Below are 461373 nucleotides of genomic sequence, written 5' to 3'. Positions count from 1 at the left end.
ACTTCTGCCAGCCGGTCGGTGCCGGAATTATGATCGTCGCGGGTCAGCAATACTTCGGCACCAAACACACGGCAGGCGTCGACAATACGGGTATCGTCAGTCGCGATCACGACCCGATCCGCGCTGCTTTTTAGCGCCTGTTCCCAGACGTGCTGAATCATCGGTTTCCCAGCAATCAGCTTCAATGGCTTGCCGGGAAAACGGCTCGAGCCATAACGCGCCGGGATCACGACGGTGAACACGACGGTCATTTATCCAGACGCTCGTCAGTGGTCAGGGTCCGCGCTTCGCTTTCCAGCATCACCGGAATGCCATCGCGAATCGGATAAGCCAGGCCCGCGCCTTTGCTGATCAGCTCGGTTTTGTCAGCGCTGAGCTTGAGCGGCCCTTTACAGATGGGGCAAGCGAGGATGTCGAGCAGTTTGGTGTCCATAAGAAGTCCTGAGGTGCGGTTATGGAAAAGGGGGCAACAGGCGCTGCAATTGTGCGTCGAACCAAACGATGAACGCGGCCGATGGCTCGGCATCCACCGCTAGGCACCACCAGTCATCGCCCGCAAAGGCCCGGCATTTCACGGCATCCTTCTCGGTCATGATCAGCGGCAATGCAGGGGTGAAACTCAAGGCCTCGACACTGTAAGCAGCATGGTCTGCAAACGCGTGAGGTATCGGGCGCCAGTGTAGCCCTTTGAGGGTATTGAAGAAACGTTGCGGGTTACCGATGCCAGCCACTGCGTGCAGCGCTTGCCCGGCGGGAAAATGGGACAACGGTTGCCGCTCGCCACTGCGCAGATTGACCAGCGTGGTGGGCGTGAGCACAAAACCAAAACCGTCTTCGCGATCGTTGGCCGCGCCGTTGTAAAGCAGCGCATCGACGCTCTCAAGGCGCTCCACCGGTTCGCGCAAAGGGCCTGCGGGCAGGCAGCGCCGATTACCCAAACCGCGCGCGGCATCGATTAGCACCACTTCCAGGTCCCGGGCCAAGCGGTAATGCTGCAAGCCGTCATCGGATAAAATCAGGTCCAGCGGTTCGGCAGCAAGCAAGGCGCGCACCGCATTGCTTCGATCAGGGTCGATCATCACTGGAGCGCCGCTGCGTTGCGCGATCAGCAGCGGTTCATCGCCGGCTTCTTGCGGGCTTTGATCGGCATTGACGCGCCACGGCAAACTCGGCGGTTTGGCCCCGTAACCACGGCTGACCACCCCAACGCGCAGACCACGACGGCGGCAGTGCTCGATCATCCAGAGAATCATCGGCGTCTTGCCGGTGCCGCCCACGGTGATATTGCCCACCACCAACACTGGCACCGGTGCCCGGTAAATAGAACCTTCACCGGCCAGAAAACGCGCACGCTTGCCGTTCACTACCCGGCGATAGAGCCATTCCAGCGGGCGCAACAGACCAAGCGCGGGATGGCCGTGATACCAGGCGGTGAGTAAACGATCGGTCAGGGCCATCAGTTAACCGTTGGCGCCTCGACCGTGGTCATGCGCAGGCGGCTGAAACCCAGCTTGCCTGCCGCGTCCATGGCGGTGATCACTGCTTGATGAGGGGTTTTGCCATCCGCGCTGATCGACAACGGCAATGTGGTATCGCCTGAGGATTCCTTTTGCAGCGCTTGGATCAAGGACGGCAAATCATTTTTTGGCAGCAATTGGTTATTCAGCGAATAAATGCCGTCGGCACTGATCGCGATGTCCAGGTGCTTAAGCTCGGAGTTCTCCTCCGGGGTGCCGGTCACCGCTTGCGGCAATTCGACACGCAGCTGGGTCTCCCGGGTGAAGGTCGTCGTCACAACAAAGAACAACAGCAGAATGAACACCACGTCGATCAATGACACGAGGTTGATGTCGATGTTCTCCCGCGGCCTGCGGCGGCGAAATTTCACTTTTTCTTGCCCTCGGCCAAGTCGACATCACGGTCGCCTTGCACCACTTCAACCAACTTGATCGCTTCCTGCTCCATGCCCACGACCAGTTCGTCGACCCGGCTTTGCAGGAATCGATGAAAGAAGATCGCCGGTATCCCGACCATCAGGCCCGAAGCGGTACAGATCAAGGCTTTGGAGATACCGCCAGCCAAAATCGCGGCGTTGGTGGTCATGCCCGAGTTCATGAACGAACCAAAGATGTCGATCATCCCCAGCACGGTGCCGAGCAGACCGAGCAACGGCGCCATGGCCGCAATCGTGCCCAAGGCGCTCAAATAGCGTTCGAGTTCATGAATGACCCGTGCTGCGGCCTCTTCGATGCACTCTTTCATGATCTCGCGACCGTGCCGCGAGTTGGCCAGACCGGCCGCAAGGATTTCCCCCAGCGGTGAGTCAGCGCGCAGTTCCCGGAGTTTTTCCTTGTTCAGTTGCTTGTCTTTGATCCAGCGCCAGACCTGACCGAGCAAGTGCGGCGGGGTTATACGGCTGGCACGCAAGGTCCAGAGTCGCTCGATAATGATCGCGACAGCGACGATGGAACTCAGAATGATCGGCAGCATCATCCAACCGCCTGATTTAACCAGTTCCCACACAGTAACGACCCCCGAAAAAAGTGGCGCCACTCTACCATAGGGGCGCCCGCACACCGAACCCTGCGATGAGTTACTGCACCATTCAATCGCGCCAGAAACGCCGCCCAGCACGTTCCGCCTGCGGCTGATTGTATCGCCCCAATTGCAGATGAATGGCGCCTAGCTCCGCGCTGTCATAAGGCTGTATCGACAACGCTGCAAAACGCGCCATTACACGAGGATGGGGGTGTCCGAAGGCATTATTGCGACCCCGGGAGATCAGCACCCCCTCCGGTTCGACAGCCTTTAGAAACACCATCGACGAAGAACTTCGGCTGCCGTGGTGGGGGGCCTGTAACCAGCGTGCGCGCAGATCGAAATCGCTGTCGATCGCCACGCGCTCGGCGGCGGCATCGATATCCCCGGTCAGCAGCAAACGTTCACCGTTGGCGTCGACCATCAACACACAGGACGCCGGATTGCTCTCTGTCGCCGCCTCCCAGCGCCACGTCGTGAACTGCACGCCGTCCCATTCCCAGCGTTCGCCGCTTTTGCAGAACTGTGCATTCAACGCTGCAGGCACTTCGGTCGCTTCGCCGCTGAGCACGCGCGCAACGGGCAAGCCCTCATAGACCGCCATGGCGCCACCAATGTGATCGGCGTGGGCATGGCTGAGCAACATAACGTCGAGACGGCGCACCCCGGTTTTGCGGATGGCGGGCAACACCACCCGCTGGCCGATATCAAAATCCCCATAGCGTGGACCGGCATCGAACAACAACGTGTGCCCGCGGGTGCGCAGCAACACCGCCAAGCCTTGGCCCACGTCCAACTGCAACACCTCGACCTGACCGTGCGGAACAGCTTTCAGCGGTGGAAATACGCACAGCAGCAACAACGGCCATCCCAACAGACGCAACGGCACGCCACTGGGCAGTAACAATAAGACACCGCCCAACAGGCTCAGCCACCAGGCCCACCAAGGTACGGCGCTGCCTGTCCAGGCCGGCATCATTGCGCCGATCAGGGCCAAGCCTTGAAACAACCACTCCAACAACCCACCTGCCAGCCATAACAACCCCTCGCCCAGCACCGGCACAGGTAACAGCAACGTGCCGAGCAAGGCCAGCGGCAACACCACCACGCTGACCCACGGCACCGCGAATAAATTGGCCAATGGCCCGCTGACGCTGACCGGCAGGTTCAGCGCCAGTAACACCGGCAGCAATCCGATGGCGATCAACCATTGGGCGCGAGTCCAACTCTGCAGCCAACTCCATTTACCCAAACGACCGCTGAACACCAGGATCAGGATGCCCACTGCCGCGAACGACAGCCAAAACCCTGGCTGCAAACTGACCAGCGGTTCGAACACCAGCACCGCGTTCAGCGATAACAGCAACGGCCACCCCACGCCCAGATGCCGAAAACGCAACCGCCAAAGCAAGACCATGCCGATCATGGTGCAGGCACGCCGCACTGGGACTTCGAAACCCGCGAGCAAGCCATAACCGAGTGCCGCAGCAAATGCCAAACCACAGGCCCAGGGCAACCAAGGTAGACGGCGCGGCCACAAGCCCCAACGGGCCAACCCGGCGACCAGCATGTAAATCAACCCGGCCAACAAGCTGATGTGCTGACCCGAGATCACCAATAAATGCACGGTGCCGGTGTCCTGCAACACCTGCCAATCGGTGGTGCTCAGCCCCGAGTCATCGCCCAACACCAAGGCCGCCAGCCCCCCTTCTCGACCTTGGGCATCAACGGCCAACAAGTGCTGACGCAGCGCATCGCGCCACGCTGAAGTAGCGGGCGCACGTCGCTGACCGTCAACCACCGTGCCCGTTGCGCCAATACGCTGCGCGAGAAGCCAGGCCTCGTAGTCAAACGAGTCGGGGTTGACCAACCCCGTCGGACGCTTGAGTTTGACCGCCAAGCGCCACTGCTCACCGCTGCGCACCGGTGGTCCGCCGTACCACGACAGACGCATGCGCTGCGGCAACTCGCTGCGCCGGGATTGTGCGCCGTCCAATTGAAACCGAACCACACCCTCGGCCGACTGCGGCAGCCCGACCACTTTGCCTTCTAGCCATAACGTCTGGCCGTCGAGGCGAATTGGCAGGCGATCATTCAGTGCAGACTGGGCCGAGAGACACGCCCAACTGAAACCAAACAGAAAAAACGCCAGTGGATAACTGCGAAACGGCAACAGCATCAGCGCCATGATGGGCATCAACCACGCCAACCACGTCGGCGGCAATACGGGCAAAAAGCGAACGGCTAAAAGCCCCAGCGCGAGCGCCACCATCCCTGTGCGCATAGTCATACCTTTTAAGAGTCAGCCCTTTGGATTAGCCCACTCAGCCAGCCACCGCTTTATTAATTGTCACAAAGTCTAAATTTGATGTGCGCAGAATCTATGCATACTGACCGCCACTTTTGAGACGGAAAGCCGTATGCCGCGTCGTCTGATCAAACGTTTCATGCCGGATCCGACCAGCATCAGGGAACACAAATCCTTACGCTATTTCGGGCGGTTCCTGCAGGATCCAAACCTGTGGCACCTCAATCGGCACTCCGTTTCCCGCGCCATGGCGCTGGGTTTGTTTGCCGCGCTGATGCCAATCCCGTTTCAAATGCTATTGGCTGCGGCCTTGGCCATCGCACTGCGCGGCAACCTGCCGATTGGCATCAGCCTGGTGTGGCTGACCAACCCGATCACCATGCCGCCGGTGTTTTATTGCACCTACAAAATCGGCTCATGGTTGCTGCAACTTCCCCCGCGCCATTTCCCGTCCGAACTGACCTGGGACTGGATCAGCGGACAGCTCTCCACCGTGTGGCAGCCTTTATTGCTGGGCTCGATGATGGCAGGCTTGGTGTTTGGCGCGCTGGGGTTCGGACTGATCCAGCTCTACTGGCGCTGGTCGGTAAGTAGGCGGTGGAGACTGAGGAGGGAAAAGCGTGGGTGAATCTGAGGGACCGCGTCGCCTGCTTCGCGAACAAGTTGGTTACAGATGCAACGCTGGGTTCGGCCGCATGCTTTTAAGGGCGGGCGGCCATCTGTAGGAGCCAACTGGTTGGCGAAGGCGCTTTGAAACCTACTGTCGCATCCCACGCCCACTGACCAACAACCGCACGCAGCCGAGGTACAGTGCGATGGTCGCGATGACCATAAAGCTCATGGCCACGCTGATGCGAATATCAGACACACCGAGAATGCCGTAGCGGAAGGCGTTGACCATGTGCAGCACAGGGTTGGCCAGTGATACCGTCTGCCAGAACGGCGGCAGCAAGTTGATCGAGTAAAACACCCCGCCCAAATACGTCAACGGCGTCAGAACGAAGGTCGGGATAATCGAGATATCGTCGAAGTTGCGCGCGAACACCGCGTTGATGAAGCCCAGCAGCGAGAAGATCGTCGCCGTCAGCACTACCACAATGATCGTAATGCCCAGGTGATGGACCTGCAGGTCAGTAAAGAACATCGACAAGATCGTCACGATGACGCCCACCATCAGACCGCGCAAGACGCCGCCCAAGGTAAAACCAATCAAGATGGTGTGGGGCGAAACCGGCGAAACCATCAATTCTTCAATAGAACGCTGGAACTTGCTGCCGAAGAAACTCGACACCACGTTGCCGTAGGAGTTAGTGATCACCGACATCATGATCAGCCCCGGCACGATGTACTGCATGTAGGTAAAGCCACCCATCCCGCCAATCTGCTTACCGATCAGGTTGCCGAAGATCACGAAGTACAACACCATGGTGATCGCTGGCGGGAGCAGGGTCTGCGGCCAGATTCGGGTGAAGCGGCGCACTTCACGGTACACGATGGTGTTGAGTGCGATCAGGTTAGGCCGCAGCTCGGAGACACGTTCAATACGGGGCTCAGCACTCATACGGCCACCTTCGCCAGATTTTTTTCTACTAGGGACACGAACAGCTCCTCAAGGCGATTGGTCTTGTTGCGCAAGCTCACCACTTCGATGTTCTTCAGCGCCAGTTGGCCAAACAACCCAGTGATACCGATGGTTTTATCCACCTGCACTTCCAGTGTGTGGCTGTCGACCAGCGTCGCCGGGTAACCGATCAACAGCGGCGCTACCTGATACGCGTCCTTCAGATCCAGCAGAAAGGTCTCGACGTGCAGCGTGTTCAGCAACTGCTTCATGCCCATGTTTTGAACGATGGTGCCGTGATCAATGATGCCGATGTTGCGGCACAGGTGCTCAGCCTCTTCCAGATAATGCGTGGTGAGGATGATGGTGATGCCTTTCTCGTTCAGCTCAGTGAGGAAGGTCCACATCGAGCGCCGCAGCTCAATATCCACACCTGCTGTCGGTTCATCGAGAATTAACAGACGCGGCTCGTGAATCAACGCCCGAGCAATCATCAACCGACGCTTCATACCGCCAGACAAGGCACGCGATGGTACATCGCGTTTGTCCCACAGCCCCAACTGAGTCAGGTACTGCTCGGCGCGTTCTTTGGCGATTTTCGGCGGGATCCCGTAATAACCGGCTTGGGTCACCACGATGTCGAACGTTTTCTCGAACTGATTGAAGTTGAACTCTTGCGGCACCACGCCAATGCAGCGTTTCAACGCGGCGGGGTCGCGATCGAGGTCATGACCGAAGATATTCACGGTTCCGCTGGTCTTGTTCACCAAGGTCGAAATGATACCGATGGTCGTGGATTTGCCGGCGCCGTTCGGGCCGAGCAAGGCATAAAAATCACCTTCAGCGACATCCAGTTCGATACCGTTCAGGGCCTGGAAACCGTTGCCGTAGGTTTTGGTTAGCTGCCGTATGGACAGAGCGGAACTCATAACTGGAATACACACCGAAAAAGAAAGGAGAGGGAATAAATAAGGGCGAACACAACTGTTTACAACTGTGACGTACCGGCAATGTTGCTTGGCAACGCCACGCAAGTACAGCGCCGCGTGTTGATAGTGACTATTAATTCAACGTGGTCATGACGGCCTTGCGGTACGCCGGACGTTGTTTCAAGCGCTCGTACCAGGCTTGGAGATGCGGCAGCGGTGGGCGTTCAATCGGCATCTCGAACCAGGCATATATAAAGCTGCCCAAAGGAATGTCGCCCATGCCGAATGCTTCACCCGAAAGGTAGGGTTGTTCGGCCAATACCTCATCGGCCACCGCCAGCACCTCGGCACACACTTTGATGGCGGCGTTGATTTTCGTCCAATCCTGTTGCTCGGCTGGGGTTCGCACCACGCCCCAAAATACCGGTTTAAACAGTTCCGCCACCGAAGAGGTTGTCCAATCCATCCACTTGTCAGCGCTGGCGCGCGCAGCCGGATTTTCTGGATACAGCGCTGTGCCGGGCGCATAACGCGCTGCCAGGTAACGCACGATGGCATTGGATTCCCAGAGCAACAGGCCGTCATCTTCAATCAGTGGAATCCGCCCGTTGGGGTTCATCGCCCGGTATTCAGGGTCATCAACGATACCGAAGGCGCCGCCCGCATCAATGGCTTCATATGGCACTGCCACTTCCTGCGCACACCACAGCGCCTTGCGGACATTGGAAGAGTTCTTTCGGCCCCAAATCTTCAGCATTGCCTTTTTCCTGTGTTGATCGCGGGATTAAACGAGGTGAATACGTCGCGCGCCAGTCTACCCTCAGCCGCTATTGAATCCAGCCACAAAAAGTACCGTGCCGAACTCCACACGCGCCCAGCGGTCACTATCGATACCCGGGATTTGACGCTGAAATCCCCGACCCATTGACCGACGCTTCCCCTCTACCGATCCACTCGTTGTTTGACGCCCTCTTCACCTGAGGCCGTCTAAGCTCTTGGTTGTCATCACGGAGAATTATTTATGTTGTTGCTGTGGATTGTGGTTTTGGTGGTCGGCATCGCCTACCTCGCTCACCGACGCATCGCGCCGCTGCCCGCCTTGGGTATCGTGGCGCTGTACTTGCTGGCCATGGGCATTTCAAGCCATGCCCATGGTTGGCTCATGGCAATCCTTTGGGTGCTGTGGCTGGCGGTCTTGCTGCCCCTGGTGCTGCCGGATCTACGCCGCAAATACTTCACCGCGCCGTTGTTTTCCTGGTTCAAGAAAGTCCTGCCACCGATGTCGAAAACCGAGCGCGATGCCATCGATGCCGGGACCGTCTGGTGGGACGGCGAATTGTTCAGTGGCCGGCCTGACTGGGAAAAGCTACTGGCTTACCCCAAGGTGCAATTCACCGAAGAGGAACAGGCCTTCATTGATGGCCCCACCGAAGAACTGTGCGCGATGGTCAGCGACTGGCAGATTGGCCAAGCGATGGACCTGCCACCCCACGCCTGGGAACACATCAAACAGCACGGCTTTTTTGCCCTGATCATTCCCAAGGAATACGGCGGCAAAGGTTTCTCGGCCTACGCGCACTCCCAAGTGGCGATGAAGCTGGCGACCCGCAGCGGCGACCTGGCCTCCACGGTCATGGTGCCCAACTCCCTGGGCCCCGCCGAACTGTTGCTGCATTACGGCACCGACGAACAGCGCAATCACTACCTGCCGCGCTTGGCCCGAGGCGATGATATCCCGTGTTTCGCCTTGACCGGCCCGCTGGCTGGCTCCGATGCGGGCGCGATGCCGGACACCGGGATTATCTGCAAAGGCCAATGGAAGGGTGAAGAGGTCATCGGCCTGCGCCTGAATTGGGAAAAACGCTACATCACCCTTGGCCCGGTCGCGACACTGCTGGGACTGGCATTCAAGGCGTTCGACCCGGAGCACTTGCTGGGTGAAGAAGAGGACTTGGGCATCAGCCTGGCGCTAATCCCCACCGACACCCCCGGCGTTGAAATCGGTCGCCGTCACCTGCCGCTGGGCGCGGCGTTCATGAATGGCCCGAACGCCGGCAAGGACGTTTTTATTCCGCTGGAGTTTCTCATCGGCGGCCAAGAGATGCTTGGCAAAGGCTGGATGATGTTGATGAACTGCCTGTCTGTCGGGCGTTCGATCTCGTTGCCTGCGGTGGGCACCGGCGCGGCCAAGTTCACCAGCTTGGTGACCGGGCAATACGCGCAGGTTCGTGAACAATTCAACGTGCCGTTGTCCGCGTTCGAAGGCATTCAAGAAGCCATGGCGCGGATCGGCGGCAATGCCTGGCTGATGGACAGCGCGCGAATGCTGACGGCCAATGCCGTCGATCTGGGGGAAAAACCCTCGGTCTTGTCGGCCATCTTGAAATACCACCTGACCGAGCGCGGCCGCGAATGCATCAGCCACGCCATGGACGTGCATGGCGGCAAGGGCATCATCATGGGCCCGAACAACTATTTGGGCCGTAACTGGCAAGGGGCGCCGATCTTTATCACCGTCGAAGGCGCGAACATTCTCTCGCGCAATTTGATGATCTTCGGTCAAGGCGCGATTCGCTGCCACCCGTTCGTCCTCAAGGAAATGGCCTTGGCCGGTCGTGAAGACCAAGACCGTGCGCTGGAGGAATTCGACGGCCTGTTGCTGAAACACATCGGTTTCGCCGTGAGCAACGCCGCCAGCACCTTGGTGCTCAACCTCGGTTTCGGTCACCTCGAAACCGCGCCGGGCAATAGCCTGAGCCAAGGTTATTTCCGGGCGCTGAACCGACAGGCTGCCGCCTTTGCCATGCTCGCCGACTTGAGCATGATGCTGCTCGGTGGCGAACTGAAACGTAAAGAGCGGCTGTCCGCCCGTCTCGGCGACGTCCTCAGCCATATGTACCTCGCTTCTGCTGCGCTCAAGCGCTATCACGACCTGGATTCACCCGAGTACCTGAGCCCGCTGTTTCGCTGGGCCATGGAAGAAAGCCTGGGTAAAGCCGAGCAGGCATTGGATCAACTGCTGAACAATTTCCCGAGCCTGATTTTGGGCCGTGTACTGCGCGTGCTGGTGTTCCCGTTTGGTCGTCGTCACACCGGGCCGTCGGACCGGCTGGATGCTGAAGTCGCTGAAGTCATGGGCCGGGCCAAGGGTGATCCGACGTTGGAGGCCATGCTCGCCGGCTGCTACCGTCCGCAATCGGCGGATGATCCGGTCGGCGCTTTGCAGCACGCGTGTGATCTGCTCAGCGCCAGCCATCCACTGCAACAAAAGCTCCACCACGCGCTGAAAAGCGGTCAGGTGAAACCGATGGCCGGTGAACATCTGATCGACGCAGCGTTGCATGCCGGCGTGTTGCAACCGGTGGAAGCCGAAACACTGCGGGCCGCTGAAGCCGCACGGCGCAAGGTGATCGACGTCGATGACTTTGACAAAGAGGCGCTGACGCTGGCCGAGGGCAAGACGCGCTAACGCTGGGCGGATGATTGGAAGTAGCCGTTTGTTTTTACAGACGGCGGGCGCACAGGGTTTATACTCTCGCGCCCGTTTTTGCTTTTGAGGACTTCACCATGGCCGACGCCACGCTCGCCCACCAACTGAACCTGCTGACACACCTGCGCAGCATCCTGGTCGCCCTTGGCGAGGCCGAGCAAGTTCCCGAAGAAAGCCATGAGTTGTTTATGGAGCGCTTCGACGAACTGGTTGAGCTGCTGCCCCGCGACCCAGTCGAGAGCCAATACCTGGGTCAGGAAATGCTCTGCCAAGTGATCCAGCGCTACCCGCAAATTGCTCATTTGGTCCCGCGTGACCTGCTGTGGTTTTTCGCTGGCGACTGCCTGCACTTCATGCCTGACGACGAAATCGAGCTGTACCAGGCACTGGAAGAACGCCGCTACGAAGCCGAAGAAAACGAAGAACCCTTCGACTGGAACCAGGAGAAAGCGTTGCTTGCGCTGTCGATTCAAGACAGCAAGCACTGATCAACGCTCACTGCAGGCACTGATTTATTGGCTGGGATCCCCTCGGACCGTGCCAGGCACGCAGCGGCGCAAACACGTTCGATTCACGCAGCGTTACGGGTTTGCTTAAACGACTGCGCCACCAGAGTACCGAACGAAGCCACCGCGCCCTGCAAGTTACCGAGAAAGCGTGGATAGATCAGCCACACGTCCATAACCGACTTGAAATCCTTGAGCGGCATGACCGCCAATCAGGTTGCCGCCCAACCGATCAAGACTTGGGCGCGCAAATCAGGAAATTGCGCCCGCAGATGCTTAAGCGCATCGATCAACACCCCATCACCGATAGTCTGCGGCACCCCCAGACGCAACAGACCGCTGGGCGGTGTATCGCTGGCAACCAACTCTCTAAGCGCGTCCATTTCCCGCAGGACCCCCAAGCATTTCTGGGATCAGGCTGTTTCGCCAAGCACGTCGAGCGTTTGCGCTGCGCCAAAAAGATATTAAATGCACTTTAGTTATAAAAAAATCATTAAAAAACAGCATATTAACTTTCAGTACTGTGTTTATATTTCTCCAACCACCGCCGTATCAGCACTGGCTTCGGAATCAACATGACGCAGACTCGGCACCCGGAACGACTCAGAGCTTTCATTGGCGCGCTGGCGGAGCTGATTGACAGCAACCCGAGCGAAGGCGATTTGCTGCATCGCGGCGGCGAACTGCTGTCGCAACTGGTCAGCGTCGACGACTGGCTGCCGGACGACTACGCCACTCCTGACCCACAGCACTATCAACAATTCTTGCTGCACGCCGATTCGCGTCAGCGCTTCTGCGTTGTCAGTTTCGTCTGGGGCCCTGGCCAGCGCACGCCGATTCATGACCACCGTGTCTGGGGGCTGATTGGCATGTTGCGCGGCGCCGAGTTTGCCCAAGGTTATGCCCGCACCGAAAGCGGCCGACTGGAACAAGAAGGCCCGGCCATTCGCCTTGAGCCCGGTCACGTTGAAGCCTTGTCACCGCGCAGTAACGATATTCACCAAGTCAGCAACGCCTTCAATGATCAAGTGTCGATCAGCATTCACGTGTACGGCGCCAACATCGGCGCGGTAAAGCGGGCGGTGTATCAGCCCGACGGGTCAGAAAAACTGTTCATCTCCGGTTATTCCAACACGCTTCTCCCGAATATCTGGGACCTGTCTAAAGAAGGCCAACACCCATGAGTAACCTCGCCACCCGATCCTTTGCCGACATCCGTCGCGCACTGCTGGCCCATGAAGAACTGGCGCTGGTGGATGTTCGTGAAGAAGCGCCTTTCGCTGAGGCCCATCCGTTGTTCGCCGCCAACATTCCGCTGTCGAAACTCGAACTCGAAGTGTTCTCGCGCATCCCCCGTCGCGACACCGCCATTACGGTGTATGACGACGGCGAAGGCTTGGCGGCGATAGCGTTGCAACGATTGAGTGAACTCGGCTACAGCGATGTGCGACTGCTGCAAGGCGGTTTACAAGGCTGGCGCGAGGCCGGCGGCGAACTGTTTATCGACGTCAACGTGCCGAGCAAAGCCTTCGGCGAACTGGTGGAAAGCCAGCGCCATACGCCGTCATTAGCGGCCGAAGAAGTGCTCGCGCTGATCGACGCCAAGGCTGATGTGGTGGTGCTTGATGCCCGTCGCTATGACGAATACCAGACCATGAGCATTCCCGGCAGCATCAGCGTGCCGGGCGCCGAACTAGTGCTGCGCGCCCGGGAACTGGCGCCGGACCCCAGCACCCGGATCATCGTCAATTGCGCCGGTCGGACGCGCAGCATCATCGGCACTCAATCGTTGGTGAATGCGGGGCTGCCGAATCAAATCTCGGCGCTGCGCAATGGCACCATTGGCTGGCTGCTGGCCGACCAAAAACTGGAACACGGGCAAGCTCGACGCTTCGCCGCCGTGTGCGAAGACACCCGTAAACTGGCCACCGCTGATGCGCTGAAGGTCGCGCACAAGGCCGGGGTCAAGCGTGGGTCCCGCGCCGATTTACATCAGTGGCAAACCGAGACAGGCCGCAGCACCTACCTGTTTGACGTGCGCACCCCGGAAGAATTTGCCCAAGGCCATCTGCCCGGTTCGCGCTCGACACCTGGCGGGCAACTGGTGCAGGAAACCGATCACTACGCCAGCGTGCGCGGCGCTCGACTGGTATTGATCGACGACGATGGCGTGCGGGCCAACATGTCCGGCTCTTGGCTGGCACAACTGGGCTGGGACGTGTTCGTCGTTGGCGACTTGCAGCCTAAGGATTTCAGCGAAAAAGGCGAGTGGGACGCGCCCATTCCCGAACCGCGCCAAGCCGAAGAGATCAGCGCCCAAACCCTCGCCCAGTGGCGTGATCAAGGTTATGTTGCGGTGCTGGATTTCACCACCAGCGCTAACTACGTTAAACAGCACATACCCGGTGCGTGGTGGGTATTGCGTGCGCAACTGAAACAAGCGCTAGGGAATATTCCCGTCGCGCAACGCTACGTGCTGACCTGCGGCAGCAGTCGCCTGGCGCGGCTCGCCGTGGCGGAGGTCGAGGCGTTAACCGGCCAGCCAGTTTTCCTGCTCAAGGGCGGGACAAGCACATGGTTCGCCGCAGGCTTTGCCGTGGAAACAGGCGAAAGCCAGTTGGCTTCGCCGCGCATTGACCGCTATCGCCGACCTTACGAAGGCACCGACGCGCCACGTAAAGCCATGCAGGCCTATCTGGATTGGGAATTTGGTCTGGTCAGTCAGCTTGCTTGCGACGGCACCCACGGATTCTTCGTGATCTAGAAGAGTCCGAGGCGCTACGCAGTCAAAAGCGCTCCTAGCGCGAAAGGCCATGCTGCACTTGATTACGGCGCAGGGTTGGGTTGCCGGGTGTGGATGGCTTCGATACCCGCCAGCACGTCCTGCGACAGTTTCACGTCGGCGCTGGCCAGGTTGCTGGTCAATTGCTCCAGCGTGGTGGCGCCAATGATGTTACTGGTCACGAACGGTCGGCTGGTGACGTAGGCCAATGCCATTTGCGCCGGGTCCAGGCCGTGTTCGTGGGCCAACGCCACGTAGGCTGCGCTGGCGATTTCAACCTGTGGATTGTTGTAGCGCTGGAAGCGTTCAAACAGCGTCAGCCGACCCGACGCAGGGCGAGCGCCGTTGAGGTACTTGCCTGCCAGCACGCCAAACGCCAAAGGCGAATAGGCCAACAAACCGATCTGCTCGCGAATCGCGATTTCCGCCAAGCCGATTTCAAAGGTGCGGTTAAGCAAGTTGTAAGGGTTCTGGATCGATACCGCCCGTGGCAGGTGAAGGCTTTGCGCCACGTGCAGGAAACGCTGGGTGCCCCACGGCGTTTCGTTGGACAAACCAAAATGGCGAATCTTGCCCGCCCTCACTAAATCGTCCAATACCGACAAGGTTTCTTCGATCTCAACCGGCTGATCATGCGCATCATGGGTGTAGCCCAGCACGCCAAAAAAATTGGTTTTGCGGTCCGGCCAATGCAACTGGTACAGGTCCAGATAATCAGTGTTCAACCGCGCAAGGCTAGCCTCCACCGCCGCAGTGATGTTGACCCGATCAAGCCGTGGGTTGCCGTCCCGAATGTGGTCCATGCGACCTGGTCCGGCGACTTTACTGGCCAGAATCCAGTCATTACGGTCGCCGTACTTCTTGAAGTACTGGCCAATAATGCGCTCGGTCTCGGCGTAGGTTTCGCCGCCCGGCGGTACCGGGTACATCTCCGCAGTGTCAAGAAAGTTGACCCCTGCATCCTTGGACTGACGAATCTGTGCGAAGGCTTCTTCTGCGGTGTTTTGCTCGCCCCAGGTCATGGTGCCCAACGCGATGGCGCTGACCTTAAGGTCGGTCTTGCCCAGTGAACGAAACTCCATCGATAACTCCGTCTGGCTCAACTATAAAAAAGTGCCCTGAGTCGGGCGCTCGAATTGCGATGACTATCAAGCACCTGCCAAGGCCGACGACGCCAGTCTTTTTTCCGACTCGAAGGCTTTTCGCTCGACCCAAGCTTCCAGAACTCAAAAAACGCACACGCAAAAACGCCGCTCATTGAGCGGCGTTTTTGTACAAATGGAGCGGGAAACGAGACTCGAACTCGCGACCCCGACCTTGGCAAGGTCGTGCTCTACCAACTGAGCTATTCCCGCAAATGGCGTCCCCTAGGGGACTCGAACCCCTGTTACCGCCGTGAAAGGGCGGTGTCCTAGGCCACTAGACGAAGGGGACGCTGCCCGGAACATACGCTGTATGTCCCAGTGTCCAAAACATGATCCGAAGACCCTGCCTTGGTTTCACCAGCCCTGTCCTAAAACAAGACTGCTTAAAAATGGAGCGGGAAACGAGACTCGAACTCGCGACCCCGACCTTGGCAAGGTCGTGCTCTACCAACTGAGCTATTCCCGCAAATGGCGTCCCCTAGGGGACTCGAACCCCTGTTACCGCCGTGAAAGGGCGGTGTCCTAGGCCACTAGACGAAGGGGACACGCGTACAACATTCACTACTTATTTGCGCTTCGCTGTGTGCTTTACGCTGTAAGTGGCGCGCATTCTATGGATGCAAGGGCATGTCGTCAACCCCCATCTATAAATATATCTAAATCAATGACTTCCCTGAGCTTTGCGCATGCTGAGCAGTCACCCGGTGCCTGAATATCAGCGCCGTTAGTTTGACGAACACCCGTTGCACCTATCGGCCCACTAGGTTAAACACTACACTCAGCCACACAATTACCTAAATGAGGTTTCAACGGTGACACCACTCATAATCACCCTCTTGGTTATTGCCGGCATCGCTATCCTGATTGCCATTGGTTTCCTCAATCATGTAGCCGAAAACAAGAAACTGGAACGCGCTCGCCTCAGGGTTGAGCTGACTGACCGCTTGCGCCGTTGCGGTGAGATCACTGAAACGTTTCCGGGCCAATTGATGACACCGAGCCTCAAGCTCCTGCTGACGCGTCTGGAGCTCAACGTCAACGCGCGCCTGCAAGCACTTAATAGAAGCGGCAGCGCGTTTCGGGAGCGCATCGCCGAGCTGACAGCGCTGATCGACCTGGGCGATCAGATCCCGATCAACAACCCTCCCAGCCCGATTCAGACCGAAGCCAAGGCCAAAGACGTGCGTTTCTTATTGGAAGCGTTACACGGTCAAATCACTCGCGCCGCCCATGACGGCTTTTTACCGACGACTGAAGCCAAGCAGTGGGTAAAACAAATTCGCCACCTTATGGTGATACTGCACATCGAGTTTTTTAATAACCTTGGGCAACACGCCCTCGCTCTGGAGCAACCAGGACAAGCCCGTTTGGCATTCGAGCGCGGGGTGCAGTACTTGCGCAAACAGCCGGAGCCGGCGGTTTATCATGAGCAACTCACTTACCTGGAAAAGCTCTTGGCACGTTGTAATTCAATGGTGTTAGCAGAAACAGCGGCGGTCGAAGGCGAAGAAAACGTATTGACCGACGGACTGAAGATTGACGATGCAGATTGGAAGAAAAAGGTCGCTTACGACTGATGTTTCAATTCGTGCGGCAGACACAACTGGGCGTGTCTGCCTGCACCGGGCTTAGTCGCAGGTCGTGAGCCTTAGGAATATCGCCACCAATTGTTCAACCCCGGCCTGATCATCTTCGCAGAAGCGTCCGACACTTGGGCTGTCCAGATCAAGTACGCCCATCAATTTTCCGTCTTTGATCAGTGGCACCACCAGCTCGCTGGCGGAGGCGCTGTCGCAGGCAATATGCCCGTCGAACTCATGGACGTCCCTGACCCGCTGAGTCGTCCGACTGGCCGCCGCCGTGCCGCACACCCCACGACCAAACGGAATTCGCACACAGGCGATCTGGCCTTGAAACGGCCCCAGCACCAATTCCTCGCCCCGCGCCAAGTAAAAACCTGCCCAGTTCAAGTCCTCGAGCTGGCTGAACAAGAACGCCGAAAACTGCGCAGCGTTGGCAATAAAATCACGCTCGTGCGCCAACAAAGATTCCAGCTGTGCGGTTAGCAACCTATAGCCATTGAGGCCAGCGCCGCTACTGTGAAGATCAATCATGCTTGCTGCTCCAACAATTTAAGACCCACCCAATAGCGCGCGAACTGATAAGCGCAGCGGCCATTGCGATTGCCACGGCCAGTGGCCCAGCGCACAGCCGTGAGGTCCAACTCTTCATCACGCTGCCACGCCAGCCCGGATTTCGCGGCCAATTCACCGATCCAGTGCTCGACCACGCTGAGGAAGTGCTCTTGGGTAAACGGATAGAACGACAGCCATAAGCCAAACCGGTCGGACAGGGCAATTTTGTCTTCTACCCCTTCGCTTGGGTGGATTTCGCCATCGACCTGTTTCCAGTTTTCATTATCACTGGATTTTTCGGGCACCAAATGGCGACGATTGGACGTGGCATACAACAATACGTTGTCGGGCGCTTGCTCCAGCGAGCCGTCCAAGACACTTTTAAGTACCCGGTAATCACTCTCCCCCGCTTCGAACGACAGGTCATCGCAAAACAGCACGAACCGCTCCGACAACCCTTGCAATTGCTCTACGACACGCGGCAAATCACCCAAATGATCGCGCTCGATCTCAATCAAGCGCAGGCCGTCTTTGTGGTTCTCGGCCAGCAATGCCCGCACCAGCGACGACTTACCAGTGCCCCGCGACCCCCACAGTAATGCGTGGTTGGCGGGCAAGCCGTCGATGAACTGGCGAGTATTACGCGCCAGTTGATCGCGCTGCCGATCGACACCAATCAAATCAGAAAGACGCATGTCCAGACTGACTTCCAGCGGCATCAAATAACCCGAACGACCTTCCTGCACCCAGCGCGCGGCGAGGCTGTGAGTCCAGTCCACGGGGTTGCGCAAGGCCGGCAGCAGTGGCTCCAATCGAGCCAAAACGGCGTCGGCCCGCTCAAGAAATGTTATTAACCGAGAGTCCACAATGTCTCCTTAATTAAACTGATTAACCGCTTGGCCCGATCAGCTATGCTTCTTCGCGATGGCAAACGAGGAATGGCTCTGCCCATGGATATATCGTTCACCCACCGCCTGTCGTTCAAGCAAGCGCGTCTGGCAGTATTGGTCGGCTTCATTTTAGGAACCTTGCTTAGCTTGGTTCAAATCGCTCTCGATTATGCCAGCGAAGACGCATCGATCGATCGCGAAATTCATTCTTTGCTGGAAATCAGTCACAACCCCGCGTCGCGAATCGCCTACAACATCGATGCTGAACTGGCGCAGGAATTAATCCTTGGGTTGTTGCACTCCCCCGCGGTGGTTGGCGTTCGGCTCAGCGACAACAGCAACGCCACCCTCGCCAGTGTCGAGCGTCCACGCGCCCAAAGCCGTTACCGGATCGTCAGCGACTTCCTTTTTGGTGCAAGCCGTGAATTCGATGACCCTCTGCGATTGGATCACATGCCCACTGAACCCATGGGGACGTTGCACCTGACGGTGGACACTTTTGCCTTTGGCCGTCATTTCCTGCAACGCGCCGAAATCACCCTAATCAATGGGTTTGTTCGCAGCCTGATATTAAGCATTATTCTGCTGCTGCTGTTTTACATCACCCTGACCAAACCGCTGGTGGGCGTGATAAGCGCACTCAGTGGAACTGACCCGCGCCGACGGCTGCAATCGCCATTGCCCTGCCCCCCCGGTCATGAGACGGACGAAATCGGCGTGCTGGTGAAGGTTGCCAATCAGCAGTTCAAAACCATTGCCAGCGAATTCGCGCAACGGCGCATCGCTGAAAACAACCTCAACGACCATTTGAATGAATTGGAAAACATTGTCTCGGCGCGCACTGCCGAACTCAAAGCCATTAACGCTCGCCTCAGCCAATCCAACGATGAGCTGCTCGTGGCACGCAGTACGGCCATAGACATGGCCCATGCACGCGCGGCTTTTCTGGCAAACATGAGCCACGAGATACGCACGCCGCTCAATGGGTTGCTGGGCATGCTCTCGCTGTCACTGGACAGCCCGCTCAATGCCGAGCAGCGCCAACAACTGTCCATTGCCCATGACTCGGGCAAAGTGCTGGTGGAGCTACTCAACGATATTCTGGATCTGTCAAAATTCGATGCCGGCCAACTGGAACTGGAAAATATTCCGTTCGACTTGGGTGCGCTGGTCGAAGACACGGCCAATCTGCTGTCGCAAAACGCGGCGCCCAGTGTCGAATTGGCGTGCCTGATCGACCCGCTTTTTCCGGCTTCGATCATGGGTGATCCGACCCGTGTCCGGCAGATCGTCAGTAACCTGCTGTCCAATGCGTTGAAATTCACGCGCTTTGGCCGCGTCGACGTCCGCCTGAGCGCCCACGATGGTGGTATTAAAATCGATGTCAGCGACACCGGCATCGGCATTGCGGCCAACGACCAAGCGAAAATTTTTCAACCGTTCACTCAAGCAGCGGTCGGCATCACTCGTCAATACGGCGGCACCGGCCTCGGCCTGGCTGTGACGCACAATTTGTGTGGTGCTATGAAAGGCCGATTGAGCGTGGAGTCAAAGGTTGGCTTCGGCAGCCGGTTTAGTGTCGAGTTGCCGCTGCCCACCCATGCGCCCGCGTCAGCGCCTGGAAAACTCCAAGGCCGAGTTGTTGCTGTAACCTCGGCCGACAGTGGTCTGGCCGAACTGTTAGCCGGCCTGCTACCTGGCTGGGGGATTGATTATCAGCGCCGCAGCATCGGTGACAGTTTGTTTGGATTTGATCCAGACCTGCTGATTACCGATTGTCCAGAATGTTTGTTTGGACTGCGCCCGGCCATCACCGCACCTATCTTGTTGGTGACGGCGTACGGCAATTTCATGCCCAGCGAAGAGGTCAGCGCCCTTTCACCCCTCCAGCAACAAGCTCGACCGCTGGCCCGAACGGCGTTGTATCAAACATTACGCCGCACGCTGTTGCCTGAAGAGTACATCTCGCGAGAACGGCTGTTGCAAGATCGAGCAGCCACTCACCGCGCGCGAATTTTGCTGGTGGAGGACAACCCGGTGAATCAACTCGTGGCCAAAGGCATGCTGAGTAAACTGGGCTGCGAGGTGGTGGTCAGTGGGCAGGGGGTCGAAGCGCTGGAGCGACTGGAAGAACAGGACTTCGACCTGGTGTTGATGGATTGCAACATGCCGGTGATGGATGGCTATGAAGCCAGCCGGCAGATTCGCCAAAGCGGACGCTGGCCGCAATTACCAATCATAGCCCTCACCGCCAACGCCATGCCCGAAGAACGCGAACGCTGCCGCGCTGCCGGGATGAGCGACTACTTGGCCAAACCCTTTCGTCGCGAAGAACTGATCAGCTTGTTGGATCAGTGGTTGAAGCCACGCTGAGCGTCAACAACCTGTAGGAGCCAACGTGTTGGCGAAGGTCCTTCGGACCTATCGCAGCCTTCGACAGCTCCTACAGAAATCTGCGCAGCGCCAGAATCTGTGGGACCGAATTTATTCGGGAAGGCTTCAGTCCTGACACCCTGCAACCTCAAACCACACAAAAAGCGCCACACAGTTTGCTGTGCGACAGCGCGGCGTCGAAGACGTGGCGGACCCTCCTACAGGATTTGGATGGCGCGGTATGGCTATCTCAATAACGCTTCGATCTCTGCGCTCATGTCTTGCGGTTTGGTCAGCGGGGCGAAACGTTTAACCAGTTTGCCGTCTTTGCCAATCAGGAATTTGGTGAAATTCCACTTGATCCGCTCCGAGCCCAAAACCCCCGGCGCCTGCTTTTTCAACTGCACGAACAGCGGGTGAGCCTCGCTGCCATTGACGTCAATCTTTTTGAACAGCGGAAAACTGACCCCGTAATTCAGCTCGCAAAACTCAGAGATAGTGCCTTCGTTGCCCGGTTCCTGATGGCCAAACTGATTACACGGGAAACCCAACACCACCAGACCTTGATCCTTGTAGGTCTGCCACAACTGCTCAAGGCCTTTGTACTGTGGGGTGAAGCCGCACTTGCTCGCGGTGTTGACCACCAATACCGCCTTGCCAGCGAAATCCGCTAAGGTTTTCTGCTCACCTTTGATAGTGGTGCACGGGATGGTCAGCAGATTTTCGCTCATGGCAACACCTACAAAAAGAGTGGAATGTGTAGGAAACATAGTGCGCAATTGACTTGCGCACAATTTAATTCATCCCATCGATATCAAGGCATAAGAGGTCAGACCACCCCCCGGTTACTCGCGCGGGACCAACTCCAGGCACACCGAGTTAATGCAATAACGCAAACCGGTGGGCGCAGGGCCATCGGGAAACACGTGACCCAAGTGAGCATCACATTTTGCACACACCACTTCAGTTCGAATCATGCCGTGTGTCATATCACGAATTTCAATCACGGCACTGCCTTCGAGCGGTGCATAAAAACTCGGCCAGCCGCAGCCGGAATCGAATTTCGTTTCGGAGTCGAACAGCGGCTCGTTGCAGCACACACAGTGATAGACGCCTGCGGTTTTGGTGCCGTTGTACTTGCCGGAAAACGGGCGCTCGGTCGCTTTGAGACGACAAACGTTGTACTGCTCCGGGTCAAGCATCGCTTGCCATTCTTCGCGGGTTTTTTCCAACTTTTCCACGGGTACACCTCCACAACTGAAAAAGCCCGATCTGTATCTTTTCCAAGGATCGGGCGGCACGTATGATTGCGCCTCGTTAGACGCCAGTCTGTCACCCACGTTTCATGCATACAAACCCATTTTTCATGGCGTTCTGCTCGGCGATCCACGTGGTGTTCATACACGGGGCCGTCCACTCTCGGGATCAATCACATGCAGGTCAGCAAATCGAACAAGCTCGCCAACGTCTGTTATGACATACGCGGGCCAGTGCTCAAGCACGCCAAACGCCTGGAGGAGGAAGGTCATCGCATCCTCAAGCTGAATATCGGCAACCCGGCGCCGTTTGGTTTCGAGGCGCCGGACGAAATCTTGCAGGACGTGATCCGCAATCTGCCGATGGCTCAGGGCTACAGCGATTCGAAAGGCCTGTTCAGCGCGCGCAAGGCCGTGATGCAGTACTACCAACAGAAGCAGGTAGAGGGCGTCGGCATTGAAGACATCTATTTGGGCAACGGCGTTTCCGAACTGATCGTGATGTCGATGCAGGCCCTGCTCAACAACGGCGACGAGGTGCTGATCCCGGCCCCCGATTACCCGTTGTGGACTGCGGCGGTGAGTCTGGCAGGCGGCAATCCGGTGCATTATCTGTGCGACGAACAAGCGCACTGGTGGCCGGACTTGCAGGATATCAAGGCCAAGATCACGCCCAACACCAAGGCGATGGTCATCATCAACCCCAACAACCCGACAGGTGCGGTCTATCCGAAGGAAGTGCTGCTGGGCATGCTGGAATTGGCCCGCCAGCACAATCTGGTGGTGTTCTCCGACGAAATCTACGACAAGATTCTCTACGATGACGCGGTTCATATCGCCACTGCGTCATTGGCTCCAGACCTGCTCTGCCTGACCTTCAATGGCCTGTCGAAATCGTACCGGGTTGCAGGTTTCCGGTCCGGCTGGGTGGTTATTTCCGGGCCAAAACACAATGCCAAAAGCTACATCGAGGGCATCGACATACTGGCTAACATGCGTCTGTGTGCCAATGTGCCGAGCCAACACGCGATTCAGACGGCATTGGGCGGCTATCAAAGCATCAACGATTTGGTGCTGCCGGCTGGCCGCTTGCTGGAACAACGCAATCGCACGTGGGAATTGCTCAACGACATCCCCGGTGTCAGCTGCGTGAAACCGATGGGCGCGCTGTATGCATTCCCACGTATCGACCCGAAAATTTGCCCGATCCATAACGATGAAAAATTCGTACTGGACCTGCTTTTGTCGGAAAAACTGTTGGTGGTTCAGGGTACGGCCTTTAACTGGCCGTGGCCGGATCACTTCCGCGTGGTAACCCTGCCGCGCGTCGATGACCTGGACATGGCAATCGGTCGAATCGGAAATTTCCTAAAGACTTATCGCCAATAAGCCCGTCCGCACCTGCACCGGATGCGGCCTGAACGGGCCGCACCGCTTGCCTCTCGCCTCCGATTCGCCTGCAAACGACACAGTTTGAAATAGTCCCTCTGTTGAATAGCTGCGTGCATCGCCTTATATACCCCGCATCACGTTACATATTTTCATGAGGAGACCGTTTCGACCATGATGCGCATTTTGCTGTTTTTGGCCACGAACCTGGCAGTGGTACTCATAGCCAGCATTACCCTGAGCCTTTTTGGCTTTAACGGGATAATGGCGGCCAATCGGGTTGATCTAAACCTTAATCAGCTGCTGATTTTCTGTGCTGTTTTCGGCTTTGCCGGTTCACTGTTTTCGCTGTTCATCTCCAAGTGGATGGCGAAGATGAGCACCAGCACCCAAGTGATTACTCAGCCGCGCACTCGGCACGAGCAGTGGCTGCTGCAGACGGTTGAACAACTGTCCCGCGAGGCCGGAATCAAAATGCCCGAAGTCGGCATCTTCCCGGCGTACGAGGCCAACGCCTTTGCCACGGGCTGGAACAAGAACGATGCACTGGTCGCCGTCAGCCAAGGTTTGCTGGAGCGTTTTTCACCGGATGAAGTGAAAGCAGTGTTGGCCCACGAAATCGGCCACGTTGCCAATGGCGACATGGTGACACTGGCCTTGGTCCAGGGCGTGGTGAACACCTTCGTGATGTTCTTCGCGCGGATCATTGGTAACTTTGTCGACAAGGTGATTTTCAAGAACGAAGAAGGCCAAGGCATGGCCTATTACATCGCGACTATTTTTGCCGAGTTGGTATTGGGGTTCCTGGCCAGTTCCATCGTCATGTGGTTTTCGCGCAAACGCGAATACCGCGCTGATGAGGCTGGCGCACGGCTGGCAGGCAAGAATGCGATGATTGGTGCCCTGCAGCGTCTGCGTTCAGAACAAGGCGTGCCGGTGCAAATGCCGGACAGCCTGACCGCCTTCGGCATCAACGGCGGACTCAAGCATGGCTTGGCGGGGTTGTTCATGAGCCACCCGGCGCTGGAAGATCGCATCGAGGCGCTTCGTCGTCTCGCCTGATAAGCTTTACTCAGTGTGACGGAGGGGCGACGCAAGTCGCCCTTTTGTTTTATCTGGATAAAGGATTACCCCATGCGCCACCTCGCCCTCGCGTTCCTCGCCCTCTTCGCCTTGAGCGGCTGCCAAAGTGCGTATTTCGCTGTTATGGACGAAGCTGGCATATCGAAACGCCAAATGCTCGCCGGACGGATCGAAGACGCACGTGACGCACAGAAGGACACCAGCAAACACTTATCCAGCGCACTGGAAAACTATCGGCGCGTGGTGCACTTCGACGGCGGCGATCTAGAGAAGCGCTACGACGCGCTGAATGATGATTATCAAGCCAGCGTAAAAAGCGCCAACGCCATTCATCAACGAATCGCCTCCGTTGAAAACGTCGCCGATGCATTGTTTGACGAATGGAACGACGAACTTGGTCAATACACCCGCCAAGACTTGCGTGCGGCCAGCGCGAAGGAATTGGATCGCACCCACGCTGAATACCGCACGCTGCTAGCCACGATGAAAACCGCTGAGAGCCGCATTCCGCCCGTTCTCAGCGTGTTGCACGATCAAGTGCTGTTTCTCAAACACAACCTCAACGCCCAAGCGATTGGGGCGCTCAAAGACGAAAGCGGCCACGTGCAAAACAGTGTCTACGACTTGCTCAAGGACATGCAGCGCTCCATAGACGGCTCCGATGCGTTCGTCCGTCGCCTACAAAACAGCGCCACGCCGTAAACGATAAGCGCGCTCTTCCAGCCGTGTGGCGCCCCCGTTGAGAAATCTAGTGCTCATGCTGAGCACATCGCAGGTTTCCAAGACTTGAATCTGCCAATCGGCTGCCAACCGTTGCTGCACCTCGGCATCGGGCACTGCAAACGGCGGGCCCTCTATTTGTGACTGCTCGTAATCCAAGGTAATTAATAGCCCTTGGCAGGTTGGCGGAAGTATCTGCGCCAGATGTCGTGTATAGGACTCGCGCATCTGGGGCGGTAATGCGATCAGTGCAGCGCGGTCATAAAGGCCTGCACACTCTGCAACGTCAGCGGCCGTCAGGGCAAAAAAATCGCCACACCACAGCTCGATGGATTCAACGCTATACACCTTGAACGGGCCGCGCTGGCGGATGGTCGCTGCCAGTTGCTGCTCGCTAAAGAAATCTTCCACGGCCTTTTCCGTCAGCTCGATACCCATAACCTTGAACCCTTGCCCTGCCAACCACGCCAGATCTAGGCTTTTACCGCACAACGGCACCAGCACCTGAGCGCCCGGCGCAAGCTCAAGCCCAGGCCAGAAGCGTTGCAGGTAAGGATTAACCTGCGGCAAGTGAAAACCGATCTGGTTGAGCGCCCAACGTTTTTGCCAAAATTCTGGCTGCATAATGACTCCCAATAATTCGATCAAATCAGGCTAAAACTTATATTAGATTTAGATCAATCTTTTGCCTGAAGATGGCACCATCTTAACGCTCAGGACTCCGACTATGTTCCCTAGCTTGTTTATCTCCCATGGCTCGCCGATGCTCGCGCTGGAACCCGGCGCGAGCGGCCCGGCGTTGGCACGTATCGCTGCCGAGATGCCAAAGCCCAGGGCCATCGTGATTGTTTCAGCGCACTGGGAAAGCCAAGACCTGTTAGTCAATGGCAATCCGCAACCGGAGACCTGGCACGACTTCGGTGGCTTCCCGCCGGAGCTGTTCGCCGTGCAATACCCAGCGCCCGGCTTACCCGAACTGACGAAGCACGTGGTTGAACTGCTCAGCGCCGATGGACTGCCGGCCCGTGTCGACTCCCAGCGTCCGTTTGACCACGGCGTTTGGGTGCCGCTGTCGTTGATGTACCCGCAGGCTGATATTCCCGTGGTGCAGGTCTCGTTGCCCAGCCGCCTCGGCCCAGCACTGCAAACCCGAGTTGGTCGTGCGCTGGCGAGCCTGCGTGAACAAGGCGTGCTGGTGATGGGGTCTGGCAGCATTACCCACAACCTGAGGGAGCTGGATTGGCATGCCGGGCCCGAGAGCATTGAGCCATGGGCGCTGGCGTTTCGTGACTGGATCGTTGACAAGCTGACGAGCAATGACGAAGCAGCGTTGCACGATTACCGGCGTTTGGCACCGAATGCGGTACGTAACCATCCCAGTAATGAACATCTGCTGCCGCTTTATTTCGCACGCGGCGCAGGCGGCGAATTCAGCATTGCGCATCAGGGATTTACGATGGGCGCGCTGGGGATGGACATCTATCGGTTTGGATGAGCGTTTGCCAGATAGGCGTCAGCGGCGTGATTACGGGCCTATTCGCAGGCAAGCAAACTCCCACAGTATTTACAAAACAAAAAAATCCCCGAACCAGTCGGGGATTTTTTATTCAGACTCGATCAGCTCAAGAGCAGATCAGTCTTCGCGATAGCGACGCAGCTTCAACTGCTTGCCTGCAACGCGGGTGTCCTTGAGTTTGGTCAACAGACGCTCAAGGCCATCTTCCGGAAGCTCGACCAGGCTGAAGCTGTCGCGCACCTGGATGCGGCCGATTGCTTCGCGGGCCAGGCCGCCTTCGTTGAGGATTGCACCCAACAGGTTTTTAGCAGCGATACCATCACGCGCACCCAGCGCGGTACGGCAACGAGCACGGCCTTCAGCCAATGGAACCGGAGCGCGACGCTCACGATCAGCACCGCTGCGCTCAGGACGCTCGCTCGAAGACGAACGATCGCTGCGCTCACGTGGCGCGCTGGTTGGAACCAGTGGGCGATCACGTTCGATGGCGGCCAGGGTCAATGCTTGACCGTTGGTGGCTTTGCGCAACAGCGCAGCAGCAAGGGCACGCGGGCTGCAACCGATATCGGCGGTCAGGCGATCAAGCAGATCACCGTGAGTCGATTCAGCGTCAGCAACCAGTGGAGCCAGGCTGTTAGTCAGTTTCTTGATGCGAGCATCGAGAACGGCTTGAGCATCTGGAAGGCGAACTTCAGCTACTTTCTGACCGGTAACACGCTCGATCACTTGCAGCATGCGGCGCTCACGTGGAGTCACCAGCAGCAACGCACGGCCTTCGCGACCGGCACGGCCAGTACGGCCGATACGGTGAACGTAGGACTCTGGATCGTAAGGCATGTCCACGTTGAACACGTGGGTGATACGCGGAACGTCGAGACCACGTGCAGCAACGTCGGTGGCTACAACGATGTCCAGACGGCCATCCTTGAGCGACTCGATGACGCGTTCACGTTGGTTTTGAGCGATGTCGCCGTTCAGTGCTGCAGCCTTGTAACCTTTGGCTTCAAGCGCGCTGGCCAGATCCAGGGTCGCTTGCTTGGTGCGCACGAACATGATCAGTGCGTCGAAGTCTTCAACTTCCAGCAGGCTCAGTACAGCCGAGGTTTTCTGGTCAGCATGAACCAACAGGTGAGCCTGTTCGATCGCGGTAACGGTTTGGGTCTTGGTCTGAATCTTCACGTGCTTCGGATCGCGCAGATGGCGTTCAGCGATGGCACGGATCGATTGAGGCAAGGTCGCCGAGAACAGAACGGTCTGACGAGTTGCTGGCAACGCCTTGAAGATAACTTCCAGGTCGTCCATGAAGCCCAGCTTCAACATTTCGTCTGCTTCGTCGAGAACCAGGTGGTTCACGGTAGCGAGGACTTTTTCGTCGCGGCGAAGGTGATCGCACAGACGGCCCGGCGTAGCGACAACGATCTGCGCGCCATTACGGATTGCTTTCAATTGCGGGCCCATCGGCGCACCGCCGTAGACCGCTACAACCGTAACGCCCGGCATTTGCTTGGCGTAGGTTTCAAAAGCGGTGGCTACTTGCAGGGCCAGTTCGCGAGTTGGCGCGAGGATCAGCGCTTGAGGTTCGCGTTTGGCTGGATCGATACGATGCAGGATTGGCAGTGCGAACGCAGCGGTTTTACCCGTACCGGTTTGCGCCTGACCAATCATGTCATGGCCTTCCATGATGATCGGGATCGATTGCTGCTGAATGGCCGAAGGCTCTTCGTAGCCGGTTGCGATAACGGCTGCGAGAATATTTGGATGAAGATTAAAAGCGGCGAAGCCGCCGAATTCCTGGGTCATGGGTCTGCCTCTAGTGCATCCGCAAAGACCCATGCTCCAAAGCTGCGCGTGCCGTGTAAGACCCTAGAGTCGCCCTGGCTGCTTTGTCGGCGGGGATTTGCGAAAACGTTTGGATGAATGGATCGTCAAGGATAGCCCGCAGTGCGGACAAGCAGCCGAAGCTGGCTTCGGGGAATTGCAATACCTGTACGAGGGCCCGGTTAAAGGCCGGCGCGTACTATACCGGAATTACTGACAAAAGTGAGGGTTATTTTCAGACAACCACGACTGGGCCTCTCTTTGCCACACGCTTTGCGCAAACCCGCGTCTGTGTCTATTTTGCAAAGGCCCGGCATCGTTAGGCTGGACTGCTAAAACGGTTAATCTGCTACCGATTGACGCTCTTTCGCCCACTCCCAGCGCGCAAGGATCAATGCCCATGCTCTCTTCTAACAACGGCCGTGTCAGTCGCGAACAGCGAGGCCACGTCGTGTTGATCGGATTGGACCGTGTTGCCAAGCGCAACGCGTTTGATATCGATCTGCTTAACGCATTGAGCCTCGCTTACGGCGACTTTGAGCGCAACGCGTCGGCGCGAGTCGCGGTGGTCTACGCCCATGGCGAGCACTTCACTGGTGGGCTGGATCTGGTCAGCGCCGGTCCTGAACTGGCCAACGGCTGGACGCTGCCTGAGGGCGGTTACGACCCGTGGGGGGTGTTCGCCGGACCCAGGGTCACCAAGCCGGTGATTGTTGCCGCCCAAGGTTATTGCTTCACTATTGGAATCGAGCTGTTGCTGGCTTGCGACATCAATCTCTGCGCCAGCAATACCCGCTTTGCACAGATGGAGGTGCAGCGCGGCATCTTCCCGTTCGGCGGCGCCACGTTGCGCTTGCCGCAACGGGCAGGCTGGGGTAACGCCATGCGTTGGCTGCTTACTGGCGATGAGTTCGATGCTCACGAGGCGTATCGAATGGGGTTGGTCCAGGAAGTGATGGCCAGCGAAGACTTGCTGCCCCGCGCGGTGCAATTGGCGACGCGCATTGCTGAACAGGCGCCGCTTGGGGTCTACACCACGCTCGCGTCGGCGCGTCAGGCATTGCTTGAAGGGGAAACTGCCGCTGCAAACAACCTTCCAGCGCTGACCCGACAACTGATGGCCAGCGAAGACGCACAGGAAGGACTCAATGCCATGCTGGAACGCAGACCCGGCGCCTTCAAAGGTCGCTAGTCGCGCAGTTGTCAGGTTGCCGGGCGAATGACCTTGATTAACGGCAGCAGTGAATAACCCAAGCGCGGAGCCAGGGCTTCTGCACGCTCGGTCAAGGCTTGCAGATCGAGAACCTGTTCGAGGTCTGCCGGCACAATCAGGATGACATTGCCCTCCTTCACCGGCAGCTCCCAATAATGCCGGTGATAAAGCCCACGCAAAAGCGCCGCGCCCAACGGTTTTCCGTCATCGGCCGCCCATTGGTTGATCACCAGCCAGCCGCCCGGATTCAGACGTTTCTGACAGTTTTCCAGGAATTTCCAGGCCAGATGCCCGACACCCGGCCCCACGTCCGTGTACAGGTCGACGAAGATCAGGTCAGCGGACTCGGCGCTTTCGAGCAACTCCAGGGCATCACCGATGCGAATGTACAGCCGGGGATCATCCTCCAGCCCAAGAAACTCGAAAGCCAGACGCGGGACATCCGGGCGCAACTCGATGGCTTCGACGTCTTCCAGAGGCAGGAACTTGAGGCAAGCCTGAGTCAGCGTCCCGGCGCCGAGCCCCAGAAACAGGGCACTTTCCGGCGCTTCATGGCACAACGCAGCGATGAACATTGCACGGGTATAGTCGTACTCCAACCAGCTAGGGTCGGCCGTGAACGTGCAGCTTTGCTCGATGGCATCGCCGAACTCCAGGAATCGATACTCGTCCACTTCCAGCACACGGATCATGCCGAAGGCATCGTGTACTTCGGCCAGTAAACGCTCGACGCGCTCCTCAGTCATTGCTTCTCCTAACGGCATTGCGGCAAGCGGGGAACGCGGATTGTCGTCTGTGCAGCCACTGGCAAGCAAGCCTGCTCACACAGGGACTGTTAACATGCCGGTCCGACTGCATTGACCTGGATTTTCAACATGAGCCAACCCTGGAGCCCCGACAGCTGGCGGGCACTGCCTGTTCAGCAGCAACCTCAATACCCGGACGCCGCGCATTTGTTGCGGGTCGAACAGACGCTGGCAGGTTATCCGCCGCTGGTGTTCGCCGGAGAAGCGCGGGAGTTGCGTCGCCAGTTTTCCGAAGTCACCCAGGGTCGGGCGTTTTTGCTGCAAGGCGGCGATTGCGCGGAGAGCTTTGTCGAGTTCTCGGCGGCGAAGATTCGCGACACGTTCAAAGTGTTGCTGCAAATGGCAATCGTCATGACGTTCGCGGCGGGGTGTCCGGTGGTCAAGGTCGGGCGTATGGCGGGTCAATTCGCCAAACCGCGCTCGGCCAACGACGAGACTATCGGCGGCGTGTCGCTTCCGGCCTACCGTGGCGATATCGTCAACGGCATTGGTTTCGATGAAAAAAGCCGCGTGCCAGACCCTGATCGTTTGTTGCAGGCTTATCACCAGTCCACCGCGACGCTGAACCTGCTCCGTGCATTCGCTCAAGGCGGCTTTGCTGATTTGCATCAGGTGCATCAGTGGAACCTGGACTTCATCGCCAATTCGGCGTTGGCAGAGAAGTACAGCCAAATGGCTGGGCGCATCGACGAAACCCTGGCCTTCATGCGCGCCTGCGGCCTGGACACTTCGCCGCAATTGCGTGAGACCAGTTTTTTCACCGCCCACGAAGCGTTGCTGCTGAACTTCGAACAAGCCTTCGTCCGTCGCGACAGCTTGACCAACGATTATTACGACTGCTCGGCCCATATGCTCTGGATCGGCGACCGCACCCGGCAATTGGATGGGGCTCACGTCGAATTCCTGCGCGGTGTGAACAACCCGATCGGGGTAAAAGTCGGCCCGACCATGGACCCGCAAGCGCTGATCCGGCTGATCGACATCCTCAACCCGAGCAATGACCCCGGCCGCCTGAACCTCATTGCGCGCATGGGGGCGAACAAGGTTGGCGATCACTTGCCGCAATTGATTCGCGCCGTGGAACGGGAAGGTCGCAAAGTGCTCTGGAGTTCGGACCCGATGCATGGCAATACGATCAAGGCCAGCAGCGGCTACAAAACCCGAGACTTCGCGCAGATTCTCAATGAGGTTAAAGAGTTCTTCCAGGTGCACCAGGCCGAAGGCACTTACGCCGGTGGTATTCACATCGAGATGACCGGGCAGAACGTCACCGAGTGCATCGGTGGCGCACGGCCGATCACTGAAGACGGCTTGTCGGATCGCTATCACACCCACTGCGACCCACGGATGAACGCCGACCAGTCACTTGAGTTGGCGTTTTTAATTGCAGAGACCTTGAAGCAGGTTAGACCGCGCGCTTAACGCTGTAAGAGCCAACGTGTTGGCGAAGGCGCTTCGGACCTATCGCAGCCTTCGGCAGCTCCTACAGAAATCTGTGCAGCGCCAAACCGTGGGACCGAATTTATTCGGGAAGGCTTCAGTCCTGACACCCTGCACCTCAAACCACACAAAGTGCCACCCAGTTTGCTGCGCGACAGCGCGGCGTCGAAGACGTGGCGGACCCTCCTACAGTAAACTCAAAAACGCCACCCGCAAGCGCGCCGCACTGGCGCGCTGGCAGTTGATCTGCACCTGCGCCAAGCCGAGCCAGTCGGCCATTTGCCGGAGGTTTTTAGCCAAGGCCAACATCCCCTCTTCGTCCAGGCCCTTCTCTTCTTCATGCACCGCATGCACCGCCAACCGTCCGAGAACACGTTCGGCACGCAGGTCCACACGAGCAGCGATTCGTTCGTTGTGCAAAAACGGCAGCACGTAGTAGCCGTAAACACGTTTGTCTTGTGGGGTGTAGATTTCCAGACGATAGCGAAAGTCGAACAACCGCTCAGTACGACTGCGTTCCCAAATTAGCGAATCGAACGGCGACAGCAGGGCGCTGGCGCTCACCTTGCGCGGCAGTTTTTGCTCTGGCAGGCAATACGCCGGTTGGCGCCAGCCTTGCACTTGAACCATCTGCAACGCCCCGGCCTCGACCAGTTGCGCCAATCCCGAACGACTCTGCGCCGGGGCCAGACGAAAATAATCGCGCAAATCCTTATCGGTGCCGACGCCCAACGCCGTCGCCGCGTGCAACAACAACCCGCGTTGCGCCTCACCTTCGCTGATGTCTGGATGATCAAGAGTCGCTGCCGGCAGCACCCGTTCCGGGACGTCATACAAACGCTCGAATCCGCGACGTCCGGAGACCGTCACCTCCCCCGCCGCGAACAACCATTCCAGCGCGTGCTTCTCGGCGCTCCAATCCCACCAAGGTCCGGCACGCTCTTGGCGAGTGCTCAGACTCCCCGCACCCAACGCACCTTGCTCACGAACCGTCTGTAACACCTTGGCGATGGTCGCTTGCTGCTCACGACCAAATTTGGCCATTTGCTGATAGATCCCCACGCCTTGCGACGCCTGACGCATGCGCCATCGCAACAGGGGATAAAGACTCAAGGGCAGCAACGACGCCTCATGGCCCCAATACTCGAAAAGCTTGCGCTGACGGCCTTGGCTCCACGCGGCTTGATCCAACAATGGCTGGGCATAATTGCCCAAACGAGAAAACAACGGCAAGTAATGCGAGCGCACTAACGCGTTAACCGAATCAATCTGCAAGATCCCCAGGCGCTCGATCAACTGATTGACGTGGGAGGCCTTGATCGACGCAGGCGGCTGACGCCCTGTGAATCCTTGAGCGGCCAGCGCGAGACGGCGTGCTTGTTTGAGCGAGAGTTCTGCGGACATTCAGGCCTCCTGGTAGCTACGAAAGCTTTAAGCTTTAGACTTTAAACCCAAGCACCACCGCGCAGACCACTAGAAAACCGCAAAACAGCGTCCGCAGCAGTCTTTCCGGCAGTGAGTGCGCAAGCCTTACGCCCCAACTGATGCTGGCCAGACCGCCGACGGCCAAGGGGATGCCCATGTGCCAATTGACGTGTCCATGCACTGCGTAGGTGACCAAGGTGATCGTGGTGCTGGGGGTCGCCAAGGCCAGCGCCAGCCCTTGAGCGACGACTTGGGTCGCGCCAAAAACGCCGGTCAGGATCGGCGTAGCAATAACCCCTCCACCGACGCCAAACAATCCGCCGGTGACACCCGAACCCAGACCCAACACCCATAGCCATTTGGCGTGACGCAGTTCAGTGCTGGCGCCGCCACTACGCCAGACCATCTGGATCAGGTTGAACAAGGTCAATACGATCAAAAAGCCCACAAACGCCAGCCGCATGCTGTGCGGGTCTAGCCGCACCGCCCACAACGATGTAATCCAGGCCAGGCAAAAGCTTGGAATAATCAGCATCAGCGCATTACGAAGAGAAATGCGATTGCGCTGGTTATAACGCCACAAGGCCAACAGTACGTTGGGCAACACCATGAGTAACGCAGTGCCTTGCGCCAGTTGCTGGTCAAGGCCAAACAACACCCCAAGCACGGGAATGGCCACCAAGCCGCCGCCGATGCCAAACAACCCACCTAGCGTCCCCATGGCAGCGCCGAACCCTACAAACATCACGATTTCGATCACGCCCACACCCCAATCAACTCATGCGCGCATGCTACGCAGTCCGGCCCAGGCAGGAAACGCAAGGCTGGCGCTAATTACTTAGCATTTACTGAATGCAGGCTTCACGGTTCATGAACGTCTGTGGAGCCGTGTCTGTACTGATAATTTATCTGGCGCATTAAACACTGCAGCACTAAATTAATGCACCCCTGATACAGAGGATTTCCCATGAGCACTGACGACCACTCCACCAACGATGCGGGGACGTACGATCACCTGCTGCTCGACAGTCAGCTGTGCTTCGCCCTGTATTCGACGTCCTTGATGATGACCAAGGTTTACAAGCCGCTGCTGCAGGCGCTTGGGCTTACGTACCCGCAGTACTTGGCAATGATGGTGCTGTGGGAGCGCGACGGCCTGACGGTAGGCCACGTCAGTACTCGGCTGTTGACCGACCCTGGCTCACTGACGCCGCTGCTTAAACGTTTGGAAATGGAAGGGCTGCTGAGCCGGACCCGGAGCAAGGAAGATGAACGGGTGGTACTGCTGCACTTGACCGAGCAAGGCCGAAACCTGCGCGAAAAAGCCAAAACGATTCCATCCTGCATCCTCGGCGCGTCCGGGATGACCCTCGCTAAGTTGAAACTGATGCAAGCCGACCTCATCGCAGTGCGCGGGAACCTGCACGACACCTTATAGACCCCGTTCAGCGCTGCTGAAATTTGTCCGCACGCCTCTTATGCAAAATTTAGCTTGCGCGCTAAATACTTGCGCGATACATTCACCTCGCACTAGTTAGCGCGCAAACATTTAGCGCGACAAACCCTACATCGACGCGAGGCTTTAACCATGGACACTCTCTACACCGCAGTTGCAACCGCTACCGGTGGCCGTGATGGCCGTGCTGTTTCCAGCGACAACATCCTCGACGTCAAACTGGCGACCCCGAAAGAACTCGGCGGTGCTGGCGGCGCAGCCACCAACCCTGAGCAGCTGTTCGCTGCCGGCTACTCGGCTTGCTTCATCGGCGCGCTGAAATTCGTCGCCAGCCAAACCAAAGCCTCGATCCCAGCAGACGCTTCGATCACTGCCCATGTTGGCATCGGCCAGATCCCAGGCGGTTTCGGTTTGGACATTGACCTGCACATCAGCCTGCCAGGTCTTGAACAGGCCGCGGCACAAACACTGGTCGATGCTGCGCACGTGGTCTGCCCGTACTCCAATGCCACGCGTGGCAACGTTGACGTACGTCTGCACGTCACCGTTTGACCCTTTGGTTCTCATGCTGAATGGCATGACGAACGCACAAAAAAACCCGACGCTATGGTCGGGTTTTTTCGTTGCAGCGATAAAAGATTGCGCTTATTTAGCGCGACCTTTGTACGAACCGCCGTCACGGGTGTCGATTTCGATCTTGTCACCGATGTTAACGAAGTCAGCAACGCTCAGCTCAGTGCCGTTTTTCAGCTTGGCTGGCTTCATGACTTTGCCCGACGTGTCGCCACGAGCGGAACCTTCGGTGTAGTCAACTTCACGGACGATCGTGGTCGGCAATTCAACCGATACCAGACGATCTTCAAAGAAGATGGCTTCGCAGACGTCAGTCATGCCTTCTTCGATGAACGGCAGAACCGCTTCAAGGTCTTCAGCGTTCAGCTCGTACATGGTGTAGTCAGTGGTGTCCATGAACGTGTAAGTGTCACCGCTGATGAAAGACAGCGACGCTTCTTTACGGTCAAGGATCACGTCTTCCAGTTTGTCGTCAGCGCTGTATACGATCTCGGTCTTGTAACCGGTCAACAGGTTCTTCAACTTGGTCTTCATGATTGCGCTGTTACGACCAGACTTGGTGAATTCAGCTTTCTGAACCAACCAAGGGTCATTTTCGAGCTTAATCACTGTGCCGGGCTTGAGTTCTTTACCAGTTTTCATTACGAATATCCGAATTTGGATGGATTTACAAAAATCTAGGCCGCGTATCATAGCCAATTTACATAAAACCTTACTAGCGCCGCGGCAAGATCGGCCTGCAACGCCTGTTCCAGACACCAACGCTCAGCGTGTTCATTGACCTCAGGCCAGTGTAGTTGCAGCTCAAACCAGCGCGGCCCCATTTCAATACCGCTGTTCCAGGCCCGCCACACGCTCTTTAATGCTTGGCTAGCGTCTGGCGACAGGCCATTGAGGTAAAGCTCAAGAAACGCGTCGAGCTTGACCCAATGCGCATCGTCGTCTTGCTCATAGATATGCCAAAGCAGCGGTCGACCGGCCCATTGCGCACGGACGAATGAGTCCTCGCCGCGCACCGCGTTGAAATCGCAGCTCCACAGCAGTCGGTCGTAATCCTCTTGTCGAACGAAGGGTAAAATCTGCACGGTCACTGCGCCGCGCCGTTGCAGCGCGCCCGCGCAGAGACCATCGACGTCGAGCCAACGCTGTACATCGCCGAGAATTCGTCCTTCTGGCACCAGCAGGTGAGTCGGCCGAGTGTCTGCCGCCAACACGTCCAACCAACTGGCTAGTCCCGGGTTCTCGTACGCAAACAGCGAGATCAGCCGAGCGTTGTCCGCGGGTTCGACACCCAGCCCTTGCAGGAAAGCCTGCCGCGCCAGTGGATCGAGCTGGAACGCATGACGCTGGTCCAGCAAGCCCGCTTCGCGCAGCAAGCCGCCCGTGTCTGGGCGAAACCCGGGAAAGAAGAAAATCTTGCGCAGGCCATTGGGTTGCGGCGACGGCAGCGCATGGCAACCGGACACCCATTCCTCCGCGCTCAGGTATTCCAGATTCAGCCACAGCGGTGGTCGCGAGCACTGGGGCATCGCGTCGAAGTAAGCCGGCGGTAGGCGACAGGCAAAGGCTTCAATGACTACATCTGCTACTTCGGTCTGCTGCCAATCTTTGCTCCAGTGACAGACGCTCACGCCGTCCTGCCATTGCTGTGCCGCAGTGACATCGGCGCCAGGGCATAAACGGGCAAACGGTTGCAGATCATCGACCCACAATCGAACCGCGAAGCCGTGCTCGGCAGCCAGTTGCCGGGCCAGGCGCCACGTCACGCCGATGTCGCCGTAGTTATCCACAACGCTGCAAAAAATATCCCAGGAGGCTCTCATGCCCGGCTCTCTAAACACTGAAGCGGATGATTGTCTGTCATAACGGTCTGCAAGCTCCAGCTTCAGGTGGCTCCCGTGCGACAATCGCTGGCATCCACCGTTCACGTCAGGAACTCGCAATGCCCACCCATCCGTTGAAACTGATTTTGTGCATCGCGCTGGGCGTTTGGCTCGGGTGTGTGGCTGTCGCGGTGACCGGTGTGTTCGCTTATGACTCATTGATCGCCAGCAAGGTCAGTGCGGTGAGCGCGGCCATCAACCAGATCAAGTTCCACATTCCGCACAAGGGGCAAGCGGCGCCGGAATCGACGCCAGAACAAGAGCAGGCGCCAGAATTGGAGTCGAATAACTCGATGTTCGAAAAGTACAAACAGAACCTGCAGGACACTCAGGCGCGGCAGGACGATGATCAAGCCAAAGCGGTTCGGGAAAAACGCATCAGCGGGCCGAAATGCCAGTTCTGGCTGCAACAGGATCAGACCGCTCCCAGCGAAAAAACCCGCGCCAACGTCAATTTATTCTGTGGTTAAGCGCTGATGCCTTGCTCCCTCGATAAAAACACCGTACTTCAATTGATCATCGCCAAGCTCAAGATCGATTTGGATGTATTGCAACGGGCGGCGCAGACCGCCTACGAAACGGCGACCCATGAAGAAAACATCGCCGAGAATAAATACGACACCCTCGGTTTAGAGGCGTCGTACCTCGCTACGGGCCAAGCCCGACGCGTTGAAGAAATCCGTCAGTCACTGCTACTGTTCCAGAACCTCCACCTGCGGCCTTTCGATACGCTGCGCGGCATTCAGATCGGGGATTTGGTCAGCCTCGAAACCGACACGGGCAGCCAGCAGCAACTCTTTATCGGGCCTGATGCCGCTGGTCTGAAAATCCAGCAAGGCGATAGATCAATCACCGTGATCACACCCCACGCTCCGCTGGGAAAAAGCCTTGTCGGCAAGGCGCGAGGCGATACTGTTGAAATAGTTATCAACCACGCACGGCAATCGTTTGAAGTGATTGAGGCTCAATAAACTATCCATTTGGAGGGTTGATCAGCTCAACTTATTCTGGGTAAGGTGGCGGCAGCATCACCATCAGTGTCCCTGGACGGATATCTCCAACTGATATCTCCAGGTGCATGGACTCATTAAAAGGAGATTTTTCATGTCGAACGTCGTTAGTTTTCCAGACGCCCATGAACGTGATCGCCTCAAGTCCAATGATCATCCTGGGTTGTTATATCTGAGCAGCAAAGAGCGCCTGCTGATTGAGGCGCTTCGAGTGACCAGCCATGCGGGCCGGCAATACATTTATGAATACGCCCACATCATGCAGGCGTCCAAACCGTTGCATCCTGATTGAGGCCGTATCGGGCACAGATGACCGTGATTAAAGCGAATCCAGTGAAGCTCGCAGTGTGAGTGCTCGTTCCTGCAGAGCAGTCACCGCACCACCGTCCATAATGCTCAATTGCCGATAAACCATACTCAGCCGAGGGTTGCCTTCGAGCTGAGTCTTGTTGCGTTGAAAAAAATCCCAATACAGTGCGTTATACGGGCACGCTCGCTCGCCGAGGCGGGCTTTTTTGTCGTAGTGACAGCCCTTGCAATAGTCGCTCATACGGTCAATGTAGGCAGCGCTCGACACGTAGGGCTTAGTCGCCAGCAAGCCGCCGTCGGCAAACTGGCTCATACCTAATGTGTTGGGCAACTCGACCCATTCAAACGCATCGATGTACACGCCCAGGTACCAACGATGCACCTCCTGCGGATCGAGCCCGGCCAACAGCGCGAAGTTACCGATCACCATCAGTCGTTGAATATGGTGTGCGTGGGCATTTTCCAGCGAGCTGCCAATGGCGTGCGCCAAACAACGCATGCGGGTTTTTCCGTCCCAGAACCACGACGGCAGCGGCTGGCTGTGGCCCAACGCATTAAGTGATTCATAACCGGGCATTTGTGCCCAGTAGACGCCCCGGACGTATTCCCGCCAACCGAGGATTTGTCGAATAAAGCCTTCGGTAGCTGCCAGCGGCGCCAAACCCGCGCGGTAAGCCGCTTCAGCTTTGCCCACGACTTCCCGCGGATTAAGCATTTTGGTATTGAGCGCAAACGACAACAGTGAGTGAAACAAGCGCCAGGCATGGCTGCTCATGGCGTCCTGAAAGTCGCCAAAATGCGGCAAGGCCATTTCGATAAAGTAGTCCAGTTGCACCAGCGCTTCCGCGCGGTTCAGCGGCCAGGCTAACCGCTCGGCATTTGGCTGGCCAAAACTGCCTACTCCGGCGGCGACGATACTCGCCCACAACGCTGAATGATCATGGCGCACGCGCATATCTTCAGGTTCGAACGGCGTACCCGGCCAGCGTTTACGGTTGTCATGGTCGTAATTCCACTGCCCGCCGGACGGCCGGTTATTAGCGTCCATCAACACCTGATGGGTGACGCGCATGTGCCGGTAGAAGTGCTCCATTAGCCATTGTTTACGCCCGGCAAACTGCTGCGCGGCGGCGTCACGGGCGCTGTAGAAATGTTCACTGTCGACCTTGCACCAAGGCCGCGATTGGCCCGCGCAGTACTCGGCCAATTGTGCATCCAGCCGCCACTCATCGGGGGCCTGGTATTCGAACCGGTTAACCTGAAGAGCGCCCAGCAGATGATCAAGATTACCGGGCAACGATTGACGATTCTCAGGGTCATCGATGCACAGGTAATGCACCCTATGCCCCGCTTCTCTGAGCCCCCGCGCGAAGTCGCGCATACCCGCAAAGATCGCGAGAATCTTCTGCGCGTGATGCAAGACGTAATCCGTCTCTTGACGTATCTCCATCATCAGATAGATGAAGTCCCCCTGCGTTTCCTGAAACCAACTGTGACACGGGTTGAGTTGGTCGCCGAGAATCAGCCGAAGGTGGGTCATGTCAAATGCTCGAAAAAAGATTGGCGTTAGAGCGGGGAGATTAAGCGATGTTCAGCCTGTATTCAGGCACAACGCTTGCCAAGCATATCGAGTCTGCTGGCGGTCACCTATAGTGGCGCATGGGCCGTGAACGGCCCGCTTGCTTTGAACTGAACACAGGATGTCGTCATGACCCCCGTTAAGCCCGAGAATACTGCAGCCGAACCCGTTGCGCCGAAAAAACCGCTGGTGGACCATTTGCGTTTTCATAACGCTCACGCTCACCTGATGTCCACGTTTGGCAATGACACCTTTGCCCTCAAGGCGGAGGCATTTGCACGGTTCTTCGGCACACCCACTTTTTTGGGCGCGCAAAGCCTGATTGTGATGGTGTGGATCGGGCTTAACGTCGCGGGGCTGACCCATTTCGATATCTACCCCTTCATCTTGCTCAACCTGGCGTTCAGCTTGCAGGCAGCCTACGCCGCGCCGTTGATTCTGCTGGCGCAAACCCGCCAAGCTGCGAGGGACAAAGCCAACGCGGATGCAGACGCACAGCACCGAGAAGCCTTGGCGGTGGCCAACGAACAACGGCTGGCCAGTGCGGCGCATAATTCGGCGCTGATGCTCGACCTGTTGGAACAAAACACCCACCTGACCGAGATGACAAAAGCCCTCACCGAACGGATCGAAACCCTGACCGTGGAAATGCATGGGCATTTTGTGAAGAAACCTGCGGGTATTTAAATTGTAGGAGCGCGCTTGCAGTGGAACGCGCAGCAACCCCAAATGGCTGACCCGGTTCCAACTGAAGACACAGCGTGACTGATTTTACGACCGCTGCGCAGCCGATCGCGGGTAAGGACTTTGGCACTGCCAACATCTGTAGGAGCGTCAATCCTGTGCACCGACGGCACGTAATGCGGCGGCAGCTTGCAGGTTGCCCTGTTTTTCGACGATGGTCAGCGCACTGTTGCCCTTGGCATCGAGGTGACGGGGATCGGCGCCGTTGGCGACTAAACGGGCAATCATGTCCAGTCGTCCGAACAGCGCTGCAAATGACAGTGCCGTTTGGCCTGTGTTGTTCACCTGATCGACCGGACAATGGCCCAGCAACTGGGCCGCAACCCCCTCCTCCCCTTTGAACAGCGCGCCCATTAATGCGGTATTGCCATTGTGGTCGGGTAAACAAGGATCGGCGCCTGCTTGAAGAAGCATCGACACTTCATCTGCCTGGCCATGGTAAGTCGCCAGAATCACTGCGGTATACCCCGAGTCGCCTTGCAGGTTGACCGGGTAACCAGCCTGCAATAACGCACGGGTGATGTCCTGGCGCCCTGCCCGTGCAGCGTCAAACCATTCGGTGTCGTAAGTGTGTGGATCAACGCGTTTTATGTCGGATTTTGTCTGAAAATGATCGGCGGTTTTTGGCAGCCAAGCATTGGGGAATATCACATGGGCAACGCGGTAGCTGACGATTGCCAGCACACATAAAACGACGCCTGCCACCGTAAGCCGGATGCGCAGCCTGGAATTCATGGAGGGATCCTCGTTAGATAGATCCCCAGTAGGCGCTGCCAACGGCCGCGATATCCATCACGACTCATTGCAGCCTTCGGCAGCGCCTACAGGGGTATTTGCTACGGTCAATCCTGCAACAAAGCGGCTGCGGTTTTGACCCGACCGACATCGCTGTGGGTGGTTTTGGCCAACCGCGTACCGTAATCAGTATCGGCTTTGTAGAAGTACGAAAGCATCGCGTACTTGTTGCTGTCGTTAGTGACCTTGCTCAAATCACCGCCCAAGGCTTCGACCAAATAACCTTTGTCCGCGTCGGAAAGACCACGGTAGTACTCACCCGCCTGCGCAAAGTTGTTCGGCTTATGGATCGCCAATTGTTGGGTGACGCCGCTGACAGGCGTAGCCGCATACTTGTATTTAGGGTCTTGAGCAAGCTCATGCACGCCTGACGGCTCGAAGTTGATGTTGCCCTTGCGACCGCTGGCGTTCATCGCGCCGTCTTGGCTGTTGTTGACCACCGGTGTCAGCGGACGGTTGATCGGCAGTTGCTGATAGTTGGCGCCCAAGCGATACATTTGGGTATCGGCATACGCGAACAAACGGCCTTGCAGCATGCGATCTTCTGACGCTTCGATGCCTGGGACCAGACGCGATGGGGCAAACGCTGATTCTTCTACGGATTCAAAATAGTTATCGGGCATGCGGTTAAGCGTCATGGTGCCGACTTTCTTTTCGGGTACACCGATCCAGACCTTGGTGTCGTCCAGTGCGTCATAGTTGAATTTACCCAACTCGCCCGGCGTCAGGACTTGAACGTAGAGGTCCCACTTGGGAAAGTCGCCCTTGTTGATCGCGCCATACAAGTCGTTGGACATCATGTTCCAGTCATTGCCCAAGGACTTGGCAATATCATCCGGCTTCAAACCATGCACGCCTTGCTGGCTTCTCCAGGCGAACTTCACGTAATGCACTAAGCCCTCGGCGTTGACGAACTTGAAGGCATGTACCGCCGAGCCGTTCATGTGGCGGTAGGAATCCGGCATGCCTTCTACCGTGTACAGACGGGTGAGCATGTGGGTCGCTTCTGGCGTGTGAGCGAAAAAGTCGAACGCCAGATCCGGGTCTTGCACGCCGGTTACAGCGCTTGGTTTATTCGCATGGACAAAGTCGGGAAACTTGATCGCATCACGAATGAAGAAGATCGGCCAGTTGATGCCGACCATGTCCCAGTTACCCTGATCGGTATAGAACTTGACCGCGAATCCGCGAGGATCGCGGGCCTGCTCAGGCGAACCGCGATAACCCATGACGGTACTGAAACGCACGAAAACCGGCGTCTTGCTGCCCGGCTTGAATACGTCGGCCACGGTCAGATCGTGAATATCGGCAGACGGCACGAACTCGCCAAATGCGCCGGTACCCCGAGCATGCACCACACGCTCAGGGATACGTTCGCGGTCGAAACGCTGAAGCTTCTCGATCAGGGAAGCGTCTTGAAGTAATACCGGACCAGCAGGGCCTGCGGTTTGTGAATTCTCGTTGTCGCCGATGGGCGCACCGGAATCACGGGTAAGTTGCTCAGTTTGGGCAGCAAATGCCTGACCGCTGACTAAGGTGGCCAAGACGGTGAGGCGCAATATTATAGTTTTGGTGGACATTAGGAACTCCTATGGGCAGAAAACGCGCTCAAAGGATGGTCACTGTTTCATGGATGAAACAGCTTTCAGAACTTATCGGTTCGATAGCAAAGCTTCATGGAACCGGTTTCTGTCCGATACCACTAACGGCTCAAGTGGGCGTAGCGTCCGGTGAAACGCTTGCTCAGCGGGAAGGCCAAATCGCCACGTTTCGATGTGCCCAAGCCTAGCTCGACCAGTGATTCCGCCAGTTTTACAGCAGCGCTGACGCCCTCAACGACCGGTATTCCCATGGCCTCGCTCAGCACTTGGCGCAGGTCCGCCATGCCACCACACCCCAAGACGATGGCACCTGCACCTTCTTCATCGCGCAGTCGACGCCCTTCAGCGGCGATGCGTTCGATCAAGGCTTCGTCGCAGTTTTCCAGCGCTAGTACAGGAATTTCAAGGCAACTGACTGACGTGCAAAGGTCCTGCATGCCATACCGTTGCAGCAGGTGCTCGGCAATTATCCGGGTGCGACCCAAGGTAGTGATCACCGCGAAGCGCGTAGCAACCAGACTGGCGATATGAAATGCCGCCTCGGCAATACCGATCACTGGGCCAATAGCCAATTCCCGCGCCGCCAATAGGCCGGGGTCGCCGAAGCAGGCGATGATGTGAGCGTCATAGCCGAGGGCCACGCCCTTCTGGATTTCTTCGAGCATGCCCACCGCAGCAATCGCCTCATCGAAATGCCCTTCGATTGATTCAGGGCCGTCTTCGGGACAACACGCAAAAATCTCTGTCCCAGCGCGAGCCACGGCCTGCGCGGCGACGCCAATTTTATGGGTCATCGCTTGGCTGGTGTTGGGATTGATCACTTGAATACGCATCGAAACGCTCACCTTTTGCGCAATATTTACAACAATTGTATACAACTATAAGCCATCGACTTGCGAGCAATCCAGCGCTAATTACCCTTATCAGTAAAGGCTGCAACCGCTGCACCGCATGGGCGCAGGTGCACCGCCATTGAGCATTCAGCTCGCATCCCGGATTGTTCCGCGTGAGAACACTCGGCTCTAAATCTCCTGAAACACCCGGCCCAATGGGGTTTAGGGCGTTGTAACGCTGTGCTTGGCACATATCGTGCGTACGAAATCGTATACAACAATGCCAGGTCGCGTACGCGATGTCAGTGCTGCCAGGCCTACAGGGAGAAACGTGTCATGAGCGAGCAACGTCCGGCGGGTTACAGCCCACGTCTCTACAACAAAGATCTTGGCCCACTGCCGCAAACGTGGAATTGGTACAACATATTTGCTTTTTGGATGAGCGACGTGCACAGCGTCGGCGGCTATGTGTTTGCCTCCAGCTTGTTTGCCCTCGGCCTGGCCAGTTGGGAAGTGTTGATCGCGCTGCTGGTCGGCATTTGCATCATTCAGGTCATCGCCAATTTAGTGGCTAAACCCAGCCAACAAGCAGCCGTTCCGTATCCGGTGATTTGCCGATTGGCGTTCGGGGTGTTTGGCGCAAATATCCCGGCGGTGATTCGCGGCTTGATCGCTGTGGCGTGGTATGGGGTTCAGACCTACCTCGCGTCCAGCGCCCTGATTATTGTGGTGCTGCGTTTTTTCCCTGAGCTGGCGGCGTATCAGCAGGTGACGTTCGCCGGGCTGTCCTACCTGGGCTGGTTCGGCTTTCTGTCGTTATGGGTCTTGCAGGCCGTGGTGTTTTGGACCGGCATGGATTCGATCCGTCGTTTCATCGACTGGGCCGGTCCTGCGGTGTACGCGGTCATGATGGTGCTGGCGGCCTGGATTGTCTGGCGCGCAGGCTGGAGCAACATCAGTTTTACCTTGGCTGAAAAACAGCTGTCTGGCTGGGAAGCGTTCGGCCAAACCATAATGGCGACGGCGCTGGTGGTTTCGTACTTCTCCGGCCCAACACTGAACTTCGGTGACTTCAGCCGATACGCTCGAAGCATGGCAGACGTACGTCGCGGGAATTTTTGGGGCTTACCGGTTAACTTTTTGGCCTTCTCGCTGGTCACCGTGGTGATTGTTTCCGGGACCTTGCCGATCTTCGGCGAAATGATCCACGACCCTATCGCCACGGTCGCCCGCATCGATAACACCACCGCTGTATTGCTAGGCGCATTCGCGTTTGTCACCGCCACCATCGGCATTAACATCGTCGCCAACTTCGTATCCCCGGCGTTCGATTTCGCCAACGTAGCACCGAGCAAAATCAGCTGGCGCATGGGCGGCATGATCGCGGCGGTGCTCTCGGTGTTTATCACGCCTTGGAACCTGTTCAATAACCCGGCCGTTATCCACTACACCTTGGACATACTGGCCGCCTGCATCGGCCCGCTGTTCGGCATTCTGCTGGTGGATTACTACCTCGTGAAACGTCAGCAGATCGATGTCGACGCCTTGTTCGATGACACGCCAGCCGGTCGTTATTGGTACACCAACGGCTTCAACTGGACCGCCATCAAAGCGCTGGTTGCAGCGGGCGTCATTGGCCTGTGCTTCAGCTTCGTGCCGTGGTTCCAACCGATCGCCAACTTTGCCTGGTTCACCGGTTGCATACTCGGCGGCGCGTTTTATTACCTGCTCGAACAGCGCACGCCAGCGGTGTTTGCAGCGACGGGTAGCAGAGCCTGAGGCGGCGTCGATCGCGTCGCGCCCTTCGCAGGCAAGCCTGCTCCCACAGGGTATTGACTCCACTGTGGGTTCAAGCGGGCTCCCACAGGGTATGGTGGGGCTGAAAGCGTGACTCCGCTGTGGGAGCAAGCTTGCTTGCGAAGGCCTGATGCGGCAAGTGAAATCCAGAAGTGGCATCGCAACAAACAAGCAGCAAGTGGCCAGCGGGCAGCTGTGGCCAGTAGGCGTTCACGAAGCTGCCGTTCGGTACGACGAAGATCTGCTGAAATTTGCTCGGTATATCGCCGCTAATCCACTTCACGCGAATCTGGTTGAAGGAATCGGCGATTACCCATTACGGGGCGCGGTTTGGCTCTGACCGCGCAAGGCTCCGCTGACCACAGGCAACACTCATTTGATCTGACCGACGGCGGGTTGAACCGCAAATGAGTGCTGCCGGGGTTTGTGGATCCATGACAAAATTATGGTCAGCATTTTATAGAGCCACGCTCGGGAGTTCCGGCAATGCGTTACTCGGAAGACCATAAAGCCCAAACCCACCAACGAATCATCAACGAGGCGTCAGCACGTTTTCGTCGCGATGGCATTGGCGCGACAGGCCTGCAACCGCTGATGAAGTCCTTGGGACTGACCCATGGTGGCTTTTATGCCCACTTCAAATCCAAAGACGACCTGGTAGAAAAGTCGTTGCGTCAGGCGGCCGACAGCCTCTCGAATCACTGCAACGAATTATTCAAAAAGGTGGACGACCCGCTGGCGGCGTTTATTGATCATTACCTGTCAGCGGCGCACCGTGAATCACCGGCAGAAGGCTGCCCGTTGCCGACCATGTCTGCGGAGCTGGGTCAGCGCGGTCAAGCCAGCATGATCACCGATGAAGTGATCAACAACCGGTTGACATCCATCGAGCATGGTTTGCCTGCCGCTAGCACGAATGCGTCAGAACTGAGCACTGTCATGTTGTCGGCGTTGGTCGGTGCATTGGTGTTATCGCGCAGCGCACTCGACCCCACATTGTCCGACCGGATTCTTGACGACACGCGTGAGTGGTTGAAGCAGCAGGCGAAGGGCTAGGGCCAGGTCTCCTGCAGAAAATCATAATCTGCCACCCATCACTCCTGATAGCGCTTGAACAACACGCTGGCATTGACCCCACCAAAGCCAAATCCGTTGGACAAGGCGTACTCGATCTCCATGGGCCGAGCTGCGCCGTGAACAATGTCCAACCCCTGCGCCGCGTCATCGGGGTTTTCAAAGTTCAGGGTGGCGGGCGCGATTTGATCGCGGATCGCCAAGACCGTAAAGATCGCCTCGATTCCGCCTGCCGCGCCGAGCAAGTGCCCAGTGGCGGATTTGGTGGAGGTCACCGCGATCGATGCCTGATCACCAAACAATGACTTGATCGCCGCCATCTCGCCTTTGTCGCCCACCGGCGTTGACGTAGCGTGGGCATTGAGGTGCTGGACCTCGGACGGCTGAATGCCGGCCTGACGAAGGGCTGCTTGCATCGAACGTCGTGCGCCGCTGCCGTCTTCCGGCCCCGCCGTGAGGTGATAGGCGTCGGCGCTGGTGCCATAACCGACCAATTCAACAATCGGTTTCGCCCCGCGTGCCAGCGCGTGCTCCAGTGATTCAATCACCAGAATGCCCGCCCCTTCACCCATGACAAATCCATCACGATCACGGTCGAACGGACGCGAAGCCTTTTGCGGCGTGTCATTGAACGCGCTGGACAACGCTCGTGCCGCAGCGAAACCACCGAGGCTGACTTTATCAATGGCCGCCTCGGCACCGCCGCAGATAGCGATATCTGCTTCGCCGCAACGAATAAGCCGCGCCGCATCACCAATGGCTTGAACGCCCGCAGCGCAAGCGGTCACTGGCGCGCCAAGCGGTCCTTTGAAACCATGTTGAATCGACACTTGACCGGCCGCCAGATTCACTAAAAACGACGGGATCGTGAACGGCGACAGACGGCGCGGGCCGCGTGCATCGGTCGTGCGAACCGCATCGGCAATGGCGCCGAATCCACCGATTCCCGAACCGATGATGGTCGCCGTCCGCTCTTGAGCGTCTGGTGTGTCAGCGGCCCAACCGGCTTGAGCCACCGCTTCCTTGGCCGCCACCAGCGCGTACATGATGAAGCGGTCCATCTTCTTTTGTTCTTTAGGCTCAGCCGCCATGTCTGGATCGAACCCGGCCTCGGCATCGTCGGCCAACAGCGGAACAACACCACCGACCTTGCCCGGCAAATCGCTTACGACGTCTTCGGGCAACCGAACCAATCCGGACTGGCCAGCCAGCAACCGTTTCCACACGGCTTCCACGCCAGTGCCTAAGGGCGAAACCAGGCCCATACCTGTGACGACGACTCGGCGTTCACTCATGCAATAACCCTCACGTTAAAAAGAAGCTCAAGCCTTAAAACGAGCAGCGGCACTGCTCAAGGACATATTCGGGGTCAACGCCGCACGGGCGGTCAAGAACGCCTCCCAATCGGCTGCGTTCGGCAACGACGGGATGGTGGCCAGCTCGCCCTGATCAAAACCGGCCAATGCGGCGTCAACCATCTCACCGACGTCCATTACCCACTCGGCTGGAAACGTGCTCAAGTCCATACCGCTGCGATCAAAAATCTCGGTGCGTGTAGCGCCTGGCATGACTGCCTGCACCCGCACGCCCGACTCTTTGAGTTCGGCATTCAGCGATTGCGTGAGGCTCAAGACGTAGGCTTTGGTCGCGGTATAAGTCGCGTTGAACATCTCCGGCGCCAAGGGTACAACCGACGCAATATTGATGATCGCCCCGCGCCCAGCCTTGGAAAAACCCTCCGCTGCGGCTGACGCCAAGTGAGTCAGCGCGACGACGTTAAGCTGAATCATTCGATCCAACCCGCCCAGATCCGACTCTGCCAACGTGCCAACAGAGGCCACACCCGCATTGTTAAGCAGCAGCGAAATAGACGCATCAGTGCGCAGGCGCTGTTCAACCTTCTGCAGATCCGCTTGGTCGATCAGGTCGGCTTTAAGCACTTCGACCTTTACGCCGGTTTCCTCGCGCAGCCGCGTGGCCATGGTCTCGAGACGCTCCTGATCGCGAGCGACCAATAGCAAATCAAAACCACGCTTGGCCAAACGATCAGCATAAGTGAAGCCGATGCCGGAAGACGCGCCAGTAATGAGGGCGGTGCCTTTGGTGTTGGAGGTGGTCATGGTGAGCGACTCCTGAGGGAAAGTGGTATTTATATTACGACTATAATCAAGCGCGGATAATATGATGGGTGCCATGCTGGGTGTCAAGGAACCCGAGCTGAGCGGACATGGAAATGGAAATGGAAATGGAAATGGAAATGGAAGGATAGACCGTCTGAGCAGCAGGACCGGTCGAAGGTGAGATTGTTTTGGACCACGCAAAAAAATGGCCGGTCGCATTGACCGGCCATTTTGTGAGCATTGCTGTTTAGTTGATGCCCACCTTGTCACGGTTTTTGTCCAGAATCGCCTTGCCAATGCCTTTCACTTCCAGCAGCTCATCGACCGTGGCGAACTCACCATTCGCTTCGCGATACGCAACAATGGCGTTGGCCTTAGCACTGCCGATTCCACTGAGCTCCTTTTGTAGGGTCTCGGCATCTGCGGTGTTGAGATTAATTTTGGTGGAGGTTTCAGCTGGCGTGGCAGCGGCGCTAACTGACATAGACGGCATCGGCGCCGATTGCGCGGCGGGCGCAGCACTGGCAGCAACGGAAGCGGTGGTTAAGAGTGCGAATAAGACCGACGAAAGGACAGCACTGCGCATAGGTGACGCTCCATAGAGTTGAAGTGAGAAGCAGCATTCCGAGGCTGCTTTTCAAAGGTAGTCGAGGGGAGCGGAACGTCAAAAGTGGATGGGTTACGAAATATTAGGCAGGGGTCGAGATCTAAGAGTAAATTTGTTTTTTGAATTACCGTGCGCAATGGGATGCATTGCGCGAAATCGATCAGAGCGGTAGGGAGCTTCAGGTGCCACCATGGTAAATTTTCTTCTGTGCTGGGGTGTTATTTCGGTTGTAGGGACGCTGATTGCTTTAAACCTGATTCGCAGTGGGAAGCGTAATAGCCGAGAAGTTGCAACCCAAGACTGTAGCCAGAAAGGTGAATCCCGCGAGACATCGGTGGAGTAATTGGGCTCGCCGTTCGTTTAGGCGAATGTGCCGACCGACCTGACTCGCTTTATATGAGAGCCGCCACCGTGGTAACGGCACAACAGGAGTCGAAAACCCAGGGAATTTATTTCGCAAATATCACACTAGGATGGATTCTTTTGATGCTGTTGGTGCACCCAATCAACGATCTCGCCGCCAGGACTGTAACCCTTCACCACCTCTCGAAGTAATTGACGTACCCGCTCGTAGTCATTTACTTCAACAGCCTGCATCAGCTCGCTCAAGCTTAGTCGGAGCTGATCCCATGTCAGATAATCCTCGTTGGCACGCATGATCATCGGGTGTTGCGTTTGTGCCACATTGTCGCCGATGAGTAGTTCCTCGTAGAGCTTCTCGCCCGGACGCAGCCCGGTAAATTCGACTTCTATGTCCCCTTGGGGATTTTTCTCAGACCGTATACTAAGTCCAGACAAATGGATCATTCGTTCTGCCAGTTCCACAATTCTAACCGGCTCGCCCATATCGAGAACGAACACATCACCCCCCATTCCCATGGAGCCAGCCTGAATAACTAACTGAGCAGCTTCGGGGATGGTCATGAAATAGCGAGTCATTTTTGGGTGGGTAACGGTGAGTGGGCCGCCGTTTTTTATTTGCTTGTGGAAGAGCGGTATGACCGACCCGGAAGAGCCCAGAACGTTACCAAAGCGAACCATTGTGAATCGGGTTTTATTCACTCGAGACACTTTCGTGCTGTCGCCAAACAGCACAGGAGCAATTTCCTGACTCAACGCCTGCAACGTCAGCTCAGCAAGACGTTTTGTGCTGCCCATGACGTTAGTCGGACGGACCGCTTTGTCCGTCGAGATCAATACAAAGTTTGCGACCCCGCACTGCAGCGCCGCTTGGGCCGTGTACAAAGTGCCCATTACATTATTCAGAATTCCTTCGGCGATATTATGTTCGACCAACGGCACGTGCTTATAGGCAGCTGCGTGGTAAACGGTATCAACCTTCCACATCTTGATGACTTCAAGAATTTTCGCTTTGTGTTGAACAGAACCCAATATCGGGAGTACCTCGACGTCCAACGATTTGCGCTTTTTGCTCAGTTCCAGCTCACCCAAAATATTGTAAAGATTGAATTCGGCATGATCGAACAACAACAGCTTCTTAGGTCCCAGTCCGATGATCTGCCTACAGAGTTCTGAACCGATAGACCCGCCGGCACCCGTAACCAGCACCACTTGGCCTTTGATGCCCCGTTCCAATAATTCCTCTTGCGCCGGTACGGAATCGCGCCCCAATAAGTCTGCGATGTCCACTTCTTGAATGTCGCTGACTTTGACTCGCCCACTGGCCAGATCAGTAAAATTAGGCACGCTGCGGATGTGCAACGGGAAACCTTCTAGAGATTTTAAGATCTCTCGACGGCGAGTTCTGGACGATGAAGGCAACGCTAACAGCAGCTCGGTCGCCCCGGTCACGTCAATCATATTTTGTATGTGTTTAGGCTTGTAAACCTGCAGGCCGGCTATTATTCGATTGGAGATATCAGGATCGTCGTCTATGAGCGCTACCGGAAGCATCGCCCGGCCCATGCGAAGCGCCGCGACCAGCTGATTTCCAGCAACGCCAGCCCCGTACACTGCGACCTTTGTCAGGCCTTCATGCTTTTTAGAAAAAGGGACGTAATGTGCACCCGAAAACCAATTACCCATGAAGTATTGACGCATCACAAGCCGCAACCCGCCCACGATAACCAGGCTCAACCACCAATAATTAAAGATGATTGAACGCGGCACTAGCGTTTCGTGGTTACTGTAGCAATACACAACAAACGCAAGCACCAAAGAAGATAAACTGACCGCTTTAATAATGGCAACGAGTGCATCATTGCCAAAGTAGCGCATCACCGCCCGGTACATTCCAAATCGAACAAAAAAAGGAATGGCCACGATAGGCGCACTGATAAACAACCACGTGTGCTTGTTAAGCGGGTTGATCAAGTTATCAATACCAAGACGAACGACGAAGGACATCCACAAGGCAATCCAGACAAGCACTATGTCTGTCACCACCTGCAACATTCTTTTTTGCCTTTTAGGCAGCCCTACCAGATATGTGCGAAGTTTATCCATTAGTCGTTGTCCGTGGCCAGCTTCATTACTCGACCCGCCAATTATACGTACATTTGCGGCCGGGGGCGTGAGGTTGGACAACCGATTGTCCTAAATGGCATGCTGATTTTCTCGCGCCCCGGCATGAAATTTCCAAGCCAGTATTACAAGCGGAGTATAGGCAAGGAGAATACCCATTGCTCCGTCAAGCCCAAAACAGGCAACGGCTGTCGCCAAAGGCAACAGCCAAAACAGATTAATCAGCCCGACCGCGATTGTAACCGGCGGGTGTCGCCTGTAATGCCGAGAGGCAAACTGGTAAGCATGACTGCGATGAGCTTCATAGGCTTTCTCGCCCCGGGCGAGTCGACGAACCAATGTGAATGTCGCGTCCACGATGAACACACCCATCAAAATGATCCAGGCCCAAAAATACTCTGATCTAACCCAAGCGCTTTGAATCGATAAAGCCGCCAAGGCCATGCCAAGAAACGAGCTTCCAACGTCGCCCATGAAGATCTTAGCAGTGGGAAAATTCCAAAGTAAAAAGCCCAGTACGCAAGCTGCCAGTAACAACGGGGGGGCCATCAAAGCGGTGTCACCCTTTAGCCAATAGACCCAACAGGCGCCAATACACACTGAAACTGCCTGAACCCCGGCTATGCCGTCGATTCCGTCCATAAAGTTGTAAAGATTCAACATCCATACAAGATAAAGAGCAGCTAAAACGTATCCCGACCAGCCAAAGTCAACTGACAGTCCGAAGAGGTGCAGGGTCGGAAATTTCCCGATCCAAACCAATACCCATCCGGCGGCGAAGAAATGTCCCAGCAACCGCCAGCGGGCAGCCACATGCTGGTGGTCATCGATAAACCCCACCACGGAGACAATGAGTCCTGCCCCGGCCATGCCAGTAAAAACAATGGATGTAATAGCACCGGACCACAACAAATACGAAAGCGCGCACAAGAAGACAATAACAATGGCCACTCCGCCGCCGCGGGGCGTAGGTAAAGAATGCGAACTTCGAGCGTTAGGGATGTCCAGCAAACTTCGCGCAAGCGCATATCGGCGAAGCACAGAGGTCAGGAAAAACGACAAAAACGCAATTGCGGGAGTGAGCCACCAATAACTCATGAGTTACGTGATTCCAAAAAGTGTTGTGCAGTCATTCGCAAACCTTGATCAAGGCTGACCGGAGGCGTCCAGCCCAATAGCTCTTGATTCTTGCTGATGTCTACTTGCAAGGAGCCGAACAGCCGAGAAGATAAATCTCGTCTTCCAAGCAACGTGGCCACACCGTGCATTAACCAAACGGGCACAGGCATAAGCCGTGCGGGCTTGCCCAACGCACTGGCGAGTTTTTTCAACAATTGCTGCGTAGAAACATCTTGGCCATCGCTGACCAAAAAAGTTTGGTTTGCTGCACGCGGATGATTGATACACGCCACGATAAGGCTGATCAAGTTTTCCAAAGACACCAAACTGCGCTGATTATGAACAGCACCCAATGGCAATGGAACACCCCTGAGCAGCCACTGCATCATGGTCAAGAAGTTTGCCCTCACGCTCGGACCATATACCAACACCGGACGGATGATCACAACTTCCATGCCCGTCGAGGCCGCTAAACGATACAAGCCTGTCTCGGCCTCTAGTTTGGATACTCCGTAAGCGTCTTTGGGGGCCGGGTCATCGTGCGCAGAGAATGGTTTTCCGGGCAAGGTGGACTCGCCATTCACCTTGATTGAGCTGATAAATATGAACCGTTTGACACCGGCGGCGGCAGCCTGACGAGCAAGGTTGAGCGTGCCCTCTACGTTTACTTTTCTGAACTCAGCCAAAGGATCTTTAACGGTCTCACTCATCACATGTACTCGCGCCGACGTATGAACAACGAACTCGACGCCCAGCAGTGCGGCGTACCAATCGGTGGACGCATCAAGGTCCTCAATTGGCAGAATCTCTACACCCACGGGGAAATTGACACGCGGGTTTCTGACCGGGGCTTTAACGAAAAAGGCGTCAGACGAAGCGAGGTGCCTGACCAGTGAAGAACCTAGAAAACCGGTCGCCCCGGTGACGAGAATTGAATGATCGGCCATTTCAATAACTCAAGTAGATAAAAGGTAAGATGCAGAACAACCCATGATAACTACGGGAGTGCTCCATTTTCATCGATGCAACAGCGCTTTATAGACTTGCGCATAGGACTCAGCCATTACGTCAGCGGAAAATAATTCCTCATAACGTCGCAGCGCATTTTCCCCCATGGTAGATGCCATCTCAGGATTCTGCCAAAGCGTCAGCATCGCTTGCCCTAGCGCAGCGGAGTCACACGGGGGTACTACCAAACCGGTTTCACCCGCAATATTGATAAATGTAGTCCCTGTACCGATTTCGCAAGAAATCATAGGCTTGCCGTACATGGCGCCCTCCAGCAATGAGATCCCAAACGATTCAGATCTGAGGTGCGAGGGAAAGACAAATGCGCTACACAGCTCAAGTAACGCAGCCTTGTCTACGTCGGGTAAAAAACCCACGAAATGCACGTTCGTCAAACCTAGGCGCGCTGCTTTCGCCTTCAGCTCTCCTTCCAGATGCCCACCCCCCAGGATAACGACGGGAAGCTGGGTGGTTTGAGCCGCATCCAAAAGATAGTCGAGCCCCTTGTAGTATCTGAGCGCACCGATAAATAAGAAAAAGCGACTGCCAACCAATTTACGCCAATAGTCGAGTTTTTCGACTGAGGACGTGGGGTAAGTATCCCGGTCCAAGCCGTACGGAATGACACGCACCTTAGCGCTGAACTGCCGAAGCACCGGACTGCTTTGGGCATAATTGGGTGATGAGGCGACGATACAATCCACACAGGATAAAAAGCGCTGCATCAGTGGCTGATATAATTTAAGCAGGGTCTTCTGCTTGATAATATCCGAGTGATAACTAACAACCGTCGGTTTTTTTATACGGCTGGCGAAGTGCACCATGTCCATAAAGGGCCATGGAAAATGGTAATGGATTACATCGGCGCTCTTCGCCAGCGCGGCAAAATCTTTAAATACAGAAACTGAAAAGCCGGTAGAGGCGCAGTGAAAATCGAGTTTGGAGCGGTGGCTTAAGTGGTGCCCAACAGCCACATCCGACGCCGCACCCTGGTGACTCAAAGAGAGAACTTCCGATTCAAATCCATGGCGAGTGCCGCCTTCGGCGATTTGAAAAATGACCTGCTCGATACCCCCCATAGTGTCTGGATAATACGTTTTGAAAAAATGCAGAACTTTAATCATGACCCACTGACCACTGTCTTATAAACGTGCAGCGTTTCCATAGCGCAGCGCTCCCATGAGAAGGAAGCCGCGTGCAATAATCCCTGTTCCATCGCTGATGCGCGCCAGGACTCGTCCTCGAGCCCGCTTTGTATCAGTGCCGTCAACGCTTCGACGTCCGTTGGCTCACACATCAAGGCAGCCTTTCCGGCCACCTCAGGAAGAGAAGAACTATTCGAGCACACTACCGGTATACCGGAGCTCATTGCTTCAAGTACCGGCAAGCCAAAACCTTCATATAAAGAGGGAAACACAAATAGGCGTGCGCCAGCGAACAACAGCGGTAAATCGTCGCTCGGCACAAAACCCAGATAGTGAGCCCAGCCTTCACGCTTCGCCGATTCCAAACGTTGATGAATAGCGTCGTTCTGCCACCCGTGATAGCCCGTCAAAATGAGCGGCCAACGGACGCGCAGCGCAAGGGGCAGCCGCGCATAACTATCCAGCAGGGTTTCAATGTTTTTGCGCGGCTCTATCGTGCCCACGAAAAGACTGTACCCACCGAATTGAAGGCCATGTCGCTCAAGCACTTCGCGCAGCACAAGTGGACTGCGCGGATGGAACTCGGCAGAGCTGGCAAGGGGGACCGTGTGAATACGTTCTATTGGCCAGCCAAAATACGCGGCCAGTTCACGGCGGGTATAGTCGGAATCAGTGATCAAAGCATCCGCCCTGAGCAACGTCGTCTTCAGTTCTTTCTGCAGATAACGCGCGAGCTGAGGGGCGTGGCAATGCTCCCAGGTAAAGGGCGAAAGATCGTGAAACGTTGCAACACTGGGCCCCGCAAATGGCGGCAAGTAGTAGTTTGGGCTGTGGTACAGAAAGTCTGAATGCCCTTTCAACGCCTGCTTTCGCAGCAGGGGCATCAGAAGTCTGTAGGCCTCAATCGCTAAAAAGTTTTTCTGGACCGCCCGCTTCAGGCCATAGCCGCTACCCGACTCGTCGTTTGCAACCGGAAGGTCTGCCAAAAACCGCCGGCCGGCGAAAAACTGCAGGTCAGTGATGTCGGGATTTTTCTGCAGTCGCAGAGCGAGCTCGTAGGTATAACGCCCAATGCCAGTCAGCGGAAATCGGACCGGCTCAACAGAGAGGATCAGCTTCATTCAGTCGTCAACATCCAGCCCAACGTTTCAGTCAATGCAGGAGTTTGCCAACCCGGGATTAAAGATCGTAACCGCGAGTTATCCCCGCACAACGTTTTAACCTCATTGGCGCGAACAAAAGCCGGATTCACCTCAACCTCAATGTCGTGCCCCGTGAGTGCCTTGCACATATCAATCACTTCACGAAGCGAATGAGTCACCCCAGAACTGACATTCACGGTTTGGCCAAGGGGCTTTGCTTCAATAAGACCTCGATAGGCCTGCACCAGAGCGCGCACATCGCTGAAGTCCCGCCACACGTCCAGATTGCCCAATTCAATTTTGGCGGCTCGGCGGCGAAAATGCGCCACGATTTTGGGCAAGAGGAAGTTTTCAGCCTGCCCGACGCCGGTGTAATTAAACGGACGGGTAATAACCAGAGGTAGACGGCCCTGCCATAAGTTAGCCATGTGCTCCATGGCCAACTTGCTCACGGCATAGTCGTTAGCGGGCGATGGCGGGGTCGACTCACTCAGCAACCCCGCAGAAGCGTTGCCATACACATTGGCACTGCTTGCGAGCAATACACACTCGAGCTTTTTCCCACACTCCGCCAATGCGACCAGCAGATTATGCGTACCGATCAAGTTGACCTCGTAAAATGCCTCGGCGGCACCATGCCCGACAAAAGCCAGTGCTGCGAGGTGAACAACCACATCTGGCTGAATCTGCGCCAGCAAGGTGCGAAGACCAGGTCCATCAGCAAGATCTATCTGGTAATAATTCACGTCATCGGAAGGTTGGCTGCCCAATCCGATCACTTCATAACCATTCGCTTGCAGTTCATCGGCCATGTAACGACCGGTAAAGCCGTGAATCCCTGTAATCAGCGCACGTTTACCAGCAATAGTCATCAGAATGAAACACCTTGTTGATTACGGCGAAGGTCCGCCTCAACCATCATGCGGCACAATTCCTCCAAGGAGGTTTTTGGTTCCCAGCCCAATACTCTTTTCGCTTTTGCGGGATCACCTATCAGCAACTCGACTTCGGTTGGGCGATAGAACTTTGGGTTGATCGTCACTAACACTTTACCGGTGGCAGCATCGATGCCCTGCTCTGCTTCAGCCTCACCTGTCCATGAAAGGGTGATATCAACGGCCTTGAACGCCATGGATACAAAGTCGCGAACGGTCTCGGTACGGTTCGTCGCAAGCACGAACGTGTCCGGTTCATCCGCCTGAAGCATGCGCCACATGCCTTCAACGTACTCCTTGGCAAAGCCCCAATCGCGCTTTGCGTCCATGTTGCCCAGTTCCATCCGGTCCAGAAGGCCCAAACTGATCTTCGCGACGGAGTCAGTAATTTTACGGGTCACAAATTCACGACCGCGCAACGGGGACTCGTGGTTGAACAAGATTCCGCTGGTGGCAAAAATGCCATAGGACTCACGGTAATTGATCGTCATCCAGTGAGCATAGAGCTTGGCAACACCGTAAGGGCTGCGCGGATAGAACGGCGTACTTTCGACCTGAGGTATCGCCTGAACCTTTCCGAACATCTCCGAAGTCGATGCCTGGTAAAAACGGATCTTGGGATTAACAATACGAATGGCTTCGAGCAAATTGACCGCGCCAAGGCCAGTAATCTCAGCCGTGGTCAACGGTTGATCGAACGAAACACCCACGAAACTCTGAGCGGCAAGGTTGTAGACCTCTGTTGCTTCGGTGGTCTGCATCAGGCGGATGCTTGCAGACAGATCCGTCAGGTCATACTCGACTAGATGCAGGTTAGGGTGCTGACGAACACCCAACTCATCAATGCGCCAAAAATTGACAGAACTGGTACGGCGGTAGGTGCCATATACGGTATACCCCTTACCTAGCAGCAATTCTGCGAGATAGGCGCCGTCTTGCCCAGTAATGCCGGTAACGATTGCTTTCATGGGAGTCCTTCGAATTCCATCTAACTTGCTCAAAATGCAGATTTTGTTGCTATGTTCAAAGCGGATTCTATGGGGTTTTTGAACAGGGGCAGAATCATACCTGCTGAGCAACGCTTATACGACCAAGACCGTCGGGTATTGGGTCCAAATACTTCGCGAATACTTCCCGACTTTACGAATGGCCTCAACGCCCGCCGGTTCCATCAGCTGCTTGGCTGCAAAAAGGGTGGGCCTTGCCCTCTACGTGCTGCCGGCACTCGGCACTGGCCAATCTTGTACCCCGTGCGAGGCTTGCGTAGGGTCGCCCGTATTCTCCAGACGAAAAAAAACGCCCAAGGAAGGTTCCAGAGGCGTGCCTGGGATGCAACATTGCCTAACAACACGGCATTCGGTGGTCGCGCAAACTTACTTACGCGATTTACGAAGACCGTAACAAGCGCGTTTCAGCAAGTACCGAGTAGCAACAGTACAGCAGGGTCAATTCTGCCAACCTCTTCACCCCGTCGGGCTAGCTGCACGCCGGCATTATAAAGGCCCCACGCGGGGCTTGCCAACCGAGCCGACCGAATGCGACGTTTATCAGCTCAATGAGCGAGCCCAGGCCTCTCTGCGCAATGAAGGCATACATCATTACGCACCACTTTGCCGCCGATCTGGTGCAGGACAACAGAGATATCTTCGATTTCAAGGTGCATACCCGGCGTGCCTCGGTAGTCGTCTGAATCAAGGTCAAGGTGTACGCCGATCTTCAAGTGGGGCAACGGTCCGTCGGACTCAATGCTGGCGACCTGATGGTTCTCTCCAAGGATAAAAATATACGTGTGCTTCATTCTGCTTCCATAGAAAGTCTATTAATGAGGGTCAAGCTACTATCACGACCGACTGGATGCTACTGGACTTTCGTACAGGCGCAGTCATCGCTTACAACTGTCGCGGGCTAGGTTAAACGGCTATTACGCTGTTCGTGCAGGGGACATTCGGCTTATGGGAATGAGGTGTCAACTAAGCAAAGATGAGGCGAAGGCTTGTCCGCACTTGTAGTGGGCACCAACGTGTCAGCCTTAATCGGCTTGAACACCCTTGATGTGCTCAAGGCGCAGCGGATAGCCCTTGGAGCCCTGCACAACCGTTTCGCTTTCAACCGTCTGAATGACCCGGCCATCTGCATCCTTGGTTACAGAAACCGTCTTGCTGTATGAACTCGGAACCACGCAGCCAAACAATGCAGTGACGGATAAGACCAGAATCAAATACTGAATGTGCTTCAAGAAGACCTTCCTTGGGTAAATTTGGTCTCGGACTTTAGCAAATCAATTACGCCGACGATATGGCCAGGCGATGTCGGTAGAACTGTGTGGGTTAGGTTGCAGGGTGCCAGGACTGAAGCTTTCCCGAATAAATTCGGTCCCACGGATTTTGGAGACACACATTTTTGTTGACGCTGCCCAAGGCTGCGAAGCCGGTACGGCTCTTGGACTTCAATGACACAGTTGACGACTGTGGGAGCAGGCTTGCCTGCGAAGAGGCTCGTCATCGCGCTGCTGATATCGGCTTAAAACTTGGGTCGCCTGCATTGACGCTTTCGTTGGCAAGCCAACTCCCACGGGGACTTTGGCAGACATGAAATAGTAAACACTGAATCTTGTTGCCGCCTCAGTAGCAAAAGATAACCCATTAATAGTGGGAGCAGGCTTGCCTGCGAAGAGGCTCGTCATCGCGCTGCTGATATCGGCTTAAAACTTGGGTCGCCTGTATTGACGCTTTCGTTGGCAAGCCAACTCCCACGGGACTTTGGCAGACATGAAATAGTAAACACTGAAATCTTGTCGCCGCCTTCAGCAGCAAAAGAGAACCCATTAATAGTGGGAGCAGGCTTGCCTGCGAAGAGGCTCGTCGTCGCGCTGCTGATATCGGCTTAAAACTTGGGTCGCCTGTATTGACGCTTTCGTTGGCAAGCCAACTCCCACGGGGACTTTGGCAGACATGAAATAGTAAACACTGAATCTTGTCGCCGCCTCAGTAGCAAAAGATAACCCATTAATAGTGGGAGCAGGCTTGCCTGCGAAGAGGCTCGTCATCGCGCTGCTGATATCGGCTTAAAACTTGGGTCGCCTGTATTGACGCTTTCGTTGGCAAGCCAACTCCCACGGGACTTTGGCAGACATGAAATAGTAAACACTGAAATCTTGTCGCCGCCTTCAGCAGCAAAAGAGAACCCATTAATAGTGGGAGCAGGTTTGCCTGCGAAGAGGCTCGTCATCGCGCTGCTGATTTCGACCTGAAACTTGGGTCGCCTGTATTGACGCTTTCGTTGGCAAGCCAACTCCCACGGGGACTTTGGCAGACATGAAATAGTAAACACTGAATCTTGTCGCCGCCTCAGTAGCAAAAGATAACCCATTAATAGTGGGAGCAGGCTTGCCTGCGAAGAGGCTCGTCATCGCGCTGCTGATATCGGCTTAAAACTTGGGTCGCCTGTATTGAGGCTTTCGTTGGCAAGCCAACTCCCACGGGACTTTGGCAGACATGAAATAGTAAACATTGAAATCTTGTCGCCGCCTTCAGCAGCAAAAGAGAACCCATTAATAGTGGGAGCAGGCTTGCCTGCGAAGAGGCTCGTCGTCGCGCTGCTGATATCGGCTTAAAACTTGGGTCGCCTGTATTGACGCTTTCGTTGGCAAGCCAACTCCCACGGGGACTTTGGCAGACATGAAATAGTAAACACTGAAATATTGTCGCCGCCTTCAGAGCAAAAGATAACCCATTAATTGTGGGAGCAGGCTTGCCTGCGATCGGCTGCGCAGCAGTCATAAATCAGTAACTCAATTCTTTCAGCTAAAATCGAGTCAGCCCATTGAGACCGCTTCGGACAAGCTCGCGTCTTAACTGTCGATATTTTAATGCGTGATGTTTGTTTGATAAGAGGGGCCGGAGACTGCGATCAGTCCGAAAAACCTTCGCCAACAAGTTGGCGCCCACAGAGGGCCGCCCGATTCTAAGGTGAGCGCGCTCAATTACGCCGCTGAACAACAGCAAGCGCAAACTACAAATACACAGAGATTTCGGCCGGGGATATCAGCAGTCGCGTTTACTTCAGGGCTTGAGGAAAGCGCCAGTAGCCAATCGGGAAGGCATCCCGAAGATTGGAAGAGTGGGCCGCTGTTTCAAGTGTTCATGGCCATGATGAGGCAAGCTATGGTCGAGAACCGTGCTGCAATGCATAGCTGTTACGCGACAGGCGATCGTCTGGAAAGGGCGCATGAAAGATAATCTCGTTGCTCACTGGGCCAGTGGACAAGCAGCGTGCCGCACTGGGAGAGCTCAAGCTCAGCTTAGGCGTGCACATCAAGTTTTGGGTATCGCGAAAAGATAACTTGCGCCAAGTATCTGGGCCTGTTTGCTCATGGGTTTCATTGAGACTCAAGCGTTGAAGCTGCGCAAATGATCGATATGAACTAAGTGATCGCACTTCAAAGACTAGCTGCTCAGGAACACATGAGGCAAGTAACGGAGTAAGAAGTGTGCAGCGGGGTTAATGTTGCCACCCCCTTCACCCCGTCGAGCTAGCTGCACGACCACATTATAAATGTTCTCAGAGCGGCCCGCCAAGTCATCCCACAGCATGCGGACAAAGTGTCGTCTTGGGATATACAGCGGGTTTTCATTGAAAACGTTTTCTGCCTGATATTGATCTTGAGATCATGTGCAGTCATCAAATCGCGCCCATTAAAAAACCCACCTTTTTGACGGGGTGGGTCTTTCGAGAGCCCTTCACAAGGCCCGAAGGCCCAGTGTTGGATTCACATCAGCGCTTATCAGACGTAGCTGACAATGCCGTTTGCAACCGACAGGTGATCAGCAGTGACGCCGGTCAGGGTGATAACTTCTGCGTGACCAGGTGTAACTACACCGGTAGTCGCGTTAACAGTTGAATCAGCGCTGCCGTAGTTTGCGGTTTCTACAACAATCTGAGTGTTGCCAGCGGCTGTCTTCTGAAGGAAGAATTCCAAAGCATTACCGTTACCGGTAGTCAGAGCGCCATTGTTGTAAGTGTAGCCAGCGCCTAGAACGATGCTGTCGCCAGCAGAGAAGTTAGCGATGGATACAGAGGTATTGGCTGCAACAGCCGTTTTGAAGTAGAAAACGTCAGACAAAACCTTGTTAGCGTCAGCCAGAGGAGCACCACCATTGATGTCCTGGACGCTCAGCTTGGTAACGTTTGCAGCCGAAAAGGTGCTAATTGCAGTGCCAGCATCAACGACAGCTTTGTTCAAAACTGCGTACTGACTGGTGACAACCGTATCGACAGCAACTTTGGCGTCAGCAGCGACGGCCGCAGTAACCAGACTAGTTGCAGTAGTCACCAGAACTTTGTCGACGATGTAGGAGTTAAGGGGACCACCACCCGGAGCTGTACCAGCAACGTTATTCAGAGTTGTGGTAGTCGTACCCACTGTAGCAGTGGTGTTAGCTACAGCCAAAGCCTTAACGCCGCCGTCAACAACTTCAGCACCGAAGATAGCAACCTTGTTCAGCTCTGTAACCAAGCTAGCTTGTGCGGATGCTGTCTTGGTCGTATCCGACAAGAAGGCTAAAACCGCTGCAGCGTTAGCGAACGCAGCACCGTTGTTTGCCGCAGTTCCCAAAGTTGCCAGAGTTACAGTAGTGCCGGCTGCTACAACAGCAACGTCCAGGCCTGCTACGCCAGCAGCTGTCACTGCAGCAATAGCAGTGTTTGCTACAGTGGCAACTTTCTGAGCTGCAAAAGCGTTTTCATAGGCAGTGATAGCTGCTGCGCCACCGGTCGCGGTTGACACTAGAGCTTTTTCTGTAGCCAGAGCTGCTGTGGTGTTGGATACGTTTGCATTCAACGTTGCTGTGCTAGAAGCAGACACAGTAGTACGTGCGGTAGTATCGGTACCTAGAACAGCGCTGGCTTCTGCAGAAGTAACGGTGCCGTCAGAGTTAGTGTCCAAAGCAACGTTGGTGCCAGCAGTAGCAGTACCGTAGGCAGTGACTGCGCTTTGAGCTGCAACAGACGCGTTGATCAGACCCAAACCAGGAACCAGACCAGCCAAAGTACCAGTCGAGATTGCAGTAACAGCAGTGCTAACCGAAGCAGGAGTGCTGTTCACGCCAACTAGTACCGAAGTGCCAGCAGTAGTGTTGTAGTTAGCACCAACAGCGTCAGTGTAAGTCTGAGCAACAAATACTTTGTTGTTGATAGTAGTTTGGTCTTGTGCGCCAAGGTTGCTCACGATGGTGGCAACCAGTGTAGCGGCAGTCACGGAACCGCTGGCCAAAGCAGCAACCCAGAACGCTTTACCGGTTGCATCAGAAGCACGGCCCAAAACGTTGTTGTAAACCTTGTCAACCAGAGCGTCGTTAGCCAGGCCTGTGTAAGCAGCCTTGTATTCGGCGCTCAGGGTGAAGCCTGTTGCAACAGACTGGATGGTAGCGGTGCCAGTAGCGATAGCATTAGCCCAGAACGCCAGACCAGCGGAGTCAGCTGCGCGGCCCATGTAACCTACGTACAGTTGTTGTACTGCTGCGATTTGTGCTTGAGTTGCCATTTCGGTACTTCTCCAAAATTATTAGTCGAATCGACAGGCAGGCTTGGGTGTTGCGGGCCCGTCGGCCCCAGCCTGGGTGCAGTGCCCCGTATTGGGGCAAGCCCCTTTGTAAATGGTGTTACTGCCAAACGCACTTAGTCCATTTCGTTTCGATTCCATACCAACGTTCGGACTATTTGCTATTAAGCCCGGCCATCCTACACAGCTTTCCCACGTACAAACAAGAATATTCCTACAGGGATCTGTCTTTAGATGGGGCACCAGAAATGTTCGCGGCCGGTTTCCCCAATGGCAGAAGGCGTTTCGCCATAAATTCTGTGAAATCTTTTAAAAGCAAAACGTTGCCGTTGCCGCTCAAATGATCGCCATCAAGGAAGAGCGGTTTGCCATCACGGAACGCATTGCATGCTTGACCTGGGCACAAAATTGGGAATGGGTCCCAGACAGAAACATTCGGAACCTGCTGGATGATCGCGGCGAAAGACTGCAAAACAGGTGCGCGGTAGCTTTCCATAAGTGCTTTCGGCACGCTGAAACCGGGTGCGCAAATCGGGTTGTTGTGGTTAAACCAGTCAGCGCAACGAAAGGGCGGAGCACGAAATATCGGTTTTGGGCCCTCGAAAACGATCTGTACGCCTTTGTCAGAAAACCCTTTCAAAATAGCCACTGCGTCTTTTATTACCCGCTCGCGCCCGGCATCGGCGGCCGGCCCGAACATTATGGCGTCGGCGTCTTGTTCCCCAAACGATATCCATTGATCCGAGAGCCGCGCCAAGCGCAGGGACGGCAAAAACAACACATCCCCAGGCTTGATCCGAGTGTGAAGGTCTTCCAGCGACGCTTTGGCGTACTGCTGACACTGAGCGTTATCGTTTTCTCTGTAGGGTTGCAGGCTAATGAACGGGCAACCGCCGTTGTTGTAAATAAACACCTGGGTGCTGTTGCGTATGGCGTATTGCTTGAACAGGCCTTCGTACGCCAATGCGTGGGAGTCGCCGATCACATAAATACTGTGTTCGTTAATTGGGCGCGGTGTCACACAGTGGTAAGGCTTGTAGATCATCATCAAGCCGCCACCCACATCGCTGTACTCCGGTTCGGCGAGGCAACCGGGGTTTTCGGGGCTAAACCAGGAACCATGGGGGTACCAGTCGTCCTGGTTTTTACTCACGGTGCTGAGAGAAATCTGGTGTTCATAGAGGGCGATCGTGTCAGCGCCCCACCAGCTAGCACCGATGCACGCCAGGCCAAGGGTAATGACCGCCGCCTGTGACAACCGAAGAAGGGAGCGCGAATGGCGAATCGTGTTTTCAATCCATGTGTACGAGGCAATGGCGAGGGCAAACGCCAGAACCGTTGCCAAAAAGCGCAGCAAAGGCGTGTCAATTCCGACTGTCCAGCGAAATAAAACAAACACTGGCCAATGCCAAAGGTAAAGAGAATAGGAAATGCGGCCGATATACACCAGAGGGCCGTTACCCAAGAGTTTATGCAGGCGCTTGAGCTGCGGGTGATGGTGCAGATAGTAAATAATCCCCACGGTTCCCACGACAGCAGGCAAGGCACCTGGAAACGGAAAATAGCTCGATGACGTAAACGCCAGCGCCCCCAACAACAGCAGCAAAGACAGGGCGGCAAAGAATCCATTCCTTGGCCCGGACGACAGGGTTTGGACCACCGGTTTTTGTTGGGTTAATTGAAACAGCAACACCCCGGCGGCCAGTTCCCAAAAACGGCTTGGGCTGAGGAAGTAAGCTGCGGTAGGGCTGACGGCACTCTGCCACCCCGCGAAGATCAGCGAGGCCACGCCGGCCACGACAAACAGGCCAATGGACAGCCCACGGCCCTTACGACCACTTAGCCACGCGAGGAACATCAGCGGAAAAACCAGGTAGAACTGCTCCTCCACCGCCAGCGACCAGGTGTGGGTGTAGGGGTTGAAGTCGGTGGTGGGCGCAAAATAGTCACGACCGGTCCGGGCCAGGATGAAGTTACTCAAACCGAAAAACGCATAGAGCCCGGTCTTCTGGTTAACCTCGCTGAGCCACGAAACCGGTACGAACAACGCAGTGACGTAGGCGGTCACCACTAAGCAGACGATCAGCGCCGGGAAGATCCGCTTGATCCGCCGAGCATAGAAATAGCTGAAAAATTGCAGCAGACCACGTCCACGAAAACTGACGATCGAGGCACTGACGACAAAGCCAGAGATGACAAAAAATACGTCAACCCCAACAAACCCACCCGGCAACCACGGGCCGTGCAGGTGATAAATAAGCACAGCGAGGACGGCCAAGGCCCGTATGCCGTCGATGTAAGGAAAGTAGGGTGTGCGAGCAACAGGGGGAAGCGGTGTCAAATTCATCGGTTTTCTCGCAAAAATCGCCGCAACCCTAATTCGCCTTTCAGCACGTAACAAGGCAAGGGGAATGTTTCTTTTCGGATTCTGATGATCCAAATGGCCTGGATCGATGGATAGGTTGTTCGCTAGTAGCTATCTATATAGATAGCTACTAAGCGATGGCCGGGAAATTGGCATATATAAATGCGTTGTGTCCACTGCAATGACGCCCTTTGCGACAGAGCGCGCGCACGTTGCAATCGTGGCGCGCCGATGCGCGAATGTTTAAAGGGCGGTTGCCGGTGAGTCCAGCAATAAATGCTGAAGATTGTCAGCACTTTGCTGCCAGGTCAGCCATGGCATGTCGATGGACGAGGGTTGAAACCCCGCTTCTACCCAACTGCTCACTGCCGCGGCTAATTGCCGCGGATCATCGGCAGTGAAGTAACACGCGTGCTGGGTGGCGACTTCTCTAAAGACCGGAATATCACGGGCCAAAATCGGCAGGCCCTTCTGGGCAGCTTCGATCAATGGCAAACCGAAACCTTCGTCTTCGGAAGCCGCGAGCAAACCACTGGCGCTGGCGTAAATGAGTTCAAGAAACTCATCGCTGGGACCGTCGAGCCAGAACAGGCGCCGGCCTTTCTCTGGGTGGTTGGCCAGGCGCGCCAGCAGTTGTGGAATGCTGCGCTGCTGATCAAGCGGCAATTGTTGCCAACCGGCACGCCCGACGATCACCAAATTGACATCGACCCCGCTCTCCCACAGCTGGGTGAATGCGTCGACAGCCTGCAGATAACCTTTGCGCGGTTCGAGGGTGCCCACCATTAATACACTGGGGCGCATGGCAAACATCGCCATCAGCTCATTGGCTTCAGAGGGCAGGCCTTGGCTGGGTGACGAGTTAGACAGGTCGGCACCGTGGTGAGAGTGATCGAAGGTGAAATGAGCCACTCGATCGGGCAACGCTTTGTGCATCCACTGCCGCAACTCGCCCGCCACGGTGTTAGTCACGCATACCGCGCCGTCGAGTCGTGCGACATGGTTCAGCCAATCAGCGAAGTGGTGGTCCGCTTGCGGCGGAAACAATTCAGGGCAGGTTACCGGCAACAGGTCGTGAACCAGCACCCGGCAGTTGACGCCCCCAGCCTGAAGACGCTTATACAGACCGCAAAGACTGGCTTGAACCAACGAGTTGCCGGAAAGGTCCAGAGCAATCAGTTGGTCGCCAGGACCATAATCGATGCCTCGGTCTACCAGCGCAAAGGGCAAGCCCAGCAGTTTGGCCGTGAATGCGTTGGCATAACGGTAATGCCAATGGCCGCCGAGGTTGGAGAGGTAGACCGGCTCGACACGCACTCCAGCGGGTGGCTGGTTGAGCAAAGCGACTGTCAATGCCTTGGCTACGCGCTCTATACCGCTGTGCCGGTCTACGTTAAAGGTGCCGGTAATGTCTAACAGCAATTGCCGAGGGCGCAGCGGGTCGAGGCGCCCTTGCAGAAGCTGTTCAGCCTGTGCGAGCACTTCATTGGTTTCACGAACGGGAATCGGCAACTGCGCCAACACCTGCCGTAGCCCTTGCTCGACCTGAAGGTTGCGCTGGCAAAAGCGCTCAATCGCCAGGTGATACAGGCCGGCGCAATGCTGCGGCGTGTGGTGCTGTTCGATGACCTCACGCCCACGCTGGCCCAGCCCATTGCGGGCTTGAGGGTCGTGGCGCAACAATTGTAGGGCTTCGGCTAATTGCGCATCGCTGAAGGTATCGGGCAGGCGATACACGCCGGTTTCCGGGAGGTCGGCCATGCTGCCATTGGCGTTGACGATGGTCGCCACGCCGTGGTTCATGCAGTCGAGCACGGCGGCCGAGGTTTCGCCCCGTGTCAGGCTGCGCAATTGCACCGCAATGTCGGCAGCACCGAGGTAATGCTCGAAGGTCGCGCTGTCCGCCCAACCGGTAATACTTATACGCGACTGTGCGCCCACATCAGCCAGCCGCTTGCGCAATGTTTGAGCGTAATCGTCGGTGCCCAGATCGCCGACGAATACCAGATGGCAATCGCTGTCGTCGGCCAGGTCAGAGGCGAGCCAAGCGTCAAGCAGTCGATCATTGAGTTTGGTCTCACCCAATAATCCAAAGCTGCAGACTATAAATGCACCCTCGGTGATTTTTAGAGCCTCGCGGCTATGGGCACGGGAATGTGCCTTATCACTTTGATCGGCCAGTTCACGCAACAGCGGAATCTGCACCCAGTCGGCACACGCTTGCGCGCCGTAAGACTGTTCGGCCAGACGCAAAGACACGGCCGAATGGACAATCACACCCTGGGCACGTTGCAGCACACTGCGGTTAAAAGAGTAACGCTCAGCGATTTTGCGCTCGTCGTGCCGGGCTTCGATCAGGGCGCTGTAACCGTGGCTGTAATACAGCTCACGCATTTTTATGCCGCTGTAGGCCGGGCGGGTTTCCATCGCCCAGATCAAGCCACTGAGGTAGAAATCGTGCAGGACAACGATGCCCGGCACCTGCTCGATCAACTCAACCATGTAGCAATGAAAGGGCGAGTTGCCGAAGTGATAGAGCACCGCGCTGTAGCTGTGAGCGTTATGGCGCAGCCAGTCCGGGTCGCGCAGCTGGTAGCCACTCCCGTTCGGGGTTGCGCTGCCCTGCTCAACGATGACGTCGATTTCGTAGTATTGAGCGAGGGCAGGCAGCAGTTCGGCGCTGTAATCGGCAATGCCGGTACGGTCCGGCGGCATCGGTGAAACATAGGCCAGACGCGGGCGCTCATTGGGCTGCGGCGTAGCCGACGCCTTGGCTTCCGGTTCAAGCAGGTGTTGCAAGTGCTGGCCCAGTTGCACGACACGCGGCGAATAACTGCTCAACACGTCAGACAGAACCGGCTGGCTTAATCGGCCTAACCTGAACGCCAGGCCGCGCATCTGCCCTTTCAGCCCAGGCACGCGGTTGACTGCTGCGCGCAACGCCTGAGCCAAACGCGGTTTGCTGTTTACATAATTCAAGGTGCCGAACACTGGGCGGATGACACTCCGCGCCAGCCCTCTCTTCAGAGACGCTCGGTCCATGTGCCTAAGGGTATCGAACAGCTCGCGCATGGGCCGGGTTATCTGCCACGAGCGGCTGCTGTATATAAGCCGGAGTTCGGCTTCAGCGGCCTGAGCGCGCTCTGCACTTTCTTTGCAGAGCTGGGCGAGTTGTTCAGCGTATTCGCCTTGGGTATGGAGCTGGTTTCCAAGGCTTTCAAGGCGTCGATTGACGGCATGCTGGGCGTCGTTGTTACGCAGCGCGTATTGATCATGGCGTTGCGCCAGAGTCTGTAGGTCAAGACCATAATCTTTACTGAAGAGCTGGGCGAACGCATCGTTTGCAGGCTCTGCCGGGACAGATTTACGCGCCACGATGGCGTAATCCGGGCTGACGCCATAGAGCACTTGCCACAGCCCGATATAGGCATCGGGCGTGTGCAACGCCTGGTCTTCTTGCAAACGAACGATCTTGCTCTGTGCGAAACCGGAATGCTGGCACAGAAAATCGAGAAATATCGCCGGGACCGGACGCTGGTGGGTGGGGTCCAGATAGAAATTGTTGGTGCCCACAATCAGATTTTCGGCGTTGGGCGTTTCCAGGATGAGCAACCCGTGGGGGCTCAGGGTTCGCTGAGCCTCTTTGAGCAACGCTCGCAGGTAGTCGAAGGTCAGGTGCTCAACCACATGGAACGCTGAAATCAGGTCAAGGCTTGCGTCAGGCAGGGCTTGCAGTGCCTCAAGGGCATCCTGATTCTGCGCGTGGAGCCCGCGCTCATGGCACGCGGCAAGCATCGAATCGTCCAGGTCCACACCGCGCGCATCCAGGCCGACTTCAGTCAGTAGCTCAAGCCATTCGCCGCGGCCACAGCCGATATCGAATGCCTTGGGTCGCGGGGTGGTTTGACACAACGCGGATAGAAACGGGCGATAACCTTCAAGACGCGCCCGAATGTCCTCACGGGAAGCGCGAAAACGCTCTTCCAGTGCACGATAAAAATCATCAATCATGGTGTTGAAGGCTCTCCAGTTGAACGCCAAGCCAGGCAACGCCGGCAAATTCGCGCTGACTGCGGTTGACCACCTCGAACATCAAGGCGCGCTCCTGCCAGGCATAATTGTGCTCGATATGCCCGGCGTGGCTGTGTAAGGCCAGGGTAATGGAGTAAGTCCCCGGCCCGATGTTGGCGGGAAAAACAAATGACCACGACAAGTCGCTTTCTGCCTTGATGCCGTAACACACTTTATCCAGCAGCCGGGTATTGGTGCCGAATACGTCTTGGCCATAGCGGTCCTTGATCAGGAACCCGAGCACGAGATCGGGGATAGCCATGTGGGCACGGGCGGATATGTGCAAATGCACCCGTTGGCCGACATCGACGATTTCCAACGGGTTGCCGTCGTCGTCACGGATCTGCTGGCTGAGGAATTCCGCCTCGCCAGTGCCCGACAGTATCGCGCCCTGGCTTTTGGGATCGGCAATGATTTGCTGGTCCTGATGGGCCGCGAGCAGCGCGTTGTAGTAGTCCATCACCACGTCGGGCTCGCCTTCCATGGCGACGGTGCCACCGTTGAGCAAAATCGCGCGATTGCAGATGCTTTGAATAGCCTGTTTATCGTGGCTGACCAACAGCAGCGTCGTGCCTTGGCGGGTGAATTGCCGAATACGGTCAAAACTTTTGTGCTGGAAGTAGGCATCGCCCACGGACAGCGCTTCGTCGACGATCAGAATTTCCGGGCGCTCTGCGGTGGCTACGGCAAACGCGAGACGCGCCTGCATACCACTGGAGTAAACCCGTACCGGCAGCTCGAAGTAATCGCCAATTTCGGAAAAGGCATGCACGTCATTAATGAAGCCGTCGATCTGCTGCTGGGTGTAGCCCATGAGACCGGCGACGTGATACACGTTTTGCCGGCCGGTCAGTTCGGCATGAAAGCCCATGCCCAGTTCGAGAATCGCAGCCACGCGGCCGTTGATCCGTACAGTGCCTGTGGTGGGTTTTAGAGTACCGGTGATGATCTTGAGCAGCGTGCTTTTGCCTGCGCCATTAAGGCCGATCAATCCCACCGCCTCACCCGGTTGCAGTGCAAAAGAGATGTCTTGCAGCACCCACTTGCGAACCACCGATGGCGTGGCGAAGCCTAACCAGGACAATAAACGCAGACTTTCCCGTGGGTATTTATTGAAGGCTTTACCGATGCCTTCGACACTCAATGCAGCCGTCATAACACGTCCACCACTTCATCTATGGCGCGGTGATAAAGCACCGCCGCGATCAGCAGGGTCACCGCCGCGAACACCGCCGGGTAAATCAACTGAGAGAAATCCGGCGCCCGGCCGTAGACCAACACACTCTGATAGGCCTGAACGATTCCGGTCATGGGATTGATGTGCAAATAGCGTCGGTATTGCTCGCCGAGCATGTCGATGTTGTAGACCACCGGTGTTAGCCAAAAGCTGAATTGCAGCACGATGGTAACGACCTGCCCAACGTCGCGGAAAAATACATTGAGCAGCCCCAAAGCCAGACCCAAGCCCAAGGCCAGGCCCATCAACAAAAGAGTCAGCACTGGCAACCAGAGGATTTGCTGGTTTGGGATGTGGCCTAGCAAGGCAAAAATCGCCAATACCGAGGCTAACAGCACCGCGTTATTGAGCAAGGCACTGCCACACACGATGGTGGGCAAGGCAAGTCGTGGAAATACCATTTTTTTCAGCAAATTGCCGTTTTCGATGAACACGTTCAGGCAGCGGCTGACGATTTCAGCGAATAACGTCCAGGCCAAAATACCGGCTGTGAGGTAGATCGGGTACGCGTAAGCGCTGTTAAGCCCGGGCAATTTGGCTGCCATGATCACCGACAGCACAAAGGCGTAGATAACCACTTGGGCCAACGGATAAAGGACAATCCATAACAAACCCAAACGACTGCGAACCACCCTCGAGACGAATTCGTTGCGAATCGAATTTTTGATGAAGTGGCGCGCCTGCCAGAGTTCTCGCAGAGTGGTATTCAAATCAAGGCATTCCTGTTGAGGACGGGTAGCTAACAGTAGTGAAACATAGGCCGCAATCGGGCCTTGTGGTGAGGGGTTTACTGGCAAAGCGAAGCTGCCCGAACGCGGACGCATTCGGGCCGACATGGGCATTCAGAACGAGGTACCGCTCTTGTTGCGGCGCACATCCGCATCGACCATCAGCTGGCAAAGTTGTTCTAGCGGGGTCTTGGCTTCCCAACCCAGTACGCGGCGGGCTTTTTCAGGGTCGCCAATGAGCAATTCGACTTCGGCAGGACGGTAGAATTTTGGGTTGACCTGAACGATGGTTTTGCCGCTTTTGGTGTCAACGCCATATTCGTTGTCAGCAGTACCCTTCCATTCCACGTTGATATCAACGGCTTTGAACGCCATCGATACGAAATCGCGAACGGTCTCGGTGCGGTTGGTGGCGAGCACGAAGGTGTCCGGCTCATCAGCTTGCAGCATGCGCCACATGCCTTCGACGTATTCCTTGGCAAAACCCCAATCACGCTTGGCATCCATATTCCCCAATTCCAGGCGGTCCTGCATGCCCAGTGAAATACGCGCTGCCGCATCGGTAATCTTGCGGGTCACGAACTCTTTGCCACGTAGCGGCGACTCGTGATTGAACAGAATGCCGCTGGCCCCGAAGATTCCGTAGGATTCGCGGTAATTGATGGTCATCCAGTGCGCGTAGAGCTTGGCCACGCCGTAAGGGCTGCGCGGGTAAAACGAAGTGTCTTCGGTCTGCGGAACGTCTTGAACCTTGCCGAACATTTCCGACGTAGACGCTTGATAGAAGCGGATCTTCGGATTGACGATGCGGATGGCTTCGAGCAGGTTGACTGCACCGATTCCGGTAATCTCAGCGGTGGTTATAGGCTGGTCGAAAGACACGCCTACAAAGCTCTGCGCCGCCAGGTTGTAAACCTCTGACGGCTCGGCCTTTTGCAGCAAACGGATACTGGCACTTAAATCGGTGAGGTCATGCTCAACCAGTTCAAGGTTTTCGTGAGTAGCAACACCCAACTCTTCCAGACGCCAGAAGTTAACCGAACTGGTACGGCGATAGGTGCCGTACACCTTGTAGCCTTTCTCCAAAAGCAACTGGGTAAGGTACGCACCGTCTTGCCCGGTGATGCCCGTGATAACTACTGATTTCCGGGATGCATTCATTGCTTGGAAGTCCGGTCGGGTACGAGGTCCGTTTTACTGTTGTTGCTCAGCCACACATTGACGCTTTCAACACTGGCTTCGGACAACTTGCCCGCCCAACGATTGAGAATGAACAGGTTGGTGATGAAGTCGTACTGGGTCTTGAGCAAATCACGCCGAGCCTTGAACTCGTTCTGAACGCTGGTCAGGACGTCAACGGCGTTAACCACGCCGTAGGCAAAAGCCTTTTGCGAGGCAATGCTGGACTGTTCGGCCGACGACAAGGCATTACGGTTAGCGCGGATTTTTTCGACACTTGAGTCTGCGGTCAAGTAAGCATTGGTGGTTTCTTTGACAACCTGGCGGCGGGTTGCTTCCAGCTGCATCTCGGCAGATATCTGGTCCTGATACAAACCGCTGACGTGTGCAGAAGTCGAGCCACCGCTGTAAATCGGGATCGACAATTGCAACCCTGCCACATAGCTGTCGGTTTTAGGTGCAATGGCGTTGTTGTAGCCTTCGTTGGTGTTTTGTGCGCTGAGGTTCAATCCCAGCGTAGGGTAATGCCCGCCCTTGCCGCCACGCAACGCGGCTTCGGATGCCTCGACGGCGCTCAGATTGGCCTTGATGCTCGGGTTATCGGCTTGGGCAAGATCAACCCAGCTTGCCAAGGATTCCTCCGACACCTTTAGCTCCACGTCGGTGCGTACACGGCTAAGCTTCTCCGTGACAGGACGACCGACGATTTCGGAAAGCGCTGCGCGACTCAGGCGGATCTGATTGCGCGCGTCCACTTCTTGAGCAACCAAGGTATCGACACGGGCCTTGAGGTCCAGTACGTCAGTCACCATGGCGTACTTTTTTTCGTACAGGGCATTGACCCGGTCAAGGTTCTTTTGCGTGGCGCGGCGCTCAGCCTGGACTAACTCAAGCTCATCATCAGCCGCCAATGCCGCGAAATAACGCTGCGCCAGATCGACAGTCGCTTCGGCCTGGGCTTCATCAGACTCGGAGATGGCCTGCTTGGCCAGACTTTCGTATTTCTTGTAGTTTTCCCAGGTCGCTTTGTTATAAATGACCTGGTTAAGACCTACGCTGTAGTTTTCGCTGTTGTAAATCTGGCTGATGAGCACGTTGGTCTGCTTGATGCGGTTTGCACCGGCATTGGCACTGATCTGCGGCAAAAGAGCGCCAAAGGCTTCACGCTCATGGTCTTTGCCTGCTTCGGTTCGCGCGTAGGCGGCGGTGACCCTTGGATCCTCAAGGCGAGCCTCGCGGTAAAGCTGCATCAGGTCAGCCGAGTACTCCTTGGCGCTGACACTGGTCAACGCGGGTTTAGGCTTGGATGGCTCGGCGGTTTTCGGTTCGGCTGCATGGGCTTGCAGCGCCAACATTCCCAACAACACATATGGAAACAAGCGCACGATCATTCCTCGATCATAGATTGGGCGATAGCGTTACGCGCCGGCTGCATGATGTATTGCAACATGGTTCGCGCGCCGGTATTGATCAGAACGTCTGCGGGCATGCCCGGCAACAGTTTGCGATCACCGAGTTTATGTTCCCCTGCCGCCGTCACTTCAATACGCGCCAAGTAGTAAGGTTGGCCTGTTCGTTCATCGGTCAGGCGGTCAGCAGAGACTTGGGTCACGATGCCTTCGATCGGCGGTGTGGTCGCGCTATTGAACGCACTGAAGCGGATGTCGGCCAGCTTGCCTATCGCGATGCGATCAATGTCTACCGGCTGCACATGCGCTTCGATTACCAACTCCGAAACCGATGGCACGATGTCAAGCAACGGGGTCGCGGGACGCACAACACCGCCGATGGTGTGTACGGTCATGCCGATGACCATGCCGTCATCCGGCGCCCGAATGACCACACGAGACAAGCGATCCTCAAGCGCTGCGGTGCGCTCTTTCAGGTCGTAGGTCTTGGTCTGGACGTCAGCCAGTTGCTTGACTACATCAGAGTTGAAGTCTTTGTTGATCTGCAGGATTTGCAACTGCGTTTCGTTGATCTGCAGGCGCGTCTTGGTAGTCGATGACTGAAGCTCAGCGACTTCAGACTTGAGCATGTCCAGCTTACGCTGCTGCTCCAGCATCCTTTGTTTGTCGACGAATCCTTGGGCCAGTAACTCGTTGAGCTCGCCGATTTCGCCGGTGTAGGATTTTTCCAGATTGATCTTGGTGCCGATCATGGCTTCAGTGCCCTTGATCTGCTGGTTGAACTGACCGATACGCTCTTGCAATACCGACACTTCACCCAGGCGCGAGCCACGGCGAGCGTTGAACACCTGAGTTTCGCTGTTGCGTGCTTCTTCGCCACGAGGCGTATTGGCAGGGAGCATCTTATCGAAGTCGATGGTGCTTTTGTCGTCACGCTCGGAGCGCAGACGCGCTTCCATTGCTTTGGCGGCAATGTACTGGCTGCGGGTGGTTTCGTATTCAGCCTTCAACTGGCTGTCGTCAAGCACAATGATCGGGTCGCCTTTTTTGACGATATCGCCGTCGTGGACGAGCACTTCTTTGACGATGCCGCCTTCCAGGTGCTGAACGGTCTTGCGATAGCTTTGAACGGTGACCACACCGGGCGAATAAGCGGCGCTGTCCAGCGGAGCAAAAGCTGCCCAAGAACCAAACAGACCAAAGGTCACAAAGACAATCCAGAAACCGACTCGCCGGGCCTTCGTATCAGATACTGGAACGCCATTGAAGATATCGGCGGTTGTAGTGAGTGTATTACTAGTCATCGACAATCTTCCTATCAGACGCTGTCTGGCACTGCGGCTGAGGCAATTTGAGCTGCTTTTTGTTGAGCGGCGAGATGTTGGGCGTTGAGTTCAGCCATGACTTGTTCGCGCGGACCATACATGGAGATGCTGCCGCCGCTCATGACCATGAGGCGATCAAGGTGCGACAGGATGGTCGTGCGGTGAGTAATCACGAAGACTGTTGAGCCGCTGGCTTTCATGAACATGATGGCTTGGGCAAGCGCTTGTTCACCAGCATCATCGAGGTTGGAGTTGGGTTCATCGAGGATGATCAGACGCGGCGCGCGGTACAGGGCACGGGCCAGTCCGATACGCTGACGCTGTCCGCCGGACAGGTTGACGCCCTCGCTGCCAATCACCGTGTCGTAGCCTTCAGGCAATAACAGGATCATCTCGTGAACACCGGCAGTGCGCGCAGCCATGATCACTTGAGCAGAATCAACCACGGAGAAACGGGCGATGTTTTCACTGATGCTGCCTTCGAACAGCTCGATATCCTGTGGCAGGTAGCCCACGTATGGACCCAGTTCGTTTTTATCCCAATTACTGATATCGGCGCCGTCCAGGCGCACGACGCCATGTTGCGGTACCCAGATGCCCATCAAGGCGCGAGCCAGGGTCGATTTACCGGATGCACTCGGGCCGATGATACCGACCACTTGGCCAGCGGGGACGTCAAAACTGATGCCCTTGATGATGGGGGTCTTACCACCGGGGGCACTGACAATCAGGTTTTCTACCAACACGTTGCCTTGGGGTACAGGCAGGGACATGCGCTGAGGTTCGTTTTCTTGCGTGTCCAGAATGTCATTCAGACGATCATATTGCGAACGTGCGCTGATAAAGCCTTTCCAACTGCCGATGATCAGATCCAACGGCGCCAATGCACGGCCCAGCAACACGGAACCTGCGATGACCAGGCCGGAGCTGATTTCATGATTGACCGCCAGGTAGGCGCCCAAACCGAGAATCAGGGACTGCACCAGCATGCGAAAGGTCTTGGAAATATTGGTCATCAGACCGCCCTTGTCGCTGGCGATCGACTGCAGTACCAAAACCTTTTTTTGACGATGCGCCCAGCGACCGATCAGGGTGTTGAGCATGCCCATGGATTCGATGACTTCGGCGTTACGCAGATTCTTGTTGGTGTAGAGGCTGGCAGCGATATTTTCTTTGTTGGCGACGGCTAAGGTGGCCCCGGTCATTTTCTCGTTGAGGATCGCGAAACACACCAAAATGATCGAGCATACGATTGCCATCCAGCCGTACCACGGGTGGAACATGAACATTACTGCTATGTAGATTGGCAGCCAAGGCGCATCAAAAAACGCAAACAACCCGTTGCCCGTCATGAATTGACGCAGGCCGGTCAGGTCGTTCAGGGCTTGGGCTGAGGAATCCATACCGCCACTGACCAAGGCACGCTTGAAGCTGGCCCGGTACAGGTCACGACTCAACAGGATGTCCAGCTTGGTGCTGACCCGAACCATGATTCGCGAACGAACCAGTTCCAGCGCACCCATGGTTACCATCAGCACGACCATGATGATCGTCAGCATCACCAGCGTTGAAATGCTGCCGCTGGTGACCACGCGACCGTAAACCTGCAACATATAGAAGGTCGGTACGAGCATCAGAGCGTTGATGAATAGGCTAAAGAAGCCAACCGATACAAAACTGCTCCTGCAAGCCTTCAAAGCAGCCTGGAGGTTATTGTCATGTGTACTGCGCATAATCTCAGGACTGCCAAGAGGGAATTTGGAAAGGCGCGGGAGTGTATCACCGACCTAACGCCCCCACACATGAAAAACGTTTTATAAATAGGACTCGCAACCTGACTCGGATCGACTATTTCTCGACCGATATAAAGGGCAAGATTGATCTTCGTTCCAAGCCCGCGGCATCGGTTATAACAATGGACACGGCGGATTTGAACGCATACCTGTGGCCCGTGAGCCAATAACCTCACAGGCGAGATTGCGCATTGGCTAGCTGTCGACTCGACCGTACACGTCTTCGAAACGAACGATATCGTCTTCGCCCAAATAATCGCCGCTCTGAACTTCAATCAATACCAGGTCAATAACCCCAGGATTGCTCAACCGATGCTTGTGACCGGCACGAATGAAGGTCGACTCGTTGGTATTGAGCATCAATTCCTTGTCATCATTCACGATCACGGCCATGCCACTGACGACGATCCAATGCTCGCTACGGTGATGGTGCATCTGCAGCGAAAGAGAAGCTTGTGGCTTCACTACGATTCGCTTGATCTTGAAACGCTCGCCGTTTTCGAGGGTCGTGTAAGTGCCCCAGGGGCGATGCACGGTGCGATGTAGCTGGTGAAGCGTATGACCGGAGCTTTTAAGCTGACCGACAATATGTTTTACATCTTGGGCATGATCTTTATGAACGATCATCACGGCGTCGGGTGTATCAATCACCAGCAGGTTTTCAACACCAACCAAGGCCGTGAGGCGCCCTTCACTGTTTACATAGTTGTTGCGCGAGCCATGGGAAAGCACTTCTCCCTCGAAGCGATTGCCGTTTTCGTCAGCTTTGGTCAGGTCGCTAACCGCGTTCCACGAGCCGATATCACTCCAGCCGATATCACACGGAACGGTGACCACCCTTTGAGAGCGCTCCATCAATGCATAGTCGATGGAGATGTCCGGGACCTGGGCAAAAGTATCCGGATCAATAGCCAGGCATCGGTAGCCAACACTGGTGGTCAAACGCGAATGAGCGAGGGATGCCGCGGCAGCTGTCAGCACATCCGGAGCATGTTTGCGGAATTCTTCAAGGACTGTTCCAACCTGGAAACAGAACATTCCTGAGTTCCAGAAATAATTACCCGCTGCCACATAACGCTCGGCAGTAGCAACGTCGGGTTTCTCAACGAACCGAGCAACCCTCAGTCCACCCTCCTCGCCAACCGAATCGCCCGCCTCGATGTAGCCAAAGCCGGTTTCCGGGTACTGCGGCTGAATACCGAAAGTCACGAGCCACCCTTGCTGCGAAAGTGCAACCGCTTTGGCCACCGCAACCGCAAATGCGGGTTCGTCCTGGATGAGGTGATCGGCGGCAAGTACCAACAGATTCGCCTCGTCGCCGTGGGTCTGCTGTACATGCAATGCAGCCATTGCCACCGCAGCTGCGGTGTTACGGCCAAACGGTTCCAAAATGAAGCTTTGCGAATGTGCCGATGAATTGACCGTACGGTATTCGTCTTCAGTTTTGAACAGTAACTCACGATTCGTTACGGTCAAAACCTCCGATACACCTTCAAGCTTGGCCGCGCGAATGAACGTCTTTTGAATCAAATTCTGTCCGTCAGGCAGTGTCATGAATGGCTTGGGATGGGCCTCGCGAGATACGGGCCACAAACGGCTGCCTACGCCTCCTGACAAAATCACCGGAATCAAATCCATTTCTAGAACCCTTAAGTAGCCACATTTTGGCGGAGTAAATTCATGCTGAATGCAGTTTCAGGTGACGATCCGGTCAACCTCAGCATTTTAGTGGACGCGAGAATATCAGATAAACGAAAGCAGCTACTCGGTGGTGCTGAGATTCAGGCAACGCGGGGGCTAATTCAGAATTGCTGTTCCCAATCAAAAAAACACTCCAGATCAGCCACTTGCTAGCGGGCTAGCGAGGCTGTTGGCTAAAATATTTACTGAGAATGAGGGGCGGCGGAGTACTCGCATGAGTGGCCCCCATGACCTTTCATCCAGCCGATGAAAAAACCGACCCACTTAAGCGACTCTAACCGGGCGAACCGAGTAGCCAAGACATGCCGCCAGTCGGCACTTGCCGTCAAACATCTACTTTGTCTGATATACATAATTACCACCGTTAGAACGCTGCATCCGAGGAGGGATGGAATGGAAGGCATGTCCGAACTGCTTGGTGTAATCGAAATATAGATTGGGCCACAATGCGCTCCGATGAGCAGACGTGGGTACCCCCAAGCCGGTCGACTTTCGAAAGTCCATCGACGGCCTCGCCGTCCTGGTCGAGCTGGATATCAAGGTTGCGGTCTTTGACCCAGTGCTCTTCGTGTGCCTCAACAAACCCATCCGGGCATAAATTTAACGCCCCGATAACCTACCTGATGACCCACTTCTGCTTTAGCAAATGCTTTTACAGATGTTCGGTGAGCGTCAGGTAGATAAAGGTCAGTTCGTCGATTTAAAAGAACAGGTCTAGTTGCTCCGGGAGTTTGTCGAAGCCCGAGAAGTGCCGCCCAGGGGCAAGACCGGGAGAGCCGATATTGCGTCGGCGATGATTAATAAGCTGTTCGGGATTGAGCGCGACCTTGAAGACGTGAGCGAAGAGCAGCGCTTTATCGGCCGCCAGGAAATGAACCTTCCGGTGCTCGCGCAACTAAAAGGTTGGCTGGAGAAATACAGCCTCGTGTAACGCCGCTGAGCGTGTTGGATCGTGCGGACAAGACGTGGAAAGTTATTTAAGAATTTAACTGTATTAATCATCGTCCGCGACAACCAATGAACGCTGCCCCCTTTTATAAAACATAAAATATTTAACGAGACAACCTGTAAAAGAAAACAGGTATAAATATACAAATGCTAAATAATATTCCGCCTGAATAAATTTGTTATCAAAGAAAAATAATATAGCGCATGCTGAAAAATGAACGATAAAAGCCGTCTTGTATTTCCCGTTCAAAAAAATCAGGCCAAGAAAATAAAATATCAATAGCGAAATTGAGTGTATAAGAACACCAACAATACCGGCTAATTTTGCTGTCAAACCAAACCCTGACGCAACATTCAAATACGGTATAATATAATCTGGTTGTGGACGCATAATTTCAAATCTCGCATAAAAAAACTCCGGAACGAAAATATTTGTGAGCAGTGCCTTAACATCGTCAACCCTAATCTCTAAAATATCATGTGACTGGAAATTATAAGATAAATTATAGATTGGGCAAACAATATACAACCACATCCAATAAAGTGAAGCCGGCAGTTTACGGCCATCTTCATTTGCACCGCCCACTGTAAATATAAGATCGCTGCCGCCTGACTCCCTAATATTACCAAGCGTGCTAAACGCGACAACAACCAAAGCGCACATTATTAATATTTGCCATAATTTTATTTTTCCCTGCGACGCTAAAGAAATCACAAAAACAAGAAATGAATACATTAATAACTGCCTTGTTAACATGAGGGCGCCAAGCAAGCAGGACACAACGAATATCAGCAATACTGGCCTTATGGAAGCAAACGTTGCTGACTTTATATTAAGATAAATAATAAACGCATAAAATATAACGTGCAAACTTTTAAAACCGGCAAACTCAGATCGATCTAACCCAAACAAAGGCACACCAAAATACGCAAGCTCTACAAGAAAAAATATCACTACTACCAGCGCTTGCACATAGAACGTCAAATAGTCATTCGATACAGTTTCCGGCGTATGATAAAGCCTGCTGAACGGTAACGCCACTGCGAACACAAAACTAATTATCACCAATACAGCCACAACTGGCAATAGATCAACTTCTTGATAAAAGAAAGAAAGTCTAAATGTTGCCATATAGAAACTAATTAAGAAAGCGACAATAATACCAAGTGGGAATAGTGTAATACGCCTCATTTCTTTCCTTTAATCGCCACTCTAACAGTGGGCAGCCATTGCTTAATGGTGAATACGCATTGAATTAATAAAAACGCTGATTAATACACTTAAGGCGTTAGCTCGACGGACGCAACTTTGAAAAAATATACTCATGATGTACATCACTATCACATTCGCAAAATTCAAGGTTCAAGTCGATTTTGCAAGAAAAACCAATCAACGATCTCTCCGTCAGGGCTATACCCACTTACCGTATCTCGTAATAACTGACGAACCCGGACGTAATCAAGGTCATCAATAGCAGAAAGAAGTTCGGCTACTTCGGTTTTCAATATTTCCCAAGTCATATAATCTTCGCTAGCACTCATTATCATTGGATGGCGCGTCGCCACGACATTGTCACCGATGAGCAGTTCCTCATAAAGTTTTTCACCTGGACGCAATCCGCTAAACTCGATAGAGATATCACCGTGAGGATTTTTCTCTGAACGGATACTGAGCCCCGACAGATGGACCATTTTCTCGGCAAGTTCTATAATCTTCACCGGCTCACCCATATCCAATACAAATACATCCCCCCCTATCCCCATTGACCCCGCCTGAATTACTAATTGCGCCGCTTCCGGAATAGTCATGAAATAACGGGTGATGTTGGGGTGGGTGACCGTCAACGGACCTCCTGATTTAATTTGTTTATGAAAAAGTGGAATTACTGACCCTGAAGAGCCCAAAACATTACCAAAGCGAACCATCGTAAATCGGGTTTTGTTTACTTGGGAGATATTGGCCTTATCCCCAAACATTATGGGAGCCAATTCGCGGCTAAGCGCTTGAAGGGTAAGCTCAGCTAAACGTTTCGTACTGCCCATAACATTAGTTGGACGCACGGCTTTATCAGTAGATATAAGCACAAAGTTAGCAACACCAGCCTGCAATGCAGCTTGAGCGGCATAGAGCGTCCCCATGACATTATTCAACACACCCTCGGCTATATTATGCTCGACCATAGGTACGTGCTTGTAGGCTGCAGCGTGGTAAACCGTTTCCACCCGCCAAGTCCTCAACGTATGCAAGACTTTGTTCGAATTAGTTACCGAACCCAGGATTGGAATTATCTGGACGGTTAGCGACTCCCTGTTAACGCGCTGCTCTAACTCTGAGAGAATGGTGTAAAGATTAAATTCGCTGTGTTCGAACAAAAGAAGAGTGGTTGGTCCCAAAGCCAAAATTTGGCGACATAGCTCCGAACCAATTGATCCGCCGGCACCCGTTACCAGAACGGTTTTCCCAGCGATACAGAGTTCTAGCAAGTCCTCTTGAGCGGGAACAGTATCTCGGCCAAGCAAATCACCTATATCCACTTCTTGGATATCGTCAACTTTAACTCGGCCATTTGCAAGGTCCATGAACCCCGGCACGCTTCGTACATGAAGAGGAAAACCTTCTAAATAACCCAAAATTTCACGACGACGTCCGCGAGTGCAAGAAGGGACTGCCAACAATATTTCTTGAACTTCAGTCACTTCAATCATGCGCTGGATATGTCGCGGTTTATAGACGGGTAATCCTGCTATAACTCGATTAGAGATACTTTCGTCGTCATCTATAAAAGCCACCGGCCGCATCAATCTGCCCATACGCAACGCAGCCACCAACTGGTTGCCGGCAGCACCCGCACCATAAATAGCTACCTTTGATATTCCGTCATTTCGGTTTGTAAAGGGAACGTGCTGGGCTGCAGCGAACCAATCTCCCAGGAAGTATTCGCGCATTGCTAAGCGCAACCCCCCAATCAGAACCATGCTTAACCACCAGTAATTAAATACTACTGAGCGTGGAATTACATTCTGATGATTACTATACCAATAGACAATTATTCCAAGTACTAGCGCCGATAGGCTGACTGCCTTGACGATGGCTATCAACGCATCATTACCGAAGTATCGCATGACGGCTCGGTACATTCCGAATCGAATAAAAAGGGGTATTGCCACCGCCGGAGCGCTAATAAATAGCCATCTGTGATTGAATAATGGATTGATTAATTCATCAATTCCGAGGCGCACGACAAACGCCAGCCACAGTGCAGCCCAAACCAAAATCACGTCGGCAAACACTTGAATTAATCGCTTTTGCCGTCGCGGTAGGCCAAGCAACATTGCCCGCATTTTATCCATGATCCCTTCACTCACCGGTCAACACTCCTTAAATTTTTCTGCATTGCAGTCATATTGACCCTGCCCAGTTCCCAACGCCCGCAGGGTCAAATGAATCACACATTTATCGGGGATATTTCAAGCGCGCCTGCGCGATACTTTAAGGCCAGCAAACCCAACGGCACGTACGCAATTAAAACGCCAATAATGCTATTCAACCCAAAATTCACCACCCAAATGGCAATGGGCAATAACCAAAACAAATTGAGTGCGCCTACAACCAGTGTGATAGGCAGGTGCTTACCGTATAACCGTGACGCGTACTGATACGCATGGCTGCGATGCGCTTCATAGACTTTCTCTCCCCTTAGGATACGTCGCAATAAGGTAAAAGTTGCATCCACAATAAACACGCCTAACAAAATCAACCATCCCCATAGGAGCGAGGGTTCGGTCCAAGCGGCTTGCAGCGATAGAACACCAATTGTTATGCCCAAGAAACCGCTTCCTGCATCTCCCATGAATATGCGTGCGGGAGGAAAATTCCAGTACAAAAACCCGATCACAGCCACAGCAAGCATCAATGGGAGCCACACCAAATCTGCGCGGCCCAGCATCCAATATAAAATACAGGCACCCAGACAAACGCAGACAGCTTCAACGCTAGCGATACCGTCGATACCATCCATAAAATTGTATAAATTCAGCATCCATACTAGGTAGAGCACTGCGAGAGTATGTCCAATCCAACCGAGGTTAACAGCCGTCCCGAGAACCTCGATGGCCGGCAATCCTCCAAGCCAAAACAACGCCCAAAGCGCACCTGCAAAATGCCCGAGCAGCCGCCATCTGGCAGCGATGTGACCGTGATCATCCATGAAGCCCAGCACAGCAACAAGGATTCCGGATCCTCCAAGCGCACACACTGTCTTCCAGTTCGCTAACTCCATCCAACCTAGGATGGGTAACGCCAGGCAAAATGCCAAAACTATCGCCACACCACCTCCCCGCGGTGTGGGGGTAGTGTGGGAACTACGAGCGTTCGGAATATCCATTATGCTTTGGGCCAGAGCGTACCGCCGTAAAGCCGCAGTTAATAAAAAAGCCGTTAGTAAAACCGCTGGAAAAAGCCACGAGTGAGTCATTATTTTTGCTGCCCTTGAAAAGGTAACGCAGTGCTTTAAAGCGCATTGTCCACGCTGACAACAGATGATGACAGTTCACTCATGGGATTAATGGCAACAAACTCTAGCCGGCCGGAACTATCACGCCTGGCGACTGCAGCGACATCCATACCTGTTTTACTGGCGAGAACGCTAACCAGACGCCGCCCTACGACGCCCCAAGCACCAGTAGCCAATAAGCGCATGCCTAACCCCTTAATTCTTCGACCACACAGTGCGATTTATATAATCAGTGTAGCTATAAACAATGCGCACAATCTGTTTAGACACAGAACCGCCTAAATAGTCACCCACGGATTTGAAAACTCTAAGTGTACGATCGTGCTGACTCGTCACAACACTCACTGCGTCAAGCACACGATTGGACTTCAAACCGCACATGATGAGTGTGCCCGCATCCATACCTTCTGGCCGCTCATGCGTATTTCGGATGGTTACTGCGGGAAGATTTAATAAACTCGCTTCTTCCATAATAGTTCCGCTGTCAGAGAGAATACAAAAAGATCCTATCTGCAACTTGATATAATCGAGCAACCCAAATGGTTTCACAAACCGAAGCAAAGGATGATCAAGGTTTTCACCAAGTGCTTCTAAACGCTTACGGGTGCGAGGATGAGTGGAAACAATAATGGGATAGCTATATTTATCTGCTAGCGCTCGAAGGGATTCAAGCAGATCGCGAAGATTGTCAGGCGTATCAACATTCTCCTCCCGGTGGGCACTGACAATAAAGTACTTCCCTTCCTCAAGCCCTTCACGGATCAAGACGTCCGATTCCAATATGCGCGGCATATAATAATCAAGAACCTCTTCCATATGCGAACCGGTCTTAATGATCGTTTCGGGACGAATACCTTCATCCAGTAAATAGCGACGAGCGTGCTCTGTGAGCACTAGATTAATATCACTTAAATGATCAAGTACTTTACGATTCAACTCTTCTGGAACACGCTGATCAAAACAGCGATTGCCCGCCTCCATATGAAATATAGGGATTTTCCTACGCTTTGCAGCGATGATTGCCAAGCAACTATTAGTGTCCCCATACAGCAGCAACGCGTCAGGAGCTTCGATTTCAAAAATGTCATCAGCCTTGGAAATAACTTCCGAAATTGTTTTTGCCGCCGTATCGCCCGCAGCCCCTAAAAAGTGATCAGGCTTACGAATCTCAAGGTCATCAAAAAAGACCTGGTTCAATTCATAGTCATAATTTTGACCTGAGTGAACCAAAACGTGATGAGTTTGCTTATCCAACTCAGCGATCACGCGGCTCATTTTGATGATTTCCGGACGCGTACCCACTAAAGTCATGACCTTAAGCATTTAACTCATCCTTTATATAATCGAGCTTCAATAACAGTTTTTTTATCCTAGCAATGTCAAGGCGTTCTGTATTATGAGAAGTGTAATCGTCGAATTCGGCGATTTTTTGCTCGCCTTCAACAAAATACTTATTGTAATTTAAATCTCTGTTATCGGCTGGAACCCGATAATAACGACCCATGTCCTCAGCTTTCGCCATCTCTTCACGAGAGACCAGAGATTCGTACAGTTTCTCACCGTGACGGGTACCAATTACTTTCAATGAATTAGTTTTAGCGAACAACTCTCTGAGCGCCAATGCGAGATCGCCCACCGTAGAGGCGGGAGATTTTTGAATAAAAACATCACCCTGCTGCCCATGCTCAAACGCATGCAATACCAGATCAACTGAATCCTCTAAAGACATTAAGAAACGGGTCATCTCCGGATCGGTGACCGTCATGTCTTCACCATTACGGATTTGATTTACAAACAAAGGAATGACTGAACCCCGAGACGCCATTACGTTCCCGTAACGAGTGGCGCATATAACGGTTCCGCCTTCAGGGATCATTCTTGACTTTGCAACGACTAGCTTTTCACCCATCGCTTTGGAAATGCCCATAGCGTTGATTGGATAAACAGCTTTATCGGTGCTTAAAACAACAACTCTTTTTACGTCAGAAGCAATTGCAGCATTGAGAACGTTTTCTGTCCCCAAAATATTAGTCCGCACTGCTTCCATCGGATAAAATTCACACGACGGCACCTGCTTCAAAGCCGCAGCATGAAAAATATAATCAACGCCTACCATAGCTTGTTGGAGGCTATCAACGTTTCTGACGTCGCCAATATAAAATTTAACTTTATCATTGGACAGCGCTATTCGCATGTCTTCCTGTTTTTTCTCATCACGGCTAAATATACGAATTTCTTTAACATTCGTATTGATAAATCGCTTCAGCACAGTATGCCCGAACGAACCTGTGCCGCCAGTAATCATTAATACTTTATTATCAAACATAATGGGTATCCATGGTATTTGGTGACTTAGATCGATGCATTAGCCGTATAAGTTGTGGCCATTCTGGAGCGCAATAGCCGGTTGCCAGTGTAAAACGCTGACTGACCAAAGATCGATCAATGATGAGAGAGCTATCTTCAATAATAGATATTTTTTTCTCATATACGTCAGCAATGAGTTTTAACAAGCAAAATTTCGAAATAGGCTTCGCAGAAACGTGATACAAGCCATGCAACGATGTGTTTGGAATGACAATGTCTTTTATTACATTAACCAGTTCGGCCACCGGAAGACCCGAAAAAATCGCTTTGGAAAAGCCTTTTAGCTCACCTTCTTGGGACAGAAACCAATCGACTAACGAATAGCTACTCGAAAGTTCATGACCAATGATAGATGTGCGTAAAGTAATAGCGTGGGTTTCATTATGTAACTCGCCTATATACTTGGACTTCCCATACAAATCTTCGGCATCAGACACGTCGCTCTCTTCATAACCTCCTTTACGCCCAGAGAAGACGCAATCAGTGCTGATATGAATAAGCCGCGCGTTACCCAGCTGACACAATTTGGATAGTCGGTGTGGAAGCATCGCGTTTATGGGTAATGCTGACAAGGGATCTTTCGAGTCCGCCAGCTGCTTTATTAAACCGATACAGTTCATTACAATATCAGGTTTTATTTTACTGAAGACCGACACGATCGAATCGAAATCCGCAACATCGACTCCGCTTAGGAGGTTTTTTCTTATACCTTCTGCAAAGTATTTCAGCCCCGACGGATTGCGAAGTGTGCCCCATACTTCATACTTTGAGTCGTCACAAAAAGCTTTGTACGCTACACTTCCCAACATTCCTGTAACGCCCAGTAGTAGCACTTTCATTGTCCGTTCTCTCTCGATTGTTGAGATCTTTTCAGAAGGATCTCAACCAAACTCTCAACCTGCTGGCGCATTTGAAAATTCTCCTCGAAAAATTTCCTCCCTGAAAGACCCATTTCACGGTGTTCAATATCGTCGAGCGCCATCATTTTGCGAATGCAAGTGGCCAAAGCTTCTGAGTCTTCCGGTGGACAGGACAGACCAGCACCGGCATCAGCGATGACTTGAGCCCCCTCGCCTCGCAATGAGGCGACAATCGGGCGTCCTGCTGCAAGGTAACTCTGGATTTTACTGGGAACAGTATAGGCAAATATCTCCTCATCCTTTAATGACACAAGCAGCGCTGAGGCTTTGGCGAAAATCGCCGGCATCATCGAGGAAGGGAAGCGACCAGGCAGGATAAGGTTGTCGAGACCCTCAGCAGTTTTCTGCGTTTTTACCCAATCGAACAGGCTGCCGCTTCCGATCAAGAATAATTTGAAATTCTTGTCGGAACGCATTTTCCGACAGGTATCAACAAGTGTTTCAACCGCTTGCGCAGTGCCGATATTTCCCGCAAATATGAGGTTAAACCCCGATTCGAACTGGGACACCATATCGAGAGGAATTGGTTCGCTTTTAGGATCAGGCGACAATTCAAGTAGTGAATTAGGATAGTAAACAATTTTATCGAGAGCAGCATATTTTGACACTGGATTTATAAATGCCCTGGATTGCACCAAAAGCGTATCGCACCCAGCATAGATGGCTTTAACAGCTAGCCCAACTAATTTTAATACTGTTTTGTTTTTTACAAATCCTGTGGCCGATAAACTTTCCGGCCAAAGATCTTGCACCCAAACAGCCAAATGAGAATGCTTTATTTTTTTCATAAAAATAGCGGGTATTACTTGCAGAATGGGCGACGGAGCGAATACCAAAATCGTATCAAATTTTTGATACTTCAACAATTTAGGAAAATACCAAAGGCCGTAAAATACAAAAGAAAAATAATTTTTCAACAAGTTTAAAGCTCCGCCTTTACCCCGCGGTAACAACGGGATTCTTACGACTAGAATATTGTCGCCGAAGGACTCTTTCATTGCTCCCGAAACCTGATATCCAGGGTATACGTTCCCGTCTGGGTAATTTGGCTTCCCAGTCGCGACCGTAACATCATGCCCTTGAGTCGCAAGCTCTCTAACAACGTCATTTATAATGAAATTTTCCGGCCAGAAATACTGAGACAAAACCAATATGCGCATTTTATTCCTATACTGTCTGAATGTAAGTTCAAGCAATACTATTAAACATATCCCGGTTTGCTTGGACATTTGCTGGATTATAGAGGCGGGATGCAACATTGGACTGAACAATGCTCCTATGTGCTGACCACGCTTCGCGCCCTCTTGAAGCAAACTCAGTTATTGCCTCAACCATCTCATCAGGTGACTGAAGAGGTATATCCCAGCCTAACCCGTCATCCTTTAAGTTTTTCCAAGGAGTCTGATCACTTACAAGAACGACCGTCCCTGCAGACAACGACTCTGCGATAACATGACCGTAGTTTTCCCCTCGAGTAGGAAAAAGGAACAGATCATACCCCGCAAAGGTAGGGCCGACTTCAACCGGCGCAACACCGCCTTTATAAAAAACTTTTATATTGCTCGGCAAAACTTCAATCAATGACTGACATAGCGCCCAATATTCAAGATCCTCTATAGGACCATATATGTCAAACACGACATCACTTTCCAATCGACTGAGTATCTTCAGCGCGAAATCTAGATTTTTCATGGGCGATATACGTGAGAGAAATATTATTTTCAGTGCACTGCTCAGGATGATTGTTGTCGAGCCCACTGTCGGTGACGCTTTTTTGTCCGGTAAATCGATAGCCACTTTAACAATTGGATCAACGTAGCCTAGCTCACGCTGGATATTTTCCGACTCAAGTATGCTTGATGCTTGAAAATTAACGTTTCTGTAAAGCCTAATCAGCCGAACGAACAATAAATACACACGTTTTTTTATGTGTTTAAGTTTCAACGCTCCTGGAGAGAACTCACCTCTTGGAGCCAGCAAAACAGGACGCCTGTCGAGTTTACTCAACCACAATCTGGCAAACAAAGGCTTGATCGAATAATCGATGTCAAAAAAACTATTCAAATATAAAATATCGTGAGGCGTCTTGGATAGCAATGTACGAAGAAAGTTATTAGACATGTTCCCTTCTGACACATAAAGTACCTTTGCGGCACCCACATCCTGCCATTCATTTACTGTGACATCAGAATAAGTATCATTATCACCCAGATCGTGATCACGAGTAACTATTAGAAATAGAAATTCGTCACTTAAATTATTTACGAGATGCATGATTGTTCGTAGCGGCCCCCCACTTTTATAGCCAGGCAGATAGAATCCCACAAACGTTAATATTACTTTTTTTTGCCTCGGCTTTACCTCGTCGCCTGGTGGACTGACGTTTCGGTCTGAAAACATACTTACCTCCGATATAAAAATAATGGTGCCAAGATAAATTTTTTATAATTGTTGGCTCGACACAAAATTTTGTCGGCAAAAAAGAAGTTTCACTACAAAGAAAAAACAATAACCTTTTCTTTCGCTCCAATAAGGCAATACGTTCGAAATTATAAATTTTAACTTATCTCTGATCGAATCCAAGGCAATATGATCTACAGCTTCAGCGGCTGAAAGGTACTGAAGTAACGCTGAATTTTGTTGAATACAGCCATCGACGGCTTTATCAATATTCTTTAGAAGACCTTTAAGTGCTTTGACTTTCCCCCAAGCACCTCTACCCGCGCCACCAACAACATTGCCTTCATGCTGACGATAACGAATAGTTTGATTATTAGCATACGCAACGATGCCCGTGTGTGCTGCTATCAAAGATAACCATTGGTCATGCATAGGCACGCCCTTAGGCAATGGCAGCGCCCTCACTAAAAGAGCCCGGTTCATTATAATAGTACATCCGTAAACGCTAGACCGCCACGACAAAAATTTAGCGTCCGTATTGTATTTAGGGTTTAAATTATTACTACGATAAAAGCTTTTTTCAATGGTTTTATTTTTTTCATCAACCAAATGTAGATCTGAAAAAACAAGAATAGGGCTTTCAAGTAATCCGACTAACATCTGTTCTTTAATAGATGCAAGCATTACGGAGACTTTATTACTTAGCCATATATCATCTTGATCGCACAACATTGCGTAGTCAGAAGTAGAGAAGTTCAACGCTTTGTTAAAATTATTAACCACTCCTCCTTGGCGCTGAGTGTTTACAACGCACACACGTGAATCTAAGTCAGCATATTTTTGAATGAGCGATAGCGTACTGTCCGTAGAACCGTCATCACTAACATACAGTTTCCAATTCAAATGGTCTTGGGCACGTATTGACTCAATCTGTTCCTGTAGATATTGCTCTCCATTATAGGTGGCCATTATAATATCAACGCAATCCATAATTAGCCTGCCGTATTCTGTCAATTTTTCTTGATGCGAATTCTAACAGCACGTAGTCTGCCGTTACTCTTAATGTCCACGCGATAGCGGCACCAACCAAGGACCATTGTTTAACGAAGATGATCATCAGTATTACGTAGGGAATTATTTCCGCCACATGTATCAATGCAGTGATTTTGGAGTGGCCACTTGCTTGGACCTTTGCGAAAGGGATTTGAGCGATCGAATTGAACACAAAACCTATGATCAAGACTCTCAAAACAATAACCGATTCGCCAAGGTAGGCCGGCCCCAACCACAAAAGCAATATGTGGTCCGCCAGCAGAAATACAACCATCGCTATGGAAACACTGAAAACTATTAATAATTTATAGGCGAGTGCGGTATGGGTATTGGCGTGCTTATGTTTGGCACTGAGCATCGGAAATATAACTTTAGAAACGGCCATAGGAACGAGTAATAACCTTGAGACTGCTTCCGCTGGCGCTGTATAGAACGCTACGTATTGAGCGCCCAATACGTTTGAAATAAAGAATCTATCAAAATATACCATTACGGGACTTAGTACGTTGCTCACGGTTATCCACCCACCAAATCTAAGCAACTCACCCAATGTTTTTCGGTCAAAATTCATCACTTTCTTTCTGAAGCGCCCTAACCCAAAGCAATAAGCAACTGACGCCGTAAATATTCTTCCTAAAACGAGTCCAAGCACAGCAGATTCAAAGCTCACGCTGGTAAGCATTACTACTAATACTGGAAATGCAGCTATGGCCGTTCCCGTAACTACTTTGAGGATGTTTAATTTTAAAAACTTGCTTTCACCTTCAAGACATGAAAACCAGATTGTGCTCAGCAACAGTGGGGTAACAGCAAAACTCAACAATCTAAAACCATCTATAGCGTCACTTTGCAACGCGTCTGAGACTGATAAAAAGTGAGTAATATTTTCAGCACCCAGATACAACAATATAGCTGCAATAAGACTTAGGGCTATAACGAAAACAGTGGATGTACCCAAAATCCGCCCCAGCTTATCATCTTGCCCTCCGTTCATTGCCACTGCGCGGATTACTGCTCTTGAAAGCCCTGCGTCAAAAATGCTGGCATAGCCTACAACAGCATACGCAAGCGTGAACAAACCAAACTTCTCAGCCCCCAACACCCGAGCAAGATAACCAATGGCGGGGACAGCGATAATAACGGGGATTGCAAAACCCGCGATATTCCAAGAGCTATTTTTAATGAGACTCATATTCAATACGCGGACCTTTTAAAATAAGCCGTTCGTCATCGACATATCCATGTTAACCCATGCAACACTAAGGTGGGACGATACTATTATTCCGAAGCGCTACCGCCCCAGAATTTACCGTTCGTTTCCTGAGAACGCAGCTTCATCGATAGTACTCATCTGAAGCTATGGATCGTGTAGATCGGCATATCTATAAGTTCTAACGATTTAAAAGTTAATCAAAAAAATGACCCTTTCGCTCCATCCGCTTCCATTATCGTGGTACCAACTCATCGAAATTTCATCGATGAATCGTACACCATTCGCTTAACAGGTAATCCGAAATCCTACGATATTTTCAGCACGAATTTGAAGTTGCATCACTAATTCGTCGCTAATCGCAAGCAGCACCCCTAGACAATTGATTACCCGAGTTTACTGGGAAAAGAGACTCGGTTACCCAGCGAGCGAGACCTCGGGTTATTCTATGTAAATATCCATCATCTTATGATCTTGACAGTGCGTTGTTTGCTAATAGCTATTAGCGCGCCGTCTGACGGGTTTTTTAGTCCGTCGCCGACTAAACGATTGAACAGATCAAACCACTTGATTATTTGGTATCTATTGTCAAAGCCATGCGTTTGAGTTCGTACTTACGGAGCAAAACCTTGCTCAGCTCCTTCTTTGCGTTCGCTTCACCGTGTACCAATCTGATTTCTGATGGAGATTTATCCATCCCGGTGACAAACTCTACCAAACCTTGCTGGTCTGCATGCGCAGAATACCCACCAATTGTGGTCACACCGGCCCGAATTGGGTAGCGCTCACGATCCAGCTCAACGTAACCGCCCTTATCTCCATACATTTGGATGGCAGCGCCTGGCGTACCTTTGACTTGGTAGCCGACGAAGAGGACATTATGTCTGACGTCTCCCAGCATTGCTTTCAGGTAGTTGACGATTCTCCCGCCGGAACACATCCCGTGACCGGCTATCACGATTGCCGGTCGACCTGTACTGGCCAAGTAATTAACCGTCTGCAAGTGCTTGGCATGGCTATCGATCGTGATCATTTGATTAAACTGCAACGGCTTGCGGCCATTTTCTGAACGATGCTTGGCCTCTCCCTCCCAAAAGTCATCAAGCTCCAGATAGACCTTGGTAAAACGGCTGGCCAGCGGCGAATCCAGAATCACAGGAAGCTCTGGCCAATGGATGGGTAAGGAGCCATCACCATCATTGGCGGTTTGAATCGTGGTATTGAGCGACTTACGGTGAAGAATATCTTCGATCTCATACAGCAATTCTTGAGTGCGACCGATGCTGAATGCGGGTATCAATACGGTGCCATGGTCGGCGAGCGCTTTGTCAATGACCGCTTCCAAGCGTGATATCCGTGTGCTGCGGTCCTCATGCAACCGGTCGCCGTAGGTGCTTTCCAGCACCAGGAGGTCGGCTCGCTCAGGCGATTTCGGGCTGGGTAGAAAAGGCATGTGGCTGGAGCCCAAGTCACCTGAGAACACTATGCGCTTGGCACGTTGCTCGATAGGGTATTCGACATCGAACTCAACGTAGGCAGACCCGAGAATGTGGCCAGCGCGTTGCAGTCGGACTCTGCAGTACAACTCGGGGGTCTGCGCAAGGTTGAACCAATGATCAAATGGTAAGGCGATGATCCGCGCATTAACCAGGTCAAGGTACTGCGACAACTGCTGTTCGTCTCGACCAAACTCAAATTTGAAGGCGTCTTCTAATACCAAAGGCAAAAGTTTGGCAGAAGGCTCGCTACACAATATTGGCCCCTTGAACCCGGCAGCAAGCAGGCTGGGTATACGGCCTACATGGTCGGCGTGTACATGGGTGACAACCAACGCCTTAATCGTATCAATCGGAAAGCCTAGAGACTTATCAACACCCTGACTGTCCGCCTCCGCACCCTGAAATGAACCGCAGTCGATCAGTACGCTGATCGTTGCGTTCAACTGCAGTTGGTGGCATGAGCCGGTGACACCCTCGATTGCGCCGTGATGGATAACTTCCGGGTATTGCATGCTGGTTCCTATCGATCTTGCTGCATAGCGGAAATAACCGCCCACATAAGTGACCTAGCATAGCCAGAGTCTTTGAATAATTCAGCCAATAACGTTTTACAAATCTTGTCTGTGAGCGAATTCCAGTTAACGTGCATGCGCTAGCGTTTAATATCGCTCCTAACTTTAGGAATCATCCTACAAGACGCATCGAACATACCTACTTGAATCGCTGATTAGATGTCTCCGTCGTCTTTCTAATTAGAACGAAATGCCGAATCAATGCAACCAATAATCCTAACCCGACACCAAAAATTACTCCCAAAGCGATAATCAAACCTTTCTTCGGTTTTATCGGGCGATCTGGTTGTTCGACGGTGCCGTCAATTAGATAGACCGATACGCGGTCGGGACTGACCTGCAAATCTTTGTAAAAACTTTGTTTAATCTGCAATGCTCGAAGTGAATCAATAAACGGGTCATTTGATTTCCGCTCTTCAAGATTTTTTATCTCAGCTTCCAAGGCTTTGGTACCGCGCATGTAGGTCAGCTGACCATTCATCGTCGCCGACACTTCGGCTGAGACGTTGCCCGAAATAATAGGAGGCTCCGTCAGATGAATTGCCTGTGCCACTTTCAGAGCCTCGCGCAACTGCGTGACGGAATCTTCACGAACCTTGTCTGCAGTCTCCTGCAGGGTCGAAATTTGCTGGGCCAAATTGCGGGCACGAACCTCAGCTTCACGTGCGACGTTTTTTAACATCTCACTTTCCGCAGCTTCGCCAGCCCTGGCGACATAAGCTTTTACCCAGTCGGTAGCCTGCGCGGGGTCCCGACTCTGCACGCTGACCAAATAACGATCAGGCTGATCCTTGGCAGGGAGCCCGATGGTCAATTCACTTAGATAATCCGAGTACAATGCGTCTCGTGATCCGGCCCGTTTCGACTCTGGCAAGGAAGGCAGATAAACCTCAACGAAAAACGTCCGTCGCAACGATTCGCTTAGAAGGTTATGCACAAATACCTCGTACACGTCCTTTACTGCGAACGGGGTAAGCTCTGCATCGCGAGTACGGCCATAATTAAAATCGGCGATACCATTAAGAGTTGGAGGTTGTATAAATATCCGGGCCTCATAGATTGGTTTACTAAGAAAAGCATAAGCGGTGGCAGTTAATACTGATAGGACGACGAAAAAAATTATTATTATTTTCTGCTTCCACAATGATGACATTAATTCAAACAGATCAATTTCATCCGCATCCTGCGGCGTGTCCATGGAGCTCGTCATATCATTTAATACCTCGTCAATTATTACTGATATACCTGGCACTGGTATTCGCCATTTGTTTCACAACTTACCTCTAGACCTTCGCTTCAATATCAATTGAATACTGAAATGCCGGTGCTGGAAGGAAAATATCCGAAGCACGATTTATTCGGTCTGTTTTTCTGGACTGAGGAGGCTTTCTCGGGCGCTCAAGACCTCCCATGCACTGATGGCAGCGGGAAATGGCCAACAGCGTAGAAGCATGAATTCAAACAGCATGCTAAATAATCTAATTTCTTTGCTCCTATGACCATCGAGGCAGAAGAGCGTGAACGACCGCGAGTTATTATTTAAATCTGATCACAGATTTATAGACCCAATTTTAAAATAACTCGCCTGACCGTGAAAGGCCTTTTCAAGGTCAACCCAATCAGCGCGGTTCCGTGCGCTTCTCACGCTAATCGGGATGCTTTCCGGGTCTTGCCGAGGCGCAATGTCCAACCCAGCACCGGCCCGATCACCATCCCAACCAGCAACGCCAAAATAATCGGCACTGCGACTGACATTTGAGGAGCCGTCCAACCCAAAAACACCAATGCAGTGGGCTGTTGATTTTCTAACAGGAACACTACCGTCGCCAAAGCAATCAGCAGAATAACTATGACAAATATGATTCGCTTAAAGTTCCGCATTAACTTTCCTCCATCACGGGTATTCGTAGCCCTCTTCCTCGTCTTCGTTGACCCGGTCGCGCAGCTCTTTTCCTGGTTTGAAATGAGGCACGAATTTGCCATCCAGGCTAACGGATTGGCCGGTTTTCGGGTTCCGGCCGACGCGAGGGGCACGGTAATGGAGAGAGAAACTGCCAAAGCCACGTATCTCGATGCGATCACCAGTGGCGAGGCATTGAGACATTTGCTCAAGCATTGTCTTGATGGCCAGCTCGACATCCTTGGATGAGAGCAGCCCTTGATGGGTGACAATTCGTTCGATCAACTCCGACTTCGTCATATTTTTCCCTTCTTTTTCAAGCAGCTAGGTAAAGCGCTTCAAAGGTTTTAGCATGACTTGGGGGATTTGAACAGTCTAAGTATTGACTTATCTGGATAGATAAACTGGCCAGGCGAATGCAGACCTTGTTTATGGCAATTCGGCCATACAAAGGACATTACTGATCAGTGGCAAACGATCAGCATACGGCGGCTGAAATAACCCGCAGGGTTCCAGCCAAACACGTAGTCGTCCGGATCTTCTTTGACGTCGCTGGACTTTGCGATGACCTTGTAAGTTTCTGGGCGGCACACGTGCTCTGCACGGGTGTAACACCGGTCCCAGTTAGAAAATATGCCTGAACACTCGATCCGTACGGCGCTTTGACCTCGTACCGCTTTGGTTTTGTAAGCGGAGGAACAACCAGCTAGCGTGACCAAAAACAGTAAGATTATTACTTGGCGCATGTATTCCCTTATGCGGGCGCGTGCCCAACGACGACTCGGAGACACACTGAGTCTAGCCGGGTAAAGGTCTGGCTGTCTGCACAAGAAAAGACGACGTGGGAGGCACGAATTATCCTACAGCTGTTTTCAAGCAATAACGGGTGTCGGTTCGCAATTGGGTGATTGCAAAAACCTAGACAGAAAGGCTGCCGAAGCCTGAAATTGCGGGTCTGGATCTTTTGTCTGGCCATCACAAACCCCTGCGGGAGTCGGCTTGCCGACGAAGGCAGGTGTGTCAGGTGACACCTAGGCGTAGCATTCGCGGGCAAGCGCGACCTCGAAGGCGGGGCGGTCCCCACAGGGTTTATCTGATTTTATATTGCATGACCGCAGGGCTTTACTCACAGACACCTTACCGACAAGCACAGCGTGTCAGGTGACACTGAGTCGCAGCATTCGCAGGCAAGCCTGCTCCCAGAGGATCAAGGTTTGCGTGATGTAGCTTGGCCGCACGGCCTTTATTGAAGGCTTGGGCAGCACAAAAGTCGATGAAATCTCACCCACAAAAAAGGGCGACCGAAGTCGCCCTTTTTCTATGGTTAATCAGAACTTAGTTCTGTTTTTCCATTTGTGCGCGAAGCAGGTCACCAATGGTGGTAGGACCTGTGCTTTCCGCAGCTTCTGGCTTAGTGCGCAGGCTTTGGATTGCTTCCTTCTCGTCTTCAACGTCTTTCGACTTGATAGACAATTGGATTACGCGGCTCTTGCGATCAACGCTGATGATCTTGGCTTCAACTTCTTCGCCTTCTTTCAGAACGTTACGCGCGTCTTCAACGCGGTCACGGCTGATTTCGGAGGCTTTCAGAGTAGCTTCGATGTCGTCGGCCAGAGTGATGATGGCGCCTTTGGCGTCAACTTCTTTAACGATACCGCGAACGATAGCGCCTTTGTCGTTGACCATCACGTACTCAGAGAACGGATCGCTTTCCAGCTGCTTGATACCGAGCGAGATGCGTTCGCGCTCTGGATCAACAGACAGGATGACGGTGTCGAGCTCGTCGCCCTTCTTGAAGCGACGCACGGCTTCTTCGCCCACTTCGTTCCAAGAGATGTCGGACAAGTGAACCAGGCCGTCGATGCCGCCGTCCAGACCAATGAAGATACCGAAATCGGTGATCGACTTGATGGTGCCGGAGATTTTATCGCCCTTGTTGAACTGGCCAGAGAAATCTTCCCATGGGTTAGATTTGCACTGTTTGATGCCGAGGGAGATACGACGACGCTCTTCGTCGATGTCCAGAACCATAACTTCCACTTCGTCGCCAACTTGTACGACTTTTGAAGGGTGGATGTTTTTGTTGGTCCAGTCCATTTCAGAAACGTGTACCAGGCCTTCAACGCCTTCTTCCAGCTCAGCGAAGCAGCCGTAGTCGGTCAGGTTGGTAACACGGGCGGTAACGCGAGTGCCTTCTGGGTAGCGAGCTTTGATAGCGACCCATGGATCTTCGCCCAACTGCTTCAGACCCAAGGAAACACGATTGCGTTCGCGATCGTACTTCAGGACTTTTACATCGATCTCATCGCCAACATTGACGATTTCCGATGGATGCTTGATACGCTTCCAAGCCATGTCGGTAATGTGCAGCAGGCCATCGACGCCACCCAGATCGACGAATGCGCCGTAATCGGTGAGGTTTTTGACGATACCTTTGACTTGTTGGCCTTCCTGCAAGGATTCCAGCAGAGCTTCACGCTCAGCGCTGTTCTCAGCTTCAAGGACGCTACGGCGAGAAACGACAACGTTGTTGCGTTTCTGGTCGAGTTTGATGACCTTGAATTCGAGTTCTTTGCCTTCCAGGTGAGTAGTGTCACGCACTGGGCGTACGTCAACCAGAGAACCAGGCAGGAACGCACGGATGCCGTTAACGTCGACAGTGAAGCCGCCTTTAACCTTACCGTTGATAACGCCCTTGACCACTTCTTCAGCTGCGAAAGCCGCTTCCAGAACGATCCAGCACTCAGCACGCTTGGCTTTTTCGCGGGACAACTTGGTTTCGCCAAAGCCATCTTCGACCGCGTCCAGTGCAACGTGCACTTCGTCGCCGATCTTGATGGTCAGCTCGCCAGCATCGTTATGGAACTGCTCTAGCGGGATGAGGCCTTCAGATTTGAGACCGGCGTGAACCGTCACCCATCCAGCCTGGTAATCGATATCAACGATGATCGCGGTGATGATCGAACCGGCCTGAAGGTTGAGGGTCTTTAGGCTTTCTTCAAAAAGTTCTGCAAAGCTTTCGCTCATTTTAATTCCTGTTGATCAAGGGCGAAGAATACGCCCATCTGCCACATTCCAGACAACGTGGGTTTCGTTCAAGTAAAAGAAGCCTGTGGGACTATGACTGGTCTCCCACACGCTTCTTCTTGTCATCCGGCGATATCGCGAATCGCGACTTCACTCAAGATGCGTTCCAACACCTGCTCAATCGATAATTCGGTGGAATCCAGCTGTATGGCGTCATGCGCCGGTTTAAGCGGGGCTACCGCACGCTGGGTGTCACGCTCATCGCGTGCACATATCTCATCTAGCAGACTCGACAGACTAACATCATCACCCTTGGCCTTCAACTGCAAGTAACGACGACGTGCACGCTCCTCGGGTGTGGCCGTCAGAAAAATCTTCAGCGGAGCATCCGGAAATACCACGGTGCCCATGTCACGGCCGTCCGCGACCAAGCCCGGAGCCTCCAGAAAAGCACGCTGGCGCTGGAGCAATGCGTCGCGCACAGCCGGCAGTGACGCGACTTGCGAGGCACCGTTGCCGATCTGTTCATTGCGGATGGCGTGGGTAACGTCTTCGCCTTCAAGGGTAATGCGTTGCCCGTGGTCATCGTTGCCTGCGTTGAACTGGACGTCCAGATGAGCGGCCAGTAACTTCAATGCTTCTTCGTTGGTCAGGTCGACGCCGTGATTGCGCGCCGCAAAGGCCAACAGGCGATAAAGCGCCCCGGAATCGAGCAGACACCAGCCCAGGTGCTTGGCTAATTTGCCCGCCACGGTGCCTTTGCCAGAGCCGCTAGGTCCGTCGATTGTTATAACTGGAGGCTGAACCTTCACGACTGTGCCTCTTGTGCTACTCGCATGCCGACTTGCGCACACAGTGCAAGGAAGTTGGGGAAAGACGTGGCGACGTTGGCGCAGTCATGAATGCGGATCGGTGCCGATGCGCGCAAAGAGGCAACACTGAAAGCCATGGCGATACGGTGGTCGCCGTGACCGTTGACTTCACCGCCGCTGAACGCTACGGCGCCGGAACCGGCGCCATCAATGATAATGCCATCCGGTGTCGGTTCGGCTTGAACGCCCAACGCGAGCAAACCATCGGCCATCACTTGAATGCGGTCCGACTCTTTGACGCGCAATTCTTCCGCGCCACGCAGAACGGTCCGTCCGTCGGCGCAGGCCGCCGCAACGAACAGCACCGGGAATTCGTCGATAGCCAAGGGCACCAGCTCTTCAGGAATGTCGATACCTTTAAGTTTCGCCGAGCGTACGCGCAAGTCCGCTACAGGCTCGCCGCCAACTTCACGCTGATTTTCAAGCGTGATGTCAGCCCCCATCAAACGAAGAATGTCGATGACACCGGTACGGGTCGGGTTGATGCCGACGTGCTCCAGCAACAAGTCCGAGTCCTCGGCAATAGACGCCGCGACCAAAAAGAACGCAGCCGACGAAATATCCGCCGGCACTTCGATGTGGGTAGCGGTCAGCGTATGGCCGGATTCAACCGACGCAGTGCTGCCCTGGGTGCTGACGGGGTAGCCAAAGCCACGCAGCATGCGTTCGGTGTGATCGCGGGTCGGCGCAGGCTCAGTTACACGGGTCTGACCTTCGGCGTACAGCCCTGCCAGTAACAAGCAGGATTTAACCTGCGCACTCGCCATTGGCATGGTGTAAGTCAAGCCAGTCAGACGCTTGCCGCCACGGATGGTCATCGGTGGACGACCTTCGGCAGCGGTCTCGATTACTGCGCCCATTTCCCGCAAAGGATTGGCCACTCGGTTCATCGGACGCTTGGACAGCGATGCGTCGCCGGTCAATGTGCTGTCGAAGCTCTGTGCTGCAAGCAAACCCGACAATAGGCGCATCGAGGTGCCGGAGTTACCCAGATAGATCGGGCCGGGAGCCGCTTTCAGCCCGTGTAGGCCAACACCGTGAATGGTCACGCGACCATGGTTCGGGCCTTCGATGACCACGCCCATGTCACGGAACGCTTGCAGGGTTGCCAGCGCGTCCTCTCCTTCGAGGAAGCCTTCGACTTCGGTCGTGCCTTCAGCCAGTGAGCCGAGCATGATCGAGCGGTGAGAAATTGATTTGTCGCCTGGCACTCGGATACGTCCGGAAACGCGTCCACCAGGGTTAGCCAGGAAAATCAGGTCGTTGGAGTTCATAGCGTCCACATAGGCCCGACGGGCCAGGATTTTACTGAAATGCTCGCGAGCAACACGGGCGCGGGTGAAAACGCCCAACAATTGGTGCCCATCCCCTGCATCGACCGCGTCGCGCAAGGCGTCGAGGTCGCTGCGAAATGTATCTAATGTGCGTAACACCGCCTCGCGATTGGCGAGGAAGATGTCGTGCCACATCACCGGATCACTCCCGGCGATCCTTGTGAAATCGCGGAAACCGCCCGCTGCGTATCGAAAGATGTCCAGGTTCTCGTTGCGTTTGGCCAGCGAATCGACCAAACCAAACGCCAGCAAATGCGGCAAATGACTGGTGGCGGCCAACACTTCGTCGTGGCGCTCAACCTGCATGTGCTCGACGTCTGCCCCCAGCTCCGACCACAGTCGGTCGACCAGGGCCAAAGCCGTCGGGTCAGTATCGGCCAACGGCGTCAAAATCACTTTATGCCGACGGAACAACTGGGCATTGGAAGCTTCCACCCCGCTCTGCTCAGACCCGGCAATCGGATGCCCCGGCACGAACCGCACAGGACATTCACCAAACGCCAGCCGCGCCGCACGCACCACATTGCCTTTGGCGCTGCCGACATCGGTCAACACCGCATCACCGAGTTCGAAGCGAGCCAACAACGTCAGCAGTTTTTCCATCGCCAGAATAGGCACAGCGAGCATGATCACGTCAGCGCCGCGACAAGCGGCAGCAATGTCCTCCTCGCAGCGATCTACAACACCCAGCTCAACCGCCAGTAGGCGGGAGCGCGGATCCAGATCGACGCCAACGACTTCGCCGCACAGCCCGCTCTCCCGCAGCCCTTTGGCAAACGAACCGCCGATCAAACCGAGGCCGATCACCACTAGGCGACCGATCATAGGCCGGGCTGATTGCACTGATATGACATCAACCACGCGCCAGAACCTTCGCCAGCGCGTCGAGAAAACGCAGGTTTTCGCTTGGCAATCCAATGCTCACCCGCAGGTGGTTAGGCATGCCATAACCACCGATCGGACGCACGATCACGCCTTCATTGAGCAACCCCTGATACACCGAGGCACCTTCACGACCGAGGTCGACGGCGAGGAAGTTGGCTTTTGACGCAATCCAGCTCAAGCCCAGCTCGCGCAATCCTTGCTCCAACAGGTGCATGCCCACTTCGTTCAGGCGACGGCTTTGGGCCACGTACTCGACATCGTCCAACGCGGCGCACGCGGCAGCCAGTGCAAGGCTGTTCACGTTGAACGGCTGGCGGACGCGATTGAGTACGTCCGCAACCGCAGGCGACGATAGCCCGTATCCAACGCGCAACGATGCCAAGCCGTAGGCTTTGGAAAACGTGCGCGAGACCAGCAAATTGGGGTACTGCGCCAAATAATCCAGGCCGTTTGGCAAATCTGTGCCGGCGGCGTACTCGATGTAGGCCTCATCCAGCACAACCAACACGTTTGCCGGAACGTCGGCGAGGAAATCAGCCAAGGCGCTCGGACCGAACCAGGTGCCGGTGGGGTTATTTGGGTTAGCGATAAATACGACACGGGTGTTGCTATCAATAGCAGCCAGCATGGCAGGCAGGTCATGGCCCCAGTCTTTGGCGGGCGCGACGTGAGCGTCAGCACCTACCGCCTGGGTGACGATGGGATAAATCGCAAACGCGTGCTCACTGAACACTGCGTTTAACCCCGGCGCCAAGTAAGCACGGGCGACCAACTCAAGGATGTCGTTGGAGCCATTGCCCAACGTCACTTGATTGGCCTGCACGCCACAGCGCTCAGACAGTTGCGCTTTAAGGTTGAAACCGTTGCCGTCCGGGTAGCGCGTCAGCTCGGCTAACTCGCGGTGAATCGCCGCCAACACCTTTGGGCTCGCGCCCAGCGGGTTTTCGTTACTGGCCAGCTTAATGATGCTGGCCGGGGCGATGTTCAGCTCACGCGCCAATTCGTCTACAGGCTTTCCCGGGACGTAGGGTGAAAGTTTTTGCAAGCCCGGCTGTGCCAGGGCAAGGAAGTCGCCGCTCATGTCACTACCCCTTTAAAGAACCGCTTTCGGGTATGAGCCGAGCACTTTGAGCGCCACTGCTTCCTGACTGATCTGTTCCAGCACGGCCTTGATCAGTGGGTCGCGGTGATGACCCACGAAGTCGATAAAGAACACGTAGGTCCATTTACCGCTGCGTGAAGGTCGAGTCTCGATGCGCGTCAGGTCAATGCCGTTCTGATGGAATGGCACCAACAACTCATGCAACGCACCAGGCTTGTTGCTCATCGAAACGATAATCGAGGTCTTGTCGTCGCCCGTAGGCGGCACTTCTTGACTGCCAATGATCAGGAAACGCGTGGCGTTGTCCGGACGGTCTTCGATTTTTTCGGCGATACGCGTCAGGCCATACAGTCCAGCGGCCATATCGCCGGCAATCGCGGCCGAACTCCACTCACCCTTCACCCGTTTGGCGGCTTCGGCGTTACTGGCAACCGCTATACGCTCGACGTTCGGGTAATGCGCGTCCAGCCACTTGCGGCACTGGGCCAGGGACTGAGCATGGGAATAGATGCGGCTGATGCTGTCGGTCTTGGTGTTTTCACCGATCAACAAATGATGGTGGATACGCAACTCGACTTCGCCACAGATCACCATGTCGTGTTCGAGGAAGCTGTCGAGGGTGTGATTGACCGCGCCTTCGGTGGAGTTTTCCACCGGTACCACGCCAAAATTCACCGCACCGGCTGCGACTTCGCGGAACACTTCATCGATAGCCGCCATCGGCAAGCTGATCACTGCGTGACCAAAGTGCTTCATCGCCGCGGCTTGGGTGAAGGTGCCTTCCGGACCGAGGTAAGAGACTTTCAACGGCTGCTCAAGCGCCAGGCAGGAGGACATGATTTCGCGGAACAAACGCGCCATTTCCTCGTTGCCCAGCGGCCCTTTGTTGCGTTCCATCACGCGTTTGAGCACTTGCGCTTCGCGTTCTGGACGATAGAAAACCGGCACTTCGCCTTCCGCCAGCGAGGCCATTTTCACCCGTGCAACTTCTTGCGCACAGCGGGCACGCTCACTGATCAGCTCCAGGACTTGTTCGTCCAGGCTGTCGATGCGTATCCGCAGCGCCTTGAGTTCTTGTTCAGACATTAGCCGTGTTCCTTCTCGAACTCTGCCATGTAATCCACCAAGGCATTGACCCCGTGGATATCAACGGCGTTATAGATGGAGGCACGCATGCCGCCCACCGAACGATGGCCCTTGAGATTGAGCAGGCTGCGCGCCTCGGCGCCGATCAGGAATGGCTTGTCCAGACGGTCATCGGCCAAGCGGAACGGCACGTTCATCCACGAGCGATCGGTTTTGTTGATCGGGTTGCTGTACAGCCCACTGGCGTCGATGAAATCGTACAGCGTGCGCTGCTTGAGGTCATTGCGTTTGCCCATGGCCTCGACGCCGCCCTGCTCCTTGAGCCATTCGAATACCAGACCCGACAGGTACCAGGACAAGGTGGGCGGTGTGTTGTACATAGACGCGTTATCGGCGGCGACTTTGTAGTTGAGCATCGTCGGGCAGATCGAACGGGCACGCCCAAGCAGGTCTTCGCGAATGATCACGACGACGATACCGCTAGGACCGATGTTCTTTTGTGCGCCAGCGTAGATCATGCCGAACTTGGAGACGTCCACCGGCCGCGACAGGATGTCCGAGGACATGTCCGCCACCAGCGGAACATCACCAGTCTCGGGAATCCAGTCGAACTCCAGACCACCGATGGTTTCATTGGGTGCGTAGTGAACGTAGGCAGCGTCTTTGGACAACTTCCACTCGTTCTGACCCGGAATAGCGAAATAGTCGTAAGGCTTGGCACTGGCGGCGACGTTGACGTTGCCGAAGCGCGAAGCTTCTTCGATTGCTTTCTGCGACCAGATACCGGTGTCGATGTAATCGGCGGTGGCGTCTTCAGGCAGCAGGTTCAGCGGAATTTGTGCAAATTGCTGGCTTGCGCCGCCTTGCAGGAACAACACTTTATAGTTCGAGGGAACGTTCAGAAGGTCGCGCAGATCTTGCTCGGCTTTGTTGGCAATGGAGACGAATTCATCGCTGCGATGACTCATTTCCATGACAGACAGGCCTTTGCCATGCCAGTCCAACAGTTCCGCCTGGGCGCGCAGCAGAACAGCTTCAGGGAGCGCGGCAGGACCTGCGCAGAAGTTAAAAGCTCGCTTGCTCATATCCACTCTCGTCAAAGGCTTGGGTCTGTATCAAACCATTCGCAGGCAAGCCTGCTCCCACAGGGTCATGTGGGACAGGAGATCGCAGTTCAATTGTAGGAGCGGGCTTGCTTGCGATGGATCGCGAAGCGGTCCCGATTTGAGACCGCACCGCGGTTGATCGCGAGCAAGCCCGCGCCTACAGGTATCGCATTACTCTTCTTCTGGGGTATCGCCTTGCAAGGTATCGGACGCTTCATCAGCGTCCGGTACGATCAAATCATCGTCAGCTTCGAGCACTTCGCCATCAAGCTCTTCACCTTCGAGCTCTTCACCTTCAACTTCTGAAGGTTCCTGAACACGCTCAAGGCCCACCAGTTTTTCGTCGCTGGCCAACTTGATCAGGGTCACGCCCTGGGTGTTACGCCCCAGACTTGAAACTTCATCGACACGGGTGCGAACCAAGGTGCCCTGGTCGGAAATCAACATGATTTCTTCGCCATCGAGCACTTGTACCGCGCCGACCAGTCGGCCGTTACGCTCGTTGCTAACCATGGCGATAACGCCCTGCCCGCCACGTTTGTACTCTGGGAACTCGGTAATCGCGGTGCGCTTGCCGAAACCACGCTCGGAGGCCGTCAGGATCTGACTGCCTTCCTCCGGGATCAACATCGAGATCAGTTTCTGACCTTCTGGCAGACGCATGCCGCGCACACCGCGAGCGGTACGGCCCATAGCGCGAACGTCGGACTCTTTAAAGCGCGTGACCTTGCCGCCGTCGGAGAACAACATGACTTCTCGCTCGCCATCGGTGATAGCGGCAGAAATCAGAATGTCACCTTCGTCCAGCTCCAGTGCGATCAGGCCAACACTGCGTTGACGGCTGAATTGCACCAGCGGGGTTTTCTTCACGGTACCGTTGGCGGTCGACATGAAGATGAACGGCGCCTTCTTCCGGTCTTCGGCCTTGATACGTGCTTTGCGATCTTCTTCAGTTTCGTCAGTCGCGGTGTCGTCCGATTCCACGGTGATGACATCGTCACCGCCTTCTTCTTCGGATTTCTTGCGCATGGCTTCCATGTCTACCGGCAGCATGGTGGTGATGTACTCACCCTCACTCAGCGGCAGCAGATTGACCAACGGACGACCACGGGCAGCGCGGGACGCTTCCGGAATTTCGTAAGTCTTGAGCCAGTAAACCTTGCCCTTGCTGGAGAACATCAACAACGTGGTGTGGCTGTTGGCGACCAGCAGGTGCGCGATGTAGTCCTCATCCTTGACGCCGGTAGCCGACTTACCTTTACCGCCCCGGCGTTGAGCCTGGTAGACGGCCAATGGCTGGGTCTTGGCATAGCCGCCGTGAGAGATGGTAACAACCCGCTCTTCTTCGGTGATCAAGTCGCCCAGGGTCAGGTCCAGACGGGCATCGAGAATCTCGGTGCGACGTACATCGCCGTATTCTGCGCGGATCAGCTCAAGTTCTTCGCGGATGATTTCCATCAAACGCTCGGCACTGTTGAGGATGCGCAGCAGCTCGCCGATCTGGGTCAGGATTTCCTGATATTCGGTCAGCAGTTTTTCGTGTTCGAGACCGGTCAAACGGTGCAGGCGCAGTTCAAGAATCGCCTGAGCCTGTTCTGGCGACAGGAAATACTTGCCATCGCGTAAACCGTATTGCGGGTCAAGGTTGTCCGGGCGGCAAGAATCGGCGCCGGCACGTTCGACCATTTCGACAACAGCGCTGGATTCCCAAGGCGTCGCGATCAATGCCACTTTGGCTTCAGCCGGTGTCGGCGAGGCCTTGATCAGCGCGATAACCGGGTCGATGTTCGACAAGGCAACGGCTTGACCTTCAAGCAAATGGCCCCGTTCACGGGCTTTACGCAGCTCGAAAACGGTACGGCGGGTAACCACTTCACGGCGGTGACGAACGAAAGCTTCCAGCAGGTCCTTGAGGTTCAGGATCCGTGGCCGGCCATCGATCAACGCAACGATGTTGATACCGAAAACGCTTTGCAACTGGGTTTGGGCGTAGAGGTTGTTCAGGACAACTTCAGGGACTTCACCACGGCGTAGCTCGATAACGACGCGCATACCGTCTTTGTCAGACTCGTCGCGCAGTTCGGTAATACCTTCGAGCTTCTTCTCTTTGACCAGCTCGGCGATCTTCTCGATCAGACGTGCTTTGTTGAGCTGGTAAGGCAATTCAGTGATAACGATTTGCTGACGACCGCCGACCTTGTCGATGTCTTCGATCATCGAGCGCGCACGCATGTAAATGCGCCCGCGACCGGTGCGATAGGCTTCGACGATACCGGCGCGACCGTTGATGATCGCAGCAGTCGGGAAGTCAGGACCGGGGATGAACTGCATCAGCTCATCAATGGTGATGTCAGCGTTATCGATCAGCGCCAGGCAACCATCAATGACTTCACCGAGGTTGTGCGGCGGAATGTTGGTCGCCATGCCCACGGCGATACCGCTGGAGCCGTTGACCAACAAGTTGGGAATGCGGGTCGGCATGACCGCAGGGATCATTTCGGTGCCGTCGTAGTTCGGCACCCAATCCACGGTTTCTTTATGCAGGTCGGCCAGCAGCTCATGGGCCAACTTGGTCATGCGCACTTCGGTGTATCGCATGGCCGCAGCGTTGTCGCCGTCAACCGAGCCGAAGTTGCCTTGACCGTCTACCAGCAGGTAGCGCAAGGAGAATGGCTGCGCCATCCGTACGATCGTGTCGTAAACGGCCGTGTCGCCATGCGGGTGATACTTACCGATAACGTCGCCGACCACACGGGCAGATTTCTTGTACGGCTTGTTCCAGTCGTTGCCCAATTCGCTCATTGCGAACAGTACACGCCGATGCACGGGCTTCAAGCCGTCGCGCGCATCAGGCAATGCTCGACCGACGATGACGCTCATCGCGTAGTCGAGGTAGGACTGTTTCAGCTCGTCTTCGATATTGACCGGGAGGATTTCTTTGGCCAGTTCGCCCATGAGAAGCCTGATTCCTTTTTCTGGTGAAACTTCGTCGTCCATGCGGGAAGAACGAAGCTCGCCGCAGCAGGCGTTTGCCATGCAGCGACTTACGGCAAATTAACGAGTTGTGCCATGGATCTGCGCAGTGAAGGCAGGCGCATCGCGGTACCTTGGAAACCGCCGGATATTATCACAATCGCGATCAGGGACCTATCCCCTGAAAGCCTGCCAAACCACTAATCGATGAGTGATCGCGCTTTATAGCGCCTCTGAGGGGCTTGGAGCCTATTGGTGAAAGCTGCAGGAGCCAATGTGCTGGCGAGCGTCCTGCTGCCGCAAGACCTCAAAAGCTCGCCAACACGTTGGCTTTCACAGAGGACACACTCAATGCAACCGCTTGCGGCACATCAGCTGGGTCATTTTTGCGGTGTCGGGGCGCTCGACGATGCCTTTTTCGGTGACGATGGCGTCAATCAAATCCGCCGGGGTGACGTCGAAGACCGGGTTAAACGCGTCTACATCAGCCCCTACACGCTGCCCCCCGAGTTCCAGCAGCTCGCGACCGTCACGTTCTTCGATGGGAATGTCATCGCCACTGTCTAGTGTCATGTCGATGGTTGAACTCGGCGCGACAACCATGAAACGCACGCCGTGGTGCATGGCTGCGACGGCCAGTTGATAAGTGCCGATTTTGTTCGCCACGTCGCCATTGGCAGTAATGCGGTCGGCACCGACGATCACCCAGGTAATCCCTTTGGTTTTCATCAAATGGGCCGCCGCCGAGTCAGCATTGACGGTGACCGGAATGCCTTCGTTAGCCAATTCCCACGCGGTCAAACGCGAACCTTGCAGCCAAGGCCGGGTTTCATCGGCATAGACGCGCTCGATCATGCCCTCAAGGTGCGCCGCTCGAATCACGCCCAATGCCGTGCCGAAACCGCCCGTGGCCAGCGCGCCGGTATTGCAGTGAGTCAACACGGTTTGCAGGTTGCCCTGGTGCTTGCGAATCAGGTCGGCACCGAGTTGAGCCATGGTCAGGTTGGCTTCGCGGTCGCTGAGGTGAATGGCCACCGCTTCTGCTTCCAACGCAACCAACGGCGATTCGTTGCCTTTGAGCCGCGCCAGGCGATCGCGCATCCGGTTCAACGCCCAGAACAGGTTGACCGCCGTCGGGCGCGAACTAGCGAGCAATGCGAAGTCTTCCACCAGCGCCATGGCCCAGTCGCCGCCTGCGGCGAACCGCGCTCGCGCCGCCAAGACAATACCGTAGGCAGCACTGATGCCAATCGCCGGCGCGCCGCGCACGACCATTGAACGAATCGCTTCAGCCACACCGGCCGCGGTGGTGTAGGTGTGCCAGGTCTCTTCAAACGGCAACACGCGCTGATCAAGCAGATGCAGGGCATCGTCCCGCCAATCGATGGCTATCACTTTCTCTGCAGCCAATAGTCGATCGCGCATCTCTCACCCCATTACTCAATAAAACCAAAAACAAAAAAGCTGGAAACCAAAAGCCGCCGATTATAGCGAGCCGACCATCAAGACGCTCGGGTATACTTCGCCGTTCCCGTCTCTGTCCCCTTATATATAAAGAAAGCCAAGCTCTGGATGCCCGCCATGCCCAACGCTGCTGCCCCCCTCGACCTGTTGCTCTTGCCCACTTGGCTAGTGCCGGTCGAACCTGCTGGCGTGGTACTTAAAGAGCATGGCCTGGGCGTTCGCGATGGCCTTATCGTCTACATCGGCCCGAGGGCCGAAGCGCTGAAACAGCAAGCAGTGGAAGTCCGCGAACTGCCGGGCATGTTGCTCAGCCCCGGCTTGATCAATGCCCATGGGCACGCAGCCATGACGCTGTTTCGCGGTTTGGCCGACGATTTGCCGCTGATGACGTGGCTGGAAAACCATATCTGGCCGGCCGAAGGCAAATGGGTTGATGAAGCTTTTGTCCGTGACGGCACCGACCTGGCCATCGCCGAGCAACTTAAAGGCGGCATCACCTGCTTTTCTGACATGTACTTCTACCCGCAAGTTGCCAGCGAGCGCGTGCACAACAGTGGCATCCGCGCACAAATCACCGTGCCGGTACTGGATTTCCCGATTCCTGGCGCACGCACCACTGACGAGGCGTTGCATAAGGGCGTCGAGCTGTTCAACGATCTCAAGCACCACCCGCGAATCAAAATTGCATTCGGCCCCCATGCGCCATACACCATTTGCGATGAGAACCTGGAAAAAATCCGCGTTCTTGCTGACGAACTCGACGCAATGATTCACATGCACGTGCATGAGACCGCCTTCGAAGTAGAACAATCCGTTGAACAGCTCAATGAGCGGCCACTGGCACGCCTGAACCGCCTTGGCCTCTTGGGACCGCGTTTTCAAGCGGTGCACATGACACAGGTCAGCGACGAAGACCTGGCCTTACTGGTAGAAAGCAACTCCAGCGTGATTCACTGCCCAGAATCAAACCTGAAGCTGGCCAGCGGTTTTTGCCCCGTAGAACGGCTCTGGCAGGCGGGTGTCAATGTCGCGGTCGGTACTGACGGCGCCGCCAGTAATAACGACTTGGACGTACTGGGCGAAACACGCACGGCGGCCTTGCTGGCCAAAGCAGTCGCCGGCTCCGCCACCGCGCTGGACGCACACCGAGCCCTGCGCATGGCGACGCTCAATGGCGCGCGAGCCATGGGCATTCAGGCCGAGACCGGCTCACTGGAAATTGGCAAAGCCGCTGATATCGTCGCGTTCGACCTGTCCGGGCTGGCCCAGCAACCGGTATATGATCCGGTGTCGCAGCTTATCTATGCCACCGGCCGCGATTGCGTGACCCATGTCTGGGTAGCGGGCAAACAATTGCTCGACGACAAACGCCTGACCCGCATGGACGAACAGGCGCTGTGTGACACCGCCAAAGCGTGGGGCCAGCGAATATCGGGCCATACTACAAGCCAAACCGAATGATGACTGTCCGGGTCCAAATGCCCGGACAAGACGAAAGAATCGAGTTTTTGAGGATCACCCATGAGCAACGTCGACCACGCAGAAATCGCCAAATTCGAAGCCTTGGCCCATCGCTGGTGGGACCGCAATAGCGAGTTCAAACCGCTGCATGACATCAATCCATTGCGGGTTAACTGGATCGACGAACGGGTCAATCTGGCGGGCAAAACCGTGCTCGATGTCGGTTGCGGTGGTGGCATCCTCAGCGAAGCCATGGCCCAGCGCGGCGCCACGGTCATGGGTATCGACATGGGTGAAGCGCCGCTGGCCGTGGCGCGCTTGCATCAGTTGGAATCCGGCGTGACGGTAGATTACCGCCAGATCACTGCCGAAGACCTCGCCGACGAAATGCCTGAACAGTTTGACGTGGTGACCTGCCTGGAAATGCTCGAACACGTACCGGATCCTTCGTCGGTGATTCGTGCCTGCTTCCGTATGGTCAAACCGGGCGGCCAAGTGTTCTTTTCCACCCTGAACCGCAACCCCAAGGCGTTTCTGTTCGCCATTGTCGGCGCCGAATACATCATGGGCTTGCTGCCGCGCGGCACTCACGACTTCAAGAAGTTTATCCGCCCGTCGGAACTGGGGGCCTGGAGTCGCGAAGCGGGCTTGCAGGTCAAGGACATCATTGGTCTGACCTACAACCCCCTGACCAAGCATTACAAGCTGGCGTCCGACGTCGACGTCAACTACATGATCCAGACCCTTCGAGAGGCATAAATCTATGCGTTTGAGAGCGGTTTTATTCGACATGGACGGCACGCTGCTCGATACCGCGCCGGATTTCATCGCCATCTGCCAAAGCATGCTTGCCGACCGAGGTTTTGCACCGGTGTCGGACAAGTTGATACGTGATGAAATTTCCGGTGGTGCCAAGGCGATGGTCGCAGCAACCTTTGCGCTCTCACCAACCGCCCCGGAGTTCGAAGCGTTGCGTCTGGAGTTTCTCGAACGCTACCAAGTTGACTGCGCCGTCCACAGTAAGCTGTTCGATGGCATGGCTGAGCTGTTGGCCGACATCGAAAAGGCTAACCTGATCTGGGGTGTGGTGACCAATAAACCCATGCGTTTCGCCCTACCGATCATGGAGCAACTGGGCTTGGCTGAACGTTCAGCCATCCTGATTTGCCCGGACCACGTGACCCACAGCAAGCCGCACCCTGAGCCGCTGATTCTCGCCTGCCAGATGCTTGAGCTGGACCCGGCAAGCGTGTTGTTTGTCGGCGATGACCTGCGCGACATCGAATCCGGCCGCGACGCCGGGACCAAAACTGCGGCGGTACGCTACGGCTACATCCACCCGCACGACAATCCAAATCATTGGGGCGCCGACGTCGTCGTCGACCACCCTCTGGATCTGCGCAAAGTGCTGGATAACGCGCTGTGTAGCTGCTGATTTAACCCGATCAAAAGACCCTCTGTAGGAGCCAACGTGTTGGCGAAGGGCTTGGCACGGTTTGCCTGACACGCCGACTCGCCAACACGTTGGCTCCGACAGAGCTGTGTTCATTTTCCATTGAGGTTTTTCATGTTTGATTATTCTGCACGCCCTGAACTGCTCAAGGATCGGGTTATTCTGGTGACCGGCGCCGGTCGTGGCATCGGTGCCGCTGCGGCGAAAACCTACGCCGCGCACGGTGCCACTGTGTTGTTGCTCGGCAAGACCGAAGCCAACCTGACCCAGGTCTATGACGAAATCGAAGCGGCAGGCCATCCTCAGCCGGCTGTCATTCCGTTCAATCTCGAAACCGCGCTGCCGCATCAATACGATGAGCTGGCGGCGATGATCGAAACCGAGTTTGGGCACTTGGACGGTTTGCTGCATAACGCGTCGATCATCGGCCCACGCACCCCGATAGAGCAGTTGTCAGGCGAAAACTTCATGCGCGTGATGCACGTCAACGTCAACGCGATGTTTATGCTAACCGCCACCCTGCTGCCGCTGCTGAAGCTGTCCGCTGATGGTTCGGTGATCTTTACCTCAAGCAGCGTCGGACGCAAAGGACGCGCGTACTGGGGTGGCTACGGCGTATCCAAGTTCGCCACCGAAGGCCTGATGCAAACCTTGGCCGACGAGTTGGAAAACGTCGCGCCGGTTCGTTCTAACAGCATCAACCCCGGCGCCACACGCACCAGCATGCGGGCCCATGCTTATCCGGGTGAAAACCCCAATGCCAATCCTGTTCCCGAAGCCATCATGCCGGTGTACCTGTATTTGATGGGTCCAGACAGTACCGGAATCAATGGTCAGGCATTCGACGCTCAATAATAGTGAAATCAAACAACGCGTTACCCTGCCCACCTAACGACGGTTTTATGTCTCTTGGGGGGCAGTACTAAAAATGAGCACTGTATCGAGTCAAATAAACGGCATCGTTTAACATCCTACTTTTTGTGTAACGCCTTAAGCCGCTGATTCATAAACACTTTATTTAACTTAACGGGTTGGCACGACTTTCGCTCTGTCTAGATAAGCATTTATACGGCCTTATCTGTTTTAGGAGTGTCAAGATGAGTTCAGCCCCCCAGACCCGTGCAATCGACTTCGACAACGCTAAATTGCAACGTCTGGGTTTTCGTCAGTTACAGAATGTCGCGCAGTTACCCGCCGACCTGACACAACTGCGCCAGCAACTGGGCCTGCAGTTACAAACCAGCCTCGATGCCGAAAAAATCCTGACGATTTTCTTCCGCGGCATTCAACGCCTGATTCCCCTTGATGGTTTGACGTACGACCAAAGCTCCTCGGACCTGCATTTGAAACTGGGTGAGCGCACCCCTGTTTTTGCAAGCTACACCTTGAGCAGCGAAGGTGAGCACCTGGGTGAGCTGGTGTTTCAACGCAATCGTCGTTTCGCGGAACTCGAACTGACGCAACTGGAGTCGTTACTGACCTGCTTGCTGTTCCCGTTGCGAAACGCCCTGCTTTATCGCGCAGCTACACAGAGCGCCCTGCGCGACCCGTTGACCAACACCGGTAATCGCGTCGCCATGGATCAGACCTTGAACCGGGAGATCGAACTGGCGCGCCGGCAAAAGAGTCCGCTGTCAGTGCTGATGCTCGATATCGATCACTTCAAGCGGGTGAACGACATGCACGGGCACGCTGTTGGCGATGAAGTCCTTAAGGCCGTAGCCGCCTCGATCAAGAATCAACTGCGCAATGTCGACCGAGTGTTCAGGTTCGGCGGGGAAGAGTTTTTGGTCGTGCTCTCGAACACTGATCGCGAAGCTGCAGTGATGGTCGGCGAACGTTTACGCCAGGCCGCGCAACAACTCACGTATGCGACACCTGATCATCCGATCACGCTGACGGTCAGCCTCGGTGGCGCCACGTTGCTGCCAGCCGAGTCCGCCGCAAGCCTTCAGCTCAGGGCGGACAGTGCATTGTATGTGGCCAAACGTGAAGGCCGTAATCGTCTGACGATGGCGGGTTAAGCTCGATTAGCTCGATGCGCTTAACCTGCTTCACGCCTGGTATTCATCCTGATACGCAAACGCCTAGTCGACTTCGACCAACGCCATGCGTTCACGGGACTGGGGTGTCATTTCTTGTAGCATGCAGCGTTCCAGAAACAGGAACATGTACTCGTAGCTCTTGGTGACCGCCTGACGCACCTCAGTCTGCAGTCGAACGCTTGGGTTGTTTCCGGCCAGCGTGCAGATAATTTCCAGCGCCTCCCACGGGTGCGCATCATCGTACTGGGCGTGCATCTTCAGCCACTTCATGGCCCGCTTGCGCTGATCGTCCGGGAAGCCCGCCGCATAGACGTCACTGGAACAAACTATCGCCGACCATTCACCGGTGGCGCCTTCGATGGCGTAGTTGGTCGCAGCAATCGCAACGATCAGCGAATCCGACGCGCTGCTGTGCCAGCACCAATGGCTTAATGCATGTAACTCCGGTGGCACGTGCTGAGCCTGCAAATCCTCCAGGCTGACGCCGTGCGCGAGGCTCCAGTTCACCCAATAATCGGCATGATTGAGTTCGACCCGAATATTTCGCATCAACCAGCGACGCGCCATGTCTTCACCGGGGTGACGGGCGAAACGGGTTTTAGCCAGATTTTGCGCCATATACACGGCAAACTGCTCGACCACTGGCCAGCCGCCAATCAAATACTGGCGCATGGTCTTGGAACTCAGGCAGCCATCACGCATCCGTTGATAAAGCACATGCTCGACCACCCGACGCTTGGCTTCACTGCAGTCTTGAATCAACTGCTGCGCCCAACGCGGATAACTAGTTGCGTCCATGAGCGGACCGGTTCGGATAAAAGTATCGATCACTGTTAGGGCTCCTTTTTTATGTGTTGTGGCCCATGAGCACTCTGTTCAGCGAAAAATCCCAGGCGCCCGAAACAACTGGGGCGCAGACCTGACGGGCCGAGAATGCAGACTTTCACACGTGAACAACTGCGGGCGTTGAATGATGTAACCCTGCGCAAAATCGACGCCAATTTCGAGCAGTGCCTGCTCGATCTGCGGCGTTTCAACAAATTCGGCAATCGTGCTTTTCCCCATGACATGGCCAATATGGTTGATCACTTCAACCATGGCCCGATTTATCGGGTCATCGAGCATGTCTTTGACGAAGCTGCCGTCTATCTTCAGAAAGTCCACAGGCAGATGCTTGAGGTACGCGAACGATGACATCCCGGCACAGAAATCATCGAGAGAAAACAGGCAGCCCAAGCCTTTTAATTCATTAATAAACCGAATAGCACTGCCTAAATTGGAGATCGCACTGGTTTCGGTAATCTCAAAACAAATCAGATCGGGGGGTATTTGATAGGTATTGAATTGCTCTTTCAGGTACGCAAGAAACGCATCGTCACCAATGCTGGTCCCTGACAAGTTGATTGCACACATCGCCATGGGGCCGCTGTGTTTATGCTCGTGCAAGCACTGGGAAATAATCTTGAACACGTTCTGAACCACCCAACGGTCCAGAGTCGTCATCAGGCCATACCGTTCGGCCGCCGGTATAAAGCTGTCCGGCAACACCATCCGACCGGTTTCGTCGTGCAACCGAAGGAGGATTTCGATGTGTCCACCTCCGCGCTCGGTGACGTCCTTCAAGCTGGCGATTTCCTGTGAGTACAAGCAAAACCGATTCTCTTCCAGCGCCATGTGTAAGCGTTGGATCCACGCCATCTCGCCAACACGAATGGACAGTTCCGAGTCGTCTGCGTGATACACCTGGACTCGGTTGCGGCCTTTTTCCTTGGCCATATAACACGCCATATCGGCCGCGCGTAATGAGCCTTCAAGCGTGGCAGGACTTTGGGAAATATTGACCAACCCGATACTGACCGTGGTCACAAACGGCCGGCCCTTCCAAACGAAATGCAGACTTTGCACGGTCTGGCGCAGGGATTCGGCAACTTTCTGCGCAGCATCAGGCGGGCAATTCTTCAGCAAAATACCGAATTCATCTCCACCCAAGCGCGCCAACGTGTCGCCTTCGCGCAAACCTTGTTGCAGCAGCGCGCAAATATGCCGCAGCAGTTCGTCCCCGGCCGCGTGGCCACTGGTGTCATTCACCAACTTGAATTGATCAAGGTCGAGGAACATGAGCGTATGCCGACCGGACTGACGTGAAAGATTATTGAGCGCCTGCTCCAGCCGAAACTCGAATTCACGTCGGTTAACTAAGCCGGTCAATGCATCGTGGGTCGCTTGCCAAGACAAGTTTGCGATGTACTGCCGTTCCTGGGTCATGTCGTGCAGTACCAACACCGTGCCGCTGGTCTTGCCTCCTGTTTGAATCGCCGAACCGACCAGTGCCACTGATACCGTGCTGCCGTCCAGTCGCTGGATCAGTCGCGAATGTTCGCTGCCGCCACTCAAGGTCCCACTCAGGATATGTTCGATGAGGGTAAAGCTGTCTTTCTGATCGTTCTCGTCCAGCACGCTGAACAGTGCGGCCAACGGCAAGCCTTGAGCCTGCTCACTCTTCCAGTGAGTTAATTGCTCGGCAGCCGGGTTCATGTAGGTGATCGAACCTTCAACATCCGTGGTGATTACCCCGTCGCCAATGGATTCCAGGGTGACTTGAGCGCGTTCTTTTTCCTGCTGCAAGGCGCTGGCAAACGCGTGTCGTTGCTTCAACAGTTTGTGGGTGCGCAGCAGCGCCAACAGAATCAACACCACGGCGGTGGCCATGTTAGTGATTAACAACAACCGTAGAATAAACCGCGAACCCTCCCCCAACGCATCGCTGAACGCCTTTGCCGCTGGCGTTACCCCTTCGTTGATGGCGTTGATTTGCGATTTCCAACCAGACACCTCACCCACACTGGCAACACCCTGCGCCATGCGGCGGTGCATCTGCTGGGCAACAGTGTCCAGTTGCACCAGATAGCCGTCGCCAACTTTCCAGAGGTCGATGGCTTTTTCCAAGTAACGGAAATGGCGGAAGTTCAAATAAAGCCAAATGATGCTCGGCGCATCATCAAGATGATTACCCCCTTGCAACAGCCCGGCACGGGCAGCCGACAGGTCTGGCGTCGGAAGTTCAAGTGCTACCCGCAAGTCGTGACCGCCTTGGGGAATAGCAATCGCCTCCTGGTATTTGAGGTAGCTCTGCTCGTCCCCGCCGTTGGCATACAGATTCAAGTAGTAGATGGCGTCCTTCTGCCCTTTGGACCACAGGCTTTCCCCGGCGACGTACCCGCGCACCGCCGATAATGTGTACAAACTCACACACCCTAGAAGCGCCTGAAAAAGCACGACCGCAATGAAGGGCCAAACAATGCCCAGCAAATGGGGCTCAAGAATCCGCTTTTGCGTCATGGGTTCCCTTTTATACACATTCCTGACCATTCACCCTGCAGCACGTTGACGGCGCTTAGTGAGCCTAGGCTAAAAACAAACTGCACTGTTGGGCTTTTTTCTCAAATTTGAAACACGCTGCCGCGCTACTTGTGAATGATTAGCCTGACGATAAGAATAGGAGTGAAGCGGATAAGTTCGAAATATCAATGCTTTCATAAAAACGACGTCGGATTAACAATGATCCCGCATCATATTTGCTGCAGATGACCGTAAAGCTTTGCATACAACCCACCGTCAGCAATCAGCTGTTGGTGGTCGCCCTCCTCTGCGATTCGCCCCCCATCAAAAACCAATACGCGGTCAGCCTGTTTCACTGCTGACAAGCGATGCGCAATGATCAAGGTGGTGCGTCCGCTAAGAAAGCGCGACAAGGCTTGATGCAGGTTGTATTCGGTTGCGGCGTCTAGGGCCGAGGTGGCTTCATCAAGGATCACCACTTTAGGTTCGGCCAAGACCATTCGCGCGATGGCCAGTCGTTGCCGCTGACCGCCGGATAAACGTACGCCGGAACGCCCAACGATACTGTCCAACCCCAAGGGCAGGCTGCGAATGGTCACATCGAGCTGAGCGATTTCCAGTGCTCGCCAACAGGCGTCATCGGTTCTCTCCCGGCCCATGGTCAAGTTGGCACGCACGCTGTCGTTGAACAGCGCAGGATGCTGCAGGACCACAGCCACATGCTCGCGCACTGTTTCCAGACCGATTTCCTGCTGAGTCAAACCGCCGAAACGGATACTGCCTGATTGCGCGGTATACAGACCCAGCAATAGTTGCACCAAGGTGCTTTTGCCGCCACCACTCGCACCGACGATAGCGACTTTTTCCCCCGGCGCAATGGACAGGTTCAGTTGATCCAGCACCGGTTCTTCGCCGTAACCAAAGGTCAAGTTACGTACGTCGATGCCAACCGTTTCGTGCCCGGTAAACGGGTCACTGCCGCCGGGATACTGAGGTTCATCAGCCCGCGCCAGCAGTTCGTTGATGCGGGTCAGGGCGCCACCTGCCGCGTAATAGGCGTATTGCAGATTGAGCAATTGCTCTACCGGTCCAATCATGAACCACAGGTAACTGAACACCGCGAGCATCTGCCCAATTGAAAGGTCAGAGAACAGCACCGTCAACATGGCTGCTGCGCGGAAAATATCGATACCAAATTGAAACAACAACCCGCTGGCTCGATTGGACGCGTCGCTTTTCCACTGAGAGGAGACGGCGTAATCGCGCACCTCTTTAGCCCGCACGCCCAGCCTGCCGAGGAAAAACCCCTGGCGGTTGCCGGCGCGTATTTCTTGAATCGCATCCAGGGTTTCAGTCAACGCCTGAGTGAAGCGTGAGGTGCTGTCGTTTTCTTGCTTTTTAAGGTGTTTGACCCGTTTGCCTAGCTGCACGGTGGCGTAGATCACCAGCGGGTTGAACAGCAGAATCAGCAAGGCCAACTCCCAATGCATCCACACCAGAATGCCCGCCGTGCCGACCAGAGTCAGCATGGCCACCAGAAAACGGCTCAAGGTTTCGCCAACAAACTTATCCAGGGTGTCGAGATCGGTCACCAGGTGGGTGGTCACAGTGCCGCTGCCCAGGCTTTCGTATTCACTCAGGGAGATGCGCTTGAGGCGCTCGATCAAGCGGATACGAACCCGATAAACGATATCTTTGGCGAGCCGTGCAAACAGCCTTGCCTGGACGACGTTGAATACCAGCGAGCCCAGACGCAACGTGAAGGTAACCAAGAGCATCAAGCCGATGTAACCAGCCGCTTTTTGCACCCCCACCGGCAACACATGGTTCATGAATTTGAGCGCTGAATCACCGTGTCCGAGCAGCACTTCATCGACCAGCAACGGCAACAGCAACGGAATCGGTACACTGCATAACGTCGCCAGCACGGCCACGCCATTGGCAACCCACAACGCTTTGCGGTGGTGCAATGCCAGTCGGCGAATTTCGGCCCAGCTTAGTCGATCGATACGCGGTGACGATTCAGGCTTAAGAGGTTGTTCAGGCACAGGCGGCACGCTCCAACCATCGACCCAGTAGCGGAGCCAATTCATCAATGGGTTGATAGCCGTTGGTCAGTAACGCCAGTTGGCCATTATGTTCGGCCAACAAGGTCGGAAACCCTGCGATGCCCAAATCTTGCACCCAGGTGAAATCCGCAGCGGTAGCAGTGAGTTGCTCAACGCTGTCGAACGCTTCGGCAAACACGATGCGCGGCAAACCCGCCTGCTCAGCTAGCTCCACCAGAACCGAAGCCTGGGTCACGTCGCGGCCTTCGATATAAAAGGCCTGCTGAATCAACTTAACCAAGGTCCAGGCACTGTGTGGATCGAGGCTTCGCGCGGCCACCACGGCACGGCATGCCGGTTCGGTGTCATAGACAAATCCATCGGGCAACGCGCCTTCAAAGCGGAACGGCTGACCGGTGGTGTTTGCCACCGATTGCCAATGCTCAAGGATGTAGCGTCGCGTGGTCGGCTCAAGGGCGGCGCCACTTCCCGTGCGTAAACCGCCCACCACTAGATGCAGCTCCACACCCGCCGCGTGTGCTTGCTGAACCAAGGCTTCAGCCACGGGCGCAAAGCCCCAGCACCAGGAACACATCGGATCCATCACATAGAGCAGTCGCGCTTGCATGGCTCAAGCCTCGGTAGGGAGACGGTAGTTACGACCAATGGGGTGGGGCTCATTACGCGCTTTGGCCAATTCGATCTGCTTTTGGCGATCGATGGCGCTGCGCCGGGTTTTCTCGCTCAAGGTATCCCAACAGTGCGGGCAACTGATACCGGGCGAATAGTGTTCGCTGGTGCGCTCTTCAACGCTGATCGGCGTCCGGCACGCGTGGCACTGGTCGTAATCGCCAGCGGTCAAGTCATGGCGAACGGTGACGCGGTTGTCGAAAACAAAACAATCACCGTGCCACTGGCTTTCTTCCTGTGGGACTTTTTCCAGGTATTTAAGGATGCCGCCCTTGAGGTGGTAAACCTCATCGAAGCCCTGGCCAAGCATGTAGCTAGAGGCTTTTTCACACCGGATGCCGCCGGTGCAGAACATCGCGACTTTCTTGTGTTTGGCCGGGTCGAAGTGGGCTTTGATGTAGTCAGGGAATTCGCGAAAGCTGGTGGTCTTCGGATCGATGGCGCCCGCAAACGTGCCGATCGACACTTCGTAGTCGTTGCGGGTATCGATCAGTAAGACTTCAGGGTCGCTGATCAGCGCATTCCAGTTCTCGGGGTCGACGTAGGTACCGACCTGTTTGTTCGGGTCGACGCCCTCAACACCCAGGGTGACGATCTCTTTTTTGAGCTTGACCTTGGTCCGGTAGAACGGCTGCTCGTCACAGTAGGATTCTTTGTGATCGATATCGTCCATGCGCGGATCGTTTTTCAGCCAAGCCATCAAGCCGTCGACGCCTTCACGGCTACCGGAAACGGTGCCGTTGATGCCTTCTTCGGCGATGAGCAGCGTCCCTTTGATGCCGTTGTCGACCATTGCCTGCTGCAAAGGCTCGCGCAGGGCAACGTAATCGCAGAGCGTGACGAATTTATACAATGCCGCCACGACAATTTTTTGAGTCATGTTGCGTCTCCAGGTGGGGGCTCTCGCAAAGAGCCGACCCGACATAAAAAAACGCCGACTAAGCGGCGCGATGCTGATTGTAACAAAATCTTCCGGGATCCCGGATTTTCTGTGGGACCGAATTCATTCGGGAAGCGCCGTGTCATACGCAGACGATGCCGGATGTTGGGCCCATTCCCGAGTAAATTCGGTCCCTCAGCGCTGGACTAGTGACCACCACCGGCACAGGTGGGTGAATCAGGCGCGGCACCGGTTTTCGCCCATTCTTCGGGCGTGTAGGTGTGCAGCGCCAACGCGTGGAACTCGCCCATCAAATCACCCAGCGTGGCGTAAACCTTCTGGTGACGTTTGACCGCACTCAAGCCGGCGAACTGGTCACTGACCAGCACCGCTTTGAAGTGAGTCTGCAAGCCACGGCTGTGCATGTGGCTTTCATCAAGCACGTGCAGGTGCTGCGGCTGTAAGGCGGCCAGCGTTGTTTCGATTCGCTGTTGCATGGTCATGTGGTCAGGCTTCGCTTAAGGCTTTTTGGTCGGAGCAGGAGGCGCAACAGCGTTCTTGCTCGGGTCCAGTTGATTGGTCATGTCGGCCAGCAGCTTATTGACGACAGGCACTGCAGCTTCCAGTTTGCCTTGGGTCAACTGAGCCGATTGCTGAGTCAGCTCAGGCATCTTGGCCAGCACTTTCTTGCCCAATGGGGACTGATAGAACGCGACCAGATCCTTCAACTCTTGCTCGGTAAAGTTGGCGGTGTAGAGCTTGACCATGTCTGGCTTGAGCTTGTCCCAGCCGATGGATTGATCCAGGGCTGCGTTGGCTTTGGCCTGGTAGGTTTCAAGCAGGGCTTTTTTCGACTCTGGAGCTTTGGACTCGTCGAAGCGCTGTTGGAACATCTGCTGAACTTGCATGTACACCGGGGTGCCCAGCTTGTCGGCATGAGCCAGCTTGAGGAAAGTTTCGGCACTGGCGTTGTGGCTAGCGGTATCGGCAAAAACCTGGCCGCTGGCGCATACCAGAGCAACCGCAGTACAGATGGCACGAAGACGGGTCATCGAGTTTCCTTATCATCTAGCAGGCGAGGCATAACCCCATGGCCGGACATTCTGCGCCCATGTCCGCTTACGGCTCAACCCCTGACTGCCCGAGCGGTTGGTTCAAGGGTTAAAAAGGCCAGCCAGGGAACCCATCGCGATTAACTAAGCCTAAACTGCGCATTCAGCCTAGAGGAGCAAACCCGATGAGCCGTATCGAAACCGACAGCATTGGTCAGATCGACGTCCCCGACGATGCTTACTGGGGCGCTCAGACTCAACGTTCGTTGATCAACTTTGCCATTGGCGACCAGCGCATGCCGCTGGCGGTGTTGCACGCATTGGCCCTGATCAAGAAAGCGGCCGCGCGGGTCAATGACCGTAACGGCGACTTGCCCGCCGACATCGCTCGCCTGATCGAGCAATCGGCCGACGAAGTGCTTGATGGCCAACTGGATGAGCAGTTTCCATTGGTGGTCTGGCAGACCGGCAGCGGCACTCAAAGCAATATGAACGTCAACGAAGTGATCGCCGGACGCGCCAACGAGCTGGCCGGCAAGGGCCGCGGCGGCAAATCGCCCGTCCACCCGAACGATCACGTTAACCGCTCGCAAAGCTCCAACGATTGCTTCCCGACGGCGATGCACATTGCCGCCGCCCAAGCGGTCAATCAGCATCTGCTGCCAGCAATTGCCCAATTGTCCGACGGCTTGGCCGAGCAGTCAGCGCGGCACATGAAGCTGGTAAAGACCGGCCGCACGCACATGATGGACGCAACGCCGATCACCTTTGGCCAAGAGCTTTCGGCGTATGTCGCCCAGCTCGATTATTCGGCGAAAGCCATTCGTCATACGCTGCCCGCCGTCTATGAGCTGGCGCAAGGCGGCACCGCCGTTGGCACTGGCCTGAACGCACCGCACGGTTTCGCCGAGGCGGTTGCCGCTGAACTGGCAGCCCTCTCGGGCTTACCGTTCGTCACTGCACCGAACAAGTTCGCCGCACTGGCAGGCCATGAGCCCCTGACCGCATTGTCTGGCGCGCTGAAAACCCTGGCCGTGACCCTGATGAAAATCGCCAACGACCTGCGCCTGCTGGGTTCTGGTCCACGTGCGGGTCTGGCTGAAGTTAAATTGCCGGCCAACGAACCGGGCAGTTCGATCATGCCGGGCAAGGTTAACCCGACCCAATGTGAAGCCCTGTCGATGCTGGCCTGCCAAGTGCTGGGCAATGACGTCACGATTGGTTTCGCTGCCAGTCAGGGCCATTTGCAGCTGAACGTGTTCAAGCCGGTGATTATCCACAACCTGCTGCAATCCATTCGTTTATTGGCCGATGGTTGCAGCAACTTCCAGGAACACTGCGTCGCGGGCATGGAGCCTGATGCAGCGAAGATGGCCGAACACCTGGAGCGAGGTTTGATGCTGGTGACAGCGCTTAACCCGCACATCGGTTACGACAAGTCAGCGCAAATCGCCAAAAAAGCCTACAGCGAAGGTTTGACCTTGCGCGAAGCCTCATTGGCGTTGGGTTATCTGACGGAGGAAGAGTTCGACGCCTGGGTCCGCCCCGAGAAGATGCTAGAAGCGGGTAACGGCTAACGCTCTGTGGGATTTTCTCTGTAGGAGGGTGTCAGGACGCAAGCCTTCCCGAATAAATTCGGTCCCACCGTTTTACGGGCAATGCACACATTTTGTAGGAGCTGCCGAAGCCTGCGATAAGGGCCGAAGGACCTTCGCCAACACGTTGGCTCCTACAGATAGTTGAATCAGACTGCAGCCAACCTCGCCCGCCGTGCGCGTAAACCCGCGATCAACGACGGGCCGAGGGCGGTGAGGGCCGATCCAAGCACCACCAATACGGCGCCGCTGTAGCCCAAACCGTTGAGGTCTTCGGCCTGCACATAATCGGGCCATAACCACGCCGCAATCGCCACTGTCGCCAGGGTTACCAACGGCGTGAGTGCCAGGGTCGCGCTGACTCGCGAAGCCTCCCAATGCGCCAGCGCTTCAGCAAATGCCCCATACGCCACCAGCGTATTCAAGCAACACGCCAACAATAACCAACCTTGTAACGGACTGAGGTGCAAAGCTTCGGACGGGTGTGCCCATGGCGTGACCAACAGCGCACAAAACAGGTAAATCACCATCATCACCTGCAGTGAGTTCCAGACGGTAAGCAACTGCTTCTGGCTCAGGCCATAAAACGTCCAGACCGCAGACGCCAGCAATACCGTGAGAATTCCCGCCGTGTAATCACCCAGCGAGGTCAGCAGTTCCTCCAGGCGTTGGTTGAAGAACAGACCAAAGCCCATCAACAACACAAGCAGCCCCACCCCCTGGCCGATGCTGAACCGTTCCTTGAACAGGAAAATGCTGCTGATCAACAACAATATCGGCCCGACCTGGATAACCAACTGGGTCGTCCCGGGGCTGAGCATTCTTAGACCGATCAGGTACAGCACATAGTTGCCGACCAATCCAAATACCGACAATGCCACTAAAATCTTGCCCTTGCGGCCCAAGACTTTAAAACTGGGCAAACGTCGCACCGACGCCAGCCAGATGAACAGCAACGACCCTGAGACCAATAGCCGGAACCACGTCACCGTGACAGGGTCCATCACTTGAAGCACTTGTTTGAGCTTGACCGGCAAGATGCCCCACAGCACCGCCGTTACCAGCGCCAGGGACAAGCCATATAACCAGCGGCCAGATGAAACATGCATGAACGGGCTCTCTGTAAAGGCAGAAACAAAAAAGGTGCAGCGAGGGTCGCTATTCTAGGCGCGGATGAATGCGCGACACAGTGACAGTTGAGGGGGCAGATTCCCGGAAACTGTGTGCGCGCCCCCAACAGCCAGCAGTGTTTTGATGTTTTGCGCCACCGCTGAGGAGTTTCGCGCTACAGTTTTACCCACTCACCGTATTTCTCGTCAGGTCCAGACTCAGGAAAACGACCATGTTCGGAAAGCGCTCGCAAGATCCAGCCCCGACCGTTCACTACCGCAGTGATCGCGTTTCGTTGGTTAATGGGCAGTACTTTTTCAGCACCCGGGAAAACACCTTGGAAGGGCCTTATTTCACGCGCACCGACGCGGTACGCGAGACTGAGGCGTATATCAACCGGATGATCCAGGCCAAGGCCAGACAGCAATCATCGCTGAACGGCTGAGGCTATTGGTGGTTGCGCTGATACGTGTCTTCGCCCATCGCTGCGATTTGCCCTTCGATCAACGCATCGAACGGCCGTAATAGCGACTCGAAGGTCATCGGCGCCTCCAGTATTTCAAGGGCTTGCGCGATGGCTTCTATGGTCGATAACGCGTCCGGACCCGGCGCTTTGCGCAGCCGATAGCGCGAGGTAGTGGTCTGTCCGAGTGTGACCCTCGGCAATGCGGCCAACGCCGGGTTCAGGTGCAGTAACTTACGCGCCTTACGCCAGGTACCATCCGGCACGACCAGCAATAGCGGCTGATCGGCTTCCCCTGTAACGACGTTCTGATAGCCGACCACTGCCTGTGCATCTTCCCCTGGGAACAACAGCCGGGCGCGGTAACCGGGGCGATTCAACAACCTTGGTAACTCGTCGAATACCTCGCCCACCACCAGTTCGGCATTGGTTAGCCCCAACACCGCCAAGCGGGCGGTATTGAGGGCATGACCGACTTCGCTTGGATGCTGAATAACCAATACCCGAGTGCGGCTATCGAGCTGCGGGATCAAGGCACACAGGCAATGAGTCTCGGGACGCAGGCAACGGGCGCATTGGGCGCGGGACATGGGCGGCTCTCAGCTCTGGTGTTGGTTGAGCTGCGTTTTCAGCAGGTCACGGAAGGTCTGAATCAACGGTTCTCGGCTGCGACCACGGCGCACGATCATCGAAAACGGTGCCTGATAGCCAAAGGTCGCGGGCAGCAACACGCGCAGATGACCGGAGTCGGCCCACGCCTGAGCGTAGTGCTCTGGCAAATAACCGATGTACGCCCCTGACAGCACCAAGATCAGCTGCGCCTCCATGCTTTCCACGGTGGCCGCGCTGTGTTTGAAACCATGGCGCGCCAATTCCGCCTGGCTCCAGTAACCCCGACCGACCATGCGCTGCTGCGCGATAACCGGCTCGGGAATACGGCGCTCGTCAAACAGGGGATGGCGGTTGCTGCAATACAGCCAATGTTGCTCGCGATACAGCGGCTGATAGACCAAGCCGCTCATGCGCGTCGAGAACGCGCCAATCGCCAGATCGAGTCGGTTGTCCTGCACGCCGAGCTGCAGTTCATACGGACTCATGACCGACAGGTGCAGATGCACGGCGGGGTGTTCTTGGCTGTAGGCGCCAATGGCTTCGGCGAACGGCAGCGCCCGGTCACTCACCGTAGAATCGATCACACCGAGGTTAAGCGTTCCGCGCAGTTCGCCTTTAAGGGCCGCCGCGTACTGCTCGAAACCTTCCAGCTCACCCAGTAGGCGCAGGGTTTCCTGATGAAACAGCTCGCCCTTGCTGGTCAAACTGAATCCGCCGCGCCCACGATGGCAAAGCACCAAACCCAAGGCCGCTTCGAGCTGGCTCATGTAGGTACTGATGGCCGAGGTCGAGAGATTGAGTTCTTGCTGAGCACTGGCAAAACCCTGATGGCGCACCACGCTGGCGAAGATTCGCAGGAGTTTCAGGTCGGGTAAGGTGCTGGCCATTAAGGGTTCCGAAGAGATAACAAATAAACAACCCTACAGGTGGTCAAAAGACGCTCAGTCTAGCGTTAGTTCAGATTTCTCTGAACTAAGTATTTTGCCCCAGCGATTCTTTCCACTGGCCGCGCTTTGCAGAATCCACTCACACCACAACGACGATGAGGCAATCCCGTGGAAAAAATTTTTCACCAACCACTGGGCGGCAATGAAATGCCGCGTTTCGCCGGCATCGCTACCATGATGCGTTTGCCCCACTTGCAATCAGCGGCTGGCCTAGATGCCGCCTTTGTAGGCGTCCCGCTGGACATCGGCACATCGCTGCGCCCTGGCACCCGCTTCGGGCCACGTGAAATTCGTGCGGAGTCGGTGATGATTCGCCCGTACAACATGGCTACCGGCGCTGCTCCTTTTGATTCGCTGTCAGTAGCCGATATTGGCGACGTAGCAATCAACACCTTCAATCTGTTGGACGCTGTGCGCATTATTGAGGAGTCCTATGACCAGATCCTCGAACACGACGTCATTCCGCTGACCCTGGGCGGCGATCACACCATTACCCTGCCGATCCTGCGGGCGATTCATAAAAAACATGGCAAAGTCGGGCTGGTGCATATCGATGCTCACGCTGACGTCAACGACCACATGTTCGGCGAGAAGATCGCCCACGGCACCACCTTTCGCCGCGCTGTAGAAGAAGGCCTGCTCGACTGCCAGCGCGTGGTTCAGATTGGCCTGCGCGCTCAGGGGTATACCGCCGAAGACTTCAACTGGAGCCGTAAACAAGGTTTCCGTGTGGTCCAGGCCGAAGAGTGCTGGCACAAATCCCTTTCCCAACTGATGGAAGAAGTCCGCGAAAAAGTCGGCGGCGGCCCGGTGTACCTTAGCTTTGATATCGACGGAATCGATCCGGCGTGGGCTCCGGGTACTGGCACGCCTGAAATCGGCGGTTTGACCACGATTCAGGCCATTGAAATCATCCGGGGCTGCCAAGGCCTTGAACTGGTCGGCTGCGACCTGGTAGAAGTCTCGCCGCCGTACGACACCACCGGCAATACCTCATTACTGGGCGCTAACTTGTTGTATGAAATGCTTTGCGTCTTGCCTGGCGTAGCGCACCGCTGAACATTGCTGCCTACCCCAAACCCGCTACGCGATCGATTTGGCTCACCCGGACGCACGCAATGGCCGATGGGTGTGCCTGAATAAACGACTGCGCTCGACAGTCGACGAACCACTATAAAAATAATGATTGGAGACACCCTGCCATGGCTTTAGATATTTTCGTTGTCCTCATTTATGCCGCCGGCATGCTAGTGCTTGGCTGGTACGGTATGCGCAAGGCAAAAACCCACGAAGACTACCTGGTTGCCGGACGTAACCTGGGCCCAACTTTATACATGGGCACGATGGCCGCCACGGTACTGGGTGGCGCCTCCACAGTCGGCACTGTTCGGTTGGGCTATGTCCACGGGATTTCCGGCTTTTGGCTGTGCGCCGCCTTGGGCTTGGGCATTATCGCGTTGAACCTGTTTCTGGCTAAACCACTGCTCAAGTTGCGGATTTTTACCGTCACCCAAGTGCTGGAAAAGCGCTACAACCCGATGGCCCGTCAAGCCAGTGCGGTGATTATGCTGGCCTACGCACTGATGATCGGCGTGACCTCGATTCTGGCCATCGGCACCGTGATGCAAGTGCTATTCGGGTTGCCATTCTGGGTGTCGGTATTGCTCGGCGGTGGCGTGGTGGTGGTGTACTCGGCGATTGGCGGGATGTGGTCATTGACCCTGACCGATATCGTCCAGTTCGTGATCAAAACCGTGGGCCTGATGTTTATCCTGCTGCCGATCTGCCTGTACCGCGTCGGCGGCTGGGACCAGTTGGTGGCCAAGCTTCCGGCGTCGAGCTTCAGTTGGACGACCATCGGCTGGGACACGATCATCACCTACTTCCTGATCTACTTTTTCGGCATCTTGATTGGCCAAGACATCTGGCAGCGCGTATTCACCGCTCGCACGGACAAAATTGCCAAGTACGCAGGAACTGTCGCCGGGGTGTATTGCATTTTCTACGGTTTGGCCTGCGCACTCATCGGCATGACCGCCCATGTGCTGCTGCCGAATCTGGACAACGTTAACAACGCCTTCGCGGCCATCGTCAAAGTCTCACTGCCCGATGGATTGCGTGGGCTGGTGATCGCTGCTGCCTTGGCGGCCATGATGTCCACCGCCAGCGCCGGCCTGCTGGCGGCCTCGACCACCTTGACCGAAGACCTGTTGCCACGCCTGCGCGGCGGCAAGCAATCAAGCTTGGGCATCAATCGTCTGTTTACCGCGTTGACCGGATTGGTAGTACTCGCCATCGCGCTGCTGGTACATGACGTGATCAGCGCATTAACCTTGGCTTACAACGTGTTGGTTGGCGGTATGTTGGTTCCACTGATCGGTGCGATCTACTGGAAACGCGCAACCACCGCAGGCGCGATCACCAGCATGGTGCTCGGATTCCTGACCGCGCTCACTTTTATGCTCAAGGACGGTTTCGATGCCAACACACCGATTTATTACAGCTTGTCGGTGGGTTTGATCAGCTTCGTGTTAGTCAGCCTGCTGTCGCCGCGCCCGGTAGTAATCGCACAGCCAGTTTAAGGAGGGCGACAGCGCGGAATACCGGAGTGAGCTAGCCTTATTGACTAGGGCCTTGGTTGCGAGAGTACAGGGCCCATTTCTGTTAGTGACGGATGCAGGTTTGTCATGGAGCGGCTAGATATTCAGCAACAGCTTCACAATACGCTTGGCGTGATGCTGATTGATAAAGCACAAATCCGCGAAGACGCAACGCTCAAGGACTTGGCGTTGGAGGCGCCAGAGATCGAGGGATTGCTCGATCAGCTGGAATTTGAATTTGGCATCGTCTTCCCCACCCGAATCAGAGACCGGATCCACAAAGCGCCCGAACATCTGACGCTGCAAATTCTAGTGGATGTGATTCTGGTACTGACTGAAAACGATTAAATACCGAGCACTTATCGACGAGGGCGACGACGCTCTTCATCCGTACGAACCGGAATAGGTTGCAGCTTTGGTCGTTCGATCAGGCCAAGGGCAACGCCGAAATCATGGAGCCATTCTTGCAATTTACTGTTCATAACGCCCCCCTTCAGGGAAATACTCCGCGACTGACATACGCCTTGCCGCGTCTTACTGATCATAGTGCGATGTCGTACTTTACGCCTGCTTCCGAATGTCGCGGGAAGAATTTGTGACATTAAGTCTCAAGACACAAACCACTCGTCGAGTAATACGGACCTAAGAGTAACGGTTTTCATTTCACTCTGGCAGTTGCAGCACACCGTCTTCATCGGTCATGGCCCGTTCGAGCAACTCGGCTGGCAGGTTTTTACTCGCTCTGGCGCCCAGCAACTTCAATTGCTCGCTGCGGCTGACCAGATTGCCACGGCCTTCAGTCAGCTTGTTGCGGGCTGCACCGTAGGCTTTATCAAGTTGCTGCAAGCGATTGCCCACCTCGTCGAGGTCCTGAATAAACAGTACAAACTTGTCGTACAGCCAGCCCGCACGTTCGGCGATTTCCCTGGCGTTCTGGCTTTGCCGCTCTTGCTTCCACAGGCTGTCGATCACCCGCAATGTCGCGAGCAACGTGGTGGGGCTGACGATAACAATGTTGCGGTCGAATGCTTCTTGAAACAGGTTCGGTTCCGCTTGCAGCGCGGCGGAAAAGGCCGCCTCGATGGGCACAAACAACAGGACAAAATCAAGGCTATGCAACCCTTCAAGACGCTTGTAATCCTTGCCTGACAAGCCTTTGACGTGATTGCGCAACGACAGCACATGTTGTTTCAGCGCGACTTGGCCAATTAGCTCATCGTCGGCAGACACGTACTGCTGGTAAGCAGTCAGGCTGACTTTGGCGTCGACCACTACTTGCTTATCGCCGGGCAACATAATCAACACGTCCGGCTGGAAGCGCTCACCGTCCGGCCCTTTCAAGCTGACCTGAGTCTGGTATTCGCGGCCTTTTTCCAGGCCCGCGTGCTCCAGCACTCGCTCAAGGATCAGCTCACCCCAGTTACCTTGGGTCTTTTGCCCCTTGAGCGCACGGGTCAAATTAGTGGCTTCGTCGCTTAGACGCTGGTTCAACTGTTGCAGACGCTCCAGCTCTTTACCCAGCGAGAACCGCTCCCGGGCTTCTTGTTGATAACTTTCCTCCACGCGCTTTTCAAACGATTGAATACGTTCTTTCAACGGATTCAGGAGTTGTCCGAGCTGCTGCTGACTGGTTTCAGCGAACCGCTGCTCCCGTTCGTCGAATATTTTGCTGGCCAGTTCAGCAAATTGCGCACGCAATTCATCCCTGGACCCCTGAAGATCACTCAGGCGCTGTTGATGGCTTTCTTGCTGCTCTCGCAACTCAGCACCCAGCGATGCACACCGCGCATCGAGATGCCGCAGTTCAGACTCTTTACTCGCCCGCTCCAGATTCCAGAGCTGGGCAGCATCGTGGGCGGCGAGGCGCTCCTGTTGCAACAGCTCAACTTCGCGACGCGTGGCGGCGAGGTCCGCTTGCTTGGCGGCGTTGGCGTGGCTCAGATCGCTGATTTCGTCACGAGCAGCATCAAGCTGAGCATTGAGGCCATCCTGCGCCATTTGCGCAGTGCTCAAGCGCTCGTCGAGCAGGGCGGCCTGCGCACGCTGTTGCGCCAGCCGCCGTTGCAGTTGCCACACAAGTGCCAACAACGGCAACGCCGCCACACCCAGGCCAAGCAATACGCTGGTCAGGTCCAATGCCATAAGAACTCCCAAACACCATCATCGAACAAACCCGGTAATGATACCCGTCGGTCGCAGAAGTGGCAGGTCCATACCCGTAACGGGCGCTAATAAAGGCGCGCGACTCTACCCTATTTTTCAACGGAGTGAAGCGCGCATCCCGACCAGCCCGCACAGGGCGTGCGCACGTAAATATGCCAACAGATTAATAGCGGAAAGTTATAGCTATTTCTTGAGTAAGAAAGAATTTCCCAATTCGAATAATGCCATTTTGCCAAAAATAATCGCCGCACCCCCGAGCTAGAGCAAGCGCTTGGGACAATCCACAGAAGCTGTGGATAACTCAGTGGACAACCCACCTTGAACTGTCGCAAACGCAAGTGGAATGGGGCCTGCGTTCAAACTGACGATTTTTTCACCAGTGAAAAAAAACGATATTTTTCATTGACTTAATTATTCACGCGAAAAAATCACACGTCGGCCCTTTCGCGTCATGAAGACCAGACCGAGGGAGGCGGCCATGTGTACAAGTCAATTACGGATAGTTATAAAGACGCAGTTTTATAGCCAGGAAGGTTCCTCTGCCTGCTTGGCGACGTCTCGGATTCTATTGAGCGCAGGAAGGCACGGAAAACCTCATTCGCATTATTTGTACGGTTGCCCTTCCCTTTAACGATTCAATCCGTTAGCATTGCCGCCGTTAGTACCAAGCTGAAAGTCAATTCTGGTCGAACAATTCCCCCGGCAAACGCGTTTAGAATGCGAAAAACATTGCCGAAAAAAAGGGATCGACCACCTCGATGGTTTCCAGGCATGAACTCGATACACTGCCTTCCTCAATAACGGGAAGGGTGTTAGCAGCTCTCATGCACTGATTGAACCAGCCTGCAAATTGATCAGGATCTCCACCTCTGGCGTCGAACCTTTGCCATTGTTGTGCCGCCTGCCCTCCTAAGTACCTACCGGTCAGCCCGAGCGCCATACGATTGAGCGCGCTCCAACTGTCTGCGTTGTTCCAGTCAGGTTACTCGCCCAGCCACGTTGCATTTGAAGCACGGGCCCGCGTTTACTGGAACGTTTTATTTTTACACGGCTTTATGCTGTGTCGCTTGTTAGGAAACACCCAACCATGACCACTCATACCCAGACCCAGGACGCCATCCGCACCCTGACTAACGCTTTTGCTCCGATGAATTGCCTAATCATGGCCGCTCGCAAAGGCTGCTTCAGCTTCACCATCGTCAACGAACACGGTATCGCTCGTCACAGCGAACGCCTGTACCCCGATCAGTATTCCAGCGCCGAACCGCTGCAAGCCGTGATCGACCGCACTCGTCAGGCACTGGTTGCCTGATGGAGTGATGCCCTTCGCTGTTTGAAGCGCTCATTTACAAAGCCTCGCCCTCAAAGCGGGGCTTTTTATTGGCCGCGATCTTCCAGGGCAATTCCAACTGCCGCCCTTGCGTTTCTATGCGCTCAACGGTGCTGGTTAAGTCCCAAGGGATATATCAAGGGATTTTGGTGGCAACAAATATTTTAAAAACAGTCCGTTACACGCGAAATATGACACTACACTTCAACTAAGCGGCCCCTAGCTGCTTCCGGCGGGCTCTATCCGATTCACCGCTGCCAAGCACCTGAGCCGCGCCGGTCATCACGTATTCCAGGGATGCCAAGAGGGCTTTATGGGAATCGCTGCCAGTGAGTTGAGCCGCCATGTTATCCGTCCGACGTTGATCTATCTCGGTTGCCATAGCCCCACTGCCGAATACTTGCTACTTGGAATCGCCGCCAGCCAATCCGCGCTGGGCGACGCGCTGGACAGCCGTCGAGGTCACGGGCTCTACCGCATCACCGAGTTACGCCATCAACAGCTTTGGGACAATTACTTGGCGCTAGACCCGGACCGCGCCAGCCTGGTTCGCGGCCTTGCCAGCCAACACGCGTTTCTCAAAGGTCCCCACCTCGAACTCACCGTCAATCTGCGTTATGCCACCGCCATCGCTTGGTTACTCATCGAGGCCCAAGGGTCGCCGCTGCCCGCCACCAGCGATGTATTGGGCATGGCCAGAATCTGGCGGCAAACCTTCCAACCCCAAGGTCGTTTGCGCGATTTTGCAGCGGCTTGGCAAAATTGTGTAACTAGACGTCAGCAACTTGCTTGAAATCTCAGTCGACTGCACGGATTCACTGCAGATCAATGCAGTTTGGGCAAATTGTCCTACAAAAAGGCTCTATCTCGGGCAATTCAGGCTATGGCGCTGCGGCGAAAATCTTGGTAATTTCCGCTCGGTGATCAACACGGAGTTCTAATAATGAAAAAAGTAATGCTCAAGACCACACTTAGCCTCGCTGTAGGCCTTATCTCCACCCAGCTCTTCGCAAGCGGCTTTGCACTCAACGAACAAAGCGTTAGCGGGATGGGAACCGGCTTCGCTGGACGCTCGTCCTCCGCCGAGGATGCGAGCACCGTTGTCGGTAACCCGGCCGGTATGTCGAAGATCAAGCGCGAACAAATCAGCGTGGGAGCGGCTGCTATCGATGCCAGCACCGACCTCAAACACACCAGCGGCCAACCTGGCAGCACGAACAATGGTGACATGGTTCCAGTCACCGTTGTGCCTTTTGGCTACTACGTCAAACCCATCGACGAGCACTGGGCCTTTGGTCTGGGTATCTATGCACCGTTCGGCCTAGTCACCGACTACGAAAAAAGCTTCCAGGGTCGCTACTACGGTGACAAGAGCAAGGTCTCGGTCATCACGGTTCAACCTACCGTCAGCTATGCATTCAACGACTACGTGTCGATCGGTATAGGTCCGACCTTCAACCACATCAAAGGTGAGTTGACCTCGGCCATACAACTGAATCCTGCCGGCACCAACGATGGCAAAGCGCGCATCAATGGTGACGACAACGCCTGGGGTTACAACGTCGGTATCCTCGTCACGCCGACTGCGACCACGAACCTGGGCTTGACCTACCACTCCAAGGTTAGCTACGGCCTGGAAGGTAACACCAAGTACTCTGGCGCGAATTTCGGCCCTAACGGCCTAAAGTTCGACGGCGGCCTGGATCTGACCACGCCAGAATCGGTTGACTTCTCGATCACCCAGAAGCTTAACCAAGACTGGACTGTGTACGCGGGCAGCACCTGGACACGTTGGAGCCGCCTCAAAGACATCACCGTCAATAACGAAGGTGTTCCAGCACAGCTGGGCGGTAACGGCGGTCCTCTTGGAACGATTAGCGAGCCAGAAAACTGGCATAACACCTGGGCTCACGCCATCGGTGCTTCGTACCAGTTGAACAAAGAGATCGTGCTGCGTGCCGGTTTCTCGGTTGACCAATCGCCTACCAACAACCTTAATCGTTCGGTGCGGATTCCAACGGGTGACCGCCGCATATTCAGCTTGGGCGCTGGCTGGAGCCCAACCGATCACATCACTATCGACGTCGCTTATTCTTACTTGAAAGAAGAAAGCGTGTCGGTCAACGACACCGGTAAGGGCGCGCCCTACAACGCCACGTACCACAACAGCGCCAACGGCTTCGGTTCGTCTGTAACCTACCGCTTCTGATGCGCCCGTTCGCGGCAGGCTGAAAAGCCTGCCAGACGAATACGAAAAAGCCCTACCGCCAGCGATGGCAGTGGGGCTTTTTTATCGCTTCGATTTGGCTTGGCTCACGGCTTGGAAGCGATGGCCTGCTCGACGGCGGTAATCATCGCGGGGTCATCCGGCTTGGTCAGGCTGGAAAAATTCGCGATCACCCGGCCCTGACGGTCGATGACGTATTTATAAAAATTCCAACGCGGCGCGCTGCTTTGTTCAGCCAGCACTTTGAAGAGGTGCGTTGCGTCAGGCCCTTTGACCGTTTGCGGATCGGTCATGGTGAAGGTCACGCCGTAATTCACGTAGCAAACCTTGGCGGTCTCGGCGCCGTCCTTAGACTCCTGCTTGAAGTCGTTTGATGGCACGCCAATCACTTCGAGACCCTGGGATTTGTAGCGCTGATTCAACGCCTCAAGGCTTTTAAACTGAGGCGCAAAACCACAAAAACTTGCAGTGTTCACCACCACCAGCGGCTTGCCCTCAAAACGCTTGCACAGGTCGATATTTTCTTTAGCGCGCAGCTTCGGTAACTCACCCTGCAACAGCGGCGGGCATTCGGCAGCCAGTGCTGTTCCAGCAATGGCCAACAGCAATACAGGAACTGAAAACCAACGAATTGTCATGACGGCATCCCGTGCATCGTAGGGTCAATGTGCTCGAAAAACAAAATACTCCTCGGCGCCCTACCTGCCTAGCACAGGCTCATCCCCAGTTGCAGCGCGCCCAAGCCTACACGCTGCCAACCCCACCACACTAACGCCAGCAGCAAAACCCCAAGGGTCATGCCACCGATCCACGGCCAGACGCTGTTCACGCCGCAGTGCCCATTGCTTGCAACCGCGCCACGGGGCGCTCGCGCACCGGCCAGTTCAAGGCAGCGGCCAACACACTAAGCAGAATCGAGACTTGCCAAATCAAATCGTAGCTCCCGGTGCGGTCATACACGACGCCACCCAACCAGCCGCCAAGGAAGGCACCCAGTTGGTGGAATAAGAAGACGATACCGCCGAGCATCGACAAATTACGCACGCCGAACAAGGTCGCAACGGTACCGTTCGTCAGCGGCACCGTGGACAACCAAAGAAGCCCCATGGCGACACCGAACAAGTACGCAGTGGTTTCGGTCACCGGCACCGACACAAACGCCGTGATCACCACGGCCCGGAGCAGGTAAAGAGCCGTCAGCAATCGCGGCTTGGATAGGCGGCCCCCGAGCCAACCGGCAAGGTAGGTGCCGAACACATTGAACAAGCCAATCAGCGCCAGCACCGTGGTGCCAACTTTGGCGGGCAAGTGTTGGTCAACCAGGTAAGACGGCAAATGCACGCCGATAAATACCACTTGGAAGCCGCAGACGAAAAATCCCAGGGCCAAGAGCCAAAAGCCTGAATGGGTGCAGGCTTCGTGCAACGCTTCGCGCAGGGTCTGCTCGCCACCGGTCTTGGGCAATGGGACATCCTTGAGCATGGTCACCAACGGCAGGATCAAGGCCACCAGCAGGCCCAGCGCCAACAGCGCCGTGGACCACCCGAGCCAACCAATCAGGCCAAGGGTTCCAGGGAGCATGGCGAATTGACCAAACGAACCTGCCGCGCTGGCGAGGCCCATGCCCATGCTGCGTTTTTCGGCGGGTAGCGCTCGACCAACCACCCCGAGGATCACCGAGAACGAGGTGCCGGACAAACCGATACCGATCAGTAAACCTGCGCTCAACGATAACGACAGTGGCGAATCGGCCATACCCATGCAAGCCAATCCCAACGCGTAGAGCACGCCCCCGATAAATACCACTTTCGACGCGCCAAAACGGTCGGCAAGCGCACCGGCAAAGGGCTGGGCCAAGCCCCATATCAAGTTTTGAAACGCGATGGCGAACGCAAAAACCTCGCGACCCCAGCCGAACTGCGCACTCATTGGTGCCAGAAACAAACCAAAACCGTGCCGCACGCCCAAGGACAACGCAAGAATCAGCGCGCTCCCGAGCAAAATCCACCCACTGTTACGCCAGACCGATGTCATTTTTATTCTCCGCAACTAACTAGGCTCATATGCCCGCAAGGCAAGCGCGAGAAATTACCGGTGGTTGTAGGGGGGTGTCAATAACTCCTGTAGGAGGCTCCGCCACGTCTTCGACGCCGCGCTGTCTCGCGCAGCAAACTGGGTGGCACTTTGTGTGGTTTGAGGTTGCAAGGTGTCAGGATTGAACCCTTCCCGAATAAATTCGGTCCCACGGTTTTGAACTGCCCCCAACAAGTTGGTTCAGATAGTCGTCCGCTTATAGACCGCCAGTGAATCGAATATCAAATTGCGCAAAGAGGCCCCGTGAAACCAGGCGGCCTAACGCAGGCGTTGCGCAGGGGGTAACGAGGCAAGGATGTCAAACCAACGCCAGCGCCACCAGAACCGCCATTTCCAGCAATTCCAACAGCGCGCCGGCGGTGTCGCCCGTGCTGCCACCGAGCCGACGCAGCATCAGGTGCCGCAGCCAGAAGAAGCAGACGCCCGCCGTCAGCAGTGCAATAGCGCCACTCATCCCCGCCACCAATACGCAGCCCACCGCCGTGATCAACAGCACCTGTCTGCCCAGCGTGCGGGGAAGGTGATCGGCCAATGCTTGCCCTAGCCCGCCCGCCCGCACATACGGCGTGCCGAGGAATAGACCGAGCATGGCGCTGCGGCCGATAACCGGAGCCAGCAACAGGCCCGCGCTGTGATGGTTTTCGATCAACGCCAACAGTGCGCAGAATTTCAGCAGCAGCACCAGCACCAGCGTAATCACGGCAATCGGTCCGCTGCGAGGGTCCTTCATGATGCTCAAGGTGCGTTCACGGTCACCGAAACCGCCTAGCCAGGCGTCCGCGCTGTCAGCTAGGCCGTCGAGGTGCAAGCCGCCGCTGAGCAGGACCCAAACGGTCAGTAGCAGTGCGGCGTGCAACATCAGCGGCGTACCGGCCAAGAGACTGTTTAGGGCCATCAGCAACAGACCGAACAGGACACCCACCAGCGGATAGAACAACAATGAACGGCCTAATTCCTCAGGTTTCGGCATGCCGGGCAAGCTAATTGGCAGGCTGCTAAGAAATTGTAGGGCGATCCACAGCGGCAACAAATTCATTCGCTCAGCACGCCTTGAGCATGTACTTGAATCGTCAGTAGCGCACCGTGACCGACCTCGACTTGCAGCAACTGCTCGCGCGGTAGCCCCCGCGCTTGGGCCAATAACAGGCGCATGACGCCGCCGTGACTGATCAGCAATACACGCTCGCCGGCGTAAGCTTGATGCAAACGGCTTACAGCCCCGAGCACCCGCGCAGAGAACGCCAGCAAAGGTTCACCGCTCGGCGGCGTGAAGGCGTAGGGATCGGCCCAAAACAATCCCAACCCTTCTGGGTCGGTTTCCATCAACTGCGCTGCGCTGCGCCCTTCCCACTCGCCAAAATGCAGCTCTTGCAGATCGGCTTCCAGTTGAAGTGGCACGCACAAGGTTTCAACCAGCTCTTCGGCAAAGCGTGCGCAGCGTTGCAAGGGCGAACTCACCACCCGATCCCAAGGCCCACCTGCGATTACCGCCGAGCGCATCTGCGCCCAACCAGTGTCGGTCAGGGCGTCATCCAGACTGCCGCGCAGGCCGCCGCCCAACTCGGTTTCACCATGTCGCAGCACATCCAGGCGCAGTGTCATGCCGGGCGGTCCGCCACTGCCGCTTCGGCGAAAGTCGCCATGCCGTTGTGCAGTGCACAGGCCAAACGCAGCAACGGCACCGCCACCGCTGCACCGCTGCCTTCGCCCAAGCGCAAGCCGAGGTCAAGCATCGGTTCGGCCTGTAACACTTCCAACACATGGCGGTGGCCGGGCTCGGCGCCGCGGTGAGCAAAAAACAACCAATCGCGGCACGACGGATTCAAACGCACGGCGACCAGCGCCGCGACGCTGCAAATAAAGCCGTCCACTAATACCGCAACACCCTCTTGGGCACTCGCCAGATACGCGCCGACCAACGCAGCAATTTCAAAACCGCCCACACAAAACAGACCGTACAGCGGGTCACTGGCGTGCTCGGCATGCAAGGCCAGCGCACGCTCAATCACCAATGATTTATGGGTGACGCCCGCCGCGTTTAAACCGGTACCGGGGCCGACCAACAGACTGGCCGGGCTTTCTAACAACAGGCACGCCAACGCACTGGCCGCCGTGGTGTTGCCGATGCCCATCTCGCCGCCAATAAACAGCTCAGCGCCGGACGCCACGGCTCGGCGCACGCTGTCGCGTCCGGCCTCCAATGCCAGCAGGCCTTGGGCCTCAGTCATGGCAGGACCTTCAACAAAGTTTGCGGTGCCCGCACCCAGGTTCAGGTGGCGAACACCGGGCAGGTTCATCGGAGCAACCGTACCCAAATCCACGACTTCCAGCTGCGCTGACAACTGTTTCGCCAGCACGCTGATTGCCGCGCCGCCGGTGACAAAGTTGTGCAGCATCTGCCCAGTGACTTCCTGGGGGAACGCAGACACGCCTTCAGCCACGACGCCATGATCGCCAGCAAAAATGGCGATCCACAGATTATCGACGGCAGGCTTGGCTCGCCCTTGCAGACCGGCCAGTTGCACCGCGACACGCTCCAGTTGACCGAGAGAACCGGCCGGCTTGGTCAGTTGCTGTTGACGTGCCAGGGCGTGTTCGCGCGCCTGAACATTGATTGCCTGTGCCGGCTTGAGCCACCAGGAGATAGTCATAATGCGGATCCTTTCAACGTCAGGGGCAAGCCAGCAACGGTCAACACCACGCGTTGACAACGCTGGGCCAAGGCTTGATGCAGCCAGCCGGCTTCGTCGACATAACGCCGGGTCAGTTCACCGAGGGGCACAACGCCGAGCCCGGTTTCGTTACTGACAAAAATGATGTCGCCTGGCAGTTCGGCGAGGCAGCTCAACAGCGCCTCACGCTCAACGGCCAGACGTTCGTAATCTTCGAGCATCAACAGGTTGGTCAACCACAGGGTCAGACAATCGACTAACAACACCCGGTCGGTACTGGCGTTATTTCGCAACACCCGAGCCAGCTCGACAGGCTCTTCTATCAACAGCCATTGTTCGGGGCGGCGCTGACGATGAAGGGCGATGCGCTGATTCATCTCGCCGTCCAGCGGTTGGCTGGTGGCGATGTACGTAACTTCCAGGCCGCTGTCAGCCGCTAACCCTTCCGCCAAACGACTTTTGCCGGAACGTGCGCCACCGAGTATCAATTGCAGCATGTCAGCTGACCTCCTCAACAGAATGGGTCAGACCACACAACTGGCGTAACAGCGTGCCATCCAGGTGGTTTTCCACCAGATCCGCCAAGCGCTCGATATCGCGCTCGCGCAAGGCGTGGTAATCTACCTGCTGCACATTCTGCAAACCGGCCCAGCGCAACAACGCGCTGCACGCGGCCGGCGATTCGAACAGGCCGTGCAAGTATGTGCCTAGAATTTGCCCGTCTGCGCTCTGTGCGCCATCGGGACGGCCGTCATCCAGATGCACCGCCGCATTCTCCAACGCAGTGCCACGGGTCACCCCGGCATGAATCTCGTAACCGCTGACCGGCGCGTCTTCCAACACAAGCCGACCCTGCACGTTTCGCAGTTGTTTCTCTTCTTCTAATACCGTGCTGATGTCCAGCAGGGCAAAACCGGCGCTGGTCCCTGCCGCACCTTCCAGACCCAGCGGATCCTGTATGTCCTGACCCAGCATTTGCAGCCCGCCGCAAATACCCATCACTTTGCCGCCGTAACGCAAATGACGAGCGATGGCGGTGTCCCAACCCTGGCTGCGCAGATAAGCCAGATCGCTGCGCACACTTTTTGAGCCCGGCAGGATGATCAAATCCGCAGGGGGGATGGCTTGGCCGGGACCGATAAATTGCAAATTGACCTGTGGGTGCAGGCGCAACGGATCGAAATCAGTGTGGTTACTAATGCGCGGTAACACCGGCACCACCACATTGAGCACCTGCTCGGCTTTCTCGGTCTGGCGCTGATCGAGGCCGTCTTCGGCCTCCAGATGCAGGTCCATGATGTACGGCAAAACCCCCACTACCGGTTTTCCGGTACGGGCTTGGAGCCAGTCAAGACCCGGTTGCAGTAACGCAATGTCGCCGCGAAAGCGGTTGATGATGAAACCTTTGACCCGTGCTTGTTCGCTGGGAGACAGCAGCTCCAGGGTGCCCACCAAATGGGCAAACACTCCGCCGCGATTGATGTCAGCGATCAACAACACCGGGCAATCCACCGCTTCGGCAAAGCCCATGTTGGCGATGTCACCGGCACGCAAATTGATCTCAGCCGGCGACCCCGCGCCTTCGACCATCACCACCGGGTACGCCGCGCTCAACCGTTGATGCGAGGCCAACACCGCTTGCATCGCAATCTCTTTATAGCCGTGGTACGCCACCGCGTTCATGGTGGTGACCACTCGCCCGTGAATGATTACCTGTGCGCCGGTGTCGCTGTTAGGTTTGAGCAGCACCGGATTCATGTCGGTGTGCGGCTCAAGGCCTGCCGCTTGCGCCTGCACCGCTTGGGCGCGGCCAATCTCGCCGCCGTCGGCGGTCACTGCGCTGTTGAGCGCCATGTTCTGCGGCTTGAACGGCACCACCCTGACACCCTGGCGGGTCAGCCAGCGGCACAACGCCGTTACTAGCGTGCTTTTGCCGGCATCAGACGTTGTGCCTTGGACCATCAGCGTAGTCATTGCCCATCCTTGTTGTAGTCACTCAACACTTGCTCAAGCCGCTGCCATTGCGCTTCGTCTGCAGGCAGCCCGAATCGTAAGCTGCTGTGTTGCGGGGTTTGACTGTTCAAAAACAATCGCAACAGCACACCGTGGCTTGCGCAGAATTCATGCACCGAAACCGCCAGCGGAGTCACGAGCCACTGAAACAACGCACAACCGCCTTGTGGTTCTAGGCCGTGTTGCGTCATCAGCGCGGCCAGCCGTTCACTGGCCTGCTGGGTGCGCAACCGTTGCTGACGGTGTCCCTCGACATCGTTGAGACACGCCTGTCCAAGCACCCGGGTCGGTCCGTTGATGGCCCAGGGGCCGATGTGGCGCTCAAGCAATTTCAGCAGTTGCGGTTCGGCAATCACAAACCCGAGACGCGCCCCTGCCAAACCGAAAAACTTCCCAAACGAACGCAATACAATCAGCCCGACACGCCAAGTCTCGGCGCTCAAACTCAACTCCGGCGTGTTGTCCATAAAAGCTTCATCAACCACTAGCCAGCCTCCTCGCTGAGCCAGCCGTGCATGCCAATCCAACAAGCGCTCAGGGGCAATGGTCAAGCCCGTGGGGTTATTGGGATTGACGACCACCAGCACGTGAAGACTGTCGAGAAAGTAGTCCACCTCGTCTTCGAGCATTTCGCGGACTAAGAAACCGCTGCTGCGCCAGGCTTCGGCATGTTCGGCGTAACACGGTGACAACACGCCGACTTTGCCCGCACGACGCAGACGCGGCAGCGCCTGAATCGCGGCTTGCGACCCCGGCACCGGCAACACCTGTTCTGCGCCGTAATAGGCGCAGGCGGCCGCTTCCAGACCGTCGTTGATTTCTGGCAAGCGCGCCCAGGCACGCGTCGGAATTTGTGGAACGGGCCATGGCCAAGGCGCAATGCCACTGGACAAGTCCAGCCAGTTGTCTTCGGCGATGCCATAACGCACGGCCGCTTGCTTCAAGCGGCCACCGTGTTCAAGCATACAATTGAGCCCCTACACACACGATCAACAACCATAACCAGACCCCGCGCTGGACCAGCTGCCAGCCACGGTCAATTGATTGGGCGTCGGCGGGAGCACCCTTGCCCAGCTGTGGACGCGTGTGTAACTCACCGTGATAAATCGCTGGCCCGCCTAACTCTACGCCTAACGCTCCGGCGCCAGCGGCCATTACCGGACCAGCGTTAGGGCTATCCCAGTGTGGCGCTTGCTCGCGCCAACACCGCAACGCCAGTGGGGTGTTGCCCAATATGGCGTAGGTTAACGCCACCAAGCGTGCTGGAACGTAATTTAAAAGGTCATCGATTTTCGCCGCCGCCCAACCGAAACGCTCAAAGCGTTCATTGCGGTACCCCCACATGGCGTCCAGGGTATTGCTCAAGCGGTACAGCACCACGCCCGGCACACCCGCGATCAAAAACCAGAACAAGGCGGCGAAGACCGCATCGCTGCCATTTTCCAATACCGACTCAGTGGCCGCACGTGCGACCTCGGTTGAATCCAGCTCGGCCGTCTGACGACTGACCAAATACGAAACCCGATGCCGCGCTTCATCCAGATCGGCGCCGCGCAAGGCCTGGGCCACCGGCTCGACATGTTCACCGAGGCTGCGCAAACCCAGCGCGCAATACAACGCTGCAATGTTTACCAGCCAGCCGACGTAGGGCAGCCAACTTAACGCTGTCGCCAGCAGGGTCAGTGGAACCACCGCGATAAACCAGGCGGTGACGCCATGGCTGCGCCAGCCACGTCCAGCCGAATTGAAGCGTTGCTCAATCCGATCGGCAAAGCGCCCGAAGGCTACCAACGGATGTGCTCGTTTCGGCTCACCCAGCAGCGCATCCAATGCGACGCCGGCGAGGCTCAATAACGCAACACTCATCGGGTCACGCCCCACTGATTTTCATACAGCAACTCGCTTAATGGCCGTACCTGCGCCCAGCCTTCCAAGACCAGCATCGGCGCCGGGTAGAATTCGGCCACCGGCCCCAGGCACAGAACCGCCAGCGGCTTGGCCCCGGCCGGCATGCCCAGCAAGTCAGCCAACGCCTGTGGCTCGAACAGTGACACCCAGCCCATGCCCAACCCTTCAGCGCGAGAAGCCAGCCAAAGGTTTTGAATCGCGCAGGACAAAGACGCCATGTCCATTTCCGGCAAGGTACGTCGACCAAAAATATGCCGTTCGCGGTCGTCCATCAACGCGGCGACCAAGACTTCCGCGCATTCATTGATGCCTTCGACTTTGAGCTTCATGAAGTCGTCCGAGCGCTCGCCCAGGGCTTGAGCGGTACGAATTCGTTCTTCCTCGACTTGCGCCTGAATACGCGTGCGCAACTGCGGGTCGCTGATTCGAATGAAACGCCACGGCTGCATCAAGCCAACGCTGGGCGCCTGATGGGCCGCCTCCAACAGACGCGCCAACAATTGCGGGGCCACTTCGCCGCCGATGAAGTGCCGCATGTCTCGGCGTTCGGCAATTGCGCGGTACACCGCTGCACGTTCGTCAGGGCTGAAAGCCAGATCATTCATGGTTTGAAAAGCGCCGCAACCGCGTGGGGGTTGGAAGGGAAATAGAAGTGCACGTAAGACGCAGTCATCCGACCGTCACGATAAACCGCCTCGGCACCGCGCCCACCGTTAGGGCTCACACCACGGGCGATGGGTTGCAACTCGGTGCTGGTCAGCGAATGGTGATACGTGTGGCCGCGCAGAACACCTTCGGGCAATTCGACGGTTTGTAAGGCCAAGGCTGCCAAACGTTTCTGCATCACCGCTTCGCCACTCAGCAAACCGACCAACTCGGCACGCTGGCCGTCGACATCGGTCAAGGCGTCGAGCAGGTAAAGCATACCGCCACATTCCGCCAGCATGGGTTTGCCCGCGACGTGGTGCGCACGAATGGCCGCCAGCATGGGCCGGTTTTGTCCCAGCGTCACGTGGTGCAATTCAGGGTAGCCGCCGGGTAAGTACAGGCTGTCGGCAGGCGGAATCTGCGTGTCGTGGATGGGCGAGAAAAACGACAACTCGGCGCCCATGGCTCGCAGTAGATCAAGGTTGGCACCATAGAGGAAGGCAAACGCCTCGTCATGGGCGACGGCAATCCTGACGCCCGCCAACGAAGACTCAATCACGACCAGATCGGGGGCCGCGAATTCGACCGGCGGCGGCAAGGCCACTTCGCAGGTGCTGGCCAGTGCAGCAGCGGCTGCATCAAGGCGGGCATCCAGATCATTCAGTTCGCTGGCCTGGACCAAGCCCAAATGACGGCTCGGCAGTTCGATCCCGGTTTCCCGCGACAACGCGCCGTACCAACGCAATCCTTCGGTGAGGCTGCCTTCCAGCAATTGCGCATGGCGCACGGTGCCGACGCGATTGGCCAACACCCCGGCAAACGGCAGGTCCGGTTGATAACGCGCCAAACCCAACGCCAATGCGCCAAATGTCTGCGCCATGGCCGTGCCATCAATCACCGCTAATACCGGCACCCCGAAATGACGGGCCAGGTCGGCACTTGAGGGTGTGCCGTCGAACAGTCCCATGACGCCTTCAATCAGAATCAAGTCAGCTTCGCCGGCGGCTTCCCACAACAGACGACGACTTTCATCGGCACCGACCATCCATAAATCCAGCTGATAAACCGGTGCGCCACTGGCCCGTTCAAGAATCATCGGGTCGAGAAAGTCCGGGCCGCATTTGAACACGCGCACGGTCCGCCCTTGGTTGCGGTGCAGACGCGCCAACGCAGCCGTGACGGTGGTTTTACCCTGACCGGAGGCTGGGGCCGCGATTAATACAGCCGGGCAATGACGCGGTGCGCTCATGAACGGTTACTCATAACTCAATGCCTTTCTGCGCACGAATCCCGGCCTGAAAAGCATGCTTGACCACGGTAATGTCGGAAACGGTATCGGCCAGGTCAATCATTTCGGGTTTGGCACCGCGGCCGGTCACCAGCACGTGCTGCATGGGCGGACGGGCTTGCAGATCGCTGAGTACTTTTTCCAGGTCCAGGTAACCGTGTTTGAGGGCAATGTTCAGTTCATCGAGCACGATCAGACCAATACTCGGGTCGCGGAGCATGTCTTGGGACACGGCCCAAGCGGCTTGCGCGGCGGCGATGTCACGCTGACGATCCTGGGTTTCCCAAGTGAAACCTTCCCCCATCACGTGGTACCGCACTTGCTCGGGGAAGCGCCGAAAAAACAACTCTTCGCCCGTGCTGTTGCGGCCTTTGATGAACTGTACAACACCGCATTGCATGCCATGGCCCATGGCCCGGGCGAGCATGCCGAACGCAGAACTGCTTTTGCCTTTGCCATTACCGGTGAGCACCAGCAACAGTCCGCACTCATCCGGCGAGCTGGCGATGCGTTCGTCGATCACGGCTTTTTTGCGCTGCATGCGCGCCAGATGGCGTTCATCGCGTTCGGGGGATTCGTTCATGTCAGCTCTCCGCTTGAGCAGGTCACGCGATAGCAAACGGAAGGCACAGAAATTGACTGCCAGCACGGCCAAAAAAAAGCCGTGCGCAGAGCATCGCCCGCCGTGATGCTGTTGGATGGATCAGGCCGGTCTCCGGGCTCATGAGTGGGATTTCCCTGCCATGCGCCTTCCCATGTCCATTTGGACACAGTGGCAGAGTGCACAGCGTCGACTCATTTACCGTTGCGGGGGCAGCGCCGGGATCGACCGCTTGACGCGCCCTCACCGGCTTCCCTGTTTCACTCCGCCAATCGTGGATTGCGAAGCACCTGAAACACGTCGCGAAGGGTAGAGGGTTGGGGGTAGAGCGTCAATCAAAGCGCCCTGTGGTTTGTCTTCCAGGAGGTCAAAACCACGTAAAACGCAGCTATTGTTTAATTTGATATCAAAAGGCCATAATCGTGACGCCAATAAAATAACAACGGAGAGACGCCATGCGCGGCTTGATCATCAGCAACCCAAGAGTGGAATTCCTTCGTCCAGCGTTAGAACGCTGGTTCGATTGCATCGACCGTTACAGTCAGGTCATGGGAGAAGGTGAATGCACGCATTGGTTCGACGAACGTACCAACCTCGGCGTGCTTTCCAACGCCGCGTGGATGGCGGACATGGTGACGCTGGAACATGCGCCCAGTAAAAAACAGCAGGATGATGGCGATCGAAGCGCCCGCACCGGCCTGTTCATCGCCACTTCGGAAGACAACGCTTATATTCAGGCCACGCAACGCTGGCCAACTTTCGGCGAAATCAACTTGACCCCGGCGCTGCTGGACATCGTTGGTGATGCCAAAAAAACCAGCTACGCCAACCATCTTAAGTTGGGCTGCCTGTTTGTCACGCCGCGCAAAACCCTGCAAAGCGCCACGCACGAAGAGCTGGAAGATTTCGTCGACGATTTGCAAAAACAAAACGCCTGTGCCATCGCCTGGTACTTCCCTTATGGTTATCGCAAGCTACACAACGAAGACGGCCAGTATTTCCCCGGTCTCGCACTGTTACTGAGAACAGCCTGATTAGCACCTTCCCCGCGTAATGCGCGAACGGATCGGAACGCTCCGATCCGTGGCGTACACCTTGACCCGCTTCTCATTTCAGCCGACGCAGCAATAAATGTTGAACCTCGACCGTGTAGCTGCCTCTATCTCCTTACTCGCCCCTTTGTTTTCATGGAGATCAGCATGCCCACTTTCAAACCCCAGATGGCTGTCCTTTTGGTATTGGCCGTCGGCCTGGCTGCCTGCGGCGAAACGTCCAGGCTGAGAGTGGCAGATGGCATGGGGCCAACGCCGATGCTGCCGGAGCCCAATAAAACGCTGATTCCGACGGTCAATATTGCCCCGGCCGTAGGCTGGCCTCAGGGCGCGAAACCGATTGCCGCGCCGGGCACTCAAGTGTCAGCGTTTGCCGAAGACCTGGACCATCCGCGCTGGTTGTACGTGCTGCCCAACGGCGACGTATTGGTCGCCGAAACCAACTCACCCGCCAAGCCCGATGATTCTCCAGGCATCCGCGGCTGGATCATGAGAAAAGTCATGGGCCGAGCGGGGGCGGGTGTACCCAGCGCCAACCGGATTACCCTACTGCGAGACAGCAATCACGATGGCATTGCTGAAACTCGCACAGTCTTTCTGAAAAACCTCAATTCACCGTTTGGCATGGCGCTGGTCGGCAACGATTTTTATGTCGCCGACACCGATAAGTTACTGCGTTTTCACTATGAAAACGGACAGACTTCTATCAGCGGTGAACCGACCACCGTGACCGATTTGCCAGCGGGCACGATCAATCACCACTGGACCAAAAACGTCATTGCCAGCAAAGACGGCAAGAAGCTTTACGTCACGGTGGGGTCCAACAGTAACGTTGGGGAAAACGGTCTCGACAAAGAGCAAGGTCGGGCGTCGATCTGGGAGGTTGATGCCGCCACCGGTGCGCATCGAATCTTTGCCTCCGGCCTGCGCAACCCCAACGGCATGGATTGGGAGCCACAAACCGGGAAGCTATGGACCGCCGTCAATGAGCGCGATGAGATTGGCAGCGACTTGGTGCCCGACTACGTGACCTCAGTCAAAGATGGCGCCTTCTATGGCTGGCCGTTCAGCTACTACGGCCAGCATGTGGACGTGCGGGTTAAACCACAGAACCCGCAACGGGTGGCCGAGGCCATTCCCCCGGATTATGCAGTGGGTCCACACACCGCGTCGCTGGGCATGACCTTCGCCGATGGAAAATCCTTGCCGGCACCTTTCAACCAAGGGATGTTCATTGGCCAACATGGCTCATGGAATCGCAATCCGCACAGCGGTTATAAAGTGCTGTTCGTGCCGTTCGCCAACGGCGTACCGACCGGGACGCCAATAGACCTTTTGAGCGGCTTTTTGAATGCTGACGACAATGCCCAAGGCCGCCCGGTCGGCGTGATCAATGATCAACACGGCGGGTTATTGGTGGCTGACGATGTGGGTAACAAAATCTGGCGGGTGACAGCGGCGCCTTGATGGGCCCGCTCCTACAGAATCCGTCGGTAATACTGCTACGGATTGCGCGCCAAGTGCTCTGGTTGAATAACGCGCTTGGCGTTGAGGTAGGCCTTTTGCCAATACGGTTTGGATAGACTGTCCAGCCGCACGGTGCCGCCTGTGGCGGGGGCGTGAACGAAGCGCCCTTCTCCGACGTAGATGCCGGCGTGGCTCACGGTTGAACCACCACCAGTAGCGAAAAACAGCAAATCTCCCGACTGCAACGCGTCGCGATCCACATTGGGCGCACGCATGCTCAGCATGTCGTGGGTCGAACGCGGCAGCGCGATGCCGGCCGAGTTTCGGTAAACGTAGCCAATCAGACCACTGCAATCAAACCCGGAGTCCGGCGTGTTGCCGCCCCAATGATAGGGCGTGCCGACCAATCCCAGCGCACGAATAAGCACATCTTCGGCAGCCGGTGAGGAATAATCGGAGGGAGCATAAACCACGGGTTGAATAACCCGAGAGCTTTGAGGCGAGGGAGTATGGCCGGCGCATGCACTGAGCAACGCGACCAGCATGCCTATTGAGCCAAGACGTAACGTAATCGACATAAACACAACAACCTGATCTGGATGCGGCTTACTGTGCCGAGAGCCGCAAGCACGTATAAGCCGATGACGGCTTACACGCCCCGGCTATTTACTGGTGTTGAGTCTGAATTGTAGTCGGAGCCATCGCTAATGCACGTTTGGCTTCGATAAAGGTCTTTTTCCAGTAGCTGTCGTCCAGGCTATCAACCCGAACACCGCCGCTGCGCGTACTGCTGGAGTGGATGAATTGATCATCGCCCAGATAGATACCCGCATGGCTCACACGACCACGGCCCTTGGTGCTGAAGAACAAAAGATCACCGGGCTTGAGGTCGTTACGCGCCACCAGGGGTGCGTCTACGTTGATCATTTCACGCGTGGAACGCGGCAGAGTCATGCCCGCTTGCTCGCGGAACAGGTAGCCGATGAAACCGCTGCAATCGAAACCAGATTCGGAGGTGCCGCCTGCACGGTACCGGGTACCGATCAAGGACATGCCGCGCTCAAGGATGCTGTCTGCGAGAACGGGCATGCGATACGGCTTGCTGCTTCCAAAATCGGCCAACTCTTTCTCGGTGATCAGCTCATCCGAGAACAGAGCGTCAGCATCATCAGACCCATCGGTTATCTGCGAGATACGCGCAGATTGCGCCGTCATGGAGTTCTGAAAAACCGGAGAGTGTTGCTGTTGTTGCGCGACGGGCATCTGTGCCGCGCAACCAAAAAGGAATGTAACCAGTGCGAGAGGCACGAGGGGTGCGAACCGAGTGAACATGTGCACGACCGTGGCTGATATGTAAAGAAGTCGAGACTATGCCCTCTATCATCCTCATTTGCAAATTCAATCGATCTAGATGTGACTTATCAGCAACTCCATAACCTCTAAGGCTCTACAGCCCAGAAACACATCCATCGCCGCGCTATGATCGGTGCGCTGCGGATTTATCTCTGCGGTAAAGCCCCCAGCCACACGCGCACGCAGCACGGGCTCATGAATGTACGGAAAACTGGCCGTGGTGCCGATCGTCAATACGGCATCAAAACCCTTGGCCATCTCCTCGTGCAGCGTCTCCATCGCCCGCTCGGGCAGCATTTCCTGAAACAACACCACCGGCGGGCGCAATATCCCCTGGCATGTTTTGCACAGTGGCGGTAATGGCCGCTGCAGATGCTCGCTCAACTGCGGATCAACCGCGCCGCAGGACTGACAGAACAAAGGTGACAGCTGCCCGTGAATTTCGATCAAGCGCTCAGGTGGACTGCCCGCTGCTCGGTGATAGCCATCGACGTTCTGCGTCAACACCCAACAGTCAGGCTTGATTCGCTGCAATTGAGCGATGGCGTAATGCGCTGCATTCGGTTGCGCCCCCAGACACGCTTTTCCCAACTCGGCGATGTATTTCCAGCACAGTGCGGGATCGCGGCGCAGCATCGGCCCTGACAACGCCATTTCGATGGGCAGACCGTCCACCGTTGTGCCGTTATAGAGACCGCCGACCCCGCGATAGGTGGGCAAACCTGAATCGGCCGACAGGCCAGCACCGGTAATCACTAAAATGCGCTGAGCGTGGCGTAGCGCCGCCGCCGTTTGCATCAGCAGATCCGGGGCTATCACGACGGAATTACCAACCCAGCGTCTCTTTCAAAAACGGAATGGTCAGCTTGCGTTGTGCCTGCAACGACGCTTGGTCGAGGCGCTCCAACAGCTCGAACAATGCGCTCATGCTGCGGGTGCCACGGGTCAGAATAAAATGGCCGACTTCATCGGTCAGGTGCAAGCCACGGCGTGAAGCCCGAAGTTGGAGGGCGCGCAGCTTGTCTTCGTCAGACAGCCCGCGCATCTGGAACACCAAGGCCATGGTCAGGCGCGATTTAAGATCGAGCAGCTTGACCGGCAACTCCCGGGGCGATTGCGACGCCGCAATCAATAAACGGCGACCGCTGTCGCGCAGGCGATTGAATAGATGAAATAAGGCTTCTTCCCACTCCGGCTTACCGACCACCGCTTGCAGGTCGTCCAGGCACACCAGTTCGTACCGCTCAAGATTGTCGAGGAGTTTGACCCCTTCACTTAAGAGATCGGCCAGCGGCAGGTATACCGCAGGCTCACCCATTTGCTCCAAGCGCAAGCAAGCAGCTTGCAACAGATGAGTGCGACCGACGCCGTCCTTGCCCCAGAGATAAATCAGGCTTTCGGTCCAGCCAGCATCGGCCTCACACAGCCGCTCGACATAGCCGAGTGCTGCAGCATTAGCGCCGGGATAGTAATTGATGAAAGTGGCGTCATCGCGCAGACGCACACCCAAGGGCAGCTGAATCGGTTTCATGCTGGCTGAGCGGTTCAGGCGAACCGCTAGGGGCCTCTGTGTAAAGTGTGCAAAGTTTATACCGGTGGCGCTGGGCACACAATGCGGTAGCAAAATCAAAGGTTTGAGACGGCCTGTAGAAGCTACAAATCAGGATCTTCCGTTCCGCCATAGATATCTGACTCTTTATAGACGTCATGGGCATGGCGCAGGACCACCATGATCACGGCTGCTACCGGGAGCGCCAACAACACGCCGGTGAAGCCAAAGAGCTCACCCCCGGCCAGAATTGCAAAAATCACTGCCACCGGGTGCAAGCCGATTCGGTCGCCCACCAGCAATGGCGTCAGCACCATGCCTTCCAGCGCCTGACCAATCATGAACACCGCGACAATGCCCATCATCGGGTACAGATCACCACCAAACTGAAACAGGCCGGCAATAATCGCCGCGCCAATGCCTATCACAAACCCCATGTACGGAACGATGGCGGCGAGACCGGCAATTACTCCGATCAACAGGCCCAGCTCCAGACCCACCAACATCAGGCCCGCCGCGTAGATGAACCCCAGGGCGACCATGACCAACAACTGCCCGCGAATAAATGCGCCTAACACTTCGTGGCATTCGCCAGCCAACTTGACGATTTGTCCTTCGCGATGGCGCGGCAAGAGGTTACGCACCTTCGCCATCATCACGTCCCAGTCACGCAGCAGGTAGAAGCACACCACCGGGATCAATATCAGATTGGTCAGCAAACCAATCAGCGCCAGGCTTGAGGCCGTGGCCTGGGCCAATACGATGCCAACGATGTCGCTGGTCTGGCCCATGTGCTCAGAAATAGCGGCCTTGACCTTGTCAAACTTCCAGAAACCTTCTGCCAGGCCCAGCTTTGCCTGGGTCCACGGCAATGCCGTGTGTTGCAACCAATCGAGTATTTGCGGTGCAAGCTCATACAAGCGGAACAATTGCTTGGCGAGCATCGGCACCAACACCAATAACAAAGTCATGAATACCAGTGTGAACATACCGAACACCACAACCACGCCCAGCGTGCGCGATAACCCGACGGCCTCCAGCCGGTCAACCAACGGGTCGGCCATGTACGCCAACAGCAATGCAATCAAAAACGGTGTCAGGATCGGGTGCAGCAAAAACACGAACACGCACAGCAGGGCAACCCCGCCAATCCAGAACAAACGACGTGAACCAGCCATTACTGCCCCTTTAACACCCGAAAATTAAAAACCGTATACAAGCATTCCATGTCTACCAGCGGAAATTCAACTGCGGCGACGAAGGCGTTTGCCGTGCTGGCGCAACAGGCGCCACCCCGCCAACGGCGGCTGGCTGGGTCGGCGCCTCAGGCGCTACCTCGCTGACCGGAACTTCCTGCAACTTGGCCAGGGACAACTGCGACCGCAATTGGTCAGCGCTGCCACTGAGGTCATAAGTGATGGAATCCCCTTCCACGCTTTTCAATTTTGCGCCAAACGGATCAAGCAAACGACCCAACTGCGCGTAGCGCTCCAAGGTCATGCCTTGCACGTGCAATACCAGACCGGTGGACGCGCCGGGCCTGACCACGAAATGCGGCGCCAGGCGCTCGCTGACTGCCAACATCACCGCATCAGCCAATGCCGCAGTATCCGTGCCAGTGGCGGTGCCCTGCTCACGCTGAGCACCGAGCCATAAACGCCACGTGGCTTGCCATTGTCCGCCGTCTTGATGGGCATGCACGGCCAGCAAAGCATCGGCGCCATATCGATCAGAGGCCTCTTTTAAGGGCGCAGGGTCCGAGCCTTCTAGATTCTTCGCGGTGGCGACGATTTGCTCACTTAAGTCCGCCAGCGGCAACCGTAACGGCAAGCCACGGTGCTGAGCCGCGCGGCGCAACGGTTCGGCCAGCGCCTGACCGTCGCCCACCAGATTTGAACCGTCAGTAGCATCGTTCAACCACCAGCCCAAAATGGCCGGGCGATTGGTGCCCCACAACGGCAGGCCGGCCTTTCGCAACGAGTTGTCGGCGCTGACCGGGTCGAAATCCACCAGCAAGGTTTCCGGCGGACCAGCCTCGTAGCCATATTTACTGATGATCTGCTGCGGGTCTTTGCGCACCTCAGACAAGCCCGCGCTTTGCATAGCCTTTGGATCACCGGTCAGACGCAGGACCAAGGTTTCGAGGGCGCGCTGGGTCGCCTGCGTACGCTCGTCAGGCGATTGCCCAGTAACGGGCTCACGCACTTGGTACAGGTTGCTGACGGTTTCCGCGAAGCTGGGCAAGCTGACAAGTGAGAGGCAGCCCACGAATAATAATTTAGAAAAACGCTGGGTAGAAAGACGCATTAAGGATTCCCGAAGGCCAAAAATGACACAAAAAAAAGAACGCATGACACAACTGATGCGGTTGAGACCACACATCGGGTCGAATCATTCACAAATAATCAGAGCTACACCTTATACAGGCGCCGACGAACGAGCCAGCGCGAGCACACTGGTGAATTATTTTCTCCTCAACAGCCTACCGGTCGGCCTAAGGATGGCCGCTGCCCTGTAAGCCTGATAAAATCGCGCGCCTTCACAGACTGACGATGGCAGCGGCCCCTGAAACGACGCGTTATTACCCTCGCGATGTTTTTTGAACGGCCCTGCTTTAGCAGTCGATCCCCCGAATCCCCCCTAAAGGCCTGGATTATGAGCAAGCAACCCTCCCTGAGCTACAAAGACGCCGGTGTAGACATCGACGCCGGTGAAGCATTGGTTGAACGCATTAAAAGCGTTGCCAAGCGCACCAAGCGTCCGGAAGTCATGGGCGGCCTGGGTGGCTTCGGCGCCCTTTGCGAAATCCCGGCTGGCTACAAGCAACCCGTGCTGGTTTCCGGCACCGACGGCGTGGGCACCAAGCTGCGTCTGGCGCTGAACCTGAACAAGCACGACACCATCGGCATCGATTTGGTGGCCATGTGCGTCAACGACCTGATCGTGTGTGGTGCAGAGCCGCTGTTCTTTCTCGACTACTACGCCACCGGCAAGCTCAACGTCGAAACCGCGACCCAGGTCGTGACCGGCATTGGCGCAGGCTGTGAACTGGCAGGGTGCTCGCTGGTAGGCGGCGAAACAGCTGAAATGCCGGGCATGTACGAAGGCGAAGACTACGACCTGGCGGGCTTCTGCGTCGGCGTTGTGGAAAAAGCCGACATCATCGACGGCTCGAAAGTCGCGGTCGGTGACGCACTGCTAGCCCTGCCGTCTTCTGGCCCGCACTCAAACGGTTACTCGCTGATCCGCAAAATCATCGAAGTCGCTGGCGCCGATATCGAAACCATCCAGCTCGACGGCAAGCCGTTGACCGACCTGCTGATGGCACCGACCCGTATCTACGTCAAGCAGGTGCTCAAGCTGATCAAGGACACCGGCGCGGTCAAGGCCATGGCGCACATCACCGGCGGCGGCCTGGTGGACAACATTCCGCGCGTACTGCCCGCAGGCACTCAAGCCGTGGTCGACGTCGCCAGTTGGCAGCGCCCGGCAGTGTTCGATTGGTTACAGCAGCAAGGCAACGTTGCCGAAACAGAAATGCACCGTGTCCTCAACTGCGGCGTCGGCATGGTTATTTGCGTTGCTCAGGAACACGTCGACATCGCGCTGAACGTGCTGCGTGAAGCCGGCGAGCAGCCGTGGGTTATTGGTCGGATCGCGAAAGCCGTTGAAGGCGATGCGCAGGTCGAGCTGAAAAACCTCAAGGCACACTGATGTCAGCGTGTGATGTAGTGGTGCTGCTGTCCGGTACCGGTAGTAATTTGCAAGCCATGATCGAGCGCCTCCACGGCGTCGATCAACCGGCCCGGATCTGCGCGGTAATTTCCAACCGCGCCGATGCTTTCGGCCTCCAGCGGGCCAAGGCTGCCGGCATCGAAACCCGGGTGTTGGACCATACCGCGTTTGAAGGCCGCGAGGCCTTCGATGCTGCGCTGATCGAGCTGATCGATACGTTCAAACCCAGGCTGGTGGTGCTCGCCGGATTCATGCGAATCTTGAGTGCGGCGTTCGTTCGGCATTATCAGGGACGCTTGATCAACATCCACCCTTCCCTGCTGCCGCGATATAAAGGCTTGCACACTCACCAACGGGTACTGGAAGCTGGTGACAGTGAGCATGGTTGCAGCGTGCATTTCGTGACCGAGGAACTCGATGGAGGTCCTCTGGTCGTACAGGCAGTCGTTTCGGTTGAGTCAGATGATTCGCCAAGCAGCCTGGCGCAACGCGTTCATGCTCAGGAACACCAGATTTATCCGCTGGCGATTCGCTGGTTTGCCGAAGGACGATTGAGCCTTGACGAACACGGCGCTTCGCTGGACGGCCAGTTACTTGGGGCCCGTGGCCACTTGATTCGAACCTAGGAGATACTATGCGTCGCGCTTTGCTGTTCGCTTTCGCTTTGCTCGCACTGCCTGCTGTTCAGGCCGCTGACCTGCAACCCTATTCTGCTTCATATACCGCTGACTGGAAGCAACTGCCCATCAGCGGCGGCACAGCTCAACGCAGCCTCGTAAAAGATGCCAACGACACCTGGACCCTGAGTTTCAAGGCTTCCATGATGATCGCCAGCCTGACCGAAGTCAGTACGCTGAAAGTCGACAAAGACGCCCTGCTGCCACAGACCTACAACTTCGAACGTGGTGGTTTGGGTAAATCCAAGAAAGTCGACATGACCTTCGACTGGGCAGCCAAAATCATCAATGGTTCTGACCGCGGCACCGCGTTCACCGTGCCACTGAATCGCGGCATCCTCGACAAATCGACGTATCAGCTGGCATTGCAGAACGACGTTGCCGCTGGCAAAAAAAGCATGAGCTACCAAGTTGTCGATGGCGATGAGGTCGACACTTATGACTTCCGCGTTCTGGGCCTGGAAAAGGTTTCCACTAAAGCGGGCCAAGTCGAAGCCATCAAAGTTGAACGCGTCCGTGATCCAACCCAAAGCAAACGCATCACCGTGATGTGGTTCGCCAAAGATTGGGACTACCTGCTGGTTCGCCTGCAACAGGTTGAGAACGACGGCAAGGAATACAACATCATGCTGCAAGACGGCACCGTCAACGGCCGGACCGTGAAAGGAAGCTGATTGGCCTGATGACGCGAAACCCCAAGGCCCCGCTTTTTAGCGGGGCTTTTTTACGCCCGTAACTCTCCTAGGAGCCAAGCTATTGGCGAGACGGCATCACTGACACAGCGCTTCGCCAATACGTTGGCTCTTATCAAACACCGGATAACCTTTTTGAATTCAGAAGATAATTTTAAGGACTGCCGAAGGCCGCGAAGAATATTGGTGCTTACTATTCCAAATCTGCCGAAGTCCTTGTGGGAGATTGGCTTGCCAACGAAAGCGTCATCGTAGGCGACCCAGGTTTCAAGTCGACATCAGCTGCGCGAGTACGGGCCTCTTCGCAGGCAAGCCTGCTCCCACAGAATGTGCTGCGCGACAGCGCGGCATCGATGACGTGGCGGACCCTCCTACAAGGCAAGCTGAACGCGAGCTGTCTGGGTAAATTATTCTTCATATTGATCCGTTCTGGCTCGCGCCCTTACAACCCGTGACCCAGAGCCATTTTTTCGGTTCTAGTAAAGGTGAATTGCAAATAAAAGCTATTTACTTAGTCTGCTAACAAAATTATAAAAGACGCCTGCGACGCGTTGTCGCAGACACCAGTGTCAGGAGTCTTCTAGATGACCGTAAAAGTTACTGAACGCGACTTTTCCCACCTCTCCCATGAAAGCCAGGCTTCTGGTCAGCAAGTTTGGGATGTACATCAACAGGACTTGTTGGTCGGGATGTTCCATAACGAGACGGAAGCTCACCAATACAAAGCTGAGCTTGAAGACCTGGAAAGCCAGCGCACCTCGTAAGACGTCATTTCGGAATCGCAGTAAAAACAAAACCCGCCTCGGCGGGTTTTGTTTATCTGGCGCAGAGGTTTACCACATCAGGTCATCAGGCACCTGATACGCCGCGTACGGGTCATCAGCATCCGGCGCTTCAGTTGGCACGTTAAGCAACACGATCCGGCGCGGGTCGCGCTCCTGGATCTTCAGTGCTGCTTCACGGGGAATGATCTCGTAGCCGCCCGCGTGGTTAACAATGGCTAACGACCCGGCGCTGAGCTTGTTACGCATCAACGCGTTGACCGAGATACGCTTGACCTTCTTGTCGTCGACGAAATTGTAGTAATCCTCGGTCGTCAGCTTGGGCAAGCGCGACACTTCGATCAATTGCTTGACCTGCGCGGCGCGGGCTTTCTGCTCGACCTTCTCCTGCTGCTGACGATTGAGCTCCTGATCACGCTTAGCCTTCTCGGCCATGACCTCTTGGGCAGCGCGCTTCTGGGAATCATCAGCTTCTATCTGGCCCTTGTGCACCAGACGCTGTTCTTTCTGCTTGTCTTTGCCGACCTGCTTGGCCTGCTTTTGATTGACCAAGCCTGCTTTGAGCAACTGGTCGCGGAGGGAAATACTCATGGCGCGTTCTTTTCCTGACGTTTGGCTTCGCCCCACAGAGCGTCCAATTCTTCGAGGGTGCAATTTTCTATGGGACGGTGGGTTTCGCGCAATACCTGTTCGATGAATCGAAAGCGTCTTTCGAATTTAGCATTGGCGGCGCGCAAAGCCGTTTCTGGATCAACTTTAAGGTGGCGGGCCAGATTGACCACCGAGAACAGCAAGTCGCCGATCTCTTCGGCAACCGCCTCAGCATCGTCATCGGCCATGGACTCCAGCACTTCGTCGAGTTCTTCGCGAACCTTGTCGAGCACCGGAAGGGCATCGGGCCAATCGAATCCGACCTGCGCCGCACGCTTTTGCAGTTTTACCGACCGAGACAAGGCCGGCAAGGCGTTTGGCACGTCATCGAGCAGCGACAACTGCTCCGGCGCCTCGGCCTTTTCCGCGCGTTCTTCAGCCTTGATTTCTTCCCAGCGCTGCTTGACCTGGGCCTCGTCCAAACGCGGGGTTTCCAACGGCGCGTATAAATCGCCCGTCGGAAACACATGCGGGTGACGACGTATCAGTTTGCGAGTGATGCTGTCGACCACACCGTCGAATTCGAAGCGGCCTTCTTCACGGGCCAGTTGGCTGTAATACACCACTTGAAACAGCAAATCACCCAATTCGCCCTGTAGATGATCAAAGTCACCGCGCTCAATGGCATCGGCGACTTCATACGCTTCTTCCAGGGTATGCGGAACGATGCTGGCGTAGGTCTGTTTGATATCCCACGGGCAGCCGAACTGCGGATCGCGCAGCCGGGCCATGAGGTGCAGTAGGTCTTGGAGAGTATGCATGGGAAGTCTCGTTAAACATTACTTTGTAGGAGCCAACGTGTTAGCGAAGCGGTTGTAAAAATGACACCGCTTCCAGCCTTCGCCAACACGTTGGCTCCTACAGGTACTCAAGGCGTTCTATTACGCCGGGTTTCGATGATGTTCGGCAGCTGGGAAATTCGTCCCAACAAACGCCCCAATGCATCCAGCCCCGGAATCTCGATGGTCAGCGACATGAGCGCGGTGTTGTCTTCTTTGTTCGAGCGGGTGTTGACCGCCAGTACGTTGATCCGCTCGTTGAGCAGGACCTGGGAAACGTCACGCAACAAGCCGGAGCGGTCGTAGGCTCGGATCACGATGTCCACCGGGTAAGTGAGCACCGGCACCGGCCCCCAACTGACCTGAATGATTCGCTCTGGTTCGCGACCACCCAACTGCAGCACTGACGCGCAATCCTGACGGTGGATACTGACGCCTCGGCCCTGGGTGATGTAGCCGACAATCGCGTCGCCCGGCAGCGGTTGGCAACAGCCAGCCATTTGCGTCATCAGGTTGCCGACGCCCTGAATCTGAATATCGCCGCGCTTGCCCGGCTTGTACCCCGTGGCTTTGCGCGGGATCAGTTCCAGTTGTTCGTTACCACGCTCCGGCTCGACCAGTTGCTGCGCCAGGTTCACCAGTTGCGCCAAACGCAGGTCGCCAGCGCCAAGAGCGGCAAACATGTCATCGGCAATTTTGAGGTTGGCTTTTTCCGCCAACTTATCGAAGTCCACCTGCGGCAGTGCCAACCGTGCGAGTTCACGTTCCAGCAAGGTTTTACCGGCGGCGACGTTTTGATCGCGGGCCTGCAATTTGAACCAATGGACGATCTTCGCCCGCGCCCGTGACGTGGTGATGTAACCCAGGTTCGAGTTCAGCCAGTCGCGGCTTGGCGTGCCGTGCTTGCTGGTGATGATCTCGACCTGTTCACCGGTCTGCAGGCTGTAGTTGAGCGGCACGATGCGCCCGTTGATCTTCGCCCCACGGCAGTTGTGGCCAATCTCGGTGTGCACGCGATAGGCGAAATCCAGCGGCGTCGAGCCTCTGGGCAAGTCAATGGCGTGACCATCCGGGGTGAACACGTAAACCCGATCCGGCTCGATATCGACCCGCAACTGATCCGCCAGCCCACCGATGTCGCCCAGCTCTTCATGCCACTCGAGCACCTGACGCAGCCAAGAGATTTTCTCTTCGTAGTGATTCGAGCCAGATTTGACGTCAGTGCCTTTATAGCGCCAGTGCGCGCACACCCCCAGCTCCGCCTCTTCGTGCATGGCGTGGGTACGGATCTGCACTTCCAGCACTTTGCCTTCGGGACCGATGACCGCCGTGTGCAGCGAGCGGTAGCCGTTTTCCTTGGGGTTAGCGATGTAGTCGTCGAATTCCTTGGGAATGTGCCGCCATAAGGTATGCACGATACCCAGCGCGGTGTAGCAGTCGCGGACTTCGGGAACCAGCACGCGCAACGCACGCACGTCATAGATCTGGCTGAATTCCAGACCTTTGCGCTGCATTTTGCGCCAGATCGAATAGATGTGTTTGGCGCGGCCGCTGATGTTGGATTTCACACCGGTGGCCAGCAGTTCGTGCTCCAACTGCCCCATGACATCGCTGATAAACCGCTCTCGGTCGAGGCGACGTTCATGGAGCAATTTGGCGATTTGCTTGTACTGATCGGGCTCTAGGTAGCGGAAGGACAGGTCCTCCAATTCCCATTTGATATGACCAATACCTAGGCGATGAGCCAGTGGCGCGTAGATGTCGAACACTTCCCGGGCGACCCGGTTGCGCTTTTCCTCTGCGACGTTCTTCACCGCACGGATCGCGCAGGTGCGTTCCGCCAGTTTGATCAGGGCGACGCGTACGTCATCGACCATGGCCACGAGCATCTTGCGCAGGTTTTCCACCTGCGCCTGGCTGCCCAGCACCAACGACTGGCGCGGGCTGAGACTGGCGCTGATCGCGGCCATACGCAGCACGCCGTCGATCAGTTTGGAGACCGTCGGGCCGAAGCGTTGGGTGACCTCTGGAAGCTGAATCTTGCCTTCGCGTACACCCCGGTAAATAACCGCCGCCACCAAGGAGTCTTGATCGAGCTTGAGGTCAGCAAGGATCTCGGCGATTTCCAGGCCAGCCTGGAAACTTGAGGTCCCTTCTGCCCATAAATTCTTTGAGGCGTTGTCTTGTTGCTCGGCGTGGCGGGCAAATTCGCACGCTTCTTTCAATGCTTGTCGGTCTAATACGAGGTCGACACTGACGACATGATCGAGCCATGCATCGAGATTGATACTGCCATCGGTGTTGATCGGCTGGTGCGCTCTCACCTGTACCATGTTGCTTACCTTCCCTACGGCGCGATAAAAAGCGCCTTCAGTCGCTGGCCTTCTTGAGCAAACGCCTCTTGCTGGGCAGGCAAGGGCTGTGCGTTCGCGGGCCAGTCGGATTAAACGAGATTCCCTGTAAACGGCCGGCTCATTTCTTGAGCCGTACTGCTTACTTACTCGCCTCAAATAACGCCATAGCCTCGACATGCGCCGTCTGCGGAAACATATCGAGGATACCGGCACGTTTTAATCGGTAGCCCTGTTTGATCAATTCGACAGTGTCGCGCGCTAAAGTTGCCGGGTTGCATGACACATACAGCAACCGTTCGGCACCTAACGCAGAAACCTTGCGTACAACCTCCATAGCACCGTCGCGTGGCGGGTCCAAGAGCACCGCAGAAAAACGCTCTGCGGCCCAGCCCACGTCTGCCAAGGGCTGTGACAAATCCGCCTGAACGAACTTCACATTATGCAGATCATTACTCATTGCATTGGCCGAGGCACGTTCGACCATGGTCGCAACACCCTCCACCGCCACCACTTCGCGGGCCTGCTTGGCCAGCGGCAACGCAAAATTACCGAGCCCGCAGAACAGATCGAGAATACGCTCATCGGCCTGCGGCGCCAGCCATTCCATTGCCTGGCCAATCATCGCCGCGTTGACGGCGGCGTTGACCTGTATGAAATCGCCAGGTCGGTACGCCAACTGCAAGTTCCACTGCTCAAGTCGATAACCCAAGGCCTGCGTCGGGTCCACCGGTTGCGGTTCACCCTCACCGTGCAGCCACAGCTGCGCGTGGTGCGCAGCGCAAAACCCTTGCAGCAACGCCAGATCGGCCTCGGTCAACGGCGCGGTATGACGTAACAATACGGCGGTCGATGAACCACTAAACAGTTCAACGTGGCCCAACACCTGCGGTTTGCTGAACTGCCGCAACATGGCTGGCAATTGCGCCATGATTGGCTGCAAAGCCTGTACCAGCACCGGGCATTCATCGACGCCCACGATGTCTTGACTCGACGCGGCACGGAACCCTACGTCCAGACGTTTGGCTTTGGCGTCCCAACGTACAGCGACCCGCGCCCGGCGACGGTAGGCAAATTCAGGGCCGGTCAACGGCGGCGCCCACTCATCGGGCTCGACCCCTGCGACACGCGTCAATTGCTCGGCGAGCATGCGCTGTTTCAGGGCAAGCTGATCGTCATGGGAAATATGCTGAACGCTGCAACCACCGCATCGCCCGAAATGCACACAGGGTGCCGGTCGACGCATGGCGCTGGCTTGAAATATCCGTTCAGTGCGTGCTTCGACGACTTTACCGTGGGCGTTCAGCACGCGGGCTTCCACCTCTTCACCGGCCAGGCTGCCGGCGACAAACCAGGTACGGCCTTCAACAAAGGCGATGCCCCGGCCGTCATTGGCTAGTCGCTCAATGGTCAGACGTTGTTTTTTACCGGTGGGCACTTGCGGCGCTTTGGTGCCGCCGGTGGGCTGAAATCGCAGGCCACGCTCTTGCTTGGCCATCAGTTAGGTTCGTCGTAAACGCCGGTCGACAGGTAACGGTCGCCTCGGTCACAGATGATAGCGACCATGACCGCGTTCTCGACTTCTTGGGATAAGCGCAACATACCGGCCACCGCACCGCCTGAAGACACGCCACAGAAGATGCCTTCTTCGCGAGCCAGCCGGCGCATGACGTCTTCGGCTTCGGCTTGGGCCATGTCGACGATTCGGTCCACGCGGTCTGCTTGGTAGATTTTCGGCAGGTACTCTTGCGGCCAGCGCCGGATACCCGGAATAGACGCACCGTCCATGGGCTGCAAGCCGATGATCTGTACGGCGCAATTCTGCTCCTTGAGGTACCGCGAGACACCCATGATGGTGCCGGTGGTGCCCATAGAGCTGATGAAGTGCGTGATGGTGCCACCGGTCTGCCGCCAGATTTCCGGGCCGGTGCTGGTGTAATGCGCTTGGGGGTTATCACCGTTGGCGAATTGATCGAGTACCTTGCCGCGGCCTTCGGTCTGCATCCTCTGGGCAAGGTCGCGGGCGCCTTCCATGCCCTGCTCCTTGCTGACCAGAATCAGCTCGGCGCCATAGGCAGTCATCGCCGCCTTGCGCTCGGCGCTGGAGTTGTCCGGCATGATCAAAATCATCCGGTAGCCTTTGATCGCAGCGGCCATGGCCAGTGCAATGCCGGTGTTGCCAGAGGTCGCTTCGATCAAGGTGTCGCCCTGATGGATTTGCCCACGCAACTCGGCGCGGGTAATCATCGACAGCGCCGGGCGGTCTTTCACCGAGCCAGCCGGGTTGTTGCCCTCAAGCTTCAACAGCAGGGTATTGGTGGTGTTACCGGCCAGGCGTTGTAAACGCACCAGCGGGGTGTTGCCGACGCAATCGGCGATGGTTTGATACTGCAAGGTCATGGCGTTTTCGCAATCCAGACTGCGGGGGCGCCTATCATAACGGCAAACGTCAAAACCCCATATCACGCAAAATGCGCGGGCTATAACTGAAGGCTATATCGGGACTTAAACGCCGACTCCTACAGGGAGGGTGATCGCGCGTAAGCAACTCGCTACACTGCGTGTCTTGAACATGTTGGCTTGGATGCTGGAGAGATAGCGTGCTGAACAAGCTGGGTATTAAAGGCCGTGTATTGCTGTTGACCCTGGTTCCAGCGTTGCTGATGGCCGGAGTTCTTGGCGGCTATTTTACGTGGATGCAACTGTCAGACCTGCAAGCTCAGTTGCTACAGCGCGGCGAAATGATCGCCGAAGAGCTGGCACCGCTGGCGGCCCCCGCAATGGGCCGCAATGACCATGCGTTGCTCGAGCGTATTGCCGGGCAAGCATTGGAGTTCGGTGACGTGCGATCCGTCTCGTTTCTGGACGCGGACCGCACCATGCTGTCCCATGCCGGACCCAGCATGATCAACCAACAGCCTGTCGGAAACAGTACGCACCTGCTGCAACGCTCGGGCAACGACGCCACGCGCTTTTTATTGCCGGTATTTGGTCGTCAACGCCACCTGACCGGCGAGATGATTCCCGAGGAAGCCGACCGCCTGTTGGGTTGGGTCGAAATTGAACTGTCCCACACCGGCACGCTGCTACGTGGCTATCGCAGCCTGTTCGCCAGCTTGTTGCTGATCGCCACCGGGCTGATTCTGACGGCGATTGTGGCGTTACGCATGAGCCGCACCATCAGCGTGCCCATCAGCCGCATCAAAGTCGCCGTGGCGCAATTGAAAGACGGCAATCTGGAAGTTCGACTGCCACCCTTGGGCAGCCTGGAGCTGGACGAGCTGGCCTCGGGCATCAATCGTATGGCGGCCACCCTGCAAAATGCCCAGGAAGAACTGCAACACAGCATTGATCAAGCCACGGAAGACGTTCGGCAAAATCTGGAAACCATCGAAATCCAGAACATCGAACTGGACCTTGCGCGCAAAGAAGCGTTGGAAGCCAGCCGCATCAAATCTGAATTCCTCGCCAACATGAGTCATGAGATTCGAACGCCGCTTAACGGAATTCTCGGGTTCACCCATTTACTCCAAAAAAGTGAAATGACTCCGCGTCAGTTGGATTATCTGGGCACCATCGAAAAGTCCGCCGACAGCCTGTTGAGTATCATCAACGAGATTCTCGACTTCTCGAAAATCGAAGCCGGCAAGTTGGTCCTCGACAGCATCCCTTTCAATCTGCGGGATCTGCTCCAAGACACGCTGACCATTCTCGCCCCGGCCGCCCACGCCAAACAGCTGGAACTGGTGAGTCTGGTGTACCGCGACACGCCCTTGGCGTTGCTGGGTGATCCGCTGCGGCTCAAGCAAATTCTCACCAACCTGGTAAGCAACGCGATCAAGTTCACCCGCGAAGGGACCATCGTCGCCCGCGCCATGCTCGAAGATGAGCAAGAAGACAGCGTGCAACTGCGAATCAGTGTGCAGGACACCGGCATCGGTCTCTCCAGCCAAGACGTCCGCGCGCTGTTTCAAGCGTTCAGTCAGGCGGATAACTCGCTGTCCCGGCAACCGGGCGGCACCGGGCTGGGGCTGGTGATCTCCAAGCGCTTGATCGAACAGATGGGCGGCGAAATCGGCGTCGACAGTACGCCGGGCGAAGGCTCGGAATTCTGGATCAGCTTGAACCTGCCAAAAACTCGAGGCGACCTGGAGGACTTACCGTCTGCGCCGCTGCTCGGCCGGCGGGTCGCGGTGCTGGAAAATCACGAATTGGCGCGCCAGGCCCTGCAGCATCAATTGGAAGATTGTGGCCTTGAAGCCGTTACGTTCAACAACCTCGAAAGCCTGATCAACGGCGTCACCGCCGCCCACGAAACGCCGCAAGCGATCGACTTGGCCGTGCTGGGCATCACCGCCCATGAATTGCCGCCTGAACGTTTGCGTCAGCATATTTGGGACTTGGAGAACCTCGGTTGTAAGGTGTTGGTGCTCTGCCCAACCACCGAACAGGCGCAATTCCAGCTGGCCGTGCCCAACGCCCAGAGCCAGTTGCAGGCCAAGCCCGCGTGTACGCGTAAATTACGTCGCGCCTTGTCGGAACTGATCCAGCCCAGACAGCAACGCAGCGATACCGCCGAACCGTTATCGAGCCGGGCGCCGCGCCTGCTGTGTGTCGACGACAACCCCGCCAACCTGTTGCTCGTGCAAACACTACTCGAAGACATGGGCGCTGACGTCGTGGCAGTCGACAGCGGTTACGCCGCGGTGAATGCGGTGCAGAAGGAAGCCTTCGACTTGGTGCTGATGGACGTGCAGATGCCGGGCATGGACGGGCGCCAGGCCACTGAAGCGATTCGCGCCTGGGAAGTCGAGCGCCAAAGCACTTCGCTGCCGATCGTCGCCCTCACCGCCCACGCCATGGCCAATGAAAAACGCGCACTGCTGCAAAGCGGCATGGACGATTACCTCACCAAGCCGATTAGCGAGCGGCAATTGGCCCAGGTGGTGCTTAAGTGGACCGGCCTCGCACTGCGCAACCAAGCCCCCGAGCGGCAGAACGAACAGGCGCGAAACAGCGTCGACCTGCACGTGCTTGACCATGAGGAAGGTTTGCGTCTGGCGGCGGGCAAAGCGGATTTAGCGGCGGACATGCTGGCCATGCTCCTTGCATCGCTGGACACCGACCGCGAAGCCATCCGCAACGCCCGGGAAGCCGGGGACACGTCGGCACTGATCGAACGCGTGCATCGCTTACACGGCGCGACCCGCTATTGCGGCGTCCCGCAATTACGCGCGGCCTGCCAACGCAGCGAAACCTTGCTCAAGAAAGACGCACCGGAAGCCGACGCAGCCCTAGACGAACTGGCCATGGCCATCAATCGGCTGGCCATGGAAGCCCGCGTGAGTGCTTGATCCAAAGCAATAACTGCTTCAAATGAATCGGTTATATCTTGTGTCGAACGAATACTTGTGGGAGTAGGCTTGCCGACGAAGGCGGTTTTTCAGGCACACCTCATTAAACATCACCGCCAATGAGGTTTTGTTATGCGTACCCTCGTCTTCAGCAGCCAGAACTACGACCGCGAAAGCTTTCTCGCCGCCACCTTGCCCAACGGCGTGGACCTGCACTTTCAACCTGCACGCCTGAACCTCGACACTGTTGCGCTGGCCGACCGCCATCCGGTGGTGTGCGCCTTTATCAATGACGACCTCAGTGCGCCGGTGTTGGAGCATCTGGCGGCGGGCGGTACACGCTTGATCGCCCTGCGCTCGGCGGGTTACAACCACGTCGATTTGCTGGCTGCGCACACGCTCGGGCTCAGCGTGGTGCGAGTCCCCGCCTACTCTCCCCATGCCGTGGCCGAACACGCCGTGGCCTTGATTCTGGCGTTGAACCGGCACTTGCACCGCGCGTATAACCGCACCCGCGATGGCGACTTCAGCTTGCATGGACTGACCGGTTTCGACTTGGTGGGTAAGACCGTCGGCATCGTCGGCACCGGCCAGATTGGCGCGACCTTCGCCCGAATCATGGCCGGGTTTGGCTGCAGCCTGCTCGCCTACGACCCTTATCCAAATCCGGTTGTCGAAGCGCTCGGCGCACGTTATCTGAGCCTGCCAGAGTTGTTGGCGCAGTCACAGATCATCAGCCTGCACTGTCCGCTGACCACTCAAAGCAAGCACCTTATTAACAGTGCGACGTTGGCGCAGATGCAGCCTGGCGCAATGTTGATCAACACCGGACGCGGGGCGCTGGTTGATACGCCGGCCTTGATTGAAGCGCTGAAAAGCGGGCAACTTGGTTACCTCGGGCTAGATGTCTATGAAGAAGAGGCAAAACTGTTCTTCGAAGACCGCTCTGACCAGCCGTTGCAAGATGACGTGTTGGCGCGGCTGTTGACGTTCCCGAATGTGATCATCACTGCACATCAGGCGTTCTTGACCCGGGAGGCACTGGGCGCTATTGCCCAGACAACCCTGGACAACATTGCCCGCTGGGCGCAGGGGTCACCACAGAATCTGGTAGAGGGCTAAAAACTGGTAGGATGCGCGCAGATTTGGAGGACCCATGGTCGAACACGATTTCCGCTACAGCCTGCTTAACCCACAACACACCTTGACCGAAGTCCGCGCCCTGGCGCCTGGACGCTATCAAGTCACCGGCAACGGCGGCTCGATTCACGCCGATGATGTGCTTTTGGTCACACTCAAAGGCAGCAAGGACTTGTCCATGCGCCTGACCGTCGAAAAGGTTCGTCACTTGATCAACCCTCGTGGCCAATGGGTCGCGGTGGCCCAAGGCCCGGCATTCGCAGAACTGGCGATTCACCAGTGGCAGATCAACTGCAACGGATGCCAGGTCGAGTTGAAGTTCGAATTTGCCGTCGACGCCAAGCTCGGTACCAAGGCGCAAAAGCCGGCAGCCGCCGCTCGCGTTGCCGAGTTGGGGTGGCAAACTGAGGGCGACAGGCACTTTTGCCGCAAATGCCAAGAGCAAGCAACATGAGGCGTGCTGTCCTGCTGGGTCTGCTGGGCAGCACCCTGTTAGGCTGCGCCGCCGAGCCACCGGGCGTGCAGCACGATCACAGCTATTTGCTGGAATGGATTGGCGAACGCCCCCTGGTAGACCGTAGCCACCTGACCATGACCTTAGGCAAAGACGGCCGCGCCTATGGCAACGCCGGCTGCAACCATTGGTTTGCGCCGTATGCGCAAGACGGCGAGAGATTTCACTTTGGCATGGTCGGCAGCACCCGCCGGGTTTGCTCGCCGGCATTGATGGAACAGGAACAACGCTTCCTCGACGCCCTGACCAAAGTCCAACGCTGGGATATCTCCCCCATCGAACAACTGCGCCTATGGCCAGAAGAAGGCAAACCGCTGCGGTTTTGGTTAGAAGACAGCTGATTCAGTGGCGTTTGACCTGTCGCCTTCGCGAACACGTTCGCTCCCACCAGCCTGAAATTGCTGACAGGAAATAGGCTCTCACTGAATGTCGATACTTCTGTGGGAGCGAACTTGTTCGCGAAGGCCATCTTGCGGTTTACCTGCCAAACACTCACCCCTCTCCGCGCAACGCCGCCAACCGCTGGCTGACACCCGCTGCCGTCTGCTCACCCAGTAACGTTTCGCGCACTTTGCCCTTGTCGTCGATGATGTAAGTCACCGGCAACGCTTCGCTGTGGGGCAAGTCGTAATGATCGGCCGGATCTTGGGCCAATACGGTAAAGCCAATGCCCAGCGCGGCGCTGGCTGACTTCAAGTCATCGCCTTGCAAGCCGTCAAAATTAACCCCGAAGACGCTCACTTTTTGGTCTTTAAGCTGTTTCGCCAATGCATTCAGCTCGGGGATCTCGGTGCGACACGGACCGCACCACTCCGCCCAATAGTTGATAACCAGCCAATGCTTGTCGACCTGCTCGCTGGCGACCTTGTGCCCGTTCTGATCAGGCCCCAGGTCCACGCCACAACCGCTGAGCAACACACTGCCGAGAAGCGTCACTGCTGCTACCCATCGCCTTACCATGTGACCCTCCTTCACCAAAATATTCAGGTTAACTGCGACAAATAACCGCCCCGGTCACCTCAAGGTTCAGCAGCGGTCGTCACGGATGTAGAATAGCCGCCACCTTACGCAAGATGCGACCCGCAAATGACCGACATGACGCTTTATCACAACCCGCGCTGTTCGAAATCCCGCGGGGCGCTGGAACTGCTCGAAGCGCGCGGCCTTACACCGACCATCATCCGTTACCTGGAAACGCCGCCGGACGCCGCGCAACTGCGCGATCTGCTGCGCAAGCTGGGCATCAGCGCCCGGGCGTTACTGCGTACCGGCGAAGACGACTATAAAACCTTCAACCTGGCCGATTCCAGCCTGACAGACGAGCAGTTGATCGCGGCCATGGCGGCCCATCCCAAATTGATAGAACGGCCGATTCTGGTGGTCGGTGAAAAAGCCGTCATTGGCCGGCCGCCAGAAAACGTGCTGGAGATTCTCTCGTGAGCGCACCCTACATTTTGGTTCTGTATTACAGCCGCAATGGCTCGACCAGCGAGATGGCTCGGCAAATCGGCCGCGGAATCGAGGTGGGCGGCATGGAAGCGCGGCTGCGCACCGTGCCGGCGATTTCTTCGGAGATAGAAGCCGTCGCACCGAGCATCCCAGAGACCGGCGCGTTGTATGCCAGCCTCGACGACCTGAAAAACTGCTCCGGCTTGGCGTTAGGCAGCCCGACACGCTTCGGCAATATGGCCGCGCCGCTTAAATACTTTCTCGACGGCACCAGCACCTTGTGGCTGACCGGCGCGTTGGTCGGTAAGCCTGCCAGCGTGTTCACCTCCACCGCCAGCCTGCACGGCGGCCAGGAAACCACGTTGATGTCGATGCTGCTACCGCTGCTGCACCACGGCATGCTCGTGACCGGCTTGCCTTACAGCGAAGCCGCCTTACTGGAAACCAGCGGCGGCGGAACGCCGTATGGCGCAAGCCACCATGCCGGTGCCGACGGCAAACGCGCACTGGACCCGCACGAAATCACCTTGTGTAGGGCCTTGGGCCAACGCTTGGCTAAAACCGCCGTACTGCTGGAGACGCCTCGTGGCTAAAGCACCTAAAGTCTTACCCGCGCTGGAATGGCTGGAGCCGCGGGTTCGGCTGACACGGGTTGTCAGCCTGATCTGCTTTTTTGCTCTGATGCTGCTGCTGGCCGGGTATTACCTGATCTTTGCCGACCGGCATGGCGCCCGCCCGTGGGTGATCCTGATCATTGAGCTGGTGCCGTTGCTTCTGCTGTTACCGGGCATGCTCACGGGCAGTGCACGTGGCCATTCGTGGACGTGCTTTGTGGTGAATCTGTACTTCATCAAAGGCGTATTGGCGGTCTTTGACCCACACCGCAGCGTATTTGGCGCCCTGGAAATGCTCGTTAGCGTGGCAGTGTTCACCAGCGCGTTGCTGTACGTCAGGTGGCGCTTTCAGTACAACCGCAAGTTGGCGGGTGAAGGAGCGGTTTGAAGGCAGCTGGCAATCTCTATCTCTGCTGAGGCGAATTCATTCGCGAAGACGGTGCCGAATGTACCGACGCTTTCGCGAATGAATTCGCTCCCACAGAAATCAAAACATCTTCAATCCTCAGCCAATCAATGATTCACCGTATACGCCAGCATCATCGACAGCTGACACATCGGCCGCCCGCTCTCGGCGTGCCACTGGTTAAAGGCGCCCTGCACCGCAGCCAAGTCTTTGAGACTGGTGGGCACGCGGTCGATGATGCCCTGAGCGTTGAGTCCCGCCACCATGTCGTAGGTCGGGATGAAGGTGTCTTTGCCCACCATCCGCAAGAAACTCGGCGCCGACATGCCGCCCAGTTGGTAACCGTGTTTGGACAGGTACTTCCACAAGCCCACGATATCGGTCACCGGCCAATCGGCGATGAAATTACCGAAGCTGCCATGTTCTTTGCTGATGTCCAGAATCATCTGAGCATTACGCGGCACGCTCTTCAATTTGCCCAGGTGCCGAATGATCCGCGCGTCTTGCATTAATCGCTCAAGGTGCTCAGCGCCCATCAACACTACTTTTTCCGGATCAAAACGAAAAAATACCTCCTCGAACGTCGGCCATTTGGCATCGACCAGGCTGTGCTTGAGCCCTGCACGGAACACCCTCTGTGCCAACGCCGACAGGTAACGGTCGTTGCCGATTTTGCGCAATTGCGCGGCGGATCTTGGGTCGGGTAAATGGGCTTCGAGGGCGGCGGTCGAGCCAAAGCGGTTCAGGTTATATTCGAGAAGCCATTTGTAGTCGCGCATGCCGTTCCTAAAGGTTCGTAACGTTGACGAAGCGCGAAGCTGCGGTTTCATCGATACGCAGTTGGGTGAAGTCGAACAGGTTACGGTCCGCCAATTGCGACGGCTGGACGTTTTGTAGCGCACTAAAGATACTTTCAGTACGGCCCGGGGTTTTGCTTTCCCAGTCCGCCAGCATGTCCTTGACCACTTGGCGCTGAAGGTTCTCCTGGGAGCCACACAAGTTACAGGGGATGATCGGGAAACCCTTGAAGTCGGCAAATGCCTGAATATCTTTTTCAGCGCAGTACGCCAACGGCCGAATCACCACGTTACGCCCGTCATCGGCCCGCAGCTTGGGCGGCATGGCCTTGAGCGTACCGTTGAAGAACAGGTTCAGGAAGAACGTTTCAATGATGTCATCGCGATGATGCCCCAGCGCCATCTTGGTCGCGCCGATTTCATCGGCATAGGTGTACAGCGTCCCACGGCGCAAGCGTGAGCACAGCGAACACGTGGTCTTACCTTCCGGGATCAGTTCCTTGACCACCGAATAGGTGTCTTTCTCGATGATGTGGTACTCAACGCCCAAGGCCTCAAAATAAGCAGGCAGCACGTGCTCGGGGAAGCCCGGCTGCTTTTGATCCATGTTCACCGCGACGATATCGAAGCGCACCGGAGCGACTTTTTGAAAATGCATCAGCACGTCGAGCAAGGTGTAGCTGTCTTTACCGCCCGACAGGCACACCATCACCTTGTCGCCCGGTTCAATCATCTTGAAATCAGCCACGGCTTCGCCAGCGAGGCGGCGCAGGCGCTTCTGCACTTTATTCTGGTGAACTGAAAGGATGCCCATGATGCTGATATCCGCTACTGGTTACTCGGAAAAGGCCGGCATTTTACGCGACACCCCAAGCGGATGCATGCCGGATTTGTTTTATCCGACACTTCGCTTCCACCCGTACCGTCGCGCAACATCGTTAGCACCGCATCTAATGTGGCGCACAAACTTAATAGCGCGTCGCGATTAACAGCACTGCTTAGAGCGCGAATTGCTCTAAAGCAGTGTAACTAGCGTTCCTATACTGCGACATAAGGTCGCATCCGTTGCTGCATCAAGGCTGTGGCCTTACACCTGCCGAGCGCTTGGCCCGACAGGCGCTCCGCTGGGGGGCGACGGTCAATAATAAAAGGAGTGACGGCATGATAAATCACGTTTTGGGATTGTTTACCCATCCCGATCGCGAGTGGCAACACATACGTGGCGATAAGGAAGAAACCATCAGCCACATGTACCTGACTCACACTTTAATACTTGCGGCGATTCCCGCTGTAGCCGCTTATATAGGCACTACCCAGGTAGGTTGGGTCATTGGCAGTCGAGCGCCGGTGATGCTGACCCATGAAAGTGCACTGTGGATGACGGTAATGTCCTACGTCGCCATGCTCTTGGGCGTGGCGGTGATGGGTGGCTTCATACACTGGATGGCACGTACCTATGACGCCAACCCGAGCCCCGCGCGCTGCGTCGCCTTTGCGACGTACACCGCGTCACCACTGTTTATCGGCGGATTAGCGGCAATTTATCCGCACATGTGGCTGGGAATGGTCATCGGTGTAGCGGCGATCTGCTACACGGTCTATCTGCTGTACGTCGGTTTGCCGACATTCATGAACATCCACTCGGATGAAGGTTTTATGTTCTCCACCTCGGTACTGGCTGTTGGTTTAGTGGTACTGGTCGCGATCATGGCGTTCACCGTCGTGTTGTGGGGTATCGGGGTAGGGCCCGAATACACCAACTGATGACATTGCAAGCCTGCACAACACGAGATGATGAGCCGCCCTTTTGGCGGCTCAGTTGTTTTTGATGACCATTGGGCGGCTTCAGTTTTCGGCCAGCCGGGGCTTTGCGGCATACTTGCCACCTCTGGAGAGCCCTTAAGAATGCCCGAGCACATTACATCCCGCGTTGAAGTCTGTTATCAGCAAGCCGAAACTTTTTTCAAGCGCACCTTCAAACGCCCAGTGGTCAGCCTCAAACTGCGCGGTCAAAAAGCCGGCGTGGCCCATCTGCATGAGAATTTGCTGCGCTTTAACCCCCAGCTTTACCGAGAAAACCGCGACGATTTTCTCAAGCAAACGGTTGCCCACGAAGTGGCGCACTTGATCGCCCATCAGTTGTTCGGCGAGCGTATCCAGCCCCATGGCGAAGAGTGGCAACTGATTATGCGAGGCGTGTATGAGTTGCCGCCTAACCGCTGCCACACCTACGCCATCAAGCGGCGCAGCGTAACGCGCTACATTTACCGTTGTCCGTGCATCAACAGCGACTTTGCGTTTTCCGCGCAACGTCATTCGCTGGTTCGGCAAGGCCGGCGGTATTTGTGTCGGCGCTGTCGAGAGACGCTGGTGTTCAGTGGCGAGATGCGCGTTGAGTAAAGCCTTATCTAATTTCTACCCATAAAAAAACCCATCCGAAGATGGGTTTTTATTGCGTTGCTACTGAGTGTTAGACAGTTTCACGCGATGCAGCAGGCGTTGGGATCTTACCTTCGGTCACACCCAGATCGTCTTCTGGCCCGGTATTGGTGATCGGACGACCACCGGAAGCCAGCTCAGTGTGCATCTGAGTTTCGTCCAGTTCACCGACCCACTTGGCCACGACCAGTGTCGCTACGGCGTTACCGACCAAGTTGGTCAACGCGCGGGCTTCCGACATGAAACGGTCGATGCCGAGAATCAGCGCCAGACCGGCAACTGGCAAGGTGCCCACTGCGGACAGCGTTGCGGCCAACACGATGAAGCCACTACCGGTTACACCGGCGGCGCCTTTGGAGGACAGCAACAACACCACCAGCAAGGTGATCTGGTGGGTGATGTCCATGTGGGTGTCAGTCGCCTGAGCGATGAACACGGCCGCCATGGTCAGGTAGATCGCGGTGCCGTCGAGGTTGAACGAGTAACCGGTCGGAATGACCAGACCCACGACCGACTTCTTGGCGCCCAAACGCTCCATCTTCACCAGCATGCGTGGCAAAGCAGATTCCGACGAAGAGGTGCCAAGTACGATCAGCAGTTCTTCACGGATGTAACGGATGACTTTGATGACGCTGAAGCCGTGTGCGCGAGCGATGGCGCCCAGCACGACCAGTACGAACAGAACGCAGGTGATGTAGAAGCACAGCATCAACTGACCGAGCTGCACCAACGAACCGACACCGTAGGCACCGATGGTGAAGGCCATGGCACCAAAGGCACCCAGTGGCGCGAGCTTCATGATCATGTTGATGATGTTGAACATCACGTGGGCGAAGCGATCAATGAAGTCCAGCAGCGGTTTGCCGTAGGCACCCAAGCGGTGAAGGGCGAAGCCGAAGATAACCGAGAACATCAGGACCTGCAGAATGTCGCCGGTGGCGAACGCACTGAAGATGGTGTTTGGAATGATGTTCAGGATGAAGCTGATAACGCTTTGATCCGCACCGGCCGCGACATAAGCCGCAACTTTGGAAGCATCCAGCTTGGAAGGGTCGATGTGCATGCCAGCACCCGGCTGCACGACGTTGACCACTACCAGGCCCACTAGCAGGGCGATGGTGGAGACAACTTCGAAGTACAGCAGCGCATAACCGCCGGTTTTGCCCACCGACTTCATGGTCTGCATGCCGGCAATACCGCTGACGACCGTACAGAAGATGATTGGGGCGATGATCATTTTGATCAGTTTGATGAACCCGTCACCCAGCGGCTTGAGCGCAACGCCGGTTTGAGGGTAGAAGTGACCGATCAGCACACCGATAACAATGGCTACGATCACCTGAAAATACAGGGATTTATACAAGGGCTGACGAGTCGTCATTGCGAAGTTCCTCAAGAGCACCGCTGGGCATCATCCATCTGATGCGCGCGACACTTAAACCGCTTAACCCTCCTGCACTGGAGGGATTTGTTTTGTCGAGTTGCGGGGGCAGACCGTTCGCAAACCTCTCCGGCCTATCGCAAAGCGTATGCCATCTTTTGAAACTGCCCTACACGCCAATGAATTCGGGGAAAACCTAGCCATTGGCCGCTGTTATCAACTGAAAACGTGGCGGTTTTCCGCCGAACGAAGCAAATATAGCACTCGCATTGGCGGATATCCGCCTTGTTCACTGTCAGAACGATGACTACTATCTGGCCAGTCCACGGATGAGCCACCTATGCGCCAACGCACTATTGCCAGTCATTTCGCCCGCGCGGCCCTCGGTGGCGCGCAACGCCAAGGTATGGAATGTTCGCAGCTGCTGCTGCAATCGGGTATCCAACCTGAATGGTTAGGCGAGCCCCGTGCCCGCATCGCGCCCGAACAGTTCGCTCGCCTGATTCAGCTGCTTTGGCAGGCGATGGATGATGAGTACATGGGATTCGGTCAGGCTCCGAGCAAACGTGGGACGTTCGCCATGATGTGCCATGCCTTGATCCACTGCCGCAGCCTGGAAAAATCCCTCGAACGCGGCTTATTGTTTTATAGCTTATTCCCGCACGCCCCGCGTTTGAGTTTGCGCCGGGAGGGCGACTGGGCACGATTGAGTCTGGATGACTCAACCCTCCGGGACCCGGAGCACTTTTTGAGCGAGTGTCTGCTGGTGATCTGGCATCGACTTGGCAGTTGGCTGATCGGCCAGCGGATTCGTCTGGAACAGGCGACATTCCGCTACGGGAAACCGCAGCATGCCAGCGAATACGACCTGTTGTTTCCCTGCCCGATTGTGTTTGATGCCCAAAGCACCAGCCTGCTGTTTCATGCAAGGTACTTGAGCCTGCCGCTGCTGCAAGACGAACGCACCCTTAAGCGCTTCCTCGAACGCTCTCCCGCCGACCTGCTGGCCCGCCCGGATGATGGCGATAGTTTGAGCAACCAATTGCGGCACCTGCTCAGCCGTGATTGCAGCCGCTGGCCGGACCTGGAGAACGTCGCTGAACACCTGCACATCAGCCCACAGACCTTGCGTCGGCACTTGCGGGAAGAAGGCACCAGTTTTCAGGGTTTGAAAGACCAACTGCGCCGCGACATGGCGATTTATCACCTGAGCCGCGCCGAGCTTTCGTTGCAACAGATCGCCGAACAGCTTGGCTTTTCCGAGCCCTCCGCCTTTCACCGCGCATTCAAAAAGTGGACCGGCCTGACCCCAGGCGCATACCGCACGCAGGAGGCGTAGCTTAGTCAGTCACTGTCGAACTTTTGGGGCGCAGTTCACTTGTGGGTGCTGCGCACTGATCGCCTACAAGATTCACTTGGCAAGAAAGTGAATATAAAAGGCCGCGCCGCCCAGAGATGAGTCGCTGAGGGTCAAGCGTGCGTTGTAGCTCTCGATGATGTCTTTGACCACGGCCAGACCGATGCCTTGGCCTGGGTTCTGCCGATCCAGGCGTTCACCGCGTTGCAGAATGCGCGCCCGCTGGCTTTCGGGAACACCGGGGCCGTCGTCCTCGATGCACAGTTCATCGCCACTCATCGACGGACGCAGGCTGATGCGCACCCGGCTGAGGCACAGCCGATAAGCGTTTTCCAGCAGATTACCGAGCATTTCCAGCAAAGCGCCCTGCTCCATCGGCACCAGATAATCATCTGGTAGATCGACAATGACGTTCACCTGCTTGTCGCGATAGACCTTATCCAAGGTGTTACACAGGCTCTCCACCACCGGTCTTAAGCTAACGTGGTGCCGGACCAGACCACTTTTACGCAAACTGGCCCGTTGCAATTGATAGTCGATCTGCTGGCTCATGCGCTCGATCTGCGATTGCAGAATACGCGCCTGCTCCAGGTCTTCCGGGCGTTTGGCGATGGTTTCGCTGACGCCTTGGAGTACCGCCAACGGGGTCTTCAGGCTGTGGGCCAAATCACCCAATGAGTCGCGATAACGGATGCGTTGCTCGCGTTCGCTGAGCAGCAATCGGTTCAGTGAGCCGGTCAGACGCAGCAGTTCACGGGGGTGCTCCTCGCTCAGGCTTTCGCGAGAGCCGGCCTCCACTTGGTCCAACTCTTGACTCAAACCCTTCAAGGCACGCAAGCCCCAGGTCAACCCGGCCCAGAGCAGGATCAGCAAAACCAGCAACGCCGCGCCGAAGCCCAGGTAAAGCTTCTCCCGCAGCCCGGCAATGATCACTTGGTATTCGCGCACCGGTTGTAGTGCGACGATGCTGAACGCTGCATTGCGCCCGCCCAACAGTTTGATTTCAACGTCGTAGACGAAAAACTCTTCGCCATTGGGTTCTTTGATCTTGGCGAACTCATTACCCGTGCCGTCATACCGAGGGTGGTAGTTGATGTTTTCGTCTTCGGTGGCCCGAGAACGCCAGACCAACTGACCATTGCGGTCGTAGATGTAGCCCAGCAGGCGGCTGTCCGGCAGGTTGAACTGCTCGCCCGGCAACATCAACGGCATCATCAAGTGACCGTCTTCGACCCTGGCGGCGGAGATCAAGGTGGTGACATCAGACGCCAAGCGCTGCTCGATGGCGTCTTCCAGCGCGAGGCTGTAGGCGCCTTGCAGCGCCGGTAACGTCGCGAGCATGAAGATCACTGCCAGCATCGCTGCCGCCAGCATCAATCGCACTCGTAGCGATCGAATCATTTACAGCGCTCAGTGAACAAGTAACCCAAGCCACGCACGGTATCGATGGGTTTGAAGCCTGACTCACCCTCCAGCTTGCGGCGCAAACGGCCGACCAGCACTTCGATCACGTTCGGATCGCGCTCGTCGTCGTCAGGATAGAGTTGCTCCATCAACCGCTCCTTGGCCACCACCTGCTGATGGTGGCGCATCAGGTATTCGAGAATCCGGTATTCGTAAGCCGTCAGCGCCAAAGGCTGCTCATCAAGGGACGCTTGCTTGCGATTCAAATCCAGCAGCAAAGGCCCAGCAATAATAGTCGATTGCGTGAAGCCACTGGAGCGGCGCAACAATGCATTGAGGCGCGCCTCCAACTCTTCAAACTGGAACGGCTTGACCACGTAATCATCTGCACCGGCCGCCAATCCTTCCACTTTGTCTTGCCAGTTGCCACGGGCCGTCAGAATCAAAATAGGAAACGCCTTACCCTGGGCACGGAACTGACGAATCAGGTCCAGTCCACCCATACCGGGTAAACCCAGGTCGATTACCGCCAAGTCATGGTTGAACTGCTCTGCCTGGTACAACGCCTCTTCGGCATTGGCCACGGCTTCGACCACGTGACCACTTTCGGTCAGGCGTGTCTGCAGGTGATGGCGTAGTAACGCTTCATCTTCTACCACCAGCAGTTTCATGCGGCTCTCCCAGGCAAAATCATTCCTCTCAAGGCTAAGGCTAATTCAACAGACCCATTGCACTGCGCCCGGAGCGCTAAGTGTGCGGTCTGGGCAAAAAATGTCCAGCGGCAGTCTGTTAACAGTTAAAAGATATACGTCGGGCGATGCTTCGGATCGAAGCTGCCAAGCAACGCGGACGGGCTCACCTTAATACCGTTGTGAGTGCCAGAAATGTTCCGAGTGGCTGAGTAATAGTGATATTCAGCGGTTTGCAAACCCGCGTTGGCTTTGTTGATTCGCTCACCAGCGTTGGCGCGCACCAGCGCACCGGGAAGGTTTTCAGCTTGCACAGCAGCGCTGCCGCCGAGAAAAGCTAATGCGAAAAACAGTTTGTTTAAGGTGAGCATCAGTAGGTCCTCTCGCGCCGGGCGCATTTGGGTACGCGGTCAGACTAATCACTGCGCCCTGAACCCACCCTGAACGTGCCCTGAACTTATCCTGAACGGATTCAGCCCAAGACAGTGCAGCACAATCGTCTAGGCTGTTTGACGGAGCGACGTCTTACACGCCTTTTATAAAAATCACAGGGGTATGAACCATGCGTTTATGGACAGCATTAGCAATGATGGGCCTTGCCAGCGTGGCCCAGGCCGAAGTAAAAACCCAAACCATCAACTATCAAAGCGGCGACGGCACCCAGCTCGTTGGTTATTACGCTTACGACGATGCGATCAAGGGTCAGCGCCCTGGCGTGCTGGTGCTGCATGAGTGGTGGGGCTTGAACGATTACGCCAAGGGCCGCGCTCGCGCGCTTGCCGCCTTGGGTTACAGCGCCATGGCCGTCGATATGTACGGCAAGGGCAAGAACACCGAGCACCCTAAAGACGCCATGACGTTCATGATGGCCGCGATGAAAAATAGCACCGCCGCCGCCCAGCGTTTTGACGCGGGGCTTGCGCAGTTGAAAAAGCAACCCCAAACCGACCCGGCAAAAATTGCCGCGATCGGTTACTGCTTCGGCGGTGGCGTAGTGCTGGATGCGGCCCGTCGTGGCGAACCGTTGGTGGGCGTGGTGAGTTTCCACGGCATGCTGGCCACCAAGATACCGGCCACACCGGGCAGCATCAAAACCAAGATTCTGGTTGAGCATGGCAACGACGACACCATGGTGACACCGGACAGCGTCGTGGCCTTCAAGTCGGAAATGGACAACGCCGGGGTCGATTATAAGTTTGTCGGTATCGATGGCGCCAAACATGGCTTCAGCAACCCCGATGCGGACCGGCTGGGCAAGGGCAAAGACGCCCCGAACATCGCCTACGACAAAGCCGCCGATCAGAGTTCTTGGGCAGATATGCAGGCGTTCTTGAAAAAGGTGTTTGGTTAATTCTGTAGGAGACAACGTGTTGGCGAGAAGCTTGGCGCGGTCTGTCTGACACACCGCCTCGCCAACACGTTGGCTCCTACAGAGGTTGGGTGTCTCTACTTATCTGAGGCAAAATGCCGGGCATGAACCAGCCAACGACCCTCCCCGCCTGTTGCCCCGTATTAAACGCCCATTGGCTATTGCCTCGTGCCGTGCCCGGCGTGGTGATGGTCAGTGGCGGGTTTGATCCGCAGCGCCTGTTGGAGGGCGACTTCCAGCGCTGCACTATTGATTCCCCCGCCAGCATCCAGCGCTCCGTTGCTAAGCGTCAGGCCGAGTTTCTCGCCGGCCGGCTCTGCGCCCGGGAAGCGTTGCGGCGGCTGGATGGCCGTTATTATGTGCCGAGCATTGGCGAAGACCGCGCCCCCGTCTGGCCTGTGGATATCTGTGGTTCGATCACCCACAGCCATGGCTGGGCAGCGGCCATCGTCGGGCAGCGAGCACAGTGGCGTGGTCTTGGCATGGACATGGAAAATCTTCTCGACCGCGAACGCGCCCAGCGTCTGGCCGGGGAGATCCTTACCGCCGAAGAATTGCAGCGCATGGCTGCGGGCCCAGCCGAGCAGATTGCCTTGCTGGTGACCCTGACGTTTTCGGTGAAAGAAAGCCTGTTCAAAGCGCTCTACCCTCTGGTGCAAAAACGCTTTTACTTCGAAGACGCTCAATTGCTGGAGTGGTCAACCGACGGCAGCGCTCGCCTGCGTTTGCTGGTGGATTTGTCCAGCCAATGGCGCAGCGGCTGCGAACTGGACGCCCAATTCAGCCTTCAGGACGGCCAACTGCTGAGCCTGGTCAGCATCGCAGCGAGTTGAATCAAGTTTTGCCCTGCTGACGTGGCCACGCGAGACTGAAACAGGCGCCGCCCAGGTTCGCGCTGTTACCAATCAGCGCCCGGCCGCCGTGCCAGTGGATAATCCGCCGCACAATCGACAACCCAAGCCCATGGCCACCTGAGGCTCGGGTACGACTGTCATCCAACCGCATGAACGGGGTGAAAATTCGTTCCCAAGCGCTCTCCGGGACCCCGGGACCGTCGTCCTCAATATCGATGCGGCAGCGCACCGGCCCCACGTGGTAACTGACACTGACCTGAGTTTCCGCGTGGCGCATGGCGTTGCTCACCAGATTTTGTAGGGCACGGTGCAGATAACGCGGCTCGGCCTCGACCCAGGCGCCGTCGTTATCGGCCGACGTGAGGCATTGGCCGCGACTGACGGTGACGTTGGCGCGCAAGGGCGCCAGTTCGGCGATCACCTGATCGACCAACGCGTCCAGATCGATGCGCTGAAAGTTCAAGGTCGGCGAACCCTGCTCTAACCGCGCATAGGTCAGCATCTCGTCCACCAGCTTGTCGAGGTCCTGAATATCGCTGTCCATGCCGACCCGGTACTTATCCCGGGCCTCATCGGTGGTGGCTTCGCCGATCATCTCCAAACCAAAGCGCAAGCGGGCCACTGGCGTACGCAACTCGTGGGAGACCGCGCGCACCAACTCTCGCTGCATGGTCAATGACCGCTGTAAATGCTCAGCCATGCCATTGAACGCCGATGCCAATCGCCCGACTGAATCCGCACCCGACGGCGGCACACGGGTTTCCAGGCTGCCTTTGGCAATACGCGTGACGGCGGCTTCCAATCCAAGTAAACGCCGTTCGAGGCGACGCACCAGCAAGTACACCACCAGACCGATCAAACACAGGCCCAGAAAGCCGATCAACACCAACAACTCAGGGGGATAAGGATTCATCTGGTACAGCGGGCCGATTTCCAGCACCCACGGCGTGTTGACCATGCCGGCGAATACACGAATAGAATCGCCGCCCTTGCCCAGCGCCATCACCGTGTCGCCTTCGTTGACCCGTCGACGCTGATCGTCGTCGACATCGGCCTTATCGAGACGGATCAAACGCAGGTCAAAGCCGAAACCTTTTTCCAGCTTCAGGGCATCCAAACGTCGCGGTTGCTCTTCAACGGGAACCCGCACTAATTCGTCGATCAACAGGTAAATCGTTGCTCGAGCTAACTGCTCGCTGATTTGCTGCACTTCGCCGCTTAACACCAGCGGCTCGGTATCGCTGCCGACCAAGCTATACACCTTGGCCGCGTGGGGTCCGGTCTGCTCGACCACCACTTGGCCGCGCAACAGGCGGCTTCGGTCGCCGCTGTCTAGGGGGGTGTCATTAACGGCTCGCAGCTCTAACGGAATCCCCATCAACCGCTCCCACGCAATCAATGCCCGCTGGCGATCAATGGCGATCATCGGCTTCAAGTTATCGGCCATCAACGTGAACGTGCCGTGGGCAAGTTGCTCACGGTATTGTGAGCCGCGCACCTGGTTGACCAAATGCAGGGTCAGGACACCCAGCAAGGCCACCAGCACCAACACGCCCAGCATGCCGCCATAAATACGCAGGAAAATGGAGTTCATGGCGTCAGAGGTTCATCACGTAGCACGTCGGGTCTTGCGCGGCTTCTGGGACAAACAGATAGCCTTTGCTGCGGATAGTCTTGATCAGGCGTGGATGAATCGGGTCGTCGCCGATCTTCGGGCGAATCCGCGAAATACGTACATCGATAGACCGATCTTGGCCGTCGTAGCCGATCCCGCGCAGTGCGGTAAAAATTTCTTCCCGGGACAAAATGCGCCCGGCGTTGGCCACCAGCAGCCAGAGCAAATCGAACTCGGCGCTGGTCAATTCGATGCTGCTGTCGCCCAGCCAGGCTTCGCGTAAGGCGTTATCAACGACCAAAGGCCCAAACACCAGGCGCCGTGGTTTTTCTTCGGGTTTGAGGAGGGACTCTGGCTCAACCGCTTCGCTGCGCCGCAACAACGCATGAATCCGCGCCAACAGCACACGCGGGTGCACCGGTTTGCAGACGAAATCGTCGGCGCCCATGTCCAGGCCCTGGATTTGATCGGTGTCATCGGTGCGCGCGGTGAGCATCAGGATCGGCCCGTCGTATTGATGGCGGACCCGACGGCAAATGCTCAGGCCGTCTTCCCCAGGCAACATCAGGTCGAGAATGACCAGGTCCGGCTGCTCGGCGATAATTCGCGCCACCGCCAAGGCGCCATCACCTTCAATCGTAACCCGCAGGCCATTGCCCTGCAGGTAATCACGGGTCAGTTCAGCCAGACGTTGATCGTCCTCGACAATCAGCACCTGCCAGGCTTCTTGTTCCACGGGTAACCTCTTGTGCCATTGTTCTTATTAATAGAGACAGCGTGCGAATCGGGCGTCAGAGCGCCGGTGATCGACGGCGAGTTTAGCAACAGCTCGCACTAAGCACACGACATGCCAATTTGCACTCAAAATCGGTGTTTTTCGTGATCGAGTTCGCGCCCGCAAAAAGCTGTTCAGGACGTAAAAAACAGTGACAGACGGTTGAGTCCAGCAGTTTCGCGGCCTACACGGGTTTTCCCGATTTCATACATGATTTACCCACAGATTTATCCACAGGGGCTCGTTGCAATTGAGCCCCAAAACGCTTTATCTTGTAGCTCGGCGCGAAAAAAACCCTACATGTAGCGTTTACCGCCTAAAACCAGACACAACTCAATCGAGAATTTCAAGCTGTTTTCTTGTGTTGGTTTGGTTGAGATTCATCATTTTCCAGTACGCCAAACCACTCAAGTGAATGGCAGCCGCTCTACCTCAACACTCGGGGCAATTCGGCACACGTGTTGCAACAAATGACGAGCATCCTACATTCGATTTCTGGTAGCGGGCATTGACCCGAAACCTACGACTTCAAAGCCAGGGAATGGCGGCAAAAGCCTTCCTTATCCGTTTTGAAGTCTTTCCAGCCGACGCTTGTCGGTTGACTGCCTCAACACGGAACGGTGGGCACGTATTCAGTGCCCAAACAAACATAGAGAACGTGGAGACACCCATGCAAACAGACACAACTCGCGAGAATTCGCCGACCAATGCGCCGCATGCCGACCAGTCCCATCAGGATTTGTCCGCCACGGCCCCGGGTCAGCTGCGCGTGATCAAGCGCAACGGCACTGTCGTTCCTTATACCGATGACAAAATCACCGTCGCCATCACCAAAGCGTTCCTCGCAGTTGAAGGCGGCACCGCTGCTGCCTCGTCGCGTATACATGACACCGTTGCACGCCTGACTGAACAGGTCAGCACCACGTTCAAACGCCGTATGCCTTCGGGCGGCACTATCCACATCGAAGAAATTCAGGACCAGGTTGAATTGGCCCTGATGCGCGCCGGCGAACAGAAAGTCGCCCGTGACTACGTGATCTACCGTGATTCCCGCGCCAAAGAACGTGCCGTTCGCTCCACGGATGAGTCAGTACAGGCGCACCCTTCGATTCGCATCACCCGCGCCGACGGCAGCCTTGCTCCGCTGGACATGGGCCGCTTGAACACGATCGTCACCGAGGCCTGCGAAGGTCTGGCGGAAGTGGACGCGAACCTGATTCAAAGCGAAACCCTGAAAAACCTGTACGACGGCGTCGCACTGAAAGACGTCAACACCGCCTTGGTGATGACCGCGCGGACCTTGGTAGAACGTGAGCCCAACTACTCGTTCGTGACCGCTCGCCTGCTGATGGACACCTTGCGTGCCGAAGGCTTGAGCTTCCTGGAAGTAGCCGACAGCGCCACTCACCACGAAATGGTCGACCTGTACGCCAAAGCCCTGCCGTCCTACATCGCGAAAGGCATTCAGTTCGATTTGCTGAACCCGATCCTGGCGACCTTCGACCTGGAAAAACTGGGCAAGGCGATCAACCACGAGCGCGATCAGCAGTTCACCTACCTGGGCCTGCAAACCCTGTATGACCGTTACTTCATCCACAAGGATGGCGTGCGTTTCGAATTGCCGCAGATTTTCTTCATGCGCGTGGCCATGGGCCTGGCAATTGAAGAAAAGAACAAAGAAGACCGTGCCATCGAGTTCTACAACTTGTTGTCGTCGTTCGACTACATGTCGTCGACCCCAACCTTGTTCAACGCCGGCACTCAGCGTCCACAGCTTTCCAGCTGCTACCTGACCACCGTTCCAGATGACCTGTCGGGCATTTACCACGCCATCCACGACAACGCCATGCTCTCCAAATTCGCGGGCGGTCTGGGTAACGACTGGACGCCGGTTCGCGCGCTGGGCTCTTACATCAAGGGCACCAACGGCAAATCCCAAGGCGTTGTGCCGTTCCTCAAAGTCGTGAACGACACCGCTGTTGCAGTTAACCAGGGCGGCAAACGCAAAGGCGCGGTCTGTGCCTACCTGGAAACCTGGCACATGGACATCGAAGAGTTCATCGAACTGCGCAAGAATACCGGTGATGATCGTCGTCGTACCCACGACATGAACACTGCCAACTGGATCCCTGACCTGTTCATGAAGCGCGTCTTCGATGACGGCCCGTGGACCCTGTTCTCGCCTTCCGAAGTGCCGGATTTGCACGACCTGACCGGTAAAGCCTTCCAGGAACGTTACGAGTACTACGAAGCGCTGACCCAGTACGGCAACAACATCAAGCTGTTCAAGACCATCCAGGCCAAAGACCTGTGGCGCAAGATGCTCTCGATGCTGTTCGAAACCGGCCACCCTTGGTTGACCTTCAAAGACCCGTGCAACCTGCGCAGCCCGCAGCAACACGTCGGCGTGGTTCACAGCTCGAACCTGTGCACTGAAATCACCTTGAACACCAACAAGGACGAAATCGCCGTTTGCAACCTGGGCTCGATCAACCTGCCGAACCACATCGTGGACGGCAAGCTGGACACCACCAAGCTCAAGCGCACCATCGACACCGCCGTTCGAATGCTCGATAACGTGATCGACATCAACTACTACTCGGTGCCGCAAGCCCGTAACTCGAACCTCAAACACCGTCCAGTTGGCTTGGGCATCATGGGCTTCCAGGACGCGCTGTACCTGCAACACCTGCCGTACGGTTCCGACGCTGCCGTCGAGTTTGCCGACCGTTCGATGGAAGCTGTCAGCTACTACGCGATCCAGGCTTCTTGCGACTTGGCCGATGAGCGCGGCGCTTACGAGACGTTCCCAGGCTCGTTGTGGTCCAAAGGTATTCTGCCGCTGGATTCGCAACAGATACTGATCGAACAGCGTGGCCAGAAGTACATCGACGTTGACCTGAACGAAACCCTGGATTGGGCGCCAGTACGTGCCCGCGTCCAGAAAGGTATTCGTAACTCCAACATCATGGCCATCGCACCGACCGCGACCATCGCCAACATCACTGGCGTATCGCAGTCCATCGAACCGACCTATCAAAACCTGTACGTGAAATCGAACCTTTCTGGCGAGTTCACCGTGATCAACCCGTACCTGGTTCGCGACCTCAAAGCTCGCAACTTGTGGGACTCGGTCATGATCAACGACCTGAAGTACTACGACGGTTCCGTACAGCAAATCGAGCGCATCCCGCAGGAGCTTAAAGAGCTGTACGCCACTGCGTTCGAAGTTGAAACCAAGTGGATCGTCGACGCGGCCAGCCGCCGTCAAAAGTGGATCGACCAGGCTCAATCACTGAACCTGTACATCGCTGGCGCATCGGGTAAGAAACTCGACGTGACCTACCGCATGGCTTGGTACCGTGGCCTGAAAACCACCTACTACCTCCGTGCCCTGGCCGCGACCAGCACCGAGAAGTCGACCATCAGCACCAGCAAGCTCAACGCAGTGTCGAGTGGCAACCACGGCGACGACTCGATTCTGGCGGCACCAAAGCCATCGGAATTCACCTCCGCCGGCCCAGCGCCAGTGCCTAAAGCCTGCTCGATTGATGAGCCGGATTGCGAGGCTTGCCAGTAAGTGACAGGGCGCCCACCAAGGGCGCCCGACTCACATTTTCTGTGCCTCATTGATATCCGTAGGAGCTGCCGAAGGCTGCGATAGACCGCGCTGAAGCTCAATGCGGTTGGCTCTTTCAGCTACACTAATGCCTTTGTACTCGGAGGTCGTCTCAATGCCCACCCATTCCCTCGACGCAAAAAAAGCCTATTGCGCCAAAACGCGAAGATCCAATTACGCAGCCAGCTTGCGCCTGGAAGGTTTCAACAGCAGCCCATTGGACGCTGAACGCCCTCTTCCATCCCGTGAAGAGCTATTGAAAACCTATCGAAACAAACAAGCCTGATGCTCGATAAATACGGCGTCGGACAAGACCCGTACTGCTATCCCGGTACTGCGGTTTTACGCAATCACCTGGGCATAACCGACTATGGAATTTTAACCGAAGCAGAGCGCGCCCTTTCTGAAGTGGCAGCTGAATCTATCGAGTTCGCCCCGCCGCCCTACGATCTCTCCTACCTGAAGAGCATCCATCAACGGCTGTTTTCAGACCTCTACGATTGGGCAGAAAAACTTCGTACGGTAGACATCTCGAAAGACGAAACCCATTTCTGCATGACCAGCCGCATCGAACCCGAAGCTAATAAGCTGTTCAACTCCTTGACCAACGTTGATTGGTTTCAAGACCTGGATCGCACACATTCGAACACATCGTCGTAAATGCGGGTTACGAGATCAGTTGGTGGGCCGTGGATGCACGAGAATGGATTCAGGCGAATATTGATGCAGTGGTCTGCGATTACGCTGCACTGACAAGCGTATTTGAACGATGTATCGGGCAGCCTATCAGCGGCTAGATTTACCTTTATTTGGCCACTGAAAACACAACCGTTCGTCTATTTTGACCGCGAATAAATTCATTGAACGGTCGCTTCAAAAACCATAGCCGGCTACAACGCCCACTGTCTGTGGGACCGGGGAAATTGACCCTCATCAAGCCCTTGATCGTTGACCAAAATCCGGTGAACAGACCCGTTGCCGGAAAGCCGAAGGCACTATATGCTGCGTTTCTAAATGTAAAAAACACTAGATAAGGGATTTCACTTCGATCAAAGGTCTTTTTTTGCACACCGAGAATGAACGCTTGGAATGCGAAATAAAAAGTGAAAATCACACGTCAAATTCATTCACGGATGAACAAGCGCCGGGCAAAATCTGTATAATTCCGCGCTCGCTCTAGGGTACTCAAATGACCATTTGCAACGGCAAAGCTGTCTTACCTGAAAGCAACCCTAAATACCTGATTTGCTCGCCTTTGAGACATAGCCTCGGCAGCACTTCCACTACGCGACCGACAGCTCCATAAATCGGTAATGCAGCGACATTCAAGTAGGTCTCGACACATTCCGCTGCCAACGTCATTTCCGCGACGCTGGCGCTCCATACTTAAAAATCCAACCGGTCGCCGCGACGACCCTCGAAAAGGAGACGCATACCATGCTGAACTGGGATGAATTCCATAAAGAAGACGGCGAAACCGCCGCACGCGCGACCAACGCCGGTCACGCCAACGAAGCCAACATGGACCGCCTCGACAGCGCCGGTGGCGCCGCCGCACTCGAAGCCCGTGCCGTCACTTCCAACGACTCGGCCGCGATCATTCGCGCCAAGGCCGCTCTAGACAGCCTCGACGTCGCCGAAGGTCTGGCTGAACTCGAAGGCACCAGCGCCCGCGTTGCCGTTGACGAAAAAATGATGATCAACTGCCGCGCCGACCTGAACCAACTCGTGCCGTTCAAGTACGACTGGGCCTGGCAGAAGTACCTCGACGGCTGCGCTAACCACTGGATGCCGCAAGAGGTCAACATGACCGCCGACATCGCCGTATGGCGCGATCCGGAAGGCCTGACCGACGACGAACGCCGCATCGTCATGCGCAACCTCGGCTTCTTCTCTACCGCCGACTCCCTGGTTGCCAACAACTTGGTACTGGCAGTTTATCGCCTGATCACCAACCCGGAATGCCGCCAGTACATCCTGCGCCAAGCCTTCGAAGAAGCGATCCACACCCACGCTTACCAGTACTGCATCGAATCACTGGGCATGGACGAAGGCGAGATCTTCAACATGTACCACGAGATTCCATCGGTCGCCAAAAAGGCAGCCTGGGGCCTCAAGTACACCCGCTCGATCTCCGATCCGAAGTTCGAAACCGGCACCGTCGACACCGACAAAGAACTGCTGCGCAACCTGATCGCCTACTACTGCGTACTGGAAGGCATCTTCTTCTACTGCGGCTTCACCCAAATCCTCTCCATGGGCCGCCGCAACAAAATGACCGGCGTTGCCGAGCAGTTTCAATACATCCTGCGCGACGAATCCATGCACCTGAACTTCGGCATCGACGTGATCAACCAGATCAAAATCGAAAACCCACATTTGTGGGACGCTGAGATGAAGGAAGAGGCCTCGCAGATGATTCTGCAGGGTACTCAGCTAGAAATCGAATACGCACGGGACACCATGCCACGTGGGGTATTGGGTATGAACGCGGCAATGATGGAGGACTACCTCAAGTTCATTGCTAACCGTCGTTTGAGCCAGATTGGGTTGAAGGAAGAGTATCCAGGGACGACTAACCCGTTCCCTTGGATGAGCGAGATTATGGACTTGAAGAAAGAGAAGAATTTCTTTGAGACTAGGGTTATTGAGTATCAGACGGGTGGGGCGTTGAGCTGGGATTGATTCTCGGCTGATTGCTTAGCGGATGTTTGACATTGAAAAGCCAGGGGCAGTGATGCTTCCTGGCTTTTTTGTTTGGGGTTAGCTGATCAGGTGGCTTTGTTATTATTCAACCATTGGTCAGCCAAAACCAACAAGAGTGGGCATGATCAATTGCTTCCAACGCCATGCTTTCGCTAACAGGGTCTCCAGAGTAATCGCTGACATTTCGCTGCTTACGAAGGCCGTCCAGAACAATCATAGTTTTTGCGTCTAAACCTATCGTCATGGGCAGGCTTTGAATCATTGTCTGATGATGACCCGGCTTACTCGTCAACGTGCGGTATCCATTGGCTTGCAAGACTGCATTTGCTGCTTGCATGATGGCTTTGTAAGCCATGTCAAAACGACCTTCATTACTCATCTTTTCCAGTCTCGCGTCTGCCAGGCTTCGCCCTGCGGCACCCATCAGGCGTCCGATATTAGCGGCATCTGGCTCGACTCTTTCCAATAACAGTCCCAACAAATTTGCCAGAGTCATCTTCCCTATTCCTCATCTTTCAGCAGATCTATTTTGTTGCCTATAACGAACAACATTGGTTTGCTAAGAACATCCCGAACGAACCCACCTTGCTCCTTCACCAACCGCCGCCACTCGCTAGCGGAGTAGTGTTTCGGATTTATTTCTCTACCTAATGATTGCTGAAGCGGGTGAAGGAGGGTGATTGCGTCACTGAAGCTTGCGTCACCGACAATCATCAGATCGATATCGCTGCTTGACGTCGCATTCCCTCTGGCCATTGAGCCAAAAACAAACGCGAACTCGATAGATTCCGACACCGGGTTCAAAGCCTTTTCTAATGCTTCCAGCCATCCATCCGTTTTACGAAGGATACTGGCAAGCTCCTCGAAAATCGGGCATTCCACATTGGCCGTGTATTGCATTTGATTACCAACAGGCATTTTCAGCAGTAAACCTGCGTCCACCATCTTGGCTAATTCGCGGCTCAGCGTGCCGGATATCGTCTCAGTAAGGCGGGCGATCTCTCTTTGGTGATAGCGCTCAACGGGATGCAACAGCAACAACGCCAAAACTTTTCTGCGGTAGTCTGAAAATAGGAATGTGGCCAACGTCATGGAGTAGCTCCCAAACTGCTGCCGATAAGGCAGCAATTGAAGCCTAAAAGGCAGCAGTATTCAAGCACCTCAAATATTTAGCTCGCTTTTCGACGCACGTCACACCCCGACTCGTTATTAGCCTTTTTTTGAACTACCCTTCTGCGCCAAGCGTTCGAGAAGGGATCCACACCCGCGCTCACCAGTATTGCGTCGAATCACTGGGCATGGACGAAGGCGAGATCTTCAACATGTACCACGAGATTCCATCGGTCGCCAAAAAGTCAGCCTGGGGTTTCCTGCGCGACGAATCCATGCACCTGAACTTCGGCATCGACGTGATCAACCAGATCAAAATCGAAAACCCACATTTGTGGGACGCTGAGATGAAGGAAGAGGCCTCGTAGATGATCTTGTAGGGTACTCAGCTAGAAATCGAATACGCACGGGACACCATGCCACGTGGGGTATCGGGTATGAACGCGGCAATGATGGAGGACTACCTCAAGTTCATCGCTAACCGTCGTTTGAGCCAGATTGGGTTGAAGGAAGAGTATCCAGGGACGACTAACCCGTTCCCTTGGATGAGCGAGATTATGGACTTGAAGAAAGAGAAGAATTTCTTTGAGACTAGGGTTATTGAGTATCAGACGGGTGGGGTATTGAGCTGGGATTGAGTCTCGGCTGATTGCTTAGCGGATGTTGGACATTGAAAAGCCAGGGGCAGTGATGCTTCCTGGCTGTTTTGTTTGGGTTAGCTGATCAGGTGGCTTTGTTATGGGGTAGCTCCCAAACTGCTGCCAATAAGGCAGCAATTGAAACCTAAACGGCAGCAGTCTTAAGGGCACTTCAACTATTTTATTTAGCTCTCCGACGCACTTCACCCCGGGCCTCGTTAACAGACAAGTTTATTGAACTACCCTCCCCCGATACCCCTCAATCATCTCCTTCGAAATATCCCCTTTGAAGCAAAGCGGGGCGTACCCACCCGGTCGGTTGTAAGCGCTTCGCTTACCGCAACGGCTACCATTTTTCGCCGCATTGTAAGGGCATGGGCAATTGCTGGGGTATGACGCGATAGAGCCATTAATGAGAATTTGGACGATGGCTGAATCAGTCAGTCTTGCCTCTTTGCCTGACGCAGAGAAAGCGCAAAGCAGCGCCAGCATTGTTATGAAACCTACCCCTACTTTTCTCACGGCCTTTCCTTAGCGTTCACGGAAGAAACATTAAAATCCTCTACCATGATGCCTCAAGGCCACTGTTCAAAGTCACATTATTATGTAGGCCACGACCTCCAGTAGACACCGAATATTCCTACACGTATCGTCACGCCTGCATTCGATATTGGCGGCGTTATGACGAAGAAGATTTCTGCCCTATGGACTGACGTAGAGCTTGAGGCGGCTGTCGACGCCTATCTCAGCATGCGTGAAATGGAGAACGACGGCCGCCCATTCAAAAAGACTGAAATGGGCCTAAAGTTGCGAGAAGGCGCTTTGTCCGCTCGTAGCAAATCAGCCATCGAGCTGCGGATGCAGAATATTTCCAGTGTGCTGGTGGAGCTGGGGCAGAATCGCATAAAAGGTTACGTGCCTGCGAAGAACGTGGGCGCGAACGTCAGCAAGAAGATTCAGGAAATGCTTAACGATAAAGATATTTTTAAAGTACCTGGCGAGGGTGCGACTGCTAGTAATACGTCCATTGGCCGAGAACTCGAAGCGTCCACAGCCGACAACCTAGCCCCCCCACTGGGTATCAAACATCCAAAGCACTCTAACTCGACAGTCATCACATTTTTTCGTGACGACAAGGTTAGAGAATGGGTGCTTATGCACGCGAATGGTACGTGCGAAGGTTGCGGAAAAGTTGGGCCGTTTTTAGGTGTGGACGGGAGGCCATTTCTGGAAGTACATCATGTTCTTCCGCTCGCGATGGCGGGTAGCGACAGAATCGAGAACGTAGCGGCGCTTTGCCCGAATTGTCATCGTCGCTGTCATTTGGCAGCGGATAAAAAGGCCTTTACCGAGTCGCTCTATGTGCGGGTCAAGCGCCTCAAAGAAGAATGCCTCGACCTCGTGGTGGACTGAACATTCGTTCGGTGCTGTTAAACGACTTTTCGAATTTGCGGGGTTACGACTGCTTCGCAACTGATCGCGGGCAAGCGCGCTCATACGGGTTTGGGTGTTTGCCGAAGGCTGCGATTTGATATCTATCGCAGCCTTCGGCCGTTCTAGCGGGGGTTAAGGCGGTGTGCGTGACACCATCGCCAACATGTTGACCCCTTTGAACTTAACCGATAGCCACCCCATGCGCCTCTGCCAACGGTTTCAAGCCGCCAGCAAAACCCTGTCCAATGGCTTTGAATTTGAACTCGTCGCCAGAGCGGTACAGCTCGCCAAAGATCATGGCCGTTTCGGTGGAGGCGTCTTCTGACAGGTCGTAGCGAGCGAGTTCTTTGCCGTCGGCTTTGTTCACCACACGGATGAACGCGTTAGCGACTTGACCGAAGTTTTGTTTGCGTTCATCCGCCGAGTGGATGGTGACAGCGAACACCAGTTTTTTCACCGAAGCGGCCAGGCCATTGAGTTTGACGGTGACTTGCTCGTCATCGCCTTCCCCCGCTCCAGAGCGGTTGTCGCCCATGTGTTCGACGGAACCGTCTGTGCTTTTTTTGTTGTTGTAGAAAATGAAGCTGGCGTCGTCGAGTACTTTTCCACTTTCACCGACGATGAAGACAGACGCGTCCAGGTCGAACTCGGCGCCGTCGGTAACCCGCGGATCCCAGCCCAAACCTACGATAACCTCGGCAAGCCCTGGGGCTTCTTTGGACAAGGAAACGTTACCGCCTTTGTTCAGACTTACAGCCATCGCTAAATCCTTTTTCGCTGATTGAAATGTGAAGGTTAGAAATTCATACCGTAAGAATTTGCCAAGGCTTTAAGGCCTCCGGCGAATCCTTGGCCGACCGCACGAAACTTCCATTCCGAGCCGTTACGATAAAGCTCGGCGAAGACCATGGCCGTCTCGACCGAGGCATCTTCAGCCAGGTCATAACGAACGATCTCGGTGCTGGAAAGGTCATTGACTACGCGGATAAACGAGCCGCTTACTTGTCCAAAGTTTTGCTTGCGGCCTTCAGCGTCGTGGATCGTGACAATGAACACCACCTTGTCGATATCCACTGAAAGGCGACTGAGATCGACTGTTAGAGACTCGTCGTCGCCGGCGCCTTCACCTGTGCGGTTATCACCGGTGTGTTCGACCGAACCGTCGACACTTTTCAGTTGGTTGTAAAAAATGAAGTCTTTCTCGCCACGGACTTTGCCGTTAGCGCCCACCAGTAAAGCGCTGGCGTCCAGGTCAAACTCTTGACCGTTGGTAGCCCGGGGGTCCCAACCCAGACCGACCAGAATTTTAGTCAGCGTCGGGTCAGTTTTCGATAATGAAAGGTTGCCGCCTTTCTGAAGAGTCAGAGCCATTTCCATTTACTCCTTTGTTTGATGTTTAGGCTTTTTCAACCTGCTCGACCTTCCCGGGAAACAGCACACTGGCGAGAATCCCGATGGCCAATACCACCATCACAATCAGCAAACTAGTGTTTGCACCGATGTTATAGCCGTGGTCGAACAGGTGATTGGTTGCGTTCAGGGCGAGCTTGGCTGCAATGAAAAACAGCAGGGCGATGACCGCTTTTTCTAGATGAACCAAGTACCGTTTCAGTGCTTCGAGCACGAAGTACAAGGTGCGCAAACCGAGGATGGCGAACAGCATTGCGGAATACACAATCAGCGGTTCGCGACTGACTGCGATCACCGCCGGTACTGAGTCGAAAGCAAACAAGACGTCTGAAATTTCAGCGACTACCAGGCAGAGGAATAACGGCGTAGCGAACAAGGTGCCCTTCGCTGCCAGCGTCATGCCTTTGTTTTCTGGCTTTTCTAATTCACGTTCGAGCTCATGGCGGCGAACGAAGAAGTTGTTGCCGTGAAGCTTGGGCCATACCGGGAACAGTTTTTTCGCAAATCGGTAAGCCATGTGTTCCGAATAGTCCGGCTCTTCCTCGTCATCGCCACCACTTCTGAGCATCATGACCGCTGTCCAACCGACGATGACGGCGAAGGCAACTTCGACCCAAGGGCCAAAGGCGAGGAGTCCGGTGCCGATGGCAACGAAGACCAGGCGGAACAGAATCGCACCGATAATGCCCCAATAGAGCACCCGGTGACGCAGGCCGTCAGGTACTTTGAACCACGCAAAAATCGCCATGAACACGAACAGATTGTCGACGCTCAGCACTTTTTCCAAGGCATAACCGGTGACGAATAGGCTGGCAATGGTTGGACCGTGTTCGACATACAGAAAACCGGCGAACCCAAGCGAAATGACGACCCAAAACACCGACCAAACTGCAGCCTGGGTAAGCGAAACCGGTTTGTTGCCTCGGTGGGAGAGCATATCGATGAGCATTGCCCCGACCGCCAAACCCACAAAAACAGCTGTCGTAAGAGGTGGAAATCCAAGTGACACGCTTTCCATTGAATGAAATCCCTTAATTCACTATCTACAGATCGAAATCGGCCGGGTTCAAACCAAGCTCGTTGCAAAGGGTCCGGCACATGGCGCGCTCGGCTTCATCGAAGTGCCCATCCGCTCCACCAATCGCGCAGCAGACGCGAATTAGCAGGCGTGCGGCGTCTTCTTTTTTCTTGATCTTGGCCACTGTTTTCAGCGCCTCCGCCCGGCCGATCTGGAAATCGAATTCAAACTTGGCGCAGGTGTCTTGAAAGGCGTTGATCACAACTTTCAGATCAAAAGCCTTAAGCTCCCGAGAGTTCTGAATAAAGCTGGTCATCTTCAGTTTTTCGGCGCCACTAATATCGCCATCCGCCGCCGCAACCAAGGCACAACCCGCGACGACGGCGTCCATGAACTCCCGGTTTTTGAACTGGCTCACTTCGGATGCCAATTTTTCCCGAGCCGCCGTTGCATTTGTTTTTAGCCAATCAAGCATGTTGAACTCCCAGTAGGTGAAGTCAGGCGCGCAGCGCTCGGGCAGCCAGTCCCACCAAGTCATCGGCGGTACGGCCGTTGGTGGCTTCACCGATGGTGGTGAAGTCCCAACCGGAAGCGGATCGGGTCAGACAGGCCATCACGACACCGGTGTGCTGACCCTTGTCAGAAAGATTGAAGCGAGCCAGCTCATTGCCGTTGTCGGCGTTCACAATCCGGCAGGTGGCGTTTTCGATGCGTTCAAAATTCTGGCCGGTGAATGAATTCACGGTGAACACCAGGTACTTCACAGTGGCTGGCAACTTCTCCAGGTCCACAGCGATGGATTCATCATCGCCATCACCTTCGCCGGTGCGATTGTCGCCTGAGTGTTTGATGGAGCCGTCGTTGGATTGAAGCGCGCGAAACCACACCAGATCGATGGGTTTCTTGTCTCCGTCGAGCACGATGCAGGACGCGTCCAAGTCGATTTCCTGGCTGCCTGCACCTAACAATTTTGAAAAGAAGCCGGTTGGCTTCACCGGATCCCAACCGAGTCCGAGGGTGACCTGCTTAAGGCCGCTGCCTGCGGTTTTCTCAAGAGAGATGGTTTGGTTCTTGGTCAACGTAATTGCCATGCGACGTTCCTTGTTGTGATCACTGCCCATGAGAATCGTTGGCAGGCTCCGGGCATCCGATTAGCAACTGCTCAACTATTTATGCTTTTCAGACAGGAAAATCTGCTCCGAAAATCAAGGAAGCAACTCTCTCAGCGAACGAGGAATAGCGATGCCGGACAAGCACCCTTTCGGCTGTAAGATCGGTCCGCTACTTATGTAGGCAAAAGGATCGACCGCTGTGGGCAGTCTTAGAAGGGGGTATTCGAGGTGTAGATGATGCGGGTCATGGACACCTTTTCCCCGCACCCGTATTGTCGCGACGGCCTTTCTATATCAGAGCACTATGTCCAGAAAATCCTCGTTCCTCGACGATCTACTTTTTATCGCGACCAAGCTTCCGTGGTGGCTCAGCGTGGCTATTGGGGTGGGCGCCTATGGGTACCTCCACTCGCTTTCTTTAGCACCCATTCCGATTTATTCAGATTTAAACCATTTGCAATCGGTGGTTTTCAGCACGCTGTTGAAACCCGTTGCTACGTTCGGCCAATATTTGCTGCCGCTGGTTTTCCTCAGCGGCGCCGCAGCCTCGGTTCTGGGCCGCCGTAAACGACGTAATCTGCTCGCGGCGATGACCATGGCAGGAGGTGAGACTGCGGCCACTATCAGTTGGCAGCAGTTCGAACTGTTAGTGGGTGAGGCGTTGCGGCATCAAGGATTTAGCGTGCTGGAAACCGGCGGGAACGGGCCGGATGGGGGTGTTGATTTGATTGCGCGTAAGGACGGCGAAACGTACCTGGTGCAATGCAAACAGTGGCGTTCATTGCAGGTCGGCATCCCGGTGGTGCGGGAGCTATACGGGGCAATGGCGGCCGAAGGTGCGACCGGCGGAATGGTGATCACCAGCGGTCGATTTACCGGACCTGCCAAGCAATTCGCCTCGGGACGGAACCTGCGGCTGGTGGACGGGGAACTGCTCAATAAATGGATCGCGGCGAGCAAACGAGCTGGACCGAAACCAACGTCGGAAGTGGTTGAGACGCGCAAGGAGCCAGCGGTTGAGGCGCCAGCAGTGGCAACCGCTGTTGCGGTGGTCGAAGAGTTGATTAAACCGGCGGCGCCCGCGTGCCCTCACTGCAAAAAACAGATGGTAATCCGGGTTGCCCGAAGCGGGGCCAATGCCGGGGGCGATTTCTGGGGGTGTTCCGCTTATCCAAAGTGCCGGGGTATTCGGACGATATTTAAGGTGTTGTGATGCCAGATCTCGACCTGTAGGAGAGGCCGCCACGTCTTCGACGCCGCGCTGTCGTGTAGCGAACTGAGTGGCATTTTGTATTTGTTTGAGATTGCAGCGTGTCAGGACTGAAGCCTTCCCGAATGAATTCGGTCCCACAGATTTTGGCGTTGCACAGATTTCTGTACGTCCGAAGGACCTTCGCCAGTTCACGTTGGCTGCAGAGAAACTTGTAACGCCCTCACGTCATTTATTTCGGCAATTCCAGCGCCACCGAGCCTGGATGCGGCGCCACTGCGCTGTAGGGCAGCACTGACCAATCCGGGCCTTCGCACGCGCGCATCACGCGGGCGAACGAGGGGCCGAAGTAGAGCCCTTTGGGTTTAAAGTACCAGGCGGGGAAATCCCAAATATCCGGGTCATTGAAGTCGCAGTTATCTTCGTATTCGGCGTTGGGCGTTTTCATGCCGACGGGTGCGGCGGCTTGCAGTTGGCCGACCAGCCAAGGGGCAAACTGTTTGCTGCGATACTCGGCAAAGGTATCGAAGCTGACGGACGACGCGTCTTGCTCGTTGCTGCTTTGATGGTCTTCGTAGTGGAAGGGGTTGCCATCGCCCACCCAGAGCACATCTTCCAATGACAGCGGCTTACCGGTGGTGGCGTCAAGGTTGAGGGGGGTGTCGCCAAAGTCTGGGTGGGCGCCGCCGCAGTCGTAGCGGGTGAAAACACTGACGCTGACGATGGCAGGCGAGAGTAATTCCGGGGTAACGGTCTGTTGGAAATCGGCGCCAAACCGGCTGCCCTGAAGCAGACAGGCATGATAGCTGACCACCTCGTCCCACAGGCGAGCGCGCAGTTGTTGGTTAATGAGCTTGCCCTGTTGCGGCGGATAGCCTGAGGTGACCTCGAACATCGAGACCTTGGACTCAGGCTCTGTCCACCACTGCAGGGTATAACCCATGAACGTCTGCACCTTGCCCGGTTGAAGAGACATGTCCCGCAAACGCAAATAATCGTAGGGCGACTTTTTAAAAATAGCCTGCCACCCGGGTTCGGCATCGGCCGGCGGCGGCGCAAACTGTTTCTCTGTCAGGACGACCTTAAGGGTTTTGCCCTCAGTGCCGGGAACAGTCCACTGGCCTTGCCAACCGTCTTGAGCAGTTTGATGCAGGTCTATTTCGGGCAGAATTTTTCCGCTGTCGTCGTCCATGCCCTCGGCGAGTGTCAGCTCTTTACCTTCCTGTACGCCGCTGAGGGCCAGGTCTGCGTGGTATTTCTCGTAGAAATACCGACCGCTGATTTCCGCCGGATCGCTAAGGTCCAGCTCTAACACAATAGGCATGTCGCCCACTGCGCCGGTATAGAGATGCAGCGGTTCGCCAGCATGACCAGCAAAAGGTAAGAGACTGCAAAGGACGAATACGGCTCGGGTCAGAGTTGGACTGGCTAAGCGAAACGATCCTTCGCGCATGAGGCGGGCCTTTGGAGATGAGAGGGAAAGTAGACCGATGTTGCTACCGACGCCCCCTCCCCCGCAACCTCAAATCCTGAATTGACGAACCAACCCGCCGAGGCGATTACCCAGTTCGGTCAGGCTTCTTGAGGTCTGAGCGCCACTTTGCGCATCGCCTGCCACAACGTCCGCTGCTTGGGCAATGTGGGTCATGCTGCGACTGACTTCTTCGGCCACGGCGGTCTGTTCTTCCGACGCGCTGGCGATCTGCGCGTTCATGTCGTTGATCGTCTCGATCAATGTGCCGATGGCGTCCAGAGACACTCCGGCCTGGTTTGCCAGCTCGCCGGTGGTTTTGCCGGTTTCACTGGAGCGGCCCATGGCAACCACAGCGTCCAGCGTGCCTTTTTGCAACAGGCCGATCATCTCGTTAATTTCTTGAGTGCTTTTTTGCGTACGGCTGGCCAGCGCGCGAACTTCGTCGGCGACGACAGCGAACCCGCGACCGGCGTCGCCAGCGCGGGCGGCTTCGATGGCCGCGTTCAGCGCCAGCAAGTTGGTCTGTTCGGCAATGGATCGAATCACGTCCACCACGCTGGCAATCGACTGCACGTCGTTGCGCAGGTTATCCAGCGAGGAGCTGCTTTGCCCGATGTCGCTGATCAACGAGTGAATGCTATCGATGCTTTTGCTCACGACGTCTTTCGCTTCGGCGCCCACATCGCTGGTTTTTCTGGCGGCCTGCGAAGCGCCCTGTGCGCTGACGGCGACCTGTTGTGCGGCCGCCGACATTTCATGAATCGCCGTGGCAACCTGATCAGTTTCCTGACGCTGTTGGTCCATGGCCTTCTCTGATCGCTGCGATTGGGCGGACATATCGCCCACCAGCGACATCAATTGTCCGGTCATTTCGGCGATCTGGCGGACGAGGCCATGAACCTTTTCAACAAACATATTGAACGAGTTCGCCAAGGCGCCCAGTTCATCGCTGCCAGTGACCGGCAGCCGACGCGTCAGGTCACCATCACCTGCAGCGATGTCATCAAGGTTCTTCTTGATCGCAAGGACCGGTTTGACGATGCCGTTGCCTATCCACACACCGATGACGGCAACCAGCAGCAACAAGCCTGCGGCAATGGCCAGAATAAATGCGGTGTATGAACCGATCCGACCATGGCGGTCGCTGGCGATCGTTTGCACCTGAACGGCAATGTCATCGAGGTTCACTTGCGTACCAAACACCAGGTCCCATTTGTCCAGGTATACGGTGTAGCCCAGCTTGGGCACCGGCTTGTCGCTGCCCGGCGTCTGCCAGTCATACCGAAAGTAATGGGTGCCGGACTTGCCTGCCTCAACTAACCCACGGATAACATAAACGCCATTGGCGTCCTGACTGTCGACAAAGCTTTTGCCTATATCGAGGTCTTTATCGGCCCAAAACACTCGAACACTTGCCGAGTTATAACCATAGAAGTAACTCTGCTTGTCATATATCAATGTTCGAAGAACTTTTACCGCTTTATCACGGGCTTCTAGGTCGCCAGGGTTCGACGCGTCATAGATCGGTTGAATCGCCGCCATGGCGATTTCCAAGTAGTGCCTGAGTGAAACCTTTCGCTCCTCGATCAGCAGCGAGCGCGTCTGCTCAACCTCCTCGGACGCCAGCTTTTGCAGCACCACGTATGTGATACAGCTGATCACCGCCGCCAGCAGCAGGCTCGGGATGATCGCAAGAAGAATGACTTTACTGCGTAGATTAAGCGCCACGAGGGGATTCGCCTCAGTCAGGAGATAGTGTTTTAAATGATGAATTGTCCCCGCGTTGTAATAAACGCGACAACGCTCAATGCGGTTCTAATAAGTAGGGTAATAGGTGGGAAATGAACAACGGCTCAATCATAAAAGACCCGACAGATAAGTCAATACGTCATCATATAAAGAACGATTAATCGGGCCTAAACACCCACTCTTAGCCAACTTGTTGGCGAGCAGGCTTGATGCGGTCTACCCGGTACACCGCTCCGCCAACAAGTTGGCTACAGATGTGCGCGTCCCGGATTCGGAGGCCGAGTGGCTAGTCGATGGTTAACGCCGCCGAAAGCCGCTCGATCAGCCTGTGGACTTTGGGTAAGGTCTCGCGGCTGCGCGGCCACGCCAGATACAGCGGCAATCCATCGGTGGCCAAATCGGGAAGCACTTCAACCAACTCGCCGTTACGCAATTGTTCTTTTACCAGCCAGGTCGCGAATTGCGCGATGCCGCTGCCTGCCATCACCGCCGAGACCAATGCTTCCGCATTCCCCACGACAATACGGCCGGGGATAGGCCGGGATTGGGTTTTTCCGGCACCGTCGGCAAAAAACCAGGGGCTGCTGCTGCCGTCCGCTTTGCCGTACAGAACGCACGCGTGCTCGGCCAAATCCTCAATAGTCTGAGGCCGACCTCGTTTCTCGAGGTAGGCCGGTGAGGCGCAACGGGTGACCCGCTCGGTCCCCAAGCAACAATGATTCAGCGCTGCGGGCCAAGCGTCGGCCCCCCCGATGCGTACCGAGAGATCAATACGCTCCTCGAGCAAATCGACAAAGCGGTCTGTAAACGAGAGATGCGCTCGCAAGTTTGGGTAGCCCTCGACGAATGCCAATATCAGCGGCATCACGTGCAGCCGTCCGTAAGAAGTGGGCAGGTCAATTCTTAAGTTGCCGGAAGGCTCCGCACGCTGGGCATCCAATTCCGTTTCGGCCTCTTCCAGATCGGCAAGAACCCGGGTGCACACGCTGTAGTAACTTGCTCCGGCCTCCGTCAGCGCCAAACGGCGCGTGGTGCGCTCAAACAATCGCGTGCCAAGCCGCCCCTCTAAGCGGGCTATGCCTTTGCTGACGGCGGAGTTACTGAGGTTCAGACGTTCGGCGGCGGCAGTAAAACTGCCCGCGTTGGCGACCCCGACGAACATGGCAATGCCTTTTAGGCGTTCAGTTGTGGACATAACGGTCGGGAATCATTAGTGAAATAGATTCCACAGTGTACGGAAAAATGACCAGCGATAAGAATTTTATTCTTCAATAGGCTGTCAGCTCTTAATAAGCTGAGTGTGTGGCATGTCTTCCTTGGATTCGACCGTATCTCCCACCGCCTTGGACACCACGCGCACAGGCAGTGGTTTGGCAATTCTCATCCTGGCGCTGGCCGGGTTCGTCATTGTAACCACCGAATTTTTGATTATCGGTTTGCTGCCGGCACTGGCCCGCGACCTGCACATTTCAATTTCCAATGCGGGGTTGCTAGTGACGCTGTTCGCATTCACCGTGATGCTCTGCGGACCACCCCTGACGGCCATGCTGTCGCACTTGGACCGCAAGCGCATGTTTGTGGCGATTCTGCTCATATTCGCCGCTTCCAGTGCATTGGCTGCGCTTTCCAGCAACATTTGGGTACTGGCCTTGGCGCGGTTTATCCCGGCCTTGGCGCTTCCGGTGTTTTGGGGTACGGCCAGTGAAACCGCTAGCATGATGGCGGGCCCAGAGCACGCCGGGCGCGCGGTATCACGCATCTACTTGGGTATTTCCGCCGCAATGTTATTCGGCATTCCACTGGGCACGCTGTTTTCCGAAGCGGTCGGCTGGCGGGGGGCGTTCTGGGGCCTGGCCGTGCTTTCACTGGTGATGGCGGTGTTGTTGTGGGCGTACATGCCGAAAACGGCACCGACGCAAAAAGTTCGGCTTGCGGAACAGGCCAAGATTCTGGCCGACCCGACCTTCATCGCCCATCTGCTGCTGTCGATCCTGTTGTTTACCTCGATGTTCACCGCCTACACGTACTTGGCCGACACCTTGGAACGCGTTGCTGGCGTCGCGTCGGCGCAGGTCGGCTGGTGGCTGATGGGTTTCGGCGCGGTGGGATTGATTGGCAATTGGCTGGGTGGGCGTTTCGTTGATCGCAGCCCACTGGGTTCGACCTTGGTGTTTGCGCTGTTGTTGGGCTTGGGCATGAGCGCAACCGTTCCGGCGGCGGGCTCTCTACCCTTGCTCGGCGTGGTGTTGCTGGTGTGGGGCATTGCCCATACGGCGCTGTTTCCCATTTGTCAGATTCGGGTGATGAAAGCGGCGCCGCAGGCCCAGGCATTGGCGGGCACACTGAACGTTTCAGCCGCCAACGCGGGTATCGGCCTTGGTTCGATCATCGGCGGGTTCACCATCGAGCAGTGGGGGCTGGGGACCATCGGTTATGTGGCAACGGTCGTTGCTGTGCTGGCACTTGTTATGGTTTTGGTCACGTCGCGGCTGAGTAAGTCCACTAGCCGTTAATCCGCGACGATTGCCCAGCGATCTACGACGCACGTATTTTTTTCAATAATGGCAAATGGCTCTTCCCACCCAGTGACGGGCAGGCCACACTTGGCGGTGTTCTGAGGGGAGGCCGAGGCTTTCAGACCGCAAGGGCAGAAAACTCGGTGAAAGAGAGCGATGAAAAAACAAACAGGAAAAGGACTTTCCTTCGTTAAGCGCATGTACTTGCCGCGCGGCTTAGGGCTGGGTCTGGGCTTTTTGAGTGTGGCCGCTGCGCTGGATCCCTTGCAGCCTGCAACGTGGGTGTGGGCGCTGTTGCTGTTTCATGCCTTCGGCGGCGCGCACGTGCAGTTTCAGCTGGCACGCTTGTCGTCATACCCCTACTGGGCCGAACGCCGCAACCTCATGTTCGATTCGATCATGGGCGGCTTCTGGGCGGGTGCTGTCGGTCTCAATCCGCTACCCGCTTTCGCCGTACTCGGCATGATGTCCATGAATAATATCTCGTCAGGCGGTCCAAGGTTTTTCTGGCGCGGATGCCTTGCACAGTTGGTCGGTGTTTTGATTGCGGTGGCTATCTTTTCGCCCACGCTCGTCACGACCAGTACCCCGCTGCAACTCTATGCCTCACTGCCGCTGCTGCTGATCTACCCCCTGTCCGTTGGACTGGCGTGTTATGAATTAGCGGTTAAGTTATCCGAGCATAAAAACCGGCTTGGAATACTCAGCCGCACCGACAGCCTGACCGGGCTGTTCAATCATGGCGCCTGGAAAGACCTGTTGCAGATCGAGTACGGCACCTGCCAAGCGTTAAACCGTTCGACCACCATCGCGCTGATAGATATCGATCACTTCAAAGCCATCAATGACACCCACGGCCATATCGTTGGCGACAACGTGCTGAAACAGCTGGGTAGCGAACTGATTAAAAACCTGCGCGACACTGACCTTGCCGGGCGTTATGGCGGCGACGAGTTCTGCGTCATTCTGCCCAACACGTCCCTTAGCCAAGCCGCAGAAATCCTCGAACGCTTGCGCCAGACCGTCAACCACCAGCGCGACCCCGCGATACCCAGCCTGACCATGAGCCTGAGTATCGGAATCGCCGCTTACAAACCCCATTTCAACGGCGCCGGCATGTGGCTTAACGAAGCCGATAAAGCCCTGTACGCCGCGAAAAGCACAGGGCGTAACAAGATCAACTCTGCGCCGGTTGAATCGACAGTGTTTGCTTGCACCCTTGGCGCTGAAATAGGTTAATGCCGCCCCCTCATCAAGAAATCGGCCAAGCTGGGAAGGCCGTTTCGAAAGTTCGAGCCCATGGCTTTGAAGATAATTCGGCGAAGGATGTCTTTTAGGGTTTCAGGGGGAGCCGAAGCCGACTGTTTGGAGGCGCCCGTTTTGCCTTTAGCTTTTCTGCCTAGATCTAAAAGCGCGTCTACGACCTGAGCCTTACCGTTCTTGAATTTATACGTTTCCTTGGAAGCGTGCACACTATAGTTTTTATCCACATAAGTATGCGTCGCAAATCTAGCACCCAAAGGCGACTCATCGCCCTTGGCTGAAAACTTGTTGATGACTTTTTCCATAAACTCAAAATCGTGGTGATTCATCACGCTGTAATCTTTATTCATCGCGAACTTTATAAATCCTTGATCCAACTCCGTCGTTTTTATAGCGTCACTGGCTAACACGCGCTTGATCGTCGCCGTGTCTTTGTCGGTAAACCTGTAGGACAACATGTGGCCTTTGCTATCGAGGTCTTGACCGTTATTAAGTGGACTTAAAAACCTAGCACTTGCCCGGTAGTTCGCCAGCCCATAACCTAATACATCGACATAAGCTAAATCGGCGCCTTGTTCTTCAGCAAACTTATAAATCTTACTTAGAACAACTCTATCTCCTTGTGTTAGAAAATTAACGGCAGGCTCCGAGCTTGATTGGAGCGCACTCGGGTGTAGAATTTTTGAAGGAAGCCGGTAACTCGGATTGTCACTGTGAAATAATCGCTGTCTCATGTGAGCTTCGCCACTAATTGTGACGGTAGATTTCTGAAAGATGTTTGGAATTGAATCCGGATCGTGCTTTAGATCTGAAGTTTTGACACGGCCATAGGATGCGTAAGTTAAAGGGGATACATTGGCTTCCGTAACTCTCATGATTTTTCCTCCCAAGGTTAACCCCCGAATGACTTAAGTCACCCGGGAGCCTCATCTATTAATACGTTAAGTTAAACCTAACGGTATTTTGACCCGCAGGCACGCTAAAGCGGGCACCACCCGTAGTTCTGTGTTTTATGACCACCACTGAAGCAAACCGAAATGGAATGCTGAAACTAGCCGTACCATTTGAGTTTGGAGCAGCCGGCTTGCAATTTTCTGGATACCCAGGACTCCGCAGGCAAATCTCCACCGATTCACCCGTACTGTTCGGATACCACGTGGTGTTCCAATCAACATTTGTAAGCGCAGCGCTCATCAGCGCTCCCCTCGGATACGAGATACCAATAAACGAGTGAGCAGAAGTTCCCACATGTCCATCCCGAAGTATCCGGGCAGGCGCCATTGATTTGGTCACTGAGAACTCAGCAGCCACCCCCGCCACCGACACAAACAACAAAACTGCAGGCAATAGTTTCCTCATAGCGAATACTCACTTTTGAAATTATTTTTAGATTCAATATTCTATGTTGCTATACACAACCGCTGTTGTTATCGTTCATTCCCACTATATCGTCCTCACTTTAATAAACTCAATAGTGACTATCCGTTCGGATAAAACCGGGGAATAATCCGAAGACTTCCACACCGTCTGAAGTTGCCTTTCCAATAGACACATCAACCCGCCGGGCTTGTTTGTCGGGGGTGCGTCGGTAGTTGACGAAGTGTTGGCCGTTGTCTTCGCCGAGGGCGTCTGGGGGGACCACGATGGCGGCGGGGTTTTGGTAGGTGATGATCGACAGCCGGGCACTCATGCCCAAGCGGATACGCTGTTGCTGGGGTGCGGTCAGGGTGGGCAAGGCGACGGCGAGCTCGTAGGAGGCGCCGCTGCCTTGCATCTCGGACTGCAACACTTGTGACCCGAGCGACGTAATCGTGCCGTTGAGCAGGATGCCACCAAAACCGTCTCCAACGATGTCCACTGGCAGGCCCTTGCGCAGTTGATTGATGTCGCCCTCATCGACCTTGGCCACCACGTTCAACTGTTCCAGGTTGGCCAGTGCGAACAGCGGCTGGCCTGGACTCACGCGGGCGCCTTGTTGCACGGGGCGCGCGTTGGTTTCAGCGTCGTTGCCGGGTAAGCGGACGATGATCCCGGCAAACGGGGCGCTGACATCCCGCAGGGCTTCCATCGCCAGCAATGCCTGGTATTTGGCCGTTGCATTGGCCAGTTGCATGTCGGCGATCTGTCGATTCTCACCCAGTGCTTTTGCGCTGACGCCCTTGAGTTCACCCTGTGCGGCTTGCAAGTCCAGGCGTTGCGTCTGCGCTTGCTGGTCCAGGGCGTCGACTTCCATGCGCGGCACTATTCCGCGATCCAGCAACACGTGGGTTTCTTTGAGTTTGCGTTCGGTGTCATTCAGGCTCAGTTGACTGGTACTCACCGCCCGTCGGGCTCGGGCCATGTCTTGACCGTGAGTCCACTCCTGCAAATCCTGTACGGCTCGCCGGGCTTTGAGCTGCTCTGACAGTGCGTCTCGCAATTGGATTTGCAACAGCGTGGTGTCGAGGCGCAGCAGCACCTGACCCCGCTCGACACGCTGCCCCTCGACGACATTTTTCTCTGCCACGGTGCCGTCGAACGGGGCGGTGAGTGTCACCAGCGATCCGGGTTCTATGCGCCCGACCACGCCAATTCTGTGCACCAAGGGCGCGTTTGCAACGGGCAGCCACTGCCCGGTGTTAGCCGTCGCGGGTTGCGCACTGATGTACACAAACAGGCCGACGGCACTGATGAGCACACTGCCGACCAGCCCTGCGATTTTCAGCGACCGATAGCGGTTAAGGGGTCGATCAATCATTGAGGGCTATCTCCCAGCTGTGCAACGTCATGCCCATACTCTCGTCGAGCTGGGTTTGGGCGTTGAGGTAAGCAATTTGCGCGTTAAGGGTGGCGTTCTCGGCGTGGCGCAAATCCTGCTCGAAACTGAGGACTTGAAAGTTGCTGGAGCGGCCGATTTTCAGTTTGTCGCGCTCGATGTCCAGCTTGCGTTGCGAGAGGTCTCGAACCCGCTGGGCAATTTCGTATTGCCGCCAGCGGGTGCTCATGTCGCGTAACCGATTGCTGACGTTCTGCTCCAGCGACAGCCGCGCCTCGGTCTGTTGGATAACGTGAACCTGGGCCGCGACTTGCGCACTGAGCGCGTTTTTTCGGGCACTCATGTCTCCGATTGGCACGCTCAATTGAATCCCGGCGTAGCTGTCCCACGCCCGGCCCGCGTGGTGTTGCTCAGCACCCGGGCGACTGTGCGACTGGCTCGCGCCAGCGACCAGCGAAACGTCCCAGAGCCGGGCGTTCTGGGCGACACGCAAGTGGATCTCGGCTTTCTCCCCCGCAATCAGCAGCTGCAAATACGCCGGTTGTTGGGCCAGTGCCACACGCAGCGCCTGCTGTCGGTCTATCTCCACAGCCTCGACCTTGAGCACTTCACTGGCGTTGAGCCGAGTGCCCGGGTCCAGTGCCAATAAGTGCAATAAGGCCACCCGGCTCTGATCCAGTTGATTCGCGGTTTCTTCGACACTCAACTCTTGGCTGGCCACGTCCGCCTCGGTTTGCACGCTTTCAAATTCGGCCATTTGCCCGGCCGCAATCAGCGCCATGTTCATGTCGAGTAATTGTCGAGAACGGGCCAAGGCGGTTTGGGCAATTCGCTGCTGTTCCTGCGCCTTGAGCAATTCACGATAAGCCGAGACGATCTCGGTGACGGTTTTCGATACCGTCGACCTAAGCGCTAGTTGATTCTGCCGCTCGCTCAAGCTCGCCAAGCGCGTAGGGGCGTTGACTATCTCGCGGCCCGCGCCTTTTAGCAGCGGTTGAACCACTTCAAAGTCCAGGCCGTTATTGCGTTTGCGGCCGCCTTGATCGGCCTGGTTAAGCTGCTGAACCCACGACAGAGTGAACCGCGTTCCCCACTCATTGAGCAGGGTCGCCTCGGGTTTCAGGCTGTGATCACGCTGGCGATCAGCATGGCCACGATTGCCTTGGTGCTTGCTGGTGATGATCACCTTTGGCGAAAAAACGTCTTGCGCCACCCGCAGCTCGAATTTTTGAACAATGCGCTGCAAGTAAGCACTGCGGATGCTGCGGTTATCGCGCAAGCCCAGATAAACCGCATCCGCCAGCGTCAGCTCCACCGTCGATGCCGATACGGATGCCGCGCTCACGAACGCTATGCTCGGCTGGGCAGGTCGCGCCTGCGTCGACCCGCCCACGCTGTCGACGCCCAGCAACGCCGCCAGCGGTACAGCATGCGCTAACGCAGCGGGAATCCACTGGCGTTTGCGCCGTGTAACGACGCAGGCCTTGAACCGCTCTCGCAGCGCAGCCCCATGGAACGTTACGCCAGTCATTTGCAGATTTTCATCCACGCGTTCCGAGGCTCGCCAACAGGCTTTCCGGCGTTTGCTCGGTAAAGATCACACTCAGCGGCTTGCTCAGTTTCAACGGACCGTAGAGCTTTTCCTCTCGGTCCAGATAGCCCTGTTGAACATCGCGGTAACCGTCCTGATAAATGCTCTGTTCTATGGGCATCAACGCGTCGAAGTGTTCGAGCAGGCCTCGAAACACCAACCGTCTTTCAACTGTGTGGTAGGTGGTGGCAATCAGCTTGATGAAATACAGACTGTCCAGCGACCGAAGCGCTTCATTGGCCGCGTAACGTTCTGCCAGGTTGGAGCGACCGGAGTCGTCATAGACCACGCAGCACAACGCCTGCCTCGACAAGCCCACGAAAGGGTTCTCAGCGAACGCCCGACGGTGATGTCGGGCCAGCGCAAACTCAACCGCTTGTTCGGTCTGCGTCCGGGGCGTTGCGGGGTCCGTTTCGGGCAGACCCTGAAGATAGGGGGCTTGCCGTCCTTGCTCGGCCACTTGGGTCGAGAACGCTGCAAACAACCCAGCAGGGCCGACCAGATAAGTGTTCAATTTGAGCCGTTCTTTTTTTGACAGCAGTGCTTGCTCTGCGGCCAATTGCGAATAGCTCAGCGCCTCGCCTACTTCGGTAGTGCAGGGATTAGCCTGCGGGTGAGCGGCAACGGATGCATCGGTAGCGAACATGGAAACAGTCACGTGATTTACTCCACTTTTTATTAACAAAGACGTCCTGGTCTTGTGTTTCGATTATTCATCCCGCAGCGCTACGACCGGCGACAACCGGGACGCTGAAATCGCCGGGTACAGACCAAAAAACAAACCAGTACAAAGAGAGCTGCCGATGCCAAGTGGCAACGACAACAGCGAAAGGCTGAATTGCCAGCCTGAAAACAGGGTAAAAACGTAGGCCGCCATCACGCCCAGCACAGCACCGAGCACTGCACCGACAACTGAAAGCGTGGTTGCTTCAAGCAGGAACAGCGTGCGGATATCCCGTGGTCGGGCCCCCAACGCCATGCGCACGCCGATCTCGCGCCGCCGCTCGGTAACGTTCATCAGCATCACATTCATGACCCCGACCCCGCCCACCAACAACGAGATACTCCCCAGCCCCGCCAGCAACCAGGCGAAAGTGTCGGCCTGGCGCCGAAGCCCTTCCAACAGTTGTTGCGCAACCTGCACGTCCACCTCACGGCCATCGAGCTGCGCGCTCAACAGGATTTTTAGCGACTGGGCCGTTGTGTCTAAATCGATGTCCGGCTTGATCTTGGCCGCGACGTTACCTATCTCGGCAGAGGGCCTGATGCGCGGCATGCCTTCGATGGGGATGAAAATCGATTCGTCGGGCATGACGGGCATCAGTGGATTGGCGGTTTGGCTGCGCGCAATGCCGATGACTTGATACAGGTAATGATCAATTTGCAGCGCGTCTCCGAGCTGTAAGGGTTTGCCATGGACACGCAAATCTTCGGCAATCCGAGCCCCCACCACGACAAACGTGCCGCGTTGATCGAAGGCTGAAATGAAACGCCCAACCTGCAACTCCAACCCCAGAATTTCAGCCAACCCAGCGCTGGTCCCGACCAGGCTCGCATCGGAATGCGCCCCGTCGCGCTTGATGCTCACCGAGTACTGGGTGATCGGTGCTACTTGGGAAATGCCGGCCAGCTCTCGACGAATCCGCTGGGTATCGAGGGTCAGCGGCAGTGGGGGCTTCTTTTGCGCAGAGAAAGGGAAGCTGACGACCAGCGTGTCGGTGCCCATGTCCTTGAAGGTGCGCAGGGCGTCTTCGGCGGCATTGCGGCCGATGTTAAGCAACGCGATAACCGAAGCGCTGCCCACAACAATCCCCAGCAAAGCTAACAACGACCGACGCCCGAGGGCGCGCAAACTGTCGATCGACTCGGCGAATGCCTGTAACCGGCAGGCCGAGGGCCGCGCTTCAAGGTTGACCATGGGCACCCTCCTCGTGCAGCTCGCCGTCGATCACTTGAATCCTTCGGTCGAACTGTTTGGCCAGCTCGACATCGTGGGTCACCATCACCAGCGTCACCCCGTGCTCGCGATTGAGCCCCAGCAGCAAGGCCATGATGTCTTTCGCGGTTTGGCTGTCCAGATTGCCAGTGGGCTCATCGGCCAGCACCAATGCTGGACGCCCCACCAACGCGCGGGCAATTGCAACTCGCTGACGCTGCCCCCCCGACAGGTCTGCGGGTTTGCAGTGCGCTCGATCAGCAAGACCGACCAAGGCCAATTGCTCCAGCGCCAATCGTCGGGCTTGACGACGTGACACACCGCGATAGCTCAACGGCAACGCGACGTTATCGACGACGCTGAGCCGGGGCAGCAAATTGAAAGACTGGAACACAAAGCCGATCTCGCGATTTCGCAGATGGGCCAATTGATCGGCATCGGCGTTCTGGACGCTGTGCCCTTTGAAGGTCAACGCGCCGCCCGTGGGTTTTTCGAGCAGTCCCAGCATATTAAGCAGTGTACTTTTACCGGATCCAGACGCACCCACAAGGGCACACGTGTGCCCGCGCCTTATAACAAGATTCACGTCAATTAATATAGGAATAACGTTCTTCCCCCGCCGATAACAGTGACTTACGCCAAGTAGCGACAGTAACTCAGGTGCCTCTTTTCGAGCGAAATTCTGCATTGCCGCACTCTGCGAACTCATCAACACACGCCTGCCCGCTTGCTAAAAGTTAACGATAAACAATTGAACTTACAATCGAGGAACGCCCATCAAAACCGAGCCTTTCATGGCACTGAATAACATGACATATCGATAATATGACCAACGCGACTTCTGGCACAATCCTACAGATGTAGGGGGTATTAACCTCAACGCGATTTCTTTTTGAGCATGTGTTGCGCCATGAGTGCGGCGCGGGTTTTAACGCCATTCTTCTTTAGCAGCGACGACACATGGTCGCGGGCCGTATAGTCGCTGATACTGAGGGCTTCAGCGATCTGCTTGTTTGTTTTTCCGCACAACAAAAGTGCCAGAACATCGCGTTCTCTCCGTGTTACCCGCATAGATTTAACCTTATTATTATCGACGGCCTACTTCCGTGTAGGAATTTTCTTACATGCTGTCTATTCAGCGCTCAAACAGTAAGTCGGCAACCACCTCATTTTATTTAGGCGAATTTATTAAGAAAATATTCATGGGTCGTCAACGCGGTTGAATACGTGAGCGCACACCGCTGCGACAGGAGATTTATGTCAGACGAACACGCCTTTCGCTAAAGAAACTTCCTACAATGAAAACAGCTTAACTTTGTAGGCATTCGCGAAGAAGCCCACGGAACAACCCACCCTACCCCGTCTTTTATGGACAACCTATTGCACAGCACAGGGAAACGGCCTTTCACCACTAGTTGTATAGACAGGCGGCACAATAACTTTGGCGAATGAGAATTACAATCATCCGTTACAAATAATACGACAATAAAAAACACGTATAGCGTCAGGAGCAGACCCGCAGGCTGTCGAGACTATTGGGTCAACAAACCTGCGAACTGCTTTGGGGTGTGTCAGGGCTGCGCTTGCTTGAAGGCGACTTCAGCGCGCTTGCCTATTTCTTCGGGCGTTAGATCTTCCTTGTGGGTCGCGATGAACCACAAATGACCGAACGGATCTCTCAGAGTGCCGGAGCGGTCACCGTAGAATTGGTCCTGAACTTCCCTCGACACCTTTGCCCCCGCGTCGATGGCCCGTTTGAATTGCGCATCCACGTCCGTTACATATAAGTGCATGCCAAACGAAGTGACACCGTTCGGGTCGGCGCTGCTGAACCCGCCTTGGTCGCAGGGATCGCAGAGCATGAGTCTGGAGTCGCCAATCTGTAGTTCGGCGTGGCCCACCCTGCCGTCCGGGCCGCTGAGACGAAAATTCTCGACGGCGCCAAACGCTTTTTTGTAGAACTCGATGGCCTTGGCAGCGTCTTTGACGCCCATGTACACGGTCAGGCTATGAAAACCCTCCGGTATTGCCTTGACGCTCATAAGTATTCTCCTTGTGTGACGCTAATGACGGGCGACCCGCTGAACGCCTCGCCGTGCTAGCCCGCCTGTTGTTGCAGGTTCAGCGTGCGCACAGGCCTGATTTCAACGCTGCCGACCCTTGCAGCCGGGATATTCGCCGCGATCTGCAAGGCATCGTTCAAATCACGGGCCTCAACCAGGTAGAAACCCGCCAGTTGCTCTTTGGTCTCTGCGAACGGGCCGTCGGTGATTGACACCTTGCCGTTGCGCATCCGCACCGTGGTAGCGGTTTCCACCGACTCCAAAGGTTCAGCGGCCAACATCCGCCCGCTTTTTTCCACTGACTGCGCATACGCCAAGCACTCGTCGTCCCGAGGACTGTCCGGATGGGCGTGCAGGGTGTGTTCGGTGCCGTAGATCAAGCACAGGTACTTCATGACGACCTCCATCGAAGGTGTTCAATGTTTTGCCTACGGGAATAGTCGTTTCAAACTGCCAGAAATCGACTGCACTTGAGGCGGTATTTAAGATTCTGACCGGTGGTGAGCGTGTAAGAGCATCGCGGGCAAGCGCGCTCTTACAGAGGTTTTGATCGGCTTTTGGATGTCGTCTGCCTTACTCAGCATCCAATTCACGCAGGCAGCGTTCGAGGAATTGCCGGTCCACGCGCTGTTGCGACAGTTCGAGGGCTTGGAGGTAGGCCGCACGGGCTTCTTGGACGCGGCCCAGGCGTCGACATAAATCCGCCTTCGCCGACCACGCCAAGGGGTAATTCTGCAGATCTGCGGCGCCTAACAGCTCTTCGACCAGTTTCAACCCGACACCCGGCCCGTGAAGCATCGCCATTGCTACCGCTCGATTAAGCGCCACCACGGGAGAGCCTGCCAGACGAGCCAGCACGTCATAAAGGCCGACAATTTGTAGCCAATCCGTCTCGGCGGCGCTAACCGCTTGGGCATGGACGGCGGCAATGGCGGCTTGCACGCTGTAGGCGCCAAAGCGGCCCGAGCGCAGCGCATGTTCGACCAACGCTTCGCCTTCGCTGATCATCTGACGGTCCCACAGGCTGCGATCCTGTTGATCGAGCAACACCGGTTCACCGCTGCTGGATAAACGTGCCGGGCGCCGCGACTCGATCAACAACATTAACGCCAATAACCCCACGACTTCGGCTTCGGGTAGCAAATCGGCCAATAAACGCCCCAGACGCAGGGCTTCGCTGGACAAGTCACTGCGCGTTAATGCCTCTCCGGCGGTTGCGAAATAGCCTTCGTTGAACACCAGATACACCACGCGCAAGACCGTATCCAGGCGCTCAGGCAATTGGGCGAGAGACGGCACTTCGTAGGGAATATGGGCGTCGCGAATCTTGCCCTTGGCGCGCACGATGCGCTGCGCCACGGTGGACGGCGTGATCAAAAACGCCCGGGCAATGTCTTCCGTGGAGAGGCCGCAGACCTCGCGCAAGGTCAAGGCCACTTGGGCATCGGCGGTCAACGCCGGGTGACAACAGATGAAGATCAAACGCAGCCGGTCGTCGCTGATACTCTCCTGATCAGCCAGATCGTTCTGCATCCGGTCCTCCAGCAGAATGGCCAATTCTGTCAGCGAGGCATTGAAGCGCGCTCGACGTCGCAGGCTGTCGATGGCTTTGAAGCGCCCGACTGAAATCAACCAGGCCCGAGGGCGTTCAGGTATTCCGGCCTGCGGCCATTTTTCGACGGCGGCAATAAACGCGTCCTGCAACGCCTCTTCGGCCAGTTCGAAATCGCCCAACAAGCGGATCAGCGTAGCGAATACCCGGCGTGATTCCAGCCGATAAATCGTTTCGACTTCATGATGAACTGACAGGCCGTTTTTATTACTCATGCCGTCACCTCGTACCTTGTTCGAGCAACAAGCATAGCGCCGTAACCCAGCCCTTCGTTTAGCGAGCCGACCGGGCGACCACGCCATCAACCTCCATGGCGCGACGCAGGCCAAAAAAAGCAGCGGTGGCTAAACCGACAGCGCCCATGACCGCGCAGTAGCCGACACACACCCAAGGGCTCCACGGCATCAGTGCAATCAACATCAACGGTGTGGTGCTGGCCCACAACGCATAGGCGATGTTGTAAGTGAATGAAATACCCGAGACCCGGATTTGCGCCGGGAACAGCCCGACCATCACGGAGGGCACTACGCCGACGATGCCGCAAGCCAAACCCGCGATGGCATAGGCCAGGCCTGGGGAAAGCCAGTCACCTATCAGGCTGGCATACAACACGCCAACGCCCAACGGCAGCAACAGGCTGTAGACGATAACGCCGCGCCAGGCGCCCAGCCGGTCCACCACCCAACCGGCCAGCACACAACCGATGTTGAGGAACACGATGCCCACGGCACTTAACGCAAAGGTGTGGCTGGCCGTCATGCCAAAACGTTGTTGCATCACAGTGGGAGTAATTACCACCAACACCACCACCGCCGAGGTGAGCACGCAGGTCAGCAAAACCGCCGGCAACAGCGCTTGTCGGTGGTCGCGCAGCACCGCGCGCAAGGGGAATTCTCCCAACGCTTCACGCTGGGCCTGCAACGCCATGAACACCGGGGTCTCGCTCAACCAACGGCGCAACCAGACGCCAACCACCCCAAATACGCCGCCCAACAAGAACGGAATCCGCCACGCAAAATCGAGGATGTCCGCCGGGCTGTAAACCCGCGCCAGCCAGGTCGCCACCAACGCGCCCAATAGGTACCCGAAGGTCAAGCCCGCTTGCAGCACCCCCAGCGCATACCCGCGATGGCCGGCCGGTGCGTGTTCAGCCACGAATACCCAGGCGCTCGGCACTTCGCCACCCACTGCAGCCCCTTGCAGGATGCGAAACGCCAGCAAAATCAGCGGCGCCCAGTAGCCGATTTGGGCGTAGGTCGGCATGAGCCCAATCAGCAGGCATGGCAACGCCATCAACAGAATGCTCAAGCTGAATACCCGCTTACGGCCCAACCGATCAGCGAAGTGCGCCATCAGGATGCCGCCCAATGGTCGCGCCAGATAACCGGTGACGAAGATTCCGAAACTTTGCAGCAGGCGCAGCCACTGTGGCATTTCTGGGGGAAAAAACAGCTGGCTCAGGGTGAGTGCGAAGAACACAAAAATGATGAAGTCATAGATTTCCAACGCGCCGCCCAGCGCCGCCAGGCCCAGGGTTTTGTAGTCAGCCCTGGACAGCGACTGGGTGCGAGGTTGCTGAATGGCAGTCATGAAAAATCCGAAACGAGGTGCTTGAACCTGTCACGGGGCAGTGATCGCCCGGACGCAGACGCCAAGCATAGCAAAGCGCACCCGGCGCCGAGCAAGCAACGGCTGAACCAACAGCTGCGCAGGCGAGTCTGCTGGTTACACCCTAAGCTGACTGCTTGAAGTTGCACATCAGCCCACCGACCTCCGAGCCGCCCTACATGAGTCCTTCATCTCTACTGCGTAGCCGTGGCAGTCACGACAGTGGCAAGGTCGGCATGATTGAATTGTTTTTCGATCTGGTATTTGTTTTTGCCGTCACCCAACTGTCCCACTCGCTGCTCGCCAACCTCACAGTGCAAGGCGCGCTGCAGGTGACGATGCTGCTTCTGGCGGTGTGGTGGGTGTGGATTTTTACCTCGTGGATCACCAACTGGCTCGACCCGGAACGCATCCCCGTGCGCCTGGCGCTGTTCGCCTTGATGTTGGCCGGGTTGCTGTTGTCGGTGTCGATACCCAATGCATTTACTGATCGCGGACCGATGTTTGCCTTCGCCTACGTCGCTATGCAGGTGGGGCGAACCTCCTTCGCGATCTGGGCAGTGCGTCATGAACCGCTGAACATGACCCGCAATTTTCAACGGATATTGGTGTGGCTGCTGTGCGCCGGGGTGTTCTGGATTGGCGGAGGCCTGCTCGACGATGGCCTGCGCATCGGACTCTGGGGGGTGGCGTTGGTGATCGAGCTGATTTCACCCTCGGTCTATTTCTGGGTGCCTGGGCTGGGGCGTTCGAGCCTGGATGACTGGAACATCGAAGGCAATCACATGGCCGAACGCTGCGCATTGTTCGTGATCATTGCGTTGGGTGAGTCGCTGCTGGTCACGGGTGCTACCTTTGGTCAACTGGAGCTGACACTGAGTACGGTGATCGCGTTTCTGGTCGCGGTGCTCGGCAGTGTCGCCATGTGGTGGGTGTATTTCGACAGCGGCGCTGAGCGCGCCCTCCATCGCATCGCTAACTCCGAGGACCCCGGCCGCGAAGCGCGTGTGGCGTACACCTACCTGCACGCGTTAATCATTGCCGGAATCATCGCCAGCGCGGTGGCCGATGAATTGGTGCTGATGCACACCGACCACGCCACCGGCCCCGGCATCAGCGCCATCCTTGCCGGGCCGGCGCTTTACCTGCTGGGTACGGCGCTGTTCAAGATGGTCACCGCCTCGCGAATCATCCTTCCGCTGTCGCATTTGATCGGCTTATTGCTGCTGGTAGTCCTTGCGCCGTTTGCATTCGCCCAGTGGTTATCAGCGCTGGCACTGGGCTCGCTGACCACCGGTATTTTGCTCATCGTGGCGACGTGGGAAAGCGTGGCATTGCGAAAAGTGGCGCAGGAAAACACCACCCATGCATTGGGTCAGGAACTCCCTAAATAATCCACAGCGCCCGATATCAGGTACGCGGATATCAGGAAGCGCGCGTTTACGGGGCATCAATGGCGACATCTATTTCCTCATATGCGACAGATTTATCACTTGTAAGCCATATCGCAGAAGCCTTCTGAGTATGAATGCCACAATCTGGCGCATTTCTTGCGTAGGTGGGGAATCCCCAATGCCGCTGTTTTAAGGAGTACGGCATGACATTACGCAGTGAATCTATGCAGCTTTCTTCCACCGAAAAGCGATGGTTACCCTGGTTTGGTAACACCGGAAAACTGGCCATGCTTCGTTCGTGCCGCTTGAACAGAGCGCTCTATCCGGTGATAGAAAGCACGTTCGAGTCCATTGCTCAAACCCGGATGAAATTGCTCCAGCACTGGGCGCAGGAGTACTGGGACCACCTGGGTGAGTTGAGCAACAACATTGGGGGTGATCTGAGCCGAATAGACAGCGCGATGCTCAAGGAGAAGCTTAATCAGGCGTCTGACTTGTCCGAGCTGTTCGTCGTCGATATCCATGGCGAAGTCATTGCCTCGACGTACCCGGCGCACTGCAAAAGCAAAGATTTAAACGGACTCGCATTGGCTGAAGGGCTAAAAAAACCGTTCCTGCATGGCCCCTACATCGATCCGCTGACGTTGAAAATCGGTGCCTCGTCGTCGCGGTTCCATGACGAAGTCACCTTGATGTTCTATCAACCGCTGCTGCTCAACGGCAAGGCCGTAGGCTGTTTGTGCGCACGCGTGCCGAACGATGTATTGGGGGATTTGATCCAGCGCGAAGCAGGGCATATTTACCCGGAGTCAGGCGACAATTACCTGTTTATGGTCAAAGCCACCTTTGATCGCAGTGTGCAACCGGGTATCGCGCTGTCCCGCTCGCGCTTCGAGGACAACGCCTTCACCCACGGCGAAAACCTCAAGTCCGGCGTGAACACCGCCTGGGGGTCGGTGAAGATCCAGCGTCATACTGAACTTGAACTGCGTTTCATCGATCCGGCAACTCAACAACTGCACCCTGGGGTGCGTGAGACGATTCGCGCCGGTTCCAACCTGTTTGTCACCTATCCCGGATATGCCGATTACCGGCACATTCCAGTGATTGGCAAAGGCGTGACCTTTCAGATGCCCGGCTCACTGGACCAGTGGGGCATGATGTGTGAGGCCGACCTGGAGGAAGTCTACCGGCGCCGGTCATTGAGCTACGGCTTGATGAAGCCTTATCTGGCAACCATGGGCGGTTTGTTCGCCTGTAATTACCTGGTCCAGCATTACAGCGGCCTGAACCAATTACCGATCGATATTATTCAAGTCCTGAGCATGGCGCTGACGGCCCTGCTGTTCTCATCGCTTGGGCCTAAACGCCTGGCGGTCCGGTTGAGCGAAATGACCGACGTGATTCGGACCATTGCCGAAGGCGAAGGCAACCTGCGCCAGCGGTTGGATACGGGCAAAATGGCCAATGACGAAACCGGTGACATGGGCCGTTGGATCAACAGTTTTATTGATCACCTGGACGCGGTAGTGGGCCAAGTGATCCACGCCTCTCAGAGCATGGGTAAAACCAACGAACTGATGCTCGGCAGCAGCCAGGAGGCCGGTTTCACCTCCAGCGAAGTGGCCGATGCAGTGAACCGCATGATGCTGATCGTTGAGGGTCAGCTGGGCGAAATCAACCAAGCGTCGTTGACCGCCGAGCAAATGAAAAGGGCCATGGACGAGGTTGTTCGACACGCCCGCGAGCAGTTCGAGGCAGTCCGTGTCGGCACCCAATCGATCCGCGACGTGGTGGAGCGTTCAGCGTCCAGCGTGCAGTCGCTTGACAATCGGATGGCGCAAATCGGCAACATCATCGGGTTGATCACCAACATCACCAATCAAACCAACTTGCTGGCGCTCAACGCCGCCATCGAAGCCGCACGGGCCGGTGAGCATGGCCGTGGTTTTGCGGTGGTGGCCGACGAAGTGCGCAGCTTGGCAATCCGTACCGCCAGCGCTGCCGACGACATCAAACACATGGTCGAGGGCCTGCAAAGCGAAACCCAGCAAGCGGTAGCGTTTATGGAAAGCGGCGTACAGGACGTCGACAACCACTTACGCGCCACCCAGGAAGCCTCTTCGCAAGATGCTCAATTGCATCAAGAAGTAGAGAGCATGATTAACATCATCCAGCAGCTCAGCGACCGCAGCCTGGATTATGGCAAGACGATAAAACGGGTCGACTTGGCCTCGGGGGAAATGCGCGAAACCGTCGTGGTACTACAGAACAGCGCGGAAATCGTGCGCCTCAACGCAAACAAACTGCAAAAACTGGTGGGACAGTTCGAGGTCAGCAATGGCCGAGGAAAGTCTGCGGCCTCGTTGTAGTTCGTGGTTAATAGTTAGTGGTTTGCAAGGCGCGCCTAAAAGCCGGCGCGCCTTTGGACACCTGATCAATTGCGTTTAGCACGACGCTCGGCAACCTGCCCCAACACGGCAAGGTCCATGTGGCCTTCGTCGTGCGCCTGGGCATCCAGCAGGCTTTCGTGGACCAACTCGGCCATGGGCAGTGCAACCGAAACCCGCTCTGCCGCCGCCAACGCCAGACCGACATCTTTAAGGCCCAACGACGCTTTGAACGCAGCAGGTTCGTAACGACGTTCAGCGATCAATGCGCCGTAGCCCTGATAGACCGGGCCGGGAAAAATGCTGCTGGAGATCAGCTCGATCATTTTTGCCGACTCGATGCCGTACGCCCCCACCAACACCGCCGCTTCCCCCATGGACTCGATGGCCGAGGCCAGCATGAAATTGACCGCGAGTTTCATCACATTCGCGCTGGCGGCTTTTTCACCGAGGGGCCAGGTTTTGCGCCCGATAAGATCGAACAGCGGTTGGACCTGCTCGATGGCCGACGCGGGACCCGCCGCCAAAATATTCAGGTTGGCGCTGGCGGCCACATCGGGACGACCCATCACCGGCGCGGCGATGTAGGCCACGCCTTGGGCCTGGTGCAAAGTGGCCAGCTCTTCGGCAAACGCCACGGCGATGGTGGCCATGTTGACGTGAATCAACGGCGCCTTGAGGCTTTTCAGCAGGCCTGAATCCAGCAGCACCGCGCGCAAGGCTTGGTCGTCTGCGAGCATGCTGAACACGATGTCCGCCTCAAACGCTTGTTGCGCGTCGGCTGCCGCATGGGCGCCTAGTTCAACCAGCTTTTGTACCGGTGCGGGCGAACGGTTCCACACCCACAATTCGTGACCGCCTTTCAACAGGTTGCTGGCCATGGCCTGGCCCATGTTGCCGAGTCCGACAAATCCGATTTTCATGCGTCTGCTCTCCGGTTGAAAAAATGATGGTTCTAGAAGGGTGTATCCACTGCATCCGGTAAATCGCGATTAATCCGCGACTACAGGGGTATGACCGTGCCGTGTGGATTAGACTCCCCGGCGACCTTTCAAGGAATATCGGCATGACCCCTTCCCTGCTGTTAGCGGTACTGGCCTCCGGCTTTATTTATGGCATCACCCCAGGTCCCGGCGTATTAGCGGTGTTCGGTATTGGCGCCGCGCAAGGACGACGCGCCGGGGCGGCCTTTCTTAGCGGGCACTTGCTGGGCGACGTGGTCTGGTGCAGCACCGCTCTGGTCGCAATTGTCGGTGCCAGGGTCATCGGCAGTACCGCGTTCGATGTACTTGGGGTGCTCAGTGGACTTTACCTGTTCTGGCTAGGCCTGCGCGCCTTGAGTGCCAAACGCAGTCATAACGATCAACCCCAGAGCGTTGCGCGTCAGCCCTTTTGGCATGGCGTGACATTTGGCCTAACCAACCCAAAGGCCTATCCAGTTGCAGTGGCAACTTTTACCGCGTTGATTTCCAGCCGCGCCGAGCTGCTGAATTGGTCAATGCTGCCGGCGATGATTCTGCTCAGTTTCATCGGCGGCATTGCAGCGTACGCCATCGTCGTCGCCATCGTCGGTGCCCGGCATGTGCGAGCGGTGTACGTACGTCATGAAGTAGCCATTACTCGTGTCTGCGGGATAATGTTCATCGGCTTCGCGATTAACGCGCTGGTGCATTCAGTGCCCGGTTTACTGAAAAAACTGTAGGAGCGGGCTCGCGATCGGCTGCGCAGCAGTCGTAAATCAGCGACTCCGGGACCGCTTCGCGATCCATCGCGGGCAAGCGCGCTCCTACCGTTTAAATATCTATATTTCAATGGGTTATGGTTTTCTCGATAAGAGATTTTGAGATTGCAGCGTGTCAGGACCGAAGCCTTCCCGAATGAATTCGGTCCCACGGATTTTGGCGCTGCCGAAAGCTACGATCAGATTTCAGTGCCTACTATTCTGTGTCTGCCAAAAGTCTCCGTGGGAGGCTTGCCAACGAACGCGTTATTGCAAGCGACCCCCAGGTTTCAGGTCGACATCAGCGGCGCGATCATGGGCGTCTTCGCAGGCAAGCCTACTCCCACAGTGTCTGCGGCTGCTGGCTATCAACCGTGTTAATGAAACCCCAGAGCTGTCCCGGCTTCGGAGCCGTCTATCTATTCAGGGCTCTGCTTGGGGGGCTCGAAGGCGCCTCGGAAGGTGGCTGACGCGGTTGAGCGCCGTTGCCGATGCCTCCATTTTCAAGGGTCGGCGGTCGAGGATTGGTCTGCGGACTGACACGGCTCGACGGAATACTCGACTCGGTGCCCTGTCGGCTATTAGGGTTGGCGCGGCGAATCGGGCTGTTATACGGATTGTTGTTGCGGTTGTCCGTGACGGTCGGGGCATTGGCACCGGCATGAGCCAAACCCACCATGCCGATTCCTAATACCGCGCTCAGCATCAACGTTGCGGTACATCGCTTAATCTTCATCACCTACCTGCTGTTCGAAAGGGTAACGACAGGGGTTTGATAACAATTGCCGCGCGAAGTTGCGGCACCCACACCATCAACGTCGAGAATGACCGATTCCATGAGTGATCAAACCGAGCAGGCAGCGCCGGCGCTGAAAGAGATTTTCAATGCGGCGCGCCCCCTGCTCAAGTGGTGCGCCACCCGTGATGAATTCTAGCCGCGACTTTTATTTATTTGAAACACCTGCGTCGTTGTTGAGGCACTCTTTGTCGGTAAGTGCACAAATGTTCCAGACACGCTATCCGGCTACGCGCTACGGTGGTGCAGGCACCCCCAAACGAGTAGACCGTTGGCTCCTACAAGAACGGGGCATTTCGAAGAAGGAGTTAGCGCCATGACGCCGCGTAACTGGATCGATTTGAAGCAGGACGCAGAGTCAGGGATCGAGACTATTCGCGCTCATTTTGAGGGGCATGCCTACGATCCTCATTGGCATGACAGTTATCTGGTAGGCGTCACAGAACAAGGCGTTCAGCAATTCAACTGCCGACGGCAGCGGCATTTGAGTACGCCGGGCCGGGTGTTTTTGCTGGAGCCTGGGGAAGTACACGACGGCGATGCCCCCGCACCGGAAGGTTTCACCTACCGAACCTTGTACCTGGACCCACAATGGCTGGACCGCGAGTTGCGCTCGCTGTTCGAAGACACGCCTGAACACAGCCAAGTGAGCTTTGCCGCCACGTTGGCGGACGATCCGCGCCTGGCCATCGCCACCGCCAATGCGTTCCAAAGCCTGCACAGCCATGAAATGCGCATCGTGCGCCAGACCGCACTCGATACCTTGATCGCCAGCCTGACCAGCCATTTGCGCTGGCGCTCGCAACTGTCCCCCGACCCGCGTATGCCGCTGGTCGCCCACAAAACGCGGGAATACCTCCACAGCCACATGGATCAAGACATCGGTCTGGACGACTTGGCTCGGGTGTCCGGCGTAGACCGCTTTCGCCTGACCCGAGCGTTTAAAGCGGCGTTCGGATTGGCGCCTCACGCGTACCTGATCCAGCTACGTCTAGCCAAGGCTCGGCGGTTGCTGGCAGCCGGTCAATCACCGGTGGAGGTCGCCGCCGCCCTCGGGTTTGCGGATCAAAGCCACCTTGGCCGCTGGTTTCAGCGGGCCTACCGCATGACCCCGGCCGACTACCGAAAACGCTGCTCAAATCTTCCAGACTGAGGCGTCAAGGACGGTAATGATCGCACCACGATCAATCATTACCGAGCGCCCCATGAACCCCTTTTTGCCTTTTATGCTGTTTGCCTTCGTCGCGTCCATCACCCCCGGCCCTACCAACATTCTGGTACTGACCACCAGCTCGCGATACGGCATGCTCGCCGTTTTGCCCATTGTGTTTGGCGCTTGCGCCGGCGCGGCCATGATCGTGCTGCTCGTGGGCATGGGACTGGGTGACGTGTTGGGACGCTATCATGGCGTGCAAACCGCTCTGTCCTGGACAGGTATCGGGTGGTTGACGTACCTGGCATGGCAGATTTTCAGCAGCCCGGCAGCCGCCGTTGAATCTCAAGGCGCGGCCCACTCCAGCCAGCCAAAAGGCCCGAGCTTGGGCATGTTCGGCGGCGCCAGCTTACAGTTGATCAACCCCAAAACCTGGATGATGGCGCTGGCGGTGGTCAGCGTATTCGCCGGCACCGACGCGGATCGAACGACACGAGTGATCGACCTGTCGCTGGCGTTTTTCCTGATTTCCATGCCCTGCATGAGCGCGTGGGCCTATCTAGGCGCCAGCGCCGCGAAACTCTGCACATCCGCCCGCAGCATGCAGCGTTTCAACCAGGCCATGGCCCTGCTGTTGCTTGCCTCGACCTGGTTGACGCTGTGGGTGTGAAGGGCCGGAATCAGTTGAACAGCCTCACTGTTCTTGGACGAAAAGCGCTTCGACACGCTGATCGTACTGGGCGACAACGTTGCGGCACCGGTTCAGCACGGGTGATCGACTACCTGCGCGAGGCGGGCCCGCACACCCGCCGCATGAGCGCGGTGTGTACCGGGGCATTCGTTTTAGCCGAAGCCGGTTTGCTCGACGGACGCCGCGCCACCAGGCATTGGTTTCATGCGCGGGCGCTGCAACAGGCCTACCCGAACGTAAAAATGGAAGAGGACCGTATTTTCATCGTTGACGGTCCGATCTGGACCTCGGCGGGCGCGAGCGCCGGGGTTGATCTGGCCTTGGCCATGGTGGAGAGCGATTTGGGTGCCCAGACGGCCCGCGCCATCGCGAGAAACCTGGTGGTTTACCATCGCCGGGCGGGCGGGCAATCAAAGTTCTCGGTCATGCTCGATCTGGAACCCAAGTCCGATCGCATTCAGACGGCATTGGTTTATGCCAAGCAGAACTTGAAATCAGAATTATCGGTGGAGGAATTGGCCGGCGCCGCGCACCTGAGTCCGCGGCATTTCAGCCGGGTGTTTCTAGCCGAGACTGGGCAATCGCCGGCCAAGGCCATTGAGCGCCTGCGGGTTGAGTCGGCGCGACTGATGATCGAAGGCGGTCGGCATGCCATTGATGTGGTCGCTCAAGACAGCGGATTCGGCGACCCGGAACGCATGCGCCGGGCCTTCATTCGTGCATTCGGCCATCCACCCAGAACAGTCCAGCGTATTCAGGGTCTGTAACACCCACTCAAGCGGGCGCTTGCGGGAGGTTGATCGTAAAGGTCGTGCCCGCTTCCAGGGTTGAGACCACGCGGACATCGCCCTGGTGGGCACGGGCAATCTCACGAACGATGAACAATCCGAGACCCACGCTGCGCACGTCGTCGCCGCCATTAGTGCCGCGAATCATCGGTTCAAACAAATTGCCGAGCAGGCGCGGCGGGATCGGCGCCCCCCGGTTATGCACGGTAATAAGCAATCGATCGGTTTCTACGGTAGAGGTAATCGCAACAATCCCATCAGTGTCGCCATAGGTCATGGCATTGGCCACCAGATTGCCAATGGCTTGATACAAGCGATCACCGTCAGCGACACAGGGCCCTTGGCCGTCGTGCTGATGGCTCAACACGCGCTGAGGAAAGGCGATCGCTAGTTCCTCTACGCAACTGGCAACCACGGCGTGCAGGTCGATGACCTGCGGTTTGACCACAATCCCGCGCCCAACCCGTGCTTGGGTGAAGTCCAACAGGTCAGCAATCAAGCGTTGTGCACGGTCGGCAGATTGGTTGATATGGCCGAGAAGGCGTATGCGTTTTTCGTCGCCTTCATTGCACTCCAGTAAGCCGGCGGCCATTTTTATCGCGGTCAGCGGATTGCGCAGGTCGTGACTGACAATCCCCACCATCTGCTCGGCAAAGGTCGCGCGAATCTCCGCGTCGGCATGCGCCAGCCGCAGGCGATTTTGCGCCACCGAAAGCGCCTGCTGCGCCTCAAGCTGTTGCAGCAAGCGCTCTTCGGCCAGCTTGCGCGCAGCGAGCAATTCGCGCTCGTACCGGTTGCGGTCTTCTGCCACAAATATCGCCAGCTCGTGAAAGATCCCTTCGAGATGTTGCCGGCGCAGCGCATTGAGCATCATGGGAATCGAGTGGCCGCTTTTATGAACCAGGTCCAGTTTGACCTCGGCCACCGAGCCCTGCATTTGCAACAGCGGCGCCCAATGGGTTTGGTGAAAAATCCGCCCGCCCATGCTCAACAGCTCTTGAAACCGTCGCCCGAGCAATTCGTCCTGGCTAAAACCTACCCAGCCGCAAAACGTCGTATTCACTCGGACGATCGAACCCGCCGTCGTCGTCAGCAGCAACCCGCAGGCCGCTGTATCCCACAACGAATCGCTGTCAGGCAGCGGCCCGAACTTGTCAGACATGGCCACGAGCTTCGAAAGGCAACAGGAATTCGTTCATCGCATCAATGCACGCGCTGGGCGCACTCAAATGCGGGCAATGGCCGACGTTCTCAATCAGTCGCAACGTGCTATTGGGCAGAGTGTGTTGCAGGTACTCACCGACCAGTAGCGGCGCAATAAAATCATCGCTGCACTGAAGAATCAGCGTTGAGGTGGTCAATTGAGCAACCTCTTTACGGTTGTCGGTGGTGAAGGTGACGCGGGCGAATTGTTTGGCGATGTCCGGGTCGGTGCGGCAAAAGCTGTTAGCCAGTTCCACACCCAGTTCAGGTTGCTCGGGCGCGCCCATGATGGCCGGGGCCATGGTGCTGGACCAGCCGAGGTAATTGCTTTCCAGAGTGTCGAGCAAGGAGTCGATGTCAGCGCGAGTAAAACCGCCGTTGTAATCGCCATCATTGATGTAGCACGGCGACGGGCCGATCATCACGTGTCCGATGAAGCGTCCCGGCGACCGCAGGTCGGCCAAAACGCCAATCATCGCGCTGACCGAATGCCCGACATAAATAACCGGGCCGACGCTCACTTCATCAATGATTTCCAGCAGGTCACTCGCGTAACCCTCCAACGAGTTGTATTTGTCGTGGGAATACGCCGCTATCTCTGACGAGCCGCTGCCCACCAGATCGAACAGCACGACCTTGAACCGGGCCGCAAAAATCGGTGCCATAAAACGCCACATATGCTGGTCACAGCCAAAACCATGGGCAAAAACCAGGGTAATAGAGCCTTCCCCGATGACCTGCACATTATTGCGTTGCAGTACGGACATGCTCGCCTCCAAAAAATCGTCCTGCACTTGACTCCTCTGTACTGGGGAAGTGCCATTTAGCGAGCGAGGTTAGCATTGTTTTTGGGCCCTTTGGCGGGTGATAAGCGCCTTTGATCGTGCAATCCAACGCTGCACCAAACCAACAGAATGAGCCCGGCGATGGCGGACATGAATGACGATTTTATAGAAGCGCGCGATTGGTCCGAAGCACCGAAAAGTGATGCTGTTGCGGCCGCGCAACAGACGTTTTACAGCCTTTGGCCGACAGCATTCAAATGACATCTTAGATTGCTTTTAACTATTCGTACGAGTGGTCATGCAAGCCCTTGCATCCGGGTTTTGTTTGTCTGTGATGTGATCCACCTGCGCCGGAGGTTATTTCTGGAAGCTTCATATAACCCGTTGTTCGGTGCCAAGGGTCGGCTATACAAAGTCATCAAGTTTGCCAGTGATATTACCCACCAAGTCACCGTGCAACAATCTGCCGCAAAAACTGCTCACGACACCTCGGTGCGAACTGATGCCAGCGCACAGAAAGGCTCGGCAGTGGTGCAGCAGACGGTGCAGGTCATTGAGGAAATATCAAACGATCTTAATGAAGCCGCGCGCAGCCTGGACGCGGTGAACAAGCAATCCGAGATCATCGGCAGCATCGTGCAAACCATTCGTGGAATCGCCGATCAGACCAACTTGCTGGCGCTGAATGCGGCCATCGAGGCGGCCCGCGCCGGGGAACATGGCCGAGGCTTCGCCGTGGTGGCCGACGAAGTTCGCAGCCTCGCCGCACGGACCAGTAAGGCCACACTGGAGATTGTCGACGTCGTGCGACAGAACAATGAGCTGGCCCGCAGCGCTGTAGCCAGCATGCAATCCAGCCTGAGCAGAACCGAGGTAGGCGTTGGGCTGGCCAACGAGGCTGGCCAGGTGATTCTGGAGATTCAACAAGGCTCGCGCCACGTCGTGGACGCCATCAGCCAGTTCAACTCAACCTTGCAGCTAAACTGACGAACAAGAAGACAGTGCCTATTCGCCGATATCTTCGTTCCATAGCTGCGGTTTGTTGGCGATAAACTCGCGCATCAGCTCGACGCAGGTGTGATTCTGCACCACGTCGACGTGCACCCCCCTTGAGCGCAGCAGTTCCTCTTCGCCCATGAACGTTTGATTTTCACCCACCACGATCTTCGGAATCCCGTACAGAAGGATGGCACCGCTGCACATCGCACAAGGCGACAGCGTGGTGTACAGCACCGACTCTTTGTAGGTTTGCGCCGACTGACGACCCGCGTTTTCCAACGCATCCATTTCGCCGTGTTTGATCGCGCTGCCCTCTTGCACCCGCCGGTTATGCCCCCGGCCAATAATCTGGCCGTTGTGCACAATGACCGAACCAATGGGAATACCGCCTTCGGCCAGCCCTAATTGAGCCTCCTCGAGGGCCGCCTGCATGAATGGGTCCATAGAAATCTCCTGACGCTGGAAGATGAAGGGGTTATTGGGTCAGTTGGGTCTGTGCGTTTAGCAGTACTTGGGCGACGAAGGTTTTGAGCAACTCTGCCGATTTTGCTTTCATGCTCATCCCGACATCTTTCTGTTTCGCCTGAAACTTGGTCGCCAATTCTTTAGGCACGTCGCCCTCGTTCAAGGTACGCATCTCACTGGCGCTAAACGATTCGGCATAGGCCGCTGCCAAGTTACGGTTCCATTGCTCTTGGTAGGTGGGCTGCAAACGTTGCAGCTCGCTTTGAATCAGGCTTTGCCCTCGGACCTTGCCTACTTTCTGCACAATATCGGCGAAGGTGTTCGTGCGTGAAGCAACTTGAAAACCTAGCCAGGCTAGGCTGTCACCCAAATGACGCTGCTGAACGAACGCCAGGGCGTTGTCATTGCTTTCAGCAGCCAGCGCGCTACGCGGCATGTCCAGCAGCAACACCGCCAACAGCATGAGCATCAGATTAAAGACGCCCACTATCGCGACTTTACGCGCCCCTGTCATTTTGACTCCCCGACCTTGGCAACTCGTTCAGCCCAGCGGTGCTGGGTCATGCGGTAGATCTTCACGCCGCGTCGATGGTATTGGCTGTGGATGAACGTGTTAAAGCCTAGCTTCTCGATGACATTCACCGAAGCGATATTTTCAGGTTCGACAATGGCGATCAACGAATCGATGCCCAAGGTTGCGAAGGCATAATCTCGGGTGGCCATTGCGGCCTCGGTGGCCAAACCTTTGCCCCAAAATTCGCGGCTCAGGCGATAACCTATTTCCACTTCTTCGGCGCCCTCTACTGGCTCGGCGTTCAGTCCGCAAAATCCGATAAAGGTCGTGGTCGCTTTATCGATAACGGCCCATGGCCCGAAGTCATTGGCTTGGTAGGAAAACACGCAACCGGCGACGAATTCCCGGGTTTCCTTTTCGGTCATCACACCACCGACTGAATGCCGCATGACCTGCGCATCACCCAAAATCGCCGCAAGCGCCGGCACGTCCTCGATTTTCAATTCGCGGATTAGCAGTCTCTCGGTGTGTAGTTGAAACCCTGTCCTGCCCATCTGCGCCTCGCTCCACAAGCATGGGGGGATTTACGCATAACAGCTGGACACATGCGAGCTTCGATGGCTAAACGCGGCGGAGTGTTAGAACTGGAGCCTTCCGAATGAATTCGGTCCCACAGATTCAGGTGGTGCACAAATGCTGTAGGAGCTGCCGAAGGCTGCGATCAGATGTTCAGTGCCTACTATTCAGTGTCTGCCAAAAGTCTCTGTGGGAGCTGGCTTGCAACGAAAGCGTCATTGCAAGCGACCCAGGTTCAGGTCCACATCAGCGGCGCGATGGCGGGCCTCTTCGCAGGCAAGCCTACTCCCACAGTATCTGCGGCTCCGACAGCCGCGTTGACGGACCACCTCAGGGCATGAATGAATTCGGTCCCACAGGTTTCTGTAGAAACTGCTGAAGGCTGCGATCAGTTCGAAGGACCTTCGCCAACAAGTTGGCTCCTACGGAGGATTGGTCGCCCATAGAAAAGTAGTTTTTCGGTTTTACAAACTGCTTTTCACCTTCGTCGCAACGTCAGCCGGGACCCATGCGGTCCAGACTTCCGGGTGGTCGCGCAGGAATGACTGTGCAACGGCATGCGGTTCCAAGCGTTTTTCGCTCATCTGGCCCAGGGTTTTGTTGAGCAGATCGATCGGCAGATCGACTTTTTCAAAGAACGCGACGAGGTCTGGGTACTTGGCGTGGAACGGTGCAGAAACGCCGATGGCCAAATGCGCGTCCAGGGAGCGTGAGCCTTTGGGATTGGGGTTATTGGCATCGGACAGGGTTTTCCAGGCCTCAGCATCAAACGGCGGCTCTTCGAGTTTTACCAGTTTGAAACGACCGAGCAGTGGCGTCGGCGACCAGTAGTAGAACAGCACCGGTTTGCCACGACGGATCGACGAGCTGACTTCGGCGTCCAACGCCGCGCCAGAGCCGGTACGGAAGTTAACGTAGCTGTCAGTCAGCCCATAGGCCTTCAGCTTCTGGGTATTGACGATCTCCGAGGTCCAGCCGGTGGGGCTGTTGAGAAAACGGCCTTGCTTGGGTGATTCCGGGTCGCGGAAGACGTCCTTGTACTTCGGCAGGTCGGCCACGGATTTCAGGTCTGGCGCGACCGCTTTGATCCCGCGTTCAGGGTCGCCCTTGATCACGTACTCCGGCACCCACCAGCCTTCCGTTGCGCCTTTGACGGTATCGCCGAGGCCAAAGACCTTCCCTTCGGATTGCGCCTTGATCCACGCCGGACTGCGCCCGGCCCATTCTTCCCCGATGACCTGAACGTCATCCTTGGCCAACGCCGCTTCAAGGCTAACCGTGCTGCCCGGCAAGGTGTCGGTGGGATAGCCGTAACCCGTCTCGACGATGGTGCGCAGAATTTCAGTGATCAGGCTGCCGCTTTCCCAGGTGATGTCACCGAAGTGAATAGGGGCGGTTTTTTCAGCGGCGAGCACTGGTTGCGAAAGGATTCCCAACGCCAATACCGTGCTGCCCAGTAGGTGCTTTATCGAAGTCATGGTCGTCTCTTGGTCATTGGAAGGCAGCGGGTAAGCGCTTTGCTCATATGGTCGCTGACAGAACGTTGGCAAATGCCTAATTCAACAGCGATCTGCGGGTAGGTCAGGCCATTGATCTGTGACAACAGAAAAGTCGCTTTGACCTTGCTTGGTAGACGGTAGAGCACGACGTCGACGGCTTGCAGGGCTTCAATCGTTTGCGCGCGATTTTCAGGGGAATGACTGTGAGGTTCAAGGTCCGGTAATGCATTGAAATAATCGCGTTCCAGGTCCCGCCATCGCCAAAGTTGGTATCGCTGGCTTCTACAGAATGCGCATCCTCTGAAGGAGCCAGCGTGTTGGCGAAGCATAGTCAGTTCAACACCGCAAACCCCAACACTTGCGCTTCACGCTGGTACCCAAGCAGCAGCTGATAATCCTCTTCGGTGGTGGGCAACACTGAGTGAATTGCCAATGTTGCGGCAACCTCAGGCAGGTCTTGCAGGGCAAGGTTCATTGCATCACGAATCCGTTCGGCGTCGGCCGCACTCAGCGAAACGGCACCGATGTAAGGCAACGTCGGGCTGATTGCGCTGCGGGCAAGAATCCGCAGGCCGTTCAGTTCGGCACTGGCATCCCGGGCCAAGTAGTCATACGTCACGCTGTCGATGGCCGCCAAGTCTCCGCGCTTTTCACGCAGCCAGCGCAGGCTTTCCCGGTGGCCGCCGGTCAGCGAAACTGCCGAAAAGAAACGTCCATCACGTTGGAGCGGCGCCAGGCGATGGCGCAGCAGGTTCATGCCTGAATTGGAATCCTCGTTATTGATCAACCCATGACTGCCGCGAAACTGTTCTAGTTCGGTACGCGAGTCGTCGTCACTGACTAGCAACAGGCTGCAATGACCGCCATTCGCACTGTGCGCAAGCCGGTAATCCGGGCGCCCAATCAATCGCACTTTGCCGCGCAACGAGGTCATCAGCGGGTAGCCGCAGGTCTGGGTCAACAACAAGTTTGACGACAACCACAACGGCATCAACGTCGGATGGTCAGCCTCGTCCCGAGTGATGCCGAGCCGTTGCAAGGTGCGCGTCAGCCAGGCTTCGTTGGCCTCGCGCAGTCGGTCCGGCGCGGTGTACATCAATAACGCTGCAAAGCCGTGGGTCATGCTCAGGTCCGTATGAAGGAATGTCAGGCCTGGGGATGGGTCAGCCACATCCGTCATGCTTGAGCATCGCCCCGACGCAAGTCTGAAACGCTACACGGTCGAGCGCGATCAAGGCCAGCGGCGCGCCCAGCAGTAAGCGTCCGGGCAGGTTTTTATCCAGCCAACGCCGGTCCCCACTGGCAATAACCAAGTGGGGCATTAAGTGCTTCCTGCGTCATGGCCGGATCAGTCAAAGGGCTGACTTCAATCCTGTTGTGCAATGGCGCAACGAAATCATGTAGACCGATGGGTTATGAACTTAGGACGGCACAAACAGAAGCGGAGCCTGAGAGGCTCCGCACTGCTAAATCAATGGCTGAACATTGATGTCAGCTGTCTTTCTTGGCCTTCTTGTCAGCGCGCTTTTCTACGAGGGTTTTCGCCGGTTTTTTCTTGTCGGCTTTCTTTGAATCCATACCTTTGGCCATGATGTTTACTCCGATGTTGGGGGATCTGCGCTCAGTTATACACCTAATCGCACAGCGCACCGACACCCAATACCGCGCGTTATGATGCAGCGCACGCCAAGCGGCCATTGCGGCTGCGCTTTCTTTCAATTTGCCGCCGTCGCGCTATTGAGTCTTATGCCTGTCACCCACTTCTGCGTGCTACCCGAACCGTCCAGACCCTTGCTGAGCAAATTCTATCGGGAACATAAATCACCGATGCGCCCGACCAGCGACGCACAGCTGTGGGTGGCGAAACAGTCCGAGATCGTCGGTGCGCTGTGCCTGACCGCCGTCGCTAACGGGCATTGGCTAACCGGACTGTTCGTCGCGCCGCTGCTGCGCGGGCAGAACATTGCCAGTGACTTGATTCAAGAAGCGGTGGCGCAAGCCGTGGGACCGGTCTGGTTGTTTTGTCATCCTGACCTGCTCAGTTTCTATCAGCGTGGCGGATTTCACGTCGTGTCCACACTGCCCGAGGCTTTGGCCGACCGCTTCCAACGCTACAGCAGAACCAAATCACTGATCGCCATGAGCAAGCCCAGCGGCCCGCTATAGAACCAAGGGTATGTTCGCTGATAAAAAAGTGTGGTCGCGTGGCTAAACCTGCGTGGTAGCCTTTCGGCCACTGGGCCTGAATCGGGCCAACGACAAGGATTGGTATGAAACTTCCTCTTATCGCTTGCTCCGTCGCCGCCCTGCTTGGTCTTGGGCTTACCCAGGTTCAGGCTCAGGCCGCCGACGCTCATGCCCCGGCCTCCACGGTCAGCGCCGCGCAGTTCGCTAAAGTGCTCTCGGGCCCTTGGCGCGCGCCGGAAAACAGCGCACGGGATCAGTACCGACACCCCCAGCAAACCTTGCAGTTTTTCGGCCTGCGCGCCAACCAGACGCTGATTGAAATCACCCCAGGCAACGGCTGGTACAGCGAGCTGCTGGCGCCGCTGCTCAAGAACAAAGGTCGCTACATCGCGGCGGTGCAGTCAACGGCCACCGGCGACAATGCGCGTAAGGCCGCCGACCGCCTGAAACAGAAATTCGCCGCCGACCCCACCCACTACAGCAAAGCGCAGATCGTCGAGTTCGATCCGCAGGCCCCGGTGTTCGGCAAGTCGGCCTCGGTCGATACCCTGCTGACGTTCCGTAACGTGCACAACTGGGTCATGGCGGACGATGCGCCAGCGATGTTCAAAGGGTTTTATAACGTGTTGAAACCGGGCGGCACCTTAGGCGTGGTCGACCACCGGGCCAAAGTCGGTGCCTCGGAGGAGTCGATGAAGGACAGTGGTTACCTGCCTACGGCGTACGTCGTGAAACTGGCCACCGATGCGGGGTTCGTATTGGCGGGCAGCAGCGAAATCAACGCCAACCCCAAGGACACCAAGGACTATCCGCAGGGTGTCTGGACCTTGCCGCCGACGCTGACCATGGGTAATCAGGACCGGGACAAATATTTAGCCATTGGCGAATCCGACCGGCTGACCCTGCGTTTCATAAAGCCCGCTCACCGGAGCACACAAATAAGCAAGACCAAGCCGTAGTCATTCGTCAGCGTTGGGGTCCATGTCGGGGAATAGCACCTCCAGATAGCCGAATTTGCTGAAGTCGGTGATCCGGGACGGATACAGACGGCCAATCAGGTGATCGCACTCATGCTGCACCACGCGCGCGTGAAAACCGTGGGCGGTGCGCTGGATGGGCCGACCATCCGGGTCAACGCCCTCGTAACGAATATACTCGTAACGATCCACCATACCGCGCAACCCAGGCACCGACAGGCACCCTTCCCAACCCTCCTCTACCGCTGGGTGGAGGGGGGTGATCAGCGGATTGAGCAACACCGTCTGGGGGACGGCATCAGCTTCTGGATAGCGTTCGCTGTGTTCAAAACCAAAGATCACCAACTGCAAATCAATGCCGATCTGCGGCGCTGCCAAACCAACGCCGCCGACGCTGTCCATAGTCTCGAACATGTCGGCGATCAGTGCGTGAAGTTCGGGGGTGCCGAACATTGACTCAGGCACCAGCGGGGCGATACGCAACAAGCGCTCGTCGCCCATTTTCAGAATCTCATGAATCATAAAAAACCTTATCTCTCGGCCAAGGACGTGATCGTGCCACATCAGGCCGACGATTCGTCAGTCTTCGCACCCGCTGGGACCGAATTATGACGCCCGAGGCCCGAGATGTGTTTGGTCATCGGTTCACGTGCCACACCAGCGCCGGCTTCTTTCTCGCCTGGGTTTTTGCCTTCCGCGTGCATATGTTCAATGACCGCGTTCATCTCCGCGCCCAATAACAGCACCGCTGCCGAAATGTAAAAATACAACAACAACACGATGATCGCGCCGATGCTGCCGTACATGGCGTTGTAATCGGAAAAGGTTTTGACGTAATAGCCGAAGCCCAACGACGCCACAATCCAGACCACCACCGCCAATACCGAACCGGCAGTAATGAAGCGAAACTCTTGCTTAACGTCTGGCATGACGAAATACATCAGAGCCACCGCCACCATCAGCAACACGATGATTACCGGCCAGCGAAGGAGGGTCCACAGGGTAACAATGAAGTCTTGCATGCCGATTTGTCCGGCCAGCCAACTCATGACTTGCGGCCCGGTGACCATGAGCCCGGCAGCGGCAAGCAACATCCCGGCAATACCGATGGTGTACAGAATCGACAGCGGAAAACGTTTCCAGATTGGGCGCCCTTCGGCTACGTCGTAGGCCGCGTTCATGGCGCTCATCATTAAGCGCACGCCCGCCGACGCGGTCCATAACGCGATCACGATACCAATCGACAACAGCCCGCCCTTGGATTGCTGAAGCTGATCGATCACCGGGTTGACCTGATCGAGGGCTTGCGGTGGCAAGACCAATTCTGATTGCAGCCGCAGCCAGGAGAAGAAATCCGGCAAGTGCAAGAAGCCGATCAGGGCAATCAAAAACAGCAAAAAAGGGAACAGCGAGAACAGCATCTGATAAGCCAATGCCGACGCATACGTCGACATTTCGTCATCCATGAACTCATTGACGGTCCGCATTAACACCTTCTTCATGGAAAGGTCGCCTAGCTTCGGAAAAATCATGGTGTCTCCTTACGACTCAAATCAAGCTGACTTCGCTATTAGTGGGCAAGCGCTTCAACTTCAAGCCCGCGTTCGAGGGCTGGCGTTCTACTTTAACGTAGCCTGATTGGCGACCGTAAAGACGTATCAATATTTGTCAGAATTCCCTTGAGGACAACTGACGGGCATATCAAGCACATAAAACAACGGCCATACAAGATGGCCGTCGCGCTTAACAGTAAGACATTAAGCCAATGTGATTGGCTCACGCCTTATCGACACCTTTCTTCACGGCATCTTTAGCTTTGCCCACGGCTTGTTGGGTATCACCCTTGATTTCCTGGGCTTTCCCTTCAGCTTTGAGTTTCGAATTGTCAGTGGCTTTGCCTACGCCTTGCTTGACGTTACCAACTGCTTCATTGGCCATACCTTTGACTTTATCGCCCGTGCTGCTCATGGTAATTCTCCTGAATCGAAAAGTAGGTGTCGTACGCTCGACATAACGATTGACGCCCTCCTTCTGACAGAGTTTCAAAAAAATTCTCCGCTGGACGTTCCGTTCGTCGCCGAATTAAACCGGTAAAAACAGCCTCTTTTCCGCTCCAACTGAAGGTTTAACTTTAAGTTTTCGCGACAACCCCTGAGAATGCGCAACGCAGTCAGGCTGTGGTCGCAAAGGCCATTGCGCTGAACACACAGATCCACAGGAACGTTATGAAACTCGATAAAAAGCTGGCCATCGCCCGCAGAAACCAGGAGCTCGGCGGTGCCGTGCTCGGTACTAACAACAGTCATTTCACCGCGCTTAATGCCAACAAGAACATCTGGTGGTTCGACCTGCGGATGAGCCGTCTGCAAATCGGTCAGTACGAGTGGGTGCATTTGTTGTTGCACACACCGAGTACCGATCAGCTGTTGCACTTGAAAGTGCCAACAGCGTTTTTGCGCGACCATATGGAAGGTCTGGTGATTCGCAACAAGGACAAGCGCAACTGCACCGTCAGCCTGGAACTCAGCGCCGACAAGGACTCGTTTTTGAAAGACGTGCGTCCAGACGGTGCCAATGTGCAGTTCGCGTCCTTCGTTCAAAGGTAATCAGCTTATTCGTCAGGCGCGGCGCGGGGAACTCCCATCCTTGTATCCGCGCCCCACGGCTCAGATAAACCCGCGCGTTTGCAAGTTGCGGGTTATCAGGTAGCCGCCCGTCCCCGCCAGCCCCGATGCAACCACGCCCCACGCCAGATCAACCACTGCCAATGGTGCGGGCCAGCCTTGCAGCGTCGCCCAATTGGTCAGGTCGTAAGTTGCGTACGCCATCAGCCCAAGAAATGCACTGCCGGCTGCAGCCCGGCCTGCGCGTTCGCGTTGCAACGCTGGGATGACGCCAAATACCACGATGCCCGCTGCGTATAGCAGATAAAACGCCAGCGCAGGTCCAACAACCGGGGTGTCCAGCATCAAAGGTCCTAGCCAGGCTCGGTATTTAGGCCCCATCAGCAAGCCAAGCCAGATGCCATCGCACACAAGAAACACCAATAACGTGCTGACGTAGGCGGTGAGGTATTTTTTCATGGGGGCACCTGGGCGTTTGGAGCAATTGAGCGCGGGGATTATGCCGGCAGAAGTAAGTAGACCTGTTCTGTCTTCGATTGATCCTCAATGGGAGGACTTTTACGCCATTGCCGGAGTCAATGTTAGGTAGCAGGCATGGAGAATTGGATATGAACAGCGACGGCCCATTGAAAGTCGACATCTGGAGCGACTACGTTTGTCCGTTCTGTTATCTGCAATTGGCGATAATTGACCAACTTCAACAGGAATATGGGTCACGCATTACCGTGCAATGGCATGCATTTGAGCTGCGACCAGAACCGCTCGCAACCTTAGACCCAAGCGCCGACTACCTCCGCGCGACCTGGCGACAAGCGGTCTACCCGATGGCTCAAAAACGCAAAGTCCTGATGAAGTTACCGCCTGTCCAACCGCGCAGCCGCAACGTTTTGGAAGCGGCCGCTTTCGCCAAAGTCCACGGCAAGTTTGAGGCGTTCCACAAAGAAGCGTTTCGTGCGTTCTTTGAGTTTGGCCGCGACATCGGCGACATTCTGGTGTTGCTGGAGGTGGGCAGCCGCGCGGGGCTGGACCGACAAGCGTTAAACAGCGCTTTATCCAATCATCATTACACCGACCAGATAGTCGCTGACGAAGGACTCGCCGATGAATTGGGGTTACGCGCGGTGCCGGCCTTTTTGATTCGCCGGGCGGATCAGCCCTTAAGCGAGGCCACGGTAATGAATGGGACTATGGGCATTGGTCCGTTCAAACGGGAAATCGATCGGCTTTGCGCGTAATCGACACCCGTTTTATAACCGCCTTAAATCAGTTCGATACGGTCCGCGTGAATAACGATAAGGCCCTGTTTGTACAGCGCGCCAATCGCTTTCTTGAAGTTGCCTTTGCTCACGCCGAACAAACCGCTGATGACCTGCGGATCGCTTTTATCGCTGACGGGCAACACGCCATTGTTGTCGCGCAACTTGGACAGGATCTTCGAATTCAAGCTACCGGCCGCCTCTTCACCGACCGGTTGCAGGCTCAGGCTGATGTTGCCATCGGCGCGAATTTCTTTGATGAAGCCTTTTTCTTCTTTGCCGGGACGCAAAAACTTGAACACTTCGTTTTTGTGGATCAGGCCCCAGTGCTTGTTATTGATAATGGCCTTGAAGCCCATATCAGTCGCTTCAGCCACCAGCAAATTAACTTCCTGACCGACCTTGTAATCACCCGGCGTCTTGTCCAGGTAACGGTCTAGCCGAGCGGTTGCAGTGATGCGGCGAGTGTGTTTGTCCAGATAGACGTGGACCACGCAATACTCGCCCGCCTGCATCGTGCGTTTTTCTTCGGAATACGGCAGCAGCAGATCCTTCGACAGGCCCCAATCGAGGAAGATACCGATGCTGTTCACTTCGAGCACTTTCAAGCTGGCAAACTCACCGACCTGAACTTTCGGTTTTTCAGTGGTGGCAATCAGCTTGTCGTCACTGTCCAGATAAACGAAAACATTGAGCCAGTCTTCATCTTCGCTGGGGATATCTTTAGGGATATAGCGGTTGGGCAGCAGAATTTCGCCGTCCTGAGCGCCGTCCAGATAAAGGCCGAAATTAGTGTGTTTTACCACTTGCAGAGTGTTGTAGCGCCCGACTAAAGCCATTTCCAAATACCCTCATTACGTGGGCGGCATTCTACCCGACTTTGCTGGCAGTGTTGGGGGCGCCAGGAAAATCAAGGTTTAACAACGGCGCCAGCGGCAAATGAATATTGGAAATAGTATTCCGCTCGTCAGGTGAACGGAGCCTGTTCCAGCAGTCTGGACGACCACGAAGACCCGGCAGACCTAATAACTTCACAGTTAAAACAGAGGGTTAGCGGTCAAACCCCATCCTGAACGGTTTAAGAATAGACGGCAGAGTCGACACTTTTTTAGGGCTATATTTCCCAAGCAATTGTCAAGCAATTCATATACAATTGCTGGCCGTATTAAATTTATATAGGTCCCTGGCAGCCATGCGCGTAAAAGCATCCAATTCAAAACCAAAGGCAGCTCCAGCCGTTGAGACCAGCGAGTCGATCAACGCACAAATTGCAGCTTTCTTGAAAACCGGTGGTGAAATTCAGCAGATTGCCAAAGGCGTCAGCGGCCAAACCTTCGGCCCGTCCAAGCAAATCACCCTCGGCAAAAAGTAATCTTTCCCCGCTTCAGCTGTCGATCTCTATGCGCTTTGATTTCAAGGCGCTAGGGCTATCGATCCGTCTTCACCCGCCCCGCCCTTGAATGTTGCCCCTCAGTGGAATCCAAAATGAATAAATGGATGATGTTCTGCGCGCTGCTTTTCCTGGGTGGTTGTGCACACTGCGGTAACTCCGACAATTTCAATTCAAACAGCGAAAAGTCCTTAAGCGGCAGTCCGTGCCGGGCTCAATACTTGCTGTATCAGAACGACATGATCCAGGCAAAATTGCTGGTTGGCGCGAGGGGAGATGAAAATACCGAGCTGGCCAAGGCATTGCTGCAACGCGCCGCCCGCCAGGATCAAAGCGGCGAAGCGGAGTTCTATCAGGCCGTCTTGTTGATTCGCGCAGAAGGTAATCCTTCCGAGTCCAGCGACTTGCTAGAGCACGCCGCCAAGCGCAAACACCCTTTGGCGATTGCGTTGCTCTCACAACGGCTGATCATCTCCGATCCAAAGCAAGCGGAACGATACCGTGCGCAATATGCCGAACTGGATGTTGCCACCAGCGGTTATCCGTCGTTTGAGCAAGCCCAGTACGTCGCCGACGGCTTGATCGCGGCGACCGCGAAGCCTGCACCGTAAGAGGCCCCAACCGTAAAACGCCAGATGCGTCCTGCGAGGAAGTCTGGCACTGAGGAAGCTCTACCCATGCGCACGCCACTCCATGTCGTCGTTACGCTCTTGATAACGGGTTTCCTGATGGTGTCTGGATGTACCCGTGTCGGGTTGGCCTATCGTCACCTGGACATCATTATTCCGTGGTCGGTCAACGATTATCTGGGGATGAATTCCACTCAGAAACGCTGGTTGGATGATCGCCTCAAAGAGCACCTGAGCTGGCATTGCACCACGCAAGTGCCCGGCTACCTTACTTGGCTGGACCGTTTGCAACACATGGTCGAAACCAACCAGGTGACCGAGCCTGAACTTAAAGCGCGCGAGGCGGAAGGCCGCTTGGCGATAGAGCAGATCTCCAGACAAGTCACGCCATCGGCGGTTGAACTGTTGAGTCAGCTAGACGATAAACAGGTGCAGACCTTGCAAGAGGCGTTTGCCAAGGACCTGCGTGAGCACAAAGAGGAGTTTGTGGACCCACCGCTGGACACGCAGATAAGCGATCGGACGAAGCGCATGGAAAAACGCCTCAGCCCTTGGATCGGTACATTGACCGCCGCCCAGCATCAACGCGTCACCGATTGGTCCGTGGCGCTTGGCGAGCAGAATCAACTGTGGGTCGATAACCGCACGCATTGGCAGGGGCTGTTCATCGCCGCCGTTCAGCAACGCAAATCACCCGCTTTCTCACAGCGAATCACGCCCTTGCTGCAGGCTCGAGAGAGCTTCTGGACACCGCAATATCGCCAAGCGTATGAGCAAACTGAGCAAGCAGCGATCCGTCTGTTAGTCGACCTAATGGCCCAAAGCACCCCCGATCAACGCCAGCGCCTCATTGAAAAAATCGCCGACGTGCGGGAAGACTTTGCCAACTTGAGCTGTCTCAAGGCAACACCACAGGGTTAACCGACCCGTTGGACAGGCCCGCAGCAAACACCGCGCTCCTACAATTTAATAGGTGTACCTCGCCAACACATTGGCGCCTACCGTTTCAGGCGATCTGCGCCTTAGACGCCACGGTATCGAAGGTGTCCGGATCCAGCGCGTCGGCCTGTTGGTCCAGAACCTGGCGCGGGTGGTCGTTGCCAGGGATGCTGCTGTCCAGCAGGGCCAACAGACTGGCGCCACGCGGGGTCAGGATGAAATTCTCACCGTTGCCACCCTCCTCTTCTGGCCGGGTTTCGATAAAGCCGCGCTTGAATAACAGCGCTTCATAATCAGCCGCCAACGCCTTGAGTTCATCCAGATTGCCAATCGACGACCCTTCAGCGTCCAACGCGGCGGCGTGTTGCTCCGCATAAGCACGAGGGGCAAAACTTTTGCCCGAGCAGTTTTGTACTTCGTGAAGCAGGCGTTCGATTAGGTCCCAGTTATAGTCCGTCATGATTCTCTACCTCCAGCCAAAATGGGTAATGACCCGTGACCTTCGCCATCGGGTTGGGTACTTAGGGCTGGACCTCTTCCCACCGCAGCCGTTCAGCAGCGACGACGTACGCCCTGCGCTGAACTTTTGCCGAATCAAAACCCTCCATCTGATAAGCATCCACAGAAAAGAGGCAGACCATGAAGACACTGCTGAGCATCACCACAGCCCTTGCACTGCTCTCGGCGATTCCGGCTTGGGCATGCACGCCTGAAGAGGCCACAGCCAAGCGTGCGCAACTGGCGCAAGAGATTCATAAGCTGACGGAGCAAAGTCCCGAGAAGGCCAAGGAAATGAATCAACAGCTGCAGGACATGAATCTGGACACCGCCAGCAAAGACCTGCCAGACAAATGCCAATTGATCGATCAGCGGCTCAAAGACCTGGACACCGCAGCGAAGAAAATCGACGGCTGACCTATCGTTCAGCCATAAAAAAACCGGCGCATTCAATGCGCCGGTTTTTTTATCGCGGGTTGTACTTATTCAGCAACCGGCGCTTCTGGCTTGCGTTTCTTCAACGGCGCTTTGCCGTCTGCACTGACCAACGACAACGCATCGGTCTTTGGCCGGTTAGTAATCTTGCGTTTAGTCGGCGCCTTGGCGCTGCCTTTTTTATCAGCCTTCTTGTCGCCAGCCTTCACTTTCTTCTTCACGCCAACAGCCTTGCCCGATGCTTTGACCTTCTTCGGTCCGCCGTAGGTGCCTTTGACTTCCTTGATCGTGCGACGCTCGAAGCTCTGCTTCAAGTAACGCTCAACGCTGGACATCAAGTTCCAGTCGCCATGGCAGATCAGGGAAATCGCCAGGCCTTCGCCACCGGCACGACCGGTACGACCGATACGGTGTACGTAGTCGTCGCCGCTGCGAGGCATGTCGAAGTTGATGACCATGTCCAGTCCTTCAACGTCCAAACCACGGGCTGCAACGTCAGTTGCAACGAGGATCTTCACGCCGCCTTGCTTCAAACGGTCAATGGCCAGCTTGCGGTCTTTCTGGTCCTTGTCGCCGTGCAGCACGAACGCTTTATATTCCAGCGCCACCAGACGACCATACAGGCGATCAGCCATGGCACGGGTGTTGGTGAAAATAATCGCTTTCTGGTACTTCTCATTGGCCAGCAGCCAGTGGACGATTTTTTCTTTATGGCTGTTGTGGTCAGCGGTGATGATTTGCTGACGAGTGCCTGGGGCCAATTCACTGATGCTGTTGACCTGCAAATGCTGCGGATCTGTCAGCACCTTGCCGATCATTTCACGCAGACCGGCGCCACCGGTGGTCGCCGAGAACAACAGGGTTTGCTGACGGTTTTTGCATTCGCCCGCCAGACGTTCGACGTCTTCGGCAAAACCCATGTCCAGCATGCGGTCAGCTTCGTCGAGGATCAGCAGTTCGACCTGTGACAGGTCCAGGTTGCCGGCATTGAGTTGCTCCAACAGACGACCCGGGGTACCAATCAAAATGTCCGGTACTTTGCGCAGCATGGCGGCCTGGACTTTAAAGTCTTCGCCACCGGTGATCAGACCGGACTTGATGAAGGTGAACTGAGAGAAACGCTCAACTTCCTTGAGGGTTTGCTGCGCCAGCTCGCGGGTTGGCAACAGGATCACAGCGCGGATATCGACGCGAACCTTGGCCGGGCCCATCAGGCGGTTAAGCATTGGCAATACGAAAGCCGCGGTTTTGCCGCTGCCGGTTTGCGCAGTCACCCGCAGGTCACGCCCTTCCAGTGCCAGCGGAATGGCCGCTGCTTGCACAGGCGTGGGCTCGACAAAATTAAGCTCGGCCACGGCTTTAAGCAGGCGTTCGTGCAGGGCGAATTGGGAAAACACGGGTGTTACCTCGACGAAAAACAAAAAAACAGTCGCATAGATTAACGGTTTCGAGCGCCGAGGCCGAGTTTCTTTACTGAAAGAACGCTTCTTTGTTGCGCAGTGAACCGTTCCGGCCGCAAAGATCAGGTCATAACAGCTGAAAACTTCGCTGTTTCACGTATTGGGAGTCAAGGCCAATTTGCAGGTTAAAGGCCCCCGGCTCCGCGACGTATTTCAACTCGGCGTTATAGAACTTGAGGCTGTCTTCATCCACCGTAAAATGGACGGTCTTCTCCTCCCCCGCCTTAAGCCTGATTTTTTGAAAGCCCTTGAGCTCTTTAACGGGGCGACTGATAGAGCCCAACACTTGCTGGATATACAACTGCACCACCGTTGCGCCGTCCCGTTGGCCGGTGTTTTTCACCCGGACACTGGCATCGAGCGCGCCGTCGCGGCTCAAGGCGGTCGTTGAAAGAGTCACGTCAGACAGGCTGAAATCGGTGTAGCTGAGGCCGTAGCCAAAGGGATAGAGCGGACCGTCGAGCTGGTCGTAGTACAGCGAGGAGAAGGTTCGCGAATGACCGGGGACAAATGGGCGACCGGTGTTCAGATGATTGTAGTAGCTAGGAATCTGCCCCACTGAACGCGGGAACGTAATCGGTAATTTGCCCGAAGGGTTGTAATCACCGAACAGCACGTCGGCAATGGCGTTGCCGCCTTCTGTGCCGCTGAACCAGGTTTCCAGCACGGCATCGGCTTGGTCCTGCTCGGCGCCCACCGACAACGGGCGACCATTCATGAGCACCAGTACCAGCGGTTTCCCGGTGGCCTTCAACGCCGTCAGCAATTGGCTTTGTCGGCCCGGAAGATCAAGGCTGGTCCGACTGGCCGCCTCGCCGGACATGCCCTTGGATTCCCCCAGTACGGCGACTACCACATCGGCCTGTGCCGCCGCTTTCACGGCCTCGTCGATCATTGCGGTTTCAGGACGAGGATCAATGACCAGCGCGTCGCCCAGATAATCGATAACTTCTGTGCTGTCGGTCACGTTCGCGCCTTGGGCGTAGAGCAGCGAGCCTTGGTTCCCTAACGCGGTTGCCAAGCCGTCATAAACGGTGACCACCTGTGAGGCCACGCCACGGGCGGACCAGGAACCCAGCATGTCCACTGGATTTTTTGCCAATGGACCTATCAGAGCGATGGTTCCGTGTTTTTTCAACGGCAAGAGTTTGTCTTTATTTTTCAGCAGCACCAAGGTTTTCCGAGCCACGTCGCGGGCTTGTGAGCGGTGCAGGCGGCTTTCTGCGTCGATCTCCGATGGATCTTCGCTGGCGCGGCCTAAGCGCCGGTAAGGGTCGTCGAACAGACCCATGTCGTATTTAGTCGCTAATACATTGCGTACCGCGTTATCGATTTGCGTTTGTGAGGTTTCTCCAGACTTGACTAACCCTTCCAGTTCTACGCCGTAAAACGGATCCCCCAAGCTCATGTCGAGGCCCGCTCTGATGGCCTCACCGGACGCCTCGCGCCGATTGGCCGCGACGCCATGATCGACGAGCTGGCTTATTCCTCCGAAATCACCCAGCGTCATCCCATTGAATCGCCACTCCCGACGGAGAACCTCTTGTAGCAGCCAGACATTCGACGTCGCGGGCACGCCATTGATCGAGTTCAACGCAATCATTACCGAATCGGCCCCAGCGCCAAACGCGGCTTGAAACGGTGGAAGGTAATTTTGATACATCTGCACCGGACTCATGTCCACGCTGTTGTAATCCCGTCCGCCCTCAACCGCGCCGTACAGTGCGAAATGTTTCACACAGGCCATGATTCTGTCCGAGGCAATCGGCAACGGCCCCTGAAAAGCGCTCACCACTACTTCGGCGATGCGTGAAACCAGATAGGTGTCTTCGCCGAAACTTTCCGCCACCCGTCCCCACCGGGGATCACGGCTGATATCGACCATGGGCGCAAAGGTCATGTCGACCCCATCGGCGCTGGCTTCCTGTGCCGCAATGCGGGCGCTGGTGGCAATTGCATCCACGTCCCAGCTGGCAGCCAAGCCAAGGTCGATGGGAAAAATCGTTCGATAGCCATGAATTACATCAAAACCAAAGAACAGTGGGATTTTTAATCGAGTGTGCTGGACGGCGACGTCTTGCAGTTCGCGGCCCGCGGCACGCGACAGTGTGCCAATGATTGCACCGGTCTGCCCGGCGCTGATGAGGCGAAACAACTCAGGCTTCTTTGCGTGCTCAGTGTCGTAACTCATTGTGAGCTGCCCGACTTTTTCTTCCAGCGTCATTTCCCCCAATAAATGAGCGATGAACATTTCTTTGTCAGGTTGATTGGCGGGCAGCGTTTCGGCGCCCACAGACGACATCTGCAGGCTGATGAGCAAAGCGAGTACGTAAATGATTTTCATAATCCCGTCCTTGGGGAACGACAGACATTACGCAGTCCTACGAATGACTCTAGTTGATCGTTGTCGGAAATAAAAAACCCGACTCATCAACGCGATGGCCGGGCACTGTTCCGAAGGCTTCATCCAGCCGCCCGCATGGGCTCGTGAGAAGTCGATGAAGGCGAGATCAAACAGAACGATATCGATTGAAAAGCATAAATATTCGCTTAAAACCATCTAATAAATTGTTTTATCAAAAAGGGGGCACTACTCTCGTTGACGAGAAAGCAGACCCCAATTGCGGTTATTTAGCCACGCACGTCAGAGTGATACGGAGCTTAATAATGTTCCGGGTGAACTTCGCCGAGGCGTCTACGCTGGCTTTTGCGGGGATTTGCACGCGGCGGGTGCGCGGCGATTCCGGGCCGTTGATGAACACCACGGTGCACTCGGCGGCGTTGTCGCCGTAGTTATTCAGCTTAATGGAGCCCAAGTCGTAATCCGTATCGTAGCTGGTGTAATCGATGCTGACGCCGGTGAGGTGCTTCTCGACGTCAATCGGGTACGCGAAAGCAGTGACCGGCAACATTGCCAACACCACACAACAGAACTTCTTCATACGGGCAATCTCCATTTTTGAGGTGCCACTTTAGGGCAAGAGGATCGAATCATGAAAGCGCCCCGCGTGACCCTTGATCAATGGCGCACCTTGCAAGCCGTGGTCGACCATGGCGGCTTCGCGCAAGCCGCCGAGGCGTTGCACCGTTCGCAGTCGTCGGTGAGCTACACCGTAGCGCGCATGCAGGATCAACTGGGCGTGCCATTGCTGCGCATCGACGGGCGTAAAGCGGTGCTGACGGACGCTGGCGGGGTGTTACTTCGCCGCTCGCGACAACTGGTGAAACAGGCCAGTCAGTTGGAAGACCTGGCCCATCATATGGAACAAGGCTGGGAAGCCGAGGTGCGACTGGTGGTCGACGCCGCTTACCCTAACGCCCGTCTGGTGCGAGCGCTGACGGCGTTCATGCCTCAAAGCCGAGGCTGCCGCGTGCGTTTACGCGAGGAAGTGCTGTCTGGCGTGGAAGAAGTGCTGCTCGAAGGTGTTGCCGACCTGGCCATCAGCGGCTTCAGTATCCCCGGCAATCTGGGCAGCGAATTGAGCGCCGTCGAATTTGTCGCAGTGGCTCACCCGGAACATCCGTTGCACCAAATGCAACGCGAACTGACCTTTCAGGACCTGGAAAGCCAACTGCAAGTGGTGATTCGCGACTCCGGCCGCTCTCAACCCCGGGATGTGGGCTGGCTCGGGGCTGAACAACGCTGGACCGTCGGCAGCCTGGCCACCGCAGCTACCTTCGTCAGCAGCGGCTTGGGGTTTGCCTGGTTGCCACGCCACCTGATCGAACGCGAGCTTAAAGAGGGTTTGCTCAAAGCCCTGCCACTCGACCAAGGTGGCAGCCGCCACCCCCTGTTCTATCTTTACGCCAACAAGGACAAACCCTTGGGGCCAGCGACGCAGATACTCATCGACCTGATTCGCAGCTTCGACACGGCGCCGCTGACAGCGATATTCGCCGCACCGCAACTGGGCTGACACGGAGATCAACCATGGCCTTTTTTGAGCATGACGGCTGTTCGCTGCACTACGAAGAATATGGCCAGGGCTCGCCGCTGCTGTTAGTGCATGGGCTGGGTTCCAGCTGCCAGGACTGGGAATACCAGATCCCGGCGCTGTCGGCGCATTACCGGGTCATTGTTATGGACGTACGCGGCCACGGACGCTCGGACAAGCCCAACGAGCGCTACAGCATCCCCGGTTTCACCGCTGACCTAGAAGCATTGATTGAGCACTTACAGTTGGGACCGGTGCACCTGGTCGGGCTGTCCATGGGTGGGATGATCGGTTTTCAACTGGCCGTCGATCAGCCGCAAATGCTCAAGAGCCTGTGCATCGTCAACAGCGGGCCGCAAGTCAAAATCAAATACGTTTCAGACGTAGTGCAATGGGCCAAGCGCTGGGGCTTGGGCCGCTTGCTGAGCATGCGCGCCATCGGCATTGGTTTGGGTCGTAACCTGTTTCCCAAACCCGAACAAGCCGACCTGCGCCGCAAAATCGCCGAGCGCTGGGGACGCAATGACAAACGCGCGTATCTGGCGAGTTTTGACGCGATCGTCGGCTGGGGGGTCATGGGCAAGTTATCGCGCATTACCTGCCCGACGTTGATCATCAGTGCCGATCACGACTACACGCCGGTCGCTATAAAAAAACTCTACGTTCGTTTAATTCGGGGGGCGCGGTTGGTTGTGATCGACGATTCACGTCATGCGACACCGCTCGATCAACCCGAGGTGTTTAATCGGACGGTCCTCGAATTTCTCGACGCGACGGAAGCTTCGTCACCACAATAATCATGCTCTGGATAATGATCGTCATGAGCCTATGCGCAAGGACTAGCCGCCCGGCACTGTCCAAAAAAACCCAAACGTGCTTACCTTGTGCGCCTGATTACGCCCCTGCGCATCGCTGTTGCGCAGTCGAAACCACTCCACGGGATTACTGACTCATGTTGAAGAAAATCGCCTTTGCCGCCTGCTCTCTGCTGTTTGCCGCCAACCTGATGGCGGCACAACCGGCCGGCAAACCTACTCATGTGCTGCTGACCACCGACATGGGGCAGATCGAGATTGAGCTTGAAGACACCAAAGCACCGATCAGCACTCAAAATTTCCTCGGCTACGTCGACAGCGGTTTCTACAGCAACACCATTTTTCACCGGGTCATCCCTGGGTTTATGATTCAGGGCGGCGGCTTCACTTCGTCAATGATGCAGAAGCCGACCAAGGACCCGATCCAGAACGAAGCGAGCAACGGCCTGCATAACGTTCGCGGCACGATTGCCATGGCACGCACCTCGGATGTGAATTCGGCCACCAGCCAGTTCTTCATTAACCACCGCGACAACGAATCGCTGGACAGCACGCCAGGCCATGTTGGTTACGCCGTGTTCGGCAAGGTGGTCAAAGGTATGGACGTGGTCGACATGATCGCGCAGACCCCAACGACCACCAAACAAGGCATGCAGAACGTGCCCGGCGTGCCGATTCTGATCAAGTCAGCAAAACGTATCGACTGAGTCAATCCACATCGACTGTGTGATCCGCGTGGCTAACGCGGGTTCATGCAGTCGGATGAGGGACGTTTTTCACCTGCAAGGAGAGCCCGCTGCGGTGGGCGTCAGCGCTAATGTTTTATCGTCGTTTCGAGCAACTGATCGATATCTTCCGTGATGCCCCTACGGAAGCTCCTCCGAGTAAAGTCCTCTCGTTTTACGTTTACTACCTGCGTCAGGTCTGGCCCAGCTTTGCTGCGTTGCTGATCGTCGGCCTCATTGGTGCGCTCATCGAAGTCGCGTTGTTCAGTTACTTGAGCCGCATTATCGACCTGGCTCAAGGCGTGCCCGACCCGAATTTCTTCAGCGTGCACCGCAACGAACTGATCTGGATGGTGGTCGTGACGCTGTTGTTGCGCCCGATTTTTGTCGGCTTGCACGACCTGCTGGTCCATCAAACCATCAGCCCCGGCATGACCAGCATGATTCGCTGGCAAAATCACAGTTACGTGCTCAAGCAGAGCATTAACTTTTTCCAGAACGATTTTGCCGGGCGCATTGCCCAGCGGATCATGCAGACCGGCAATTCACTGCGCGATTCGGCGGTGCAAGCCGTGGATGCGTTGTGGCATGTGTTGATCTACGCCATCGGCTCGCTGGTGCTCTTCGCTGAAGCCGATTGGCGGCTGATGATTCCGCTGCTGACGTGGATCTTTTTGTACATTTTGGCGCTGTGGTATTTCGTGCCTCGGGTCAAAGAACGCTCGGTAGTTTCTTCAGAAGCGCGCTCCAAACTGATGGGGCGGATTGTCGACGGCTACACCAACATCGCGACCCTCAAGCTGTTTGCGCACACTAATTTCGAGCAGCAGTACGCCCGCGAAGCCATCAGCGAACAGACTGAGAAAACCCAACTCGCTGGCCGTGTGGTCACCGAAATGGACACTGTGATCACCAGCCTGAACGGCATTTTGATCGTCAGCACCACCGGCTTGGCGTTATGGCTGTGGACGCAATCCTCGATCACCGTGGGCGCCATCGCGTTGGCTACAGGCTTGGCGATCCGCATCGTTAACATGTCGGGCTGGATCATGTGGGTGGTCAACGGCATATTCGAAAACATCGGCATGGTGCAAGACGGTCTGCAAACCATCGCTCAACCCGTCAGCGTCACCGACCGCGATCGAGCGCCAAAACTGAAAGTAGACCGGGGTGGCGTGAAGTTTGAAAACGTCGATTTCCACTACGGTAAAAGCAGCGGAATCATTGGCGGCTTGAACCTGGACATCAAACCGGGAGAAAAAATCGGTCTGATTGGTCCCTCTGGAGCGGGGAAATCGACACTGGTCAACCTGCTGTTGCGTCTGTATGACTTGCAAGGTGGGCGGATCCTGATTGATGGGCAGGATATCTCGCACGTCGCGCAAGAAAGCCTGCGTGAACGGGTCGGGATGATTACTCAAGACACTTCGTTGCTGCACCGATCAATTCGCGACAACTTGCTGTACGGCAAGCCGGATGCCACCGACGCCGAACTGTGGGAAGCCGCGCGCAAAGCCCGGGCTGATGAATTTATTCCGTTGTTGTCCGACGCTGAGGGCCGCACCGGTTTCGACGCCCATGTGGGTGAACGCGGGGTGAAGCTTTCGGGCGGACAACGTCAACGCATCGCCATCGCCCGCGTGCTACTCAAAGACGCGCCGATTCTGATCATGGACGAAGCAACCTCCGCGCTGGATTCGGAAGTCGAAGCGGCGATTCAGGAGAGCCTGGAAACCTTGATGCAAGGCAAGACCGTCATCGCCATTGCCCACCGCCTGTCGACCATTGCCCGAATGGACCGCCTGGTGGTGTTGGAGATGGGACAAATTGCCGAAAGTGGCACCCACGCTGAACTACTCGCCCACGGTGGCCTGTACGCAAGGCTATGGCAGCACCAGACGGGCGGGTTTGTCGGGATTGATTGATCGCGGAAGACCGGCATCTGAAGGATGCTGCCGAAAGCTGCGATAAGATTTCCAGTGCCTACTCTTCCATGTGTGCCAAAAAACTCTGTGGGAGAGTTGGCTTGCCAACGAAAGCGTCAATGCAGGCGACCCAGGTTTCAGGTCGACATTAGCGGCGTGAGTATGGGCCTCTTCGCAGGCAAGCCTACTCCCACAGGATTTGTGGCTGCTTGCTATCAACCGTGCCAATGAAACCCCAGAGCCGTGCCGGCTTCGCAGCCCGAAGGACCTTCGCCAACAAGTTGGCTACAGAGGGTTGAGCTGCGCATTCTTCAGCCGCTGTTCCCATCAAACCTGGCGATACGGCAATGCAGCCCGGGCTTCTTCTGCGTAGGCCAAAATCCCCACTCTTTCTTGCTTCAAGAAGTCGCTGACTGCCGCCTTTAATCCCGGGTGCGCCAAGTAATGCCAGGAGTGAGTAATAACCGGTTCAAACCCGCGAATCAGCTTGTGCTCACCCTGCGCTCCGGCGTCAAAGCGTTGAAAGCCCTTGTCGATGGCGTACTCCATGCCCTGGTAGAAACAGGTCTCGAAATGCAGCCGGTCGAACTCCGCCAAGCAGCCCCAATAGCGACCATAAAAGCTGTCACCGCCCACCAGGCTGAAGGCCATTGCCACTGGGCGTGTACCTTGTTTGGCAAGCACGACTCGAATCGCCTCAGGCATACGTTGCGCCAAGAGGCTGAAAAATGCTCGGGTCAGGTACGGTGTCTGCCGACGAACCGCATAGGTATTGGCATAGCAGGCGTAGACAAAATCCCACTGCACCTCGCTTAGTTGATGGCCTTCGAGCCATTCAAACTCAATCCCCTGCCCCGCCACCTGTTCGCGCTCTTTGCGCATTTGCTTGCGCTTGCGCGAACTCAAGGCATCGAGAAAATCCTGAAAGTCACGATACCCACGGTTCTGCCAATGAAACTGGCAACCCAAACGCTGCAACCAACCTGGCTCCTGAGCCAACAACGCATCGGCGGCCGGATCGGTGAAGTTGATGTGAACGCTAGAAAGTTCTTCGATGTCGATGTAGCCGGGCAGGCTCTGCAGCAGGTCTATCGCCGCTTCGGGCGTAGCGGACAATAAACGCGGCCCGCTCACCGGACTGAACGGCACCGCCACCAACAACTTGGGGTAATACGCGATGCCCGCACGCTCACAGGCCTGAGCCCAAGCGTGATCGAACACGTACTCACCGTACGAATGCCTCTTTCGATAGCCGGGTAATGCCGCAATCAACTGCCCGTCTTCGTAATGCAGCAAGTGCTCCGCACTCCAACCGGAACGTGGCCCAAGGCTGCCGCTGTCTTCCAGCGCGCTGAGAAACGCGTGCCGCACAAACGGCTGGGCGTTGGGCACCAAGGCATCCCATAACTGCGGAGCCAGCGCCGATAGACTGTCCAAACGTTGTAGCGGCATCAGCATTCCCCCAATCGTTATTGCCTGTACGCCTGGCGAGTATCGCGCATTCGCTGAATAAGCCGAAATAAAAACCCGGTGCAGCCGCTGTTCGGGACTGCCGCGTGGTGGGTTATCTGCGCACGGATGAGACCTTTCCAACCGCAATACTCGACGCAATCTGGCGGGTCAATTGCAAACCCAGTTGGTTAGTCGCGTCGGCTCGCTCCTTTTGAATCAGCTCTATCTGCGCCATGTACTCATCCGTGCGCAAGGTCGCATAGGCGCGGTCATCAAGGTCATTCAAGCGTTCGTGGAACGGTGCCTGAACCGGTTCAAAGCGCGTTGCGTAGTGCTTCTCTAGATATTCCATCCAAAAATCTCGGGCGATCATCGCTTCAAAGAAGGCTGGTGTCTTTTCCCGGTGCAAGACGTGTTGCTCAGCGGTATTGATCGCCTCTTCGGTCACTCCCGCTAAACGGCTGAATAACATGCCGGAAGGTTGTAGCGGCAGTTTCAGCCGTTGCGCGAGCCCAATGCGATAAGCCAACCGAATCTCGGCATGGTCAAGCAACGGGTCGCCTATGGACCTGAAAGCGATATCGTCGCGGGCAATTTTTTCGATCTCATCAAGCCGCTCCAGCCCTCGGGCCAGCTCAAACAGCTCGTTTTCTTGTGCCCCCACACGGGCCAACGCCGTGGCCTTAAACACCAGCACGCGAACTTCCACGTTATTGAACACCAGCATGACCCCATCGCTGCACGTCTGCGGATGGGCCGCCAAGATGAATAACTCATCGCGCAAGGCGCTATGAGCGGTGGCAGCGTCTATTACGGTCCAGACACGTTGAGCGAGCCCCTGCGGGCTATCGCGGTAATCGGCGGACGTTGTCAGGTCACCTAATACGCGAAAAAAATCAGCGCTTCCCTGCTCCGCCAAAAGATCGTTCCAAACCGCAAATCTAGCGCTTCGGTTCTCAGCCGGTAAACCTGGCAACCAAGACGAGAACGGCGACAGCGACACCTGCCCATGGGCTCGATAATGGGTAAGTCCCATTGTCTGTCTCGCTTCATCGCTGAATATCCGCTGAGCCCTTTGGCGGGTCTGTTCGCTGAGCGGATTGTCATGCAATTGAATGCGCCTGAAGATCGCTCGCGCGTCAATAAATGTGGCCTCAGGAATATCGACAATCTGGTTGTTACGCGCATCCAGACTGACCAAGTGGACGCAATCGACGAGACCAGCAGGCAACGCCACGATGCCGGTCGCCCGGATATTAAGCCTGACCAACCGGCGCATGCCGCTAAGGTCCAAGCGTGGCCCAATCGGGCAGTAATTTAAGTTGAGCGCTCTTAAGTGCGAAAAACGTTGTAAACGAACGACTGATGCTTGATCCAGATACAACGGGTTACCGCGCAATGACAATTGTGCAAGTTCGAGATGTGCCGTTAGCGCCTCTGGAACCGAGGTGAGTTCATTGCCCTTCAGGTATACCTCACGCAGGTTACTGAATTGACCGAGGAAGCTATTAACCTCTTCGGTAGTGAGGCCAATGTCATTAAGCAACAGTGAAGTTACATGGTCAAAGCGAGCCGTCAACGCAGGGAGTTCACCCACCGTCAGATGACTTAGATCCAACGTGTAACCGAGAAATCGCCCATGCTCGGAATAATGCATATCGGTCAGTCTTCGCCAGCAATTTCTAATGCGAGCTGCAGCTGCACGCTTATCCTCAGCCATCACAAATTGAATAACGTCACCCCTGATTCGAGCCTCGCTGCGCATCTCGAGCCATCGTTCAAGGGTTGATTCCAACTGTTGACATTCGAGTTCAAGCGCACGGATCCGCCCCCGAACGTAGACCCTCACTTCGCTGGAGCGTCCCGTGAACTCTGCGCGTAAATCGTCAATGAACGTCCTGACTTCAGCCTCATCCATTCCAGGAAACAGGGTTTTCACCGCCAACTCAGCAGAGTGACTACTGGCGCCGAGTCCGAATCTGGCAAATAACCGCCTAATCCTTCCGCTCAGGGGATAGCCGATACGGCCGTCTGCCAGGCGTTGCGGTGCTTTGAATCCGGGCTTGATCGCTTGCATGCCGAGCGCCGTCGCGACCTCATCACGCTGGACGACTGCGATAGCGCCCAGCGCCTCACGCAGCTCTTGCTCAGACGCCTTGCGCGACAAGCCTATTGCCACGCGCGTATCGGCCGGCAAGGCCTGCAACAACGCCTCGAAGAACGAATGATTGCCAGCATCGATCATGTTGCCCATGCTGTCGAACGCTTGGTAACGCTCGCCGGATTTCACTAGCACCCACCGTAAGGTCGCGGTCTGGCGATTCCCCACGCTGTCGAGCAGCTCGCCGGAAAAATTACCCTCGCGAATATCAAGCGCCAGGTGCTCAGGCCAACCGGGCAAGCGTGGGAGTAATCGAAAACCGGCGGTGGCGATGTCCGGGTGATCGGAACCCTTGAAGAAGAAGCCCTCATTGACACGATTCAAGCGCAATTGCTGCTGATGCTCCCGCGCCTGTTCGGCAATGCGCAGCGGCAAACGCGACGAGACGCTCATCTGCGTGACTTCTTGGACGCTGGCTGACTCGACGATCTCTCGAGCCACTACGGTGGGAATTGCCGGAAAATAGCGCTTGATGAGTGTGACTGGAGCGCCATCCGACACGGTATCGACCGGATTAATCAATGCACGCAAAAAGCCTCTTCGCTCGCTTGCGACCTCGGCTATCTGCCAAGCCAGACGATCGCTCTGGCTTTGCCGCCTGGGGTTGTAGTCGCCCAACAAGGTGTCTTTTTCAGCTGGCGTGAGTGCGTCCAGAACTGACGTGATGACATCATCCATTTGCCCTGGCAAATACTTCAGATCGACTGCAGGCAACGTCGCCTCAGCCTTGCCAAATACCTTGAACACAGTGCCCTTCGCATCGAGCAAACGTACCAGTCGGCGTTGCGGCCAACCGGGCAAAACCGTCAGCAGTTCAAGATACAGGTCAATGTGCGGCCTCCTGATGTCCTGCAGGTTACCGCTGTGCATCGCGGTCATAAACTGCTCAAGTCCATCCTCAATCTGAAACCTGAGAATCGAGTCAATCAACAAGGCCGGCGGTTTGACGTTTTCCACATGGACCCGGCGCAGCAGTGTTTCGTCTGCGCGGGTGACGGCGATGATGCGGTCGATGGTTCGTTCGGGGATGGCATCAAACCCCGGATGCAAACGCTTGAATAACGTGTGCAGATCCCAGGCCATGGGGTTCTCGCCCTCATGGCGCCACGCTCCAGCATCGTTATGACTAAGGATGGGCGAATAGGCGCCGGCATCGGCAGGGTGAAGCAGGCGCCATTTTTTTAAAGCGCTATCGAAATTGACTTGGTAAAGCTTGCCCGCTATCGGCAAATAGGTTTTGCCATCGACCTCAACCCGTCCCTCGGCACTCGCCATGACCCAGTTAGGTAACGCCAGGTTTTGCTGGAACGGGGCCAGGTCCGGCTTCCAGAGTCGGCTCTGGCCGTTTTTCAGCTTGATTGACACCAGGTTTTCGATAAACGCAGAAGAGCCGCTGGCAACGGAGGAAGCGCTCGCCGCAGCAACCCCCATCGCACCTGCTAGCGCAATATTTTCAGCGGCCTCGAATAGATGCGTCAGGGCTTCGTCGATTTCGCCGTCTCGCCACTCGATAACCCCAACGAAAATATCGGACAACACCTGTTCTACCGCCACCACGGCCATCGCGGCGCCCAAGACCGGAATAAAAAACGACGCGATATTGAGCAAATCCAGACCAGACGATTCATAGGCGTGCAGCCGTCGCATACGGCTTTTTTGATCCTCCTCATCCGTGGAAACCGCCAGCACCTGTGAGTCGCCATAGGTTTTAAGCAACAGGTGCTCATACAACATCTGGAACGGCGCCGGGGTGTACGCAAACTTCTCCAGCGAAAGCTCAGCCTGCGGATCCAATACCCGCCCGTGCAGGCCGCGACTGAGGGGATTGCCGTCCAACGCACGCAATGGGGTAAGCCGCTCGTTAAGCCTTTCAAAAAACCGCTGATGTTCGCGCAAACCAATAAAGCGCCGAAAATACTGTTGGTAGGCCTGGACCGAGAGCTTGCGGCGTAGCGTGTCGGCAAAGGCCTTGAACGATTCATATTCTTTGAGCGGGTGCTCAGGCTCCCCCGGCATGTACACCACGCACGGCAAGGCGCCATCGTCCTCTCTGTCAGGCTCGATCAACATCGCGCCAAATAACATGTCCCCGTGCTCGCCGACCGAGTCCAGTAGTCGCAACCAACAATGGCGAACTGCTTCAGCGCCCCACAAGGGGGTGCTTCCCGGCGAGGTTAACGCCAGCAACATTTCGTAGGCAGACTGGGAAATTTGGTTTTTCATGAGTGCGATGTGAGCCAGCACTTGCACGCTGTCTTGCTCGCCGCGCTGAAACTTACCTGCAACCTCAGACGCCAATTCCTCAGCTGACTGACCTGGCAAAGCGGTCGGCTTGAAAATGCTGTTTAGATGGTTTTGATAAAGGGCGCCTAAATCAAGACTGCGGCACATCGCGGCGAATTGCGCAGGCTTGATACCGATAATCCCGGAATAGCGATAACGAAACCGCGGATAGCGGCCATTGACGCCTGTTCCGGCGACCAGTTGCAGTTGCAGGCCGTCATCCGGTAATAACGCAGCGCCGCGTTCAAATCCGCCCTCTTGCGCTTCGAACGCTTCAAAGTTTTGCAGGGCGGCATGAAGCAGGCTTTGCCTGAACGGGCGACGTTGGTCCATGCCCAAGAACGTTTGACTGTGTACGGTCACCAAATCGTTTTTGTGCAGGTCGAGACGAAGATCGAAGGTTTTAATCAACGCCTTTTCCAGCAAAGGCTCGGCAAACGCGGTTACAGACATTAACTTTCGATGCAGCGGTTTAAGTTCGCGTCGAGAAAACAGACTAAACAACTGACTTTTGCGCAGCGCCGCCCTAAGTTCCTTGGACGCAGCGCTGTACCAGACTGGCAGATGACTCTTTATGAATGCATGGTTGGCTTGATCGTCCTTCCACACTGTAAAAACATCATCGTCAGGGGACGTTGAGGGGGACGCTGAAGAACTGCTTGATTGGTCGGTCATCGAAAAGGCCTTATTACAACTCGGAAAGTTGTTCAGGCTATGTTTTCGAACCGGCGACTCAGACATAAAAAAATAGCACCCGGACTTTTATGCCCGGATGCCAGTCAGCAAACGTTGATCAGCGTTTACGCAGAATCACACTGCCTATGGAGTACCCGGCGCCGAAAGAACTGAGTACCGCCAGTGCGCCCGTCGGCAAATCGTCTTGGTACGTGTGAAACGCGATGACCGAACCCGCCGAACTGGTGTTGGCGTAGGTGTCGAGAATCACCGGCGCTTCTTCCACCGTGGCTTCGCGGCCCAGCAGCCTCTTCACGATCAGGTGATTCATGCTGAGGTTGGCCTGGTGCAGCCAAAACCGCTTGATATCAGCGATGTTGAGGTTGTTTTCCTGAAGGTGGGTGGCGATCAGCTCGGCGACCATGGGGCACACGTCGCGGAATACCTTGCGGCCTTCCTGGACGAACAGTTTGTCTGGAGCACCGATGCCCTCTTCCGCTGCGCGGTTGAGGAAGCCAAAGTTATTACGGATGGTGTTGGAAAACTTGGTCAGCAGTTTGGTGCTGACAATATCGAACTGATGGCCCGATGTCGCCAAATCGGCTCGTTCAACCACCACGGCCGTCGCGCCATCGCCAAAAATGAAGTGGCTGTCACGGTCGCGAAAATTCAAATGACCCGTGCAGATTTCCGGGCTGATGACCAATACCGCGCGGGCCTGGCCCAATTGCACGGTGTTGCAGGCTTGCTGGATACCAAACGTGGCGGACGAGCAGGCCACGTTCATGTCAAAACCAAAACCCTGGACGCCCAGCGCTTCCTGGATTTCGATGGAGATCGCCGGGTAAGCACGTTGCAGGTTAGAGCAGGCAACGATCACGCCGTCGATATCAGCTGCGGTCTTGCCGGCGCGAAGCAACGCTTGCTCGGCGGCGGCGACGCCCATCTGACAGAGGATCGACCACTCATCATTGGAGCGCTCTGGCAATCGCGGCGCCATGCGGTGCGGATCAAGGATGCCTTCTTTGTCCATGACGAAACGGCTTTTGATGCCGGACGCTTTTTCAATGAACGCCGCATTGGATTCAGTCAGGGCCTGCACGTCGCCGCTTTCGATGGCGGCCGCGTTCTCGGCATTAAACAGTGCGACATAGGCATTAAAGGACTGCACCAGCTCATCGTTGGAAATGCTGTTGGCTGGGGTAAACAGGCCAGTGCCACTGATGACGACGTTATACACGGTCGTTCCTCTCTTATTTGATCGTCGCGAACAACGACCTGCGGGGCATGAGCATTGGTACCAACGTACCAATGCATAAAATTAGGCGCGAAGTGTGCCATAACGGGCCGCTTTTGGCGCTATTACGGCGCGTTAATGGCCTAAAGCCGTCAGCCCCCATCAACCGTCGACCTGACCCCACTGTTTGCTCAGTCGCTTATCGGAAATCGGCACTTTGGTACCCAACTGCTGCGCAAACAGTGACACCCGATATTCCTCCATCCACCAGCGATAGATCACCAGTTCATCGTCGCGTTTACCTTCCTGCGCATGTTTCTTGGCGCGGGTTTGATACTGATCCCACAGCCCTGCGAGCTCGCCACTCCAGACGCGGTCTTTCTGCGCTTGAGCCGAGAGTTTTTCCAGACGCAGTTCGACGGATTTCAAATAACGCGGCAATTCCTTGAGCCATGGCATCGGGGTTTCGCGGACGAAGCCCGGGTACACCAGATGACTCAGTTGGGATTTGATGTCGTTCAGCGCCACGGCTTGGGCCAGGTCAATCTTGCCCTTGAAGCGCTTCTGCAAACCGTGCCACAGCGTCAGAATTTCCAGCGTCAGCTTCGCCAAACGCTCGGCGTGCTCAGTCCAGCCGCCACGCTTACGCTCAGCCAAGCCCGCCAGCCCGGCGCCATCGCGCGGCAGGCTGGCTTCGCCGTCGAGAATGCAGTTGTCGAGGCTGGCGAGCAGGATGTCTTCGATCAAGCCATCGACCCGGCCCAGCTCGCGATGCAGCAACGCCAACTCGGTTTGCCCCGGCAACTTGCCGCGCAAGAACTTGGCGGGCTCGGCGAGCTGTTGTAGCAACAAGCGCTGCAGGGCGCGTCGGTGTTGGAATTCGGCTTCGGCGGGGGTTGAAAACCGGCCTTCTTTGACCGTGCCCGATTCCTCCACCAACGCCGGATAGACCGTCATCGACAGCCCGGCGATGCTCTGTTGAGTTTTTTGCGCCACTGGGGCGAAGACTTTGGCTTCCACCGGCAACTGGCTTTTTGCGGTTTGCGGCACCGCCAACGCCGCTTGGCTGGCCTCGGCGAAGCGTGCCGTCAGGGCATCTAGCTCACGCCCTTCACCGAGGAATTTACCGTTGCCGTCAAGGATTTCCAAATTCATTTTCAAATGATTTTCGAGCTGCTGAGCCGCTTCGACCCACGCTTCGTCCGCCACCCGTGCGCCGGTCATGCGCAGCAATTCGCGACCTAGCGCCTGAGGCAGCGAACCTTCGCCGAAGGTAATGCGCTCCAGCGCAGCCTTGATAAAGTCCGGCACCGGCACGAAGTTTTTGCGGGTGGCTTTGGGCAGGTTACGCACCAGGGCAATGCACTTGGTTTCCAGCAGCCCCGGCACCAACCACGCCAGTCGCTCGGCGGGCAGCATTGGCAGTAATGGTGCAGGCACGCGCAACGTTACGCCGTCTCGGGGATGGTTGGGCTCGAAGTGGTAACTCAACGCCAGAGTCAATTCACCCAAACTCAGCGTGTCCGGGTAATACGCAGCGGTGATTTCGCTGGCTTCGCGGGCCAGCACATCTTCCTCGCGCATGATCAACAGCTGCGGGTTTTTCTGGCTTTCGACCTTGTACCAACTGTCGAAGGTCGCGGTTTGATGAATCTCTGCCGGAACTCGCGCTTCATAGAAGCTAAACAGCGTGTCTTCGTCGGCCAGAATGTCACGGCGACGGGCCTTGGCTTCCAGCTCGTCGAGGGTTTCCAACAGTTTGGTATTGGCGGTCAGGCACTTGGCGCGGGACAGAATCTCACCCCGTACCAGGCCTTCGCGAATAAACAATTCCCGTGAAACCGCCGGGTCGATAGGGCCGTAATGCACCGGCCGCCGAGCGACCACGATCAGTCCGAACAAAGTGATTTGCTCGAACGCGACCACCTGCCCGCGCTTCTTTTCCCAATGCGGTTCGAAGTGGTTTTTCTTGATCAAATGCCCGGCCAACGGCTCGATCCAGTCGGCGTCGATCTTGGCCACCATGCGCGCGTACAGCTTGGTGGTTTCCACCAGCTCGGCAGCCATCAGCCATTGCGGACGTTTCTTGCCCAACCCGGACGACGGGTGAATCCAAAAACGCCGCTGACGGGCGCCGAGGTAATCACCCTCTTCGGCTTTCTGCCCGATCTGGCTGAGCAACCCTGAGAGCACGGCCTTGTGCAGCTTGGCGTAATCGGCGGGTTCTTTGTTGATGGTGAGCTGCAAGTCCCGGCAGATCAGGCTCAGTTGCCGATGGGAATCGCGCCACTCGCGCAAGCGCAGGTAGTTCAGGAAATTTTTCCGACACCAGTTGCGCAGCGGGCTGGCGGTCAAGGCCAGACGTTGTTCTTCAAAACCACGCCATAAGTTGACCAGCCCGGCAAAGTCGGAATCGATGTCCTTCCATTGCGCATGGGCCTGATCGGCAGCTTGTTGCCGCTCGGGCGGACGCTCGCGGACGTCCTGCACGGACATGGCGCTGGCGACGATCAATATCTCTTGCAAGCTGCCTTGGTGAGCGGCTTCGAGCAACATGCGGCCCATGCGCGGGTCAACCGGCAGCCGCGCCAATTGGCGACCCAGCGGCGTCAGCTGGTTATCCCGGTTGACCGCCGACAGCTCTTGCAACAGGTTAAAGCCATCGGTAATGGCTTTGCCGTCAGGGGGCTCGATAAACGGGAAGTCGGTGATCTCACCCAGACGCAAATGCAGCATTTGCAGGATCACGGCGGCGAGGTTGGTCCGCAAGATTTCCGGATCGGTGAATTGCGGCCGACCGTTGAAATCTTCTTCGCTGTACAAGCGTACGCACAAACCCGGCTCGACCCGGCCGCAACGGCCTTTGCGCTGGTTGGCGCTGGCCTGGGAAACGGCCTCGATCGGCAAGCGCTGAACTTTGGAGCGATAGCTGTAGCGACTGATCCGCGCTGTACCGCTGTCAATCACGTAACGAATGCCTGGCACGGTCAGCGAAGTTTCGGCCACGTTGGTCGCCAACACCACACGACGCCCCGGATGGGACTGAAATATCCGCTGTTGCTCGGCCGGCGACAGGCGCGCGTACAACGGCAAAATCTCGGTGTGGCGCAGTTGCGCCTTGCGCAGCATTTCTGCCGCGTCGCGGATTTCTCGCTCTCCGGGCAAAAATACCAGTACGTCGCCGGGACTTTTGCGCTCGCTGCGTTCGAAGTCTGCCAGCTCCTCCAGAGTCGCCAGAATCGCCTGATCGACAGTCAAGTCGTCTTCAATCGCGTTGCCCTCCTCATCCTGTTGCGAGGTCAGGGGGCGATACCAGGTGTCCACTGGGAACGTACGGCCAGAGACTTCGACAATCGGTGCATTGTCGAAATGCTCGGAGAAGCGCTGCAAGTCGATGGTCGCCGAGGTAATGATCAGCTTCAGGTCCGGGCGGCGCGGCAATAGGGTTTTCAAGTAGCCCAGCAAAAAATCGATGTTCAGGCTACGTTCGTGGGCTTCGTCGACGATGATCGTGTCGTAACGTTCCAAGTAGCGATCGTGCTGGGTTTCGGCCAGCAGGATGCCGTCGGTCATCAACTTGATCAGGGTGTTGCTGTCGCTTTGGTCTTCGAAACGGACCTGATAACCCACCAACGCGCCCAAGGGCGTACCGAGTTCTTCGGCCACCCGGCTGGCGACGCTGCGGGCGGCAATCCGACGCGGCTGTGTATGCCCAATCAAGCCATGCTGGCCGCGACCGATTTCCAGGCAAATCTTCGGCAACTGGGTGGTCTTACCCGAACCGGTTTCGCCAGCAATGATCAACACCTGATGCTTGAGCAGCGCCGCCTTGATTTCATCGCGCTTGGCGGCAATCGGTAGGCTGTCGTCATACCGAATCACCGGAAGGCTTTCACGCCGCGCCGTGACCTGGGCGATAGACGCTTGCGCACGCCCCGCCCATTGCGCCAACTTGGCCTCGTCGGGCTTTTTACGCAGGTCGTGCAACTGCCGGCGCAAGCGATGACGATCAGAAATCATCGCGTGGTCGAGGTTTTTATACAGTTGGTCGATGGAGGGCGATTCGTCGGTCATCGGGTACGCAAAGTCTTTTGAGGGTGCAAAGGCGGGGATTGTCGCAGATTTGAGGGGGGCAATGCAGCACGCCGCCGTGTTGCCGCGCTGTCGCGCAGCAAACACCGGACTACTTGCAGGAGCGCGCTTGCCCGCGATCGGCTGCGCAGCAGTCGTAAAATCAGCGAATGGGTTCTTTCAGGCGAAACCGACACAGCCCATTGGGACCGCTTTGCGCTCCATCGCGAACAAGTTCGCTCCTACAGATTCGTGGCGTCGCCCGTTCTAAAACAACCAAGCCCCGCATTGGCGGGGCTTGGTTGTATAGCGTTTAGATTTTACTTGGCCAGACCCAACTTTTTCAGTTCTTCAGCACGCAACTCGCGTCGCAGGATCTTGCCGACGTTGGTGGTCGGTAACGCATCACGAAACTCCAGCATTCTCGGCACTTTGTAAGCCGTGACGTTGGCGCGCATATGCTCCGTGACCTGTTCTTTGGTCAGGTTCATGCCCGGTTTGACGACAATGAAAATCTTGATCGCCTCACCCGATTTTTCGTCAGGGATACCGATGGCGGCGCACTGCAGGACGCCGGGCAGTACCGCCAGTACGTCTTCCAATTCGTTGGGGTAGACGTTGAAACCGGAGATCAGAATCATGTCTTTTTTGCGATCGACAATGCGTAGGTAGCCATCCGGTTGGATGATCGCGATGTCGCCGGTTTTCAACCAGCCGTCAGCGTCGAGCATTTCTTCCGTGGCTTCTTTGCGCTGCCAGTAGCCCTTCATCACTTGCGGGCCTTTAACGCAAAGCTCACCGGTGGCGCCCAGTGCCAGCTCGTTACCAGCGTCGTCGATCACCTTACACAGGGTCGATGGCACAGGGATGCCAATGGTGCCGATCTGAATTTTTTGAATCGGATTGACCGTCGCCACCGGGCTGGTTTCAGTCATGCCGTAACCTTCGCAAATCTCGCAACCGGTCACTTCCTTCCAACGTTCAGCCGCCGCGGATTGCAGGGCCATGCCCCCGGACAACGTGACTTTCAACGCGGAGAAATCCAGTTTGCGAAACTCTTCGTTCTGACACAGGGCCACGAACAGGGTGTTCAGGCCGACAAAGCCGCTGAACTTCCACTTCGACAGCTCCTTGACCATCGCCGACAGATCCCGCGGGTTGCTGATCAGGATGTTGTGATTGCCAATCAGCATCATCGCCATGCAATGGAAGGTGAACGCATAGATGTGATACAGCGGAAGTGGCGTGATCAGAATCTCGCAACCTTCGTTGAGGTTCGAGCCCATCAGTGCCTTGCATTGCAGCATGTTCGCAATAAGGTTGCGGTGCGTCAGCATCGCGCCCTTGGCCACACCAGTAGTGCCGCCGGTGTATTGCAGCACCGCAACATCGTTACTGGAAGGTGAGGCGTCTTTAACCGGCAGGCCACGACCTTTGCTCAGCACATCGTTGAACTTGATCGCCTTGGGCAAGTGGTACGCCGGGACCATTTTCTTGACGTACTTGATCACGCAATTGATCAGCAGACGTTTGAGTGGCGGCAACAGGTCGGCCACTTCGGTGATGATGACGTGTTCGATTTTGGTCTTGGGCAGTACGGTCTCGGCCAAATGAGCCATGTTCGCCAGACACACCAAAGCCTTGGCGCCAGAGTCGTTGAACTGGTGCTCCATCTCCCGCGCGGTGTAAAGCGGGTTGGTGTTAACCACGATCAAGCCGGCGCGGATGGCTCCGAACACAGCGATCGGGTATTGCAACAAATTGGGCAGTTGCAACGCGATACGATCACCGGGCTGTAGCGTGGTGTGCCGCTGCAAATAAGCGGCAAACGCACCGGACAATTCGTACAGCTCACCGTACGTGATCGTCTTGCCCAAATTGCTGAAAGCGGGTTTGTTGGCGAAACGCTGGCAGGACTGTTTCAACACCGCCTGGATATTTGGGTACTCATCAGGATTGATCTCGGCAGCAATGCCAGACGGGTATTTATCCTTCCAAAAATTTTCGATCATGGAAGCCGACTCCTCAGCGAGCGAATTCTACACACCGCTTTAATGCGGTGATTTTTTGTTTGGTTTACAGGCTTTTTTCGCTTACCGATTGGTCAAAAAGCGGGCCGAGAGTACCAGCTTTGCCAGAGGCCGCCTAGAGCCAAAAGAGGCCCGCACGGTCATAAAAATGACCGAATAAGTTAGTTCGGTCATTTTTAGAGCAACCATACACCATGGTAAGACAAAGGATTGCAGAGCTTAAAAATAGATCATCGTGCAACACGCTGCTCCCAAGAACATCCTCATCCTGTGGCAGCAGCAGGCGCGCAAGCGAATGCTTTGGCGCGGACGGTTGAATCAGGCGATGTCCCGCAGTTCGCGGCGCAGGATCTTTCCTACTGGCGTCATCGGCAATGATTCACGCAGCACTATTTGCTTCGGTACTTTATAACCGGTGAAATTTTCTTTGCAGTAGGCTTTTAGCTCTTCAAGACTGACGCCCATCTCCCGCGCCACCACGAACAACTTCACCGCTTCGCCCGTGCGGTCATCCGGGACACCGATGACTGCGCAGCTCGCCACTTTCGGGTGGGCCATCACCACGTCTTCGATTTCGTTAGGGTAAACGTTGAAGCCCGAAACAATGATCATGTCTTTTTTGCGATCAACGATGCGCACAAACCCGTCCGGGTCGATGACGGCGATGTCACCGGTTTTTAACCAACCTTGGGCGTCCAGCACTTCGGCGGTGGCGTCGGCACGGTGCCAATAGCCCATCATCACCTGCGGGCCTTTGATGCACAGTTCGCCGCGCTCGCCCAAGTCCAATTCATTACCGATGTCATCGATAACTTTAAACGCAGTGCCAGGTACGGGAATCCCGACCGTTCCCAACCGCGCTTGGTCACCATAGGGGTTGGTGGAAGCAACCGGGGAGGTTTCGGTCAGACCGTAACCTTCGACGATCCCGCACCCGGTCAATTGCTGCCAGCGTTCGGCGGTGGCCTTGACCAGCGCCGTTCCCCCAGAGTTGGTCAGCTTCAGGCTGGAGAAGTCCAGGCTTTTGAAGTCTGGGTGATCCATCAACGCCACGAACAGCGTATTGAGCCCGATCAATGCCGAGAAACGCCACTTCTTCAGCTCTTTGATAAAACCGCCGATGTCTCGCGGATTGGTGATCAGCACGTTGTGATTGCCGGTGACCATCATGCACATGCAGTTCGCGGTGAAGGCATAGATGTGATAAAGCGGCAGCGGCGCAATCATCACCTCTTGACCTTCCTTGAACATCGGTGCGCCGTCTGGCCCGTGCTGCAAGAAGCAGGCATGCACCTGCTGCATGTTGGCGACCAAATTGCCGTGGCTGAGCATTGCGCCTTTTGGCAGACCGGTAGTGCCGCCGGTGTACTGCAACACAGCGATGTCGTCGAGGCTGAGTTTGACCCCTTGCAACGGGTGACCACGCCCTAGCTTCAATACACTTTTGAAGGGGATAGCCTGGGGCAGATCAAACGCCGGGACCATCTTCTTGACCTTATCGACGACGGTATTGACCAACCAGCCTTTAGCCGCCGATTGCATATCGCCCATCTTCACTTCGATCAGGTACTGAATGTCGGTATCGGGCAGCACTTCCTGCACCAACTTGCCAAAGATATTCAGGTAAACCAGCGCCCGGGCGCCCGAGTCTTTGAACTGAAGGCGCATTTCACGGGCGGTATAGAGCGGATTGGTGTTAACCACAATCAGCCCAGCACGCAGCGCCCCGAATACGGCGATGGGGTATTGCAGCAGGTTGGGCATTTGCACGGCGATGCGATCCCCAGGCTGCAAATCAGTCTGCTGTTGCAGGTAAGCGGTGAAGGCGGCCGAGTGGCGCTCCAACTCGGCGTACGTCAGAGTGACCCCCATATTGCTGAAGGCCGGCCGGTCTGCAAACTTTTTGCAGCACCGCTCGAAAACCTCGACGACCGATCTGTAGGCGTTGAGGTCTATCTCAGGCAGCACGCCGGCGGGGCGTTTATCGTTCCAGAAATCAGGATGCATTGTTTTTATGTCCTCTTACCTGAGTATGTCTGGCCCGCCGTATTCAAGCGCGGGGCTTGCCGGACGTTAGCAGCTAAAGCCAACAAGGCAAATAGTAGGCGGCGCGTCATCAACCGCGTGAATCTTGCAGGTGATCGGACTGCGATTTGTCCATAAGCCTACACTGATCAACACCTGTCACTCGGGGCACAAGGAATCGCCATGAACCGCACTGCTTTCTGGCTTGACGCCAGTGACCACAGCCGACTCTATATCAATCACTGGCAACCGACGATCACCCCCAAGGCGGTGGTGATGCTGTCCCACGGCATGGCTGAGCACAGCGGCCGTTACGCGCGTTTCGGTGAGGCATTAAGCGCCGAGGGATTCGCGCTCTACGCGCCGGATCAGCGCGGCCACGGTGAAACAGCGGCCCACGGCACGATTGGGCACTACGCCGATGACCAAGGCTGGAGCAAAGTGGTCGGCGATTTGGCTAGCCTGAGCCAATACATTCGGCAAAAACACCCGTCGGTGCCGATCTTCCTGATGGGCCACAGCATGGGCAGTTACATTGTCCAGGCCTATATGCTGCACCATAGCGCCAGCCTGCAGGGCGCGATTCTCAGTGGATCGAATTTTCAGCCGGTTGCGCTCTATCGCAGCGCCAGCCTGATTGCTCGAATGGAGCGCTGGCGACAGGGCGGCACCGGGCGCAGTGCCCTGATTGAATGGTTGTCGTTTGGCGCGTTCAACAAGCATTTCAAGCCCACGCGCACGGCCTTTGATTGGTTGAGCCGCGACCCGGTTGAAGTTGATCTCTACATGAACGATCCGTTGTGTGGCTTTCGATGCACCAACCAGCTCTGGATCGACATGCTGGCGGGCCTGCAACAAATCAGCAAGCCGGCGAACCTCGCGCAAATCGACCCGAACCTGCCGTTGCTAATAATCGGCGGCGAATGTGATCCGGTGAGCGAGGGTAAGCGTCTCAAAGACCTTGCCAATGCTATGAGGCAATCGGGCAATCAAGGGTTGCAGCTGAAGGTTTACCCTCAGGCGCGCCACGAACTGCTCAATGAAACCAACCGAGACGAAGTCACTCGTGATCTACTCGCGTGGCTCAATGAAGCTTTGGCCAGCCCTCGACCACCGCACGTTGAGTAAATCGAGCCCCATGCTGTTGATACGTTGATCACCACTAACACGCCACAGGATCAGTTTATGACTCAAGTTACCAACACCCCGTACGAAGCGCTTGAGGTCGGCCAGACCGCCAGCTACAGCAAAACCGTCGAGGAGCGCGACATCCAACTGTTTGCTGCTATGTCAGGCGATCACAACCCGGTGCACCTCGACCCTGAGTTTGCCGCGCAAACCATGTTCAAAGAGCGTATCGCCCACGGGATGTTCAGTGGCGCATTGATCAGTGCCGCTGTAGCTTGCGAACTGCCTGGCCCCGGCACTATTTATATTGGCCAGCAAATGAGTTTTCAAAAGCCGGTGAAGATTGGCGACACACTGACGGTGCGCCTTGAAATCCTGGAAAAACTGCCAAAATTTCGCGTACGCATTGCGACTCGCGTGTTCAACCAACGTGATGAGTTGGTGGTAGACGGCGAAGCCGAGATCCTCGCGCCCCGCAAACAGCAGACGGTCACATTGCCGACGCTGCCAGCCATTACCATTGGTTGATTAGCGCTATGTACTGACACCTGTGCAGGCTGTGCAGCCTGCGTGGGACCGAATTTATTCGGGAAGCATACGACGCGGTTTGTCAGGCCAACAGCGTCACGGCGTTTGCGAATGAATTCGCTCCCACAAAACACTTTCACTTTTCAGCAAACGAAAAAAAGGCGACCGAAGTCGCCCAAAGTGCCTTGCGTGCTCGTGTACCAGACCGACCCCAGCGTTATTTACGCTTTTTTGAATCATTCCAGATAAATAGTCCAAACCCTACGAAGAACAGCACCATCAGGCTGACGGTACACACCCCCGCTACAACCACATTATCGAGAAACATAACCGCCCTCCCTGATGAACTCTGTTCGATAGAGCTAGGTTAACCAAGGTGTCTGGGGGTGAAGTTGACGCAGATCAATGGCGACCACGACAGGCTAAGGCGCCCAGCGAATAACTGATCTGCATCAAAAAACGGGGGGTGGGGACAGGAGCAATCAAGGCTTTTTTGGTTTGCCTTTGGGCTTTTTCTTGCCTTTGCCCATCGGCAACGCTTGTTCGAAAGCCTGACGGACTTCATTTAAACGTTTGTCGTTCAGGTCGTGGGTACGCTTGGCGCGCTCGGCGCCCAGGTCGATCAATTTATCGTCTTCGCTCATGGCCTATACGTCGTGAACACGGGAGTGCTGACAATAATGCGTGCAGACGGCGGCTGTGACTAGCAATGAACAGCGTTGTTGCGAGACAAAATGTTGAGGGCGGCTGGACAGCGCCATTTTGCTGAATGGATCAGACCTCCACGTCCACCCACAACCCCTGCCTCGGCTCATCATCAATCAACGGCACGACCGGCACGGTGTTGTCAGCATTCAACAAATTGCCGGGTTCTGCGAAATGGTCTTCTGGATCATCAGGCTCGCCGTGGCGGCGTTTTTCCTGACGACGCCGCTGCTCTTCTCGCAGCATCATCGCGCTTTGTTCGGGGTCGCGATTGCGTAGATCAATGGTACTTTCGTTGGAGGGCGGCTGCACCGGCACCACAGGCGGAATATCAGGCCGTTGCTTGACCGGGTCGAGCTGCGAGGTCACGGGGACGACGCTCAGCGGAAGCATGGGTGGCAGCATGAATTTGATCTCCTGTGGCAGGCTGTCGGCTGCCGGTTCGTCGACTTGAGCCACCGGGCACGAAAGTTTCGACTATGGTCTTGCCAGCAAGTGCCCGGCACCGCCTGCTCAACGGCACTTAGCCAATGAATACAGCCGTTTTGACAGTGCCCTTTGGTTTGAGTGGCATGATCCGTTAATATAGTCGGCTTTTTCACGGCGGGAGTCAGGCAGCATGGCGCAGCAGTATCAACCGGGGCAACGCTGGATTAGTGACAGCGAAGCTGAGCTGGGTTTAGGCACCGTTCTGGCGCAGGACGGCCGCTTGTTAACCGTGCTCTATCCGGCCACTGGCGATACTCGCCAGTACGCGCTGCGTAACGCACCGCTCACTCGCGTACGCTTTTCGCCAGGCGATACGATCACCCACTTCGAAAACTGGAAAATGACCGTACGCGAAGTCGACGATGTCGATGGCCTGCTGGTCTATCACGGTCTCAACGCCCAGAACGAAGCCGTTACGCTGCCGGAAACCCAGCTGTCGAACTTCATTCAGTTCCGCCTGGCCACTGATCGCCTGTTTGCCGGGCAAATCGATCCGCTGCCGTGGTTCTCCCTGCGTTACCACACGCTGGAACACACCAGCCGTCAATTACAGTCGTCACTGTGGGGCTTGGGCGGCGTTCGTGCGCAACCCATCGCGCACCAACTGCACATCGCCCGCGAAGTCGCTGACCGCATCGCCCCTCGGGTACTGCTGGCCGACGAAGTAGGCTTGGGTAAAACCATCGAAGCCGGCTTGGTGATCCACCGTCAGTTGCTGTCGGGCCGGGCCAATCGGGTATTGATTCTGGTGCCGGAAAACCTCCAGCACCAATGGCTGGTGGAGATGCGCCGCCGTTTCAACCTGCAAGTGGCGCTGTTCGACGCCGAGCGTTTTATCGAAAGCGATGCCAGCAACCCGTTTGAAGACACCCAGCTGGCGCTGGTTGCACTGGAATGGCTGGTCGAAGACGAAAAAGCCCAGGACGCGCTGTTTGCGGCGGGCTGGGATTTGCTCGTGGTCGACGAAGCGCATCATTTGGTGTGGCACGAAGAACAAGCCAGCCCGGAATACTCGTTGGTCGAACAGCTTGCTGAAGTCATTCCGGGCGTGTTGCTGTTGACCGCGACCCCGGAACAACTCGGTCAAGACAGCCACTTCGCCCGTCTGCGCCTGCTGGACCCAAACCGTTTCCATGACTTGCACGCGTTCCGTGCCGAGAGCGAAAACTATCGCCCGGTGGCTGAAGCTGTTCAGGAGTTGCTGGATAAGGGCCGCCTTTCACCCCAAGCGCACAAGACCATTCACGGTTTCCTTGGTGATGCCGGCGAAGCGTTGTTGGCTGCCGTCAACGATGGCGACACCGATGCCAGCGCACGACTGATTCGCGAACTGCTCGACCGTCACGGCACAGGCCGCGTGTTGTTCCGTAATACGCGTGCCGCAGTACAAGGTTTCCCCGAGCGCAAACTGCACCCGTATGCCCTGCCCTGCCCGGTTGAATACCTGGAGTTGCCGGTTGGCGAACATCCCGACCTGTACCCGGAAGTCAGCTTCCAATCGCAGCCCGACCTCGCCGAAGAACAACGCTGGTGGCGCTTCGACCCCCGTGTTGATTGGCTGATTGACACGTTGAAGATGCTCAAGCGCGTCAAAGTGCTGGTGATCTGTGCCCACGCCGAAACCGCGATGGACCTGGAAGACGCCTTGCGCGTGCGCTCAGGCATCCCGGCGACCGTGTTCCACGAAGGCATGAACATTCTGGAGCGTGACCGCGCCGCCGCCTATTTCGCGGATGAAGAGTTCGGCGCGCAAGTGCTGATCTGCTCAGAAATCGGCAGTGAAGGCCGCAACTTCCAGTTCGCTCACCACTTGGTACTGTTCGATCTGCCGGCACACCCGGATTTGCTGGAACAACGCATTGGGCGTCTGGACCGAATCGGCCAGAAACATATCATCGAGCTGCACGTTCCTTATCTGGAAACCAGTCCACAACAGCGCCTGTTCCAGTGGTATCACGAGGCGCTTAACGCGTTCCTTAATACCTGTCCCACCGGCAACGCCCTGCAACACCGCTTCGGTCCGCGTCTGCTGCCGCTGCTGGAAAGTGGCGACGACACTGAGTGGCAAGCACTGGTCGACGAAGCCCGGGAAGAACGTGTTCGTCTTGAAAGCGAACTGCACAGCGGTCGCGACCGCTTGCTGGAGTTGAACTCCGGCGGTGCGGGCGAAGGCGAAGCGCTGGTCGAAGACATTCTTGAGCAAGACGACCAATTCGCGTTGCCGATCTACATGGAAACCCTGTTCGATGCGTTCGGCATCGACAGCGAAGACCATTCGGAAAACGCACTGATCCTGCGCCCTAGCGAAAAGATGCTCGATGCCAGCTTCCCGTTGGGCGACGACGAAGGCGTGACCATCACCTACGACCGCAACCAAGCGCTCGCCCGTGAAGACATGCAGTTCATCACGTGGGAACACCCAATGGTTCAGGGTGGCATGGACCTGGTGCTGTCCGGCTCCATGGGCAACACCGCCGTGGCCTTGATCAAGAACAAAGCGCTGAAACCCGGCACCGTGTTACTTGAGCTGTTGTACGTCAGTGAAGTGGTCGCGCCGCGTTCGTTGCAGTTGGGTCGTTATCTTCCGCCGGCAGCGCTGCGCTGCCTGTTGGACGCAAACGGCAACGACCTGTCGGGCCGCGTCTCGTTCGTGACCCTGAACGAACAACTGGAAAGCGTGCCCCGTGCCAGCGCCAACAAGTTCATCCAGTCGCAACGGGATGTGCTTAATCCACAGATCAACGCCGGCGAAGCCAGAATCGCGCCGAAACACGCTGAACGCGTAGCCGAAGCGCAACGTCGTCTGGCGGCAGATACCGACGAAGAGCTGGCGCGCTTAACCGCATTGCAAGCGGTCAACCCGACCGTGCGCGACAGCGAGTTGATCGCCCTGCGTAAACAGCGCGAACAAGGCTTGGCGATGCTCGACAAAGCCGCTCTGCGACTGGAAGCGATTCGGGTGTTGGTCGCGGGGTAATGGACGAAGCGGTGTGCCCGACACACCGCTTTCCCGAATGAATTCGGTCCCACAGGGAATTCAGCGTCATGCTGAAATTCTGTGGGAGCGAATTCATTCGCGAATGGCCTGACGCGGTGGATCAGGCCGTCACCGCAGGCATCAGCGGCTCATTCGCAGCCATTCCCGCCTTCATCCGCTCGGCATCCTTGGCGAAGCTGCGGGACGCTTGAAGCAAGAACAACAGGGTCAGGAACAACGCCACCGGAATCAGCAGCATTGCGTCGTGCAGGCCGTCGGCCTTGAACACTTCGGTCATTTGCCCAACACCCGCTGCGGCCATCGCTGCATGGGAGAAGTAGTCGGACAACAACCCGACGACCACCGGCCCCAGCCCCCCGCCCAGTAGATACAGCCCAGCGAAGAATACCGCCATGGCGGTCGCGCGCAAACGCGGCTCCACCACATCCTGGATCGCGGTATAGACGCAGGTATAAAAGTTGTAGGAAAACAGCCAGCCCACACTGAAGACGCCGATGAACAGGCCGATTTCAATTCGCCCGGCATGCAATGCGTAACCGGTGGTTGCCGTCGACACAATCAAACTGAGCGCCGCGAATATCAAACGCCCACTGGCATAACGCTGGTGAACCTTGTCCGCGATCCAGCCGCCGAGGGTCAGGCCTATCAAGCCGGTCACACCGACAATCAATCCCGTCGCCACAGCCGCTTGCTGCAACGGCAACAAAAAGTAGCGTTGCAGCATCGGCACCATGAACGAATTGCAGGCGTAGGTGGCGAAGTTGAAGCTAAGCCCCGCCAAGACCAGCCAACCAAAGGTTGGAATCGCCAACACCCGACGGATCGGCTTGTCGATTTTTTCCTGAGACATGCGCACGCTTTCGGCGGCGCCACGCTGAGGTTCTCGGATAAAAAACATGAAAATTGCCAGCAGCAAACCCGGTACTGCCGCAATGAAGAACGGCGCGCGCCACGAGTCGAACGCCTTGACCATCGCCCCCGTGGTAAAAAACGCCAACAACAACCCCAACGGCAGGCCGAGCATGAAAATCCCCATGGCCCGAGCACGGCGATGGGCCGGGAATAAATCGCCGATCAGTGAGTTAGCCGCCGGCGCATAACTGGCTTCGCCGATGCCGATCCCCATGCGCACCGCCAGGAACCCCCAAAAGCTGCCGACCAAGCCATTGGCCGCCGTCAGACCACTCCAAACCGCCAGGCCCCAGCCCATCAATTTACGACGCGAGCCGGTATCGGCCATGCGACCTAGTGGCAGTCCGGCAATGGCATAAACGATGGTGAACGCAGTGCCAATGATTCCGATCTGAAAGTCGCTGAGGCTCCATTCCAACCGAATCGGCTCGATGATAATGGCGGGGATCGCACGGTCGTAGAAGTTGAACAAATTTGCCAGGAACAGCAGGAACAGAATGCGCCAGGCATTCTTCGCTTGGGTCGAGTTCTGCATGGGGTCCGTCTCTTTTATTGTTATTCGATGTCCTGTGCACTCGAATGAGAACCCTCGCGCAAACGCCGGATTTCGTCGAGCCTGGATGCTCAATCTAGAACTCGCCAGGAAATCTGTCTTTAAACATTCGTTACGCTGATAACAGGTGATCGACGTTGGTTACATGGGCTGTGTCCGCAAGCTCGTGACGCGCTGTAAAAGTCGTCATTTCTTACTCCGCGATGGCGCGGCAACCTCAGTCGTGCGCCCATCCACTCCAGCATATGGCTAACGATGACTCATAAAAACGATATGGCCAGCGCGGCCTCAGGGTTACTGTTAACCGCTCCTAGCGCTCCGGCCATCCGCAGCGCTTACAGCCCCCAGCCGATGCCCGCGCACCAGGATCTGTACTTTACCGAGACCGACACCGATCGCATCCTCGACAATCTCGACGGCCTGCGTGACATCGTGTTCCGCTTTCGGCTCATGTCGAAGACCCAGAAGAACTACGTCGCGACCAACAGTTTCCATCGCTGTGCCTGATAGGTTTGGGTCGCTGCGGCTCGAACATTGCGTTGGACGTTGATTCCCCGCGACAGCGTGAAAAAGGCGGTCAAATACCTGAGAGAAATTTACCGTCACCGGATTGGTAAGACCAAAGTCATCTCGCTCAATCAGCACACCGGGAAAACCGCATACTGAGGCGCAGGAACGGTTTGAAACAGGTGGGTTTTTTCGCTACTGCACTTCGCCATCGTCGTGATGGCGGTTACCGGGCTACCCACCCGCCCGGCTCGCCGCACTTTTTCAGGGCGATAATTCAGACGTGCGCCCTGTCCTGAATCAACACCCAAGGTGCCACCACCACCGTCCAAAGCGGCGGATCGCGCTCCAAAAGATCCAACGCCCTTGATTCGTCTACCTTGCTGACCTGTCCCGTTAAAAGCCACGCGGCGACTTTGTCTGCTTGGTTAACAGCCACGGCTTCTGCGACCTCGATCAAATCCAGAGGCGCCTCGACCCACAACAGGGCACCCCTGGCAAAGAATGGTTGCAATTCATTCCACGTAATAGAAGCCGTCTCGACGAGCAGTTTGGCATAGAGGGTGCTAGGTTCTTTCGTCATGGGTTTCACCAAAGAGAAAATTGGCGCAATCATAGCGCCGCTGTTTCTTCGGACAAACCCAGATTTAAGTGATTGATTGCATGGGAAGTTCAGAATTGCGGGGGTGCGAACTCAATTGTGCGAACGCTGAGCGCAAGAAGTTGGTGCGATTCTGTATCTTTCTGTCGATTAAGCGACATCACCCGGTTTTGCCCCCAGTAGCCCGCTTTTCAAGCGACAAACCGGCGCTCTACACTGTACCGGTACAGTTGCCGGGGGGATGACCGGGCGTTTTTTATCTGGTCCTGCAGCCTTGGCCGCCAGGATTATAAAAATTAAAACAGAAGAGTGGAGCATCATGACTAAGGGTATTAAGCAGGTTTCCAAGCTGTTTGCCGCACTGGTTTTGGCCGGGGTAGCCAGCCATTCGTTCGCAGCTGACACCATCAAAATCGGTATTGCCGGTCCTAAAACTGGCGCAGTCGCTCAATACGGCGACATGCAGTTCAGCGGCGCAAAAATGGCCATTGAGCAAATCAATGCCAAAGGCGGCGTAGACGGCAAGAAACTCGAAGCCGTTGAGTACGACGATGCCTGCGATCCAAAACAAGCCGTAGCGGTCGCTAACAAAGTCGTCAACGACGGCGTGAAGTTCGTGGTCGGTCACCTGTGCTCCAGCTCGACTCAACCGGCGTCTGATATCTACGAAGACGAAGGCATCGTGATGGTCACTCCAGCGGCCACCAGCCCTGAGATCACCGCTCGCGGTTACAAAATGATTTTCCGCACCATCGGTCTGGACAGCGCTCAAGGTCCAACCGCTGCCAACTACATCGCTGACGTGGTTAAACCGAAAGTGGTTGCTGTCATCCATGACAAGCAGCAGTACGGTGAAGGCATCGCTACCGCAGTGAAGAAAACCCTCGAAGGCAAAGGCGTGAAAGTTGCCGTGTTCGAAGGCATCAACGCTGGCGACAAAGACTTCTCTTCGCTGATCGCGAAACTGAAACAAGCCAACGTCGACTTCGTTTACTACGGCGGCTACCACCCGGAACTGGGTCTGATCCTGCGTCAGGCTAAAGAGAAAGGCCTGATCGCTGGTTTCATGGGTCCAGAAGGCGTGGGCAACGCGTCGATCTCGCAGATCGCTCAAGATGCTTCCGAAGGTCTGCTGGTAACACTGCCGAAATCGTTCGACCAGGATCCTTCGAACAAGGCTCTGGTCGCCGCGTTTGCAGCGAAGAAAGAAGACCCAAGTGGCCCGTTCGTGTTCCCGGCTTACGCTGCAGTTGAAGTGATCGCTGATGCCATCACTGCCGCTAAAAGCGAAGACCCTTTGAAAGTAGCCGCCGCTATCCACGCGGGCACGTTCAAGACCCCGACTGGCGACCTGAGCTACGACGCCAAAGGCGACCTGAAAGACTTTAAATTTGTGGTCTACACCTGGCACAAAGACGGCACCAAAACCGAAGCTCCAATGAAATAAGCTTCGAGTTTGTGACTCACCCAAAGCCCACTGCATCCACAGTGGGCTTTGTTTTACGAGGTAAACGGGTCGAGACCTGCGCTACAGCAACTCGTCCCCTCTGAAAATCTTGAAACCGTCACCAGTGCCCCACTGAGCTCACGTCAAACGTGGACGAATACCATGACGCGCGAGCGGCAAACGACTTCACCAGTGGACACTCGTAGGTTTTTAGGAGCGTTGTAATGCCTGAGATAGATTTCTATCACTTTTTTCAACAGCTGATTAACGGTCTGACCGTTGGCAGCACGTACGCCTTGATTGCCATTGGCTACACCATGGTTTACGGCATCATCGGCATGATCAACTTCGCCCACGGCGAGGTGTACATGATCGGTTCGTATGTCGCGTTCATTGCCCTGGCCGGTTTGAGCGCCATGGGCCTGGACAGCTTGCCGCTGCTTATTACTGCCGCTTTCGTCGCCAGCATCGTTGTCACCAGCGCCTATGGTTACGCCATTGAGCGCGTTGCTTACCGCCCTTTGCGCGGCAGCAACCGGCTGATTCCGTTGATCTCGGCCATTGGTATGTCGATCTTTCTACAGAACACGGTGTTGCTCGCCCAGGATTCAAAAGACAAATCGATCCCCAACCTGATTCCAGGAAACTTCGTGTTCGGCACCTCCAGCAGTCATGAGGTGGTGATTTCGTACATGCAGATTCTGATTTTCCTCGTCACCCTGGTTGCCATGCTCGCGCTGACCTGGTTCATCTCCCGCTCTCGCCTGGGCCGCGCCTGCCGCGCCTGCGCTGAAGACATCAAGATGGCCAACCTGCTCGGCATCAACACCAACAACATCATCGCCCTGACCTTTGTGATCGGCGCCGCATTGGCTGCGGTCGCTGCGGTGTTGCTGAGCATGCAATACGGCGTGATCAACCCCAACGCCGGCTTCCTCGTGGGCATCAAGGCGTTCACCGCGGCGGTACTCGGCGGCATCGGCAGTATTCCCGGCGCCATGCTGGGCGGGTTGGTGTTAGGTGTGGCCGAAGCCTTTGGTGCCGACGTGTTCGGCGATCAATACAAAGACGTGGTGTCATTCGCGCTGTTGGTTCTCGTGTTGCTGTTCCGGCCGACCGGCCTGCTTGGCCGTCCGGAGGTTGAAAAAGTATGAGCAAGAATCTCAAATCAGCACTGTTCAGCGCCTTGCTGGTATTGGCCGTTGCCTACCCGATCCTCGGCCTGAAGCTGGAAATTGTCGGTGTCAACCTGACCGTCATTGGTGCAAGCCATGCGATGTTGGCGGCGATCTTTGGTTGTTCCATCGCGATGTTTTTTCGGGTGCTGTTTCAGGACCACATAAACACTGCATGGCGAGCCACCCCGGACTTTCCAAGGGTTCCCGCCAAGACCACCCGTTTTCTGACTCTGCCCTCCACGCAACGCTGGATCGTGCTCGGCCTGGTGCTAGTGGCGCTGGTGTGGCCGTTCTTCGGCTCACGCGGCGCAGTGGACATCGCCACGCTGATCCTGATCTACATCATGCTCGGTCTGGGGCTGAACATCGTGGTTGGCCTGGCCGGGTTGCTCGACCTGGGCTATGTCGGGTTCTACGCCGTCGGTGCTTACAGCTACGCGCTGTTGTCGCATTACTACGGATTGGGTTTCTGGATCTGTCTGCCGATCGCGGGCTTGATGTCGGCGCTGTTCGGCTTCCTGCTCGGCTTCCCGGTGTTGCGTTTGCGCGGTGATTACCTCGCAATCGTGACCTTGGGATTCGGTGAAATCATCCGCTTGCTGCTGCGCAACATGACCGACCTCACGGGCGGCCCGAACGGCATCAGCAACATCCCGAAACCGACCCTGTTCGGCCTGTCGTTCGAACGTGTGGCGGCTGAAGGGTCACAGACGTTTCACGAGTATTTCGGCATTGCCTACAACTCGGTGAACAAGGTCATCTTCCTGTACCTGATTGCGTTGCTGTTGGCGCTGTTGGCCCTGTTCGTCATCAACCGTTTACTGCGCATGCCCATCGGGCGGGCGTGGGAAGCGTTGCGTGAAGACGAAATTGCCTGCCGCGCACTAGGGCTGAACCCGACCATCATCAAGCTTTCGGCATTCACTTTGGGGGCTGCGTTCGCCGGCTTCGCTGGCAGCTTCTTCGCCGCCCGCCAAGGATTGGTGACGCCGGAGTCGTTCACGTTCATCGAGTCGGCCATCATCTTGGCCATCGTTGTGTTGGGTGGCATGGGCTCGCAACTGGGGGTCATCCTCGCTGCGGTGGTGCTGATTCTGATGCCTGAACTGATGCGTGAATTCAGCGAGTACCGCATGTTGATGTTCGGCGCCTTGATGGTGCTGATGATGATCTGGCGACCACAAGGTTTGCTGCCAATGCAACGTCCCGAAATGAAACTGAAAGCGGAGCCGCATTCATGAGCCGTCCGCTTCTGCAAGTCAGCGGCCTGAGCATGCGCTTTGGCGGCTTGTTGGCGGTCAATGGCGTAGGCCTGACCGTTAACGAAAAACAAGTGGTGTCGATGATCGGCCCCAACGGTGCGGGTAAAACCACCGTCTTCAACTGCCTGACCGGTTTCTACAAGCCGACCGCAGGCACCATTTTGCTGGACGGCGAACCCATTCAAGGCCTCGCCGGCCACCAAATTGCCCGCAAAGGCGTGGTGCGCACCTTTCAGAACGTACGGCTGTTCAAGGACATGACGGCGGTGGAGAACCTGTTGGTTGCCCAGCATCGTCACCTCAACACCAACTTTCTGGCCGGCCTGTTCAAGACACCGTCGTTTCGCAAGAGCGAGCGCGAGGCGATGGAATATGCCGAGCATTGGCTGGAACAGGTCAATCTTAAAGAGTTCGCCAACCGTCCGGCTGGGACTCTGGCCTACGGTCAGCAACGCCGCCTGGAAATTGCTCGTTGCATGATGACGCGCCCGCGCATCCTGATGCTCGACGAACCGGCAGCCGGTCTGAACCCACGTGAAACCGAAGACCTCAAAGCGTTGATCGGCGTTTTGCGCAACGAACACAACGCCACAGTGCTGCTGATCGAACACGACATGAAACTGGTCATGAGCATTTCCGACCACATCGTCGTGATCAACCAAGGCACACCGCTGGCCGATGGTACGCCTGCGCAAATTCGCGACAATCCTGAAGTGATCAAAGCCTACCTGGGGGAAGCGTAAATGCTGCAATTCGAAAACGTTTCCACCTTCTACGGCAAGATCCAGGCGCTGCACTCGGTCAACGTCGACATCCGCCAGGGCGAAATCGTCACCCTGATCGGCGCCAACGGTGCGGGGAAATCTACCCTGCTGATGACCCTGTGCGGTTCACCCCGCGCCCATGCCGGCAGCATTCGCTACATGGGCGAAGAGTTGGTCGGACTGGAGTCGGCACAGATCATGCGCAAAAGCATCGCGGTGGTGCCCGAAGGCCGTCGCGTGTTTGCTCGCCTGACCGTGGAAGAGAACCTGGCCATGGGTGGCTTTTTTACTGAAAAGCACGAATACCACGAGCAAATGGACAAGGTCTTGCACCTGTTCCCGCGTCTCAAGGAGCGCTTCCATCAACGTGGCGGCACTATGTCGGGCGGAGAACAGCAGATGCTCGCCATCGGCCGCGCATTGATGAGCAAACCCAAGCTGCTGCTGCTCGATGAGCCGTCGCTGGGCTTGGCACCCATCATCATTCAGCAGATTTTCGAGATCGTCGAACAACTGCGCCGTGACGGTGTAACCGTGTTCTTGGTGGAGCAAAACGCCAACCAAGCCCTGAAAATTGCTGACCGTGCCTACGTGCTGGAAAACGGCCGGGTGGTGATGCAGGGAACCGGAGAAGAGTTGCTGCACGACCCGAAAGTGCGGGATGCGTACTTGGGTGGTTGAATCGGTGGGGTGTTAAAAAAACGGCCTGAGGGCCGTTTTTTTGTGGCTTTTTTAATCAAAGGGAAAATCCGTAGGAAGCCTCCTTAGAGCTACGAGAAAAATCCTACATAACCTGTCTAACCCGCCCGATATACATCGCCGAGATCACCTCGCAAAGTTGCCGCATCTTTTCGACACGAAGAAATGCGCATGCCACACGCCGCCGTCCCAACCTTCACGCTGAATGTGAAAGGTGTTGAACCCCGCCATTTTCAAGTATTCGCATTTAATGGCACCGAAGCCGTCAGCACGCCTTACGCCATCACCGTCGAACTGGTGAGTCGGTCGTCTGGTATTGAGCTTTCGGATCTGCTGCACAAGGCGGCTTTTCTCGGTTTTGGCCCGAACGGCGAAGGTATTCATGGGCAGATTCACTCCATCCACAAAAGCGATTCCAACGCCCGGCTGACGCACTACATCGCGGTGCTCAAACCCTCTCTCGCGTACCTGGAACACAGCAGCCACCGCCGCTCGTTCCAGCAGATGAGCGTGCTGGCGATCATTCTTGAAGTGCTCGAAGCACACGGCCTGTTTGACGGCCTGGATGTGCAGTTCAACGGTGACGTGACCCGCGCCCCGGAAACCATCCCGTTTCGCCCCGTCTTGCGCCATCCCAAACCGCTGATCCACAGCACCCAAACCGCCAAAGTCACCGGCCCGGAAGACGAAGAAATCCACTGCGATAAATTCGGCCGGGTGAAGGTCAAGTTTCACTGGGACCGCCGCGAACTCAATGACGACACCACCAGTTGCTGGGTGCGGGTGGCGTCCAGTTGGGAGGGAAACAGTCATGGCGCGGTGACCTTGCCTCGGGTCGGCATGGAAGTGTTGATTTCTTATTTGGAAGGTGACGCGGATCGGCCGATTGTCATGGGCTGTTTGCCCAACAGCCTGAACCCGGTTCCTTACGAGTTACCGGCGAACAAAACCAAAAGCGTGTTCCGCAGCCGGGACCGTGCATGAATATCTGGATGCTGTTGGAACCTAGAAAATCGCTGCTGGCCGAGCTTTTTCAGCACGTCGACCATCCGGCATTTACGCCGCTATTTACTTCGACGGAGATGGCTGGATACGTGGAATTTAGTCCGTTGTTAGTCGCGGACGAGAGTAGACAGGCGCTCTCGCGCTCAGTACGACCGGCGCCTGGTGACTGGCCCGGGCTGATTATCGAAAGCGAACATTCCTGCGAAGCGTTGCTTGCACACTTGCGACACATCTTCATCGTCCGCTTTGAGCAAAGCCGATCACTCAACCAGCCACTTCAATCAACGATTTCCAACGGACAGGAGTCCTGACATGACGCAGAGCACACTGAGCAGCGGCCCTTGCTGCGAAGTCAACAAGCTGATCGTGCAGGTCACCGGCAACGGTCATCCAGATACCCAGCGGTTGGCGTTTTATGAGCACGACAGTTTGAAACGACTGGATGCCCTGACTGATTCGGACCGCCCTGAAACCTTAACCGGCGAGTACTTACTGAACAGCGCCTTGCATGTCTGGGCCTGGTCCAACACCTTCAAACACCGCTTGTGGTTAGAGATCGCCAGCGTCGACGGCGCACCGATTCGGGTGCCGCTCCCTGAAGTCTCGATCACCCCACGTCAGTTCGACGGTCAATGGAATCAGATCGTCCCGGTCGTGCCCTTCGTCGCGCTGCCCGGTGTCAACAGCACCCACGATAACGGCACCCCGGTGTTGTGCCGCGCTGGTTTCATCTATGTGTTCCTCAACGGTCGAGTGTGGCGCGAGCTGGAAGTGCGGGTCGACGATGAACGGACCACCTACCACGACGTCGATTTCAATGAATACCGCATGGGAGACGAAATCGAACCCCGTTCACGGCTCGCGACTGGGCAAGCACTGGAAGATATCTGGCTGCCGTCTAGCTGGAATAACCTGCCGGTAGCGCCTCAACTGTGCTTCAGCGAAATCCAATTGTCCGGTCCGCGATTGCGCTGTCTGGAGAACGACTCGGCGCTGCGCAGACAACGCTGCCAAAGCCCGAACCTGCGAAGTTCTCTTGCCACGTTCGAGCGGCTTTTTCACAACAAACCTGATGGCACTGCAATGCTTGAGGCATTTGGTGCACTTGACGCTCACGATAAAGTGCGCCCTCAAGCCGCCGCCGATGCTCACGTCAGTTGGCTAAATTACGACACTCACGCATTTCCGGTCAGGAGGGTCGCACCCCAACGAGCACGCCAGCCAGGTTATGAGTGGCTGCTGGACCAACCGGCCCGTTATTTGTGCGACTTGAGTGGACAGTTTCCGGTTCGGGCGCTGAGCGAAGCGCATGCCCACGTCACCCGCTCTGAGCGCGGCGAGACGGCCTACCAAGCGACGCCCCTCGAAACCGGCGCGTGGGCGCATTGGATAGGAGAACTGTGTACGCCGCAGCTTGGCGACGAGCTCTGGCACGAACAGCCAGAAGTCCCGGACGTGCTGCACCGCGCACGCCAACGCAATCTGTACGGCGTTATGCTGCAAGACCCACATTATCGGCTGCGCCACCTGCACACCCGGGTCAATGATCAACAGAACCTGCTGCAACTCTGCGCCGCCCGCGCCAGCCGCCACGCGCATCACGCCAGTGCCTTGCTGGTGCAACAACTGGTCGTACCAAGCACCTTGGGCGGCGGTATCAATCCGCTGCATAAACAGCTCAATGCACTGAAGCTTCAAGGTCGGATCGACGTCAATCGGTTCACCGCCAGCGGTGAACGCCAGCAGCTCTGGCGGTCGCTGGAGATGAGCCAGGCACTGCTGAGCGAATGCCTGACAACCCGGCGAACCCAACAGACCCTTGCTGATCACCTGAGCTTGGAAGGCTTCGATTATGTCGCCGCGCTGCATTTTGTCAGTCAACTGTTTGCCAGCTTGGCGACCCGGCCCTCTCAGACCGACCCCCTGGCAGTCAATGGTGAGGTCGGCGACGCCGTGACGGGTCTGAGCAAAAGCGGCTCAGACCCCAGCGACGGACAACGGCTAATTCAACACATTGCCAACGATGAAACCCATCCGCTGCATCGGATGTTATGGCCAGCGCTTGAGTCCCAGGATACGAACGCACCCTATGTTCAATCCGCCGTCCCAGACATCAACAGTGGCGATGGGCTGTTTCGGCCCAATGCACTGCTGGCCGCTGTCAGTTGTGAGGTCATTGACCCGAAGCAACTCAATACGCTCGACGCTTATTTACTGGCCGGTCTGGTGGAAAGCGGCAGCCTCAACAACACCTTCACTGGGACTCTGAAGGCGGTGGCGGCAACGCTGATGAGCCTTCACGAAAACCTGCAGGGCGCGGTTGATGTGGCCGAGAAAGCGGTGCAGGCGGCGAAAAACACGCCGAGACCGGGAGCCACCTCCCCGGCCCCAGCGCTGAATATGGGCCAACAACGACGCGCCGTGGCGCAACTGCGTAGCATGCTGCCGGGCGGCCTTGGTGCCATGCAATTCATTACCTATGCAGAGGCCCGGAGCAAGAATCTCTACATATTTGGTTTGAGCGACCTGCCGGACATTCCGGCGCGCCTGCGCAGGCCTGCCCTTGATTATCGATCCACGTCCGACAGATCGATGGTTGACCGTCAGCACTATCGCAACGGCGGCGAACCTCACGCGAACACCATCGTCATCGCCATGCCCCGCGACCATCGCACTGCACAGCTGATCAGCCGCGTGAACCAACAGGTCAATACCGCATGGCAAGCACACACGGCCGAGCAGGAAAAGGTAAGAGGCAACGCGATACAAGATGCAGTGAAGAATCGGACGGCGTTGCAGAGCCAGTGGATGTACAAAGCGCTGAACTCGACACCGTTTGCGGCGGCGGTGGGGATGTTGGAGTTGTGGAATTTGAGGAGTGAGTTGGAGGCCGTTAAGCAGGCTCAGATAGAGAAAGGGAAATTCAGAGCCGTTTTCGGTGTTGGAGGCGCAGCCATTGACCTACTTATTGCCATGGAAGCTCTGACCGTAAAACTGGCTGGAAGTCAGTCAATTTTGGCTGGCGCCCGTAAAACACTTTTTACCGTCTCCGATGCCAGCGCAAAGCGTATGTTAGGTTCATTAAGCGAGTTCTTAATGAAAGAGTTCTCTAGCCGATTAATAGCTCAGGCGGTGGCCGGATCAATCTTTGTCGGCCTCAACCTATACGACGCCTGGCATGCCTATCAATGGGGAGACGATGCCTTGTGGGGCCATCTGCTGATGGCCGCCGGCGGCCTAACCGGTATAGCAGGCACGCTGTTGGTCGGAGGATCCACTCTTCTGGGCTTGGGTCCTCTGGGCTGGATCAGCCTGATTTTAATCAGTATCGGTTTGGGCGTCGTTTACTGGCTCAGTTCTACACCCATTGAAGACTGGCTTAGCGCAGGGCCCTTCGGCCCTAACAGTGACCAAGCGCCCCATCTGCAAGCCCCGGAAAATGCGTTCTACTACTTGGTCAGCCTGTTTGCCAACATCCGAATCACTGTTGAAGCCAACCCGGAATACAGCCTCCCGGCCTGCATCGAGAGCTTTAATCCGGTGCCCATGGATATACGCGCATCCGATACGCGCATCCGAATCGAGAGCAACCTGCCCGGCCTATTGACCGGACTGGGCGACCTCAGCACCAAAGCCTCGTGTGCGCTGCTGAAAGTTCGCCGATCCCGCGTTCGCTTTGATGGGCCGCCTCGCGAAGAAACCCACCTATTTCCCGAGGCCAAGCCTAAGGCGTACCGGCCGAAGCCCGATGGAATGGAAATATTCTTGCAAACACCTTGGGAAACGCTGGTTGAAGTTTCACGCTCAAACGACACCGTGTCGGTTCACACACAATGGCAAGTCCGTGCCCAACTGACACTAAGCGATGGCAGTTCATCCTGGGTATTTCCCGCACCAAAGCCCAAAGACCCAACCCCTTTCGGCGCGGCCCACGCCGCACCCAACTTCAAAGAAATCGAACAACCGTTCTGGGCAGATGAAACCACCCATAAAGCGCAGGACGACCAATGACTGCAATAAATTCGTCCTATTACGCCGCCACCGCATACCGCTCTGACCGGATGCCCAACCAACCACCTTCCGCAGAACGCTCGTGGATACGGCGCTTTGCTAAATTTCGCCTCCCCTGGGGGCTAACCCAAGAAGTCGCGCTGGATGACTTTCTAATTCGGCGCAAACCCAGCAGCTTGCGATTTCAGGAGGAAATGAACAAAGAGCGCGAAGAAAAGCAAAAGCTGGGCACTTACATTCCGGCTCCATATGAACACGTTAACTTCCATGACCGACATGATCATGAAAGTTTCAGATTCTCCTTATGGTCCAAACGTTCACACTTTTGGATCTATCTGACGGGAGGAGGACGGGGGCTATTCTATATAGCGTTTGTAGTGTCAATGATGACGTACTTTCTTATGCTCTTTGCATTAGATGATCCGTGGCTAACTACAACAGTTGAGTTACTCCCTATACTCGCCACATGGATATTTTTGCCTCTCTTTTGCTGGGCATTAGGTGCTTTAGTCATCCGCTACCTCCCCCACCTCTGGGTCAAACCCTCCCGAGGCCCCATCTGGGAAATCAACCGCCGCACCGGCCTGGTCACACTCTTCGATTACGACAACAACGGCGAATACAAAAAGAACGGCACCATCGGTGAACTCACCGCGCCGTTTTACGAATTCGACGCCTACATCGCGACCATCCCGGATCGTCAGGGTTTAGTGACGAACGTGCTGTACATCGCCCACCGCTACCGCGATATCGTCATCAACTTCCGGCCCTTATTCGCTCCCGGTGAAGGCCAGCTGTGCTGTGCCCTGTGGGATTTTCTGCAGAACTACATGGACACCAGCCGTCCGCTGCCAGACCTGCCGCGCTACGAACAATACCGACATCTCGACCCAACAACAGCTGAATACGACCGCAAAACCCGCCGCAATCCAAGGTTCTGGATCGATATGAACGACGCTACCTTCGAGCAAGAACTCTACGCCATGCGCGGCAAGATCGATCAAATCGACACCTTCCAGCGCCCGAACCTGATGGCGCGGCATGTGGAGTATGTCGATTGAAAACCGACGTTTTGGAAACGACTTACTACGCCGACACGGCTTATCGCTCAGATCGGATTCCCAAGCAAAAACCATCTGCTGAGCGTTCATGGATACGGCGCTTTTCCAAGGTGCGTTTGCCGTGGGGGTTAACTCAACAAGTCGCGCCCGATGACTTTTTAATTCGGCGCAAACCCAGCAGCTTGCGATTTCAGGAGGAAATGAACAAAGAGCGTGAAGAACACCAAAAATTGGGCACCTACATTCCGGCTCCATATGAACATGTGGACTTTCACGATCGGCATGACCATGAGCGTTTCAGGTTTTCATTATGGTCTAAGCGGTCGCAGTTCTGGGCTTACCTCCTAGTATTTGGAAAAGGAGGTTTTTTGTTTCTTCTGCCGATAAGCGTACTTTCATACGTTGTTCTAGGGTTGGTCTTAGACATGTCTTGGGGCGACTTGGCAATAGACGGATTTATTGGCGTTTACTCATGGTTTTTAGGAATACCATTATTTTCTTGGGCAACCGCCTCCCTAATCATGCGCTATTTCCCTAAACTCTGGGTGAAACCCTCTCGAGGCCCCATCTGGGAAATCAACCGTCGCACCGGCCTTGTCACCCTTTTCGATTACGACAACAACGGCGAATACAAAAAGAACGGCACCATCGGTGAACTCACCGCGCCGTTTTACGAGTTCGACGCTTACATCGCGACCATCCCTGACCGCCAAGGTTTGTCGATGAATGTGCTGTACATCGCCCACCGCTACCGCGATATCGTCATCAACTTCCGGCCCTTATTCGCTCCCGGCGAAGGTCAGTTGTGCTGCGCGTTATGGGACTTTTTACAAAACTACATGGACACCAGCCGCCCGCTGCCAGACTTGCCGCGCTACGAACAATACCGACATCTCGACCCAACAACGGCTGAATACGACCGCAAAACCCGCCGCAATCCAAGGTTCTGGATCGATATGGACGATGCTACCTTCGAGCAAGAACTCTACGACATGCGCGGCAAGATCGATCAAATCGACACCTTCCAGCGCCCGAACTTGATGGCGCGGTATGTGGAGTATGTCGATTGAAATCCGACGCTTTGGAAACGACTTACTACGCCGCCACCGCTTATCGCTCTAATCGGATTCCCAACCAACCACCTTCGGCAGAGCGCTCATGGATACGGCGCTTTTCCAAGGTGCGTTTGCCGTGGGGACTAACTCAACAAGTCGCACCCGATGATTTTTTGACAGAGGCGTCACCTGAGGATCTCCGACGGGTAGAAAAAGGTTTGCAGGAGAAAAAAGAAAAGTTGGTTTTAGGTACTTATGTACCTGCTCTATATGAGGATGTCGACTTTCATGACCGTCACGATCAGGAGCGCTTTAGGTTCTCTTTGTGGTCTGCGCGGTCACAGTTTTGGATCTACTTACACTCATTTGGAAAGTGGCTTTTCCTTATCGGTCTGATTCCAGGCTTATTCACTCTTTTGGTGGCTATCAAAAAGCTCAAAGGAACATGGATAGAAATAGCTATAGATAGTTTTTATAGCTTCTTCATTTGGTTCTCAGGGATCCCCATTTTCTGCTGGGCAATCGCCGCCCTAGTCATCCGCTACTTCCCCCACCTCTGGGTCAAACCCTCCCGAGGCCCCATCTGGGAAATCAACCGCCGCACCGGCCTGGTCACTCTCTTCGATTACGACAACAACGGCGAATACAAAAAGAACGGCACCATCGGTGAACTCACCGCGCCGTTTTATGAGTTCGACGCCTACATCGCCACCATCCCGGATCGTCAGGGTTTAGTGACGAACGTGCTGTATATCGCCCACCGCTACCGCGATATCGTCATCAACTTCCGGCCCTTATTCGCTCCCGGTGAAGGCCAGCTGTGCTGCGCGTTGTGGGATTGTCTGCAGAACTACATGGACACCAGCCGCCCGCTGCCGGACTTGCCGCGCTACGAACAATACCGACATCTCGACCCAACAACGGCTGAATACGACCGCAAAACCCGCCGCAATCCAAGGTTCTGGATCGATATGGACGATGCTACCTTCGACCAAGAACTCTACGACATGCGCGGCAAGATCGATCAGATCGACACCCTCCAACGCCCGAACCTGATGGCGCGGCATGTGGAGTATGTCGATTGATCGTCCGTTTCAGCCGCAGAGTTTGTGTTGGCTGCTTTGGCGCTTTCGTTGGCAAGCCAACACCCACAAAGTTGATTTTGTTCGGTTGAACCTTCGCCGCGCCCATTTCTGCAGGCGACTCCGTCCCCCTCGCGCAGTAAAAACAGGACCTGTAGGAGCGCTTGCCCGCGATCGGCTGCGCAGCAGTCGTAAAACCATCGACTCCACTTTTTCAGTTGGGACCGTATAGGCTTTTTGGGACCGCTTCGCGATCCATCGCGGGCGCGCTCCTACAATTCGATATCTGAAATCAATAAGTTATGCGTTGTTTGAGGGCGGGAATCCAGTCCGGCATTGATGTTGTTCTGGAGCCGAGGCTCGTCTGCAATTCTCTCTATCGCCGGTGTGTTCTGTTAAGCCTATCAAACGCGCTACTACTGCGAGCAAACCAACTCAACAAGTAATCAGCCATGACCTGGGTACGACGCGGCAAGCCGGCTTCGTAGGGGTGGACCAGGAACAGCGGCAAGCTGGGGGTTTGATAATCGCGCAGCAGCCAGCGCAGACGTCCGTCGGTGATTTCGGCGTGGACCATGTAGGACGGTAGTCGGGCGATGCCGGCACCGACCAGCGCGGCTTTTTTCAACAGGCTGTAATGGTTGCTCGCGAATGGACCCGCAACGCGTACCCGTGTCAGTTGGTGATTCTGGTGGTAAAGCCATTCGTCACGGCCGCTGTAGTGGCTGTTAAGCAAGCAAAAATGCTCGCTCAACGACACCGGGCGCGTGGGCTCGCCGTGGCGTTCGAGGTAGGCCGGGCTCGCGCAGGTGAGTTCTTGCATGTCGAGCAATGGTTTGGAGACCAATCGTTCATCGCTGTCAACGTGAGTGCGGATCGCCAGATCATATCCGTCCCGGTACAGGTCCCGAAACCCATTGTTCAGGTCCAGCTCTATCTGAACCAATGGATATTCTTTCGAAAACTCCATCAGCAAACCGTCGAAGAATGTTTCGCCCATGGACACCGGTACGGTGATCCGCACCGAGCCGGCGACCTCATCGTGTAACCGGGCTAACGCTTGCTGGGCGCGCACGGTTTGATTAATTAGCGCCCTCGCTTGAGGCAATACGGCTGCACCCGCGGCCGTCAGGCTTAAGCGACGAGTCGTACGATGCAGTAGCGTCACGGAATAACGGGTTTCCAGAAACTTGATGCGCTTGGACAATTGGCCCTTGCTGCACCCCAGCCGCTGGGAGGCCAACGTAAAGCTCCCGGCTTCGACCAGGATCGCAAAGGCAACCAAGTCATCCATCTCGCTCATTTCGATTGTTTCCTGCTGAAAACGTGAAGTTGCCAATTAGCATGTTTATCGACCGCAATCTCGCACTCTACACTGAGTCCTTGTTAAACCATTTCAAGGAAACGCGATGAAAATTCTTCTGATTGGCGCCACGGGAACCTTAGGCTCGGCCATTGCGAAGGAATTGGCCCCGCGCCACGAGATCGTCAGCATTGGCCGCACGAGCGGTGATTTCCAGGTGGATATTAGTGACAGCGCGTCCATCAGAAAACTGTTCGAACGGGTAGGTAGATTCGACGCGTTGGTGTGTGCAGCCGGGAACGTGAATTTTTTGCCCTTGGCCGACATGACTGAACAGGACTTTGCGCTGGGCCTTCAGGACAAACTCATGGGCCAGGTCAATTTGCTGTTGATCGGACGCGAATTCGCCAACGATGGCGCTTCGTTCACCTTCACCACCGGCGTCACCAGCCATGACCCGATCCGCACTGGGACCTCCGCCAGCCTAGTCAATGCCGCTATCGACGGTTTTGTTCGGGCGGCTGCCATCGAATTGCCTCGCGGCTTGCGCGTAAATTCGGTGAGCCCAAATGTTTTAGTGGAGTCAATGGGCGCCTACGCGTCCTATTTCCGGGGCTTCAAGCCCTTGCTGGCGGCGGATGCTGCACTGGCTTACGCGAAAAGCGTCGAAGGTTTGCAGACCGGTCAGACTTATCACGTCGGCTGAGCCCTTGTGATCGGGCAGCAGCCTGAGTAACGTGGCGCCACTTGTTTGGAGACCGACCCACCATGTTCGCTGCCCGTACCCTGTTGATGATTGCCCTGCTGCCCGTGTTTGCCGGCTGTCAGATGTTCAGCGCCAAACCTGCGTCGTCCACGCAGGGCTTGACTCGCATGCAAGGCGACCTCACCGGTGAAGGTGGTCAGCTGTGGTTTCAGCCTTGCAACGAACAACGCCGGTTTTTGATCCAGGACAGCGGCAACACCAGCGTGCTGCAAGAGGCTACGGCGCTCGCGGCCAAAAAAGGCACGCTGTTCGCCGATTTACGCGGCAGCTTCAACGCCAGCAAAACCTCGGGCACCGATGGGGTGGTCAACCTGCAGCAACTCTACCGGGTTGAACGTTCCGCCACCGCCTGCAAGGACACCAACTTCAAGCAGTTGATCGTGCACGCCAGCGGCAACAGCCCGGCCTGGGACATCAACGTCAACGGCAAAGGCTTGATCCTCAACCGTGAGGGCAAAGACCCCGTCGCCCTGCCGTATGTTGAAGAAGAACTGCCTGATGGTCGTCTCAACCTGAGCACCGAAGCCAATGGTCAGCGCATCGAGTTGTGGGTCGCACCGCAACGCTGCGTCGATCCGGTTAGCGGTTCCGTACTGCACTTGACCGCTGAATTGCGCGTTAACGATCAGGTCCAGCGTGGCTGTGGCTATTACGGCGGCGCACGCAACGACTGAGTTCACCCGGAGCCTGGTTACGGCTAATGGATTTCAAATGCCTGCAGCGCATGGGACCGAAGGGGCCTATAATTGCCGGTTCGCGTAAAGCTGGCCCGGATACTGGACCCTGTCATGTTACGAATCACCGAACTCAAGCTGCCAATCGATCACCCGGAAGAAGACCTGCGCCCTGCCCTGCTGCGGCGCCTGGGGATCGACAGCGATGAGCTGCTCAACTTCACACTGTTCAAACGCAGCTACGATGCGCGGAAAAAATCGTCGGAACTGTGTTTCATCTACACCATCGATTTCGAAGTGCGCGATGAAGCGGCGCTGTTGCGCACGTTTGCCGATGACCGCCATCTCGGCGTGGCACCCGACATCAGTTACCACGTTATCGGGCATGCCCCCGAAGGTTTGAGCGAGCGTCCGATTGTCGTCGGCTTCGGCCCCTGCGGGATTTTCGCCGGTTTGCTTTTAGCGCAAATGGGCTTCAAACCGATCATCCTCGAACGCGGTACTGAGGTGCGTCAGCGCACCAAGGACACCTTCGCGTTGTGGCGCAAGAACGTGCTCAACCCGGAGTCCAACGTGCAGTTTGGCGAAGGCGGCGCCGGGACCTTCTCCGACGGCAAACTGTACAGCCAGATCAAAGACCCGAAATTCCACGGCCGTAAAGTACTGCATGAGTTCGTCAAAGCGGGTGCGCCGCAAGAAATCCTGTATGTCAGCAAGCCGCACATCGGTACGTTTCGACTGACCGGTGTGGTGGAAAACATGCGTCATCAGATCGAGGCGCTGGGTGGCGAAGTCCGCTTTCAACAGCGCGTTACTGACGTGCTGATCGACAACGGCCAGTTGCAGGGCGTGGTTTTGAACAGCGGCGAACAGATCGAATCCAAGCACGTGATCCTTGCGTTGGGCCACAGCGCCCGCGACACCTTTCGCATGCTCCATGGACGTGGCGTGTACATGGAAGCCAAGCCGTTTTCCGTGGGCTTCCGTATCGAACACCCGCAATCGCTGATCGACCGCGCACGCTTGGGCAAATACGCCGGCCACCCGAAATTGGGTGCGGCGGATTACAAACTGGTGCACCACGCGAAAAACGGTCGTTCTGTGTACAGCTTTTGTATGTGCCCTGGCGGCACGGTGGTGGCCGCGACCTCCGAGCTGCACCGGGTGGTCACCAACGGCATGAGCCAATACTCGCGCAACGAGCGCAATGCCAACTCGGGCATCGTGGTCGGCATCACGCCCGAGGATTATCCAGGCGGCCCGTTGGCCGGTATCGAGTTGCAAGAGCGGCTGGAATCGCTGGCCTACGTGTTGGGCGGCAGCAACTACGAGGCGCCCGCGCAGTTGGTGGGTGACTTCATTGCTGGAAAGGCGTCGAGCGTCTTGGGCAGCGTAGAGCCGTCTTACAAGCCTGGGGTGAAACTGGTGGACTTGGCAGACGCCCTGCCCGGGTATGCGATTGAGGCGATTCGTGAAGCGTTGCCGGCGTTCGATAAACAGATCAAAGGTTTCGCCCAGCACGACGCGATTCTGACCGGTATTGAAACCCGCACCTCGTCACCGCTGCGCATCACCCGCGATGACACCCTGCAAAGCTTGAACGTCAAAGGCCTGTTTCCGGCCGGTGAAGGTGCTGGGTATGCGGGCGGTATTTTGTCCGCTGGGGTCGACGGTATTCGAGTCGCCGAGGCGCTGGCTCGGGATATGTTGGGGATTGAGGGTTGATCCGAGGATGATCTGTAGGAGGGTCCGCCACGTCTTCGACACCGTATTGTCGCGCAGTGGCAGGACTGAAGCCTTCCCGAATGAATTCGGTCCCACAGATTTCTGGCGTTGCACAGATTTCTGTAGGAGTGCCGAAGGCTGCGACAAGGGCCGAAGGACCTTCGCCAACAAGTTGTCTCCTACAGGGTTTTCACTGTCTTAAATCCCGGCGCGCAACACGCCTTCGGGCAGGGCTTCACCCCGTTCGGCACAGGCCGCGATGCTGTCGATCAACCCGGTTAGTTCATACCCTTGTGCTGTTAACCACGCCTGATCGTAATAGGTAGTCGCATAACGCTCGCCGCCGTCGCACAAAATCGCCACGATGGAGCCTGACTCACCAGCAGCAACCATTCCCTTGGCAGCCAAAAGCGCGCCGATGAGGTTGGTTCCGCTGGACCCCCCTACACGCCGGCCCAAGCGCTGTGCCAAGTAATGCATGGCGGCCAGGGACAGTGCATCGGGCACTTTGACCATAGCGTCAATCACTCTTGGCAAAAACGAGGCCTCGACCCGAGGCCGTCCGATACCCTCGATGCGTGAACCGCAGTCCAGACGCAAGCTCGCATCGCCGGTTTGGTAATAGTCAAAAAACACCGAACGCTCGGCATCAGCGCATAACACCCGCGTGCTGTGCTGGCGATAACGCACGTAGCGACCCAGCGTTGCGGTGGTGCCGCCCGTGCCGGGGCTTGAAATCAACCAGCTAGGTTCCGGATAACGCTCAAAGCGCAGCTGTTGGAAGATCGACTCGGCGATGTTGTTATTGGCTCGCCAATCGGTGGCACGCTCGGCGTAGGTGAATTGGTCCATGAAATGACCACCGCTTTCTTGGGCGAGGCGTTCGGACTCAGCGTAAATCTGAGTCGGGTCCTGAACCAGATGGCTCTTGCCGCCATAGAACGCGATTTGTGCGATCTTTTCCTGAGAGGTGGTGGCAGGCATCACCGCAACAAACTGCAAACCCAACAAACGGGCGAAGTACGCTTCGGAAATCGCTGTCGAGCCACTGGAGGCTTCGATCACTGGAGCGCCGGGCTTGAGCCAGCCATTGCACAACGCATAGAGAAACAACGACCGCGCCAAACGATGTTTAAGGCTGCCCGTCGGGTGGCTGGACTCATCTTTGAAGTACAACTCGATGCCTGGCAGTCCCGGTAATTCCAAGGGGATCAAATGGGTGTCGGCGCTGCGCTGAAAGTCCGCTTCGATGATTCGGATCGCTTCACGGGCCCATGGTCTGCTATCGCTCATCATGACTTCTCATTCAAATTTAGGAATCGTTCCACCGCTCAAATCGCCCCCATCAAGAAGCCAATCGTCTTAAGCATTGGTGCCAATAAAAAGCCCGGACTTTTGGCCCGGGCTTTTTTATTACAACTTGTTGCAGTTACTCAAGTGTCACTCAATAACGACGTAAAACTTAGTGAGCAACTCGACTTGTACCATTCACCGTCATGATGCGCACGCGTTCGCCGACGCGGAAAATTTCATTTTCCTGCACTTCCTGAACATAGGCGCGCATCGTGCCGTCGTCTTCACGCACGGTAATTTCTACGCCCTGCGCACGGGTCAAACCTTCTTCCGTGGCCGAACCCAGCAGACCACCCGCTACCGCACCGATCACCGCAGTGATGATGCTGCCGCGACCGCCACCAATAGCGCTACCGGCCACACCACCCACTACCGCACCAGCGCCAGCGCCGATTGGAGTCTTGGTGCCTTCGATTTTAACGGGGCGCAACGAGTCGATGGTGCCCATGCGTACGGTCTGTACTGTCCGAGCCTCATCGCGGGAATATGAGTCCCCGGTCAGACTTGAGGTACAGCCGCCCAGTGTCAATGCCATAGCAGTGAACGAAGCAACCAGCAGAACAGACTTACGCATAAGATCATCTCCAAAAAGAACAAGCAGCCATTAAACTCCGTGACAAGAAACCTGTCACGGTTCTGCACCGAAAAACTTGTTTCCATTCAGCGGACATACTGTGCCGCTTTACCCTCACGTCATAGACGTTCGGGCGTGAAAAAGATTCAAAGGATTTCTAGTGCAGAGAATGGCGATACATCAGGGCGCGAGCCGCTCCCGAATCCATGCCTCGTTTTGCAGACGATAGTTCAAACGATCATGCAACCGGCTCGGACGGCCTTGCCAAAACTCGATCCTTTCTGGCAACAAGCGATACCCGCCCCAGTGCTCCGGGCAGTGCGGTTGGCTGTCGCTGAACCGCTGCTCGGTGTCCTTGAGCAGCGCTTCAAGTTCGGTACGATCAGCGATCACCCGACTTTGCGGTGAAGCCCATGCCCCGAGACGGCTGCCCAGAGGCCGAACCTGAAAGTAAGCGTCCGACTCTTCCGGGCTCACCTTAACCACGCGCCCTTCAATCCGCACCTGACGCTCCAGCGAAGGCCAGAAGAAGGTCATGGCCGCAAAAGGACGCGACGCCAGTTGCTGACCTTTATCACTTTCGTAGTTGGTGAAAAACGTGAAGCCTTGGTCGTCGAGTCCTTTGAGCAGCAAAATCCGACAATGAGGACGGCCCTGTTCATCGACGGTCGCCACGGTCATGGCATTGGCCTCGACCGGTGCTTGCTCGGTTTTCACCGCCTGGGCGAACCACTGATGGAACAAGGAGAAAGGTTCGTCCGGTGCCTGAGCTTCGTTCAAACCATCTCGGGCGTAATCACGACGCATATCGGCCAAAACTTGGGTCATCACGTGCTTCCTTCGCTGCAATTCCTGGGAAAAGGTCCTTGGCTACGGTCAGGCTTAGTTGGCTTTCGCCTGATCGTCCGGTATGTCTTTCTTCGCTGGCGCGTCAGTTTTGGCGGGCACAGCGGGCGTCGTCTTTTTCACTGACGAAGCTTTTTTGACAACGGGCTTTTTGGCGGCGGCTTTTTTCACCGGTGCCTTTTTAGTGCTGGCTACGGTTTTAGCCCCTGGTGCGGGGGTAGCGGCTACGGGCGGTGTTGTCTGAGCGGCGGCCAGAGTCGGGCCTGGCGCTGGCATGTTGTATTTGCTCAGCAGGGCCACCATGGTGACTTGCGGCGTCATCACGATCTCGATCCGACGGTTCAGCTTGCGACCTTCGACACTGTCGTTGGCTGCACGCGGCATGATCGAACCCATCCCACGCATGCCCAAGCGGTTACGTTCCAGACCACTCAGGCGGAAAATGGCAGCAACCGAAGACGCTCGGTCTTGAGTCAGTTTTTGATTGTCAGCGCTCAAGCCAGTGGTGTCGGCATGGCCAAGAACGAGCACAGCGGTTGTCGGGTCGGCTTCAACAATTTTTGCCAGGCGGGTAATCGGGCCAAGTGTAACCGGCAGCAACATGGTTGGACGATCATGGTTGAACGAGCTGTCCGCTGGGGCGGTGATGACCAATATGTTCTCGCGGCGCTCCAGCTCAAACGGGCTGTCTTTGATCGCTACACGCAAACGTGGCTCGTAATTATCAAGCCAAGCTTGGGTGACTTTTGGATCAGGCATTGGCACCGGTTGAGCGCGTAGCGCGAGGAGCGGCTTAGCCGCGTCCTTTTGTTGTTTGGTTTCGAACGGCCACCACCAATGAGTCTCGGTAGAAGGCGCGGCCGCGGCAACCACCGGCGCGGCGGCAGGAGCAGGAGCAGCCTTGACGTCGACTTTAGCGGCGGCGACCTCTGTTTTCACCGCGACAGGCGCAGCTGGAGCAACAGCAGCGACCTTCGCATCAGGCTTGCCCGCCGTTGCTTGATCCGGCGCCTTATCCGCAGACTGATGAGCACCAAAAGGCCACCAGTTAATACCACCATCGGCGGAGCCATTCTGAGGCGTTTGAGCACAACCCGTGACAGCCAGACATAAGGCAAACGCGATAGTTTTGTTAGAGGACATTGTTAATCCATACCGTGAAAAAGCAGAAATAAAGCTTTGAATAAGCTCGTATAAACAGACAATTTGAAAACAAAATACTCCACCCAGTTCCTTGAACGCCAAGTTAACTGACCATCGGCTAAAAACAGCTCGCCAATACGCGCGCCAGCGATTGTGCGCGCGGGTCCATCAATACGTAAGGCCCAAGCGTGTTGGTGACAAAACCAAACGCCACCTCGCGCTCAGGGTCCGCAAATCCTATCGACCCGCCAGCGCCGGGATGACCGAAGGCTTTAGGCCCAAGACCGTAGGTCGCATTTGGCACCTGCGGTTGGTCGAGCATGCAGCCAAGGCCAAAGCGGGTGGGCGTCAGCAGGGTTTTATCCAGGCCCGCACTGTGTTCGCGAGTCAGCTCGCCTAGCAACTCGGCTTCGAGTAACCGACCGTCAAGCAATCCGGTGTAAAAGCCTGCAAGACTGCGAGCATTGCCGTGACCATTGGCCGCAGGTTGTTGCATGCGCCGCCACTCCGGTTTGTTGGTGCTGGTCATGATCGACGGCGGGTTGGTAAACGCCCGCGCGGTCATGGAAGAGGGTTCGCGCATAGTGGTTTGCAACAGACGCTGCGCGGCAGCGTCCCCCGGATTACCCTTGCCACGCGCAATGTGCGCAACACGGTAAAACTCTTCATCCGCCAGCCCGACATGAAAATCGAGCCCCAAGGGTTCGGCGATACGGGCCGCGATGGACTCTCCAGGCCCTCGCCCGTCGGCACGGCGCAGCATCTCGCCGACCAACCAGCCATAGGTCATGGCGGCATAACCGTGGCCATGACCCGGCGTCCACCACGGTTCTTCAGCGGCCAGCGCGTGGGTCATGGTGTGCCAGTCATAAAGCGCTTCGGCAGGCAACATTTCACGCAACGCTGGTAAACCCGCCTGATGGCAAAGCAACTGACGCAGCGTAATTTTATCTTTACCGGCAGCTGCGAACTCAGGCCAAAGGTGGGCGACCGGGTCGTCCAAGTGCAACTTGCCTTCACCCACCAATTGCAGCGCGGTAACAGCGGTAAAGGGTTTGGTGCAGGAAAAGACATTGGCAATGGTGTCGCTGTGCCAAGCCTCAGCACCGTCCTTGTCCGCCGTGCCGGCCCAGAGATCGACAACGGTTTCGCCGCCAATCTGAATACACAACGCGCCACCGCGCTCTTGAGGGTCATCGAAGAGAGCGGCGAAAGCTTCCCGCACCGCTTCAAATTTAAGCTCGAAATGACCCTGAATCTGCACGCGCCCGCTCCCCCGAAATGACTGTTTCAACTGTTGACGCGCATTGTTCCAGCGATTGAGCGCTTTGGGAACAGACTCAAGCGTGATGGCGACGATTAACGTGTGCCATCGGCATCATCTTCGGCCCCGATTTCCGGTTCTAAGGGGGTTGTATGCGCCTGGGTTTTATCCGCGCCGTTCGCTCGCGTTTCTTTGTTTAGCGTGACGGGAACTTGAACATTGGCTTTGCGCACGGCTTCAACGAAGCCCTGAAACGGTACGTCGGTGATGCCAACGAGGCCCACGTGACCATTTTCTCCGTCGAGCAAACGACCCGTGACCGGCTGATCGACGTACTCGAACCAATGCACACCCACAATTGAAGGCTCAGCCAGCGCCTGTTTCAGGAAGTTGGCGTAAGCCGGGCCACGGTCTTCTTCCCTGGGCACTTCTATCGCGCCAGCCCAAAATGGGCCGCGATCGCGTGAACCGAAGTGGAATTCGCCGATCAGCACCGGCTTGTCCAACTCACGCAGCTTAGCGAAGTCGTAACCGTCTTGAGGTTTGAGCGTATAAAAATTGAAGCTCAGCACATCGCAATATTGGGCGCACGACGCCACGGCCTCGGGGGTACTGACCGAGAAGCGGCCTCCCAATAACAGATGATTGGGCGCGTGCCACTTCAAGGAGTCGGAGATGGTTTTGAAGTAGGTGTCGGCGAACGCCTTTTGGAAGTTTTTGAAATCAGCTTCGATCTCCGGGTGATCGGCGCTTGGCAATGGCGGCTGGAAGCCTGGGTCCTCCAGCAATTCCCACGCGGGCAAGTCGATACCCCAGGCTTTCGACAACCCCTGCCGATTGCGATACTTGTCACGCAGCTGTTTGAGGAACGCACGTTTGGCCGGCGCATCCGTGCTCATTTTCAGCGTGCCGTACGCCAGCGCATAGCGGGATTTGGGGTCATTACCATCACCGGCCCACGCCAGTTCGTTGTCCGCGAAATAACCCACCAGCCATGGGTCATCACGATGATCTCGGGCAGCAATGGCGACCGCGCGCTCGGTGGCCATGGCGAAGCGCGGGTCGAATGGGTCGGGCATGCCACCCCAACGGTCGACCCCGGTGCTGATGCTGTTGTAGTCGCCGACGATAGACAGCGGCAAGGTATACGGCACGCGCTCATTGCCCCCCAACTCTGGGTCACTCCAATTGCCAATGGTGTTGAAGCCCCAGGCCTGCAAGCGATCAAGGGTGTGAGCGGTCCAACGTTTGGCGTCGAATGCCGGTGACGCACACTGAGCGCTGACCTTGGCGGCTACCGTTTGATCAGCCGCAACGGCGCTGACGCACTTTTCCTGGCCGTTGGTGCGCTGCAGGTTTGCGCCATAAAAATCGAACCATTTACCATGAGCAAAAGCACGCGCACCGTTGGCCCCAGCGTTGCGGCGGTTGTCATCCTTGCCGTAAAAGATGGCCAACGGATCAACGTCGGTGGGTAATGCCGAAAACATCGATTCTCGGCCTTCGACATAAGTACGACTGTCGGCTGCGGTGACCGCGTTCACACCCAACGAATAAAACGGATGGCCTTCGGGGGTGATCAGGTACCAGCGTCCATTGAGTTTTTCAGTACGGAAAAAACCCCTGGCTTCGAAACTTGGACCGCCGAGCCAGCCGCCGTATTTGTCTTGCTTAGGCCGATCGGCGAGCCAAGTTTTAAGCTGCTGGTGCTCCTTGACCGACGCCGCTTTGAGCTGTTCATCGCTGACGACTTTCTCAGGCCACTTGCTGCGCGTGAACTGGCCATAACCATCGACGATATTGGCGTAAGCGGCGTTCTGAATGACGTCACCTTCCTGCACGCCGAAACGCTCCAGCAGGATGCTCTGGGCTACGTCCGGCTGGTTCATCGATAAGGTCACCGAAACCACCTTGCTGCGGTCCAGTTTGCCCTGGGCATCGGCCAGTAATACACGCTGACCGTCGTAGGTCCAAGGCATCGGCGGTCCAGCGAACATGCCCTGACTTAGCGGCGAACTGGCTTGCAATGGGATGTACACCGTTTGGGCAGGTCCAGCGGGCAAATCGACCCGACTGTTGATCACGCTGCCGTCAGCGCTCTGGATCTGAACATCAAGGGTCAGGGCCCAGTCCATGGCGCTTTGAACGCGCAACGTCATGCTGCTGTCGTCAGACCAATTCCACGAACCGGATTCAGGCGCCAAGCGCAAGCTCGGACGTGCCACAGGATTGAAGGTGACGCGGCGCAACACTTCGCCCTCGGCGGTTTGCTCAGCGTTGGATTGCGGCAGGCTGGCGTCTTGTGTGGTGATTTGAACCACATCGGCAGGGCGAACGAAGTTGAACAACGTCTGCTGCCCTTCGGTCGCAGCCAACAGCGGACCGGAAAAAACAAGCGCTAATACCGAGGACAGCGAACGGCGAATCATGTGTTTGGTTCCTTTAACGACCCGTTATAAGAACGGTCACACGCCGGACCGAGGTAAGACCCGGTCCGGTGCGAATGAGGCCCACGGTGACTCAGGAAATTTCGCGACGGAACGGCGGTAGCGCGTTAAGGATTGCCTTGCCGTAACGCTGAGTGACTACCCGCCGGTCGAGCAGCGTGATGGTGCCGCGATCTTCTTCTGTGCGCAGCAACCGGCCGCACGCTTGGACCAAACGCAATGAAGCATCCGGCACAGCGATTTCCATGAACGGATTGCCTCCACGGGCTTCGATCCACTCCGCCAACGCCGCCTCAACAGGATCATCCGGGACAGCGAACGGGATTTTTGCAATTACCACGTGTTCGCAATAAGCACCGGGTAAATCGACCCCTTCGGCGAAACTGGCCAGTCCGAACAGTACGCTGGACTCACCGCTGTCGACCCGGGCCTTGTGCTTGTTCAGGGTTTCCTGCTTGGACAGATTGCCCTGAATGAACACTTGTTTACGCCAGTCGCGCTCAAGGCCGTCGAAGACGTCTTGCATCTGTTTGCGCGAGGAAAACAAGACCAGCGTACCTCGTGAACCCTCGACCAACCTCGGCAGCTCACGAATGATCGCGGCGGTATGCGCTACCGCGTCGCGAGGGTCGGCCTTGAGGTCCGGCACCCGCAACACGCCGGCGTCGGCATGGTGAAACGGGCTTGGGACAACCGCCGTGACGGCGCCTTTGGGTAACCCGGCGCGCATGCGGTAGCGGTCGAACTTGCCCAACGCGGTCAAGGTCGCCGAGGTGACCAAGGCGCCATAGGCGACGTTCCAAAGGTTACGGCGAAGCATTTCCGCCGCCAGAATCGGGCTGGCGTTGACCTCGATGTCGAACAACGAGCCGCTGTCGGCCAAGGTCAGCCAGCGCGCCATGGGCGGACTGTCTTCGGGGTCTTCAACCGTGAACGCCGTCCACAGTTCCCAGTTACCGTGAGCCCGGGCCAACAAGCTGCCGAACAACGGATACCATTCCTCAGCCTGGTGACTGGCGATGCCGATGTTCACCTCGCCGTCCATGCCGGTCTTGAGCAATTCGGTCAGGCGGGTGAACAGATCATCGAGTCGGGCGAAGCCTTTTTTCAGCTCTGCGCCCATCTCACGCATGTGCTCAGGCACCAACCCTCCGATAAAGCGATGACGCGGCCGCTCACGGCCCTGCATGTCTTCACCGGGTTTGAAGTCGGCCAGTTGTTCGCAAGCGGCGAACATGAATTGCTGCTGGGTTTTGATCTCCCGCGCCAGCTCCGGAACCTGTTCGATCAATTTGCCCAGATCGCCCGGCAACGGGTGTTGGGCCAACAGTTTGGTCAGGTTTTTCGCGGTTTGTTCCAGCCAATCCGAGGTAGAGCGCAGGCGGGTGTAGTGAGCGAAATGGCCGATGGCCTTGTCAGGCAGGTGATGCCCTTCGTCGAACACGTAAAGCGTTTCACGCGGATCAGGCAATACCGCCCCGCCTCCCAGTGCCAGATCAGCAAGGACCATGTCGTGGTTGGTGACGATGACATCGACCTTGCCCATCCCCTCGCGGGCCTTGTAAAAGGCGCACTGCTGAAAGTTTGGGCAATGGCGGTTGGTGCATTGACTGTGGTCAGTGGTGACCCGCGCCCAGTCTTGATCTTCCAGGGCTTGCGGCCAGCTGTCGCGGTCGCCGTCCCACTTATTGCCAGCAAGCTTTTCGATCATGCTGGTGAACAGCTTCTGACTGGCCTCGTCGACTTCGATCTTGAAGCCTTCCTCTTCAAACAGCTGGGCAGTGGCGGTTTGCGCGTTGCCTTCTTGCAACAGCATGTCGAGTTTGGACAGGCACATGTAACGGCCGCGCCCTTTGGCCAAGGCAAACGTGAAGTTAAGCCCGCTGTTGCGCATCAGGTCCGGCAGATCCTTGTAGACGATCTGCTCTTGCAGCGCGACGGTCGCTGTGGCAATTACCAAACGTTTGCCGGCCGCCTTCGCCGTGGGGATCGCGGCGATGGCGTAGGCAACCGTTTTACCGGTACCAGTGCCCGCTTCGACCGCGACCACAGCCGGATCGCCCGAGCGTCGACCTTCTTCATCGGTGTCGATATCGCCGAGCACTTTGGCGATCTCGGCGATCATCAAACGCTGGCCATAACGCGGCTTCAGGCTCTTGGCTTCGAGGAAACGCGAATAAGCGCCCTGAATCTGGGATTTGAGTTCGTTACTGATCATGGGCTTCGGGGCGCTACGAATCGGGTTAAAAGTGCTGGATAAATTTTCAGTGTTTCTAAGAGACGGCTATCATACCGCGCTAAATCATCCCGCGCAGATCGGAGTACCGAATGACAGCTTTTGCCCTTGTTTACACGCTGCATGTGCTGGCGGCCCTGGTCTGGGTCGGCGGCATGTTTTTCGCTTGGATGGTCCTGCGCCCGGCGGTGGGTGCGGCATTGGAGGGTCCCAATCGGCTTAAATTGTGGGTCCAGGTGTTTCCTCGGTTCTTTTTCTGGGTTTGGGTGGCGGTATTGGTGCTGCCGATCACTGGGGTTGGCATGATCAACCAGCGCTTTTCAGGCTTTGAGACCGCGCCGCGTTACGTGCAAATCATGATGGGTTTGTATGTGGTGATGGTGGCGTTGTTCATCCGTATCTACTCGCTGCAACTACCCGAACTGCGCCGTGCGGTGGAGGCTGAACAATGGCAAGAAGGCGCCGCAGTGCTGGGGCGCATACGCCGGTTGGTGGGGATTAATTTGATTGTCGGGTTGGTGCTGGTGGGCGTAGCAGCGAGCCGGCCAGGGTTTTGATGGCGTCAGGCAAGCATTGAAACATTCCCGTAGGAGCCAGCTTGTTGGCGAGGCGGTCAACCTGACACATCCTCGCCAAAGATCCTTCGCCAACACGTTGTTGGCTCCTACAGGTCTATGACTTACAACCGCTGTACCGTTAACGAACCATCGCGACCCGGCGCACCGGGCTGACCCGGTTGGCCTGGCCTGCCAGATTTGCCGCCATCTGCGCGATAAACCAGGCAACCCTTTGAGGCCCCACCCTTGCCTGCCAACCCCGCAGCACCGGCTAGCCCTCCCACTCCACCGTTGACGAGCACTTTGATGTGTTCGGCGGGAAATGCGGCGGGCAATTCAAGACGTACCAGTGCACCCGGCGCGCCATCGTGACCGTTGCTGCCGTTGTCGCCGTTGAAACCACGACTGGCTTCACCCCATAAACAACCAGGGTCTTCGCCGTTGGCGCCATCCAGACCGAAATACCCAGGGGCGCCTGAACCGCCACGGGCATCGATCGACAATTCATCAGCGTTCAGGTTTTCCAGGCGCAGGGTCAAATTACGACCCGGCAACGCGGGTTTGAGAAAGGTACCGGGCGCACCGCGAGCCGTGATTTGGCTGCCAGACGCCAGTTCGCCACGGCCGACGACCATGTTGAACCCTTGTCCACTGGGGATAATTGCGATGCGCGCTTCATGGCCCAACACCAATTCACCGACTCTGACTTCGTCGACACCTGCAGGGATCAGCAAAGTCCCATAATCAGAGACTTCAAGGCGGTCGAGTTGCAAGACGCTGGTTTTAACGGGCAGACGCAACAGAGAATGCGCTTCAACTACCACCGCCTCTGCCATGACCACCGGGGTGAATATCGCGGCGCTGCATGCAACCGCCAGCAAGCGAAGTTTACGCATGAGCAACCTCCGCCGGCGCTCGGGAAAAGGTCTGCATGTGAAAAATGCCAAACAGCAGAATCTGCCCACGATCCAACCAGGGCCGCGCCCGTCCGCGCAGGCTGCCGTTGAACAAAATCAACTCCAGCAAATGGGTCAGCAGCAGCAAGCTGCCCGCCATGTTGATCAATAAATCAAACGGATTTGGCAATGCAATGACCGTATTAATCAGCACTACCAGCCAGAAACCCAGCGTCAACATCTTCCCTAAACCCCAAAACAACTTCATACATGCCCCTGGCGGTTATTCTTTTGCGCACAGTAACGGCAACCGCGCGAATTTTGCCAGCGACCATTGAAAAATGTTCAGGTGCGCCGATTAGAGGCGCTACCCGCGACACAAAAAAACCGGGCCGGCGTTCAACCATGACCCGGTATAGGTAACGCAGTATCAACTTCAATGGTTGAGGCGTATCTCCACGCGGCGGTTTTTTGCTCGGCCCTCGTCAGTCGCGTTGTCCGCCACCGGTTGAGTTTTACCCATGCCTAGGGTGGATATTTCCCCCGACGGCAGTCCCTGGCTGATCAAAAACGTTGCCACGGCAGCGGCCCGACGCTCGGAGAGCTTCTGGTTGTAGGCAACAGAACCCTTGCTGTCGGTATGACCAACCACCTTGATGCTCACTACATCGGCGCTTTTCAGAGTGTCCATGATCGCGATTAATTGATCACGTGCTGAGGCCGTCAGCTCGTACTTGTCGAACGCAAACAGCACGGCCCCCTCATCGCTGAGGGTAATGACCTCCGGCGGTGCAGGTTCTGGGGGTTTGACAGTCGCAGGGTATTGCGGGAGTGGGCAGCCATTGTTATCAACGGGGGTATTTGGAGGCGTGTGAGGACAGGTATCGCGACGATCGAACACCCCATCCCCGTCCTCGTCACCGTCCTGGGCGAAACAGATAAGGCCACCGGCCAGCACGCCCAGTGCCGCGCCGCCACCTGCCCAAGCACCACTTTCTATGGCACCCAGCCCTCCTCCGACCAAGCCACCAATCACACTACAAATGGGCCAATTTTGTTGATTGAGCGGCGCCGTACCATCGCTGTGGGTCGCACAACCAGAAAGGACACCGCTGACCAAAATGAAAGGAAGTACCGCTCTTGCGCATACGCTCATAAGTCAATGCTCCTGAGTTACCGGCCCATGCCGGCACTCAGGAGTAAAGACGCACAACGTTAAGTACACAAGCCACGGAATACGGGCGTTTATCGGTTGATTTTGATCTCTACGCGACGATTCAGTGCTCGCCCTTCGGCTGTTTTGTTATCGGCCACAGGTCGGCTTTCGCCTTCACCGACAACTGCCACAAAACTGCTGCGCGCGATGCCAGTGCTGACCAGATAGTCGGTCACCGACTTCGCGCGTTTTTGCGAGAGGGTTTTGTTGTACTTGTCGCTGCCAACGCTGTCGGTATGACCACTGACGCGCAACTGGGCGCTCGGTGCTTCGCGTTTCAGACGGGTACTGATCAGATCAAGTTTCTGTTTGTCTGCCGCCGTTAATTGCGCCGAATCGAACTTGAAGTAGACGTCATTGATCACGATCGTCTCTTCTTTGACCACAACGACTTCTTCAACCACTGTAGGTTCGGTCGCTGCTGGTGCTACAACAGGTGGGCAACCATTGGCGTCGACACTGACACCTTTAGGCGTACCTGGGCACTTGTCGCGGCTGTCCGGCACGCCGTCGCCATCTTCGTCGCCATCGCCATGTACCCAGCAATACGCCGCTGCCACACCGCCGCCGATTAACACACCCCAACCGGCATAGGTTGCATTCTGAATTGCCCCCAGTCCGGCACCAGCCACCCCGCCGACTGCGGCACATTTAGGCCAATCGGTCTTTTGCAAACCCGCGCATCCAGTCAACAGACTGGTCACCAGGATCAAAGGTAACGCCACCCGAATCATACTCATTGACTTCATCTCCTATGGGATCGGTCCAAACCGATGCAGTGGGAGTAAAGACGTCAGTTCCACAGTCCGCCAATTAGCCATCATAAAAGCTGCGGATGAAGCAGCGCCGTCAGGGCTAGGCCAATACGTCACGGCACGCTAGTCTTGCAGCTCAATTGAGGAATTTCGATGACTGATGGCTTTTCTACGCGCACGCCGCAGCAAGCGCTGGCCGCATTGCTGGATCGATACGCCCCTAAACGCCTCTTGTTGATCGGCGCCGGCAGTTTCCCTGCGCTTGAAGCATTTTTAGCGGCTCATCCAGCTACCGAATTAGCCCACGCCACGCCCGGCCCATTGCCGCCAGCGCTAGCCGCACAACGCTTTGACCTGGCGCTGGCGCTGGATTGCCTGGAGCACCTGCCCAAACGCACCGGGTTAGAGTTGCTGGGCGGGATCCGTAATTTGAACGCAAGTCGTATCGCCGTATTAGCCGATCTGCACGCGTGTGGCTGGCAAGATACCGACTTCTATTCCTTGGCATTGCAAGCCAGCGAACGCTTTGCCCGAGACGAGCAGGTCCTGACGCTGTACACCTACGACCTGCGTGACTATAAACAAGTCCCCGATTGGCTGAACGCGAAGTTTTGGGCCAATCCGGAGAATTTTGGCAAGTATTGGTGGTAGCCATGACGAATGCGATCTGCCCCTGCGGCAGCGGAAATTTGCTGGACGCCTGCTGTGGGCATTATCACGGCGGGTTGCCCGCCCCCTGCGCAGAAGCGTTGATGCGCTCGCGTTACAGCGCTTACGTGCTGGGGCTGATCGATTATTTGGTGAGCACGACGCTGCCTGCGCAGCAAGCCAGCCTGGACCGCCAGTCCATCAGCGATTGGAGCGCGCGAAGCACGTGGCTAGGGTTGGGCGTGGAGCACGTCGAGGTATTTGGCGGCAAACCCGAGCATGCCTTCGTGACCTTCGTCGCGCGCTGGCACGACGGTGCAGGGGAACACAGCCATCGTGAGCGCTCGGCATTCGTCCAAAATCAAGGCCGCTGGTATTTCATCGATCCCACGGCGCCGCTCAAGGCAGGACGCAACGATGCGTGCCCCTGCGGCAGTGAGCAAAAATTCAAAAAATGCTGTGCGGGTTATCTCGCGTAGCCCGACCGATGGACTCAGCAGAGTTTTAGATGTGAGGTGTCGGGCGCCGGGCCGGCGGGTGGTTTTTTGATCTCATGCAGGTCACTTCCCACCGGAGCCAGACTCATTTGCGAAAGGTCAAGACGGGGTGCGGGCGCAGGGGCTTTTGGCTCTTGCAGCGCGCTCCCTACTTCAGCGACTGAATAATTGGGCGCATCCACGTCCACAAATGCAGCCATATAGGCGTCGCGCGGTGCGACCTGCAGTCGACGGTTAACCTGCGCAGGACGGAAGAAACCTGGAGCATCCGGCGGTGGCGCCAGTTCCACTTCTTCCATGTCGAGGTGCATGTCGACTATCTCGACAATCGCCCCGGCGCGCTCAAGGGTCGAGCGGTACTTAAACGCGGCGGCCTGATCGAGGTTGTTTTTGAGCACCAGACGCCGCCCTGAGAACAACAACGCGATACGCTGCTCATCGGCGTGGAACAACGTGATCAGGTTTGCCTCGACCCGCTCTCGTAGCGCACCGGGCACAATCTGACCACTAAAGACGATTTCATAGAGGTTCATCGGACAGGCTCCAACGGCACAAGGTGCAAGTATGGCCGATAATTCTGGTTTGAATGCGTGCACCGGACACGTATTGGCGAGATAATTCGCGCCAATTATTCCGGAGAGACCTTGATGAACCAGGAAACCCACGTTCACGGCCCTGACTGCGCCCACGACCACGATCATCAGCACCACGACCACCAACACGCTCACGTCCACGGCCCAGATTGCGGCCACGCACCACAAGAGCCCGTGCGCAACACCCTGAAAGACGTCGGCCGCAATGATCCTTGCCCCTGCGGCAGCGAGAAAAAATTCAAAAAGTGCCACGGCGCTTGATCAACTAAATGCCTGTAGAAGCCAACGTGTTCGCGATGTAAGCCGCGCCGCATTGTTTCACGCGGACCGCGTCAAACGCCTCGCCAACACGTTGGCTCCTGCAGAGGTATTGCTGCTTGCGTGTGGCGTGCCCGCTCACTAACGTAGCGCCATCAAAAAACGTCAGCCCTCGCAGGAGCTTTGCCATGGCCTCGCCAGCCCTTTTTAATTTTATTCCCCGGTTCGGCGTTGCCGCAGCAGTGGTCAGTGTCCTGAGTTTGAGTGGTTGCCAGCTCGGCGGCGGCAGCAGCGATACACTGCCACCGTCCAGTGGTGTGTTTCCGATCAAAGGGTTGGCGCAGAACGTCTCAGTGCGCCGCAACAACCTCGGTATGCCGCTGATCGAGAGCAATACTTTTCATGACGCGCTGTTCACCCTGGGTTATGTGCACGCCAGCGACCGCATCAGCCAAATGGTCAGCATGCGCCTGCTCGCCCAAGGCCGATTGGCCGAACTGGAAGGCCCCAGCGCCTTAGAAATTGACCGTTTCATGCGTTCGGTCAACTTGAAGAAAAGTGCCAGTGAGCTTTACAACAGCTCATCGCCACGCCTCAAACGGTTCTTCGAAGTCTATGCACGCGGCGTCAACGCCTACCTGTTTCGTTATCGCGACAAGCTGCCCGCCGATTTGACGGCAGCCGGTTACCGCCCCGAATATTGGAAGCCTGAGGATTCGGCGCTGATTTTCAGCCTGCTGAACTTCGGCATGTCGGTAAACCTGCAACAGGAGCTCTCGTCGCTGGTGTTGGCGCAAAAGGTCGGCGCGGAGAAACTCGCCTGGCTGATCCCGACCTACCCTGACGAAGAACTGCCGGTCGCCGAAACCGACAAACTCAAAGGCCTGAACCTGAGCCAAATCCCCGGTCTGGGTGATTTGAATAAGGTCGCCCTGCAGCTGTCCGACCTGAACATGCTCGGCGTTGCGGCCTCGAACAACTGGGTGGTCGCTCCCCAGCGCAGCCGCAGCGGAAAAAGTTTGCTGGCTAACGATATGCACCTGCCCGCCGCCTTACCGTCGGCGTGGAGTTTTGTGCAGATCCGCGCCCCCAAATTTGAAGCGGCCGGGATGTCCATCGCGGGCCTACCGCTGATCCTGTCTGGCTTCAACGGCAAGCTGGCTTGGGGCTTGACCACAGCGATGGGTGATAACCAAGACGTATTTCTGGAGAAACTCAAACGCGAAAACAACACGCTGCTCTATCTGGTAGACGGCAAGTGGCAACCGGCCTCGGTGCGCAACGAAACGTTCTTCATCAAAGGCGAGCGGGCGGTTCGCGAAACCATTTACGAAACCCGCCACGGCCCACTGCTCAACAGCGCGCTGGGCGAGCGCAGCAGCCCAGAGCAACCGGTTCAATTGAGCAACGGGTTGGGTCTGGCGCTGCAAACACCCGACTTCAAAGACGACAAGAGCATGGACGCGTTCTTTAACCTGTCCCGCGCACAAAACGTCGACAAAGCCTCGGACGCCATCCGTGAAATTCGTGCCATGGCCCTGAACATTGTGTTCGCCGATGCCCAACATGTCGGCTGGCAAGTCACCGGACGCTTCCCGAACCGCCGCGAAGGTTTAGGCTTGCTGCCATCGCCGGGCTGGGACAGCCATTATGATTGGGACGGTTACGCCGACTCGATGCTGCATCCGTACGATCAGGACCCACGGCAAGGCTGGATTGGCACCGCCAACCAACGCACCATGCAGAAAGGCTACGGCATGCAGCTGTCCAACTCCTGGAACTACCCGGAGCGCGCCGAACGCGTTGCTGATTTGTTGAACGCCGACAAACAAGACAGCCGCAGTATGATTGCCATGCAATACGACCAATCCACGACGTTTGCCGCCAAGCTGAAGAAGATGTTCCAGGCACCTGGCATGGCCCAGCCGCTGAAACAGGCCATCGATGCGCTGCCTGCGGCTGATCGCGGCAAGGCTCAAGAAGCCTTGGCCCGCTTGATCGCCTTCGACGGCAAGTTATCGAGAACCTCTTCCGACGCCGCGATGTACGAGCTGTTCCTGCAAGAAAGCGCCAAGCAGATCTTCCTTGACGAACTGGGCCCGGAAACCAGCCCGGCCTGGAAAGCGCTGGTTGAAAACGCCCGCTTCACCTACTCCGCGCAAGCAGACCACCTGCTGGGCCGCGAAGACAGCCCGTATTGGGATGACATCAAAACCCCGCAAAAAGAAGACAAGCCAACCATCCTCGCCCGCAGCCTGGCCGCCGCAATAACCGCAGGCGACAGCCAGTTGGGTGCTGATCACAAGGCTTGGCAGTGGGGCAAACTGCACCGCTACACCTGGTCCGCGAAAAACGCCCAAATGGCCAATCGCAGTCCGATTCCAGCGGGAGGTGATCACAGCACGATCAATTCGGCAGCCTATGCGTGGGGTCAAAACTTCGACACCGTGCTGACACCGGCCATGCGGATCATCATCGACTTCGGTCAACCCGAGCCGATGATGAGTCAAAACAGCGCAGGCCAATCCGGCAACCCGGCCAGCCCGCATTACGCTGACGGCATCGATCCCTGGCTCAAAGGGCAATACACGACGATACCGATGCAACCGCAGAACCTGGAACGGGCCTACGGCAAGGCACGGTTAACGCTAACGCCAGGGAAGTAAGGCACCTTTTAGCTTTTTGAGACCCCTGTATGACCCAACTTGTTGGCGAGAGGCTTGATACGGTGTGTCAGGTGAAATCGCCTCACCAACAAGTTATCTCCTACAATGGCGTGCGACGAACGCGATATATCAACGTTGCGAACTTCCTCCCACCGGCCGCCTCATAACTAACAAGCCCATTGCTCTGGTCATCCCATGGACCTTGTTATCGCGCGCCCCGAAGGTTTGTATTGCCCGCCGGGAGATTTTTATATCGACCCTTGGCGCCCGGTACAGCGTGCTGTCATCACCCATGGTCATGGCGATCACGCGCGTACCGGCAACCATCATTACCTGGCGGCGGCGCCCGGCGAAGGCATTTTACGGGCGCGACTGGGGCAGGACATCAACCTGCAAACCCTGAATTACGGCGAAAAAATCATCCACCACGGCGTGACACTGAGCCTGCATCCGGCCGGGCACGTGCTCGGCTCGGCGCAGGTTCGGCTCGAGTATCAGGGCGAAACATGGGTCGCTTCGGGGGATTACAAAGTCGAGCCCGATGGCACGTGCGCGCCATTCGAACCGGTGCGTTGTCACACCTTCATCACCGAATCCACCTTCGGCCTGCCGATCTATCGCTGGCAGCCTCAGGCCGAGATCTTTGCTGACGTCAACCAATGGTGGCGCGGCAATATCGAGCTAGGCAAAGCCAGTGTGTTGTTCTGTTATTCCTTCGGCAAAGCCCAGCGAATTCTGCACGGCATTGATCCCGACATCGGTCCGATTCTGGTCCACGGCGCCATTGAACCGCTGAACCGGGTCTACCGCGAAGCCGGTGTTCGTATTCCCGAAACCCATTACGCAGGCGACTTTAAAAAGACCGACCCGTTATTGCGCCAAGCATTGATTCTCGCTCCGCCCTCTGCCGGCGGCAGCACCTGGATGCGGCGTTTTGGTGATCTCAGCGATGCATTTGCCAGTGGCTGGATGATGTTGCGCGGCACTCGACGTCGGCGTGGCGTGGATCGGGGCTTTGTGCTCTCGGACCATGCCGACTGGCCAGGGTTGCTGTGGGCTATTGAACAAACTGGCGCCGAGCGGGTGATGGTGACCCATGGTTCGGTCAACGTATTGGTACGCTATCTGCGCGAAAAAGGCTTGGATGCTCAGGGGTTCAGCACTGAATACGGCGACGACGAAGACCTCGCACTCGGCCCCCCCGAATCCCATGAGGTCCCGGCATGAAAGCCTTCGCTGCCCTGTATTCTCGCCTGGATGCCACCACGTCGAGCAACGCCAAGCTGGCCGCATTATGCGATTACTTTCTTGCCGCCACACCTGAAGATGCCGCGTGGGCTGTGTACTTTCTGTCCGGCGGCCGACCTCGGCAATTGGTGCCGACTCGGTTGCTGCGCGAACAGGCGATGGCCCTTTCCGGCTTGCCTGAGTGGTTGTTTGAGGAAAGTTATCAAGCCGTGGGCGACTTGGCTGAGACGCTTTCATTGATTCTTCCCGAGGTTCGGCACAGCTCTGATGCGGGCCTGGCGACGTGGATGGAAGACTATTTGTTACCGTTACGCGGCCTGCCACCTGAAGAACTGGCGCTGCGGCTTGAAGGGTATTGGGCGCAGCTCGACCGCGTTAGCCTGATGGTCTGCATCAAATTGATTACGGGCAGTTTCAGAGTGGGCGTTTCTAAACTGCTGATAACCCGCGCGCTTGCTTCATTGGCTAACATCGACAGCAAGCGCGTGGCCCAACGTCTGGTGGGTTACACCGACCTTTCCCACAGGCCCAGCGCCGAGGGTTACCTCAAGTTGATTGCCGCTGAGTCCGACGATGAACACGCCCAGCGCGGTGGCCAGCCCTATCCATTCTTCCTCGCTCACCCCCTGCAGCAACCGGTGGATCAATTCGAAACGCTGCTCGGTCCGTGTGAAGACTGGCAAGTGGAATGGAAGTGGGACGGAATCCGCGCGCAATTGGTCAAGCGCGAGGGTCGTTTATGGATCTGGTCCCGTGGCGAAGAACTGGTGACCGATCGCTTCCCGGAACTGCACAGCCTCAGCCAGCGCTTGCCGGACGGCACAGTGATCGACGGCGAAATCGTCGTCTGGAAAGCGCCTGCAGTCGAACTAAAACTAAAAGGTGATGAGGCGTTTGCCTTGGGACCACCAGAAACCGGGGCCGGCGCTCAGCCCTCCGTGCAACCTTTCGCTTTGCTGCAGCAGCGGATCGGCCGCAAGACATTAGGTAAGAAGATTTTGCAGGACGTGCCGGTAGTGGTTCTCGCCTACGACCTGCTGGAGTGGCAAGGCCATGATTGGCGCAGCCGTCCTCAACACGAACGGCGTACCCAGCTCGAAGCATTGCTCCATGAATGCCAGAGCCCGGTCTTGCTGCAGTCGCCGGTGCTGGTGGGTTGCGACTGGATGGACCTCGGCCGGCAACGCGAAGCGTCCCGCAGCCTCGGCGTCGAGGGCATGATGCTCAAGGCGCGCGATGCGTTATATGGCGTGGGTCGCACCAAAGACATGGGCGTTTGGTGGAAATGGAAAGTCGATCCATTCAGCGTCGACGCCGTGTTGATCTACGCCCAGCGCGGCCACGGTCGACGCGCCAGTCTGTACAGCGATTACACCTTCGCTGTCTGGGACGGGCCGCCCGACGCCAGCGAACGAATGTTGGTTCCGTTCGCCAAAGCCTATTCCGGGCTGACCGATGAAGAGATGCGCAAGGTCGATGCGATTGTCCGTAAAACCACAGTGGAAAAATTTGGCCCGGTGCGCAGCGTGACCCCAAGCCTGGTGTTTGAACTGGGTTTTGAAGGGATCGCCTTGTCGAAACGGCACAAAAGCGGGATTGCGGTGCGTTTCCCGAGGATGCTGCGCTGGCGCCACGATAAATCAGTGGCTGAGGCTGACAGCTTATCGACGCTACAAGATTTGCTCAGCCAAGCGTGATGCGCTATTTTAGTGCGCTTATTTTTGAGCGCGCCATTTCTGTGCATGAGCGCATTTCTGTAGGAGCTGACTTGTCGGCGAATGGGCGAACGCAGCTTGCCTGATGGGTCGCCTCGCCAACCCGCTGCTCCTACCGTATCGTTTCATGCTTGGCGTTCGAGGTTTCCCCGCCCCAGCAGGGCGTTTCAGCACTAAAGTCATGATTGCGACAACTCTGTACATTTAAAACGCACGTTCGTCTCTTTGGTTCAAATATTGCTATCTTCTTACCGTCTGGCGCTTGCCGGTAGCAAGAGATCCGCGTGTTCCCAACGCTCATTTTGGTTTTAAGGACTGATCAATGAAAAAAGCATGGCTGACCCTTTCCGCATTGGCTATTTGTCTGGCCGCTGGTAGTGCAATGGCCAAGGAATACAAGGAATTACGCTTCGGCGTCGATCCTTCTTATGCACCTTTCGAATCAAAAGCAGCCGATGGCAGCCTGGTAGGCTTCGATATCGATCTGGGCAATGCGATTTGCGCCGAGCTGAAAGTGAAATGCAAATGGGTTGAAAGCGATTTCGACGGCATGATCCCAGGCTTGAAAGCCAACAAATTCGACGGTGTTATCTCGTCGATGACCGTTACAGAGGCCCGTGAGAAGGTTATCGACTTCTCAAGCGAACTGTTTTCCGGTCCAACGTCGTTGGTCTTCAAGAAAGGTTCTGGCGTCACTTCCGACCCGGCAACCCTGAAAGGCAAGACCGTGGGCTATGAGCAAGGCACGATTCAAGAAGCCTATGCCAAAGCCGTTCTGGACAAAGCTGGTGTGACCACCAAGGCCTACGCCAACCAGGATCAGGTATACGCGGACCTGACTTCCGGTCGTCTTGATGCTTCCGTACAAGACATGCTGCAAGCCCAACTGGGCTTTTTGAAGTCACCAGCAGGCGCTGGTTTTGAAGTTTCCAAGCCAATCACTGATCCACTGCTGCCTGCAAAAACGGCCGTTGGTATCTCGAAAGGTAACAAAGACCTCAAAGCACTGTTGGATAAAGGTATCAAAGCGTTACACGCTGACGGTAAATACGAAGAAATCCAGAAAAAACACTTTGGTGATCTGAACCTGTATAGCGGTAAATAACATCCCAACGCCCATCGATTTCAGGTGAGAATCCGTCACCCGTTTCGATGGGCGTTTTTTTGACCGCAAAAGGCTTGATCCATGCTCGACGAATGGCTGCAATACCTTGGTTTATCTGCCCTCAGCTTGAGAGGCTTTGGCCCCCTGCTGCTCCAAGGGACCTGGATGACCATCCAATTAGGAATTCTGTCGCTGCTGGTCTCCGTGATCCTCGGCTTGATCGGCGCCAGCTGCAAATTGTCCAGTCTGCGTGCGCTGCGTATACCCGCGCAGGTCTACACCACCTTGATCCGCGGCGTGCCCGACTTGGTGCTGATGCTGTTGATTTTCTACAGCCTGCAAACCTGGCTTACCAGTTTCACTGAAATGATGGACTGGGATTACATCGAAATCGACCCGTTCGCCGCCGGGGTGATCACCCTGGGGTTTATCTACGGCGCCTATTTCACCGAAACCTTCCGGGGCGCCATTCTTTCCGTGCCTCGCGGCCAAGTTGAAGCCGCCACCGCTTATGGCTTGACCCGCAGCCAACGGTTTCGCGTGGTGGTATTCCCGCAAATGATGCGTTTCGCACTGCCAGGTATCGGTAATAACTGGATGGTGATCCTCAAAGCCACTGCACTGGTCTCGATCATTGGCCTCGCCGATCTGGTCAAGGCCTCTCAAGACGCGGGCAAAAGCACCTACGAGCTGTTCTACTTTCTAGTCGTGGCTGCGCTGATTTACCTACTGATCACCAGCGCTTCGAACATTGTCCTGCGCTGGGCTGAACGACGTTATGCCGCTGGTAGCCGGGAGGCACAACGATGATCGAACTTCTTCAAGAGTATTGGCGGCCCTTCCTCTATAGCGACGGCCAACACATCACCGGTCTGGCAATGACCATGTGGCTGCTGAGCGCCTCTATCGCCATTGGTTTTGTGGTGTCGATTCCGCTGTCGATCGCCAGGGTTTCACCCAAGTTCTGGATCCGCTTGCCGGTGCAGTTCTACACCTACCTGTTTCGTGGAACACCGCTGTATATCCAACTGCTGATTTGCTACACCGGCATTTACAGCCTCGCGGCGATTCGTGCACAGCCGTTGCTCGATGTGTTTTTCCGCGACGCCATGAACTGCACCATTCTCGCGTTCGCGTTGAACACCTGCGCTTACACCACCGAGATTTTTGCCGGGTCGATCCGCAGCATGGCTCACGGTGAAGTCGAAGCGGCCAAAGCCTTCGGCCTCACCGGCTGGAAACTTTATGCCTACGTGATCATGCCGTCAGCCCTGCGCCGCTCGCTGCCGTTCTACAGCAACGAAGTCATCTTGATGCTGCATTCGACCACCGTGGCGTTCACAGCTACCGTGCCGGACATTCTCAAGGTCGCAAGGGATGCCAACTCAGCGACATTCTTGACGTTTCAGTCTTTCGGTATAGCCGCACTCATATACTTGACTGTCACTTTTGCCTTGGTTGGCCTGTTCCGGTTGGCCGAGCGCCGCTGGCTGGCCTTTCTCGGCCCGGCTCACTAGGACACTTTATGCGCCACCAAACCCACGAGATGCTCGCCCCCTTGCCGGGAACCGCGCGGCAGATCCACAGCTTTCATTACGGCCCCGAGCATGCGGGTCGCAAGGTCTATATTCAGGCGTCGCTGCATGCGGACGAATTGCCCGGCATGTTGGTGGCCTGGTACGTCAAACAACGGCTGGCTGAACTGGAAAACGCCGGGCGACTGCTGGGCGAAATCGTCGTGGTCCCGGTGGCCAATCCCATCGGCCTCGAACAAGTGCTGATGGACATCCCGCTGGGCCGCTATGAACTGGAGAGTGGGCACAATTTCAACCGCCGATTCCTAGACCTCAGCCAACAGGTCGGGGATGACGTCGAAGCCCAGCTCGGCGACGATCCACAACGCAATCTCGAATTGATCCGCAGCAGTTTACGCTCGGCGTTGAAAGCGCAGGTCGCCAGCACTCAACTGCAGTCCCAGCGCCTCACCCTGCAAACGCTTGCGTGTGACGCTGACATGGTGCTGGACCTGCATTGTGACTTCGAAGCCGTGGAACATATTTACACCACTCCAGAAGCCTGGTCATTGGTCGAACCGCTGTCGCGCTACCTGGGCGCTCAGGCCAGCCTGTTGGCCACCGATTCTGGCGGGCAGTCGTTCGATGAATGTTTCACGCTGCTCTGGTGGCAGTTACAGCAACGCTTTGATGGGCGCTTCGAGATTCCAATGGGCAGTTTTTCGGTGACCCTTGAGCTTCGCGGCCAGTGCGATGTTAGCCACGCGTTGGCCAGTCGCGACTGTCAGGCACTCATCAACTACCTCATGCACTTCGGCGTTATTGCCGGGGAACCAACGCTGCTGCCGGAGCTGCTATACCCGGCAACGCCACTGGCAGCCGTTGAGCCGGTAGAAACACCCGTGGGTGGTTTGCTGGTGTTTTGTGCCTTGCCTGGCGAATACCTGGAAGCCGGACAGCTGATTGCTGAAATCATCGATCCGATCACCGATCTGGTAACGCCGATCCACACTCTTAATCCCGGTTTGTTGTACGCGCGCTCCGTGCGACGCATGGCAACCGCCGGCATGGTCATCGCTCACGTTGCAGGCACCGAAGCCTACCGTAGCGGTTACCTGCTCTCTCCTTAAGGACTGCACGGCATGTACAAACTGACCATTGATAGCCTGCACAAAAGCTACGGCGACAACGAAGTGCTCAAAGGCGTGTCGCTCAAGGCCAATACGGGCGATGTGATCAGCCTTATCGGCGCCAGCGGTTCGGGTAAAAGCACGTTCTTGCGCTGCATCAACTTTCTCGAAACGCCGAACGATGGCGCCATGAGCCTGGACGGCCAACAAATTCGCATGGTCTCCGACCGGCATGGCATGCGCGTCGCCGACCCGGCTGAATTGCAGCGCATCCGCACCCGGCTGGCGATGGTGTTTCAGCATTTTAATTTGTGGAGCCACATGACCGTACTGGAAAACGTCGCCATGGCCCCGCGTCGTGTACTTGGCGTCAGCAAACGCGAAGCTGAAGAACGTGCGCGCAAGTACCTCGACAAAGTGGGGCTGCCGGCTCGCGTCGCCGAGCAATACCCCGCTTTCCTTTCTGGCGGCCAACAACAGCGCGTGGCGATTGCACGGGCATTGGCGATGGAACCCGAGGTGATGCTGTTTGACGAACCCACTTCGGCCCTTGACCCGGAGCTGGTAGGTGAAGTGCTGAAAGTGATTCAGGGCCTGGCTGAAGAAGGCCGCACCATGATCATGGTGACCCACGAAATGAGCTTCGCGCGCAAAGTATCCAATCAGGTGATGTTCCTGCACCAGGGCTTGGTGGAAGAACAAGGACACCCGGACGAAGTCTTGGGCAACCCGCAAAGTGATCGACTGCGGCAGTTTTTGAGTGGAAATTTGAAGTAACAGCAGCTGATACCGCGTCGCGACATTCCCGAATGAATTCGGTCCCACAGGCAAATCTCGGCCCCCCTGTGAGACGGAATTCATTCGGGAAGCGGTTTATCGGCCGTCCAGGCACAAAACTAATCCCCAATCCTCGCTGTCTCTGAATTAAGCCACTCAGAGCATCCAGCGCGGCATGAGCACAACTCCTAGCGATTTCGCTCGACGATGGTTCTCTGCTCGCGGCTGGACACCTTTTGCGTTTCAAAAAGAAGTCTGGGCAGCGGTTAAACGCGGCGAATCGGGTTTGTTGCATGCCAGTACCGGCGCGGGTAAAACCTACGCGGTGTGGTTCGCGGCACTGAATAGATTCGCCCACGCCACCTTGCCTCTCGCCGCCGACAAATCGAGTAAACGTAAGCCACCTCCAGCGCCGTTAAGTGTGCTGTGGATCACACCGATGCGCGCCCTAGCGGCCGACACTGCCCGCGCCCTGCAAGCGCCGCTGCTGGATTTGAACATTCCCTGGAGTGTCGGCCTGCGCACCGGAGACACCAGCAGCAGCGAACGCGCCAAGCAAAGTCGACGACTGCCCAGTGTGCTGATCACCACCCCAGAAAGCCTAACCCTGCTACTGACCCGCGAAGACGCCCACGCAACGCTGTCCACCGTGCGCATGGTGGTGGTTGACGAATGGCACGAGCTGATTGGCAACAAGCGCGGCGTGCAATTGCAACTGGCGCTGGCAAGGCTCCGGCGCTGGAATCCACCACTGATCGTGTGGGGTGTTTCCGCGACATTGGGCAATCAAGCTTATGCTCAACAGGTTCTGCTCGGCGACGCGGGGGTCAACGTCCAGGGCAACGTTAGCAAAGACTTGATCGTCGACACGCTGCTGCCCCCTTCCATCGAACGTTTCCCATGGGCCGGGCACATGGGATTGAGCATGCTGGCGCAGGTGGTTGCTGAAGTAGACAGCAGCGCCAGTTGCCTGCTGTTCACAAATACCCGCGCACAGTCAGAGATCTGGTATCACGCGTTGCTCGACGCGCGCCCTGATTGGGCCGGACTGATCGCTTTGCATCACGGCTCACTGGCCCGAGAAGTGCGCGATTGGGTTGAGATGAGCCTCAAGGAGGGCCATCTGAAAGCGGTGGTGTGTACGTCCAGTCTTGATCTGGGCGTGGATTTTCTGCCGGTGGAGCGCGTCCTGCAAATTGGCTCGGCTAAAGGTGTTGCGCGCTTGATGCAGCGTGCCGGTCGTTCAGGGCATGCGCCCGGTCGCCCGTCGCGAGTGACTTTAGTGCCGACCCACAGTTTGGAGTTGGTGGAGGCCGCAGCCGCTCGCAACGCCGTGGCCGCGAGGCGAATCGAACCTCGGGACTCGCCGCACAAGCCACTGGACGTATTGGTCCAACACTTGGTGAGCATGGCCCTCGGTGGCGGTTTTCGGCCTGATGATTTGCTGACGGAGGTCCGCAGCGCTTGGGCCTACCGCGACCTGACGGAGGAAGAATGGCAATGGGCGCTGGCCTTTGTTCGGCATGGCGGGCACTCCCTCACCGCTTACCCTGATTACCGCCGAGCGGAACCGGACGAACACGGCGTCTGGCGCGTTCCTGACGCACGTCTTGCCCGGCGCCATCGCATGAGCATCGGCACCATCGTCAGCGATGCCAGCATCAACGTGAAGTATTGGAGCAAGGGCGGCGGTGGTCGCGCCTTGGGCACGGTTGAGGAAGGTTTCATAGCGCGTTTGAAACCCGGGGACGGTTTTCTGTTTGGCGGCCGCCTGCTGGAGCTGGTGCGCGTGGAGAATATGACCGCTTATGTGCGGCGTGCCACCGGCAAAAAAGCCGCCGTCCCGCGCTGGAATGGCGGACGAATGCCGTTGTCCAGCGAGCTGGCGGATGCCGTGGTCAACCAATTTGACGAGGCGGCTCGGGGCGAGTTCGGCAGCCCGGAAATGCACGCCGTACGCCCACTGTTGGAGGTGCAGCAAAAGTGGTCCGGATTGCCCCGACAGCACACGTTATTGGCTGAGGTGCTTAAGTCCCGAGAGGGCTGGCATCTTTTTCTGTACCCGTTCGCCGGACGCCATGTGCATCTGGGACTGGCGAGCCTTCTGGCCTGGCGCTTGAGCCGCCATCGACCGCTGACGTTTTCCATCGCCGTTAACGATTATGGGTTCGAGCTGCTTAGCGCAACGGAAGTGGATTGGGTTGAAGAACTGGGCGCCGACGTGTTCAATCGAGAGCATTTGCTGACGGATATTCTCGCCAGTCTGAATGCGGGTGAGTTGGCCCTTCGACGCTTTCGGGAGATCGCCCGAATCGCCGGCTTGGTATTTTCCGGCTACCCCGGCGCACCCAAAAGCGCGCGGCAGTTGCAGGCGTCCAGCGGTTTGTTTTTTGAGGTTTTCAAGCAGTACGACGCGGGCAATCTATTGCTGACCCAAGCCCAGGAAGAAGTCTTGCGCCAGGAACTGGACGTCGATCGACTCGAACGCTCATTGGAGCGGATTAATCAGCGCACGCTCGATGTACACAGGATCAAACGACCAACACCGCTGGCCTTTCCGCTGCTGGTGGAGCGTTTTCGTGAGAGTCTGACGTCGGAAAAACTCGCTGACCGCATCGCCCGAATGGTCCGTGATCTGGAGAAAGCCGCCGGGTCTGAGCTCAACTCATGACGCCCCATTACCCAATAGAACTGGCAGGGGCGCAATTGTGGCTGCTGGCAGACAAGGCGATCTACTACCCGGCCTTGCGCGTGTTGATGATTGCCGATGCGCATTTCGGCAAAGCTGCCGCCTACCGAAAACTCGGGCAACCGGTGCCCCGAGGGACCACCCACAGCAACTTGCAACGAATAGACGCGCTGCTTGAACGTTACCCGTGTGAGCGCCTGATTTTCTTAGGCGATTTTTTTCATGCGCCAGGCTCGCGAGCGGCGGCGACATTGGGGGCGTTGAACGAGTGGAGATTGCGCCACGAAGCGTTGCGCATTGTGTTGATTCGCGGCAATCACGATCTGCGCGCCGGTGACCCGCCCGTCAATTGGGGTTTTGAGGTTGTGTCAGAGCCCTTGTTGCTCGGGCCGTTCGCGCTACAGCACGGACCGGATGCACATCCAACGCACACGGTACTGGCGGGTCACGTCCATCCGGTTTATCGGCTCCAGGGAAACGGTCGACAAAGCCTGCGACTGGCGTGTTTTTACATAAAAGAGCGAATCGCCGTGCTGCCGGCCTTCGGAGCGTTTACCGGAGGCATGGAGATAAAACCCGACGTCGGCAGCCGGATTTTTATCGTCGGTGACGGGGCCGTGTGGCGGGCGCTATGAACGGCCTGCCAATCAAGCAACCGGCGCAGGTGGAGGCTGATCCGGTAGCGTTGGCTCGCCGGGCTCTGTAGGTTGCATCGGGGTATCAGGCCCAGGCTGACCAGGGATTCCGCCTACCATATTGATCTGTGGCGGCGCGAGCAGCGACCACGCCAGCAGCCCCACATGATTGTTGTGTAAGTCCGCCGGAGGAACGATGGGCTTCGTATACGTCTTCATAGGCACTCCTGAAAATAGTCTGACTCAATGGGGGCGAGCCCGAACAGTTCAGTCAATAGAGTGCCGATTAGAAGACTAATTCCCTCGCTGCCTGATCAATGGTTATCAGGTACGTGGAAGGGTCACGCCACGCTGACCTTGATACTTGCCGCCACGGTCTTTGTAGGAGATTTCGCACTCTTCGTCGGATTCCAGGAAAAGCATCTGTGCCACTCCTTCGTTCGCGTAGATTTTCGCCGGCAAGGTCGTGGTATTCGAGAATTCCAGAGTGACGTGACCTTCCCATTCAGGCTCAAGTGGGGTCACGTTGACGATGATTCCGCAGCGAGCGTAAGTGCTTTTTCCCAGACAGATGGTCAGCACATTGCGCGGAATACGGAAATATTCGACGGTGCGGGCCAGTGCAAACGAGTTCGGCGGGATGATGCAGACGTCGCTGGTCACATCAACAAAGCTTTTTTCATCGAAGTTTTTTGGGTCGACGGTCGCCGAATTGATGTTGGTAAACACCTTGAATTCAGCGGCACAACGCACGTCGTAGCCATAGCTGGATACACCGTAGGAAATCAATCGGTTAGCGCCTTCGCCCCGTACCTGACGCTCTACGAACGGCTCGATCATTGCGTGTTCTTGCGCCATGCGGCGAATCCACTTGTCCGATTTGATACTCATGGCGGTGTCCTGAATAGCGAGCTAGAAAAATCTGTCCGGCATCTTACCGGGCCAGGCCCTTGGGTTCAAAGACTCTGGTGGCCCAAACCGCCTGTCTGCTATAGCCCGTTAGTCACGAAAGTAAATAATCGTGAACAGACCATTGGCACGTTCCGAAAAACGCGTTAAGGTGGCGCCACTGTGTTGCTTGTGTCACTGAGAATCTCTACACGATGTTGAATTTCGATCCAACCATCTCCAAGAATTTTTCCTGCTCTTTGCACTCAGTCTCGGCCAGGGCTTTTCCTGAGTCGCAGTTAACTTTGTCCAAGGAGATACACCATGTCTAATCGCCAAACTGGTACCGTTAAGTGGTTCAACGATGAAAAAGGCTTCGGCTTCATCACTCCACAATCGGGTGACGACCTGTTCGTTCACTTCAAAGCAATCCAATCTGACGGCTTCAAAAGCCTGAAAGAAGGCCAACAGGTCTCTTTCGTCGCTACCCGCGGCCAGAAAGGCATGCAAGCTGAAGAAGTTCAAGTTATCTAACTTGTCCTTATTCGCTTAAAAAGAACCTCGCCCTTAAAAGCGAGGTTTTTTTACGCCTGTCGTTTATGTAGATAGGCGCGCCGCGCCGGACATAGCGCATCAATCCTTCCCGAATGAATTCAGTCCCGCAGGGATCGCATAACTCTGTGGGAGCGAATTCATTCGCGAAGCTTTGTGTAGAAACTCAATCGTCGCTAACGGTGATGCTCGGCATGGCTTGTGACTGAGCTTCTTGCAAGACGATCCGCGCGCCTACGTGCCGCGCCAGCTCTTGATACACCATCGCGATCTGACTTTCAGGCTCAGCGATGACCGTTGGCTTGCCGCCGTCCGCCTGCTCGCGAATCAGCATAGACAGTGGCAACGACGCCAACAGCTCCACATCGTATTGCGCCGCCAGCTTCTCGCCGCCACCCTCACCGAAGAGGTGCTCTGCGTGGCCGCAGTTGGAGCAGATGTGAACGGCCATGTTTTCCACCACGCCCAACACCGGAATGTTGACCTTACGGAACATCTCCACGCCCTTCTTCGCGTCCAGCAAAGCCAGATCCTGCGGCGTGGTGACAATCACAGCGCCGGCCACCGGGACTTTCTGCGCCAGCGTCAGTTGAATATCACCGGTGCCTGGCGGCATATCGATGACCAAATAATCCAGGTCATCCCAGGCCGTTTGCGTAATCAACTGCAACAAGGCACCGGATACCATCGGCCCGCGCCAGACCATCGGCGTGTTGTCGTCCGTCAGAAACGCCATGGACATCACTTGGATGCCGTGGGATTCGATGGGCACGAACCACTTTTGATCCTTAATCTTCGGCCGTGTGCCCTCGGCAATGCCGAACATCACACCTTGGCTCGGGCCGTAGATGTCCGCGTCAAGCATGCCCACGCGTGCGCCTTCCCGAGACAACGCCAGGGCCAGGTTCGCCGCCGTCGTGGACTTGCCCACCCCGCCTTTACCCGACGCCACGGCGACAATGTTTTTCACATTGGCCAAGCCTGGTATTTGTTCCTGGGCCTTGTGCGCAGAAATCACACAGCGGACCTCGACCTTGGCCGACGACACACCGTCGAGTCCTTCAAGAGCGATTTGCAGCATTTGCGCCCAGCCATTTTTAAACAGGCCGGCGGCATAACCCAGTTCCAACTGCACGCTGACGCGATCACCCTGGATGTCGATGCCCCTGACACAACCAGCGCTGACAGGATCCTGATTCAAATAAGGGTCGGTATATTGGCGAAGAACGGCTTCCACCGCTGCGCGATTAACGGCGCTCATGGCTACTCCCGATAATAATGACTGAGTAAAACAGGCGGCTATCCTACGCCTTATGCAGCGTCTCGGCATGCTTTCACCGCGTGAGGAACGACTCAGTTAAGACCAGCAATATGTGTCCGCGGGGTGAAAAATATCGCCCGGACCTTTATAGTGGCCGATCTCCGTTCCACTTCAAATAGCCGAGCCCCATGTCCGAGCCACGCAAGATTCTCGTCACCAGCGCCCTGCCCTATGCCAATGGTTCAATTCACCTTGGCCATATGCTTGAGTACATCCAGACCGATATGTGGGTGCGCTTCCAAAAGCATCGCGGCAATCAGTGCATCTATGTCTGCGCGGACGACGCTCACGGCTCGGCAATCATGCTGCGTGCTGAAAAAGAAGGGATCACCCCGGAACAACTGATCGCCAACGTTAAGGCTGAACACAGCGCCGACTTTGCCGACTTCCTGGTGGACTTCGATAATTTCCACTCGACGCATTCGGACGAAAACCGCGAACTGTCGAGCATGATCTACACCCGACTGCGTGATGCCGGGCACATCGCCACGCGCTCGATCACCCAGTATTTCGACCCTGAAAAGCTGATGTTCCTGGCCGACCGCTTCATCAAGGGCACCTGCCCGAAGTGCGGCACTGAAGATCAATACGGCGACAACTGCGAAAAATGCGGTGCGACCTACGCGCCAACTGACCTGAAAAATCCGAAATCGGCCATTTCCGGGGCCACGCCGGTTCTGAAAGAGTCACAGCATTTTTTCTTCAAGCTGCCTGACTTCGACGCCATGCTGAAAAGCTGGACCCGCAGCGGCACCCTACAAGAAGCCGTTGCGAATAAAATTTCCGAGTGGCTGGATGCGGGCCTGCAACAGTGGGACATCTCCCGCGATGCACCGTATTTCGGTTTCGAGATTCCAGGTGAACCGGGCAAGTACTTCTACGTGTGGCTGGACGCGCCGATTGGCTACATGGCCAGCTTCAAGAATCTCTGCGCACGCCGCCCTGATCTGGACTTCGATGCCTATTGGGCTAAGGATTCCACCACCGAGCTGTACCATTTCATCGGCAAGGACATCGTCAACTTCCACGCGTTGTTCTGGCCGGCCATGCTCGAAGGCGCGGGCTTCCGCAAGCCTACCGGGATCAACGTTCACGGCTACCTGACCGTTAACGGCCAGAAAATGTCGAAATCCCGCGGGACGTTCATCAAGGCACGCACCTATCTGGACAACTTGCCGCCGGAATACCTGCGCTATTACTACGCGGCCAAGCTCAGCCGTGGCGTCGATGACCTGGACCTGAACCTTGAAGACTTCGTACAGAAGGTCAACTCGGACCTGATCGGCAAAGTGGTCAACATTGCCAGCCGCTGCGCCGGTTTCATTCATAAGGGCAACGCAGGCGTGCTGGTTGCAGGCAACGCCGCGCCGGAACTGACCGAAGCGTTTCTCGCAGCCGCGCCCGGCATTGCTGAAGCGTATGAAGCGCGGGACTTTGCCAGGGCCATGCGCGAAATCATGGGCCTTGCCGATCGCGCCAACGCCTATATCGCCGACAAAGCGCCGTGGTCACTGGCCAAGCAAGAAGGCAAACAAGATGAAGTCCAGGCCGTTTGCGCCTTGGGCATCAATCTGTTCCGCCAACTGGTGATTTTCCTCAAGCCGGTACTACCGCTGTTGGCTGCCGATGCTGAGAAATTCCTCAACGTCGCGCCGCTGACCTGGGACGATCACCTGACGCTGCTGAGTAATCATCAGCTCAACCCGTTCCTGCCGCTGATGACCCGAATCGATCCGGTAAAAGTACAAGCCATGAGCGACGCCTCGAAAGAAGACCTGACTGCCAGCGATACCTCGGTTGCGCCGCAAGGCAACGGTGAGTTGGTCAAAGAGCCGCTGGCCGCCGAAATCGACTTTGATGCGTTCGCCGCTGTGGACCTTCGTGTGGCCCTGATTCTCAAGGCTGAACACGTTGAAGGCGCTGACAAACTGCTGCGTTTGACCTTGGACATTGGCGACGAACAACGCAATGTCTTCTCCGGCATCAAGAGCGCCTACCCGAATCCGACTGAACTGGAAGGGCGCCTGACGATGATGATTGCCAACCTCAAGCCACGCAAAATGCGCTTCGGCATTTCTGAAGGCATGGTGATGGCCGCTGGGCCTGGCGGCGAAGAAATCTACCTGCTCAGCCCGGACAGCGGCGCCAAGCCGGGTCAACGAATCAAGTAAGCTTGACGCAAAGCCCACGAACATCGCCGTTCGTGGGCTTTTTCGCGCAAGAAGTAGCCGTGTTTTTTGCTGGCTACTATCTTCTTTAGGGACCCTCTGCCTGTTCGCTCACCCGGCACACCCATGACCGATTTCATTCTCACGCTCATCAGCGCTGCCCTGATCAATAACGTTGTATTGCAGTGGCCGTTGGGCGTCGATCCCGTAATCAATACCAGCCGCGAACCCTGTATTACTCGGGTGCAACTTCATGCGCTGGGGATGGCGACCGTCTGGGTGATGTTTTGCAGCACGCTGCTCAACTACCTGCTGTACCACTCGGTACTGGTGCCGTTGGAACTGGGGTATCTAAGGTTGTTCGTATTCCTGCCAGTCAGCGTAATGGCGATAAAGCCCTGCGTGTCAGTGCTATCGCGACTGCTCCCCCGGTTGTCGTTCGACGGATTTCAACTGCTGCTAGTGAGCAACGCCGGTATCCTCGGGCTTGCGTTGTTAAGCACTCAGCCCGACAAGGGCATGCTCTACGCGCTGGCGCTGAGCATCGGCTCGGGGTTGGGATTTTGGCTGGTTTTGAGCCTGTTTCATGATCTTCAACAACGGATTCAAACCCAGGACGTCCCGTTGCCTTTTCGTGCCTTACCGATCCAGTTAATCAGCGCGGGCTTGATGGGCCTGGCTTTTCTTGGTTTCAGCGGGCTGATCAAGCCATGAACCTGATCCAAACTATTGATGTGCTGCTGCCACAAACGCAATGCGGCAAGTGCGGCCATCCCGGTTGCAAGCCCTACGCCGAAGGCATCGCCAGCGGTGAAGCCATCAACAAATGTCCACCCGGTGGCGACGAAACCATTGCCTCGCTTGCTCGGCTGCTGAACGTTCCAGTGGTGCAATTGGACCTTGAGCGCGGCCCGGCACCAGCGCAGATTGCGTTTATCCGGGAAGCGGAATGCATTGGCTGTACCAAATGCATTCAGGCTTGTCCGGTGGACGCTATCCTCGGCGCGGCGAAGCTGATGCACACCGTAATCATTAATGAATGCACCGGTTGCGATTTGTGCGTAGCTCCGTGTCCGGTGGACTGCATCGAAATGCACCCACTGCCGCTTTCCGGGGTAGTGCCTGTTGTGGGCGGCTTGGCCGTTAGCGATAAACAGCAACAGGCTCGGCGCATAAAACGCGACCACGCCCGCCGCCGCTTCGAAGTGCGAAATGATCGATTGCGCCGCGAAGAAGAGCAGCGCCAAGCCGAACGTCTGGCGCGTGTGCAGCGCACGGCTCAGGTGAGTGCAGCCCAGGAAACAGTACCGAGCCCGGTGCAGTCCGCCATTGAACGAATACGTGCGCAAAAAGCAGCGGCCACTGATCAGGCGCTGAAAAAAGCCAAGATCGCCCTGGCGATGAGCCGCGCACAATTAAATAAATCGTTAAAAGCCTTTGGTCACCCACCTACCCGGGAACAACAAGAACAACTGGTGGTGTTGCAGCGCGAGTTCGAAGCCGCCGAGCAAACCCTGATTTTTCTTGAATCTGCGGCCCAGGCACACACCCAGGTCAGCGCGCATGCCAACGCCTGAAGCCTTGCCCGACACCGTCGAGAAGGTCAGCGACGGCCTGCAGAAAACCATGACGCTGGTATTACTCGCGACGTTACCCGGGGCGCTGACGTTGCTATGGTTTTACGGTTGGGGAATCGTGATCAGCTGGCTCCTGGCCGCGAGCATGGCGCTGGCCGTGGAAGCCGCGGTGCTTACATTGCGCCAGCTGCCGCTCAAGCCGAGCTTAAGCGACGGCAGTGCGCTGGTCAGCGCCACCCTCCTGGCGCTTGCTCTCCCGCCGTATTCACCGTGGTGGTTGACGCTGGTGGCGACCGGTTTTGCCCTACTGTTCGGCAAGCATCTGTTCGGCGGAATCGGTAAAAATCCGTTTAATCCGGCCATGCTCGGCTACGCGATGGCGCTGGTGTCTTTTCCCCAGCACATGAGCCACTGGCCAGCCCCACACGGCCTGAATCTATTGGGCGGCCTGCAACAGATCTTCGGTGTGAACCTTGGTTTGGCAGCACCGCCCGATGCGTGGGCCCAAGCCACAGCACTGGATGCATTGCGGATCAATAAAAGCCTCACTGTTGAGGAGTTGTTTGCCAGTAATCCATCGTTTGGCCGATTCGGGGGCCGGGGTGCCGAGTGGCTCAATCTGGGGTTCTTAGCCGGCGGCGCCTTCCTGCTTCGGCAACGCGTGTTTACGTGGCACGCACCCGTGGGAATGTTGGGCAGCCTGTTTATTATCAGCCTGCTGTGCTGGAACGGTTCAGGCTCTGACTCTCACGGGTCGCCGCTGTTCCATCTGCTGACCGGTGCGAGCATGCTCGGCGCATTTTTTATCGTGACCGAACCCGTGTCCGGCCCCAAAAGTCCGCGTGCGCGGTTGCTGTTCGGGATTGGGGTGGGGGTAATCACTTACCTGATTCGCACATGGGGCAGCTACCCCGACGGCGTCGCGTTTGCAGTACTGCTCATGAATCTGGCCGTCCCCACTTTGGAGCGCCTGGAACGCTCGAAGCCCGACAGCGAGACAAAAAAAACGGGAGCCACGCCATGACCAAGCAGGCGAGATGGTTAAGCGCGTTAGTTATCGTCTTGCTTGCGGGTTTGGGCATTGGGCTGACGATCGCGCTGCAGCAAGCGGCAGCACTGCAAATCAGTGCGGCGCAGGAGGCGGCTCAAGCTCAAGCCTTTTTATCGGTTATGCCTCCTGACAGTTACGATAATCAACCGTTACAACACCCGCTGTCGCTGCCTGAGCGCACCGCCGACACCCATGCAGTGATCGCCGGTTATCTTGCGACGAAAGGGGGCAAGCCCAGTGCGGTTCTGTTTCATAGCCAGGCTCAAGGTTATTCTGCCCCCATCGAGTTACTGATCGCCGTGTCGATAGACGGCCAGTTGCTCGGCGTCAAAGTCCTCAAGCACAACGAGACCCCCGGCATTGGCGCCCGCCTCGTGACTGAACCGGCCTGGCTCAAGCGTTTTATCGGCCGCTCTCTCACTGATCCTCCCGAGTCAGAATGGGCATTAACGAAAGATCACGGCGACTTCGACCAAATCGCTGGCGCGACCATCACCTCTCGGGCAACCGTCGGCGCCATTCGTAGCACATTGCGTTTCTTCGACGCTTATCGGGCACTACTCATGGCGCTCCCGTCGGGTACGCCCCCATGACTCATCCCGTGCAACAGGTTAATCGACCTTGTATTCATGCCCTGCTCGGCCCCCTGAGCTTGACGCCCCTTCTGGGCGTTACCGACTCTTTTGCCCGGGCACTGGGGTTGCTGATGGTGCTGTGGGTCGTTGTTGGCGTGCACGCCGTGCTGATTGCACGGATACGCCAACTATTGACGCCCAGCGCCGAACTCCTCGCCAGCGCGTTGCTAGCTGCTTCGCTTGTCAGCTGTTCTGAGCTGGTACTACAAGCGTATGCATTGGCCCTTTATCAAGGGTTGGGGATTTACCTTCCTTTGTTAGGCATTTATTGCGTGCTGAGCAACGACTCACGCACTGCCGTGGACGTGCTGCGCCGCGGTCGCCCTCTGATCGCTCGATTCAGTGCCTTGATGGTGGTACTCGCCCTGTTCCGTGAGTTCTTGGGCAACGGCACACTGTTCAGCCACGCTCAGTGGCTATTCGGTGCTCGCGCAACGCACTGGGAGATACAGATGCTGCCGGAGGGCGCCCACTTGGCGCTGCTGACCCCTGGCGGGTTAATCCTCTTGGGATTGCTTCTTGCCGCGAACAATTACCGGGCTGATAGGCGGATTAAAATCCGACCGGCCGGTGCCGAGAACACCAATCAATCCTCCACCGCCAAGGAAACGCTGCACCCATGAACGCCGCAAAACGCCTGGAAATTTTCCGTCGCCTGCGGGAAGACACCCCGGAACCTAAAACAGAGCTGGCTTATAGCTCGTCTTTTGAATTATTGATTTCCGTGATTCTCTCGGCCCAAGCGACTGATGTCAGCGTCAACAAGGCCACTGCACGTCTTTACCCGGTGGCAAACACCCCACAAGCTATTTACGACCTAGGGGTTGCCGGGCTTTGCGATTACATAAAAACCATTGGTCTTTACAACGCCAAAGCTAAAAACGTCATCGAGACCTGCCGCCTTCTGGTGGAACGACACCACAGCCAAGTACCTCAGACTCGGGAAGAACTTGAAGCGCTGCCGGGCGTAGGTCGTAAAACGGCAAACGTAGTGCTCAATACTGCCTTTCGCCAATTGACCATGGCCGTGGACACGCATATTTTCCGGGTGAGCAATCGCACCGGCATAGCGCCGGGCAAAAATGTCGTTGAAGTAGAGAGGCAGCTAATGAAATTTGTGCCTAAAGATTTCCTGCTCGACGCCCATCATTGGCTGATCCTTCACGGACGCTATGTCTGCCAGGCCCGCAAGCCCCGCTGTGGCAGTTGCAGGATCGAAGATCTGTGCGAATTCAAGGCAAAAACGTCTGACGATTGAGTAATAGTCTTGTTTTGAGGTAATCGATTGAAAAAATCTTTTTTACCCAGCCAACAATTGCCGCTATAAGGTCCGCCAACGACAGCCTAAGCCTGGAGTCACTTTATGAGCACTGGCAAAGAGCAGCTGGACGAGGACGACGATTTCGTTGCAGTTGACGCGGACGATGACACACAGCCACCCGTGGAAACCGCGAAAACCAATTTGAGCAAACGTCGCACCATCGACAATATGTTGGAAGAACGACGCTTGCAGCGGCGATTGGCCGATTACGATTTCGACCTGTAAGCCTATGGTTTACCCATTGGCCGCGACCTGACGAACGCGAGGTAAAGCCTCTCGTCTTCGAGGGGCTTTACCGTAATGGGGAACAGGATTTGGCATCCATCTTGTGTTCCCCTCCAAATCCTCTCAAACCAATCCGTTTCGCTGAGCGAGCTCAATCAAGTCCACCAACGAGCGGGCGTTGAGCTTTAACAACAGACGGGTCTTGTACGTACTGACAGTTTTGTTACTGAGAAACATCCCGTCGGCTATTTCCTTATTGGTCTTCCCACACGCCAACTGCTGAAGAACCATCATCTCCCGGCCCGAAAGCCGATCAACCATATCTGCCTCGCTGGCGTTTCCCAGGCTCGAACGAACGGTGTGTAATGCCTGGTTAGGGAAATAGCTGTACCCCGATAGCACAGCCTTTATTGCACTCAGCAATTCGGTCAAATCCTGTTGCTTGCACACATATCCAGCTGCCCCCGCTTGCATGCATCGCATGGAAAAGTGACCTGGGGCTTGAGACGTCAGTATTAACACTCTGAAAGGAAGCGTCATCGCTGACAGACGAGTGATTACCTCCAGACCGTCCAATTTTGGTATTCCGATGTCAAGAATGACGATATCGGGTAAATGCTCGCGAGCAAGTTGCAAGGCGTCCACGCCGTTATCCGTTTCCGCGACGACTTCATAGCCATGACGCTCCATTAACATGCGTACAGCAAGTCTAATGACGGGGTGATCATCCACGATCAGCACTTTATTCATGAGCAAGTCCAATTTTCGCTGTTCGATTTTTCAGAGCCAGCACAATAGCCTAGTCGTTTAGTGCTTTGCATGGCGCACCCCTCCGAGGACTAACAGACAGAGACCTTTCCTACAAATACGACAGATATATCCTACAAAAACACTCAGGTGCATGATATTTTTCTGGTTTACTGACGACTGACTTGCTACAGGACCGTAAGAAATAGTTGCAGCTCCTTTTGGTGCTTCAATGCAGTTTGATTCAAGCAATATAATTTTTTTCGTTCCGTCAAGCATATCCCCAACTCCCTTTAGACTGTTCAGCGCTTGCCGTAATTCCCATTGGGAACATAGGTAAGCGCAGGCGCATGGCCACTGGCCGATGTTTTTTTTGAAAGGGCTCCAGTCTCGATTTCTTCTATCGAACCAAAACTGGCCGACGCTACATCGGTACGACTGGACCCTCAGGATTTCGTCGCTCTCTCTTGTACGAAGAATAAGTCGAATTGTCTGACATACCACAGGATAACGTTCAAAGAATTATTACTAATTCCATCCGAGCATCTGTAGATCCAGAACGCAAACTATACCTTTAAACAAGGCCTATTAATTCCACGCTTGGTTACAAGAGATGTACTACATTCCCATACGAATTTTCCTACGAATCAGCATGAGAACAGTTCGACATATTATCCGAATCAAACGGCTGTCGATCCCGCCAAGATTCCCAGAAAATTCCGCCTCGTATTTTAGTAAATAAGAGCCAGCACGTAAAAGAAAAAACTCAAATAGCGACCAGCCAGGTCGAGTCAATTTGTTGTTAGCACAGCGAAAAAAATACCGAATACCTGCACCTAAGGCTCGTCCGCCAATGAGTTAATGCTATTCCCTACATTCTAGCTAGCCTCAACCAGACAAAAAGGAAATGGACTACGACACATGGAGAAGACTTGCCACCTCCATGTAAGAAGCCAAAGACATCGACAATACAATTTATCTAATCTGCCGTTTTTACTTGCAAATCCTATTACCACTCGTTACTTTTTATCGACAGCCACTTCAATAACTTTCATTCAAGTGCTTATCAGAACCCCTAATACTGGATTTATTGACCCGCCGTTTTTTGTCAAAAAATCGCCCTCTGCCTGGATTTAACCGAGCCGATAGAGCTCGCCCATTTAATCTGGCCAGCCCAGAGCTTCACTGTTACCGCCTTCCAGCGGGTCGATACGCTGTGCGCTTCATCCAGCGAATTCGCTTATTTCCACTTTTAAACAGGTACATGCTCGTGACTAATAACAAAGACTCACGCACCTCGTCGCCATCAAAGTCTAAACCTAAACTCGACCTTGATACTGCGGTGGAACAGTACATTCAACGAGGAGGTGTTATCAATGTAGTGCCCCTTGGAGAAACAGCCGAATTCTCTGCCGAATCATTGCCCCCTAAAAACCCGCCGATTGAGACTGAGGAAGATGCCCTTAAAAAAATCGAACTTTTAAAAAACCTGGTCGCCAAGGGTGCTGGGGTTAGCTCCTTGCAATACTCGCTGCGAATGACAAAAAAAGATGTCCGGCGAATGGCAGGAGAACAAGGACTGAAAATCTCCTATAGCCGGCCCGTTCGCGGCGCTAGAACAGAAGGGCTGCGCGACCCTGATGCGGTTGACGACAGGGTCGCCGGCCACGCCATGCATTATTCCAGCCTAGGTTACACCGCGCTTGAGATCGCACAAAAACTGAATTTGAGCGTTCGCCAAGTATGGGAGATCGGTCGAGACTATCGCTTCGAATTTAAGCAAATGAAAGACACACCGTCGCCCGACGCACTACCGGGTGAGTGATGCCTATAAACATACCCACATGACGAACTGTTTATTGCATTCCTCTCCCGCTTACGTTTAAAGAGTCATTGCCCTGCACTTATGCGTTATCGAGTAATAACCATGATCAAAGCTTCAGTCAACGGAATGAACCCGGTCAGTGTCATCGCACTGTTTGCGGCGCTGTCCGAGGCATCGGCAGCCACCGCGCTGCCTTTTTTGGATGAGAGCAATCAGCGTATCTACGTTTGGTTCCTGATTGTCTTTCCGTCAGTGTTAACTTCTTTGTTTTTTCTGACATTGAATTTTAACTATAAAGTCCTGTACGGGCCTTCAGACTTCTCCAATGAAAAGAACTTTCTAAAGGTATTCAAAAAATCCGAGCTGTCGACTGTTCAACCAATAAAGCCTCCACTCCATCGCTCTGTATCAACGTGCCCAACATCCCAAAGAGCGGGACACTTGCGGTCTCACTCCAAACTGCTACTGCACCCCACCGACGAAATAGAAATAGCGTATGGCGGTCCCCTCTCGTGCAAAGAGGACGTCATCCACCTGATGTCGCTGTTGCACACTGACAACGAGCGTCGGCGCAATGACGTTCGATCAACACAATTGATTGTATTACTGAGCTGCCGAAGTGATGTTGTCAACGATGGAGAATTGGTCGCACGGGTCAGTGAATTTTCAAAGACCCTCAAACACATTCATACTTTCGCGCTTGTATCGATCACTACAAGTGAGGTGTTGTTTATTTGATATAAACAACGCCCCCCTGCGCGCCTGAGCGGCGCGCAAGAGGGGGCCGCAGGGGGTCAGAACAGCTTGCGGCCTTTGTTAGCCGCGATCCGCATGCGCAGAGCGTTCAGCTTGATGAAGCCGGCTGCGTCGGCCTGGTTATAGGCACCGCCATCTTCTTCAAAGGTGGCAATGGTAGCGTCGAACAGCGACTCATCAGACTTACGGCCGGTGACGATGACGTTGCCTTTATAGAGCTTCAGACGAACCACGCCGTTAACATGAGCCTGCGACGCATCGATCATTTGTTGCAGCATCAGGCGCTCAGGGCTCCACCAGTAGCCGGTGTAGATCAGGCTGGCGTACTTCGGCATCAGCTCATCCTTGAGGTGAGCCACTTCGCGGTCCAAGGTGATCGATTCGATGGCGCGGTGAGCGCGCAGCATGATGGTGCCGCCCGGCGTCTCGTAGCAACCACGGGACTTCATGCCCACATAACGGTTTTCGACGATATCCAACCGACCGATACCGTTTTCGCCACCGATACGGTTCAGGGTCGCCAAAACAGTTGCAGGTGACATTTCCACGTCATCGAGCGCGACGATGTCGCCGTTGCGATAGGTCAGCTCAAGGTAAGTGGCGACGTTCGGCGCGTCCTCGGGAGACTTGGTCCAACGCCACATGTCGTCTTCGTGCTCGGTCCAGGTGTCTTCCAGCACGCCGCCTTCATAGGAGATGTGCAGCAGGTTCGCATCCATCGAGTACGGCGACTTTTTCTTCCCGTGACGCTCAATCGGGATGTTGTGCTTCTCGGCGTAATCCATGAGCTTTTCACGTGACAGCAAGTCCCATTCACGCCAAGGGGCAATGACTTTAACGCCGGGCTTAAGCGCATACGCACCCAGTTCGAAACGAACCTGGTCGTTGCCTTTGCCAGTGGCACCATGGGAAATGGCGTCCGCGCCGGTTTCGTTGGCGATTTCGATCAGACGCTTGGCAATCAGCGGACGCGCAATAGACGTACCCAGCAGGTACTCGCCTTCGTAGACGGTGTTTGCGCGGAACATCGGGAACACGAAATCACGCACGAATTCCTCGCGCAGGTCATCGATATAGATTTCTTTAACGCCCATGGCCTGCGCCTTCGCGCGTGCGGGCTCGACTTCTTCGCCTTGACCCAGGTCAGCCGTGAATGTCACTACTTCGCAGTTATACGTGTCCTGCAGCCACTTGAGGATTACCGAAGTATCCAAGCCACCGGAATACGCGAGAACTACCTTGTTTACGTCCGCCATGCCTTCACTCCACCGGGTTGTACGCAAAGCGAAGGATTCTACCGCTCAAACCGATGGCTTTACAGAGGCGCGACAGCTTGTGACGACCAAGCGACAGTTAATGTCGAGCGGGGCATCAATCGCAGCCGATTACGACGTAGCGGCAGCCGATCCCGCTGCGACCACTGACGGGGCTTTATCGGCCGGTGGCAGCCGATCCAATTGAACGGTGACTCGTCGGTTGCGCGAGCGATTGGCCGCGTTGGTGTTAGGTGCCAAAGGATAGCGTTCGCCATGAAACCGCATGGTGATCTGCTTCTCTGGAACGCCTTGGGCCGTGAAGAAATCCATCACCGCCAGCGCTCGGCGGCGTGACATGTCCCGGTTGGTCAATCGATTCCCGCTGTTGTCGGAATGGCCGTCGAGTTCGATGTGGTTCACCGTAGGGTCGGCCTTCAGGAAATCAGCAATAACTTGTAGCTGGGCCCGCGCGTGAGCGTCAAGATCGGCATCTTTACCCGGAAAGCCTATCTGCGCTTGCTTGACCTGTTCGTAGTTCTTGGGCAGCAGCTTGGCGGTACATGCCTGGTAATCGCTGAACGCTTTGGCAAACCGCACGGGTAACAAGCGAATTTCCATCACGCTGCCGCCCTGCCCCTGATGACGGATCACTGGGCTGCGGCCTTCCATCAGCCCTGCAAGTAACCCGCCTGCTTGCCCTTGGGAGGAATTGAACGGAATTGTGCTGTTATTCACCCTGACAGCACCAAGGTTTACGTCACCACGACCGGGCTGCCAAGGGGCGGCCGCAGCGAGCAGTGTGGCGGAACCTGAACCCAGCATTCCACCGCTGGCCTTAATTCGGAATGTGGCTTGTTCTCCCGCACGACGGACGAATTCGCCCGCACCGAAATCGGTGATGGGTTGGGTCAGGCGACACTCAAACTTATCGCCTTCGACTTTCCATTCGATACTTTCCAGACGTGTCTGGAAAGTAATAGCCACTGCCGGCAAACTGGCAAACACACTGAGCAAGGCTAAATATCGTTGGCGCACGGGAGGCTCCACTAGAAAACTGCATACGTCTGGCTATCGGTTAGTTCCCGGAAAACTTGATAGCGAGTGCTCGTATGAGTGTTTTCCGGTAGCATTCCCAGCGAGTTTGACCCGCCTGGAATCCCCAATGTCCGATCGCCTGACCCTTCTGCGTCCCGACGACTGGCACATTCATCTCCGCGATGGAGCTGTTTTGCCTCACACCGTTGCTGACGTAGCGCGCACTTTTGGCCGCGCCATTATCATGCCCAACCTGGTACCCCCGGTTCGCAATGCTCAGGAAGCTGATGCCTATCGCCAGCGCATCCTCGCTGCGCGCCCGGCTGGCAGTCGTTTTGAGCCGTTAATGGTGCTTTATCTGACCGACCTGACACAGCCGCAGGATATCCACGCGGCCAAGGCCAGTGGTTTCGTTCACGCTGCAAAACTGTATCCAGCCGGAGCGACCACCAACTCCGACTCAGGCGTCACCAGCATCGACAAGATTTTTCCGGCGCTGGAAGCCATGGCGGAGGTCGGCTTGCCACTTCTGGTCCACGGCGAAGTGACGCGCGGTGAAATCGACGTGTTCGACCGCGAAAAGATGTTCATCGATGAACATCTGGGTCGCGTTGTGGAGCGCTTTCCCACATTGAAAGTAGTCTTCGAGCACATCACAACCCACGAGGCCGTACAGTTCGTCCACGAAGCCTCAGCCAATGTGGGTGCAACGATTACGGCGCATCACCTGCTTTACAACCGCAATCACATGCTAGTCGGTGGCATTCGCCCGCACCTTTACTGCCTGCCGGTTCTCAAGCGCAATATTCACCAGCAAGCATTGCTCGACGCCGCCACCAGTGGCAGCACGAAGTTTTTCCTGGGCACCGATTCTGCCCCGCACGCCCAACACGCCAAAGAAGCGGCGTGTGGCTGTGCCGGTTGCTATACCGCTTACGCGGCCATCGAGCTTTACGCCGAGGCCTTTGAACTGCGTAACGCACTGGACAAGCTGGAAGGCTTCGCCAGCATTCACGGCCCGGCGTTTTACGGCCTGGCAAGCAACCGCGACACCATAACGCTGGTCCGTGACGAATGGACCGCACCCACCAGCCTGCCATTTGGCGAGCTGTCCGTAATTCCGCTGCGCGCCGGTGAAAAACTGCGCTGGCGCCTGCTTGAGGAAAACGCGTGAGCGAAGATCATTTCGACGACGAACAGGAAGGTCATAGCGGCGGAGGGGGCGGTTCCAGGCACCCTATGGCGGCCCGCTTCCGCGGCTACCTGCCGGTCGTTATCGATGTAGAAACGGGTGGTTTCAACTCGGCGACGGACGCTCTACTGGAAATTGCCGCTGTCACCATCGGCATGGACGAAAAAGGTTTTGTGTTCCCTGAACACACTTACTTCTTCCGGGTGGAGCCGTTCGAAGGCGCAAACGTCGAAGCCGCAGCACTGGAGTTCACCGGCATCAAGCTGGATCACCCGTTGCGCATGGCCGTCAGCGAAGAAGTCGCCTTAACCGACATTTTCCGTGGCGTGCGTAAAGCGCTAAAGGCGAATGGCTGCAAGCGCGCCATTCTGGTCGGACACAACGCAAGCTTTGACCTGGGCTTCTTGAATGCGGCCGTTACCCGCATGGACATGAAGCGCAACCCGTTTCACCCGTTCTCCAGTTTCGACACCGCGACCCTTGCAGGTTTGGCGTACGGTCAAACCGTATTGGCCAAAGCCTGTCAGGCCGCTGACATCGACTTTGACGGCCGTGAAGCGCACTCGGCCCGCTACGACACCGAAAAAACCGCTGATCTGTTCTGTGGTATCGTCAACCGCTGGAAACAGATGGGTGGCTGGGAAGACTTCAACGACTGATTCCGATCATGCACGTTAATCAACCGGCCCCCAGTGGTCGGTTTTTTGTAGCGGTTGTCGACCATGTCCGTTCGTCGGCAGGAAGAAATTACACGGCTTCTCAATGAAAGTTGTTTTGACAAGCATTCTCATTAACATTAGTATCCCCGGCATTGAGTCACCACCAACGACGGTTCTCACTTTATGTATGTATGCCTCTGCCAAGGTGTTACTGATGGGCAAATCCGGGATGCGATCCTGGAAGGTTGCTGCAGTTACCGCGACGTCCGCCAAACATTGGGCGTTGCCAGCAAATGTGGAAAATGCGCTTCATTCGCCAAAGAAGTCGTGCGTGACACGCTGACCGCGTTGCAAAGTAGTCAAGTCGGGATGGCTTACCCGGCAGAATATTCAGCCGCTTGACACTATAGTTTTGAAGAACCGGACCGTGTGTCCGGTTTTTTTATGCCTGCATTTCAATCGCTTAGTATCAAGATGCGGAACTCAAACATTCTTATTTGTATTTAAACTACTTATTATTCAACAACTTAGGTTTGACAGCATTTACAGTGCAGCCCAAACTTGCATCTTATTCAGATTTAGAACGGCAGGCATTCGATATGAAAGGCGACATTACAGTCATCCAGCATCTCAATAAGATCCTCGGAAACGAGCTGGTCGCCATCAATCAGTATTTCTTGCATGCCCGCATGTACCAAGACTGGGGGCTGAAAAAGCTCGGCGAGCACGAATATCACGAATCTATCGACGAGATGAAGCACGCCGATAAATTGATCAAACGCATTCTGTTCCTTGAAGGCCTGCCTAACTTGCAAGAGCTGGGCAAAATCCTGATCGGTGAGCACACCAAAGAAATGATCGAGTGCGATCTCAAGATCGAGCAGAAAGCGCTGATCGACCTTAAAGCCGCCATCGCACACTTTGAAGTCGTCGGCGATTTTGGCAGCCGCGATTTGCTCGAAGACATTCTCGAGTCCGAGGAAGAACACATCGACTGGCTGGAAACCCAACTGGGCCTGATCGATAAAGTCGGCATCGAGAACTACCTGCAATCGCAAATGGGCGACTGATACACCTTCGCTTAACGAAAAAAGCCCCGCATCTCGACAGTCGAGAGCGGGGCTTTTTCATGCTTGCTGGTTGAGTTCGGCGTATCGGTTACACCGTTTCAGGCCACTGGCAAGCGAACCTGCCCGTAAACGGGGCAGGCCACCAACAACGGGTTATCAAGCGTCTGCTTTTTCAGCAGCTGCCTTGACCGTTGCATCCTTGATTTGGGTTTGCAGATCACCGCTGGCAAACAGCTCGGTGATGATGTCGCTGCCGCCGACCAATTCACCACCAACCCACAGCTGTGGAAAGGTTGGCCAGTTAGCATATTTAGGCAGGTTGGCGCGAATTTCCGGGTTCTGCAGAATATCGACGTAAGCGAACTTCTCGCCACACGCCATCAATGCCTGCGAAGCCTTTGCCGAAAAACCACACTGTGGCGCATTCGGAGAGCCTTTCATGTAAAGCAGAACGGTGTTGGCGTTGATCTGCTCTTTGATCGTTTCGATGATATCCATGGAACACCTCGGCTGAACTTTCCGACTCAGATGTCGGCACGGTCGCGCATTGTAGCGGAAACCCGAGCGCTACGCTCGGCCTCTCCCTGTCGACCATCGACTGATGAAGCTCACGCTGCGGCAACCTGGACCGGTACGCCATTCAGCGCGGCATTGCCGGACAGCGTGTCCAATTGGCGCTCATCGGTCAAGTCATTGGCGCTCACACCTGGCTGATTACCGGCAATCACCATCTGCACCCCTGGGCGTGCGTGCCCCCAACCATGGGGCAGACTGACCACGCCCGGCATCATCTCGGCACTGCCGAGGACCTGCACCTCAACCGCTCCGACCCTCGAGCTGACTCGGACCCACTGCCCATCGATCAACCCCCGGCTGATCAAGTCGTCGGGGTGCATAAGCAGTTGATGCCGTGGCTTACCTTTCACCAACCGGTGGTAGTTGTGCATCCAGGAATTGTTGCTGCGCACATGGCGACGACCAATGAGCAGGAGTTCCCCGGCCTGAGGTGCCTCGACCGCGGCGAATCTCGCCAGATCGGCAAGTATGACCTGCGGCGCTGCCTGAATGCGCTGGTTGGCGGTTTTCAAGCGCAACGCCAAATTAGGTTTGAGTGGCCCCAAGTCCAGACCGTGCGGGTGATCACGCAACGCGTCCAAGGAAAGCCTGTGTTCAGAGGTGTCGCCATACAACCCTGCACGCAACCCTCTGTCGATCATTTGTGACGGCGGTATCGTAGGTTTCAGCTCACGCTCGGCTCTGGCGGCGAACGCTTGGGCCAAACCGACAAAAATCTCCCAGTCATGCAACGCTCCTTCCGGCTTTTCCAGAATGGCGCGATTGAACCGGGTGACATTGCGCACGGCGAACATATTAAAGGTCGTGTCGTAATGATCGTTTTCCAATGCCGATGTCGATGGCAGAATCAGGTCGGCGTAGCGCGTGGTTTCGTTGATGTACAGGTCAATGCTGAGCATGAACTCCAAACCGTCCAACGCCTGTTCCAGCTTTCGACCGTTGGGCGTCGACAGCACAGGATTGCCGGCCACAGTGATCAGCGCGCGGACCTGCCCTTCCCCCTCGCTCAGCATTTCTTCCGCCAATGCGGAGACCGGCAATTCACCGGCGTACTCAGGCAACCCCGACACGCGACTTTGCCAGCGATTGAAATGACCGCCTGATGTGGACGCAACGAGGTCCACCGCCGGTTCCGTACACAGGGCGCCGCCCACCCGGTCGAGATTGCCCGTCACCAGGTTGATCAGTTGTACCAACCAATGACACAGCGTGCCAAACGCCTGGGTGGAAATACCCATCCGGCCATAACACACCGCTTTGTCTGCCGCAGCGAAGTCCCGCGCCAGTTGGCGAATCTGCTCGGCGGGCACACCGCAGCGTGAGCTCATGGCTTCAGCATTCAAATGGCTTATTGACTGGCGCACCACGTCCAACCCATCCACTGGCACGTGGCTGGTGCGGGTCAAGTTTTCTTCAAATAACGTATTGAGCAAACCAAACAACAACGCTGCATCGCCGCCGGGGCGCACGAACAAGTGTTGATCGGCAATCGCTGCCGTTTCGCTGCGACGAGGGTCGACCACCACCACCTTGCCACCCCGCGCCTGAATAGCTTTCAGTCGCTTCTCGACGTCCGGGACGGTCATGATGCTGCCGTTCGAGGCCAGCGGATTGCCGCCCAGAATCAGCATGAAGTCGGTGTGATCAATATCAGGAATCGGCAGCAAAAGGCCGTGGCCATACATCAAATAGCTGGTCAGGTGATGCGGCAGTTGGTCGACAGAAGTAGCAGAAAACCGATTGCGGGTTTTCAACAACCCAAGAAAATAATTGCTGTGGGTCATCAACCCATAGTTGTGAACGCTGGGGTTGCCCTGATAAACCGCCACTGCGTTTTGACCATCGCGCTGCTGAATTGAAAACAGACGCTCAGCCACCAGCTCGAATGCTGCTTGCCACTCGATGGGCTGCCATTGCGTGCCGACACGGAGCATGGGCTGCCGAAGGCGATCAGGGTCGTTTTGGATGTCTTGCAGCGCCACCGCCTTGGGGCAGATGTGGCCGCGACTGAAACTGTCCAGAGCGTCACCCTTGATGGAAGTAATCCGGGTGTCGGCACCTTCTTGCGTGGTGGTCTCGATGGTCAAGCCACAGATAGCTTCACACAGATGGCAGGCACGGTGGTGGAGAGTCTTGGTCATCGCCAGTCTCATTTTGTTATGAACGACCTAGACGATCGCGGAAACAAAACTATGGCGTTTGAAGCACAACTACGCCAGAGACGTTTGTCGTGTGAATCGGGCGGCATCAGGCGGACCAATGCTCACCACTGGTGCTTAAGTCAGCAGCACGACCGCCTTGAGCGTGTTTTGCAGCTCATGCACGGTTTCGATCTGTTCCTGAGCAATGTGGACACCGGTAAGTTCGCCGATTAAACGCCAATGATCATCAAGCCCGGCGCTGATAGTCGCCATGCGATCAATCATGTGCTTGCCCGCCATTCGGGTCACTTCATCCTTACTGCGCAACAACTCAAACGACATCGACGTCATTGATGCTGTGAGATGCGTCAATGTGCGGGCGGTGTGCCCGAGCAGTTCCGTTAGTTGCTGTTCTTTAGATTCCATTCCCCTAGCCCCTCTGTGAGCAAGCAACCTTTATAACTCAGCGCGGCTGTTTAGGAAATGGTACGCACCGGACAAAGCCTCGATACATAACCCACGTTACGGAATGTCACTATTACAAGATCTGCACGAATTGCCAAAGCGCGGGGCCACAGTGTACAAATGCCCCCAACATGTTGAAGTTAGCTCGCTATTGGCAATACGCGACATTTGCTTATACCATCGCGCCTTCCCTATTCGTCGCCCCGTGCGGCTTTCGCCGCAGGTCTCGCCCGTTTTCCCGATAAAACCCGGCTTAGAGTATCTGCGGTCTGTTGCAAAAAGGTAGTTAATGATGAGCGCAAGGCACTTTCTCTCCATGATGGATTACACGCCGCAAGAGCTGGCCAGTGTGATTCGTCGCGGCGTAGAGCTGAAGGACCTGCGAAATCGCGGCGTACTTTTCGAGCCGCTAAAAAACCGGGTTCTCGGAATGATCTTCGAGAAATCTTCGACTCGGACGCGTGTTTCTTTTGAAGCGGGCATGATCCAACTCGGCGGACAGGCGATCTTTTTGTCCCCAAGAGACACCCAACTGGGTCGCGGCGAGCCTATCGGCGATGGCGCTCGGGTCATGTCGCGTATGGTCGATGCGGTCATGATTCGTACTTTTGCCCACAGCAACCTGATCGAATTCGCCGCCCACTCCAGCGTTCCGGTCATCAATGGTCTGTCCGACGACCTGCACCCCTGCCAATTGCTGGCGGACATGCAAACCTTCCTGGAGCATCGAGGCTCGATTCAAGGCAAGACCGTGGCCTGGATCGGCGACGGCAACAACATGTGCAACAGCTATATAGAAGCGGCGATCAAATTCGACTTCCAGTTGCGCGTTGCCTGCCCTGAAGGCTACGAACCTAGCCCAGCTTTTCTGGCACTGGCCGGTGATCGGGTCAGCGTTGTGCGTGACCCTCGGCAAGCCGTTGCCCGCGCGCACCTGGTCAGCACCGACGTTTGGACCTCCATGGGCCAAGAAGAAGAGACCGCCAATCGCCTGGCCTTGTTCGCACCGTATCAAGTCACCCGTGAACTACTGGATCTAGCCGCTAAAGACGTGCTGTTCATGCATTGTTTACCGGCACATCGTGGTGAGGAGATCAGCCTTGACCTACTTGATGACCCCCGCGCCGTCCCGTGGGACCAAGCTGAAAACCGCCTGCACGCGCAAAAAGCGCTGCTTGAGTTTCTGGTCAAGCCAGCCTACCGCAGCGAATGAGTCAGCCGGCACTGTTGAGCGTGCGAAACCTGGCCTGTGGCTATCAGGGTCAACCCGTGGTGCAGGCGCTCAGTCTGCACCTCAATGCGGGTGATATCGGATGTTTGCTGGGCTCTTCCGGTTGCGGCAAGACAACAACGCTGCGCGCCATTGCCGGTTTTGAACCGCTGCTTGAGGGCGACATCACCCTAAATGGTGAAGTGATTTCCCGAGCCGGTTTTACCCTGGCGCCGGAGAAACGTCGGATCGGCATGGTTTTTCAAGATTACGCACTGTTCCCCCATTTGAGCGTCGCGGCCAACGTTGGATTCGGCATTCGCAACCACCCGCGAATTAACGCTGTCACCGATGAATTACTCGAGCTGGTCAACCTTGGCTCGTTGGGTAAACGCTTTGCCCATGAGCTGTCAGGCGGTCAACAACAGCGGGTTGCCTTGGCCCGGGCCCTAGCACCCGAACCGCAACTGTTGCTACTCGATGAACCCTTCTCCAACCTGGACGGTGAATTGCGTCGCCGACTCAGCCACGAAGTCCGCGACATCCTCAAAGCTCGGGGCACCAGTGCTGTTCTGGTGACCCACGACCAAGAAGAAGCGTTTGCTGTCAGCGATCAAGTAGGAGTCTTCAACGAAGGTCGCCTAGAGCAGTGGGCTACACCGTACACCCTGTATAACGCCCCGCTAACGCCCTTTGTCGCCAGCTTCATTGGGCAGGGCTATTTTGTTCGCGGTCAGGTTATCGATACAGGATGGGTGCAATCGGAACTGGGTGTGTTGCAGTGTCAGGGCACTTTCGCTATTGGCACTGCCGTCGACATACTGCTGCGCCCGGACGATATCGTAGATGCGCCGGACAGCCCGATAAAGGCCGTGGTCGTTAGCAAGACCTTTCAGGGCGCGTCGGCGCTTTACCGACTGCGCTTGCCATCCGGCGCGCCGCTTGAAGCGCTATTACCAAGCCGCTGCGATTATCGTCCGGGTGAAGCAGTGGGGATTCGAGTGAAGGAACAGACGCTAGTAGTGTTTCAGGCATAAACACCGCGCCCTGTAGGAGCCAACTGGTGAAGTCCATCAAGTCATGCCGGGAATATGTGGGACCGAATTCATTCGGGAAGCGGTAAATCTGACACACCGCGCCAAGCCATTCGCGAATGAATTCGCTCCCACGGTGACGCGAGTCTTCACACATCCTTCGTGACTGAAAACCTCACCCCAACAACAATTTCCCACTTGCGACCAATCTCGCATGACCGCCAATCTTTACGCGGTCGCCTTCCAGACGGCAAAACAGTTCGCCGCCACGGGTCGAGCATTGGTAAGCGCTCAGGCTGAGTTTGCCCAGCCGGCTCGACCAATACGGAATCAGTGAACAGTGCGTCGAGCCCGTCACAGGATCTTCAGGAACACCAATGGCCGGCGCGAAGTAGCGAGAAACGAAGTCATGAGTTTCGCCCCTTGCGGTCACAATCACCCCCGGCCAAGGCAGACGGATCAGTGCAGCCATGTCTGGCTCGCAATCTCGAACCGCCTGTTCGGACTCCAGCACAACCATCAACTCCACTGAGCCATAGACATCGACAATGTCCACCCCCAGCGCCCGCTCAAGCTCAATGGTCACCGCTGCACTGGTCGGAACCATGGCCGGAAAATCCAATACAAGTCGATCACCTTCCCGCGTAACGCTCAGCGCCCCGGCCTTGCCGATAAAATCGATGCGCTCCGCTGAATCACTATAAACCTCGAACAGCACGTGGGCGGCGGCCAATGTGGCATGGCCGCACAGCGGAACCTCGGTGGAGGGTGTGAACCAGCGGATGTGCCAACCCAGGCCTTCGCGAACCAAAAACGCGGTTTCTGCCAAATTGTGTTCGGCAGCAATGTTTTGCATCAGCTCATCTGACAGCCAGCTGTCGAGCCGGTAAACCATCGCCGGGTTGCCACTGAACGGGTGCTCGCTAAACGCGTCGACCTGATGAAATTCAAGCTGCATACCATCACTTCCCTGATGTATTCGAATCGTTATTTGACACCAAGCATGCACTTCAACTGAGTGTGCCGCCAGCCACAGAATCTGTGGTCATCGACCATACAGCGCGTTACGGACGACCAATCTCGGCAAAAACACCGTGGGTATGTTCGGCCAACACTGCAGCCGAAAGCTCTACCTCAAGACCGCGACGACCGGCGCTGACAAATACCGTGGCAAAAGGCTGCGCCGATTGATCAATAAACGTACGCAAACGCTTTTTCTGCCCCAGTGGGCTAATGCCGCCTAACAAGTAGCCCGTCGCACGCTGAGCGGCGGCCGGATCAGCCATTTCGGTTTTTTTGGCACCAGCAGCGTGGGCCAGCGCCTTGAGGTCCAACGTACCCGACACCGGAACCACGGCAACCAACAGTTCGCCCTTTTCAGTGGCTGCCAAGAGGGTCTTGAACACCCGAGCCGGTTCCAATCCAAGCTCTTGCGCCGCCTCCAACCCATAAGACGCCGCCTTGGGGTCGTGCTCGTAACTGTGAATATGGTGCTCAGCCCGAACTTTTTTTAATAAATCCAACGCGGGTGTCATGCAGCTCTCCATAGGGTGGTTGGACGTGAAGTTGTTGCGCACACTTTAAGACATCTGCCGCTAAAAGACTGCATCAACGGCGAATTTCAGCCTATGTCAGCATTCACACTCAAATGCTTTGAAGGGGCTGACACAGACAAAAAGATCTTTCTTACGCATTAACCAGCAACGTCTTCATGACAGCCAGTCATAAAGCGGTTGATGGTTCACTTTCGACCTTTGACAGCGTTCTTTATTGTCTATATTTTTTCGTTAACGAATAAATCGGAATTAATCTGGTCCAAGTTCGTAACCTGTGAGGAGATGGGGTTTCTCCTCCCAAGACAAAAAGTGAATGTTGCTGATCATCTGACAACGTTCGAGAAAAACAAAAATAAGGGGATTTTCATGACCACGGCTAATCAGCCACTGCCTCAGGCACCTACGCTAACGGGGCAATGCATCGCAGAGTTTATGGGCACCGCGCTGTTGATCTTTTTCGGAACAGGTTGTGTTGCAGCGCTCAAGGTCGCTGGTGCCAGCTTTGGCCTGTGGGAAATCAGCATCATCTGGGGAGTAGGCGTCAGCTTGGCGATCTACATGACCGCCGGCGTTTCCGGAGCCCACCTCAATCCTGCTGTCAGCATCGCACTGTGTATCTTCGGTAATTTCGAAAAGAGAAAATTACCGTTTTACATCATTGCGCAAGTGGCAGGGGCCTTCTGCGGCGCGGCGCTTGTCTACGGACTGTACATCAGCTTGTTTTTCGATTTCGAACACACTCATCACATGATTCGCGGCAGTCAAGCCAGCCTCGAATTAGCCTCGATTTTCTCGACGTACCCTAACCCTGCCATCTCCACCGGACAGGCGTTTCTGGTCGAACTCGTTATTACCGCGATCCTGATGTGCGTAATCATGTCCTTGACCGACGACAACAACGGCTTGCCAAGAGGCCCAATGGCGCCCCTATTGATTGGGCTACTGATTGCAGTAATCGGCAGTTCGATGGGGCCACTCACAGGGTTCGCGATGAACCCTGCGCGGGATTTCGGGCCTAAGCTGATGACATTCTTCGCTGGCTGGGGCGAGATGGCCTTCACCGGCGACCGAGAGATTCCGTACTTTCTGATTCCAATCGCGGCGCCAATCCTGGGAGCCTGCCTAGGCGCTGCGGGTTATCGCGGCCTGATTGCTCGTTACCTTCCTAGCGCACCTGTCGCTGAGAAACCGCGAGCACCCAAGGCAGTTGTGGATAACGCTCCAGCCAGTTTTTGAAAAACCCATTCATTAGTGCAAGGCAATCGACATGACTGACTCAAAGAATAAGAACTACATCATTGCTCTTGATCAAGGCACGACTAGCTCACGGGCGATGATTTTCGACCGCGACGCCAACGTGGTCAGTACAGCGCAAAGCGAGTTCACCCAGCATTACCCGCAACCGGGCTGGGTTGAACATGACCCCATGGAAATTTTCGCCACTCAGACCGCGTGCATGACCAAGGCGCTGGCCCAAGCGGATCTGCACCATGACCAGATCGCCGCCATCGGCATCACCAACCAACGTGAAACCACTGTGGTTTGGGAGCGCAATACCGGGCGCCCTGTGTACAACGCCATTGTCTGGCAATGCCGTCGCAGCACCGAGATTTGCCAGCAGCTCAAGCGCGATGGGCACGAAGACTACATTCGTGCGACCACGGGCTTGGTCACCGACCCGTACTTCTCCGGCACCAAGCTGAAGTGGATTCTCGACAACGTTGAAGGCAGCCGCGAACGCGCCCGCAAAGGCGAGCTGTTGTTCGGCACCATTGATAGCTGGCTGATCTGGAAATTCACCGGCGGCAAGGTGCATGTCACCGATTACACCAATGCCTCGCGCACCATGCTGTTCAACATCCATACCCTGGAATGGGATGAAAAGATGTTGCAGGTGCTGGATATCCCCCGCGAGATGTTGCCTGAAGTTCGCTCGTCCTCGGAAGTCTATGGTCACAGCAAAAGCGGCATTCCTATCGCCGGTATCGCCGGTGATCAGCAGGCCGCGTTGTTCGGGCAAATGTGTGTTGAGCCGGGCCAGGCCAAAAACACTTACGGCACTGGCTGCTTCTTGCTGATGAACACCGGCAAAAAAGCCGTGCAGTCTGCCCACGGCATGCTCACCACCATCGCGTGCGGTCCTCGCGGCGAAGTTGCCTACGCGCTGGAAGGCGCTGTATTCAACGGCGGGTCGACCATTCAGTGGCTACGTGACGAACTGAAACTGATCAATGACGCGCTGGACACCGAGTATTTCGCCGGCAAGGTCAAAGACAGCCATGGTGTTTATCTCGTCCCCGCCTTTACCGGACTGGGCGCGCCGTACTGGGACCCGTATGCCCGAGGCGCACTGTTTGGCCTGACCCGTGGTGTCAAAGTCGATCACATCATTCGCGCGGCATTGGAATCCATTGCCTATCAGACACGTGACGTACTGGACGCCATGCAACAGGATTCCGGCGAACGCCTGAAGTCGCTGCGCGTGGACGGCGGCGCGGTTGCCAACAACTTTCTCATGCAGTTTCAGGCAGACATCCTGGGCACCATGGTCGAACGCCCACAAATGCGCGAAACCACCGCACTGGGTGCCGCGTACCTTGCGGGCCTGGCCATCGGTTTTTGGGGCAGCCTGGATGAGCTGCGCAGCAAAGCTGTAATTGAGCGCGAATTCGAACCTCAACTCGAGGATGCCGATAAAGAGAAACTGTATGCGGGCTGGCAGAAAGCAGTAAGCCGTACCCGTGACTGGGAACCCCACGAAGAAAACACCGACTGATCAAGGCCCGTACGGGGAGCAGGTTGAGTTTCCGGCTGACAGGCACTAGTTGCCTGCGGCATCATGGACGCCATTTGAATGGCAGCCAGACAGGAAAATCAAAACAATGAATCTGCCTCCCCGTCAGCAGCAAATTCTCGAATTGGTTCGGGATCGCGGCTACGTCAGTATCGAAGAAATGGCTCAGCTGTTTGTCGTAACCCCGCAAACCATTCGCCGAGATATCAATCAACTGGCGGAAATGAATCTGTTGCGCCGCTACCACGGCGGCGCGGCCTATGACTCAAGCATCGAGAACACGGCTTACGCCATGCGCGCGGACCAGATGCGCGACGAGAAACAGCGCATTGCCGAGGCGATCGCTGCGCAGATACCGGATCACGCCTCGCTGTTCATCAATATCGGCACCACCACCGAATCCATCGCTCGAGCGTTGTTGAGTCACAACAACCTGAAGATCATCACCAATAACTTGCACGTTGCTTCAATCCTCAGCGCCAAGGACGACTTCGAAGTCCTGTTGGCAGGCGGCAACGTACGTCGCGACGGCGGCGTGGTCGGCCAGGCCAGTGTCGACTTCATCAACCAGTTCAAAGTCGACTTCGCCTTGGTCGGCATCAGCGGCATCGATGAAGACGGCAGCCTGCTGGACTTCGATTACCAGGAAGTGCGGGTTTCCCAAGCGATCATTGCCAACGCCCGGCAGGTGATATTGGCCGCTGACTCCAGCAAATTCGGACGAAACGCCATGGTCCGCCTGGGTCCGATCAGCCTGATCGATTGCTTGGTGACCGACCACGCGCCGGTGCCCGCCCTGATGCAGTTGTTGACCCAGTACAAGATCCGACTTGAGGTGGTTTGACCGTTTGTAGATACCAACTTGTTGGCGAGAAAGCTTGATGCAGTGTGCCTGACACTGCGCACAACGCCCTTCGCTAACAAGTTAGCGCCTCCAGAGGAGTAGCGGCACGCAATATCCTCGCTTCCAAAATGTTCGATTTTGTTCCTTTACCCCACTCCTTGATCGATATTTTCAATAGATGTCGACTGGCCGTCCAGTGTTTATTGCGCTATGATTTTCGAAATTGAACATAAGTGTTCGGATTCGCCGTTCAGCCACGTTTTAAACTCTAGAACAAAGAGGCCGCCAGATGCCCAACTCTTCCTTGCCCGTGCTACCGCCTTCCGAGGCTTACGACATCGCCGTGATTGGTGGTGGGATCAATGGTGTCGGGATTGCGGCAGACGCAGCCGGTCGCGGTTTGTCAGTGTTCCTTTGCGAAAAAGATGACTTGGCCAGCCATACCTCCTCGGCCAGCAGCAAGCTGATCCACGGGGGCCTGCGCTACCTTGAGCATTACGAATTCCGCCTGGTGCGCGAATCCCTCGCCGAGCGTGAAGTGTTGTTGGCTAAAGCCCCGCACATCGTCAAGCCGATGCGCTTCGTGCTGCCACATCGTCCGCACTTGCGCCCGGCGTGGATGATCCGTGCCGGGCTGTTTCTGTATGATCACTTGGGTAAGCGGGAAAAGCTGCCAGCCTCGCGCAGCCTGCGTTTTGGCGCCGACAGTCCGCTCAACGCCAGCATCACCCGGGGCTTTGAATACTCTGACTGCTGGGTCGATGACGCGCGGCTTGTGGTGCTCAACGCCATGGCCGCCCGGGAAAACGGCGCGCATGTTCATACGCAAACCCGTTGTATCAATGCCCGTCGCAGCAAAGGTCTGTGGCTCCTGAATATGCAGCGGGCCGATGGCAGTCTGTTTTCAATTCAAGCCAAAGCGCTGGTTAACGCGGCAGGGCCCTGGGTTGCCAAGTTCATTCGCGACGACTTGAAACTTACGTCGCCGTACGGCATTCGCCTGATTCAGGGCAGCCATTTGATCGTGCCCCGCCTGTACGACGGCGAAAACGCGTTCATCCTGCAAAACGAAGATCAGCGTATCGTTTTCGCGATTCCGTACTTGGAACGCTTTACGATCATTGGCACCACTGACCGCGAATACCAAGGCGATCCAAGCGCGGTGTCCATCACCGAGGGGGAGATCGATTACCTGCTTAATGTGGTCAATGAGCACTTCAAAAAGCAGCTGAGCCGCAGCGATATCCTGCGCACCTACTCCGGTGTTCGTCCGCTGTGTAACGACGAGTCTGACAACCCGTCAGCGATCACACGTGACTACACCCTGTCGCTGTCGGGCAGTAAGGAAGAGGCACCGATTCTCTCGGTGTTTGGCGGCAAGTTGACCACCTACCGCAAGCTGGCCGAGTCGGCCCTGGCGGAACTTGCACCGTTCTTCCCGCAGATGAAACCCAAATGGACGGCCACTGCCAGCCTGCCAGGGGGTGAAGACATGGGTTCACTCCAAGCGCTGACTAACGAATTAAGAACGCGCTTTGACTGGCTGCCCACCGAAGTCGCCCGTCGCTGGGCTCGCACCTACGGCACCCGCAGCTGGCGCTTGGTCGAAGGTGTGCAAACGCTTGCCAACATGGGCGAACACCTCGGAGGTGGGCTGTATACCCGCGAGGTTGACTACCTATGCAGCGAGGAGTGGGCCTTGAGCGCGCAAGACATCCTTTGGCGCCGCAGCAAGTTGGGCCTGTTCACTACGCCAGAAGAACAGCAGCGCGTGCAAACCTATCTCAATACCGTCGCGCGCCATAAAACCAGTATTGAAGCGGCGTAAATATACCTGACAGCCTTCCCGCAACGGGGAGGCTGGGCTAACCCCTCCTCAAACCATTCGGTTTTCCGAACACCCAACAACCGTTGGTTCGGTTTACCGGACACCAGCTCAACCCTCTCGCGCACAAAAACAAAATATACCCTTATAAATCATATAGATAACCCACGACCTACATGTGGCACGAGTCATGCTCTACACCTTTCGTTGAATGCATTGATCGCAGCGCGCCCCTGATTGGGCCGCCGTTAGAGCATTCGCTCTGTAAGCGGACCGCCCCTGTCGGTCCCACAAAAAAAACAAAGTCGAGGATTCACTGATGCGCATCGTTCCCCATCTTTTGGGCGCAGCAATCGCTGCCGCTCTGATTAGCACTCCAGTTTTCGCTGCCGAACTCACAGGCACACTGAAGAAAATCAAAGAGTCCGGCACCATCACCCTCGGACACCGTGATAGCTCGATTCCTTTTTCATATTTGGCGGATGCTTCCGGCGTTCCGGTTGGCTACTCCCACGATATCCAACTGAAAATCGTTGAAGCCATCAAGAAAGACCTGGACATGCCGGACCTGAAGGTCAAGTACAACCTGGTCACGTCGCAAACCCGTATCCCGCTGGTGCAGAACGGCACGGTGGACGTTGAATGTGGTTCCACTACCAACAACGCTGAACGCGGGCAACAGGTCGACTTCTCGGTCGGGATTTTCGAAATCGGCACGCGCCTGTTGTCGAAAAAAGACTCCGTCTATAAGGACTTCGCTGACCTTAAAGGCAAGAACGTCGTGACCACTGCGGGCACCACGTCCGAGCGCATCCTCAAAGCAATGAACGCTGACAAGCAGATGGGCATGAATGTGATCTCCGCTAAAGACCACGGCGAATCGTTCCAGATGCTGGAATCCGGTCGTGCTGTCGCGTTCATGATGGATGACGCCCTGCTCGCCGGTGAAATGGCCAAAGCCCGGACGCCCGCTGATTGGGCGGTGACCGGTGTGCCGCAATCATACGAAATCTACGGCTGCATGGTCCGCAAAGAAGACGCCCCGTTCAAGAAAGCCGTGGATGACGCCATTAAGGCCACCTTCGCTTCTGGCGAAATCAACACCATTTACAACAAGTGGTTCACTCAGCCGATCCCGCCTAAGGGCTTGAACCTGATGTTCCCGATGAGCGACCAACTCAAAGCGCTGATCGCCACCCCTACCGACAAGCCAGCTCCAGACGTAAAAATCTAAGCACCGGCTCATCCAATACCCGAGGGCGCCAACGCGCGCTCGGGTTTTGAATCGTTCGAAAGGAGGGGAAACCTGAATGAATTACAACTGGGACTGGGGCGTATTCCTCAAGTCCACCGGCATCGGCAACGAGATCTACCTGGACTGGTACCTGACCGGCCTGGGTTGGACCATCGCAATTGCCGTCGTCGCCTGGATAATCGCGCTGTTGCTGGGCTCTGTGCTCGGCGTCATGCGAACTGTGCCGAACCGTTGGGTATCGGGCATTGCCACGGTTTACGTGGAAATTTTCCGCAACGTTCCGCTGCTGGTGCAGCTGTTTATCTGGTACTTCCTGGTGCCGGATCTGCTGCCTGCCAATCTGCAGGAATGGTACAAGCAGGACTTGAACCCAACGACCTCGGCTTTTCTGAGCGTCGTGGTGTGTTTGGGTCTGTTCACTGCTGCACGGGTTTGCGAACAAGTGCGCACCGGCATTCAAGCGTTGCCCCGTGGCCAGGAGTCCGCTGCCAGGGCCATGGGTTTCAAGCTGCCACAGATCTACTGGAATGTGCTGCTGCCCCAGGCTTACCGCATCATCATTCCGCCGCTGACCTCTGAATTCCTGAACGTGTTCAAAAACTCGTCTGTGGCTTCGTTGATCGGCCTGATGGAGCTGCTCGCGCAGACCAAGCAGACCGCCGAGTTCTCGGCCAACTTGTTCGAAGCGTTCACCTTGGCAACCTTGATCTACTTCACCCTGAACATGAGCCTGATGCTGCTGATGCGCCTGATCGAGAAGAAAGTCGCGGTGCCCGGACTGATCTCTTTGGGGGGTAAATAATGGATTTCAGTGGAATTATTCCCGCGCTGCCTGGCATGTGGAACGGCATGATCATGACCCTGCAGCTGATGGTGCTGGGGGTTATTGGTGGTGTTGCGCTGGGCACGATTCTGGCGCTGATGCGGTTATCGTCAAGCAAACTGGCGGCGCGATTCGCCGGCGCTTACGTGAACTACTTTCGCTCGATCCCGCTGCTGTTGGTGATCACTTGGTTTTATCTGGCCGTGCCGTTCGTGCTGCGCTGGATCACCGGCCAAGACACCCCCATCGGCGCGTTCACCTCATGCTTAATCGCTTTCATGATGTTCGAGGCCGCGTACTTCTGCGAAATCGTTCGGGCCGGGGTTCAAGCCATTCCCAAGGGACAAATGGGTGCAGCCCAGGCGCTAGGCATGAACTACGGGCAAATGATGCGTTTGATAATCCTGCCTCAGGCGTTTCGCAAGATGACCCCGCTGCTGTTGCAGCAGAGCATCATCTTGTTTCAGGACACCTCGCTGGTTTACACCGTTGGCTTGGTCGATTTCCTGAACGCCTCACGCTCCAGTGGCGACATCATTGGCCGCTCCAATGAGTTCCTGATCTTCGCCGGTCTGGTGTATTTCGTGATCAGCTTTGCCGCCTCGCAGCTGGTGAAGCGTCTGCAAAAAAGGTTCGCCGTATGATTTCCATCAAAAATATCAACAAGTGGTATGGCGACTTTCAGGTGCTCACCAATTGCAGCACCGAAGTCAAAAAAGGTGAAGTAGTGGTGGTTTGCGGTCCTTCGGGCTCTGGCAAATCGACGCTGATCAAGTGCGTGAACGCGCTGGAACCGTTCCAGAAAGGTGACGTGATTGTCGACGGCACCTCCATCGCCGACCCAAAGACCAACCTGCCAAAACTGCGTTCTCGGGTCGGCATGGTGTTCCAGCATTTCGAGCTGTTCCCGCACCTGTCCATCGTTGAAAACCTGACCATCGCCCAGATTAAAGTCCTCGGCCGCAGCAAAGAAGAAGCCACCGATAAAGGCCTGAAACTGTTGGAACGGGTCGGTCTGTCGGCCCACGCCAATAAGCATCCGGGACAACTGTCTGGCGGCCAACAACAGCGCGTGGCGATTGCCCGTGCGTTGGCCATGGATCCGGTAGTAATGCTGTTCGACGAACCCACCTCGGCGCTTGACCCGGAAATGGTCAACGAAGTGCTCGACGTCATGGTGCAATTGGCCCAAGAAGGGATGACCATGATGTGCGTAACCCACGAAATGGGCTTCGCCCGTAAAGTGGCTAACCGAGTAATCTTCATGGACCAAGGGTCAATTGTCGAAGATTGTGAAAAAGAAGAATTCTTTGGGGATGTGACCGCTCGCTCCGAGCGTGCCCAGCAATTCCTCGCCAAGATTCTGCAGCACTAAGCAATCCCGGCTGTCCGTGCCCGCACTGATTGCGGCACGGACGCTGGTCGGTCCCGGACGACTGTGATGAAATGCGACCCCGAATCCTATCGCGCGCCCCCGCCATCACTTGCCGTGAAACCCCGCCTGATACGCCATCTGTTCATTCCCCCGCTGATCATGCTGCTGATGGTCGCGCTGGGCTACGTCAGCTATCTGGTCAGTGAGCGCAATGGCGTAAAAGCCCTGAGTGAAAATGGCCAGCGTCAGCTGGAGCTTCACGCCCGCACGGTCGAAAGCGAAATCAACCGCTACACCTACTTGCCGAGCGTGCTCGAACTCGAGTCCAGCGTTTCACGCCTGCTCAATGACCCGACGCCGGAACTCCGCCAGAACGTCAATGACTACCTCGAAGGGCTAAATCGCCGCAGCCGCAGTCGGGCGATTTACGTGCTCGACACCACCGGCCGAGTACTCGCCACCAGCAACTGGCGCGACGCCGACAGCTATCTGGGGGAAGACCTGTCGTTCCGTGCTTATTTTCAGGATGCCGTGCGCGGTCTGCCGGGGCGTTTTTACGGAATCGGCACTACCACTGGCGAGCCAGGTTATTACCTGGCCCACGGGTTGGAAGAGCAAGGCAAAATCATCGGAGTGGCAGTGATCAAGGTTCGCCTCGAAGCACTGGAAGAACGCTGGCAGCGCGCGCGCCTGGAGGCCTATGTCACCGACGAGAACGGCATCATTATCCTGTCGAGCGATCCGGCGCGCAGGCTCAAGTCGGTTCGCCCGCTGACGCCTGAAATCAAAGAGCGCCTTGCCCGCAGCCTGCAATATTACTGGTGGCCGCTCAACGAACTGGTGCCATTGGCCCGGGAGCCGCTGACCGAAGGGACGGAGAAACTGACCTTCCCTGCCAACAGCAGCGTCGATCACGAGCACACCCAGGTCAGTTACCTGGCACAGACTACTCAACTGGCCGACACGCCTTGGCACTTGACCTTGCTGACGCCGCTGGAAGAGTTGCAAAGCGAAGCCGCACGCCAAGGGATGTTGGTGGCGGTGGCCTGTGCGCTGGTGGCGTTTTTGCTGATTGCATGGAACGAGCGGCGCAAAGTCATCGCCACCCGGCTTGCTGCCCGCGAAGCGCTGCAAGCCGCCAATGACGAACTTGAACGCAAGATCGCCGAACGCACGGCGGATTTGCGCGCCAGTAACGAACGTCTGAAAAGTCAGATTCGGGAGCGACGCCAAGCGGAAGACACCTTGCGCCGGGCTCAGGATGAACTGGTCCAGGCCGGCAAACTGGCGGCCATCGGCCAGATGTCCACCAGCATCGCCCATGAACTCAACCAACCGTTGGCCGCCCTGCGCACCTTGTCCGGCAACACTGTTCGGTTCATTGAGCGCGGGGCTCTGGACACGGCCAGCACTAATTTGCGGACCATCAACGATCTGGTAGATCGCATGGGCCGAATAACCGCCAGCCTGCGCGCCTTCGCTCGACGCGGTGATGATCAGGGCCAAGCCTCTTTGGGCTTGGCAGTCGCCGCCGCACTGCAAATACTCGGTGGCCGGTTGGAAAATTTCCATCTGCAGCTGCATGAGCATTACGACAACGTGGCGCTGAAGATCGATCAGACGCGTCTAGAACAAATCCTGGTCAACCTGATGGGTAACGCGTTGGACGCCATGCACGGCAAACCGCAGCCTGAGTTGTGGCTGGAAGGCGAAATGGCCGACGGCCGTTACCGCCTGTTCGTGCGGGACAACGGCCACGGCATCGACTCCGAAGCACGCAAGCATTTGTTCGAACCGTTCTTTACCACCAAGCCGGGCGATCACGGTCTAGGGCTTGGATTGACCCTTTCCGCCAGTCTTGCCGCTGCGGCAGGTGGCACTCTCAGCGCGGAGCATCCACTCAGCGGCGGCACGACCTTTGTCCTCAGCCTGCCGCTGCTTACTGTTCCCAAGCCTCGTGGAGCCCAATTGATATGAATGAGCCTGGAAGCATGAACAGCGAGCTGACCGTTCTGATTGTCGAAGATGACCCGCACGTGCTGCTGGGTTGCCAGCAAGCGTTGGCGCTGGAAGACATCCGCAGCGAAGGTGTCGGCAGTGCCGAGGAAGCGCTGGCCCGAATCGGCGACAATTTTGCCGGTATCGTCATTAGCGATATTCGCTTGCCCGGCATCGACGGCTTGGAGTTATTGACCCGGCTCAAGGCCCGGGACCCCAGCCTGCCGGTGGTGCTCATCACCGGGCACGGCGACATTTCAATGGCCGTCAATGCGATGCGCGATGGCGCTTACGATTTCATGGAAAAACCCTTTTCCCCTGAACGCTTGGTTGAAGTGGCGCGACGTGCGTTGGAGCAGCGTGGTCTGGCGCGTGAAGTGTGGTCGCTGCGCCGACAACTGGCCGGACGCAGCTTGTTGGAGGGGCGGATCATCGGACGCTCCCCCGCCATGCAGAATTTGCGGGCATTGATCGCCAATGTCGCCGACACCTCGGCCAACGTGCTGATCGAAGGTGAAACCGGCACCGGTAAGGAATTGGTTGCCCGCTGCCTGCATGATTTCAGTCGTCGCCATACCCAGCAGTTCGTCGCACTCAATTGCGGCGGTCTGCCAGAGAGCCTGTTCGAAAGCGAAATTTTTGGCCACGAGGCCAACGCGTTTACTGGCGCCGGCAAACGACGGATCGGCAAGATCGAGCACGCGCACAACGGCACGTTGTTTCTCGATGAAGTGGAAAGCATGCCGCTGAACCTGCAAATCAAACTGCTGCGGGTATTGCAGGAACGAACTCTGGAGCGGCTGGGCTCGAATCAAAGCCTGGCGGTGGATTGCCGGGTCATCGCCGCGACCAAATCCGACCTGGATGAATTAAGCAAAGCCAGTCAGTTTCGCAGCGACCTATACTACCGGCTAAATGTGGTGACACTGGAACTCCCGCCCTTACGTGAGCGACGAGAAGACATCCTGCAATTGTTCGAGCACTTCTTGCAGGTATCGTCGTTACGCTTCGATCGCGAAACACCGGAATTGGACCGCCAGACGCTGTCGACCCTTATGACCCATGAATGGCCGGGCAACGTCAGGGAGCTGCGCAACGTCGCCGAGCGTTACGCGCTGGGTCTACCGGCGTTCAAAAAGTCGGGCACCAACACTGCCAGCAGCAGCCTGGACTTCGCTGAAGCGGTCGAAACCTTCGAAAAAAACCTGTTGACCGACGCCTTGCAACGCAGCGGTGGCAACCTTAGCCAGGCCAGCCAAGAACTGGGCATGGCCAAGACCACCCTGTTCGATAAAGTGAAAAAATACGGGCTGGGTTGATTGCCCAGCCGTTATCAAACACCGCATATCTCATTGAATTTAAGTAGTTAAACTGTATTTGTGGGTGCTGAAGTTGCTGCGGGGGGGCGACTATCTATAGCAGCCAACTTTTTGGTCGTTCTTGCGTTCTGTAGATACTCTTGTTGGCGAAAGTCCTTCGGACTAATCGCAGCCTTCGGCAGCTCCTACAAAGACTGTGCAGCGCCAAAAACTGTGGGACCGAATTTATTCGGGAAGGCTTCCTTCTTGACACCCTGCAACCTCGAACCACACAAAGTGCTACCCAGTTTGCTGCGCTACGGCGCAGTGTCGAAGACGTGGCGGTCGCAATTGGCTGCCTTCGGTTTCAACTGAAAGAATCGAGTTGCTGATTTTACGACTGCTGCGCAGCCAGTTTTGCAATTCAACTGTGGCCCACCCCTTGCATTACCTCGGGCCAACTTCTTGGAGTCGCACCCTTGACCCCTTCCGTGATGCTGCTAATCGCGCTGTGCATCGCTCTCGATGTCATTGGCCAAATTGCTTTCAAGCTCGGCCTCGATCGTTTACCGGAACACGTCGGTGGCTTTCGGCTGAGTACTTTCTGGCGACAGATCGCCGGGGCCCCGCTCTTGTGGTGCGGTGTTAGTTGCTATGCGGTGCTGTTCGTTGCCTGGTTGGAAGTGCTGTCACTGGCGCCGCTCAGCTTGGTATTTCCAGCCATCAGCCTGAGTTACTGCGGCGTGGTACTCGGCGGTCGGCTGGTGCTGGGTGAGACCGTCAGCCGTCGGCGCTGGTTGGGCACACTGGTCATCACTGCCGGCGTCATGCTGGTTTGCGGCACGGGAGCATGAGGTCGTTATGACAAACAATTGGATTGAAGGCCGCGGGGCCAGCGTGATGCTTTGGGTACTGCTGATCGCGTTCGAAAGCGGCGCACAGCTGTCGTTGAAAGTGGGTGGCGACGGCCTCGCCTCCATCCCATTTGGCGTGAACTGGTTGCTGGCAGCCGTGACCAGCGTCGCGGTGATGGTGGCGATTTTCTGCTACATCGGCTCTTTTCTGACCTGGATGCTGATTTTGCGCAGCAGCAAGCTGTCGCTGGCCTTTCCGCTGAGCTCGCTGGTGTTTGTGGTGGTGCTGCTGGGTTCTTGGCTGGGCCTGGGCGAAAGCATCAGCGCTCTGCATTGGCTAGGCGTGTGCGTGATCATCGGCGGCATCGTGTTGCTGGCGGACGGAAAGCAAGAGGCGTGATCGCTAGATCCAGGGAGCCAACGTGTTGGCTCCTTCAGTAGTCGCGGATCTAAAGCCCTTTAAAGTGATAAGCCACGGCGACATTAACCTCACTTTGGTTGTCATCGCCCTTCTCTCTGACGATAGAGCTGTCGGCCGCTGAGTTGGTCAAGTGAGTCCATGTAGCGCTGGTCAATAACGACCAGCCGTCAGCCAGCGGAATTTGCAGACTTTGAGTTAGCGCAACTTTCTGCAGACCGCCGCTGGCGTTGTAGGCCTGAATACCTGAAGCCTGGGCTTCTTGAGCACTTACGCCGAAAAATGTCTGTGCTTGGCGACCGTCTGCGTAATGGGCTACCACTTCGGTGTCGCCAATGACCCCCAGACCCAACGGATAACCTAGCTCGCCACCGACCCGACCGAGCACGCCACCCTGGCCATCGCTGCCGCCAACCGCGCGACCCATTTGCGCGAACACCCGCCAGAAATCAGCAGGGCTGTACTGCACAAAGCCACCGAACTCACCCATACCGGATACATCACGCAAACCGCGCAACGAACCCTCAGAGGTACGACCGGGTACGTAATTGGCGAACGGGCCAACGCTCCAGCCCTCGTATTTGAAGGCCTTCCAGTTCAGGCCGTCATCGGAACTCAACCCCACGTCGCCCCAATCCAGATCCATGTAAGGAAAAAAATCGACGTCATAACGGACGCCAGTTGGATCACTGGGCTTATAGCCGATCCCCGCGCCTAGATCGCCAGTAATGGCTTGGGCATAGCCCTGCGCACTGAAGCTGATAGCGCAGGCGAACACTGCAAAGCCGGTAAGGACCGAGCGAACGCGGCGATTGAAGGGAACTAAGGGCATGAACTTTCTCGAACTAATTGAGCCTACGTGAGTCAATCCCTGCACGGATCTGACACGCAAGCACTTATGTTGTTTGTAGCAAGCTACAAAAATTGTAGCTTGCCCACCCGATGCATTTACCCTCTCTGTCGCTGCCCCTCTCAACATTGGGCCTTGGGCGACTATTATTCGTATTGGCACAGTCTATGCTCTACCTCAGTGCAAGCGCAAAGAGCGCTCTCACTTTTAAGTAGGCACCTGCAGATGATGCATTGGCATATCGTGTGTGATTTCGATGGGACCGTCACCCAGACTGACGCGATAGATAACATCCTGGAACGTTTCGCTGATCGAAGCTGGGAAGCCATCGAAGACGAATGGCTGTCCGGCAAGATCGGTTCGCGAGAATGTCTGAGCCGTCAATTGGCAATGGTTAAAGCCACGCCGAACGAGCTTCTGGGTTATTTCGACACCGTCGGCATTGACCCGGCGTTTCCCGATTTCGTTGAACTGGTGACGGGCCTCGGCGCCACGCTGGACATCGTGAGTGACGGCATTGAACAGGGCATCGCTCGCATTTTGTCGCGTAACAATGCGCCGCTGCTGCCGATCATTGCCAACCGCTTGCGTCAGGTCGGTCCTGATAGCTGGCGCATAGAATTTCCATATTCCAGCGACGCCTGCCGTGCTGCATCCGGCAACTGCAAATGCAAATCCGCGCCTTCTGGCAAACGCATATTGGTGATCGGCGACGGTCAATCCGATATGTGCGTCGCCGGGACCGCTGACTTCGTATTTGCCAAGGATCGCTTGGCTGAACATTGCGAACGCAATGGCATCCCATATGCCCGCTTCGATACGTTCGCCGATTTACCGGCCCTGCTCGCCCGCTTGCCTCACAGCGAACCGGCCCGCGCACACAGCCTCCCTCTTGAACAGCAGGAACTCTTCCACCATGTCTGATATCCGTATCGCTACCCCCGAAGACCAGATTCTTCTGGAAAAGGAAGCGAAATATTGCTCTTTCGGCGACACCGTTCACTACATCGATCCACCACGGATCTTCAACCGCTGTGAAGGTTCGTACGTTTACGACACTAGCGACCAGGCTTACCTCGATCTACAAATGTGGTACTCGGCCGTTAACTTCGGTTACGCCAACCCACGCTTGAACAATGCCCTCAAGGCACAGATCGATTCGATGCCGCAGATTGCCAGCCAATACCTGCACCGCGGCAAAATCGAGCTGTCGGAAATGATCGCGGTCGATGCCAAGAAGAAATTCGGCATGGACGGTCGCGTTCACTTCAACGTCGGCGGTTCGCAGTCCATCGAAGACTCCTTGAAAGTAGTGCGTAACGCGAGCAACGGCAAAAGCCTGATGTTTGCTTTCGAAGGCGGCTACCACGGCCGTACGCTGGGCGCATCCTCGATCACCTCGAGCTATCGCTACCGTCGCCGCTACGGCCATTTCGGCGAGCGCGCTCAGTTCGTTCCTTTCCCGTACCACTTCCGTGGCCCGAAAGGCATGACCAAAGAAGAATATGGCAGCTACTGCGTTCAGCAGTTCGCCCGCCTGTTCGAAACTGAGTACAACGGCGTCTGGGATCCTAAAACCAACCAGTGCGAATACGCAGCGTTCTACGTCGAGCCCATTCAAGGCACCGGCGGTTACGTTATTCCGCCAATGAACTTCTACAAAGAACTCAAACAAGTGCTGGATCAGCACGGCATCTTGATGGTTGTCGACGAAATCCAGATGGGTTTCTACCGCACCGGCAAGCTGTGGTCCATCGAGCACTTCGACGTCAAACCAGACGTTATCGTCTTCGGTAAAGCATTGACCAACGGCCTCAACCCACTGGGCGGCATTTGGGCACGTGAAGAGTTGATCAACCCAACGATCTTCCCACCTGGATCGACCCACTCCACCTTCGCCTCCAACCCACTGGGTACGGCGGTAGGTCTGGAAATGTTCAAAATGACCTCCGAAGTCGATTACGGCGCGATGGTCATGGAAAAGGGCAAGTACTTCCTGGCTGGCCTGCAAGACCTGCAAAAGCGCTACCCGATCATCGGCGACGTCGATGGCCTGGGCTTGGCACTGCGTGCAGAAATCTGTGGTCCAGACGGCTTCACGCCAGACAAAGCCACCCTCGACTTCATGGTTGATGAAGGCATGAAGGGCGACATCGAAATCGACGGCAAGAAACTTGGCCTGATTCTCGACGTGGGCGGCTACTACAAAAACGTTATCACCCTGGCTCCGTCGCTGGAAATCAGCTACGCAGAAATCGACTTGGGCATCGCCCTCCTCGACCGGCTGCTGCATCGGGCAATGAAGCGGTGAACCTGCCAGAGATCGATATGGGCGAAGGTAACGCCAGTTTCGTTCTCGGCAGTGGCCCGGTCGCGGTGTTGTTGATCCACGGCCTGACCGGCACCCCGACGGAACTCCGTCGGGTGGCCCAAGGCCTGGCCAAGCGGGGGTACACGGTTTACGTGCCCACGCTTGCCGGGCATTGCGGCGACAACGCCGATCTGCAAGCCACCGGCTGGAAAGACTGGTACGAAAGCGCGCGTAAAACGTTTGTCGGCATTCGCCAACGACACGAACAGGTGTTTGTCGGCGGGTTGTCCATGGGCGCTGTACTGTCCATGCACATGGCGGCCGAACATCCGGGGCAAGTGGCCGGTTTGATGCTGTACTCGACCACGTTGCGCTATGACGGCTGGAACATGCCTAAAGCTGCGGTATTAACACCGTTGCTGATGGCCATTCCGTTTGGCGTGCACTTGTGCCGCTTTAACGAAACCTCGCCGTACGGCATCAAAGACGCTCGCTTGCGCGCCATTGTTGAACGTCAGATGAAAGCCGGTGAAAGCAGCAATGCCGGGTTGTTGACGATGTCGGGCATTAACGTGCGCGAACTGCATCGTCTGGTAGCTGTGGTCAAGAAAGGCATGCGTTCAGTCAAAGCGCCTGCACTGATCTTGCATTCCATCGAAGACGACATCACCAGTCGCTGGAACGCAGATTATTGCGAGAAACATTTAGGTGGTCCTGTCACAAAAGTGATGCTGGATAACTGCTATCACATGATCACCGTGGACCTGCAATATCGAAAAGTGATTACATTGAGCGCGGACTTCATTGACCACGTGATAGAACAATTGCCTACTGCAACGGTCCCTTTAAACGATCAGCGACAAATAGCCTGATACCACCATGCTCATCGCCCATGTTTCTTTCAGTTTTCCCAGCAGTCATTACCATGGCTGCTTGTACGGGGCGCTGAATGAGTGGGGCGAGGCTGGCAACGCTCGCCGTTCTTCGGAACGATTACAACCTGGCATGGCTGCTCCGATAAGCGAACGTTGATGATCGATAACCGATGACCGAAGAATTCCGTTCCTCCCAGCAACCTTTTTCGCTATCGCGCTGGACCTTGCAGCGCAAACTGGTACTAGCGTTTTGGCTGGTCAGCGTAATTCCGACGATGATCGCTGCCGAACTCGCAGCGACCACGCTGTCGCAGATTTTTGAAAGTAACGTTCGGATCTGGCTGCAAGAATCAACCCGGATCGTCCAGGACGAAATCAGCGAAATCCAGCGCGACAACTCCAGGGTTTCGCAACTGTTCCTGCAAAACACCCGCCCCTCCGCGCCCTCGTCACCTCGACACAACAAATTAACCTCCGATCTCGCCAATGCCATGGGCATCGACGTGGTCGCCTTGATTCGCAGCAAAGACCACAAAGTGGTGTTTTCCACGGTTTCCGACAATATCATCGATCAGATCAGCCTCGCCCCTAACGCGGTGCTGCAAACCATCCATAACGGCAGCGTATTCGCCGGTGTCGTGGTCTCGACGTATCAGTCCACTCAGGATGGCGTCGATTATGAATTGCTGATCGGGACCTACCTGGACAGCAGTTTTCTCACCAGCGTGGCCGACGTGCACTCCCTCGACCTGCGTCTGTACATGAACGACGCTGGAGGTTTCAGCGAGATTTTCTCGACCCAGCGCTTCATGAATCACCCAGCTATCGTCCCACGCCGAATCGAACAGATCCTACGTGACACCAAAGAGCCCAGCGAACAATCCACAAGCGCCTACTCCGGCCTGTATACGCCTATTTTCAATGACAACGGCGAGCTACAAGGCATCATTTTCAGTGGCCTGTTGCGCCACACGACGCTGGTCGGGCTGGTCAACCAGACCAACTTGTTCCTGGCTATTCTGTTGCTGGGCTCGGTGTTGTCATTGAGTGTCGGCTGGTTGATTTCCCGACGCCTGACCGGGCCTTTGCGCAAACTCTCCGAAGGCGTGCGAGCAGTGACGGCCGGTGACTATCGGCAGCGGGTTGAAGTGGTTGGCAGCGATGCGATCGCTGAGCTGAGCGCGACCTTCAACCACATGACCGAACGCCTGAAAGAGCTTCAGCATCTGGAAGCTCAGCTACGCCGCCGCGACCGTCTGCATGCACTGGGCGAAGTGGCCATGGGCCTGGCGCACGAAATCCGAAATCCACTGGGCATCATCAAAACGGCCACCCAGTTGCTGCACCGTCGCGCATCGCTGCCCGAAACCGACATGCGCCATCTGGAATACGTTATTTCCGAAGTCACTCGGATCAACGACCTAATTACCGAGTTTCTGGATTTCGCCAAACCCAGTCCGCCGATGCGCTCGACACAATTGGCCAAGCCACTGCTGGAGGACCTGCTGGGGTTCTGCGCACCGGAGTTGTCGACCCATAATATCGACGCAGAGATCATCGAACACGACCCCAACTCCACGATTTATGCGGACTCCCGACAATTGACTCAAGCCTGTCTGAACCTGGTCCTTAATGCGATTGATGCCATGCCTGGCGGCGGGACACTGACGATTGACCTCTCCTCTGATCAGGAAACTACAATCATCAGCATTGCCGACAGCGGCCAAGGTGTTGAATCCGACATGATCGAGCGTATTTTCAATCCTTTCGTCACCACCAAGGCCTCCGGTACTGGATTGGGCTTGGCGAAGGTTTACTCGATTATGGACAACCATGACGGCCGGGTAGAGTGCGTCAGTCAAGTGGGGGCCGGAGCAACATTCAATCTTTACCTGCCCGCCCATGACGGAGGCCTGGCATGAGTCATAACGTACTGGTGGTCGACGATGAACCCAAACTCTGTGATTTGTTGGCGTCGGCGCTGAGCCAAGGCGAGATTCAAGTGTTTACCGCCGGCAATGGCCTGCATGCCCTGGCCGTACTCGAACGCGAAGAAATTGATCTGGTGATCAGCGATTGGCGTATGCCTGGGATGGACGGACCGCAGTTGTTGGCGGAAATAAAAGTTCGCTACCCAGACTTGCCAGTCATCGTCATGACCGCCTACAGCACGGTAAAAAACGCCGTGCAATCAATGCGCAATGGCGCTTTTGATTACATCAGCAAACCGTTCGACATCGACGAACTGGACATCACCGTCAACAAAGCGCTGCAGTTTCGCGACATCCTGCGTGACAACACACGCCTGCGTGCCGAACTCGATCAACACCAGCAAATCGACAGTCTGGTAGGTGAAAGCCCGGCCTTTCGTCTCGTACTGCAAGCGGTGGACTCCGTGCGTGACAGCAACGCGACGATTCTGCTGACCGGCGAAAGCGGCACTGGCAAAGAGATGGTTGCTCGTGCGATTCACAAGCACGGCAACCGTGCCGGCAAACCCTTCATCGCAGTCAACTGCGCAGCGATCCCGGAAGGTTTGCTCGAAAGCGAAATGTTCGGTCATCGCAAAGGGGCTTTTACCGGCGCAGTGGCGGATAGGGTCGGGCGCTTTATGCAGGCTGACAAAGGCACGTTGTTTTTGGATGAAGTCGGCGACATGCCCTTAGCGCTGCAAGCAAAGATTTTGCGCGCCCTGCAAGAACGGGTGATCGAGCCGGTGGGCGACTCCCGTGAGCGCAAAGTTGATGTTCGGGTAATTGCCGCGACCAACAAGAATCTGTTGGAAGCAGTGGCGAACAAAGAATTTCGCGAAGACCTTTATTACCGCCTGAATGTTTTTCCGATTCCGTTGCCCGCTTTGCGCGAACGGCCTGAAGACATCGCCCCGCTGGCGCGGCATTTCGCCCATGTGCTGGGCGCCACGGCAGGTAAACGCATTACCGGTTTCAGCGCAGATGCGCTGCAGGCCATGGCCAACTATCCGTGGCCAGGCAATATTCGCGAGCTACAGAATTGCGTGGAACGCGCCACCATCGTCGCGTCGAGTAACACCATCGAAGAGAACGACCTGCCCGCCTACCTGTTCGGCTCGCGGCCTATCGTCAGCGGCGGCGGTCGGCTGCTCGCAGAGGGTGTAGCCGTTCCCGAGAACCTGGAAGCGGCGCTGGCCGACGTAGAAAAAGCCTACATCCTTGCCGCATTGCAAGAAACCAACGGCGTCCAAGCCGCTGCCGCGCAGTTGATCGGCATCTCGGAACGCAGCTTTTGGTATCGGCTGAAAAAGCTTGAGATCCATGTGGACAAGATTGTTCGTTGAGCTGAGCATTGGAGAAGCGCGCTGGTCCCACGACCGGCTGCGAAGCCGCCGTAAAAGCAGCGACTCAATTTTTTCAGCTGCAACGAGTTAGCCCATTGGGACCGCTTCGCGATCCATCGCGGGCCAGCGCGCTCCTACAACGTTATCCGCGCAGGTTTATTCGACCGCTACTGACTCGCTGATGATCTGCCGAATAGCGCTGGAAAAAGCTTCCACCGGCTGCCCTCCCGACACCGCATATCGATCGTTGAAGACAATGGTTGGCACCGAGCTGATACCGCGGGCAACCCACAACTTTTCCAGCTCACGCACTTGAGCGCTGTATTCGCCGGTGGTCAAAATCGACTCTGCCCGCTGACGATCCAACCCGACCTGCTCAGCCACATTTGCCAATACAGTGTGATTTGAAGGATCGGCGTGGTCGGTGAAGTACGCACTGAACAACGCTTCTTTCAGTGCCTGCTGCTTGCCTTCCAGCTCAGCCCAATGCAACAGACGGTGCGCATCGAAGGTGTTGTAGATGCGCCGGTCGCCCTGGGAGAACGTGAAGCCTAGCTCGGCGCCTCGCTGACGAATCATTTCGCGGTTCTGTTTTGATTGCTCAGGGGTCGAGCCGTATTTCTCGAAGATGTGCTCGTTGAGGTCTTGGCCTTCGGCTGGCATCTTCGGATTAAGTTCGAACGGCTGGAAATGGATCTCAGCCTTGACCTCATCACCCAATTGCGCCAGCGCCTGGTTCAGGGCCCGCAGGCCGACCACACACCACGGGCAGGAAACATCGGAGACGAAATCGATTTTCAGGGCAGTACTCATGGGACCCTCGCTCACGTTTTAGCAGTGGGAAAGTCTGCACTTTACACCCTCATACCTAGCCCTTCATCAGAACTACAACTGCGCAATATGGCTGCCGTCCTGCCGATGCGCTCTCAAATACGGCAAAACTGCCCCTAGCAGCGGGGCCTTGAACGCCTCTTGAAAACGATGGGCCAAGCCGGGAATCAAGCGCAACTGGCTGCCCTGGATATGCGCGGCGACATGGATGCCATGCATCACCGGCAGTAAAGGATCGGCGGTACCATGCACCACCAGCGTTGGTACTCGCAGACGGTCCAGCAACGCAACCCGGCTCGGCTCGGCCAGAATCGCCAGAATTTGCCGCTTCACGCCGTCCGGATTAAACGCTCGGTCGTAGGACGCTGCTGCCTGTTGCACCAGCAGTTTGCGGTCATCCACCACCTGCGGGCTGCCCAACGCAGCCAGCAAATCAGCCTGCTGTTCGACGGCCACTTCGCGGTTGGGCGCACTGCGACGGCTCAGTAATTGCAGCAACGCCGGGGTCGGCATGGGCAGGCCCGGCGCGCCGGAACTGGTCATGATCAGGGTCAGGCTTTCGACCCGATCAGGCGCCATATCGGCCAAGTGTTGAGCAATCATGCCGCCCATACTCGCGCCCAGCACATGGAATTGGCGAACATGCAGCGCGTCCATCAACCCCAAGGTGTCGTTGGCCATATCCGTCAATGAATACGGCGCAGAAACCGTCAGCCCGAGTTTGTAGCGCAGCACTTCAAAGGTCAGGTTGGGGCTGGCAGGCGCCTGCACCCACGTTGACAAACCGGCATCACGGTTATCGTAGCGAATCACCCGAAAACCTTGCTGGCAGAGCGCGACCACGACTTCGTCAGGCCAGTGAATCAGTTGTCCACCCAGGCCCATGACCAATACCAACGCCGGATCGGAATCGCGCCCGATGCTTTGGTAAGCCACGTGAACCTCTTTAAGGTCAGCCATTTGAGTGGGGACGTTTACGTCACACCGAGACGCCGCAAAAGTCGGCAGGCCGCACAGCAGCGCGACCCAAAAAATAAACACCCGCATGAAAAACACCAAGCCAGCCATCCCCAATAGCCGCGCAGTGTGCTGATGTTTTCAAACCCGCGCTGCCACAGTTACGTGACAATTTGATGAAGGGGGCTGAGCGGTAGCTTGATAGCAAAAATCAATCCTCCGTAGGGTTTTAGATCATGCCAATTCCCGCCTTAATTGCCGCGCCGCTGCGACCATATTGATTAACGCCGCTTCGGTTTCCGGCCATGCACGGGTTTTCAAGCCGCAATCCGGGTTTACCCACAGCCGCTCGGCGGGAATATGCTTCACCGCTTTTCTCATCAGGTTAACCATCTGCGCCGTGTCCGGTACCTGGGGCGAATGGATGTCGTAGACGCCAGGACCAATATCATTCGGGTAGTCGAACGCTTCAAACGCCTGAAGCAGCTCCATGTCCGAACGCGAGGTTTCGATGGTAATCACGTCAGCGTCCATGGCAGCAATGGCCTCGATCACGTCGTTGAATTCGCTGTAGCACATGTGGGTGTGGATCTGGGTGTCGTCGCGCACACCGCAGGCGCACAAGCGGAAAGCTTCTACGGCCCAGTCCAGATATTCCTGCCACTGTGCTCGACGCAGAGGCAGACCTTCACGAAAAGCAGCTTCGTCGATTTGCACAATCTTGATCCCGGCTCTTTCGAGGTCTGCCACTTCGTCGCGAATCGCTAACGCCAACTGTTGCGCCTGAACTTTGCGTGACACATCCTCACGCGGGAACGACCACATCAGCATGGTCACCGGGCCGGTCAGCATGCCCTTCATGACCTTGTTGGTCAGGCTTTGCGCGTAGCGAGTCCATTCAACGGTCATTGGCTGTGGGCGGCTCACGTCACCGAAAATCACCGCTGGTTTCACACACCGTGAACCGTAGCTTTGTACCCAGCCAAACTCGCTGAACGCGTACCCGTCCAATTGCTCGGCGAAGTACTCGACCATATCGTTGCGCTCGGCCTCGCCGTGGACCAGCACGTCCAACCCCAGACGCTCTTGGACCTGCACCGCATGGCGAATTTCGCTGTGCATGGCATCGGTATAGTCGCTGATCGACAACGACCCGCGCTTGAACGATTGCCGAGCCAAACGGATCGACGCGGTTTGCGGGAATGAGCCAATAGTGGTCGTCGCAAATGCCGGCAGATTCAACCGCGCCCGCTGCCGTTCGATGCGTTCAACGAACGGCGACTGGCGTTGGCTGTCAGCTTCGGTAATCGCCGCCAATCGGGCTTGGACCTCGGGCTTATGGATGCGCGGTGACTGCTGACGCCTGAGCTGAACGGCGCGACTTTCAGTCAAAACATCCTGCATGGCGGGCTTGTCTGGATGATTTAACGCGACGCTGAGCACGGCGATTTCTTCGCATTTTTGTACCGCAAACGCCAACCAACTTTTCAATTCGGCATCCAACTGGTCTTCGCGCTGAAGATTTACCGGGCTGTGCAGCAACGAGCACGAACTGGCGACCCACAGGTTGTCGCCAAATCGTAGTTGCGCTTCTTGAAGTTGTTCCAATGCCTTGTCCAGATCACAGCGCCAGACGTTGCGCCCATTGACCACGCCCAGCGACAGGACTTTGTAAGGCGGCACACGACTGAGCACATTGGAAAGCTGTTCCGGCGCGCGAACCAGATCAACGTGCAGGCCATCAACCGGCAGCGACGCGGCCAGTCCAAGGTTGTCTTCCAGGCCGCCAAAGTAAGTCGCCACCAGCTTTTTCAACGGCGAAAACTGCAGGATGTGATAAGCGCGCTCAAAAGCGTTTTTCCATTCCTGGGGCAGATCTAGGGTCAGAATAGGTTCATCAATCTGTACCCATTCCACGCCTTGTGCCGCCAGACGACCGAGGATTTCGCCATACACCGGCAGCAAGCGTTCGAGCAGATCCAGCTTGTCGAAGCTGTTGCCTTTGGCTTTGCCGAGCCACAGGTAGGTCAATGGGCCAATCAACACTGGTTTGACGTCATGACCGAGGGTTTTGGCCTCCTCGACTTCTTCGAACAGCTGTTCCCAGCTCAACTGGAAACACTGATCGGCGGTAAACTCCGGCACCAGATAGTGGTAGTTGGTATCGAACCACTTGGTCAGCTCTTGCGCGTATTGCGCTTGGCCGTGGGTGTGGCTGCCGCAACAACTGTCGTAAGCGCCTCGAGCCATGGCGAACAGGGTGTCGAGGGTCGGCAAGCCCTGGTCGTTGGTGGTGGCGCTAAAGCGCTGCGCAACAACACCCAACATTAGCGAGTGAGTCAGCACGTGGTCGTACCAAGCAAAATCTCCTACCGGCAGCAGATCGATGCCGGCGTCTTTCTGCACCTGCCAGTGAGCAGCGCGCAACGTGCGGCCGGTGGAGCGTAAACCCTCAGCATCGAGGTCGCCCTTCCAGTAAGCCTCTAGGGCTTTTTTTAGTTCACGGTCTGCGCCAATGCGCGGAAATCCAAGGGTGTGGGCCAAGGCCATGACAACGTCCTCCAGAAAAGATGGCGCTATTGTCGACAGCCAGACCAACATGAGACAAACTCATTGCATTCGCGTTGATCACAAAATTATTTCATGGAGCATCCCGTGCTGGAAATTCGACACCTGAAAACCCTTCAGGCCCTGCGCGAGGCCGACAGTTTGGTAGAAGCCGCCGAACGCTTGCACCTGACACAGTCGGCCCTGTCCCATCAGTTCAAGGAACTGGAAGAGCGTGTCGGCTTGTCGTTGTTTGCGCGCAAGACCAAGCCGGTGCGCTTTACCAGCGCGGGGCTGCGTCTGCTGCAGTTGGCGGATTCGATGCTGCCGCAATTGCGCAGTGCCGAGCGCGATATTGCGCGATTGGCAGGCGGCACAGCGGGGCGCCTGCACATGGCCATCGAATGCCACAGCTGCTTTCAGTGGCTGATGCCGACCATCGACCAGTTTCGCGATGCCTGGCCAGAGGTCGAGCTGGACCTGGCGTCAGGCTTTGCCTTCGCCCCGCTCCCGGCCCTGGCCCGCGGCGATCTGGATTTGGTGGTGACCTCAGACCCGCTGGAGTTGGTGGGCATCACTTACGTGCCGCTGTTCACCTACGAAGCCATGCTCGCCGTCGCTAACCAACACCCGTTGGCTCACAAGCCTTACGTGGTCCCGGAGGACTTGCTCAAGGAAACCTTGATCACCTACCCAGTGGAACGCGATCGGCTGGACATCTTCACCCGCTTTCTGGAGCCCGCCGACGTTGAGCCGGCGCACGTGCGTACGTCGGAACTGACCGTGATGATGATGCAACTGGTCGCCAGCGGACGCGGCGTGTGCGGCATGCCCCATTGGGCCTTGCATGAATACAGCTCGCGCGGCTACGTGAAGGCCAAGCGATTGGGGGAGAAGGGTTTGTTTGCAACGCTGTACGCCGGCATCCGCGCCGACATGCTCGACGCGCCCTACATGCGGGATTTTCTGCTTACGGCGAAGGACACGTCGTTTTCGACATTGAATGGGGTAAGTGCGGTTAGGTAGAAGGCAGACGCTCTGTAGAACCTGCAATTGATTGCGACATTCGCGAACGGTCTACAGCGCTTCGCGATACCGAGATCTAAATTCTGTAGGAGCCAACGTGTTGGCGACAGGCATTAATCGGTCAACCCAACACGACGCCTCGCTAACACCTTGGCACCTACAGTTCGATCAGCTTTCCTGAAAGTCCATCTCAGGCGGTTGGCGACGGAAGCCGCCGGTCAGCCATGCCAGGTAAACCAAGCCTACTGCCAACCAGCTCACGCCAAGGATAATCGCCAGCTTGTCGAGGCTGATCATCAACCACAGGTCCGCAACCAGACCAATCAACGGAAACACCAAGAACAGCACCAGCTCACGTAACCCGCGTTGTTTGCCGCCGATCCAGTAATGAAAGATTACCGACAAGTTCACCAGACTGAACGCCAGAAACGCGCCGAAGTTGATGAACGAGGTGGACGTGGTGACGTCCAGTTTCAATGCCAACAGCGCTACGACGCCGCAGAGCAGAATGCTGTTAACCGGTGTGCCGAAGCGTTCACTCAAACGGCCGAAGATCGAGTTCGACAACACCCCGTCACGGCCCATGGCGTAAAGCAGACGTGAACCGCTGGCCTGTGCCGCCAGACCCGAGGCGAACTGGCCCACGATCAAACCAATCAAGAAGATTGAGACAAACAGGTCGCCACCAATGTTTTTGGCAATTTCATACGCGGCCGAATCGGCGTTATCAAACACGAACGACGGATGCGCCAACTGCACGAAGTACGACACACCGACGAAGATCACACCGCCAATCAGCGTAATCAACATGATTGCCCGTGGGATGGTACGTACCGGGTCCTTGGTTTCTTCGGTCAAGGTGCTGACTGCATCGAAGCCGAGGAACGAATAACAGGCAATTGCCGCGCCGCTCATGATCAACGGTATCTGCATATCACCACTAAAGAACGGCGAGAGGGTCCACAACGGCTTGCTTGCATCGCCACCGACGTAGTGAATGCTTAGCGCAACGAAGGCGATCAACACCAGAAACTGCACCAGCATCAACGCGGCGTTGATGGTATTGGCCAGTTTCAGGCCGACGATATTGATCAGTGTGGTGATTACGATGAACGCCAATACCCACACCGGTTGCGGGATGGAAGGGAAAGCCGAGCCTAAGTAGGCGGCGCCGATCAGCCAAATGGCCATGGGCAAGAACAGGTAATCAAGCAGCACTGCCCAACCGGCGATGAAGCCGAGTTTTGGGCTGATGGCCTTGCGCACATAGCTATAAGCCGAGCCCGCCACCGGAAAAGCGGCGGCCATGCGTCCGTAACTCAATGCGGTGAAGAACATCGCAATCAGTGCTGCCAAGTAGGCCGCCGGCACCATGCCGTTGGTGGACTGGGCGAGAATGCCAAACGTGCCGAGCACGATAATCGGTGTCATATAAGCGATGCCAAACAGCACCACCGACCCTAGTGAAAGGGTGCGTTGCAAACGAGCCATGAGCGACTACTCCGGGATTATTGGTTTTATGGCAGGAGAAAAGTTCGGAAGAAACACAATCGTTTTTCTTATAGAAATCGATGTAACCGGCGCTCAGAAAACCTCGCCGTTTTAGGTGCCCGTCAGAAAATCAACAGCTCACGCAGGCCATCAGCGTGTTCAATCACTTCGCCTGGCAAACGCAGGCGTAGGTCATTCAGATAGCGATAATCACTGCGGGCCGCGACCAGTTGGGCCAGATCCAGTTCGACGCCGAACTGGCACTCTTCGCGCCCTGCTTCGTGCAGCAACGTACCAAACGGATCGACCAAGGCGCTGCCACCCGCAAATCGCAGGCCGCCATCGCCCTCGCCCACTCGATTAACCATCAGCGCAAACGCCTGGTTTTCTTGAGCGCGGGCCATGATCGCGGTGCGATGCGTCGGCCCATAAGGGTCCATATTGCCGTTGGTGACGATGATCAGGTCCGCGCCCAACTGGGCTATGGCTCGGGCGGTTTCCGGGAATTCGATGTCGTAGCAAATCAACAGTCCGACGCGTAGGCCGTTCCACACACAGGTAGCAAAGCGGTCGCCGGGGTTGAACACGCCACGGTCCGAGGCCCACAGGTGAGTTTTGCGATAACGCAGGGCGATGCCGTTCGGGGTGATCAACAACGTCGTGTTGTAGTACTGGCCGTTGTCATTCTCGGCGACGCCGATGACGACGGCGATATCACGCGCTTTAGCCGCGCGCTGCACCGCTTGCACGGTTGGGCCGTCCAGCGGTTCGGCCACATCGGCCACTGTTTCAGCGCTCGGAAAGCCCATCAAGTGGGTCTCTGGAAAGACAATCAACTGGGTGTCGCTGGCGCACGCGGCAATGGCGGCCAAGGCACGCTGCAGGTTGTACGCGGTGCCGTTATCCTGGCCTGCCAGTTGGGCAAGTTCGACCTTCATGGGTTCTCCTTGTTCGATGTCGAGGGCGACCCGGCACAATAAATGCTGGATGGTCGTCGGCTGTGCGGGCAGTATGCGCATCTGCAACGAGTGCGGGGAATTACGCAGCTGTGGTAACCCAATAGGGGTAGGAGTATGACAATCGCACTGCAAGACATCGCGTGGCATCGCTCGGTTGCGCAGTTAATCGAAGCGTTGGACAAGCCAAATTTCTGGGCACAATTGGTGCGCCTGCTGAATCAGTATGTGAGTTTCGATAGCTGGGTCGCGCTGCAATTCAGTTCTCGGCAGCGGCCGTTGGTGTTCGCCGAGTCTCCCGCCGAAGACGGCACGCCCGATCAGCTGTTTCAGGATTACCTCAAAGGCCTCTACCTGCTTGACCCGTTTTACATCGCCAGTCGCGAACAGTCTCAGACCGGCCTGTTCCGCTTGGCGGAGGTCGCGCCGGAACACTTTGAGCTAACCGAGTATTATCAGCGCTACTTTCGCCTGAACGTCGTGGCGGATGAAATTCAGTTCAACTGCCAACTGGGTGCTGACCACACCGTGTGCCTGTCGTTGGGGTCGACTCAACGGTTCAGCGCCGAACAGATTGCGTTGTTGTCGCTGATTCAACCGTGGGTGGTGGCGCTACTTCGCCAGCGCATGCCGTTCGAATTGCCAGAACCGCTGGTTGAGGTGCAAGCCCCACCTTCGCCGATAAACGATGATTGGCGCAGTCAACTTGAAGCCTCGGTGCAGCAGAGCCGAGGTGCTCAGCTGACCGCACGAGAATTGGATGTCGGTCGACTGATGCTCAGCGGCTGCTCCGGCAAGGAAATCGCCCGCAAGCTGGAAATCTCCGTCGAGACCGTGCGAGTGCACAAGAAACACATGTACAGCAAGCTGGGCATCAAGTCCCAGTCCGAGCTGTTTTCGATTTTTCTTCAGGCGCAAAGTGCCTGAACCGAGGGACGGTTGCGGCCTACCGACACGGGCATGCGACCACCGATTAATAGGCGCGAAACAGCGCCAGTGTTCGCCTCATTAACCGTCATTAAGCCCCCAGGATTCCGTATGAGCTTGTCCCTACTCAGCCGTTACGCGTTCTTCGTACTTTGCGTGTTGTTCACCGTCATCAGCCTCCCTTTCTTGCAACATGAATGGCTGTGGCCTTTCACCGTGATCGCCGGTGTGCTCAGTTTGATTGGCATCATTGACCTGCTTCAGACCCCTCACGCGGTGCGCCGCAACTATCCGGTGCTGGGCAACATTCGCTACCTGGTTGAGCGTATTCGCCCAGAGATTCGCCAATACCTGCTGGAGTCCGACAGCGACGCCCTGCCCTTTTCCCGCTCCCAGCGTTCGTTGGTCTATTCCCGAGCCAAGAACGAGTCGGCGGAAAAGCCGTTCGGTACCCTGATTGATGTCTATCAGACCGGTTTTGAGTTCATCAGCCACTCCATGCGCCCGGCGCCGTTGAGCGACCCTACGGCGTTCCGCGTGATTATCGGCGGCCCGCAATGCAGCCAGCCGTATTCAGCGTCGGTGTTTAACATTTCGGCCATGAGCTTCGGCTCGTTGAGTGCCAACGCGATTCGTGCGTTGAACCAAGGCGCCAAGCTCGGCAACTTTTCCCATGACACCGGTGAAGGCAGCATCAGCCCGTATCACCGTGAGAATGGCGGCGACCTGACGTGGGAGTTGGGCAGCGGTTATTTCGGCTGCCGCACCTCGGACGGTCGTTTCGATCCCCGGCGGTTCAAAGTGCAGGCGCTGGACCCGCAAGTGCGGATGATCGAAATCAAGTTGAGCCAAGGCGCCAAGCCGGGCCACGGCGGGATTCTGCCCAAAGGCAAAGTCACCCAGGAAATTGCTGAAACCCGGGGCATCATGATGGGCGAAGACTGCATCTCGCCGTCGCGCCACAGCGCGTTTTCGACCCCGATTGAATTGATGCAATTTGTCGCGCAACTGCGTGAATTGTCCGGTGGCAAACCAGTGGGCTTCAAGTTCTGCCTCGGTCACCCTTGGGAATTCATGGGCATCGCCAAAGCCATGTTGGAAACCGGTATTTACCCGGACTTCATCGTCATCGATGGCACTGAAGGCGGCACGGGCGCAGCGCCGGTGGAGTTCACCGACCACATTGGCGTGCCCTTGCGCGAAGGCCTGTTGTTCGTGCACAACACGCTAGTCGGCCTCGGCCTGCGGGACAAAATCAAGTTGGGCGCCAGCGGCAAGATCGTCAGTGCCTTCGACATCGCCAGCATTTTGGCCATCGGCGCCGACTGGGCTAACTCTGCGCGGGGCTTCATGTTCGCCATTGGTTGCATCCAGTCACAAAGCTGCCACACCAACCGGTGCCCTACCGGCGTCGCGACCCAAGACCCGCTGCGTCAACGGGCGCTGGTGGTTCCAGACAAGGCGCAACGCGTCTATAACTTCCACCGCAGCACCCTGCACGCGCTGGCCGAAATGCTCGCGGCGGCCGGTCTTGATCACCCTTCCCAGTTGGAAGCCAAACACTTGGTACGGCGCATGTCCGCCACCGAAATCAAGCTGTTCTCCCAGTCCCATGTTTTCCTCAAACCCGGCCAACTGATCACCGGCGAAGTGGACGGGAGCTTCTATTCGAACATGTGGCAGATGGCACGGGCCGACAGCTTCGAACCGAACGAAATCTAACGCTGCAGGCGAGCGAGTACGGTTGGAGCCAGGGTAAACAGCCGCAGCTCCAACAGACCCGCTTTGAATTCGGTGTCTGGCCGCCAGTCGTAGGGGAAGGGTCCAGGCTTGCCGACCAATGAGGGTTCGGCCAGCCACCAGACCCGTTTGATTCCCGCCGGTAAATGCGCGAGGTCACTGAGGTAGATGGTGTCCCAATGCTCATGCAGCAAGGTCAACGGACCGTAGGCGTTCGCGCCGAAACTTGAGCTGTTACTCAGGGCACGGTCGTACAACATAGGGACGATGCCAGTGGCGTTGTAGTACGCCGCGCTGAAATACAACAGTTTGCCGTCGGTAATGATTTGATCGCCCGGTTGGGCACGTTGGTTGATGTAATTACCCATTGCTTCAAACGGTTCTATGGCCGCGTTTCGGGGGTAATTCAAATCCTCCTGTTGGCTGTAGTTGTATTTCAGGCCAAGTGTTTCTAGGGCCAAGACCGCGATAACCGCTATCACCGCCAGTGCCGGACTGAATGACTCCACTCTGATCACCGCCAACGCCAGAATCATCGGTAACCCAAGCGCCGCAAACACCACATAACGCTCCATGAAAGTAGGCACCACAAGCGATATCAACAGCAACGTGACGATCGGAACGAAGGTATAAAGCCCGAGCAGCAGATAAAACTTGTAGCGACTGCGATCAAACAGCGTTACCCATCCCGCAACGATCACAATGACCAGCGGCAATCCCCAGTAGATCGGCCAGAACACCGCATGGGCTTTTTTCAATGTCAAAAATGCCCATATCGAAGACGGGAATGTATAAGGCGTGGTCGCCAGTAACCACGAAATACTGCCGGCTGCCTGAATGTTTTTAAAATGAGTAATGACGTCCAGCAGGCTAAACAACCAAGGAATATAAAGCACCGCCATTGAAAGGTTCGCGATCCACCATGCCGGGCGAGCAATGTAACGTTCCTCATCGGGACGATAAACGCGCAGCAACAGCAGGTATAACCAATGAGGCAAAACACAAAGCACCGAATAATAATGGGTGTACAGACTGGCCGTCATCAACACGGCATACGACGCTAAATAACGATAGCGTGTCGGTTCTTTTACCCAATACACCAGGGCGACAGTTGCGCCAAATAAAAAAACCGCCAGCACTGCATACATCCGCGCTTCCTGGCTGAAACGGACGGCCACCGGAAAGAAGGCCAGAAACAACCCAGCCAACAGCGCGGCCTTGGGTGACGCGATCAATCGCATCAGCCACATACCCAGCGCCACCGTGGCGATGCCCGCCACCGCACTGAATGCACGAACGGCAAACACGCTTTGGCCGACCATCTCCATCCAGCCATGCAACAATAAGTAATACAGCGGTGGGTGGATGTCCCGGCCGGTGATAGACCAAATGAATTCGGGAGGGTACGCACTCAGGATCACGCTGAACGCTTCGTCGTACCAGAGGTAGGGGGTCGTCAACCCGTAAAAGCGGGTATAGGTAGCCAACACCAAAACCAGACAAGCCCCCAGTCTACCAACGGATAAGGATTTCTCTCGGCTTTCTAGTGGATGGGTTTTCAAGTCCATTACTCCTCCGTCAGCTTTTTCTCTGTCACATCATTTTGTCTCGCTCAACGGCATAAAGCCGCAGCTGTGTATTGCCCAAAGTGGATACGCTGACGGCATGCCAACTAGGCGGGACCGGTACATAGTCTTTCACCTCGCTGCCATACAAAAGCCAGACTCGCCTGGCCTTGGTATCTAAATCCGAAAGCCTGTCCAGGTAATAGGTGTTTGGATGTTGATAAAACAACGTGCCAGCCCCGTTAATCCCAGGGCGTGCAGCGAGGCCCCCCGAGGATGGCGGCGTATAGAGCAAAGGCTGAGTATGGGTTTTGTTGTAATAGAGCACGCTTAGGTACCAGTACAGGTCATACACGACGACTTGATCACCGGGTATAAAATGCTGATTGAGATCATCGACCATCGTCGCGACGCGGTTATTCAGCACACTGGTGGAATTATTCAGTTTGTTGTTCTGGGTATAGTCGTTATAAAGCCCGGCCACTTCCAGCGCGACCAGCGCAATCAAACACCCCACCGCAAGCCGACGGTGATGTAGAGCCAAATGGTCCAGCGCAATCGCCAAAATGATCGGCAAGCCCAGCGCCGCAAACACGAAATAGCGGGTCGTAAACAGCGGCAACTTGAACGAAATCAAAAACACCGTACACAACGGTGCGGCGGTATAGAGTGCAATCAGCGTATGGAACTTGTGCGGACCATTATCCCTTGTGATAACCGCTAATGTCGCCAGCGCTACCATTAGCGGTAACCCCAGGAACAAGGGCCACGGTAATGTTCGGCCATCATCCAACGTCAAAAACTGCCAGATCACCGATGGCAACGTATCGAAGGAAGGCGGCGGTATCCAATCAACAGCTCCCGTGTGCGAGAGCTGGCCCATCAGGTGCGGAATCCACGGCAAGTAGCACACCACAATGGCGATATTCGCCAACCACCAGGCCGGACGCAGAAGAAAGCGGCCGTGCTTTGACGGTAGAGACACATACAACCAGTGGGAGAACACGCACAGCGCTGCGAAATAATGCGTGTAAAACGCCGCCGTCATCAGTACGACGTAGCTCACTGGGTACCGCTGCCGCGATGGGTCCTGAACCCAGTAAACCAGAGTAATAGTTGCGCCCATCAGCCAAACACCCATCAGCGCATACATCCGCACTTCTTGACTGTAACGCACCGCAATCGGCAGTAATGCCAATAGCAAACACGCCCATATCGTGGCGCGTCGGGTGGCAATCAAACTGACCAGCCATTGCCCTAGCGCAACCGACATTACACCCGCCACAACACTCATCGCTCGAATGGCAAATACGCCATTGCCAAAGACTACAGTCCAACCGTGCAACAGCAGGTAGTACAGGGGCGGATGAACATCTTGCCCGCTGTAATACCAAATAAGCGCCGGAGAATAAGTGCTGACTAATGCACTAAATGCTTCGTCGTACCACACGGTCGGCTGGGTGACATTGTAGAAACGTGCCAGCAAGGCAAGCGTCAATAGGGGCAGCAGCCAATGCTCCCGAACGAACACCATGATGCGTCGGGCGCCGAATTTTTTTTGTGGAAAAAGTAGCTCCATCACGCCCTCCGGCGCTCGCCTATCGAGCGACTAATGCAGGTCTTCGTGATGGCGCACGACATTCTTCACCACGTACCGTGGCCGGTGTTTGGCTTCCATATAAATCCGGCCGATGTACTCACCCAAAATGCCGATACCGATCAGTTGTACGCCGCCCAACAACAGAATCGCGGTCATCAACGAGGTGTAGCCCGGAACGTCGTTGCCGAAGAAGATCTTGTCCACCACTCGGTAGGCCGCGTACAACAGCGAGAATAACGACACGGCGCCGCCGACATAGGTCCAGACTCTCAAAGGCACGGTGCTGAACGAGGTGATGCCATCCAGCGCCAGGTTCCATAATTTCCAGCCGTTAAACTTAGTGCTGCCTGCCGCTCGCGCGGCGCGGTCGTATTCAATAATAACGGTCTTGAATCCGGCCCAGGACAGCACACCTTTCATAAACAGCTGTTGCTCAGGTAGCGTTCTAACCACATCAACCACCTTGCGATCCATGAGGCGAAAGTCACCGACGTTCTCTTCAATTTTGGTGCTGGCGATGACGTTAAGCACTTGATAAAACATCGCAGCCGCGTGGCGTTTAAGGTAGCTGTCCGAAGAACGATCGTGTCGTTTGGCCAAGACCACATCGGCGCCGTTTTCCCATTCTCTAATCAGTACCGGCAGCACGTTGACCGGATCCTGAAGATCAACGTCCATGGGAATCACCGCCGCCCCGGTGGCGTATTCAAGGCCGGCAAACAGTGCAGCTTCTTTGCCAAAATTACGGGAAAAGTCCACTAACAGAACGTTGTCGTCAGCCATCGCCAGCGCGTGGGCAAACTCTCCCGTCAGGTCTGAACTCCCGTCATTAACAAAGACAATCTCGACGGTATAGCCCACTAATAAGGGTTCCTGTCGGACCGTTTGATAGAACAGCGCAATGGCCTGTTCTTCATTGAACACGGGGACGATCAATGAAATCTTCAAGGACTGCTCTCCCGAAAGATCACGCGTTTAGAATATAGAAAACCGCATACCAGGCTAATCGCTGAAAACACTGTCCAGGTGATCAAGGGGGGAAGCAGATAAACGTCTCCGGCATAACCGACACCAAAACTCAACAGGCCCATGAAGCAAACAAACCGCACATAGCGCGACCACGTCTTTTTGGCGTTGAAGGTGTAGTGGGCGTTGGCATAAAAAGAAAAGGATACGGCCACACTAAAGCCGCACAGGTTGCTGTATGCCTGGTTGATACCCATGCCAATGTGAAATGTCAAAAACACTACGCCATGAATCAGCGTGTTGATCAGTCCTATCACTACGTAACTGGCGAACTGTTTATCTTGTAATTTCATGTTCGACCCCCAGTACAGGCCCAAGGGACCTGCTCCAACGCGGCCAGCTTGCACACCCTGTCTACTTCGGTTTCTCGCTAACGCAAAATAGTTAGACCGACTGAACAGTAGTATCGAAATTGTAGTCGAGGTTCCCACTCTTCCGACCAACAGCTTTTGAGACATTCTGCGCGCCGCCGATGCGCGGCCCGGAACCTCTCTGGTCGCGCGCCTATTCTTATTGAAAAACGCTCAAGAGTTCACCAGCGTGACCATTGCTGACGCGCTTTACCGAATTAGCAAAACCGACCTCTCCCCTGTTCGGCTGCTGCACTCGCGGGCCTTGGCTTACTGCACCGCGAAACTGCTGCCCATCGGCGCGACATGGCTTAACAACTGGCCCGCCCAACAAACATCGCGCATGGGGTGCTAATCGCTGGAGGTTTTCTGCCTGGGCGTTTTGTTGGCACCGCTGGCTGATATCGCTAATGCACTGGCTGGAGATGTATGACCGATGCAGGTGGGTACGGCGGGGACGGGCCGGATCTCCTACAGAAATTCGGAGGCGACGCAGTTTTTCTGAAGTACCGCGTCGCCTCCTAGTTCAACCAAACCCTAGACCGCAGTCCTTGCCGCACCCACCACTCGATCTTTTGGTGCCAGGTTGAACACGTAGTACAACACCGTCAGCACGATGAGGAACGCGGGGCCGAAGTAGAGCGCGATGCGGGTTTCTTCGAAGTACGCCATCAGGCCGACGACGAATGCCAGGAAGGCCAGCGCCAGATAGGAGCTGAACGGCCATAGCCACATGCGGAATTTGAGTTGTCTGACTTCGGTTTTGCTCAGGCTGCGGCGGAATTTAATTTGCGCCAGCAGGATCATGGCCCAGGTCCAGATAGCGCCGAAGGTGGCGATAGCAGTGACCCAGACGAAGACTTTTTCCGGCGCCAGGTAGTTGAGCAGCACGCCAATCAGCAAGGCGAAGATCGACAGCAGCAGTGCGCGCCGAGGTACGCCATTGGCAGCGGTTTGCGCAAAACCCCGGGGGGCCTGGCCGTTTTGCGCAAGACTGTAGAGCATGCGACCGGTGCTGAAAATCCCGCCGTTGCAGGAAGACAACGCAGCGGTCACTACCACGAAGTTGATGATACCTGCCGCAGTCTTGATGCCTAAACGCTCGAAGGTCATCACGAACGGGCTGCCTTGGGTGCCGATGTCACTCCAGGGATAGATCGACAAGATCACGAACAGTGCGCCGACGTAGAACAGCAGAATTCGCCAGAACACCGAACCGATAGCGCTGGGGATGGTTTTCTGTGGGTTCTTTGCTTCGCCAGCGGTCAGGCCGATCATTTCGACGCCGAGGTAGGCGAACATGACCATTTGCAATGACATGAAAATGCCCTGCACGCCGTGGGGCATGAAGCCACCGTGGCTCCACAGGTTAGAGATGCCCAGCGCGACGCCATTATTGCCGAAGCCAAATGCGATCACGCCAATGCCGCCGACGACCATGGCGATGATGGTGACGATCTTGATCAGGGCAAACCAGAATTCGAACTCGCCGAAGGCTTTGACGGCGATCAGGTTGACGGTGCCCATGCTTACCAAGGCGGCCAGCGCCCAGATCCAGCGGGGGGTGTCGGGGAACCAGACGCCCATGTATACCGCGACGGCGGTGATTTCCGCGATGCAGGTCACCAGCCACAGGAACCAGTAGTTCCAGCCAGTGAGAAAACCCACCAGCGGACCCAGGTAATCTTGCGCGTAACGGCTGAACGAACCAGCAACTGGGTTGTGCACGGCCATTTCACCCAAGGCGCGCATTATCACCAAAATGGCTAGGCCACCGATGATGTAGGACAGCATGATCGCCGGTCCTGCCATCTGAATCGCCTTGGCCGACCCCAGAAAAAGCCCGACGCCAATACAAGCGCCTAAAGCCATTAGGCGGATGTGCCGCTCGCCCAATTCTCGTTTCAGAGGACCGCCCTGGACGGTCTCTGCCTGCAAAGCCTGCTTGCCGACTGGCATAAATTTACAACCTCGTATTGTTATTGGATGTAGTCAGTCAACGGTTCAAACCCGGCGGGGCACCCCCCTGCACCGCATCTGAACGCCTCGACCAACAACAACGCCGATTCAGGTGTGGTTAACACTCGCGGCATTGGGCGCGCAGTATAAAAATCTGAAGCCAGTTGTTTTAACTGTATAAACATTTCTATTCAGCGATAAGTCATGACATAGGCTGGTTTGGCAGGCGGATATATCAAAGCAATGGTTTTGGACGCTTTATTCCTCCTATTTCGGACATTAGCCTAACGTAAAACACTGATAGCGCTTTGATATTGAAGATGTTTTATCCAAAAGTCGTACACGCTCCACGCCACAAATATTTCAGCGGCGGCGGCCAGCGTCTACGCTTGTAACAGGTGCGATTAACACGATTAACCGGGCCAATCGATATGGGCGTTTTATGGCACTCCGATTCGAAGAAGACTCCAGTCGCTGCTGATAGTCTTGATGACGCTTCATTGCCAAAACGTCCACGTCGTAAACGATACGGCTGGCGTCTGCTCTGGCTGTTGCTGTTCATTGGCTTGGTTGCGTTGGGTTTCGCTGTCTCTTCGGAGATCCACAGCTCCATGCTACAAGCACGGGAGTTCAGCCGTTTCAGCAACGAACTCGGCTACTCGATGCAAAAAGGGCCGAGTAACGCAATCGCCTATCCCGGAGACGGCCCTTTCGACAAACGCTTGGGGTATTCCGCGCTTGGAGAGTTTTTGCCTCGCCTGCTCAAGCGCGACTACCTGATCACTCAGCAAGTACGCTTCTCACCCGACCTTCTCGGTTATAGCCAACGCGGATTTTTCGTGCCGTATCAGGAGAAAATTCAGGCGGGCTTGTCGATTACCGACTGCCGAGGGTCTTTACTCTACCAATTTGTTTACCCCCAGCAGCTGTACCCAGATTTCACGAGCATCCCGCCGCTGGTGGTGAACAGCCTGCTGTTTATCGAGAACCGGGACCTGCTTGATCCAAAACAACCGCGGGCCAACCCTGCTGTCGATTGGCCAAGATTTGCCAAAGCAGCCATCTCGCAAGTGGCCAAGCTGTTCGCCTTGGGCGGCCAATCCGCAGGCGGCAGTACCTTGGCCACGCAGCTCGAAAAATACCGTCATTCCCCTGATGGTCTGACCCAGTCGGGAGCCGAGAAACTGCGGCAGATGATTTCCGCCAGTGTCCGCGCCTATCAAACCGGCCCGCAAACCATGGACGCCCGGCAACGTGTGGTCCGGGACTACCTCAACAGTGTGCCGCTGTCTGCGGTGCCCGGGCATGGCGAGGTGCATGGTTTGGCTGAAGGTTTGCGGGTGTGGTACGGGGCTGATTTCGACGTGATCAATCAGCAACTACGCGCTAGCACCGGGGATCGAAAAAGCTTGGCCGAGCGCGGTCTCGCGCTGCGTGAGGTGCTGTCGCTGGTGATCGCCCAACGCCGGCCTTCCCACTATCTGACCCGAGGCCGCGAGGAATTAGCGCAGTTGACCGACAGCCATATTCGTCTGCTGGCGCACAATGGTGTGATTGATCAAGCGCTCGCCGGGGCGGCGCTGGCAAGTGCAGTGACGTACCGCGATTGGGCGCAGCAACCGACGATCCAGCTCATCGAGACCGACAAAGGCATCAGCGTCGCCCGCACCCGGTTATCGGCGCTGCTCGATCGGCCGCTGTATGACCTCGACCGACTCGACCTCGCAGCCACCAGCACCTTGCAAAACAGCCTGCAAACCAGCGTCAGCCAATACCTTCAAAATCTGGCGGACCCCGCTTTCGCCGGAAAGCTTGGTTTGATCGGCGATCACTTGTTAACCCCGACCAACACCGCGCAGGTCCGTTACAGCTTCACCTTGTTCGAGCGCGATCCTGACGGCTCACGGGTTCGGGTGCAGACCGACAGCACTGACCAGCCGTTCGACATCAACGAGGGCAGCAAGCTGGAACTGGGTTCCACCGCTAAAATGCGCGTGCTCACCACGTACCTGGAAATCATCTCCGAGCTGCACCAGCGCTACGCGGGGCAAAGTCTTTCGGCGCTGAAAAAAGTCCCGGTTGACGACTCTGATCGACTGACCCGCTGGTCCATTGACTACCTGATCCAGAACAAGGACCAGAACCTGTCGACCATGCTCGCGGCAGCGCTGGATCGGCAATATTCCGCCAATCCCGACGAAGGCTTTTTTACCGGCGGCGGCATGCATCACTTTCATAACTTCCGTAACGAAGACAACGGCCGCAGCCCGAGTTTGCGCGACGCGTTACGCGAGTCGATCAACTTGCCGTTCATTCGGCTGATGCGTGATCTGGTGCGCTACAGCATCTATCAATCGCCCAGCAGCAGCGCCCAATTACTTAAAGACGATGACGATCCTCATCGCCAGGAATACCTCAGTCAATTCGCAGACCGCGAAGGTACGGTGTACCTGTTGCGCTTCTGGAAACGCTACAAGGGCAAGTCCACCCAAGAGCGCTTGGCGACGTTCCTCGACAGCATCCATCCCACAGCGATTCGGATGGCCGCTGTCCATCGTTACCTGTTACCTGAAGCCAATCAGGACACCTTCAACGCCTTCGTTCGCGCGCATTTGGCCGTGGGCAAAGTGTCCACCGACACGTTGACCGACACGCGCCTCGACGCACTGTATAAAAACTACGGACCGGGCGCTTATAACCTGCCGGACCAGGGTTTTATCGCCAAGGTCCACCCACTGGACCTATGGTTGGTGGGTTACTTATTAAAGCACCCGGATGCGCAGTTCAAGGAGGTGGTAGCCGCCAGCGAAATGGAGCGCCAGGAAGTCTATAGCTGGCTGTTTAAGAGCCGTCACAAGAGTGCTCGGGATACGCGGATTCGGACCATGCTGGAGATCGAAGCGTTCACTGATATTCACAAACGCTGGCAGCGTGTGGGTTACCCGTTCGACCACCTGGTGCCCTCGTTGGCGACGGCCATTGGCAGCTCTGGCGACCGCCCGGCCGCGTTGGCCGAGCTGATCGGGATCATTCAAAACGACGGCATTCGCCTGCCGGTATTACGCATCGACAGCCTGCACTTCGCAGCCGGAACGCCTTACGAAACTCAGCTGATCAGCAATCCCGATCTGGGCAAACGCGTGCTCCCATCGGAAGTGGCGACGGCCATGCGTGAAGCGCTGTCGCAGGTGGTGGACGCCGGTACCGCGAAGCGTGTGCAAGGGAGTTTCAAACTCGCCGACGGCAGCACCCTGGCCATGGGCGGCAAAACCGGCACCGGTGATAACCGGTTAGAAAGCATCGGCGCAGGCGGCAGGATCTTGGGTTCCAAGTCCATCAACCGCACCGCAACCTTCGTGTTTTACATCGGCGACAACCATTTCGGCACCTTGACTGCGTTCGTCCCAGGACGAGCAGCCGAAGCGTTCAAATTCACTTCAGCGCTGCCGGTACAGGTGCTTAAGGGCATGGCGCCAATTCTTAATCCCTACCTCACACCGGGCACCCGCACCGAATGCCAGGTGCCAGCCCCACCGTTGCAAGCCAGCACTCAATAAGAACCGCTCGTCTTTGGAGCTTGCACAGCAGTTAAGATATATCTTAAGGTATATCTAACTTATGCAAGGGACAAAGAAAAATGAGAGAGACAGGTGATCACCCCCGCCACCATTCCCAGCACCGCGAGCACGGTGACGGCCGAGATGGTTTCGAAAAACGTCCAGGTCGCGAACGCGGCGGCCGTGGCCCACGCGTCTTCGCCCCCGGAGACCTCAAATTATTATTGCTGGCATTGATCGCGGAACAGCCCTGCCATGGCTACGACCTGATCCGTCAGATTGAAGGCATGTTCGACGGTGCCTACAGCCCCAGCCCCGGTGTGATTTATCCGACGCTCACGTTTCTTGAGGAAAGCGAATTGATCCTCGGCGATGCAATCGGTGGCAAAAAACACTACACCGTGACCGACGCCGGTCGCCAATCACTGGCTGATCAGGCCATTGCGCTGGACGGCGTACGGATGCGCATCGACGTCAGCAAACGCTCGCTACGCGGCCATGATCGGCCACCGGAAATACACGAGGCGGTGCATAACCTGCGGCATGCGCTGCAACTGCACCATGGGCGCTGGAACGAAGAAGAAATCCTGCGGGTGCGCGACCTGTTGAACAACACCGCCAAAGCCATCGTCGATGGTCCGCTAGACATCCCGGAGAAGTCTTGATGAATTCACAGCCATCGCTCACTCAACAAGGCGCTCAGCCGCAAGGCATTCACCGTGTCAGCCATGAAATCAAACGCCGCACATTGGAGGTCATCCGGGTCGTGGACCTGACGCCCCGCATGCGCCGCGTGACCTTTAGCGGTCCGCAACTCGAAGGCTTCATCAGCCTGGGCACTGATGATCATGTGAAATTAATCTTCGCCCAAACCCCGGAAGAGCAGGCCGTGCTGGACACCTTTGTTCCCGGTGCGCCCGATGACGGCCCGCGCCCGGCGATGCGTGATTACACGCCTCGGCGTTACGACCCGAAGGCTGGCGAATTGGAGATTGATTTCGTGCTTCACGGTGAAGGCCCTGCCGCCACATGGGCAGCTCAGGCGACACCGGGACAATTTCTACACGTTGCCGGCCCACGCGGCTCGATGATCGTGCCGGATATCTTCGACAGCTACTTGTTGATCGGTGATGAAACCGCAATGCCGGCCATTGCCCGTCGCGTAGAAAGCCTGCCGGCTAACCGTGCAGCGTTGGTCGTCATGGAAATCGAAGACTCGGCTGAACAGCAGACCTTCAACAGCGCTGCGCAGGTCGACGTGATTTGGGTGGTTCGCAGCGAGCAAAACCTGGTCGACGTCGTTCGCAAGCTGGAAATGCCGGAGGGCGAGTTATACGCCTGGGTCGCCACCGAAGCGGCCTTGTCCCGCAAAATCCGGCGGGTGTTGCTGAACGAGTTTGGTCTCAGTGAAGCGCTGGTGAAAACGTCGGGCTACTGGCGGGTGGAGGGTGAGGCAGAGTGACCCCCATCATTCGTACGCATGTCTGTAGGAGCCAACACGTTGGCTCTACAGGTGAGTTTGTGTCCGGCCTTTCAGTCGATCAACCACCACCAACGCAGCCGAAATCAGCAGAAATCCCACCAACACCCCCAGCGCATTAACGAACGTCTGTGGATAACCCAAGCTGCTGACATCAATAAACGGGTACATGTAGTCGCTGATCAAATAGCCACGAAGCAAGGCATAGGCAAAATACGCCAGCGGATAGATGACCCAAAGCAGCACATGCTTGATGCGCAGGGTTCCTTTTGGAACGTACAGCCACCAATACAACAGAAACAGAACCGGCAAGATGTCATGCAGTAACTCATCTGCAACCCGCTGCACACCATGGGGTTGCCACAACGGGCGCAGCAGCACGTTATACGCGATGCTCACCAGCACGATGTTCGCGGCGATGCCGCTGCTCACCCACGGCGTGCGGAAAAATCGATGGGGGCATGAGTCCTTGGCGGCGATCGCGCAAGTCAATCCAGTTGCCACCAGGGTGTTGGTCGTGACGGTAAAAAAACTGAAGAACCGCACTACTCCGGCTAACAGGCTGGCTTGGTCAACCCAGCGGGCAAATAAGATCAAGTAGAGCTGAATGGCCAATGCGGACCAGCCCAGAATGGCGGCGATGAGGGCAAATCGATGGGCCCCTCGCGCCAACTGGGGGTGTTGACTGAGTGTCATGGTTGTCCTTGATTTCGAGTGACACCAAGCGCAAGCGCTTAGCCCTTGCTGCGTTGCAATTTCAGGTACAAACCTTCAACCCGTTCACGCGCCCATGGGGTTTTGCGCAGAAACGTCAGGCTCGACTTAATGCTGGGGTCGCTTTTAAAGCAACGAATATCGATTTTCTCAGCCAACCCTGACCATTCGTAGTGGGCCACCAGCGCAGTTAGAACCTGCTCCAGCGTTACGCCATGCAGGGGATTGTTGTTGGATGTCGTCATGCTGAACCTCCGACCTTTCCTTGAAACAGGGGAGAGAAGCATCCCTCGGGGTGCGCACCTTAGCTGAGGCCTTAGTCCACGGAAAGGACCAAATGTGCCAGGGACCGATTCGAACTGTTACTGAACTGGCAATGGACCCTGTCACATTTCTGGCTTTTTTTCGCAGACTCAATTCCCTACCCTCACCGATCGCTGCTGAATCGATTAATCCGGTTCAAATACTGGCCTTTATGCACGACAGTCCTGAACTCTGCGCACCCCGCGATGCCTATGAACAAACCCCGGTGGATCCTGATCACTGTGACGTGCTCCCCAGCGATTCAATCCGATGGTTTTTATCAGCGCGAATCTGATTGAACCAGGTTCATAAGCAAGCATAACGAATGCAGCGGCGATCCTTAATTGTCATGGAGAAACACACTATGAGCACTGACGGTGCTTTAAGCAGAACCCGCTGGTTACCGACATTGCTCGGGCTGGTGTTTCTGCTAATGGGCTTAGCCATGTTGGCTGGCGGGATAAAACTGACCCAGTTGGGCGGTTCTCTGTATTACCTGATAGCAGGTATCGGCATTGCCATTACCGGCGTGCTGTTGATGATGGGGCGTCGCGCTGCATTGGGCTTGTACGCACTGGTACTGTTCGCCAGTACATTGTGGTCATTGTGGGAAGTGGGCCTGGATTGGTGGCAATTGGTTCCACGCCTAGCACTGTGGTTCGCCATGGGGATTGTGCTGTTGTTGCCATGGTTCCGCCGTCCGCTAATGGCGAGCGGTCCACCGACCGCGACAGGCACTCGGGCCCTGAGCCTGGCGGTGATCCTCGCTGGCTTGGCCGCGCTGGCCAGCCAATTCACTAACCCGGGCGAAATCAAAGGTCAGCTGGACCGTGAAACCGCAGGCACTACCAGCGCCGCGCCGGCCATGCCCGACGGTGACTGGCAGTCCTACGGTCGCACACCGTTCGGTGACCGTTATTCACCGCTGGCACAAATCACCCCCGAAAACGCTGGCAAGCTGGTTCCGGCCTGGACGTATCGGACCGGGGATATTCCTGGGCCGAATGACCCAGGTGAGACCACCGCCGAGAACACCCCGCTCAAGGTCAACGGCATGCTGTACGTCTGCACGCCGCACAGCATGGTGATCGCGCTCGACCCGGATACCGGCAAGGAATTGTGGCGTTTCGATCCGAAAATCAGCACGCAAAAAGCGGCCAATTTCAAAGGTTGGGCGCACATGACATGCCGTGGTGTTGCGTACCACGATGACGCTGCTTACGCGGCCGCTCCGACCCCTGCTGTTGCCGCAGTTCCGGGGCAAAGTCCGGCAGCACCGGCGGTTGCCACCGCAACCGCCAACGCGTGCCCGCGCCGTCTGTTTCTGCCGACTGCTGACACCCGTCTGATCGCATTGAACGCCGACACCGGCAAACTGTGCGAAGACTTCGGTGACAAAGGCTCCATCGACTTGGGCGCCAACATTGGCACCTTCGCCCCAGGCGGTTACTACTCCACGTCGCCACCGGCTGTGACGCAGAACCTGGTGGTGATTGGCGGCCACGTAACGGACAACGTTTCCACCGACGAGCCTTCCGGCGTCATTCGTGCGTTTGACATTCACACCGGTCGCCTGGTCTGGAACTGGGACAGCGGCAACCCGAACGACACCACGCCTATTGCGCCGGGCAAAACCTACACCCGCAACTCGCCCAACATGTGGTCGATGTTCGCGGTGGATGAGAAGCTCGGCATGCTGTACCTGCCGATGGGCAACCAGATGCCTGACCAATGGGGCGGCAATCGAACCCCTGAGTCGGAGAAATTCAGCGCGGGCTTGACCGCTTTGGACATCAACACCGGCCACGTGCGTTGGACGTTCCAGTTCACCCACCACGACCTGTGGGACATGGACGTTGGCGGCCAGCCAACGCTGATGGACATCAAAACCGCAGGGGGTATGAAGCAAGCGGTACTCGCTTCAACTAAGCAGGGCAGCATCTATGTGTTGGACCGGACAAACGGTCAGCCGGTCGTGCCTATCAATGAAATTCCGGTTCCACAAGGCGCAGTGGCTGGCGATCATACGTCCCCTACTCAACCCAAGTCGGACCTGAACTTCATGCCACCGCCGCTGAAAGAACGCGACATGTGGGGCGTGACACCGTTTGACCAAATGCTGTGCCGGATCGACTTTAAGTCGATGCGCTATGACGGCCCGTTCACCCCGCCATCGCTGCAAGGTTCGATTGTGTATCCGGGTAACTTTGGCGTATTCGACTGGGGCGGTATTTCAGTCGATCCGGTGCGTCAGATCGCGTTTGTTAACCCGGACTACATGGCCTTCAAATCACGATTGGTACCGGCAGCCGACATCGCTGGCGGCCCTGGCCGAAAAAGTGAAACCGAAGGTGTGCAGCCGAACAAAGGCGCGCCGTATGGCGTAATCCTCGAAGCGATGCTGTCACCCTTGGGCTTGCCGTGCCAAGCGCCGGCATGGGGTTATGTGGCTGCGGTGGACTTGACCGACCACACCACGATCTGGAAACACAAGAACGGTACCGTGCGTGATAGCTCGCCGATTCCGATTCCACTGACCATGGGCGTACCAAGCTTGGGCGGGACCTTCATCACCAAAGGTGGCGTAGCCTTCCTCAGCGCAACCCTCGACCAGTACCTGCGTGCCTACGACGTTCGTAACGGCAAGCAACTGTGGGAAGGTCGCCTACCAGCCGGCGGTCAGACCACACCGATGACCTACACCGGCAAGGACGGCAAGCAATACGTGCTGGTCATGGCTGGTGGTCATGGCTCATTGGGGACTAAACAAGGCGATTACATTTTGGCGTTCAAACTGCCAAATTAATCCCTCAGACGGTCAATGAAAAGGCGGTTACCGAGAGGTGGCCGCCTTTTTTTGATTTCATGAAACCCGTCTGTACGAACGTATTGGCGATAGAGCAGGATTCGGTGCGCCTGAAACACAGCTTCCCGATAGGAAGGAATTCGTTCCCACGGTTTCTAGCGTGCACTCTGTGGGAGATTCTATGTTTGAGGTCGACATCAGCGGCGCGATGGCGGGCCTCTTCGCAGGCAAGCCTACTCCCACGGTAATCGGCGGCGGCTCATTTCTCGATAACTTCGCCACGCAACGGCGCCAGCTTGGCGATCAAGCCATTTTGCGTTGGCACCGGGATGTGCTGACTATCCATGGCGTCGATCAGGTCTTCCACCAGGGCGTTGAAGTCGCTGCGGGTCAAGTGCTGACCTTTATGCACTTCGGCCATGCTGTCACCACTGTAGCGGCAAGGGCCGCCGGTTTCGACGCAGAATTTCTCCACCAACTTATCGCGCAGACGAACGATGTCGACGCGTTTGAAGTGCTCGACGATGCGCGGGTCTTTGGCAATGTTCAGCAGCATGCCCTCTACGATGCGTTGCAGCCCGGCGCGCTGGCCCAAGGCGAGGTAAAGACTGTCATCGTGGGCCGGCGTTTGCGCGCAGCCAGCCAGCACGGCAATGAGCATCCACGGCAACAGGCGCATGTTAAAAACTTCCCTGCACGGACAAATACGTGCCGTTCTGATTGCTTAGGGTGGCGATCTCACCCAGCCGCGCATAGGCCAACACGAACGACAGGTGCTTATTGGGAAAGTAACCCACGAATAGGTCTTTCCAGTCGCTTTCATTGGAGAACGACAGGTTGTGCGGCTTCTCGCGGTATTCCATGCCCAGCGCCCAGCGCGGGTTAAATAACACGGCGACGGAACCCTCCTTGAGCACGCTGCGGGTGTCATTGCGATCACCGCCAAAGCCCAGCAATCCCAGTTCGTTGGCGCGGCTGTAACGTACGCCACCATTGATCAGCAGGTTGTAGCCAAACGCCGCGCCCATGAACAAACGGCTGGCCGTCAGGTAACCCTCGACGTCTGAAGCGCGTTTGGCGCCAGCAAGCGTCGGGACCAGAAAATCGTCCTGATGCTTGTATTCCAGGCCCAGCGAAACCTGGGGCAGCTCGTCGTAAATAACGTCGCCAAACAACCGCACTTTCAGTCCAAAAATGTCCTGATTCAAACTGTCTTGGGGAAGGTGCAACTTGCTCGCCAGCGATCCTATGTCCAAGCGCTGGCGCGCATAGGACATCTCGACCCGGTTATCGAAGGCAACGGCCAAGCCCTTTACATCCAGGGCGTAGTCCGGCAAATCGATATGGGTCGCGAACACCGTGCTGCCCCACTCGCCCGCCTCGCCGTAACCGGCTAAGACCGCCCACGGCGTGATTCCTCCACCCGCTGCGCCTTCGATGCTGCTGGCGCCTGCGGTGGCAATCAACCGACCTTGATCGGCTTGCGCGCACACGCTGAGCAATGCCGATACGCAACCCAACCAAAGACACAGACGAGCGCGCATAAATCAGTGAACCATCAGGCTGGGTAAACCCAATGGCTTGGCCATCCAGGCTTCAAACACGGCGGCAGTCAATGGACGACTGATCAAGTAACCCTGAGCAGTATCACAGTGCCAACGTTCAAGGAGGCGCAGGCTGCGTTCGTACTCAACCCCTTCGGCCACCACCTTGAGGCCCAGGTTGTGGCTCATCTCAATGGTCGAACGAACAATAACCGCGTCTTCACTGGTCTCGTCTAGGTCACGGACAAACGACTGATCAATTTTGAGTTCCTGCACCGGCAACCGCTTGAGGTGCGCCAGCGATGAATAGCCGGTGCCGAAGTCATCCACCGACAGGCTGATGCCGCACTCACGCAAACGGTGCAGCACTTCCAGCGCATGCTCAGGCTCACGCATGACGGCGCTTTCAGTGATTTCAAAGATCAGTTGATCCGGCGGAACCTGGTATTTCTCGAGCAAGGTCGACACCCGCCCGACCAGCTCATCACCGAGCAAGTCGTCAGCCGAAATATTCAACGAAACCTGCACCCGCAAGCCGCGACTGTTCCACTGAGCCCACTGGCGCATGACGTCTTCGATCACCCAGTGGGTCAACAGCTGGATGCTGCCAGTGCGCTCGGCCAGGACGATGAACTCCAATGGTGACACCAACCCGAAGTGCGGATGTTGCCAGCGCAATAACGCTTCGGCCTGGCGCACCACGCCTTGGCGGATGTCCAGTTTGGGTTGGTAATGCAGCACCAATTCGTTATTCGCCGCGGCATGACGCAAATCGCGGATCAGGCTGATCTGGCGTTGGTGGGCCAGGTCGCGACCCTCCTGATAGATTTGCAAACGACCCGGAAGGTGCGCGGCATCTTGACGGGCAATGGCCGCTCGGCTGAGCAACTCCTGGGGCGCCGCACCGTCGGCCGGGTAAGCCGCAATGCCCACGCAGCAATCGAGCGACAGGTCATGACTGCCGATCCGCTGGGGCATGAGTAAAAGTTGCTGCAGTTTGTCGGCCATGGCGACGGCACCGTCACTGCTTGTATTCTCCAGCAGCAGCAAAAACTCGTTGGCGGTAAGTCTCGCAACGGTATCGCCAGGCCGAAGCGCCGCCTGCACCCGGGCACCTACTCCTTGCAGCATGTGATCGACACCTTCGGCGCCGATGCTTTCATTGATAGCCCGGAAGTTAACAATGTCCAGGTACAGCAACGCAACTGGGCGCTCAGCAGCAATCGCACTGCTCAGGCGCTCCATCGCCAACGCCCGGTTAGGCAAACCAGTGAGGGTATCGTGCAGGGCGTTGTGCGCCAGTTGTTGCTCGCGCTCAGCAATGCCGCTTTGCATCGAATTAAAGGCGCTGGCCAGCCGACCCAATTCATCACTACGCTTGAGGACCAGCGGCGTTTGGTAATCCCCATCACCGATGCGTTCTGCCGCTTTCGCCAGCGCACGCACCGGCAGTGACACATTGCGCGCCAACAACAGAGCACCCACCAACGAGGCCAACAAGGCCCCAAGGGCGATCCAGATGATTTTTTCATCCAGCAAAGCGAACGCTTGCATCGCTCGATCCACAGGACTTTGTAGCAAGGCAATGACCTGACCGTCTTCAGGATTACCGGAATTGACCAGGGTCAGCGACTGACTGAGGAAGCGTTGATTCATGTGCTCGGTCAGGTGCATTTGCCGACCTTGAGAGGTGTCGAGCATCACCTTATTGAGGCTGCTATAAAGCGAATCGGGCTGAGTACTGACCATTTGCCCGGATTGTTGATTATCAACAGCAAGAAACGAGACTTCCAGACCACTGAGAGAGCGCAGTTCTTGGGCAAAATCGCTGTCGATCGCAAAGCCCATCACTACCCGCCCAATGGGCAGGGGCGCCAAGACGGTACTTTCCACCAAGAGATGCGGCTTGCCATCGAGCGGCACGATCAGCACCGAGGAGTTGGTGCGGCGGGCCGTGCGCAAAGCCTTGTCGAAACGAAATTGGCTGCCTTCCGGTATCTGCTCTACGGTGCTGGCCAACACTTTGCCCTCCATGCTCAGCAGGAACATGTCACTGGCGTTGATCCGCGCGCCATGATTGCGCAAGACCGAGCGAATGGTTGCTGAGTCGCGGCTGGCCACTGCGTCACGAAAACCGAAATCCGCAGCCACCAACTGGACGCCATCACGCAGTTGTCGACCGCGAATATCCAGCAAATTCTGGAATACGCGGGTACCGACTTCTAACTGTTCTTCGGCTTGAATCCGCACCGCGTTATCCGTGGCCGCCTTGACCGCAAAGTACACAGCGCCAATGACAACCAGCATTAACAAGATCAATACGCCAGCGATGCGCGCCTGGAAACTACTGCGAAGGTTCATTCATGCGCGGCCTTCTTGAAGGCGTCGCCAAAAGCACTCGGCGCCGGGGTCATGTCCATATCCGTGTCTTTGGGTTGCACTGGCAGCGTGAATCGCTGGCGCAACCCGTTGACCGGGACGTCGATCTCGCCGCCCGATACTGGCTGCATGTCAGCCGAATCAGGATGCCAGAGCGTTACCTTGTAATGCCCGGCAGCCAGTTGATCGAATTTAATCGCACCATCACCCCCGCTGACTGCAAACCAGGGATCATCGGTGACATACACATAACCCAGCATAGAGTCATGAATATTGCAGCCCAATACGACTACCCCGGGCTTGTCGAACAGCACCGGTAATGACGGCGTTCCTTCGTACAACCGTAGTTCAAAACGCTTGGCCGGAGAAAACGAATACACCTGATGGCGGACGTTATCGCTGTTGGGAAAGGCGATTTGCGTACCCGAATGGACAGCCAGCACGTGCGGTGCAAATTGCTGATCGCGCTGGTCCATATCGGCTTTGAGGGCTATGGCTACGTTGCCTGGCGGTCCTTGCAGAGTGAGCACGGCAAATTTCAGAGGCTTGCCCTGTTGATCCACGATATCGGCCTCGAAGTTCGCCGCCGATACACTCACACTGAAAATGACTGAAAACATCACCAAAACAACTGAAGAAAATACGCTGCGCATAGCTGTTTCCGTTCCGTAACAACAACGCCAATAAACAGTACGCCTGCCTTGGCAATGAAAAATCAGCTAGGCAGATTAGTGGTACGCATTGAGAAGGTCACGCTTTTAAAAAGGCATCTAGCCACTACTCGTCGAATACCTCTTTAACCGTATCAGCATTTCAAGCAGCAACCTAAGTCTGGCTGAATCAATTTGGCAAGGCCATTGAAACCCGCTCCGCCGCGCCCCATCTAAACAGCATATTCAATTATGCAGGTGCCCCATGAGCGACCAGCACACCGACTCAGCGACTGTGTCAGAAGACATCAATGCCGAACACGATGTACCCGAACATTCCACCAGTACCAGCTTGGCCCTGCCGGGACAGAACCTTCCGGACAAGGTGTATATCATTCCGATCCACAACCGCCCGTTCTTCCCGGCCCAAGTGCTGCCGGTGATCGTTAACGAAGCGCCTTGGGCCGAGACCCTGGAGCTGGTCAGCAAGTCGGACCACCACTCCCTGGCGCTGTTTTTCATGGACGCGCCGCCCGACGACACCCGCCATTTCGACACCCACGCTTTGCCTGAATACGGCACGCTGGTGAAGGTACATCACGCCAGCCGCGAAAACGGCAAATTGCAATTCGTCGCTCAGGGCCTGAGCCGTGTGCGCATTCGCACGTGGCTCAAACACCATCGCCCACCGTATCTGGTAGAGGTTGAATACCCGCAGACACCCGTCGAAGCGACTGATGAGGTCAAGGCATACGGCATGGCCCTGATCAACGCGATCAAGGAACTGCTGCCGCTGAACCCGTTGTACAGCGAAGAACTGAAAAACTACTTGAACCGCTTCAGCCCCAACGATCCATCGCCGCTGACCGATTTCGCCGCCGCGCTGACCTCGGCCACCGGGGCTGAATTGCAGCAGGTACTCGATTGCGTGCCCATGCTCAAACGCATGGAGAAGGTCTTGCCGATGCTGCGCAAGGAAGTTGAAGTGGCGCGGCTGCAGAAAGAAATTTCCGCCGAGGTGAATCGCAAGATCGGCGAACATCAGCGCGAGTTCTTCCTTAAGGAACAACTTAAGGTCATCCAGCAAGAGCTTGGCTTGAGCAAGGACGACCGCAGCGCCGACATCGAACAGTTTGAGCAGCGGCTGGAAGGCAAGACCTTACCGCCGCAGGCCCGCAAGCGCATCGATGAGGAGATGAGCAAACTGTCGATCCTTGAAACGGGCTCGCCGGAATACGCTGTCACCCGCAACTACCTCGACTGGGCCAGCTCGGTGCCGTGGGGCGTCTACGGCAAAGATAAACTCGACCTCAAGCATGCGCGCAAGGTGCTCGATCAACACCATGCCGGGCTCGACGACATCAAGAGCCGCATCCTCGAATTTCTCGCGGTGGGTGCTTACAAAGGCGAGATCAGCGGCTCCATTGTGTTGTTGGTCGGTCCGCCGGGCGTGGGCAAAACCAGCGTTGGCCGTTCGATTGCCGAATCCCTGGGGCGACCTTTCTACCGCTTCAGCGTCGGCGGCATGCGCGACGAAGCGGAGATCAAAGGTCACCGTCGGACCTACATCGGCGCGCAGCCGGGCAAACTGGTCCAAGCGCTCAAAGACATGGAAGTGATGAACCCGGTGATCATGCTCGACGAGATCGACAAAATGGGCCAAAGCTACCAGGGCGACCCTGCCTCGGCGCTGCTGGAAACCCTTGACCCGGAACAGAACGTGGAATTCCTCGATCACTACCTGGATTTGCGTCTGGACCTGTCGAAAGTGCTGTTCGTCTGCACCGCCAACACCCTGGATTCGATTCCCGGCCCGCTGTTGGACCGGATGGAAGTGATTCGCCTGTCGGGCTACATCACTGAAGAAAAGCTCGCCATTGCCAAGCGCCACTTGTGGCCAAAACAGCTGAAAAAGGCTGGCGTGTCGAAAACCAATCTGACTATCAGCGACAGCGCGTTGCGTCAGGTCATCGACGGTTACGCTCGGGAAGCCGGGGTTCGGCAACTGGAAAAACAGCTGGGCAAACTGGTGCGTAAAGCGGTGGTCAAGTTGATCGACAGCCCAGACCTGGTGATCAAGCTCGGGCCCAAAGACCTCGAAGCGTCGCTGGGAACAGTGGTATTCCGTAACGAGCAGGTTCTGTCTGGTACCGGTGTCATTACCGGCTTGGCCTGGACCAGCATGGGCGGCGCGACACTGCCGATTGAAGCAACCCGGATTCACACGCTTAATCGCGGCTTCAAACTCACCGGGCAGTTGGGTGATGTTATGAAGGAATCTGCGGAAATCGCCTACAGCTATGTCAGTGCCAATCTTGCGCAATTCGGTGGGGACCCAAGGTTCTTCGACGAAGCATTTGTCCACTTGCACGTGCCCGAAGGCGCAACCCCGAAAGACGGCCCGAGTGCTGGGGTGACCATGGCCAGCGCTCTGTTGTCGTTGGCGCGCAACCAGGCACCGAAAAAGGGTGTGGCCATGACCGGCGAGCTGACGCTGACCGGGCATGTACTGCCGATTGGAGGGGTTCGTGAAAAAGTCATCGCGGCGCGGCGACAGAAAATTCATGAGCTGATCCTGCCAGAGCCCAACCGAGGCAACTTTGAAGAGCTGCCGGAGTACCTCAAGGAAGGGATAACCGTCCACTTTGCCAAGCGCTTTGCTGACGTAGCGAAGATATTGTTTTAAGGGTTAATTGTTTCGCCAACACGTTGGCTCCTGCAGGTGCAGTCCAACGTGTTGGCGAGAAAGGCTATGCTCTGGGTTCGTTGCATACGACTGGAGCCTCCATGACTGCCACCCGCCTGCTCGTCCCGCTGAGCCTCGCCCTGCTTGCTGCTTGCGCGCAACAACCCCGGCAAATCGTTAGCCTTGATAAGCAAAGTGATTGCCCGCTTAAACTGAAGTCCGGGCAAACCCTACTCCTGACCCTACCCAGTACTCCTGAGACCGGCTATCGCTGGGCAGTGCAAAACCCCGCACCCGGTGTTTTGCGCAGCTTGGGCCCTGAGGTTTACAGCAACCCGGAAAATGCCGGGCTGGTCGGTACTGCTGGGCAGTCGGCGTGGCGTTATCAAGCGGCTAACGCCGGGACCGGACGCTTGATGATGACCTATCAACAGCCGTGGGCGCCGGAAGTGGCGCCGGTGAAGACGTTTGATTGCGCTATTACGGTTAATTAATCTCAGAAACCCACTAATCTTCTGTAGGAACCAACTTGTTGGCGAGACTGACGTAGCCTCGCCAACAAGTTGGCTCTACAGGTAATAGTAGGGCGACGTCGCTTCCTGGGGCTAACTTCGCTAAAATGCCGGCCTTTTCGCCCTCCATGCTGGAATCGCTGTGAGCAAAGAACCCGACCGTATTTTCGCCCAGCCGTTGGCCCAAGTGCCGGACTTCGCCTTTAACGAAGACGTGGTGCGCGTTTTTCCGGACATGATCAAGCGTTCAGTGCCGGGCTATCCCACGATTGTCGAGAATCTAGGCGTGCTCGCGGCGCAGTTCGCTCAGCCCAATAGCGTGTTGTATGACTTGGGTAGCTCTCTAGGCGCAGTCACCCAGTCGTTGCGCCGGCACGTACGCAGCGAAGGTTGCCGCGTGATCGCTGTGGATAACTCTTCGGCGATGGTGGAACGCTGCCGTGAATACCTCAAAGCACAGGACTCGATGTTTCAAGAGTTGTTGCCGGTCGAGGTTATCGAAGGCGACATTCTCGCGCTGCAATTCCAGCCGGCTTCGGTGGTGGCGTTGAATTTCACGCTGCAGTTCATCGCCCCCGAGCAACGTCTGGATTTACTCAGCCAGGTGCGTCAGGCGTTGGTGCCCGGTGGCGCACTGATCCTCTCGGAAAAACTGCGGTTTACCGATGATCAAGAACACGCCCTGCTCACCGATTTACACATCGCGTTCAAACGCGCCAATGGCTACAGCGAGCTGGAAATTGCCCAGAAGCGCAGCGCCATCGAAAACGTCATGAAGCCCGACAGCCTTGAAGAACATCGGGATCGCCTGCTGGCGGCCGGGTTTTCCAAAGTAGTGCCGTGGTTCCAATGCCTTAACTTTGCCTCGTTGATTGCCCTGCCATGATTGATCTCGCTCCACTGGTCCGCCGTTTGGCGGGCACGCCCTTGGCTGAGTGGGCTAACGGCCTGCAAGCACAGCTTGATACCAAGATGACTAAAAGCCATGGCGACCTTGAGCGCTGGCAAGGCGCACTGGACGCCTTGCCACCGCTCAAGCCCACGCGCATTGACTTGGCTGAAAGCTTCACGCTCGACTGCGACTGTGATGTTGAAACCCGTGCGCAATTACGCACTGCGCTAATGGGTTTGTCCCCGTGGCGCAAAGGGCCGTTCGATGTCTTTGGCGTACACATCGACACCGAATGGCGCTCCGATTGGAAATGGTCGCGGGTGTCGCCGCACCTGGATTTGAAAGGCAAACGGGTGCTGGATGTCGGTTGCGGCAACGGCTATTACCAATGGCGCATGCTGGGCGCCGGGGCCGACAGCGTGATTGGGGTTGATCCAAACTGGCTGTTTTTCTGCCAATTCCAGGCGATGCAGCGCTTTTTGCCTGACCTTCCCGCCTGGCACCTGCCGTTTACCCTGGAAGACCTGCCCGCCAGCCTCGAAGGCTTCGATACCGTATTTTCCATGGGTGTGCTTTATCACCGGCGCTCACCGATAGACCACTTGCTGGCACTGAAAGACTGCTTGGTAAAAGGCGGCGAGTTGGTGCTGGAGACTTTGGTGGTGGAGGGCGATGTGCAGCAAGTGCTGGTGCCGGAAGACCGATACGCTCAGATGCGCAACGTCTGGTTCCTGCCCTCGGTGCCCGCGCTTGAATTGTGGCTGCGCCGTGCCGGATTTGTTGACGTGCGCTGTGTCGACGTCAGCACGACCACTGTCGAAGAACAGCGCGGTACAGAGTGGATGCGTTTTCAGTCGTTGAGCGACTACCTGGATCCAGCGGACCACAGCCGCACGGTGGAAGGCTTGCCAGCGCCGATGCGGGCTGTGATTGTGGCGCGTAAGCCATAAAGGCTCGCCAACACGTTGGCTCTACAGGGGATTGAACAGGACTCTGTAGATACCCTCTTGTTGGCGAGCAACTTGACGCGGTCTACTTGATCAACCCTTGGCTGCCGCCGCCACTATCAGCGCTTTCATTTCGGCAACGGCCGATTTGAAACCCACGAACAGTGCATGGGCCACCAACGCATGGCCAATATTCAATTCGTTGATGCCCTTGATCGCCGCGACCGCTTCGACGTTGTGGTAATGCAGACCGTGACCGGCATTGACGATCAGGCCTTGGGCCAAGCCAAACGCGACGCCATCAGCAATTCGCTGCAATTCTTCTGCAACGTCGCTAGGGGTCTGTGCATCGGCGTAACGGCCGGTGTGCAATTCGATAGCAGGTGCTCCGATACGTTTGGACGCCGCGATCTGCCGCTCATCAGGGTCGATGAATAACGACACTTCGCAACCGACCTTCGTCAGTCGATCCACCGCGGCCTTGATCCGCGCTTCTTGTCCCGCGACGTCCAGACCGCCTTCGGTGGTCAGCTCTTGGCGGGTTTCCGGAACCAAACAGATATTGGCCGGACGAAGACGCTCGGCAAACGTGAGCATCTCTTCGGTCACACCCATCTCGAAGTTCATGCGTGTTTGCAATACATCCTTGAGCAGCAGCACGTCACGCTCCTGAATGTGACGGCGGTCTTCGCGCAAATGTACGGTTATTCCATCAGCCCCTGCCTCTTCGGCATCCAGCGCAGCTTTCACCGGATCGGGGTAACGAGTGCCACGGGCCTGTCGCAAAGTGGCCACGTGGTCGATGTTCACGCCAAGAAGAATGCGAGTGCTTTGAGTCACAGATGTCTCCTGTCAATTTGATCACAACAAACCTGGGCAGCATAAAGTGTGCTCACGGCTTACGAAACAATTCACGACTAACCAGCGGCCGCCCGCCCAGGTGCACGGCAAGCGCCTGACGCATCAAGCGTTTGGCTGCAGCCAGCGCGCCTGGTGCGTTCCAGTCCGCCTCTGCCATGGCCAACAACTCTACGCCCTGAAACACGCCAGGCTGTAACAACCAAACGCGCTCTAGCCCGGCATCCACCCGCAAACGGTACATGCCATCTGACGCCACCGGCTCACCGTCGATATCAGCGTGCAGGTCGAAGCCGTAACCCAGCTCGTCGAGCAGGCGCCATTCGAAGGAGCGTAACAACGGTTCCAGCGCACGACCTTCGGCCAAGGCCAACAAGGTGGCGGCATAGTGGTCGAAAACAGCCGGATGGGGGACTTCAGGGGGCAATAACCGAATCAGCAGTTCGTTCAGGTAAAGACCGCTGAACAGCGCTTCGCCAATGAGCCATGTCGACAGGCCAGCACTTTCCATGCGCCCGACGTTCTTTAGCTCGCCACGACCTCGAAATTCGACTTCCAGCGGAACGAAAGGACGGGCCAGGGTGCCGGCCTTACCGCGCGCGCTGCGTAACACCGCACGTAACAAACCTTGAGGCGTGAGGAAGTCAACCAATGCGCTGCTTTCGCGGTACGCCCGGCTGTGCAGCACATAAGCAAGTTGGCCGGTTGGCGTGCTCATCGTTCAGGCAGGCTCGCAGATCGCAGCAATGGGAAGCGTAGCGGATAACGATATGAATCTGCGCGGTGCCGGGCCGACAAGGCGACCCGACACCGGCTGTTTGGCTTACAGGTCGGCGTAACCCAGCGAACGCAGGGCGCGTTCGTCATCGGACCAGCCACCTTTGACCTTGACCCACAGGTTGAGCATGACTTTGGAGTCAAACAACAGCTCCATGTCCCGGCGCGCGTCGGTGCCGATACGCTTGATCCGCTCGCCCTTGTCACCAATGATGATTTTCTTCTGCCCGTCACGCTCCACCAGAATCAGTGCGTGAATGTGCAGGGTTTTGCCTTGTTGCTTGAATTGTTCGATTTCCACGGTAATTTGATACGGCAGCTCAGCACCCAGCTGACGCATGATCTTTTCGCGAACCAGCTCAGCGGCGAGGAAACGGCTGCTGCGGTCGGTAATCTGATCTTCCGGAAAGAAGTGATCGTTTTCCGGCAGGTGGGAGGCAATCAGCCCTTCCAGTGCTTCAAGGTTATGACCCTGTTGCGCGGAAATCGGCACGATCTGGGCGTTGGGCAATTGCCCTTGCAGCCACTCCAGATGCGGCATCAATGCCGCTTTGTCTTCGAGACGGTCAGTTTTGTTGATCGCCAGAATCACCGGACCTTGCACGTACTGAATGCGCTCAAGGACCATCTGATCTTCGTCGGTCCAACGTGTGCGGTCGACGACGAAAATCACCACGTCTACATCTTTCAAGGCAGCCGACGCGGTTTTGTTCATGTAGCGGTTGAGCGCTTTCTCACCGTTTTTGTGCATGCCAGGGGTATCGACATAGACCGCTTGAATCGGGCCCTCAGTTTTGATGCCGAGCATGTTGTGACGGGTGGTCTGTGGCTTGCGCGAAGTAATCGCCAGCTTTTGGCCGAGAATGTGGTTCAGCAGCGTGGACTTGCCCACGTTGGGCCGGCCAACAATGGCAACATAGCCACAGCGTGTTGCGGTTGAATCAGTCATGGCCGTTCTCCACGCCAAGGGCAATGAGTGCTGCGGCCGCTGCTACCTGTTCGGCAATGCGACGACTGACACCCTGACCCCGGCTTTTTTCGTTCAATAAGGTGATCTCACACTCGACGAAGAATAGTCGGCAGTGCGGTTCGCCCTGGATATCCACCACTTCATAACGTGGCAAGTCACAGGCGCGCGACTGCAGAAACTCTTGCAGACGGGTTTTCGGATCTTTGTTGGTATCGACCAGCGTCAGGCTATCGAACTCGGTGGTTAGCCAGGCCAACACGCACTCTCGCGCCATGTCCATGCCAGCGTCCAGATAGATTGCACCGATCAATGCTTCAAGGGCATCGGCCAAAATCGATTCGCGACGGAACCCACCGCTTTTCAATTCGCCGGAACCCAGGCGCAGGTACTCGCCCAAGTCGAAACCACGGGCCAGCAACGCCAGGGTTTCACCTTTCACCAAGCGCGCACGAAGCCGAGACAACTGGCCTTCTCGCGCAAGAGGGAAGCGGTCGAACAAAGCCTCTCCAGCGACGAAGTTCAAAATGGCATCACCGAGGAACTCCAGACGTTCGTTGTTGCGTCCGGCAAAACTTCGGTGAGTCAGGGCCAGGATCATCAGGTCCTGATCCTTGAAGGTGTAGCCGAGCTGACGCTCCAGGCGACTTAAGGAAACGCTCACGGTTTAGCCACACTGAATTCGTGGTCGAATTTCATCACTAAATCGATATTCTCGATCAGTGGTTCGCGATTCTCATATTTCAAATGGGCGAGGAACTGGTTGTTCTCCACCGTCACACTTAACGCCTTGTTCAAATCCAAATCCCGAATGCTGTTGACCTCCATGCCCTTGCTGACATGGCTGTAAAAATCGCTGACCGTTGTAATTTCCAGCGCTTTGTCGGTATCGACCGAGCTAATAATTTTCTTCAACGACATGTAGTCGAGGTAATGCGGAATCATTTTAAACGCCGTGCTCGCCACAAAAGCGACCAGCGCCAATGTGAGCAACCACCCAAATAAGGACAAACCTTTTTGCGACGCGGCGGATGTCATGTTCGACCTCAAGCGTAGCTGCTCTATTTGCCAGCAAGGTTTTTGTGCCGTTGCCAGCGTTTCAAGCCAGCCCAAATGACATACGGCGCTGTTGCGAAACAGCGCCGTATTTGGCTACTTGATCAGGCCAACCCTGGAAATATTCGGGAAGTGGCTCAGTTTCGGCTCAGGCCAGCTCATCCAGACAGCGAAGGCTTTACCGACAATATTCTTGTCGGGGACCATGCCCAGTTCATCCTTGGGAATATTGGGATCGTCCCAAAAACGGCTGTCGTTAGAGTTGTCACGGTTGTCACCCATCATGAAATAGTGCGCCGCTGGCACGGTCCATTCATGATCAGGTGGCGCGCGGTAGCGACTCATTTCCTGACGAATCTGATGCTCAACTTCGCCCAGTTTCTCTTGATAAAGCTCTGCGCTGCCTAGAGTGCCTGGTTCAGAACCGATCAACTGCTTGGCGACCAATTCACCATTGATGAACAGACGCTTGTCACTGGTATAGCGAATCTGATCACCGGGCAAACCTACTACACGCTTGATGTAGTTGACGCTTGGGTCGCTTGGGTAGCGAAACACCATGACGTCACCGCGCTGCGGATCGCCGATCTGGATCACTTTCTGATCCAGTACGGGCAACCGAATGCCGTAGGAGAATTTGTTTACCAGGATGAAATCACCCACGTCCAGTGTTGGCTTCATCGACCCCGACGGAATCTGAAACGGCTCTACCAGAAACGAGCGCAAAATCAGCACGATGAACAGCACTGGAAAGAACGATTTGCCGTATTCAACCAGCAAAGGTTCTTTGTTCAGTCGCTCTACGATGGCGACATCCGGCTGGCTGACGCTGCCCTGATAAGTCGATATCGCGGTACGCCGACGTGGCGCCAAAATGGCCAAGTCGAGCAATGCAAGCAAACCGCATACGAAAACGGCGATGACCAACAACAGCGGGAAATTTAGTGACATAGGACCTAACTATCCAACCTGAGCACTGCAAGGAAGGCTTCCTGTGGAATCTCCACGTTACCGACTTGCTTCATGCGTTTTTTACCGGCCTTCTGCTTCTCGAGCAGTTTACGCTTACGGCTAACGTCACCACCGTAACATTTGGCCAGTACGTTCTTTCTGAGCGCCTTGACGGTTGTCCGTGCCACAACCTGCCCGCCAATGGCGGCCTGGATTGCCACGTCGAACATCTGCCGCGGGATCAGTTCTTTCATCTTTTCGGTCAACGCGCGACCTTTGAAGTTCGCGTTGTCGCGGTGCACGATCAACGCCAACGCGTCGACTTTCTCACCGTTGATCAACACATCAAGCTTGACCAGGTTTGCAGATTGGTAACGGTTGAAATGGTAGTCCAGAGACGCATAACCACGGCTCACCGACTTGAGACGGTCGAAGAAGTCCAAGACCACTTCGTTCATCGGCAGGTCGTAGGTCACTTGTACCTGAGTGCCCAGGAACAACATGTCGTGTTGCACGCCACGTTTTTCGATGCACAGCGTAATGACGTTACCCAAGTGTTCTTGAGGCACAAGAATATTGGCGCGTACGATCGGCTCACGCATGTCTTCGATCGTAGACTGATCAGGAAGCTTTGACGGGTTATCGACCAAAATCGTTTCACCGGTTTTCAACAGTAATTCAAAAATTACCGTCGGCGCCGTGGTGATCAGGTCCAGATCGTACTCGCGCTCTAGACGTTCCTGGATAATCTCCATGTGGAGCATGCCGAGGAAGCCGCAGCGGAAGCCAAAACCAAGCGCGTCGGAGGCTTCCGGCGCGTATTGCAAGGACGAGTCATTCAGCGTCAGCTTTTGCAGCGCTTCGCGGAAGTCTTCGAAATCGTCCGAGCTGACCGGAAACAGCCCGGCATACACCTGCGGCTGAACACGTTTGAAGCCGGGCAACACGGCTACATCAGGCGTGGTGCTCAGGGTCAAAGTATCGCCAACGGGGGCGCCGTGGATGTCTTTGATACCGGCAATGATGAATCCCACTTCGCCAGCTTTCAGATCAACGGTCTGTGTGTGCTTGGGCGAAAACACACCTACGCTGTCCACCAAATGCATTTTGCCGGTGGATTTGACCAGAATCTTGTCGCCCTTGCGTACGCGGCCGTTGCGCACGCGCACCAGCGACACAACGCCAAGGTAGTTGTCGAACCAGGAATCGATGATCAACGCTTGCAGCGGCGCGTCGATATCACCGGTCGGAGCAGGGATGGTGTGAACCAGACGCTCCAGCACCTCATCAACGCCGAGGCCGGTTTTGGCCGAGCAGGCAACTGCGTCAGTAGCGTCAATGCCGATGATCTTTTCGATTTCTTCTTTGACGCGATCAGGGTCTGCCTGCGGCAAATCGATCTTGTTCAGCACCGGCATGACCTCAAGGCCTTGCTCGATAGCGGTGTAACAGTTGGCGACGGACTGGGCTTCAACCCCTTGCCCTGCGTCAACAACCAGCAGCGCGCCTTCACAGGCAGCCAGCGACCGGCTGACTTCATAGGTGAAGTCAACGTGGCCTGGGGTGTCGATGAAGTTCAGTTGATAGGTTTTACCGTCCAGCGCCTTGTAATACAGGGTAACGCTGTGAGCCTTGATGGTGATGCCGCGTTCGCGCTCCAAGTCCATGGAATCGAGGACTTGAGCTTCCATCTCGCGCTCGGACAAGCCGCCACACATCTGAATGAAGCGGTCGGCCAGCGTCGACTTGCCATGGTCAATGTGGGCGATGATGGAGAAATTGCGGATATGACTCAAATCACTCACGGATCAACACTCAAAAAGGTTGCAGGCAGACTGCCCGCCGAAAAATAGCCGGGAATTGTACCTGATCGAAGGCTGGGGCGTCACGTTCGTAAGCCAGGCAACGATCAGTTACGGTTATGTAACCGCATTACCTGAACTACGGACACAAAAAAGGGCGGTAATCACCGCCCTTTTTATTAAGCCGCCCGGTTACTCAGCCAGTTTGAACGTAATAAAGCTTGCACGGCCCTGGCGCAAGACGCGCATGGAGACTGACCGGTTCTTCGGCAGGTCTTTGGCAACCTCAGTGAAGTTCTTCGCGGACGTGATCGCCTGATTGTTCAGGTGGGTAATCACATCGCCCGGCTGCAGACCGATCAAAGACGCAGGACCTTCCTGCACTTCCTTGATCACTACACCGCCTTTGAGGTCGAAGTTCTTTTTCTGCTCGTCAGTCAATTCGACCACCGAGACACCGAGACGATTGCTGCTGTGCTCAGCGCCCTCTCCAGGAATACCCATCTCCTGGCCTTCGTCCGGCAGCGCACCAATGGTAACGCTCACGGTTTGGCGTTTGCCGTCTCGAATCACTTGCAGGTCAGCTTTACTGCCGTCCTTCATATTGCCGACTATATGTGGCAGGTCGGCGGACATGACAATGGGCTGACCATTGGCACTGAGAATCACGTCACCCACTTGAATGCCGCCTTTTGCCGCAGGACCGTTATCCAGTACCTGAGCCACCAGCGCACCGGCTGGCTTGTCGAGACCGAAGGACTCAGCCAAGTCTTTGTTGACCTCCTGAATCACCACGCCCAACCAGCCGCGATTGACCTTGCCACCCGATTTCAACTGATTGGCTACGTCCATGGCGACGTCAATGGGGATCGCGAAAGACAGACCCATGAAACCACCAGAGCGGGTGAATATCTGCGAGTTGATCCCGACCACTTCGCCGGCCATGTTGAACAGCGGGCCACCGGAGTTACCCGGATTGATCGCCACGTCGGTCTGGATGAACGGCACATAGGTGTCATTCGGCAGGCTGCGACCTTTGGCACTGACAATGCCTTTGGTCACTGAGTGATCGAAGCCGAACGGCGAGCCGATGGCCAATACCCACTCACCCACTTTCAGCTTGTCGGAATCACCGATCTTGACGGTGGGCAGGTCCTTGCCGTCAATTTTCAGCACGGCAACGTCAGTGCGCGGGTCGGTTCCGACCAACTTGGCTTTCAATTCACTGCGATCGGACAGACGCACGATAATTTCGTCCGCTCCTTCGATCACGTGGTTATTGGTCAGCACGTACCCGTCGGGTGAAATGATGAAGCCAGAGCCCAGGGACTGAGCTTCACGCTGACGATCACCCTTGGGAGTGCGTTGCCCCTTGGGCATGCTGTGTTCGAAAAACTCTCGAAGCTGTGGCGGGAGGCCATCCAGGTCGGGCATTTGACCACTTGCCACGGACCGTTCCGGCATTTTTTGTCGCGTACTGATGTTTACGACAGCGGGCGAAGCTTGCTCGACCAAACCGGTAAAGTCAGGCAAAGACTCTGCCTGAACAACGGCCACTTGACTGAGCATCAATACAGCGGCAACGAGTGACAAATAGGACTTCAAGCTTGGTATCAACATACGTCTCCCGTACACAACGAGCATGGTTGAGCTGTCGGACCGACCGGTCCGAAAAAGCGGATGCACATCACTAGCGACTGCGACCGGATTCTGTCAGCCAATTTTCTTGACCCAGAAACGACAAAGGCCAGAGCTGGGGGGCTATGACCTATAGAAACAATCGATTTTTTTTGCAAACCTGAACCTTCACAAAACATTTCAGCATCTCTCTGCGAAACACGCTAAAGCTCGTTTTGCAGATCATATCGCGGCGAATGAGAAAATCTTGTTCACGGCTTGCGCGTACACCGTTGATACCGGGGCGATTTATTTGGCAACCTGCTTTGATTGCGAATCAGCATTGCGCATTGAGAGCGCAATACGCTCAGCGGTGCCAATCGGAATTTCTCCCACAACCGTTACCATGGCGTCGCCTGAAGCAGTGGCAACCCGACGCGAAACCGCAACGGTAGGACCTAACTGAGTACGAATATCAGCGGTGTCCGTCGCGTTTACCGGCTCGATGAATACCGAGAATCGCGCCAAGCCATCGTCATACATCAGGCTGGTGAGCGTCACTTTGGACGTTGGATCTTGCCGCGCTGAACTGCGGCTCAACTGAAAACCATCAGGCACCCAGTCTGACCGCCAAGTCGCCGGGACGCTGGATGAGTCTTCTTTGGCACTGGCGGTTTGCACGGGCTTGCAATCGGCGGTTGCTTCCAACATCTGGTCTGTTGGGATATCGCGTGTATCCAGTTCGGTGAACTGGAATCGCTCAAGTAATTGCCCCTTGTCATTGAGTAACAACGACTTCAACGGCAATGCAGTTTCACTATCAACATGCAGTTCAATGCCATAGCGATGTTGGTCGCGCGGCGTTAGTGCAACGATAATTGCATTACGACCCGCCACACGGGATTTCCCAACTATGTTAATTTCATAGAAAGCAGACAACTTCTTTGGATCAAACGCTCGTGCAGGAGAATCCGGTTGATTGGTTATGCCTGATACAAGTAGGCCGCTCACGCACTGAGTAAGCCCGTCGACGCGTAGCACTTCTTGCGCAGAACCATCTAACTGGAGCATATGCTCGCGAACTTTGCCATCGACGACTCGATGCCAGATTCGATGGGTAGAAAAACTACCGTTACGCTCGTAAACAAAAGTGCCTTGAAAGCTTTGCTGTTGCTCAGCCTGCGCAAGACGTTTGAGGAGGTCTTGCGCATCGTCGGCGTGCGCTGGAAGAACCAGCCATCCACTGAGCAGAAGCGGCAATAGAGGGATGGCGCGCATGATCCTCCTTAGCGGTTTTCCAAGCTGGCAGCACGAGCATAAGGAAGCGCGCTTTCAGTGCCTTTCAACGCAGCTTGCTGAGCATGCTGACGCAGATAACCAGGCAGACGCTGATCATGCCAACCGGCTTGACCTTGCATCACGCCACTGGCCATAGGACCCGGAGCTTGTTCGGCGCTTTCGTTGTAACCGGCCAGAACTGCCGGGCCTTTTACTAGCGGTACGGACAGATTTGCTGGCTGAGGCGCCTGCTGCGCAAGCTCTGCGCCGGCGATATCGTCCTGATTGTACAAACGTACACCAGCCAATACAGCCACAGTTACCGAAGCAGCTACTGCCAAACGACCCAAGCTACGCCAAGGGCTGCGCGGCGCTTTAAGCGGGCTCACTTCATCTGCAATCGCGGCAGAAACAGCAGCCGAAATGTCCAGATGAGGCAATAGCAAATCTTTGTGCATCGCTGCGCGAGCAACTTGGTAACGCGACCAGGTAGCACGTGTCTCAGCATCGTCAAAGGCATTCAGCACCCGACGTATTTCCAGCTCATCCGCTTCGTTGTCCATCACTGCGGACAGCGATTCCTGCAGGGCTTCACGACTCATGGCGGTTCCTCTCTTGGCTATCGCCGCTGTCTCAGGACTCCTGCAACAACGGCTGCAGGGCTTTATCGATGGCTTCCCGAGCGCGGAAAATCCGAGATCGCACGGTACCCACCGGACACTGCATGACACTGGCAATGTCCTCGTAACTCAGACCGTCGAATTCGCGTAAAGTTAGAGCCGTACGTAAATCTTCCGGAAGTAACTGGATAGTTCGATGGACAGTGCCCTCGATCTCATCCCTCAACAATGCACGCTCTGGCGACTCGATATCCTTGAGGCCATGATCGCCGTCATAGAACTCCGCGTCTTCAGACCTTACATCGCTATCTGGTGGTCGCCGACCTCTCGACACCAAATAGTTTTTCGCCGTATTAATGGCGATGCGGTACAGCCAAGTATAAAAGGCGCTGTCGCCGCGAAAATTACCAAGTGCGCGATAGGCTTTAATAAACGCTTCTTGCGCAACGTCCTGGGCTTCATGGGTGTCGTGCACGAATCGCACGATCAACCCGAGAATTTTGTGCTGGTATTTCAGCACGAGCAGATCAAAGGCTCGCTTGTCGCCGCGCTGTACACGCTCGACCAGCTGCTGATCCTCTTCCTGGGTTAGCATGAACACTCCTCGGTGGACCTGAAGGAGTGTTGCATCAGCCGTTGAACAGGCTTGCAAACATAGACTCGGGCTTTTCGCAAAAGTTCTCCCCTCCAAGCAAGTTTCCTACGGACAGTCATTAGCCGCACGAAAAACGCAGCGCGGACATGGCCGGCTGCGTAAATAATCTTGTCGCCGATCAGTGTGCGGCGCAGTCACATAAATCCGCACACAAACGACGCGTCCCTTTATAGGCAACCTGCTATTGAGCTTCCGGGGTGCATGAAAGTTCCCGGCATTTCGCTATCAGGTGTAAGACATCGCCACATTTAGGACGAGGAATATGCTTCAACCCTGAAACAGTCACGCCTGCGCCCACCTATCGGGAAAACGGTATGCAGATCTGATCAGACTGGGGCACACTCCTGCCGCGCTGTGGTTTCACAATGCCATAAAAGCTCGGCTATTGTGCCGATCCACCCCTCTATATACTAGTGGCCGCTGCGCGCGGAGTTACGACATGAGCCAACATTTTCAACACGACGTCTTGGTCATTGGAAGCGGTGCCGCAGGCCTGAGCCTTGCGCTGACCCTACCCAGCCATTTACGCATTGCCGTTCTAAGTAAAGGCGACCTGGCCAATGGCTCGACATTCTGGGCTCAGGGTGGCGTCGCTGCGGTTCTAGATAACACGGATACCGTGCAATCCCATGTCGAAGACACGCTCAACGCCGGTGGCGGGCTCTGCCATGAAGACGCGGTGCGATTCACCGTCGAGCACAGCCGAGAAGCCATTCAGTGGCTCATTGACCAAGGTGTGCCCTTCACCCGTGACGATCAATCTGCCACGGAAGATGGCGGATTTGAATTCCATTTGACGCGTGAAGGTGGCCACAGCCATCGCCGCATCATCCACGCCGCCGATGCTACTGGCGCCGCGATCTTCAAGACGTTGCTGTCTCAAGCCAGGCTTCGGCCTAACATCGAACTTCTGGAACAACGGGTGGCGGTGGATTTGATCACCGAACGTCGTATGGGTCTGGAGGGTCAACGCTGCCTTGGCGCCTACGTGCTCAATCGCGCCAGCGGCGAAGTCGATACCTATGGCGCTCGCTTCACGATTCTGGCATCGGGCGGCGCAGCAAAAGTTTACCTGTACACCAGTAACCCCGATGGCGCGTGCGGTGACGGGATAGCCATGGCATGGCGTTCGGGTTGCCGGGTGGCGAATCTAGAGTTCAACCAGTTCCACCCTACCTGCCTGTATCACCCGCAAGCTAAAAGCTTTCTGGTCACCGAAGCCCTGCGGGGCGAAGGCGCGTTTCTCAAACTGCCCAACGGCGAACGCTTCATGCAGCGCTTCGATCCTCGGGCCGAACTGGCGCCTCGGGATATCGTTGCCCGGGCCATCGACCATGAAATGAAGCGCTTGGGCATCGACTGCGTTTATCTGGACATCAGCCACAAGCCTGAAGCGTTCATCAAAACCCACTTCCCTACGGTGTATGAACGCTGCCTCGAATTTTCCATCGACATCACTAAACAACCGATACCGGTGGTCCCCGCAGCGCATTACACCTGCGGTGGCGTGATGGTCAACGAGCAAGGTCGCACCGACGTTCCGGGCCTATATGCGATTGGCGAAACCAGTTTTACCGGGTTGCATGGCGCCAACCGGATGGCGAGCAACTCGCTGCTGGAGTGCTTCGTTTACGCCCGATCTGCCGCTGCCGACATTCTCGAGCAGTTGCCGAAAATCCCTCTGCCCGAGGAACTGCCGACCTGGGATGCCAGCCAGGTGACCGATTCCGACGAAGACGTGATCATCGCCCACAACTGGGACGAGTTACGTCGATTCATGTGGGACTATGTAGGGATTGTACGCACCAACAAACGCTTGCAACGCGCACAGCATCGGGTACGTCTGCTGCTGGACGAAATTGACGAGTTCTACAGCAACTATAAAGTCAGCAGAGACCTTATTGAACTGAGGAACCTGGCTCAAGTTGCCGAACTGATGATCAGGTCTGCCATGGAACGCAAGGAATCTCGGGGGCTGCACTACACGCTGGATTACCCGGACATGCTGCCCGTGGCACTCGACACTATTCTGGTGCCGCCCATCTACGTCGGCTGAACTTCAAGCGCACGCGCAAACGCCGGTGTACCTCCGGCGTCAGCGCATCGCGGGGAATACACAGACCGCGCAGCCGCCGATCGATCAATCGCGGCCCATTGACGACGCGAAACCGCAGCACCACCAACACAGGCAGCGCCAGGCTGTCGCGGCGCAATTGCACCGCTTGCCAGCCGTTGCCATCGCTCCAAAGCTGCCAGCCGTCGGCGTCGCGGCGCAAACCGGTGAACGCGGCCGGGCTGCTCAGCAAAACAAACCGCGGCAACGCCCAACACCCATGAACCAGGCACGCCAAAGCGCCCAACGCACGGGCCCACCAAAACACATCTAGAGAAAATAACGAAATCAGCGCCAGCGCCTGCGCTATCAAATACGCCGTCAGCAACAGCCGCGAGGCCTGCCAACGGCATTCGAAGCGATCACTTCGGCTGGACACGATCCAGAATCATTCTGACCATGCGTTGCAGCTCCGGGTCTGGCGACTCTTCGCGCTGCATGAACCAACCGAACATGTCCTGATCTTCAGAGGTCAGCAATCGACGATAAAGATCGCGATCTTCGGCGTTCAGGGTGGCGTATACCTCTTTTACAAACGGTACCAGCAGTACATCCAGCTCAAGCATGCCACGGCGGCTGTGCCAGTAGAGCCGGTTGAGTTCAACGTCATCGACCATGGAGCGCTCCTCAAATTAGGCGGCAAGTATACAGGCGCAGCTCAGCGTGACGCACTGCGCTTTGGTCGCAGGGGTTTTCAATGGATGAGTGATCAAGCCTGTACCTATTCTGCGAAGTCAGCACTATTATGGTGTCCAGACTTTTTACCCTGCGATGACCCATGGCCGACTCCGCTTTTTTCTGCACGCTGTCCCACGAGGGCATACTCGCCGTCCGCGGCCCTGACGCCAGCAAGTTTCTTCAGGGCCAGCTGACCTGCAATCTCAACTATCTAAACGACACCGCAGCCACCCTCGGCGCACGCTGCACGCAAAAAGGTCGCATGCAGTCGAGCTTTCGGATTTTGCTTGAAGGTGATGGCTGCCTACTGGCGATGGCGTCAGAATTGATCGAGCCGCAATTGGCCGACCTAAAAAAATACGCCGTGTTTTCCAAATCCAAGCTGACGGACGAAAGCGCTGGCTGGGTGCGTTTCGGCCTTCATGACGGCGACGGCGCACTGGTCTCGCTGGGGCTGGACTTGCCACAGGCGTCGGATTCAGTGGTGCGTGCCAATGGCCTGATCGCTATCCGGGTGTCGCCCGCTCGCGCCGAGCTTTGGGCAGCCGCCGACCAGGCCGACGACGTGCAAGCTCGCCTTGCTGCACATCTGGCTCAAGGCTCATTGAACGATTGGTTGCTGGGGCAGATCCGTGCGGGCATCGGCCAAGTAATGGGCAATACCCGCGAAACATTTATCCCGCAGATGCTGAACTTGCAGGCAGTCGGCGGCGTAAGTTTCAAAAAAGGCTGCTACACCGGACAGGAAATCGTCGCCCGCATGCAGTACTTGGGCAAGCTCAAGCGCCGACTCTATCGCCTGACCCTTGCGGGCATCGACCTTCCCGAACCAGGCACTGCCCTGTTTTCACCGGTTCATGCCAGTGCAGTGGGTGAAGTGGTGATGGCTGCGCAGGCCGAGGATGGCATTGAGCTACTGGCGGTGTTGCAGGCGGATGCTGCCGAGGATGGCCACATTCATGTTGGCGCTGCGGACGGTTTGACACTTCAATTGACACACCTTCCGTATACGCTGGACTCCAAACTGGAAACTCAGCGCTAACCAATACGCACTTTCTCTCGTTTTCCGGGTCCAACACGGCTAAACCCGGGCGCTCGTCGAGTGCTCGGAAGCAGTAACCACGCCACGCCTAAGAGATGTGACATGAACACGATGGCTGACACAGTGCAAAGGGATTTGATTCGGGCGATCAACAGCGACGCGTTATTTCTACCTACGCTGCCGGAAGTGGCCCTGAAAATTCGCACGGCCGCCGAAAACCAAGACATCAGCGTCAGTGAACTGAGCAAAGTCATCGCCGGCGACACTGCACTTTCTGCACGAATGATCAAAGTAGTAAACAGCCCGCTGATGCGCGGCACTATCGAAGTGAGCGACCTGCACACGGCGATTACCCGCTTGGGTATCAACTACAGCTGCAACCTGGCAATCGGACTGGTAGTGGAGCAAATGTTCCAGGCCAAGTCGGATGTCGTTGCGCGAAAAATGCACGACATCTGGGTAAAAAGCCTGCAGGTAGCAGGGATCAGCTACACGTTGTGCCGCAATCATTCCAAGCTCAAACCCGATAAAGCCACGTTAGCCGGGATGATGCACCTGATTGGCGTATTGCCGATCCTGACGTACGCCGAGGACCATTTCGAACTGCTTTCAGATGCCGTCAGTCTTAACCACGTGATCGAGCAGATTCATCCGTTCATTGGTCAAAAGCTGCTCACTGCCTGGGAGTTCCCAGAGATGCTGGCCAAGGTACCGGGGGAGTTTCTGGACTTTGAGCGCCAAGTGGACCAAGCGGATTATGTCGATCTGGTGCAAGTCGCGACGGTGCACAGTTACCACGGCACGCACCATCCCTTCGCTGCTTTGGAGTTAGGCAACCTACCTGCCTTTATCCGCCTCGGTCTAGACCTTGAAAATGGCGCCCTCGTCGCTGAAATGAATGAGTCGATGAACATGCTGGTTTAGCGTGATCTTGTTGCCATTCGCGAATTGCCGAAACCTGTGATTACATCGGTCCATTGCACCCTATCAAGCCGGCACAAAACTCACGCGCACCTTCAAGCCCCGCTCTGCCCCATCATGAAGGCTGATCTGGGCCAAGTGCGCGCGGCAGATTTCGCCGACAATCGCCAGGCCCAGCCCCGACCCTGAACCGTGCTGATCACGCCGATAAAAGCGTTCAAACACGCGCTCACGTTCCGCCTCGGGAATACCGGGGCCGTCGTCTTCGATCTCAAGCACGCCCGGCGCGCTAACCCGCAAAATCACATTGCCGCCCGGCGGGGTGTGCGCCAACGCATTGTCGACCAAATTACTCAACAGTTCATTGAGCAAAATAGGTTCGCCACGCAACCACACCGATTCATCCGCTTCCAACGCCAAGGCGACGCCTTGAGCATGGGCCAAGGGCGCCATGGCCATGCCCAGCTCCCGCGTCAATTGACTCAGGTCGAGTCGTTGCGCGCCGCCTTCGGAAATTGCCCTTGCACCGTTTTCAATTCGTGCCAGCGACAGCAACTGATTGGCCAGATGAGTCAGCCGATCAGTTCCCTGCGCCGCAGCTTCCAGGGTGATGCGCCAATTCGCCGGAGTGGTGTCGCGCAATCCCAGTTCGACCCGAGCCTTGAGTGCGGCCAAGGGCGTGCGCAACTCATGCGCAGCGTCAGCAATGAACTGCGCGTGACGTTCGAACTGCACCCGCAAGCGTTCAGTGAAATGATTGAAGGCGCCCACCAACGGTTGAAGTTCGCGCTGAACATCCACCGGCGGCAGTGCGCGCAAATCATCTGGCTGACGCGCTTCCACTGCTGTGCGCAAGCGCTCCAGCGGACGCAGCGCCGCGCTGACGGTGAACCACACCAACACCAGCGCACCCGCGCCCAACAAGCCTAAGCGCACCAATGTGTCAGCCATCAAACTGCGCGCCATGCGCACCCGAGCCTCTTCGGTTTCGGCCACCCGAATTTCCGCCATGCCGTTCATGTTCGGATCGCTGACGGGTTTGAGCAAGCTAACGACACGCACGTTCTGACCTTGATAACGGCCATTGTAAAAGCTCGCCAACGCAGGATAGTCGTCAGTGCGCAACGTTCCCGGCGGCGGCGCAGGCAGATTTTCGTAACCCGAAATCAGCTGCTTGTTGATGTCATTAACCTGGTAATAAATGCGCCCCTCGCTGTCGTAGGCGAACGTGTCCAAGGCCACGTAAGGCACGTCGGCGCTCAGGCTACCATCGCGTTGAGAAACCCCGGCAGCGATGGTCCGTGCGGAAGCCAGTAAGGTGCGGTCATACGCCGTGTCGGCAGCTTCACGACCGTTCCAGTAAGCACTCAAACCGCTGGCGAGCATCAGCACGGTAAGCAGCAACCCAAGGTTCCATAGCAGCCGCCAGCGCAAGCTGCTTGGCGCCACGCCAGCCACCTCATGCATCGCGGCTTTCCAGTAAATAACCGAGACCGCGAAAGGTGACGATGGCGATCGGATGCCCATCGATTTTTTTGCGCAAGCGGTGGACGTAGATTTCGATGGCATCAGGGCTGGCCTCTTCCTCGAGGCCAAACACTTGCGCGGCCAATTGTTCCTTGCTCATCACGCGCCCAGGTCGCGCAATCAGTGCTTCAAGCACCGCCTGCTCGCGAGAGGTCAAGTTCAGTAACTCATCACCCAACGCGAACCGTCGTGTGTCGAGGTCATAGACCAACGCACCGCAACGCTGCTGACGTTCGCCGCCTAATACGCTACGCCGCAGCAACGCTTTGACCCGCGCCTCCAGCTCGGAGAGTTCGAAAGGTTTTGCCAAGTAATCGTCGGCGCCGAGGTTGAGGCCATGCACCCGGTCTTTGACCTCGCTGCGGGCAGTCAACATCAGCACCGGGAGGTTCTTGCCCCGGGCTCGCAAACGAGCCAGCACCTCAAAGCCGTCCATTCGCGGCAACCCCACATCCAGAATCACAACGGCATATTGCTCAGTGCTCAGGGCCAAATCAGCAGCCACGCCATCGTGCAGAACATCGACCGTCAGGCCTTGGCTTTTCAGGGCCAGCGCCACACTCTCGGCCAGTTGCAAATGATCTTCAACGAGAAGAACGCGCATCGACTGCTCCGGTTTCTTAGCGTTATAAGCCGTGAAGTTTACAGCCGTGTCGACGGCTGTGAAGCACGAAAAACAAATCCGGCGTTGCTGGTGAGCCAGTGAAAGGTTAGTGAAAGGTTAACCGTCTAGGATCCCGGTACACTCGGTCACACCTGAAGCAAAACAGACAACGCCCTGACGCGTTTTCTAATAAAAATAAGAAAATGGAGTCCTTCATGACGTTATTTTTGCGTCGCTTCGCCTTGGCCGCAGGCTGCATGCTGGTGGCCATCCAGTTGCTCGCCGCCGAACCCAAGCGCCCGGAATGCATTGCCCCGGCCTCTGCTGGCGGTGCTTTTGACCTGACCTGCAAGCTGGCGCAAAGCGCGCTGATGAGTGAGAAATTACTGAGCGCCCCCATGCGCGTCACCTACATGCCAGGGGGTGTCGGTGCGGTGGCCTATAACGCAGTGGTTGCTCAGCACCCAGCCGATGGGGGCACCTTGGTGACTTGGTCCAGCGGCTCACTGTTGAATCTGGCGCAAGGTAAATTCGGCCGCTTCGATGAGAGTGCCGTACGCTGGCTAGCGGCGATTGGCATTACCTATGGCGCCATTGCGGTGAGAAGCGATTCGCCCTACAAAAATCTCGAGGATCTGGTTAAAGCGCTGAAAAAAGACCCGAGCAAAATCGCGATTGGCTCGAGTGGAACCATCGGCGGCCAGGACTGGATGCAAACGGCATTGGTTGCCAGGGCCGCCGGCATTAACCCGCGCGACCTGCGCTATGTCGCGCTCGAAGGCGGCGGCGAAATTGCGACGGCGTTACTCGGCGGCCACATTCAGGTGGGCAGCACCGACATTTCCGACTCCATGCCACACATTCTCAACGGCGAAATGCGCCTGCTCGCGGTGTTCTCCGAAAAGCGTCTCAACGAACCGGAAATGAAGGACATCCCAACCGCCAAGGAGCAGGGTTATGACATTGTTTGGCCGGTGGTTCGCGGTTTCTACCTAGGGCCAAAAGTAAGCGACGAAGACTACGCCTGGTGGAAAACGGCATTCGACACACTGCTGGCGTCGGACGATTTCGCCACCTTGCGTGATCGAAGCGAACTCTTCCCCTTCGCCATGACCGGTGACGCGTTGGAGGTGTACGTTAAGAAGCAAGTGGTGGGCTACAAAGTCTTGGCCAAGGAATTTGGCCTGATCAGTGATCCGGGAAAATGACCGGACTGACTGCTTGATCTCCACATTCGACGCCCTCTGTAGAGCCAACTTGAACTGGCGAAGCGTCCTACCTAGGGCATCGCTTTAAGGCCTCTCGCCAACAAGTTGCTCCTACAGATGATCTATATCGGCAACTTCCAGTCAATTGGGGTCAAGCCGCTTTGTTGTAGATACTTATTGGTCCGGCCGAAATGGCCGTTGCCCAAGAAGCCTTTATAGGCCGACAACGGCGATGGGTGAACCGAGGTCAATACCAGGTGTTTAGTCGCGTCGATCAGTTTCTGTTTGCTTTGCGCATGGGCGCCCCACAACAGAAACACCAGATGCGGTTGGTGCGCGCTGACGGTTTCGATGACCTTATCGGTAAAGTGCTGCCAGCCCTTTTTCGCGTGCGAAGCGGCGTTGGCGCGTTCGACGGTTAGGGTGGTGTTGAGCAACAACACGCCTTGGTCGGCCCAGGATTGCAGGTATCCGTGGTTGGCGATGTCGATGTTCAGATCGCGCTTTAGCTCTTTATAGATATTCACCAGCGACGGCGGCGTGGGCACGCCGGGCTGCACGGAAAAGCACAAACCATGGGCCTGACCGGGACCGTGATACGGGTCCTGACCAAGGATCACCACCTTGACCTTATCCAGCGGCGTGGAATTCAGCGCGTTGAAAATCATCGGACCCGGAGGATAGATTTCCTTGCCGGCCGCGTGCTCCTGGCGCAAAAACTCGCGCAGTTCATTCATGTACGGCTGCTCGAACTCATCACGCAACGCGTGCTTCCAGCCGGGCTCAAGCTTTATTCGGTCGTCGCTTGTCATAGCACACCTGCAGAAAACGATGCGCGGACACTAGGAAAGCTGGCCTCTGATGTCAATTCCGCTGAGCAGAAAAGCCTCAATTCCTACACTTCTTTTCAAATCGTCGTTTGCAACTCGCGTCGCGCGGGGGTATCACAGACTCAATGGAAAGTTGCCCCGCCCCCGAGAGGTCACGATGAATCTGCAATTTGAAGAACTCCCCGCCCAAGACGGCGTACGCATTGGTATTGCCAGCCTGGACGCGGAAAAATCCCTGAACGCCTTGTCTCTACCGATGATCAGAGCCCTGACTGAACGACTAGATGCGTGGGCCAATGACCCGCAAATCGTCTGTGTATTGTTACGCGGCAACGGCGGCAAAGCCTTTTGTGCCGGGGGTGACGTACGCAGTCTGGTGGAAGCGTGCCGAACCCATCCGGGCGAAGTCCCACCCTTGGCGGCGCAGTTTTTCGCGGCGGAATACCGTCTCGACTATCAACTGCACACCTATCCCAAACCGCTAATCTGCTGGGGTCACGGCTATGTCCTGGGCGGCGGCATGGGCCTGTTGCAAGGCGCGTCTATTCGCATCGTGACCCCTAGCAGCCGCTTGGCCATGCCGGAAATCAGCATCGGCCTGTTTCCCGACGTCGGCGCCAGTTGGTTCTTGTCCCGACTGCCCGGCAAATTGGGCCTGTTCCTCGGGCTGACGGGATCGCACATCAATGCGCGTGATGCGCTGGACCTGGATTTAGCTGACCGGTTTTTGTTGGATGAACAGCAGGAAGAGTTAGTCGAAGGCTTGTTGCAACTGAACTGGCAGGAGCAAACGTCGGTACAACTCAATAGCCTACTTAAAGCTTTGCAACAGGAAGCCATGGACGAAATGCCCGAGGCCCAGTGGTTGCCGCGTCGACAGCAGATCGACGGACTGTTGGACGTCGGTGACCTGCCGTCCGCCTGGCGCGCCGTGACCCAACTTCAGTCCCATGACGACGCCCGGTTAGACCGCGCAGCAAAAACCCTGAGCGAAGGCTGCCCGCTGACTGCGCACCTGGTATGGGAGCAAATCAAACGCGCCCGGAACATGTCGCTGGCTGAAGTCTTTCAGATGGAATACAGCCTGAGTCTCAACTGCTGCCGTCATCCGGAATTCAGCGAGGGCGTCCGTGCGCGCTTGATCGATAAGGACCAAAAGCCCCATTGGCATTGGCAGGACGTGGCAAACATTCCAGACGCAGTGATCGATGCGCACTTTGCCAAGGCTTGGGAGGGCCGACATCCGTTGGCGGATTTGTCGGAGTATTAAGCCCGAATACAAATCCCTTACCCCCATCTACAGACTACGGATTTTGCCCGCCTCCCGCGCCACTATGACCGTCGTACTGACGTTCATAGTGCTGCGGCGGGCCAGGTTGGTGGCCGGGGTTGCCGTGGTAGCGAGGATCCCAGGCCTGACCCGCAGGGTGTGAATCAACGCGGGGGGGCGACGATTCCATACGTGGCGGGGCGGTTTCATAACTGGGCCGTGGCGCGGCATAAATGGGCGTCGTCACAGAGCCGGGTTGGCCGTAGTTGTGCTCAGCGCCATAGCCTTCTGCATCTGCCACGCCGCTGATGAGCGCGGCCCCAAGCGAAAACAACATCAATACATGTCGGCACACTGTAGCCTCCCGAAAAGTCCAGAAAGGTCAGCCAGTGTCAGGCCGACGCACAGACCTTTAGCCAAAAACCGGTTAATCCAAAACGTAGAAACGGCGCCTTCGCAAGCGCCGTTGGTCCTGATCAGTTATCGACCGCCGCCATGACCACCTTGGCCACCGCCCCTACTGCCGCCGCCGGATCGACCACCGTGCTGGCCTCCTCCGGGTGAACCTGGTCGAGGTCCTGGGTGATAGCCGCCTGCGCCGTGATCACCTCTTGGCATATAACCGTGGCCGGGGTATGGGCCGGGCCCGTAGCCGGGTCGACCAGAACCTGGGCCGTGTGGGTAGTAACCACCTGGACGAACGCCGTAATAGTGCGATTGGCCGATCACGTAACCGGGATAACCGGGCCGGTAGTAGTGATCATAGTAGCCGCCGCCGTCGTAGTAATATCCTCCGTAAACGGGCGCCGTATACACATCTGATTCGTAATAACCTGGTCCCGCGTAACAACCTGCTAGCGTCAAACCCAGCAAAGCAATGAGCAAAGTTTGTCGATACATGGCGGCCTCCCGGACCGCTATAGAGCTCGACCAGCGACGCGGGTCGGCGTCAGTCAACTTCTGACGGACATAAAGTAAGACTGTAAAAAGGTATTTCAGTGCCACGCCCGGCAACTATATATGTAACAAGATGCGCACTCACCCGGTGCAGACCCGCACCATCCTAAAGCGAATTAGATGCACACCCCGCCATCATTACTGCTCGAGCCCGCCAGCCACAGGCTTCGAAGTAACTTGGCACGGCTCTCGCTTAACACTTTGTGTGCAGGAGTCAAAACAAGGTTCGCGGCACCACAATTTGCAATAGCTGACTAGGGTTCCGGCTCGCTTCTGGCGAGTGGCTGGTCCGAGAGTTGGCGACCTCCAGTAGAGGTTACACGGCGGGATAAAAGCCCGGGAGACAGGGACACCAGTGGTGTCACGTGACTCCTGCTCGCCCTTTTTCCTACTGGAGATTTCTACCATGCAGCTCACCACCCGCAAGCCCCGTCTGTTTTCTTTGCTCGCCGCTGGCCTCGTCGCGGCATTGAGTCTTTCGGTCCAGGCCGCCCCGAAACAACACTTCAATGTCTGCTGGACGATTTATGCCGGTTGGATGCCATGGGAATACGCCGGCGCTCAAGGCATCGTCGATAAGTGGGCGAAGAAGTACGGCATCAAAATCGATGTCACCCAGATCAACGATTACGTCGAATCGATTAATCAATACACCGCCGGCCAGTTCGATGGTTGCACCATGACCAACATGGACGCCCTGACCATTCCAGCGGCGGGCGGCGTCGACAGTACCGCGCTGATCGTCAGCGATTTCTCCAACGGTAACGACGGCATTGTGATCAAGGGCGACGGCAAGAAAGTCGCCGATCTCAAGGGCATGAAAGTCAACCTGGTGGAACTGTCCGTCTCGCACTACCTGCTGGCTCGAGCGCTGGACACGGCTGACCTGTCCGAAAAAGACCTGACCGTGGTCAACACCTCTGACGCCGACATTTCTGCAGCGTTTAACACCGATGACGTGAAAGCCGTGACCACTTGGAACCCAATGCTGGCGGACATCAAAGCCAAGCCCGGGGTGACCGAAGTGTTCGACTCCAGCAAGATTCCGGGGGAGATCATGGACATGATGGTCGTCAACTCGCAGACCCTCAAAGACAACCCGGCACTGGGCAAGGCCCTGACCGGCGCCTGGTTTGAAGTGGTGGCGTTGATGAACGCTAAATCTGCCGCCAGCACCGCCGCGCTGGAACACATGGCCAAAGCATCGGGGACTGACTTGGCCGGCTTCCAGTCGCAACTGGACACCACCAAATTATTCGCAACGCCCAAGGAAGCCCTTGAGTTCGCCAACAGCGCTCAGTTGCCGATGACCATGCGCAAAGTGGCGGAGTTCTCCTTTCAGCACGGGCTACTCGGCCAAGGCGCCAAAGACACCGGTGCGGTGGGCATGTCGTTTGCCAACGGCGTGACCAGCGGCGACAAAACTAACCTCAAGCTGCACTTTGATCCGAGCTACGTGCAGATGGCTGCAGACGGCAAGCTGTAACCGCGCCCCCGCCCAAAGGTCATTGCCCATGCGTTTGATAAACCGCCGCCCGGATCGTGCCAGTCGCCTGATTTTGGTGATCCTGCCGTTCGCCTTGTTGCTGATCGCCTACTTCATGGGTTCGGCGACGCGGCTGACGGAAAACCCCAACGACAAACTGCTGCCCAGTGCAGTGCAAATGACCGAATCGGTCAAGCGCATGGCCTTGGTAGCAGACCCGCGTACCGGCGGTTATTTGCTGTGGCAGGACACGGGTTCGAGCCTGCAACGGTTGGCCATCGGCTTGGGTATCAGTGCGTTGCTCGGGCTGTGCCTTGGGATCGCGTCGGGCATCGTGCCACTGTTCGGCGCGTCGTTATCACCCGTACTCACCGTGTTGTCCATGGTGCCCCCGCTGGCAATTCTGCCGATCCTGTTCATCGTGTTCGGCTTGGGCGAGTTGTCGAAAGTCATGCTGATCGTGATTGGCATCACGCCGATTCTGGCGCGTGATCTGGAGCAACGCGCGCAGGAGATTCCGGTGGAATTGCTGATCAAGGCGCAGACCCTCGGCGCCTCGACCTGGACCTTGATTTTGCGGGTGATCCTGCCGCAACTGCTGCCGCGCTTGCTGATCTCCCTACGACTGGTTTTAGGCTCGGCGTGGTTGTTCCTGATCGCGGCCGAGGCCATTGCCTCCACCGACGGCCTGGGTTATCGGATTTTCCTGGTGCGACGTTACTTGGCCATGGACGTGATTCTGCCGTACGTGGTCTGGATAACCCTGCTGGCCTGGCTCATGGATTGGGGCCTCAAGGCCCTGACCCGTCGGGCGTTCCCTTGGTACGAGGGAGCCCGCGCATGAGCTTCATTTCGGTGAAAAACGTCTGGCAGGAATACGACAAGCAACCGGTACTGGAAGGCCTGAACCTAAGCGTCGATGAAGGTGAATTTTGCACATTGGTCGGCGCGTCGGGCTGCGGTAAATCGACTTTTTTGCGCCTGCTGCTGGGCCAGGAAGTACCAAGTCGCGGGCAGATTTATCTGGACGGCAAACCTTTGATCGGCGAACCCAATGCCAGCCGGGGCGTGGTGTTCCAACGCTACTCAGTCTTCCCGCACCTGTCGGTGCTAAACAACGTCGCGCTGGGCCTTGAACTGCCCCGCTCGGCGCTGCTGGGTCGGCTGTTCGGCAAGGCCAAGCACGAGGCCAGAGAACAGGCCGCTGTGTTGCTGCACAAAGTTGGCCTCGGCCATTCGCTGGACAAATACCCGACGCAACTGTCGGGCGGCATGCAACAACGGCTGGCCATCGCCCAAGCGCTGATCATGCAACCTCGGGTGTTGCTGCTGGACGAGCCATTCGGCGCCCTCGATCCGGGCATTCGCAAAGACATGCACAGCTTGCTGCTGGATCTGTGGCGGGAAACCCAATTGACGGTGTTCATGGTCACCCACGATTTGTCCGAAGGCTTCAACCTCGGCACGCGGCTGCTGGTCTTCGACAAGGTTCGCCACGACCCTCAGGCACCCAGTGCTTATGGGGCCCGCATCACCTATGACATCCCCTTGAACAGCGACCGCCGCGCTGCACGCGCCGCGATTGATTCGCTGCAAACGGCTTAGAGGACTTTTCATATGCCTAACTCCACCACGCTGCTCCCGGTGTTCGCTGAAGAGCTGATCCCCGGCGGCGGCCACCGTTCGTTCGTACTCAATCGCGGCCAATTGCTGCGTCTGACTGACGTTCGCGGCGGCGCCAACGTCAGCCTGACGCTGCTCAACGCCAACGAAAAAACCGAGCGCCTGAACCTGCCCGACAGCCTGAAATGCCAACACACAGCCAAGCTCACCAACGGCCATTGTTTGTACTCGGACATGGGCCGGGTGTTGGCGGCGATTACCGCTGACAGCTGCGGCTGGAGTGACAGCATCGGCGGGATTTTATGCGCCGAAGAAGTCGCGGAGAAATACGGCCAGGGCCGCTATCAGGAACTGCGCAACGGCTTCTTTCGTAACGGTACCGACAACCTCTTGGTCGAACTGGGCAAATGGGGTTTGGGTCTGCCTGACCTGCTGATGACCCTGAACCTGTTTAGCCGGGTGAACGTCGACGACAGCGGCGCTCTGCATTTCGTCGCCGACAATTCCAAAGCCGGTGACACCATTGAGCTGTATGCGCCGATGGACACCTTGGTGGTGCTGACCGCCCTGCAACACCCCATGGACCCCAACCCGCAGTACGCACCCAAACCAATCAAGCTGAGCTGGATGAAGGCCGACGCCCGTGTCGCCGAGCACTGCCGCATCTCGCGCCCGGAAAACGAGCGTGGTTTTAACAATACTGATCGTTTGTTCGCTTGAGGAGCGCCACCATGACCCCTTCCAAACATGCCGAAACAGCGATCTACGCCGCGACCATTCCCGCGGGCGAGCCGTGGCTGACAGAAGTTAAAGCCGGGCAAACCGTGCGCATCCTCGATCTGGAAGGTAATCAAGCAGTGGATACGCTGTTTTACAGCGTGGCCAACCCGCGTGAACGTTACGATGTGCAGCGCACATTGCGCCGTCAAAACAATGTGTACCTGGGCATCGGCAGCGTCCTGTATTCCAATCTTGGCAAGCCGATGTTGACCATCGTCGAAGACACCTGCGGCCGTCACGACACCCTCGGCGGTGCCTGTGCCCAAGAGAGCAACACCGTGCGCTACGCCTTGGAAAAACGCCACATGCACAGTTGCCGTGATAACTACCTGCGCGCCTGCGCCCACGACGGCCGCCTGAGCAAACGCGACATCGGGCCCAATATCAATTTCTTCATGAACGTGCCTGTAACGGCTGATGGCGGATTGACCTTTGAAGACGGCATCTCGGCACCCGGTAAATACGTTGAGCTGCGCGCAGAAATGGACGTGATCGTGCTGATTTCCAACTGCCCGCAACTGAACAACCCGTGCAACGCCTACAACCCGACGCCGGCGCAGGTGCTGATATGGAACTGAAATATTCATCGTTTCGCCGCTGGTTATTCAACCTGTGCCAAAGCCGTTCGGGGCAATGCGTGAAATCAAATAAACCCCTGTGAGCCCACTTGTTGGCGAAGCGGTGTATCGCAAGGACCCTCGCCAACACGTTGGCTCTTACAGACAGCTAATGTTTTTGCCATCGGGGACGACTCCGAGGCACACCGTTCAATAGCGGGACGGCCCGCTTCCCATTACGAAACCGACTGCCATCGGTTTCCGGGGTTTATGCCATGTTCGACACACTGCTGATTGCCAACCGTGGCGCAATTGCCTGCCGCATCCTGCGCACCCTGCGTGAGCTGAAGGTCAAGGGCGTGGCGGTCTATTGCGAAGCCGACGCCGCCAGTCTGCATATTCTTCACGCCGACGAAGCCCATAGCCTCGGCGAAGGCGGCGCGGCCGAGACCTACCTGGCGGTGGATAAAATCCTCGCGATTGCCACAGCCAGCGGCGCCAAAGCGATCCATCCCGGTTACGGTTTTCTGTCCGAAAATGCCGCTTTCGCGCAAGCCTGTGAAGACCACGGCATCGCCTTCGTCGGCCCCACGCCGGAACAGTTGCGCGTGTTCGGGCTTAAGCACACCGCCCGGGCGCTGGCCAAGCAACACGGCGTACCGATGCTCGAAGGCACGGAACTGCTCGACAACCTGGAACACGCCCTCAGCGCCGCCGAACCCATCGGCTATCCGGTGATGCTCAAAAGCACCGCAGGCGGTGGCGGGATCGGCATGCGTGTGTGCCGCAGCGCTGCCGAATTGAGTGAGTCGTTTGAAGCGGTGAAGTGCTTGGGGCAAAACAATTTCAGCGACGCTGGGGTGTTCATCGAAAAATACATCCAGCGCGCCCGGCATCTGGAAGTGCAAGTATTTGGCGACGGCCAGGGTGAAGTCATCGCCCTCGGGGTCCGCGATTGTTCGGTGCAGCGCCGCAACCAGAAAGTCCTCGAAGAAACCCCTGCGCCGAACCTGCCCTTGGGCATGGCCGATGAGCTGTGCGCGGCGGCGATCAAGCTGGCAAAAGCGGTCAACTACCGCAGCGCCGGGACGGTTGAATTCGTCTTCGACAGCGAAGATCAACGTTTTTATTTCCTTGAAGTGAACACGCGGCTGCAGGTTGAGCATGGCGTTACTGAGCAGGTATGGGGGGTCGATCTGGTCAGTTGGATGGTGCAACTGGCCGCTGGAGACTTACCACCGCTGCTTGAATTAAGCGCGGGGTTGCAGGCTAACGGCCACGCGATTCAAGCGCGGTTGTACGCCGAAGACCCAGGCCGGGACTTTCAACCTTGTTCTGGTTTGCTGACCGCCGTGGACTTCCCGGCGACTGACGGCAAGACCTTGCGCATTGATACCTGGGTCGAAGCTGGCTGTGAGATTCCGCCGTATTTCGACCCAATGATTGCCAAGCTAATTAGCTGGGCGCCGACCCGTGAACAGGCGAGCGCGGGACTGTCGCAGGCTCTGAGCGACAGCCATTTGTATGGGGTGGAAACCAACCGCGATTACCTGCGGCAGATTTTAGTGGACGCGCCTTTCGCCAGCGGCCAGCCCTGGACCCGCTGCCTGGAAGGATTGATGTACCACGCCAACACCTTTGAAGTGCTGAGCGGCGGTACTCAAACCAGCGTCCAGGATTATCCGGGACGTCTGGGGTATTGGGCGGTGGGTGTGCCACCGTCCGGGCCGATGGACAGTCGAGCCTTGCGTGTGGGTAACCGTTTGTTGGGCAACGACGAAGGTACTGCCGCATTGGAAATCACCATGAGCGGTCCGCTGTTGCGTTTCAATACCGATGCGGTGGTGGCCATTACTGGTGCGCAAATTCCGGTGACACTCGACGGGCAGCCTCAAGCGTTCAACACCGCGATCTTGGTGAAGGCGGGTTCAACCTTGGCGCTAGGGACGATTACCGGTGCCGGGGCACGCAGTTACCTCTGTGTGCGCGGAGGCTTGCAACTGCCGGATTACCTGGGGAGCAAAAGCACCTTCACCCTCGGTCAATTTGGCGGTCATGGCGGGCGAGCGTTACGCACGGGTGATGTGCTGCACGTTGCGCCGTTGGGTGATCGTCATGTCGGTATGTGTGTGCCGACTGAACAGCTTCAGGCGTTACTTGATGTGCGGCTGATTCGGGTGATTTATGGCCCGCATGCGGCGCCGGAGTATTTCACCGAGCGTTACATGCAGACGTTTTTTTCGACTCATTGGGAAGTGCATTTCAACTCCAGCCGAACCGGCGTGCGCTTGATCGGGCCGAAGCCGGAATGGGTTCGGGCCGATGGTGGAGAAGCCGGGCTGCACCCGTCGAATATCCATGACAATCCGTACGCCATCGGTGCCGTGGATTTCACCGGCGACATGCCCGTCATCCTCGGCCCGGACGGCCCAAGTTTGGGTGGATTCGTTTGCCCAGTGACCATTATCGAAGCCGACCTCTGGCAGTTGGGGCAGCTCAAGGCCGGGGATAAAGTGCAGTTTCATCCGGTCAACCTACGGACCGCCCGCTCCCTGGCTTGCACCGATCTCAGTAGGTGCCCACTCGTTGGCGAAGCAGGCGATACGGTGCCTGATCTGACGCCATCGCGAGCAAGCGCGCCGCTACCGGTGATGTTGACTTCACCCATTGTGTTGGACATCGGTGAGGGCGACACGCGTTTAGTAGCGAGCCTTTGCGGCGATACCCATCTGCTACTCGAGATCGGCGCACCGGAGCTGGATCTGGTGTTGCGTTTTCGCGGCCACGCATTGATGCAGGCGCTGGAAGCCAAAGCACTGCATGGTGTCATCGACCTGACCCCAGGGATTCGCTCGCTGCAAGTTCACTATCACCCCGAGCAACTGCCACTGGCTGATTTGCTGAACATCGTCGCCGACCAATGGAAAACCGTCTGCGCCAGTAAAGACCTGCAAGTGCCCTCGCGCATCGTTCATTTGCCGCTGTCCTGGGATGACCCGGCGTGCCAGCTCGCCATCGAAAAATACATGACCACTGTGCGCAAGGACGCGCCGTGGTGCCCGAGCAACCTGGAGTTCATCCGCCGCATCAACGACCTGCCCAATCTCGACGAAGTGCAACGCACCGTGTTCGACGCCAGCTACCTGGTCATGGGCCTGGGCGATGTGTACCTCGGCGCCCCCGTTGCGACGCCACTCGATCCGCGCCATCGGCTAGTGACCACCAAATACAACCCGGCACGCACCTGGACCGCCGAAAACTCGGTAGGCATCGGCGGCGCATATATGTGCGTCTACGGCATGGAAGGCCCCGGCGGCTATCAATTCGTCGGACGCACCTTGCAGATGTGGAACCGCTATCGGGAAGTGTCCGCATTCGATGGCAAACCGTGGCTGTTGCGCTTCTTTGACCAGATCCGCTTTTACCCGGTAAGCGCTGATGAGCTACTGCGCATTCGCCGGGATTTCCCCCTTGGGCGTTACCCGTTAACCCTCGAACACAGCACCTTGAATCTAGCGGACTACCAGGCATTTCTTACCCGCGAAGCAGACGGCATCGCGGCGTTTCGTGCGCAACAACAAGGCGCCTTCAACGCCGAACGCGAACGCTGGGTCGCCAATGGCCAGGCGAATTTCGAGAGCGATGAAGCCGCTGCGCCCGCCACCGAAGACGCGGCCCTAGAAGCAGGCCAACACAGCATCGATAGCCATATCGCGGGCAACCTCTGGCAAGTACCGGTCGAAGTCGGCCAGCGGGTCGAGGCCGGCGATGTACTGGTGATTCTGGAATCGATGAAGATGGAAATCCCGCTGCTGGCCAACGTGGCAGGTACCGTCAGCGAAGTGCGCGTGCAACCTGGATCGGCTGTGCGTGCCGGGCAACGGGTCGTGGTTTTGAAAGCTGATTGAATTTCATAAATTTTTAGACGGAATGCCGCCATGACTAACCCAGTGCAATTGACTGACTTACGCCTAGATAACGTCCGCGCGGCGTATCAAACCGCAACCCTGACACCTCGGCAACTGGTCCTCGCCCTACGGGAAAAAGCGGCAGCGCTGAACCCGACTTATCACCTGTTTATCCACCTGCTGAGCATCGCAGAACTGGAACCCTACCTGACAGCGTTGGAAGGTCGCGATCTCAAGGACCTGCCGCTGTACGGGGTGCCGTTCGCGATCAAAGACAATATCGATTTGGCCGGTATCCCCACCACTGCGGCGTGCCCGGCATTTGCCTACACGCCCCAAACTTCGGCGACCATCGTCGAGCAGTTGCTTGCCCTCGGCGCGATCCCCTTGGGCAAGACCAACCTCGACCAATTCGCCACCGGATTGAACGGCAGCCGTTCCCCTTATGGCGCCTGTCCGAACAGCGTGCTGATGGATTACCCGTCAGGCGGTTCTAGCGCGGGGTCATCGCTGGCGGTGGCATTGGGCATCGCCAGCTTTGCCCTGGGCACTGACACCGCTGGCTCGGGCCGGGTGCCCGCTGCGCTGAACAACTTGCTGGGCCTGAAAGCCAGCAAAGGTTTGATCTCAACAGCCGGTGTCGTTCCGGCCTGCCGCACACTGGATTGCGTGAGCACGTTCACGGCCACCGCCCGTGAAGCCAGTCAATTACTCGGCCTGATTGCACGCCTTGATCCACGCGACGCCTACAGCCGCAGCAACCCGGCGTGGAACGATGCCTCAGCGTTTGGCGCCCCAAGATCGTTCAAGTTCGGCGTACCGCGTCAGCAGGATCTGGAGTTTTTTGGCTGCGCAGAAAGTCCGCAGCTGTTCCATGACGCCATCAACCATCTGATCGCGCTGGGCGGCGAAGCCGTGACCCTTGATCTGTCTCCGTTCCTCGAAGCCGCCAATTTGCTCTACGACGGCCCTTGGGTGGCCGAGCGCTACAGCGTCGCGGGGGAACTGATGGAAAACAATCCCGAAGCCGTATTGCCGGTCATCCGTGCGGTATTGGCCAAGGCGCCGGCCGTCGATGGCGTCCAAACATTCCGCGCGCAGTACCGACTGCAAGCACTCAAAGCACTGTGCGACAAAGCCCTTGAAGCACTCGACTGCGTACTGACCCCCTCTATTCCTCGCCCGGTCACCCGCGCCGAATTGGCCGCCGAACCGGTGCTGCGCAACTCGGAGTTGGGCTACTACACCCACTTCGTAAACCTGCTGGACTACGCCGCTGTCGCCGTGCCCAGCGGCTTCATGAGCAATGGCCTGCCGTGGGGCGTGACGTTGTTTGGCCGAGTCTTCACCGATCAATACTTGTTGAGCCTCGCCGACGCGTTGCAACGGCAGACCGGTGTGCACGTGATTGGCGATAACCCGCTAAACCTTGCCGAGCCTGGGACAACCGCACGAAACGACAAGGTACGGCTGGTGGTTTGCGGCGCGCACCTAGACGGCTTGGCGCTGAATGGGCAGCTTAAGCAGCGGGGAGGCCGCTTACTTGAAGTCACCCACAGTTCAACTGACTATAAACTGTATGCATTGGCGGGTGGCCCTCCGTTTCGGCCAGGAATGCTCCGTGTCGAGCAAGGCGGCGTGGCCATCGCGGTGGAAGTCTGGGAATTGCCGAGCAACGAATTGGGCTCGTTCCTTACCGGCATTACGGCGCCGTTGGGGATAGGGAAAGTGCAGTTGGAGGATGGGCGCTGGGAGACTGGATTCATCTGCGAACCCTATGGCCTGGAAGGCGCTACGGACATCAGCCCTTTAGGCGGGTGGAGGGCTTACCTGCTCGCTAAGGCAGGCGCTTAATCAGAAGTGATGGGCGACGGAGTGATTCCTTTGCCGCTCGTTACATAGATACCGATCAGGACGAAATTCTCGCGGCACAGTGAGGCTCCTTCCGTCCTGATCAACACCCACCATGAATGAACCTTGGAACCCAACCGTTGCACTTGCGGACCGTCTTCATGAGCGCGCAGACACTCTCCCATCATCCAGTGCTTTTTCGGTATCGCCGTTTTATGACCCGGTTTATACCGCCAGCGCTCATAAACAACCCTCGGAACAGGCACCTGATGCCGACCCTGCTAAAGCCCTGAACAACCAACGACTCGCCATGCTGAGAAAAACTCCCGCCGCCAAACTGCTGGTGGGTTCGGTGCTCAGCTTGAAAACCTGGAAAATGGACCTGGACGCACCTCCATCGCCTCTGGCTTACATCAGGCAACAACTGGTCCGGTTTTTAACGGCTAATGGTGCCGTCGACGGTATCGAACAGCCGCCCTCACCCGATGAGTTGTACATCCACTTTTCCACTGAAACTGCTCCTGACGTCCACGTCGATGGCGACGAGCAGTACGCGCTAACGCTTTCGTTGACTGAGGTGGCTATCGCATCGTTCGATCCCGCCCGTTTTCTTGCGCTGATCAAATGTGCCGAACCTGATCGTCCACTCTTCGGATCACTCACCATTGGCTTTCTGATCAAACTCATTCGTTCAGCACTGTGGGAGCATGATTACCACGTCCTGGTTGAACGCTTCTGGGCCCACCATGAAGCGACGTATTGCATCCTCGCCAGGCTCTCGTTTGTCGATGGCCTGTCCCGGCAGTACATCAAAAAGAAAATCACGCTGGAGGGCTACACCTTGGCGCTCGATGCTTTGGGTCTGGACCGGTTCCCCACCACACTGGAACTCCTTGAGCGCCCTATTAGCGGCGAGCGCGCAGCGATCAGCCTGCTTTCACTAAATGGGCAAATCGTCCCGGGGGTTTTTCAGCTGAAGTCTAAGGTCACGTCACACTGTTTTATTCACACCTTGGGCGACACGCCCACGACCGTTGAATACATCGACGACGGTCAGAACCTCGGCAGCTCAAAGCAGCTCGAAACCTTAAACGCCTGCGCCTGGCTAGCGCCCCTTCTTGATGGCGTACAGCTACAGGACGACACTCATCTCAGCACAAACCTTGTGAACGGCGATGTGTTTACAGCACTCACGGCAGCCCAAAAAACCTTCTTGCTGGAGGACCTTACTGCTCAACGCCTGGAAGCGTATTTGGGGTTAGACGGCAGGGACGATGTAGCGCTTTTCAAACCCATCGAGCGCGGCCTGGCGCTAGTCAGCGCTATCGATCTGTGGCAACAACCTGATGTGTCAAAGCGAATACCTCGCCCGAAAAAAGTTGCCCAGCGTCTGGTGCGCAACGCCCTTTTCAAAGGTCATCAGCTAGACCTCTCCCCCGACACCGTGTTCGTTCGCTACGTCCGTGGCACCTCAACCACGCCGTTAGGCAGCGCCCATGCACCGGTGAATTTTGTTCATGTGCCTAACGAAACCCCAATGAGCCTGACCACAGCGCTGCTCTGCAACTATCGAGTCGACCGACCCGTGGGTTATCTCGATAACGGTGGGCGCAGCGTGGTCTATTCGGACCCAACCGGGAAAGGTATTCAAGCTGAAAATACTGAAATGGCACTCTCACCGGATGCGATCGAACGCCTTATAAAAGGCATTGATTTTCTGCCTTCAATGTCGAAACGCTTCATAAGCTTTTGGGACAAACAGGCGGCTGCTATTGAACGCTCACTCACCGCGACCTTTATCGCGCAAGCGGTACTCGGCTTGAAGATGGGCCATGTATCCCGTGCCGGGTTTGACCTGCTCGTGGAGGCGCAAGAATACCCGTCACCCCGTGCCGCCTTTTCAGGCATCAACTGCACAGCCTTGGGCTTTTACCTACAACCGGCACTGACAGAGGGCGAGTATTGCCCGCAGTGCGCTGGTTTGCTGCTGTTCTCCAGATCCGAGCGGCCGCTGAGGGTGCTGTATCAAGCGGGTCAGACTCAAGCATTCGTCGAGTTCAACAGCCGTCAGGAACTCGATCAACACATCGAAAAGGCAGCCAGGGATGAACAGTGGCGAAGCACATTATTGAATTACGTCCCAGTGAACCAACACCAAAAGCTCATTCGTGTCCTTGATGTCTGGGCTGGCCAACAACGCGCTGAATCACCCGGCTTTTTGCTTCGTCCATGGACCGATGTGGTCTACACCAACCATCTGCATAAAGCGAAATCCAAAGCCTTTTGTGAGCAGACGTTAACGTCGTCGCCGTTCGTTTTTATGCGGGAAACCCTCGCGCGTAATCATCAGGCGGATGCAAACGACCGGATCGTGACGTCGAAGGAAGTCACGCTTCGTTACTGGACGCAACAACTCAACCATTTGCAGCTGCTGCTGGCCCCCCTTTCATTACTGGTAGTGCCGGCGAGGGTGGCTTCGGTATTGGCGCATACCGGCACGGTTTATCTGAACATCAAGACAGCCCATTTACCCGGACATCGGGACGCCGAAAAACGCCAGGCGGTGCTGAACGCGCTGTCGCTCGGGCTGTTTCAATTGGCGCCGTTTGCCCCTGGGTTGCTCCGATCCTTGAGCGCGCTCTTGCGGCCGGGAAAGTCCCTCAGAGCCGGAGCCGCCCCCACGTCATCGTCTTTACCAGGTTTTAGTTCATTGCTCAGGGGCTGCATCAATCCGCGAAAAACCACGCTCCAGGCATTTTTCAATACGACCCGCCTGATGAAAACCTGGACCGTCCCAGGAAGCAACGTCTTTGGTACCTCGGCGGTTCAAGTGTGGAAACTTGATCGCAAGTTTTTGCTGTGGACCTCAGACCAAGCGCAAGCCAGAACCTTGGTCGTCAGCACCCACGGCTACTACTTACCCTGGACGAAGACCACGCTGATCCCCAATGGCACCGAACTCAGAACCTACGCACCCCACGGTGCAGTGCTTGTCGATCCGACACTTCATCGCGTGGTAGGACAACAGGTCAGACCTTTTTCAGTGCTGGATGCAGCGGGCAACCGCCTCGCGTCGGACGCGATGCCGCCTTTTTCCGTCACCGATACTCTTCTGGCGGGGACTTCATTGCCCGGCAGAATCAAGAATTACAGCCTGGCGAAATTTCAGGGCAGCGACGGCGAGAGTTATCAGGACATCAGCCATGTGGTGCGCAATTCCAATCAGTCCGCTTGGCGTGGCGGGCATTTGCCTGCGGTGCCGATGGATGTGCTGACGGTTAGAAATCGCTTGGGCATGACTCCACCGGCATTGCAGGACTTGTTCAATAACCTGTCGGAGCACGGCATTCATTACGACCGGATTTTGCTGCTGCACTGTCGTTGCTCCGCCATCAGCGCGGCGATGCGCCAGTCACCGGTTTATACCGCTCCCATGAACAGCGCCCCGCCCAGTCCTGGCCCGTGAAACCCGGTAGCGCCATAGGGTGGCGACACGCTAGCATGCGGTCCCCTAGTGGATTTTGCTCACCAACGGATTTGTCATGTCTCTTTACTGCGCATTCAATTCACAACGCTCATTGGTTCTGACGTTGGTAATCCTATTGGGGGGCGGTTTTCTTGCCACATCGTTGCTGAGTTACTACGCGTCGCGGGCGACGATTCGCGACGGCATCGTCAATACCGAGTTGCCCCTGACCTCCGACACGGTGTATTCGGAAATCCAGAAAGACTTGGTAAGACCGGTCCTGATTTCCTCGATGATGGCGCGCGACACGTTTATGCGCGATTGGGTGGTGGCGGGCGAACACGACCCTGGGCAAATGACCCGCTACCTCAAAGAAGTCATGGACCACTACGGCGCTTACACCGCTTTTTTCATTTCCAACTCCAGCCTCAAGTATTACCAGGCCAAAGGCGTACTCAAACAAATCGATGCCAAAGAGCCGCGTGACGTCTGGTATTACCGAGTGCGCGATATGGTCGCGCCCTATGAAATCAACGTTGATCCGGACATGGCCAATAAGGACAACCTGACGTTTTTCATCAATTACAAAGTGTTCGACTACAACGACAACTTTATTGGTGCGACCGGGGTTGGCCTGACCGTCGACGCCGTTACCAAGCTGATTGACCGCTATCAGCAGCGATACCAGCGCAGCGTGTACTTCGTCGACACGTTCGGCAGGATCGTCCTCACCGGCGCGGACGGTGGCCCACAGGGCGCGACTATCGGTCAGCTGCTCAGCAACTTGCCGGGCTTGAGTGACCTGAAGGGCAAACTGCCAAAACCACAAAGCGGCAGTTATGAGTACGAGGCTCAGGGCCAAGACCACTTTCTCAATGTACGTTTCATCCCTGAGCTGAACTGGTACCTGTACGTCGACAAACAGGAAGACGGCGCGATGAGCGATATTCGCCAATCGCTGTACCTGAACCTGTTTATTTGCCTGATGGTCACGGCGGTGGTGATGCTGCTCCTGCGCCGGGTGATCCGGCGTTTTCAGCACAAAATCGAAGTTCAAGCCACCCTCGATAGCCTCACCGGACTGCCCAACCGGCGCGGTTTCGACCTGTTGGCGCTCAAGGCAATGCAAGAAGCACAACGGGAAACCAAACCACTGGCGGCCTTGCTGCTGGACCTCGATCACTTCAAAAGCCTCAATGACAACCACGGACATTTGGCCGGTGATGATGTGCTTGTCGGCTTCGCGAGTGACTTGAGAAGCTGCCTGCGTCGTTCCGATATCATTTGTCGCTGGGGCGGCGAAGAGTTCATCATCCTGCTCAAAGAAACCGACAGCGACCACGCACAGTCAGTCGCGGAAAAGATCCGCACACTGGCCGAGCAGCATCGCTACACCTTTTTCGGGACGCCGTTGCGAGTCACCGTCAGCCTCGGCCTGACCCAATGGCAATCCAACGACACCCTGCACAGCCTGATCGCTCGGGCCGACCGCGCGCTGTATCGCGCCAAGCAAGCCGGGCGAAATCAGGTATGCATAGAAACGGCGCTCCCAAATGCTGAATGAACCCGACCCAATCGACAGCTCGACCTGCCCGGTCTGCGGCCTTAGCAACAGTTGCACCCTGGCCGACCCGCGCACGGCCGCGCAGCCGTGCTGGTGTTTTTCAGTGGACATTGACCCGGCGTTATTCGAAGCACTGCCGCTTAATACACGTAACCAAGCCTGCTTATGCCCCCGCTGCGCACGCGCCGAAATCGACGTCACGTCGAAATCTGACCACTGAGTCACCATGCGTCTGGATCGATTCCTCAGTAACCTGCCGCGCTTCAGTCGCAAAGACGTGCGCTTTGCACTGGTTGGCAAGCGGATCAAAGTCGACGGGCAAATCGTCAGCGATCCTCTTCACGAGGTGCGCGAATTCAGCCGTGTGGAGTGCGATGACGAGGTGCTACAAGCCGGTACGCCCGCCCGATACTTCATGCTGCACAAACCACCGGGGTGTGTCAGCGCCACGATCGATCCACAGCATCGCACCGTGCTTGACCTGCTTGATGAGCCCGACAAACACGAGCTGCACATTGCCGGACGGTTGGACTTCAACACCACCGGCCTGATGCTGATCACCAATGATGGCGTGTGGTCCCGACGCCTCACCCAACCGCACACCAGAATCGCAAAAATCTACTACGTCGAAACCGAACACGAGATCACTGCGCACTACGTGAAAAAGTTCGCTGAAGGCTTTTATTTCGCCTTCGAAAACCTCACCACTCAGCCCGCAGAATTGACGCTACTAACCCCGCACAGCGCACGCTTGAGCATCGTCGAAGGCCGCTATCACCAGGTCAAACGCATGTTTGGCCACTTCGATAACAAAGTGCTGCGCCTGCATCGCGAGTCCATGGGTCCACTGCACCTCGACCCCGAGTTGGCACCCGGTGAGTACCGCCCCCTTTTTGACGCGGAAATTCTGGCGATTTGAACTCAGCCTACCGTTCAGCAGAAGTTGTCGAACAATGTACCAACGGCACTTGCGAGGTGCCGTTGAGCCTGCTTGAATCCAACCGTCAGTCCGCATGTGACTGATCAGTCACAAACAACTTCTAAGAAACTTTTGCCGAGATGAGAACCTCTGGTTCCGCCCCGACAGACAGCCCGCCAATAACAATACCTGTCGACCAGATCCTGTCGGATCGACATGGGCCCCCATTTTCCAGGCGTATGCCTACCTGTCACGAAGCTCGTGCAATCTCGTTTGCGCGCATACCTGTTCTACGCCAGGAGTAAGTCGTCATGAGCCCAGAAATCGCTGTGCTTGATCTACAAGGTCAGTTCCGGGTCTACACGGAGTTTTACCGCGCAGACGCCGCAGAAAAGACCATTATTCTGGTCAACGGCTCGATGGCCACCACTGCGTCTTTTGCCCAAACCGCCCGTAACCTTTACCCGCAATTCAACGTGGTGCTGTACGACCAACCCTACGCGGGCAAATCCAAAGCCCACAACCTGCATCGCAAACCGCTGACTAAAGAGCTGGAAGGTCAGATCTTGCTTGAACTGATCGACCACTTTGCCGCAGAGCACGTGCTGTCGTTCTCGTGGGGCGGTGCAGCCACCTTGGTCGCCCTCTCCCATCGGCCACGGCGGATCGAGAAAGCTGTCATCAGTTCGTTCTCCCCCGTGGTCAACGACCACATGCGCGACTATCTCGAACGCTGCGTCATGCACCTAGGCGCGTTTGATCGGCACGAAGTCGGCCACTTGGTGAACAACACCATCGGCAAGCACCTGCCGTCATTGTTCAAACGTTTCAACTACCGGCACGTCAGCTCGCTTGATATCCATGAGTACGTGCAGATGCATTTTCACATCAGCGAAGTGCTGAGCATTGATCAACTGTGCTACCTCAACGCAGCACAAAACATCGACGTACCGGTGCTATTCCTTAATGGCGAGTGGGACGAATACACTGCGGCAGAAGACTCCAGGCTCTTCGGCGAGCACGTCGCCAATTGCCAGTTCACCACCCTGCAAAGCACCGGGCACTTCCTCGACATGGAACACAAAACCGCCTGCAGCGATTCGCAAAAGGCCCTGTTGAGTTTCCTGAAACCAGAAGCCGCTCCCAAGCGGTCGCGGTACCACCACGTACAGAACCAATATGCGTTTGCACTGTGAAACGAAAGCGTCATTCCCTGCGGGAATTGCCTGATCTAGTTTGCAGGTAATTTCTGCAGGGAATGTTTTTGCCAGAAGCCGGATGGGCGGGAACTGGTGCAAGTCAGACGATGTGGATTTGCTTGAAATGCACCATTCAAGAAATTAGCGCTTCTGTTCACAGGCGACATCTGGTACAAAGTCAGCCGCGAAAAGCGGGTGTCGTATAATGGCATTACTCCAGCTTCCCAAGCTGATAACGAGGGTTCTTATTGGACAGCCCGCTTTGGTGAGTAAAGACGTTTGGTAATGCGGGTATAGTTTAGTGGCAAAACGAAAGCTTCCCAAGCTTTAGTTGAGGGTTCGATTCCCTCTACCCGCTCCACCCCCTCCCGCCTCAAAGCCCCGTATTACCCGCCTTCCAAAGCTGCTCGAACTACAGAAATTACATTCGTCTTCGCCTTGGATTCCGACGCCCCGGTGAACTATTTCGACTCGCAGATTCATCTGCGACCACTGACCACTATGGTGAGTAAAGGAGCGAGAACACCAGACCGAAGTCAAGCCTCCACCAGCGTAATGCCATGCGCTCCCCCTTCCCGAAAAATCCTATAGAAAACCATAACCGACCCTTCGCTGTTTACCCACATATTGAACCGGTGCAATGATGGCACCTACCCCCGCCATCATTTAATTTCTAACCCATTCATTAAAGGGTTTCTTTTTCAGATAGGTAAGCAGCAGCCATCTTGCCGACCCGAAACCAGTTTGCTTTGAAGGACGTCTGGACGATTGTGATCTACAGATCCACCAAGCCCCACGCGGGCCATTCCAAGACTTGAAGGCACACACATCACAGGGAGGTTAGAGGGAATTCATGGATAACCATCTCGCATCATTGCTCAGGCCGCCCATACCCCATCAAACGGACGAGAAGTGCTTCGAGCAACTAGTAAGCTCGTTGCTCGTGGATGGGTACGCCTTTGCCAAAGAATGGCACCCCAAATTATCAACCCACGAGATCGCAAGCCATATCGGCACCGTTGTAGACCCAAAGAATGCAGCACCAGACCACGGAATTTCCACTGTACAGAAGCTAAAGCCCCGAACAGCCAGCGACCTCGACCTCCATACCTACAGTGGAGTGTTTGGCTTGAACGATTTTCCTCTCCACACTGACTATGCCCACTGGGAATCACCACCCCGCTTTCTAATGCTCCGCTGTTTGAAAGGCAATCCACTAGTAAGCACCTATCTTCTCTCAGTCCCAGACATCCTTGACCGTCTGGATGGCTGTGCAGAGAGAGCTATAGTGGTTCCACGAAAAACACATCTTGATCAATTAATATGTCCCATGCCGATCTGCTTTCAAAAAAATAAAAAAAGTGGCTTTCGCTGGGACTTCTTGTTTCTCAAACCGCTAAACCAAGCTGCAATCAACGTTGGAGAGAGCATTAAGTTGGCTCAAACGAATCTAAGTAAGAAAATTTGCCTGAGTAATCCAGGAGACACTCTGATTATCGACAACTGGAAAATGCTGCATGGAAGGTCTGCGGTTCCAACAAGCGCGACTCATCGGGAACTGGAGCGCGTTTACATTTCTGAAATATGGGGGCGATTATGAACACATCCGTGGAGAGTTCGCCTTGGGCCAAGGATGCTCTACTAAGCAAAAGCCAGCTCTATGCAGACGAGATGAATCGCTTTTCGCCTGACGATTGGCAATTTGGGCTCTTCTCTTCGCTGGGCTTGGAGTTTCTCGCCCGCGCAGCCTTGTCGAATATCTCGCCCGTCCTGCTCGCCGATCAGCAAAATTGGCGCAATGTAATGTTCGCATTGGGCAAGGGGGCAACAAGCAAACAGTTTTCCGCCGTTTCGATCGGCACGAAAGAGGTACTTGGGAGACTGACAGAGCTCCTCCCATCTTTCACTGCCGAAATTGGTGGATTCTGCGCCAAGCATGTTGAACGAAGAAATATCGAACTACACACGGGCGAGGCAGTATTTCTTAATGCTTCAACGTCTGAATGGCTTCCTCGCTACTATCGAGCCTGTGCAGTCCTACTGGCGTCAATGGGCAGGCCGTTAAGTAGCCTCATACCTGAAGCCAAGAAAGCGGAGGAGATGATCGAGTCGTTGGAAGACGCGTCCGCCAAAGCCGTGGATCAGGACATCAAAGCCCATGCGAAAGTTTGGAGCAACAAGACTGATCACGAGAGACAGGTTTCAATATCTCAAGCCGACGCTTGGGCCACAAGGCAGTCCGGGCACCGCTCTCAGTGCCCTGCTTGCAAGTCAACGGCGCTGCTACAGGGCACGCCCATAGGAACAGTTGCAACAACGATTGGGGATGACGAGGTAACGCAACGCCAAGGAATACTTCCCTCATCATTCGAATGTGTCGCGTGCCTCCTGAAAATCTCTGGTTATTCAAAGCTCTCTGCCTGCGGCCTCGGAAATGTCTTTACTGAGACCTCAACTTACTCCGCCGCCGAGTTCTTCGATCTTTATACCGAAGATGAACTGGAAGACGCGAAACGTGAGGCCCGTGATTACGAGATAGACAACAACGAGTAACCAGCCGCGCGGCGCACCCCGCCATGCTTGAGCATGGCGGAGTGCGTTAGATTCCAGCGAACCAAGCAGAAGCCGTGCTCCAGCCTATGGGAGCTGGCCTTGGCGCCGAAAACAAGCGTTCAGGCAAGGCATAGTTCCCAAGCATTTCGAGCGGGCACAGAACGACGTTTTGCGATTGCAAAAAAGTAATGTAGAATCCGGCACGAATTTATATATCATTACGAATCGACTGTCAATATATGCCTAAATCGTTTTTCCAAAAGAATTTCGCAGCCGCCCAGGCTTTTCGCTTCCTAAGCGCTCCGCTCCTCCCAAACCCCGCAAACAGCCGCCCCCTTCTTTGGCCTGAGAAACCCACCGCTGCACCTGCCAACGTTCGGAAGCCTTCAGTAATCACCCATCTGGAGACAGAGACACTATCGACTCCAAAAAGGAAATTCATAGACGCAGACATTGGTGGGGTCAAGTGATGAAGAACGTACGCCTGATCAACCGGGGGATTCCACGCCTTTACGAGGCCGATACAGGTAGACCCATAGAGGCATTCAACGCTTATTCGGATCTGCTGTTCAACGATCTGTACCACTCAAACGGCGCAAGCACTCCCAGGATCTACTGTCCCGATGTTGCTGAGTTCTTTGACTACGGGTACGAAACCGGGATTTTAGGTGCCAATTGCCTAAGCCCTGAGGCAGCAGATGCGACGATGCGCCAATACCATAACTATCTGACTGAGGGTACGCAGAGCAAAAACTTCGTAATCAGAAGAGCAGCCATTGCTCTGAATCACCGCGCGGTGAGTGCTGCCTTCGGAGCCCGCAAGGTGGCAGCCGTTAACCACTTTCTGCATAACGGCACAAGAGTGTCTCAGGACACTACATCACACCGGAGCATCCTCGCTGGAGAGCGACCTCTTCCGATCTTGACGCCATCAGTTATCACACCCAAGCTAAGGGGCCGAGCGGAAAGAAGCAGGATTTTTGAACAGACGCTTCAATATGGCGCTCCCAGAACGGACTTCGCTTTCGCCAGAGGTGGGATCCCTGGCCCAAAGGTAAAACGTATCAACGCAAAGCGGGACTTTCCGACCTGCCATATCCTGAGCTTACTACGCAACGCACCCTCGTCATTTTATCGCTGCCTGTGGGCACTACAGGCTGGAGGAGGACTTAGGATTTCCGAGGCTTTTCTGATCCAGAGGAACAATATTCACACCACAAACAAGACTATTCGCATCGAAGATCCGAATAACCGCCGCGACCCCTCAAAGAAAAATGACGGTTCCAGGATCGCCTATAAAGGGCGCCAAACTGCTTCAATCATTATGTTTGAGCCCTATAAAAGCATATTTTTTGAAGCACTCGAACAGTACGAAACAGAACGCCCTAGTTCATCTAGCGATTATCTGTTTGTATCGGAGAAACGAGAGTCGTACGGCGAAGCGATTGTTCAATCAGGACTTTTTAACACGATAACCAAAACCTATAACGCAGAGCTTAAGACCGCTCAAAAGGCAGCGGGCCTAGTCAATACATGCCAAAAGGTTTTCACCTCTCACAGCCTTCGCCATTTTTACGGCAACTGGGCAAGAAACTGCGTCCACATTCCCGGACGCAATCGTATCGGGCTTGAACTTTCAGAGATTCAACTCTTAATGGGTCACAAGGACATTAAATCAACTGAACGCTATGCTCAGTTGGACGAAGTAAATGTCGCAGTTGAAATAGCCGCTGCCAATCAATTGGTTCATGGCTGGAGTTCATCTTACAGCGCCGACCTAGTAAGAGCGCAAACCTACGCACGGCTTGCAGATGAGCTATTAGCGAGGGCTGCCTGATGATAAACACATCAGGTCTAATCGCCTGGACAGATAAGGGGACTACCCATCGAGCAATCGAAATCCTAAAAGATCTCGAACGCACCAGTGCAATAAATGCAAAATACAGTGGTAAAGCTGTAGACGAAGTTACGAGTCGCCAATTACGTTCACGAATATCACTGTGCATCTTGATGCAAAAAACGAACGTAGAGCAATTCATTAAGGCGACTTTTGACACTCTGTATACTATCACTACAACCTCAAAAACAGACACACAATACCTGAAGCAGCTCTACGAAAAAGTGACTGGCGCCCCTCCTGCTTATTTGGAAGATGTTGAAGGACTTCGATCCCCACTTCGAGCAATGTTTGCCATTCTGTGGTCGGAGGGTGCCCTGACCCTACCCCATACCTTCAGCTTAGACGGCGCATGGCAGAAATTTCCAGAGCTAAAAGAAACTAGTCAAGGCTTCATTCATTCCCTGACGGCAAACTCTCCATCGCTATTCAAATCCGCCCGCGCTTTTCAGTATCGAACCACTTGGCATACGGTAGCAGATATTTCATTTTCTGACCTATGGAAAGCGGCGCCTAAGGTAATAGATATTCAAAAAGAATTGAGAGATTCCGGCACCATAAAAAGCCTAGATTTCTCCTACCTTGCTTTTATAAATGTAGTTTCAGTCGTATATCCTGACACTGTGTCTCCAGACCAGTACTTCCACCTGGAAAAATACCACCAGTACCTTCAACAGAAACCAAGGGTGTCAACCGCTCTTGAAAACCAACAAAGCTATGAGGCCTTCAGGGAGATGTGGGGCGTGAATTCTGAGTCATGGGAAAACATGACTCCCAAGGAACGTGAGCACCTCCGCTACGAAAAGAGAACCCATCACCTACATGTATCCTATCAATTGGCAAAGCAACAAGCAGACGCCGAGGCACGGAAAGCCTTCATTGCCGATGCACAACAAAATTCCACTCCCGAAGAACTAGCAACCATTATAAGAAAGTCTGTTATCCGCAAAGCAAAAGGGTTTACATGGTTAGTTAATGGTGCATATCCTGGACTAGAGAATGTCAATTTAGATTATCTTTCCACCCACTGGAAAGCAGCCATTGAGCTTCTGAGCAAACATCTGGACAAAAAGAAAATATTTGGCCGAACCAGAAATACGTACTACAGCGAAGTGGCCCTGCTTATGGACTACATTTTTTGCTACCTACCTATTTGGAAGCAACAAAACAAAAAGAGCCTCATTGAGATACCTCGTCTACTCACGGACTTCTATCGAACAATATTCTGGAACGATGACTACGTAAATGACGAAGATATTTACGCTTATGACGAAAAAGACACCTTAAGCGAAGATAATCTGCACACACTCAAAAATAAAAATCTGCCGCTAACAGCGATCAAATTCTATTTACTATGTTTCAGCCGAAAGACAGCAGCATCATTTGTCTCAACCATACATCTACTATTTGAATTATCGGCCGCACAAGGCACAGATATTTACATCGGTGACGAAGCGCTTAACGATGGAACACTTGTCAATCCTATATTTCCCAGACTCGACTCACCTGGCAGCGGCGGACGGACGAAAACTGACAAAGTTGTTCTTCCTCTGGCGTCTGTTCCAGTTGCGAAAGAGTACATGCTCGCAATCGACAACATCGGGACAATGATACGAACAAAAATATTGGACGGAGAAATATCCGCTGACCTTCAAAATAAAATCAGGTTAGATGATTGGATTGATCTGAAAGAGGTAGGTGTAGCTTATTCTATCAAGTTAATTAATCCGAGCACGCGAGCAATCGTCCACGAGATACCCCTCCAAAAAATTGCAAACGTTTACCATTGGCATCATAGCCGTTACAGCAGCGGCTTATCTTGGGTGCCATGGCTATCTGCGACCAGAATGCTCACTATCGCTATGTACGGCGGACTGCGCTTGCAAAACTGCCAGTGGCTTGACATAAGAACATTCGACCGGTTTTATCACCCTGGAAAAACCGTGCTAGGGTATACAACGTTATACGTAAATACAGACAAAAATGGTGATAGCAGACCAATCTCGTTGCCGACAGAGGTGTTTGATTGTTTACTGGATGAGCGCAAATTCCAACATTCCTGGACTCGACGCCCAGTGGGCCCAGTTCATTATGAAAACAATCCTGACGATGATAAATATGGGGCCATTTACCCGCTATTCAGAAGTCCATTTAGCAAGAACGGCTTACCATTCTCGGACAATGCTTATGCCTCTATGTGGGTTAAAGTCCTAAATGGTATTGAGTCTGTGTACAACTCGATTGTGCCTGACGAAAGGAGACACAGTTTTACAACAGTTAACGCTAAAGGAGCATCAATAGCAGTCCATACGCCCCATTCCCTGCGCGCCACCTGGATCACTTACATGAGCATTTACGGGCATCTTCCGCATGCGATATTGGGGCACCAAGTGGCACATGCCAATCCAAAAACTAGTGTCTATTATACGGCACCCACTCTTCAACAGATAGAGGAGCATGTTCGCGCAGCAGAGGCCAAGGCACAGCAAGCAAGTTACGATTCTCTCTGGAGTGTACAACTTTCACCAACAGCGCAAAACGGTTTGATGGCGTCCTGGCAGGCCGACGCTTCCGAAGCCGCAAAAGCCTATGGACTTGTGAGTCTAAGTTCCCCCGTAATAGAAACGCAGCAGACAGGACTGAGCTTATTAAAAATAAAAGATGTAACAGATATCGGTTGGTATCCAATCTGCGCGTGTATGGTCAATGGTAAGTGCCCGAAGGAATTGTTGAAATTTACCACCTGTGCCAAAACTTGTGGAATGTGCCCTCATGCGGTATTTGGCGTAAGTCATTTGCCTGCCATTAACGCGAAGATGCGCGCGCTCATCGATGAGTGTGAAGCGCTGCAGGAGCAGGTTTCTGCAATTTCAGCGGCTCAACCGGCTTCGCAAACCACACAAGACCTTCACCACCTATTGACTGTATCTAAGCTTGAACTAGCAGGATTTGAGCAAGTTCGTCAGATCCTGAATAAACACATGGAAAGTGAAAATTACCGAATCAAATACATCTCTCGTCACGGAGGTTTTATTAACCATAGTTTAGAATTTGATGATCAAGATCCCGTGCAGCGGTTTCTTGCGAATATTATCGACGGTCGAGAATTTCCAGCTTTTGCAGCTAAAAACTATCTGATCCGCCTAAAAAAGATTGCCTCACAACCACACCTGCTGTCCATTGCCCTATCAAGTCCTGAAAAAAAGGAAATAATTGCAAATCAAATCATTTTTATGCTCGACAACACGGGTATCACAATTCCTGAACTTGCTCAGCGCATGCAAGAGCCAGGATTTATCAGTATTGGTCTCGAAGCATGATTAAAGCTAACGCCAATCTTGAAAAGTCTCAGGCCAGCCAGCTCGGCGCCACTCTCAAGCGCATGGACGAAACTCTTTCTGAGTGGGTTTCAATCAAGAGAACTTTCAGTTCTGTTTCGAAGTTGGCCACAGTCCTCGCCGACACCCTGGGTTACGACAGGTCTCTTTTTCTGGCCAAACCCCACCCTAAAAAACCATTGAACCATGGAAAGCATCGTCTGCTAATCAACAAGTATGCTGGGCAATTAATTCCCGGCATGCCCAAAGTCACTTATGAAGTCTTGGAAAGGCAGCTCAAGGAGAATCAACGTCAACTTTCCATGATTGAAGATGCTTACAAAGCCGGTCTCAGGAGAACGAGCATAGGTCAATCCGAAACCAGCTCAAACGGCCCTCAAGCCAGTTTCTTTTATGAGTTTGAGCAAACTTGTCTAGTGCTCCAGAAAATCTTACAGCACCCCAACACAGGCCTAGAGATCATTGAAGGAGAACTTTATGACGCAGCACCTATCGTTGGTGACATCGTCCTCATCAGCCAAGCACAGTCCTGCAAGCCCTTCCTCGACTGGCAGTCAGGAAAGGGAAACCTTGCTCGCAAGCTTCTCAGCGCTGACAACGCGGAGTGACGACGCCATGAAGCTAAAAAAGTGGGCAATCCAGTTTCTTTCTACAGGTAATACCTTGGTAATGCGAGCCGGCAACTTGCAGTTGTCTTGGGTTGCGAGCGAAAGCGGCATTGATCGCCAGAAGTTTTACGTTGGGCGCGGCCCAAAAGACCTTCAAGAGCTTATAGCGGCGCTGTCGGAATATGCGAAGTCTGGCTCATCTTCTTCTATTGGCCCCACTCGGAAATCCGATAACGATGTTTCCGCGCTTCGGGTGGCCTTGGCGGCCCAGCACCAGAAGTCACGCGAACTCAAAGCAGAGGTGAACCGGCTGAAACTCATGCATGACCTGACTCACTCTGGTAAGCCCTTGGTATATTGATGAAACAGTACCTAGCGTTAAATGTGCTCCATCGGCTGGATCGACGTACAGTTTTCTCTATGAGGGATGTTAGCCGGAATCGACTGGAACGGATCATGATCGACACAGATGAGATCGCCTCCCCTGTCCTGCCTGGCCTCGTCTACGAAGTTAAGCTCAGCTATCGCACCGGGCGTCCGCAGCTCGTCTATTCGCGACCTGTAAGCCATACTCCCGATAGCATTCGTATGGCAGTTGATAGGGGCTTTATTGGAGCAAAGCACCATCTACCGAGAGCGATCAAAAAGCTGATCCGTCAGAGAGCCAATGTCGTATCAGATTGGCTCAATCTCCCAGATGCCACCCATCACCATGCTCCGATCAACGAGCCTTACGCATCGCTGCTATGGCTTGAAGTTTCCAGCAGACGGCAAAACCAGAAAATCCTGACAGAGCTGATTAGAAATGGCTTGAATCAGCAGCAAGCTGAACTGTATCTGCAGTGCTATGGCGTAGACGCTTCCTCGCGTTTGGCAGCCCTGCCCCAGACCGCATTGCCATTCGTAAAGGATCAAGCAACGGTGTTGAGGCTTCAGGCGAGCGAATTTGCTGAAAGAACCACCAGCCCGCTTGAGCTTTTGCTTTGGCTACAAGACCAAGGGGATCGGGGGCTCACTTTGTGTGATCGTATTGAAATCCCGCCAAGGCTACGCGATGCGTTGAACATTTGCATAGAGAACCAATGGGTGAGGGCCGATGAAAAGAACGTTCAGTTGACCTCGCACGCCATGCTGCAGTCACGGCTCAGGGAAAAGCTTGAAAGCCTAACTGCCAATTTCTTTCCGACCTACAGCGATCTAGAGATAGAGTTTGCGTATTCACGGCTCGCAGGGCTTTCAGGATGGGGAACAATGGATTTTTACTCCCTGCTCCCCCAGTTGGTGAATCAACGAATCGTGATGGTGAGCTATAGCTCAATGGCCGAGCTTGCAGAGCTCATCGAACAATATTCAGCTTTAGTTCAGACCGTTCACTGGAATCCCCCGCAGATTGCGGCCTATTCAGAGCAGAGGGCTTGCGCACTAGCCAAATGGCTACCGTATGAGGAGATAGCCCCTTTCTACCAGACCGTACCCCACCACCGAGGCCACACGGGACAAAGCCGAATCGTAATCGACTTTGACCAGTTCACACTCAGCGATCTAGTCGTCCTGCTCGAACAGGTCGGAAAAGAAGATCAACTGATTCTCATCTGCCACCATGCGGCAGAACCTTGTGCCCTAAGCCGTAGATTCCACTTGGAGCAGCTCCGACAATATTTCCACACCGTAACTCTCGACCGAAGCCCGGGATTACCTGAGGTTCCTCCGGCAGCAGGTGATGCTCAAATCGATGAAGCGATTGGCCATGGGTATACGATCATCTCGGATGATATCGAAGTTGTTGAACAGATTAACTCACGTCGAAAATTTGCTGGCCCACTGAAATTGGTCACTCCCGATGGCGACTACTCAAAGCATCAACCAGTGCTGTTCCAGCCTAGAGGCGCTCGGAGTTTTGACTCTTTCATTGGTATAATTATCTCTACGTCAGACAGAGGCTTAATGGTCAACGTTGCTGGAAATGTCAGGCAACTGACGAAAGAGTTTGTCAGTGTCTGTCATACATCAAAGGCGTACGCAATCGACGTCTTTGATGCCGCACGAGTCGGTATAAATCGCGGCGTTCTTCTCACAAGCCACCACCATGGCGTAGCGGAGTATTTGCGCGAAACTGGCACAGAGATAGTGCGGCATTATGCTCTGCCTGCCCCATCCAGTAACGCCAAAACCCCTTCAGGTCAGCGCATCACCCCGCTCGTTGAGGGGCAATACTAAAGCGTGCCCTAGGGCAGTTCTCACGAGCCAGCAATCATTCTCACCCAGGCCTTGCTGGTCTTACTTTTGGCCGCAAAAATTCATGGCACATATGCAGGCGTCAGGGCCGCAGCGAAGAACGTGGTCAAACAGCTGCCTCGCAGCCATCGCGACCTCATCTACCTAGTCATCGACAGCAAGCAGCCACTCGAAATGGTCAAGCAGATTGCGCTGAATCTCGACGCCTGATCCTCTTGGCTGGCCGTCACAATCGGGTGATGCCTGATGCCAGCGGGCATTCACAACCCCGGCTCAACCTTGGAGCGATCAATAAGCCGGACAACCGAACCTCCGATAGCGCTAGGGAAACTCTGAAAAAGGTTTTCAAATCTGGTGAAATGTCCCCCATCACATGAGCCGAGCGGTTGCCCCCCCATGAAGCAAATTTCTTTCGCCGATGCCGAGTACGCCGGTAAACGTAAGCGAACCCGCCGTGAGATTTTCCTGAGCGAGATGGACAAGGTCGTCCCCTGGAAGGGGTTGATCGCTTTGATCGAGCCGCATTATCCAAAAGGCGAAGGGGGCCGCCCGGCGTATCCCTTGATGGCCATGTTGCGTGTGCACCTGATGCAGAACTGGTTCGGCTATAGCGATCCAGCAATGGAAGAGTCTCTTTATGAGACCACGATTCTGCGCCAGTTCGCGGGGTTGAATCTGGAACGCATTCCCGACGAAACCACGATTCTCAACTTCCGTCGCCTGCTGGAGAAAAACCATCTTGCCGGGGGAATCCTGGAGGTCATTAATGGCTACCTGGGAGACCGAGGTTTGATGCTTCGTCAGGGCACAATTGTTGATGCCACGATCATTCATGCGCCGACGTCGACCAAGAATAAAGAGGGTAAACGCGACCCCGAAATGCATCAGACCAAGAAAGGTAATCAATATTTTTTCGGGATGAAAGCGCACATCGGAGTAGACGCTGATACGGGTCTGACGCACAGCGTGGTGGGCACGGCAGCCAATGTCGCGGACGTCACTCAAGTCGATCAGTTGCTGCACGGCGAAGAGACCCATCTCTGTGGCGACGCGGGCTACACCGGCGTAGAAAAGCGGCTTGAACATGAGGGGCGCGAGATGATCTGGTCGATCTCCGCCAGGCCCAGCAGCCGCCGCAAACATGGAGAAAAAAGCGTCATTGGCCGTGCGTTGCGCAAGATTGAATACGCCAAATCGCAAACTCGGGCCAAGGTTGAGCACCCGTTTCGGGTGATCAAGCGCCAGTTTGGTTACACCAAGGTGCGGTTTCGCGGGTTGGTAAAGAACACGGCGCAGTTGGTGACACTGTTTGCACTGTCGAATCTGTGGATGGCGCGCCGACATTTGATGGAGCCTATAGGACAGGTGCGTCCGCAGTATGGAAATTAAGGGTTAATAAGTGCTTAAAACCGGCTTATTCATCAATAAAAGCCGATATTTTCGAAATTTCAGTGAAGTACTTTCTTTCGGAGCGCTTGACGCCCGATTTGCCAGAAAAAGAAGGTCTTATTTCAGACCTTCCCTAGGTATGCCTTCAACGTGCGGGGTGACCACTAAAGCATTCAAGTTGGGTGGCACCGAAGCAGGGAGCCCAATTACGTTAGTGAGACCGGGCATCCTACGCCCGGATCAACCTCGGACAACGGAGCAAAGACGTATGACCCCGGTAAAGGGTATAGACCCTCGCATCACCACACCTGAAATGCAGACTGCATATAGCTACATCAATCGACTGGGCACACTCGGGGGCAAGATTCTCGGGCTTCTGTGGGCATTCGCGACCGTGAAAGTCACACCATTGGTGGCAGTGGCCGTGGGTCTCGCCTGCCTGGCCCATATCCTTTTCATTGGTCGAGATTACCGTCGGCAATACCCGCAGATCGCCAAGGCTTTCACCGGGCGTTATCGCGTGCGCCTCGTGATGAGCGCCTGGCCAATGCTGGTGGTCATCGTGATCGTATCGGGGTTGCTGTCAAAAGGCCTCAGCTGGCAGCAGATCGGCGAGTACAAGGAACACGTGCTTGCCCTGGCGGCTTTTCCACTGTTCACCATGTTTAAACAATGGTGGAACGGTCAATAAGCGCATTGCTGACTGTTCTGGGCTGACATGACGTGGATAGGCCAGGACAAACTCGCAGGCAGGCTCAAAGCTGCTTTGCAGCAAGGTCGAACATGGATCGTTCGGCCTCCCCCGACCGCCCCTTTCACAAGCCCTGTCACTCCAAATGCCTCACCTGAGAGCCTTGCCCTAGAGCCTCCCCTCTGTACACTAGCCCCTTCCCACACATCCCGTGGTGGCTCACCGGCAGGTACAAATCTAAAGACAGCCTGCCGAATTTTTGAAATCAAAATTCCGCTCAGGCAGCGACGAACAAGGAATTCATATGGGCATCAAAATGGGTTATGCCCTTGATCAGAACGGGGCTAAATGGGACGCGCAGACTTACCAAAAGGGTCAAGGCGCTGAGCCGCTCAAATGCGAGCACTGTGGTGTCAACGTCACCCACAACCCTCCTTATCCCAAAGAAATTTACGACAAACCCGTTTTGGTCAGCGGGTATTTTCGGCTTTACCCCAAGCGCCCTCACGCTGCTGGCTGCCGTTTCGGGATCGACAATGAAGTCGTCGAGATCGCCAAAACGTCTGACGGACTCATCGAGAGCCTGCGCAACAATCGCTACCGGATGCGCCTGGTTATGATCAAAGAGGCCTTGGAACAAGCCTCGACTTCCAGAAACAATGGCGGCAGCGAGAACCGCGCAGGTACTGGAAAAACCTACCCATCAAACCCTGGTCGGCTGCCGGCTTATATCAATTCCGCCAAGAGAGCTCTGAAGCTGCGTGCAGCGTGTACTGACGATCAGGAGCTGCAGGTGCATTTGGAGTTGGTATTCGAAGGCAACGTGAACGTCGCCTGGAGCCAGTTCTATTTCGAAGCTGAACGCCACATGGAAGCCTTCCATGCAGTCTCGCAAAACACTGTTCAGCATCCGATTGCGATTCAGGGACGGGCCAAGGAAGTGAAGTACGCAATCCATGGCGTTGAATCCAAAAACGTCATCAATCTTCTCATGAACAGATTCCGTCCCGATCCGGAAGATCCTGCCAATGGCATTGGCCTGGAGGTAAGCATCTGGGCAAGCGATGCGTCCTGGTTCAAGGGTATCGAGAAGGATGACGAGATTCTCGTTCTCGGGATGTGGCGGTCGAACATCAAAGCCCCTTCGCCTGCCACGCATGGAGGACGTTATAAGACTTTCACCACGCGTCGGCTGACTCTGACACTCGTTCTGAAAACTCAGGTCAGCAAGGTTTGATGAGACAGGGGTGATCGATACAGCCGCGATAGACTACGTCGCATCGATTGCGATGATTGAATCGAAAGCACTTGCACCGAGGTCGGCGCCGCTTGGACTCTATAGATTACAGCTGAACGCGCGATCGAGCTGAAAGTCATCCTTGCGAACGGCTTCGGCTCACCGCTGAGGTGCAGGAGCTGAAGCAGTCAGGCGTCTTGAATGGACTAGAGATCACGGAAAAGACAGGTAGCGCATCAGATGATGCCCGATCACTCTTTGAAGTCGTCGAACATGTTCGCGTCCTTGAGCCACAGCTCGCTGAACTGAGGGCCAGTCGGCTTGAGATTCAAACTGCCCATGGCAATGGGCGGGAAGTCAGAAAGATGTTGCGTCGAAGTGCTATCGTTATGCCATAAACAAGGAGTAGTCGCCTGACCACGGTGATGACCTCTATGGGCCCCGAATTGAGCGAGTTTGCAGACCAAAGTTCGGTCACACCCTCACCGTCCCCGCGCGGGACAGATCCAAAATGCGTTGAACAACCGACATCCGTCGAAGTCATAGCGATGTGGACAAAGGTGAAAGAAGATGGTTGACTCACTGGATCGGATCTCTATAATCCGGTAGCTTTTTTCAGGATATTTCCCTGAAAACACCCGTAGCAGGCCCGAATCACGCACAGACAAGACGCGTCAATGGGCTACAAACGCAGAGATAGGAAAAGGAGTTGAATGCGATGACGACTGATCGTTTGTTTGACAAGATTCGCAATCGAGTTGGTGAGACCCCAGAGCAGCGTGAGGCTGCGGCCCGCGCACGCATGAGCGCGCTCAATCAGAAGCTGGAACGTCAGCTCGCCTCTCAAGCCATGACTCCAGAAGTGCTGGCAAAAGCCTGTAGCCTCTGATTTTTCCTGTTTCATAAAAAGCAGCCTCAACGGCTGCTTTTTTTTTGCGCGATCAAAATGACTCCATACCTCGTTTCCAGTTTTCAGAAGGCCACGCTCAGCGCCTTGATTCGCGAGTGCTTCGGCTACGACTTCGCTGACATCTTCATGAAAGAGCAGGTCACGTACCTGTTCAATTACCTCCAGGAGCGGCACTGTGTCTCCATGCTGCTGGAGCCGGAGTACATTGATCGCGAGTTTCTGGAAGACTATTCCCGTTACTACGTAAAGCGTTTCGGTAACGACAGCTATGAATGCGGTCGCATCCACTTCTTCAGCCATGAGATTGACCATAAGCACTTGGATCTGCTGCTCCAAGGGGAGCCCGAGGATGGACTTACCCCAGAGAAGCTTCAGGAACACTACCTGGGCTTCATGGTTGTCAAACCCTTAAGCCGAACCTTTGTAGGCAAAACGTGCCTGCAGCTCACCGGCGACAAGGGTGCTGGGGACGGCACCAAGAAGAAAATCGCAAAGCGATACGAGGTGAACCTTTTCGGCATAAAGCTGCATGTCGACTCGATCGCTTTCCAGGAACAGGACAAGGTCGTGGCCGCATGTGCGACCACCGCCATTTGGACGGCACTTCATGCGCTCCCTTGGCGAGACGTTAAACACGTTCCCTCCTGCAGCGAAATCACCATCAATGCGCTGAATTTCGTTGAGGGCTCGAACAACGGATTCCCCAATAAAGAACTCACGAACAAGCAGATTCAGCGCTCCTTGGACGTTGAAGGTCTTCGTTACCACTCGACCCTTCTTCTGGAGCAAAACCTAACATGGTTCCAGGCCTGTGTGACCTCGTATATCGACAGTGATTTACCTTTGGTGCTGGTGGGTGAAGTGTTTTCGGTCATGCCGCCAGCCCCGACTGAGGCCCAGGCAGCAGAGCAGGTTGAGGCTCAAGCGCCGGAACAGGCTGAAGCTCAGACTGGGGAACAGACTGAGACCCAGGCGCAGGAACAGGCTGACGAAGCGGTGCTCACTCTTAAGAGAGTGGGCGGTCACGCGGTGACTGTGCTCGGGTACGATTTCAGAGTTGGCTCGAACCTTCTCTACATTCACGACGATCGCTTGGGGCCTTATGCCAGAGTAGACCTGATAGAACTGAACGACTACGAAACGTCTGGGGAACTCCCTGCGCGTCGGACAGGTTGGGCGTTGGCATTCCGCCGCACTCCTGACCTAGGCAGGACATGGCTGGATGCCCACGAAATTCTAATCCCAGACGCTTGCATCGTGCCCGCAGAGAAGAAGGCTCGTCTACCCTTTCAATATGCGCACGGCACAGCTGAAGCGATCGCGGAACAGATCGGTCTTTGGACGGAGCCGCTACTGGCCTCTGAAGAAAGTCGGCTTGAGCCAGGCCCTGTGAGATACAACATCAAGCTGTCCTCAATTGCCGAGGTCAGAGAGCACGTGCGTAACCACAAGCTGGAATACTCGGGTGGTGAAACGCTGCAAGTCGAAGTCGATGAAGTGGTTTCCTTCACCGCAACAGAGCTGGAAAG

At 56.0% G+C, this 461373-nt stretch carries 408 protein-coding genes, 5 tRNA genes, 12 pseudogenes and 2 riboswitches (2 of these 427 only partly in view); of the genes and pseudogenes, 192 read left to right on the top strand and 233 right to left on the bottom strand.

Going from position 1 to position 461373, the window contains the following annotated elements; genetic code table 11:
• The 6 genes from kdsB to RHM59_RS24435 all read right to left on the bottom strand — a co-directional run.
• A protein-coding gene (kdsB, locus tag RHM59_RS24460; RefSeq protein ID WP_322165496.1) for a 3-deoxy-manno-octulosonate cytidylyltransferase crosses the window boundary here: on the bottom strand, positions 1–251 show its beginning. It extends 514 nt beyond the left edge of the window; 251 of the gene's 765 nt are visible here — the first part of the coding sequence; its start codon is at positions 249–251; the stop codon falls past the left edge of the window.
• A complete protein-coding gene (locus RHM59_RS24455) occupies positions 248–433 on the bottom strand; it encodes a Trm112 family protein (RefSeq protein ID WP_003174668.1) in 186 nt (61 codons plus the stop codon). Before RHM59_RS24455 ends, kdsB begins: the two co-directional genes overlap by 4 nt.
• A gap of 19 nt (positions 434–452) precedes the next feature.
• Positions 453–1457, bottom strand: a complete 1005-nt coding sequence (gene lpxK / locus RHM59_RS24450; RefSeq protein WP_322165497.1) for a tetraacyldisaccharide 4'-kinase — start codon at positions 1455–1457, stop codon at positions 453–455.
• Positions 1457–1888, bottom strand: a complete 432-nt coding sequence (locus RHM59_RS24445) for a biopolymer transporter ExbD (protein ID WP_322165498.1) — start codon at positions 1886–1888, stop codon at positions 1457–1459. The genes lpxK and RHM59_RS24445 overlap by 1 nt, the downstream gene beginning before the upstream one ends.
• The gene (locus tag RHM59_RS24440) at positions 1885–2523 is read right to left on the bottom strand and encodes a MotA/TolQ/ExbB proton channel family protein (protein WP_322165499.1); all 639 of its coding nucleotides are present in this window, start codon (positions 2521–2523) and stop codon (positions 1885–1887) included. Before RHM59_RS24440 ends, RHM59_RS24445 begins: the two co-directional genes overlap by 4 nt.
• A gap of 82 nt (positions 2524–2605) precedes the next feature.
• A complete protein-coding gene (locus tag RHM59_RS24435; RefSeq protein WP_322165500.1) occupies positions 2606–4822 on the bottom strand; it encodes a DNA internalization-related competence protein ComEC/Rec2 in 2217 nt (738 codons plus the stop codon).
• 136 nt (positions 4823–4958) lie between these two features.
• On the opposite strand from RHM59_RS24435, the gene RHM59_RS24430 reads away from it, so the two are divergent.
• Positions 4959–5474: a DUF2062 domain-containing protein gene (locus tag RHM59_RS24430; protein ID WP_322165501.1), complete on the top strand. Its 516-nt coding sequence runs from the start codon at positions 4959–4961 to the stop codon at positions 5472–5474.
• A 129-nt stretch (positions 5475–5603) separates the two neighbouring features.
• Here RHM59_RS24430 and RHM59_RS24425 read toward each other — a convergent pair whose 3' ends face one another.
• The 3 genes from RHM59_RS24425 to RHM59_RS24415 form a co-directional block, all read right to left on the bottom strand.
• Entirely contained in the window at positions 5604–6407 is an 804-nt protein-coding gene (locus tag RHM59_RS24425) for an ABC transporter permease (protein WP_322183546.1), read from the bottom strand.
• Positions 6404–7336, bottom strand: a complete 933-nt coding sequence (locus RHM59_RS24420; RefSeq protein ID WP_322183544.1) for an ABC transporter ATP-binding protein — start codon at positions 7334–7336, stop codon at positions 6404–6406. The genes RHM59_RS24425 and RHM59_RS24420 overlap by 4 nt, the downstream gene beginning before the upstream one ends.
• 133 nt (positions 7337–7469) lie before the next feature.
• On the bottom strand, positions 7470–8093 hold the full coding sequence (locus tag RHM59_RS24415) for a glutathione S-transferase (RefSeq protein WP_322165504.1): 624 nt from the start codon (positions 8091–8093) through the stop codon (positions 7470–7472).
• A gap of 264 nt (positions 8094–8357) precedes the next feature.
• Between RHM59_RS24415 and RHM59_RS24410 the strand changes: the two genes are divergently transcribed.
• Together RHM59_RS24410 and RHM59_RS24405 are read left to right on the top strand one after the other, a co-directional pair.
• A complete protein-coding gene (locus RHM59_RS24410) occupies positions 8358–10805 on the top strand; it encodes an acyl-CoA dehydrogenase (protein ID WP_322285616.1) in 2448 nt (815 codons plus the stop codon).
• A gap of 98 nt (positions 10806–10903) precedes the next feature.
• Complete coding sequence (locus RHM59_RS24405) at positions 10904–11314, top strand: PA2817 family protein (RefSeq protein ID WP_322165506.1); 411 nt, start codon at positions 10904–10906, stop codon at positions 11312–11314.
• A gap of 83 nt (positions 11315–11397) precedes the next feature.
• Here the strand turns inward: RHM59_RS24405 and RHM59_RS24400 are convergent.
• Positions 11398–11742, bottom strand: a pseudogene (locus RHM59_RS24400) (hypothetical protein); the annotation flags it as partial.
• 165 nt (positions 11743–11907) lie between these two features.
• Between RHM59_RS24400 and RHM59_RS24395 the strand changes: the two are divergent.
• Together RHM59_RS24395 and RHM59_RS24390 are read left to right on the top strand one after the other, a co-directional pair.
• Positions 11908–12516, top strand: coding sequence for a cysteine dioxygenase (locus RHM59_RS24395; RefSeq protein ID WP_322285615.1), 609 nt, complete (start codon positions 11908–11910; stop codon positions 12514–12516).
• Entirely contained in the window at positions 12513–14096 is a 1584-nt protein-coding gene (locus RHM59_RS24390) for a rhodanese-related sulfurtransferase (protein WP_322285614.1), read from the top strand. Before RHM59_RS24395 ends, RHM59_RS24390 begins: the two co-directional genes overlap by 4 nt.
• A 62-nt stretch (positions 14097–14158) precedes the next feature.
• Here the strand turns inward: RHM59_RS24390 and RHM59_RS24385 are convergent, their stop codons facing one another.
• The 5 genes from RHM59_RS24385 to RHM59_RS24365 form a co-directional block, all read right to left on the bottom strand.
• Positions 14159–15196: an NADP(H)-dependent aldo-keto reductase gene (locus tag RHM59_RS24385; protein WP_322183540.1), complete on the bottom strand. Its 1038-nt coding sequence runs from the start codon at positions 15194–15196 to the stop codon at positions 14159–14161.
• A gap of 197 nt (positions 15197–15393) precedes the next feature.
• Positions 15394–15469, bottom strand: a tRNA-Gly gene (locus RHM59_RS24380).
• 3 nt (positions 15470–15472) lie between these two features.
• A tRNA-Glu gene (locus RHM59_RS24375) sits at positions 15473–15548 on the bottom strand.
• 101 nt (positions 15549–15649) lie between these two features.
• Positions 15650–15725: transfer RNA gene (locus tag RHM59_RS24370), tRNA-Gly, on the bottom strand.
• A gap of 3 nt (positions 15726–15728) precedes the next feature.
• Positions 15729–15804 (bottom strand) — tRNA-Glu (locus tag RHM59_RS24365).
• A gap of 267 nt (positions 15805–16071) precedes the next feature.
• On the opposite strand from RHM59_RS24365, the gene RHM59_RS24360 reads away from it, so the two are divergent.
• Positions 16072–16836, top strand: a complete 765-nt coding sequence (locus RHM59_RS24360) for a hypothetical protein (RefSeq protein ID WP_322285613.1) — start codon at positions 16072–16074, stop codon at positions 16834–16836.
• Between the two features lie 51 nt (positions 16837–16887).
• Here the strand turns inward: RHM59_RS24360 and RHM59_RS24355 are convergent, their stop codons facing one another.
• Both RHM59_RS24355 and RHM59_RS24350 read right to left on the bottom strand, forming a co-directional pair.
• Positions 16888–17373, bottom strand: coding sequence for a GAF domain-containing protein (locus tag RHM59_RS24355; protein WP_322165511.1), 486 nt, complete (start codon positions 17371–17373; stop codon positions 16888–16890).
• Entirely contained in the window at positions 17370–18260 is an 891-nt protein-coding gene (locus RHM59_RS24350; RefSeq protein WP_322183538.1) for an ATP-binding protein, read from the bottom strand. Before RHM59_RS24350 ends, RHM59_RS24355 begins: the two co-directional genes overlap by 4 nt.
• 84 nt (positions 18261–18344) lie before the next feature.
• On the opposite strand from RHM59_RS24350, the gene RHM59_RS24345 reads away from it, so the two are divergent.
• Positions 18345–20657, top strand: a complete 2313-nt coding sequence (locus RHM59_RS24345; protein ID WP_322183536.1) for a hybrid sensor histidine kinase/response regulator — start codon at positions 18345–18347, stop codon at positions 20655–20657.
• 245 nt (positions 20658–20902) lie between these two features.
• Here RHM59_RS24345 and RHM59_RS24340 read toward each other — a convergent pair whose 3' ends face one another.
• Both RHM59_RS24340 and msrB read right to left on the bottom strand, forming a co-directional pair.
• The gene (locus RHM59_RS24340) at positions 20903–21388 is read right to left on the bottom strand and encodes a glutathione peroxidase (RefSeq protein WP_322165514.1); all 486 of its coding nucleotides are present in this window, start codon (positions 21386–21388) and stop codon (positions 20903–20905) included.
• Positions 21389–21502: 114 nt separating this feature from the next.
• Entirely contained in the window at positions 21503–21898 is a 396-nt protein-coding gene (gene msrB / locus RHM59_RS24335) for a peptide-methionine (R)-S-oxide reductase MsrB (RefSeq protein WP_322165515.1), read from the bottom strand.
• 192 nt (positions 21899–22090) lie between these two features.
• Here msrB and RHM59_RS24330 point away from each other — a divergent pair, with 192 nt between their 5' ends.
• From RHM59_RS24330 to RHM59_RS24320, 3 genes are all read left to right on the top strand, one after another.
• A complete protein-coding gene (locus RHM59_RS24330; protein WP_322165516.1) occupies positions 22091–23302 on the top strand; it encodes a pyridoxal phosphate-dependent aminotransferase in 1212 nt (403 codons plus the stop codon).
• A gap of 174 nt (positions 23303–23476) precedes the next feature.
• On the top strand, positions 23477–24364 hold the full coding sequence (htpX, locus tag RHM59_RS24325; RefSeq protein ID WP_322165517.1) for a protease HtpX: 888 nt from the start codon (positions 23477–23479) through the stop codon (positions 24362–24364).
• A 72-nt stretch (positions 24365–24436) separates the two neighbouring features.
• Positions 24437–25087: a DUF2959 family protein gene (locus RHM59_RS24320; RefSeq protein WP_322285612.1), complete on the top strand. Its 651-nt coding sequence runs from the start codon at positions 24437–24439 to the stop codon at positions 25085–25087.
• On the opposite strand, the gene RHM59_RS24315 is transcribed toward RHM59_RS24320, so the two are convergent.
• Positions 25064–25729 (bottom strand): thiopurine S-methyltransferase, encoded by a 666-nt coding sequence (locus RHM59_RS24315; protein ID WP_322183532.1) that lies wholly within the window; start codon positions 25727–25729, stop codon positions 25064–25066. The genes RHM59_RS24320 and RHM59_RS24315 overlap by 24 nt on opposite strands.
• Positions 25730–25832: 103 nt before the next feature.
• On the opposite strand from RHM59_RS24315, the gene RHM59_RS24310 reads away from it, so the two are divergent.
• Positions 25833–26600 carry a class III extradiol ring-cleavage dioxygenase gene (locus RHM59_RS24310; protein WP_322285611.1) on the top strand — a complete coding sequence of 256 codons (768 nt, stop codon included), beginning with the start codon at positions 25833–25835 and terminating at the stop codon, positions 26598–26600.
• A gap of 138 nt (positions 26601–26738) precedes the next feature.
• Here the strand turns inward: RHM59_RS24310 and RHM59_RS24305 are convergent, their stop codons facing one another.
• The gene (locus tag RHM59_RS24305) at positions 26739–28454 is read right to left on the bottom strand and encodes a DEAD/DEAH box helicase (protein WP_322165521.1); all 1716 of its coding nucleotides are present in this window, start codon (positions 28452–28454) and stop codon (positions 26739–26741) included.
• A 385-nt stretch (positions 28455–28839) separates the two neighbouring features.
• Here RHM59_RS24305 and RHM59_RS24300 point away from each other — a divergent pair, with 385 nt between their 5' ends.
• Positions 28840–29631 (top strand): crotonase/enoyl-CoA hydratase family protein, encoded by a 792-nt coding sequence (locus RHM59_RS24300; RefSeq protein WP_322285610.1) that lies wholly within the window; start codon positions 28840–28842, stop codon positions 29629–29631.
• An 11-nt stretch (positions 29632–29642) separates the two neighbouring features.
• On the opposite strand, the gene RHM59_RS24295 is transcribed toward RHM59_RS24300, so the two are convergent.
• Positions 29643–30398, bottom strand: coding sequence for a spermidine synthase (locus tag RHM59_RS24295; protein WP_322285609.1), 756 nt, complete (start codon positions 30396–30398; stop codon positions 29643–29645).
• Positions 30399–30527: 129 nt separating this feature from the next.
• Here RHM59_RS24295 and RHM59_RS24290 point away from each other — a divergent pair, with 129 nt between their 5' ends.
• A complete protein-coding gene (locus RHM59_RS24290) occupies positions 30528–31880 on the top strand; it encodes a class II 3-deoxy-7-phosphoheptulonate synthase (RefSeq protein ID WP_322165525.1) in 1353 nt (450 codons plus the stop codon).
• A gap of 204 nt (positions 31881–32084) precedes the next feature.
• Here the strand turns inward: RHM59_RS24290 and RHM59_RS24285 are convergent, their stop codons facing one another.
• Together RHM59_RS24285 and RHM59_RS24280 are read right to left on the bottom strand one after the other, a co-directional pair.
• Entirely contained in the window at positions 32085–33302 is a 1218-nt protein-coding gene (locus tag RHM59_RS24285) for a winged helix-turn-helix domain-containing protein (protein ID WP_322183522.1), read from the bottom strand.
• A 34-nt stretch (positions 33303–33336) separates the two neighbouring features.
• A complete protein-coding gene (locus RHM59_RS24280; protein WP_322165527.1) occupies positions 33337–34083 on the bottom strand; it encodes a sulfite exporter TauE/SafE family protein in 747 nt (248 codons plus the stop codon).
• A 207-nt stretch (positions 34084–34290) separates the two neighbouring features.
• On the opposite strand from RHM59_RS24280, the gene RHM59_RS24275 reads away from it, so the two are divergent.
• Together RHM59_RS24275 and RHM59_RS24270 are read left to right on the top strand one after the other, a co-directional pair.
• Positions 34291–34761 carry a MarR family transcriptional regulator gene (locus RHM59_RS24275; protein ID WP_322285608.1) on the top strand — a complete coding sequence of 157 codons (471 nt, stop codon included), beginning with the start codon at positions 34291–34293 and terminating at the stop codon, positions 34759–34761.
• A gap of 150 nt (positions 34762–34911) precedes the next feature.
• Positions 34912–35331, top strand: coding sequence for an organic hydroperoxide resistance protein (locus tag RHM59_RS24270; protein WP_322165529.1), 420 nt, complete (start codon positions 34912–34914; stop codon positions 35329–35331).
• A gap of 93 nt (positions 35332–35424) precedes the next feature.
• Here RHM59_RS24270 and RHM59_RS24265 read toward each other — a convergent pair whose 3' ends face one another.
• The gene (locus tag RHM59_RS24265; protein WP_322165530.1) at positions 35425–35994 is read right to left on the bottom strand and encodes an elongation factor P; all 570 of its coding nucleotides are present in this window, start codon (positions 35992–35994) and stop codon (positions 35425–35427) included.
• A gap of 47 nt (positions 35995–36041) precedes the next feature.
• The gene (earP, locus tag RHM59_RS24260; protein ID WP_322285607.1) at positions 36042–37175 is read right to left on the bottom strand and encodes an elongation factor P maturation arginine rhamnosyltransferase EarP; all 1134 of its coding nucleotides are present in this window, start codon (positions 37173–37175) and stop codon (positions 36042–36044) included.
• Between the two features lie 119 nt (positions 37176–37294).
• On the opposite strand from earP, the gene RHM59_RS24255 reads away from it, so the two are divergent.
• The 3 genes from RHM59_RS24255 to RHM59_RS24245 all read left to right on the top strand — a co-directional run bounded on the left by RHM59_RS24255 (position 37295) and on the right by RHM59_RS24245 (position 38537).
• Complete coding sequence (locus tag RHM59_RS24255) at positions 37295–37705, top strand: hypothetical protein (RefSeq protein WP_322165532.1); 411 nt, start codon at positions 37295–37297, stop codon at positions 37703–37705.
• 6 nt (positions 37706–37711) lie between these two features.
• Positions 37712–38206: a GreA/GreB family elongation factor gene (locus RHM59_RS24250; protein ID WP_322285606.1), complete on the top strand. Its 495-nt coding sequence runs from the start codon at positions 37712–37714 to the stop codon at positions 38204–38206.
• 133 nt (positions 38207–38339) lie between these two features.
• Complete coding sequence (locus RHM59_RS24245) at positions 38340–38537, top strand: hypothetical protein (protein WP_322165534.1); 198 nt, start codon at positions 38340–38342, stop codon at positions 38535–38537.
• Between the two features lie 27 nt (positions 38538–38564).
• Here the strand turns inward: RHM59_RS24245 and RHM59_RS24240 are convergent, their stop codons facing one another.
• Complete coding sequence (locus RHM59_RS24240; RefSeq protein ID WP_322285605.1) at positions 38565–40094, bottom strand: cryptochrome/photolyase family protein; 1530 nt, start codon at positions 40092–40094, stop codon at positions 38565–38567.
• 168 nt (positions 40095–40262) lie between these two features.
• Here RHM59_RS24240 and RHM59_RS24235 point away from each other — a divergent pair, with 168 nt between their 5' ends.
• Positions 40263–40820, top strand: coding sequence for a DUF1003 domain-containing protein (locus RHM59_RS24235; protein WP_322285604.1), 558 nt, complete (start codon positions 40263–40265; stop codon positions 40818–40820).
• A 147-nt stretch (positions 40821–40967) separates the two neighbouring features.
• Here RHM59_RS24235 and RHM59_RS24230 read toward each other — a convergent pair whose 3' ends face one another.
• The 3 genes from RHM59_RS24230 to RHM59_RS24220 form a co-directional block, all read right to left on the bottom strand.
• Entirely contained in the window at positions 40968–41612 is a 645-nt protein-coding gene (locus RHM59_RS24230) for an ankyrin repeat domain-containing protein (protein WP_322285603.1), read from the bottom strand.
• 107 nt (positions 41613–41719) lie between these two features.
• Positions 41720–43252 (bottom strand): catalase, encoded by a 1533-nt coding sequence (locus RHM59_RS24225; protein ID WP_322285602.1) that lies wholly within the window; start codon positions 43250–43252, stop codon positions 41720–41722.
• A 122-nt stretch (positions 43253–43374) separates the two neighbouring features.
• The gene (locus RHM59_RS24220; protein ID WP_322285601.1) at positions 43375–44106 is read right to left on the bottom strand and encodes an aspartate/glutamate racemase family protein; all 732 of its coding nucleotides are present in this window, start codon (positions 44104–44106) and stop codon (positions 43375–43377) included.
• Between the two features lie 336 nt (positions 44107–44442).
• On the opposite strand from RHM59_RS24220, the gene RHM59_RS24215 reads away from it, so the two are divergent.
• Together RHM59_RS24215 and RHM59_RS24210 are read left to right on the top strand one after the other, a co-directional pair.
• Positions 44443–45885 (top strand): NCS1 family nucleobase:cation symporter-1, encoded by a 1443-nt coding sequence (locus RHM59_RS24215; RefSeq protein WP_322285600.1) that lies wholly within the window; start codon positions 44443–44445, stop codon positions 45883–45885.
• A gap of 504 nt (positions 45886–46389) precedes the next feature.
• Positions 46390–46959, top strand: a complete 570-nt coding sequence (locus RHM59_RS24210; RefSeq protein WP_322285599.1) for a TetR/AcrR family transcriptional regulator — start codon at positions 46390–46392, stop codon at positions 46957–46959.
• Between the two features lie 38 nt (positions 46960–46997).
• On the opposite strand, the gene fabF is transcribed toward RHM59_RS24210, so the two are convergent.
• From fabF to RHM59_RS24100, 22 genes are all read right to left on the bottom strand, one after another.
• Positions 46998–48272, bottom strand: coding sequence for a beta-ketoacyl-ACP synthase II (fabF, locus tag RHM59_RS24205; RefSeq protein WP_322285598.1), 1275 nt, complete (start codon positions 48270–48272; stop codon positions 46998–47000).
• Positions 48273–48299: 27 nt separating this feature from the next.
• Positions 48300–49097: an SDR family oxidoreductase gene (locus RHM59_RS24200; protein ID WP_322165543.1), complete on the bottom strand. Its 798-nt coding sequence runs from the start codon at positions 49095–49097 to the stop codon at positions 48300–48302.
• Between the two features lie 247 nt (positions 49098–49344).
• Positions 49345–49683 carry a helix-hairpin-helix domain-containing protein gene (locus RHM59_RS24195; protein WP_322285597.1) on the bottom strand — a complete coding sequence of 113 codons (339 nt, stop codon included), beginning with the start codon at positions 49681–49683 and terminating at the stop codon, positions 49345–49347.
• Between the two features lie 489 nt (positions 49684–50172).
• The gene (locus RHM59_RS24190) at positions 50173–52170 is read right to left on the bottom strand and encodes a nucleoside-diphosphate sugar epimerase/dehydratase (RefSeq protein WP_322285596.1); all 1998 of its coding nucleotides are present in this window, start codon (positions 52168–52170) and stop codon (positions 50173–50175) included.
• A 90-nt stretch (positions 52171–52260) separates the two neighbouring features.
• Positions 52261–53286: a glycosyltransferase family 4 protein gene (locus tag RHM59_RS24185; protein ID WP_322183497.1), complete on the bottom strand. Its 1026-nt coding sequence runs from the start codon at positions 53284–53286 to the stop codon at positions 52261–52263.
• Positions 53283–54254, bottom strand: a complete 972-nt coding sequence (locus RHM59_RS24180) for an SDR family oxidoreductase (protein WP_322285595.1) — start codon at positions 54252–54254, stop codon at positions 53283–53285. The genes RHM59_RS24185 and RHM59_RS24180 overlap by 4 nt, the downstream gene beginning before the upstream one ends.
• 69 nt (positions 54255–54323) lie before the next feature.
• A complete protein-coding gene (locus RHM59_RS24175; protein WP_322285594.1) occupies positions 54324–55439 on the bottom strand; it encodes a glycosyltransferase family 4 protein in 1116 nt (371 codons plus the stop codon).
• A complete protein-coding gene (locus RHM59_RS24170; protein ID WP_322285593.1) occupies positions 55436–56581 on the bottom strand; it encodes a glycosyltransferase family 1 protein in 1146 nt (381 codons plus the stop codon). The genes RHM59_RS24175 and RHM59_RS24170 overlap by 4 nt, the downstream gene beginning before the upstream one ends.
• Positions 56578–57474: a GDP-mannose 4,6-dehydratase gene (locus RHM59_RS24165; protein ID WP_322285592.1), complete on the bottom strand. Its 897-nt coding sequence runs from the start codon at positions 57472–57474 to the stop codon at positions 56578–56580. The genes RHM59_RS24170 and RHM59_RS24165 overlap by 4 nt, the downstream gene beginning before the upstream one ends.
• Positions 57474–58505 (bottom strand): GDP-mannose 4,6-dehydratase, encoded by a 1032-nt coding sequence (gmd, locus tag RHM59_RS24160; protein ID WP_322285591.1) that lies wholly within the window; start codon positions 58503–58505, stop codon positions 57474–57476. Before gmd (RHM59_RS24160) ends, RHM59_RS24165 begins: the two co-directional genes overlap by 1 nt.
• 584 nt (positions 58506–59089) lie before the next feature.
• Positions 59090–59335 (bottom strand): hypothetical protein, encoded by a 246-nt coding sequence (locus RHM59_RS24155; RefSeq protein ID WP_322165552.1) that lies wholly within the window; start codon positions 59333–59335, stop codon positions 59090–59092.
• Between the two features lie 231 nt (positions 59336–59566).
• Entirely contained in the window at positions 59567–59764 is a 198-nt protein-coding gene (locus RHM59_RS24150) for a hypothetical protein (RefSeq protein ID WP_416195110.1), read from the bottom strand.
• A 2556-nt stretch (positions 59765–62320) separates the two neighbouring features.
• Positions 62321–64078 carry a beta strand repeat-containing protein gene (locus tag RHM59_RS24145; RefSeq protein ID WP_322285590.1) on the bottom strand — a complete coding sequence of 586 codons (1758 nt, stop codon included), beginning with the start codon at positions 64076–64078 and terminating at the stop codon, positions 62321–62323.
• 232 nt (positions 64079–64310) lie between these two features.
• On the bottom strand, positions 64311–66443 hold the full coding sequence (locus tag RHM59_RS24140) for an acyltransferase family protein (protein WP_322285589.1): 2133 nt from the start codon (positions 66441–66443) through the stop codon (positions 64311–64313).
• Between the two features lie 261 nt (positions 66444–66704).
• Positions 66705–70472 carry a glycosyltransferase gene (locus RHM59_RS24135; RefSeq protein ID WP_322285588.1) on the bottom strand — a complete coding sequence of 1256 codons (3768 nt, stop codon included), beginning with the start codon at positions 70470–70472 and terminating at the stop codon, positions 66705–66707.
• Positions 70465–71688 (bottom strand): ABC transporter ATP-binding protein, encoded by a 1224-nt coding sequence (locus RHM59_RS24130; RefSeq protein ID WP_322285587.1) that lies wholly within the window; start codon positions 71686–71688, stop codon positions 70465–70467. Before RHM59_RS24130 ends, RHM59_RS24135 begins: the two co-directional genes overlap by 8 nt.
• Entirely contained in the window at positions 71685–72479 is a 795-nt protein-coding gene (locus tag RHM59_RS24125; RefSeq protein WP_322165557.1) for an ABC transporter permease, read from the bottom strand. Before RHM59_RS24125 ends, RHM59_RS24130 begins: the two co-directional genes overlap by 4 nt.
• A 132-nt stretch (positions 72480–72611) precedes the next feature.
• Positions 72612–73658 carry a GDP-mannose 4,6-dehydratase gene (gene gmd / locus RHM59_RS24120; protein ID WP_322285586.1) on the bottom strand — a complete coding sequence of 349 codons (1047 nt, stop codon included), beginning with the start codon at positions 73656–73658 and terminating at the stop codon, positions 72612–72614.
• Positions 73655–75067, bottom strand: a complete 1413-nt coding sequence (locus RHM59_RS24115) for a TolC family outer membrane protein (RefSeq protein ID WP_322285585.1) — start codon at positions 75065–75067, stop codon at positions 73655–73657. The genes gmd (RHM59_RS24120) and RHM59_RS24115 overlap by 4 nt, the downstream gene beginning before the upstream one ends.
• Positions 75064–76389, bottom strand: a complete 1326-nt coding sequence (locus tag RHM59_RS24110; protein ID WP_322285584.1) for an HlyD family type I secretion periplasmic adaptor subunit — start codon at positions 76387–76389, stop codon at positions 75064–75066. Before RHM59_RS24110 ends, RHM59_RS24115 begins: the two co-directional genes overlap by 4 nt.
• A gap of 14 nt (positions 76390–76403) precedes the next feature.
• The gene (locus tag RHM59_RS24105; protein ID WP_322285583.1) at positions 76404–78143 is read right to left on the bottom strand and encodes a type I secretion system permease/ATPase; all 1740 of its coding nucleotides are present in this window, start codon (positions 78141–78143) and stop codon (positions 76404–76406) included.
• Positions 78144–78398: 255 nt separating this feature from the next.
• The gene (locus RHM59_RS24100) at positions 78399–79841 is read right to left on the bottom strand and encodes a mannose-1-phosphate guanylyltransferase/mannose-6-phosphate isomerase (protein ID WP_322285582.1); all 1443 of its coding nucleotides are present in this window, start codon (positions 79839–79841) and stop codon (positions 78399–78401) included.
• Positions 79842–80370: 529 nt separating this feature from the next.
• Between RHM59_RS24100 and tnpB the strand changes: the two genes are divergently transcribed.
• Complete coding sequence (gene tnpB / locus RHM59_RS25620; protein WP_322183471.1) at positions 80371–80502, top strand: IS66 family insertion sequence element accessory protein TnpB; 132 nt, start codon at positions 80371–80373, stop codon at positions 80500–80502.
• A gap of 126 nt (positions 80503–80628) precedes the next feature.
• A pseudogene (locus RHM59_RS24095) lies at positions 80629–80861 on the top strand (IS66 family transposase); the annotation flags it as partial.
• Positions 80862–80898: 37 nt separating this feature from the next.
• Here RHM59_RS24095 and RHM59_RS24090 read toward each other — a convergent pair.
• The 23 genes from RHM59_RS24090 to mtnA all read right to left on the bottom strand — a co-directional run bounded on the left by RHM59_RS24090 (position 80899) and on the right by mtnA (position 111097).
• Positions 80899–82044: a hypothetical protein gene (locus RHM59_RS24090; protein WP_322285581.1), complete on the bottom strand. Its 1146-nt coding sequence runs from the start codon at positions 82042–82044 to the stop codon at positions 80899–80901.
• A 164-nt stretch (positions 82045–82208) separates the two neighbouring features.
• The gene (locus RHM59_RS24085; protein WP_322286752.1) at positions 82209–84203 is read right to left on the bottom strand and encodes a nucleoside-diphosphate sugar epimerase/dehydratase; all 1995 of its coding nucleotides are present in this window, start codon (positions 84201–84203) and stop codon (positions 82209–82211) included.
• Between the two features lie 95 nt (positions 84204–84298).
• Positions 84299–85327, bottom strand: a complete 1029-nt coding sequence (locus RHM59_RS24080) for a glycosyltransferase family 4 protein (RefSeq protein WP_322285580.1) — start codon at positions 85325–85327, stop codon at positions 84299–84301.
• Between the two features lie 234 nt (positions 85328–85561).
• Entirely contained in the window at positions 85562–86689 is a 1128-nt protein-coding gene (wecB, locus tag RHM59_RS24075) for a non-hydrolyzing UDP-N-acetylglucosamine 2-epimerase (protein ID WP_322285579.1), read from the bottom strand.
• Positions 86682–87692 carry a polysaccharide biosynthesis protein gene (locus RHM59_RS24070; RefSeq protein ID WP_322165569.1) on the bottom strand — a complete coding sequence of 337 codons (1011 nt, stop codon included), beginning with the start codon at positions 87690–87692 and terminating at the stop codon, positions 86682–86684. The genes wecB and RHM59_RS24070 overlap by 8 nt, the downstream gene beginning before the upstream one ends.
• Positions 87685–88572, bottom strand: a complete 888-nt coding sequence (locus RHM59_RS24065; RefSeq protein ID WP_322165570.1) for an SDR family oxidoreductase — start codon at positions 88570–88572, stop codon at positions 87685–87687. The genes RHM59_RS24070 and RHM59_RS24065 overlap by 8 nt, the downstream gene beginning before the upstream one ends.
• Entirely contained in the window at positions 88569–89813 is a 1245-nt protein-coding gene (locus RHM59_RS24060) for a glycosyltransferase family 4 protein (protein ID WP_322285578.1), read from the bottom strand. Before RHM59_RS24060 ends, RHM59_RS24065 begins: the two co-directional genes overlap by 4 nt.
• A gap of 28 nt (positions 89814–89841) precedes the next feature.
• Positions 89842–90927, bottom strand: a complete 1086-nt coding sequence (locus tag RHM59_RS24055) for a glycosyltransferase (RefSeq protein ID WP_322285577.1) — start codon at positions 90925–90927, stop codon at positions 89842–89844.
• Between the two features lie 168 nt (positions 90928–91095).
• A complete protein-coding gene (locus tag RHM59_RS24050) occupies positions 91096–92022 on the bottom strand; it encodes a glycosyltransferase family 2 protein (protein WP_322285576.1) in 927 nt (308 codons plus the stop codon).
• Between the two features lie 7 nt (positions 92023–92029).
• A complete protein-coding gene (locus RHM59_RS24045) occupies positions 92030–93298 on the bottom strand; it encodes a flippase (RefSeq protein ID WP_322285575.1) in 1269 nt (422 codons plus the stop codon).
• A gap of 589 nt (positions 93299–93887) precedes the next feature.
• The gene (locus RHM59_RS24040; protein ID WP_322285574.1) at positions 93888–95327 is read right to left on the bottom strand and encodes an MBL fold metallo-hydrolase; all 1440 of its coding nucleotides are present in this window, start codon (positions 95325–95327) and stop codon (positions 93888–93890) included.
• Between the two features lie 199 nt (positions 95328–95526).
• Complete coding sequence (locus RHM59_RS24035) at positions 95527–96585, bottom strand: LPS O-antigen chain length determinant protein WzzB (protein ID WP_322285573.1); 1059 nt, start codon at positions 96583–96585, stop codon at positions 95527–95529.
• Positions 96586–97028: 443 nt separating this feature from the next.
• The gene (locus RHM59_RS24030; protein WP_322285572.1) at positions 97029–97268 is read right to left on the bottom strand and encodes a LapA family protein; all 240 of its coding nucleotides are present in this window, start codon (positions 97266–97268) and stop codon (positions 97029–97031) included.
• Between the two features lie 13 nt (positions 97269–97281).
• Complete coding sequence (ihfB, locus tag RHM59_RS24025) at positions 97282–97587, bottom strand: integration host factor subunit beta (protein WP_322165578.1); 306 nt, start codon at positions 97585–97587, stop codon at positions 97282–97284.
• Positions 97588–97751: 164 nt separating this feature from the next.
• Positions 97752–97880, bottom strand: coding sequence for a hypothetical protein (locus RHM59_RS24020; RefSeq protein ID WP_322165579.1), 129 nt, complete (start codon positions 97878–97880; stop codon positions 97752–97754).
• A 742-nt stretch (positions 97881–98622) separates the two neighbouring features.
• Positions 98623–100314 carry a 30S ribosomal protein S1 gene (gene rpsA, locus RHM59_RS24015; protein ID WP_322165580.1) on the bottom strand — a complete coding sequence of 564 codons (1692 nt, stop codon included), beginning with the start codon at positions 100312–100314 and terminating at the stop codon, positions 98623–98625.
• A gap of 122 nt (positions 100315–100436) precedes the next feature.
• The gene (gene cmk, locus RHM59_RS24010; protein ID WP_322165581.1) at positions 100437–101126 is read right to left on the bottom strand and encodes a (d)CMP kinase; all 690 of its coding nucleotides are present in this window, start codon (positions 101124–101126) and stop codon (positions 100437–100439) included.
• Positions 101123–103345: a bifunctional prephenate dehydrogenase/3-phosphoshikimate 1-carboxyvinyltransferase gene (locus tag RHM59_RS24005; RefSeq protein ID WP_322165582.1), complete on the bottom strand. Its 2223-nt coding sequence runs from the start codon at positions 103343–103345 to the stop codon at positions 101123–101125. Before RHM59_RS24005 ends, cmk begins: the two co-directional genes overlap by 4 nt.
• Before the next feature lie 28 nt (positions 103346–103373).
• Positions 103374–104486 carry a histidinol-phosphate transaminase gene (gene hisC, locus RHM59_RS24000; RefSeq protein WP_322285571.1) on the bottom strand — a complete coding sequence of 371 codons (1113 nt, stop codon included), beginning with the start codon at positions 104484–104486 and terminating at the stop codon, positions 103374–103376.
• A gap of 12 nt (positions 104487–104498) precedes the next feature.
• Positions 104499–105593 carry a prephenate dehydratase gene (gene pheA, locus RHM59_RS23995; protein WP_322165584.1) on the bottom strand — a complete coding sequence of 365 codons (1095 nt, stop codon included), beginning with the start codon at positions 105591–105593 and terminating at the stop codon, positions 104499–104501.
• On the bottom strand, positions 105593–106678 hold the full coding sequence (gene serC / locus RHM59_RS23990) for a 3-phosphoserine/phosphohydroxythreonine transaminase (RefSeq protein WP_322285570.1): 1086 nt from the start codon (positions 106676–106678) through the stop codon (positions 105593–105595). Before serC ends, pheA begins: the two co-directional genes overlap by 1 nt.
• Positions 106679–106870: 192 nt before the next feature.
• The gene (gyrA, locus tag RHM59_RS23985) at positions 106871–109654 is read right to left on the bottom strand and encodes a DNA gyrase subunit A (protein ID WP_322165586.1); all 2784 of its coding nucleotides are present in this window, start codon (positions 109652–109654) and stop codon (positions 106871–106873) included.
• Between the two features lie 366 nt (positions 109655–110020).
• Positions 110021–111097, bottom strand: coding sequence for an S-methyl-5-thioribose-1-phosphate isomerase (mtnA, locus tag RHM59_RS23980; RefSeq protein WP_322285569.1), 1077 nt, complete (start codon positions 111095–111097; stop codon positions 110021–110023).
• A 156-nt stretch (positions 111098–111253) separates the two neighbouring features.
• On the opposite strand from mtnA, the gene RHM59_RS23975 reads away from it, so the two are divergent.
• The 5 genes from RHM59_RS23975 (at position 111254) to RHM59_RS23955 (ending at position 116074) form a co-directional block, all read left to right on the top strand.
• Entirely contained in the window at positions 111254–112597 is a 1344-nt protein-coding gene (locus RHM59_RS23975; protein ID WP_322285568.1) for a TRZ/ATZ family hydrolase, read from the top strand.
• 60 nt (positions 112598–112657) lie between these two features.
• The gene (gene ubiG / locus RHM59_RS23970; RefSeq protein WP_322165590.1) at positions 112658–113356 is read left to right on the top strand and encodes a bifunctional 2-polyprenyl-6-hydroxyphenol methylase/3-demethylubiquinol 3-O-methyltransferase UbiG; all 699 of its coding nucleotides are present in this window, start codon (positions 112658–112660) and stop codon (positions 113354–113356) included.
• 4 nt (positions 113357–113360) lie between these two features.
• Complete coding sequence (gene mupP / locus RHM59_RS23965) at positions 113361–114032, top strand: N-acetylmuramic acid 6-phosphate phosphatase MupP (RefSeq protein ID WP_322165591.1); 672 nt, start codon at positions 113361–113363, stop codon at positions 114030–114032.
• A gap of 132 nt (positions 114033–114164) precedes the next feature.
• Positions 114165–114905 (top strand): YciK family oxidoreductase, encoded by a 741-nt coding sequence (locus RHM59_RS23960; protein ID WP_322165592.1) that lies wholly within the window; start codon positions 114165–114167, stop codon positions 114903–114905.
• Between the two features lie 242 nt (positions 114906–115147).
• Positions 115148–116074 (top strand): GGDEF domain-containing protein, encoded by a 927-nt coding sequence (locus RHM59_RS23955; protein ID WP_322285567.1) that lies wholly within the window; start codon positions 115148–115150, stop codon positions 116072–116074.
• A 63-nt stretch (positions 116075–116137) separates the two neighbouring features.
• On the opposite strand, the gene RHM59_RS23950 is transcribed toward RHM59_RS23955, so the two are convergent.
• From RHM59_RS23950 to RHM59_RS23920, 7 genes are all read right to left on the bottom strand, one after another.
• Entirely contained in the window at positions 116138–116926 is a 789-nt protein-coding gene (locus tag RHM59_RS23950; RefSeq protein WP_322165594.1) for a TenA family transcriptional regulator, read from the bottom strand.
• A 45-nt stretch (positions 116927–116971) separates the two neighbouring features.
• Positions 116972–119434: an EAL domain-containing protein gene (locus RHM59_RS23945; protein ID WP_322285566.1), complete on the bottom strand. Its 2463-nt coding sequence runs from the start codon at positions 119432–119434 to the stop codon at positions 116972–116974.
• Positions 119435–119664: 230 nt separating this feature from the next.
• A complete protein-coding gene (locus RHM59_RS23940; protein ID WP_416195042.1) occupies positions 119665–121527 on the bottom strand; it encodes an ABC transporter ATP-binding protein in 1863 nt (620 codons plus the stop codon).
• Positions 121475–122077, bottom strand: coding sequence for a DsbA family protein (locus RHM59_RS23935; protein WP_322171061.1), 603 nt, complete (start codon positions 122075–122077; stop codon positions 121475–121477). The genes RHM59_RS23940 and RHM59_RS23935 overlap by 53 nt, the downstream gene beginning before the upstream one ends.
• Positions 122078–122113: 36 nt before the next feature.
• Positions 122114–123052 carry a rhodanese-related sulfurtransferase gene (locus RHM59_RS23930; protein WP_322285565.1) on the bottom strand — a complete coding sequence of 313 codons (939 nt, stop codon included), beginning with the start codon at positions 123050–123052 and terminating at the stop codon, positions 122114–122116.
• Between the two features lie 206 nt (positions 123053–123258).
• Positions 123259–123555 (bottom strand): BolA family protein, encoded by a 297-nt coding sequence (locus RHM59_RS23925; RefSeq protein ID WP_322165598.1) that lies wholly within the window; start codon positions 123553–123555, stop codon positions 123259–123261.
• 15 nt (positions 123556–123570) lie between these two features.
• The gene (locus RHM59_RS23920; protein WP_322165599.1) at positions 123571–124104 is read right to left on the bottom strand and encodes a DUF2059 domain-containing protein; all 534 of its coding nucleotides are present in this window, start codon (positions 124102–124104) and stop codon (positions 123571–123573) included.
• A gap of 185 nt (positions 124105–124289) precedes the next feature.
• Here RHM59_RS23920 and RHM59_RS23915 point away from each other — a divergent pair, with 185 nt between their 5' ends.
• Positions 124290–125681, top strand: coding sequence for a class II fumarate hydratase (locus RHM59_RS23915; RefSeq protein WP_322183460.1), 1392 nt, complete (start codon positions 124290–124292; stop codon positions 125679–125681).
• A gap of 167 nt (positions 125682–125848) precedes the next feature.
• Here RHM59_RS23915 and RHM59_RS23910 read toward each other — a convergent pair whose 3' ends face one another.
• Positions 125849–126808, bottom strand: a complete 960-nt coding sequence (locus RHM59_RS23910) for a DMT family transporter (protein WP_322165601.1) — start codon at positions 126806–126808, stop codon at positions 125849–125851.
• A gap of 233 nt (positions 126809–127041) precedes the next feature.
• Between RHM59_RS23910 and RHM59_RS23905 the strand changes: the two genes are divergently transcribed.
• Positions 127042–127254 (top strand): DUF6316 family protein, encoded by a 213-nt coding sequence (locus tag RHM59_RS23905; RefSeq protein WP_322165602.1) that lies wholly within the window; start codon positions 127042–127044, stop codon positions 127252–127254.
• A 2-nt stretch (positions 127255–127256) separates the two neighbouring features.
• Here RHM59_RS23905 and RHM59_RS23900 read toward each other — a convergent pair whose 3' ends face one another.
• Positions 127257–127862: a tRNA-uridine aminocarboxypropyltransferase gene (locus tag RHM59_RS23900; protein ID WP_322285564.1), complete on the bottom strand. Its 606-nt coding sequence runs from the start codon at positions 127860–127862 to the stop codon at positions 127257–127259.
• Positions 127863–127871: 9 nt separating this feature from the next.
• Positions 127872–128771, bottom strand: coding sequence for a LysR family transcriptional regulator (locus RHM59_RS23895; RefSeq protein WP_322165604.1), 900 nt, complete (start codon positions 128769–128771; stop codon positions 127872–127874).
• A 168-nt stretch (positions 128772–128939) separates the two neighbouring features.
• Here RHM59_RS23895 and speB point away from each other — a divergent pair, with 168 nt between their 5' ends.
• The 3 genes from speB (at position 128940) to RHM59_RS23880 (ending at position 131779) form a co-directional block, all read left to right on the top strand.
• On the top strand, positions 128940–129890 hold the full coding sequence (speB, locus tag RHM59_RS23890; protein WP_322285563.1) for an agmatinase: 951 nt from the start codon (positions 128940–128942) through the stop codon (positions 129888–129890).
• Positions 129891–130033: 143 nt separating this feature from the next.
• Complete coding sequence (locus RHM59_RS23885) at positions 130034–131413, top strand: sodium:solute symporter (protein WP_322165606.1); 1380 nt, start codon at positions 130034–130036, stop codon at positions 131411–131413.
• 105 nt (positions 131414–131518) lie between these two features.
• The gene (locus tag RHM59_RS23880) at positions 131519–131779 is read left to right on the top strand and encodes a hypothetical protein (protein WP_322165607.1); all 261 of its coding nucleotides are present in this window, start codon (positions 131519–131521) and stop codon (positions 131777–131779) included.
• Between the two features lie 11 nt (positions 131780–131790).
• Here the strand turns inward: RHM59_RS23880 and RHM59_RS23875 are convergent, their stop codons facing one another.
• Positions 131791–131913, bottom strand: coding sequence for a PA1414 family protein (locus tag RHM59_RS23875; RefSeq protein WP_322165608.1), 123 nt, complete (start codon positions 131911–131913; stop codon positions 131791–131793).
• Between the two features lie 181 nt (positions 131914–132094).
• Positions 132095–133459: a DNA recombination protein RmuC gene (gene rmuC, locus RHM59_RS23870; protein WP_322171065.1), complete on the bottom strand. Its 1365-nt coding sequence runs from the start codon at positions 133457–133459 to the stop codon at positions 132095–132097.
• 1222 nt (positions 133460–134681) lie between these two features.
• Here rmuC and RHM59_RS23865 point away from each other — a divergent pair.
• The 3 genes from RHM59_RS23865 to RHM59_RS23855 all read left to right on the top strand — a co-directional run bounded on the left by RHM59_RS23865 (position 134682) and on the right by RHM59_RS23855 (position 137133).
• A complete protein-coding gene (locus tag RHM59_RS23865; RefSeq protein ID WP_322165609.1) occupies positions 134682–134906 on the top strand; it encodes a hypothetical protein in 225 nt (74 codons plus the stop codon).
• A 331-nt stretch (positions 134907–135237) separates the two neighbouring features.
• A complete protein-coding gene (locus tag RHM59_RS23860; protein ID WP_322165610.1) occupies positions 135238–135717 on the top strand; it encodes a hypothetical protein in 480 nt (159 codons plus the stop codon).
• Between the two features lie 150 nt (positions 135718–135867).
• A complete protein-coding gene (locus tag RHM59_RS23855) occupies positions 135868–137133 on the top strand; it encodes an OmpP1/FadL family transporter (protein WP_322165611.1) in 1266 nt (421 codons plus the stop codon).
• Positions 137134–137237: 104 nt separating this feature from the next.
• Here RHM59_RS23855 and RHM59_RS23850 read toward each other — a convergent pair whose 3' ends face one another.
• From RHM59_RS23850 to cobO, 13 genes are all read right to left on the bottom strand, one after another.
• On the bottom strand, positions 137238–137789 hold the full coding sequence (locus tag RHM59_RS23850) for a glutathione peroxidase (protein ID WP_322183454.1): 552 nt from the start codon (positions 137787–137789) through the stop codon (positions 137238–137240).
• A gap of 68 nt (positions 137790–137857) precedes the next feature.
• Positions 137858–137980: a hypothetical protein gene (locus tag RHM59_RS23845; protein WP_322286758.1), complete on the bottom strand. Its 123-nt coding sequence runs from the start codon at positions 137978–137980 to the stop codon at positions 137858–137860.
• Positions 137977–139185, bottom strand: coding sequence for an MFS transporter (locus RHM59_RS23840; RefSeq protein WP_322285562.1), 1209 nt, complete (start codon positions 139183–139185; stop codon positions 137977–137979). The genes RHM59_RS23845 and RHM59_RS23840 overlap by 4 nt, the downstream gene beginning before the upstream one ends.
• A gap of 358 nt (positions 139186–139543) precedes the next feature.
• Positions 139544–140275, bottom strand: coding sequence for an adenosylcobinamide-GDP ribazoletransferase (locus RHM59_RS23835; RefSeq protein ID WP_322286751.1), 732 nt, complete (start codon positions 140273–140275; stop codon positions 139544–139546).
• A 2-nt stretch (positions 140276–140277) separates the two neighbouring features.
• A complete protein-coding gene (gene cobC, locus RHM59_RS23830) occupies positions 140278–140847 on the bottom strand; it encodes an alpha-ribazole phosphatase family protein (RefSeq protein WP_322285561.1) in 570 nt (189 codons plus the stop codon).
• Positions 140844–141896, bottom strand: coding sequence for a nicotinate-nucleotide--dimethylbenzimidazole phosphoribosyltransferase (gene cobT, locus RHM59_RS23825; RefSeq protein WP_322285560.1), 1053 nt, complete (start codon positions 141894–141896; stop codon positions 140844–140846). The genes cobC and cobT overlap by 4 nt, the downstream gene beginning before the upstream one ends.
• Positions 141893–142414 carry a bifunctional adenosylcobinamide kinase/adenosylcobinamide-phosphate guanylyltransferase gene (gene cobU, locus RHM59_RS23820; protein WP_322285559.1) on the bottom strand — a complete coding sequence of 174 codons (522 nt, stop codon included), beginning with the start codon at positions 142412–142414 and terminating at the stop codon, positions 141893–141895. The genes cobT and cobU overlap by 4 nt, the downstream gene beginning before the upstream one ends.
• 1 nt (position 142415) lies before the next feature.
• Complete coding sequence (locus tag RHM59_RS23815; protein ID WP_322285558.1) at positions 142416–143891, bottom strand: cobyric acid synthase; 1476 nt, start codon at positions 143889–143891, stop codon at positions 142416–142418.
• Positions 143888–144895 carry a threonine-phosphate decarboxylase CobD gene (gene cobD, locus RHM59_RS23810; protein WP_322183446.1) on the bottom strand — a complete coding sequence of 336 codons (1008 nt, stop codon included), beginning with the start codon at positions 144893–144895 and terminating at the stop codon, positions 143888–143890. The genes RHM59_RS23815 and cobD overlap by 4 nt, the downstream gene beginning before the upstream one ends.
• The gene (gene cbiB / locus RHM59_RS23805) at positions 144888–145796 is read right to left on the bottom strand and encodes an adenosylcobinamide-phosphate synthase CbiB (RefSeq protein WP_322285557.1); all 909 of its coding nucleotides are present in this window, start codon (positions 145794–145796) and stop codon (positions 144888–144890) included. The genes cobD and cbiB overlap by 8 nt, the downstream gene beginning before the upstream one ends.
• Complete coding sequence (bluB, locus tag RHM59_RS23800) at positions 145793–146443, bottom strand: 5,6-dimethylbenzimidazole synthase (RefSeq protein ID WP_322285556.1); 651 nt, start codon at positions 146441–146443, stop codon at positions 145793–145795. Before bluB ends, cbiB begins: the two co-directional genes overlap by 4 nt.
• The gene (locus tag RHM59_RS23795) at positions 146440–147735 is read right to left on the bottom strand and encodes a cobyrinate a,c-diamide synthase (RefSeq protein WP_322285555.1); all 1296 of its coding nucleotides are present in this window, start codon (positions 147733–147735) and stop codon (positions 146440–146442) included. The genes bluB and RHM59_RS23795 overlap by 4 nt, the downstream gene beginning before the upstream one ends.
• A 10-nt stretch (positions 147736–147745) precedes the next feature.
• On the bottom strand, positions 147746–148357 hold the full coding sequence (cobO, locus tag RHM59_RS23790) for a cob(I)yrinic acid a,c-diamide adenosyltransferase (protein WP_322183440.1): 612 nt from the start codon (positions 148355–148357) through the stop codon (positions 147746–147748).
• A 105-nt stretch (positions 148358–148462) separates the two neighbouring features.
• Positions 148463–148684, bottom strand: a riboswitch (cobalamin riboswitch).
• 146 nt (positions 148685–148830) lie between these two features.
• Between cobO and RHM59_RS23785 the strand changes: the two genes are divergently transcribed.
• Positions 148831–149409 (top strand): hypothetical protein, encoded by a 579-nt coding sequence (locus tag RHM59_RS23785; protein ID WP_322285554.1) that lies wholly within the window; start codon positions 148831–148833, stop codon positions 149407–149409.
• Positions 149410–149574: 165 nt separating this feature from the next.
• On the top strand, positions 149575–150894 hold the full coding sequence (locus RHM59_RS23780) for a sorbosone dehydrogenase family protein (RefSeq protein WP_322285553.1): 1320 nt from the start codon (positions 149575–149577) through the stop codon (positions 150892–150894).
• Between the two features lie 35 nt (positions 150895–150929).
• On the opposite strand, the gene RHM59_RS23775 is transcribed toward RHM59_RS23780, so the two are convergent.
• The 6 genes from RHM59_RS23775 to RHM59_RS23750 all read right to left on the bottom strand — a co-directional run bounded on the left by RHM59_RS23775 (position 150930) and on the right by RHM59_RS23750 (position 156103).
• Positions 150930–151472: a C40 family peptidase gene (locus RHM59_RS23775; RefSeq protein ID WP_322165628.1), complete on the bottom strand. Its 543-nt coding sequence runs from the start codon at positions 151470–151472 to the stop codon at positions 150930–150932.
• A gap of 88 nt (positions 151473–151560) precedes the next feature.
• The gene (locus RHM59_RS23770) at positions 151561–152226 is read right to left on the bottom strand and encodes a C40 family peptidase (RefSeq protein ID WP_322285552.1); all 666 of its coding nucleotides are present in this window, start codon (positions 152224–152226) and stop codon (positions 151561–151563) included.
• A gap of 75 nt (positions 152227–152301) precedes the next feature.
• A complete protein-coding gene (locus RHM59_RS23765; RefSeq protein WP_416194716.1) occupies positions 152302–153045 on the bottom strand; it encodes an NAD-dependent deacylase in 744 nt (247 codons plus the stop codon).
• 28 nt (positions 153046–153073) lie between these two features.
• On the bottom strand, positions 153074–153778 hold the full coding sequence (hda, locus tag RHM59_RS23760; protein WP_322165631.1) for a DnaA regulatory inactivator Hda: 705 nt from the start codon (positions 153776–153778) through the stop codon (positions 153074–153076).
• Between the two features lie 122 nt (positions 153779–153900).
• Positions 153901–154974, bottom strand: coding sequence for an AI-2E family transporter (locus RHM59_RS23755; protein WP_322285551.1), 1074 nt, complete (start codon positions 154972–154974; stop codon positions 153901–153903).
• A 52-nt stretch (positions 154975–155026) separates the two neighbouring features.
• Positions 155027–156103 (bottom strand): DUF2066 domain-containing protein, encoded by a 1077-nt coding sequence (locus RHM59_RS23750; RefSeq protein WP_322165633.1) that lies wholly within the window; start codon positions 156101–156103, stop codon positions 155027–155029.
• 348 nt (positions 156104–156451) lie between these two features.
• Between RHM59_RS23750 and purM the strand changes: the two genes are divergently transcribed.
• From purM to RHM59_RS23730, 4 genes are all read left to right on the top strand, one after another.
• Positions 156452–157510 carry a phosphoribosylformylglycinamidine cyclo-ligase gene (gene purM, locus RHM59_RS23745; RefSeq protein ID WP_322165634.1) on the top strand — a complete coding sequence of 353 codons (1059 nt, stop codon included), beginning with the start codon at positions 156452–156454 and terminating at the stop codon, positions 157508–157510.
• Positions 157507–158157, top strand: coding sequence for a phosphoribosylglycinamide formyltransferase (gene purN, locus RHM59_RS23740; RefSeq protein WP_322171071.1), 651 nt, complete (start codon positions 157507–157509; stop codon positions 158155–158157). Before purM ends, purN begins: the two co-directional genes overlap by 4 nt.
• A gap of 8 nt (positions 158158–158165) precedes the next feature.
• Positions 158166–158882 carry a DUF3108 domain-containing protein gene (locus RHM59_RS23735; protein WP_322165635.1) on the top strand — a complete coding sequence of 239 codons (717 nt, stop codon included), beginning with the start codon at positions 158166–158168 and terminating at the stop codon, positions 158880–158882.
• Positions 158883–159484: 602 nt separating this feature from the next.
• Complete coding sequence (locus RHM59_RS23730; RefSeq protein WP_322165636.1) at positions 159485–159664, top strand: hypothetical protein; 180 nt, start codon at positions 159485–159487, stop codon at positions 159662–159664.
• A 69-nt stretch (positions 159665–159733) separates the two neighbouring features.
• Here the strand turns inward: RHM59_RS23730 and RHM59_RS23725 are convergent, their stop codons facing one another.
• From RHM59_RS23725 to cysM, 5 genes are all read right to left on the bottom strand, one after another.
• Positions 159734–160273: a DUF2058 domain-containing protein gene (locus tag RHM59_RS23725; protein ID WP_322165637.1), complete on the bottom strand. Its 540-nt coding sequence runs from the start codon at positions 160271–160273 to the stop codon at positions 159734–159736.
• Entirely contained in the window at positions 160270–161094 is an 825-nt protein-coding gene (gene mazG / locus RHM59_RS23720; protein ID WP_322165638.1) for a nucleoside triphosphate pyrophosphohydrolase, read from the bottom strand. Before mazG ends, RHM59_RS23725 begins: the two co-directional genes overlap by 4 nt.
• A gap of 107 nt (positions 161095–161201) precedes the next feature.
• Positions 161202–163445 (bottom strand): GTP diphosphokinase, encoded by a 2244-nt coding sequence (relA, locus tag RHM59_RS23715; protein WP_322285550.1) that lies wholly within the window; start codon positions 163443–163445, stop codon positions 161202–161204.
• A 160-nt stretch (positions 163446–163605) separates the two neighbouring features.
• Positions 163606–164961 (bottom strand): 23S rRNA (uracil(1939)-C(5))-methyltransferase RlmD, encoded by a 1356-nt coding sequence (rlmD, locus tag RHM59_RS23710; RefSeq protein WP_322285549.1) that lies wholly within the window; start codon positions 164959–164961, stop codon positions 163606–163608.
• Positions 164961–165863: a cysteine synthase CysM gene (gene cysM / locus RHM59_RS23705; protein WP_322285548.1), complete on the bottom strand. Its 903-nt coding sequence runs from the start codon at positions 165861–165863 to the stop codon at positions 164961–164963. Before cysM ends, rlmD begins: the two co-directional genes overlap by 1 nt.
• Before the next feature lie 200 nt (positions 165864–166063).
• Between cysM and RHM59_RS23700 the strand changes: the two genes are divergently transcribed.
• The 4 genes from RHM59_RS23700 to RHM59_RS23685 all read left to right on the top strand — a co-directional run bounded on the left by RHM59_RS23700 (position 166064) and on the right by RHM59_RS23685 (position 170812).
• Positions 166064–168817: a response regulator gene (locus tag RHM59_RS23700; RefSeq protein ID WP_322285547.1), complete on the top strand. Its 2754-nt coding sequence runs from the start codon at positions 166064–166066 to the stop codon at positions 168815–168817.
• A gap of 132 nt (positions 168818–168949) precedes the next feature.
• The gene (locus RHM59_RS23695; protein WP_322285546.1) at positions 168950–169939 is read left to right on the top strand and encodes a 2-hydroxyacid dehydrogenase; all 990 of its coding nucleotides are present in this window, start codon (positions 168950–168952) and stop codon (positions 169937–169939) included.
• Between the two features lie 34 nt (positions 169940–169973).
• On the top strand, positions 169974–170411 hold the full coding sequence (locus RHM59_RS23690; RefSeq protein ID WP_322285545.1) for a hypothetical protein: 438 nt from the start codon (positions 169974–169976) through the stop codon (positions 170409–170411).
• Positions 170408–170812, top strand: a complete 405-nt coding sequence (locus tag RHM59_RS23685; RefSeq protein WP_322165645.1) for an META domain-containing protein — start codon at positions 170408–170410, stop codon at positions 170810–170812. The genes RHM59_RS23690 and RHM59_RS23685 overlap by 4 nt, the downstream gene beginning before the upstream one ends.
• Positions 170813–170963: 151 nt before the next feature.
• Here RHM59_RS23685 and RHM59_RS23680 read toward each other — a convergent pair whose 3' ends face one another.
• Entirely contained in the window at positions 170964–171431 is a 468-nt protein-coding gene (locus tag RHM59_RS23680; protein WP_322165646.1) for a TlpA disulfide reductase family protein, read from the bottom strand.
• Between the two features lie 126 nt (positions 171432–171557).
• Here RHM59_RS23680 and arsC point away from each other — a divergent pair, with 126 nt between their 5' ends.
• The 3 genes from arsC to RHM59_RS23665 are packed head-to-tail and all read left to right on the top strand — an operon-like array spanning position 171558 to position 172922.
• Positions 171558–171911 carry an arsenate reductase (glutaredoxin) gene (arsC, locus tag RHM59_RS23675; RefSeq protein WP_322285544.1) on the top strand — a complete coding sequence of 118 codons (354 nt, stop codon included), beginning with the start codon at positions 171558–171560 and terminating at the stop codon, positions 171909–171911.
• Positions 171908–172513 (top strand): NAD(P)H:quinone oxidoreductase, encoded by a 606-nt coding sequence (gene wrbA, locus RHM59_RS23670; protein WP_322285543.1) that lies wholly within the window; start codon positions 171908–171910, stop codon positions 172511–172513. Before arsC ends, wrbA begins: the two co-directional genes overlap by 4 nt.
• Entirely contained in the window at positions 172506–172922 is a 417-nt protein-coding gene (locus RHM59_RS23665) for a DUF2069 domain-containing protein (protein WP_322285542.1), read from the top strand. Before wrbA ends, RHM59_RS23665 begins: the two co-directional genes overlap by 8 nt.
• Before the next feature lie 125 nt (positions 172923–173047).
• Here the strand turns inward: RHM59_RS23665 and RHM59_RS23660 are convergent, their stop codons facing one another.
• Both RHM59_RS23660 and ttcA read right to left on the bottom strand, forming a co-directional pair.
• On the bottom strand, positions 173048–173719 hold the full coding sequence (locus tag RHM59_RS23660) for a DNA-3-methyladenine glycosylase I (RefSeq protein WP_322165650.1): 672 nt from the start codon (positions 173717–173719) through the stop codon (positions 173048–173050).
• Between the two features lie 7 nt (positions 173720–173726).
• A complete protein-coding gene (gene ttcA / locus RHM59_RS23655) occupies positions 173727–174551 on the bottom strand; it encodes a tRNA 2-thiocytidine(32) synthetase TtcA (RefSeq protein ID WP_322165651.1) in 825 nt (274 codons plus the stop codon).
• A gap of 347 nt (positions 174552–174898) precedes the next feature.
• On the opposite strand from ttcA, the gene RHM59_RS23650 reads away from it, so the two are divergent.
• Together RHM59_RS23650 and RHM59_RS23645 are read left to right on the top strand one after the other, a co-directional pair.
• Positions 174899–175501 (top strand): Yip1 family protein, encoded by a 603-nt coding sequence (locus RHM59_RS23650; RefSeq protein WP_322285541.1) that lies wholly within the window; start codon positions 174899–174901, stop codon positions 175499–175501.
• A gap of 141 nt (positions 175502–175642) precedes the next feature.
• Positions 175643–176137: a SprT family zinc-dependent metalloprotease gene (locus tag RHM59_RS23645; RefSeq protein ID WP_322165653.1), complete on the top strand. Its 495-nt coding sequence runs from the start codon at positions 175643–175645 to the stop codon at positions 176135–176137.
• A 70-nt stretch (positions 176138–176207) separates the two neighbouring features.
• Here RHM59_RS23645 and RHM59_RS23640 read toward each other — a convergent pair whose 3' ends face one another.
• A complete protein-coding gene (locus tag RHM59_RS23640) occupies positions 176208–177557 on the bottom strand; it encodes a dicarboxylate/amino acid:cation symporter (protein WP_322185242.1) in 1350 nt (449 codons plus the stop codon).
• Positions 177558–177897: 340 nt separating this feature from the next.
• Here RHM59_RS23640 and RHM59_RS23635 point away from each other — a divergent pair, with 340 nt between their 5' ends.
• Positions 177898–178896 (top strand): AraC family transcriptional regulator, encoded by a 999-nt coding sequence (locus tag RHM59_RS23635; protein WP_322285540.1) that lies wholly within the window; start codon positions 177898–177900, stop codon positions 178894–178896.
• A gap of 72 nt (positions 178897–178968) precedes the next feature.
• On the opposite strand, the gene RHM59_RS23630 is transcribed toward RHM59_RS23635, so the two are convergent.
• The 3 genes from RHM59_RS23630 to RHM59_RS23620 all read right to left on the bottom strand — a co-directional run bounded on the left by RHM59_RS23630 (position 178969) and on the right by RHM59_RS23620 (position 181378).
• On the bottom strand, positions 178969–180315 hold the full coding sequence (locus RHM59_RS23630) for an ATP-binding protein (protein ID WP_322285539.1): 1347 nt from the start codon (positions 180313–180315) through the stop codon (positions 178969–178971).
• Positions 180312–180989 carry a response regulator gene (locus RHM59_RS23625; RefSeq protein ID WP_322285538.1) on the bottom strand — a complete coding sequence of 226 codons (678 nt, stop codon included), beginning with the start codon at positions 180987–180989 and terminating at the stop codon, positions 180312–180314. The genes RHM59_RS23630 and RHM59_RS23625 overlap by 4 nt, the downstream gene beginning before the upstream one ends.
• Positions 180990–181114: 125 nt before the next feature.
• Entirely contained in the window at positions 181115–181378 is a 264-nt protein-coding gene (locus RHM59_RS23620; RefSeq protein ID WP_322285537.1) for a hypothetical protein, read from the bottom strand.
• A 191-nt stretch (positions 181379–181569) separates the two neighbouring features.
• Here RHM59_RS23620 and RHM59_RS23615 point away from each other — a divergent pair, with 191 nt between their 5' ends.
• Together RHM59_RS23615 and RHM59_RS23610 are read left to right on the top strand one after the other, a co-directional pair.
• Positions 181570–182358 carry a dienelactone hydrolase family protein gene (locus RHM59_RS23615; RefSeq protein ID WP_322285536.1) on the top strand — a complete coding sequence of 263 codons (789 nt, stop codon included), beginning with the start codon at positions 181570–181572 and terminating at the stop codon, positions 182356–182358.
• Positions 182359–182480: 122 nt separating this feature from the next.
• Complete coding sequence (locus RHM59_RS23610; RefSeq protein WP_322285535.1) at positions 182481–183209, top strand: 4'-phosphopantetheinyl transferase family protein; 729 nt, start codon at positions 182481–182483, stop codon at positions 183207–183209.
• A 1-nt stretch (position 183210) separates the two neighbouring features.
• Here the strand turns inward: RHM59_RS23610 and RHM59_RS23605 are convergent, their stop codons facing one another.
• Positions 183211–184824, bottom strand: a complete 1614-nt coding sequence (locus tag RHM59_RS23605; RefSeq protein ID WP_322185236.1) for an ATP-binding protein — start codon at positions 184822–184824, stop codon at positions 183211–183213.
• Between the two features lie 4 nt (positions 184825–184828).
• Positions 184829–185581 carry a response regulator gene (locus RHM59_RS23600; RefSeq protein WP_322285534.1) on the bottom strand — a complete coding sequence of 251 codons (753 nt, stop codon included), beginning with the start codon at positions 185579–185581 and terminating at the stop codon, positions 184829–184831.
• A gap of 709 nt (positions 185582–186290) precedes the next feature.
• Here RHM59_RS23600 and RHM59_RS23595 point away from each other — a divergent pair.
• The 4 genes and pseudogenes from RHM59_RS23595 to RHM59_RS23580 all read left to right on the top strand — a co-directional run bounded on the left by RHM59_RS23595 (position 186291) and on the right by RHM59_RS23580 (position 191924).
• Positions 186291–189200, top strand: a complete 2910-nt coding sequence (locus tag RHM59_RS23595; protein ID WP_322285533.1) for a ribonucleoside-diphosphate reductase subunit alpha — start codon at positions 186291–186293, stop codon at positions 189198–189200.
• 154 nt (positions 189201–189354) lie between these two features.
• A complete protein-coding gene (locus RHM59_RS23590) occupies positions 189355–189525 on the top strand; it encodes a YhfG family protein (protein ID WP_322165664.1) in 171 nt (56 codons plus the stop codon).
• Positions 189525–190036: pseudogene (locus tag RHM59_RS23585) on the top strand (Fic/DOC family protein). The gene RHM59_RS23590 and the pseudogene RHM59_RS23585 overlap by 1 nt, the downstream one beginning before the upstream one ends.
• 640 nt (positions 190037–190676) lie before the next feature.
• Positions 190677–191924: a ribonucleotide-diphosphate reductase subunit beta gene (locus tag RHM59_RS23580; RefSeq protein WP_322165666.1), complete on the top strand. Its 1248-nt coding sequence runs from the start codon at positions 190677–190679 to the stop codon at positions 191922–191924.
• 106 nt (positions 191925–192030) lie between these two features.
• Here RHM59_RS23580 and RHM59_RS23575 read toward each other — a convergent pair whose 3' ends face one another.
• Complete coding sequence (locus RHM59_RS23575; protein ID WP_322285532.1) at positions 192031–192441, bottom strand: DNA-binding protein; 411 nt, start codon at positions 192439–192441, stop codon at positions 192031–192033.
• Positions 192442–192446: 5 nt separating this feature from the next.
• Positions 192447–193037, bottom strand: coding sequence for a nucleotidyltransferase domain-containing protein (locus tag RHM59_RS23570; protein WP_322285531.1), 591 nt, complete (start codon positions 193035–193037; stop codon positions 192447–192449).
• 138 nt (positions 193038–193175) lie between these two features.
• On the opposite strand from RHM59_RS23570, the pseudogene RHM59_RS23565 reads away from it, so the two are divergent.
• Positions 193176–193693: pseudogene (locus tag RHM59_RS23565) on the top strand (ribonucleotide-diphosphate reductase subunit beta); the annotation flags it as partial.
• A 231-nt stretch (positions 193694–193924) separates the two neighbouring features.
• On the opposite strand, the gene RHM59_RS23560 reads toward RHM59_RS23565, so the two are convergent.
• Positions 193925–194215, bottom strand: coding sequence for a hypothetical protein (locus tag RHM59_RS23560; protein ID WP_322185228.1), 291 nt, complete (start codon positions 194213–194215; stop codon positions 193925–193927).
• Positions 194216–194374: 159 nt separating this feature from the next.
• Here RHM59_RS23560 and RHM59_RS23555 point away from each other — a divergent pair, with 159 nt between their 5' ends.
• Complete coding sequence (locus RHM59_RS23555; RefSeq protein WP_322285530.1) at positions 194375–195106, top strand: HNH endonuclease signature motif containing protein; 732 nt, start codon at positions 194375–194377, stop codon at positions 195104–195106.
• A gap of 202 nt (positions 195107–195308) precedes the next feature.
• On the opposite strand, the gene RHM59_RS23550 is transcribed toward RHM59_RS23555, so the two are convergent.
• Genes RHM59_RS23550 through RHM59_RS23530 form a run of 5 tightly spaced genes read right to left on the bottom strand, consistent with a single transcriptional unit; the run spans position 195309 to position 198646 of the window.
• On the bottom strand, positions 195309–195887 hold the full coding sequence (locus RHM59_RS23550) for a TerD family protein (protein WP_322165675.1): 579 nt from the start codon (positions 195885–195887) through the stop codon (positions 195309–195311).
• A 35-nt stretch (positions 195888–195922) separates the two neighbouring features.
• Positions 195923–196498 carry a TerD family protein gene (locus RHM59_RS23545; protein ID WP_322165676.1) on the bottom strand — a complete coding sequence of 192 codons (576 nt, stop codon included), beginning with the start codon at positions 196496–196498 and terminating at the stop codon, positions 195923–195925.
• 25 nt (positions 196499–196523) lie between these two features.
• Positions 196524–197555, bottom strand: coding sequence for a TerC/Alx family metal homeostasis membrane protein (locus RHM59_RS23540; RefSeq protein ID WP_322165677.1), 1032 nt, complete (start codon positions 197553–197555; stop codon positions 196524–196526).
• A 25-nt stretch (positions 197556–197580) separates the two neighbouring features.
• Positions 197581–198030 (bottom strand): tellurite resistance TerB family protein, encoded by a 450-nt coding sequence (locus RHM59_RS23535; RefSeq protein ID WP_322285529.1) that lies wholly within the window; start codon positions 198028–198030, stop codon positions 197581–197583.
• A 22-nt stretch (positions 198031–198052) separates the two neighbouring features.
• Positions 198053–198646: a TerD family protein gene (locus RHM59_RS23530; RefSeq protein WP_322165680.1), complete on the bottom strand. Its 594-nt coding sequence runs from the start codon at positions 198644–198646 to the stop codon at positions 198053–198055.
• Positions 198647–198971: 325 nt separating this feature from the next.
• Between RHM59_RS23530 and RHM59_RS23525 the strand changes: the two genes are divergently transcribed.
• The gene (locus tag RHM59_RS23525) at positions 198972–199880 is read left to right on the top strand and encodes a restriction endonuclease (RefSeq protein WP_322285528.1); all 909 of its coding nucleotides are present in this window, start codon (positions 198972–198974) and stop codon (positions 199878–199880) included.
• A 229-nt stretch (positions 199881–200109) separates the two neighbouring features.
• Here the strand turns inward: RHM59_RS23525 and RHM59_RS23520 are convergent, their stop codons facing one another.
• The 4 genes and pseudogenes from RHM59_RS23520 to RHM59_RS23510 all read right to left on the bottom strand — a co-directional run bounded on the left by RHM59_RS23520 (position 200110) and on the right by RHM59_RS23510 (position 204295).
• Positions 200110–201201, bottom strand: coding sequence for a hypothetical protein (locus RHM59_RS23520; RefSeq protein ID WP_322285527.1), 1092 nt, complete (start codon positions 201199–201201; stop codon positions 200110–200112).
• Between the two features lie 198 nt (positions 201202–201399).
• On the bottom strand, positions 201400–202104 hold the full coding sequence (locus RHM59_RS25615) for a methyl-accepting chemotaxis protein (RefSeq protein WP_416195109.1): 705 nt from the start codon (positions 202102–202104) through the stop codon (positions 201400–201402).
• A 201-nt stretch (positions 202105–202305) separates the two neighbouring features.
• Positions 202306–202989: pseudogene (locus tag RHM59_RS25610) on the bottom strand (cache domain-containing protein); the annotation flags it as partial.
• 397 nt (positions 202990–203386) lie between these two features.
• Positions 203387–204295 carry a LysR family transcriptional regulator gene (locus tag RHM59_RS23510; RefSeq protein WP_322285525.1) on the bottom strand — a complete coding sequence of 303 codons (909 nt, stop codon included), beginning with the start codon at positions 204293–204295 and terminating at the stop codon, positions 203387–203389.
• Positions 204296–204407: 112 nt separating this feature from the next.
• On the opposite strand from RHM59_RS23510, the gene RHM59_RS23505 reads away from it, so the two are divergent.
• Positions 204408–205613 (top strand): MFS transporter, encoded by a 1206-nt coding sequence (locus tag RHM59_RS23505; protein ID WP_322285524.1) that lies wholly within the window; start codon positions 204408–204410, stop codon positions 205611–205613.
• Positions 205614–205772: 159 nt separating this feature from the next.
• Complete coding sequence (locus tag RHM59_RS23500; RefSeq protein WP_322285523.1) at positions 205773–206855, top strand: diguanylate cyclase; 1083 nt, start codon at positions 205773–205775, stop codon at positions 206853–206855.
• Here the strand turns inward: RHM59_RS23500 and RHM59_RS23495 are convergent.
• The 11 genes and pseudogenes from RHM59_RS23495 to RHM59_RS23445 form a co-directional block, all read right to left on the bottom strand.
• On the bottom strand, positions 206852–207754 hold the full coding sequence (locus RHM59_RS23495; protein WP_322165687.1) for a hypothetical protein: 903 nt from the start codon (positions 207752–207754) through the stop codon (positions 206852–206854). The two genes, RHM59_RS23500 and RHM59_RS23495, sit on opposite strands and share 4 nt — an antisense overlap.
• A 593-nt stretch (positions 207755–208347) precedes the next feature.
• Positions 208348–209616 carry an efflux RND transporter periplasmic adaptor subunit gene (locus RHM59_RS23490; protein ID WP_322285522.1) on the bottom strand — a complete coding sequence of 423 codons (1269 nt, stop codon included), beginning with the start codon at positions 209614–209616 and terminating at the stop codon, positions 208348–208350.
• Positions 209609–211165 carry a TolC family protein gene (locus RHM59_RS23485; RefSeq protein ID WP_322285521.1) on the bottom strand — a complete coding sequence of 519 codons (1557 nt, stop codon included), beginning with the start codon at positions 211163–211165 and terminating at the stop codon, positions 209609–209611. The genes RHM59_RS23490 and RHM59_RS23485 overlap by 8 nt, the downstream gene beginning before the upstream one ends.
• A 10-nt stretch (positions 211166–211175) precedes the next feature.
• Entirely contained in the window at positions 211176–211883 is a 708-nt protein-coding gene (locus RHM59_RS23480) for a hypothetical protein (protein WP_322165690.1), read from the bottom strand.
• 51 nt (positions 211884–211934) lie between these two features.
• A complete protein-coding gene (locus RHM59_RS23475) occupies positions 211935–213143 on the bottom strand; it encodes an ABC transporter permease (protein WP_322165691.1) in 1209 nt (402 codons plus the stop codon).
• Positions 213130–213849, bottom strand: coding sequence for an ABC transporter ATP-binding protein (locus RHM59_RS23470; RefSeq protein WP_322286750.1), 720 nt, complete (start codon positions 213847–213849; stop codon positions 213130–213132). Before RHM59_RS23470 ends, RHM59_RS23475 begins: the two co-directional genes overlap by 14 nt.
• 156 nt (positions 213850–214005) lie before the next feature.
• Positions 214006–214232 (bottom strand): annotated as a pseudogene (locus tag RHM59_RS23465) (LuxR C-terminal-related transcriptional regulator); the annotation flags it as partial.
• A gap of 500 nt (positions 214233–214732) precedes the next feature.
• Entirely contained in the window at positions 214733–215203 is a 471-nt protein-coding gene (locus RHM59_RS23460) for a VOC family protein (RefSeq protein WP_322165693.1), read from the bottom strand.
• A 56-nt stretch (positions 215204–215259) separates the two neighbouring features.
• Positions 215260–215619, bottom strand: coding sequence for a YciI family protein (locus RHM59_RS23455; RefSeq protein ID WP_322285520.1), 360 nt, complete (start codon positions 215617–215619; stop codon positions 215260–215262).
• A 178-nt stretch (positions 215620–215797) separates the two neighbouring features.
• On the bottom strand, positions 215798–217051 hold the full coding sequence (locus tag RHM59_RS23450) for an RNA polymerase sigma factor (protein WP_322285519.1): 1254 nt from the start codon (positions 217049–217051) through the stop codon (positions 215798–215800).
• Positions 217052–217109: 58 nt separating this feature from the next.
• Positions 217110–218426 (bottom strand): MFS transporter, encoded by a 1317-nt coding sequence (locus RHM59_RS23445; RefSeq protein ID WP_322165696.1) that lies wholly within the window; start codon positions 218424–218426, stop codon positions 217110–217112.
• A gap of 197 nt (positions 218427–218623) precedes the next feature.
• On the opposite strand from RHM59_RS23445, the gene RHM59_RS23440 reads away from it, so the two are divergent.
• Complete coding sequence (locus RHM59_RS23440) at positions 218624–219838, top strand: low temperature requirement protein A (protein ID WP_322185208.1); 1215 nt, start codon at positions 218624–218626, stop codon at positions 219836–219838.
• A gap of 203 nt (positions 219839–220041) precedes the next feature.
• On the top strand, positions 220042–222210 hold the full coding sequence (locus tag RHM59_RS23435; RefSeq protein ID WP_322165698.1) for a methyl-accepting chemotaxis protein: 2169 nt from the start codon (positions 220042–220044) through the stop codon (positions 222208–222210).
• Positions 222211–222275: 65 nt separating this feature from the next.
• On the opposite strand, the gene RHM59_RS23430 is transcribed toward RHM59_RS23435, so the two are convergent.
• On the bottom strand, positions 222276–223151 hold the full coding sequence (locus tag RHM59_RS23430; RefSeq protein ID WP_322285518.1) for an NAD(P)-dependent oxidoreductase: 876 nt from the start codon (positions 223149–223151) through the stop codon (positions 222276–222278).
• Between the two features lie 143 nt (positions 223152–223294).
• On the opposite strand from RHM59_RS23430, the gene RHM59_RS23425 reads away from it, so the two are divergent.
• On the top strand, positions 223295–223930 hold the full coding sequence (locus tag RHM59_RS23425) for a LysE family translocator (RefSeq protein WP_322165699.1): 636 nt from the start codon (positions 223295–223297) through the stop codon (positions 223928–223930).
• A 433-nt stretch (positions 223931–224363) separates the two neighbouring features.
• Here the strand turns inward: RHM59_RS23425 and RHM59_RS23420 are convergent, their stop codons facing one another.
• The gene (locus RHM59_RS23420) at positions 224364–224627 is read right to left on the bottom strand and encodes a hypothetical protein (protein WP_322286749.1); all 264 of its coding nucleotides are present in this window, start codon (positions 224625–224627) and stop codon (positions 224364–224366) included.
• Positions 224628–225060: 433 nt separating this feature from the next.
• On the opposite strand from RHM59_RS23420, the gene RHM59_RS23415 reads away from it, so the two are divergent.
• The 3 genes and pseudogenes from RHM59_RS23415 to RHM59_RS23405 all read left to right on the top strand — a co-directional run.
• Entirely contained in the window at positions 225061–225897 is an 837-nt protein-coding gene (locus RHM59_RS23415; RefSeq protein WP_322165700.1) for an AraC family transcriptional regulator, read from the top strand.
• A 52-nt stretch (positions 225898–225949) separates the two neighbouring features.
• On the top strand, positions 225950–226567 hold the full coding sequence (locus RHM59_RS23410) for a LysE family translocator (RefSeq protein ID WP_322165701.1): 618 nt from the start codon (positions 225950–225952) through the stop codon (positions 226565–226567).
• 36 nt (positions 226568–226603) lie between these two features.
• Positions 226604–227355, top strand: a pseudogene (locus RHM59_RS23405) (GlxA family transcriptional regulator); the annotation flags it as partial.
• Between the two features lie 7 nt (positions 227356–227362).
• Here the strand turns inward: RHM59_RS23405 and RHM59_RS23400 are convergent.
• A complete protein-coding gene (locus tag RHM59_RS23400) occupies positions 227363–228538 on the bottom strand; it encodes a PAS domain-containing sensor histidine kinase (RefSeq protein ID WP_322285517.1) in 1176 nt (391 codons plus the stop codon).
• The gene (locus RHM59_RS23395) at positions 228531–229346 is read right to left on the bottom strand and encodes an alpha/beta hydrolase (RefSeq protein ID WP_322165703.1); all 816 of its coding nucleotides are present in this window, start codon (positions 229344–229346) and stop codon (positions 228531–228533) included. The genes RHM59_RS23400 and RHM59_RS23395 overlap by 8 nt, the downstream gene beginning before the upstream one ends.
• Positions 229347–229700: 354 nt before the next feature.
• Here RHM59_RS23395 and RHM59_RS23390 point away from each other — a divergent pair, with 354 nt between their 5' ends.
• On the top strand, positions 229701–230351 hold the full coding sequence (locus RHM59_RS23390; RefSeq protein ID WP_416195108.1) for a methyl-accepting chemotaxis protein: 651 nt from the start codon (positions 229701–229703) through the stop codon (positions 230349–230351).
• Between the two features lie 18 nt (positions 230352–230369).
• On the opposite strand, the gene RHM59_RS23385 is transcribed toward RHM59_RS23390, so the two are convergent.
• The 7 genes and pseudogenes from RHM59_RS23385 to RHM59_RS23355 all read right to left on the bottom strand — a co-directional run bounded on the left by RHM59_RS23385 (position 230370) and on the right by RHM59_RS23355 (position 234739).
• Positions 230370–230807: a nucleoside deaminase gene (locus RHM59_RS23385; RefSeq protein ID WP_322165704.1), complete on the bottom strand. Its 438-nt coding sequence runs from the start codon at positions 230805–230807 to the stop codon at positions 230370–230372.
• Between the two features lie 31 nt (positions 230808–230838).
• The gene (locus RHM59_RS23380) at positions 230839–231342 is read right to left on the bottom strand and encodes a hypothetical protein (RefSeq protein ID WP_322285516.1); all 504 of its coding nucleotides are present in this window, start codon (positions 231340–231342) and stop codon (positions 230839–230841) included.
• The gene (locus tag RHM59_RS23375) at positions 231339–231896 is read right to left on the bottom strand and encodes a GNAT family N-acetyltransferase (protein WP_322285515.1); all 558 of its coding nucleotides are present in this window, start codon (positions 231894–231896) and stop codon (positions 231339–231341) included. Before RHM59_RS23375 ends, RHM59_RS23380 begins: the two co-directional genes overlap by 4 nt.
• Before the next feature lie 486 nt (positions 231897–232382).
• The gene (locus RHM59_RS23370; RefSeq protein WP_322185193.1) at positions 232383–233396 is read right to left on the bottom strand and encodes an ABC transporter substrate-binding protein; all 1014 of its coding nucleotides are present in this window, start codon (positions 233394–233396) and stop codon (positions 232383–232385) included.
• Positions 233393–233689, bottom strand: a pseudogene (locus RHM59_RS23365) (sigma factor-like helix-turn-helix DNA-binding protein); the annotation flags it as partial. The pseudogene RHM59_RS23365 and the gene RHM59_RS23370, both read right to left, overlap by 4 nt.
• A 59-nt stretch (positions 233690–233748) precedes the next feature.
• Positions 233749–234540, bottom strand: a complete 792-nt coding sequence (locus RHM59_RS23360; RefSeq protein WP_322285514.1) for a phosphate/phosphite/phosphonate ABC transporter substrate-binding protein — start codon at positions 234538–234540, stop codon at positions 233749–233751.
• A gap of 40 nt (positions 234541–234580) precedes the next feature.
• Entirely contained in the window at positions 234581–234739 is a 159-nt protein-coding gene (locus tag RHM59_RS23355) for a hypothetical protein (RefSeq protein WP_322165709.1), read from the bottom strand.
• A 424-nt stretch (positions 234740–235163) separates the two neighbouring features.
• On the opposite strand from RHM59_RS23355, the gene RHM59_RS23350 reads away from it, so the two are divergent.
• Together RHM59_RS23350 and RHM59_RS23345 are read left to right on the top strand one after the other, a co-directional pair.
• Positions 235164–235583 (top strand): GNAT family N-acetyltransferase, encoded by a 420-nt coding sequence (locus RHM59_RS23350; protein WP_322165710.1) that lies wholly within the window; start codon positions 235164–235166, stop codon positions 235581–235583.
• A 104-nt stretch (positions 235584–235687) separates the two neighbouring features.
• On the top strand, positions 235688–236563 hold the full coding sequence (locus tag RHM59_RS23345) for a methyltransferase (protein WP_322185191.1): 876 nt from the start codon (positions 235688–235690) through the stop codon (positions 236561–236563).
• On the opposite strand, the gene def is transcribed toward RHM59_RS23345, so the two are convergent.
• From def to RHM59_RS23330, 3 genes are all read right to left on the bottom strand, one after another.
• The gene (def, locus tag RHM59_RS23340) at positions 236564–237103 is read right to left on the bottom strand and encodes a peptide deformylase (protein ID WP_322185189.1); all 540 of its coding nucleotides are present in this window, start codon (positions 237101–237103) and stop codon (positions 236564–236566) included.
• Positions 237104–237144: 41 nt separating this feature from the next.
• Complete coding sequence (locus RHM59_RS23335) at positions 237145–238113, bottom strand: YihY/virulence factor BrkB family protein (RefSeq protein ID WP_322165713.1); 969 nt, start codon at positions 238111–238113, stop codon at positions 237145–237147.
• Between the two features lie 244 nt (positions 238114–238357).
• Complete coding sequence (locus tag RHM59_RS23330; protein ID WP_322165714.1) at positions 238358–238549, bottom strand: CsbD family protein; 192 nt, start codon at positions 238547–238549, stop codon at positions 238358–238360.
• Positions 238550–238806: 257 nt separating this feature from the next.
• Here RHM59_RS23330 and RHM59_RS23325 point away from each other — a divergent pair, with 257 nt between their 5' ends.
• Positions 238807–239187 carry a hypothetical protein gene (locus tag RHM59_RS23325; protein ID WP_322165716.1) on the top strand — a complete coding sequence of 127 codons (381 nt, stop codon included), beginning with the start codon at positions 238807–238809 and terminating at the stop codon, positions 239185–239187.
• 60 nt (positions 239188–239247) lie between these two features.
• Here RHM59_RS23325 and RHM59_RS23320 read toward each other — a convergent pair whose 3' ends face one another.
• Positions 239248–239664: a DUF2177 family protein gene (locus tag RHM59_RS23320; RefSeq protein WP_322165717.1), complete on the bottom strand. Its 417-nt coding sequence runs from the start codon at positions 239662–239664 to the stop codon at positions 239248–239250.
• A gap of 149 nt (positions 239665–239813) precedes the next feature.
• On the opposite strand from RHM59_RS23320, the gene RHM59_RS23315 reads away from it, so the two are divergent.
• Positions 239814–240440: a DsbA family oxidoreductase gene (locus tag RHM59_RS23315; protein WP_322165719.1), complete on the top strand. Its 627-nt coding sequence runs from the start codon at positions 239814–239816 to the stop codon at positions 240438–240440.
• Between the two features lie 23 nt (positions 240441–240463).
• Here RHM59_RS23315 and RHM59_RS23310 read toward each other — a convergent pair whose 3' ends face one another.
• Positions 240464–241300 (bottom strand): S1 RNA-binding domain-containing protein, encoded by an 837-nt coding sequence (locus tag RHM59_RS23310; RefSeq protein WP_322165720.1) that lies wholly within the window; start codon positions 241298–241300, stop codon positions 240464–240466.
• 353 nt (positions 241301–241653) lie between these two features.
• Here RHM59_RS23310 and RHM59_RS23305 point away from each other — a divergent pair, with 353 nt between their 5' ends.
• From RHM59_RS23305 to RHM59_RS23295, 3 genes are all read left to right on the top strand, one after another.
• Entirely contained in the window at positions 241654–241833 is a 180-nt protein-coding gene (locus RHM59_RS23305; RefSeq protein WP_297833192.1) for a hypothetical protein, read from the top strand.
• 113 nt (positions 241834–241946) lie between these two features.
• Positions 241947–242462, top strand: coding sequence for a hypothetical protein (locus RHM59_RS23300; RefSeq protein ID WP_322165721.1), 516 nt, complete (start codon positions 241947–241949; stop codon positions 242460–242462).
• A gap of 66 nt (positions 242463–242528) precedes the next feature.
• Positions 242529–243401 carry a DUF6279 family lipoprotein gene (locus RHM59_RS23295; protein ID WP_322165722.1) on the top strand — a complete coding sequence of 291 codons (873 nt, stop codon included), beginning with the start codon at positions 242529–242531 and terminating at the stop codon, positions 243399–243401.
• A gap of 85 nt (positions 243402–243486) precedes the next feature.
• Here the strand turns inward: RHM59_RS23295 and RHM59_RS23290 are convergent, their stop codons facing one another.
• The gene (locus RHM59_RS23290) at positions 243487–243879 is read right to left on the bottom strand and encodes a transcriptional regulator (RefSeq protein WP_322165723.1); all 393 of its coding nucleotides are present in this window, start codon (positions 243877–243879) and stop codon (positions 243487–243489) included.
• A gap of 179 nt (positions 243880–244058) precedes the next feature.
• Here RHM59_RS23290 and RHM59_RS23285 point away from each other — a divergent pair, with 179 nt between their 5' ends.
• Complete coding sequence (locus tag RHM59_RS23285) at positions 244059–244334, top strand: hypothetical protein (RefSeq protein ID WP_322165724.1); 276 nt, start codon at positions 244059–244061, stop codon at positions 244332–244334.
• A gap of 65 nt (positions 244335–244399) precedes the next feature.
• On the opposite strand, the gene RHM59_RS23280 is transcribed toward RHM59_RS23285, so the two are convergent.
• The 3 genes from RHM59_RS23280 to RHM59_RS23270 all read right to left on the bottom strand — a co-directional run bounded on the left by RHM59_RS23280 (position 244400) and on the right by RHM59_RS23270 (position 248754).
• Positions 244400–245749: a DEAD/DEAH box helicase gene (locus RHM59_RS23280; protein ID WP_322165725.1), complete on the bottom strand. Its 1350-nt coding sequence runs from the start codon at positions 245747–245749 to the stop codon at positions 244400–244402.
• A 130-nt stretch (positions 245750–245879) separates the two neighbouring features.
• Positions 245880–248156, bottom strand: a complete 2277-nt coding sequence (gene bglX, locus RHM59_RS23275) for a beta-glucosidase BglX (protein ID WP_322285513.1) — start codon at positions 248154–248156, stop codon at positions 245880–245882.
• Between the two features lie 283 nt (positions 248157–248439).
• Positions 248440–248754, bottom strand: coding sequence for a 3-phosphoglycerate kinase (locus tag RHM59_RS23270; RefSeq protein ID WP_322165727.1), 315 nt, complete (start codon positions 248752–248754; stop codon positions 248440–248442).
• 51 nt (positions 248755–248805) lie between these two features.
• Between RHM59_RS23270 and RHM59_RS23265 the strand changes: the two genes are divergently transcribed.
• From RHM59_RS23265 to RHM59_RS23250, 4 genes are all read left to right on the top strand, one after another.
• Complete coding sequence (locus RHM59_RS23265) at positions 248806–249729, top strand: LysR family transcriptional regulator (protein ID WP_322165728.1); 924 nt, start codon at positions 248806–248808, stop codon at positions 249727–249729.
• A gap of 14 nt (positions 249730–249743) precedes the next feature.
• A complete protein-coding gene (locus tag RHM59_RS23260) occupies positions 249744–250544 on the top strand; it encodes an alpha/beta hydrolase (protein WP_322165730.1) in 801 nt (266 codons plus the stop codon).
• Between the two features lie 155 nt (positions 250545–250699).
• Positions 250700–251269, top strand: a complete 570-nt coding sequence (locus tag RHM59_RS23255) for a peptidylprolyl isomerase (protein ID WP_322165731.1) — start codon at positions 250700–250702, stop codon at positions 251267–251269.
• Between the two features lie 110 nt (positions 251270–251379).
• Positions 251380–253212 (top strand): ABC transporter ATP-binding protein, encoded by a 1833-nt coding sequence (locus RHM59_RS23250; protein ID WP_322165732.1) that lies wholly within the window; start codon positions 251380–251382, stop codon positions 253210–253212.
• 327 nt (positions 253213–253539) lie between these two features.
• On the opposite strand, the gene RHM59_RS23245 is transcribed toward RHM59_RS23250, so the two are convergent.
• The 6 genes from RHM59_RS23245 to fadD2 all read right to left on the bottom strand — a co-directional run bounded on the left by RHM59_RS23245 (position 253540) and on the right by fadD2 (position 269128).
• Complete coding sequence (locus RHM59_RS23245; protein ID WP_322165733.1) at positions 253540–254664, bottom strand: GNAT family N-acetyltransferase; 1125 nt, start codon at positions 254662–254664, stop codon at positions 253540–253542.
• Positions 254665–254776: 112 nt separating this feature from the next.
• Positions 254777–259561 carry an NEL-type E3 ubiquitin ligase domain-containing protein gene (locus RHM59_RS23240; protein WP_323562548.1) on the bottom strand — a complete coding sequence of 1595 codons (4785 nt, stop codon included), beginning with the start codon at positions 259559–259561 and terminating at the stop codon, positions 254777–254779.
• Between the two features lie 340 nt (positions 259562–259901).
• Entirely contained in the window at positions 259902–261023 is a 1122-nt protein-coding gene (locus RHM59_RS23235) for a beta-ketoacyl-ACP synthase III (RefSeq protein WP_322165735.1), read from the bottom strand.
• A gap of 159 nt (positions 261024–261182) precedes the next feature.
• Positions 261183–265094: an ATP-dependent RNA helicase HrpA gene (gene hrpA, locus RHM59_RS23230; protein WP_322285511.1), complete on the bottom strand. Its 3912-nt coding sequence runs from the start codon at positions 265092–265094 to the stop codon at positions 261183–261185.
• Positions 265095–265411: 317 nt separating this feature from the next.
• On the bottom strand, positions 265412–267103 hold the full coding sequence (gene fadD1 / locus RHM59_RS23225) for a long-chain-fatty-acid--CoA ligase FadD1 (RefSeq protein ID WP_322285510.1): 1692 nt from the start codon (positions 267101–267103) through the stop codon (positions 265412–265414).
• A gap of 336 nt (positions 267104–267439) precedes the next feature.
• Entirely contained in the window at positions 267440–269128 is a 1689-nt protein-coding gene (fadD2, locus tag RHM59_RS23220) for a long-chain-fatty-acid--CoA ligase FadD2 (RefSeq protein ID WP_322185177.1), read from the bottom strand.
• 201 nt (positions 269129–269329) lie between these two features.
• Between fadD2 and RHM59_RS23215 the strand changes: the two genes are divergently transcribed.
• Both RHM59_RS23215 and RHM59_RS23210 read left to right on the top strand, forming a co-directional pair.
• Positions 269330–270274, top strand: a complete 945-nt coding sequence (locus tag RHM59_RS23215) for an alpha/beta hydrolase (RefSeq protein WP_322165739.1) — start codon at positions 269330–269332, stop codon at positions 270272–270274.
• A 57-nt stretch (positions 270275–270331) separates the two neighbouring features.
• The gene (locus RHM59_RS23210; protein ID WP_299828133.1) at positions 270332–270802 is read left to right on the top strand and encodes a MaoC family dehydratase; all 471 of its coding nucleotides are present in this window, start codon (positions 270332–270334) and stop codon (positions 270800–270802) included.
• A gap of 217 nt (positions 270803–271019) precedes the next feature.
• Here RHM59_RS23210 and ccoM read toward each other — a convergent pair whose 3' ends face one another.
• From ccoM to RHM59_RS23195, 3 genes are all read right to left on the bottom strand, one after another.
• A complete protein-coding gene (ccoM, locus tag RHM59_RS23205) occupies positions 271020–271130 on the bottom strand; it encodes a cytochrome c oxidase subunit CcoM (RefSeq protein ID WP_322165740.1) in 111 nt (36 codons plus the stop codon).
• A 154-nt stretch (positions 271131–271284) separates the two neighbouring features.
• Complete coding sequence (locus tag RHM59_RS23200) at positions 271285–271446, bottom strand: hypothetical protein (RefSeq protein ID WP_322165741.1); 162 nt, start codon at positions 271444–271446, stop codon at positions 271285–271287.
• 130 nt (positions 271447–271576) lie between these two features.
• Positions 271577–271912, bottom strand: a complete 336-nt coding sequence (locus RHM59_RS23195) for an aspartate-semialdehyde dehydrogenase (RefSeq protein WP_322165742.1) — start codon at positions 271910–271912, stop codon at positions 271577–271579.
• Between the two features lie 214 nt (positions 271913–272126).
• Here RHM59_RS23195 and rapA point away from each other — a divergent pair, with 214 nt between their 5' ends.
• Complete coding sequence (gene rapA / locus RHM59_RS23190) at positions 272127–274973, top strand: RNA polymerase-associated protein RapA (protein WP_322165743.1); 2847 nt, start codon at positions 272127–272129, stop codon at positions 274971–274973.
• 121 nt (positions 274974–275094) lie between these two features.
• Here the strand turns inward: rapA and RHM59_RS23185 are convergent, their stop codons facing one another.
• Positions 275095–276441: an MFS transporter gene (locus RHM59_RS23185; RefSeq protein ID WP_322285509.1), complete on the bottom strand. Its 1347-nt coding sequence runs from the start codon at positions 276439–276441 to the stop codon at positions 275095–275097.
• Between the two features lie 273 nt (positions 276442–276714).
• Here RHM59_RS23185 and RHM59_RS23180 point away from each other — a divergent pair.
• Positions 276715–277007, top strand: a pseudogene (locus RHM59_RS23180) (hypothetical protein); the annotation flags it as partial.
• A 236-nt stretch (positions 277008–277243) separates the two neighbouring features.
• On the opposite strand, the gene RHM59_RS23175 reads toward RHM59_RS23180, so the two are convergent.
• Positions 277244–277549: a DUF2288 domain-containing protein gene (locus RHM59_RS23175; protein WP_322185171.1), complete on the bottom strand. Its 306-nt coding sequence runs from the start codon at positions 277547–277549 to the stop codon at positions 277244–277246.
• A gap of 337 nt (positions 277550–277886) precedes the next feature.
• On the opposite strand from RHM59_RS23175, the gene RHM59_RS23170 reads away from it, so the two are divergent.
• The 12 genes and pseudogenes from RHM59_RS23170 to RHM59_RS23120 all read left to right on the top strand — a co-directional run bounded on the left by RHM59_RS23170 (position 277887) and on the right by RHM59_RS23120 (position 291134).
• Positions 277887–279014 (top strand): branched-chain amino acid ABC transporter substrate-binding protein, encoded by a 1128-nt coding sequence (locus tag RHM59_RS23170; RefSeq protein WP_322285508.1) that lies wholly within the window; start codon positions 277887–277889, stop codon positions 279012–279014.
• Between the two features lie 224 nt (positions 279015–279238).
• Positions 279239–280168: a high-affinity branched-chain amino acid ABC transporter permease LivH gene (gene livH / locus RHM59_RS23165; RefSeq protein WP_322165746.1), complete on the top strand. Its 930-nt coding sequence runs from the start codon at positions 279239–279241 to the stop codon at positions 280166–280168.
• Positions 280165–281433 carry a high-affinity branched-chain amino acid ABC transporter permease LivM gene (locus tag RHM59_RS23160; protein ID WP_322165747.1) on the top strand — a complete coding sequence of 423 codons (1269 nt, stop codon included), beginning with the start codon at positions 280165–280167 and terminating at the stop codon, positions 281431–281433. Before livH ends, RHM59_RS23160 begins: the two co-directional genes overlap by 4 nt.
• Positions 281430–282197, top strand: a complete 768-nt coding sequence (gene livG, locus RHM59_RS23155) for a high-affinity branched-chain amino acid ABC transporter ATP-binding protein LivG (RefSeq protein WP_322165748.1) — start codon at positions 281430–281432, stop codon at positions 282195–282197. Before RHM59_RS23160 ends, livG begins: the two co-directional genes overlap by 4 nt.
• On the top strand, positions 282198–282899 hold the full coding sequence (locus RHM59_RS23150; RefSeq protein ID WP_322165749.1) for an ABC transporter ATP-binding protein: 702 nt from the start codon (positions 282198–282200) through the stop codon (positions 282897–282899).
• A gap of 183 nt (positions 282900–283082) precedes the next feature.
• A pseudogene (locus RHM59_RS25605) lies at positions 283083–283436 on the top strand (contractile injection system protein, VgrG/Pvc8 family); the annotation flags it as partial.
• Between the two features lie 96 nt (positions 283437–283532).
• Positions 283533–283889: pseudogene (gene tssI, locus RHM59_RS25600) on the top strand (type VI secretion system tip protein TssI/VgrG); the annotation flags it as partial.
• 8 nt (positions 283890–283897) lie between these two features.
• Positions 283898–284233 carry a DUF4123 domain-containing protein gene (locus RHM59_RS23140; protein ID WP_322285506.1) on the top strand — a complete coding sequence of 112 codons (336 nt, stop codon included), beginning with the start codon at positions 283898–283900 and terminating at the stop codon, positions 284231–284233.
• Between the two features lies 1 nt (position 284234).
• Complete coding sequence (locus RHM59_RS23135) at positions 284235–287933, top strand: hypothetical protein (protein ID WP_322285505.1); 3699 nt, start codon at positions 284235–284237, stop codon at positions 287931–287933.
• Positions 287930–288994 (top strand): hypothetical protein, encoded by a 1065-nt coding sequence (locus RHM59_RS23130; protein ID WP_322285504.1) that lies wholly within the window; start codon positions 287930–287932, stop codon positions 288992–288994. The genes RHM59_RS23135 and RHM59_RS23130 overlap by 4 nt, the downstream gene beginning before the upstream one ends.
• A complete protein-coding gene (locus RHM59_RS23125) occupies positions 288991–290064 on the top strand; it encodes a hypothetical protein (protein WP_322285503.1) in 1074 nt (357 codons plus the stop codon). Before RHM59_RS23130 ends, RHM59_RS23125 begins: the two co-directional genes overlap by 4 nt.
• The gene (locus RHM59_RS23120; protein WP_322285502.1) at positions 290061–291134 is read left to right on the top strand and encodes a hypothetical protein; all 1074 of its coding nucleotides are present in this window, start codon (positions 290061–290063) and stop codon (positions 291132–291134) included. Before RHM59_RS23125 ends, RHM59_RS23120 begins: the two co-directional genes overlap by 4 nt.
• Positions 291135–291507: 373 nt before the next feature.
• Here the strand turns inward: RHM59_RS23120 and RHM59_RS23115 are convergent, their stop codons facing one another.
• Entirely contained in the window at positions 291508–292434 is a 927-nt protein-coding gene (locus RHM59_RS23115; RefSeq protein WP_322165759.1) for a LysR family transcriptional regulator, read from the bottom strand.
• 106 nt (positions 292435–292540) lie between these two features.
• On the opposite strand from RHM59_RS23115, the gene RHM59_RS23110 reads away from it, so the two are divergent.
• The 3 genes from RHM59_RS23110 (at position 292541) to RHM59_RS23100 (ending at position 295599) form a co-directional block, all read left to right on the top strand.
• Positions 292541–293140, top strand: a complete 600-nt coding sequence (locus tag RHM59_RS23110; protein WP_322165760.1) for a short chain dehydrogenase — start codon at positions 292541–292543, stop codon at positions 293138–293140.
• A 62-nt stretch (positions 293141–293202) separates the two neighbouring features.
• Entirely contained in the window at positions 293203–293874 is a 672-nt protein-coding gene (locus tag RHM59_RS23105) for a hypothetical protein (protein ID WP_322165761.1), read from the top strand.
• A 114-nt stretch (positions 293875–293988) separates the two neighbouring features.
• Positions 293989–295599: an NAD(P)/FAD-dependent oxidoreductase gene (locus RHM59_RS23100; RefSeq protein ID WP_322165762.1), complete on the top strand. Its 1611-nt coding sequence runs from the start codon at positions 293989–293991 to the stop codon at positions 295597–295599.
• Positions 295600–295797: 198 nt separating this feature from the next.
• On the opposite strand, the gene RHM59_RS23095 is transcribed toward RHM59_RS23100, so the two are convergent.
• The 7 genes from RHM59_RS23095 to dinG all read right to left on the bottom strand — a co-directional run bounded on the left by RHM59_RS23095 (position 295798) and on the right by dinG (position 305444).
• Positions 295798–296895 carry a PLP-dependent cysteine synthase family protein gene (locus RHM59_RS23095; protein ID WP_416195041.1) on the bottom strand — a complete coding sequence of 366 codons (1098 nt, stop codon included), beginning with the start codon at positions 296893–296895 and terminating at the stop codon, positions 295798–295800.
• A gap of 166 nt (positions 296896–297061) precedes the next feature.
• Complete coding sequence (locus tag RHM59_RS23090) at positions 297062–297526, bottom strand: glycine zipper 2TM domain-containing protein (RefSeq protein ID WP_322165764.1); 465 nt, start codon at positions 297524–297526, stop codon at positions 297062–297064.
• Between the two features lie 180 nt (positions 297527–297706).
• A complete protein-coding gene (gene pdxH / locus RHM59_RS23085; RefSeq protein WP_322165765.1) occupies positions 297707–298354 on the bottom strand; it encodes a pyridoxamine 5'-phosphate oxidase in 648 nt (215 codons plus the stop codon).
• A gap of 54 nt (positions 298355–298408) precedes the next feature.
• Positions 298409–299515 carry an OmpA family protein gene (locus RHM59_RS23080; RefSeq protein WP_322185147.1) on the bottom strand — a complete coding sequence of 369 codons (1107 nt, stop codon included), beginning with the start codon at positions 299513–299515 and terminating at the stop codon, positions 298409–298411.
• 118 nt (positions 299516–299633) lie between these two features.
• Entirely contained in the window at positions 299634–300779 is a 1146-nt protein-coding gene (locus RHM59_RS23075; protein WP_322185145.1) for a serine hydrolase domain-containing protein, read from the bottom strand.
• A gap of 95 nt (positions 300780–300874) precedes the next feature.
• Positions 300875–303208, bottom strand: coding sequence for a beta-galactosidase (locus RHM59_RS23070; protein WP_322285500.1), 2334 nt, complete (start codon positions 303206–303208; stop codon positions 300875–300877).
• Positions 303209–303299: 91 nt separating this feature from the next.
• Entirely contained in the window at positions 303300–305444 is a 2145-nt protein-coding gene (gene dinG, locus RHM59_RS23065; protein ID WP_322285499.1) for an ATP-dependent DNA helicase DinG, read from the bottom strand.
• A gap of 110 nt (positions 305445–305554) precedes the next feature.
• On the opposite strand from dinG, the gene RHM59_RS23060 reads away from it, so the two are divergent.
• The gene (locus tag RHM59_RS23060) at positions 305555–306019 is read left to right on the top strand and encodes a CopD family protein (protein ID WP_322165770.1); all 465 of its coding nucleotides are present in this window, start codon (positions 305555–305557) and stop codon (positions 306017–306019) included.
• Positions 306020–306141: 122 nt separating this feature from the next.
• On the opposite strand, the gene RHM59_RS23055 is transcribed toward RHM59_RS23060, so the two are convergent.
• The 4 genes from RHM59_RS23055 to RHM59_RS23040 form a co-directional block, all read right to left on the bottom strand.
• Positions 306142–306915: a collagen-like protein gene (locus RHM59_RS23055; protein ID WP_322285498.1), complete on the bottom strand. Its 774-nt coding sequence runs from the start codon at positions 306913–306915 to the stop codon at positions 306142–306144.
• Positions 306908–307183 (bottom strand): DUF1145 domain-containing protein, encoded by a 276-nt coding sequence (locus RHM59_RS23050; RefSeq protein ID WP_322165772.1) that lies wholly within the window; start codon positions 307181–307183, stop codon positions 306908–306910. Before RHM59_RS23050 ends, RHM59_RS23055 begins: the two co-directional genes overlap by 8 nt.
• 168 nt (positions 307184–307351) lie before the next feature.
• Positions 307352–308071 (bottom strand): OmpA family protein, encoded by a 720-nt coding sequence (locus RHM59_RS23045; RefSeq protein WP_322285497.1) that lies wholly within the window; start codon positions 308069–308071, stop codon positions 307352–307354.
• An 89-nt stretch (positions 308072–308160) separates the two neighbouring features.
• Entirely contained in the window at positions 308161–308871 is a 711-nt protein-coding gene (locus tag RHM59_RS23040; RefSeq protein WP_322165774.1) for an OmpA family protein, read from the bottom strand.
• 168 nt (positions 308872–309039) lie between these two features.
• On the opposite strand from RHM59_RS23040, the gene RHM59_RS23035 reads away from it, so the two are divergent.
• Entirely contained in the window at positions 309040–309537 is a 498-nt protein-coding gene (locus RHM59_RS23035) for a DUF6231 family protein (RefSeq protein WP_322285496.1), read from the top strand.
• Between the two features lie 2 nt (positions 309538–309539).
• Positions 309540–310013: a YchJ family protein gene (locus RHM59_RS23030; RefSeq protein WP_322165776.1), complete on the top strand. Its 474-nt coding sequence runs from the start codon at positions 309540–309542 to the stop codon at positions 310011–310013.
• Positions 310014–310027: 14 nt separating this feature from the next.
• On the opposite strand, the gene RHM59_RS23025 is transcribed toward RHM59_RS23030, so the two are convergent.
• Entirely contained in the window at positions 310028–310564 is a 537-nt protein-coding gene (locus tag RHM59_RS23025; protein ID WP_322165777.1) for a hypothetical protein, read from the bottom strand.
• Between the two features lie 114 nt (positions 310565–310678).
• Between RHM59_RS23025 and RHM59_RS23020 the strand changes: the two genes are divergently transcribed.
• The 11 genes from RHM59_RS23020 (at position 310679) to pdeM (ending at position 324361) form a co-directional block, all read left to right on the top strand.
• Positions 310679–310885, top strand: a complete 207-nt coding sequence (locus RHM59_RS23020; RefSeq protein WP_322165778.1) for an SEC-C metal-binding domain-containing protein — start codon at positions 310679–310681, stop codon at positions 310883–310885.
• Positions 310886–311070: 185 nt separating this feature from the next.
• Positions 311071–313548, top strand: coding sequence for a penicillin acylase family protein (locus RHM59_RS23015; RefSeq protein ID WP_322285495.1), 2478 nt, complete (start codon positions 311071–311073; stop codon positions 313546–313548).
• Between the two features lie 195 nt (positions 313549–313743).
• Positions 313744–314775: a ligase-associated DNA damage response exonuclease gene (locus tag RHM59_RS23010; protein WP_322285494.1), complete on the top strand. Its 1032-nt coding sequence runs from the start codon at positions 313744–313746 to the stop codon at positions 314773–314775.
• Complete coding sequence (locus RHM59_RS23005) at positions 314772–316493, top strand: ATP-dependent DNA ligase (RefSeq protein ID WP_322285493.1); 1722 nt, start codon at positions 314772–314774, stop codon at positions 316491–316493. Before RHM59_RS23010 ends, RHM59_RS23005 begins: the two co-directional genes overlap by 4 nt.
• Before the next feature lie 340 nt (positions 316494–316833).
• Positions 316834–317616, top strand: a complete 783-nt coding sequence (locus tag RHM59_RS23000) for a transporter substrate-binding domain-containing protein (protein WP_322165783.1) — start codon at positions 316834–316836, stop codon at positions 317614–317616.
• Positions 317617–317697: 81 nt separating this feature from the next.
• The gene (locus tag RHM59_RS22995) at positions 317698–318426 is read left to right on the top strand and encodes an ABC transporter permease (RefSeq protein ID WP_322285492.1); all 729 of its coding nucleotides are present in this window, start codon (positions 317698–317700) and stop codon (positions 318424–318426) included.
• Entirely contained in the window at positions 318423–319133 is a 711-nt protein-coding gene (locus RHM59_RS22990; RefSeq protein ID WP_322185129.1) for an ABC transporter permease, read from the top strand. The genes RHM59_RS22995 and RHM59_RS22990 overlap by 4 nt, the downstream gene beginning before the upstream one ends.
• Positions 319134–319141: 8 nt before the next feature.
• Positions 319142–320260 carry a succinylglutamate desuccinylase/aspartoacylase family protein gene (locus RHM59_RS22985; RefSeq protein WP_322185127.1) on the top strand — a complete coding sequence of 373 codons (1119 nt, stop codon included), beginning with the start codon at positions 319142–319144 and terminating at the stop codon, positions 320258–320260.
• 12 nt (positions 320261–320272) lie between these two features.
• Complete coding sequence (locus RHM59_RS22980) at positions 320273–321037, top strand: ABC transporter ATP-binding protein (protein WP_322165787.1); 765 nt, start codon at positions 320273–320275, stop codon at positions 321035–321037.
• 175 nt (positions 321038–321212) lie between these two features.
• On the top strand, positions 321213–323708 hold the full coding sequence (locus tag RHM59_RS22975) for a ligase-associated DNA damage response DEXH box helicase (RefSeq protein ID WP_322285491.1): 2496 nt from the start codon (positions 321213–321215) through the stop codon (positions 323706–323708).
• Complete coding sequence (gene pdeM, locus RHM59_RS22970) at positions 323705–324361, top strand: ligase-associated DNA damage response endonuclease PdeM (protein ID WP_322285490.1); 657 nt, start codon at positions 323705–323707, stop codon at positions 324359–324361. The genes RHM59_RS22975 and pdeM overlap by 4 nt, the downstream gene beginning before the upstream one ends.
• 12 nt (positions 324362–324373) lie before the next feature.
• Here the strand turns inward: pdeM and RHM59_RS22965 are convergent, their stop codons facing one another.
• Together RHM59_RS22965 and dcd are read right to left on the bottom strand one after the other, a co-directional pair.
• Positions 324374–324580: a hypothetical protein gene (locus RHM59_RS22965; RefSeq protein WP_322165790.1), complete on the bottom strand. Its 207-nt coding sequence runs from the start codon at positions 324578–324580 to the stop codon at positions 324374–324376.
• A gap of 105 nt (positions 324581–324685) precedes the next feature.
• Positions 324686–325252 carry a dCTP deaminase gene (gene dcd / locus RHM59_RS22960; protein WP_322165791.1) on the bottom strand — a complete coding sequence of 189 codons (567 nt, stop codon included), beginning with the start codon at positions 325250–325252 and terminating at the stop codon, positions 324686–324688.
• Positions 325253–325573: 321 nt separating this feature from the next.
• Here dcd and RHM59_RS22955 point away from each other — a divergent pair, with 321 nt between their 5' ends.
• Positions 325574–325783, top strand: a complete 210-nt coding sequence (locus RHM59_RS22955) for a cold-shock protein (protein WP_014336857.1) — start codon at positions 325574–325576, stop codon at positions 325781–325783.
• Between the two features lie 184 nt (positions 325784–325967).
• Here the strand turns inward: RHM59_RS22955 and apbC are convergent, their stop codons facing one another.
• Positions 325968–327062, bottom strand: coding sequence for an iron-sulfur cluster carrier protein ApbC (gene apbC, locus RHM59_RS22950; protein WP_322285489.1), 1095 nt, complete (start codon positions 327060–327062; stop codon positions 325968–325970).
• A gap of 188 nt (positions 327063–327250) precedes the next feature.
• Between apbC and metG the strand changes: the two genes are divergently transcribed.
• From metG to RHM59_RS22910, 8 genes are all read left to right on the top strand, one after another.
• Positions 327251–329293: a methionine--tRNA ligase gene (gene metG, locus RHM59_RS22945; RefSeq protein WP_322285488.1), complete on the top strand. Its 2043-nt coding sequence runs from the start codon at positions 327251–327253 to the stop codon at positions 329291–329293.
• A gap of 123 nt (positions 329294–329416) precedes the next feature.
• Positions 329417–330004: an electron transport complex protein RnfA gene (locus RHM59_RS22940; RefSeq protein ID WP_322285487.1), complete on the top strand. Its 588-nt coding sequence runs from the start codon at positions 329417–329419 to the stop codon at positions 330002–330004.
• Positions 330001–330867 carry an electron transport complex subunit RsxB gene (rsxB, locus tag RHM59_RS22935; RefSeq protein WP_322185115.1) on the top strand — a complete coding sequence of 289 codons (867 nt, stop codon included), beginning with the start codon at positions 330001–330003 and terminating at the stop codon, positions 330865–330867. Before RHM59_RS22940 ends, rsxB begins: the two co-directional genes overlap by 4 nt.
• A gap of 49 nt (positions 330868–330916) precedes the next feature.
• Entirely contained in the window at positions 330917–331891 is a 975-nt protein-coding gene (locus tag RHM59_RS22930) for an RnfABCDGE type electron transport complex subunit D (protein WP_416195107.1), read from the top strand.
• Entirely contained in the window at positions 331888–332511 is a 624-nt protein-coding gene (locus RHM59_RS22925) for an RnfABCDGE type electron transport complex subunit G (protein ID WP_322165797.1), read from the top strand. The genes RHM59_RS22930 and RHM59_RS22925 overlap by 4 nt, the downstream gene beginning before the upstream one ends.
• Complete coding sequence (locus RHM59_RS22920) at positions 332508–333176, top strand: Rnf-Nqr domain containing protein (RefSeq protein WP_322285486.1); 669 nt, start codon at positions 332508–332510, stop codon at positions 333174–333176. Before RHM59_RS22925 ends, RHM59_RS22920 begins: the two co-directional genes overlap by 4 nt.
• The gene (gene nth, locus RHM59_RS22915) at positions 333173–333811 is read left to right on the top strand and encodes an endonuclease III (RefSeq protein WP_322165799.1); all 639 of its coding nucleotides are present in this window, start codon (positions 333173–333175) and stop codon (positions 333809–333811) included. The genes RHM59_RS22920 and nth overlap by 4 nt, the downstream gene beginning before the upstream one ends.
• Before the next feature lie 105 nt (positions 333812–333916).
• Positions 333917–334099 (top strand): PA3496 family putative envelope integrity protein, encoded by a 183-nt coding sequence (locus RHM59_RS22910; RefSeq protein ID WP_322165800.1) that lies wholly within the window; start codon positions 333917–333919, stop codon positions 334097–334099.
• 123 nt (positions 334100–334222) lie between these two features.
• On the opposite strand, the gene RHM59_RS22905 is transcribed toward RHM59_RS22910, so the two are convergent.
• The gene (locus RHM59_RS22905) at positions 334223–334849 is read right to left on the bottom strand and encodes a response regulator transcription factor (protein ID WP_322165801.1); all 627 of its coding nucleotides are present in this window, start codon (positions 334847–334849) and stop codon (positions 334223–334225) included.
• Between the two features lie 1267 nt (positions 334850–336116).
• Here RHM59_RS22905 and RHM59_RS22900 point away from each other — a divergent pair.
• Positions 336117–336671 carry a hypothetical protein gene (locus tag RHM59_RS22900; RefSeq protein WP_322165802.1) on the top strand — a complete coding sequence of 185 codons (555 nt, stop codon included), beginning with the start codon at positions 336117–336119 and terminating at the stop codon, positions 336669–336671.
• A gap of 102 nt (positions 336672–336773) precedes the next feature.
• Positions 336774–337409, top strand: a complete 636-nt coding sequence (locus RHM59_RS22895; RefSeq protein WP_322165803.1) for a hypothetical protein — start codon at positions 336774–336776, stop codon at positions 337407–337409.
• A gap of 56 nt (positions 337410–337465) precedes the next feature.
• Here the strand turns inward: RHM59_RS22895 and RHM59_RS22890 are convergent, their stop codons facing one another.
• Positions 337466–338683, bottom strand: a complete 1218-nt coding sequence (locus RHM59_RS22890; RefSeq protein ID WP_322165804.1) for an argininosuccinate synthase — start codon at positions 338681–338683, stop codon at positions 337466–337468.
• A 129-nt stretch (positions 338684–338812) separates the two neighbouring features.
• Positions 338813–339718: a flagellar protein MotY gene (locus RHM59_RS22885; protein ID WP_322165805.1), complete on the bottom strand. Its 906-nt coding sequence runs from the start codon at positions 339716–339718 to the stop codon at positions 338813–338815.
• 127 nt (positions 339719–339845) lie between these two features.
• On the opposite strand from RHM59_RS22885, the gene pyrC reads away from it, so the two are divergent.
• From pyrC to bfr, 4 genes are all read left to right on the top strand, one after another.
• Positions 339846–340892, top strand: a complete 1047-nt coding sequence (pyrC, locus tag RHM59_RS22880) for a dihydroorotase (RefSeq protein ID WP_322165807.1) — start codon at positions 339846–339848, stop codon at positions 340890–340892.
• Positions 340889–341569, top strand: coding sequence for a ribonuclease T (gene rnt / locus RHM59_RS22875; RefSeq protein WP_322165808.1), 681 nt, complete (start codon positions 340889–340891; stop codon positions 341567–341569). Before pyrC ends, rnt begins: the two co-directional genes overlap by 4 nt.
• A gap of 183 nt (positions 341570–341752) precedes the next feature.
• Entirely contained in the window at positions 341753–341971 is a 219-nt protein-coding gene (locus tag RHM59_RS22870) for a bacterioferritin-associated ferredoxin (RefSeq protein ID WP_322165809.1), read from the top strand.
• Between the two features lie 197 nt (positions 341972–342168).
• Positions 342169–342639 carry a bacterioferritin gene (gene bfr, locus RHM59_RS22865; protein WP_322165810.1) on the top strand — a complete coding sequence of 157 codons (471 nt, stop codon included), beginning with the start codon at positions 342169–342171 and terminating at the stop codon, positions 342637–342639.
• Positions 342640–342795: 156 nt separating this feature from the next.
• Here the strand turns inward: bfr and grxD are convergent, their stop codons facing one another.
• The 3 genes from grxD to RHM59_RS22850 all read right to left on the bottom strand — a co-directional run bounded on the left by grxD (position 342796) and on the right by RHM59_RS22850 (position 345782).
• The gene (grxD, locus tag RHM59_RS22860) at positions 342796–343137 is read right to left on the bottom strand and encodes a Grx4 family monothiol glutaredoxin (RefSeq protein ID WP_322165812.1); all 342 of its coding nucleotides are present in this window, start codon (positions 343135–343137) and stop codon (positions 342796–342798) included.
• 110 nt (positions 343138–343247) lie between these two features.
• Positions 343248–345356: a molybdopterin oxidoreductase family protein gene (locus RHM59_RS22855; protein WP_322165813.1), complete on the bottom strand. Its 2109-nt coding sequence runs from the start codon at positions 345354–345356 to the stop codon at positions 343248–343250.
• A gap of 135 nt (positions 345357–345491) precedes the next feature.
• The gene (locus RHM59_RS22850) at positions 345492–345782 is read right to left on the bottom strand and encodes a hypothetical protein (RefSeq protein WP_322165814.1); all 291 of its coding nucleotides are present in this window, start codon (positions 345780–345782) and stop codon (positions 345492–345494) included.
• Between the two features lie 331 nt (positions 345783–346113).
• Between RHM59_RS22850 and argF the strand changes: the two genes are divergently transcribed.
• Positions 346114–347034 (top strand): ornithine carbamoyltransferase, encoded by a 921-nt coding sequence (argF, locus tag RHM59_RS22845; protein ID WP_322165815.1) that lies wholly within the window; start codon positions 346114–346116, stop codon positions 347032–347034.
• Positions 347031–348068: an ABC transporter ATP-binding protein gene (locus RHM59_RS22840; protein ID WP_322285485.1), complete on the top strand. Its 1038-nt coding sequence runs from the start codon at positions 347031–347033 to the stop codon at positions 348066–348068. Before argF ends, RHM59_RS22840 begins: the two co-directional genes overlap by 4 nt.
• Before the next feature lie 172 nt (positions 348069–348240).
• On the opposite strand, the gene RHM59_RS22835 is transcribed toward RHM59_RS22840, so the two are convergent.
• Together RHM59_RS22835 and ybaK are read right to left on the bottom strand one after the other, a co-directional pair.
• Positions 348241–349023 (bottom strand): PhzF family phenazine biosynthesis protein, encoded by a 783-nt coding sequence (locus RHM59_RS22835; RefSeq protein ID WP_322165817.1) that lies wholly within the window; start codon positions 349021–349023, stop codon positions 348241–348243.
• Between the two features lie 106 nt (positions 349024–349129).
• Complete coding sequence (gene ybaK / locus RHM59_RS22830) at positions 349130–349600, bottom strand: Cys-tRNA(Pro) deacylase (protein ID WP_322165818.1); 471 nt, start codon at positions 349598–349600, stop codon at positions 349130–349132.
• A 387-nt stretch (positions 349601–349987) separates the two neighbouring features.
• On the opposite strand from ybaK, the gene RHM59_RS22825 reads away from it, so the two are divergent.
• The 12 genes from RHM59_RS22825 (at position 349988) to RHM59_RS22770 (ending at position 363087) form a co-directional block, all read left to right on the top strand.
• On the top strand, positions 349988–350857 hold the full coding sequence (locus tag RHM59_RS22825) for an MIP/aquaporin family protein (RefSeq protein WP_322286748.1): 870 nt from the start codon (positions 349988–349990) through the stop codon (positions 350855–350857).
• Between the two features lie 31 nt (positions 350858–350888).
• Positions 350889–352397: a glycerol kinase GlpK gene (gene glpK, locus RHM59_RS22820; RefSeq protein ID WP_322285484.1), complete on the top strand. Its 1509-nt coding sequence runs from the start codon at positions 350889–350891 to the stop codon at positions 352395–352397.
• A 106-nt stretch (positions 352398–352503) separates the two neighbouring features.
• The gene (locus RHM59_RS22815; RefSeq protein ID WP_322285483.1) at positions 352504–353259 is read left to right on the top strand and encodes a DeoR/GlpR family transcriptional regulator; all 756 of its coding nucleotides are present in this window, start codon (positions 352504–352506) and stop codon (positions 353257–353259) included.
• 289 nt (positions 353260–353548) lie between these two features.
• Entirely contained in the window at positions 353549–355087 is a 1539-nt protein-coding gene (gene glpD, locus RHM59_RS22810; protein ID WP_322165822.1) for a glycerol-3-phosphate dehydrogenase, read from the top strand.
• Between the two features lie 316 nt (positions 355088–355403).
• Positions 355404–356318 carry a glutamate/aspartate ABC transporter substrate-binding protein gene (locus RHM59_RS22805; RefSeq protein ID WP_322165823.1) on the top strand — a complete coding sequence of 305 codons (915 nt, stop codon included), beginning with the start codon at positions 355404–355406 and terminating at the stop codon, positions 356316–356318.
• A gap of 76 nt (positions 356319–356394) precedes the next feature.
• Positions 356395–357141 (top strand): amino acid ABC transporter permease, encoded by a 747-nt coding sequence (locus tag RHM59_RS22800; protein ID WP_322165824.1) that lies wholly within the window; start codon positions 356395–356397, stop codon positions 357139–357141.
• The gene (locus RHM59_RS22795; RefSeq protein WP_322185320.1) at positions 357138–357806 is read left to right on the top strand and encodes an amino acid ABC transporter permease; all 669 of its coding nucleotides are present in this window, start codon (positions 357138–357140) and stop codon (positions 357804–357806) included. Before RHM59_RS22800 ends, RHM59_RS22795 begins: the two co-directional genes overlap by 4 nt.
• The gene (locus tag RHM59_RS22790; RefSeq protein WP_322165825.1) at positions 357803–358537 is read left to right on the top strand and encodes an amino acid ABC transporter ATP-binding protein; all 735 of its coding nucleotides are present in this window, start codon (positions 357803–357805) and stop codon (positions 358535–358537) included. The genes RHM59_RS22795 and RHM59_RS22790 overlap by 4 nt, the downstream gene beginning before the upstream one ends.
• Positions 358538–358603: 66 nt before the next feature.
• On the top strand, positions 358604–360514 hold the full coding sequence (locus RHM59_RS22785) for a sensor histidine kinase (RefSeq protein ID WP_322165826.1): 1911 nt from the start codon (positions 358604–358606) through the stop codon (positions 360512–360514).
• Positions 360515–360576: 62 nt separating this feature from the next.
• Entirely contained in the window at positions 360577–361854 is a 1278-nt protein-coding gene (locus RHM59_RS22780; RefSeq protein WP_322286747.1) for a sigma-54 dependent transcriptional regulator, read from the top strand.
• A gap of 458 nt (positions 361855–362312) precedes the next feature.
• Positions 362313–362687: an EamA family transporter gene (locus RHM59_RS22775; protein WP_322165828.1), complete on the top strand. Its 375-nt coding sequence runs from the start codon at positions 362313–362315 to the stop codon at positions 362685–362687.
• A gap of 7 nt (positions 362688–362694) precedes the next feature.
• Entirely contained in the window at positions 362695–363087 is a 393-nt protein-coding gene (locus tag RHM59_RS22770) for an EamA family transporter (protein ID WP_322165829.1), read from the top strand.
• A 49-nt stretch (positions 363088–363136) separates the two neighbouring features.
• Here RHM59_RS22770 and RHM59_RS22765 read toward each other — a convergent pair whose 3' ends face one another.
• Complete coding sequence (locus tag RHM59_RS22765) at positions 363137–363937, bottom strand: MipA/OmpV family protein (RefSeq protein WP_322285482.1); 801 nt, start codon at positions 363935–363937, stop codon at positions 363137–363139.
• 243 nt (positions 363938–364180) lie between these two features.
• Between RHM59_RS22765 and RHM59_RS22760 the strand changes: the two genes are divergently transcribed.
• The 5 genes from RHM59_RS22760 to RHM59_RS22740 all read left to right on the top strand — a co-directional run bounded on the left by RHM59_RS22760 (position 364181) and on the right by RHM59_RS22740 (position 370457).
• A complete protein-coding gene (locus RHM59_RS22760) occupies positions 364181–364879 on the top strand; it encodes an HAD-IB family phosphatase (protein WP_322165831.1) in 699 nt (232 codons plus the stop codon).
• Complete coding sequence (locus tag RHM59_RS22755; protein WP_322165832.1) at positions 364872–366266, top strand: aspartate aminotransferase family protein; 1395 nt, start codon at positions 364872–364874, stop codon at positions 366264–366266. The genes RHM59_RS22760 and RHM59_RS22755 overlap by 8 nt, the downstream gene beginning before the upstream one ends.
• On the top strand, positions 366263–367138 hold the full coding sequence (locus RHM59_RS22750) for an alpha/beta hydrolase (RefSeq protein ID WP_322165833.1): 876 nt from the start codon (positions 366263–366265) through the stop codon (positions 367136–367138). Before RHM59_RS22755 ends, RHM59_RS22750 begins: the two co-directional genes overlap by 4 nt.
• 173 nt (positions 367139–367311) lie before the next feature.
• Positions 367312–369063 (top strand): sensor histidine kinase, encoded by a 1752-nt coding sequence (locus RHM59_RS22745; protein ID WP_322165834.1) that lies wholly within the window; start codon positions 367312–367314, stop codon positions 369061–369063.
• The gene (locus RHM59_RS22740) at positions 369060–370457 is read left to right on the top strand and encodes a sigma-54 dependent transcriptional regulator (RefSeq protein ID WP_322165835.1); all 1398 of its coding nucleotides are present in this window, start codon (positions 369060–369062) and stop codon (positions 370455–370457) included. Before RHM59_RS22745 ends, RHM59_RS22740 begins: the two co-directional genes overlap by 4 nt.
• Before the next feature lie 156 nt (positions 370458–370613).
• Here RHM59_RS22740 and RHM59_RS22735 read toward each other — a convergent pair whose 3' ends face one another.
• From RHM59_RS22735 to metE, 3 genes are all read right to left on the bottom strand, one after another.
• On the bottom strand, positions 370614–371270 hold the full coding sequence (locus tag RHM59_RS22735) for a DsbA family oxidoreductase (protein ID WP_322165836.1): 657 nt from the start codon (positions 371268–371270) through the stop codon (positions 370614–370616).
• A 72-nt stretch (positions 371271–371342) separates the two neighbouring features.
• Positions 371343–372335, bottom strand: coding sequence for an alpha/beta hydrolase (locus RHM59_RS22730; RefSeq protein ID WP_322165838.1), 993 nt, complete (start codon positions 372333–372335; stop codon positions 371343–371345).
• Between the two features lie 144 nt (positions 372336–372479).
• On the bottom strand, positions 372480–374795 hold the full coding sequence (gene metE / locus RHM59_RS22725; RefSeq protein ID WP_322286746.1) for a 5-methyltetrahydropteroyltriglutamate--homocysteine S-methyltransferase: 2316 nt from the start codon (positions 374793–374795) through the stop codon (positions 372480–372482).
• Positions 374796–374900: 105 nt separating this feature from the next.
• Between metE and metR the strand changes: the two genes are divergently transcribed.
• Positions 374901–375818, top strand: a complete 918-nt coding sequence (gene metR / locus RHM59_RS22720; protein WP_322185100.1) for a transcriptional regulator MetR — start codon at positions 374901–374903, stop codon at positions 375816–375818.
• Positions 375819–375986: 168 nt separating this feature from the next.
• Here metR and RHM59_RS22715 read toward each other — a convergent pair whose 3' ends face one another.
• Positions 375987–377309, bottom strand: a complete 1323-nt coding sequence (locus RHM59_RS22715; protein WP_322285481.1) for an APC family permease — start codon at positions 377307–377309, stop codon at positions 375987–375989.
• Between the two features lie 122 nt (positions 377310–377431).
• Complete coding sequence (locus RHM59_RS22710; RefSeq protein WP_322165842.1) at positions 377432–378247, bottom strand: carbon-nitrogen hydrolase family protein; 816 nt, start codon at positions 378245–378247, stop codon at positions 377432–377434.
• 135 nt (positions 378248–378382) lie between these two features.
• Here RHM59_RS22710 and RHM59_RS22705 point away from each other — a divergent pair, with 135 nt between their 5' ends.
• The gene (locus RHM59_RS22705) at positions 378383–379192 is read left to right on the top strand and encodes a helix-turn-helix transcriptional regulator (protein ID WP_322285480.1); all 810 of its coding nucleotides are present in this window, start codon (positions 378383–378385) and stop codon (positions 379190–379192) included.
• Positions 379193–379303: 111 nt separating this feature from the next.
• A complete protein-coding gene (locus tag RHM59_RS22700) occupies positions 379304–380914 on the top strand; it encodes an FMN-binding glutamate synthase family protein (RefSeq protein ID WP_322185098.1) in 1611 nt (536 codons plus the stop codon).
• On the opposite strand, the gene RHM59_RS22695 is transcribed toward RHM59_RS22700, so the two are convergent.
• Genes RHM59_RS22695 through RHM59_RS22680 form a run of 4 tightly spaced genes read right to left on the bottom strand, consistent with a single transcriptional unit; the run spans position 380911 to position 385416 of the window.
• Positions 380911–382500, bottom strand: coding sequence for a glycosyltransferase family 39 protein (locus tag RHM59_RS22695; protein WP_322285479.1), 1590 nt, complete (start codon positions 382498–382500; stop codon positions 380911–380913). The two genes, RHM59_RS22700 and RHM59_RS22695, sit on opposite strands and share 4 nt — an antisense overlap.
• Positions 382501–382525: 25 nt before the next feature.
• Entirely contained in the window at positions 382526–384076 is a 1551-nt protein-coding gene (locus RHM59_RS22690) for a glycosyltransferase family 39 protein (RefSeq protein WP_322285478.1), read from the bottom strand.
• A 30-nt stretch (positions 384077–384106) separates the two neighbouring features.
• On the bottom strand, positions 384107–385045 hold the full coding sequence (locus RHM59_RS22685; RefSeq protein WP_322185092.1) for a glycosyltransferase family 2 protein: 939 nt from the start codon (positions 385043–385045) through the stop codon (positions 384107–384109).
• Complete coding sequence (locus tag RHM59_RS22680) at positions 385042–385416, bottom strand: GtrA family protein (protein WP_322165848.1); 375 nt, start codon at positions 385414–385416, stop codon at positions 385042–385044. The genes RHM59_RS22685 and RHM59_RS22680 overlap by 4 nt, the downstream gene beginning before the upstream one ends.
• 259 nt (positions 385417–385675) lie before the next feature.
• Here RHM59_RS22680 and opgC point away from each other — a divergent pair.
• Positions 385676–385903, top strand: a pseudogene (opgC, locus tag RHM59_RS22675) (OpgC domain-containing protein); the annotation flags it as partial.
• Between the two features lie 107 nt (positions 385904–386010).
• Here opgC and RHM59_RS22670 read toward each other — a convergent pair.
• Complete coding sequence (locus RHM59_RS22670) at positions 386011–387432, bottom strand: amino acid permease (protein WP_322165849.1); 1422 nt, start codon at positions 387430–387432, stop codon at positions 386011–386013.
• A 431-nt stretch (positions 387433–387863) separates the two neighbouring features.
• Between RHM59_RS22670 and RHM59_RS22665 the strand changes: the two genes are divergently transcribed.
• From RHM59_RS22665 to RHM59_RS22655, 3 genes are all read left to right on the top strand, one after another.
• Positions 387864–390989 carry a transglycosylase domain-containing protein gene (locus RHM59_RS22665; RefSeq protein ID WP_322285477.1) on the top strand — a complete coding sequence of 1042 codons (3126 nt, stop codon included), beginning with the start codon at positions 387864–387866 and terminating at the stop codon, positions 390987–390989.
• 80 nt (positions 390990–391069) lie between these two features.
• On the top strand, positions 391070–391654 hold the full coding sequence (locus RHM59_RS22660) for a PadR family transcriptional regulator (protein WP_322165851.1): 585 nt from the start codon (positions 391070–391072) through the stop codon (positions 391652–391654).
• A complete protein-coding gene (locus tag RHM59_RS22655) occupies positions 391654–392451 on the top strand; it encodes a siderophore-interacting protein (RefSeq protein WP_322165852.1) in 798 nt (265 codons plus the stop codon). The genes RHM59_RS22660 and RHM59_RS22655 overlap by 1 nt, the downstream gene beginning before the upstream one ends.
• Before the next feature lie 45 nt (positions 392452–392496).
• Here RHM59_RS22655 and RHM59_RS22650 read toward each other — a convergent pair whose 3' ends face one another.
• Together RHM59_RS22650 and RHM59_RS22645 are read right to left on the bottom strand one after the other, a co-directional pair.
• The gene (locus tag RHM59_RS22650) at positions 392497–393165 is read right to left on the bottom strand and encodes a Pr6Pr family membrane protein (protein WP_322285476.1); all 669 of its coding nucleotides are present in this window, start codon (positions 393163–393165) and stop codon (positions 392497–392499) included.
• Positions 393166–393203: 38 nt separating this feature from the next.
• Positions 393204–393428 carry a VF530 family protein gene (locus tag RHM59_RS22645; protein ID WP_322165854.1) on the bottom strand — a complete coding sequence of 75 codons (225 nt, stop codon included), beginning with the start codon at positions 393426–393428 and terminating at the stop codon, positions 393204–393206.
• Positions 393429–393850: 422 nt separating this feature from the next.
• On the opposite strand from RHM59_RS22645, the gene RHM59_RS22640 reads away from it, so the two are divergent.
• Positions 393851–396292: a glucose/quinate/shikimate family membrane-bound PQQ-dependent dehydrogenase gene (locus RHM59_RS22640; protein ID WP_322165855.1), complete on the top strand. Its 2442-nt coding sequence runs from the start codon at positions 393851–393853 to the stop codon at positions 396290–396292.
• Positions 396293–396551: 259 nt separating this feature from the next.
• On the opposite strand, the gene RHM59_RS22635 is transcribed toward RHM59_RS22640, so the two are convergent.
• The 4 genes from RHM59_RS22635 to RHM59_RS22620 are packed head-to-tail and all read right to left on the bottom strand — an operon-like array spanning position 396552 to position 400868.
• Positions 396552–396971 carry a group 1 truncated hemoglobin gene (locus RHM59_RS22635; RefSeq protein ID WP_322165856.1) on the bottom strand — a complete coding sequence of 140 codons (420 nt, stop codon included), beginning with the start codon at positions 396969–396971 and terminating at the stop codon, positions 396552–396554.
• Position 396972: 1 nt separating this feature from the next.
• Complete coding sequence (locus tag RHM59_RS22630; protein WP_322165857.1) at positions 396973–397836, bottom strand: DUF3034 family protein; 864 nt, start codon at positions 397834–397836, stop codon at positions 396973–396975.
• A gap of 3 nt (positions 397837–397839) precedes the next feature.
• Complete coding sequence (locus RHM59_RS22625) at positions 397840–400197, bottom strand: putative bifunctional diguanylate cyclase/phosphodiesterase (RefSeq protein WP_322285475.1); 2358 nt, start codon at positions 400195–400197, stop codon at positions 397840–397842.
• Positions 400194–400868 (bottom strand): methylamine utilization protein, encoded by a 675-nt coding sequence (locus RHM59_RS22620; RefSeq protein WP_322165859.1) that lies wholly within the window; start codon positions 400866–400868, stop codon positions 400194–400196. The genes RHM59_RS22625 and RHM59_RS22620 overlap by 4 nt, the downstream gene beginning before the upstream one ends.
• Before the next feature lie 262 nt (positions 400869–401130).
• On the opposite strand from RHM59_RS22620, the gene lon reads away from it, so the two are divergent.
• The 4 genes from lon (at position 401131) to cmoB (ending at position 405905) form a co-directional block, all read left to right on the top strand.
• Complete coding sequence (gene lon, locus RHM59_RS22615) at positions 401131–403551, top strand: endopeptidase La (protein ID WP_322285474.1); 2421 nt, start codon at positions 401131–401133, stop codon at positions 403549–403551.
• 101 nt (positions 403552–403652) lie between these two features.
• The gene (locus RHM59_RS22610; RefSeq protein ID WP_322165861.1) at positions 403653–404045 is read left to right on the top strand and encodes a protease inhibitor I42 family protein; all 393 of its coding nucleotides are present in this window, start codon (positions 403653–403655) and stop codon (positions 404043–404045) included.
• A gap of 160 nt (positions 404046–404205) precedes the next feature.
• On the top strand, positions 404206–404949 hold the full coding sequence (gene cmoA, locus RHM59_RS22605; RefSeq protein WP_322285473.1) for a carboxy-S-adenosyl-L-methionine synthase CmoA: 744 nt from the start codon (positions 404206–404208) through the stop codon (positions 404947–404949).
• The gene (cmoB, locus tag RHM59_RS22600; protein WP_322285472.1) at positions 404946–405905 is read left to right on the top strand and encodes a tRNA 5-methoxyuridine(34)/uridine 5-oxyacetic acid(34) synthase CmoB; all 960 of its coding nucleotides are present in this window, start codon (positions 404946–404948) and stop codon (positions 405903–405905) included. The genes cmoA and cmoB overlap by 4 nt, the downstream gene beginning before the upstream one ends.
• A 90-nt stretch (positions 405906–405995) precedes the next feature.
• Here the strand turns inward: cmoB and pdxJ are convergent, their stop codons facing one another.
• The 11 genes from pdxJ to rpoE form a co-directional block, all read right to left on the bottom strand.
• Positions 405996–406742, bottom strand: coding sequence for a pyridoxine 5'-phosphate synthase (gene pdxJ, locus RHM59_RS22595; RefSeq protein ID WP_322165864.1), 747 nt, complete (start codon positions 406740–406742; stop codon positions 405996–405998).
• 52 nt (positions 406743–406794) lie between these two features.
• Entirely contained in the window at positions 406795–407478 is a 684-nt protein-coding gene (recO, locus tag RHM59_RS22590; RefSeq protein ID WP_322165865.1) for a DNA repair protein RecO, read from the bottom strand.
• Between the two features lie 105 nt (positions 407479–407583).
• Positions 407584–408486, bottom strand: a complete 903-nt coding sequence (era, locus tag RHM59_RS22585) for a GTPase Era (RefSeq protein ID WP_322165866.1) — start codon at positions 408484–408486, stop codon at positions 407584–407586.
• Positions 408479–409168 carry a ribonuclease III gene (gene rnc, locus RHM59_RS22580; protein ID WP_322165869.1) on the bottom strand — a complete coding sequence of 230 codons (690 nt, stop codon included), beginning with the start codon at positions 409166–409168 and terminating at the stop codon, positions 408479–408481. Before rnc ends, era begins: the two co-directional genes overlap by 8 nt.
• Positions 409165–409542: a DUF4845 domain-containing protein gene (locus tag RHM59_RS22575; RefSeq protein ID WP_322165870.1), complete on the bottom strand. Its 378-nt coding sequence runs from the start codon at positions 409540–409542 to the stop codon at positions 409165–409167. The genes rnc and RHM59_RS22575 overlap by 4 nt, the downstream gene beginning before the upstream one ends.
• A gap of 114 nt (positions 409543–409656) precedes the next feature.
• A complete protein-coding gene (gene lepB / locus RHM59_RS22570) occupies positions 409657–410511 on the bottom strand; it encodes a signal peptidase I (protein WP_322165871.1) in 855 nt (284 codons plus the stop codon).
• 5 nt (positions 410512–410516) lie between these two features.
• Positions 410517–412316: a translation elongation factor 4 gene (gene lepA / locus RHM59_RS22565; protein WP_322165872.1), complete on the bottom strand. Its 1800-nt coding sequence runs from the start codon at positions 412314–412316 to the stop codon at positions 410517–410519.
• A gap of 189 nt (positions 412317–412505) precedes the next feature.
• Positions 412506–413933, bottom strand: coding sequence for a DegQ family serine endoprotease (locus tag RHM59_RS22560; protein ID WP_322285471.1), 1428 nt, complete (start codon positions 413931–413933; stop codon positions 412506–412508).
• 306 nt (positions 413934–414239) lie between these two features.
• Entirely contained in the window at positions 414240–415208 is a 969-nt protein-coding gene (locus RHM59_RS22555; RefSeq protein WP_322165874.1) for a MucB/RseB C-terminal domain-containing protein, read from the bottom strand.
• A gap of 8 nt (positions 415209–415216) precedes the next feature.
• Positions 415217–415810, bottom strand: a complete 594-nt coding sequence (locus RHM59_RS22550) for an anti sigma-E factor RseA C-terminal domain-containing protein (RefSeq protein WP_322165875.1) — start codon at positions 415808–415810, stop codon at positions 415217–415219.
• 31 nt (positions 415811–415841) lie between these two features.
• Positions 415842–416423 (bottom strand): RNA polymerase sigma factor RpoE, encoded by a 582-nt coding sequence (gene rpoE / locus RHM59_RS22545; RefSeq protein ID WP_020288878.1) that lies wholly within the window; start codon positions 416421–416423, stop codon positions 415842–415844.
• A 499-nt stretch (positions 416424–416922) separates the two neighbouring features.
• On the opposite strand from rpoE, the gene nadB reads away from it, so the two are divergent.
• Positions 416923–418539 (top strand): L-aspartate oxidase, encoded by a 1617-nt coding sequence (gene nadB / locus RHM59_RS22540; RefSeq protein WP_322165876.1) that lies wholly within the window; start codon positions 416923–416925, stop codon positions 418537–418539.
• On the opposite strand, the gene RHM59_RS22535 is transcribed toward nadB, so the two are convergent.
• Complete coding sequence (locus tag RHM59_RS22535; RefSeq protein ID WP_322165877.1) at positions 418508–418975, bottom strand: protein YgfX; 468 nt, start codon at positions 418973–418975, stop codon at positions 418508–418510. The genes nadB and RHM59_RS22535 overlap by 32 nt on opposite strands.
• Positions 418959–419213: a succinate dehydrogenase assembly factor 2 gene (locus tag RHM59_RS22530; protein ID WP_322165878.1), complete on the bottom strand. Its 255-nt coding sequence runs from the start codon at positions 419211–419213 to the stop codon at positions 418959–418961. Before RHM59_RS22530 ends, RHM59_RS22535 begins: the two co-directional genes overlap by 17 nt.
• Positions 419214–419374: 161 nt before the next feature.
• Between RHM59_RS22530 and RHM59_RS22525 the strand changes: the two genes are divergently transcribed.
• Together RHM59_RS22525 and RHM59_RS22520 are read left to right on the top strand one after the other, a co-directional pair.
• Positions 419375–420316: a folate-binding protein YgfZ gene (locus RHM59_RS22525; protein WP_322285470.1), complete on the top strand. Its 942-nt coding sequence runs from the start codon at positions 419375–419377 to the stop codon at positions 420314–420316.
• Between the two features lie 102 nt (positions 420317–420418).
• On the top strand, positions 420419–421240 hold the full coding sequence (locus tag RHM59_RS22520) for an HDOD domain-containing protein (RefSeq protein WP_322165881.1): 822 nt from the start codon (positions 420419–420421) through the stop codon (positions 421238–421240).
• A gap of 63 nt (positions 421241–421303) precedes the next feature.
• Here the strand turns inward: RHM59_RS22520 and RHM59_RS22515 are convergent, their stop codons facing one another.
• Together RHM59_RS22515 and RHM59_RS22510 are read right to left on the bottom strand one after the other, a co-directional pair.
• Complete coding sequence (locus RHM59_RS22515; protein WP_416195040.1) at positions 421304–422704, bottom strand: sensor histidine kinase; 1401 nt, start codon at positions 422702–422704, stop codon at positions 421304–421306.
• On the bottom strand, positions 422697–423368 hold the full coding sequence (locus tag RHM59_RS22510) for a response regulator (RefSeq protein ID WP_322165882.1): 672 nt from the start codon (positions 423366–423368) through the stop codon (positions 422697–422699). Before RHM59_RS22510 ends, RHM59_RS22515 begins: the two co-directional genes overlap by 8 nt.
• Positions 423369–423583: 215 nt before the next feature.
• On the opposite strand from RHM59_RS22510, the gene RHM59_RS22505 reads away from it, so the two are divergent.
• Entirely contained in the window at positions 423584–424576 is a 993-nt protein-coding gene (locus tag RHM59_RS22505; protein WP_416195039.1) for a Bug family tripartite tricarboxylate transporter substrate binding protein, read from the top strand.
• A gap of 122 nt (positions 424577–424698) precedes the next feature.
• On the opposite strand, the gene ung is transcribed toward RHM59_RS22505, so the two are convergent.
• The gene (gene ung, locus RHM59_RS22500) at positions 424699–425388 is read right to left on the bottom strand and encodes a uracil-DNA glycosylase (protein WP_322165883.1); all 690 of its coding nucleotides are present in this window, start codon (positions 425386–425388) and stop codon (positions 424699–424701) included.
• A 175-nt stretch (positions 425389–425563) separates the two neighbouring features.
• Here ung and RHM59_RS22495 point away from each other — a divergent pair, with 175 nt between their 5' ends.
• Positions 425564–426676, top strand: coding sequence for an enoyl-CoA hydratase/isomerase family protein (locus RHM59_RS22495; RefSeq protein WP_322285469.1), 1113 nt, complete (start codon positions 425564–425566; stop codon positions 426674–426676).
• A gap of 34 nt (positions 426677–426710) precedes the next feature.
• Here the strand turns inward: RHM59_RS22495 and RHM59_RS22490 are convergent, their stop codons facing one another.
• Positions 426711–427031 (bottom strand): hypothetical protein, encoded by a 321-nt coding sequence (locus RHM59_RS22490; RefSeq protein ID WP_322285468.1) that lies wholly within the window; start codon positions 427029–427031, stop codon positions 426711–426713.
• Between the two features lie 125 nt (positions 427032–427156).
• Positions 427157–427576, bottom strand: coding sequence for a hypothetical protein (locus RHM59_RS22485; protein WP_322285467.1), 420 nt, complete (start codon positions 427574–427576; stop codon positions 427157–427159).
• A gap of 300 nt (positions 427577–427876) precedes the next feature.
• Positions 427877–427978, top strand: a riboswitch (guanidine-I (ykkC/yxkD leader).
• Between the two features lie 61 nt (positions 427979–428039).
• Between RHM59_RS22485 and RHM59_RS22480 the strand changes: the two genes are divergently transcribed.
• The 26 genes from RHM59_RS22480 to RHM59_RS22355 form a co-directional block, all read left to right on the top strand.
• On the top strand, positions 428040–429119 hold the full coding sequence (locus RHM59_RS22480; protein ID WP_322285466.1) for a putative urea ABC transporter substrate-binding protein: 1080 nt from the start codon (positions 428040–428042) through the stop codon (positions 429117–429119).
• A gap of 28 nt (positions 429120–429147) precedes the next feature.
• Positions 429148–429963, top strand: a complete 816-nt coding sequence (locus RHM59_RS22475) for an ABC transporter permease (RefSeq protein ID WP_322165888.1) — start codon at positions 429148–429150, stop codon at positions 429961–429963.
• The gene (locus RHM59_RS22470) at positions 429960–430724 is read left to right on the top strand and encodes an ABC transporter ATP-binding protein (RefSeq protein ID WP_322165889.1); all 765 of its coding nucleotides are present in this window, start codon (positions 429960–429962) and stop codon (positions 430722–430724) included. The genes RHM59_RS22475 and RHM59_RS22470 overlap by 4 nt, the downstream gene beginning before the upstream one ends.
• 12 nt (positions 430725–430736) lie before the next feature.
• On the top strand, positions 430737–431462 hold the full coding sequence (locus RHM59_RS22465; RefSeq protein ID WP_322285465.1) for an urea amidolyase associated protein UAAP1: 726 nt from the start codon (positions 430737–430739) through the stop codon (positions 431460–431462).
• A gap of 11 nt (positions 431463–431473) precedes the next feature.
• The gene (locus tag RHM59_RS22460) at positions 431474–432100 is read left to right on the top strand and encodes an urea amidolyase associated protein UAAP2 (RefSeq protein ID WP_322165891.1); all 627 of its coding nucleotides are present in this window, start codon (positions 431474–431476) and stop codon (positions 432098–432100) included.
• Positions 432101–432354: 254 nt separating this feature from the next.
• Complete coding sequence (gene uca, locus RHM59_RS22455; RefSeq protein WP_322285464.1) at positions 432355–435987, top strand: urea carboxylase; 3633 nt, start codon at positions 432355–432357, stop codon at positions 435985–435987.
• Positions 435988–436017: 30 nt separating this feature from the next.
• The gene (gene atzF, locus RHM59_RS22450; protein WP_322285463.1) at positions 436018–437841 is read left to right on the top strand and encodes an allophanate hydrolase; all 1824 of its coding nucleotides are present in this window, start codon (positions 436018–436020) and stop codon (positions 437839–437841) included.
• Between the two features lie 112 nt (positions 437842–437953).
• Positions 437954–441304 carry a dermonecrotic toxin domain-containing protein gene (locus tag RHM59_RS22445; RefSeq protein ID WP_322285462.1) on the top strand — a complete coding sequence of 1117 codons (3351 nt, stop codon included), beginning with the start codon at positions 437954–437956 and terminating at the stop codon, positions 441302–441304.
• A gap of 76 nt (positions 441305–441380) precedes the next feature.
• The gene (locus tag RHM59_RS22440; RefSeq protein WP_322285461.1) at positions 441381–442868 is read left to right on the top strand and encodes a sensor domain-containing diguanylate cyclase; all 1488 of its coding nucleotides are present in this window, start codon (positions 441381–441383) and stop codon (positions 442866–442868) included.
• Complete coding sequence (locus tag RHM59_RS22435) at positions 442858–443088, top strand: cysteine-rich CWC family protein (RefSeq protein WP_322185070.1); 231 nt, start codon at positions 442858–442860, stop codon at positions 443086–443088. Before RHM59_RS22440 ends, RHM59_RS22435 begins: the two co-directional genes overlap by 11 nt.
• Positions 443089–443094: 6 nt before the next feature.
• The gene (locus RHM59_RS22430) at positions 443095–443787 is read left to right on the top strand and encodes a pseudouridine synthase (protein WP_322165897.1); all 693 of its coding nucleotides are present in this window, start codon (positions 443095–443097) and stop codon (positions 443785–443787) included.
• Between the two features lie 311 nt (positions 443788–444098).
• Positions 444099–444983, top strand: coding sequence for an alpha/beta hydrolase (locus tag RHM59_RS22425; RefSeq protein WP_322285460.1), 885 nt, complete (start codon positions 444099–444101; stop codon positions 444981–444983).
• Between the two features lie 290 nt (positions 444984–445273).
• Positions 445274–445347, top strand: a tRNA-Gly gene (locus RHM59_RS22420).
• A gap of 492 nt (positions 445348–445839) precedes the next feature.
• Positions 445840–446586 carry a hypothetical protein gene (locus RHM59_RS22415; RefSeq protein WP_322285459.1) on the top strand — a complete coding sequence of 249 codons (747 nt, stop codon included), beginning with the start codon at positions 445840–445842 and terminating at the stop codon, positions 446584–446586.
• On the top strand, positions 446583–447539 hold the full coding sequence (locus RHM59_RS22410) for a hypothetical protein (RefSeq protein ID WP_322285458.1): 957 nt from the start codon (positions 446583–446585) through the stop codon (positions 447537–447539). Before RHM59_RS22415 ends, RHM59_RS22410 begins: the two co-directional genes overlap by 4 nt.
• A 469-nt stretch (positions 447540–448008) precedes the next feature.
• Positions 448009–449376: a site-specific integrase gene (locus RHM59_RS22405; protein WP_322285457.1), complete on the top strand. Its 1368-nt coding sequence runs from the start codon at positions 448009–448011 to the stop codon at positions 449374–449376.
• Positions 449376–452756, top strand: coding sequence for a hypothetical protein (locus RHM59_RS22400; protein ID WP_322285456.1), 3381 nt, complete (start codon positions 449376–449378; stop codon positions 452754–452756). Before RHM59_RS22405 ends, RHM59_RS22400 begins: the two co-directional genes overlap by 1 nt.
• Positions 452753–453382, top strand: coding sequence for a hypothetical protein (locus RHM59_RS22395; RefSeq protein WP_322285455.1), 630 nt, complete (start codon positions 452753–452755; stop codon positions 453380–453382). The genes RHM59_RS22400 and RHM59_RS22395 overlap by 4 nt, the downstream gene beginning before the upstream one ends.
• Before the next feature lie 7 nt (positions 453383–453389).
• Entirely contained in the window at positions 453390–453743 is a 354-nt protein-coding gene (locus RHM59_RS22390; RefSeq protein ID WP_322285454.1) for a hypothetical protein, read from the top strand.
• Between the two features lie 95 nt (positions 453744–453838).
• A complete protein-coding gene (locus RHM59_RS22385) occupies positions 453839–455599 on the top strand; it encodes a hypothetical protein (protein WP_322285453.1) in 1761 nt (586 codons plus the stop codon).
• A 33-nt stretch (positions 455600–455632) separates the two neighbouring features.
• Positions 455633–455827 (top strand): hypothetical protein, encoded by a 195-nt coding sequence (locus RHM59_RS22380; RefSeq protein WP_322286743.1) that lies wholly within the window; start codon positions 455633–455635, stop codon positions 455825–455827.
• A gap of 186 nt (positions 455828–456013) precedes the next feature.
• Entirely contained in the window at positions 456014–457006 is a 993-nt protein-coding gene (locus RHM59_RS22375) for an IS5 family transposase (RefSeq protein ID WP_322165339.1), read from the top strand.
• Between the two features lie 268 nt (positions 457007–457274).
• Positions 457275–457697, top strand: coding sequence for a hypothetical protein (locus tag RHM59_RS22370; protein WP_322285452.1), 423 nt, complete (start codon positions 457275–457277; stop codon positions 457695–457697).
• 304 nt (positions 457698–458001) lie between these two features.
• Positions 458002–458934: a hypothetical protein gene (locus tag RHM59_RS22365; RefSeq protein ID WP_322285451.1), complete on the top strand. Its 933-nt coding sequence runs from the start codon at positions 458002–458004 to the stop codon at positions 458932–458934.
• 718 nt (positions 458935–459652) lie between these two features.
• A complete protein-coding gene (locus tag RHM59_RS22360) occupies positions 459653–459823 on the top strand; it encodes a hypothetical protein (protein WP_322285450.1) in 171 nt (56 codons plus the stop codon).
• A 57-nt stretch (positions 459824–459880) separates the two neighbouring features.
• Positions 459881–461373: the 5' portion of a hypothetical protein gene (locus RHM59_RS22355; RefSeq protein ID WP_322285449.1), read on the top strand. Its footprint extends 805 nt past the window's final position; 1493 of the gene's 2298 nt are visible here — the first part of the coding sequence; the start codon lies at positions 459881–459883; its stop codon lies off the right edge, out of view.

This window comes from Pseudomonas sp. MH10, from assembly GCF_034353045.1.
Taxonomy (GTDB): Bacteria; Pseudomonadota; Gammaproteobacteria; order Pseudomonadales; family Pseudomonadaceae; genus Aquipseudomonas.
Note: the sequence above shows the minus strand (reverse complement) of the source record. Positions and strands in the feature narration are given on the sequence as shown.

Coding starts and splice junctions, on each gene's coding strand:
- RHM59_RS24455 (WP_003174668.1), bottom strand. CDS start 433: ATGGACACCAAACTGCTCGACATCCTCGCTTGCCCCATCTGTAAAGGG.
- lpxK (WP_322165497.1), bottom strand. CDS start 1,457: ATGGCCCTGACCGATCGTTTACTCACCGCCTGGTATCACGGCCATCCC.
- RHM59_RS24435 (WP_322165500.1), bottom strand. CDS start 4,822: ATGCGCACAGGGATGGTGGCGCTCGCGCTGGGGCTTTTAGCCGTTCGC.
- RHM59_RS24430 (WP_322165501.1), top strand. CDS start 4,959: ATGCCGCGTCGTCTGATCAAACGTTTCATGCCGGATCCGACCAGCATC.
- RHM59_RS24425 (WP_322183546.1), bottom strand. CDS start 6,407: ATGAGTGCTGAGCCCCGTATTGAACGTGTCTCCGAGCTGCGGCCTAAC.
- RHM59_RS24420 (WP_322183544.1), bottom strand. CDS start 7,336: ATGAGTTCCGCTCTGTCCATACGGCAGCTAACCAAAACCTACGGCAAC.
- RHM59_RS24415 (WP_322165504.1), bottom strand. CDS start 8,093: ATGCTGAAGATTTGGGGCCGAAAGAACTCTTCCAATGTCCGCAAGGCG.
- RHM59_RS24410 (WP_322285616.1), top strand. CDS start 8,358: ATGTTGTTGCTGTGGATTGTGGTTTTGGTGGTCGGCATCGCCTACCTC.
- RHM59_RS24405 (WP_322165506.1), top strand. CDS start 10,904: ATGGCCGACGCCACGCTCGCCCACCAACTGAACCTGCTGACACACCTG.
- RHM59_RS24395 (WP_322285615.1), top strand. CDS start 11,908: ATGACGCAGACTCGGCACCCGGAACGACTCAGAGCTTTCATTGGCGCG.
- RHM59_RS24390 (WP_322285614.1), top strand. CDS start 12,513: ATGAGTAACCTCGCCACCCGATCCTTTGCCGACATCCGTCGCGCACTG.
- RHM59_RS24385 (WP_322183540.1), bottom strand. CDS start 15,196: ATGGAGTTTCGTTCACTGGGCAAGACCGACCTTAAGGTCAGCGCCATC.
- RHM59_RS24355 (WP_322165511.1), bottom strand. CDS start 17,373: ATGATTGATCTTCACAGTAGCGGCGCTGGCCTCAATGGCTATAGGTTG.
- RHM59_RS24345 (WP_322183536.1), top strand. CDS start 18,345: ATGGATATATCGTTCACCCACCGCCTGTCGTTCAAGCAAGCGCGTCTG.
- RHM59_RS24340 (WP_322165514.1), bottom strand. CDS start 21,388: ATGAGCGAAAATCTGCTGACCATCCCGTGCACCACTATCAAAGGTGAG.
- RHM59_RS24330 (WP_322165516.1), top strand. CDS start 22,091: ATGCAGGTCAGCAAATCGAACAAGCTCGCCAACGTCTGTTATGACATA.
- htpX (WP_322165517.1), top strand. CDS start 23,477: ATGATGCGCATTTTGCTGTTTTTGGCCACGAACCTGGCAGTGGTACTC.
- RHM59_RS24320 (WP_322285612.1), top strand. CDS start 24,437: ATGCGCCACCTCGCCCTCGCGTTCCTCGCCCTCTTCGCCTTGAGCGGC.
- RHM59_RS24315 (WP_322183532.1), bottom strand. CDS start 25,729: ATGCAGCCAGAATTTTGGCAAAAACGTTGGGCGCTCAACCAGATCGGT.
- RHM59_RS24310 (WP_322285611.1), top strand. CDS start 25,833: ATGTTCCCTAGCTTGTTTATCTCCCATGGCTCGCCGATGCTCGCGCTG.
- RHM59_RS24305 (WP_322165521.1), bottom strand. CDS start 28,454: ATGGGTCTTTGCGGATGCACTAGAGGCAGACCCATGACCCAGGAATTC.
- RHM59_RS24300 (WP_322285610.1), top strand. CDS start 28,840: ATGCTCTCTTCTAACAACGGCCGTGTCAGTCGCGAACAGCGAGGCCAC.
- RHM59_RS24295 (WP_322285609.1), bottom strand. CDS start 30,398: ATGACTGAGGAGCGCGTCGAGCGTTTACTGGCCGAAGTACACGATGCC.
- RHM59_RS24290 (WP_322165525.1), top strand. CDS start 30,528: ATGAGCCAACCCTGGAGCCCCGACAGCTGGCGGGCACTGCCTGTTCAG.
- RHM59_RS24285 (WP_322183522.1), bottom strand. CDS start 33,302: ATGTCCGCAGAACTCTCGCTCAAACAAGCACGCCGTCTCGCGCTGGCC.
- RHM59_RS24275 (WP_322285608.1), top strand. CDS start 34,291: ATGAGCACTGACGACCACTCCACCAACGATGCGGGGACGTACGATCAC.
- RHM59_RS24270 (WP_322165529.1), top strand. CDS start 34,912: ATGGACACTCTCTACACCGCAGTTGCAACCGCTACCGGTGGCCGTGAT.
- RHM59_RS24265 (WP_322165530.1), bottom strand. CDS start 35,994: ATGAAAACTGGTAAAGAACTCAAGCCCGGCACAGTGATTAAGCTCGAA.
- earP (WP_322285607.1), bottom strand. CDS start 37,175: ATGAGAGCCTCCTGGGATATTTTTTGCAGCGTTGTGGATAACTACGGC.
- RHM59_RS24255 (WP_322165532.1), top strand. CDS start 37,295: ATGCCCACCCATCCGTTGAAACTGATTTTGTGCATCGCGCTGGGCGTT.
- RHM59_RS24250 (WP_322285606.1), top strand. CDS start 37,712: ATGCCTTGCTCCCTCGATAAAAACACCGTACTTCAATTGATCATCGCC.
- RHM59_RS24245 (WP_322165534.1), top strand. CDS start 38,340: ATGTCGAACGTCGTTAGTTTTCCAGACGCCCATGAACGTGATCGCCTC.
- RHM59_RS24240 (WP_322285605.1), bottom strand. CDS start 40,094: ATGACCCACCTTCGGCTGATTCTCGGCGACCAACTCAACCCGTGTCAC.
- RHM59_RS24235 (WP_322285604.1), top strand. CDS start 40,263: ATGACCCCCGTTAAGCCCGAGAATACTGCAGCCGAACCCGTTGCGCCG.
- RHM59_RS24230 (WP_322285603.1), bottom strand. CDS start 41,612: ATGAATTCCAGGCTGCGCATCCGGCTTACGGTGGCAGGCGTCGTTTTA.
- RHM59_RS24225 (WP_322285602.1), bottom strand. CDS start 43,252: ATGTCCACCAAAACTATAATATTGCGCCTCACCGTCTTGGCCACCTTA.
- RHM59_RS24220 (WP_322285601.1), bottom strand. CDS start 44,106: ATGCGTATTCAAGTGATCAATCCCAACACCAGCCAAGCGATGACCCAT.
- RHM59_RS24215 (WP_322285600.1), top strand. CDS start 44,443: ATGAGCGAGCAACGTCCGGCGGGTTACAGCCCACGTCTCTACAACAAA.
- RHM59_RS24210 (WP_322285599.1), top strand. CDS start 46,390: ATGCGTTACTCGGAAGACCATAAAGCCCAAACCCACCAACGAATCATC.
- fabF (WP_322285598.1), bottom strand. CDS start 48,272: ATGAGTGAACGCCGAGTCGTCGTCACAGGTATGGGCCTGGTTTCGCCC.
- RHM59_RS24200 (WP_322165543.1), bottom strand. CDS start 49,097: ATGACCACCTCCAACACCAAAGGCACCGCCCTCATTACTGGCGCGTCT.
- RHM59_RS24195 (WP_322285597.1), bottom strand. CDS start 49,683: ATGCGCAGTGCTGTCCTTTCGTCGGTCTTATTCGCACTCTTAACCACC.
- RHM59_RS24190 (WP_322285596.1), bottom strand. CDS start 52,170: ATGGATAAACTTCGCACATATCTGGTAGGGCTGCCTAAAAGGCAAAAA.
- RHM59_RS24185 (WP_322183497.1), bottom strand. CDS start 53,286: ATGAGTTATTGGTGGCTCACTCCCGCAATTGCGTTTTTGTCGTTTTTC.
- RHM59_RS24180 (WP_322285595.1), bottom strand. CDS start 54,254: ATGGCCGATCATTCAATTCTCGTCACCGGGGCGACCGGTTTTCTAGGT.
- RHM59_RS24175 (WP_322285594.1), bottom strand. CDS start 55,439: ATGATTAAAGTTCTGCATTTTTTCAAAACGTATTATCCAGACACTATG.
- RHM59_RS24170 (WP_322285593.1), bottom strand. CDS start 56,581: ATGAAGCTGATCCTCTCTGTTGAGCCGGTCCGATTTCCGCTGACTGGC.
- RHM59_RS24165 (WP_322285592.1), bottom strand. CDS start 57,474: ATGACTATTGCTGGTAAACGTGCGCTGATTACAGGGATTCACGGCTTT.
- gmd (WP_322285591.1), bottom strand. CDS start 58,505: ATGAAAGCAATCGTTACCGGCATTACTGGGCAAGACGGCGCCTATCTC.
- RHM59_RS24155 (WP_322165552.1), bottom strand. CDS start 59,335: ATGAAGCACACGTATATTTTTATCCTTGGAGAGAACCATCAGGTCGCC.
- RHM59_RS24145 (WP_322285590.1), bottom strand. CDS start 64,078: ATGGCAACTCAAGCACAAATCGCAGCAGTACAACAACTGTACGTAGGT.
- RHM59_RS24140 (WP_322285589.1), bottom strand. CDS start 66,443: ATGAATTTGACACCGCTTCCCCCTGTTGCTCGCACACCCTACTTTCCT.
- RHM59_RS24135 (WP_322285588.1), bottom strand. CDS start 70,472: ATGATTGATGATTTTTATCGTGCACTGGAAGAGCGTTTTCGCGCTTCC.
- RHM59_RS24130 (WP_322285587.1), bottom strand. CDS start 71,688: ATGACGGCTGCATTGAGTGTCGAAGGCATCGGTAAAGCCTTCAATAAA.
- gmd (WP_322285586.1), bottom strand. CDS start 73,658: ATGAATGCATCCCGGAAATCAGTAGTTATCACGGGCATCACCGGGCAA.
- RHM59_RS24115 (WP_322285585.1), bottom strand. CDS start 75,067: ATGATCGTGCGCTTGTTTCCATATGTGTTGTTGGGAATGTTGGCGCTG.
- RHM59_RS24110 (WP_322285584.1), bottom strand. CDS start 76,389: ATGACTAGTAATACACTCACTACAACCGCCGATATCTTCAATGGCGTT.
- RHM59_RS24105 (WP_322285583.1), bottom strand. CDS start 78,143: ATGCGCAGTACACATGACAATAACCTCCAGGCTGCTTTGAAGGCTTGC.
- RHM59_RS24100 (WP_322285582.1), bottom strand. CDS start 79,841: ATGGATTTGATTCCGGTGATTTTGTCAGGAGGCGTAGGCAGCCGTTTG.
- RHM59_RS24090 (WP_322285581.1), bottom strand. CDS start 82,044: ATGAGGCGTATTACACTATTCCCACTTGGTATTATTGTCGCTTTCTTA.
- RHM59_RS24085 (WP_322286752.1), bottom strand. CDS start 84,203: ATGGATAAAATGCGGGCAATGTTGCTTGGCCTACCGCGACGGCAAAAG.
- RHM59_RS24080 (WP_322285580.1), bottom strand. CDS start 85,327: ATGACTCACTCGTGGCTTTTTCCAGCGGTTTTACTAACGGCTTTTTTA.
- wecB (WP_322285579.1), bottom strand. CDS start 86,689: ATGCTTAAGGTCATGACTTTAGTGGGTACGCGTCCGGAAATCATCAAA.
- RHM59_RS24070 (WP_322165569.1), bottom strand. CDS start 87,692: ATGTTTGATAATAAAGTATTAATGATTACTGGCGGCACAGGTTCGTTC.
- RHM59_RS24065 (WP_322165570.1), bottom strand. CDS start 88,572: ATGAAAGTGCTACTACTGGGCGTTACAGGAATGTTGGGAAGTGTAGCG.
- RHM59_RS24060 (WP_322285578.1), bottom strand. CDS start 89,813: ATGCGCATATTGGTTTTGTCTCAGTATTTCTGGCCGGAAAATTTCATT.
- RHM59_RS24055 (WP_322285577.1), bottom strand. CDS start 90,927: ATGCATCTCGTAAATAATTTAAGTGACGAATTTCTATTTCTAATAGTT.
- RHM59_RS24050 (WP_322285576.1), bottom strand. CDS start 92,022: ATGGCCACCTATAATGGAGAGCAATATCTACAGGAACAGATTGAGTCA.
- RHM59_RS24045 (WP_322285575.1), bottom strand. CDS start 93,298: ATGAGTCTCATTAAAAATAGCTCTTGGAATATCGCGGGTTTTGCAATC.
- RHM59_RS24040 (WP_322285574.1), bottom strand. CDS start 95,327: ATGCAATACCCGGAAGTTATCCATCACGGCGCAATCGAGGGTGTCACC.
- RHM59_RS24035 (WP_322285573.1), bottom strand. CDS start 96,585: ATGGACACGCCGCAGGATGCGGATGAAATTGATCTGTTTGAATTAATG.
- RHM59_RS24030 (WP_322285572.1), bottom strand. CDS start 97,268: ATGCGGAACTTTAAGCGAATCATATTTGTCATAGTTATTCTGCTGATT.
- ihfB (WP_322165578.1), bottom strand. CDS start 97,587: ATGACGAAGTCGGAGTTGATCGAACGAATTGTCACCCATCAAGGGCTG.
- rpsA (WP_322165580.1), bottom strand. CDS start 100,314: ATGAGCGAAAGCTTTGCAGAACTTTTTGAAGAAAGCCTAAAGACCCTC.
- RHM59_RS24005 (WP_322165582.1), bottom strand. CDS start 103,345: ATGATCGGTCGCCTAGTGGTGATCGGCCTCGGTTTGATCGGCGGTTCG.
- hisC (WP_322285571.1), bottom strand. CDS start 104,486: ATGAGCGGCGACTTCCTTGCCCTGGCACAGCCGGGCTTGCAAAAACTT.
- pheA (WP_322165584.1), bottom strand. CDS start 105,593: ATGTCTGAACAAGAACTCAAGGCGCTGCGGATACGCATCGACAGCCTG.
- serC (WP_322285570.1), bottom strand. CDS start 106,678: ATGAGCAAGCGAGCTTTTAACTTCTGCGCAGGTCCTGCCGCGCTCCCT.
- gyrA (WP_322165586.1), bottom strand. CDS start 109,654: ATGGGCGAACTGGCCAAAGAAATCCTCCCGGTCAATATCGAAGACGAG.
- mtnA (WP_322285569.1), bottom strand. CDS start 111,097: ATGCGCGATCGACTATTGGCTGCAGAGAAAGTGATAGCCATCGATTGG.
- RHM59_RS23975 (WP_322285568.1), top strand. CDS start 111,254: ATGCCCAACGCTGCTGCCCCCCTCGACCTGTTGCTCTTGCCCACTTGG.
- ubiG (WP_322165590.1), top strand. CDS start 112,658: ATGAGCAACGTCGACCACGCAGAAATCGCCAAATTCGAAGCCTTGGCC.
- mupP (WP_322165591.1), top strand. CDS start 113,361: ATGCGTTTGAGAGCGGTTTTATTCGACATGGACGGCACGCTGCTCGAT.
- RHM59_RS23960 (WP_322165592.1), top strand. CDS start 114,165: ATGTTTGATTATTCTGCACGCCCTGAACTGCTCAAGGATCGGGTTATT.
- RHM59_RS23955 (WP_322285567.1), top strand. CDS start 115,148: ATGAGTTCAGCCCCCCAGACCCGTGCAATCGACTTCGACAACGCTAAA.
- RHM59_RS23945 (WP_322285566.1), bottom strand. CDS start 119,434: ATGACGCAAAAGCGGATTCTTGAGCCCCATTTGCTGGGCATTGTTTGG.
- RHM59_RS23940 (WP_416195042.1), bottom strand. CDS start 121,527: ATGAATTGGCTCCGCTACTGGGTCGATGGTTGGAGCGTGCCGCCTGTG.
- RHM59_RS23935 (WP_322171061.1), bottom strand. CDS start 122,077: ATGTGTTCCTGGTGCTGGGGCTTTGCGCCCGTGGCTGAAGCCTTGGTT.
- RHM59_RS23930 (WP_322285565.1), bottom strand. CDS start 123,052: ATGACTCAAAAAATTGTCGTGGCGGCATTGTATAAATTCGTCACGCTC.
- RHM59_RS23925 (WP_322165598.1), bottom strand. CDS start 123,555: ATGACCATGCAACAGCGAATCGAAACAACGCTGGCCGCCTTACAGCCG.
- RHM59_RS23920 (WP_322165599.1), bottom strand. CDS start 124,104: ATGACCCGTCTTCGTGCCATCTGTACTGCGGTTGCTCTGGTATGCGCC.
- RHM59_RS23915 (WP_322183460.1), top strand. CDS start 124,290: ATGAGCCGTATCGAAACCGACAGCATTGGTCAGATCGACGTCCCCGAC.
- RHM59_RS23910 (WP_322165601.1), bottom strand. CDS start 126,808: ATGCATGTTTCATCTGGCCGCTGGTTATATGGCTTGTCCCTGGCGCTG.
- RHM59_RS23905 (WP_322165602.1), top strand. CDS start 127,042: ATGTTCGGAAAGCGCTCGCAAGATCCAGCCCCGACCGTTCACTACCGC.
- RHM59_RS23900 (WP_322285564.1), bottom strand. CDS start 127,862: ATGTCCCGCGCCCAATGCGCCCGTTGCCTGCGTCCCGAGACTCATTGC.
- RHM59_RS23895 (WP_322165604.1), bottom strand. CDS start 128,771: ATGGCCAGCACCTTACCCGACCTGAAACTCCTGCGAATCTTCGCCAGC.
- RHM59_RS23885 (WP_322165606.1), top strand. CDS start 130,034: ATGGCTTTAGATATTTTCGTTGTCCTCATTTATGCCGCCGGCATGCTA.
- RHM59_RS23880 (WP_322165607.1), top strand. CDS start 131,519: ATGGAGCGGCTAGATATTCAGCAACAGCTTCACAATACGCTTGGCGTG.
- RHM59_RS23875 (WP_322165608.1), bottom strand. CDS start 131,913: ATGAACAGTAAATTGCAAGAATGGCTCCATGATTTCGGCGTTGCCCTT.
- RHM59_RS23865 (WP_322165609.1), top strand. CDS start 134,682: ATGACCACTCATACCCAGACCCAGGACGCCATCCGCACCCTGACTAAC.
- RHM59_RS23860 (WP_322165610.1), top strand. CDS start 135,238: ATGGGAATCGCTGCCAGTGAGTTGAGCCGCCATGTTATCCGTCCGACG.
- RHM59_RS23855 (WP_322165611.1), top strand. CDS start 135,868: ATGAAAAAAGTAATGCTCAAGACCACACTTAGCCTCGCTGTAGGCCTT.
- RHM59_RS23850 (WP_322183454.1), bottom strand. CDS start 137,789: ATGACAATTCGTTGGTTTTCAGTTCCTGTATTGCTGTTGGCCATTGCT.
- RHM59_RS23840 (WP_322285562.1), bottom strand. CDS start 139,185: ATGACATCGGTCTGGCGTAACAGTGGGTGGATTTTGCTCGGGAGCGCG.
- cobC (WP_322285561.1), bottom strand. CDS start 140,847: ATGACACTGCGCCTGGATGTGCTGCGACATGGTGAAACCGAGTTGGGC.
- cobT (WP_322285560.1), bottom strand. CDS start 141,896: ATGACTATCTCCTGGTGGCTCAAGCCGGCACAGGCAATCAATGTTCAG.
- cobU (WP_322285559.1), bottom strand. CDS start 142,414: ATGCTGCAATTGATACTCGGTGGCGCACGTTCCGGCAAAAGTCGTTTG.
- RHM59_RS23815 (WP_322285558.1), bottom strand. CDS start 143,891: ATGACTACGCTGATGGTCCAAGGCACAACGTCTGATGCCGGCAAAAGC.
- cobD (WP_322183446.1), bottom strand. CDS start 144,895: ATGCTTGAACACGGTGGCCGCTTGAAGCAAGCGGCCGTGCGTTATGGC.
- cbiB (WP_322285557.1), bottom strand. CDS start 145,796: ATGAGTGTTGCGTTATTGAGCCTCGCCGGCGTCGCATTGGATGCGCTG.
- bluB (WP_322285556.1), bottom strand. CDS start 146,443: ATGAATGATCTGGCTTTCAGCCCTGACGAACGTGCAGCGGTGTACCGC.
- RHM59_RS23795 (WP_322285555.1), bottom strand. CDS start 147,735: ATGAGCGCACCGCGTCATTGCCCGGCTGTATTAATCGCGGCCCCAGCC.
- cobO (WP_322183440.1), bottom strand. CDS start 148,357: ATGAACGAATCCCCCGAACGCGATGAACGCCATCTGGCGCGCATGCAG.
- RHM59_RS23785 (WP_322285554.1), top strand. CDS start 148,831: ATGCGCGGCTTGATCATCAGCAACCCAAGAGTGGAATTCCTTCGTCCA.
- RHM59_RS23780 (WP_322285553.1), top strand. CDS start 149,575: ATGCCCACTTTCAAACCCCAGATGGCTGTCCTTTTGGTATTGGCCGTC.
- RHM59_RS23775 (WP_322165628.1), bottom strand. CDS start 151,472: ATGTCGATTACGTTACGTCTTGGCTCAATAGGCATGCTGGTCGCGTTG.
- RHM59_RS23770 (WP_322285552.1), bottom strand. CDS start 152,226: ATGTTCACTCGGTTCGCACCCCTCGTGCCTCTCGCACTGGTTACATTC.
- RHM59_RS23765 (WP_416194716.1), bottom strand. CDS start 153,045: ATGCAAACGGCGGCGGCGCTACGCCACGCTCAGCGCATTTTAGTGATT.
- hda (WP_322165631.1), bottom strand. CDS start 153,778: ATGAAACCGATTCAGCTGCCCTTGGGTGTGCGTCTGCGCGATGACGCC.
- RHM59_RS23755 (WP_322285551.1), bottom strand. CDS start 154,974: ATGGCTGGTTCACGTCGTTTGTTCTGGATTGGCGGGGTTGCCCTGCTG.
- RHM59_RS23750 (WP_322165633.1), bottom strand. CDS start 156,103: ATGCGTCTTTCTACCCAGCGTTTTTCTAAATTATTATTCGTGGGCTGC.
- purM (WP_322165634.1), top strand. CDS start 156,452: ATGAGCAAGCAACCCTCCCTGAGCTACAAAGACGCCGGTGTAGACATC.
- RHM59_RS23735 (WP_322165635.1), top strand. CDS start 158,166: ATGCGTCGCGCTTTGCTGTTCGCTTTCGCTTTGCTCGCACTGCCTGCT.
- RHM59_RS23730 (WP_322165636.1), top strand. CDS start 159,485: ATGACCGTAAAAGTTACTGAACGCGACTTTTCCCACCTCTCCCATGAA.
- RHM59_RS23725 (WP_322165637.1), bottom strand. CDS start 160,273: ATGAGTATTTCCCTCCGCGACCAGTTGCTCAAAGCAGGCTTGGTCAAT.
- mazG (WP_322165638.1), bottom strand. CDS start 161,094: ATGCATACTCTCCAAGACCTACTGCACCTCATGGCCCGGCTGCGCGAT.
- relA (WP_322285550.1), bottom strand. CDS start 163,445: ATGGTACAGGTGAGAGCGCACCAGCCGATCAACACCGATGGCAGTATC.
- rlmD (WP_322285549.1), bottom strand. CDS start 164,961: ATGGCCAAGCAAGAGCGTGGCCTGCGATTTCAGCCCACCGGCGGCACC.
- cysM (WP_322285548.1), bottom strand. CDS start 165,863: ATGACCTTGCAGTATCAAACCATCGCCGATTGCGTCGGCAACACCCCG.
- RHM59_RS23695 (WP_322285546.1), top strand. CDS start 168,950: ATGCGTACCCTCGTCTTCAGCAGCCAGAACTACGACCGCGAAAGCTTT.
- RHM59_RS23690 (WP_322285545.1), top strand. CDS start 169,974: ATGGTCGAACACGATTTCCGCTACAGCCTGCTTAACCCACAACACACC.
- RHM59_RS23685 (WP_322165645.1), top strand. CDS start 170,408: ATGAGGCGTGCTGTCCTGCTGGGTCTGCTGGGCAGCACCCTGTTAGGC.
- RHM59_RS23680 (WP_322165646.1), bottom strand. CDS start 171,431: ATGGTAAGGCGATGGGTAGCAGCAGTGACGCTTCTCGGCAGTGTGTTG.
- arsC (WP_322285544.1), top strand. CDS start 171,558: ATGACCGACATGACGCTTTATCACAACCCGCGCTGTTCGAAATCCCGC.
- RHM59_RS23660 (WP_322165650.1), bottom strand. CDS start 173,719: ATGCGCGACTACAAATGGCTTCTCGAATATAACCTGAACCGCTTTGGC.
- ttcA (WP_322165651.1), bottom strand. CDS start 174,551: ATGGGCATCCTTTCAGTTCACCAGAATAAAGTGCAGAAGCGCCTGCGC.
- RHM59_RS23650 (WP_322285541.1), top strand. CDS start 174,899: ATGATAAATCACGTTTTGGGATTGTTTACCCATCCCGATCGCGAGTGG.
- RHM59_RS23645 (WP_322165653.1), top strand. CDS start 175,643: ATGCCCGAGCACATTACATCCCGCGTTGAAGTCTGTTATCAGCAAGCC.
- RHM59_RS23640 (WP_322185242.1), bottom strand. CDS start 177,557: ATGACGACTCGTCAGCCCTTGTATAAATCCCTGTATTTTCAGGTGATC.
- RHM59_RS23635 (WP_322285540.1), top strand. CDS start 177,898: ATGCGCCAACGCACTATTGCCAGTCATTTCGCCCGCGCGGCCCTCGGT.
- RHM59_RS23630 (WP_322285539.1), bottom strand. CDS start 180,315: ATGATTCGATCGCTACGAGTGCGATTGATGCTGGCGGCAGCGATGCTG.
- RHM59_RS23625 (WP_322285538.1), bottom strand. CDS start 180,989: ATGAAACTGCTGGTGGTAGAAGATGAAGCGTTACTACGCCATCACCTG.
- RHM59_RS23620 (WP_322285537.1), bottom strand. CDS start 181,378: ATGCTCACCTTAAACAAACTGTTTTTCGCATTAGCTTTTCTCGGCGGC.
- RHM59_RS23615 (WP_322285536.1), top strand. CDS start 181,570: ATGCGTTTATGGACAGCATTAGCAATGATGGGCCTTGCCAGCGTGGCC.
- RHM59_RS23610 (WP_322285535.1), top strand. CDS start 182,481: ATGAACCAGCCAACGACCCTCCCCGCCTGTTGCCCCGTATTAAACGCC.
- RHM59_RS23605 (WP_322185236.1), bottom strand. CDS start 184,824: ATGAACTCCATTTTCCTGCGTATTTATGGCGGCATGCTGGGCGTGTTG.
- RHM59_RS23595 (WP_322285533.1), top strand. CDS start 186,291: ATGCAAACAGACACAACTCGCGAGAATTCGCCGACCAATGCGCCGCAT.
- RHM59_RS23590 (WP_322165664.1), top strand. CDS start 189,355: ATGCCCACCCATTCCCTCGACGCAAAAAAAGCCTATTGCGCCAAAACG.
- RHM59_RS23580 (WP_322165666.1), top strand. CDS start 190,677: ATGCTGAACTGGGATGAATTCCATAAAGAAGACGGCGAAACCGCCGCA.
- RHM59_RS23575 (WP_322285532.1), bottom strand. CDS start 192,441: ATGACTCTGGCAAATTTGTTGGGACTGTTATTGGAAAGAGTCGAGCCA.
- RHM59_RS23570 (WP_322285531.1), bottom strand. CDS start 193,037: ATGACGTTGGCCACATTCCTATTTTCAGACTACCGCAGAAAAGTTTTG.
- RHM59_RS23555 (WP_322285530.1), top strand. CDS start 194,375: ATGACGAAGAAGATTTCTGCCCTATGGACTGACGTAGAGCTTGAGGCG.
- RHM59_RS23550 (WP_322165675.1), bottom strand. CDS start 195,887: ATGGCTGTAAGTCTGAACAAAGGCGGTAACGTTTCCTTGTCCAAAGAA.
- RHM59_RS23545 (WP_322165676.1), bottom strand. CDS start 196,498: ATGGCTCTGACTCTTCAGAAAGGCGGCAACCTTTCATTATCGAAAACT.
- RHM59_RS23540 (WP_322165677.1), bottom strand. CDS start 197,555: ATGGAAAGCGTGTCACTTGGATTTCCACCTCTTACGACAGCTGTTTTT.
- RHM59_RS23535 (WP_322285529.1), bottom strand. CDS start 198,030: ATGCTTGATTGGCTAAAAACAAATGCAACGGCGGCTCGGGAAAAATTG.
- RHM59_RS23530 (WP_322165680.1), bottom strand. CDS start 198,646: ATGGCAATTACGTTGACCAAGAACCAAACCATCTCTCTTGAGAAAACC.
- RHM59_RS23525 (WP_322285528.1), top strand. CDS start 198,972: ATGTCCAGAAAATCCTCGTTCCTCGACGATCTACTTTTTATCGCGACC.
- RHM59_RS23520 (WP_322285527.1), bottom strand. CDS start 201,201: ATGCCTATTGTGTTAGAGCTGGACCTTAGCGATCCGGCGGAAATCAGC.
- RHM59_RS25615 (WP_416195109.1), bottom strand. CDS start 202,104: ATGTCGGCGGCCGCACAACAGGTCGCCGTCAGCGCACAGGGCGCTTCG.
- RHM59_RS23510 (WP_322285525.1), bottom strand. CDS start 204,295: ATGTCCACAACTGAACGCCTAAAAGGCATTGCCATGTTCGTCGGGGTC.
- RHM59_RS23505 (WP_322285524.1), top strand. CDS start 204,408: ATGTCTTCCTTGGATTCGACCGTATCTCCCACCGCCTTGGACACCACG.
- RHM59_RS23500 (WP_322285523.1), top strand. CDS start 205,773: ATGAAAAAACAAACAGGAAAAGGACTTTCCTTCGTTAAGCGCATGTAC.
- RHM59_RS23495 (WP_322165687.1), bottom strand. CDS start 207,754: ATGAGAGTTACGGAAGCCAATGTATCCCCTTTAACTTACGCATCCTAT.
- RHM59_RS23490 (WP_322285522.1), bottom strand. CDS start 209,616: ATGATTGATCGACCCCTTAACCGCTATCGGTCGCTGAAAATCGCAGGG.
- RHM59_RS23485 (WP_322285521.1), bottom strand. CDS start 211,165: ATGACTGGCGTAACGTTCCATGGGGCTGCGCTGCGAGAGCGGTTCAAG.
- RHM59_RS23475 (WP_322165691.1), bottom strand. CDS start 213,143: ATGGTCAACCTTGAAGCGCGGCCCTCGGCCTGCCGGTTACAGGCATTC.
- RHM59_RS23470 (WP_322286750.1), bottom strand. CDS start 213,849: ATGCAGAATTTCGCTCGAAAAGAGGCACCTGAGTTACTGTCGCTACTT.
- RHM59_RS23460 (WP_322165693.1), bottom strand. CDS start 215,203: ATGAGCGTCAAGGCAATACCGGAGGGTTTTCATAGCCTGACCGTGTAC.
- RHM59_RS23455 (WP_322285520.1), bottom strand. CDS start 215,619: ATGAAGTACCTGTGCTTGATCTACGGCACCGAACACACCCTGCACGCC.
- RHM59_RS23450 (WP_322285519.1), bottom strand. CDS start 217,051: ATGAGTAATAAAAACGGCCTGTCAGTTCATCATGAAGTCGAAACGATT.
- RHM59_RS23445 (WP_322165696.1), bottom strand. CDS start 218,426: ATGACTGCCATTCAGCAACCTCGCACCCAGTCGCTGTCCAGGGCTGAC.
- RHM59_RS23440 (WP_322185208.1), top strand. CDS start 218,624: ATGAGTCCTTCATCTCTACTGCGTAGCCGTGGCAGTCACGACAGTGGC.
- RHM59_RS23435 (WP_322165698.1), top strand. CDS start 220,042: ATGACATTACGCAGTGAATCTATGCAGCTTTCTTCCACCGAAAAGCGA.
- RHM59_RS23430 (WP_322285518.1), bottom strand. CDS start 223,151: ATGAAAATCGGATTTGTCGGACTCGGCAACATGGGCCAGGCCATGGCC.
- RHM59_RS23425 (WP_322165699.1), top strand. CDS start 223,295: ATGACCCCTTCCCTGCTGTTAGCGGTACTGGCCTCCGGCTTTATTTAT.
- RHM59_RS23420 (WP_322286749.1), bottom strand. CDS start 224,627: ATGGTGGGTTTGGCTCATGCCGGTGCCAATGCCCCGACCGTCACGGAC.
- RHM59_RS23415 (WP_322165700.1), top strand. CDS start 225,061: ATGACGCCGCGTAACTGGATCGATTTGAAGCAGGACGCAGAGTCAGGG.
- RHM59_RS23410 (WP_322165701.1), top strand. CDS start 225,950: ATGAACCCCTTTTTGCCTTTTATGCTGTTTGCCTTCGTCGCGTCCATC.
- RHM59_RS23400 (WP_322285517.1), bottom strand. CDS start 228,538: ATGTCTGACAAGTTCGGGCCGCTGCCTGACAGCGATTCGTTGTGGGAT.
- RHM59_RS23395 (WP_322165703.1), bottom strand. CDS start 229,346: ATGTCCGTACTGCAACGCAATAATGTGCAGGTCATCGGGGAAGGCTCT.
- RHM59_RS23385 (WP_322165704.1), bottom strand. CDS start 230,807: ATGGACCCATTCATGCAGGCGGCCCTCGAGGAGGCTCAATTAGGGCTG.
- RHM59_RS23380 (WP_322285516.1), bottom strand. CDS start 231,342: ATGACAGGGGCGCGTAAAGTCGCGATAGTGGGCGTCTTTAATCTGATG.
- RHM59_RS23375 (WP_322285515.1), bottom strand. CDS start 231,896: ATGGGCAGGACAGGGTTTCAACTACACACCGAGAGACTGCTAATCCGC.
- RHM59_RS23370 (WP_322185193.1), bottom strand. CDS start 233,396: ATGACTTCGATAAAGCACCTACTGGGCAGCACGGTATTGGCGTTGGGA.
- RHM59_RS23360 (WP_322285514.1), bottom strand. CDS start 234,540: ATGACCCACGGCTTTGCAGCGTTATTGATGTACACCGCGCCGGACCGA.
- RHM59_RS23355 (WP_322165709.1), bottom strand. CDS start 234,739: ATGCCCCACTTGGTTATTGCCAGTGGGGACCGGCGTTGGCTGGATAAA.
- RHM59_RS23350 (WP_322165710.1), top strand. CDS start 235,164: ATGCCTGTCACCCACTTCTGCGTGCTACCCGAACCGTCCAGACCCTTG.
- RHM59_RS23345 (WP_322185191.1), top strand. CDS start 235,688: ATGAAACTTCCTCTTATCGCTTGCTCCGTCGCCGCCCTGCTTGGTCTT.
- def (WP_322185189.1), bottom strand. CDS start 237,103: ATGATTCATGAGATTCTGAAAATGGGCGACGAGCGCTTGTTGCGTATC.
- RHM59_RS23335 (WP_322165713.1), bottom strand. CDS start 238,113: ATGATTTTTCCGAAGCTAGGCGACCTTTCCATGAAGAAGGTGTTAATG.
- RHM59_RS23330 (WP_322165714.1), bottom strand. CDS start 238,549: ATGAGCAGCACGGGCGATAAAGTCAAAGGTATGGCCAATGAAGCAGTT.
- RHM59_RS23325 (WP_322165716.1), top strand. CDS start 238,807: ATGAAACTCGATAAAAAGCTGGCCATCGCCCGCAGAAACCAGGAGCTC.
- RHM59_RS23320 (WP_322165717.1), bottom strand. CDS start 239,664: ATGAAAAAATACCTCACCGCCTACGTCAGCACGTTATTGGTGTTTCTT.
- RHM59_RS23315 (WP_322165719.1), top strand. CDS start 239,814: ATGAACAGCGACGGCCCATTGAAAGTCGACATCTGGAGCGACTACGTT.
- RHM59_RS23310 (WP_322165720.1), bottom strand. CDS start 241,300: ATGGCTTTAGTCGGGCGCTACAACACTCTGCAAGTGGTAAAACACACT.
- RHM59_RS23305 (WP_297833192.1), top strand. CDS start 241,654: ATGCGCGTAAAAGCATCCAATTCAAAACCAAAGGCAGCTCCAGCCGTT.
- RHM59_RS23300 (WP_322165721.1), top strand. CDS start 241,947: ATGAATAAATGGATGATGTTCTGCGCGCTGCTTTTCCTGGGTGGTTGT.
- RHM59_RS23295 (WP_322165722.1), top strand. CDS start 242,529: ATGCGCACGCCACTCCATGTCGTCGTTACGCTCTTGATAACGGGTTTC.
- RHM59_RS23290 (WP_322165723.1), bottom strand. CDS start 243,879: ATGACGGACTATAACTGGGACCTAATCGAACGCCTGCTTCACGAAGTA.
- RHM59_RS23285 (WP_322165724.1), top strand. CDS start 244,059: ATGAAGACACTGCTGAGCATCACCACAGCCCTTGCACTGCTCTCGGCG.
- bglX (WP_322285513.1), bottom strand. CDS start 248,156: ATGAAAATCATTTACGTACTCGCTTTGCTCATCAGCCTGCAGATGTCG.
- RHM59_RS23270 (WP_322165727.1), bottom strand. CDS start 248,754: ATGAAGAAGTTCTGTTGTGTGGTGTTGGCAATGTTGCCGGTCACTGCT.
- RHM59_RS23265 (WP_322165728.1), top strand. CDS start 248,806: ATGAAAGCGCCCCGCGTGACCCTTGATCAATGGCGCACCTTGCAAGCC.
- RHM59_RS23260 (WP_322165730.1), top strand. CDS start 249,744: ATGGCCTTTTTTGAGCATGACGGCTGTTCGCTGCACTACGAAGAATAT.
- RHM59_RS23255 (WP_322165731.1), top strand. CDS start 250,700: ATGTTGAAGAAAATCGCCTTTGCCGCCTGCTCTCTGCTGTTTGCCGCC.
- RHM59_RS23250 (WP_322165732.1), top strand. CDS start 251,380: ATGTTTTATCGTCGTTTCGAGCAACTGATCGATATCTTCCGTGATGCC.
- RHM59_RS23245 (WP_322165733.1), bottom strand. CDS start 254,664: ATGCCGCTACAACGTTTGGACAGTCTATCGGCGCTGGCTCCGCAGTTA.
- RHM59_RS23240 (WP_323562548.1), bottom strand. CDS start 259,561: ATGTCTGTAACCGCGTTTGCCGAGCCTTTGCTGGAAAAGGCGTTGATT.
- hrpA (WP_322285511.1), bottom strand. CDS start 265,094: ATGACCGACGAATCGCCCTCCATCGACCAACTGTATAAAAACCTCGAC.
- fadD1 (WP_322285510.1), bottom strand. CDS start 267,103: ATGATCGAAAATTTTTGGAAGGATAAATACCCGTCTGGCATTGCTGCC.
- fadD2 (WP_322185177.1), bottom strand. CDS start 269,128: ATGCATCCTGATTTCTGGAACGATAAACGCCCCGCCGGCGTGCTGCCT.
- RHM59_RS23215 (WP_322165739.1), top strand. CDS start 269,330: ATGAACCGCACTGCTTTCTGGCTTGACGCCAGTGACCACAGCCGACTC.
- RHM59_RS23210 (WP_299828133.1), top strand. CDS start 270,332: ATGACTCAAGTTACCAACACCCCGTACGAAGCGCTTGAGGTCGGCCAG.
- ccoM (WP_322165740.1), bottom strand. CDS start 271,130: ATGTTTCTCGATAATGTGGTTGTAGCGGGGGTGTGTACCGTCAGCCTG.
- RHM59_RS23200 (WP_322165741.1), bottom strand. CDS start 271,446: ATGAGCGAAGACGATAAATTGATCGACCTGGGCGCCGAGCGCGCCAAG.
- RHM59_RS23195 (WP_322165742.1), bottom strand. CDS start 271,912: ATGCTGCCACCCATGCTTCCGCTGAGCGTCGTCCCCGTGACCTCGCAG.
- rapA (WP_322165743.1), top strand. CDS start 272,127: ATGGCGCAGCAGTATCAACCGGGGCAACGCTGGATTAGTGACAGCGAA.
- RHM59_RS23185 (WP_322285509.1), bottom strand. CDS start 276,441: ATGCAGAACTCGACCCAAGCGAAGAATGCCTGGCGCATTCTGTTCCTG.
- RHM59_RS23175 (WP_322185171.1), bottom strand. CDS start 277,549: ATGACGAAAGAACCTAGCACCCTCTATGCCAAACTGCTCGTCGAGACG.
- RHM59_RS23170 (WP_322285508.1), top strand. CDS start 277,887: ATGACTAAGGGTATTAAGCAGGTTTCCAAGCTGTTTGCCGCACTGGTT.
- livH (WP_322165746.1), top strand. CDS start 279,239: ATGCCTGAGATAGATTTCTATCACTTTTTTCAACAGCTGATTAACGGT.
- RHM59_RS23160 (WP_322165747.1), top strand. CDS start 280,165: ATGAGCAAGAATCTCAAATCAGCACTGTTCAGCGCCTTGCTGGTATTG.
- livG (WP_322165748.1), top strand. CDS start 281,430: ATGAGCCGTCCGCTTCTGCAAGTCAGCGGCCTGAGCATGCGCTTTGGC.
- RHM59_RS23150 (WP_322165749.1), top strand. CDS start 282,198: ATGCTGCAATTCGAAAACGTTTCCACCTTCTACGGCAAGATCCAGGCG.
- RHM59_RS23140 (WP_322285506.1), top strand. CDS start 283,898: ATGAATATCTGGATGCTGTTGGAACCTAGAAAATCGCTGCTGGCCGAG.
- RHM59_RS23135 (WP_322285505.1), top strand. CDS start 284,235: ATGACGCAGAGCACACTGAGCAGCGGCCCTTGCTGCGAAGTCAACAAG.
- RHM59_RS23130 (WP_322285504.1), top strand. CDS start 287,930: ATGACTGCAATAAATTCGTCCTATTACGCCGCCACCGCATACCGCTCT.
- RHM59_RS23115 (WP_322165759.1), bottom strand. CDS start 292,434: ATGAGCGAGATGGATGACTTGGTTGCCTTTGCGATCCTGGTCGAAGCC.
- RHM59_RS23110 (WP_322165760.1), top strand. CDS start 292,541: ATGAAAATTCTTCTGATTGGCGCCACGGGAACCTTAGGCTCGGCCATT.
- RHM59_RS23105 (WP_322165761.1), top strand. CDS start 293,203: ATGTTCGCTGCCCGTACCCTGTTGATGATTGCCCTGCTGCCCGTGTTT.
- RHM59_RS23100 (WP_322165762.1), top strand. CDS start 293,989: ATGTTACGAATCACCGAACTCAAGCTGCCAATCGATCACCCGGAAGAA.
- RHM59_RS23095 (WP_416195041.1), bottom strand. CDS start 296,895: ATGATGAGCGATAGCAGACCATGGGCCCGTGAAGCGATCCGAATCATC.
- RHM59_RS23090 (WP_322165764.1), bottom strand. CDS start 297,526: ATGCGTAAGTCTGTTCTGCTGGTTGCTTCGTTCACTGCTATGGCATTG.
- pdxH (WP_322165765.1), bottom strand. CDS start 298,354: ATGACCCAAGTTTTGGCCGATATGCGTCGTGATTACGCCCGAGATGGT.
- RHM59_RS23080 (WP_322185147.1), bottom strand. CDS start 299,515: ATGTCCTCTAACAAAACTATCGCGTTTGCCTTATGTCTGGCTGTCACG.
- RHM59_RS23070 (WP_322285500.1), bottom strand. CDS start 303,208: ATGATTCGCCGTTCGCTGTCCTCGGTATTAGCGCTTGTTTTTTCCGGT.
- dinG (WP_322285499.1), bottom strand. CDS start 305,444: ATGATCAGTAACGAACTCAAATCCCAGATTCAGGGCGCTTATTCGCGT.
- RHM59_RS23060 (WP_322165770.1), top strand. CDS start 305,555: ATGACAGCTTTTGCCCTTGTTTACACGCTGCATGTGCTGGCGGCCCTG.
- RHM59_RS23055 (WP_322285498.1), bottom strand. CDS start 306,915: ATGCGTAAACTTCGCTTGCTGGCGGTTGCATGCAGCGCCGCGATATTC.
- RHM59_RS23050 (WP_322165772.1), bottom strand. CDS start 307,183: ATGAAGTTGTTTTGGGGTTTAGGGAAGATGTTGACGCTGGGTTTCTGG.
- RHM59_RS23045 (WP_322285497.1), bottom strand. CDS start 308,071: ATGAGCGTATGCGCAAGAGCGGTACTTCCTTTCATTTTGGTCAGCGGT.
- RHM59_RS23040 (WP_322165774.1), bottom strand. CDS start 308,871: ATGAGTATGATTCGGGTGGCGTTACCTTTGATCCTGGTGACCAGTCTG.
- RHM59_RS23035 (WP_322285496.1), top strand. CDS start 309,040: ATGACTGATGGCTTTTCTACGCGCACGCCGCAGCAAGCGCTGGCCGCA.
- RHM59_RS23030 (WP_322165776.1), top strand. CDS start 309,540: ATGACGAATGCGATCTGCCCCTGCGGCAGCGGAAATTTGCTGGACGCC.
- RHM59_RS23025 (WP_322165777.1), bottom strand. CDS start 310,564: ATGAACCTCTATGAAATCGTCTTTAGTGGTCAGATTGTGCCCGGTGCG.
- RHM59_RS23020 (WP_322165778.1), top strand. CDS start 310,679: ATGAACCAGGAAACCCACGTTCACGGCCCTGACTGCGCCCACGACCAC.
- RHM59_RS23015 (WP_322285495.1), top strand. CDS start 311,071: ATGGCCTCGCCAGCCCTTTTTAATTTTATTCCCCGGTTCGGCGTTGCC.
- RHM59_RS23010 (WP_322285494.1), top strand. CDS start 313,744: ATGGACCTTGTTATCGCGCGCCCCGAAGGTTTGTATTGCCCGCCGGGA.
- RHM59_RS23005 (WP_322285493.1), top strand. CDS start 314,772: ATGAAAGCCTTCGCTGCCCTGTATTCTCGCCTGGATGCCACCACGTCG.
- RHM59_RS23000 (WP_322165783.1), top strand. CDS start 316,834: ATGAAAAAAGCATGGCTGACCCTTTCCGCATTGGCTATTTGTCTGGCC.
- RHM59_RS22995 (WP_322285492.1), top strand. CDS start 317,698: ATGCTCGACGAATGGCTGCAATACCTTGGTTTATCTGCCCTCAGCTTG.
- RHM59_RS22990 (WP_322185129.1), top strand. CDS start 318,423: ATGATCGAACTTCTTCAAGAGTATTGGCGGCCCTTCCTCTATAGCGAC.
- RHM59_RS22985 (WP_322185127.1), top strand. CDS start 319,142: ATGCGCCACCAAACCCACGAGATGCTCGCCCCCTTGCCGGGAACCGCG.
- RHM59_RS22980 (WP_322165787.1), top strand. CDS start 320,273: ATGTACAAACTGACCATTGATAGCCTGCACAAAAGCTACGGCGACAAC.
- RHM59_RS22975 (WP_322285491.1), top strand. CDS start 321,213: ATGAGCACAACTCCTAGCGATTTCGCTCGACGATGGTTCTCTGCTCGC.
- pdeM (WP_322285490.1), top strand. CDS start 323,705: ATGACGCCCCATTACCCAATAGAACTGGCAGGGGCGCAATTGTGGCTG.
- RHM59_RS22965 (WP_322165790.1), bottom strand. CDS start 324,580: ATGAAGACGTATACGAAGCCCATCGTTCCTCCGGCGGACTTACACAAC.
- dcd (WP_322165791.1), bottom strand. CDS start 325,252: ATGAGTATCAAATCGGACAAGTGGATTCGCCGCATGGCGCAAGAACAC.
- RHM59_RS22955 (WP_014336857.1), top strand. CDS start 325,574: ATGTCTAATCGCCAAACTGGTACCGTTAAGTGGTTCAACGATGAAAAA.
- apbC (WP_322285489.1), bottom strand. CDS start 327,062: ATGAGCGCCGTTAATCGCGCAGCGGTGGAAGCCGTTCTTCGCCAATAT.
- metG (WP_322285488.1), top strand. CDS start 327,251: ATGTCCGAGCCACGCAAGATTCTCGTCACCAGCGCCCTGCCCTATGCC.
- RHM59_RS22940 (WP_322285487.1), top strand. CDS start 329,417: ATGACCGATTTCATTCTCACGCTCATCAGCGCTGCCCTGATCAATAAC.
- rsxB (WP_322185115.1), top strand. CDS start 330,001: ATGAACCTGATCCAAACTATTGATGTGCTGCTGCCACAAACGCAATGC.
- RHM59_RS22930 (WP_416195107.1), top strand. CDS start 330,917: ATGACGCTGGTATTACTCGCGACGTTACCCGGGGCGCTGACGTTGCTA.
- RHM59_RS22925 (WP_322165797.1), top strand. CDS start 331,888: ATGACCAAGCAGGCGAGATGGTTAAGCGCGTTAGTTATCGTCTTGCTT.
- RHM59_RS22920 (WP_322285486.1), top strand. CDS start 332,508: ATGACTCATCCCGTGCAACAGGTTAATCGACCTTGTATTCATGCCCTG.
- nth (WP_322165799.1), top strand. CDS start 333,173: ATGAACGCCGCAAAACGCCTGGAAATTTTCCGTCGCCTGCGGGAAGAC.
- RHM59_RS22910 (WP_322165800.1), top strand. CDS start 333,917: ATGAGCACTGGCAAAGAGCAGCTGGACGAGGACGACGATTTCGTTGCA.
- RHM59_RS22905 (WP_322165801.1), bottom strand. CDS start 334,849: ATGAATAAAGTGCTGATCGTGGATGATCACCCCGTCATTAGACTTGCT.
- RHM59_RS22895 (WP_322165803.1), top strand. CDS start 336,774: ATGATCAAAGCTTCAGTCAACGGAATGAACCCGGTCAGTGTCATCGCA.
- RHM59_RS22890 (WP_322165804.1), bottom strand. CDS start 338,683: ATGGCGGACGTAAACAAGGTAGTTCTCGCGTATTCCGGTGGCTTGGAT.
- pyrC (WP_322165807.1), top strand. CDS start 339,846: ATGTCCGATCGCCTGACCCTTCTGCGTCCCGACGACTGGCACATTCAT.
- RHM59_RS22870 (WP_322165809.1), top strand. CDS start 341,753: ATGTATGTATGCCTCTGCCAAGGTGTTACTGATGGGCAAATCCGGGAT.
- bfr (WP_322165810.1), top strand. CDS start 342,169: ATGAAAGGCGACATTACAGTCATCCAGCATCTCAATAAGATCCTCGGA.
- grxD (WP_322165812.1), bottom strand. CDS start 343,137: ATGGATATCATCGAAACGATCAAAGAGCAGATCAACGCCAACACCGTT.
- RHM59_RS22855 (WP_322165813.1), bottom strand. CDS start 345,356: ATGACCAAGACTCTCCACCACCGTGCCTGCCATCTGTGTGAAGCTATC.
- RHM59_RS22850 (WP_322165814.1), bottom strand. CDS start 345,782: ATGGAATCTAAAGAACAGCAACTAACGGAACTGCTCGGGCACACCGCC.
- argF (WP_322165815.1), top strand. CDS start 346,114: ATGAGCGCAAGGCACTTTCTCTCCATGATGGATTACACGCCGCAAGAG.
- RHM59_RS22840 (WP_322285485.1), top strand. CDS start 347,031: ATGAGTCAGCCGGCACTGTTGAGCGTGCGAAACCTGGCCTGTGGCTAT.
- RHM59_RS22835 (WP_322165817.1), bottom strand. CDS start 349,023: ATGCAGCTTGAATTTCATCAGGTCGACGCGTTTAGCGAGCACCCGTTC.
- ybaK (WP_322165818.1), bottom strand. CDS start 349,600: ATGACACCCGCGTTGGATTTATTAAAAAAAGTTCGGGCTGAGCACCAT.
- RHM59_RS22825 (WP_322286748.1), top strand. CDS start 349,988: ATGACCACGGCTAATCAGCCACTGCCTCAGGCACCTACGCTAACGGGG.
- glpK (WP_322285484.1), top strand. CDS start 350,889: ATGACTGACTCAAAGAATAAGAACTACATCATTGCTCTTGATCAAGGC.
- RHM59_RS22815 (WP_322285483.1), top strand. CDS start 352,504: ATGAATCTGCCTCCCCGTCAGCAGCAAATTCTCGAATTGGTTCGGGAT.
- glpD (WP_322165822.1), top strand. CDS start 353,549: ATGCCCAACTCTTCCTTGCCCGTGCTACCGCCTTCCGAGGCTTACGAC.
- RHM59_RS22805 (WP_322165823.1), top strand. CDS start 355,404: ATGCGCATCGTTCCCCATCTTTTGGGCGCAGCAATCGCTGCCGCTCTG.
- RHM59_RS22800 (WP_322165824.1), top strand. CDS start 356,395: ATGAATTACAACTGGGACTGGGGCGTATTCCTCAAGTCCACCGGCATC.
- RHM59_RS22790 (WP_322165825.1), top strand. CDS start 357,803: ATGATTTCCATCAAAAATATCAACAAGTGGTATGGCGACTTTCAGGTG.
- RHM59_RS22785 (WP_322165826.1), top strand. CDS start 358,604: ATGAAATGCGACCCCGAATCCTATCGCGCGCCCCCGCCATCACTTGCC.
- RHM59_RS22770 (WP_322165829.1), top strand. CDS start 362,695: ATGACAAACAATTGGATTGAAGGCCGCGGGGCCAGCGTGATGCTTTGG.
- RHM59_RS22765 (WP_322285482.1), bottom strand. CDS start 363,937: ATGCCCTTAGTTCCCTTCAATCGCCGCGTTCGCTCGGTCCTTACCGGC.
- RHM59_RS22760 (WP_322165831.1), top strand. CDS start 364,181: ATGATGCATTGGCATATCGTGTGTGATTTCGATGGGACCGTCACCCAG.
- RHM59_RS22755 (WP_322165832.1), top strand. CDS start 364,872: ATGTCTGATATCCGTATCGCTACCCCCGAAGACCAGATTCTTCTGGAA.
- RHM59_RS22745 (WP_322165834.1), top strand. CDS start 367,312: ATGACCGAAGAATTCCGTTCCTCCCAGCAACCTTTTTCGCTATCGCGC.
- RHM59_RS22740 (WP_322165835.1), top strand. CDS start 369,060: ATGAGTCATAACGTACTGGTGGTCGACGATGAACCCAAACTCTGTGAT.
- RHM59_RS22735 (WP_322165836.1), bottom strand. CDS start 371,270: ATGAGTACTGCCCTGAAAATCGATTTCGTCTCCGATGTTTCCTGCCCG.
- RHM59_RS22730 (WP_322165838.1), bottom strand. CDS start 372,335: ATGCGGGTGTTTATTTTTTGGGTCGCGCTGCTGTGCGGCCTGCCGACT.
- metE (WP_322286746.1), bottom strand. CDS start 374,795: ATGGCCTTGGCCCACACCCTTGGATTTCCGCGCATTGGCGCAGACCGT.
- RHM59_RS22715 (WP_322285481.1), bottom strand. CDS start 377,309: ATGGCTCGTTTGCAACGCACCCTTTCACTAGGGTCGGTGGTGCTGTTT.
- RHM59_RS22710 (WP_322165842.1), bottom strand. CDS start 378,247: ATGAAGGTCGAACTTGCCCAACTGGCAGGCCAGGATAACGGCACCGCG.
- RHM59_RS22705 (WP_322285480.1), top strand. CDS start 378,383: ATGACAATCGCACTGCAAGACATCGCGTGGCATCGCTCGGTTGCGCAG.
- RHM59_RS22700 (WP_322185098.1), top strand. CDS start 379,304: ATGAGCTTGTCCCTACTCAGCCGTTACGCGTTCTTCGTACTTTGCGTG.
- RHM59_RS22695 (WP_322285479.1), bottom strand. CDS start 382,500: ATGGACTTGAAAACCCATCCACTAGAAAGCCGAGAGAAATCCTTATCC.
- RHM59_RS22690 (WP_322285478.1), bottom strand. CDS start 384,076: ATGGAGCTACTTTTTCCACAAAAAAAATTCGGCGCCCGACGCATCATG.
- RHM59_RS22680 (WP_322165848.1), bottom strand. CDS start 385,416: ATGAAATTACAAGATAAACAGTTCGCCAGTTACGTAGTGATAGGACTG.
- RHM59_RS22670 (WP_322165849.1), bottom strand. CDS start 387,432: ATGCCAGTCGGCAAGCAGGCTTTGCAGGCAGAGACCGTCCAGGGCGGT.
- RHM59_RS22665 (WP_322285477.1), top strand. CDS start 387,864: ATGGGCGTTTTATGGCACTCCGATTCGAAGAAGACTCCAGTCGCTGCT.
- RHM59_RS22660 (WP_322165851.1), top strand. CDS start 391,070: ATGAGAGAGACAGGTGATCACCCCCGCCACCATTCCCAGCACCGCGAG.
- RHM59_RS22655 (WP_322165852.1), top strand. CDS start 391,654: ATGAATTCACAGCCATCGCTCACTCAACAAGGCGCTCAGCCGCAAGGC.
- RHM59_RS22650 (WP_322285476.1), bottom strand. CDS start 393,165: ATGACACTCAGTCAACACCCCCAGTTGGCGCGAGGGGCCCATCGATTT.
- RHM59_RS22645 (WP_322165854.1), bottom strand. CDS start 393,428: ATGACGACATCCAACAACAATCCCCTGCATGGCGTAACGCTGGAGCAG.
- RHM59_RS22640 (WP_322165855.1), top strand. CDS start 393,851: ATGAGCACTGACGGTGCTTTAAGCAGAACCCGCTGGTTACCGACATTG.
- RHM59_RS22635 (WP_322165856.1), bottom strand. CDS start 396,971: ATGCGCCTGTTGCCGTGGATGCTCATTGCCGTGCTGGCTGGCTGCGCG.
- RHM59_RS22630 (WP_322165857.1), bottom strand. CDS start 397,836: ATGCGCGCTCGTCTGTGTCTTTGGTTGGGTTGCGTATCGGCATTGCTC.
- RHM59_RS22625 (WP_322285475.1), bottom strand. CDS start 400,197: ATGAACCTTCGCAGTAGTTTCCAGGCGCGCATCGCTGGCGTATTGATC.
- RHM59_RS22620 (WP_322165859.1), bottom strand. CDS start 400,868: ATGCGCAGCGTATTTTCTTCAGTTGTTTTGGTGATGTTTTCAGTCATT.
- lon (WP_322285474.1), top strand. CDS start 401,131: ATGAGCGACCAGCACACCGACTCAGCGACTGTGTCAGAAGACATCAAT.
- RHM59_RS22610 (WP_322165861.1), top strand. CDS start 403,653: ATGACTGCCACCCGCCTGCTCGTCCCGCTGAGCCTCGCCCTGCTTGCT.
- cmoB (WP_322285472.1), top strand. CDS start 404,946: ATGATTGATCTCGCTCCACTGGTCCGCCGTTTGGCGGGCACGCCCTTG.
- recO (WP_322165865.1), bottom strand. CDS start 407,478: ATGAGCACGCCAACCGGCCAACTTGCTTATGTGCTGCACAGCCGGGCG.
- era (WP_322165866.1), bottom strand. CDS start 408,486: ATGACTGATTCAACCGCAACACGCTGTGGCTATGTTGCCATTGTTGGC.
- RHM59_RS22575 (WP_322165870.1), bottom strand. CDS start 409,542: ATGACATCCGCCGCGTCGCAAAAAGGTTTGTCCTTATTTGGGTGGTTG.
- lepB (WP_322165871.1), bottom strand. CDS start 410,511: ATGTCACTAAATTTCCCGCTGTTGTTGGTCATCGCCGTTTTCGTATGC.
- RHM59_RS22560 (WP_322285471.1), bottom strand. CDS start 413,933: ATGTTGATACCAAGCTTGAAGTCCTATTTGTCACTCGTTGCCGCTGTA.
- RHM59_RS22555 (WP_322165874.1), bottom strand. CDS start 415,208: ATGCGCGCCATCCCTCTATTGCCGCTTCTGCTCAGTGGATGGCTGGTT.
- RHM59_RS22550 (WP_322165875.1), bottom strand. CDS start 415,810: ATGAGTCGTGAAGCCCTGCAGGAATCGCTGTCCGCAGTGATGGACAAC.
- rpoE (WP_020288878.1), bottom strand. CDS start 416,423: ATGCTAACCCAGGAAGAGGATCAGCAGCTGGTCGAGCGTGTACAGCGC.
- nadB (WP_322165876.1), top strand. CDS start 416,923: ATGAGCCAACATTTTCAACACGACGTCTTGGTCATTGGAAGCGGTGCC.
- RHM59_RS22530 (WP_322165878.1), bottom strand. CDS start 419,213: ATGGTCGATGACGTTGAACTCAACCGGCTCTACTGGCACAGCCGCCGT.
- RHM59_RS22525 (WP_322285470.1), top strand. CDS start 419,375: ATGGCCGACTCCGCTTTTTTCTGCACGCTGTCCCACGAGGGCATACTC.
- RHM59_RS22520 (WP_322165881.1), top strand. CDS start 420,419: ATGAACACGATGGCTGACACAGTGCAAAGGGATTTGATTCGGGCGATC.
- RHM59_RS22515 (WP_416195040.1), bottom strand. CDS start 422,704: ATGCATGAGGTGGCTGGCGTGGCGCCAAGCAGCTTGCGCTGGCGGCTG.
- RHM59_RS22510 (WP_322165882.1), bottom strand. CDS start 423,368: ATGCGCGTTCTTCTCGTTGAAGATCATTTGCAACTGGCCGAGAGTGTG.
- RHM59_RS22505 (WP_416195039.1), top strand. CDS start 423,584: ATGACGTTATTTTTGCGTCGCTTCGCCTTGGCCGCAGGCTGCATGCTG.
- ung (WP_322165883.1), bottom strand. CDS start 425,388: ATGACAAGCGACGACCGAATAAAGCTTGAGCCCGGCTGGAAGCACGCG.
- RHM59_RS22495 (WP_322285469.1), top strand. CDS start 425,564: ATGAATCTGCAATTTGAAGAACTCCCCGCCCAAGACGGCGTACGCATT.
- RHM59_RS22485 (WP_322285467.1), bottom strand. CDS start 427,576: ATGTATCGACAAACTTTGCTCATTGCTTTGCTGGGTTTGACGCTAGCA.
- RHM59_RS22480 (WP_322285466.1), top strand. CDS start 428,040: ATGCAGCTCACCACCCGCAAGCCCCGTCTGTTTTCTTTGCTCGCCGCT.
- RHM59_RS22475 (WP_322165888.1), top strand. CDS start 429,148: ATGCGTTTGATAAACCGCCGCCCGGATCGTGCCAGTCGCCTGATTTTG.
- RHM59_RS22470 (WP_322165889.1), top strand. CDS start 429,960: ATGAGCTTCATTTCGGTGAAAAACGTCTGGCAGGAATACGACAAGCAA.
- RHM59_RS22465 (WP_322285465.1), top strand. CDS start 430,737: ATGCCTAACTCCACCACGCTGCTCCCGGTGTTCGCTGAAGAGCTGATC.
- RHM59_RS22460 (WP_322165891.1), top strand. CDS start 431,474: ATGACCCCTTCCAAACATGCCGAAACAGCGATCTACGCCGCGACCATT.
- uca (WP_322285464.1), top strand. CDS start 432,355: ATGTTCGACACACTGCTGATTGCCAACCGTGGCGCAATTGCCTGCCGC.
- atzF (WP_322285463.1), top strand. CDS start 436,018: ATGACTAACCCAGTGCAATTGACTGACTTACGCCTAGATAACGTCCGC.
- RHM59_RS22445 (WP_322285462.1), top strand. CDS start 437,954: ATGAATGAACCTTGGAACCCAACCGTTGCACTTGCGGACCGTCTTCAT.
- RHM59_RS22440 (WP_322285461.1), top strand. CDS start 441,381: ATGTCTCTTTACTGCGCATTCAATTCACAACGCTCATTGGTTCTGACG.
- RHM59_RS22435 (WP_322185070.1), top strand. CDS start 442,858: ATGCTGAATGAACCCGACCCAATCGACAGCTCGACCTGCCCGGTCTGC.
- RHM59_RS22430 (WP_322165897.1), top strand. CDS start 443,095: ATGCGTCTGGATCGATTCCTCAGTAACCTGCCGCGCTTCAGTCGCAAA.
- RHM59_RS22425 (WP_322285460.1), top strand. CDS start 444,099: ATGAGCCCAGAAATCGCTGTGCTTGATCTACAAGGTCAGTTCCGGGTC.
- RHM59_RS22415 (WP_322285459.1), top strand. CDS start 445,840: ATGGATAACCATCTCGCATCATTGCTCAGGCCGCCCATACCCCATCAA.
- RHM59_RS22410 (WP_322285458.1), top strand. CDS start 446,583: ATGAACACATCCGTGGAGAGTTCGCCTTGGGCCAAGGATGCTCTACTA.
- RHM59_RS22405 (WP_322285457.1), top strand. CDS start 448,009: ATGAAGAACGTACGCCTGATCAACCGGGGGATTCCACGCCTTTACGAG.
- RHM59_RS22400 (WP_322285456.1), top strand. CDS start 449,376: ATGATAAACACATCAGGTCTAATCGCCTGGACAGATAAGGGGACTACC.
- RHM59_RS22395 (WP_322285455.1), top strand. CDS start 452,753: ATGATTAAAGCTAACGCCAATCTTGAAAAGTCTCAGGCCAGCCAGCTC.
- RHM59_RS22390 (WP_322285454.1), top strand. CDS start 453,390: ATGAAGCTAAAAAAGTGGGCAATCCAGTTTCTTTCTACAGGTAATACC.
- RHM59_RS22385 (WP_322285453.1), top strand. CDS start 453,839: ATGATCGACACAGATGAGATCGCCTCCCCTGTCCTGCCTGGCCTCGTC.
- RHM59_RS22375 (WP_322165339.1), top strand. CDS start 456,014: ATGAAGCAAATTTCTTTCGCCGATGCCGAGTACGCCGGTAAACGTAAG.
- RHM59_RS22370 (WP_322285452.1), top strand. CDS start 457,275: ATGACCCCGGTAAAGGGTATAGACCCTCGCATCACCACACCTGAAATG.
- RHM59_RS22365 (WP_322285451.1), top strand. CDS start 458,002: ATGGGCATCAAAATGGGTTATGCCCTTGATCAGAACGGGGCTAAATGG.
- RHM59_RS22360 (WP_322285450.1), top strand. CDS start 459,653: ATGACGACTGATCGTTTGTTTGACAAGATTCGCAATCGAGTTGGTGAG.